Below are 461373 nucleotides of genomic sequence, written 5' to 3' on the forward strand. Positions count from 1 at the left end.
AACAGGAAAACAGAACAATAACAAGAGAAACCAGGTGCCTGCTAAAAATTTTCTCATAGAACTTTACGAACAATTATTTTTAGGAAACACTAAATTGGGTAGCAAATTTATGTATTATGATAGTAAGTGCAATATTTTATTTGGATAAAGTTGTATATTGCGTTCCCAGAACTGGCTTAAGAAAAATTGTAAAATTTTATGAATAACTTTCATCTAACCTTCGGGCTGCTAGCGGCCGCCAGCCTCTCTGTGCAACTTGCGCAGGGGCAGTCAACCACACTCACCGCCCGCCTGGACAAAGCAGCGGACGGGCTTGAAAAAAAGGTTGTAAGCTGGCGCCGGGACTTCCATCAGCACCCGGAGCTGGGCAATCGCGAGTTCCAGACAGCCGCCAAAATCGCGGCTCATCTGCAATCGCTTGGCATTGAGGTTAAAACCGGCGTTGGTAAAACGGGTGTTGTTGGTCTGCTGAAGGGCGGCAAGCCCGGCCCAGTGGTGGCGCTGCGGGCAGATATGGACGGCCTGCCTGTAACGGAGCGGGTTAACCTGCCGTTTAAATCAGAAGCTCGCACGGAATACAATGGGCAGCAAACGGGTATCATGCACGCCTGCGGACACGATACGCACGTGGCGATGCTGATGGGCGCGGCCGAAGCCCTGGCATCGGTGCGGAGCGAACTGAAAGGAACCGTGAAGTTTATTTTTCAACCCGCCGAAGAAGGCGCACCAGCTGGCGAAGAAGGCGGAGCGGAGCTGATGGTTAAGGAAGGTGTTCTCGAAAACCCAAAAGTCGATGCCATTTTTGGTCTGCACATCAACTCACAGACCGAGGTCGGCACGATTAAATACCGACCCGGCGCAACGATGGCCGCCGTGGATCAATACGCCATAAAAATTAAAGGCAAACAAACCCATGGCGCGTCGCCCTGGTCGGGGGTTGACCCGATTGTAACGGCTTCGCAGGTAGTTATGGGGCTCCAGACCATTGTTAGCCGGAATCTGCCCATCACCGATAATGCGGCCGTGGTTACCGTTGGCGCTATTCATGGCGGAATCCGGCAGAATATCATTCCGGAAGAAGTAAGCATGATTGGTACGATCCGCTCATTCGATGGGAACATGCAGAAGACCATTCACCGCCGGATAAACGAAATCGCGACCAACATTGCCGAGAGCGCCGGAGCCAAAGCCGACGTGAAAATCGACATTATGTACCCGGTAACGTATAATGACCCGAAATTAACCGATCAGATGGTGCCGACGCTGGAGGCTGTGGCCGGAAAAAACAACGTGAAAATTACGCCCGCTCAGACTGGCGCTGAGGATTTCTCATTCTATCAGCAGAAAATACCTGGGTTCTTCTATTTTCTGGGGGGCATGACCAAAGGGAAGAAACTGGAAGAGGCCGCTCCGCACCATACGCCCGATTTTCAGATTGATGAAAGCTGCTTTGTGTTAGGCATGAAATCGCTCTGTCACCTGACAGTCGATTATATGGAGCAGGCCAGTAAACCGGCTGCTGTCAGCGGGAAATAAAATTCAGTATCCATAAAAATCCTGACGAACGCAGCGTAATGGTACTTCTGCACTCGTCAGGATTTTGTTTATGCCGGAACCGTTACGCCCCTTCGCGTTTCCGAAGAATGCGTGAGAGCAAACCGGGCAGAAAACGCTTCAGGTAGATACCGTACGTTTCGCTCCCGCCAATGTAAACTTCTTCTTTTTCCTGCGAGACCGCCTGTAGTAGTTTCCGGGCAAAATCATGAACGTCCATGCCCTGCTCCTGATTGGTGTCCATCTTACCATGCACCTGCCCATCGGCCCCCAGGGCATGGAGCGAAATAGGCGTTCGGATGTAGCCGGGACACACAATCGTTACGCGCAGACCACGATCGTAGGTTTCTGCCCGCAGAGCATCAAAAAAACCGTGCAGAGCGTGTTTACTGGCGCAGTAGCCAGATCGCTGCTTCGTGCCCAGTTTGCCCGCTACACTGCTTGTAACGACGAAATGACCGCTTCCCTGTGCCAGCATGAAAGGCAGAACCGCCTTGGTAAGGGCAACTACGCCAAAAAAATTAACGTCCATCAGCCGCTTATAAACCGAGAAATCCGTGTCGACTACGTTGCTGCGCTGCGTAATGCCAGCGTTCTGAAACACGTAATCGATTCGGCCAAAACGCTGGCGAACCGTTTCGACATGAACGGGCAGGCTATCGGTATCCGTCATATCCATGGGCAGAATCAACATGTCTGACTCAGGCAGGTTGGTCTGGTTGGCTACGCGCTGCAATTCGTCGGTGCGCCGGGCTGACAAAATCAATCGCGCGCCCTGACGGGCAAGTTCAAGCGTGACGGCCTCACCAATGCCCGACGACGCACCGGTAATCCAGATGACTTTTTGAGAGAAGGCAGTCATAAAATGATGGGGAATATGTATGCTTATAGCGCTATAAACCTACCAATGGAATGACGAGCAACCTACAATTTACCTAAAAGTTTCCTTTACCATAACTCCTTATTTTCATCGTTCGCTGTGTCTGAAGTTTTTCTCTATTTTCTCTGGCAGTATCAATATTTTAATACCCTTCATCTAACTACTACCGACGGGGAGCCCGTGCGGGTGCTGCATCCTGGTTTCCGGAACTACGACGCCGGTCCTGATTTCACAAACGCCCGTTTGCTGATCAATGACGTAGAGTGGGGCGGAACTGTCGAGATGCACGTGAAAGCCTCGGACTGGCTGGCACACCGTCATCAGCACGATCGGGCCTATGATAACGTAGTGTTGCACGTTGTCTGGCAGGATGACCACAGTACGACCGGTAGGCCGATTAACCGCACCAACGGGACGACCATTGCCACGCTCGAACTTGAACCCCTTACCGATTCCGGGCTGATTGAACGGTATGGCCGTCTGGCTGACGCCCCGGAAGCCATCGCCTGTGCAGGTCAGTTTAGGTCGGTGCAACCGCTGCGGATCACATCTATGCTCGATCGGGCGATGCTGCAGCGCCTTGAACGTAAAGCTGCGGGTGTTCGGGCGGTGTTTGAACAGACAAACGGCGACTGGGAGGAAACGGCCTATCGGCTGCTGGCTATAAATATGGGGTTTAAAATCAATGCGGATCCCATGGCCCAGCTTAGCCGGGCGGTTCCCCTGAAAGCCATTCTGAAACACCGCGACGTTTTGTTACAGGCAGAAGCTTTGTTGTTTGGTACGGCCGGTTTGCTGGACGCTACTAACCCGGATACGTATGTAACCGCGCTGGAGCGGGAGTACCGGTTTATGTCGGCTAAATACAACCTGACTGAAAAACGCCTGGAGACCCACGCCTGGAAATGGGGCCGGTTACGCCCGGCTAATTTTCCAACGCTGCGACTGGCCCAGCTGGCGCGTCTGGTAACTCGCCACGCCAGTTTGTTTTCCCTGTTTGTGGGAACGAGTGATGCCGAAACATTGCTGAACGCCCTTCAAATTACGCCGTCTGAATACTGGCAGTCGCATTATCGTTTCGGGAAAGCGACAGAGAAAGCCGCACCGAAGGTAGGCTTGGGCGCAGCCGAAAATATTGTGATCAATACAGTCGTGCCGTTGCTGGCGGCTTATGCGCACCATCGGGGGCAACCGGCCTATATCGACCGGGCCGTTGCGTTGCTGGAGCAGTTACCCGCCGAGCAGAACCGCCTGACTGATAGCTGGGAAACCCTCGGGCTGGGTATTCGGACGGCTTTTGATTCACAGGCGTCCATTGAACTATATAACGAGTTCTGCGTGCTTAAAAAGTGTCTGAACTGCCAGATAGGGGCAGGGCTTATAAAACAGTAAAAGGAATGATCGGCCGATCATTCCTTTTACTGTTGCTTCAGTATTTGATTAGCTGACGGCTACGTCCTGCTTGGTCGAATCCCAGGTGATACGTTTGCCGGTGTGCAGGGCCATCGTTGCCATAATGTTGGCCACCGAGTGGTTGAAGCCCACGCGGGCGGGTGCATTTGGCTCTTTCCGGCTCCGGACACACTCCATCCAGTTGAGCATGTGCAGCGAGGTCATTGGGTCACCACCGGTGTTGGCCGAGGTTTCCATTTTGGCCACTTCGCCCAGCGACATGGTTGGCAGCAGGTTCGCCTGCATATTCATTTCTTTGGCGTATTTAGCCTCCAGACCACCATCCGGCGAAATCTTGTTGGTGTCGAGATTAATCATACCCCCGTTTGAGAAATAGTATTCCTTCACGCCACCCGCTTCATTATTCATACGCGACGAATACAGCACCTGGAAGCCTTTGGTTTTGTCGTTATCCGGGCCGTAATCAAACACAGCAGTAAAGGTATCCGCGTTGACGCGGCCATCTTTCCAGCTATAAACACCTCCGTTGGCGACTACGGAGCGCGGATGATCCAGACCACTGAACCAGTGAACAGTGTCGATCTGGTGCGACATCCACTGCCCCGGAATCCCCGACGAATAGGGGTAAAACAGGCGGAACTCCAGGTACTTACGAGGGTCCCAGGCTACTTTCGGGCGGTTCATCTGGTAACGATCCCAGTCGGTATCTTCCTTCCGGATTTCAGAAACCAGTTTGGGCCGACGCCAGCGCCCCGGCTGGTTGACGTTCCAGGTCATTTCGACCATCGTAATGTCGCCAAACTTACCCGATCTGATAAAATCGTTGGCCTGATGGTAGTTGGGAGCCGAGCGTCGCTGCGAACCGACCTGGACAATCCGCTTCGAACTTTCGACGGCTTTAAGAGCCTTGCGGGCGTCGTCGAGGGATTCAGCAAAGGGCTTTTCGCAGTAAACGTCGCGCCCCGATTCTACAGCGGCTGCGCAATGGAGTGCGTGCTGGAAATCGGCGGTGCTGATGATAACGGCATCAACATCCTTTCGGTCGAGGAGTTCGTCATTATTCCGCGCTTTGAAAAACGAGCTGTCGTTCCAGCCTTTTCCTTTCAGATACTGTTCGGCCTCATCGCGACGGCGGTTCCAGATGTCTGACACGCCGACGAAGGCAAAGTTCTGGTTTTTAGCATGTTCGGCAAACGCCGGTGCCAGCGACTGCCGGAAACGATCCGAGAAGCCGATAATGCCAACCCGAACGCGGTCGTTCGAGCCAAGAATACGGGCGTAGCTGCTCGCGGAGAAGCCCATGCCCAAGCCGGCGAGACTAAAGCTGGCCGCTGCCGTTTTTTTTATGAATTCGCGACGGTTTTCCATGTGTTTCAAATGATTAAGTTCAGACACCTGACACCAGCTAAAGGCAATTGCCCGAAAAGTCTAATGGCTGACTGTCAATCTCTTTTAAAGAGTTTTGATTTTAATGTTTCGGAAAGCGACCCGGTTGCCATGATCCTGTAGTAGAATGTGGCCTTTGGGCGCTTCGCCAAATCGACCACTGGCGTTGTATTCCGGCGCTTTGTATTTGCTCATGGCAACCAGTTTCCGGAAGTTTTCGCTGCCCCGCTCGTAGTCAACAACTTTTTTGCCGTTCAGCCAGTGTTCAACGTGTTTACCTTTCGACACCACGCGACCCGTGTTCCATTCGCCAATGGGGTTGGCCTTTTTGCCACTTGCCGGGATCAGATCATACAATGAACCCACTGTCCGGTTGCCATCCCGCCCCATTTTGGCGTCGGGGTGTTTGTCGTCGTCCAGCACCTGGTATTCCAGGCCAAATGCAGACCCTTTGGGTTTGGGCGTATGCTCTTCTACGAAATACTTGAGCCCACTGTTGGCGCCTTCGGTCAGTTTGAAATCAAACGTAAGGTCGAAATCACTGTATTCGCCCGTCGTAACGATATCGCCAAAGCTATGCGATTCGGACCCGTCAGACTGCTGGATGATCAGCATGCCATCTTCTACGTTCCAGCCTTTTTCGGGGAACTTGTCTTTGTAAGCCCCGCGCCAGCCGTTGGTTGTTTTTCCGTCGAAGAGCAGTTTCCAACCCTCTTTCCGTTCTTTTTCGGTGAGCGTGTTGGGTGTCTGCGGTTTTTCAAAGGCCAGCAGGCCCAGCACCAGGCCCGCTAAGAATAGTTGTTTCATGGGTACGTAATCTATTACTGAATAATCCGGCAGACAACAAACCCTACAGTCCGCTGCTGCCACAACGATTTACAGAGGATGATTTAAGGTTTTTGTGATGTAATCCTTATTAATCTGGGCGCATTGGGCGGCCGTTTTGTCTTTCTCCGGAACCCCATCCAGCTCAATGATGCCCCAGCCTTTAAAGTTGATATCGTCAACGGCTTTGAACACGGCCGGAACATCAACGTTTCCGCGGCCCAGTTCCACAAACTTATAAGCTTTGGGGTTTTCAGGCTTATCGGGTAGGGGCGACATCGTGTCCTTCAGGTGCAGGGCATACAGGATGTCTTTATACTGCTTCACGGCTTTTTCGGGCTGACCTCCGCCCTGGCGATAGTGGGCGATGTCGAGCAGCAGTTTGCAATATTTCGGGTTCATCGTCTGCACAATCACATCAACTTCTTCGGGGGTTTCGCCAAGCTGGTTCATGTGGTTGTGGTAAGCCGCCTGAATGCCCATGTCGGCGGCCTGTTTGCCAATTTCATTCATAACCGTCGCCAGCCGCTTCAGCTCCTCAGTCGTTGGCTGGCGATCTTTTGGCCGGGCACTGTTGGTCAGCTGAATCGCCGACCCACCGAGGGCTTTAACAAAACTGGCGTGCGCTACGTGGGTATCAATGGTGCTTTGTTCTTTAGCCGGATCGATTTCAACGTTACCGCTCGAAAACATAGCCAGCGTCAGCTTATGCTGATCCAGCAGGGCCTTTAGTTCCGAAGGTTTGGCCCGATACGGTCCGAAGGTGTTGGATCGCAACTGAATGCCACGATAACCCAGCCCGGCAATGTCGGCAATAGCCTGGGCGTCGTTCCCCCCCCAGGTAATAGACGAGTAGGCAATTTTAAGGCCTGATTTCTTAACCAGTTCAGAATGGGCCATGAGTCGGCTGGCACCGGCCGAAACCGCCAGCGCCGACAAACCGGCCATCGTTAGAAACTGTCTTCTGTTTACAGTCTCGTGCATAAGGGTAGGGTATAACCAGTGAAGACCGGATTGGTTCATTACTAGTAGTGAGACAAATTTAATCTGATTAAAAGAAGAATCGGGCGCTTTACTTTTACTTGATATAAGGCAAAAAAAGAGTGATTGAGCAACGTAAATAGTATCGGCTCAATCACTCTTTTTCTGCTTCATCAATTAATACCCTGGGTTCTGGGTAAACACGGACTTACCATCCTGACCTTTGGCACTGCGGTCAATCTGGGTTTGGGGAATCGGACGGTTTACGTGGAAATCCTTGATGTTCACCGCGGCCTGTGGGTTATATTTCTTCACACGGTCAATTAGAACGCCCCAGCGCTTCAGATCCAGCCAGCGTACCTGCTCACCGGCCAGCTCGCGTGCGCGCTCTTCCATGATCAGCTCCAGGTTCATGTCTTTAGCCTGTACCAGCATGGCATCTTTCTTGCCCGGCCAGCCCGCCCGGTACCGAACGGCGTTAATAGCTGTAACGGCATCGGCCACATTACCCGACTGCAGCGAAGCTTCGGCCAGCATCAGATACACATCGGCCAGCCGGAAGACGAAATAGTCGCGGCTACCGGGTTCATAGGTCAGGTCGGGCCGTTTGGTATCGAAGAACTTCTGCAGCGTTGGGAACAACGCTTCGGTATAAGCGCTGGGCACCAGCACCTGGTATTTCTTGGCCGCACGCTGCGCTTTTGTCCATTCCACACCCGGAATGAAAATCGCTGTATCGCCGGCTGCAAACGTAACCTTGGTCTTCGAATCATCAAAGGAAGCTGCGTTGAACGTACCGGGGTTATTGCTGAGCCAGGTATCGCGGAAAGTTTTCTTATACCGCGAGTCGTTGGTACGGTCAGCAAAAACCGTGTTCAGCAGGTAGGACGTAGGACGTAACCGCTTGAACGGGCGACCATAAAAAACATCCCGCTTCATGCCCGGCTGAACGTCGTACTGCATCCCGAAGAATAAGTGCAGGTTGTTACCGCCGTTAGCGGCTGCTATGTTGTTGGTCAGGTTCGAGAGAGGGTCTGCCGTGTACTGGACCGCAAACACGATCTCGCTGTTTATCTGGTTGTTTTCATCAAAAACACTGGCAAAATCGTCGAGCAGTTTATAGCCGTAAGCTGTCGTTACGTTTTTGCAGAGTGCAGCGGCTTTACTGAAGTCATCAGCCGCTTTCGAGGATGAATACGCTTTCGTCAGATACACTCTGGCCAGTAAGGTTTCGGCGGCTGGTTTGGTTGCCCGGCCATACTCAGAAGACTGGGCTTTGGGTTCCAGATCAGCAACCGCATCGGTCAGATCCTTGATGATCGCAGCATATATTTCAGCGTCCGTTGCCCGCTTGGTTTCTTTGGTTGGAACCAGGGTTTCAGTAAGCCGTAGGTCCACCGGGCCCCACTGCTGATGCAGGATATAGTAGTAATGGGCACGTAAAAACTTCGCTTCAGCGACCCGGATTTTCTTGACCGCATCCGAAATGCCGGTTACGTTCGGGGCGCGCCCTATAACGGCATTGCAGGTATTGATTCCCTTGTACAGTTCGTCCCAGGTGTTGGCCAGATAATCGACTGTAGGGTTCAACTGAGCGTCGTAGAAATGGAAGCCTTTGTAGCCCCCGTCGGCCCCTGTCGCGTATATATCCGTGCCGTACTCCGACATGGTTAAGCCCTGCTGGGTGCCGTAGTAATACCGGAGCGTTGAATAGGCTGCTTTTACGGCGTCCTCAAAGCCTTTCGTCGTGTTTATGTAATCGTTACCGATATTGGAAACTACCTCTTCTTTGAGGACGTCCTGACACGACTGGCCCGTAAGCAGCATGGCTGCTACGCCGGTAATTTTTAGGGTATTTGTTAAGATTTTGAATTTCATTGGTTTAATGGCTTAAAGCTTGTCTGCAACTTTGCTGGCTGAATTAGAAACGAACGTTCAGACCGAAGGTCATCACCATCGTTGCCGGCACCACACCGGTTTCACTCAAAGCAAGGCCCGTTGTTTCCGGATCGATACCGTTATACTTGCTCCGGTATTCCGACCAGATGAACGGCTGCTGAATGCTGGTGTACAACCGCAGCGATTCCATCTTCAGCCGTTTAGCGATAGTCGGGCTAAAGGTGTAGCCAAAGTTGATGTTCCGAAGCTTCACGAAGGTTCCATCGAAATACGATATGGTTGAGTTGTAAACCGGGAATTCCTGGTTGCTCTTCGGACGGGGGAATTCGTTCGTTGGGTTGTTTGGCGTCCAGTAGTCCACCTTGATCTGCTCATAGCGACCCGCCAGGGCGTTCCGGTTGAGGTGGAAATCGCTGCGAAGCAGGTTGCCAAAGCGACCGTAGAAGAAAAACGACAGATCGAATCCTTTGAAGCTAAAGCGGTTGGTGATACCCCCACTGAACTTCGGCACGTCTGATCCGATAATAACGCGGTCATCGGCCGTAATCCGGCCATCGGCATTGGTATCCTGAATTTTGATCTGACCTACTTCGCTGCCGTATGATTTAGCTTTGTCGGCCTCGTTGGTCTGCCAGATACCAATTTTTTTGTAGTTATACACGGTGCTCAGCGGGCGGCCAATGAACCAGCCGTTCCCGATATCATCAACCTTACCGTTGTACAGCGACACGATAGCCTCTGTATTCTTCATGAAGGTAAAATCCGTTGACCATTTGAAGCCCGATGGCGAATTGATGTTGTACGTTGTAAAGGTCAGTTCAACACCCCGGTTGCGGGTTTCCCCTACGTTACGAGTCACCGAGTTAAAGCCGACCGAACCCGGTAGCTGATCGGCCAGGAGCAGCGCCGTGGTATTGGTCTGATACAATTCGAGCGATCCCTGCAGGCGACCTCTCCAGAAGCTGAAATCAACCCCGAAGTTAAGAGTTGCCGACGTCTCCCAGCGCAGGTCAGGATTACCGATGGTGTTAGGCCGGTAGCCAAACGCAGCGGAAGTTCCCCAGGCATAAGCAGTGCGGCTCAGCAGGCCCTGCGTCTGGTAAGGAGTTACGGCCTGGTTACCCACCGAACCATACCCGGCCCGTAATTTCAACAGGTCAATCCAGGTTACACCTTTCAGGAAGGGTTCATTATTAACGTTCCAGCCAAGGGCTACACCCGGGAAGTTACCATACTTCGTGTTTTCACCGAACCGGCTCGAACCATCGCGACGAATCGTTGCCGTAATCAGATATTTATCGTTGAAATCGTAGTTGACCCGGGCCATGTACGAATTAATCGTCCACTGCACCAGTTCGCTGGCCGTAGCCTGTACAGAACTGGCCGCGCCCAGATTGTAAAACTGCTGACTCTCAGCCGGAATGCCCTGAACGTCTGTCCGGAAGCGTTCGTAATTGTCCCGCTGGATGGAGTGGAGCAGGGTTACGTTCAGATTATGTTTACCACCAAAGTTCTTCGTGTAATTAACGATGTTCTCCAGCGTATAATTGAAGCCGAAACGGTTCTCGTTAAAGGCCTGCGGATCGCCAAGTTTACGGGCGTTGGTGCGTGAGCCAATGAACCGTCCCCAGCGGGCCAGCGTGAAGTCAGGCCCGAAATTGACCCGGTAGGTTAGACCTTCCAGAATCTTGGCTTCTGCATAAACGCTGTTGAAAATCCGGTACCTTTTGGTCTGGTCTACCTGGGCACCCGGTACAATTTCGGCCAGTGGGTTGGTGAGCAGGGCATCGTTGGTTGGCGAGAAAATGATGTTGCCATTATCATCATAGGGAGCCGCCAGCGGGTTTTGCTGAATCGTAAATTGATACGGGTTGAGATTCTCGCCGTTCCGAACGCTATGCATCAGGTAGGACGAGAGGCCGATTTTCAGGACTTTATTGATTTGGTGATCAATGTTAGCCCGCAAGGAATACCGCGTGAAATCAAGTCCTTTCGAAATGCCATTGTCCTTGAAATAGCCTGCGGATACGTAAAACTGGGTTCTGTCATTTCCGCCCTGAACGCCAATCGAATGATTCTGCATGGAGCCATTTTTCAGGATCATATCCTGCCAGTCGGTGTTGGTTCCATTGGCAAGTCCCTTCGCAACGGCCGGGTCGCCACCCAGAACGGCTACTTTCGAATCTGCATAAGGATCAACTACGCCGGTAGGAACCGGATTGCCGTTGGCATCTTTATAGCCGCCCGTAGCCCGGTAAGACTCCCGAACGAACTCGGCAAACTCCGACCCACTGAATAATTCGAGTTTATCCAATGGCTTTGATATACCGGCATAGGCGTCATACGACACGGTTGTTTTCCCTTTCTGTCCCCCCCGCTTGGTGGTAATCAGAACAACTCCGTTGGCACCCCGCGCGCCATAAATAGCCGTAGCCGTAGCGTCTTTCAGAACTTCCATGGAGGCTACGTCATTCGGGTTAAAGTCCTCGTAGCCGGCCGAAAGCGGAATACCGTCGACAACGTACAGCGGATCATTGCTGGCGCTGAACGACCGACGGCCCCGAATCCGGATGGTAGGCACTGAACCGGGCCTTGAACCCGTCTGCGTTACGTCGACCCCCGCGGCCCGTCCCTGAAGAGCCTGGCCGAGGTTTGTGATAGGCATTTCCTGGATCTCTTTCGACGTAACCTGCGTAATAGCGCCGGTTAACTGACTCTTCCGTTGCGTACCGTAACCGACAACGACGACCTCGTTCAGAGCACGCGTGTCTGTTTCAACCTTGACGTTAACAGACGTGCGGTTGCCTACACTAATTTCCTGTGACAGGAAGCCTACCGACGAGAATACCAATATGGCCTGTTCATTCGGAACATTAATCCGGTAATCGCCATTTGCATCCGTTGTTGTGCCGCGCGTTGTTCCTTTTACGGTTACGCTTACGCCTGGCAGCGGGTTATTGTCATCGGATGAAAGGACGCGCCCGCTGACCACCCGCTCCTGAGCAGGATTGGTCAGGGCTGGTCTTGGCATTGAAGGGGCGCTGAGCGCTGGTTGACCCAATAGCGCAAGAGCCGTCAGGCCAAGTAAGGGAAGCCAGGGCCGTTGTGGCCTTAGGGTAACTGTGTTAATCATGTTCGGAACTGGGTTTAAGTAAAAGTTATCTATGGTAATGGTTGTACTTGACCGGCTACCACTTCGACGGAGTCACCGGATTTGAGCCGGAGCGACTTCTGTTCTTTAAGAACCAGATTCACCTGCCCGGACGTCATAAATATGCGGGTGCATTCGGGCTGCTCACGCACCCGGAACATGGTGCCGAGTGCTTCAACGGTCAGGTCGGTTACGTGCACCCGAAATAGGCGGGCGGCCGAGGTGTCGCTGTGATGGGCAACCGAGAAATCGGCTTCGCCCCGGAGCCACACCGCTCTTGGCGTTTCATCGGTCCAGCGCTGAGCGTATTTTACGGAACTGTTCGGGTAGAGTTTAACACTAGAGTTATCGGGAAGCCGAATGAACTGAATCTGGTTGGAGCGGGTGCTGATGGTTCGAACCGATTGGTTTGGGCCATACTGCATCCACACGGCCCAGCCAACCAGCAAAACCAGGCCAAGCGCAGCCGCTACCGAGCGCCAGAAATACCACCAGCCGACCACCGTTCGCACGTTGGGCTGCAGAGGGCGCACATCTTCCATCGTCTGAAGCGATACGCGAATGCGCCCCCATAGCGTTGAAACCTCATCAGACGACAGGGCCGGCAGCGAAGGCTGTGCGGCTGTCTGGATTATTTTACGGGCAAGCTCTACGGTTTGGTTGCAATGCGGGTTGTTTGTTAGCCAGAGATGCCAATACGCCACCACCTCTTCGTCGTCGGGGTGTTTAACCCACCGGACGAACAGATCGTCGAGGGCAAACTCCTCGGCGCTGTAGGCGGAGTATGGCTTTTTGTACACGGTTCAGTAATAAACTTTGCCCCAAAAGGTCAATGTTTAAGCAGTTCTACTTATAAAATTCCTGGTTTAAGCCGAGTAAACCAATCGGCGAAGCCTCTGAATCCACGCAAACGATAATCAGCGCGCTTCCAGCGCCGGAAAACCATTTGAAAGTTTCAATCAAGGTCTATGGGTGAACCTGACTCAAACTGGGCAAATGAATGGGATCAGTGCGCAGCCTGCTCAGACCGAATAGAGCCGGTCGCTGAAAGTCGGGTAAGAATAAGTTTCGGGTGATTTGAACGAAATTGCTGTTTCAGGGTGTGTCGGGCTTGATTATCCTGAGTCTTTCGGGCGTAATCATTAACGGGGGGCGCGGACCCCGACCCGAATGCTAGCTGCGATTGTCCGGTAGACGGGTTTTATTAACCATTAGCCGACGAATCGGTTATGGTGTCACTAACGTTATGATACACATCAGTCAAACCCGGCCGGCGCGTTTATTTAGCCCCCGATGGATATTGAGTTTTTTAATTGCGCTGCTGCCGCTTTTCTGCTTAAGCCGGGCGATGGCATTCCAGCCCAAGGTCACCATGACCGATACGACCGGTGCCCACACCAAATCACCATCTTCACTAACCTTTACGGCCTCCACCGACCAGCGCTTTTTCTTTTTCAATGATACCCGTAATGAGGAAGGGCGTCGGGTTCCAGTCAGCGTATACGGCGTTCGGGCGGGCTTCCTGTTTCCCGGCAAGCGCGATCGGTCGGCGTTTCAGGGCGGACGGTCGGCGAGTTTTAAAGCCGGGGCCGGTTTTTACTTCGTCAATCAAAGCCTGAACCGACCCGGGCTGCTGCCGAATACGACGGCCTCCGTAACGCGGCATCTGCGTATTGCAACGGTTTATTATGAGCGTTACATCCTGCGTCGAAAAGCGTTTGAGATGAGTATGCCCCTGGAGATTGGCTATGGTCACTCGCGCTATGAGCGGAACGATGACCCATCAAACGAACATGAGGTGGCACGCGGAGTGTTTATTCCGGCGGGCGTTGGTGTGCTGTCGGCTTACCAGTTTCCGACGCTGCGCTGGTTTCGGCCACTCCACTGGTTTGGCTTCAACGTGCTGGCAGGCTATCGGTTCGTTCTGAAAAAGGACGTGCCCGAAAGTCAGATCAATTACACCGGTTTCTACGTATCGATCGGGCCGTCGTTCTTCCTGGAGAACCTCACCGCTGACGTGAAAGCGTGGCGGCAGCGACGTAAGAAAACCCGCTCCTGACAACCGGTACTACTCCCGCACCCAGACAATAAAATCCGTAACGGGCGCTTCAGTCAGCATCGGGCGGATAAGCTGCACCACCTGCCCGCGGTGGTAGGCTGCGTGATGACTCATGTGCGTCAGAATGTCGATGAGGGTATTCTGGTAGGGCTGATCTCTGGAGGTTACGTAATCAACCGGCTGAAGCAGATCCGGCTCCGCCAGCGCATTGACGTAGCTGATAATCTTGTCGTGCTGCCGCTCGGCGGTTTCGCGCAGCCAGCTCACGGGCGTATCCTCCCAGATAGCGACAAACGTAGATTCTTTAGTTACCCGGCTGAACCAAACCTGCTGCGCTGACAGAATGTGCCCCATAATAGCTACTGCCCGCTGGGGTGGGTTGTCAAGCGTTTCGAGGGCCTGAATAACCCGCTGATTTGCCCAGAGTTCATAATTCAACAGATGGATAAGGTGCGTTTTCATTGGATACCGCGCTTAATCGCCTGATATAATGCTTCGGCGACATTTGTACGTGTATTCAACATACTAATCCGGTTGTTGTTTCGAGTTGGGTACACCCGGTTGCTCAGAAAAACATACGTAAGATTGTACTTTGGGTCTGGATCCATCCAGGTAAACGTACCCGTGAAACCCGAGTGCCCAAAGCTATCTTTGGTAGCCGAGCGGGGGGCATTGCCGGTGTACGTAAACGACGGCTTCTCAAAGCCCAGTCCGCGCCGGTTGCCCAGCTCCGGAAACTGGTAGCGGGTAAACTCAGCCATCGTTCTGGCCGAGATAAACGGCTGACCCGCATAGGTCCCCCCCTGACGATACATTTCCATCAGCTTCATCAGGTCGTTGGCTGTGCCGAATAGGCCCGCGTGGCCTGAAAGACCGTTGAGCATGGCTGCGCCTTCGTCGTGAACCCGCCCCCAGATGAGCGTATTGCGGAACAGCGAATCATATTCGGTTGGTGCAATGCGGTTCAGGCTATAAAACCGGCGTGGGTTATAGGTCAGCGTCGTTGCGCCGAGCGGCCGATAGAAAGTTTCTTTGAGATAATCTTCGAAGTTTTCGCCGGTTAGCCGCTTGACAATCTGCGGATACAGGATGAACGACAGATCCGAATACACGTATTCTTTTTTCTCGTTGAGGGGCGAGTCTCTGATTTGTTCAAAAATGGTTTTCGGATAATTCCTGAACAGGTATAGGCTGTCGGTTACTTCGATGGGGAAGCGGCTGGAGCGTTCGGTTTTAAAGGTCTTGGGCTTCCAGGTACCATCCGGATTTTTGGTGTCGCGCCAGAACGGTATCCACGCTTTTAGCCGGGCCTGATGGGTCAGCACGTCCCGCCAGACCAGATTCGCTTTATTTGATTTTTTGAAACTGGGCAGATAGTCTGCCATTTTACCGTCAATGTTGAACTTACCTTCATCCACCAGGCGCATCAGGGCGGGCGTTGATGTGCTGATCTTGGTGACAGATGCCATGTCGAACAGATCGTCCAGCTGCACGGGTTTCGGTTCCGCGCCGAGCGAGGCATCGTAGGTAAAGGTGCCGTAGGCTTTCCGGAAAATCACCTTGCCGTCTTTGGCCATCTGCACGACGCATCCCGGAAAGGCCCGCTGCGAAATGCCTACGTTGACCAGCGAATCGACCTGCTGAGTCAGAAAACGACTATCAATGCCAACCTCCTCTGGAATGGTGTATTTAAGCCGACCAATGGGCTGAATCGCCAAGCCATCGCCCGCCCGGAAGCGCTGGTTGACCGTTACGGGCAGTTTGCCCGATGCGCCAATCGCGCCAAAAATCAACTGTGCCGATAAATCCTCCGTGTAATTGGTGAGCTGATACGGCATAACGATGGCCCGCGCCTGTTCGATGTTTCGACTGACCAGAACCGTGTCGTTCGGGAACGTAAGCTTGTCCAGCGCGTAGGCGTTGCCAAACACCGTAACGACTGCTTTGCCCGTGGCGACCAGTTCGCTGACCAGTCCGGCCGTTTTGGCCTGCAGACCATAGCGCGCGCCGGGCCGGATGTTATTCAGGTGAATATCCACCAGCAGCAGGTTGTAATTTTTCAGCGAGTCGCGTACCTGCGCGATGGTCGAGTCGGGTGTTTTCGACGTCAGGTTGAAGTGGTCAACCTGGGTATAGTTGGCGGCCATCTGCTGAAAAGCGGTCAGTTTATCGCTTTCAATCGCAACCGACGCAATGCGGAGGGTATCTAACCGTTGCAGCGGCAGCAGGTTCCTGTCGTTTTTCAGCACCGTCAGGCTGGCTTCGGTCAGTCGGCGGTTAAGCAGTTCGTCCTGCACCGGGTTGAGGTCGTTCACCAGGTTGTCGAGCACAACCGGCTTATACTGATCCAGCCCAACCCAGGCTTTGGCTCGCAGAACCTTACGGCAGCGCTCGTCCAGCGATTCCTGCGTAATACGACCGTCGAGCACGGCCTGCCTGATCTGCGCCAGCGCGGCCGGAACATCTTCCGTGAACTCCAGCACGTCCATACCGGCTTCCAGGCCCAGCTCGTCGGCCTGTCCCGAAGGGAAATACTTCGTAACGCCTTTCATGTTCATTGCGTCCGAGAAAATCAGTCCCTGGAAGCCCAGTTCAGTTTTGAGCAGGTTCGTAACGATAGCGGGCGAAAGCGTCGAGGGGCGGTTGCGGGTTGTGTCCAGGGCCGGAATGCTCAGGTGAGCAACCATGACGCCCGATACCCCCGCCTTGATAAGTTCCCGAAACGGATAGAGTTCAAGTGAGTCGAGCTGAGAGCGACTCTTGCCAATCAGCGGAAGGTCGAAGTGTGAATCAGTGCCTGTGTCGCCGTGGCCGGGAAAATGCTTGATGCTGGTTAGGAGCTGGTTATCCTCCATGCCGCGCACGTAGGCCAGTGCCTTCCGGGCAACGGCGTACTTGTCTTCGCCAAACGAGCGGAAGTTGATAACGGGGTTGTTTGGGTTGTTGTTGACATCGACCGAAGGCGCGAAGTTAACGTGAACACCCAGCCGACGCGCCTGCCGGGCCAGGTTGGCACCCATCTGGTAAATGAGCGAGTCATTCCCCTGAATGGCCCCCAAGGTCATTTGATACGGATAACGCACCGTACTATCCAGGCGCATGGCCAGACCCCATTCGGCGTCCATCGCAATCAGCAGGGGCACCGTCGAAAGTGCCTGCAGACGATTGGTGAGTTTGGCCTGCCGGATCGGACCGCCCTGAAACATCACGACGCCCCCAAGTTTGTTGGTCCGAACGAGCGTAACCAGTGAATCTTCGTAAGCCGGTTTGCGATTCGAGTAGCCCGCGACCATAATCAACTGAGCAATCCGCTCGTCGGGCGTCAGCGTGGCAAACACCGAGTCAGCCCAGCGGTTGATCCGGGCGTTGGGTTGTAAAAACGTCGGCGTAGCGGTTTGCGCATACGACGATACAAATGAAAGAACGCTGAATAGGAGGAAAACAACAGACCGGCAATTGGCCATGAGCAAATGAATTGGGGCGTATGAAAGGTCAAAAATACAAAATTGATGAAATAAGCCCGCTCAAGGGGAAACTAAGGGCAAATGAGTCGTTAAAAATCTGTATGTGCGCTTTCCTGCGTTGATTTTACATTAAGCCAGGCTTCAGGGTTAAATCATCCGAATGAGTTACGTAACGTTATGCATTATTTCTCGCCAGTATGCTATTAGACCAAACCGCCCGCCTGGACGCCCACCATCGACTTTATATCGCGTTTGGCGTAACGCTCGGTACCTATTTTATTCTTCCTGCTGCGGTTAGTGGTTCTGCTCAGGTCGTTCTACTCTGGGTTGTGTTTGCCCTGATCATGTTGACGCTGATGTGGGCATCTATTTTCCGGCTGCATCCCCGCGACCTACCGAAGCTATCCCGACTTCAGGATTCCAGCAGAACGTATATCTTCCTGTTTATCGTCGTAGCGGCTATTGCCAGTTTTTTTGCCATCATCGAACTGCTCGATACGATGACCCAGCAGGGGCGTCGGGCGAACGTCGGGCTGACTGTGCTGGCAGTAATCTGCTCGTGGGGTTTGCTGCATACAGTGTTTACGCTCCGGTATGCGCATCTGTTCTACGGCGACAATCCAAATCAGAAGAGTCGACCCGGCGGTCTGGACTTTCCAAATGAGACTGAACCGGATTACCTCGATTTTGCCTACTTCTCCTTTGTGATCGGCATGACTAGTCAGGTATCTGACGTAACCATTCGCTCGAAGCAGATACGCCGGGCGGCTCTTTTACACGGCATTCTGTCGTTCGGGTTCAATGCGATCATTATCGCCCTGACGATCAGTGGCCTTTCTTCGAGGCTTTAGCGCCCTGCTTTTTCGCTTTCTCGGCCTGCTCCTGTTCGTATTCTTCACGCTGTCGTTTGTCGGACAGCAGGTTTCGGTAAAGCCCGTTCAGGACGTAAATATCGTCGACTTCGTCAATGAGCCGGTGCAGGTGTTCGCGGACTTGCGTAATGTTCATGGAAATTCAGGTTGTTGAGCACATTGTGTTTTAACAACACTTTATCGGGAATTTTGGGTCAGTGAAAAAAGAAATAGCCGAGAGCAATACCCGCAATGACGCCCATCAGATCGGCGAACAAACCGAACGGAATCGCGTAGCGGGAGTTGCGGATACCGACCGAGCCAAAGTAGAGCGCGACGATGTAAAACGTCGTATCGGCCGCACCCTGGAACATGCACGCCAGCCGCCCGACGAAGGAGTCAGGCCCGAATTGCTTCATGGCGTCGATCATCAGCGCCCGCGATCCCGAACCGCTCAAGGGCCGCATGAGCGCAACTGGCAGGGCATCGGTGAATTCGGTGTTCAGCCCCGTCAGACTGAACAGGTACTTCAACCCCCCAACGACGTAGTCCATTGCGCCCGAACTACGAAACGCACTAATGGCGACCAGCATCCCGACCAGGTAGGGAATGATACGCACCGACGTTTCAAAACCGCCTTTGGCACCTTCAATAAAAGCGTCGAAAATATCCACCTTTTTGCGCATCGCCCCGAGCAGGAACGATACGATAATGAGCATCAGGATGAGGTTGCCGGTTACCTTCGAAATCACTTCAATCTCTTCTTTCGATTTGGTCGACAGATACCACAGCGCCAGCGCAATCAGTCCCGTAATGCCGCCCAGCCAGCCCAGCACCGTTCTGTTAATGAGGTTAATTCGCTGTTTAATGGCGACGGCTATCATGCTCACCACGGTCGCTACGTAGGTTGCGATCAGGCAGGGAATGAAAATGTCGGAGGGGTCCTGCGCCCCCAGCACTGCCCGCTGGGCCATGATGCTGAGCGGAATAATCGTCAGGCCGGACGTATGCAGCACCAGAAACATGATCTGGGCGTTGGAAGCCGTTTCCTTGCTGGGATTCAGTTCCTGCAAACTCGCCATGGCCCGTAAACCAAAAGGCGTAGCGGCATTGTCGAGCCCCAGCATATTGGCTGAGAAATTCATGATCATCTGGCCGTTGGCGGGGTGGTCTTTCGGAACTTCGGGGAATAGTTTATGAAAAAACGGGCCGATGATGCGGGCCAGAAAGTTGATCGCGCCCGCTTTTTCGCCAATGTTGAGCAGACCCAGAAAAAAGGTCATGACACCCGCCAGCGGTAGCGCAATGTCCATGACTGCCACCTTCGACGAATCGAACAGACCCTCTACAATAACTTTAAAAATTTCGGTGTCGCCCAGGAAAATCAGTTTGACCAGCGCAACCAGAAAAGCAATGACAAAGAAAGCAACCCAGATGTAATTGAGGGCCATAACTAGTGAAAGAGTGAACGAGTGAAAGAGCGGCTCTTTCAATCCTAAGCTCGTTGTTTAGTTTAGAATGCCGTAAGTTTACATGATCGTCCATCAGAAAACAACACTGCTCAATGTTATGAAGTGGCTGTTCTATTCCACAGTAGTCGCTCTTTCACTCATTCGCTCATTCGCTTTCTGCCAATCCCTCGAAGCCGCCATGCAGAAACAGGGCCTTGTCGACGTGCAGAACGTAGACCCGACGATTCTGGTGGAACTGAAATACTCGACTACCGACAACTTTGTGGGCAAAGACGTGTACGGCGATCTAACGCGGGCGTATCTGCAGCCGATGGCGGCCCGGAAGCTCGCAAATGCCAGCAAATACCTGCAGGCCCATCATCCGAACCTGCGGCTGCTGGTCTACGATGCGGCCCGGCCCCGCAAAGCGCAATGGAATCTCTGGAACGCCCTGCCCAACCTGTCCGAGCGCGAACGCCGGAAGTACGTAGCTGATCCACGCGAGGGCTCGATTCACAATTACGGCTGCGCGGTTGACCTGACGGTGGCTACGAAAGACGGGCGACCGCTCGATATGGGCACGAAGTATGACTACTTCGGCGAACTGGCGTATCCTTCGCAGGAGGAGCGTTTGCTGAAAGCTGGTAAACTGACCAGACAGCAGCTCGAAAACCGGCGCATTCTCCGCACGGCCATGCGACAGGGTGGCTTCAGCCCCATTGAATACGAATGGTGGCATTTCAATTCGCTCTCGCGCCAAAAGGCAAAAGCCGCTTTCCGGATTGTGGAGTAGGTTTAAGGCAACCTAAAACAACATAAGGTAAATACTTGCGTTGAGACCGTAAAGCCACAAGTGTTGTGAGAAACGGTCGGCTTATTTCTGCCCTGTTTACGCTGATACTGGTAAGCGAAGCCTGTCAGCCAACAACTTCGCTTCAGCCCGAGGCTGATTCTGATCCAGTTTTGAAGTTGCCTTTTTTCAATCAGGTGAACACTGAATTTCGGGGTTCGCACGCAAATCGTCTGCTCCGGTTCTGGTACAGTAGACGTAACGCCGAACCCGTTGAATTTGCGGCCATCAACGACCAGCGCAGCTTTCAGGCTTTCTTTGGTCAAACGTCCGCCGATTCCTTACCCTACATCGACTTTAACCGAAATACATTGCTGATTGGTACACGGAGTGGCTACGGCTCGTTCGTTGACGGCCCGGCTAATATCAACTGCATTGAGCAGGATCTGCAACCCAAAGCAAATGGCGAGTGGCTATACACTGTAACGGTTAGTGCTAGGTCAAAAGGAAGCGAATGGTTCGGATTTGCGACCCTTGCCCCGCGCATCGCCCGGCCCGAAACCGTAAAGCTCAATATGCAGTATTGGTTTGACTGAACGTAAACTACTCTTCCGGGCTCGTGTTTTTCGGCCGCCTGCTTACGCAACAACGCAATGGTTTTGTTAGGTGCTTGCTGCCTATTCGGTTGTCGGTTTCATCGTATTTGCCGACTTATACGGAGATAAGGTTTTTAACTCAAAACACCAGATTGTCAATCAGCCGGACCGAGCCGAGGTAAGCCGCGATGCAAATGGCGGTCTGACCGGGGGCCAGCACCTCACCAACGGGCTGGAGCGTGTCGGCGTTGGCAACTTCAATGTAGTCGAGCCGGAAGCCGGGGCGGCTGCTGAAATAGCCCGTTACGGCCCCTTTAGCCTGCGCCGGACTACGGCCATCCTGCATCAGTTCATGCGCTAACGTCAGGGCTTCAAACAGGGCCGGAGCCTGCTCGCGTTCCGTAGGAGTCAGGTTGCGGTTGCGCGACGACATCGCCAGTCCGTCGGCTTCGCGCACGGTGGGGCATCGGACCAGTTCGATCGGGAAACTCAGATCACGGATCAGCCGACGCACTACCGCCACCTGCTGCAGGTCTTTCTGTCCGAAATACGCCCGGTCGGGCTGAACAATATTGAACAGTTTGGCAACAACAAGGCCAACGCCGTTGAAATGCCCTGGCCGAAAGGCACCTTCCATAACCGTTTCGAGATCACCAAAACTGAACCGAACGATAGGGGATTCTGAATATATTTCATCGACTGAGGGCGCAAAAACCACATCGCAGCCGGCTGATTCGAGTTTCTGGCAGTCTTCCTCCAGCGTACGCGGGTAACGCGCCAGATCATCGGCGTTGTTGAACTGGATGGGGTTGACGAAGATGCTGCTGACGACCAGATCGGTTTCACGCTTTGCCGTTTCAATCAGAGATAGATGGCCCTCGTGCAGCGCGCCCATGGTGGGAACAAGCGAAATTCGGTGGTCAGAACGGAGCGGCTGGAGGTACTGACGCAGAGCGGATATGCTATCGAAACGGATCATGATTGCCAGGTTGTTTTTCTGGCTGCAATGATACAGGATGCGTATCTTTTTTGGACAAAATGTATTGAAATACGGGAAAAAATTGTATAATTTTGCAAGTTTTTTGGTGATCTCAAACAACACACCCCGCCCGTCTTTATGAGCAAATTACGTATCCTTTACGTGGCCAGTGAAATCAATCCGTTCCTGAAAACGTCCGACGTCGCCGACTTCGTTCGCAAACTGCCGCAGGCGATGCAGGAGCGAGGAATGGAAATTCGAATCTTGGTGCCACGCTTCGGGCTGATCAATGAACGCAAAAACCGGCTGCACGAAGTCGTTCGGTTGTCGGGTATCAATATTGCCGTTGGCGATGAAGAAAAACCCCTGATTATCAAGGTTGCCTCTATTCCAACGGCTAAACTGCAAGTCTATTTTATCGATAACGAAGACTATTTTCAACGGAAGTACGTTTTCCATGACAAGGAAAACCGCTTCTACGCCGATAACGATGAGCGGGCCATTTTCTTCTGCAAAGGCGTTCTGGAAACGGTAAAAAAACTTGGCTGGGCACCCGATATCGTGCATTGCAACGACTGGATGACCGCGCTGATTCCGCTATACCTCAAAACGACCTACAAAAACGACCCCATGTTCAAGGACACCAAGTCGGTTTTTACGGTCTATAACAATGCGTTTGAACACCGCTTCGAAGGCGACATCATCGAGAAAGCCCGCATGATGGACATCGACGACGAAATGCTGGCAGAATTAAAAACGGCTGATTTTCCGGGATTTATTCGCATTGGCTGCGCCTATGCCGACGCCGTTGTGCGGGCCGAGGAAGAGTCAAGCGAAAGCCTGAACGCCATTTTAACTGATTTACCCGAACATAAATTTGATGCTGCCGAAGATGAAGATGTCGCGGAACGCTATTACAACCTCTACACGCAACTGGCTGGGTAGGATTTTCCTGCTGGCGGGAGCGGTAGCGGGCGTTCTGGCCTGCGAAGAACCCAAAGAAATCGGCTTACCACCTACTACCCCGGTCGACGTAACATACAGCGACACGCTCAGCGTTGTTCGGCAGACCGTCCGGTTCGATTCCGTAGCGAGTAGCGATCAAAGTAACCTGATGGTAGGACGCTATTCGGACCCCGTGTTGGGGCGTACTCAGGCGAGTGCTTACGTTGAACTGAGTCAATATGCCGACTTTGTCGTAACCGACTCGGCAACGTCGAATGTTACAGCCGCCAGCCGGATTGTTTATGATTCGACCCGGCTGTTTCTGGATTACGATCAGTTCTATTACGGCGATACAACCCAGACGCAGGAAATTCAGGTGTTTCGCCTGACAGATAGTCTGCGCACGGCCACGACTTACGATATCAGCAGCACTATACCGGCCCAGAGCCAGCCGCTGGTGCGCCAGACGATTCGGCCGCGGCCCAACACAACCGACTCACTGTCGTTTCGGTTGCCGCTGCCCGATGCTTATGGGCGTGAACTGCTGACGCTGGCCAATACCGACGCGGGTAAAATCGCCAATCCAGCGTTGTTTCGGGCACAGGCCCTGCGGGGGTTGCTGCTGACGACGGGGCCGAACGAGCGGGCTGCTATTTTAGGATTTTCGCGGGGCTCGGCTGTGGTAGTGTACTATCACGTTACCGGTGAGAAAAGAGCCCGGTTCCAGCCCTTTCTGTTGGGCGGTAAACGCTTCAATCACATTACGGCCGACCGTAGCGGCACGCCCCTGGCAGGATTGCAGCGGGGACAGGTTCTGCCGGCTTCGGCTACTAACGGCCGAACGTTCGTGCAGCCAGCTACCGGCGTAACCACGAAGCTGGTATTTCCGGGACTGGATCAAATCAGGAAAGATAAGCGCGTTGCGATCAACCGTGCTGAACTGGTTATCACCTTTACGCCCACCAGTAATGCCCTGCTGTATCTGCCGGCTTATCTGGTTCTGAGTGAGATTGACGGGCGTAATCACTTGCTGCGTACCAGTCCAAACCGCATCGCTCAACTGGTGCCGGAATCGCAGAATTTATTTGACCGGACAGAAAGTTCGTGGATTACGGCCCCGCAGGTGGCGATTTATAATTCACGAATCAAGAATTATACATTTGAGCTGAGCGGCTATTTTCAGTCAATTATGGCAAACACAACGCCGAATAATGGGCTGGCTATCCTTACACCCAGCACGGCAACGCTCAACACGCTGCCAAGCCAGGCTTTTTATCTGAATGATCGCATTCTTCAGGCAATTCTGGATGGCAGCGCAAGTGCGAAGCTGATCATGTTCTATACGACATCGAATTAACGGAAACGGGTTTGATGTGCTGCGCAAAAAGCCGGAAATTCCGGCTTTTTGCGTTTATATTCACCGGTTGAGAAAAGCGTTCAAGAATGCTGCTGTTCATACAAAAATATGAAAATCATAAACTAAGAAACGGGAATGTGATTGCAAAACTGCCGTTTATAAACTAACTATGTACAATAAGGCTGATAACCTAAAAATGAGAAACAGATTATGTGTGGAATTGTAGCATACGTCGGGCACCGGGAAGCCTGTCCGTTGGTAATTAAAGGATTGAAGCGGCTCGAATATCGGGGCTATGATAGTGCAGGGGTAGCACTGATGAATGGTCAGGGGCTGAAAGTGTATAAAAAGAAAGGCAAGGTTGCGGCCCTGGAGCACGAACTGGGTGGGAAAGAAACGCACGCTACCATCGGTATGGGCCACACGCGCTGGGCTACGCACGGCGAGCCCAATGACGTAAACGCGCACCCGCATTACTCGTTTCACCGGAAGCTGGCCATTATCCATAACGGGATCATTGAGAATTATGCGGCCATCAAACAGGCGCTGCTCAAGAAAGGCCATACGTTTCAGAGCGAAACCGATACGGAAGTTCTGGGTCAGTTTATCGAAGACATCTGGGAAAACCAGGGCGGTACGCTGGAAGATGCTGTGCGGCTGGCGTTGCAGGAAGTGGTTGGCGCCTATGCCATCGTGATTATGTCGGAGGCCGACCCGACGCAGCTGATCGCAGCCCGCAAAGGTTCGCCCCTGGTGATCGGGGTAGGCGAGAACGAGTATTTTCTCGCATCAGACGCTACGCCCATTGTTGAGTACACCAAAGACGTTATTTACCTGAACGACTACGAGGTGGCAGTTGTCAACCGGGATGGCATTCGGGTCATTACGCTCGACAACACGACCACGACGCCTTACGTCCATAAAATTGAGCTGGAACTGGAAGCCATCGAGAAAGGTGGTTTCGAGCATTTCATGCTTAAGGAAATTTTCGAACAGCCCCGTTCCATTGCCGACTCGATGCGGGGGCGTGTCCAGGCCGATGCCGGGTTGCTGGCGCTCGGTGGTCTGCGCGATTACCTCGATAAGCTGGCCAAATCGGAGCGGATTGTGATTGTCGGCTGCGGTACGTCGTGGCACGCGGGTCTGGTGGCCGAATACATTTTCGAAGAACTGGCCCGAATTCCGGTCGAGGTGGAGTATGCGTCGGAGTTTCGCTACCGGAACCCGATCATCAAAGAAGGCGATATTGTGATTGCCATCTCCCAGTCGGGCGAAACGGCCGATACGCTGGCGGCCATCGAACTGGCCAAGTCCAAAGGAGCCACCATTTTCGGTGTCTGCAACGTAGTCGGTTCCTCCATCGCCCGGGCAACCGACGCGGGGGCCTATACCCACGCTGGTCCGGAAATCGGTGTAGCCAGCACGAAGGCCTTTACGGCGCAGGTAACGGTGCTGACCATGATGGCGCTGGCCGCAGCCCATCGCAAAGGCACGATCTCCGACTCGCTCTTCCGGCAATTACTGGCTGAGCTGGAAAGCATTCCGGCCAAAGTCGAGAAGGTGCTGCAGTCGGCGAGTAAGATTAAGGAAATCGCCTACATCTTCACCTACGCCCGCAACTTCATTTACCTCGGTCGGGGCCTGAATTTCCCCGTTGCGCTGGAAGGGGCGCTGAAGCTGAAAGAGATCAGCTACATCCACGCGGAAGGCTACCCGGCTGCCGAGATGAAGCACGGCCCGATTGCGCTCATCGATGAAGATATGCCGGTAGTCGTAATTGCCACGAACGACAGCTCGTATGAGAAAGTCGTTTCGAACATTCAGGAGGTGAAAGCCCGCAAAGGCCGCGTGATTGCTGTCACGACCGAGGGCGATACGCACCTGCCCGGTATGGTAGATTTCACGATTGAGATTCCGAAAGTCCACGAGATTCTGATGCCCCTGATTTCGGTAGTGCCGCTGCAGCTACTGGCTTACGACATCGCCGTTATGCGCGGCCGGAACGTAGACCAGCCCCGCAACCTGGCCAAGTCCGTGACGGTGGAATAGAGCTGGTTGATTAGAAATACAAAGCGCGATGGGACAGTCCTCATCGCGCTTTTTTGTTATATATGCAGGCTACGTTCAATTGGAAGAAGTACCCTGACCCAATTTGCGGTTATATTGCGTTCCATTGACTGGCTCAGGGCATACATTCCATGTAAGTGAACAGGCACGTAACCCGCCAGAAGCAGTCCATGACGTAACAAATTCATTTACCCATTACCATGAAAAAAGCAGCTTTCCTATTCGGATTACTTTGGCTTACAGTTGGCGCGGCCAGTGCCCAGACGTTTAGAGGTATCGACAAAACGCCAATGGATATGGCCTACTACCCGGACGACTACGCCCATGATCGCAAATTTGCCCCGGCTAAAATCGGTACCGACAAAGCCATGGTGCGGGTTGTCTATAGCCGACCGGCCAAAAACAACCGGGAGGTATTCGGGAAGCTGGTTCCCTACAATAAAGTCTGGCGGGCCGGTGCGAATGAGGCTCCGGAAATCAAATTTTATCAGGACGTAACGATTGGCGGGAAGAAAATTCCGGCCGGGAATTACGCCCTGCTGACGATTCCCACTGAAAAGAAATGGACAATTATCTTCAGTTCTGATCTGGACCAGTGGGGTGCCTATAGCTACAACGAAGCCCTGGATGTAGCCCGCATAACGGTGCCGACGCAAAAGGCCGAGAGTCCCCTTGAAAACTTCTCAATTCAATTCGCCAAAAAAGACGACAAAACTGCTACCATGTATATGGGGTGGGACACAACGGTCGTGGCGGTTCCGATATCGTTGTAAGGATGTAGCAAAAAAGATGGCCTTCCACTCATGATGAGTGGAAGGCCATCTTTTTTGCAATACACTTTTTGAGAAAGACAGTAGAATAGCTGTAGTTCAAAGACTCATATCAGGCAGGTTCGCCGATTTGATTATACAATAATTTTTAGCCATTAAGTTTTATACGCCCAACGCCAACGGGTGTTGATGGTAAGCGCGAACCTCAACCTTTACATACCCGTTTGGATATACTGCTAAATTACAACCACTGATAATCAAGCAATAGCCAAACGAATAATTTACCAGTTCTTCTGGGCTCGTGTGCAAACAAGGTGGCGATTGGGCTGCGGAGTTTGACCTTGCAGCCTGCTGCCTGTCGCCCGGCAAGCCAGCCACGTGGAGCGAGCCATCAACACACTTCCAAACCTTTTTTCATCTACAACCAACGTTTACGTGTTTAGACGTTGTGGCATATGAAAAATCACAGTCTCAATTACCCACAAAAGCAAAACAGCGTTTACTCAGCAGCCGCCTTTGCGGGGGGCACGTTTATAAATTATTTTACTGTCTCGTTCTACATAGTCGCCCGATACTATTGGATATGAATACTTGGGTGCGTGCGATACCCAATGGCTTCTAATGATTATTTTGTCGTTAACGTTCAGGCTATGCAATTGCTGGAATTCATTAGACTCTTCCAACCCAAAACTTAGAATATAATCGTCACCATTAATCCTGACCATCACTCCGAAACCTAATCGTGAGTCTGGCGGAAGAGAAAGAGAGGTTACAACAGCTTCCATATTGGTAGAAGCCCGTATATGATTCATTATTCTAGCTTCAGCGGCATACACTTTTTTACCTGCGGGAGACGCTTCCCATTTTTTGAAATTTATCCCATCAGGGGTAGCCTCCCATTTTTTCCTTCCGGCTATCCTTTCAGCAGCAGAGAGTATCTTTGGGGCCGCTGTTTTAGAAGGTTCATTTTTGACTTCGCGATTGGCAAATACTAGTCCGCCTATCACAACAAGCGGTAAGATCAGCGCATACACAAGTTTTTTCATGTTTTTTGTAGGTTTGATTAACATTGATTTATCAGGAGATAAATCAGATATGTTGAAGGCATTTCTGAGCCGTGCTTGTACAAATACGTTATTGAATACTAATTGACTTTATTGAATACGGTCTTCCAGGAACGCTCTTTGACGAATAAGTTTGATTTTGCACTAGCCTGAACAGAAATAGACCTGCCATCATTGCTTAGCGTCCAAACCTCTGTTACGTAAACAAGCATTTGTTTCAAAACATCTACATGGTAAGGAGTGGCGACCATCAGGTGTACAATTGAGTTAATAGTCATCGTTTGTCCATCAGCTGACAACTTTACGGTAAACTTCTTTCCTCTTTCTTTGCCATGATTAATCTGGCTTTCTTTACCATCAAAAGCCAGTTGCTCCCGGCTTGTAGTCAGCGCTGCACCAGGAGACGAGTTTGGCGCTTCTATGGTTAGAAAATCTGCCCGCTGCGCTATTTTCATTGTTTTAGAGAGCATACGATCACCATCGTCATATGTGCAAACAATATTCCCGCCCATACTTATCGACTCTTTGGATTTCCATTCGCCAGAAAAGTTAGCGCGTTGGGTATCATTTTTTTGTTGAGCCTGTACGGCGAAATAAATTACACCTGTTAACAGAATAACCAGGCAGGACAAAACATTTCTTTTATTTTTCACTTGTTTAATTTTTGCTTTTTAAGGGTGATGAAGCGATCATAATTTACCCTGCGGGTTTCGGCAACATCAGGATGGTTTAATATCTTGTTAAAATTGATGCAACAAAATTAGGTTGCTAATTTTCGCACAGAGGAACCTGGATTGTAAATAAGAGTGTAAACTTTGTAAATTCTATCTTGACATTATGCCTGTTAGACGAAATCTGTTGCCAGTCAAGCGGAAATACCTTGGCGGATTGTTACTACTCACGGTTATCTCGATAATCTGCGTGGCTTTCAGCATGACCGGCAATGATGACTTTGACTTTGCCAGAAGGGAAATTATGCTTCGCCGGATCGGACATGAAATATTGCTTCAGTCGGGCGATAGTACATCACGGGTACTTCCAATAAAAAAGATCGCCAAAAATGAATACCAGATCAGTTTTGAGAATGCGTTTACGTTTCAACCCGAATCCCTAGTAAATACTACGCAGCGTTTGTTAGCCAAAGACCCGCTCGCCAGTGATTACATTGTTAATGTACTGAACTGTGCCGATGCCAGTGTAGCCTATGGATATGCTATATCAAAAAATAAGAAAGATGATATTGTAGCCTGTATAGGAAGAAGGCAATCCATATCATGTTACATGATCCATATTAAATTTAAACCGGTAGGAATAACTACAGCACAGACTGGATATTTTCTGGGCAGCCTTGCAGTTTTAGCATTTGTTGGATTTATTTTTTTGAGATCTGTTAAGCCGCGGAGGCCCTTAGTTGACAGTCAGCCTACTGGTATATTCACTTTAGGGTCAATGTCATTCGACGCCGAGACTCGTAAGCTCATGATAAATGGAAAGGCCATAGACCTGACCAGAACTGAAACCCGTGTATTACGTATTTTCGCGTTGTCTCCTAACGAGGCTATAGAGCGAAGCCGGCTACAAAAAGAGATATGGGAAGACGAAGGTGTTATAGTGGGCCGCAGTCTGGATATGTTCATTTCAAAACTTAGAAAAAAACTGGAGTTTGATCCGAACATCAGGATTGTTGTCATACGCGGCAAAGGATATAAGCTTGAAATTAGCGCTTAGGAAAATCGTCCCGCTCCAAACGGAGGTCATTGGAATTTATTAGGCATTTGTAAAACGCTATAGTGAGCTACTAATGCGGTATCATTAAACGGATTACCCTTCATTCTTAAACTCACCTTAAAGGGACTTTGCTTTTACCCATAAGCTGGTAATTTGTATTTCGCTGTCTGTTTAACTATCGTTTATTATTGCGCAAGTTTACCGCAAAAAAGTAAGTCCAGTTGCCGGTGTCGAAAACGGTTGCCTTAGTTAAAGTCTGCATGCAAAAATTGTGAATTGACGCAGACGGTTCGATTTTCGAGTGGCGTACAACTCGCCGATTGCCGTACTGTTAATATAAAATACGCACGGTAGCGGCCGACCGCCCGGTTCTTATTTTGTATTGCTATAGTTATCAAAACTGTTATCAGGACGTGTTGCCGGTCGCAAGAGAACCGCCGAACCAATCTAAAGACTGACTGGCAAACTACTTCTCGTCTCAACCGCAATCCGCCGAATAAGCAAAAGCCTGATCTCTGCAACCTGTCGCCCGAAACCCGCCCCGCAAGCCCATTTTGGCCGGTTCGCCCAACACCCATGAGGGCTGATGGTAAGCGCACAAGATAGAAGAAACTGACGTACCTCCGACCTTTACACCCTCATTTCGTTGGGCTGAAAACCTGCCTATGGGACGTGCGTCCTGTCGACGGAAAGCGACCCTGCAAGTTTTTATTTTATTGTCAAATCTTTCGTTGTCTTTTTTACCCTTGCCAGTCCCGTCCTACTTGAATTGCACTCCTTTCTAACTATTCGTAGGTTTGCTTTGGCTTTGTGGTAATCCCTGAAACTTTGGGTCAAATTCTCGTCCTTGAATATAAGTTGATTGTCTAGGCTTGAGGTATACTCAATTGCATCAAAATCAAAGTTGTTCACCTCTTTAAAGCGGTCGACAATTATCGAAAAGGTATGTGGTTGTCGATGGTCAACGGCTAATTCAGTCCATTTTGATAAAATACCCGTTTCCTGACATTTAACTTGGCCCTTGACAGAATGATTGTCAAAATAACCCTGTTTCACGGCGTGAATATCAGCATGAACAGCGTTTCTACAGGCTGCATAAAACAACATTTCTGGGTCATATTTTGGGTTGTTGATCAACATCAGGTACGAAATATATTGGCTGGTATTATCACTGTAAAAAACTTCAAAACATTTGGTGTTAAATTGAACGCGGGCCACTTTTATGTCTTCAATAGAAATGTCTTCTGCGTTTGTATCTACGCTATTTTCTACCAATTCTTGCGCTTCATCACTATCTTCCTGTAATTCTCCCTCTGTGCCTAAGCAGTTCAAATAATCGTAATAAAGAAGGTCAATTACAGCCTCGTAGTCAGAGTCGTTAAGCGAATGTCCAAAGTCATAAGAGTTGAGAATCGCTTTGTAATGAGCGATTGCATCTTTCTTGAACTTAAACTCGTTTTGTCCTATTTTGAGCGGTCTTGCCATTCTTACTGTACACGTTGTCGGCAGTAACCCGCCTAATAAGGTTGATTTTCTTAACTCTGGCGTTCGCCCTGTCAGCTCCGACCCGGACTTGGAAACATAAACCTGCCCAACCGGAGCGTTCAAACTGTCACACGGAACCAGCCGAACGAGCAAAAAAGCCTAACCTCTGCGGCCTGCAACCTGTCGCCGAGATGCTGCCTTGTAAGCACTAATTGTATTTCCACCCAACATATTATTATACGCAATATTGTTAAACTATAGGCTGCTCATTTCTAGTAGCTTATAGTTTAGTGTAATGCTTTGCTATACATTTGCGGTCAAATGACTTACAAAGTACTAACAATATACAATTGACCCTTTTGACATAAGCACTGTGCCGCGAAAAATTGCAGTTACTTTACTGATCGGTCGTGTGTGGGACATAGTCGGATTCCCTGACTATTTTTTCGGGGACGACAACCAGTTGTACCGCTATGATTCGAGAGGGGCCATTCGTGAAAATAAACGAATTGTCGTAGGCTATACGCAGGGCTACTCATTGAAAGGCCGGTTCTATAGCCTTTCGCAACTTCGTCCACTCCTCCGGCGGCATGGGGTAACGGCTCAACCCGAGGGGCTTTGAAGGCTTCGGGTTGAACGGTTCATGGAAACCATTTTCAGGCTATTTCTCGCCCGGATGATAGGTCTTCTCGACGTGTTTTTGTACGTCTTCGGGGTAGAACCAGACGTCTTTGAACTGGCCCTCGCAGTAGAGCGGAGCCTGGTCGGTGAAGTGTTTCGAGCCGGGTCGGCTGCTCTGGCCGCCCGTAACGACAGATCGGGCTTTGACCCGCTTACCAAACTCTACCACGGCCACGAAACTATTACCCACGCTGCCGTAGCGTTTTACGGTGCCGGGGTAGGTGCGGGCCGCAAAAGCCGCCAGCGATCCCCAGGCCGAGGACGTAAAGGCCACCGGAATACTGGGCTTCTGGTCATCATAGACTTCCTGGATGTTGCCGGTCAGGCGCTGGTAGCGGTTGATGTCGCCCCATGGCGTTTTCCAGGTGCCGAAGTCGCGCGTCAGCTCGGTCATAGCGTCGGTCAGGGCCGCTACTTTTTCCTGCGGGGAGGTCTTGTCAATCGTAAAGGCAGTCAGGCTCAGGTTGTCGAATCGCTGGTCGGTGGCTGCGCGGCTGCGGGCTAACCGCTGGATGCGTTCACCCCAGTAAATCGCCAGCGTCTGGGCAATCGACGATTTACTATAGCCCCGGTCCCAGTCTTTCAGAATCTGGATGGCTTCCGACAAATCTTTAGAAGCGTTGGCGGTCGTTTCGGCGGTCGTCTGATACGCACTCAATAAGGACGGCAGCAGGTCGTCGAAAGCGGCCAGGTGCGGATCGTTGGCGGCTGCAATCAGCGTATCGAGCGTAAACACCGACTTCCGACTGAGTACCCGCACGGCGTTGATGCCCCGGTAGTTCTCGGCGTCGGGGGCCATATAGGCCGGAAACTTGCTCTTGTCCGGACTGCTGTTGCCCGATACCGTAAAGGGCGTAGCGTTGCAGTTCTGAATCCAGCCGCTGGCCGGGTTACGTACCTGTACAATCTCCTCAACCAGATGCAGGCCCTTCCAGTCGGTGGCGGGGTTGCTGCCGTCAACGGGCTGGTTCCAGTCGAACTGCGTGTCCCGGCGGGGCATGAAGTTACCGTGCCAGTAGGCAATGTTGCCGTCGCGGTCCGCAAAGACGGTATTGTTCGACGCATTTCCGTTGAGCTTCATCACCTTTTTGAAGCTTTCGTAGCCGGTCGCTTTCGTGCGCAGGTACGACTGTTCCAGCGCATTCAGGGGCGTATTCATCATCGCTACGGCAAGCCACTTCCCGTCCTTCTCACCCGCAATGGGACCGTGGTGCGTGAAATACATCGTAAACTCTTTCGAGGCCATACCCTGAGCCGTTTTATAAGGCAGGCGGATCGTCTGGGTCCGAACGGGTTTGAGTGCGCTGCCGTGCCGGTAATACAAGGCGTTGCCTTTTTTCTCAATCGTCTCCAGGTATTCGTCCATCGAGTCGGCATAGCTGGAGGTGTGCATCCAGCCGCAGTTTTCGTTGAAACCCTGGTAGATGAAAAACTGCCCCCACGTAACGGCGCCGTAGGCGTTCAGTCCCGCCTGACTACTCATGTGGACTTCCGACCGGAAATAGAACGAAGTGTGCGGGTTAATCAGCAGCAGGGCATTTTTGGTTGCGCTTTTCGCCGGGGCAATTGCAAAGCCGTTCGAGCCGATCGACTCCCGCTCGTAATGATTCACCTCTTTCAGCCAGGATGTTGATTTCCGTTGCTCGTAGAAATCCTTGATCCGGTTGATGGGCACCACGCTGATATTCCCGCCAATGCTGCCCTCGCTGAACAACAGCGGCATCCAGGGCCGAAACCGGGTCAGGAGTTTAGGCTTTACGTTCGGGTGGGTGTAGAGAAAATAGTTCGTGCCGTCGGCGAAGGCATCCAGCAGGCTTTTCATCCAGGCCGGACTCTTTTTGTAGATGGCAATGGCCTGGGTTGAATCCCCAAACAGCCGCGCCCGCAAATCATGGTACAGGGCCGATTCACCTTCGACTTCGGCCAGGCGGCCAATAGCGTCCAGGTAATTCATCTCAACCCGGTCGAAGTCATCTTCGCATTGGGTGTACAGCAGCCCGAACACTACGTCGGCGTCCGTCTTACCGTAAATGTGCGGAACGCCCCAGGTATCGCGGGTAATGGTAACCTGCTTGGCCCGTTGCTGCCAGCGGGTAATTTCCGGCTGGCTGAAGGGCTGCGCCTGGATGGTGTTCAGATTCAGAAAGATGATCAGGCTACAAACAAAACCGACCAGGGAAGATAGCAAACGAGTCATTGACTGGAGTAGGTGATGAAACAGAAACTGGGTTATGATAACTGGACCGGCCTTTACCGAACCGTCATCGAAAATTGTTTGGGCGCTACGCGGTGATGAGTACCCTGCTCATAGGCATACGTCAGCCGGATTAAGGTCGGCTCGTCGAACAGTCGGCCCAGAAACTGAAGTCCGGCGGGGAGATTGCCCGTCGTAAAGCCCATGGGAACTGTAAAGGCAGGCTGACCCGTTGCCGGGGCAATGAGCTGGCTGTTGTCGCCTTTATAGCCTTTGGCGTCGCCAACCCGCGCGGGCGGGTAATTCCAGGACGGGTAGATCAACGCATCTACGTGCTGCCGGTCCATCTCGGCTTCGATCGCTTTCCGGAAGGCAATCCGCAGCAGGTCGGTGAAGGCGTCGCCACAGGGAATTTCGGGGTGGTTTGCCCGACCCGTATGCGTTTGCTGGTAGGTGAGCCGGTCGCGCACCAGATCCGAATAGCCGCCGACCCGAATCACATCGTCCAGGGTTTTCAGCGTATCGCGCTTCACGAAGGTCTGGAGGTAGGTTTCCAGATCAGCTTTGAATTCGGCGCACCACTGATTGGCCCGCAGCGTATCGAAATCCGGCAGCGTTACCTCAACGACCTGCGCACCCATCCGGGTCATGTCGGCAATGGCCTGATCGAAAAGCTGTTTGATTTCCGGGTGAATGTTCCGGTCGCTCACCTGGCGCAGCACCCCGATACGCGCGCCTTTCAGGCCGTCTTTACGTAGGAACTGAGTATAGTTTTTAGGGATTTTACCCTGGCTGTATTTGGTAATGGGGTCATGCGGATCGTAGCCGGCCGTAACCTCCAGCAGCCGAACGGCGTCTTCGACTGTCCGGCACATGGGGCCACCCACATCGTTACGGGTGTAAAGCGGAATAATGCCGTACCGACTCACTAACCCGAGCGAGGTCCGGAAACCTGCCAGGGCGTTATGCGACGAAGGCCCCCGGATGGAGTTGCCCGTATCGGACCCCAGACCAACCGCGCCCAGATTAGCGGCTACTGCTGCCGCCGTGCCCCCGCTCGACCCGGCCGGTACAAAGGCCAGATTGTATGGATTCAGCGTTTCGCCCGCTATCGAGCTTTGTGAGTGCATGGGCGTAAAGGCCCACTCGGCCATGTTCGACTTGGCCAGGACGATAGCGCCCGCTTCACGGATTTTCTGAACCTGATAGGCGTCTTCGGTGGGGGCGAAACCTTTCAGCGCGATGGAGCCGCCCGTGGTCTGCAGCCCCTTTGTGTTGAAATTATCCTTTACAATAACCGGAATGCCGTGCAGTGGGCGCAGTTTACCGGTTTTCCGAAACTCGGCATCCAGCGCGCGGGCCGCAGCGATGGCTTCCGGATTGATGACGATAATGGAATTGAGCTTAGTCGACTGGTCAAAGGTCTGGATGCGTTCGAGGTAAGCCCTAACCAGTTGTTCGCTCGTCAGCGACCCCGAACGAAACGCCCGGTGGATGTCGCTGATGGTGGTTTCCAGCAACTCAAATTTGTTGGTGGGCGACGCTTTTGACGGAACCTGCGCCTGCGCTGAAAGCAAGCCGATCAGGTTGAATACTACCCAAAAGAGAAAGAAGCGAAACGAATGAAAATAAAGGGGAAATCGCTGCATACCGAATCAGACGAACAGGTAATTGTATGGTAAAAATACACGTTTCGGCATGCCGCGGGCTATGAACGCCTTATTTAGACTGTATTTATGTGGCTTATAGGGCGATTCCAGAAATTAGTGTAAAGAAAGACAGAACGGTGGCAAACGGGAGGGAGAAGTCATTGAGCACCTGACGTAATTCCTGGGTAGGTGCTTCTGCTTTTAACCGTACCATCAACGGGCATTCTCCAGCCGAAATGATCGATCCAGAGTTAGCCAGAAAGCCGTAAAAGAGAATTTTTTAGTCAACAGACTTCTTACAGTTCGGCTGGTGACTTGATCCTGATTTTGTTTACGTTACGGCTTTGTTATCAGCCATTTGTTCTGTATATTTACCTTCCGATAACAATCAGCAACCATACTAATGAACGCCGGTTAACTGGCTTCTGGCTAGCCACCTGGCGTCCTCAACCGCATGAAGCGAGGACGTACTAATCCGAACCAACTCCAGATTGATTTCCTGGCGGCTTTCCGCCGAATGCTCGTTAGTCTGGGCAGCCCCGACAATCTGCCCGTCAACGAAAGTCTGTTTATGCGCATGACCGACCAGTGGGAAAGTACCCGCGTCATGCCGGCAGATTTGCTGTTTCATAAAAGTCCCATCGAAGCGGTCGTTTTCCGGCTGCAAAAGGCCGACCGCGACAGCGGAGCCGATCGGCTGCGGTTTCCCGATGAGATGATCGCCGGCGAAATTCGGGGTGAGCAGGGCCTGACGGGTTTTTCGGCCAAGTTCCGCGAACAGGGCTGGATCATCCTGCCCGCTGAGCTTTCGGCCATGTACAAGAATCTGTTCCTGAACATTCTGGCGGCTTCCATTGGGCTGGAATACCTGTACCCGTCCCGGACGGAGTTGCTGGCCGAAGCCGAGCGCGTGGCGCTGGCGGCCATGCTCCCCGAAGATGAGGTACGTAAATTCTTTGGCCTGCGGCTGTCGAAATTCCCCGACAGTTTCCGCAGCGAGGTAGCCAATTACTTCAACCTGCCCTTCGATTACGTGCTGAAACGCGCCAATCATCTTGGCCTGGTTTCTGAGCAGGTCATTGAAGAGTCGCGTAGCCAGTCGATTCGTTCAACTCCGCTGCGTCGTCCGCAAAGTAGTCGGGCCGCATAGATCGGCGACATACGAAACTTTATTCATAAACAGTCGGTTAAGTGCGCGTCGTACGTTAACTGGCTGTTTTTTTATGCGTTTGTTTCTGCGAATCCTGCTAGGGGTGGTGGTAATAATCCTCTTACTGGGAATGGTGCTGCATTTCCGGGCGAAGGGGCAGCGGGAAGGCGAAGAAGCACAGCTATCTACCCTTACAAAGAATATCACTGTTTCGAGTCGTTCGTTTTCCGCCGGTGGTACGATGCCCGTCGAATGTACCTGCAAAGGGCGCGAAGTGTCGCCGGGTCTTACGTGGGAAGGAAACCAGGCCGGGACAAAAGCCTACGTAATTCTGACAACGGACTACGACGTACCATCGCCCGCTTTCCCTGTTTTCAATCTGATCCATTGGGTTATCTACAACCTGCCCGCGTCCGTTCGGAGTTTACCCGAAGCCGTTTCGGCCGAGCAGGTAAAGTTGCTGGGTGGAAAGATTGGCAAAAATTCAGCCGGCGATCAGAAATACATCGGGCCGTGTCCTCCCTTTGGCCGACATGCCTATGTGTTTCGGGTGTATGCCCTCGATACACCCTTATCGCTTGCCGACGTTCCGACCAAGCAGGACGTGCTGGACGCTATGCAGGGCCATATTCTGGGCTATGGCGAACTGAAGGGCTATTTTCAGTAAGATTTTCTCCACACCTACGATTTCTTACGCAGGTCCAGGCTGTGGTATAAGAATACCCGCAGCGTATGTTTATTCTGGAAGCGGTTTCCGATGGCTTCCTGCTGAAAGACATTCTGGTAGCCCGCCTGTGCCCGAAACTGCTTCGAAAAAGGATAGACGAGACCCAGAAACAGCCGGTTCTGGTCGAAATGATTGTAAACGATTCGTTTGCCGGCCTGTATCCATAATTCATTCTGCAGCAGTATGGCCGGAACGCCCGGCCGGGTTTCGTCACCCCAGAGGGGAACCTGTCCCGAGACCATCACCCTAAACCGCCAGTTGAAAGTATAACCCGGCTGCAACTGGCCGTTTTCGAGAACGCCCCGGAATCGCTCTTCAACCCGCACCCAGTGGTTGGTTTCAATTCGGCCGTGCTTTCCTTCCCAGTTAAGTTGCTGCCACGGCCGGTGTTCAGGCTGAACATCGTTTTGGGGCTCAGCGGGATAAAAACGGGCGTAGGCATAACCCGCCATCAATCGAGCGTCGTCGGAGAGGTGATAAACGACCCCCGGCCTGAAAATGAGCGTAGCCCAGCGGTCCATAAAATCCGTCCGGCGAGCCTGCACGTCGAACCAGAGTCCCCATTTATCGGAAAGCCGGGTCTGATGATAGAAAGCCGTCCAGACCTGGTTCGACGGCTGAACCACTTTAGGTACCTGGGCAAACGCCTGATTCAATAACAGTTGGAGTAAACAGCCAGCCCACCCGGCAATTAACTGATAGCTTGTTTTCGGAAGAAAGGATCTCATTGCCGCTTGAATAGCATCTAAAGGTTGTGCTGACCTTCTTTGTTCAGAACCCAGCGGAAATTCTACTCTTGAGCAAGTGAGGCAGACCCGATTCTTACAAACCAGTTGCGAATTTCTCCACGCTTCGTACCAACGTTAGCGTAACAGAAAATAACTAGTGTCAGTACTCACGAGCGGGGAGAAAATTAAAAATTGACTGATTACGGGAAAGAGTATCGGTTAAACAGGATAATAAGCCTATCACGTTACTTTTTTAGGGCTTCGTTTGGAAGTAAAGTGCTGAGAGTACTTTATTTGCAAACCCTACTTATTCAATAGATTATAACTACTAATAGTCTATCTAAAACCGGGAGTATAGGGAGAATTACTCTCAACACTGTATTGTCCAATGAAAAATCGTCTATTTGTAAGTCAGTTCATCGGCCTATTGCTGCTGATTTCTATCCGAGGCTTTGCGCAGGATGAGCTTATTTTATTATCGGGCCGGGTCGATGACAACGAAACGCACCAGCCCATTCCCGGTGCGGGCGTCCTGATCAAAAATACCGTAGCCGGCACGATCACCAATGAGCAGGGCGAATTTGCGCTCAAAACAAAAGCGAAATTTCCCTTTACGCTGGTCTTCCAGGTCATCGGTTACGCGCCCAAAGAATTAGTCATTGAGCGTCCGGGCGACAAAATCACGGTATCGCTCAATACCCAGGCGATTCTGGGCAAAGAGGTGGTCGTAACGGCCTCGCGCGTGGAAGAAGATATTCTGAAATCACCGGTAGCCGTCGAGAAACTAAGCCTCCGGGTGCTGAAAGAAAGCCCGGCTCCGAGTTTCTACGACGCGCTGGAGAACGTAAAAGGCGTTCAGATGACGACGTCGAGCCTTACGTTTAAGGTGCCCAACACGCGGGGTTTCAATATTCCGAACAACTTCCGTTTCATGCAGCTGGTCGACGGTGTCGATATGCAGGCCGCTACGCTGGGTGTACCGCTGGGCAACGCTATTGGGCCAACGGAACTGGATATTGAGAGTATCGAGATTACGCCCGGTGCGGCTTCGGCGCTGTATGGAATGAATGCCATCAACGGTCTGGCAAACCTGCAAACCAAAAATCCGTTCCAGTACCAGGGTATCAGCCTGTACCAGAAAACAGGCGTCAACCATGTGGATGGCATCGACCGGGACCCCTCCATACTGACCGAGTCGGCCGTTCGGATTGCAAAAGCGTTCGGGAACAAGTTTGCCTTCAAACTGAATTTCAGCTATCTGCAGGGAACCGACTGGCTGGCCAATACGCAGATCGACCAGAACCCGCAGCGGCTTAATTCGGCCAACCCACGTTTCCCTGAACTGTCGGGTGCGAACAATCCGGCGGCTGATCTGTGGAACCGCTACGGCGACGACCGCAGCTCGCGCTCAACCATCGCAATTCTGTACGGCGGAAAAACCGAAACCTTCAACGTCAGCCGCACGGGGTATTACGAGAAAGACCTGATCAACCCAACCGTGCGGAACCTGAAGTTTGACGGCAGTCTGCACTATAAACTCAACGAGCACGTCGAACTGTCGTACGGCTATCGGTACGGTCTAATGGACGGTATTTTTCAGCGGGGCAACAAGATTCAGCTGAAGGACGTAACGGTGCAGAACCACAAGCTAGAGCTGCGCGGAGCCGACTTTCTGGCGCGGGGCTACATTCTGCTCGAAAACACGGGTAAATCCTACAACCTGAACCCGCTGGCCTATAACCTCGACCTCAACAACGGTTCAAACAGCGCCTGGGCGGGCCGATTCCAGAAAGAGCTGCAGACGCAGGTAAACAACGGAACCGATCTGGCAACGGCCATGACGCTGGCCCGCGCGGCTGCCGACAAGGGCCGGGTGGAACCGGGAACGCCCGCGTTCGATGCGCTGAAAAACACCATTGTCAACACGAACAACTGGGACATTGCCGTTAACGTACCCGGCGCACCCGCAACAGGCGGGGCGGCTCTCTGGCAGCGCAGCAATACCTACCACGGCGACGTACAGTGGAACCTGCGCCGACTGGCGAAAGTGGCCGAGATTCTGGTGGGGGCCGATTACCGGCGTTACGAAGTAATTCCGGATGGTAACAACTTCGTTGATTTCTCGAAACCGCTAGACCTGCGGACCACACCGGGCGGCAACAATCAGATATATACGAAATACGGGACGTTTGCTTCAGCAACCAAACTGCTGCTGAACGACAAACTGAAAGTATCGGCATCGGTGCGGGTAGATAACAACCCCGAGTTCTCCCCAAAGGTAAATCCGCGGCTGGCGCTGGTGTACACAGCCGCCGAAAAGCACAACATCCGGTTCTCCTACCAGAATGGTTATCGCTTCCCGTCACTGTTCGAGGCCCTGTCTTTTGTTAATAACGCCGGGGTTCGGCGCGTCGGTGGACTGGCGCGGGTTAACGAAGGGCTGGGTTTCCTCGAAAACTCGTACACGCTGATTTCCCTGGACAATTTTACGGCTGGCGTCAACGCAGACGTAGCGACCGGTCTGAGCCGCAACGATGCCGCGCTTAAAAACCGCAACCGGTTGGTTGTGGCTAACCTGAAACCCGAACAGCCCGAACACATCAATTCGTTTGAGGTGGGTTACAAGAGTGTGCTGGCCAACAACAAGCTGTCTATCGACGGCGAAGCGTATTACAATGTCTACCGCAATTTCCTGGGACAGGTCGAGGTAGCCGTACCGACGACGGATAAAGTGGGGACCGACGCTGCGGTGCTGGACATGCTGACCCGCGCGAAGCAGGTGCGCTACCGGGTTTATTCAAACGCTAAAAACACCTACAACAGCTACGGCGCGACGCTGGGGCTGACCTATAACTTTTACCGGAAGTTTGTGCTGTCGGGGAACGTAAACTACAACAACATGGCGTCGAATGCCTCGCCCGATGTGTTTGTCACGGGTTTCAACACGCCTAAATACGTAACCAACATCAGCTTCGGTAACCGGGAGGTAATCCGGAACGTAGGGTTCAACGTGGTATGGCGCTGGCAGGATAGTTTCCTATGGCAAAGCCCGCTGGCCGACGGCGTTGTGCCTGCTTACCAGACCGTTGACGCGCAGGTAACCTACCGGCGGGCCGTTGGTGCGTCGCCCCAGCCCAAGCTTTCGTTCAAGCTTGGCGCGGCAAACGTGTTCAACAATCGCTACATTCAGTACGCTGCCGGGCCAACTATCGGCGGACTGTATTATCTGGCCATAACCTACGACGTAACCCGTTTCTAATCAACTGAAAACAGGCGCTGGCTGCCCCTCCGTATCGCAATGATACCGGAGGGGCAGCCAGCGCTTTATTTAGGCTATAGGCTGACAGGAGCATCATTCAGTTTTCGTGATTTTTGTCAACCTTTGCATCCAGCAGCCAAGGAGTAGCGCTTTACCAACACGGACTTATGAGAAACTTTACGTTAACACTTTTCCTCACACTGACTTCGCTGGCGGTCTGGGCGCAGACGAATATTGCCGGTCGGGTAACGGACGAGAAAGACCAGCCGCTGGCGGGCGTAACGATCCTGATCCAGGGTACAAACACCGGAACGACGACGCAGGCCGACGGACGGTTTATTCTGGCGACGAACATGCCCCTGCCTCTTACGCTGAGTATTTCCAACATAGGCTACGGGCGGCAGGAAATTACCGTTCGCGGGAATAACTTCCGAAGTATTGAGGTCAAACTGACGGAAGAAGCGATCATGAGCGACGAGGTCGTTGTGTCGGCGAGCCGCGTACCCGAAGACATCCGGAAAGCCGCCGTAACCGTCGAGAAGCTCGGCCCCGACAGTTTGCCAACTCCCCGGCGGCCAGCCCGTTCGATGCACTGCAGAACGTAAAAGGTGTGGATCTGCTGACCCAGAGCCTGACGTTTAAATCGGTGAATCTGCGCGGGTTTGGCGCGAATAACAACAACCGGTTTCTGCAGCTGACCGATGGCATGGATAACCGCTCACCGGGTCTGGGCTTTGGTTTTGGTAACGTTGCCGGTATTTCGGATCTGGACGTTGAAAGCATCGAACTGATTCCCGGTGCGTCGTCGGCGCTTTACGGGCCGGATGCCCTGCAGGGCCTGATGCTGACAACGAGCAAGAATCCGTTCACTTACCAGGGGCTGAGCGCTCAGCTGAAAATCGGCGCCAATAACTTCGGTAAACCCAACTTCGGGCCTAAACCGTATCTGGACTATGCCATCCGGTACGCGCAGCAGCTCGGCACCCGCTTTGCCTTTAAGGTGAATTTTCAGCGGCTGACCGGTACGGACTTTATTGCCGACGACTACAGCGACCGCTCGACGCGGGCCCGAACCAACTTCTTTGCTATTGACCCCAGTCGGGGCGGTATTGCGACCGGCATCGGTTACGTCCCCAATAATAACCCCAACACCAATTTTGAGTACGACGGGGTGAATCTCTACGGCGACGATATCAATGCCGGGGGCGCTTACCGGTTTCCGGCCAACTATGCCAACGCCCTGCTGCAGAATAAGCTGGTAACCCGAACAGGCTATACCGAATTAGACGTCCTGGGCAACAACGGGAAGGTGTTTAATAACCGTGCCAATGTGTCACTGCATTACAAGCTGTCGGCCGATGTCCAGGTGTCGCTGGGCTGGTACTACGGTGAAGGGAATTTTATCCGGACGGCGGGTTTCCGCGAATACTTTCCCGACTATAAGCGGAACCAGTTCAAAGCCGAAATTCGGGGGGACTACTTTTTCTTACGGGCTTATACCACCCAGCAGAAGGCCGAGGGCTGGAACATTGGCCAGACGGCCACGGCCATTAACAATACCTGGAAGCCGCTGGAGCAGTGGGCCTCGGAGTTTGGGCAGGTATATATTGAAAACAAAGTGGGCGTGAATCAGGCCAGGATCGAAGCCGACCGGGGCCGGTATGCGCCCGGATCGGCAGAGTTTAATCGCGTACGGGATCTGTATGCCGGTACTTATAACACCGACTTTATCCCTGGCTCGACTACGACGAAAGGACTCCGATTCCGCGACAATTCATCCCTGTACCACTACGAGGGCATGATTAATCTCTCGGACCTGATTGGCGTGGCGGAGGTGATTGCGGGCGGCAGCATCCGGCGCTACGCCCTGAACACGGGCGGCACGGCCGTTACGCTGAAAGCCGACGGCTCGGAATACACCATCAATGAAACCGGCGCCTATGTGCAGGTCGCCAGAGAACTGAAGTTTGGCGAAACAACGACGCTAAAGCCAACCGTAGCGGTTCGGTACGATAAAAATCAGTATTTCAAAGGTGGCTTTACGCCCCGCGCATCGGCGGTGCTGAGCGTTGGTGTGCATAATTTCCGGGGATCGTGGCAGAGCGCCTTCCGGAATCCATCGCCGGGGCAACTGTTCGCCGTGCCAGCCGCCGGAAAAGGGGGTGAGGTGGGCGGTTCTAGGCTGGCTGCGGAGTCGGCTGGTCTGTTCAGCAACCCGGCTTATCTGGACAGCGACATAAAAGACTTTACGGCCGGTCGCATCTCTGAAGCCCAACTGCGGAGCCGCGCCTACGACCCGACTAATTTTACGACCGAAAAAATTAAAACCTGGGAAATTGGTTATAAAACGCTGGTGCAGAACAAGCTGTACGTGGACGCTTTCTATTTTCACAGCCAATACACCGACTTCATTGCGGCCCAGAGTTTTTACCAGTCAACCAACGGGCGCATTGCCGACTTTAGCTCAAATAATTACCGGACGCTGCAGGTTAACTTCAACAACCTGAATAAAATATTCGTGAATGGATACGGGCTGGGCGTCGAGTATGGGCTGGGCCGGGGCTTCACAGCGAGCGGCAATTACGCCCGTCAGGTCGGTACCGTAACGCTACGCGACGCGCAGGGCAACATTATCAAAGACAATGCCGGCAACGAGATCATCAAGCGCCGGATGAGCAATCCGGAAGTATCGCAGAAAGGGCGTAACTTCTTTATCTCCCCCGAGAACCGCTACAACATTAGCCTGACAAATACGCGGCTGACCGACCGGCTCGGGGCCACACTGACCTATCGCTGGACGGACCGGATGTGGGTCGAGCAGGGGACCACGCAGGGAGATGTCTGGCTGCCCTCATGGAGCAGCGTAGACGCGCAGGTTTCCTATCGGGTGCCAATGTATAAGTCGGTCGTTAAACTGGGAGGGACGAACATCCTGAACCAGTACTATGCGCAGGGCTACGGCCTGGCCCGGATTGGCGGGCTCTATTACGTCAGCGTTACCTTCGATGAACTAATGCGCTAACCGTCCGATCGGGTCGGGAACGATGCCTCTAATTAGGGAGTAAATCAGAGGCTTAGGCCTCTTTTTTATTGACCGCAGGAGTCGTTGCCGTTCGGGTAAACTCGCTTTTGCGGAACGTCCTAAACCCTGCTCACATGACGGCTCCACTCAATCGCCGGGAATTCCTGAAACAAAGCAGTGCGGCTGCGCTTGGCTTAACCATACTACCCGGTCTGAAACGTAAAGTCGCTCCCAGCGACCGCCTGCGGGTAGCGCATATCGGCCTAAACGGCATGGGAACCAATCACCTGAACTGGTTCGCCAACCTGCCCGAAGTCGAGGTTGTCGGTCTGTGCGACGTGGACGAAACGCACCTGAACAAAGCTCTGGCTACCCTGCGGACGCTGCATCCCGATACCACGGCCAAAACCTACGCTGATTTTCGCTACCTGCTCGACCGGCCGGATATTGACGCGATTACCTGCGCAACCCCCGATCATTGGCACGCCCAGATTGCCATTATGGCGTTTCAGGCCGGGAAAGACGTATACGGCGAGAAACCGCTTTCCTTCAGCGTTCGGGAGGGCCAGCAGATGCTGAAAACGCTCAACCGCTACGACCGGATCTTTCAACTGGGCACCCAGATTCACGCGGGCGATAATTACCACCGCGTGGCCGAGATTATTCAGGCCGGTTCAATTGGCAAGGTGCATACAGTGCGGCTTTGGAAAACAGGGTTTCCACCCGTGCTTGGTCCGGCCCGGTATCAGACGCCCCCCGCTACCCTGAACTGGGAGATGTGGCAGGGCCCCGCGCCGGTGTCGCTCTATACACCCGAGCGGTGCCATGTCAACTACCGCTATTTTCTGGACTACTCGGGCGGAGTGTTTCAGGATTTCTGGTGTCACATTGCCGACATTGTCTGGTGGTCAGTTAATCCTACCGGGCTGAAAACCATCCGGGCGAAAGGCGAGGCCCCCGAAGGCATTGCCGATGCACCCAAATGGATTGATGTGGACTATGAATTCGACGGCCTGAACCTGCACTGGACCAGTACGCCACCCAACGTGCCGGGCGCGGAGAAACGGCATATCGGCGCTTACTTCGAGGGCGACAAGGGAACGCTGCTGTGCGATTACAATACCCGCGAAATCACGATCAACGGCGTCATGATGGCCGATGTGCCCGACGTCCCTATTACGCTCGAACGGTCGCCGGGCCATCAGCAGAACTTTGTGAATGCCGTCAAGTCACGTAAACAACCGGAATCGAATCTGGCTTACGTCCGGCAGATGACCCTGCCCATGCATCTGGGTTTGATCGCCTATCGGCTCGGACAACCGCTGGAATGGAACGCCCGCAAGGAAAAATTTAGACACAATCCCGAAGCCAACGCTTATCTGTCGCGCACCTACCGAAAAGAATGGAACCTGATGTAACGCCGTTTATTTATCTGCTTATTAGATAGCCTAACTAGTAGAAAAATGTAGCTCAAAATTATTTAGTCAATCTTTTAGTTAAAAGTAGTGTAGATATATAGTTCATTAGTTAACTTTCGTAGCCAAAAGGGAACTCTTATACGGCTATGGGTAAAACGCTATTACTGGTTGCTCTACTCTGGTTTTGCGCGGTCGCTACGGGTAGGGCGCAAACTTCCGCGAATCTGTTTAGTCATCGGGTAAATTACGTGCCGGAAGACAAGGAGGGCGCAACCTCTGCCGCCAGGCTGCCGGAAGAAGTTTATGCAGGTGAATCGACAACAGCACCAGCTCCGAAACTAAGTGAGGGGCGCTACCGGCTCTGGTGGTATTCGCCAGATCGGGGGCAGGTAGCCGTGCAGCTCAGCGACCTGAACGGCCGGATGCTGGTCGAGCAGAACCACGCTGTACGGGCCGGCACGAATACCCTTGAACTGAAACTGGGTGCGTTCCCCATCGGGAGCACGTATATTCTTCACGCCCGGCAGGGTGCCCAGGGACGAACGTTTAAGGTGCAGATAGAGCCACAGGACAGGTAAAGGCTAAGCAACCGGCCAGACTGCCTAAACGCGTGGATAACCGCTCACCTGATTTTGACAACGGCTATTGGATCGGGGGTCTGGTCCCGGTCGCGGGTAACATAGCCTTTCGTAACCACCTTGCCGCCACTCGCCATGAGTACAGCCGTCATATAAGCCGCCGACATGCTGGTTCCCTGCGGATAGGTATTGTATCCACCGGCTTTATAGGTAGAACGGCTGTCTTTGCCGGGCGTAGCATAATCAATTGGTGGATTTCCGGAGCACGATACACCCAGAAAAACACCCTTGTTGTCATGCGCTGAAGCGGTAAACAGATTTGGTGCGTTGGCGCGGGCCGGGGAAATCTGATTTGCGTCCTTGTTACTACCCTCCTGGGTATTGCCGGCAGAAATACCAACGAATGCGCCCGTCTTCTGGGCCATGTTAATAAACGCAGCATCGACGGCATCGGAGGATTGAACGCCTACGCTGGCATTCACTACGTCGCCCGGACGGGCATGGGCCGCTACAAAATCAGCACCTGCAATCAGGTTTGACGCTTTGGCATCATTGCCCGTATGACCAACTTTTATGGGGATCACCGTTGCGCCGGCTGCTACGCCAACCGTGCCGATGCTGTTGTTTTTAGCCGCAATGATACCCGCCATATGCGTACCGTGGCCGAGTGCATCGTCGAGCGAACCGGCTCCGGGTCCGCTTGTGAACACGTTATAACCACGGGTTGAATCAACGTTCAGATCAGGATGGTCGAGGTCGATACCATGATCAATGATCCAGGCAACGGCCGTCCCTTTGTAATCGATGGGTCCGCCGACATAGGTTACGCCCCAGGGAATTACCTGTTTAGGCTGGGTAGCCGAGGGTTCAACCAGGCCGCTGCTTACCAACTGGTCCACAAACCCAACCTGATCCACTTCAAGGTAAGCTACGCGCGGGTCGTGGCTCAGCCGTTCGGCTTCAGCAGGCGTCAGGCGCGCTGCAAAGCCTCTCAGGGCGGTTCCATAAACCTGCTCGATGTTATCGGAGTTAATGGCCAGCTGCTTTAGAAACTGGCTGGTATATTTACGGACGGCGGTTAGCCGGTTGGCGTAAGTGTCAACAAAACGACCGCCAGCCAGGGGGTCGGTTTTATAAACGACAATGTAGTGCCCAGCAAGCCAGATAGTGGGCGTAGTGGGAATGTTTGTCGTTGGCTCAGTGGGCCGACATCCGGCCAGCAGGCTGATTAAAAGCGACAGGACAACGATGGAAGTACGGGAAATCTTCATGTGGACAGAGAAAGAATAAGATGAATGAAGGTCTGAATATAGAAAAAGTCAATCGGTCAATCCTGAGTAATCGCCCGCTGATTCGGCAAATAGGCCTGTTGTATATTTTTCCGGGGACGACGCAGCAGGATCCGGTGGTGCGGTCGGGTATCGGGTTCAATCCGCCAGACCGAGCGTTCCGGATAATAGTCCAGAATCGCCCGGTTCAGACTGTCACCGCGGTCAGCAGCCCAAACCACGGACTGGCTGTCAATATCGGCTCCGTTATACACAAAGTCCCAGATGGTAGCCACGTGGTTCGGGTCATAATCTACCAGTATGAGATGTCGGCCTCCGTCTTCGGTCAGTTCCTGCTGATGAATCGGACGCCAGAGCATTGGCCCGCTCATCCGGATAAGGAAATCGTAACCCAAAAAGACGAATAGCGTGTGAGCCACGCAGAGACTGGGAAGCAGCAATCCAACCCGTAAATAGTGTGGTAAATAAGAAAAACCACGCGTAACAATTCCTGCCAGCACAACGATCACGGGTGAAACGTAATGCGGGGTTTCAAAGCTGGTAATGGCAAATGCCAGTATGGGCAGCACCAGCATCGCAAGCAGCGTTAAGTCCAGCGCATTTTGTCCAAGCGGTTCTTTCCGCCGGAACAACCAGTACAGCAGAGGCAGCCAGTAAGCAATGCCAAACAGAATACCGCCATATATTTTGGCCTTCTGAACCAGCGCTCCCAGATAGCTGCGTAAACTCGTTCGTCGTTTGAAATAAACTTGGGTTTCATAATCATGTACCTGTTTCATCTCGGGCCGACGGATCACCGGATTTTTTCCCGGCTGCTGAATCAGCAGGGGCCTCGATACTTCATACTGATCGTAATAAAGCGTATAAGGCAATTTTGTGGGCTGACCGGTAATCTGATAATTATAGGTCATCAGCAACAGGCCGCCCAGCCCAACCACTACGCCTGTTGCCGCAATAACCGACCAGCGTCTTGACCCCAGCAGCAGAAAGGCAGGCACTAACGCCGTTGCCAGCCCTTCAAACGGGCGGCTAATGGCCAGCAGACAGGCACCAAGACCCATGATTACACCGTACTGTAGACCTGCCGGGGCTGGCAGCTGACGAAGATGGAACCAGCTCCCAACCACTAAGGCCCCACCCAGCATGGAAACTGGGCCGCCCCAGTACATCTCGCCAAACAGCGGAAGCAGGTGCCAGTGAGCGCCAATAGCCATGCCTCCCAGCAGGGCCGCTGCCGGAGAGGCTATCGCCCGCAAGGCCCACCAGATAGCCAATGTGGCCATGCCGTAGCCCAGCCAGACGCCCGCCATCGGAAAGTTGACAAGCAGCCGGCCAATCAGAAGGAGTAAAGCCTGGGCGGGTGGGTACTTAGAGACATATATCGGATGAACAACAATGTGGGAACTCTCAAAAAAAGGCCATAACGGATGAGACGGGTTGACTAGCCGGCCATGGGCGAATGTATCGGCTGCAAGCAGGTTGCCGAACTCATCATTCAGCAGCGGAAACGGGTCGATCAGAAGGTAGATGAACGTCAGCAAAAACAGGCACCAGAGCGACAAGAGCGCCCCCGCCCGAACCGGTTGGCGGGCGATTTGCTCAAATCCGCGCCAGATTACCTGACCTAACTGATATAGACGGCTTTCGACAGGCAGATAGCGGACAAAAACCGCTACCAACGCAATCAGCAGTCCATGGATCAGATAAAACGTAAGTGTAGCCCCCATTCCAATCAGTTTGGATTAGCATGACGTTATACAAATGCTCATTAGCTAATCTGTTGATTATACGGATGTTACATCTGTATTTACAGGGGGCTATACTAATTCTATCCGAATAGTTTAGCAAGCGGATTTACTGGGCGGAGGTTATGGATATGTTTTTGGTCAACAACTCAACTGATTAAGCACGCTTTACTAGCTTTATGGTCTCAATACCCATACCATTCGCCCCACCACTTCTGCAGGTTCCGGCGGATTTCGGCTTCGCGGGCGTTCTGGCCGGGTTCGTAGAGTTTTTGGCCTTTCAGGTCTTCAGGCAGAAAGTTCTGCAGCGTAAAATTGCCTTCGTATTCGTGGGCGTACTGGTACTCGTTCCCGTAACCAATCTGCTTCATAAGCTTCGTCGGCGCGTTACGTAAGTGCAGCGGCACGGGCAGGTGGGCCGTCTGTTCGGCTAGGGCAATGGCGTCGTTGATCGCTACGTAACTCGCGTTGCTCTTGGGCGAAGTCGCCAGATAAACCGCCACCTGCGACAGAATAATCCGGCCCTCAGGCATGCCAATGGCTTTGATGGCCTGCACCGCTTCCGAAGCCATAATCAGGGCAGTAGGGTTGGCGTTGCCAATATCTTCTGACGCCAGAATCAGCATGCGCCGGGCAATGAACACCGGATCTTCGCCCGCCACGATCATCCGGGCCATCCAGTAGAGAGCTGCGTTCGGGTCGGAGCCGCGCAGGGACTTGATAAAGGCCGAAATAATGTCGTAATGCTGCTCGCCTGATTTATCGTAACGGGCAATGTTCTGCTGGGCTACAGTTGTTACGACCTCGTCCGTAATGAATAACGGTTCGGTCGATACGTGCGCCGAGGCTACTAATTCGAGCAGGTTCAGGAGTTTACGGCCGTCGCCCCCCGATAGCCGCAGCAGGGCATCGTAGGATTCAATCTGAATCTGTTTTGACTGAAGAAACGCATCCTGCGCAATCGCCCGGTCAACTACCTGAATCAGTTCTTCGCGGCTGAGCGCTTCGAGGATATACACCTGGCAGCGCGAGAGCAGGGCGCTGTTCACCTCAAACGACGGATTCTCGGTAGTGGCTCCGATGAGTGTAATCTGTCCTTTTTCGACGGCCCCGAGCAGGGCATCCTGCTGACTTTTGTTGAAGCGGTGAATTTCGTCGATAAAGACCACCGGAGGAAACATACCCGAAGGTCGGCTCAGCACGTCGCGAATCTCTTTAACCCCGGAGTTAATAGCGCTGAGAGCTACAAACGGTCGCTTGACGGTTTCGGCCAGCAGCAGAGCCAGGGTTGTTTTGCCCACGCCCGGCGGTCCCCACAAAATCATGGAGGGCAGCCGCCCGGCGTTAACAGCCCGGCGCAGCGCACCCATAGGGCCAATTAATTTACGCTGGCCAATTACATCGTCGAGGGTGCGGGGGCGAACCCGTTCGGGTAGGGGCGTTGAGTCCGTATTCATCCGGCGAAGTTACCCGAATGGCGGGGTATGCGCAACTGATAGCCGCCGGTCTGGCTACTATATCGGCTGCGGGTTTATACCAACAGAAAGCCCGGTAACTGGAGAGCTACCGGGCTTAGATCAGGTTTAGGAGTAGTCAGGGTTAAAGAGAAACGCTCTCTGGGGTAACGTACCGCTTAAGGTTGCTCATTGCACCAAAGATCAGGTTATAGACCGATTGAATATTGATCTGCATCAGAGCCGAAATTTCTTCGTTGCTCATGTTCTGAAAATACCGCAGGTGAACGGCTTCACGCTGACGGCGGGGTAATTTTTCAAGAGCCTGATGCAGGCATTCATTCATAAAAGAATCTTCTTCAAAGGCAATCAGCTGGTTCTCGTGCGACGGATCAGCGCCGGGGAGCGTATCACCGATACGCCGGCCATTGGTGATGTCGTCCTGACTGACCAGCTTCTGCTCGGCGGTCAGGTGACGAACCAGTTTCCGTTTGATGGAAGCCATCAGATAAAACCGGACCGAAGTTGTCGGGCCGATGGTTGTCCGATGTTTCCACAATTCAACGAACAGGTCGTGAATGCAATCTTTAATCAGTGCGCGGTCGGTAGCAAAGTGGGCGCAATAGTGGTAAAGGGTTTGAACATAGTTTTGATACAAGCGAGCGAAAGCGTTTTCATCACCACCTCTGAATAGGTTCCAAAGCGTTTCATCATCCGGGCCGGACTGGGTACGAGAACGGGGCATGAGTAGGTTAGGTAAGGGTTGAGGATGCGATTCAGCTCTGTAAACTTACCGATAAATAATTGAATTAAAAAAGGTAGTTAAAATAAAATTTTTTTGTGGGCTTATTTCACAATTTGAAGAGGGGTAAATATGAATCGATTTCCGTTGAACAAACCGCGGTCGCTGAGCTTTAAAGAAGGTATCACCAGCAAAGCCATAAAGGACAGTGTCATATAGGGCGCAGCGAGGACACTCCCCAAATTTGCTTTGGCAAACTCGTCGAGCAACGTGTATTGGGCCGCAATCTCATACCCATCCGTGTCCGTCATCAAACCGGCAACGGGCAGCGGCAGCAGTTGTTCGTCGGCTGTGGTAGTCAGATGCAGGAATGTTCGTCGGCTCATCAGCTCGGAGTCGTGTTCGTGAGGAGCCGTTCCGGCCACCGCCGACAGCCCACCGCCGGCCTCAATAACCAGATTAACGGCCCGGCAGATACTGGCGTCGTCGCAGCCTACCGCCGTGATGTTGTGGGAGTCGTGCCCCACCGATGAGGCAATGGCACCCTGTTTCAATCCAAAGTTTTTAATGAAAGCGACCGCCGGGGGCATATCCTCATAACGGTTAACGACAGCGAGCTTGAGCAAATCCCGATCCACGTCCGGCACGAGCTGGCCGTTTTCAAGTTTCGGCTCCAGGTGCAGTTCGTTGGTGATCAGCTGGCCATCGAGCGCTTCAATCACGCGGATCAGGCCCGTCGCTTCACCATCTGTGGAAGCCGGGACGATAAACTCGGCGGGTTCTTTCGGGGAGCAGTTGAACTGATTCAGGGCTGCACTGCGCAGATCCGGAATCCGGGATTGACCATCTTCAGCTACGATCTCACCATTGATAACCGTTTGCCGAACCCGGAAGCTCTGTAAATCTTCGACCAGAATATAATCGGCCGGGTCACCCTCGCGCAGCAGACCCACCGGCAGCCGGTAATGCAGAACCGGGTTCATACAGGCCGCCCGCAGAATGTTCCAGAGCGAATGGCCCTTTGCCCGCGCACGCACCACCAGTTGATTAATATGTCCCTGGGCCAGAGTATCGGGATGCTTGTCGTCCGAACAGAACATAATCTGAGTCGGAAACTCGCTTAGCAGCGGAATCAGAGCCTCGAAGTTACGGGCCGCGCTGCCTTCACGAATCAGGATGTGCATACCCCGCCGGGCCTTGTCCAGACCTTCTTCAAACGTAAAGCACTCGTGATCGGTTGTAATACCGGCGTCGATGTAACGTTGCGCGTCTTCGCCGGTAAGACCGGGGGCGTGGCCGTCAATGGGTTTGTTGAAAGCATTGGCCAGGGCGATTTTGGCCATGACCTCGCCATCCTGCTGCAGCACACCCGGAAAATTCATCATCTCGGCGAGGTAGCCAATCTCTTTCAGACCGAGCAGATACCTGACGTCGCTGACGCCAATGGTGGCCCCCGCCGTTTCGAAAGCCGTTGCCGGGACGCATGAGGGCGCGCCGAACATAAATTTAAACGGAACCCGTTTGCCTTCCTGAATCATATACTCAACACCCGGTACGCCCAGCACGTTACCAATTTCGTGAGGGTCTGATACGGTTGCGACCGTGCCATGCACCACGGCCAGCCGCGCGAACTGGGGCGGGGTAAGCAGCGAGCTTTCAATGTGAACATGGGCATCTACAAAACCCGGCAGCAGATAAGGCTCATCCGCCCGCTCGGGCCCGAGTCGTTCGAAGCGGGCAATCCGTCCGTTCTCGACGGTCAGGGTGCCGTAATAAATTGTCTGGTCGAAAAGATTCAGAATATTGGCCGTGGGCATAAATCAGATACGGATGAAAAGTTTTCGGCGGTACATCCACCAGAGAATCAGATAAAAAACCGCCAGCGTGGCTATACCAATCAGCAGGGGTTCATAAACCGGGCCAAACACCTGAAACGGACCGTGACCAAGATGAATATAAAAGGAGTTAATGATGAAGCGGTCAATCAAATGCACCAGGCAGTAAATGGCAATGGAGTTCATGCCGATCACCACGAGCGGGAAGGCCCAGCCGCGTTTGTCGGCTCTGTCGATCAGGGCGTAGAACCCGGCCAGCAGCCAGCAGCACCAGCCACCGCTGAACAAAACCCAGGCCGGCGTCCAGATGCGCTTGACTACGGGGCAGATGCCCGTCACCTGCAGCATAAGTCCCAGCGTAATCCCGGCAGCACCGGCAATGAGTAATCGTTTTAGGACGGCGTTATGCGCTAGTCCGGCGCGCAGCCAGCGACCGACCTGGAGGCCCAGCAGCATCGTGCCGAGGGTCGGGATAAAGCTAAGCGTGGCGTAACCGCCCCCGTTAAACAGGAACGGATGTTCGCGCGGGAACAGGTTCAGAAACCATGTATCAAACGCCCAGGCGAGGTTGCTGTTTTTGTTGAAGTGAACCATCAGACCCGTATAATGCTCCGGCCAGTTGGCTGGTACGCCTACGGCGGTATAATCGAAATTTGGGCCGGGGGCTGGGTAGAGAACGAAAGCCAGCCAATACAACACCAGAATACCGGCAAAGGCAATCCAGCCGGTGCGGGGTCGGGCGTAGCCCAGCAGAAATAAAAACGGGTAGCCTAAACCAATCTGCGACAGCGTATCCTCGAACGTAAAATAGGTCTGGCTGGCGTGGATGGAACGTAAAAAAACGCCCAGCAAAACCAGAATCAGCGACCGCCGGAGCGCGTGAGCGAACTGATGACCAAATGAATGCCCCTGGGTTAATCGGCTGGCGAGGGAATAAGGCAGAGCAACACCCACCAGAAACGAAAACGACGGCTGAATCAGGTCGTGCAGCGAACAGCCCGCCCATTCGACATGACTTTGGTGATAGGCCAGAAACGCCCAGAAGGCGCTGTCGGGAAAGGCCTCGTGTAACTTATGAAACTGCAGCAATTCGGCTGCCATCAGAAACATGACAAAACCCCGGTAGGCATCCATCGACATCAGGCGGCCGGCCAGGAAAGGGCCCGATTGAGCGGGCAGAGCCGACGCGTTGGCCGACCGGACGCCGGTTGGGTTTTCGGGCAGAGGAAACGACATGAGCAGGCAGGGTTTGGGCGTCAAAAGTTGGGAATGCCGCCCACATTCGCAAAAGAGTTGGATTAAAGTTTTTGCCAACAAGTGGTATATTTCGGTCTGTCACGTCTCTTTACTGAAAACCAGATATCCAAGAATGCCTGCCCGCGTATTGAAAGTCCACCCCGCCGATAACGTCATCGTCGCCCTGCGCGATCTGTCGGCCGGGGAGCAAATCGAATTCGATGGCCAGACCTACGTACTGCCGTATGCCGTAGGGGCTAAACATAAATTCGTCACCGAAGACCGCCAGCCCGGCGATCCAATCAGGATGTATGGCGTGCTGGTGGGTAAGGCTACCCGGCCCATCCAGCGGGGTGAACCCATCACGACCTTTAATCTCAAACACGACGCCGATCGCTACGGCCTCGACAAAAAACAGCCTTACGCCTGGCTGCCGCCCGATGTATCGCGCTGGCAGAATCGCACCTTCATGGGCTATCACCGCGCTGATGGCAGCGTTGGGACCCGTAACTACTGGCTTGTGGTGCCGTTGGTGTTCTGCGAAAACCGCAATGTGTTGATTTTGAAGGACGCTTTCGAGCGCGAACTGGGGTACGCCCAGCCCGAAACGTACCGCGAACAAGTGCATGAACTCCTGAGCCTATACCGGGCGGGCGATCTGGACGTCATTAAAAAGATGCAGCCGTTTGTCGATGCCTCGCAGAATCGGACGTTACCCCAGCCTAACCCAACGAAAGCGAACCGGCCCTTCAAAAACGTTGACGGGATCAAGTTCCTGACGCATGAGATGGGCTGTGGCGGCACCCGGCAGGATTCGGCTTATCTGGGCTCGCTGCTGGCGGGGTTCATTAACAACCCGAACGTAGCAGGTGCAACGGTGCTGAGCCTGGGCTGCCAGCACCTGCAGGCCGACACGATCGAAAATGAAATCAAGCGCCAGAATCCGAAGTTCAATAAACCTCTGCTGATATTTGAACAGCAGGCCGGCACCGAATATGCTCTGATGGCGCAGGCGGTGAAAGAAACGTTTCTGGGCCTGATCCAGATCGACAACGTTGAACGGCAGCCCGCTCCGCTGAGCGCATTGACTATCGGACTGAAATGTGGTGGTTCCGATGGCTTTTCGGGTATTTCTGCCAATCCGGTGCTGGGTCAACTGTCGGATATTGTAGTTGGGCTTGGTGGCAAAACTGTGCTGGCCGAATTTCCTGAACTCAACGGCGTGGAGCAGGAACTGATTAATCGCACGCCCGACACAGCCAAAGCCCAGAAATTCATTGACCTGATGGGCAGCTATTCCGCTTCGGCCGAAGCCGTTGGGTCGGGTTTCGATATGAACCCGTCGCCGGGTAATATTAAGGATGGTCTGATTACCGACGCTATCAAGTCGGCGGGAGCCGCCAAAAAAGGCGGGACCGCCCCCGTTGCCGATGTACTGGACTACGCCGAACCCGCCACCACGCCCGGTCTGAACCTGCTCTGCACCCCCGGCAACGACGTAGAAGCGACGACGGGCATGGCCGGGTCGGGTACCAACGTCATTCTGTTCACGACTGGTCTGGGAACGCCTACGGGGAATCCCGTTTGTCCGGTCGTGAAGATTTCGACCAACACGGTCCTCCAACGGCGCATGCCCGACGTCATCGATTTTGACAGCGGCCCCATTATCGATGGCGAGCAAAGTATTGAACAAAATGCCGATGCCCTGCTGGAGTACATTGTCCGGCTGGCTTCGGGCGAAGAAATTACCCAGGCCGAACGGTTGGGGCAGGACGATTTTATTCCCTGGAAACGGGGGGTATCACTTTAACTAAGCGAAGCGCGAAAGCAAATGGGGCTGTTATCGCTCATTCAGTTTTCGCGCGTTCATTCTTTCGCCCTATAAACATGTTTTCACTTAAAAACAAAACGGCTCTCATTACCGGCGGAGCCAGTGGAATCGGGTTGGCTATCGCTAAAACGTTTGCTCAGGCCGGGGCGTCCGTCCACATTCTGGACCTCAACCAGGATCAGGCTGAGCAGGCCGCAGACGACATCCGGCAGGCGGGGGGCCAGGCTGCGAGCCATGCCGTTGACGTATCGAATCAGCAGCAGGCCATTGATGTTGTCGGCCGCATTGCCAGTCGGGAACCCATTCATATTCTGGTCAATAACGCGGGGGTATCGCATATCGGCACCGTTGAAACCACAACCGAAGCCGACTTCGACCGTATTTTCCGGATCAATGTTAAAGGCGTTTACAACTGTCTTTACGCGGTCATTCCGCACCTGAAAGCTAACGGTGGTGGCGTTATTCTGAACATGGCTTCGGTGGCCGCAACGCTGGGTTTGTCTGATCGCTTTGCGTACTCGATGAGTAAGGGTGCGGTGCTGACCATGACGCTATCGGTCGCAAAGGATTACCTCAACGACAATATTCGCTGCAACTGCATTTCACCCGCGCGGGTGCATACGCCCTTCGTTGATGGGTTTCTGGCCAAAAATTATCCCGGTCGGGAAGCTGAGATGTTTGAAAAACTGTCGAAAACGCAGCCCATTGGCCGCATGGCTGAGCCCCAGGAAGTAGGCGCCCTGGCTCTGTATCTCTGCTCTGACGAAGCCGGTTTCATTACGGGAACGGATTATCCGCTGGACGGTGGGTTCATCCGGCTGAATAGCTGATGGAGTATGGCCGCCGGAAGATTTCCGGTAATGAGTCTGGGCCGAAGTCTCAGGAAGCGGGTAGAGATAGCGTAAACTCGTGGACCCTGGTTAGGCTGTCGTATGCATAGCTAACGATTATGCCGTACCGATCGGCGATCTGTTTTACCAGGGCAAGACCCAAACCCGTTGAATTGGGCCGGGCCGGATTCTTGACGAACCGACCAAAAAGCTGATCCGCTGGAAAGGGTAACGGCGGCCCAGCATTCCGCGTTTTCAGGTGAGTAGGGGTCAGAATGATTGTTGAGCCGGTGCTGGTATCGGCGTGCAGGATCGCATTTTTCAGCAGGTTCGTTACCAGAACTTCGGCCAAATAAGGGTTAAGGGTCTTTTGGACGCCCGGACTAACCTGACGCTGCCAGGTCATTTTCCGGTAATCGGCCAGCGGAATAAACTGCCGGTATAGACTCTCAACCAGATCGCTCAGGTCGACCCGCTGCTGTTCGGCAAACTGCCTGTTGTCTATTTTGGTCAGCAGCAGCAGACTTTTGTTGAGGTTCACCAATCGCCGAACCGAGTTCTGGGCTGATTCCATCAGCTCGACCTGCTCTGACGTGAGCGGTTCGGTGCCCAGCAGGCTGTCCAGCTGGGCCGTAACCAGGGCCAGCGGAGTCTGCATTTCGTGGGCTGCATGGTCGGTGAACTCTTTCTGGACCCGGAACTGCTGGTAGAGGTTTCGGCTCATAGCATTCAGAGCTGCGCTGACCGCACTGAACTCCGCAATGACGCTGTCCGGAAAGACAGTCGGAGTATTCTCATCCAGCCGGTACTCTCGGAGCCGGTTTGTCAGACGGTAGAACGGCTGCCATAGTCGTCGTGACACCCATCCGTTGAGCAGCACCAGCAAACCCAGCAGGATGATAAACCCACCGGTTACGACCAGCGACAGAAAATGAGCAATCTCATTCAGTTCGCCCATAGCCTGCCGGACGGTGATGCGATACGTTTTTCCCCGCACAACTTCGGTGCTCACAAGCTGACGAACTGGGATGCGTTGATTCTCCCGCCAGTCAAAAGCCAGCGTATCTGTAAACACCGGACCTATGAGACGCCCAAACCCTACCGGCTCCACGCGCGGATTGTCTAAAGGAAACCGACCCGCAAACTGGTGCCCCTGCGCTAATTGCTGACGGACATAAGCCAGATCGCTGCTCAACTGCTCGTCTATTTCGTACTGAATGCCCCGGTAAATCAGCAGATGGAATAACCAGCCACCCCCAATTACCACCGGCACCGAGACCAGAAAGAGATACAACAACGTTTTACGCAGTAAACTCATATTGTTTGGCTGAACAGATACCCTGCTCCGTACCGGGTTCTGATATAGTCCGGACAGTCCCGATCAATCAATTTCCGGCGCAGGTTCTTGATGTGCGTATACAGAAAATCGTGCGAATCGGCTCCATCCATATAATCGCCCCAGACCGATTCGGCGATGGCAGCCTTCGTCAGCAGCCGGTTTGGATTCGCCATGAAAAACAGCAGCAGTTGGTATTCTTTCTCCGTGAGGTCAACCGGTTCGCCGGCGACATGTACCTGATGGGACTGGGCATCTACCGAAATAGCCCCAAACGTAAGGAGCGTATTTCCGCCGAAAAATCGGCGACGGAGCACGGACTTGATCCGGGCGTTGAGTTCGGGCAGGTGAAAAGGCTTGGTCAGGTAATCGTCCGAACCGAGTTCCAGCCCCAGCAGCTTATCGTTGAGCGAATCTTTGGCGGAAATAATAATGAGGCCCGGCGTGGATACGCCGGGCATGGGCCCGGAAGCCGGTTTTTGATCGGCTTTAACCTGCCGGATCAGATTCAATCCATTGCCATCGGGCAAACCATTGTCGACCACAATGCAGTCATAGACATAGTCATGGATGGCTAAACTCGCCTGGGCGTAGGTCGTGGCTGTCGTAACGATGTATTTTTCCTCTTCCAGAAAATGGCGCATCGCCCCAAGCAGGGTCACTTCGTCTTCCACCAGCAGAATTTTCATAATCAGACAATTTACCAATGATACAGCCAGAATCTGAAGTAAATCTGAGTTACCGCTTCAGATTTGCTCCTGAATTACCAGTTAGCTTTGTGCCGTAATTCAGCTGTCTCTATCCGAATGAAACCAATTCTTCTATTTCTGCTGCTGGTTTGCGGGAGCATTAGCGCCCAGGCTCAAACGAACGCCGTAACGCTGTCGGGAACGATTAAGGAAGCTAAAACTAAGACGGCACTTCCGTTTGTGAACGTTACCCTGCTGACGCCGGCTGACAGCGCCTTTGTGCGGGGAGCCATTACTAACGAGGCCGGCTTGTTTTCTATGTCCGGTATTAGCCCCGGTAACTACTTTCTCAAAGTTACCTATATCGGCTACCAGACCCGGATGCAGGCGGTTCGGGTTGGCCAGCTCAGTGAGTTTTTAAACCTGGGCACAATCGAACTACCTGAAGAAGTAGCGCAACTGGGCGAGGTTGTCGTGAAGGCCCAACAGGAAACGATTGCCAGTACGCTGGAAAAGAAAACCTTTACCCTGGCCGATAACATCAGCCAGGCCGGTGGTTCAGCTCTGGAAGCCATGAAAAACCTGCCGGGCATCACCGTAGGCGATGGAGGGCGGGTGCAGCTTCGTGGAAGCGATAAGGTAATGGTGCTTATTGATGGCCAGCAAACGGCGTTAACGGGTTTTGGTAGTCAATCCGGGCTGGACAATATCCCGGCGTCGGCCATTGACCGAATTGAAATCATAAACAATCCCTCCGCCAGATTCGACGCCAATGGCAATGCGGGAATCATTAACATCATCTATAAAAAAGAAAAGAAAGAAGGCTTTAACGGAAAAATTGGTCTGTCTGCTGGGTTGGGAGCCCTTTGGGTGAAGCAGGAAAACTTCCCAACGATTCGGCCTCAGTACCAGCGTACGCCAAAAGTCAACCCATCGGTATCGCTCAATTACCGCCGGAACAAGGTCAATCTGTTCTTTCAGGGTGATAATCTCTACACGCAGACGCTGAATAAAAATGAGTTTGCCGACCGGTTTTACGACACGGGTGAAGTAATTCGCCAGCAAACCAAACGTAATCGGAATACGAACATCGCGACCGCCAAAGCGGGGTTGGACTGGTCTGTTAATGCAAACAACACCATCACCGTGTCGGGCCTGTTCAGCAGTGAGAAAATCATTGACCGGGGCGACGAGCCATTCTTCAATGGCAATCTGAGCGAGCGGCTGCGCTTGTGGCAGTTTCTGGAGGATGAACTGAAAACTACCGTTACTGCCACAATCAACTGGCAGCATCGTTTCAAACAGCCCGGAAGGCTGCTCAGCGCGGGTTTTAACTATACCTTCCACCGGGAGGACGAAAAATATTTCTTCACGAATATCCTGCCGGCCTATACCGGACTGGACGCGTTTAAACTCCTGTCTGACGAGCACGTAGGCGATTGGACGGTGGATTATGTGCAGCCATTGCGCTATGGTCGGGTAGAAGCCGGCGCTAAATTTCGCCGGCGGTACATTCCGACAAACATGCAGTTTTTTCCGGGCCTGAACTCTCCGCTGGATACCAACGCCGGAGGTTGGGCAACCTACAGCGAAATAATTCCGGCACTGTATGGGAATTACATAATTGAAACCCAGAAACTGGAGGTTGAAGCGGGCCTGCGCATCGAGTATGTAGACTTACAGTATAAAGTGAATCCGAACCATAACACGTATAAAAGTGATGGCTATCGCTACGGACAGCCTTTCCCGAATCTTCGTCTGGCCTATAAACTGACCGATAGCAACCGGTTGTCTTTTTTCTATACGCGTCGGGTAGACCGGCCCAATGAAGTCGATATCCGCATTTTCCCCAAGTACGACGATGCCGAAATCATTAAGGTGGGAAATCCAGGTTTACGCCCCCAGTTTACCAGTTCCTATGAACTAGGCTATAAATCCTCCTGGGACGGTGGATACGTGTATTCGGCCGCATATCACAAGGAAATGCAGGCAACTATTACGCGTATTGCCAGCATTGTGCCGGGCAGTACGCTGATTTACAATATATTCCAGAACGCCGGACGTAGCCGCAGCACGGGTGTTGAACTGATGGTGTCGCAGACGTTTGATAAGTGGGCTACGGTCAGTGTTAACCTGAACGGTTACCAGAACACGATTGATGCCTTCACCATTGTGAACCAGTATCCAGTCCTGAATACCTTCTCCGCCGATCGGCAGCGCTTGTTTTCCGGTAACGTAAAAGTGAATGGACTCTTCCAGTTGCCCCGGCAGTTCAATGCGCAGTTTACGGCTATTTATCTGGCCCCCGACCTGGTGCCTCAGGGACAGATCGACTCCCGTTTCTCGATTGATCTGGGACTGAAAAAAAATGTCCGTAAGAGTGAATGGTTTCTGAATGCGACGGATATCGCCAATACGCTTCGTATCCGGCGAAGGGTTCAGGGCGAAGGGTTCCGATACGTCAGCACAGACTATTATGAAACTCAGGTGGTGCGTTTGGGTTACGCCTATAAGTTTTAAGCAGGATTGTCTCCCTGGTCGGTGTTGACAGGCAGGACAGTGATGGGGTAGTACCCGGTTTACAATCTAATCCATGCTTTTCATGAGCCTTCGGGTGGGTGTATAAAGCATCTTCAAACTATGAATCAGGAGTGGCTGGAAACGGGCGGAACGGTATTAATGGCTGCTCTGGTATACGTAGAAACCGGGTTTCTGCTGGGTCTTGTTATACCCGGTGGAGAAACGCTGCTGTTCTCTGCCGGTTTACTCTGTGGTATAGATCAGCTGCGGGTGCCCGTAGGTGTGCTGATCGGGGTGTTGTTTGTGTCGGCTGTATTAGGCGATCTGACCGGTTTCTGGATAGGTAAGAAAATAGGGGGCCGCCTGGAGCATCAGCCCGACAATTTTATCTTTAAACGACGGTACTGGGAAAGGGCAAAAACGTATTACCATGCTCACCCCCACCGTACTCTGCTGATTGGCCGCTTCCTGCCCATTATCCGAACCTTCAATCCGTTGCTGGCCGCCGGGAGCGGTATGCCCGTAGGCCGTTTCCTGGGCTTAACTGCAACCGGCTGCGCTGCTTATATTACGGCTCTCGTGCTGGCGGGGTACTGGCTGGGCCAGGCCTTTCCGCAACTGGGTCAGTACGTTGAGTATATCTTCCTCGGCATTGTCGGACTGGTAATTGGAACGCTGGCCTTCAAAGCCTATCAGCATCGGAAGGAAACTACCTGATTCAGCCTCGTCGGCGAGCAAAATAGTGTTACCGGGTGCCGGGGGGCAATTAGCATCCCCTTGGCGCAACGGCTTCAGCGCAGAGAACCGAACCGGTGCGCAGCGCATACGTAAGCTTACCGGCTTCGAACCGCCCCGGTAGGTCGTGAGCGTTTTCAACGCCAGCCGAGAAAGAGTAAGTCAGGTGCCTGCCGTAACCAGATCGAGCCGGTGTAGCCAGGCGCGTCGGATTTGACAATGGGTTCTACTTCAGGATTGGCTCCAGGGCTGCCCGGTTCTCGTTCAGCCAGTCGTGAATATCCATAACAATCGCACGAATACCGAGCCGGGGTTTCCAGCCGGTTAACCGGGTAACTTTCGTATTGTCGGTGATATAGAGCCGGATGTCGGCGGCCCGGTTTTCGGTTACCTGGTTGATCCGAATGGTTTTGCCGGTTACTTCCTGGCAGATCCGGGTTAGCTCCTGCAACGAAGCGCTGCTGTCTACGCCACCGCCCGCATTCAGAATCTCGCCGTTAACGGCATCCAGATTGTGCAGCTGCCAGTCGATCAGCCGGTAGAGGTCGGCGATGTGGAGCATGTCGCGGGTTTGTTTACCCGTTCCGCCGTAACCAATATAAGCGAGTTGCTGCTCAAAAAAGTGTTTGGCAATCCAGAGCACCATAACGCCCTGATCGACCTTACCCATCTGCCATGGGCCGGTAATGACTCCGCAGCGGTTAATGACCGTTTTCAGGCCGTAAAACTCATTGTATTCCTGAATGAGCAGCTCTGAGGCCAGCTTGGTAGTGCCATAGAGCGACCGCGCTCCGTCGAGAGGGAAATTCTCGGCAATCCCCCGCGCGGATACGCCCGGAACGGGCTGGTCGTCGGTGAGGACGAAGCGCGAGTCGGCTTCCGAAAAATTCAGCGTTTCAATGGTTTTGATCGGATAAACGCGGCTCGTCGACAGGAAAATAAAGTTGGCCTTATGCTTCAGAGCATAATTGAGGCAGTTGACTGTACCAAACAGATTCGTGTTGATGAGGTAGTCGGGCGTACCGTCCAGACCCGCCAGCACCGACGGTTCGGCGGAGGCTTCGATGACCGTATCGACAGCTGGCAGAGCGTCAAAATCTTCTTTGCTGCGGATGTCGCCGTGAACAAACTCGATACCAGCTGCTTTGAGTCGCGACAGACTCAGTTCGGAGCCACGTCGTTTGAGGTTATCGAGAGCATATATCTGGTAATTGGGGTAGTTCTGTTTAAGCGAAATAGCCAGCGACGAGCCTACAAAGCCGGCCCCGCCGGTAATTAACAGTTTCATAAGTAAAGAGTGAAAGGGTGAACGAGCGAATGAGTGAAGCAGAACCATCCAGGGTTATAACTCATTCGCTCGTTCGCTCATCGATTAAGTTGGAATTCGTTTGAGTTTGACGTTTTCGACCGGGCGGATCACGAGCGGCACTTTCTCGACTTTCACCGAGCTGCTGTCCAGGCCGAACCAGCGGTCTTCAGGCGTCGTAAAGCCTTTGACGGTGAAGTACAGGTTCATGATGAACCGTTCGCGGACGGGTAGTTCGTTCTCGAAAGAAAGGAATTTTTCGAGCACAACAAACCGGAAATCGCCGATGACGTTCTGGCCCCGCAGGGATTCGTACCGGCTCGTAATGTCTACTTCTTTGTTTTTTACCATGTCCTCGATCACCTTCCGAAAGAACAGGTTGATTCGCTGCTCGACCCGGAAACCCAGCTTGAATGTCACCTTATAGGCATCGTCGGGCGCGATGGTGTTTACTTTATACTCCATCGTGTACGGGTCGTCGGTCGTATCGACGTGAACGAACCAGTAGATGTCGGCGCGTTTGGGCCGTTTTTGAAAGATGGAGTAAATGATTTTTGACTCAATCTCCGATTGCCGGGCCGCATTGCTCATGAACACGAGGTGCGTAGCGTATTTCGGAATGCTGATGTCGCGGCTGAGTTCCTTGATCGCCTGAATGTAGTGGTCAATACGAACGTATTCAGTCAGGCGAAGCTTGATCTGGAAGGCCTGCAGCCAGATATACATGACACCCGCAATCATGGCGCCAATCAGCACCGAGACCCAGCCGCCATGTGGAAACTTAATAAGGTTCGCAACCAGAAACGACCCTTCGATGCCCAGATATACCGCCAGAAACAGAACGACCCCCCACGCCTGAAACTTCTTGACGTACAGGTAATAAGACATCAGCAGCGTTGTCATCAGCATCGTCAGAGTGATGGCCAGCCCGTAGGCCGCTTCCATATTCGACGACTCGCGGAAATACAGCACTACGCCAACGCAGCCCGCCCATAGCAGGAAATTAACGCTCGGTACGTAAAGCTGCCCTTTCTGCACGCTGGGGTAACGCAGCCGTACTTTGGGCCAAAAATTAAGCCGGATCGCTTCGCTGATGAGCGTAAAGGAGCCACTAATGAGCGCCTGGCTGGCGATGACCGTCGCGGCCGTGGCAATTACGATGCCGATGGTCAGGAACCAGGGCGGCATCACTTCGTAGAACGGAATCCGCTCGCCCAGTTTTTGGCCTTCAATGCTTAGCAGCCACGCGCCCTGTCCAAAATAGTTCAGCAGAAGGCAGGTTTTGACGAATACCCAGCTAACCCGAATGTTCGACCGGCCGCAGTGACCCATGTCGGAATAGAGCGCTTCGGCCCCGGTCGTACACAGAAACACGGAGCCCAGCAGCCAGAAGCCCCCTGGATATTCGGTCAGGAGCCACCAGGCATAATACGGGTTCGCTGCCAGCAGAATACCGGGTGCCTGTGCAATCTGAGCGATTCCCAGCGTGCCGAGCATAACGAACCAGACGAGCATGATCGGGCCAAAGGCTGTACCCACTACGCTGGTGCCAAAGGCCTGAATTAGAAACAGAACCGTCAGAATACCGATCACAATTTCGACAATCTGAATCTCGGTGATGTCAGGATACAGGTTGCGCAAGCCCTCAATTGCCGACGTTACGGAGATGGGCGGAGTAATGATTCCATCCGCCAGCAGGGCCGACCCGCCAAGAATAGCCGGCAGCGTCAGCCAGCGGGCGTGCCGCCGGACCAGCGCGTAGAGGGCGAAGATTCCGCCTTCCCCCCGGTTGTCGGCCCGCAGGATCAGGATAACGTACTTAACGGTGGTTTGCAGCGTCAGTGTCCAGAAAACGCAGGAGAGAGCTCCCCGTACAACGTCGGCCCGAATGGCATTTCCAGCACCAATAATAGCCCTGAGCGTATAGAGGGGCGACGTTCCGATATCACCGTAGATGATACCCATTGCCACCAGCAGACCGGCGGCTGTAACGGTGTCTAAATGCTTCTTATCTTCCATAAAATAGGCTTTCGCCTTATCGTTTCACGAAGGAGTAAAACGGGGCAAAGATAGCCGATGTTTACATTCATCGACTTCGGTTTAACCCTAAACTTGACGGGTTATAAATAGAACCGAAAACCAAACACCTGGCTGGTACGTAAGGTTATGAAAGCGTTGGCTCAATTGCAACCTGTGAGCCGACTTGTCTCATTCCGCATGAGTTGTTCACCTGGCCAGACGGCCGTCCTGCTTTTTTCGCTGCCTTCCCGTCTGGAGGCCCTGCGCAAACCGTTTTCGGCGGGGCAATCAGTGGCGCGTCGAGCCAGGCAGAGCCAGCAGGTGTGGGCAACCATGCAGCAATTAACCCGCGCTAAAATAGACGCAGCCGGCCTGCCCTGCCTGCTTTCGGCCCGGCTGGCTCCAGCGCCGGATTATGCAGCTCCCTTTGGCCAGCAGTTACTGACCGCCGTATCAACCGCCTTTGCGAAGGGTTACGAGCGTATTCTGATTATCGGGAATGATTGCCCGGATTTACAGGTCAGCGACCTCAGAGCTGCGGCTAAGGCTCTTGAGCGAAGTATTTTACCGGTGGGTTATGACCGGCGGGGCGGCATTTTTCTCCTCGGCCTCGACCGGCGATTTCTGGAACAAACCACTGGGCAACTCTTTGCAAATCTTCCGTGGCAAACGCCCCAGCTGGGAACCGCTCTGACCGACTGGCTTACCGATTACGTTGGTACCGTAATCAGCCTGTCAACCGCGCGAGTCGACTGGAATGAGCAAACCGACCTTCGGGCGGGCACGTGGCTGCGGGGTATCTTTGCCGGACTGGCGCAGCGGGTCTGGGCGCTGGTTGCGATACAAAAACTCTGGCCGTTTTCGTTTCCTGTTCTCTTTCCATCATCAAATGACGGACGCGCTGCCAGCCTTCGCGCGCCACCGGCCAGCCGACTGGTCGTAGCTTCAGTAGCTCTGGCTTAACTGCGCAGACTAAATCCGGTGCATTCTGCATTCGCAAGTTTTTGTTTATCTCTTCAATTTCATGAAAAATTTTTTCCTGTTCTGGCTCCTGATGAGCCTGGCGGTCGGGGCGTTTGCTCAAACGGCCGATCTGGACGTTACTGTCCGCGAATTAACCCGTCAACAGTCCGTTACCGGGCAGACCGTCTATCTTGAAAACCCGGCTATTGGGCTCACAGCCTCCGGGCAGACCGACGCCAACGGGAAGGTCCTGTTCCGGCAGCTATCCCTGAACGGAACGTATCGGCTCTACACCAAAGAAACCGGGCAGTATCAGGAGAGCGTGGCGGAGGGGATTGTGCTGCGCTCAAATTTCCGCCGGAGCGTAACGCTGCTGCTACCCGGCAAACGGGAAGTCAACCTGACCGAAGTGAGCGTTCGGGGCAATTCGCTTCGGGGCACGAGCGCATCCCGCATCAACACGACCAACGCTGAAGTGTCGTCGGAGCTGGAAATCCGGAAGGTCGAAGAACTACCGGTTGAAGGCCGCGACATTACGCGGGTGCTCTACCGGCTGCCCAACGTCAGTCAGGCAACGGGCTTCTTTCCCGAAGCGCCGAACGTCAGCATCAACGGAGCCAACGGACTGTTCAACAATTACCTGATTGATGGTATGGACAATAACGAACGGTTCCTGGGCGGGCAGAAGTTTGCCATTCCTATCGGCTTCACCCGCAACGTAACGGTGCTGACCAACAACTACTCGGTAGAGTTTGGCAATACCGGTAATGGCATCATCAACATTACGACCAAGTCGGGGAGCAACGAAACGACCGGCGAAGTGTTTCTGCTGTCCCGGCCCGGTGCGGTCATTGACGCGCAGACGAGCTACCCCCTGCGCGATCTGTCGGGCAATCAGGTCAGGGCCGGGTTTGCCCGGTATCAGGGTGGTTTCGGGGTAGGGGGTGCGCTGGTAAAGAACAAAACATTTTATTTTCTGAACGTTGAACACACTACCGACGTAAAGGACAACCTGCTGACTGCACCCCTGCTGGGCATTAACGAAACAGTACGCGGCACGAACCGCTTCACCTATATTTCGGGAAAGCTTGACCAGTTCTGGAGCGACCGGTTCAAGTCGTCGCTGCGGGTTAACGTGGGCCAGGTGGCCATCGGGCGGCAGGCCGGTGGCCTGGAGGGCGGCATTGCGTTCCCATCGGCTGCCAACGCGCAGGATCGAAACTCGCTGCTGATCGCTTCCCGCAATACCTACACTACCAAACGGTTTGCTTCGGAAACGAACGTACAGTACAGCAGCTTTCGCTGGAATTACGCCCGCGCGACGAACCCCAACAGTCCCGACGTAACGGTTCTCGACCCAACCGGACAGGGTGTGGCTTATCTTGGGCATCCTGGTTACCTGTTCGACTCGCACGAGAATACGGTGCAACTGCAGCAGAAGTTTTCGTTCTACCGGGGTAACCATACGTTCCGGGCCGGAGCTGAAGTGATTGCAGCCCGCCATCAACTCTTCGGGGGCGGAAATCCAAATGGCAGCTATACCGTACAGTTGACGGCCAGCCAGTTGGGAGCGTTGCGGGAGCGGGGAGTTGGTGTCAACCTGAGTCCGGCCGACATCCCGGCCGATGCGCGGGTGCTGAACTATTCGGTCGAGTTGCGGCCTGCGTCGTTCGGCACGACGCAGACAATCTACACGGCTTACGTGGAGGATCAGTTTACGGCCAGCCCGCGTTTAAACCTGACGGTTGGCCTGCGCTATGATTACGATAACCTGAGCAAGGGCGGAGCCGCAACCGGCGACTTCAATAACGTGGCTCCCCGGGGAAGTTTCAACTACAAACTCACGGGCCGGTCGGCTATCCGTGGGGGTGTGGGCCTGTTCTACGATAAGATCCTGTACTCGGTTTATAGCGACGCGCTCCAGCAAAACAATACCGGTCCCGACTTCAAGCGGCAGCTTCAGTATTTTGTAGATCAGGGAATTCTGCCCGCCGGTACGAACATCGACCGCGTTACGTTCGACGGAAACCTGAGTGTGGGGCCGGGCTTCAACAGTGCCGGTCAGTCGTTTCGCTATCTGCAGGGGCCGTCGGCCGCGTCGTTTGCCGGACAGCGGAATACCTTCAGTGGTGAACGACGCATTCTGAACCCGAATGGCTACGCAAATCCGTATACGTTCCAGTCGACGCTGGGGTATCAGCTCCAGGTAAGCGACAAGATGCTGTTCTACGCCGATGTAGTGTACAATGAGTCGTATAATCTGTTCCGCACCACGAACCTCAATGCGCCGTCGGCCTGGGACTATACTCTGAGCGCCCAGCGCAGCATTGCCCGCTCAACCGGTGCGGCTAACCTGACCCGCCCGGTGTCCATCGCCAATGGGGCCGGTATAATCAATGGGCAACGGCTGACTGGCGTAGCGCAAAGCGTGGTTATGACCGAGGATAAAGGGCGGTCGCGCTACACGGCGCTGAGTCTGAACCTGCAGAAAGACCGGGCTAATGATCTGTACGCCTACCGGCTGATCTATACGCTGTCGCGGCTCTACAACGACACGGAAGACATCAACTTCCGGGCGATGGATGCCAACAACTTCGCCAGTGAGTGGGGGCCAAGCATCAACGACCGGCGGCACATCATCAACGGCATATTTAACTATTACGTAGGCCAGCGGCTAACGGCAACTGTAGCGGCCCTGATTCAGAGCGGTCAACCGATTAACCGAATTCCTGATGGGTCGAAATACGTGGTCGTCAACCAGAACCTCCAGCCGGTGCTGGTGGGCGGTCAATCGATTACGAGCAATGACCTCAATGGCGACGGGTCGGCTTTTGGGGATGCTTATGTAGGCAACTCTGACCGGCAACCGGGCGAGAGCCGCAACAGCGATCGACTGCCCTGGTCGAAGGTGGTTGATGTGAGTGTGCAGTATAACCTGCCGCTGGCTGGCCGGGCACGGCAGATTGAAATCCGGGCGGACGTGTTTAACGTGCTGAATACAAATAATCTGAGCGGTTATTCGAACAATGCGACGCAGAGTAATCAGATTCAGGTTGGTCCGCGCGGTAGCGGAATTGTCCAGCGGAACGCGGCTCCGCCCCGCCAGTTTCAGTTCGGCGTCCGGTATCTGTTTTGAGTGATTCAGTCAGTAATCTATAAAAAAGATAGAACAAGGTGAATCGATTCGGTAGTTTTATTCGTATATAAATCAGCCAGCGATACGCCTGCTGAGTTTTGTTTTAATTAGGTGTGTTTAGCAGATGGCTCGTTCGTTGAGCGAGCCATCTCTCTTTTTAAGCGGATTCTATGCATTCAATCAGGCTACTCATTAGCAGTTTAGTACTTTTTGCAGCCTGCTCCTCGTCCGAGCAGCGCGACCCGGCCAAAACTCTGAGTCAGTCCTGGACGCAGATTGAGCAGCGGGGCCGAAACCAGCCCGTTACCCTGATGATGTGGCTCGGCGATCCATATATCAATGACTACATAAATCAATACGTCAGGCCCGAAGTCAGGCAACGTTACGGAATCGACCTGCAAACTTCTTCCGGGCAGGGCGCGCAGATTGTGCAGACGCTCGTAGCTGAACGCGAGGCCGGGCAGCCAAGCCAGATCGACATGGCCTGGATCAACGGCGAAACATTCTATCAGCTCCGGCAGGTTGGTGGTCTGCTCGGTCCGGTAACGAATAAAATGCCGAACGCCCGGTACATCGACTTTTCCAACCCCTACATCGGTACCGATTTTCAGCAGCCTGTTGCCGGCATGGAAGTGCCCTGGGGCAATGTTCAGCTGGCTGTCATTTACGATTCGCAGAAGGTGCCCAACCCGCCCCGGTCGTTTGCCGAATTTCCTGCGTATATAAAAGCGCACTCCGGCCAGATCACGATTCCAAACGAATTTACGGGTATGACCCTGCTAAAATCCTGGATGATTGCGCTGTCGGGCGATCCAAAGCTATTTCAGGGAAAATTCCGTGAAGAAGTCTATACGCGCTGGTCGGGTGAGCTCTGGAAACAGATAAACGCCTTGAAGCCTTATTTCTGGAAACAGGGCGCTACGTTTCCCGAACAACTCTCAACGCTCCACCAGCTTTTTGCCAACGGCGAAGTAGCCTTTACGTTCTCCGACAACGACGCTGAGGTTGACAATAAGGTCAATCTGGGTTTCTTCCCGAAAACGGCCCGTGCCTATGTGCCCGCGCCCGGCACCATCCGAAACTCGCACTACATGGGTATCATGAAAGGGGCGCAGCATCCCGAGGCCGCCATGCTGGTCGCCAATTTCCTGATGTCGCCGGAAGCGCAGCTAAAGAAAATGGACCCCAACGTTTGGGGTGATCATACGGTACTGGATTTGAAAAAACTTCCTGCCAGCTACCGGGATCAGTTCGAGAACCTGCCCACCCGCCGGTATGCGCCCAAACGCGAAGCTATTCAGAATCTGGCCTTTCAGGAGCCCGCGCCTGAGTATATGACGCGGCTTTACAGGGATTTCCGAACTCACGTAATCGAAAATCAGTAAGCCAGGTGTAGACAGGCCGTAAGCCTTAGTTGGGTTTTTGGTTTAACTCCCGTTCCAGCTCACTTTCTGCCTCGGCAGGGGACGGCTCCGGCGAAATACGTTTTGGGGCCTTTGTTGTGGCCGGATTTCGTTTAGCCGTTCTACTGGCAACTACATCTGCCCGTTGATCGGGTTCATTTTGGGAAAGTTTCGGACTAGCCTCCGGGGTTGCCGGTATAGTCTCCTGTGGCTTCTCTGTAGGCTGAACCGTGGTTACGCTGATTTCCTCTGGCTTATTTATTGGCTTTTCAACGGGCTTCTGAGCGCGTATTTCCGGCTGGCTGGTTGCTACGGGTAGTTCTGTTTCAGTCGGCGGTGTGGTACGGGTGTATACAGGATCCGTTTCGGGAACAGTCTGCTCGGGAACACCGGCTTCGATCGTCGTGGCCTGGCATAAAGCCGGCGAAATCTCGCATCGGTAAGCGTATCCGACGAAGGCGACTATCCCGATCAGAACTGCGGCCGTAGCCGGTGCCCATATGCCCATTGAGCCCATACGCACCGGCCATTGTTCGGCCGTGGGGTCTGGTGTTTGAGTCGGGGGCACGGGTGTTTCCGGCTGAACACTCCCACTGCGGGCTAGGAGAGGAAGCGTTTTTTTGTCGTACGGGGCTTCAATTGTTAGCTGCCCCTTATGAACCCCGATTTCATACGCACTGTAGCGTATACGAACTGGGGTTCCAGCAGCAGTTGGCGTAAAGGTCAGGCTGGACGAGAAATTTGACTGGTTATCGCTGGCAAACTGAAAAAGAGCAGGCGTGTCGGTTGAGAGCTTTACGGGGGTGTCGGTGTGCTGCTGGACAATGGTCAGTTTCAGAAAAGACGGTGTGCCTACCGGAGTAATTGGAAACGTAGGAGCCAGGTTGTCGACCGTCAGGCGGGGGGACTGGTCCGTCTCGGGAGCTTTTGTAATCGTACCCAGAATTGGCAGTACCAGTTTCTCCAGGGAGTTACGAATAGTGACGCTTCCATTGGTGGGCGCACCTTTGGTAGTTATCAATAAAATGGTGGCCTTGGCTACCCGATTGCCATCCGGTTGCAGTACATGATCAAAGGTTAAGGCCGCCTTAGGTTTATCGTTAGCCGAAGTCGCTAACCGATACCCTTCAGATGCTTCAACAACTAACTTACCAAAGCCTTTTTCAGGGATCAGCACAGATTCGACCGGGAAGCTGAACGATTCATCTTTAAAATCGTTTGCCAAAATCACCTTTTGAGTAGGTTTTCGAAAAGGCATGTTTTTATAATTTGTAGACTTCTATGTACTTAGATTGGTAACTAGTAATTTTTTTTAGTAGTGTTTTAGGTGGCTTATGGACTCATTTTCAGCGGTATAAAGATACGCAATTACCGTATAGCCAGAAGTTTTCAGTAGCTAAAAATTTGTCACCGATGGTTTAAGTAGATTATGTGCCGGGTAGAATCCAGCCTTACTCGTACGGTAATTGATCTGGAACGGGTAAGGCTGGATTCGGCTCGTTGTCCGCCCGATCTTGTAGTTTTGTACGCACTATCTTCCAGCCTTGAGAACAACGAATTTTATTCTGGCTTTATACGCCCTGCTGATAGCTGGTCTGCCGCTGGCGGGACTGTTCAACGCGCTTGGGTACAGCCTGGGTCTGGCGGGGCCGCTGGCAACCGGACTGACAGACCAGTACTGGCGGCAGCTAGCAGCCGAAACATCCCTGCTGATTTCGCTGGGGTTCAGCTTGTACGTAACGGTTTTGTCGGTCGGACTGGCCGTGCTGATTGCGCTCTATCTGGTGCTGGGTCAGCAGTTCATGCTCCGTCGTCGGCCTTTTCCGACCTTGTTATACGTACCATTGCTGTTTCCGTCGCTGGTCGTAGCATTTTACCTGTTTCAGTTGCTGAGTGGTTCCGGATGGATTTCGCGGATAACGTTCGCGCTTGGGCTGACCAATGCCCCCGACGCCTTTCCAGAACTGATTCAGGACGGGGCCGGGATTGGTATAATCCTGGCTCATGTCGTGCTTGCTTTCCCTTTCTTTACGTTGCTGTTTCAATCGCTCCAGGCCGATGCCCGGCTGCATGATCTGCGCAGCCTGACCCGAACGCTGGGTGCATCGGCGGGGCAGTTTAACCGGCGGGTGGCCGCGCCGATTCTGTTACGCCGGGCTGCGCCTACGCTTGTTCTGTATGGCGTGGCGGTGCTGGGAGCTTACGATATTCCGCTCGTACTGGGCCGAAATTACCCACAGATGCTGTCGGTATTGATCACGACCCGGCTTCAGCGGTTTGATCTGGCCGAGTTGCCGATGGGCTACCTGATCGGGTTTCTGCTGACGCTGTTTTTGATGGTTATTATTTATCTGACCACCCGATGGACCCAACGCCATGCGCTCTAAGACGTTTTTAACCAGCTTTATGGTCGTGCTGTTCGGGCTGCCCTTTGTGCTGCTGGGATTGCTGGCGCTGGGGCAGTACTGGCGTTTCCCGGACGTGCTGCCGCCAACGTTTTCGTTCGATGCGCTCGGACGGCTTCTGACGGCCGACAGCGGGCTGGCAACGGGCGGGCTACTGAGTCTGGGTATTGCAACAGGGGTATCGGTCCTTGCAACGGGGCTGGGTTTCTGGGTGGCGCGTGCCATTGCGCAAAGCCGACGGCCGAACCGCTGGGTTACGTTGAGCTATCTGCCTTACGCGATGCCGCCGGTTCTCTCGGCCGTACTGATTCAACCCTATATCATTCGGATGCACCTGTCCGGTACGCTGGCCGGCGTCGGACTGGGGTTGTTGCTGGTGACGGTTCCATTCAGCACGCTTTTTTTTCGCTCATTCTGGAGCCAGCAGGCCCGTCAGTACGAACAGCTGAGCCGTACGCTGGGCTGCTCGCCAACGCAGGCGCTGACGCGCGTACTGCTGCCGCTGGCCCGGCCACTGCTGGTTACGTGCCTGTTCCAGACGTTTCTGCTGGCCTGGTTTGACTTCGGCCTGACGAACTACCTGAGCGTCGGCAAGGTTCGGACGCTGACCGTGCAGGTGTTTCTATTTATTGGGGAAGCGAACAGCCGACTGGCGGCTGTGGCGTCGCTGCTGCTGTTACTGCCGCCGGCCCTGCTGCTCTGGCTGAACAAACGAACCATTGTCCGGCGGGTATTCTGAACGCAGTATGGCGCGGATAATCCTCAGCGGCTGTACTGCTGCTTCTGGCGCTCGTGTTCCAGATACCAGCTAAAAGCGGCAAATGTAACGGCCCCCAGACCCACTAACCAGATGGCGCCCCACATGCTCAGATAAGACCAGGTTCCCCGGGCAATCATCTGGAGCAGCGCCATACCGATCAGGCACAGGCCCAGGGCCATAATAAAAGCGTTTCGCAGGGTTTTGTTATAGGACTGCCGCAGGTCGTAGGCACCATAGGCTTTGTTCCGGAACTGGAAGACAATGTCGTCCAGACTGGCTTCCTGAAGCTCCCGGCCGCTTAGAGGTCGTCTGCTGATGGCTTCAATATTGGCTTCCAGCAGGGCCTTGTCCAGGGCCGATTCAAACGGCAGACCAATCCACATATAATGTTCAACTTCTCCGGCAAGGTGGTTGAATAACTCGTGGAGTACGGTGTCGCTGAGTCCGGCCTGAATGAGATGATTGTATATACGGGCTACTTGCTGAGGGTTTAGTTTTTCCATGACCGGATTTAGCTGAGCTAATAAAACGCCAGATCAGGCGACGTTTGATCTATTCAATAAGCAACTCAGTAGTAAATATAAACCCGTTTCGAATAAGAACCAGGATAAATACTGGTTTTGATTGAACGAAATGTGGTTAACCTGAATGAGGAAACCCGCCAACGTATAGCCCACCTGAATCGGGTTTGTCTGAAAAATCGTAAATCGTACCAAATTGTCCGGTTTACAGATGCTCAACGCGCTGATTATATCCAACAACATTGTAGGTCTGACCGATTATTACGTCTCGAACGATCGGGTCTGCTATACCATAGCTCCTGTAACTAAAGCTTTTGATCCGGATTTGATGCCATATGATATACTGGTCGTGCCGAATGGCTCCGATCATGTTGCTATGCTGAAAATCAAGGATAAGGTCCGGGCGTTTCTGGATGCGGGCAAAGCGGTGGTCTGCTCAGATGGCTGGTTCACTAATTGGGTACCGGGCAACCAGTGGGTTATGGACAATACGAAGCCAACCATCGAAATCCGGTATTTTATCAATACCGACCGCCACCGACTATTTGAAGGAGTCCGGCTGGACGAACTTACCTTTTCGCACGGGATGAGCGGCTGGTGGTCCTGCGGCTACATCGAAGCCGCCGACGGAGCCGACGTAGTGGTTGAAGACACCTGGCAGCGGCCAATAGTGGTACTCGACGAGGTCAGCACCGGCGGGACAATCTTTCTGACGGCCAGCGGCCCGATGGCCGACGTAACGTATTCCGGCGAGCAGGACGTAGCGCTGGTTAAACTGTACCGTAATTTTTTGCAACTGGTAGCGCAGAAGAAGGAATCTGTTGCCGTGTAAATGCAGCGTGCATCCGTTAAAACCGAAAAAGCAATGCAAACGATAGGACTTATTTTCAATGGGGTATGGTCGCAGTATGCAATGGCTACCGCGCCCAAATACCGCGCTATCTATAAACTCATTTACGTTCATGACCTCAGCGATGCCGCCGTCGAGGGCCTGGAAGCGCTCGTAGTGCCTTTTCAGTCGAATCAGCAGGAACTGGCCCGGCAGAAAGAGGTGATGTATAACTTCCTGAAACAGGGCAAGAAAGTGTTCGTGGAGGGCGATAGCACGGCCGACTGGCTCGATGCGCAATGGGAAGACCGGCCCGTCAATAACTACTGGTGGGTCGAGAGTCCGAATAACCCGCCGGTGTCGGCAACGAACTACAATCACCCGATTTACCAGGGGTTAACGCCCCGTCAGGCCTGCTGGCACACGCACGGCGTGTATACCCGCATTCCAGCCCATGCCGGGATTGTTCAGTCGAATCCGGCAGGGGAAATTATTTCCTGGGAAACCCACGACTATGGCGGCACGTTGTTTGTCACCACACTCGACCCGATTGTGGAACATGGCGTTCAGCAGATCAGCCACCTGGATAATTACGTTGACCGGCTGACCGAATGGCTCTCTGGGGTTAAGCCTGCACCGGGCCGAATGACTGTCGATAAGGCGTTGTATGGCGCAGGAGCGCTGGTATAAATGCTGCAGGTTTCATTACTCACCAAACAGTTTGGGGAAACGCCCGTTCTGACAGACCTTTCGTTTGAGCTGCCCGCCGGACAGGTGCTGGCCGTACTGGGCCGGTCGGGCTGCGGCAAAACGACTCTGCTCAAAATTCTGGCCGGGCTCGAAACGCCTGACTCGGGCGATGTCCGGATGGACGGTCAGAGCGTACTGACGGTAGTACCGGAACGCCGTCAGGTGGTGTATCTGTACCAGGAGCCGCTGCTGTTTCCGCACCTGAACGTGTTTGAGAACATTGCATTTGGCCTGCGTATTCGGAAAGTGGAAAAGGCAGAGGTGGAGCGGCAGGTCCGGGCGATGCTGGCTGATCTGGAACTTAGCGATCAGTTGGGTAAGCAGCCAAATCAGTTGTCGGGTGGCCAGCGGCAGCGGGTCGCGTTCGGTCGGGCGCTCATTATCCGACCCCGGTTGTTGCTGCTCGACGAACCTTTTGGTAATCTGGATGCCCAGACCCGTGCTACGATGCAGGAACTCTTCAAGCGGGTTGCGGAACACTATTCGATGACGGCCCTGTTCGTCACCCACGACACCCGCGAAGCCTTAACCGTAGGAACGCGCTTCGGCTACCTTGACAAAGGCGTTTTGACGACCTATCCGTCGGTGCGTGATTTCATCGCCGACCCGCGCACCGGCGTTCGGGAAGAACTCGCTTTCTGGGAGTCGGTACAGTCAAAATCGCCGTTGCTTTGAGGACGTAACGTCAGATGGATTTGCCTGGTTGCGCCCTGATTTTGCCCTTCAGACAATCGTGTCCCAGAGCAGATAGGCGTTCAGGCTAATGATGATTCCGGCAACAATCCAGGATAGAGTTCTGATCCATGTCGGGTTGGCAAATCGCCCCATCTTCAGCTCATCATTCGTGAACGAGACCAGTGGTACTACGGCAAAACTCAATTGCAGCGACAGAATCACCTGACTGAAAACGAGCAACTCGGAAGTACCCTGTTCGCCGTATAAAATCGCCACCACTAGAGCTGGAACAATGGCCAGCAGGCGGGTAATGAGTCGACGCAGCCAGGGTTTGACCCGTAAATTAAGGAAGCCTTCCATCACGATCTGACCCGCCAGCGTGCCCGTCAGCGTGGAGTTCTGGCCGGATGCCAGCAAGGCTACAGCGAAGAGAATCCCGGCCATTTTTACGCCCAGAATCGGGTCGAGCAGGTGGTAAGCGTCGGTAATATCGGCAACGTGCTGGTTGCCTGTAAAGTGAAAGGCCGAAGCCGAAAGCATCAGAATTGCCGCGTTGATGAAAAACGCCAGAAACAGCGAAACGGTCGAATCAATGGTGGCGAACTTGATCGCTTTCTGTCGGCCAGCGTCGTCGCGCCCGAAATCACGGGTCTGCACAATACTGGAATGCAGGTACAGATTATGCGGCATGACTGTAGCGCCCAGAATACCGATGGCAATGTAAAGCATACCGGGGTTGGTAACAATTTCGGTTCGCGGCAGCAGACCATCGATTACATCGGCCATATCAGGCCGGGAAACCAGCAGTTCGTAGCCAAAGCAGCAGACGATGAGGAAAATCAGACTGGACACAATCCGCTCCATGAGCTGAAACCCTTTATTCTGCAGAAAGAGCAGCAAGAGCACATCCAGGGCGGTGATCAGAATACCGACCGTCAGGGGCAGACCAAACAGCAGGTTAAGCGCAATAGCCGAGCCAATTACTTCGGCCAGATCAGTCGCGGCAATGGCAATTTCGGCCAGTAACCACAGAACGAAAGCTACCGGACGGCTGAAATGATCCCGGCAGGCCTGAGCCAGATCGCGGCCGGTGGCAATGCCTAGCTTTAGTGCCAGGTGCTGAAGGAGAATGGCAAACAGGTTGGAAATCAGCACAACCGAAAGCAGCCGGTAGCCAAACTGCGCTCCGCCCGCAATGTCGGTCGCCCAGTTGCCGGGGTCCATATAGCCAACGGCTACCATCATACCAGGACCGAGGTAAGCCATTAGGGTTTTGAAAAAACCGGCGTTGGTCGGTACGTGGATCGAACTGTGTACATCCCCCAACGAGTTCGTCACCTTCTCCTGCCGCCAACCTTTCATTGAGGTATTTGTCGCTTCCATTTAACTCCCGTATTGTACTTGCTTTTCAGAACGTATTCCTGCTGGTTTCGTCAGGCCGACAGGAAGATAACGCATAAAGATAAGGATTGTTGAAATAAAAATTTAGGCTGATCTAAATTTTTAGAAAGTTTAACATAAAAACTATATTTGTCGGTAAACTGTTTGACCTTACTCCGCCGTTTTCAGGAAGTAGCCGTAGCTTATGCAGTCGTTCACGGAAGAAAATTATTTAAAGACAATTTATTACCTCGCTACCCGGCAGGAAGGAGAGGTGAGCACGAACGCGCTGGCTGAAATGACGGCTACCAAGGCGGCATCCGTGACGGATATGCTCCGCAAACTGGCTGATAAGCAACTGATTCACTATAAAAAGTACCAGGGGGTGCGGCTAACGGAAGAAGGCGAGCGACTCGCGCTGCAGATTATCCGGCGGCATCGGCTCTGGGAAGTCTTTCTGGTCGAAAAACTGGGGTTTGGCTGGGACGAAGTGCATTCGATCGCCGAAGAGCTTGAACATATCCGCTCGGAACAACTGGTGACGCGTCTAGATGCGTTTCTGGGGAATCCGCAGTTTGATCCGCACGGCGACCCGATTCCGACTCCGGCCGGGCAGATGCCCGAAATGGGTTACCGTAAACTGGCCGATGTGGACGTAGGGGAAAGTGTTCGGTTGATGGCCGTGCTGGAACACTCGACGGAATTCCTGAAACATCTCGATCATTCGAACTTAACGCTCGGCTGCGCCGTAACCATTACGGAAGCCAACGCCTTCGACAAGTCGGTGCTGGTGCAGATCGAAAGCGGCCGAACGGTGTTTGTCAGCCAGGAGGTCGCTAAAAATTTATTGGTCAGTGGGGAGTGATGCGTGGCTGGTGGTGAATAGACTGCCCGTTTGCGCCAGCACCACGAACCGCCAATTACGTAAAAATGAAACTACTCGACTGGTATATTCTTAAGCGCTTTCTCCAGACATACCTGTTCGTGGTGCTGGTGATCGTGCTGGTTGTTGTGATGATTGACTACACCGAGAAGGTGGATAATTTTCACAAAAACAATGCGCCCGGCGGCAAGATCCTGCTGGATTATTACCTCAACTTCATTCCCTACTGGGCTAACTACATCAGTCCGCTGATGGTCTTTATCGCGACGGTGTTCCTGACCTCGCGGCTGGCGGCCCGCACCGAAATTATTGCTATCCTGAGCAGTGGCGTCAGTTTTATCCGACTGCTGTTCCCTTACGTCCTGGGCGCGTCGGTGCTGGCCGTGCTGACCTATTTCATGGTCAACTACATTATTCCGAAGGCCAACAAAACCCGGATTGCCTTTGAGGTACAGTATATCAACGACGCTTATACGTACTCGGGCCGGAACGTTCACCTGAAGATTGCGCCCAATACCTATGCGTACCTGGAAAGTTATAATAACCTGAGCAACACGGGGTATAAGTTTACCCTGGAACGGGTAGAAGGGAATCAGTTAAAACAGAAGCTCTCGGCCGACCATATCGAATGGGATGCTAAAAAGAAGAAGTGGGCGGTGTATGATTACAAAATCCGCAGCATCGATGGGCTGAAGGAAACGCTCACGCCCGGAGTGCGGCTGGATACGACGCTGAACCTGAAACCGGACGATTTCAGCTCCGATTTTAACCTGTACGAAACCTTTACGCGCCCCGAGCTGAATCGGCACATTGACCTCCTGCGAAGCCGGGGAGCCGATGGGGTTGAAACGTACCTGCTGGAGAAATACAGCCGCGATACCCGCCCCTTCGCCATTATCATCCTGACGATTATTGGCGTGATTATGTCGGCCCGCAAAAGTCGCCGGGGGGTGGGCTGGCAGGTAGCGCTGGGTTTCTTTCTGGCCTTTACGTATCTGCTGTTTTTCATGCTGGCCAAAGGCATTGCCGAATCGGGCAATCTGAACCCGGTGGTGGCGGTCTGGCTGCCAAACGCTATTTTTGCAGGAATTGGCGTGCTGTTGTATAACACCATTCCGCGGTAAAGTAGGGTAAACAGTCTGTTTGCCCGAACTCAACAGGCGGACAGGCTGTCCACCCTCGTATGCAGACTAAAGCAACGTTTTCGGATTATTTTCAACTCCATTTCATTGTCCTGATCTGGGGGTTCACGGCTATTCTGGGAAAGCTGATGCAGCCGCTCGACTCCTCGGCGGTGGTCCTGTTCCGGACGATTCTGGCCGTGCTGGGAATGGGCGCCGTGCTGATTGCGCGGAGACAATCATTTCAGGTGCCGCCAACCGATCGCTGGCGGCTGCTGGCGACGGGCGGGCTGATTGCCCTGCACTGGATGACGTTTTTCCTGGCGGCCCGTATTGCCAACGTTTCGGTTTGTCTGGCGGGTCTGGCAACGAGTTCGCTCTGGGCGAGTGTGCTGGAACCCCTGCTGTTACGTCGGCGCGTGCGGCCTATCGAAGTAATCCTGGGCGGGGTGGTGCTGGCCGGACTGTACCTGATTTTCCGGTTTGAATTCGACAAAGTCGTCGGGCTGGCAATGGCCGTTTTTTCGGCCATGCTGTCGTCGCTGTTTACCATTATCAACAGCCGGTTTACGCGCCGGTACGATGCCCTGCTGATCTCATTTTATGAGATGGCTGGCGCTTCGGTGGGGGCGCTGGCCATGTGGCTGCTGGTCTGGCTGCTGGACCCGCTCCGGACGAGTCATCCAGAGCGTTACGTGCCCAACACACCCATGCAATGGCTCTGGCTGCTGATCCTGTCGCTGGTCTGTACGGTCTATGCCTATTCGGTCGGCGTTCGGCTGTTGCGTAAGTTTTCGCCGTATATGGCCATCTTAACCGTAAATTTGGAGCCGGTGTATGGGATTGTGCTGGCGGTGCTGATCTTTGGCGATGCCGAGCGCATGACATCGGGCTTCTACGTGGGCACTCTAGTCATTCTGGCGGCCGTGCTGGTTTATCCATTCTGGAATAGCCGGTTAACCAAAGCCGAAGCCCGGTTGCCGACGTCGACTTAACCGTATTGATATGGCTGATGCTACGCCTTTGCTGCGTTTCGTTACTGGTCTGCTGGTCAGTTTTGTGTTGATTCTGTTCGTACCGCTGGTTGTCTTATCGTTCTATAACCACCCGTCACCCGCCGATGATTACTGCTTTGCCAACACGGCCATGCAGTACGGTTTCTGGCGGGCGCAGCAGTTTTATTATGATGGCTGGAGCGGCCGGTTCTTCCATAATTTCCTGGTGCATTCCAGCCCGCTGACCATAGGCTGGTACGACGGCTATAAAATTTATCCGATTATTCTGCTGGCCTTGCTGCTGCTGGGCTTCTACGCGCTGGCGAGCCAATGGCTGTACCGGTTTGGCAAAGGGCTTAAACTGGCCCTCGCAGCCGGGTTGTTTGTCGGGTTCATGGCGACGCTGGCGGGCCTGCCCGAGTTTCTGTACTGGTATGCCGGCATGGCCTGCTACAGTCTGTCGGTGGTGCTGTTTCTCTTCCTGCTTGCTACCCTGCTGGCGCATCAACGCCATGGATTTGGTCTGCATCCCGGTTATCTGGTAGGCGAGGGGCTGCTCATTACGGCCATTGTCGGTTCCAGTGAAACCAGTATGGTGATGGTGATATCGCTGCTGGCAATGGTTGCCTTTGGCGAATTGCTCCAGCGTCGGCGGGTGTCGGCAACGATTCTGGTGCTGCTGGGCGTGGGCGCTGTTGCCTGTTATTACCTGTTGGCGGCACCCGGCAATGCCGTCCGGATGGCTTCGAATCCAAACAGCAGCAACATTCCGCTGACACTGATCTCGTCGCTTCGCTTTGCGGTGACTTATCTGGGACATCAGTTGTTTCTGACACCCCTGCTGCCGCTGTCATTACTCTATATTCCCGTTGCTTACCAGCTAACCGGACTGTGCTCGCCCGCTCAGCCGTTACCACCGTACCTGCGCCTGCACCCGGTCTGGGCCCTGCTGCATGGTGGGGCGACCGTTCTGGCGCTGATTTCGCTGCACTTCTTTGGCGTGGGGATTCCGCCGGTGCCGCGCCTGATCAACATCATCAATCTGGTTTTCTGGCTTAGCTGGGGATATAACCTGACGCTTTGGGTGGTCGCGTTACGTCCCCGGCTGCGCCCTGACCGGTGGGCAGGCGTTGCCCGGCCGATAGTCTTGACGGCGCTCGTGCTGACAGCGCTTGCCGTTGGCTTTGGGCCTGTTCTGCCGGTAGCCTATGGCGACTGGCTAAGTGGCCGGGCCGCGCAGTATGACCAGGCCATGCAGCAGCGTTACGATCAGTTGACCTTATCGACCGACGGGCCTGCCCAACTGGCTCCGCTGCCATTCTATCCGGCTTCGCTGTTTCTGGAAGATGTGAAAAACGACCCGCAGCACCTCTGGAATCGCTGCTGGGCCGATTATTACCATAAAAAAACGATTGTGCTGAACGAGGCTCCGCACCGGTCAGCGCAGTAACCGTATGAATCCAACCCTCACGACTCGACGTCAGACAACCGGCCAATCGTGGCTAAACCGTATTGGGCCCGTATTGCTTGCGATACCGTTGGTAGGTTTCACCGCATTTCTGCTGGCCTACGCCGTCAACGTACCGTGGATGGACGATATTGACGCATTCCTGAACTTCATTGTGGGCTATACCGACGCCCAAACCTTCTCCGACAAATTGAGCTGGCTGCTCCGCCCGAACAACGAACACCGGATTCTGATCGCCAAACTCATTACGCTGGGGATGTATAACCTGACGGGTGAGGTCAATTTTCGGGGGCTCATCCTGCTGGCGTTTGTGTTTCTGCTGGGTATCCTGTACCTGTTCTACCACGTGTTCCGATCGTTCCGGCTGCCACTGCTGGCCTTCGCGCCGGTGGGGTTCCTGCTGTTGCAGCCTCAGCATTACCTGACCAGCATCTGGGCCATTACGGGCCTGCAGCATCAGGTCGTGGTCTGTCTGACGTTTACGGCCATGTATCTGCTGGCCGCGGGCGGACGCGGTCGGTTCGTGGGCGCAACGGGACTACAGTTGCTGGCTTCGCTTTCCATGAGCAACGGCCTGTTTGGGTGGGTAGCTGGCGCGGTCGTGCTCGCCCTGCAACGGCACTGGCGCCGACTTGGTGCGTGGCTCGTGGTAGGTGTCGCAACGATTATTTTTTACTTCCACGATTTTCAGAGTCCGCAGGGAAACGAAAGTAGTTTTTCGTTTTTCCTGAAGTATCCCTATCTGGTCTTTTCAGGGTTCTTTACGTTTACCGGCGCTTTATTCGACTTCTTCCCCGACAGCACTATTTTCTGGCGGAGCGTGTTGCCAACGCTGGCTGGGCTGCTGCTGATCGGGCTACTGCTGTGGATGCTCTGGCGAATGAACGAGCCCCTGCTTCGCCATCCGGCCAGTCGGCTGGACGGTTGGGACAGCGCGGCCGTTTCCATGAAAAAACGGCGTTACTTCTTTACGGGCTGCTACGCGTTTCTGATGGTCAACGCCGTCATCGTGGCGTTTTTGCGGCCACGAATGGGCTACGGGGTTATGCTGGTCAGCAATTATATGCTCTACCCGGCCGTGCTGGTGATCCTGCTGTATCTGAACGTAATTAGCGAGTTTGCGGCCCGGCGCGATGTGATGCGGTGGGTGCAGCTGGGTCTGACAATCAGCCTAATTGTCTGGGGCGTATCCTATGGTGTGCGCTGGCCGAAAGTGGCCTACCGGAAGCAGCAACTGCTGACGAATGCCTTCAACCAAAAACACAATGATACGGGCCTGGGCGCTACCTGGGGAACACCTTTTGCCGAAGTGGCTGCCCGCACGATGAGGCAAACAGTTCAGCGCGGCATGTATCACTATCCCGATCAGGCTTACTACACGCCCTATGAATCGCTGCTGACAGTTCCTGGTCGCCCGACCGGTACTGAAGCGATGAGCATCAGTGGGGGCGGGTACAGCTATATCGCCGAAACTAACCGGGCCGACATACCGGTTGAGGCTGGACCATCGGCCGTGGTCGTGCAGTCGGAGCAGCGGACGTATCTGTTCGTTTCGGAAGCGCCCTATACGCTCACGAATTTCTGGTTGAACCGGACTAGTACGCCAATCCGGGCCGAAATCGTGAACAGTATGCTGGCACCCGGTACTTACCGGGTTGGCGTGCTGACTCCGGCCAATTCGGCCCAGCCCCTGCGGTTCAGTACCCAGCAGATTGCGATTCCCTAAGAAAGCGGGGGCGTATGTCCCCCCTTGTGCAAAAAGACGTATTTTTGCCCGCAACCAACCGTCCATTCATTACCACGTTGTCTGAACCGCAGATTTCCATTGTTGCTCCGCTTTATAACGAAAGCCAGTCGTTTCCGCACCTTGTTGCCCGGCTCAACGCTGTCATGGATGCGTCTCCGCTGGCTATCGAAGCCGTTCTGATTGACGATGGGAGCCGCGACGATACGGCCGCGCTGATGCAGCAACTAGCGCTGGCGGACGGGCGTTACCAGTGCGTATTTCTGTCGCGCAACTACGGTCATCAGATCGCTCTGTCGGCGGGTATGGCTTCGGCGCGCGCTACCGAAGCCCTGTTTATCATCGATGGCGATTTGCAGGACCCGCCCGAGCTACTGACCCAATTTTACCAGAAGTTTCAGGAGGGGTACGACGTAGTGTATGCCGTTCGGAAGAAACGTAAAGAAAGCTGGTTCAAGCGAACGGCTTATGCATCGTTTTACCGGTTTATGCGGTCTATTTCTTACGTGGATTTACCGCTGGACAGTGGTGACTTCTCGCTCATTAGCCGACGCGTCGCCGATGTACTGAAGCAGATGCCCGAGGAAAGCCGGTTTATCCGGGGCATGCGGAGCTGGGTGGGTTTCCGGCAGACGGGCATTGAGTATGAACGCGACGCCCGCGTGGCCGGGGAGCCGAAATACTCGTTCAAAATGTTACGTCGGCTGGCCTACAACGGCATATTTAATTTCAGCGAGTACCCGATCAAGCTGGTTACGCGCCTGGGTATGCTGACGCTGGGGGTCGCTCTGCTGTATTTTATCCAGACCATCATCAAGAAATATTTTTACGGCGATGTGCCGCAGGGTTTTACGGCCCTGCTGTTTGTGATTATTCTGTTCAGTGGCGTACAGTTAATTGCGCTGGGCCTGATTGGCGAATACGTCCTGCGTATTTTCTTCCAGACCAAAGGCCGACCGCTCTACGTCATTAAGGAAGTCATCCGGCAGCAGCAGCGTCAGCCGTTTTTATGATACGCAATGCGGCCGGCAGGAGACGTAACGCAGCTCATGACCCTAGCCGGCTCCCATTTTAACGACTTATTGACTTGATTAACCAACCAGACGATTTACCCGAACGCATCAACGTCGTTATTCCCCTGTTTAATGACTGGCAGGCCGTTGGGCTGTTGCTGGAGCGAATACGGGACGTGGTCGACGCACCGATTCGCAGCCGACTGGCGTTTCTGATTGTGGACGACTGCTCGTCGAAGGATTACGAAAGTTTGCCTTCGGGTATTGGGCATTCACTGTCGGTGCTGCGGCTCTATCGTAACGTTGGCCATCAGAAGGCCATCGCTCTTGGGCTGGCCCATCTGGCCGATCAGCCTGAACCCTATCCGACGGTGGTGATGGACTCCGACGGAGAGGACCGGCCTGAAGATATCATTCGGCTGCTGCAGCGCGGAGCCGAAGCGCCAGGACATGTGGTGTTTGCACATCGGTCCAAACGGCATGAAAGTCTGCTGTTCCGGACGTTTTACGTGGTGTACAAAGCGGTATTCCGGTTGCTGACGGGTAAGGTTATTACGTTCGGTAACTTCAGCCTGATTCCGGCCCGGCAACTGCGCAAGCTGGCGCACGTGTCTGAAATCTGGAACAACTACCCCGGTGGCGTAATCCGGTCGAGGCTACCCTACACGGCCGTACCGCTGGAGCGGGGACGTCGGCTGGCGGGCGAGTCGAAGATGAATTTCGTTTCCCTGATTCTGCACGGACTGAGCGCCGTTTCGGTCCTGATGGATACTACGGCCGTTCGGCTGGTGCTGTTCTGCGTACTAATGGTGGCAGCTATGGTATGTGGTATTGGGGTGGTGCTGTGGCTTAAATTTTTCACCAACACATCCGTACCCGGCTGGACGAGCTATCTGGTTTCGTCATTTCTGATCGTTATTCTGCAGGCGTTTCTGATTTCGCTGCTGCTGGTGTTTGTGGTGCTGTCGTACCGGACGCAGCCTCAGTTCATTCCGGCGCGGCAGTTCAAGGATTTTGTGGAGCGGCTGGAGCGTATTTATTAAGGCTGGAATCGCCGTGGATCAGTAGTCATCCGGCGTTACTTAGACGAAAAGGTATGGTTATCGTATACATCAAAACGGCCGTTTCAATTGCGCTGGGTCTGTTCCTGCTCGGACTCCTGTGGCAGCGAACGACTGTAACCAACTGGCTGCAGCGAACCGGCGCGTGGGTGCTGGATGCGGGCTGGATCGTGCTGCGGTTCGTGCCGTTTCTGCTGACTTATCTGGTGCTGGGCTATATGCCGCAGTCGGACGTGGCCGAGTTTTATTATCCGATTGGGTTGTCGGCGCTGGAAGGCGGGGTTCCGTACCGCGACGTGTATAGCTGTTATTCGCCCTTGTTTGGCCACTGGATTGCTCCGTTTCTGGCGCTCTGGCGCGACCCGCGCATGGTCGTTCTGGTGATGATGCTCGTAGAATGGGCCGCCGTGCGGCTGACGTTCCGCTACTACCAGACGCAGGAGTCGCTGGGCGAACGGTTGTTCCGGGGGGTGTTCTATTACCTGCTGCCGCTGCCGTTTGTGATGTGCGTATTCAGTGGTCAGGAAGATATTATCCTGTGGCTGTTCATGCTGCTGGCCCTTCCCCTGATGCCGCGTCGGCCGTTTGCGGCCGGGCTGGTGCTGGGTCTGGGAATGGTGGCCACGAAAGCCGTATTTGTGCTGCTGCTGATTCCGGTCTGGCTGCTGGTCAGCCGAAATTTGTCATTCCTGGTTCGGTTCACGGCCGGGCTGCTGACGGTGGGGCTGCCGGTGGTGGTATTTATGTACTGGAAAACCGATCTGCTTTTTCTGACCCAGCAGGCCCACGAAGGCGATTTTCTGAAAGCCCCAAACTGGCGGTCGGTACTGAACCCGTTCCTGAACGAAGGTATGCGGTCGGCAGTAGGTCTGTGGAAATGGGGCGGACTCGCCATTACGCTGCTGGTGCTGCTGCGGGGCGTCTGGATTGTCCGGACAAAACAGCCGCGCTGGACGTATCGTGAATACGCGCCGTTTCTTTATATCCTGATCTTCAGTACCATGACGGTTGTGCAGCAGAACGCCATCAGCAATTACGCCTACCTGTTCATGTTGCCGCTGGTGTTTACCCTGACCAATTTCCGGCGGATGGGCTGGTGCGTCGGACTGCTGGGATTCAACGTGCTGGCGGCCATTCATCCATCGCTCTGGTGGCGGCTGGGGCAGCCCTATTACGATCGGCTTACGGCGGTACTGGGCCAGCCAACCGCGCTGCTCGACTATTCCATTGAAATCCTCTTGGTCGTTGGTTTTATTTATTACGCCACTCAGGCGATGAAAGCGCTGCGCCGACCGGCTCCGGTTGAGCAGGCCGAACCGTATGCTGTTTAACTCGCTTCAGTTTTTACTTTTTTTCATTGTCGTTACGCTGAGCTACTTCGGGCTGAAGTGGCGGGGGCGGTGGATTTTGCTGCTGGTGGCCAGCTGCTATTTCTACATGGTCCTCAAGCCGCAGTACATCCTGATTCTGTTCCTGACGATTGTGATTGATTACATCGCCGGTATCTGGATTGAGCAAACAACGGGAAAGGCCCGGCGGTGGCTGCTGATTCTGTCGCTGGTTTCCAACCTCGGCATTCTGGCGTTTTTTAAATACCTCGGCTTCTTCACCGAGAACCTGTCGCTGCTGCTGGAACAGATCAGCCTGCCCGAAGCCGCCGACCGGGTGATGAATCTGGGCAACCGGGTGTTTGTCAAGGTGCTGCATCTGTTTGGTGAGAGTGGCGTTTCGTCGTTCAAGGACAACATGAGTATTCTGCCCGTTGGCCTGTCGTTCCATACGTTTCAGGCCATGAGCTATACCATCGAGGTGTATCGGGGCAACCACAAAGCCGAGCGGCACTTTGGTATCTACGCGCTCTACGTCATGTTCTATCCACAGCTGGTAGCCGGGCCCATCGAGCGGCCCCAGAACGTGCTGTGGCAGTTTCACCGGACGTTTCCCTACGACTTCGAGAATGTTAAGTCGGGACTGATGCAGATGGCGTTCGGGCTGTTCAAGAAAGTTGTCATTGCCGACCGGTTGGTGATGATGGCCGATTATGCCTTTACCGACCCGGCAGAGCATAACGGACTGACGCTGCTGGTCGGGACGTTCTTCTTTACGTTTCAGATCTACTGCGATTTTTCGGGCTATTCCGACATTGCCATCGGAGCCGCCCGCGTCATGGGCTTCAACCTCATGGAAAACTTCCGGACGCCCTACATTGCGCAGTCGGTTTCGGAGTTCTGGCGACGCTGGCATATTTCGCTCTCGACCTGGTTCCGTGACTATCTCTATATTCCCCTCGGGGGCAACCGCAAAGGCGAAGTCCGGCAGTACATGAATATGATGATCGTGTTTCTGGCGAGTGGTCTCTGGCACGGCCCCAACTGGACGTACGTGATCTGGGGCGGCCTGAACGGCTTTTATCAGATTCTGGCTGTGCTGCGCGATAAACTCCTGGCCCGGTTAGGCATTTCATCGACCCCGCCCCGGATGGTGACCTCGCCCGTGCATGAACAACCCGCGCATAAATCAGCTCTGCGGGTAGCGGGCAATGTTCTCTTTACGTTCGTGCTGATCATGCTGACCTGGGTGTTCTTCCGGGCCCGCAGCGTGGGCGACGCCTTCCTGATTCTACAACGTATCGCGACGCTGTCGTTTGACCAATCGATTGAGAGCCCGATGAACGAAATCGAAATGTGGTTCAGCGTGGCCCTGATCGTGTTTCTGCTGGTGAAGGAATACTTCTACCTGTACATCCCAACGCGGAACACGGTGCGGTTCTACGCCCTGTTCGTGCTGATTACGTTCGTCACCTACCTGTTCGGGGTTTTCTCTTCCAACCAGTTCATTTATTTTCAGTTCTGATGGCCGTTGGAGCGGGAAGAAACCGCAGGGCTTCGCCATTGATACAGTAGCGTAAACCCGTTGGCTCGGGGCCGTCGGTAAACACATGGCCGAGGTGGGCGTCGCAGACGGAGCAGCGGACTTCTGTGCGCTTCCCGTCGGGTTCGGTATACATGGCATTGGCCCGGATGAGGACGTAAAAACTCGGCCAGCCGGTGTGGGAATCAAACTTGGTTTTCGATGAAAACAGCGGGTTTTTGCAGCCCATGCAGCAATACATCCCTACCCGGTGTTCAGACGTGAGTGGGCTGCTGTTGGGCCATTCGGTGTCGCGGTCGCGCATGACGTTATACTGCGCCCGCGTCAGCACACGGCGCCATTCGGCATCGGTTCGTTCAAGGCGTCGGCCACCCGGCGACGTAACGCCCGCGGGTCGGCGGTGGGGTGGACGAGCCGTGGCGAAATACGACTGGTAACCCCAGAGGCTCCCTACGACCAGCAGGGCAATCAGCAGAAAAATCCGGTTTTGCTTCACAGACAGTAATCGGTTCCATCCTTAGAACACCGATTGAGGCCCAATCCGTTTAGCCCGAATACGGCTTATTTTTTCTCCAGTACGTAGCGGTCCAGATCGCGCTGCAGGATGAGTTTACCGTTACGTAGTTCGGCGTTGTACTTGCCCTGAAGCGCAGCCGACAGGTCGGTGTTGGCGGGATATGCCGTTTCGTCGGTAAACGAAACCGTTTTGCCGGAAGTCGAAAACGTGCCTTTGCCAATAACGGGGGGCAGAACCAGCAGGTTGCTCGTTTTTCCGACGGTTCCCGAGTAGCGGCCGTTAGTAAAGGTAATCGTTACCTGCGCGGGTTCGTTGATGTCGCGCTGGAAGGTACCGCCGTACAGGCCTTCCAACGGGCCGATGGAAGCTTCATTGCGACAACCAATGAGGAGAGTAAACAAAAGAAGGAAAAAGGCTGGTTTCATAGTATGTACTATCCGTTTTACGCAAAGATTCACTTTTTCGCTGAACGTTGGATAGACCGAAAAATTACAATCTGCAACCCGGTAGGCAGCGGCCGTAGCTGGCTAAATAAATTGAAAATAGCGTTGCCGTGCCGGTCAGATGGTTAAACTTGCGTTCCGGTTTACTTTCTCTGCAAAGCCTGTTTAAAATCTGCATGAAACTTTTTCGCTTCGGCCCCGCCGACCACGAACACCCCGGCGTGTTGCTGCCAACCGGCCAGCGCCTTGACGTAACCCACTTCGGCGAAGATTACGACGAATCGTTTTTCGCCAGTAACGGCCCCGAGCGGCTGGCTCACTGGCTCACCGCCCACGCCCAGCACTGCCCGGACGTTGGCCCGGACGTACGATTCGGACCCTGCGTGAAACGGCCGTCCAAGATTATCTGCGTTGGCCTGAACTACGCCAAACACGCGGCCGAAACCAACGCGCCCACCCCGGCCGAGCCGATTCTGTTCTTTAAGTCAACAACGGCGCTCTGCGGACCGAACGATAACGTGGTAATCCCGAAGCGTTCCGAAAAAACGGACTGGGAGGTTGAGCTGGCTATCATTATCGGCAAGAAAGCCCTTTACGTCGAGCTGGACGAAGCGATGGATTACATTGCGGGGTATGCCGTGCACAACGACTATTCCGAGCGGGCGTTTCAGCTTGAGCGCGGTGGACAGTGGGTAAAAGGCAAAAGCGCCGATACGTTCGCACCGCTGGGGCCTTACCTCGTCACGAAAGACGAAGTCCCCAATCCGAATGACCTGCGCCTGTGGCTCCGGCTCAACGATCAGCAACTGCAGGATTCGAATACCAACGACATGATTTTCAACGTGCCGACGCTCGTCAGCTACATCAGCCAGTTTATGACGCTGCTTCCCGGCGACGTCATCTCGACCGGTACGCCGGCCGGGGTCGGCATGGGCCTGAGTCCGCAGCGGTTCCTCAAACCCGGCGACGTGGTTGAGCTGGGTATCGAAGGGCTGGGCGAGCAGCGTCAGCAGGCCGTTGCGTTTGTCTGATCGGTTGTAGCCCTTAAATCCCGGTTCGGATGATTATCGATGCGCATCAGCATTTCTGGCACTACGACCCCGTTCGCGACAGCTGGATCACGGACGACATGGCCGCTATCCGGCGCGACTTTCTGCCGGCCGATCTGGAACCGGTACTCAGCCAGAACGGCGTGGATGGCTGCGTTGCGGTGCAGGCCGACCAGTCGGAAGCCGAAACCCGGTTTCTGGTCAGCATGGCGCAGAATTACGACATCGTGAAAGGGGTTGTGGGCTGGGTAGACCTGCAGTCCGAACAGTTACCCGAACGCCTGGCGGTGCTGACGCAGCATAAGGAAATTAAAGGGTTTCGGCACGTAGCGCAGGCGGAGCCGGAGGACTTTCTGAGCCGGCCCACTGTTGTGCAGGGCATTCGCCAGTTAGCGAGCTTTGGGCTAACCTACGACATCCTGATCTATCCCAGCCAGCTCAAAGCGGCTCTGCATCTGGTGCGGGCTGTGCCGGAGGTCAACTTTGTGATTGACCATCTGGCAAAGCCCTATATCCGGAAGCGAGAGATCAGTCGCTGGGCGAACTTCATGGCCGAAATTGCCCGAAATCCGAACGTGTCGTGCAAATTGTCGGGCCTGGTTACGGAGGCTGACTGGCAGAATTGGAGCAAAAAAGACTTTTTTCCGTATCTGGATGTGGCCTTTGAATATTTTGGTCCCGACCGGCTGCTGTTCGGCTCCGACTGGCCCGTCTGTCTGGTGGCGGCCAATTACACGCAGGTTAAAACGCTCGTTGACGAGTACGTGGAGCCCTGGGGCGAAGAGGTCCGGGCGAAGGTGTTCGGCGGCAATGCCACCGCGTTTTATCGGCTTGACACGTAATGAAGCAGAATAACCATCCTAAATCCTAGTGTAAATATGGCTCTACCAACGCCGACAACCCCGCCTAAAATAAAATCCGGTTCGTCCGGTAACTACGGCCTTGCCTTTGCCCTGGTGACGAGCCTGTTTTTTTTATGGGGGCTGGCCAACAGCCTGAACGGCTCGCTGATCAAACAGTTTCAGATTGCCCTCGATCTGAATCGGTTTCAGGCCGGTATCGTAGACTTTGCGTTCTATCTGGGCTACTTCTTCATGGCTCTGCCGGCCGGGTACGTCATGCGCCGGTTTGGCTATAAACGGGGCATTCTGCTTGGTCTGCTGCTCTATGGAGCCGGGGCGTTTCTGTTTTATCCGGCTGCCGAGGTGCGCGTTTACAGCTATTTTCTGGTAGCGCTGTTCACTATGGCCTGCGGCATTGCCTGTCTGGAAACGGCGGCTAACCTGTACGTAACGGTGCTGGGCGACCCGGCCAAATCCGAATGGCGACTGAATTTTTCGCAGTCGTTCAACGGCATCAGCATCATTCTGGGGCCCATCATTGGCGCGCTGTTTATCTTCTCCCAGACGGAATACACCCCGGAAATGCTGACGGCGATGGCCCCGGCGCAGGCCGAGGCTATTCGGGTGCAGGAAGCGCTGTCGGTGCAGGGGCCGTATCTGGCCATTGGTTCGATCATTGCGCTCGTAACCATTTTGTTTGCCGTAACCAAAATGCCCGAAGTTGGGTCTGAAGAAGAACAGGCGGCTGGCGATATGTCTATTCTGGGCGTGCTGCGGCACCGGCACTTGCTGCTGGGCGTTATTGCGCAGTTTGCCAACGTTGGGGCGCAGGCCACGCTCTGGGGTTACTTTGTCGATCTCAAGCTCGATTTTTCGCGTGAAGGGCATTGGGCGCTGGCGGAAGGGTATATGAACCTGATTAATGCATTGACGGGTTCGCCCACCGACCTCTCGCCCACGCAGATCGCCGGCTTTCACGCATCGTTTGCGCTGGTGCTGTTTATGTTCGGCCGCTTCGTGGGGACGTCGTTGATGACGCGCATTCGACCGAATATCGTTCTGGCTATATACTCCGCCGGGGCGGTGCTGATGGTGATTCTCGCCATTGTTGCCGGGGGGCTGACGGCCGTTATCGCGCTGAGCTTTACGTATTTCTTTCAGAGCATCATGTTCCCGACAATTTTCGCACTTGCGACCAAGGGGCTTGGTGTTGAGTCGAAAATTGCTTCGTCGCTGGTCATTATGAGTATTGTGGGCGGAGCGCTGATGCCGATGGTTGCCGGGGCTCTGTTTGCTAGTGGGCCGGTCTTCGCGCTGCTGGTTCCTCTGGTTTGTTTCGCTTTTATCGTCTACTTCGCGGCCAAAGGCTATCAGATCACCTCTGATGATCTGCATACACCGAACACACCTCCTGAACTGGCTCCGTAACAATGCGCTACTGCTTTGCCCTCGACCTGAAAGATGACCCGGCACTGATTGCCGAATACGAACGATACCACGAACGCATCCGGCCTGAAATTGAGACCAGCATCCGCGAAGCGGGTATTACCGAAATGGAAATCTACCGAATAGGCAACCGGCTGTTTATGATCATGGAAACCGATGTTTCCTTTTCGTTTGAAGCTAAAGCGGCCGCCGATGCCGCCAACCCGAAGGTGCAGGAATGGGAAGCGCTCATGTGGCAGTACCAGCAGGCTTTACCCATGGCGAAACCCGGTGAGAAATGGGTCCTGATGAAACAGATTTTCCGCCTGTAATGGCTCAGGCAAAACTGCCAATAAAAACAGCGCGAAGCAGTGAGTCCACTGCTTCGCGCTGTTTTTATTGGCAGAGCCGGATTTACGGAACGCGCGAGGCTTTGTAGTCTGCGTTGCTGTCGTAATCGCCGGTGACGCGGCCTTTTTTATAAACCTTTCCGGCGCCGTTAGCCAGCATAATCCCCGCTACGTGCGGAGCCGCCATCGATGTGCCGCTATAGGTTGTGTAGCCACCATCTTTAAAGGTCGAATAGACACTGACGCCGGGGGCAGCGTATTCAATGGGCGGGTTGCCATAGTTCGAGAAATAAGCAAACACGCTGTTTACGTCGTGTGCAGATACCGTGCGGATGTTCGTTCCGTTGGCCCGGGCGGGCGAGTGGTTGTTGGCCTTATCCGCATCATTACCCGCGGCCAGTGAAAAATAAATGCCTTTGGCGGCTGCATTTTTAACGGCGTTATCGAGCGCGGTATAGGGGGAGCCACCCAGACTCATGTTGGCTACATCCCCTTTTTTGCCGTTTGCCCCTACGTAGTTCACGCCCGCTATCACGCCAGAATACGAACCGCTGCCTGCGCTGTTGAGCACCTTCACCGGAATAACCTGCGCACCGGCCGCTACGCCTACGACGCCAAACCCGTTGTTTTTAGCGGCAATCGTACCCGAAACGTGCGATCCGTGGCCATTGAGATCGTTCAGAGAAGCGGCATCCGGTGAGCCATCCGTGAAGGCGTTGTAGCCCCGGCTGGCGTTGACGTTTAGGTCCGGGTGCGTCAGGTCAATACCCGTATCGATAACCCAGGCCACCGCCGAACCTACGTAGTTGACCGAGCCGCCTACGGCTGTAATACCCCAGGGAACGGTCTGTACATCAGACGTAGTTACGCCTTCGGCTTTGGGGAAAATGAGCGCCACCGGCCCATCGGGCTCAACGGCTTCAATGATTGGGCTGCTGCTCAGTCTGGCAACGGCCTCCGCCGAAAGTCTGGCCGCAAAACCCACAATTGTGGAGCCATAAACCTGCGTCATCTCATCGACCCGAATACCCCTTAAGGCCAGAAACTGGAGGATATACTGACGCGCAGCGGCCGTTTCAGTCGCATAGTCGCCCGATGGCAGGGCATTCCGAACCTCGTCCTTAAACGAGACTACGTACCGGCCTTCGAACGAACCAACGCGGGCACCGGTGGTTGGCGGAGGGGTTGACACCGGGCCATCGGGGCTATTGGGCTGACAGCCATTGAGCAGAAGAGCAGCAGCCGTAAGGACTGTACCCAAAACTAAGTTGCGTGTAAGGCGCATGAAGAAAGGAAGAGAAGGTTGTTGTATGAAAACCAGCAGACCATCTGCTGGCAATCAAAGTTGTGAATACGATTCGGTCAAACGAACAGGTCATTTATCCTACGGTAAATTCGTATGTATATGGTAATCCAATGGCTGTCCGGGCCGAATGTGTATCTTTATGGCTGGTTCATCAAGCACACTTCCTTATGAAAATTTGGTTACTCACCGCATTTGTTGGCTTTTTCGGCGTAATCGCACAGGCGCAAACGACCCCGCCCGCCAACAGCTATGTCCGCGACAACTACCAGAAGTTTGAATATAAAATCCCGATGCGCGACGGGGTTAAGCTGCATACCGCCGTTTACGTACCCAAGGATGCGTCGGCCGGCAGCAAGTATCCGTTTCTGATGCAGCGCACGTGCTATAGCGTAGCGCCCTATGGCGCATCAGCGTACCCCAATGCTATCGGGCCATCGGGTACGCTGATGCGGGATAAGTTTATTTTCGTATACCAGGATGTTCGGGGCCGCTGGGCCTCGGAAGGCACCTGGACCAACATGACGCCTATTGTTACCGACCAGTCCTCAGCCGTGGCATCCGCCCGAAAGAAAGGGAAAGCACCTGCCCGGCAGTCGGCAGCGGCCGTTGACGAAAGTTCGGATACCTACGACACCATTGACTGGCTACTGAAGAACGTGCCGAATAACAACGGCCGGGTCGGGCAGTGGGGCATCAGTTACCCCGGTTTCTATACCATTGCCGGGGCCGTTGCTGCCCACCCGGCCCTGAAAGCCTCGTCGCCCCAGGCCCCGGTGTCGGATTTCTTCTTCGACGATTTCCACCATAATGGGGCGTTCATTCAGGCGTATCTGTTTACGTATCCAGTATTTGGGGTTCAGCATCCGGAGCCAACGACGAAGGCCTGGTATACAGATGATTTTATCAAAACCGGCTCGACCGATGGCTACCAGTGGCAGCTTGATCTTGGCCCGCTTAAAAACGCCAGCAACTATTATAAAGATAATTTCTTCTGGCAGGAAACGGTCGAGCACCCGAACTACGATGAGTTCTGGCAGAAACGTAGCATCCTGCCGCATCTGAAACAAATCAACCACGCCCTGATGACGGTTGGCGGCTGGTTCGATGCCGAGGACCTGTACGGTCCGCTCAATATTTACAAGACCGTCGAGAAGAACAACCCCGGTATCTACAACACGCTGGTAATGGGGCCGTTCGGACACGGCCGATGGTCGCGGGAAACGGGCCATACTCTCCATAGCAACGTGTATTTTGGCGACAGCATCGCTACGTTCTACCAGCGGAATATTGAAGCGAAGTTCTTTAACCACTTCCTCAAAGGGGCGGGCGACGGCAAGACCGGCCTGCCCGAAGCGTATCTGTTCAATACCGGCCGGAACGAATGGCGCACGTTCGATAAGTGGCCCGCGACTAATACCCAGACGATACAGTTTTACTTATCGAGTAACGGCCAGCTGGCGCAGTCGGGCGGCTCAACGGGGTATTCGGAGTTTGTCAGCGACCCCATGAAGCCCGTACCCTATACGGAGGACAACACCACCACGCTCGGCTTTACGCCCTTCAACTATATGTCGGAAGATCAGCGGTTTGCTAGCCGACGTCCCGACGTCTTGACGTTCCAGACCGACGTGCTAACCGAAGACCTGACGCTGGGCGGGGAGATTACGGCCAAGCTGAAAGTCAGCACCACCGGCACCGATGCCGACTGGGTTGTAAAACTGATCGACGTGTATCCGCCCGATGAGCCGAACCATCCCTACCTGCCGAACAAAAACATTACGCTCGGCAACTACCAGCAGATGGTGCGTTCGGAGGCCATGCGCGGGCGGTTTCGGAATTCATTCGAAAAACCCGAACCGTTTACACCCAACCAGGTAACCGACGTAACGTTCCGCCTGCAGGATGTGCTGCATACGTTTAAGAAAGGCCACCGGGTCATGGTGCAGGTGCAGAGTACCTGGTTCCCACTCATTGACCGCAACCCGCAGACGTACGTTGAGAACATATTCAAAGCCGACGAAAAGGACTTTACGAAACAAACGCACCGGGTATACGACAATTCGATGATTGAGGTACAGGTACTTAAATAAAACCTGTTGTCAACAGTAGAGTTGTTACGTTGTAGAGTTACCTGGTTCGGTTACCCGCTCTGCACGGTAATAACCCTATAAACTTTTGACGTCATGAAAGCGATCTGGAACGGTCAGACTATTGCTGAGAGCGATGACACCGTCGTGGTTGAAAACAACCATTATTTTCCGAAAGAATCGGTCAGGTCTGAGTTTCTGGCCGATAGCTATACGCATTCAACCTGCCCTTGGAAGGGCGAAGCGTCCTATTATTCGCTGTCGGTGGACGGCCAGACCAACCCGGATGCCGCCTGGTACTATCCGAACCCGAAGCCAGCCGCCAGCCAGATCAAGGATTACGTAGCTTTCTGTAAAGGCGTTAAAGTCGTTGAGTAACGATGATTGAAGTCCGCAACCTGACCAAACGTTTTGCTTCCCAACTAGCCGTTGTTGACGTATCGCTGCACGTCGGGCGGGGCGAAACGCTGGTTCTGCTGGGAACGAGTGGCTGCGGCAAAACGACGACGCTCAAGATGATCAACCGGCTGATTGAGCCGACCAGCGGCTTCGTCCGCGTAGACGGCGTGGACGTTCGGCAGCAGCCCGGAGCCGACCTGCGCCGACGCATTGGTTACGTTATTCAGGATGGGGGCCTGTTCCCGCATTATACCGTTGCCGATGCCATCGCTACCGTGCCGAAGTTGCTGGGCTGGGCGCCTGCCGATACCCAGCAGCGAACCCTCGAACTGATTGCCAAGCTTCAGTTACCCGAAACCGCTCTGAAACGATTTCCTGCCGAGCTCAGTGGCGGGCAACGCCAGCGGGTGGGTCTGGCACGGGCCCTGGCGGCCCGCCCGCCGGTGGTGCTGATGGACGAACCGTTCGGGGCTCTTGACCCGTTTACGCGTCGGCATGTCCGGCGCGAACTGTTCGGGCTTAGTGAACTGAAAGAAACGACCGTTGTGCTGGTGACGCACGACGTTGGCGAAGCGCTCGAACTGGCGGACCGGATTGCGCTTATGCACCAGGGGCGGATCGTGCAGATTGGCCCGCCGGATGACCTGCTGAACCGGCCCGCCAATGGCTTCGTCCGCGATTTTTTAGATTTATAACCCCCACCGATGCTCGAATTTCTCCGCCAGAATGCCGATAAACTCCTGGAACAGACGCTGACGCATATCGGTCTGACGTTCGTATCGCTGCTGCTGGCCCTGCTGATTGGGGTACCCCTGGGCATTCTGATTGCACGCCAGAAACGGCTGGCGAGCGGGGTGCTGGGCGTAGCGGGCATATTGCAGACCATACCCAGCGTAGCCCTGCTGGGGTTTCTGATTCCGTTACTCGGTATTGGCGTTGGGCCGGCGCTGATGGCCCTGTTTCTGTATGCGCTGCTGCCCATCATTCGCAATACCTACGTCGGTATTACGGAGGTCAGCCCATCCGTAAAGGAGGCCGCGCGGGGCGTGGGCATGACCGATAACCAGATTCTGACGAAGGTAGAACTGCCTCTGGCGCTACCGGTGATCTTCGCGGGCGTTCGCACCGCAACGGTGATTAATGTGGGCGTGGCTACGCTGGCGGCTTACGTAGCGGCTGGTGGACTGGGTGAGTTTATTTTCGGAGGCATTGCCCTCAGCAACGTCAACATGATGCTGGCGGGGGCTATCCCGGCTGCTCTGCTGGCCGTTGGGTTCGACTTCGGACTGGCGCGATTGCAGCGGCTTTCGGTGAGAAAACTGCGCCTGAGCGCGGGGGTGTTTTTGGTTCTGCTGCCGTTTCTGTCGGCGTTTTATCTGCTGCCCGGCCGCTCGGATAAACTCGTCGCCGGTTTTGCGCATGAGTTTTACGGTCGCGCGGATGGCTATCCGGGCTTGCAGAAAACCTACGGCCTTCAATTGCGGCCCCGACTGATCGATCAGAACCTAATGTACGAAGCCATTCATCGGGAGCAGGTAGACATCATCAGCGGCTACTCGACCGACGGACGTATTAAGGCGTTCGATTTGCGGGTGCTGGCCGACAACCGCCACGCGTTTCCCCCCTATGATGCGGCTCCGGTCGTGCGCCAGGCTACCCTCGACCGGTATCGCGACCTGGCACCTACGCTCAATCTGCTGGCGAATAAACTGACCGATTCAGTCATGACTGCCCTGAATTATCGGGTCGATTATCGGAAAGAAAGCCCGGAAACCGTAGCGCGCGATTTTCTCAAACAGGTCGGTTTATTGAAAATACCCTCGCCGGGCGACCGGTCGCAGACGATCGTGATGGGCTCAAAGGTGTTTACGGAGCAGTACATTCTGGCCGAAATCTATCGTCAACTCATCGAAGGACATACGCGTCTGCGGGTGGCCTCACGAACTGGGCTGGGCGGTACTCAAATCTGCTTTGACGCCCTTCGTACCGGCGCCATTGACTTCTATCCCGAATACACCGGAACGGGCTTACTGGTTATTTTGCAGCCATCGCCTGCTACGTTACGTTCGCTGCCCATGCAGCCCGACTCGGTTTATGAATTCGTTCGGCAGCAGTTCGCGCAGACGTATCGGCTAGCGTGGCTGCGACCGCTGGGCTTCAATAATAGCTATTCGCTGATGATGCGCCGGACGCAGGCAGGGCAGTTGGAAATCCGTTCCATAACCGACCTGGTGCAGTATCTGGGCAGGAACTGACCTCTGCTTCAGCTTATTTCCGACTGATGAATCGATTCCCCTTGATATAATAGCGATACGGCAGTTCAACGCCCTGCGTAATGCCAATCCGCGTCGTCGTAACCTGGTCAAAATCGTGCAGAACCGGCCCCCGAATTGAGATTGGTCCGGTCGACAGCGAGGAGAAATTGTGCTCCAGCCGACGAATGCCCATGGCGATCACCAGCTTGCCGGGGCCGTTGCACAGGTTCCGTTGGCCATCTGGCGTAGCCGGGTCAATCGTATTATTTCGGTACCGCTCAAAGCCCCTCTTAAACGCTTGATTGCGCCGGAGGCCCATAAGCTCAAGACCTTCGGTCGGTTCGAGCGCCCGGATTAGCACAGCCTCGCCAACGCCTTCGGGTGCCGTAACGACGTTGACACAGTGGTAATGGTTGTAAATCTGGTAGACGTAAAGCGTGCCGGCTGGACCGAACATGGCCGCATTCCGGGGTGTCGGCCGGCGGTAAGCGTGGCAAGCCGGGTCGCCGGTGATATAGCCTTCGGTCTCGACGATGACTCCCGCCGTTGTGCCCTCCGGCGATTCGTGAACCAGCTCGCAGCCGAGCAGGAGTTGAGCCAGCGTAAGCGTGTCGTGCTTTTCGTAAAAGTCAGGCAGAAGTTTCATGGATCAATAATAAGCAAATTGCCGTTCTGCTATAATTTCTACCGTTCGCTAACCAGGCTGGTGCTGACGTAACGCCAGGCGCTATCTTTCTTTGGTTAATCAGCGGGGATATGGCGGACATATACGTACAGATACCAGCCTATCGCGATTCGGAGTTGCCCAAAACGCTCCGAAGCCTGCTGGCTATGGCTACCCAGGCCGGTCGTCTGCGCATCGGTGTGTTCTGGCAACGCGCTGCCACCGACCGATTGCCCCGAACCCTGCTGAACCACTCGTTGATTGAGATTACAGACATCCCCTACTGGCAAAGTAAGGGCTGTAACTGGGCGCGGAGTCTGTTGCAGCAGGGCTGGCAGGGTGAGCCCTACACGTTACTGATTGATTCACACCAGCGATTCGTGCGGGGATGGGATCAGCTCATGATTGACCAGTATGAAGAATTACGACGGATTGGGGTTGAAAAACCGATTTTAACGGGTTACCTGCCTCCTTACAATCCCGTCAATGAACCGCATGGGCGGCTGCATAAGCCAATGGAAATGTACGCGCTCAGGCATGATAATGGGTTGCTGACCAAGTTGGTCAGTTACCCTATGCCGTTCTGGAAGCGGCTTGAGCAGCCTAAACCGGCCCATTTTGTGTCCCTGCATTTTCTGTTCACGGCGGGGCAGTTTAACCGCGAGATTACCTTCGACCCGGACATTTATTTCTTCGGGGATGAAGTTGTTACGAGTCTGCGCGCTTATACGAACGGGTATGATCTGTTTCATCCGCACCGCGTTCTGGGCTGGCACGCCTACGACCGCCGGACCCGCACGCCCCATTGGAACGATCATACGGCCTGGTCGGAGCAGGAACGTATATCATCTGAACGAATTCGTGCCTTATACAGCGGGCATCTCACTGGTCCGTACGGCCCCGGTTCGGTGCGGAGCATCAATCAGTATGAATCCTATATCTACCAAAACCTGATTAGCCATGAGTCTGCTGCCTGAACCGTTAACCAGCCGTCCGAAAGGGAAAAACCTGTTCTGGATAGACGATTTCATCACCCCGGCCGAATGCGCGTTCGTGTGTCAGGAACTGGAGTTTTCGTTCTGGCAGCGCAGCTCGGTGATCCGGAAAGTCGAAAATAACCAGATTCAGTCCATGCACAGTCCGACGCGAATCAGCGAAACGTCGGGGCAGGAATGGTTCAGCGACGAGCTGCTGGACTTTCTGCAGGTGCTTGAAACCCGGCTCGAATCGCTGCTCGGTACCAGTCGACAGCGGTTGGAATTCTGGCAGGCTACCCGGTATGAGCCGGGCGGGCAGTTCGACTACCATCATGATGCCGGTTTTTGGGAAGATGACCCGGCCGGTGAGCGGAGGCACACCATCCTGCTTTATCTGGATACGCCCGAGCGGGGTGGGCAGACGCATTTTCGGGCCCAGGACGTAAGCGTACGGGCCGTTGCCGGGCGGCTTCTCGTCTGGAATAATCTCTTGCCCACCGGGAGTTGCAATTACGGTATGATTCACGCCAGTACGCCCGTCCTCGAAGGGCAAAAAACCACGCTCGTTACGTGGGAGCGACTTAATCCATTCAGAACCGAACCTTTAAACTAAACAGTCATGGCAAAGGCAGCCCAAACCAACGAAAAAGTCGTCAATGACATCATCAAGCGTTATGGCGACGTAATCAATCTGAAAGAGAATCCGGCGCTGATCGTTGAAATCGTCCGAAACTTCGGCAAGAAGCTCCACAACGACGGAGGGCTGCCGGGTGGCGTTGGCCCCGTCGGCCCTACCAGCCATATCGAAACGGTCACTAATGCTGAGCTGATGAAGCAACTGCTGAAGCTGTCTAAAGAAATCGCGACGATCAAGTCAAAATTAGGCTAATGGGGAATCCTGGAGTAGCCACACGAGAGTTCGTGCGAGTACGATTTTACGGAAAAATGCTACGTTTATAAAAACGTCTGCAGAATTGTAGGTAGACGTAAGTTGGTGTCCTTAAGTGGGTAACTTCCCGAAATTTTATACTGGTTATCTTATATCTATACCTGACTAATTCTATGCGCAAATTTATTCTGCCAGCGTCCTTTCTGGGAATGCTGTACGTCGCTTCGGCCTGTCTGGAATCATCCGTGCAGGAGCCTGCTAATTCCGCTGCTTATTCATCAGCCCGTGGCGCACGTACCGGTGCCATGCACCGTACCTGCGCGTCGCACGCCATTTATGTCGCTAAACTTCAGCGGGACCCGGCCCTGCGTGAGCGCATTCTTCGCATGGAAGCGCGGGTTCAGGCCGATACCGACGAAGAAAACCAGTCGGTTGGAGCAAAATCTAACCCCTATCAGGGCACAATCACGATACCGGTCATCGTCAATGTTCTCTACAGCAATCCGTCGGAGAACGTCAGCGACGCCCAGATCGCTTCGCAGATTGCGGTGCTGAACCAGGACTTTAACCGCCGGAACCCCGACGTAACCCTTACCCCGAGTCTGTTTAAGGGCCGCGTGGGTGATATGCAGATGAATTTTGTGCTGGCCGGGGTGAACCGAAAAGCCTCGAATCAGGCGGTCTGGCAGGCCGATGATTCCATGAAATTCTCCGCGTTGGGCGGTATCGACGTTACCCAGCCTGACAAGTACCTGAATATGTGGGTGTGCCGCATCGAGGATTCCGGCTATGAACTGCTGGGTTATGCGCAGTTTCCCGGATTTCCGCCGGAAACCGATGGGGTGGTCATCAATCCCAGAAGCTTTGGAACTATCGGCCAACTCTATCCCGAATACAATAAGGGCCGTACGGCCACTCACGAAATCGGGCATTGGTTAAGCCTGCAGCATATCTGGGGCGATGGTCCCTGTGGCGTAGACGATTACGTACGGGATACGCCCGACTCCGACTCGCCTAACTTTGGCTGTCCGGCATATCCAACAAAAGCCTGCGGGGGAACGCTGATGACCATGAACTTCATGGATTATAGCGATGACCCGTGCATGTATATGTTTTCCCGGGGGCAGGTCACCCGCTCGCGGTGGATGTTCTCATCACCCTACGGCCCCCGGCAGAGCTTCGTAGCCTCCATGTAGGCCATTCATAGCCTGAAAAAAAAGACCTCCCGATTCGTCAGGAGGTCTTTTTTGGTTAAAACGGGGCAGCCTGCCGGTATCGGGCGTTTAGATTACGTTCATGGTCTGCTCCTTGATCTTCTCCAATTCGTCTTTCATCTGGACAACGAACCGCTGAATCGTGGCGTCGTTGGCTTTGGAGCCGATGGTGTTGATTTCCCGGCCGATTTCCTGCGAGATAAAGTTCAACTTTTTGCCGTTGGCTTCTTCCGTTGCCAGGACTTCCAGGAAGTAGCTCAGGTGATTCTTGAGCCGGACTTTTTCTTCCGAGATGTCGAATTTCTCTACGTAATAGACCAGTTCCTGCTCAAAGCGGTTCTGATCGAAGGTTTCGCTATCGAGCAATTCGCTGACGCTGGCGCGCATCCGGTCACGCACGGCCGGAATACGCCGGACATCCTGCTCTTCGATGTCGGCCAGCCGGTCGCGAATAGTCTGGATATACTCCTGGAATTTGCTTTCCAGAACGGCTCCGTCCTGGCGTCGGAACGCGTCGCACCGGCGAATGGCTTCCTGCACGGCAGCCTGCACCGTTGCCCAGTCCGACGAGTCGGCTGTTGGGTCGGCCGACTCGGTCAGGTAAGCATTGGGCTGCTGCAGCGCCAGTTGCAGCACGTCGCTGTCCGATACGCTCATCAGCATGCTGTTGGCGGTTTCTTTCAGATCACTGACGTAAGCCGCTACGAGGGGGCGGTTAATTGTTACGCCCGGCCGGATGGCGCTCGTTCGGGCCAGATTCAGCGAGAGTTCAACTTTACCGCGCTCCAGTTGCTGGGTAAGCAGCGCGCGCAGCTCAATCTCTTTATCGGAAAACTGCCGGGGCAGTCGGCAATAGATGTCCAGGAATTTTGAGTTCAGCGTCTTGACTTCCGCCGTTACGGACAGGCCACCGGCCTCCACCGTTGCGTTGCCGAAGCCGGTCATGGATTTTAACATTCGATAGGTCGTTTTACTGCTTATTTAAGCGCTCCGGCTTCCAGTTCCATGTACTCCCGGCGCTGACGGGCAACGTCAACGGCGGTGTAAATGGCCTGAAGCATGGAGGTTTCGTCGGCAAGGTCTTTCCCGGCGATGTCGTAGGCCGTTCCGTGATCGGGCGACGTTCGGACAACGGGCATTCCGGCCGTAAAATTAACGCCCTCTTCGAAGGCAATGGATTTAAACGGAATCAGGCCCTGGTCGTGGTACATGGCCAGTACGGCATCAAATTTTTTGTAGCCCCTCGTGCCAAAGAAGCCATCGGCCGGATAGGGACCAAAAACGAGCTGACCTTTGTTGCGCCACTCCGCAAGGAGCGGTTTGATAATGTCCTGTTCTTCATTACCCAGCAGTCCTTCTTCGCCCGCGTGCGGGTTCAGCCCCAGCACCGCAATCTTAGGTTTCTCGATACCGAAGTCCTGTTTGAGCGACTGCATCATCAGGGTCAGTTTCTGGGCAATCCGGTCGCGGGTTATGTTCTGGCGGACGCGCCCCAGCGGAACGTGACCCGTAACGACACCGACGCGCAGGGTTTCGCTGACCATGAACATCAGGTTATCCGGCACGCCGAATTCCTGCGCCAGATACTCGGTATGCCCCGGAAACTTGAACTCCTCGGACTGGATATTATACTTATTAATCGGCGCCGTGACGAGCGCATCGAGCTTGCCTTCTTTCAGGTCGTCAACGGCCCGCTGCAGGCAGGCAAACGCAGCCTGACCGGCTTCGGGCGTAACCTGACCCGGCTGAATATCCTGATTCTGATCAGGCCAGCACGTAATGACGTTCGTCATCTTATGGCTGATCTGCCCGATGGTGGGAGCACCATTCAGGTTCCAGTCCTTCATATTCAGCAGGTTGCGGTACCGGTTCAGCACCCGCATGGACCCGTAAATAACCGGCGTACAGATTTTTTGCAGCCGGTTGTATTGCAGCGCTTTCAGAATGACCTCGGGACCGATGCCGTTGTAATCGCCCAGACTGATGCCAATCACCAGCCGGTCTTCTCGGCCGGATGATTCCCCTGACTCATTGCCGAGGTCACGTCCGCCCTGCCGCGAACTGCGCTCTGGCCGATCAAATCCGGAAGTATCGGCTCCTCTGGGCATTTCACTGCCATCGCGCTCCATTTGGGCCTCCCGTTCACGGGGAGGATTGTTCCGATCACGGTCATTGCGATTTTCCCGCTGGCGATTCTCGGGCTGACCAGTCGCTTCGTCCTGCGGTTTAGCATCCCGTGGTCCGGCATCCCGGCTATTTCGGTTTTCCCGTTGCCGATTGTCGCGTGGGTTAGGGCCGTTCTGACGCTGGCCCTCCGGGCGTTGTCCATCGGGTCGGTTGCCCGGAGGGTTGTTACGGCCGTTGGGTTGCCGGTTCTCCCGCCGTTCGGTAGGCCCCGGCTGGCTGCCTGTGGGCTGCTCGGCTTCGGCCTGCGGCTGGCTGGGCTGGGTATCGTCTGGCCGGGCTTCGGGGTCCGGGCCAGCTGGAGGGTCGTTACGTAGATCGTTCGGTTCGTTGGGTTGGCGTTGTTCCATGCACTTTTTGTAGTTTCGCCAATTCTTAAAAATAGACGTTGCAGCGCGGACGTCAGATGAGAAATGCGGAATAACAGATCCGCGTAATCTGACGGCTTTCGCCCAAAGCTGGCGTCCTTACTTGCCGCAAGTTACGAAAACCCTACAGATGTCCCAGAACCAGTCTGCCATTCTGATTGCCGACGAAATGCACTCGTCGCTGTTTGCCATGCTCGACAACGCTGGCTTTACTTATTCCTACCAGCCGAAAATCAGCCGGGCCGAACTACTCCAGCAGCTTGCGCCCTTTGCCGGACTTATTATCCGCAGTAAAACCAACGTAGACGAGGAGCTGCTTAACCACGCACCTAATCTGCGGTATATCGGTCGGGCTGGTGCCGGACTGGATCTGATTGATCTGGCTGCCGTTGAGCGTCGGAACATCCGGGTGTTTCATGCCGGTGAAGGCAACCGCGACGCCGTTGCCGAACACGTCGTCGGGATGCTGCTGGCGCTGTTAGCCAATATCCTGAAAGCCGACCGCGAGGTGCGGCAGGGCATCTGGGACCGCGAAGGTAACCGGGGGTATGAACTCGGTAATCTGACGGTCGGGCTGATTGGCTATGGCAACAACGGACGCGCTACGGCCCGGCGACTCAGCGGCTTCGGCTGCCGCGTGCTGGCCTACGATAAATACCTGACCAACTATGGCGATACATTCGCAGAGGAAGCCACGCTGGATCAGCTCCTGAACGAAGCGGATGTTGTGAGTCTACACATTCCGCTGACCAGCGATACGCGGATGCTGGTGAATGACGAATTCATTGAGCGGGTCAGCAAACCCTTTTACCTGATTAACATTGCGCGCGGTGAGGTTGCCTCTCTGTCGGCGATCGTGCGGGGACTGGAGCAGGGCAAGCTGCGGGGGGCCTGTCTGGATGTGCTGGAAAACGAAAAACTGGCCAAACTGACGCCCGATCAGCAGACAGCTTTTGATTCTCTCCGCCAGTCAGATCGGGTGGTGCTGACTCCGCACGTTGCCGGCTGGACCCACGAGAGTTACGTCCGGATCAACGAAGTGCTAGTCAGACAGTTGGCGGAGGTGGTATAGCTCTGCGGAGCGAAAGCGGGCTGAACTAACTACCGCTTCCGCTCTTCGCCGGAATTACTTGGCCAGCGTAAAGTTGGCGCTGGTGCAGGCCGTTCCGGCGTCGTTGGTGAGACAGATCTGGCCGGTTGATACGTTGGCCGGGACCGTAACGATCAGCGAATTGCCCGACAGTCGGAAAGTAGCTGGTGCCGATGTGCCGCCGTTAAAGCGAACTTCCGATACGTTGCTCAGGTTCTGACCGGTAATGGTCACTTCCGTACCGGCCTTACCAGTTTTAGGTGTAAAATCCGTAATAGTCGCCAGCCGGATAACCGTAAAAGCTGCGGTGTAAGTGTTCTCGCCCGATGCGTTGAATACGCGGATCGGGCCGGTCTGTGCATCCGCCGGAACCAGCACCCAGCGTTCGGTGTCTTCGTTCTTGCCGCCGTCCGGAGCCGGGTTTGCCGATCCGGTAAAGAAAATCTGTGCGTTGAGCAACTGATCGCCCAGGAGCACGACCCGTTCACCGGGCCGGGCCTTGCGCGGAACAATATCGGTTACGGTGGCAGGCTGAATCACCACGAGTGGACGGCTGGTGGTGGCCGTACCTGCCCGGCTGGTAACGCTGACAATGCCGCTAACGGCGTTGACGGGTACGCTGACGATTAGTTGAGAGCCTTCAGTGCGCTCCGTGATGGGTACAGGCTGACCACTGACCCGTACTTCCGTGATGCGGTACAGATTCTGCCCCGTGATGGTTATGGGCCTATCTCGAAACTGGCGGGCTGGATTTACCGTCAGATTGGACGGAGGCAGGTAGAAAAAGAACGGATCGGTTGCGCTGGCACTGCCGCCGGGGCCAGTTACGGAAACGGTTACCTGGCCTGACGCAGTCAGAGCCGGTACGGTAGCTTCGAGCTGCGTGTCATTCAGCACCCGAAAGCTAACGGGCGTGCTGCCAAACCGCACCCCCGATATATCCCGCAGATTCAGGCCCGCCAGAATGATTTTATCGCCTGTGACCCCGTCCCGCGCGCTCAGGCTGGCCACGGAAGGCTGCAGAACAATCTGAACGCTGTCGGCGCTGGTGGCTACCAGCTTCTCGAAGACCGTAACTGTGACGCGTCCCGATGTCGCGAAGGTGGGAACGATGGTCCGGATCTCGGTATTTTTAATGCTTGTCTGACTCCGGTCGGTAGCCATGCCGTTGATCCGTACGACGCCATCCAGCAGATTGTTTCCCTGAATGACCAGCTCCGAGCCGGGTTTGACCTGTTTCGGTGAAACGCTGGTAATCTGGGGCGTTCCAGCAACGATGAAGCTGCTGGTCAACTGCCCGCCCTTTGTTTCAACTACCAGCGCCACCGGACCCCGCTGTACATTGGGGGGTACAACAACAGTCAGCTTTTCTGCCGAGCTGTCCTGAACAACGGCATCGGCGTCGGCAAAGCGAACGAACGTAAGCTGGTTCAGATAATCCCCGGTCAGCACAACTGTTGAGCCGGGTAAACCATTGGCGGGCGATACGCTGCTAACCGCCGGGACTGGCTGCTGAACAATGAATGGTAACGGATCGGATATGCCCTGACTCGTGCGGACCCGAACCTGGGTTATGCCCGGCCGGATGCGCGGCACCACAACCCGAATCTGCTGTTCGGTCGAGCTGACGACGGTTGCCGTCAACGCCGTGCCTGATTCACCGAACGTAACGATTGGCTCCTGCCCAAACTGATACCCCGAAAGCGTCACTTCCTGGCCGACAAACGACTGTGCAGGCGAAATCTCCGTTAAATCGGGCGGGGAAGTTCTGACGCGACAGGTTGACAGACCAAACAGCAGGAAGAGGAAGGAGAAAAGGGGTAATACTGATTTCATAAGGGGCAGAGGGCAGCTGCGCCCGGTGCATGATGGAGTAAAAATAGTCATTTTCAGCGTCGAAAAACCATTTCTTCCGAAAGCCTGTTATCCACACACAAGTCCTACTCTTGTAATCGACATCTTTTTAATGAACTACCGCAGCCTGAAATCATCAAATTTATTAAAAATAACAACGCTTGGCGAATTGAAAGCCGCTGGGTATCAGCCCCGGTCAATCAAGCAGGAATTACGCGAGAATCTTATTGAGCGAATTCGGGACAAAGAGGTGGTTTTCCCCGGCATCTGGGGGTACGAAGACACGGTTATCCCCGATGTTGAGCGGGCTATTCTGTCCATGCACCATATTAACCTGCTGGGTTTGCGGGGTCAGGCCAAGACCCGTATTGCCCGCCTGATGGTGAACCTGCTCGATGAATACATTCCGGTCGTAACGGGTTCTGAACTCAACGACGACCCCATGCAGCCACTCTCCCGATTTGCGCTGGATTTGATCGCCGAAAAAGGTGATCAGATGCCAATTTCGTGGCTGCACCGGAATGACCGCTACACCGAAAAGCTGGCTACGCCCGATGTGTCGGTGGCCGATCTGATTGGCGACGTAGACCCAATTAAAGCTGCGACGCTCAAACTGCCCTATTCCGACGAACGAACCATTCACTTTGGCCTGATTCCCCGTTCGCACCGCTGCATTTTCGTCATCAACGAATTGCCTGATCTGCAGGCCCGGATTCAGGTGTCACTGTTCAACATTCTGCAGGAAGGCGACATTCAGATTCGGGGCTTCAAGCTACGTCTGCCGCTCGACATTCAGTTTGTCTTTACGGCTAACCCTGAGGATTATACGAACCGGGGCAGCATCGTTACGCCCCTGAAAGATCGAATTGATTCGCAGATTGTGACGCACTACCCGAAATCTATCGAGATCGGGAAGAAAATTACGATGCAGGAGGCCGTCATCAAGACCGAGCAAAAAGGCATGGTTAAAACCAACGACCTTGTTGCCGACCTCATTGAGCAGATTGCCCTCGAAGCGCGTGAGAGTGAGTACGTTGATGCTAAAAGTGGCGTGTCGGCCCGGATGACTATTTCGGCCTATGAAAACCTGCTCTCGTCGGCCGAACGGCGGGCGCTGCTGAACGGCGAAAAAGATACGTATGTCCGCATTGCGGATCTGTATGGTGTTGTACCGGCCATCTGTGGTAAGGTTGAACTGGTCTATGAAGGCGAAGTGGAAGGACCGGTTATTGTCGCGCAGAACCTGATCGGTAAAGCCATTCGGAACCAGTTTTTGCAATATTTTCCAAATCCTGAAAAGGCCAAGAAAGACAAGCGCGGCAACCCATATAAGAAAATAACCGACTGGTTTGGGGATGGTAACACCATGGACATCCTGAACGACCTGACCAATCGCGATTATGAAGCCCGATTAAAAACGATTGACGGCCTCGACGATCTGGTGGATCAGTTTCATCCCCGCTTGAGCAAGCCCGAAAAGCTGTTTATGATGGAGTTTGCCCTGCACGGTCTGGCCGAACATTCGCTGGTGGGCAAAAAAGCGATGGATACGGGTCAGTCATTCAAAGATCTGCTGGGTTCGATGTTCAACCCCGGCAATCGCTTCGGCGAAGAAGAGGAAGACGAGGACGATCGGTATTAATCCGACAACCGCCCGCATCAGAAATCAAAAAGGCAGGACCCATCAGGAGTCCTGCCTTTTTGATTTCTTGGAAATGTTCCTGCCTTCGGAAGCAGGATGCATTCCGGTTTTATTCAAGCATGACCGCGGTGCCGTTGGCGCTCACCATCAGCATGGAACCGTTACCCCCGATGGTCTGGTAGTCCAGGTCTACGCCAATGATGGCGTTTGCCCCCAATCGGGTAGCCTGATCAATCATTTCCTTGATGGCAATACTCTTGGCTTCGCGTAGTCCCTGCTCATAGGCACCGGACCGCCCTCCGACCACATCGCGGATGTTGGCGAAGAAATCCTTAACCAGATTGGCACCAATAATGGCCTCGCCATTAACCAGACCTACGTATTGTTTAATGCGTTTGCCTTCAATGTTAGGTGTAGTCGTGATGAGCATGAACGGGAAGTTGACAGGTTATCGGGTTGTAAAGTTATAAAGTTGTTGGTTCCGCTGGTATTTATCGTCATATTTTAGCCTGGAAGTCCTGGAGGCCATGTTAGATGGTCAGACCGTTTACAAAGTCAAGCTGCCGTTCAATCAAAAACAGAATTAGTCTTCTGCGTTTGTCCACCAATTTCGGCGCGGTTATCCCCATGTACAGATCATACAGTATGAAAAATATGAATACAGTTCGCCTGTTGGCTTTGATGCTGGTTATCGCTCTACCTATGTGGTTTGGTAGTTGTAAGAAAGACGGCACGGAAGCCGTTATGCCTACTAACACGTCGGTTGAAGGAAATTATAAAGTGAGTGCGATAAAGGTCGACCCTAAGATTGAGGGTTTTGATGATATACTGCCTCTGTATTCGCTGCTGCTGGGCAACACCTGCCTTACCGATATCACTATTTCGTTTAAGAGTAACGGTACGATTACGACCGACTATCCACCGTCCTGCCAATCGGCCGGTGACGATATCAGCGATGCAACCGGTATCGACAGTGACAGCAAGTGGGCTTTGAACGGCAGTAAACTTACCATTACTGACGAAAACGGTACCCAAACGGCTTATGATGCCACCTTTAACGGGGGTAATATGCAGTTGAAATGGCAGGAGGACGATGGCGATGCCAGCGGGAAGACGTTTAAGCAAACCTACATCATGGAACTGAAACGGCTATAACCAGCCGCAGTCCGATACACTTGCCAAGGCAAAACCGGTTATCATGAACCGGTTTTTTATGCTCCTTCCAGACAGTCCTGCAACGTAGCGATGTAGCGTTCGACGTACAGCGGAGCGTCTTTGGTTTTGTACTGCAGAATATAGCGGGGATGATCGAGCGTAACGATGTGGTCGAAAAACCGTTGCTGCTCATTCAGTCGGCGCAGGAAAACTTCATTTTTTCGTCCCAGACAAACCGCTACGCGCCGGTCAGCGCCAAACGTAAGCTGAGTCTGAACAGTTTGGGTAATGGCGGGCCACAGGGTGTTAGTGGTAATCCGGTCGTCGTAGAAATTGTAATTTTTTCCATCTTTAGTCAGGGCCAGCGGAAACAGCGACGTCAGAAAAAACCGGCCGTAAAACGCCTGTGCGCCCCCAAACGCTTCGACAATCTGGTAGATAAACCGGCTCGATAGTTCGGGCGTATCGCGGAGGTCGTTTTCGATGCCGCAGTACCGGCGCAGATTCTGGGGTGTTGTGAACGAAATACCCGTTACACCCGCGCCAAAACGACCGGGATTTATGCCCAGCACAAACACGCGTGGGCTTGTATCGCTGAAAAATCGAGTGTAAAATTCGCCAACAATCTTCCTGACCTCCGGCTGCTGATACGGATTCATCGCGCCCACGCCGGGCGGCAGGCTGGCCGGGGCCGTCAGACTGTTGTAGTAGGCAATGGCCTTATCGGCGAAAGTACTCATGGAGATGTAAACAGATTATAACAACGTAAGGCAATCTCGCCGATTATCCGCTCGGCCTCGGGTGTTGGAACTCCTTCAACAAACACCGCAAGCACAAACGGTTCCGTTCGGCCAGCCCGTTGGTTCGCCGGTGGATAAACAATCCCCACATCGCCCCGAACGTAAGCCAGCGTGCCGGTTTTGTGCGCAATAACGGTGCCTTCCGGTAAAAGCCGGGGAATGGTGGCCGTGTCTTCGTTCTGTTTTAGAATGGCCAGCATCTGCTCGCAAAGGTCAGGCGTAGCGACCTGGTGCCGGTAGATTTTTGCCAGCAGGCGGTTCATTTCGTGCGCTGTTACGTAGTTCTCACGACCCTGCCGGGCGGCCAGTGTGTCCATCATCACCCGATTTAGCCGGGTTTGGGTTAAGCCAAGCGCCTGTATGCGCCGGTTGATGGCGCTCATGCCCAGTTCGTTGATGAAAATATTGGTGGCCGTGTTGTCGCTGTAGACCATCATCAGCCGGAGCAGATCGCGGTAGGCAACGCGGCTGCGGTGCGAGTACGTTTTCAGAACGCCGTCGCCCCCAGTTTTTTCGGAATCCGTGAGAATATGGATTTCATCAAGGTCAAGCGCACCGGCTTTAACCCGCTCCATTATCTCAATCATAATGGGCAGCTTGATAACGCTCGCCGATGGAACGCGCTCGTTGGCGCGGTGCTCAAACGATACGCTGCTGTCCTGGAGTGACTCCACCGCAAGGCTTACGCGGGCAGTTGATGGCAACTGACGCAGGTAGGTCGTCATCGAGTCGGTTAGAGTCAGGCGGGTCTGCCCAAATGTATTCAGAACCATACCTAAAAGGAGAGTCGGGACTAAAGCCTCGACTCTCCGGAATTTTGTTAATCGGCTGGTCTGCACGCTTACTTAATGTTTTTCCGGCGGTTACGCTGGAAGTCCTCAAACATCATATTGCCCAGACCCTGCAAACCGCTGTAGTAGGCCCGGCCGTTGTTGACCTTCGTAAACTCCTGCACGAACTGCTTCAGATACGGGTCGGAGGCAATCATGAACGTCGTGATCGGAATCTCCAGTCGACGACACTGGGCAGCCAGGGTCAGCGTTTTGCTGACGACTTTCCGGTCGAGGCCGAAGGAGTTTTTATAATACTTGATCCCTTCTTTTAGGCAGGTCGGTTTCCCGTCCGTAATCATAAAAATCTGCTTGTTCTTGTTCTTGCGCCGACGCAGCAGGTCCATGGCCAGTTCCAGACCCGCAACGGTATTGGTATGGTACGGGCCGACTTCCAGATAGGGGAGGTCTTTGGCCTGAATCTGCCAGGCGTCGTTACCAAATACCACAATATCGAGCGTGTCTTTCGGGTACTTCAGCTTAACCAGTTCGACCAGTGCCAGCGCTACTTTCTTGGCGGGCGTAATGCGATCTTCGCCGTACAGAATCATGGAGTGGCTGATGTCGATCATGAGCACCGTCGAAGTCTGCGTTTTCTGCTCTTTCTCGGTTACTTCGAGGTCGCGCTCCATAAGCGTAAACTCCTCAACCCCGCTGTTGATCTGCGCGTTTTTGATCGATTCGGTCATTGAAATCTGTTCCAGCGTATCGCCAAACTGGTAGGTACGGAGGTCGCTGCTCAGCTCGTCGCCGGAGCCGGTATAGGGCGTGCTGTGGTTGCCGCCCGATTTTGACCGTTTCAGTTTACCAAAAATTTCTTCGAGGGCCGACCGCCGGATCGTTTGTTCGCTCTTGGGCGTCATTACGATCTTGCCTTCCTGATTCTCTTCGGTCAGGTAGCCTTTCTCTTTCAGATCGTCGAAGAAGTTGCCAATGCCGTATTTGTCGTCGGTCAGGCCATATTGCCGGTCGAGCTGGCTCATCCACGCCATAGCCTGCTCCACATCGCCGGAGGTCAGCAGCAGCAATTGCTGGAAGATGTTGAGCAGTTTATCGAAGTTACTGCCTTCTTTCTGTTCGGGCGGCACAAAGTCGGAGAATTCAAAGCCTTTCATAAATCAATGAGTGAATTAGCTAATAAGCGAATGTCTAGTCAAGGTAAGGGTACGAACAGAACAGCGTGTTTTCCGGATTTGTTCGCCTGCTGTCGTTCGCTCACAGGTCAATTTGCAGGCTCAGTTCCGGCAAAACAGACTCGCCCGACAGGGTAACCGTTTTGCCGGGCTAAATATCAATGGAGCCGTTTTCGCGGTAGATAAATACCTGCTTTTCTGCCCGGTCAATGAGCCAGCCAAGTCGGCACCCGTTATCGCGGTACTCCTCCATTTTACCCTTCAATACCTTCAGGTCATCGGTCGTTGAAATCCGTTCAACGACAAAGTCTGGACAAAGTGGCACGAATGTTTGTCTGTCCTTCTCTGAAATAGCTTCCCACCGCCCCTGACTGACCCAGGCAATATCGGGCGAACGAACGGCGGAGTTCGGCAGCTTAAAACCCGTCGATGAATCAAAAACATGTCCTGGTTTTTTACGGCGGTTCCAAATGCCAATTTCAACCGACAATTCGGCATTATAACGACCTGTTTCACTTCCGGTTGGGGGCATAAGAATGATGTTTCCGTTGGCATCGCGCTCCAGCTGGGTCGTTTCATTGGCTTGCCATAAGGCAAAGAAAAAGTCCTCGTCAAATATCCCGTTGGCGGGGTGGGTGCAGCGTCCGAAGTTCCAGTTCCATGTGCAATAAGCTTTGTCAAATATAACCAAAAAAACATCGGTGCTGTGGGATACAGCACCGGCGCCTACGACAAATTATGGCCTTACCAGCCTGAAAAACGCTCCATTTGCCCCACCATTCGCCCCAAAGGTGTCAATCGCCCCAAGATCAGGCAGTTCGTCCCTTCCGTTTGGCGGGGGCAAAAGGCCGGGTGTAGGTTTGCATCGTCGGACAACAACGCCCGGCATCCCAAACCGAATACAAAGACCATGAAAACGCTCCTGATTTGTTTCGCCCTCCTCACTGGTTCATTTATCAGCGCAGTTGCCAACGGCGCATCGGCTACCGCACCTGCCGATTCGGTCACGTACAAGCTAACCGTTGAGTTCGCGAATGTGGTAAAACGTACCGGCATGATTTACGTTGCCCTCGTAAACAACGCAGCCGATTTCAACGGTAAGTTCTACCGTAAAACCCGGGTTGAGGTACCCTCCACCGGCGACTTTCAGGTGAACTTCGATGGCCTGCCCGCGGGTCAGTACGCGGTTCAGGTGTTTCAGGACCTGAATGACAACCAGAAACTGGACTTCAACGGTGTGGCCGAACCGTTTGGCTTCTCAAACATAACGAGTTTACTGGGACCGCCTTCCTTTGCCCAGGCTGCCTTCGACCTCAACACACCTAAAACCGTTACCATCAGTTTAATTGGACAATAAGTACTTATCCCCTTACTTCTCTACCATTATGAACCGACTCACTTTTCTGAAAAACCTGCTGGGTGCCGGGCTGATGCCCGCTGTTGCCCTGGCCAGCCCCACTGATATGGAAACCGAAGCCCAGCGCATCCGTCGGGAACTGCTCGAAGCCTGGGTCATGTCGGAAAAAATGACCCTCATTACCGCCGTACAGATGCCCGCCGATTCGTTCGACTTTCGCTATACTCCAGAAGCCATGACCTTTGCCGAACAGTGGCGTCACTGCTGCCAGTTTACGGTGAGTCAACTGGCGGTCCGATTAGGCGTTAGCAATCCGTACCAGGCTCGCGAATTGCCAAAGACAATGGCCAAACCGGAGGTGCTGAATGAACTAAAAGTGATGTATACCTTTGTGCGGCAAACCATTACGACTGTGCCGGATGCCAAACTCCTGGAAATGGATGATTACCTGGGCGACAAAATCCCCAACTGGCGGTTACTCTACGCAATGGAGAACCACCTCATTCACCACCGAGGTCAGTGCATGGTGTATCTGCGGCTAAAGGGTATAAGCCCCGAAGGGTATCTTGGCTGGTAACGTAGTGAGGGTACTCATGACAACATTGGCACCCAGTAGGTTTGATATCTTTGATAAGGATACGCACCTTACAATTGTGCCAGCAAGTACAGTACCGCCATACGAACCGCTACGCCGTTCTCGACCTGATCCAGAATGATGCTGTGCGATGAATCGGCCGCGTCGGACGTAAGCTCAACGCCCCGGTTGATGGGGCCGGGGTGCATTAAAACGATGGGCCGGTCCAGTTCGTCGAGCATCTGCTTGGAGATACCAAAATACAGCGAATACTCGCGCAGCGACGGGAAATACTTGATCTGCTGCCGTTCCAGCTGAATCCGCAGGACATTGGCAACGTCGCACCAGGCTAGGGCCGCCCGAACGTCATGGCCAACCCGGACGCCCAGCGCTCCGATATGTTTGGGAATAAGCGTTTTGGGGCCGCAGACCATCACTTCGGCGCCCTGTTTCTGAAGGCAGAAAATGTTTGACAGCGCCACCCGCGAGTGAGTAATATCGCCGATGATGGCGATGCGTTTCCCAGCGACATCACCAAATTTTTCGCGGATCGAAAACGAGTCGAGCAGGGCCTGCGTCGGGTGTTCGTGGGTGCCGTCGCCCGCGTTGACTACGTTCGCTTTAATGTGCCTGGTGAGGTAGTGGGGCGCGCCGGGGCTGCTGTGGCGCATAACGACCATGTCGACCTTCATGGCCAGAATGTTGTTGACCGTATCCAGCAGCGTTTCGCCTTTCTTGACTGAACTGCCCGAGGCCGAAAAGTTGACTACATCGGCAGAGAGCCGCTTTTCGGCCAGCTCGAACGAAAGCCGGGTACGGGTTGAGTTTTCAAAAAAAACGTTGGCAATCGTCACGTCGCGCAGAGACGGGACTTTCTTGATGGGCCGATTAATGACTTCCTTAAACTGCCCGGCCGTTTCCATAATCAAGTGAATATCGGACTCGGTCAGGTCTTTGATGCCCACCAGATGGCGGACGCTGAGGGATTGGGCCATGAGGGAGCGATGCGGCTAAAACTGGGCAAAGATAAACGGCAAATTCGGCAAGCGGTAACAGAAGCGCATCCTTTACGTTACCGCCTGCCGAATTTGTTAGTCAAGTACCGCGCAACTGTAGCCGGGCAGCGTCAGGCGTCCGTTGGCCAAACTGACTCCTTCGGTCGTTGAAAATACGAGCTGGCGGCACCAGTCCTCGTCGGGCGAAAAGACAACCTCAATCGGCTTACCCGTCAGATTGTGAACCACTAACGCGCGCTGATCGCTTCCGGCGCGACTCGACCGGCGCGTAAAAGCCACCACGCCGTTTTGGCGGATACCGGTCGGCTCCAGCCGGCTCAGATTGTCATTGAGCACCAGATGGCTGTTTCGAAACTGAATCAGCCGTTTGTAATGATTGAAAAGCGAATTCGGGTCGGTCTGCTGGGCGGCCAGCGGCCGGATGGTGCGACTGGTGCTATACTGCCCCCGACGCCAGCGGGTGCGCTGACGGTCATTGGCCCGGATGTCCCAGAGAAACGGCTCCCGAATGTTTTCGTCGGGTTTCATCCCCAGCATGCCAATTTCCTCGCCATAGTACAGGTAGGGAAGGCCCGGCAGCGTCAGCAGCAGATTGGCGGCTGCTTTCAGGTGGTTCAGATTGCCTTTCAGCAAACTGCCAATCCGATTCTGGTCGTGGTTTGACAAGATCAACCCGTCAATAAACTGCGGGTTTACCAGCGCAAACGTTTTATGCACAAAGTCCAGAAATTCAATCAGGTCTTCGGTGTCGTCTTCCCGACGAACCACTTCTTCAATCATGAGACGGAAGTCCATGTTGAAGGTTGCTTTCAGACCCCGGAAATAAGGCGCAATATGCTGGGGGCGGGTCCAGACCTCACCAATGGTAAACGCACCGGGTTTAGCCGTTTCCACCACGCGCCCGAACTCCTCCCAGAATTCATGGTTTTTCGGCTCCTCCGACTCGCGGTAGAGATGGCGGGCCGCATCCAGCCGAAAGCCGTCAACGCCGATTTCCGTAAGCCAGTAACGAACAATCTTAAAGACTTCCTCCCGCACGGGCCGGTGGTCGAAGTTGAGGTCGGGCATACCGCTCCAGAACATACCGTAGTAGCGTTCCGGGTATTTAGCGCCCCGTACCGCATGCCAGGGGTTCCGCTCGTCGGAGTCGGCTGTAATGTCGCGGGTGGCTAACTTACGCGCCCGAATCTCGTCCGGCCGCAGCCATTTGTAGTAGTTCCAGTACGGGTTGTCCGGCCCTTTGCTGGCTTCTTTGAACCACGGGTGCAGTATGCTGGTGTGGTGAATGACCAGATCGATGATGACGGCAATACCGCGCTGGTGCGCTTCAGCTAACAAACGCTTGAAGTCATCCAGTGTGCCGTATTCCGGGTCGATGCCGTAATAATCCGTTACGTCGTACTTATGCGAGGTGGGCGACGGACTGATGGGCATCAGCCAGATTGCCGATACGCCAAGGCTTTTCAGGTAATCCAGATTACTGGTAACCCCATTCAGGTCGCCGATGCCGTCGCCGTTGGAGTCGGCAAACGAGCGAACGAAGATTTCGTAGTGAACCCCGGTCTGGCCAACGGGCGACAGTTGCGGTCGTGCCCGTTCGGCTTGGGAATAAACAGAATTTGTATCGGGCTGAGCGTTATGCGCTGAGGTCATTCTGGCTAAAAGACTATTTCCCCAAAACGGCGGATACACGTAACGAGTTTAGAAAACCGTCAAGTTTAGTGTATAATCCAACTGTTTATTGCCTGGATGCACAGACTGGGTATGGAGAATCAAACGGGTTTATAAGCCATGGGGAGCGACCTGGTCAGGTCGCTCCCCATACTGTTATACGGCAATAGCCTATTGCTTTGTTAGCGAATAAGTATAGTTTCCAGGGTTGCTCAGGTTCATCCTGATTAGATACCGACCCGCCGACGGTACTTTGATGTTGTCGCCGTTATAGTCCAGTAAGCCATCCGGGTTTACATTAGTCTTGCTGTCACCATCGCCGAAGTTAAGATCCCAGGCGCTATTGGCCCGAAACTTGAACTCGTCGGCTTTCAGGTCAAGCGTGACCTGCCAGGTATTGGTGGCGGGGTCGAAAGCCATGGGCGTATCGGCATCCCAGCCTTTGGGCGTTGCTGCGCCAATGACCGCCCAGGTGGTAGGCGTGGCGCTGAAGGTCAACGCGTTCAGGTCGGCCCGGATCAGGTAATAACCGCCCGATGGTACGCTGAGATTACCCGCAGCGCCAGCCGCAGACAGTTTATTGGCCGTACCTGCCCCATAATTGGTGCCGTTCCAGTCCCGGCCTGAGGTGAACTTAAACTCCGAAGGACTCTGGAAGTAGATGTACCCCTCATACACTTTGTTGTCTTTTACCGAAGCGATGGCCGGCGCTTTATCGGGTGCCCACCCCTGATAGGCACCCGGCACGTAGATGGATGGGTAGCTGATCAGGACCAGGTAAGGCGTTACCGACAGGGTCGTTGGTGCTGAATACACCCTGTTGCTGGGGTCATTACCGGGCCGGGTAATGGCGGCCATCACCCGCACGTCAACCTGACTCGCATTGTTGGGAGCCAGCCCCAGTCTGAGCAGGTTCTGGTTCAGATTAGCCCCCGTAACGCTGAGCGACGTGCTAGTGCCGGCCGAAAGATTAACCGGCGCTTCGAAATTACCGCCTTTTTTGTCCAGCTGAACGGTATAGTTAACAGCCGCATTAAAGCCATAGTTAGCCGGTGACCAGCTCAGTCGCAGCGCTTCATTGGTGGCCGTCGCGCTCGTCAGCGATACGCTCGTTGCGCTCGTGGTCAGCCTGGTCGGCTGGGGCGTGGTGAGCGTAAGCTGATCCCCGTCTTTTTCGCAGGCCATAAGCGTTGTCAGCGCCAGACCCGCTATGAATAAATAGGTGTGCCAGGTTTTCATTGTCGTTTGCTATTGAGATTGAATAACTGTGCAGTTAACCGGGTAGCTTAATAGCCTGGGTTCTGTTTCAGATTTGGGTTGGCGACCAGGTCGGAGGCCGGAATGGGATACAGGGTACGGAAGTCCTCAACCGCGCGCCCTTCTTTAACGCCCCCTTTCCAGGGCCAGAGATAAGTTGCATTGGTGAATCGACCGTAACGAATCAAATCGGTCCGGCGCTTGGCTTCCCAGTACAGTTCCCGGCTGCGCTCGCCTAGCAGAAAGTCCGTTGTCAGGGCCGATGCCGTAATGGCGGGTGCACCAGCCCGGGCCCTCAGGGCGTTTACGTAGGTTAAGGCCGTAGCTGCGTCGCCCCCCGTGCCGCCCCGTAAGACCGCTTCGGCATAGATCAGATATACCTCGGCCAGCCGGAACAGCGGAAAGTCGGTGTCGGGGAAGTTGCCCGACGGGTCCGAACCGGCCCGGCCCGTTGAGGTGACGTTCCGGAACTTGGTTATAGCGTACCCATCTGTAAACTGGGTGATGTCGTTGATCTCTAAACTCTGGCCCTGGGTATAGAACAAGGCGCGTTTGTCGGTGGCCCCCGTTACGTCCGGAAACTGGTTAACCAGCGCTTTGGTTGTTCGTAAGCCGCCCCAGCCGCCGTTGATTCCAAACTGCGCGACGGGCATGGAACCGCCCACCGGTGCGTGAATCAGGAATGTCATGCCGCCGTAGGTCTGGGTGCGCAGCCCGTCGAATGTAACCGGAAAAATGATCTCGCGCGAAGTGTTATTGTCGGCCAGAAACAGGTTGAGGTAGTTCGGCTCCAGCGCATACGCATTTGCCTGAATGACCCGGCTGGCGTAGGTCACGGCGTCGGTATAACGGGCCGTGCCGGTGTAGACCTGCGCGTTCAGGTATAGTTTCGCCAGCAGCGTCTGGGCCGCGGCCCGGTCGGCCCGGCCGTACTCAGCCGCGCGGGAAGCCGCCAGCTCATTTTCGATAGCTTTGAGTTCGCTCTCCACGTAAGAAAACAACTCGGTTCGCGAGATTTGCCGGGGCAGGAACGAGCCGGGGGCATCGGCCTCGGTGACGAACGGTACGCTCCCAAACAGGTCGATGGCGTGCGAATAAGCCAGCGCCCGCAGGAAGCGTGCTTCGGCCCGGTACGTACGCGCGTCGGCCGCGGCCTGACCGGTGATGTTACGGCTCGCCAGCTTTTCGTCGGATGTTTCGCGGATGAACTCGTTGCTGGCGGCAACCAGGTAGAAAATCCGGTTGTACATACCCGTAATGAAACCATCGGACGATGTCCAGCGCAGGTTATGAAAATCCTGAATCGTCTGGTCGTTCCAGCCGATAACGGCTTCATCGGTCGGTAATTCCTGTAGGCACCACAGCAGCCGGATATAGTTGGAAGTTCCTTCATCAATCCCGCTGATGTCGGGCTTACCAGCCGGACCCTGCTGGCCGCTGACGGCCAGAACGGCGTATAGTTTGGCCAGAACAGATTTATAATTGCTCGGGTCGGCGTAGACCGTTGCCGACGTAACATCAAAAGCAGGCGTCCGGTCCAGGTCCTGAACGCAGGATGAAGCGATGGCCAGCAACGCGGTCAGGATGCCGGCTTTACGTATAGTTTTTATCGTAATCATTGGTGTAACAGGCTTAAGCCGAGGGTCGCCTGCTCCAGTGTCAGGCAACCACCAGTTGTTGATGACTTAGAAATCCAGATTTAAACCCAGCGAGAAAATGCGCGGGCGGGGGTACAGGTTGTTGTCGATACCGTTCGCCACTTCGGGGTCAACGCCCGTATACTTCGTGATCACGAACACGTTCTGCGCGTTCAGTGAAGCCCGCAGCGCACCCGTGTTGCCGAATACTTTACCGAAGTTGTACCCGAGGTTCAGGTTGTCCATCCGGACAAACGACGCATTCTCCACGAAATAGTCGGAGAAGTACTGATTGATGACAAAGCCCGTCGTGAGCACATTGGGCGACGCATTGCCTAAATAGCCCAGCGAATTGATGACGTTGCGATACGCTGCGTTGTTGGAGCGGACGTTGTTGTAGAGGTAATTGCCGAAGTTGCCCCGCAGGGTGAAGCCCGCGCTGAAATTGCGATAGGTCAGCTGGCTCGTCATTCCCAGGAATAGTCGTGGATTAGCCGTCTGGTAGCGAACCCGGTCGTCGACCGTAATCTGTCCGTCGCCGTTGCGGTCTTCATACACGCCTTCGAGCGGCACCCCCGATTCATTATACACCTGCCGCAGTACGTAGAAGGTGTTTGTCGGGTAACCCACAGTCTGAATCTGGATGGTATTCCCCGTACCTCCGCTGATGGCGCCAACCAGAATCCCCGGATCGTTCGGCGTGGGCACTTTCAGCAGGTTGGTGATTTCGTTTTTGTTGAACGTCGCGTTGAAATTGACGTCCAGGTTCAGTCCTTCCCGCTGAATGGGCGTCGTGTTGATGGTAAATTCAACCCCGGTGTTGCGCAGGTTGCCCACGTTGGTCAGAATATAATTGGTCAGGTTCGAGCCCGCAGCTACCGGAATGGTCGCCAGCAAATCCTTGGTTGTTTTGCGGTAGACATCAATGCTGCCCGAAATCCGTCCGTTGAAAAAGGCATAGTCTACAGCCGCGTTAATCGCCTGGGTTTCCTCCCATTTAATGTTGGCGTCGTAGCCCTCCGCCCGCAGGGTTCGGTAGAATGTATTACCAAACTGATACTGTGCCGTTGGGTCAGAGATGGTGTAGCGCGGCAGATACGGATAATCGTTGGACAGATTGGACAGGTCCTGCTGCCCGGTAACGCCGTAACCCAAGCGCAGTTTCAGGGCCGACAGCGCTTTGGTATCTTTCAGGAACGGCTCGTCTTTCAGGCTCCACGACACGCCCAACGACGGGAAGGTACCCCAGCGCTGGTCTGGCGCAAACCGGGAGGTCGCATCCCGACGCAGCGTTGCCGTCAGCACGTAACGATCCCGGAAGGTATAGTTCAGGCGACCGAATATCCCCAGCAGGGTGTACTGGGTGCGAAACGCAACCCCGGCCGCGCTGATGGTGTCGCTGGCGGGCCGACCGTCGATTTGAATGGAACCCGACCGCAGACTCGGAAAACTGGGGTTTTCGCGGATGAAGTCCTGATACGAATAACCGGCCGTTACGTCCACGCGGCTGCGAACCGACCGCAGGTCTTTGGTATAGTTGAAATAGAACTCCAGCGTTTTGTTGTTACGCGACCCCGCCGACTGGTTGTTCTGACCACCCTGGTTAAACAGGAGGCCCGCCGTGGCCGGTACGAAATTGGTGCCGGTTGACTTCGAGATGTCGTAGCCGAGGTTCAGGTTCGCCCGCAGTTCGGGCAGAAAATGAAAGCGATAATCGAGCTGTACGTTACCGATGCTGCGCTGTACCTCCGTGCGATCCTGCCGCTGATAAAGGAGTCCCAGCGGGTTGCGCGGAGCCAGCTGGTTAGGCCGGCCCGTGGTGGGGTCGAGCCACTCGAAGTAACCGCCGTACTTGTCATTGCCGCTGTAAACAGGCTGCGTTGGGTCGAAGGACACAGCCGCGCCAATGGCAGCCTGGTCAGCGAAGCGGTTGTTGATAATCGAGCCCTTCAGGTTGATGTCTACCCGCAGGTGGTCGTTCAGGAAGCGGGGCGTCAGCCCCAGCGAACCCGACACGCGCTGAAAGTTCGAGGTCTTGAGCGTACCGTTCTGGCTGATATACCCCACCGATGCCCGGTACGGAATGTGTCGGTAGGCACCCGTTACGGCCAGGTTGTTGTCGCTGCTGAGCGCGGGACCGAAAATCTGATCCTGCCAGTTGGTGTTGGCGCTGCCGAGCAAGGCCCGCTGGTTCGCATTACCCAGCCGGTTAACCACCTCCCGGAACTGATCGGCCGACAGCACCGGCAGTTGTTTTGGATTGTAGGATACGGAACCGAGCGTACTGAAACTTACGTGCGTTTTGTCGCCCGCCCGGCCTTTCTTGGTCGTGATCAGAATAACCCCGTTGGCGGCCCGTGACCCATAAATGGCCGCGGACGACGCATCCTTCAGGACCGTAAAGGTTTCAATATCCTGCGGGTTAATCAGGCTCAGCGCGTTGGAGGCTCCCGTAACGCCGTTGTTATCGACCGGTACGCCATCAATCACGATGAGCGGGTCGTTGCTGGCATTGAGCGATGAGCCGCCCCGAATCCGGATCTGACTGCCCCCGCCCGGCTGACCGCTGGGGGGCGTAATGCTGACGCCAGCCAGTTTACCCGCCACCAGCTGCTCGGGGTTCACGATATTACCCCGCTGAAATTCGGAAGAAGAAATGGCCGCAATCGAGCCGGTTACGTCCTGTCGGCGCTGCGTACCGTACCCAACTACGACAACTTCCTGTAGGGCCTTTGAGTCGTCGGCCAGAGTGACGTCGACCGTCGTGCGATTCCCTACCACTATTTCCTGGGCTGTTTTGCCGATGAAGCTAAAAACCAGCGTTGCGCTGGTGGGCACATTGGGAAGACTGTACGCGCCTTCAACGTCGGTCTGCGCTCCGCGATTGGTGCCTTTGAGCTGCACCGTTGCACCCGGCAGGGCGTTTCCGTCGGATTCCTTAACTGTTCCTGTAATGGTCAGGCCCTGTGCTGTAGCCGAAAGGCTGATCAGCACAACCAGTAACACTGTAGCAGCCTGCCCCATCAAACGCCCGTTTCTGGTCTGTTTTATCCCTACCTTAAACGTGTTCATAGTGGACTGATTTAGTAAGATCAATGCGAGCAAAACACCTTGTTGTATGAGTTGTTTTACGCAAAAAGCGGTTTCTTCTAAAAGTCCAAAGGGGTAAAACAGGCGAATTGACAGGAGTAAAAATTCGGGTCAATAAGACGATTTATTTAAAATATTGGTTGATAGCTATTTAGGGCAAAAAGGGACGGAAGTTAGTATAGGCAACTAGTAGGAATTGCCGATTTTCGGTCGGGCGCGGCTCGTGTAAGATAAGTGATATAGACTGGCCGATGGCTCGTTTCGGCTGTTCCGGCGGGTTCAGAAAGGACCGACTCCCGCAGAATGCCTCGCCCAAATGCTATGGCTTCAGCGTTTCAGCACCTTCATGGTTCGCTGACGTTCGCCCTGCTGAACACGTAAAAAATAAACTCCGGACGGGAACAAATGCAGATCAATCGGCTGACGGAGCCGGTCGCTGTTTTTCGAGCTGCGGGCCGTTCGAATCAGTCGTCCGCCGGTGTCGCGCAGGCTTAGTTCAACCATACCCCGAAAGCCGCTGGCAACCTCAACCATTACCTGATCGTCAACAGGATTGGGCGACAGCGTAATCTGGTCGAGTGCGTCTTCGGCAACGGCCGTCACCTGACCCGGCACGACGGAAAAAGGAACTAGTCCGGCTTCGGGCGTCGGTAATTTACTCGTCGAGTACAGATGAAATGCGCCCGGTTCGAGCGTTACGGACTGGCTGACGTCGTTCACCTGCACTTCCTGACCCGAAAAGAAATGAAACCACTTCCCGGCCGACGGAAAACCCGCGTTGATGATCTGCGGGCGTGTGTCGAAGTTGCCAATCAGAAACACCGTACCCGACGCGCTGCGGAGCGTCAGCCGCTTAACCGGATTGGCAAAGTCGGTTGTGAAATCGGTTGTGGCAAAGGCGGGTACCGTTGTTTTGAGTTTAATCAGTTCACTGTACACCTTATACAGTTTCTGCCGGTCGGGGTTCTGGTAATCTTCCCAACGGACAGGCTTGGCGGCTGTCCGGCAGTCGTCGCGGATGGTGGTGCCGTCGGAGCAGGTGTTGATGCTCAGGTCGTAGCCCAGCTCGCCAAACTGCCAGATCATCTTCGGCCCCGGCACGGTCAGCAGAAAGGCCGCGGCCAGTTTAGCCCGGTCGAGGGCAGTCGGCAGCGATTTAATGGAATAGTTACCTTCAGTCAGACCGTTCTGTCGCAGGTCATACACGAGCCGTTCCTCATCATGACTTTCCAGATACCCCACCAGACTGGGTCTTTGAAACCCGCGTTTCTGGTAAGAGATACCCTCAAAATTACCCTGCGCCGAGCGGATGGCCCCCCGGAAATCGCCGTTGTGGTTGCCCCACAGCAGCATCCCGTAGTCGGCCAGCTCTTTCTCTTCCTGATTATCGGCGAAGTGTTCCAGAATGACGTAAGCCGTTGGGTCAACCCGGCGAATCTGGTCGTAGATTCGCTTCCAGATGGCTACCCGGCTGGCATCATAGTTTCCCCAGGCCGCTACGTCGCCACCCGTCTGTTTCTGGGTAAATCCCTTCGATAGATCGAATCGAAATCCGTCCACGTTATATTCCTGCAGCCAGAAGCGGCAGACGCGGTCCACGAACGCTTTCGTGTCGGGACTTTCGTGGTTGAAATCAAAAAATACGCTGAACGGGTGTGTCGCCTGCTGATTGAAATACGGGCTGTCGGCCGAAGGGCGGTCGCCGTTCCAGTAGAGTTTAACGTACGGGAACTCGTAGTCGGCCTGGTTCAGCACCATATCCAGCACCACGGCGATGCCCTGTCCGTGAGCCGCGTCGATAAAGCGTTTCAGGGCGTCTTTGGGACCATAGGCTTTGTCGGGCGCGAAGTAGAAAATAGGATTATAGCCCCACGAATCGTTGCCGGTGAACTCGGTAACCGGCATCAGCTCAATTGTGTTGATACCCAGCTGTTTCAGGTACACCAGACTATCGGTTAAGGTCTGGTAGCTGCGGTTCTGGACGAAGTCGCGCACGAGCAGCTCATAGACTACCATCGTGTTGACCGCGGGCCGCTGAAAGCCGGTCGTTTTGAACGTAAAGGGTGTCTGTCCCGGCTGCAGAATGGATACGGTATTCCCCTGCGCATTTTGGGGAAAGGCTTTCAGGTTCGGGTAGGTTGTAGCCGGGATAAATCTATCGTTGCTGCGATCCAGAATCTTCTCGGCGTAAGGATCAGCGATGGGGATGGTGCCATCAACCAGATACTGAAAGGCAATTTCCTGGCCCAGCGTCAGGTTGGGCAGGTCAATCCAGTAGCGGTTGCCATCGGGCGTCCGGTTCATTAGATAGTCCGGGCTGATAGTCCAGTTGTTGAAATCGCCGAGCAGATAGACGAAGCTCTTTTTTGGCGCGTAGAGCGCCAGCGTCGCCCGTCCCTGCCCCCGGTTGGATGCGGTATAATTAATCCCGTCCTGCACTCCTGCGGGCAGGTCGGCAATAGCAGGCTGCGGCTTTACGGTGAAAAAGAATGTATCGGCGGCTGTTTCGCCCGTCGCCGGGGCAGTCGCCGTGAGAATAACCGTTCGGCGGGTTCCGGGCTGCGTACCGGCGTTAAGCGTAGCGCGCAGGGAATCGCTGTCCGTTACGGTGGCAACCGGCTGCCCGTCGAGCGTCAGGGCGAACGTGGCCCGTTTAGAGGTTCTGTACCGAACCAGCAACGCGCTGTTTGGGTCAACATAGAAATTTTTCTGGAGAGGTTCGAGCCGGGAGAGGTTGAACCGATCGTCGTAAATAGTGATGATCAGATCTTCGGTCTGCGCCCGGCCATCGCCACTTTTCAGCAGCAGTCCTAGCTTTCGGATAGGCGTTCCGGCTGGTACGCCGAAATAGCTGCGGGGAACGAGTTTGATCTGCCAGCGGTCGTTGCCAAGAGAGGTCATCCGACCGGGGAGAAATGGCTTTGAAAAATCGGTCTGCCCGACGGGTTGAAATGCAAAGGCGTTGCCGGTTTCGGTTGACCCCGCTCCCGACCACAGATATACATCGTCGGTTTTGCCCAGCAGGGCTTTGGCCCGGCTGTCTTTCGCCTGCTTCAGATCAAAGATAAGTGTTACTTCCGCGTCGGCGGTGGGGAAGGCCGGCTGGGTCGTAACGACGGGGCTATCCGACTGGGCGAAGGCCGGAACCAGAACGCAGAGATAAAGAACGATTACTCGGTAAAGTGTTTGCATACGCTGAGCAGAAAACGGCTGCTAAACTTACGCCTTTATCCCTTCTGTTCATACGGCTTCAGCGCCTGATAAACGCGGTGCGTCGGCAAACCCATGACCGTATAAAAAGACCCTGCCAGCCGGGTAATGCCCACCAGGCCGATAAAGTCCTGTGCGCCATAGGAACCGGCCTTGTCGAACGGTTTGCATTCGCGGAGGTAGTACGTAATCTCGTCGTCGGACAGGTCGGCAAAAAACACCGTCGTTTCGTCGATGAAGGACTGCATTTCCGGCTGGCCGGCTGCGTTGGGAGCCAGCAGGCACACCCCCGTCCGGACGCGGTGGGCCCGTCCCGACAAGGTCCGCAGCATACGCCGGGCATCGGCTTCGTCCTGTGGCTTATTCAGAATCTGATCGTCTAAGATAACGACCGTGTCGGCGCAGAGGATAATCCGGTTGCCGGCGTCGGCCAGGAACTGCTCCGCTTTCTGGCGGGCGAGGTATTCGGCGACTTCATCCACGGGCATGGTTGCCGGAAAGGTTTCGTCGGTTGGGCGGGTCTCGATGGTGAATAGAAAACCGGCATCGGTCATGAGTTGCTTCCGGCGGGGCGACCCCGACGCCAGAACAAGCGGGTAACGTAACGTGAGCATAGATTCGCGTAAATCGAAACGCAAAAGTAACGCTGTCGCCGGGTTTTACGTAAATTGGAAAATTGCTCACTCATGATTATGACAATCCGAACTGCAACCGTGTCCGATGCTGCTCTGCTAACCGAGCTGTCGGCCACGACCATGCGCGAAGCCTTTGGGCCACCCCATAACCCGGCCGAACTGGTTGAAGAATACGTTCAGTCAGCCATCACAGAAGCCCGGCTGACCGCGGAGCTGGCCGATCCCCGTTCCACGTTTTTTCTGCTCCTGAACGACCAGCAGTCACCCATCGGGTACGCCAAGATGCGCCGACACGCGCCCCCGCGCCGGATGCGGGAACGTAACGCCGTCGAGATCCAGCGGATCTATCTGTTACAGGATCAGATCGGGCAGGGGCAGGGCCGCTACCTGATGGATTATTGCCTGCAATGGGCCACGCAGGCGGGCTACCGGGCCGTGTGGCTCGGCGTCTGGGAACGTAACGAACGGGCGCTGGGCTTCTACCGGAAGTTAGGTTTCGAACGCTTCGGTTATCACTATTTTCTGTTTGGCTCCGAACGTCAGCGGGATTTTTGGCTGCAGAAACAGTTAACTAGCTGATGAATCATGGACCCGGCTGAGCATCGGCATTAAACCATCGGTTCGCAATGCATTCTAACCACTATTCAAACAATAATGAACTACCTGTATCCGGAACCGTATCGGCCCTTTCTGCGCCAGTGTCTGGTGGGGCTGATACTGTTTGCCGGATGCAGCCTGAACGCGTTTGGTCAGCAGCCCGATACAACCCAGCGTCTGGTTCCGGTTGGTACGAGCGATTCACTGGCAACGGTGCTCTCAACAGCCGTCGCCGACAGTGTTCTCATGCAGCGCGACAGCGTGTTCTATACAAAGCTGAAAACGCGCATGTACAAGCATCGGCTGACGCGGAAGCTCTATGACGCTGTTTTTCGGGATGTGTATAACAGCCGCGTCCAGACGGGTGAGGTCAATAAACTGGAGGTAAACCCCTTCAGGCGCTTTCAGGGGCGGATCATCGGCACGATTTATATCCGGCGGCTGGGCGTATTCGGGCAGACGGTTTACGATACGCTCCGCCAGCCCGGTAATTGGTTCGAACGGGTTGGCAACCGGCTGCACACCAATACCCGCGAGAATGTCATTCGTCGGTCGTACCTCCTGTTTAAGGAAGGCGATGTAGTCAATCCTACCCTTCTGCGGGATAACGAGCGGCTGCTGCGCAATACCTCTATTTTCCACGACGCCCGGATTCTGGTGCTGCCCCGCGAGGGCAGCCGGCAGTTTGTGGATGTGTACGTAATCACGCAGGATGTCTGGTCGCTGCTGCCCAATGGTGGGGTAGGGGCGCTCAACCGGTTCAGTGTGGGTTTTGAGCAGCGTAACTTCCGGGGGCTGGGTCATCTGCTTTACACGCAGGTGGCGTATAATGGCGCCGATCCCCGGCAGAAACTGGAGTACCGGGGTCGTTACACGGTTCCGTTCATCGGTAAAACGTTTCTGACTGCCCAGGCCGATCTGCTGTATCTGCGCGACCAGAAACAGGCTACGCTTCAGCTGTACCGGCCGTTTCTGACGCCCGATACTAAGTATGCCGGGTCCATATCGCTGAGCCACGCCCGCATCAACAACCGGGTCATCACCCGCGACAATGTGGTTCAGCTCGTGCCGCTGAAATACAATTACTCCGATGTCTGGATCGGCCGTTCTTTCCGGCTGTTTTATCGCGAGAATGAGCAGGAAACGGATGAGAAAGGGCGAGCGCGGCTCATCATCGCTCTGCGGAACACGAACTACGAATACCTGAGCCGCCCCACCGTAACGGCCGACACGAACCAACTCTATCAGGATAGCCGCACGACCCTGTTCAGCGTTGGCTTTTCCCGACGTAAATACATCCGCGACGTCCTGATCTACGGCTTTGGCCGGACCGAGGACGTGCCCATTGGTGAAACCATTTCGGGGGTTGTCGGCTTCGACAATGCCGAACTGGGACAGCGTCTGTATTCCGGGCTGAACTATTCGCAGGGCAAGTATATCAACAGGTTCGGCTATCTCTACGGACTGGCCAGCATTGGTGGCTACTTCCGTACTAAAGGCGTTGAGCAGGGCGTGCTCTCACTCGAAACCAACTACTTTAGTCCGCTGCTGCCAACCCGCTGGGGCAACATGCGCCACTTTTTTAATTCACGCTACACGACCGGTATCGGTCGGTTCGAGAACGAATACATCTCCCTGAGCAGCACCGGCAGTGGTATTAACACCGATGGCATTGGGATTAACAACGACGCCCTACGCGGCACCCGGCGCTGGCTCATCAACTACGAGAACATCCTGTTCTCGCGTCTGAACGTAATCGGCTTTCGGGTCGCCTTCATTACATTTGCCAACCTCGGGCTGGTTACGTTTCCGGATCGGCGGCTGCTTCAGGGACCGCTCTACCAGGGCTATGGTATCGGATTTCGCCTGCGTAACGAAAACCTGACGTTCAACAGCTTTCAGATCCGCCTGGCCTATTACCCTAATATTCCCAACAACCGGGCCCCTTTCCGTACAGCCTTCGAAGGGGTAACGGGCCTGCGGTTCCGGGACTTCGATCTGTCGGCTCCACAAATTATTCCCTACCGATGAGAATTTTTCTGTATTTATTGTTGTTACATTAAATGCAGACGCACTATATTTGCCTCATGTCTATCGAAACCGATATTAAACAAACGACCCCATTCAAGACGCCTTACCAGCGGGTGATGGTTAACCTGATGTTCACCAGCAACTGGCTGGTGGATAGCCAGTCCCAGGTGATGAAACCATTTGGGTTAACCCTCCAGCAGTACAACGTGCTGCGGATTCTGCGGGGTCAATATCCCAATCCGGTGAAGGTAAGTGACATCACCGAGCGGATGCTCGATAAAATGTCGAACGCGTCGCGGCTGGTCGATAAGCTGGTTGCCAAAAAGCACGTGCTGCGCACCGAGTGTCCAAGCGACCGCCGGGCAGTTGACGTCGTCATTACGGAGCCGGGGCTGACCCTGCTGAAAAAAATCGACGTTCACCTGAATGAATGGGACGAAATCATGCGGTCTAAGCTCAGCGAAGAAGAAGCTGTCAGTCTGAGCCAGTTGCTCGACCGTCTGCGTGGTTCCGTCTAATATCTCCTGCATTTCCAATCTAATCTATACAACCACAAGTTTAAACTAATACTCATGAGAACTCGTCAATTTCTGGCAAGTCTGGCGGCTGTTGTGCTGCTGGCAGGTGGATCGGCCTTCGTTGGCCCCGGTAAAAAAGCAGCGTCCTACAAGGTAGACGCCGAGAAAAGCGTCCTGAAATGGAACGGTAAGAAAGTGACCGGCGAACACTTCGGAACGGTTAAGCTGAGCGACGGCGCCCTGACCGTTGACGGCGGCAAGCTGACCGGCGGTACGTTCACCTTCGACATGAACAGCATCGCCTGCACCGACCTGACTGACGCTGGCTATAACGCGAAGTTCATCGGCCACATGAAGTCGGAAGATTTCTTCAACACGGCGAAGTTCCCGACCTCGACTTTCAAAATCACGAAAGTGACGCCGAAGGGTGGCAATGCCTACGACATCACCGGCAACATGACCATCAAGGGTATCACCAACGCCGTTACGTTCCCCGCTACGGTGAAAGTGACGGGTAACACGATTGAAGCCGACGGTAAAGCCACGCTCGACCGGACTAAGTATGACATTCGCTACGGTTCGAAATCGTTCTTCGAGAACATCGGTGACAAAGCTATCTACGACGATTTTATCGTTGAAATGAAGCTGGTTGCCGGCAAATAAGCCTTCGTCCGGAACCCACCGCAATCCCCGGTGCCCAATGGTGCCGGGGATTTTTATGTTTAAATAAGTCAGTGCTTATTCGAACGTTGGAAAATCGTCCAGAAAACGTATTTCAGCCGTCTCGTGGTTGACGCAGCAGCAGTAATGCGTCAGGCCATTGGAGATGACCAGGTAGGGCGCGCGGTGCACGTGGTTATAGCGGGTCACCTGATCGAACACCGCCTGCGTCAGGGGAACGTGGGGTGCCTTGCACTCAACGATCAGGAACGGCTGCCCCTGCCGGTCAAAGGCCACGACATCGGTGCGTTTCTGCGTCTGGTTCAAGACCAGCCCGCCCTCCGACCGAATCAGCGCCTTCGGGTAGGCGTAATGCGTCAGCAGCAGGTTGACAATGTGCTGCCGCACCCATTCCTCGGGCGAGAGCCGCACATACTTCCGGCGTAACAAATCGAAGATATAAGGTTTCCCCTCGACTTGCTTAGTTTTGCAGTCAAAAGCAGGCAGGTTCAGCGTAACCATATTGCGAAGGTAATGAGCGATTGAGTGAGTTAGTGAATGAGTGAATAACTTTTCGTTCCTTGATATTCGCTCAATCGCTCATTCACTAACTCACTCAATAAAGAGCATGAAAACTAAAGAAGAAATCGTTGAGAACTGGCTGCCGCGCTATACAGGTACGCCCATCGAGTTGTTCGGTGAATATATTCTGCTGACCAATTTCATTAATTACGTTGAGCTGTTTGCCCAGAAGTTCGACGTCGAGATTTTCGGCATGGGGCGGGCCATGCAGACGGCCACGGCTAACAACATCACTATTATCAACTTCGGCATGGGCAGCGCCATGGCCGCTACCGTCATGGATCTGCTGTCGGCCATCCATCCCAAGGCCGTGCTGTTTCTGGGCAAGTGCGGTGGGCTGAAAAAAACGCAGGTGGGCGATCTGATTCTGCCTATTGCCGCCATCCGGGGCGAAGGCACCAGCAACGACTACATGCGGCCCGAAATCCCGGCTCTGCCGTCGTTCCGGCTGCAACGGGCGGTATCGTCCACCATCAAACGCTACGAACTCGACTACTGGACAGGCACCGTCTACACCACCAACCGGCGCATCTGGGAGCACGATGAGGTATTCAAGGATTACCTGCGCGAGACTCGGGCCATGGCGATTGACATGGAAACCGCTACGGTCTTTACGGTAGGCTTCATCAACTCCATTCCGCACGGCGCCCTGCTGCTGGTGTCGGACAACCCCCTGGTGCCCGAAGGCGTAAAAACCGAAGAAAGCGACAAGCGCGTAACGGGCCAGTTCGTCAACAAACACCTCGAAATTGGCATCGACGCCCTGCTCGAACTCGAATCCTCCGGCGAATCGGTGAAGCACTTGCGGTTTGAGTAAAATAGCGTTTCTTCACGCTATGCTTACCTACCGTACATGATAACGATCCAGATAGACGAAAACGACGGGGCTTTGTTAGCCGTCTCGTTCCCGCATGACCCCATTGGCAACCACCTTATTGGTCAGGTGCCCGGCCGACGCTGGAGCTACAGCCGCCGGTGCTGGGTTGTGCCTAACACCCGCGAAAGCGTTGTAAAACTGGGCCAGTTGTTCGGCAAAGACTACTGCCGTTTTGATGAGGCAGTCGTGCGGTTCTACAAACCTGCTGCCACTCCGGTAGAAGTTGAACAAGCGACTAATCCGGTTTGGCCACCTAAGAGCAGGCAACAGGCTCGTAAACTGTTCCGGTACGTTCCGCCTGTGCGCGAGTATGATCAGCACCCGGTTATCGTGGCCGTCACCGAAGTGTTGCGCGTGCAGAACTATAGTTACAAGACGTTCAAGAATTACAAGCAGGCCCTCATTACGCTCATCCGGTATATCGGAAACAAGCCAATTGAGGAAGTAACAAAGGGACAATACCAGAAGTACCTGCTGTTTTTGATTGAAAAAAAAGGACTGAGCAGCGCTACGCTCAACGTACACATCAACGCCTGGAAGTTTTACCAAGAAAAGGTGCTTTTACGGGATAAGGAAGTTTACGACGTTCCGTATCCACGGCAGGCCGTCAAATTACCTACGGTTTATAGTATCGCTGAGGTAAAAGCCATTTTCAACGCTACAACCAGCTTAAAATACCGGACGTTATTCAAGCTGGTGTACGCCACTGGCTTAAGACTAAGCGAGGTAGCAGCCCTTCGGTTAACCGACATCGACCGCGTTCGTCGACTCATCAATGTACGGGGCGGTAAGGGAAAGAAGGACCGCATTGTTATGTTTTCCGAGAAGCTGGAAACTAATATTGATGAATACCTAAGCCGGTATAAACCGAAAACGTATTTGTTCGAAGAAGCTGAAACGAAGGAGCCGCTTGCGAAGCGGGCTATTCAACAGGTCTATAGCGACGCAGTTATGCACGCCCGCATCAACAAACGGGGTGGTATTCATACGCTGCGGCATTCCTTCGCTACTCATCTGCTCGAAGTCGGCACCGATATTCGGTATATTCAACAGTTGCTCGGCCACGAAAGCATTCTGACCACCATGCGCTATACGCATGTGACCGCCGACAAAATCAGTGCACTCAAAAGCCCGCTGGATAACCTGTAAGATCATGCCGGCGTAGCATGGGGCGTAACTGAGACAAGCTATAGAATTGGCTTTTGATTACGTAGCCTTGCGTGTACCGCTTCATGCTGCGCCGAATGCGTCGGAGTTCACCCCGTTTAGTGATCCGATACAGTTCGTTATCGTCGCCGAAAAAATGATTGGGATAACCTTCAATATCCCAGATTCGCTGCACAACTGCCGTTAACTGATACCGTATAGTCAATCCGCTAAACAAGGCTTTGCTTATTCAAGGCGAAAGATAGTTATTTGTTTCAACTCAGAGACGTGAATTTAGGTTAAAAAAATGCGGAACTATAATCCGCTGATAGCCAATCTGTCATAAGCGAATAGTTCCGCGAAATCGCGTACAATACTATGTTGTACGGAGATGCTCCCTACCTCCCCTTGCTTTTGTCCTATTTTTGGGCTAGCTTGTCGGCGCGGGGAAGCTCGCTTACAAAGCTCCCGACAAGCTAGCCCAAAAATGCACGGCCAACCGCTTCAGCCCATCCCCCGGACTGGATGGGTGTAAACGGACAGTCAAGCTGTCGGTCGAGCCGGTCGACGCTCGTACAACATCGTGAGGGTGTAAGCCGCTGTCGCTACGCTCCCCGGCTTCACCCTCACGGTCGTTGTACGGAGATGCTCCCTACCTCCCCTTGCTTTTGTCCTATTTTTGGGCTAGCTTGTCGGCGCGGGGAAGCTCGCTTACAAAGCTCCCGACAAGCTAGCCCAAAAATGCACGGCCAACCGCTTCAGCCCATCCCCCGGACTGGATGGGTGTAAACGGACAGTCAAGCTGTCGGTCGAGCCGGTCGACGCTCGTACAACATCGTGAGGGTGTAAGCCGCTGTCGCTACGCTCCCCGGCTTCACCCTCACGGTCGTTGGGTGCAAGCTAAGCCGTAAAAGTGTGTTTGTGGGCATCGTGTGACACACCGCCCGGCTCGTTGGGGAAGTCTGAGTTTTCATTTCCGGTGTGTCCGCGACAGCCTAAGCGCCCCAGCTAGGCTGACTTTGGCTCGTTGGGCGGCTTGGGTGTGACACCAGAAACTCTCCATTGGGCAAAATTCGGCTCATTGTGCGGCTCGTTTATAACAGTATAGACGCTCCTGTTAAGTAAAACGCGCAGTAAATACGGGAAAAACACCCCATCAAAAAGTTTTTCGATTAATTAGCTTTAAGCATTCTTAAACGCTGAATTTTGTGTAACAAGCAACACGTCCTGACAGGTAGGCTTTTTTGTTCGTTATGCGGGTTGTGTATGATAGAGCGAACTCCCCATTAGGCTTCTAAATTTCCTTGAATATGGACCAGATAACGGATAAGAGTCCTGGAAGTTATCAAGCTATTCTTAAAAAGATCAAAGAACTTGATGATGAAGAGCGAGCTGATGTAGCGGTACGTCTTAAAATTATATGTTTAAGTGCATTATTTGCTATCGGATTATTACTATATCTGGCAATAATTAATGAATGGGATTTTTCTGTTTTCGTCTCAAGCGAATCAGTTACAGTATTATTTATTCCTATTTTTAGCTATTTATATACCAGTTATCAAGATGATGTATACTCAGAGCGTAAAAGTAAACTTTTGGAAGTCATCTTAAATAATTTTGATGATTCAGAGCCTCTTAAATTATATACCTCCAGGCAGATGAATCTTGAAAAAGTAGAAGAGTTAATCGAATCAATACTTAAATCAAAGTTATGATATGAAGACGATTAAACTCATTTTACTTGGACTGGCTGGTTTCGCAATTCCATTACTATTCTTTTTCCAGTCTAAAAAAATTTCAGATTTAAAAAAACAAGATGCCCAAGCGAAAGCAGACTCTGCTTTACGGCTTTCTATTGCCGACTCAGTAAAAAAAGAACTGGATTTTCGATTCAACCTTAAACAAAATAGAGATTCATTCAATTTGAGGCTGGCATTAGCACAAGTAGCATTCAAACAAGACGTAATTGATCTCTACCGCAACCAGCAGGGTAGAACAGTTAACATTCGGGCTGATGTAAGTATCCCTACTCCAAAAGGGCCAGTTTCAGAAACCAATGTGCCTGGCAGCAGAGACCTCATAGATAGATTAGAAAAGTTGCAAACTACCCAAAACCTTATGGCTAATGATTTACAAAGACTTCAAGGGGGAGTTCAATCTCTATCAGCAGTCATATCGAGATTACCACCCAATCCACCCCGACAAAACAAAGTTGATTCAATCACCGCTGAAATTAATCGCTTAAACAATATTAGAGACGCTACAAAAGACCGGAGAGTTCGAAGAAGGATAGATAGCTTGATAAGTGTTCAGGTAAAGAGACTCTACTCTACTAAATAGCAATAAAAGACGCAACAAAAAACGTTGTGAGTTAGGTTTGCTTCATTAAAATGGGCTTCCGCGACAGGATGCACGCCCCGAGAGAGAGTTTGCAGCCCAACATGGCGAGGGTGAAAAGGTCGGAAGCGGCTTTTGTTCAGTGCGTTTGTGTGGCGCTCCATCAACCCTCGCGGGCGTTGGGTGCAAAGCCAAGTAATTGCTTGTGTGCTGGGTCGCGTGTGACAGGTCGCACGGCTCGATAGGCAGGTTTTTGGGCTTTCATTTCCGAGTTTCCGCTGATAGAGTGAACGCCCCAAGAAGGAAGACTTTCAAGTTTCTAATTTTAAGGTCGTGGCCGACAGATTAAAATATTGATTGATAGTCATATCGCATTGAATTCCATATAATTATTAGTTCTATGACTCGAATCATACTTAATAGGACAATTTGTGCTGTAGTGTTGTTCTACATCCTTTGCTTAATATTGGCGGCTTACCTTAAGCTCGGCACTGCTACGCAAGACTATTATACTTTATTCAAAGATTTATTACCAATAATATTTGCCATACCCGCTGCATATCTTGTATTCTGCTTTCAAAGAAGAAATGAATATTTGAAAGCGTTAAGAAGTGTATATTCTCTTTTAGTTCAAGTAAATACAGAATTTACTGAATACTCTTATTGTACTCAGAAATCTGACGATAAATATTACAAATTGAAATCATGTATTAGTAAGGTAATCGAAGAAATAAGAAGCGTTTATGAAAATATAGATGAAGTATTTGGCGCAAAAGAAGGTCTGTACCCATTTGAACCATTGAAAGAAATGTATCATGAAGACCTTGAAGAATTACACAACGGTGATTTTACAGAAATGACTAATCTACTTATTAGGCAAAAGCATTATAAAAAATGGAAGTTGATAAGGATTAATTTCATTGTCGAATTAGAAAGGGCGCAAGCTGCATTCCCGATAACCAAGTATGAGAGAGATAAAATAGCACTTACTAAAAGAGTAAAATTAAAGCTTTACAAATACCGATATGCTTTTACGGGCCGAGTTCATGATGCAGCAACTTATGGGTAAAAGTTCGATGTATATCGAATAATACATTGTTGCTCCGCGTGTGCCGTGTCGCGGGCGACAGGCAGCACGTCCCGGAGGAAGGCCGGCAACCCAACTGACTGAGTGTGTAAAGGTTCAACTGACTTATATTTGGGCGCGTAGCGTCATCATCCATCAACACTCAGGGATGTTGGGCGTTCGCTCAAAATTTGCTTGTTCAGCGTGTTTCGGGCGACACATGAAACGCCCCAGTTAAGTGGCCTTGGGCTTCCGTTCCTGGGTTCGGTGCGACGATGCTAACACCCGATGGTAGGTTTTTAGCTTTCATCTCGGAGCCTCGGCTGACAAGCCAACCGTCCCAGTAAGGTAAGTTTGGGTTTGTATGGTTACAAATTTTATCCATTTAAATACCATGAAAAATAGTCTATCTACACTGTGCATCTTCCTATTCGTCGCTCTCACTCGGTTAGTTGCTCAATCTACTTCCGGCGACCCAGCCCCAGCCCCTATAGAAACCGATGTCACCGAGGAAGATGAGGAGGATAGCGAAGACACGCTCGACAAGTATTTTTTTATCGGACACTTCGGCGGAAACATTAACTTTATAGACCGTCAATTAACTGTCAACTCTGTATACACGGATGTACAGTTCAATCCTCAGCTAAAACTTAAGAACGGCTTTGGACTAAGGTTCCCAATAAGGGTGTATTACAACAACGGAGCTGGCCCTTTACAATCTGATAACTCTAACCGACAGCGAATCATCACGGTTGATACCGTTACAGTAGCTCCAAAGGTTCGTTATTGGGATGATGAGTTTGCCTTAGTGTATAAGACTGAAAATAGAAACCTCGGATTAAACGTCCCGGTACTTCTCACTTGGAATATACAGGATAACCCGAACTGGGCTGTTACAGCAGGTTTAAATGTAGATTTTGTATGGGTAACTAACCGCCGATACGATTATCAATACGCCCCCGTATCCGCTGATACAGCAGGATTCCGGGTTGTAAATACTCGATCTCAAGTACCTATTATTCCTCCCACCGTTGTAGGCTCTGTCACCGCCACTAATGCCCCGGTGTATGGAACCAATCCTTTTCGCCCAAAGACCCCGCCAGCCCGAGAATTCAGTTTCTCACAGATATTTATTGGTTTTCAAGCCGGACTTGAACATCAATCAACGAATTTCAATTTCTCTTTACGATATAGCCTTGGAAACGTATCAACGTTTGCACAGAGACGAGTGGATGCAAACAATGACTACAACCATATTATTCAGCTAATCTTTCTGGAGAAGAAAACAGGCATTCAGTTTTTTGGTGAAGTTCGTGCTGCTACTTTTAGGAATGATGGTTTTGCGAATGCCATTCCAGTTCCCCAATATTATTTCAGTTTGGCCAAAACAATCTATTTGGCTAAGATAAAAGAAATATTTTTCCCTTGACCGCCGATTATATTGGAGTTGGAAAAGCGGATTTTGCACTTTTGGGGTTTGCTTCGATGTGTCAGCGTTCCGGCGACAGGTTGCTCGCCCCCGAAGGCAAGCGTTCAGCCCAACGAAGACAGGGGTGTAAAGATTGTAAGTGACTCGTATTCAGCTATCTTGCTTCCTCATCCATCAACCCCTGTGGGCGTTGGGTGCAAGTCCATAAAATGCTTCAAATGCGGGCTTTAGGCTGACAGGTTGCACGTCCCGGAGGTCAAGTTTTGGCTTCCATTTACGGGTTCCGGGCAATACAACAACCGCCCTAGAAGGTAAGTTTTTACGTGATTGTTCTTACGTACGGGTGACAAGCCGAGTACCTCTTCAGTTGGAGTTTGACAAGTTGGTCCGGTGTCGGAGAATAACATATAACGTAAATCAGGGGTGAGAAGCTGCTGGTCTTTATATGAGGTAAATATCTTATCCAAAGATAGGGTGAAATCCACGGAACCATATGGGAAAAATTTCGTATTGTACCATTCATCGACTTAGTAATTTTGAGCTATCTTGTTAGTTATGTTGTATACGGTCGGCTGCACCTCCCAAAGGTAGTTAAACAGCCCAACCGGAGTACGATAGTCTATTCCGGCTTCTGTGTTTGCCATCTACACCTGCGAGTGTCATGCGCCACTTTTCTAAGCATGACTGATTTGACATCTGGACGATACTATATTAGCAAAATTATTAAAGTAGACGAAAGTATCAAATAACAACTTATGGCTACAATCAAAGTTGATTCGACGGAACCCGTTACTAGCAATAGACAAGCTAAGCTTATAGTAGTATCATTTCGGCTTATGCGGTTAATTGTAGGCGTTTTGGGATTAAGCATTGGGATTCTCCTGCCTATTATTGCAGCTCTCTTTTCCAATTGCTCCCTTTTGCAAGAGTCAATAAGTCATTATTATTATACAGTCACTGGGGATGTATTTGTAGGCCTGTTATGCGCTGTGGCCTTTTTCCTGATTTTATACCCAGGTGAAGGCAGATGGGAAGACCTTTGGACGAACATTGCCGGAATTTGCGCTTTAGGAGTTGCATTCTTCCCTACTGGGTATGATCAGCAGAATAATGCATGCACTAAGTATTCCTTTGAATATGCTCAATGGGTTTCAACCATTCACTTGCTTTCTGCTGGAGCATTCTTTATAATTCTAGGGGGAGTTGCCTTCTTTCAATTTTCGAAGATAACTGCACCAATGACCGTCATTGAACGTAAGAACAGGCAATGGTTTTACAAAGGATGTGGTATTGTCATGTGGCTCTGCATTGCTGTTCTTATACCGATGACGTTTTTAGAGAGTTATAGTTATTTTCTGTCTGTCAATAAAATCGTTTTTTTCGCTGAGGTAATTGCATTAGTTGCTTTTGGATGGTGCTGGTTGAAAAAAGGCACAGAGCTACAATCAGAAAATAGCGATGGTGCTACTCCACAAATAACAAATTAGTAAAATTGTTGAGCAGTTAGACTGCGGCTTTCGGACTTTTGCCACAAGACTACTGGCAAGTTAGTTTTCATCATTGATAGCTCGAAGTTTCTAGCCGTCGATTAAGAGGAGTAAGTAGAATAAGCTCAGAAAGAGATTGAAGCGGTGGGGTCAAGCGATTCATACCGGAGGATGTCAATTCTGTTGAACAATTGCCAAACGCTCGTTTGCAGGGGAAGTTGTTTAATAAGAAGCTTTTTATACCTAATCCCATTGCTTATTTTCACTACACAACGGGACAGATAGCTAACCAATTAGCTTGTGAGGACATTTTCTAAACCGCTTCTGCCATGCCCAAAAATATTGTGATCTGCTGCGACGGCACTTGGAATTCAGCTACTGACGAAGAATTTGGCATGCCCACCGCTACGAATGTCCGGTTGTTGTTTCAGGCCTGCCAAACGGCCGCCGAGTCGGACGATAAACAAGTTACTTGGTATCAATCGGGCATAGGTGCACTGGGTGGCAATTCGCGCCGGGCGTTTGAAGGCGCTACCGGTACGGGCATGGGAGCCAACATCCGACGTGGTTATCTAGCTATTGCCCGTTACTATGAGCCGGGCGATCATATCTTTCTGTTTGGGTTTTCGCGGGGTGCTTTCACGGCCCGCTCCATTGCGGGCATGATCCGACAGGTGGGCTTAGTCGACCCCGACGCGAAGGTCGTTGAGAAGGCATACCGGTTTTATGAAAGCAACAAATACCTGCACAACGATCCTAAAACACACTACGACTACCCGAAATTTAAGCCGGGTCGTGCTCCAGGACAGGTCAGGATTCACTTTATCGGAGTCTGGGACACGGTTGGGTCGCTGGGTTTTTCGTTTTGGGGCTGGAGCTTCAACCTGCGCTTCTTTCGCAACGGGTTCCACGAGCTATCGCCCAATAGTATTACCGACAATGTTTATCATGCTCTGGCGATGGACGAAATTAGAACAAGTTTCATGCCCTCGCTTTGGGAGCTACCTCAGTCCGGTGAACACCGTCCAGAATGTGTCGAGCAGGCTTGGTTCCGAGGTGTTCACAGTGATGTGGGGGGGGGTACCCGGATCGGGACCTGGCTAACATCGCCCTAGACTGGATGGCTCAAAAGGCTGTCGAAAAAGGCCTGTTGCTACGTCCAAACGCCATGCAGACTAGCGGTCCGCACGCGACGCTGAAACTAAATCCCGTCGGACGCATTCACCGCTCGTTTCAGGGAGCACTCTGGACGAGCGTGGCCGGTTGGCCGCGCTGGTTCAATCCGCTGCTCGACAGTCCTGACGATGACGGGGACAGGGCACGAGAGCAGGGGTATCTTCACAATAGCGTATTTGCCCGGCACGACATCTGCCGGCAGACCGGCAGCACTGAGTTACCTTTCCGTACGCTCAAACCCGGCGAAAGCGTCTCAGTGGATGTACGTTCCGATGAACTCTGGAACAACACCGGCTTGATTCTGGAAGCTGGTGGCTCCTACCATTTTGAAGCACGCGGCTACTGGCAGGATCTCGACGATACACCGTTTAACCCGCAAGGCCAACCCGCCAGACAGGAATCAAAACTCAAAAAATTAGTGCGCTGGGCTAGACGGGCTCCTAAACTGCCCTGGATGCACTTAGTCGGGATGATCAATTACCCACGACCGTGGCCCTGGATAGAACGCCCTTGGTATGAAGCGTTGTATTTCCTGTTCATTGCTGATCCTAAGCAATTAGTAGCCGATTTATTTTCAATTGGCCTTGGTACCACCGTCAGAGTAGAAAAGGACGGCGTTCTCTGGACTTTCGCCAATGATATGTGGAAGTTCTACGCCAATAATACAGGTAGTATCACCCTAACGGTTGAGCGTTCACTTGGTCCTCCCGACTCGAATCCTTCTTCGGATGCAACCCCTGTCTGAATTTTATCACTGGCTGTTTTCTATGTGAACAGGCTTTTGATGGCTACGCCAATGCCCACTAGCATGACTAGCCGCCCCAGTGGCGTCCAGTGATGGAAATTTTGCCCTATAGAATTAATAGGGGCTTTTAGTTCGATAAACCAAACCAAACTGTACACCACCAGCAGGATAATTGAGGCCGCCAGTGGGCGTATATGCCAGGCCTGTCCCAGCCCCTTATTAAAAGCCGACGGTTCGGTAGTGATGTGTTCATTACCAGTAGATGCTGGATACTGATCGGCAGGTTGCTTAAACGTCAGAGCGACCAGTACCGCCACTACTACACTTAATAGCATAACCAACCGCCCCCAGCCAGGCCAATGAACCGGACCAGACAGCATAATTAATTGCTTCCAGTCGGGCCAATTCCAGCCAGGCCAATGAAGTTTCGGATCGGAAATGACGAGTAGACAAATCAACGTGTAAATAATCAGGCAAGTCAATAAGGCCCACGGTAAGCCTTTCGTAACGAGCGATTTCATAGAATGCGAGAGTTAAGAACCGAAAGATAATCAGAAAAAGATGTACGGTGTATAATAGAGAGTTCCTAGTTCGGTGTAGTATTCACTACGTCATGGTGATAATTAGTCTCCGATCGGCGTTTATTAGTCAAGTTATGCGTTTTTGATAACTTTACCCCTTGGCAGCGTAAACCTGATGCCCTGAAGAAAATAAGTGCTAGCCGTATCAGTTGAGTTTGTGAAGCAAGCTCAGCCGAAATAATCTTTTCCAAACTCCGCGTCTCCGGCGACAGGTTGCTCGCCCCAGAAGGACGGTTTTTAGCCCGACGAAAATGAGGGTGTAAAGGTTAAAAATCTGTGCGTTTAGTCAGTTAACTTACCATCCATCAGCCCTGTTGGTGTTGGGCGCTTTGCATAAACTTCTTGCGTGTCGGGCTAAGGCAGGGCTGGCGTCATTAGATTGAAGGCATAAAAGCTCCTGCGCTGATATGATTTATCTAACTCAGTTGATATACGTGAAGGAAGGGCAGGAGCAGGTCTTTTATCAATTCGAGGACGTTGCGATTCCGCTGATTGCGAAGTACAATGGGCAACTGTTGCTGCGTATACAACCCACGGATGATTCCTTTATTGAACAGCCGATCGATAAGCCTTACGAGCTACACCTTGTCCGGTTTGAGACAGAGCAGGACTTTCGGGCCTTTCAACAGGATGAAAGCCGTAAACAGTTTTTGCATTTAAAAGAGCAATCGGTCAGAACATCCATGCTGATTCGGAATAAACTCAACAATACGGCCCGAGAGTCTGATAAAATGGGCTTCACTGCGTCGGCTGAAGACTAGAAGCCTTCCCGAAACACTATGCAAAAAGAAATCCTTCTTGACCTGCTGGTTCAGAACCAGATAACCTCTCTGACTATTTTTGACAAAATCACCGCCGAAAACGCTCATCATCGGCTGAATGAGCAGACCGCATCGGCTGGGTTTATCTTTCGTCACGTTGGCGAAACCTTTAATCTGTTCGGCTTATTTTTCGGACTGCCGACGGAGGTACGGAATACAACCATGGGGCAGACCGATAGCGGGCAGGGCCAGGACCTGGAGATGAGTCGTCGTCTGGTCGAAGAGGGCTACAACCGGCTCAAGAACTATATCGAAAACACGCCGGATTCGGCCTGGCTGGAACCGATTGAAACCCCGTTTTTCGGTACCGTTTCACGAGTCCGGCTTTTCTCACATATCCTCTTTCACAACTCCCACCATGCCGGACAGGTCGCCCTGACGCTGTCGAAGGGCAGAACGTAAATTGGGATCTTCGCTCACTTTGGCCGTAACAGCGTACAGATACGTTGAGTTGAGGAAGCTTAACGGGATGCCACAGACCCGGAACGCATGAATCTTTGCCGAACAGTGAATTATTTCGTCCGTACGCTGTTTTTGAGATAGATAATCTCGTGTGCTCATGATTGAAAGACCCCTTACCGACTGGCTGCCTCTGACGATGAAAGAAGTCGAGAAACGAGGCTGGGATGAAGTTGATATTGTGCTGGTATCAGGGGATGCCTATGTAGACCATCCCGCCTTCGGTACGGCGGTGATCGGTCGCATCATGGAGAGTGAAGGGTTCCGCGTGGCGATTATCGCCCAGCCCAACTGGAAAGACGACCTGCGCGATTTTAAGAAGTTCGGCAGGCCCAAATACTTTTTTGGCGTAACGGCCGGCTGTATGGATTCGATGGTGAACCATTACACCGCTAACAAACGCCTGCGCTCCAACGACTCCTATACGCCCGGTGGCGAAGCGGGTTTCCGCCCCGATTACGCCACCATCGTGTATTCGAATATTCTGAAAACGCTGTATCCCGACGTGCCGGTGCTGCTGGGCGGCATTGAGGCTTCCCTGCGCCGGGTTACGCATTACGACTACTGGCAGGACAAACTCATGCCTTCCATCCTGGTCGATTCGGGGGCCGATATGCTGGTGTATGGCATGGGCGAGCAGCCCCTGCGCGAAATCCTGAAACTGGTGCGGAAAGACGTACCGTTTTCGTCGATGCGGAACATCAACCAGGTGGCGTTCATGCACGACGCCCGCGCCGAACTGCGTGACTACAACAACTGGAATACGGTTGCGCTGGCGAGCCATGAGGAGTGTTTGCAGGACAAGATCAAATATGCGGCTAACTTCAAGATTGTTGAAGTTGAGTCGAACAAGTGGCAGGCTAACCGGATTACGCAGCAGGTCGGCGATCAGGTGCTGGTGATCAATCCGCCGTTCAAGACGATGGACGAGACCGAAATTGACAAGTCGTTCGATCTGCCGTATACGCGTATGCCGCACCCGAAATACAAAAAGCGCGGGACGATTCCAGCCTATGAAATGATCAAGTTCTCGGTGAACATGCACCGGGGCTGTTTCGGCGGATGCAGTTTCTGCACCATTTCGGCGCACCAGGGCAAGTTCATTGCCTCGCGGAGTGAGCAGTCGGTGCTGAAAGAAGTAGACGAAATCACGAAGCACCCGGAGTTCAAGGGCTACATTTCCGATCTGGGCGGCCCATCGGCCAATATGTACAAGATGAAGGGTAAAGACGAGTCGATCTGCGCACGCTGCCAGAGCCCGAGCTGCATCCACCCGGTTATCTGCTCGAACCTCGATACGTCGCACAAGCCGCTGACGGAGCTGTACCGTAAGGTTGACGCCAACCCGAACATCAAAAAGGCGTTCGTTGGCTCGGGGGTACGTTACGATCTGCTGGTCGATGATTTTAACAAGAACAACGAAGACGGCAACCACGACGAATACATGGAGCAACTGGTGACGCGCCACGTATCAGGTCGGTTGAAAGTGGCCCCGGAGCATACCGCCGATGATACGCTGCGGATCATGCGGAAGCCGTCGTTCAAGTATTTTAAGCTGTTCAAGAAGAAGTACGACCGGATTCAGGACAAGCACAATCTGAAGCAGCCGCTCATTCCTTACTTCATTTCGTCGCACCCCGGCTGCGAGGAGCAGGATATGGCTAATCTGGCGGCCGAAACCAAGGAGATGGGCTTCCAGCTCGAACAGGTGCAGGATTTTACGCCGACGCCGATGACCGTGGCCGAAGTGATCTATTACTCCGGTGTGCACCCGTACACGCTGAAGCCGGTCAAGACGGCCAAAACGCGGGACGAAAAGCAGGCCCAGAACAATTATTTCTTCTGGTATAAGCCCGAATACAAAGACTGGATTCGGAACCGGCTCAACAAGTTAAACCGCCCGGATCTGGCGGAGAAACTGCTGGGTAGTGCAAAGAAGGAAAATAGCACTAAGTCAAATTATTCGAGAAATTACTCTGGTAAGAAAAAACGCTAACAACGTTTCTACCAGAAACCTTACTCAGGCCCGATGCTCAGAACGTATCGGGCCTGAATTTTTTGCACATATAGTTTGGTGGTTAATGTCAATATGGCGTACAGGGCTTAGTATTATACGCTAAAGTAAGTCATAATGGCAGAGTAGGCCGAAAAATTTATGATGGTACGTAGTTTGATTAATACCTGATGTATTCAACAGGAAAACAAGAACTTAATCATAACTGCAAATACCATGGCTACCTTAGTTCGTTACAACCGCATTCCTGCTTTCTTTAACCCGTTCTATGGTCGTCCGGTCATTGATCGGTATTACAATCCGACCCCGAACGTTCCGGCCGTGAACGTAAAAGAAACCGAAACGGCTTTCCATCTGGAACTGGCCGCTCCCGGTCTGAAGAAGGAAGACGTAAAGATTAACGTAGAAAATAACAAGCTGACGATCGCTTACAAACCCGAAGCGCAGGCCGATCAGTCAACCGAAAAATTCACGCGTCATGAGTTTGGCGTGAACGCATTCGAGCGGAGCTTCCGTCTGCCGAAGAACGTAAACGCCGACCAGATTACAGCTGCTTACACGAACGGTATTCTGACGGTGGAGCTGCCTAAAGTGGAAGTCAAAGAAGAGAAACTGGTGAAAGAAATCGCGATTGTCTAAAGGCTCGGATTAACACCCGACATACGTAAACCCGGACTGTGAGCCACAGTCCGGGTTTTTTATTGTTGGTTAGCTGATCGCGCGCAGGAACGTTTCCAGCCTGCGCGCGTCCAGGTGCCCGTTGGTGCGCACGCCACTGCAGATGTCCAGTCCGAACGGCTGTACGGTCTCGATGGCCTGCCGGGCGTTTTCGGCGTTTAGTCCACCGGCCAGAAATACCGGTACCGGCGACTGCGCCACGATCTGGCGGCTCACCTGCCAGTTATGCACGCGCCCCGTGCCGCCCAGCTCTTTAATCGCCAGGTTTGGATTCCCCGAATCGAGCAGCAGTGCATCGGCTCCGTTCGCAACGGCTGCCAGGGCTTCAGCAAGGTTCTTCTCGTCAATTACGTGGATGACCTGCACAAGCTTAACGGCAGGCAGGGCCAGGCGGAGCTGTGCATACGTTTCCGGCAGAACTGCATCCACGAGCTGAATCGTGTTGGCACCCACGCGTCGCTGGTGGGCAATGATGTCCTCGGTCCGGGTTTCGCTGGTGAGCATGAACGTAGCAATGGGCGGGGGCGTCGCCCGGACGACCTGAGCCGCCAGTTCGTCGGCTACAACGCCGGGGCCGCTGGGCATCCGGCCAACCAGTCCCAGCGCGTCGGCACCGAGTCGAATCGCTAGCCGGGCTTCCTCCGGACTGCTGATGCAGCAGATTTTTATGCGGGTTCTGAACTGAGATTCCATCGATTTGTTAAGATAGCAGCGCAAAAATACAAGTCCTGCCTGGCGGGGCTACCAAATTTCCGGTAATTATGGTTCCGAAGTCTGCGAACGACACCTACGCATCTTTACGCTTTCCTGAATTTCGCTATTTCGTGATGAACAGTTTCCTGATTACGGCTACGCTGTTGATTCAGGAGGTTATTCTGGGCTATGAACTCTACAAAATAACCCGAGACCCGCTGGCCTTAGGTCTCGTTGGTCTGGCGGAGGCCCTGCCGTTTATTGCGCTGTCGCTGTTTGGCGGCCACCTGGCCGACCGGCGTGACAAAAAGAGAATTCTGCAATGGAGCCTGCTGGTCATTCTGTTCGGATCGGTGATTCTGTATCTGGCGTTTCAGCCGTCGCTGGTGGCAAGCCTGTCGCAGACCGCCCGCTTAGCAACGATCTACGGGGTGCTGATGCTGATCGGAACGGCCAAGGGCTTCTATTCCCCGGCCAGTTCATCGCTAAAGCCGTTTTTAGTACCCCGTGAACTATATCCCAATTCTGCTACCTGGAGCAGTTCGTTCTGGCAGGCGGGGGCCATTGTGGGGCCGGGGCTGGCCGGATTTCTCTATAGCTGGGTGGGCTTCGACAACACGCTCTTGGTCGTGATCGGCTTGCTGGCGGTCTGTTTTGTGCTTATCTCTCTCATTGATCGAAAGCCCGTACCGGTCAGCGATTCGCCCGTGCTGGGGCTGCGCGAGAGTCTGAAAGAAGGGTTTCGGTTTGTGTTCAAAACCCAGATTGTTCTCTATGCCATTTCGCTCGATCTGTTCTCGGTGCTGTTCGGGGGTGTGGTGGCCATTCTGCCCATATTTGCCGAAGACATTCTGAAGGTGGGTGCCGAAGGGCTGGGCTTCCTGCGGGCAGCCCCATCGGTTGGTGCCTTGCTGACGATGGCGTTTATGACCCGGTACCCACCCACGCACAATGCCTGGCGGAATATGCTGCTGGCCGTAGCGGGGTTCGGTGTTGCCACAATCGTTTTTGCCCTTTCCACTAATTTTTACCTGTCGCTCCTGATGCTGGCCTTGACAGGTGCCTTCGACAGCGTGAGCGTAATTATCCGGCAAACCATTCTCCAGATTTTCCCACCTGACCACATGCGGGGGCGCGTGGCGGCTGTCAATGGCATCTTCGTCAGTTCGTCGAATGAAATTGGCGCGTTTGAGTCGGGTGTGGCGGCCCGCTTAATTGGCGCAGCGCCATCGGTATTGCTGGGCGGGGTTGTTACGTTGATTGTTGTGGTGTATGTTTATGCCCGGTCAAAAGCGTTACTGGCCGTAAAACTGGTTAGTTAAGTCACAAGCCGGTCTTCCTGCGCTCGTACCGCTATTTTGCCGATGAGTTTCTCCCATCCTCCTGATCGAATTTCCGTTGGACTTATCGGCTGCGGCCGGTGGGGAGGACTCATCCTGACGGAACTGGTTGCGCTGGGGGCGCCCGTTACGGTCTGCGACCCAGATGCCGACCGACGCCAGTGGGCCGTTGCTAATGGAGCCGTGGCTGTGAGCGAGCGATTCGATACACTGGGTCAGAATGATGGATTAATTGTCGCGACGCCCGCCAGCACCCACTGGAGCCTGCTCGAACAGATTGCGGATTTGGGAAAGCCGATCTTTATTGAAAAGCCGCTCACGACGTCCTATGCCGACGCCCAGGCAATTGAACAGCTTCGGCTGCCGCCAACGTTCGTCATGCACATCTGGCGCTATCATGCCGGCATTCGGTTACTGGGTAAACTGGCGCGAACGGGCGCGGTAGGGGAGGTGCTGCAGCTAAAAACGACCCGCACTAACTGGACAAGCCCGCGACTGGATACCGATAGCTTGTGGACGCTCGCTCCGCACGATCTGACAATTGCGCAGGAGATTCTGGGGCATATTCCCAAGCCTAAAGCAGCCGCAGCCGAGTGGCACGGTCGCCAGATCCGGACTATGATCGCCATGCTGGGCGATCGGCCGCAGCTCATCTTTGAGATTTCTACGCGTTACGTCGACAAGCGTCGGGAGGTTCGGTTACACGGTACGGAAGGCGTGGCCGTACTGAGCAGCGAAACCGCCGATTACGTTGAACTCTGGCGCGGCAACGACCAGACTCCGCCTGATGCAATCCAGTATGAACGTCTGTATTTTGATGCAACGCCCCCGCTCCGGCTTGAACTGGCCGCTTTTCTGGACTATCTGAAGGGTGGACCCGCGCCCGTTAGCGACCTTGCCGAAGGCATTGAGGTGGTGCGCATTCTGGAAGAATTGCGAGCTTTAGCCAATTAATCTGCCTGTTATGTCCGTAACCGCTACCGTCATTCTGCCTACTACCGCCGACCGGGGGGCGCTGTTGCCGTTTTGCGTTGGTAGTGTGCTGCGTCAGACCGTGGCGGATCTGGAACTGTTCATCATTGGCGATGGCGTTTCGGACGCGACCCGTTCGGTTATTCACGAACTGATGGGGCAGGATGCGCGCATCCGGTTCTTCGACCAGCCCAAGCACGAACGCCGGGGCGAAGAATACCGGCATCAGGCGCTGCAAACGGCCCGTGGTCGTATCGTGGCCTACCTGTGCGACCGGGATTTGTGGCTGCCGCATCACCTGCAGACGCTGGACAATCAGCTACAGGATGCAACGCTGGCAACAACTGCCTTTTATTCGGTGCGCGAAGACGGGCGTATGGTGGTGCCGTTCCGACCAACGCAGTCGCCCGATAAAACCTTTGTGAACCTTTCGGCAGTAGGCCACACGCTCGATTCTTACCACCAACTGCCCTATGGCTGGCGAACGACTCCCACCGGCGTAGCGACAGACTGGTATATGTGGCAGCAGATGCTGGCTCAACCCGACTGTCGGCCGGTTATTCATTGGGCACCCACGCTGTTGTATTTCAAGCGGGGCGATCATCCGGGCTGGACGGTAGCGCAGCGGCAGGCCGAGCTAAGCCATTGGTTTGCGCAACTGCAGGTACCGGCTCAACTGCAGCCTGCTCTCGATCAGGCCATTGCGCAGGCAGTATATGAACGTAATCGATTGAAAGAAAGCTGGCTGAGCGTGAAAGGACGCTCGCCGGGGCAGTTACCGGGCTGGATCAGGCAGAAAATCCAGGGGTGGCTAGGTTCTTCAGCAACTGCCGAAGCGGAGGAAATTGACTGGCCCGATCGGATAAAACTGGATCGCTGATCCCCCAGGGTAGTTCCAGTTCCGGATCGCTCCAGTGGCAACCCCAGTTGTCGTCGTGGCTGTAGTGCGCATAGTCTTCTGAAACTGCCTGGACGTGGATGGAAGGAATGAAAAAGTACCAGCCATGAAGCAGACCTCGCGGAAAAACAAGTACTTTCGGGTCGGTACCGGTTAGTTCGTATAACGCTGACTGGTTATACGTTGGCGAATCGGGGCGAATGTCGCGCAAACCAATCAGACAGTGGCCTTCGATGAGCGAGAAGTATTCGTCGTGTCGTCGGTGCAGATGCATCCCCCGAAACACATTGGGCTCGGAGCGAACCAAACTCCATTGCGCGGGCGTAAGGCAGGTTCCCCAGCTATCCCGAAAGATCTCCGTAAAGGAGCCACGCGCATCGGTATGTTCAGTTAACGCCTTAAAGGCAACGCCGTCAAGGGGCTTCCCTGCAATAAGGGACGACAATAAGTCAGGGCGGGTTTCGGTAATCATTCAGGAATATAACGACTGAGCCGGTCCAAATTAAAGACAAAGTTTCGAATTTGTTAAATCTAAATAGTCGAATGAATTAAACGGGTTTCAGAAATCCATGTAATCTAAAAAAACCACTGCCTGGTTATCCGCGGTTGAGCGGATAACCAGGCAGTGGTTTGGTACCGGCAAAGCGGGGTTTCAGGCGCGGGCAGGAGCAATATTTAAATCACGCACAAATTCATTAATATCAATCTGCTCGTTCAGCAGGACACGGGCATTGAATATTTCCCAGAATAATTCATCCGATAATTGATAGTCACGTTGTAAGCGGACCATGTCGCGAATACTTTCTTTGAGTGGGCCGACTGACGCTTGCGGCTGAGAGGTCTGAGGTTGGTAATTTTCCATAATCTGAATGATATTAGCGTGCGAGGTTCTAAACCGCCTGCTTTTGCGAATGTTTGCAGTAGAATATTCGCCTGTTACCAATTAGTTAGAATAATTATATCGTTTCTACGATTTTTGGGCTCTAGTTAAACTATAAACCCGGTAGATTACAACTAAATTTTTTCTATTTTTTTAAAACCCTTGACAATCACATTAATATGAAAATTCACGTATGTGCCGCTACGCTGGCTGTTGTCACCGCCGGGCTCCTTGCACTGACGCCCCCGGCTGCCAGGAAGCCCGCCAAACTCACCAAAGTCTGGGAAACCGATACAACTCTGCGCACGCCGGAGTCTGTCCTGTACGACGAAGGAACGGATGTGCTTTACGTCGCAAATATTGACGGGAAGGCCGATGAACTCGATGGGAATGGGTTCATCTCCAGAGTATCGCTCGACGGTAAAATCACAAATCTGCGCTGGACTTCGGGTCTGAATGCGCCCAAAGGAATGGGCGTTTACAAAAATCGGCTCTACGTAACGGATGTGTATCGGCTGGTGGCCATCAATACCGCCACCGGACAGGTTGAGAAAACCTGGGACGCCCCCGATTCAAAAAATGCGTTTCTCAACGACGTTACGGTCGCCAAAGACGGCACGGTTTACGTATCGGATAGCCGGTTCGATAAGATCTACCGACTGAAAAATGACAAGTGGGAGATCTGGATGGAAGGCGAGCAGCTCAACAAACCCAATGGCGTTCTGGCCGTCGGGAAAGACCGGCTGATGATTGGCAGCACGAAAATTGGCGCGCTGCGATCGGTGGACGTGGGCACCAAAATCATGACTACGATTGCGGATGGAATGGCCGCTACGGATGGGATTGTGCCGGAGGGCAAAGGCAATTATTTTGTTTCGGACTGGAACGGGCAGGTTTTCCACGTCAACGCCGATGGGACCAAAGAGCAGTTGCTCGACACGCGAACCGACAAAATCAATTCGGCCGATATCGAATACGTTAGTCGCCGGAAACTGCTGGTTGTGCCGACGTTCTTCAAGAATAATCTGGTAGCGTATCGCTACGAATAACCACGTCACCCGGCCGGTGGTGTAAAACACCGGCCGGGTTCCGGTAACAACAAGGGTTTCCTATCAGTAAATAAGTTTGGGCGTACGGCCGCTTGGGGTTAATCTTGTTCTTTCGCAATGTGTTTTCCGCCGTATGCGCTTCGACCAACTAACATTTACACGCTTCATTGCGGCCATGGCCGTTCTGGTTTTTCACTTTGGCCGCTCGGCTGGGATGCTGTCTCTGCCTTATTTTGGCCGTCTGCTGGAGTATGCCAACTCGCTGCTGAGCTTTTTCTTTGTGCTGACAGGGTTTGTGATGATTATCTCCATTGCCCGATTCGGCGAAATGCCGAAGAAGATACCTGCCAAACTGTTCTGGCTCAACCGGTTCTTTCGCATTTATCCGCTGCATATCCTGGCGCTGGCGCTGACGATTTTTCTCCAACTGATGGTCGAGCGGGTGAATCCGGCCGCCAATATTCCGCCCCTGACGCCAACTAAGGTTCTGCTCAGTACGTTTCTGCTGCACGCCTGGTATCCGCCTTATGCGCTGATTTACAACTATGTAAGCTGGACTCTGTGCGTAGAAGTCATGCTGACGCTGCTGGCACCGGCTCTGTACGGCTGGATGGTGCGGCAATCGACGCCTGTCCTGATGCGGAACATCGCCATCATCTGGCTGGGAAGCATTGGTATCCATTACGGTTGCCTGCGGGCTGGTATGCCGATTGACTGGGGCTTCTACTTCCCCGTATTTCACCTGCCGGAATTCATTGTCGGGATGGGCGGAGGCTGGCTGATTGTCCGGCATTTCGAGGCTCTGAAGGCGACGGCCTGGCGGGTGTACCTGACTTCTTACGTGCTGGGTGTGCTGATGCTGGTAATGATGCTGTTTTCCGATTCCTTCGCGTTTAAAAACAGCATTCTGTTTGCGCCTGCCTTTACAGTCATCCTGCTGGGCGCCTGCCTGAGCGACAACTGGCTTATGCGGTTGTTCAAAACGCGTCCGCTGCGTTATCTGGGCGAGATAAGCTATGGCCTGTTTATCCTGCAGGTGCCGATTTCAATCGTGATGTTCTATTTCCTGTATTTTGTGGTGACGCTGCCCTACAAAATCGTTTGTGTCCTGTTTCTGATCGTGCTGATTGCCGTGTCGGCGGCTGTGTATGAATGGATGGAAAAACCAATCCGGAACTTCATCAAAGCGCAGTTCAGAAAGAAAATGGCGCAGATGCCAGCCGCCGAACCCGTGACGGTCAAGGCTACCGCGTAATTCATATAAGATTCTAAGCAACGAAGCCAGCTGGAGTGAAATCAGGCTGGCTTCTTTGCTTAAGGGATTGGCCTCTAATTAACTGGTTGGATTTAGGAGCTGTTGAACGGCTATCTGCGCCCGTTCGGCCCCGAAACCGGCCATAGCCTCCTCCATTTGCCCGATGATTAGCCCCGTACCGAGATTTCCCAGACTACCTTCGTGCGAATGATGCAACTGCCGGGGTGGGGCATAGGTATGCTCAGCGATTTCTTTGCCAACGGTTCGGTAAGCTTCCCGAAAGGGGACGCCCTGCAATACGAGCTCATTGACGCGCTCAACGCTGAAGAGAAGGTCATACTTCGAATCGTCGAGGAGGTTGGTTTTCACCTCGAGGTGTTCGAGCATAAAGTGGGTGATGTCCAGACAGTCCAGGATTTCATCGAAGGCCGGCATCAGGATCTCTTTCAATAGCTGCATATCGCGGTGATACCCCGAGGGCAGGTTGCTCATCACCAGCGTTACTTCCATGGGTAAAGCTTTCAGCCGGTTGGTTTTTGCCCGCAGCAGTTCGGCTACGTCGGGGTTTTTCTTGTGCGGCATGATGCTGGAGCCGGTCGTGAGGGCGTCGGGCAGCGTCAGAAATCCGAAGTTCTGGCTGTTGTAGAGACAGATATCCATGGCCATCCGGGAAAGGGTGGCGGCTACAGCCGCCAGTGCCGTCAGGGCAGTTTGCTCGGTTTTGCCCCGGCTCATCTGAGCATACACTACGTTGACATGCATCCCCTCAAAGCCCAGCAGTTCGGTGGTTAGCGTTCGGTTTAGTGGGAACGACGAACCGTAACCCGCGCCCGAGCCGAGCGGGTTGCGATTGGCCAGACGGTAGGCAGTTTGTAGCGTCAGCATATCGTCGGCGAGGGCTTCAGCGTAGGCGCCGAACCACAGTCCAAACGACGAGGGCATGGCGATTTGCAGGTGGGTATACCCCGGCAGCAGGTCGGCTTTGTGCTGCTCGGAGCGACTGATGAGCTGGTCAAACACCCGCCTAACGGCCTCCGCCACGCGCCAGAGCCGGTCGCGGGTAAAAAGTTTCAGATCGACTAGCACCTGATCGTTCCGGGAACGGCCCGAATGAATTTTTTTTCCGACGTCGCCCAGCACCCGGGTCAGCAGCAGCTCAACCTGGGAGTGGACATCCTCAACCCCCTCTTCGATCACAAACTGACCGGCCTGAATCTGTCTAAAGATCGTCGTTAATTCAGTACGTAACATCTGCAGCTCATCGCGAGTCAGCAGATCAATTGTTTCGAGCATTTGGGCGTGGGCCAGGTTGCCTAGCACATCAAAAGGGGCGAGATACAGATCCATGTCGCGGTCTCGTCCGATGGTGAATCGTTCAATCTGTTCGGCGGTCGAAACGCCTTCTTTTTGCCAAAGTTTCAAAGCAAAGTAGGGAAAGAGTGAATACAAAGGTCGTAAAGAAATTCAGGCTAGATTGCAAAAACAGAGGTTATGATTAAATTAGACTGTCTTTTCTAAGTAAGAATGAGCACAATCGAAATCAAAAAGAACTTGCACCGGCTAATTGATCAGATCGACGATGATGTGGTTCTGCAAGCTTATATGACGCTACTTTCGCGGGAGGTGACTCAGCAGCGCGATTTTTGGGATGAATTACCAGCCGAGCATCAGGCTTCAATTGATCGAGGGCTAGCGGATGTAGAAGCCGGTCGGAAAAAACCGTTTTCTGAGCTAATGAAGAAATATCAATGACTGATATATACTTCTCACAGGAAGCCGAGCAACAGTTAGAGGAGATTGTAAATTACTTATCTGAGAACTGGTCAGAACAGGTCAAAATAAATTTTCTAGCGTTGCTGGCTGACAAGCTACAGCTTATTGTACAAATGCCGGAAATGTATCGAAGGTCGGAAAAGCGCGAAGGACTTCGAGAATGCGTACTGAACAGGCAGACAGTACTGTATTATAAAACAACACCAGATAGCATTGAGGTAGTTGCGCTCCTGTCGGCCCGACGTGGTCCAGATGAGTAGATTATAACTGCCCGGCTGGAAGCTGAAGAACCTCATCAGATGGTTTTTGTTGTCAATTGGCGATTCAGCCACCAGAATCCCCCCGCCGACACCAGACTAAGGCCCGCTGCCACCAGCCAATGGACTGAAAAGCCAAAATGCGCTACCATCTGCGAACCAAAGGCTGGTGCGGCCGTCTGGGCCAGCGCCCCGCCCATCGCGTACAGCGCCAGATACTGACCCCGGGTAGCCGGACTTGACCGGTCGACGGTGAACGACTGGATAAAGGGGATGGCCAGCATCTCACTGACTGTAACAAACAGAATAAATGCGAGCGCAATGCCTGCTTTCGGCAGAACCGGCCAGTCGGTCAGCGTCAACGTAACGTAGGAGACAGCCGTTAAGACAACGCCTATCCCAATCAGACCCACTTTGGAACGGTGCTGCTGCTCAAGACGATAGACCAGGGCCATTTCTACCATGACAATCAACAGGCCGTTAAGTGCCATCAACAGGCCGATCGTTCCTTCCGGCATGAGCAGAACTTCCTTGAAAAACAGGGGGACGATGCTGAACAACTGCATAAAAACGGTCAGGTACAGCGCTGAGCACAGAACGAAAGCCAGAAACAGCGTATCTCGATAGGGGGAGGGTACGCCAGTCGAGCTGTTCGGTTGATTGGTCTCAATGCGCTGTTCGCTGATTACTGATCGTTCGGGCGTGGGCAAAAACAACCAGAGAACCAGTCCGGCCGCGAGGCAGGTCAGACCATCGGCCCAGAACAGCAGGCTGTAATTAACACCCGCCAGCCAGCCGCCTAAGCCACCGCCTACGGCCCAGCCAAGGTTGATGGCCAGTCGGTTGAGCGAGAAGGCGCGGGTGCGGGTTTCCGGTTCCGAGTAGTAAGCGATGGCCGCCTGATTGGCTGGACGGAAGGCATCTCCCAGCAACGTAAACACAAAGACGCTTCCGCATAAGGCATAAAAACCTGTTACGAATTGCAGGAACAGCAGAAAGGCCCCACTAAACAGCAGGCTCAGCAACTGAACGTAATAGAAGCCGAAGCGGTCGGTTAACCGGCCACCCAGAAAGGTGCCGACGAAAGCGCCCATGCCGTAAACGGCCATCACAATGCCCGCATCCTGAACGCTGTAGTGGAGATGCTGCGTCAGGTAAAGCGTCAGGAAAGGCAGGACCATCGTGCCGCAGCGGTTGATCAGCATGACGCCCGCCAGCAGCCAGACGGATGGCGACAAACCCTGATAGGCGTTCTTATACAGGCGAAGGGTGCGCTGAAGCATAACGCAAGTTACGACTTACGCCGGGCATCCGCATCCTCGCCCGGCGCGACAAAAATCTTTGGGTCGGTGATGAGGGGACGGTGTTCTTCCAGAAAAGCCTTGAATAACCGAATCTCTTCCAGTTGTTTATCTATCGGATGCGTCAACGCGTAACTTTCTACGTGTACCTCGGCCTGACCACCCGGTTGGAATTCAGCGATAACGTATTCCATCAGCTTGATCCCCTTCCGTTTGAGGGCGTGGAGATACAGGTTCTGATGGTTGTGTACATAACGGCCGGGTTGGTACGACGCCGTTGTTTTCAGGTCCACCGCCTTGAACTTGCCAATCAAATCCACGTAGCCGTAGAACAGCACGTCGTCAATCTGCCACTGGCAATAAACCTGCGTGTCGACAATAGGGCGTGGCAGCAGCTTGCGCACTTTTTTGATCACTTCCGGGTCAAAGCGATCTTCGTCGGTGCCTTTGACTACGGCCTCCTCAAACGAAATACCGCGCTCCTGAGCCGCCGTCGTTGGCGTCGGGACGCGATTAATGGAGTCGATCAGTTCCTGCGCCGACAGGTTGCCACCCCGGATATAGCGAGAGAAAACATTCAGCAGCGACGGATAAAAGCGGTAATTGATCACGGTTTCAGGTTTGTTGTTTACAGTATCGGGAAGGCAGGTCAGCCGTAAACGATAAACTGGAAACCCAAAACTTAGTTTCTGACCACCAGCAGCACCCCCGCCATAATCAGCAGCAGACCCAGCAGCCGCCAGCCGTTGGCGGGGTGCAACGTGAAGCCCAGCAGACCGTAATGGTCGAGCACAACGGCCGCCAGCAACTGCCCCGCTACGCTCAGGCTCACCAGGTTGGCGGTACCAATCTTGGGTACGCTGGTAATCACCGTCGTTACGTAAACGGCACCAATAGCGCCCCCGGTCCATTTCCACCAGCTAACCTGTTTGATAGTATCGAGCGGGAGTACGGCCCCACCCGAAGCGAGCAGCAACACAATCAGCGAGATAAACCCTGAGCCGAATGATATGGCCGCTGCCAGGAGCGGAGTGCCAATTGCCTGCCGCAGATTCGCGTTAACACCTGCCTGAACCGTAACGGCTAAACCCGTCAGAAAGGCAAGAAGTAAGTAGATGTAACTCATGCCGCAAAGGTAGGGAATGGACGGCTGTGGCTTTGTAGTTCAGGCTGCTTTTGTGGATAATGCGGCCTTTTATGGCTTGCTCCACAACCCTAAACGATTCCTGTTCTTAGTGTTTATCATCACCCAATACCCGCTGGCGGTCGTGGTCTGCTTTCTGACGATGTTTTGCTGGGGCTCCTGGGCCAATACCCAGAAACTGGCTACGCAGTCGGTGCCTACGACGGTGTTTTACTGCGACTATACCTATGGGATTCTGCTGCTGAGCCTGCTGCTGGCCTTTACGCTGGGTAGTCTGGGTTCGGCTGGTCGGTCGTTTCTGACCGACGTTAGTCAGGCCGATACGCAAAATCTGCTTTACGCACTGGTGGGCGGGTTTGTGTTCAATATTGCCAACATCCTGATAGTGGTGGGCATTGAACTGGCGGGGCTATCGGTGGCCATGCCGGTGGGTATTGGCCTGGCGCTGATTCTGAGGGTGGTGGTCAACCATACCCTGTCACCGGTGGGGAATGTCGGGCTGCTGGGCATGGGCGTGTTCGCCATTTTCCTCGCCGTGATGTTCAGCGCGATGGCCTACCGGGCTAAAGGCTCGTCCGATCAATCCGTCAGCACGCGCGGGCTGGTGATTTCGCTGATTGGCGGGCTTCTAATGAGCTTCTTTTTCTACTTTGTCGCCCGGGCCATGGCGACCGACTTTGCCAACCCGGCGTAGGGCTTACTGACGCCCTACACAGCTCTGGTGCTGTTCGGCTTCGGTGTGGTGGTTAGCACTCCTCTGTTTCTGCCCGTATTACGTCGGTCGGGGCATCAGTTACAGCAACGTAAGTAGCCGAAACCATTTGATCGGGCAGCTGGGCGGAATGGTATGGTGTATGGTATGACATCGAGTCTGTTGGCGTCGGGCACGGCTGGCTATGCCATCAGTTATGGACTGGGGCAGGGGGCTACTATAATCGCCGTTCTGTGGGGTGTGTTATCTGGAATGAGTTTCGGGGCGCTCCCAAAACATCGAACCGGTTTCTGATCGTAATGGGTATTTGTTACGTGTTAGGGCTGGTACTGATTATTGCGGCTAAGTAAGATAAGAATGTTAGCACATAAATTATCGGTGCTTTTAGCCAAAAAGTACGGGAAAAATCCCCTTGCGCCAAACTTTCAATACCAAGAGCTTTACGTTCTGAATTCTACTTCAGTAGTCTTATATAAGAGTGAACATTTGTCATGCGCTCGTCTAAAGAAATAGCAACTAATTATTTAGAGCGATTCGTTCGCCTGTGCGAGAGCACCAACAAGTTTATTTTAATCGGCTTAACGGTGTTGTTTGGTAACTGGATAGCGGTAGTTGAATCCCATTACAGTGATTATGAATATAGTTTGATTCGTAAGCGGGAAGAGAAAGCGAAGGTACAGACGAAACTAACGCGGATAAATAAGCAAATCAATACGGTAGATAAAGCAGTTGCCAAACTAACTGAAAATCGAGAAAAAATAAGCGAAGACGTTCCGGATACATCGGTAGGGGATAGTGTTTTAGCACAATCAGATACCAAGCAAGGACAGTTAGCCAATTTAAACGAACGAATAAAAAAATTACAGGATTCACTGAGCCAATTAAACGTAGAGAAGCAAAAAAAGCAGAGTACTGTATCGGCTATAGGTAACCAAATAGCTCAGTTAACAAGTAAAAGCTTTGACGGTACACCATTCGGTTTGCTGGCATTATTTGTTAGCCGGCCCCGTGAGGGAGCTGTCGTACTGGGTGTATTGCTGTTGTCCGTACTTATTTACGTATACGTAGTCAGGCGTAATGCTTTACGTCTGGCGGGTCGATTAATTCGGTTATGTGATTCAGACCAAGCCTTAAAATTGTTACCCGCCGATGATATTCTTGTGTCGTCGCCATTGTGGTTGGCTCCGGCACCGGTTCGCGATGGCACGGGGGTCTGTGCCAATCGATTAAAAGAGATGCTGGGGTGGGGGGGCGTGGCACAAAATCGACGTCTTCAGCTGGCCCTTGTGTTTTTAATTATTCTGTTCTGGCAAATTCGACTAACGTTCATCACAATTAAGATGAATGTGATCAATCCGGCTGATATGGTTGAAAATACCCTTCAATATGGAACGAATCTGCTGGTGTCAGTTAGTTTGTTTATTACGCTGCTATCCGCTTTGCTAATGATTCTCTGGGTAGCGGGCCCTTGGCCTGTTGAAGATGCATATAATCATGAGCCAAACAGTAGTCGTATATCCCGTAGCGAATTTATTGGAGTAGCATCAACAATGGTTGTTACGATCTTGTTGGGAATATTTGCGTCGACCTCACGTGCTCAACTACTTATGAACGGGCATCTGCCCCGGTCTCGTTATCGTAAGCAAATTAAATACGTATGGAGAGGCAACACGGGTCTCTATACAAACAGAAAGTCAGGTAAGCAGCATTGGATGGAAAAAAAGAAAAATTTTTCGTTATCATTGAGCATCAAAAACGCATCAGATTACGAAAAATTTGCTAAAAGCACTCAGTTAATTAAACAAGCTAAACAGGTAAATTTTGATGCTTTACCAAAAAAACAGGTAGCTATTTACTGCGAACGCATGGCTTTGGGCCACTTATTCAATAAAGATGTCAGCACAGCATTTACAACATTAATAGCAGGAGTAATTAGGGCCAGTCCAGCCCAAGCGCAACGGCTGGTAGGGCTTATGCGACGAGTGAGAGCAAAATACCAGGATGAAGCTCCTGTTTTATTCAATTTATTGCAACCTTATAAGCAAAATGAGGTTATAAATTCTTTGCTGAAGGGATGGGATAGCGAGTACCTGACCCTACCCCAACGTGTGAAAGGACGTTGGACATGGGATGGGCAACCGATATAGAACTGGGGCGTTGTTGTATTGATAGCATACCCTCTTAGAGGGCGGAACGAGTTCGAATCTCGTATAGCCTCAGTTCTTGTTTTACGTCCGGATTACTGACCGTACAGCCGTAAAAACATTTCTGCTGCGTGCCAGGTGTGGGGAAACGCTATTTTCTGCTTAACCAAAGCCGGATTGAGTATGGTCATTCCCGGATAATGGGCTGCGCTGGCCTGTTGCTCCCAGCTCAGCGGATAATCCAGACTGCCAACAGGAGCCCGTTTTTCACCATAGAAGTGATCTTCGGCCCAGATCAGATACGGATAGTTAGTGCCATCCTGCTCCGAAATCCGTTTACCCGGAACGGGCTCGGTTTTGTAATCCATCCAGAACAGGGAGGAGTAGCTGTCATCCCGAACTGGTATGACGTACGGATCTGGTAAGCCCAATGACTTCAGCCCATACTTCAGCCATTTAGTCTGGAAACCAGAATGTTCGGCGTAGTCTGTCTTGCCCAGAATAAAGTTCTCGCGCTGAAATCGCTTTACGGAGTCGAGGGCCATCTGCACAACCGGGTGGCTCCTGTCCGACACCAGCGAGGTCAGAAACAGCACCTGGCCGGGGTTGTCGGCTTCGGGGATGCCGCGATTGTTCCGGTCGAATGGGTCGCGAATACCCAGCACCCAGTCGCGGATCAGGTGCAGGTTCCCCGTCTCGCGCAGGACCATCGCCATCAGGGCCGCGTCGCGGTACCAGGGTTTCTGGTAGACAAACAAGTTGGGTAGGGGCTTGTTGTTCAGGACGTTAATGAGAATTTCCTGGTGCAGTACGCGCAGAATAAGCCCGTAGGTATTGCTGCTGAAACGCGGCAGGGTGAGCGGTGAACGGGTGCCATCCATTCGCTTTGCTTTCCGATCGGGCTGCACCAACCAGACTCCGGTCTCATCTTCCCGTATTTGTATAATTCGACCGTCGTTGAGAACGAGATGAACCAGGTATTCCGACGGCACAATGATTTCTTGCTGTACGTTCCACTGCTCTTCAATGTTCCCGGTAAGGGCGTTCAGAAGTCGTCCGTTGCGGTAAATGAACTTGGTCCGGTTGCCCATGCCAAACAGAAAAAATTGCAGGTCGGGTAGGGGGCGGTGGTTTGCGTATTCCTGCCGGAACCGTGTCAGACTGCTCCGATAAAGCTGCAAAGCGGCTTCCGGATTTGGGTAAAGCGTTGGCGGAGGGACCGACTGCGCCCGAATGAGAGGAGCCAACAACAGCAGAAATACAAACGTCAGAATGGCTTTGCACATGGCTTAACCGGCGTTGCGTCACCTTGGGAGTGACATCGTCGGCCCGTAAGATACCGCTTAGCGTTTTGATTTCACGGGTTAGTCGTTATAAACCAGCAGGTCGGTTAGTCGAACCAGATGGCCAGCGTCGGGATTCTGAAGTTTTACCCGTACGGTATGCTTCCCTTTGGGCAGCTGCTACTTCCAGAACAGGTCGTCGCGACGATGCGTTAAATTGGCGGGTACTAGGCCGTTTCAACTTTCTGGCCGTCAACGTATAGTTCAGCCTCGAACGCGAACGGATTTTCATAACCCCGGCTGGCGCGGCCTTTGGGTTCAGCTTCGCTCCGCAGCCTAAAACCAATACCGTCGAAATCGAAACTGGATTCGCCTTCCAGATCTTTGGTAATGGCCTGCAAAGGCCTGCTCCAGCCGAACGGCTTTAGGCTGGTCATCGGATGCAGTGGATAAATAAGCCACTTGGGCACCAAGCGTAACGTTCCAAACCCCGGCGTTACGCAATTTCCGGGGCCGGGGTAGCATTAGAGTTGCCAATCATCAGAATTTGACCCGGCCAATACCACTTCGTGTCCGGATAAAAGACAAATTTATCTGGCAAAAGGCTGGGAATAGCCTTAAAATGGCAACACCGGGCTGGTGAATCTGGCCTTCAGATTCGCGCCATTCTGCAAAGGGCCCTTAAGCAGAAAAGTTGCTGATCAGCATCAGTAAGCAGAAAAGGCCAATCAGGATTAGCCAGGACTGCCAGAAACGACGAGTGATGCGTTTTCGATCGGGTTTGGCCATCGACTGGAGTGGTGTCAGCTCCCGGTCGAGCGACCGGCTTAGGAAATAGATACCACCCGCCAGAAACCCCAGACCCAGCATGAAGGTGACTGCCGCCAGAAACCCGTAGCCTGAGCAGGCAATATTGCAGGCCAGAGCCGCTGCTCCATAAGTCAGCAGGATACCAAGAACGAACAGAAGCACGTAGCCGATGCGCTGTCCGACCCGGTTTTTAACCACTCGTTCAGCCGGGGCTACAACCGGTCTGCTGACCGCATACAGACTGTCGGACGCCTGCACCACGGGTAGCGCGAGCGTATCGGAGACAACCGTAATGCGTCGGCTCCCGAACGCGCTGCCGGAAGAATCAGGTGTCTGGATAGACTGCCCCCATATCCCTCCCAGCAAGATAAATAACAGGAAATTACTTAGGAAGGCCAGCGCTAACAACAGCCGCCCTGACCGGTAACTTGGGAACGACGGGCGACCCGCAGCCCATATTCGGATAGACACGGCGCCAGTCAACAACCCGATTAAGGCAATGTGCAGCCCTGTTGGTGACACCGTATCGAGCAGATTCGCACCCAGCAACAAACCATTGGCTGCGTTGGCAAGCTCGCCTATTACAAGTAATCCGATAGCCAGATGGGTATGGCGGCTGGCCCAGCCGGAAAGTCGTTTCACGAAGATGGGATTTAGAAAATCCCAATGTACACGGAAGTATCCATGTCTGCTATTTATTGGCTAATGCCTTAGTATCCGGCTTATGGCTGACTGGTTGAGCTACGCCATCGCCTTGTCCAGCGTTTTCTCAACGCCGTCTTTGAGCATGGATTTCAGGTCTTCGGCCACGGCATCCACAAAGCCCGGCAGGGCGGTCAGGTCAGCCTGCCAGAGGTCGGCGTCGGCGCAGACGGATTGAACAAACGCCCGGATGCTGGCCGCGTCTTTGGGTTTTACGGTTTTCCAGTCGCCGTAGAAATAGCCCGCCCGTTCGTCCCGGATGGGGTAGGTGAGGATGCCTCCGCCCGGCACGGTAATCTCGCCGTAAAACTTACCGTCCTCTTCCCGGACGGCTTTCATGAACAGCAGATAAGCCGCAAAGCCCAACGCGATGTATTTAGGCGTTGTATCGAACTGACTATAATAGCGCTGAATGGTCGCGACGTTACGAGCCTGCATTTTTGCCGTTTCCTGGAGCGAAATGTTCAGCAGTAGGTGATCGAGATGCGGGTTACGAAATCGGTCAAGAACATCGCGGGCAAACTGCGCAACGGCTGCCTGGTCCATGCCCGCAACACTGTAGTGGGGCACAGTCGGCACGATCTCTTCGAGCATCAGCGACTCAATAAACCGGCTCATGGTCGGGTGCCGCATCTCGTCGGCCACAGTTTCCAGACCCAGCAGGTAGCCCAGCGGCATCGTGAGCGTGTGCGACCCGTTCAAAACGCGAAGTTTACGCTCCCGGTAAAAATTGATGTCTTCGTCAATGATGATCTCGGATGGCGACGCACTGGCGAACGACAGCGTCTGTTTAACCCTGTCGTCGCCTTCGATGGCCCAGAGGTGGTAAGGTTCCGTAAAGGTCAGCAGCTCATCTTCGTAGCCCTGCTCCTGCTCCAGCGCCTGTCTGGCTTCGTCGGTGGGGCGCGTTACGATCCGGTCAACGAGCGAGTTACAGAAGCGGACGTGAAATTTGAGCCATTTCGTAAACAGTTTTCCCAGCTCGTTGAACCTGGCCAGCTTCTCTACGGCTTCGCGGAGTTTCAGCCCGTTGTCGGTTACCAGTTCGGTCGGCACAACAACCAGCCCTTTGGCTTTTGAGCCGCCGACGCTGCGGAAGCGCTCATAGAGAAAAGCGGTTAGTTTTGCCGGAAATGACTGGGGCGGATTCTGGAAGATACTTTCTTCGACGTAATTCAGGCCGACCTCCGTCGTGTTCGAAATAATGATCTGCAAATTCGGATTGCGGGCAATCAGCAGAATCTCTTTCCACTGCGTCTGCGCGGCCAGTACCCGACTGATGGCTGAAACGACCGTCGTTTCCGAAACGTCCTGGCCCTGCTGAACGCCCCGAACGGCGACCGTGTACAGGTTATCCTGCCCCGAAAACTCATCAGTCTGACTATCGGTCGATTTCACAACAACGATGGAACCGTTGAACTTGCCTTCAGAATTGGCCTTCTGCACCAGATAATCTGGCAGGCCACGCAGCAAAACGCCGGTACCAAATTGCAGGATTCTTTCGGGGAAAACAGGGGCGGGGTGGGTTGAACGGTTCAGTCGGGACATGGTGTTAGCAAACGGTCTTCGGTGGGTTACTAAAATTACGTACTCTACAATTCGGCAATAATACGAACAACATCCCGAACCGTCTCTTCAATTTTATCAAACGCCTGATTAGCCAGCACATCGCCGGGAAATAATTGCGATCCCATACCAACGGCAATAGCCCCCGCCCCAAACCATCTGGACAGGCTTTCGCGGTTGGGCTCCACGCCCCCGGTTACCATGGCGCTGGCAAAGGGCAGGGGGCCACGCAGGCTTTTAATAAAATTAGGGCCCAGGACTTCGCCCGGAAAAACTTTCACGACTTCAACGCCCCATTCGTGGGCGGTCGTGATTTCGGTAAGGGTAGCGCAGCCGGGCATGTAAGCGACCTTCCGCCGGTTGCAGGTTCGGGCAACTTCTTCGCTAAATGTTGGCCCGACAATGAAGTCGGCCCCAAGCTGCAGGTAAAGCGCAGCCGTCGGCGCATCCAGGATTGTACCGGCACCCAGGGCCAGGTCGGGGTAATCGCGGGCGCATAACCGACTCAGGTCGGCGAAGCGTTCGTGGGCAAAATCGCCCCGATTGGTGAACTCAAACGCCCGGACGCCGGCCCGGTAGCAGGCACCCACAACTCCGGCGCAAACGTCAGGATTGGGATGGTAAAAAACAGGAACCAGCGGAACTTGCCGAATGGTCTGGTAAACGTTCAAACGGGGAATGCGAGCCATCGATTAATCAGGTTAATGTATCTATTGGTTTGCAGTTGACGGGTGATGATATACCCAAAAGCCATTAACGCGGAATTATTATCGTCTTAATTTGCCGGAACTGTCGCCCCGGACCAGCGTTTCAATTTCAGTGACGGTTGCCAGATTGACATCGCCGGGAATAGTATGTTTCAGCGCCGAAGCCGCTGCGCCAAACTCAACGGCGCGCTGCAGATCGGCCGGAAACGTCAGCAGACCGTAAATCAGCCCGGCGACGTAGGCATCACCCGTACCAATCCGGTCAACAATCGGCTGGATGTCGTGCATGCGGGATCGATATACCGTTGAGCCATTAAATATCTTGGCCGAGAGCTGATTGTGAGAGGCACTGACAGAGGTTCGCTTGGTATCGGTAACGTACCGAATGGTCGGAAACCGGCGCATCAGGGCGCGTCCAGCTTCCTGAAACGTACTGCCAACTACGCCATAAAGTTCTGAAAACAGGGACTTGCTACCCAACACGAGCGTACAGCCTTCCGTCAGGGCGGGCATAATTTCCTGCGGTCGTCGGCCGTACTGCCATAAGTTGCTCCGGTAGACAATGTCGCCCGACACCGGAACGCCCAGTCGGTTGGCCGTCTGGATGCCCGCCAGCAGACAGTCGGCAGCACCCTGCGAGAGGGCGGGCGTGATTCCGGTCCAGTGAAACCAGTCGGCTCCGGTCAGGATTGGTTCCCAGTCAATATCGTTAGTCTGAATCCGGGCAAATGCCGAATCAGCACGGTCATAGATAATCTGGCTGGCCCGGCTGCCCGCGCCGGTTTCCAGAAAGTACAGCCCCAGCCGGCCTTCGGCCTGACCGGTTGGTAAACTACCGTAACGGATATACTGGGTATCGACGCCATACCGCCGGAGGTAGCCAGCCGCGGTTCGGCCGAGGGCGTGGTCGGGAAAACGGGTGACATGAGCCGCATCCAGACCCAGCTGCGCCAGCGATACGGCTACATTGGCTTCCGTGCCGCCAAAATGCATCGTCAGCACATTGGATTGCGAAAATCGGTCGAATCCCGGTGGACTCAGCCGCAGCATGACCTCGCCAAAAGTGATGATTTTACCCAATGCGTGAAGGTGAGTTAAGACTGGTGTTCTGTATGGCACGGCCTGACAGGGCAAACCGGCGTTTAATGGCTACAAACTTAAGGCTCTTTAGGTAATAGCCTATAGCTTACCACTTACCGTTAGCTCTGCTTCCAGTTCTTCGAGGGTGACGGGCTCCAGCCTGGGCAGAACAAGGTGAATAATGACCAGGGCGATCAGGTAGGCGCAACTGGCAATAATGAACATGGGCAGGTACCCGAAAGCCGTGATGATACGACCCGCCAGTAAGGCCAGCAAAATTCCACCAACGGCACCGAACATCCCACCGATACCTGTTACAGATGCTACGACGTTTTTCGGGAACAGGTCAGAGGCAAAGGTATACATATTGGCCGACCAGCCCTGGTGAGCGGCCGTTGCCAGCGAAATCAGGGCGATGGCAACGGTCAGGCTGCTCGTCTGCGCGGCAAAAAAGATGGGCACTATGCACAGGGCGCAGATCAGCATGGTGGTCTTACGGGCACGGTTGGCCGACCAGCCAAAGTTCATAAACTGCGTACTGAGCCAGCCAAAGAAAATGCTGCCTGCGTCGGATACAACGTAAATAATCAGGAACGGCACACCGAAACTTTTGAGGTCGAGTTTCTGGTCGAGGGCGTCGTTGGAGTTGAAAAAGTCGGGCAGCCATGACATATAGAACCACCAGATCGGGTCAGCCATGAACTTGCCGACGGCGAAGGCCCAGGTTTGTTTGTACCCCAGCAATCGACCCCAGGATACCTTCGGGGGTTTAACTTTGTCGTCGTCGCTGCGAATATAGGCCAGCTCTTCGGCCGACAGTTTCGGGTTTCGTTCGGGTTTGCTGTAGGTAAACCACCAGAGAATCAGGAGACCGAAGCCTAGCACCCCAGTGATAAAGAACGAACTGCGCCAGCCGAACTGAAGAATCAGATAAGGCACGGCCATAGCCGTCAGAATAATGCCAACGTTGGTACCGGCGTTGAAGAGCCCGTTGGCAAACGAGCGTTCGCTTTTGGGAAACCACTCGGCTACGGTCTTGATAGCCGACGGGAAATTAGCCGATTCGCCCAGACCCAGCAGGGCGCGTGCCCAGCGCAGGCCAACCATATTCTGCACGAAGGTTGTCAGAACAGCGGCAATGCTCCAGACCGTAATGCCCAGCGCAAAGCCGCGCCGGGTGCCGATACGGTCAATTAGCCAGCCAACCAGCAGAAAGCCAATCGCGTAAGCGAATTTAAAAGCGGCATCAACGTCGCCGTATAAAACCTTGAAGCGGTCGGTCGCTTCCTTGGTCAGATCGGCTTCGGGAGCAATGTCGAGCATTTCCTTGCGGAAAATCTCATCGGTCATTGTAAAGGACAGCACCTGCCGATCCACGTAATTTATGGTTGTGGCCAGAAACAGCAGCGCAACAATACGCCAACGAAAGCTACCGGAAGTGGTGGTCGTTTGCAAAGCAAGTCGGGAATTTGGGGAGAAAAGCACGAGCCCCTGCTTTTTTACCTAATCCCAGCGTCTGGCCCGTTTCTTCACGTAACCAGTTCCTTCAGACCATGAACCATACCTTTGTCGAAACGAATGGCATCCGGCTGCATGTCGTTCAGGCTGGACCGGTCGATGGACCCCTTTTGATTCTGCTGCATGGGTTTCCCGAATTCTGGTACGGCTGGAAACGGCAGATCGAGCCCTTGGCCGCTGCCGGGTATCAGGTCTGGGTACCCGACCAGCGAGGCTATAATCTAAGCGATAAACCCGCTGGCATTGAAGCCTATACCATCGACACCCTGGCGGCCGATGTTGTGGGGCTGATTGAGCGGGCGGGGCAACAGAAAGCTGTACTAGTGGGCCACGACTGGGGTGCCGCCGTGGCCTGGTGGACGGCCGCCACCTATCCGGATCGGGTTGAGCGGCTGGTCGTCATGAACGTTCCTCATCCGGCCGTCATGAAGCGATTTGTGAGCCGGGACCTGGGGCAGATGCGCCGTAGCTGGTATATCGGGTTCTTTCAGTTGCCAAAGCTGCCGGAGTGGCTGTCGAGTCTGGGGGACTGGTCTATGCTGGCTCGAACCCTGCGTAAAAGCAGCCGACGGGGTACATTTTCGGAAGCCGACCTGCAACAGTACAAAACGGCCTGGGGACAGCCCGGTGCCCTGCGCGCCATGATCAACTGGTACCGGGCTACGTTACAAAAGCCACCAAAACGTAGCCCGCGAATACGCATTATCGTCCCGACGCTGCTGATCTGGGGTGCTCAGGATCAGTTTCTTAAACGCGACATGGCCCAGCCCAGCATCGACCTGTGTGACAATGGTCGTCTGGTATTCCTTGAGCAGGCCACCCATTGGGTGCAGCACGAAGAAGCCGATCGGGTCAACACGCTTTTGTTGGAGTTTCTTCAGTGAATCTTTTCCGCCGAGAGAATTATCCCAACCGGTTCATCTTCCACTTACTTTTTTGCTGCGTTACCGGAACAGCCGCGCCACTGCTTTGGGGCTTGCTGGTCTCCAGCAGATAAGCCGCTAAGACGGCCGCGAGCTGCGATTCGGTCTGATCGGGTTTTCTCGTCAAGACGTCCGGCGTAAAATAGTTGCCAACGAAGCCTGTATCGAACTGGCCGGAGCGGAATGCCGGATGCTCCATCACGAACCGGCAGAACGGCAGCGTCGTCTGAACGCCCGAAATCTGGTATTCGTCAATCGCCCGGATCATCTTCTGGATGGCTTCCTCGCGGCTGTCGCCATACGTAATAAGCTTGGCAATCATCGGATCGTAATAGATCGGTATCGCCATGCCCTGCTCAAAGCCATCGTCTACACGGACGCCGTTACCCTGCGGCCGAACGTATGTATCGAGCGTACCCACATCAGGTAAGAAGTTATTGGCCGGGTCTTCGGCGTAAACACGTACCTCCACCGCATGGCCTTTTATCTGTAAATCCTCTTGCCTGATCGTCAGGGGTTTCCCCTCGGCAACGTAAATCATCTGCTTCACCAGGTCAACGCCCGTAATCTGCTCCGTAACGGGGTGCTCAACCTGAAGGCGGGTATTCATCTCCAGGAAGTAGAAATCGAGGTTATCGTTAACAATAAACTCGACCGTTCCGGCACCGTAATAGCCGCAGGCGCGGGCAACATCGACGGCCGCCCGGCCCATCGCGTCGCGGATCTCGGGCGTCAGGATGGCCGAAGGCGCTTCCTCAACCACTTTCTGGTGCCGCCGTTGCACCGAACATTCACGCTCAAAAAGATGGATGATGTTGCCATGCTGATCGCCCAGTACCTGAATTTCGACGTGGCGGGGCGACGTAACGTATTTTTCGATGAAAACGGACCCGTCACCAAAAGCCGATAGGGCTTCGCTGACGGCCCGGTCCATCTGCTCGTCGAATTCGGCGTCGTTCTCGACGATACGCATACCTTTGCCGCCCCCGCCCGCGCTGGCCTTAATCAGAACCGGGTAGCCGATCTGGGCCGAAATGGTTTTCGCTTCCGCGCGGTCGGTAATGGCGCTGGGCGTACCCGGCACCATGGGGATGTTATAACCCGCTACGGCGGCTTTGGCCGCCAGTTTGCTGCCCATGATCTCGATAGCCTCGGGCGATGGTCCCACGAAAATCAGACCCGCCTGCCGGACCATCCGGGCAAAATTGGCATTCTCGGACAGAAAGCCGTAACCCGGGTGAATAGCGTCGACGTTCAACTGCCGACACACTTCGATAATGGCATCGGCTTTCAGGTAGGATTCGGAGGAAGGGGCCGGACCAACGCAAACGGCTTCATCGGCGTATCGAACGTGCAGGGCGTTACGGTCGGCCTCCGAGAAAATGGCTACGGTTTTAATTCTCATCTCCCGGGCCGTGCGCATAACGCGCAGGGCGATTTCACCCCGATTGGCAATTAATAGCTTGTTGATTTTTGTCATTGACTGGTTCTTATGGAGTCATTCATAACCATGCGTTGTCCTGATCAAATAGAGCTATAAATGACAATTATTGATCAATAATACGGCTTTGTCACAAAACGGTTATTAAATTGAATTTTTCGGAATCAATTTGTGCTACCAAAAGTTAAACGTATTTTTGCACTTACCACGTCAAAAACAAGAGTTTAGCCCATTAAATACGGACAAAAAGTGGATTTATTTGAGAAACTGCGCACCAATCTAGGACCCATCGGCTCGCCGGCACGGGAGTACAATGGCCACCATTACTTCGCATTTCCCAAGCTTGAGGGCGAGCTTGGACCACATATGCGCTTCCAGGGGAAGGACGTACTGAACTGGAGTCTGAACAACTATCTTGGCCTGGCCAATCATCCAGAAGTACGTAAGGCCGATGCCGACGCCACCACGCAGTGGGGGCTAGCTTATCCAATGGGTGCCCGGATGATGTCTGGTAACTCCGATCTCCACGAACAGTTCGAAAAGGAGCTGGCCCAGTTTGTTGGGAAGGAAGATGCTTTTTTGCTGAATTATGGTTATCAGGGGGTCATGTCGGCTATTGAAGCGGTCGTTGATCACCGTGATATTATCGTGTATGATGCCGAAAGTCATGCCTGTCTGATCGACGGTATCCGCCTTCACAAGGCTAAGATGGGCGACTACTATAAGTTTAACCATAACGATATGGCCAGCCTGGAGAAAAACCTCCAGCGCGCTAGCCGGAAAGTAGCCGAAACGGGGGGAAGCATTCTGGTCATTACGGAAGGTGTCTTCGGTATGTCGGGTAAGGTGGGCAGTCTGGACAAGATTGTCGCGCTGAAAGAAAAATACGAATTCCGGCTGCTGGTCGACGATGCCCACGGCTTTGGCACGATGGGTGCTACCGGCGCGGGCGTCGGCGAAATGCTCGGCTGCCAGGACGGTATCGACCTGTACTTCTCGACGTTTGCCAAGTCAATGGCGGCAATCGGAGCGTTTATTGCCGCCGACCACGACATCATCATGTATCTGAAATACAACATGCGGTCGCAGACCTACGCCAAGGCCTTGCCGATGCCGTATGTAGTGGGCGGTTTGAAGCGGCTGGAAATGATTCGGAACTCGTCGGAGTTCCGCGACCGGCTCTGGGCTAACGTGCGGGCGCTGCAAAGCGGCCTGCAGGAGCGCGGCTTTAATATTGGCGATACGCAGTCGCCTGTAACGCCGGTTCTGCTGCAGAATCTGGAGGGAGGTATTCCGGGGGTGACAGCGCTGGTACGTGACCTGCGCGAGAACCACCGGATCTTCTGCTCGATTGTCGTTTATCCGGTCGTTCCGAAGGATGTAATTATGCTGCGCATCATCCCAACGGCCGCGCATACCCTCGACGATGTACAGTTTACGCTCGAAGCGTTCTCGGCTATCGCTGGAAAGCTAAAAAGCGGCTATTACCGCCAGAATGGCTCCGAAATCGCCCCCGAAACCCTCGAGGTATCGGCCGAAGCAGCCAGTGAGTAGGGTTTTTGGTTAAAAGTAGGATTTTTTGGCTATTTTTTTGGCCTGCCTATTGCGCTGTATGTTAGAATGAGTAAATTTCAGCCGAAAACCGCGTTTTTAGCGGAATTTTGGGCATTTTACTCACTTAAACCCATACGTATCGCTATGGCACGCTTCGATGAAGTAAAGAATTTGGTTATGTCGCTGGAAGGCGATTTCGAAAAGTTCTACGAAAAAAATAACCAGGCTGCTGGCACCCGTGTTCGTAAAGGGATGCAGGATTTAAAGACGCTGGCGCAAAACATTCGCTCGGAAGTTCAGGACACCAAGAACAAAGCCGAGAAAGCGTAACTGACCTCTCTGGTCATAAATCTTAAACGCCCCCGTCCGGCAAGGCTGCTGACGGGGGCGTTTTTTGCTGTCTAGATCTTCTCCGGATGCATGAGGGTGGCGACGCCCCGCATGGTGACTTTGTTGGTTTGGGCATCGCGGATCTCGCCCGTAACGTCGGCCGTATGCTTGGCCGGGTTGGTGGACTTAACCGTAAACGTAGCCGTGTAGTCTGTATCGACGAACATGGGGCGTAGAAACTCCAGGGTCTGTCCAAGATATACGGAGCCGGAGCCCGGAAACTCGGTGCCGAGCACTTTTGTGAAAATGCTGGCCGCCAGCATGCCGTGGATAATCGGGCGTTTGAAAGGCGTTGAGGCCGCAAAATCAGCATCGAGATGCAGCGGGTTGGTGTCGCCGGTGATACGGGCAAAATCAACTACGTCGGCTTGCGAAAACCGGAAGGTATACCGATGGACGGCGTTCAGTGTAAATTCGGGTATCATACGGCAAAGCTACAAATCCCGCTGGCTATTTTCCGGTCTAAGTCTGGGCGTTTGCGCGTAGTTTTGTTGCCGACTTGGTTTGACTATGCTTAATAATCTGTTTTCGCTCGATGCGTCGTCCGGCAAACGCGTGTTTGGTCTGGATGTCATGCGGGCGGCCGCCATTCTCATCGTTGTCGACGCCCACGCGACGGTTGCGCTGAAGGAATATTATAGCGGAGCGTTCTGGCACCACCTGCTGCCCGATGGCGTAGAACTGTTTTTTGTGCTGAGCGGCTTTCTGATTGGTGGAATTCTGATCCGGTCGTATGAAAAGAGCGGCCGTTTCGACGGTGGCCTGCTGCTGAACTTCTGGACGCGCCGTTGGTTTCGTACCCTGCCAAACTACTATCTGGTCCTGACGGGTCTGATTGCTTTCGCCCTGTTGCGGGCCTGGCGCAGTGGCCTGCACCATACGTTGCCGGAGAAAGGGACGCTGATTCAATACTTTTTCTTTCTGCAGAACTTTGCTCACTACGTCCCCGATTTCTTTCCCGAAACCTGGAGTCTGGCCATTGAAGAGTGGTCATACATTACGCTGCCGCTGCTGTTATGGGTCATGCACAGCCTGCTATCGGCCCGCTGGCCGCACCAGCGGATTGTGCTCGCTACCATCCTGACAATTATTCTGGGAACGAACCTGTACCGCTTTATTACGGCCATTCAGATTCCTATTTCGGCGGGTGAACTGGGCTACCGGGGCATTGTTCTGACGCGGCTGGATGCGATTTCCTATGGCGTGCTGGCGGCATACGTAAAGCAATATTACCCGCGTGAGTGGGCCAGCGAACTGCTTCGCCGGCGGTTGCTCACGGCGGGTCTGCTGCTGACGCTTATCGCTGCGTTTTCGGCCTCGATTGTTATCCTGAAGTTCTACTACGAAGCAGGCGTTTATCCGGCCTACGTCTTTTATAAACGAACCTTTTACTTTCCGTTTATTGGCCTGAGTATGGCCCTGCTGCTGCCATACATGGACGGCTGGCGGACAGCAACGAGCGGCTGGAGCCAGTTCGGTATTGCTCGTGCCATTACGCACGTCAGCCTGATTTCGTATTCGATGTACCTGCTCAACCTGACGCCCATTATGATCAATGTGGTCGAGCGGATTCCTACGACCTCACTGCTGACGGGCTGGCTCAAGGTCGGCCTGTTCTGGGCATTGGTACTGGTGCTGTCAACGCTGCTGTTCAAGTTCTTCGAGAAACCCGTTACCGAACTCCGCGAGCGGCTATCGAACCGGGAGCCCAAGATTACAGAGCCCGCCCGAATCGAACGGGTGAGCGAATAAGCTGATACACTCGTTGTGATTAACTACTGTGATCGCTGACGATGACCCAGCGTTTTTTGATTTTACGCCAGAGCAGCGTAAAATGCCCGCCAGCGTCACCAATTTTGGGCCGGGTCAGGTGCCAGCGGCCAATTACGTAGGCGACATTGGGAGCGGGAAAGTCCAGGTGCAGAATATCGAACTTAAGCGTACCCATCGATGCCCGGTCGGGATAGCGTTTTTTATAATTGGCGAGTGTGGCCTGGTAGCCATAGGTAATCCCCGCTTTACCCACAAAGGTTAGCGAATCAGACGGCCAGTAGCCTTCCATAAACTTATCAACGCGGCCTTCGTTCCAATCGTTGGTCTGGCGTTGCAGTACCTGTAAGATAGTCCGGCGGTCCTGGTTCAGGGCTGCGGTGTTGGGCTGACTAACAGCGGGAAACGCCAGCAGGTTTAATAGTAAGAGAACGTAAAGCTGCTTCATCGTAAACGGGATTTAGGGTAAAGCTACAGGATTCGCCCGTTGAAAAATGAATTGCCAAAGTCATTACCGCGATTTGTGTTCGTTTGGACGATAAAGAACCCTATAGCTCCGTTTTTTATAACCTCATGAAAGCCATTTTGTGTCAGCAATTCGGTCCGCCCGAACAACTCGTCCTGAAGGAAGTTCCTTCGCCGAAAGCGGGTAACGGGCAGGTTGTAATTCAGGTGGAAGCCTGCGGGGTTAACTTTCCCGATACGCTCATGATTGAGGGAAAGTATCAGTTCAAGCCGCCGTTCCCGTTTTCGCCGGGGGGCGAAGTGTCGGGTACAGTCATTGAAGTAGGCGAGGGCGTTGAGCACCTGCGCGTTGGCGATGCGGTTTTTTCGCTGACGGGGCACGGCGGTTTTGCCGAAGAAGTCGTGGCTAACGCAGCAACAACGCTACCCATGCCAACCAGCGGAGCGGCTGGGGCAATGGATTTCGTTACGGCCGCTTCGACCATGTACACCTACGGTACGTCGTACCATGCCCTGAAGGATCGGGCAAATCTGCAGGCCGGTGAAACCCTCCTGGTCATGGGAGCGGCCGGGGGCGTCGGGCTGGCGGCTGTACAGTTAGGCGTACTGATGGGCGCGCGCGTGATTGCAGCCGCATCGAGCGAAGAGAAACTGGCCGTCTGCCGGGCGATGGGGGCTGCTGAAACCATTAATTACACTACTGAAAACCTTCGCGACCGCCTTAAAGAATTGACGAACGGTAACGGCGTTGACGTTATCTATGACCCGGTTGGGGATCGTTACGCTGAACCAGCGATTCGGTCGCTGGCGTGGAAAGGCCGGTATCTGGTGGTCGGTTTCGCGGCCGGTCAGATTCCGAACATTCCGCTGAATCTGGCGTTGCTGAAGGGAGCATCCATTGTGGGCGTATTCTGGGGCGCGTTTGCGCAGCGTGAACCGGAGATGAGCCAGCAAAACTTCCGTCAGATTCTGCACTGGATCACCGGCGGTCAGCTTAAACAACACATCTACCGCCTATATTCGCTCGCCGACGCACCCGAGGCCCTCCGCGACCTGATGGAGCGCCGGGTCGTTGGCAAAGCCGTGGTGGTTGCACGATAATTCCAGACTCAGATCACTATGAGACTACAGAATAAAGTTGCCATAATTACCGGGGGGCCCGGGGCATTGGACAGGGTGCCGCCGAAGTCTTCTGCCGCGAAGGCGCTACGGTGGTTATCTGGGATTTGCTCGATGAAGGCGAGGCAACGGCTCTGATGTTAAGTAATCAGGGCTTTCGTTGTGAATTTATGCGCGTCAGTACAACCGACGTGCCGGGCATTGAGGCCGCGGCCCGCGAAGTGATTGACCGCTACGGCCAGATTGATATTCTGATCAACAACGCCGGCATCACGCGCGACAAAACCCTGCTGAAAATGTCGTTTCTGGAGTGGCAGCAGGTTATTGACGTAAACCTGACGGGCGTATTTAACTGCACGAAGATTGTTGCGCCTTACATGGTTGAGCGGCAGTACGGCCGGATTATCTGCACGTCGTCCATTAACGGGGTGCATGGCGCGTTCGGGCAGACCAACTACGCGGCTGCCAAGGCCGGGATTATCGGCATGGTGCGTTCGTGGGCTAAAGAACTTGGTCCAAAAGGGATTACGGCCAATGCCGTCGCGCCGGGTTTCATTCAGACGGCCATGACCGACGCCATGCCTGAAGATGTACGTAACAAGGCGGTCGCCAATGTGCCCGTCCGGCGCATCGGCAAGCCCGAAGACATTGCCTACGCGTATCTTTACCTGGCCTCCGACGAAGCCTCGTTTGTCAACGGGCACGTGCTGGCGGTGAATGGTGGGCAGGCATTGTAAGAGGCCGCATAACCAGTTGGGCTTACTTTCGTTACCTTTGTGGAGGCATGCAAGCTACCTGCTCATGAACAGGATTCAGAAGTTTTATAACGAGTATAAGCCGTATATCTTCTCCGACGGCTGGTACTACGTCTTCATTGTGGTGTTTATTATCGTTCTCTTTATATTCTTTTCCTGAGTGGCCAATTTACCGGCCGTTCTGGCCTTCATCAACCCGCTGTCGGGTACTATCTCTCTCAACCAGAAAACCCGGCTACGCGATACGTTTCTGCAGCGGGCCGAAGCCCTCGGATACGCGCCCGAAGCGGTATTCACGGAGCGACCCGGCCACGCAACCGAGCTGGCGGCTGAGGCCGTCCGGCGGGGCGTCAGCCGGGTGCTGGCCATCGGTGGCGACGGCACCATCAACGAAACGGCGCAGGCGCTTCGGCGGTCAGCAACGGCCCTCGGCATCGTTCCCATCGGCTCGGGTAATGGTCTGGCGCGTCATTTAGGGATTCCGCTTATTCCGCTGAAGGCCATCGAACGGGCCTTGAACGGGCGACCGGTCGTGATTGACAGCGGAGAGATCAACCAGCATCCGTTTTTCTGTACGGCGGGCCTGGGCTTTGAAGCATATGTAGCCCACGTTTTCGCCCAGCAGCCTGTGCGGGGCCTGTCAACCTACGTACAAACGGCATTCCGTGCTTTCTGGGCGTACCGGCCAACCCAGTACGTCATTGACGGTCAAGAGAGAACGTTGTTCTCGCTGACGTTTGCCAATGCGGGTCAGTTTGGTAATAATGCCTGGATGGCGCCTACGGCAAACATTGCCGACGGTCGGCTGGAGCAGTGCGAGCTCCGGCCTTTTCCGGCCCAACTGGCGGGCGTGCTGGCGTGGCGGCTGTTCAATAAAACGCTCAATCGTTCGGCCTACTGGCAGGGCCGGTCCGTTACGAAGGCTATCGTGCAGGCCGAAGGGCCTTTGCTTATTCACGCCGACGGCGAACCCCTGACGTTACCCGATGGGCGGGCGGAAGTACGGGTTCTGCCCGGTAGTTTACTGGTTCTGTTGTAGGCAGAAAAGGCAGATGCGTTCAAATAGAGGCATGTTCGAATGAATGATGGTCATCATTCACACAACATAACGCTGGAAACCCGATATTTGCCCCGCCAAAACTATCTAAACGGCGGGCGTGGTTCGCGTCCAATGTCTTCTGTCTGATGTCTGAAAAAGTAGTTCTTGCCTTTAGCGGGGGTCTGGATACCTCCTTCTGCGTAAAATATTTGTCTGAAGACCGGGGGCTCGAAGTCCACTCGGTACTGGTTGACACAGGCGGTTTCTCGGATGCCGAACTGAAAGCCATTGAAGAGCGGGCTTACTCGCTGGGAGTTAAATCCCACGTTACCATCTCCAAGACGGACGATTATTACCAGCAGTGTCTGAAGTATCTGGTCTTCGGAAACGTGCTGAAAAACAATACGTACCCACTCAGTGTAAGTGCCGAACGGATTTTTCAGGCCATTGCTGCGGCCGAATACGCCCGGCAAATCGGCGCGTCGGCAATTGCACACGGTTCGACCGGTGCCGGGAACGATCAGGTACGTTTCGATATGGCATTCCGGATTATCGCGCCCGAAGCCGAAATCATTACGCCTATCCGCGATCTGAAACTCTCGCGCGAGGCCGAAATCGAATACCTCAAGTCGAAAGGTGTCGAGCAGGAGTGGCACAAGGCGGCCTATTCCATCAACAAAGGGTTGTGGGGTACGTCGGTTGGCGGCAAAGAAACGCTGACCTCCGACCAGTTCCTGCCTGAGTCGGCCTGGCCGACGCCGGTGAGCAAGACGGAGCCCGAAACCATTACGCTCACGTTTTCGCAGGGCGAAATCAAAGGTATTGCCGGAGCGTCTGGCGACGAAACGTTCGACAACCCCGTTGACGCAATCCGTCGACTGACCGAACTGGCCAGTCCGTTCGGTATTGGCCGCGACATTCACGTTGGCGATACGATTATCGGTATCAAAGGCCGGGTTGGTTTTGAAGCGCCCGCTCCGCTGATCCTGATTAAAGCGCATCATACGCTCGAAAAACACGTACTGACCAAGTGGCAGCTGTACTGGAAAGATCAACTGGCCAACTGGTATGGCACGATGCTCCACGAAGGCCAGTTTATGGACCCCGTTATGCGCAACATCGAAACGTTCCTGAGCGATACGCAGGGGCATGTTTCGGGTAAGGTACACGTCCAGCTCGCTCCATATCGTTTCCAGGTGATGGGTATTGAATCGGACTATGACCTGATGTCGTCGGCTTTTGGTTCGTATGGCGAAATGAACAACGCCTGGACCGGCGACGATGTACGGGGCTTCTCGAAGGTGGCTTCCAATCAGGTGATGATCTACGAGAAAATACGTGAACATAATTCTTGATGCGAGCCCGCTGGGTATCGGGTTTTACCACCGGAAGGCACAGACGGGGGTTAGCCGCGTAGCCGAGGAGCTGCTGAAAGGGCTGTGGCAAGCCAGCGACATAGATCTGTCGCTGGCGGCTTCCACCCATCTGCCCGAAACCATGCGGTATGTCCGGCAGGCGTTCAACGGCAGTATGCCTCCGTTCGTCAACACGGCTGGCGGCCGACTGTCGGCCCGGCTCGAAAACGCGCTGCTGGGCCCGTTTGAAGCCGGCAGTCTGCCATCGAAGGCCATCCGGCAGGTGGCCTACCGGACGCGTAAGGCGTTCAATCGGGAGCAGGGCCGGTTTCGGGTGACGCAGTTCCCGGAAGGAGCCATCTACCACTCGCCGTTTTTTTCGATTCCCAAATCGGTGCGGCAGATTCCGACAGTGCAGACGATTCACGATCTGATTCCGATTCTGCACCCGGAGTGGTTTCCGGCGGGGGAGCAAACCGTCCGGCAGGTCATTGAAGCTCTGCCGCCGACGGCCTGGGTAACGACCGTTTCGCAGGCGACCAAAGATGACTTCTGTCAGTACACGGGCTTCGACCCCGCCCGCGTAGTGCCTATTCACCTGGCCGCATCACCGACCTTATTTCATCCGGTAGCGGACGAAGTCCAGAAACAGGCTATCCGGCAGCAGTATGGTATCGGCGAAACGCCTTACCTGTTGAGCCTGGCTACGTTTGAGCCGCGTAAGAATACCGATCATCTGATTCGCTGCTTCGTAAAGCTGGCTAAATCCGGTGAGATTCCGGCAGACGTAAAGCTGGTACTGGTAGGTACCAAAGGCTGGAAGTTCGACCGGATTGTTGACGAATTAAGTCGGCACGATACGCTGCGGTCGCGGCTGGTCGTGACGGGATTCGTACCGGACGAGCATCTGGCTCCGCTTTACGCGGGTGCGCTGGGGTTTGTTTATCCGTCCCTGTACGAAGGGTTTGGCCTGCCCCCGCTGGAAGCTATGCAGTGTGGCCTTCCGGTTATCGTTTCCGATATTCCGGCCAGCGCCGAGGTCGTTGGCGATGCCGCCATCCGCGTCCCGCCGACCGATGTCAACGCGCTTTGCCAGGCCATGCTGACCTTGATCCAGTCCTCCTCGCTGCGGGCTAACCTGTCGGCGAAGGCCATCGCGCGAGCGTCGCAGTTCTCGTGGGCGAAGTTCATACAGCGGCATATAGAGTTATACAAAACGATTGCAGAACAGGCCTGACGGAATTCTTTCAGTAGGATTCTTGTCAGGTATAAAGCGCAGTTCAGAAAAAAGCAATGACAATCAATATCGGTATTATCGGCGGAGCAGGCTACACGGGTGGCGAACTGCTGCGCATCCTGATCAATCATCCTTTCGTCAACGTAGCGTTTGTGCATAGCAACAGCCAGGCGGGTAAACCCGTCTGGGCAACGCATACCGATCTGCTGGGCGATACCGATCTACGGTTTTCGGGCGAGGAGCCAGCTACTTTGCTGGCGCAGGAAGGTCTGGATGCTGTGTTTCTGTGCTCGGGACATGGCGCATCAGTAAAGTTCATGGCCGAACACGACATCTCCGACGATATTGCCGTGATTGACCTGAGCGCGGATTTTCGCGATGAACACGACGATTTCGTGTATGGCTTGCCCGAGCTTCAGCGCGACCGGATTCAGGAAGCCACCCGGATTGCCAACCCCGGCTGTTTTGCAACGAGTATCCAACTGGCTTTGCTGCCCCTGGCTAAAGCTGGCCTGCTGACCGACGCTGTGCAGGTGAGTGCCGTGACGGGCAGCACGGGTGCCGGGCAGGCGCTGGTGCCGACCACGGGCTTTACATGGCGCAACAACAACATCTCAATCTATAAAGCCTTTACGCACCAGCACCTCGCCGAAATCCGGCAGAGCCTGACCATGCTTGACCCGGATTTCAGCCATGCGATCAATTTCGTGCCGTACCGGGGCGATTTTACGCGGGGTATTATGGCGAATATCTACACGCCGTTTACCGGTTCCGGGGATGAAGCCAAGGAGCTGTACCGGACGTATTACGAAAATCATCCGTTTACGCACGTCAGCGAGTCACCCGTGGACGTAAAACAGGTCGTGAACACCAACAAATGTTTGCTTCATCTCGAACTGCATGAAGGGCAGCTGCTTATTACGAGCGTAATCGATAACCTGACCAAGGGCGCGTCGGGACAGGCGGTGCAGAATATGAACCTGATCTTTGGCCTCCCCGAGGATACGGGTCTGCGGCTCAAACCGGTAGCGTTTTAACGTAACGGGTTTTCCGTCTCTGACTTTCAACGAGCCTGACACGTATTGTGTCAGGCTTTTTTTGGCCAACCTGTTGATGAGCGCTTTGGCTTTTACGACTAACTGGATGGAGCGATTAATTACTGCGGTTTGTATAGCAGCGTGGCCTTCTACGTATTCTCGCTGCCGAATACTAAGAAGTTAGCGCCATCATAAAGCTGAAGGAAGTACCTTTTTGTCGTGATTATCAGCTCCTGACGTAGCCAGAACCTGTCCCAGCCACTAACTGACTATGGCTGGTTCGCAAAATCCGCACTATGAAACCGTTTACCGATCAACTGGCACTGACCGTCATAGCTCCAATTGATGAGGCAAAACGAGCGTCGCTGGAAACTATACTGGCTGCTATCGAAGCGGACGTAGAGGCTAATCTGATTATTCCCTTCAAGCAATTACCGGGTGTTCATTTTGCGCGGTTAGTCATTTTGCCCGCGTTTACCGACAACCAGAACCGAACGACGCCCGCGCAACTGGCCTATAGCTGCAATTTTGACACGTCTCTGGACGTGCACCTGCAGGAGATAACCAGTCCGGCTACGTTAGCGGGTTTTCACCGTGTTTTTGGCTGCTGTACGGGTTATAACGCGTCGGGCTCACCGGAAAAAGCAATCCGGCAATTCGTTCATAACCATAAACAGCCTATTCAGACCTTCTACCGGGGGCATCGGGGGATGTCGGTGAGCCAGATTCAGGACGAAAACGGGGTACGTACGCTAATTCAGGAGTATCTGGAGCAGCCGCAGACGGCTAACCAGACAGCCAATCAACTCAAAGCAGGTATAGATGCCTACATCGCCCGGCATAAACCCGGCTGGCGACCAACGGCCGATGTTAAGCTCCCGCATCTGGCTGCATCGGCTGTCAAGTACGTAGGTATTGGCTTGCTGGTATTGCTGTTCGTGTTAATCGGCTGGCTACTGGGCTGGTGGGGTATCGTTGGGTTCCTTTTGGCGGTGGCTTTGGGTGTGCTGTACCTGCGTTATCTGGAGAAGAAGGCCATTCCATTATCCGAGGGGGATATAACTTTTGAGGACGTAGAAGCTTTAACGGAACGGGAAGACCTCGTTGTTCAGAACCAGCTGACTCACCTGATTGAACTGCAGCCGGGACTGTTCCGGCGGAGTCTGCAGCGGCTGGCCCTCGGTGCGCTGCAACTGCTGGCTACTTATACGTACAACCAGGGGCGGCTCGGCGATATTGGCACAATTCATTTTGCCCGCTGGCTACTCATCGACCGGGGAAAACGGCTGTTGTTTTTCAGCAATTTTGATGGTAGCTGGGAAAATTACCTCGGCGATTTTGTGGATCGGGCTGCTGTGGGTCTAACTCTGGCCTGGAGCAATACGCAGGAATTTCCCCGAACCCGATTTCTGATTCTGGACGGCGCGACCGACGAGGAACGGTTTAAACAGTGGACCCGGAAGCATCAGATCTTAACGCAGGTCTGGTACAGTGCTTACAAGGGTCTGACTGTCAAAAATATTATACAGAACCATGCTATTGTTCGCGGAATAGGGCAACCCATGACGCCCCGCCAAACCGCCGACTGGTTAACCTTGCTATAAGATGGAACCGATCAATCTGGAGAAAGAGGATATGCAGGGACTGCTGATCCGGGCCTACGGAAAATTTCCCGAAGCCTGCTATCTCATGCTGCGTTTTCAGGATCCTGAGTTAGGCCGGCAGTGGCTACGTAAGCGCTTAGCCGATATTACGCCCGCCACCGTCAAACCCGCCACAACGGCGCTGCATCTGGCGTTTACGTATCCTGGTATATTGACTTTTCTGCCCAAAGCTTCGTTTACGGAATCGTTTTCGCGCGAATTCACTGAAGGTATGGTGCGGGAATCGCGCAGCCGGACTCTGGGCGATATAGACACAAACGCGCCTGACCAATGGCGTTGGGGACAGCCCGGCCGGGAACCCCATGCCGTACTGATGCTGTATGCCGCCGATAAAGCTGCGCTGGCTAATCTGTACAGGGATATTCATGAAGAGTTTCCTCACTACGGCATTGATGAACAGATCCGGTTAGACACCCGGATATTGCCGCAGGGGAAGGAGCATTTCGGGTTCCGGGATGGGCTTTCGCAGCCGTTGCTGGTGGGCCTGGGAAAAGAAGGAACGACGTCGAAAAACACCCCGTCAAGCGCCGGGCAGGACCCGAATACCATTATGCCCGGCGAGTTTATTCTGGGCTACCCGAATGAGTATCAAAAAATCCCCTTTAGCCCAACCCTTCGGCTCGGCGATACTGAATTTGATTTCGGCCGGAATGGAAGTTACCTGGTCTTTCGGGAACTGGAGCAGAAGGTGCAGGATTTCTGGCAATTTGCTGTGAAGGCCGCGAACGAAAACACGCACTTTGCGGGGAAAGACGCGGTTTACGTAGCGTCTAAATTTGTAGGACGATGGCCTAATGGGAATCCATTGGCGCTGGTCGCAGAACCGACGGCACCACCCTTGGCCGATAGTCAGATGAATGCCTTTGCCTACAAAGAAGGCGATCGGGAAGGCTTTGGCTGCCCAATTGGGGCGCATATCCGGAAGGCCAATCCGAGGGATGGGATTGACAATGACCCGGCTACGTCAATCAGCGTTTCAAAACGGCACCGGTTGCTGCGCCGGGGCCGACCATTTGGTGAGCCGCTGGCCGAAAGCATGGCTCCTGCCGATTTACTGACATCAAAGCAGGGTGGAACGCGTGGCCTTTACTTTATCTGTTTCAATACGAATATCGGTCGCCAGTTCGAGTTTATCCAGAACGCCTGGATGAACAACGCCAAGTTCGACGGCCTGTATAATGATGTAGACCCGATTGCCGGTTTTACGTTTTTAAAAAAGAAGTACGTACGCTGCGAATTTACCATCCCAGATCATCCAGTACGCAGGAAAGTAAAATCCATCCCGCAGTTTGTGTTTGTGCGGGGCGGGGCTTACTTTTTTATGCCCGGATTTCGTGCCCTTCGGGTAATGGCAGATTCAGCGTCTTAATCCTTCAGCCCCGTGCTACTGAGCGCTGGTGTACAAGGCATAAAGCTTGTCGCGCGTGCGTTTCAGGCGCATTTTCACCGCACTTTCACTGAGGTTATATTTCTTGGCAATGTCCCGAATAGATAAGCCCTGCTCATGCTTGAGCCGAAGTAAGGTGATTTCTTCATCGGGCAGGCTGTTCATGACGTTTTCCAGCAGCTCCATCCGGTCTTCAGAAGATTCGGCAGCAATCAGCGCTTCATCGTCTAGATCCTCGTCGGGAAGCGCTTCACTGGAGTACCGTTTTCTGACCCGCAACTGATCGAGGCAGTAATGGTGAGAGATGGAATACAGCCAGGTTGAAAAAGTGGAGCGATTCTGAAAGGTGTCCAGTTTGTTGAACACTTTAATGAATATGTCCTGCGTATAATCCTGAGCCGCTTCCGGATCCTTTGTCATCGACAGACATTTCTGATACACTTTATCGACATAACGGTTATAAAGTGTTTCAAAAGAATCCGCTTTGGGTGAATTGGAGTAATGAGTGCTGTACTGCTTACTAGCGAGGCTGTTCTGTTTCATTGGTAAAGGTAAATAGAATTAACAATGGGTTTAACAATCCTTGAGCCCTTTGGATTATTTAGAGTAATAAATCGGTATATCAGTCACATTTAAAAAAATGAGCGAATACCCTTATATTTTGACGTTATTTTAACTTATTTACTATTTAATTGAATTTTTGAGAGATTAAATGGCTATAGTTCATATAATGTAGCTACATTAGTTACTTACTAAATTTACTTTTCGGTATCGTTAATCGCTATTTATATTGACAGAAATAAACGAGTGTAAAAGCCTATTATATAGGTAGGAATGGAGATTTAAGCGCTTTTTTACCAAACTGTATTCGGTTCAACCGAGGAGTTTCCCGGTTGTTTAGGCCCTTACTTTTTCTGTTCTAACAAGATGTCCTCATCTCGACGTGCGTTTCTTCATCAATCGGGTCAACTGCTTGCCGGCGCAGGTCTGACAGCCACCTTCCCGATCCCAACTGAGCGTACTGCGCCCCCTTCCGACACCATTCGCATTGGCCTGATTGGCGTAAACAGTATGGGTTGGGCCGATCTAACGTCGATGCTCAAAAGTCCGGGCGCTATGTGTGTGGCCCTAAGTGATGTTGACAGCAATGTGTTAAACAAACGAGCTAATGAGTTAGAGAAGCTGACGGGCAAACGGGTGAGTCTTTATGCTGATTTTCGTAAACTGCTGGATGATAAAACTATTGACGCCGTCATCGTCGGAACGCCTGACCACTGGCATTGTCTGCCGATGGTGTATGCCTGCCAGGCCGGAAAAGATGTGTATGTCGAAAAGCCGCTGGCTAATTCCATTCAGGAGTGCGATCTGATGGTGGCTGCAGCTAAGCGATATAACCGCATCGTTCAGGTAGGGCAGTGGCAGCGCAGTGGCGAACACTGGAAAGCAGCACTGGCTTACGTTCAGGCCGGTCATATCGGCACCGTTCGCTCGGTGAAAACCTGGGCGTTCATGAACTACGGTAAAGAGTTTCCAATTCGGCCCGATGAGCCCGTACCGGCGGGCGTTGATTATGATATGTGGCTTGGGCCCGCGCCCCGGCGTCCGTTCAACCGCAACCGGTTTCATGGTACGTTCCGCTATTTCTGGGATTATGCCGGAGGGCTGATGACCGACTGGGGCGCGCACATGATCGATGTGGCACTTTGGGGCATGAACGTAACGGCGCCCCGCTCGGTAGTGGCAACCGGCGGCAAATTCGGGTTCCCTGACCAGGCGGGCGAAACCCCCGACACCCTTCAGGCACTCTATGATTTTGGTTCGTTTTCACTGCTCTGGGAGCAGTCTCTGGGTACCATGCGTGGTCCATACGACCGGGATCATGGCGTCGCGTTTATTGGAAACCTGGGCACGGTGGTCATTGATCGGAGCAAATGGGAAGTGCTGCCCGAAGTGGAAGCCGGTCGGTACCTGACACCGGCCATGCCGATTCAGTACGGTGGCGGCCGGGACCTCGACAATCATACCCGTAACTTTCTGGACTGCATCCGGTCTCGCCAGCAACCCAATTGCCCGGCCGAGGCAGGGCGTAACGTAGCGCTGCACGCGCAGTTAGGTAATATCTCGTATCGAACAGGCCATAAACTAATCTGGGACGCCAGTCAGGGTAAAATCGTTGGTGATGAGCCGGCGCAGGCGTTGGCCCAGGCCCGTTATCGTTCTCCCTGGGCGCTGCCTAAACTGTCCTGAATGTCACCCTCAACGGATGAGTAAGGTGAGCCCATTTTCAAACAAATTCCTCTTTTCATTAAACTTTTGCGGTGGTTACAAAGTCCATAGAGTGGTTTTTACCTTTATCCACTAAATTGACTTGAATCATGAAACGCATAACAAGCCTATTATTTATCCTGATTTGGTTTCCTGTTCTCAGCTATGCGCAGGGCGCGGGGAATCTGATGCAGGCCGTGCTGGATGGAATCAATTCAGCTACCTTGTCTGATGCGCAGGTGGCGGCCTATTCGCGTCAGGCCGTCCAGCAGATGGACGCTAAAAATCCGGTAGCGGGGCCAAATGACCCCTATACCCAACGCCTGAACCGAATCGTCAGTCGGCACCGCACCATGGGTGGGCTGCCTCTCAACTATAAAGTTTATAAAATTGCGGATGTTAACGCCTTTGCAACGGCCGATGGGAGTGTACGGGTGTTTAAGGGGTTAATGGACATCATGACCGACAATGAACTGCTGGCCATTATGGGCCATGAGATTGGCCACGTGATTAACCATGACTCACGCGATGCTATGAAAAGGGCGCTTCGGCGCTCCGCGATACGGAATGTCGGTGCGTCAACGTCGGGCCTGATTGGCCAACTGTCGCGGTCGCAGCTGGGTGGTCTGGCCGATTATCTGGCAGGGGCGTCGTTCAGCCGCCAGCAGGAAACCGAAGCCGATGATTACAGCTATAATTTTCTGAAGCGTAATGGCTACAACGTAATGGCGCTGGCCACGTCGTTCGAGAAGCTGGCGAAGCTGAGTGGGGGTAAGCAGGGTGGACGTATTACGACGTTTCTGTCCAGCCACCCCGACAGCCGGACTCGGGCTGAACGTATCCGTACTCGCGCCCGTCGCGACGGACTGGCCCGTTGAACGTAACCGCGAAATTTTAAACGGCATAGTAACGGCATTCTTAATGCGGAGATGCCGTTGTTTGAGCCGTCTGCTGTCTGATAAAGTTTATCAGACAGCAGACGGCTTATTCACAATAAGCTTATTGGAAGGGAATCCAATGAAAAACTTCAGTTACGTAGTTAGCCTGTTACTTCTTGTTGGCTGCTCAACGAAGCCGGAAACGACTCAATCGACAGGGGCGGATTCCGCCCGGGCAGCGGTCAATACCAGTAGTACACAAACAGGGGAGGTTTCATCTGAGAAATCAATGCCCCAAAGCAGCCCTTCGTCTCGTGCTGGTAGGTGGACGTACGAAGAACGGGCTGATCAAACCGGTAGTCGGGTTTATAAGGCGTCAATCACGTCGCCGGATGTATTACAGTTCGGGTTTCCGTATGCCGGTGGGTCAACCGCGATGCTGACAATCCGGAAGCGCGACGAGAGCACGAACGTTTATCTGGAAGTATCGAAAGGCCAGTTTAACCGGAGTTTCGAAGGCGGCAATGCCCGCATCCGGTTCGATGGCAAACCAGCTCAATCCTATTCCTTCTCGGCGGCAGAGAACGGTCGGGCCAACATCATCTTCTTCGACGCTGAACAGAAGCTCATCAACCAGATGAAAGCTGCCCGAACGATGGTGATTGAAATCGGGTTCTACGCCCAGGGCACACGACAGATCAGTTTCAATACAGCCGGTCTGAAATGGACTCGCTAAGCTGGGGTCGTCTCTAATCACGGTAACGGTTTGTTACGTCATATACGCTTTTCAATCGGATTTTGTAGTGACTTTCGCGAACGAAAAGTACCTTCGGGCCACTCCCTCTTTGCGATCGTCATGCATCTATTCCGGTTTAGCGTAACCTGTTTGTTCCTTATTCTGAGCCTGACCGCCCTGGCGCAGAAACGCGCCTATCGCCACCGCTCCGACCGGCAGGCGCTCAATGACAAATCCTCAACCATCATGCCCTATAACCGGCTGGTTAAATCAGCCGGAACGGTTCTTACGTACGGCGACCCGAAACTGGAAAACCATACCCTCGACCTTGCGTTATTACCGGGCGGCACTCAGATCGTAATCGAAGATCGCTACGGAATTGCCGTGCTGGACCGGGTCAGCCGTAAACTAATTCACCAATGGATGTTTCGGGAGGTTCCGGCCTACAGGGCTATGATGAGCACGTACTCAGGGATTGAGGCTTTTACGTACCGGAACAAAACCTATATCGTCTGGGGTGCGTCGGAGCGGGAGCGGGGCAAGTCGGGGGTGATGATTGCGACCTGGGCTAACGGGAAAATTGGCGACGTAGAGCTTCTTCCGTTTGCGGCCGTAGCGCCCGCACCCATTGCGCTTCCCAACGACGTCGCGGTCAGTCTGGAATCGGGCGAGCCGTATCTGTATGTTGCGCTGAACGGCAATAACCAGCTGGCGAAAATCCGTTTTGCTGACCGGCAGGTGGTTTGGACAGCCCCAACCGGCGTAGCTCCGTTTGGCGTAGCCGTTACTGGTGAGCGGGTTTACGTAACCAACTGGGCCGGGCCTTTGCCCACTGCCGATTCGGCCAGCAGGCAGGAAACGGCGGGTGTGCCGTGGGGCAGCGCTTATGTCGATCCGCGCACGGGCGCCATAGTCCAGGGCTCGGTTTCGATCGTTGACCGCAGCAATGGCAAGGCTGAAAAAGAGGTCAGGGTCGGGCTGCATCCCAACGCAATTGTCAGCAGCCGCGATGGGCGGTTCGTGTTCGTCGCCAACGGCAATAGCGATAACGTATCAGTTATTGACGCCCAGGCGCAGCAGGTGACCGACTCGATCAGCGTCGGTTTGTTTCAGGGGCAGACGTCCTATATCGGCAGTACGCCCAACGCGCTGGCTCTTGACTCGGCGGGCACAACACTTTACGTCGCCAATGGTCTCGACAACGCCCTGGCGGTCGTATCGCTGGCTGAAAGACAGGTGCAGGGCTACATTCCGACGCAGGCTTATCCCGGTGGTATTCTGTGCTCCGGCAAAGAGTTGTACGTTGCCAACCTCGAAGGCAACGGGTCCCGCATTGCGACGGCGGTCGAAACCGGCAGCGACCCGAAGCAGTTGGCCTTTACATCGCACCGGCAGTTGGCAACACTCTCGATCCTGAACGTACCTACCGAGGCCGAACTGGCGCGCTACACGGATGAGGTTCGTAAGATGAGTCTGCAGTTCCGGCTGGCGCTGGCCGAGCAGCTGCCACGGCCCAACGTACCGCCCCGACCAGTTCCGGAGCGTATTGGCGAACCATCGGTGTTCAGCCATGTGCTCTACATCATCAAGGAAAACCGCACCTACGATCAGGTGCTGGGCGATATACCGCAGGGGCGGGGCATGCCGTCGCTTTGCGTGTTTGGCGATAGCGTAACGCCGAATCAGCACCAGCTAACCCGCGAGTTTATGCTGCTCGATAACTATTACGTATCGGGTAAGTCATCGGCCGAAGGGCACCACTGGGCCGATGCCGCCATGGTAACGGATTACACCGAAAAAAGCGTCCGGGCGTGGTTTCGGTCGTATCCGCACGTGCTGTATGACGCACTGGTGTACAATAAAAAAGGCCTGATCTGGAACAACGCCCTCGACCACGGCAAAACCGTCCGCATCTACGGCGAAGCCTGTACGTGCCGGTTCGACAAGAAGCAGTACGACTGGCAAAAGCTCTTTCAGATGCGGCAGACGAGCCAGCCGTTCTCCTTTACGAACACCACGACCATCTCGCGGGTGCAGCCGATCCTGTCCATGGATTTCCCCGGCTGCGACGACGAAACCATCAGCGATCAGATGCGGGCCGACGCCTTTATCCGCGAACTGAACGAAACGGCCGCCCGTCCCGGCGACGAATGGCCCAACCTGATGGTCATGTCGCTGCCGAACGACCATACGTCGGGGACGAGCCCTCAGTTTCCAACGCCCCGCGCGATGGTGGCCGATAATGACCTGGCGGTGGGCCGGATTGTCGAGGCCGTTCAGCGCAGCCGGTTTGCGGCCAATACGGTTATTTTTATCACCGAAGACGACTCACAGGCTGGTTGGGACCACGTATCGGCCTACCGCACGACAGGGTACGTAATCAGTCCGTACTCACGGCTTCGCCGGACGGTACACACGAATTACAACCAGACATCCATGGTGCGCACTATCGAACAGATTCTGGGATTGCCACCCATGAACGTCATCGACGCGACGGCCCTGCCCATGTTCGACTGCTTCACCGACAAGGCTGATCTGACGCCGTTCACGGCCTTACCAAACCGAATTCGGCTCGATGAGATGAATAAGCCCTTGACCTCGCTGACTGGTGCTGCGCTCAATTTTGCCAGGCTGTCGATCAAAAACGCGGAGAAAGGTATGGACCGGGGCAACGACGATCAGATGAACCGGATTCTGTGGTTTGCTGCAAAAGGTAAAGTTCCGTATCCAAAAGCCTACGCCGGTTCGGCTAAAGATAAGGACGATGACGACGATGATTAAGACACCGCTCCAGTAGGCATGACCAGCTTCAAACAATCCGTTATTTACCAGATTTATCCCCGCTCGTTTGCCGATTCGAACAGCGACGGAGTTGGCGATCTGCGGGGTATTATCAGCAGGCTCGATTACCTCGCCGATCTCGGCGTCGATATTCTCTGGCTCAGCCCGATCTTTCAGTCGCCAAACGCCGATAACGGCTACGACATCAGCGACTACGAATCCATCATGCCGGAATTCGGGACAATGGCTGACTTCGACGAACTGCTGGCTGGCGCACACCAGCGGGGGCTGAAACTGATTCTCGATCTGGTCGTCAACCATAGCTCCGACGAACACCGCTGGTTTCAGGAAAGCCGAACGAGCCGGGATAATCCGTACCGGGATTATTACATCTGGAAGCCCGCCCGTTCGGGTGGGCCGCCCAACAACTGGCAGTCGTTTTTCTCCGGTCCGGCCTGGAAACTGGACGAGCAGACCGGCGAGTACTATCTGCATCTGTTCGCCGAAAAACAGCCCGACCTGAACTGGGAAAACCCGGTGCTGCGACAGGAAATCTACCGGATGATGCGCTTCTGGCTGGATAAAGGCGTAGACGGTTTCCGGATGGACGTTATTCCGCTGCTGTCTAAAGACCAGTCATTTCCGGATTATCCAGAGGGGCGATACGGCGACCTGACCACATATGCCAACGGCCCGCGTATACACGAGTTTTTGCAGGAGATGCACCGCGAGGTTTTAGCCCATTATCCGGATGTAATCACCGTAGGGGAGGGGTTTGGCGTATCGGTGGAGCAGGTGAACCTGTACGTCGGTAAAGACCGGCACGAACTGAACATGATTTATCATTTCGACCATGCTGTTCCGCGCGACGAATACCGGTTTATGGACCCCGCGCCCGAGTTTACGCTGCCGGAGCTGAAAGCGGTTTTTGCCAAATGGGTCGATGCGCTGGCCGACATTGGCTGGCAGAATGTTTACTTCGGCAATCACGATAACCCGCGCGTTCTGTCCCGATTCGGTGATCCGGTCAACTTTCCGTATGAATCGGCGACGATGCTGGCAACTGTCCTGCTCACCCAGCGTGGTACGCCCGGCATCTACCAGGGCGATGAGATTGGTATGACCAACTGCCCGTTCGATTTAATCGGAGAATACGACGATATTCAGGTGAAAAATGCCTGGCGGGCCTTAGTTGCGTCGGATGCTGATCCGGCAAAAGAAGCGCAGTTTCTGCAAACTGCCAACCGTATTGCCCGCGATCACGCCCGAACGCCGATGCAGTGGTCCGACGCACCGAACGCGGGATTTACTGATGGGCCAGAAACCTGGCTGAAGGTCAATCCAAACTACACGCATATCAACGTAAAGGAGCAGGAGGCCGCGACTAATTCAGTACTGAAGTTTTATCGGAACCTGCTGCGCTGGCGACGGCAAACACCGGCTATGCACGAAGGGACCTACCGCGATCTGCTACCCGGTCACCCTACCATCTGGGCCTATGAACGAGCGCTGTATGGCGAAACCTTCGTTGTGCTGGCTAACTTCTCGGAGGAGCCCAGCGTCATCGATGCGTCGGTCGACGTGGTCATAAGCAATTATCCCATGCCCGGCGAACCGGGGGAACTGCGGGCATTTGAAGCCCGAATACTGAAGGGACAACTGGAGCAGCTAATGCCGGATTCAGACTAGCTGTTTACGTAACAACTCGGATGCTTTCTTTCACGATGGCAACCTTCTGGCGCAGCTGATCCAGATCGCTGTCCATGACCGTTACGTGGCCCATTTTACGGAACGGTTTGGTCAGGGCCTTGCCGTAAAAGAACGGGAACACACCCGGCATGGCCAGCAGCGTTTCCAGACCCTCGTACACCGCCGGCCCCGTGTGGCCGTCTTCGCCCAGGAGGTTGACCATTGCAGCGGGTTGATAGACCGATGTATCGCCCAGCGGAAAGTTCAGGATGGCACGCCAGTGCTGCTCAAACTGCGACGTTACGTTGGCCCGGATCGTGTGGTGACCACTGTTATGCGGGCGTGGGGCCACTTCGTTAATCAGGACGTTTCCTTGTTTATCTAAAAACAATTCCACCGCCAGCAGACCCACAATCCCGAAGGCGTCGGCGGTTCGGCGGGCAATAGCCTGCGCCTGCTGATTGATCTCGTCGGTAATTTCGGCCGGGGCGAATAGATATTCGACAAGGTTCAGCTCCGGGTGAAATACCATTTCAACGGTCGGGAATGTCTGCACCTCGCCCCGTTCATTGCGAGCGACGATTACGGCCAGTTCCTTCGCGAAGTCAACGGCTTTTTCCAGTACCCCTGGTGCATCGAAGGCTTTTGAAACGTCGGCAGAGGAGGCAATCCGCTGAACACCGCGCCCGTCGTAGCCATCGCGCCCGAGTTTATGGAAGGCGGGCAGGAAATCGCTGTACTGGGAAACCGCAGCGCGATTCTCGGTCAGGATAAAATCGGCGGTGGGCAGGTTATGATCTCGGTAAAACTGCTTCTGCAGCCGTTTGTCCTGAATGGTTCGAATGACCGACGGCTGCGGAAACACCTGTTTGCCTTCGCGTTCGAGGGCTTCGAGCGCATCGACGTTAACCCGTTCAATCTCGATAGTCAGCACATCGACCGTCTGCCCGAACTGGTAAACTGTGTCGTAATCGGTCAGCGATCCCTGCGTGAACTGGGTGCAGAGTGTGCGACAGGGCGCTTCGGCGTCGGGGTCGAGAATGTGAACGCGAAGATTCCAGTCAATAGCGGCTTGCAGGAGCATCAGGCCCAGTTGCCCCCCGCCGAGGATGCCGATTGTGGGTGTCAAACGAGTAAAAAGCCGGGTCGCCGGTACGATGAAAATGTGAACGAGAGGGCAAAATTATCTATTCCTGCGTTCACTCGTTCGGCCGTTCCGGCTTTTTCTAGTCGCGGTGCGAAATATCGGAGCCGCCCGATTCGCTTTTCGTCCGCACTTTTGCCGACCCGTAATAATAAATATCGGAGCCGCCCGAAGCTCTCATGCTCAGCTCGCGCGTAGCATTAACGTACACATCCGACCCGCCCGACGAGTTGGCGTTGCAGACTTCAACGGTCAGTTTGCGGGCATCCAGATCCGAGCCGCCCGACCCCTCGGCGTTCAGCGTCCGGGCCGAACCCTGCAGAACAGCATCGGCCCCACCCGAGGCCGATACGTTCAATTCATCAGCTTTGAGGTCCAGCTTTACGTCGGAGCCGCCCGATACTTCCAGGTTCAGGTTGTTGAACGATAGTCTGCCCTGACCAAAAACATCGGCTCCGCCCGAGGCCTGCAAATCCCGTAATTGTTTAAAGGTCAGGTAAGCTTTTACAGACGTATTCCGGCCCCAGTTCCAGTTCATTACGCCCCGGCGGTCGATATACAGTTTCAGAACGCCGTTCCGTACTTCCGATTTAACCTCATCTTCGTCAATGCCTTTGACCTCCAGGGTTAGCTTTTCCGAATTACCCTGGGTCAGATACAGGTCAATGCCACTGCTTACGCTCAGCGCCGTAAAGCCCGATACGTTCCGGTCTTTTTTCCAGTCCTGACTGCTCGCGTTCAGGCCGGCTGCCAGCAAGAAAATGAATAAGACAATTGTTTTCATTAGCGAAAAGGAGGTTTTGGTTTACAGGTAGATGTCAGAAACGATCAGGGCGTTGCACGACGGGCTTAAAATATGTCCGGTTTTGAGCCGACGGCTGTCCAGAAACGGACGAAGCAAAGATGAATAAAGTTTTTATTAGTTTATAAATCAGTGCTTTATCTTTCTGGCACGGCGCTTGACTTTTATCAGATAACTTGTATTTATTTTAGAATTTAGCATAATCGGGTAGCTTAAGCGCCTGAACCCTAACTTAGTCAAAAAGTCTGGACTATGATACAACTTAACAACGTCTCCAAGTTTTACCCGGCCGGATTCGGGCGGGTGTATGTGCTGCGTAACATTGACTTAGACATCGCTCAGGGCGAGTTTGTGTCCATTATGGGACCGTCGGGGTCGGGTAAGAGTACGCTGCTGCATATTCTTGGTCTGCTCGAGGAACCATCCGAAGGGGAGTATCTGCTGGATGGGCGGCCCGTTCAGAAACTAAGCGAAAAACAGCGAACAGAACTGCACCGGACGCAGATAGGCTTCGTCTTTCAGGCTTATCACCTGATCGACGAACTGACGGTTTATGAAAACATTGAAACGCCTTTACTCTATAAAGGACTGAGTGGATCGGAACGGAAGAGCCGCGTGGCCGAACTGCTCGACCGCTTCAATATGGTGGCCAAGAAGGATCTGTTTCCGGCCCAACTGTCGGGCGGCCAGCAGCAGCTGGTGGGCATTGCCCGGGCGCTGGCGGCCCGACCAACGGTTATCTTCGCCGACGAACCGACCGGTAACCTGCATTCTGACCAGGCTCGTGAGATCATGGAGCTCTTTCTGGAGTTGAACAAAAAAGACGGCGTAACCATTGTGCAGGTGACTCACTCGGAAGTCAACGCCGAATACGGTTCGCGTATCGTCAGGCTGAAAGATGGCTGGCTGGAGCTGGAAAAGCTGGCTCAGTAAGCCATAAAGAGCTGACGAATGGATGAGAACAGGGGCGTGTCGATTTCGCCTTTGAAAACCTGAATGCCTGCTACGTTGGCTGCAAAGATAACATTAGCAGCATCCAGCGCGTCTGGGAAGAAAAAACCTTCCTGCACGTTCGGTATCTTTTGGAGGATCTGTCGCCGGCTGATGCCATTAATGCAGCCGGTCTGGAGAGCCGGTGTATAGAGTATACCGTCCCGTAGCCAGTATAGATTCGAGGCCAGGCATTCAGCCAGATGCCCGTTGGTATCAAGCAGGATTACGTCGTCCAAATCGTTTTCCTGCTTAAAGACACCGGCCAGCACATACGGTAGCGAATTCAGGGTTTTAAAGGCTGAAATAGCGGAGGGTGCCAACCGAATCTGGTCATAAATTCCTAGTTTTGTTTTTCTGGTAACAGAAAATGCAGTGCCCGGCCGGACCATGATCAGGATGTTCGCTCGGTTTGTAGTTGGCGTGTAAAGGCCTCCCGTTTGGCGCCAGACCAGGAGCTTAATCCGGGCACACTCACTGGCGAGGCCATTGAGATCGAGCAGGTGCAGAATAGCCTGATGAATGGCTTCGGCGGTAAAGGTATTGGGCAGGCTCAGTCGAAGAGCCCCCATCCCGGTCGTTAATCGCTCGTAATGATCGGACCAGAACCAGACGCGGCCATTTTCCGCGCGAATGGTTTCAAATAAGCCGTCGCCATAGTGAAAGGCGCGGTCGTCCGCCAGCAGATGAAAGTCGTTTTCAGGAATAACATCCGAATTATAAACCAGAAACATGCTTGTTTTGCGCCGTTTATCCCAAAATGATAGTTGCGCCGAAGGTATGTTTGTAACATTAACTCACCAAAAATAATGGGTATGCGAGTGGCGTATAAACAAATTTGGGTTGGCATGACCTTGTGCCTGGTAACAGGTATGTCGGTAGTGTATGCGCAGAACACCCCAGGCGCCCTAGCGCCGGGCAACGGAACCGTTGCTTCAACGCGATTAAGCTTACAGCAGTGTATTGAAATTGCGCAACAGAATAACGTTCAGATTCGGCAGGGGCAGCTGACGGTTGATAATACTAACCTGCAGCTTCGGCAGTCGCGGCTGAACCTTTTGCCAACGGCCAATTTTCAAAGCAGCCAGTCGCTGAGTGGTGGCCGGAACATTGACCCGCGTTCTAACCAGTTCGTTCAGCAGAGCATTAACTCGGGCAACTACCAGTTCAACGCAACGGCTACGCTGTTCAATGGCTTTACGCTGAAAAATACTGTTAAGCAGAACGATCTGGCTCTGCAGGCGAGTCAGCAGGAACTGCGGGCCACGCAGAACACGGTATCCCTTACAGTTGCCCAGAACTACCTGAACACGCTGACCGGAACTGAGCAACTGCTCATTGCACAGCGACAGGCCGATGTTACCCGGGCGCAGCTGGAGCGGATGCAGAAGCTGGTGAGTGCGGGTTCGGCACCCGAGGCTAACCTGCTGGAGTTGCAGGCTACCCTAGCCGGCAATGAGCTGGATATTGTGAATGCTCAGAACACGCTCGATCTGGCCAGGGTAGCTCTGCTGCAGGCGATGAACGTTCCCATCAATCAGGCCTTTGAGGTGGAGCCGATCAACGTGCCCGATCCGGGTCTGACGCCTTACACCGAAACTGTTCAGCAGATTTTCGATGTAGCCGCATCTAACCTGCCCGAAGTAAAGGGTGCCGATCTGCGGGTGCGGAGCGCGGCTTTAGGTGTTGAAGTGGCCAAAGGGTACCTGTATCCAACGGTTGCGCTCAGTGGAAACCTCAGCACCTTGTATTCCAGCGCAGCCCGGCGGTTTTCGCCGAATGGCTCCACTACGCAGCAGCAGACGCTTTACTTCGTAACCGGCCCGGATGGCCTGCAAACGCCTATTTACCAGAACGTACCGGGCGGAGATATGGATATTTTCCCATATTTTGATCAAATTGCAAATAACTTTAACCGATCGGTTTCTTTAATTTTACGGGTACCGATTTTTCAGGGATACCAGTCGCGTAACCGCATTACAACGGCCCGGATTTCGCAGCAAAGCGCCGAACTGACGGCTCTGAACACGCGGTTGCAGCTACGGCAGCAGATTGAAACGGCTTATACGAATATGCGGGCCGGGGCAAACCGGTACCGCGCTACCCAGACGCAGGTAGTATCGCTGGAGCGGGCGTTTCAGGTGGCCGAAAGCCGGTTGAACGCCGGTGCTATCAACGCGACTGACTATAGTATTGCCAAAACTAATCTCGACCGGGCACGGGCGAGTCTGGTGCAGGCCAAATATGATTACGTATTCCGCACCAAGATATTAGACTATTACCAGAACAAACCAATTGCTTTTTAAGAGCGGAAGGGTGAATGGGTAAATGATTGACTCCTGGGGTCATTTGTTCGCTTTCACTTGTTCACTCTCCCTGATTATGAAACGTAAGTCAAACCGTATTTGGTGGATATTAGGCGGACTGGTCGTTCTGCTCGTTGTCGGTCTGGTCGCTGCCAAGCAAACCGGTATCATTGGAAAACCGAAGTCAACCGAAGTTGACTTCGCAGTCGTTAAACGGACCGATATAACGGAGCGGGTTAGCGCGTCGGGGCGCGTCCAGCCGCAGGTAGAGGTCAAAATCAGCCCCGATGTATCCGGCGAAATCATAGGGTTATACGTCAACGAGGGTGATCCGGTCAAGGCGGGTCAGCTGCTGTGCCGTATCCGGCCCGACAATTATGAGTCGCTGCTGGCCCGTGCACGGGCAACGGTTAACCAAAGCCGGGCCCAGTTAGAACAGTCGAAAGCGTCGGTGGCGCAATCGAGCGCCCGGCTGATCCGGGCCAAAGCCGACTACGAACGAAACCGTAAACTCTTTACCGATAAGGTAATTTCCTCGGCTGATTTTGAAACCAGCGAAGCCAACTACAACGTAGCTAAACAGGAAGTTGAAGCGGCTCGGGCCAACGTCCGGGCTGCGCAGTTCAGTATCCAGAGCGCCGAAGCGACGTTGCGTGACGCCAGCGAGAATTTGCGCAAAACAACCATCTACGCCCCCGTTAACGGGACGGTTTCCAAACTGAATATTGAACTTGGCGAACGGGTGGTCGGTACGTCGCAGATGGCCGGTACGGAAATCATGCGGATCGCGAATCTGCAGAATATGGAGGTTCGGGTCAACGTGAACGAGAACGACATTGTGCGCGTCAACCTGGGCGACACGGCCGATATTGAAGTAGATTCCTATACAACCTCCGGCCGAAAGTTTAAAGGTGTCGTTTATGAAATTGCCAACACAGCCAACGGGCTGACCAGCTCGTCGGGAGCCGCTGCGGCCGCCCTGTCGACGGATGCCGTAACCGAGTTCGAGGTTAAGGTTAAGATTCTAAACAACTCTTACAGTGATTTGCTGGCCGAAAAAGATAAAAAAGGTTATCCGTTTAAACCGGGCATGACGGCCTCCGTCGAAATCATTACGGATCGAAAATCGGGCGTACTGGCCGTACCGATTGCGGCCGTTACCACGCGCGGGACCGAGGATGCGAAGGCCGGGGAGCCTGAACAGAGAAACGGGGCGGTTGAGGAAAAACCCGCCGGTCAGCCGGAGAAAAAAGAAGAAGTCAAAGAGATCGTGTTTGTGAACGTAGGCGGTAAAGCCGTTCGGCGCGAGGTAAAAACAGGCATCAGCGACTTTGAAAATATCGAGGTTCTATCCGGGCTGAAACCCGGCGAACAAATCATTTCGGGACCTTTTATTGCCGTATCGAAGCGACTGAAAGACGGCGATCTGGTGGTTAAGCGTGATCCTAAGAAGGCAAAAAAGAAAGAACAGACGGAAGAAGAAAGCGATTAATCTGTCTGCTCAGAATTTATTTCTCGAAACGCCCGGAGACACTTCCGGGCGTTTCGCATTTGAGAGCAACACCAGTCCTGAGCCCTTCGCTACATTCGGCTAGCCCAGTTGTTACGGTTGAACCAATGACCGGTCAGAGCGCCTGCGTGATGAAATTGAAGGGGTTTTGTAGCTTTACCCCATGAAAACTCAACACGGCACCGGCCAGCTGCCCGTGCGCCTGACCATGGTAGGGGGCGGAAGCTGGGCAACCGCACTCGTCAAGATCCTGTCTGAAAATAACGTTACGGTTAAATGGTGGATGCGCAGCGAGGCAGATGCAGACCACATCAAGCGGTATCATCATAACAAAAGCTACCTCAGCGACGTGCAGATCAACACTCGGAAAGTTAGGGTCTGCACCCGAATCCGGGACGCCTTCCGGGATAGTGAATACGTTATTCTGGCGGTTCCGGCGGCTTTCGTGGCGGATGCGCTAACGGGTATAAACGCCAGCCACTTTACCGACAAATGCGTCATATCGGCCATTAAAGGGATGATTCCAGGCGCCAACCAGTTAGTGACCGACTGGGTGAGCGATCAGTATGGCGTATCGGCCGAACGAATGTCGGTCATTGCCGGTCCGTGCCATGCTGAAGAAGTGGCACTTGAGAAACAGTCGTACCTGACGATTGCCTCGCAGGACCCTTCCTGCGCCGAAGATGTAGCCGCCCTGTTGCGTTGCCGCTTCGTGCAGACAACACCCGTCGATGATATATACGGCATCGAATACGCGGCTGTAATGAAAAATATCATCGCGCTGGCCTGTGGCATTACGCACGGGTTAGGCTACGGCGACAATTTTCAGGCGGTGCTGGTATCTAACGCCATGCAGGAAATCCGACGGTTTGTTGATGCAATCTACCCTAAACACCGCGATCTGAGTGGCTCGGCTTATCTGGGCGATCTGCTGGTAACGGCTTATTCCCCCTTTAGCCGGAACCGGACATTCGGGACGCTCATCGGGCGGGGCTACACTATTCAGTCGGCGCAGGCCGAAATGAACATGATTGCTGAAGGTTATTATGCCGTGAAAAGTATTTACGAAATTAACCGGCGTTGTGGCGTAGATATGCCGATTGTCGATGCCGTTTATAAGATTCTTTACGATCGGGCCGCGCCAACGGGCGAGATGAATGGGCTAAAAGGATTATTAAAATAAGCAGGGAATAAAATTGCGAAAAGGTCGTGCATCCGGCATAGTTTTACCGTCAATACACGACCTTTTCGCGGTTGTTCAGCTTACAAAAACTGCCTTATCTTCGCGGCCGTTGCGGCCAGCTCGTCCTGAGTCGGCTTCATTTTATTGTTGAAGTTCATGTCGGCCATCGAGTTGAGCGGAATCAGGTGAACGTGCGCGTGCGGTACTTCCAGGCCAATCACCGCAACGCCGATACGTTTACAGGGCACGGCTTTTTCGATGGCGGGCGCAATCTGTTTGGCGAAAGCCATCAGCCCACTGTATAATTCGTCGTCGAGGTTGAACAGATAATCCACTTCTTTCTTCGGAATAACGAGCGTGTGGCCCGTCGTGGTGGGCATTACGTCCAGAAAGGCGAGATAGTCCTCGGTTTCGGCGATTGTATGGGCTGGAATCTCGCCAGCAACGATTCGGGAGAAGATAGAAGGCATGAACCAGGCTTTTTTGATTCGTTGAGTTGTTAAGCGTTACCGACCAATCTCGACTACTTCAAACTCCATAATCCCGGCCGGTACTTTTATCTCGGCCGTATCGCCAACCCGTTTGCCCAGCAGGCCCTTGCCGATAGGTGACCCAACCGAAATCCGGCCTGATTTCAGATCAGCCTCTTCTTCCGAAACGAGCGTATACAGCATCTCCGCTCCGTTTTTCTTATTCTTGATTTTGACCTTCGACAGCACCGATACCTGCGAGGTGTCAATTGTCGATTCGTCCAGGATGCGGGCATTGGCCAGTACCTCTTCAAGTTTTGAGATTTTCAACTCGTGGAGCCCCTGCGCGTCTTTAGCCGCATCATACTCTGCATTTTCGCTTAAGTCACCTTTATCGCGGGCTTCGGCAATCTGGCGGGCAATCTCGGCCCGGCCTTTGGTTTTAAGTTCGGCCAGCTCATTTTTGAGCCGATTGAGACCTTCTTCGGTGTAATATGAAATTTTTCCCATAATACGTTACGTAATTACTCGGTTATCACATTGTTTAGCGTCGCTCCCGAAAACAAAAAGAACGGTACACCGACCGTTCTGCATCCAAATTGGTTTTCTTTGCAGCCGCGTCAGTGTCGCCGTCGGAGTACCGAAGCGAGCGGTTCAGGAGTATGTTTTGTTGCTCGTCGCATAGGTAACGCCGTTTACCGGCCTGTCACATTCTGACGCGACTCGTCTGAAAGTCGCGCTTCTTTGAGACAAAAATAGGAATACTTCCGGGCTATATCAACAACTGACCCGTCCGTTGGTCAAAAACTGAGTTATCGTTTCATGTCTCAACAGCTCCGTATTGTTTTCATGGGTACGCCCGATTTTGCCGTCGCCAGCCTAAACCGGCTGCTGGGGGGGGCTGTCATGTGGTGGCGGTCGTAACGGCGCCCGACCGACCCTCGGGCCGCGGATTGCAGCTTACCCCGTCGCCTGTCAAAAAAGCTGCCGAAGCGGCTAACCTACCCGTTCTGCAACCTGAGAAATTACGTGACCCGGTCTTTTTAGAGCAGTTGGCTAGTTACAACGCTGACCTGCAGGTCGTCGTCGCGTTCCGGATGCTGCCGGAAGTGGTCTGGGCGATGCCAACCATCGGAACGTTCAACCTGCACGGCTCGCTGCTGCCTCAGTACCGGGGGGCGGCACCCATCAACTGGGCGATTATTAACGGCGAGACACAGACCGGCGTAACGACTTTCTTTATTGAGAAAGAGATTGACACCGGCCAGATGATTTTTCAGGATGTTGAACCCATTTACCCCGACGATACGGCCGGAACGGTCCACGACCGGCTGATGGAACGCGGGGCCAATCTGGTGCTGAAAACGGTTCGGGCCATTGAAGCCGGTGAATATCCCCGAATTCCGCAACCCGGCGCCGACGATCTGAAATCCGCGCCGAAGCTGAGCCGGGAAACGACCGAAATCAACTGGAGCCAGCCGGTACATACCATTCGCAATTTTGTACGCGGCCTTTCGCCTTATCCGGCTGCCTGGACTATCCTTAACGGTAAATTTTTTAAAATCTATGCCGTTTCGGTGGTTGATGAATCGCCGGTTGCCGCCGAGCCGGGGACAGCCTATACAAATCATAAGAAAACAATTCTGGTCCGGGCCGCCGATGGCTGGCTGAGTCTGGATGCGTTGCAGGCGGAGGGAAAACGACGCATGACGGCCGAAGAATTCCTGCGCGGCAATCGGTTAACCTTATGAAAATTGGGCATTCTTGCTAATTGGCACGTTGTTTTTGGCTATTTTACGGACTTAAACAACCTGATAACTTCATGATACATCAACTTTATAGAAGATTCTTCTTCGCTATGATTTGTTGTCTGTCCGTAGCGGCACAGGCGCAGACCTTGCCAACACCGAAAGAACATTTCGGCTTCTCGATTGGCGACGACTACCAACTTGCTACCTATACGCAGACAGAGGCTTATTTTAAGAAGCTGGCGGCTCAGTCGGATCGGGTCAAGCTTGTTGACATTGGCGCAACAGAAGAGGGGCGCCGGCAGTGCATGCTGATAGTCTCGTCGCCGGCTAACCTGAAGAATCTGGCTCGCTACCAGGAAATTTCCCAGCGGATGGCCCGCGCCGAAAACCTGACCGATGAGCAGGCGCATGCCCTTGCCAACGAAGGGAAGGCGGTCGTCTGGATTGACGGCGGTCTTCACGCTACCGAAACCGTCGGAACGCATCAGCTTATCGAAACGGCCTGGCAGCTGCTGAGCCGGAATGACCCCGAAACGCTTCGGATTCTGGACCAGGTTGTCATTCTGCTGACCCACGCTAACCCCGACGGGCAGGAACTGGTTACGAACTGGTACATGCGTGAGCAACAGCCAACGAAGCGCTCGCTGGAGAACCTGCCCCGGCTCTACCAGAAATATGTTGGTCATGACAATAACCGCGATTTCTTCATCATGAACATGAAGGAGTCACAGAATCTGGGCCACCAGTTGTTTATCGAGTGGTTGCCGCAGATCATGTATAATCACCACCAGCGTGGTCCGGCTGGTTCGGTGCTGGCGGGTCCGCCTTACCGCGATCCGTTCAATTACGTTTTCGACCCGTTGATGATTACGGGGATTGATGCCCTGGGGGCGGCTATGTATAACCGGCTGAACGTAGAGAACAAGCCCGGCTACACGCGGCTTGGCGGTTCGAGTTTTTCGACCTGGTACAACGGTGGACTACGCACAACGACGGAATTTCACAACATGATTGGCCTGCTGACGGAAATCATTGGGGGGCCAACACCCGAAGAAGTGCCCCTGGTGCCGCAGCGGCTGATTCCCAACGGCGCTACGCCCAATCCGGTGGCTCCTCAGAAATGGAATTTCCGGCAATCCATCGATTACTCGCTTTCGCTGAACTACGCGGTACTGGATTACGCGGCCCGCCATCACGACGAACTGCTCTTTAATATCTACCGCATGGGCAAAAACTCTATTGAACACGGCAACCGCGATTACTGGACACCTTACCCGAAGCGGATTGACGCCATTAACCAGGCGTACCGGAACGATCAGAAAAAAGCAGCTCCGGCTGAGTCGGGAAATACCAACAGCGATCCATTCGGCTGGTCGAACCGGGGTGGCATTCCCGCTAAATATTACGACAGCGTTCTGAAAGACCCGACCCTACGTGATCCTCGGGGGTATATCCTATCGGCTGCACAGCCCGATTTTCCAACGGCGGTTTCGTTCATTAACGCGCTCATCAAAACAGGTCTGGTTGTGCACAAGGCTACGGCCGACTTTACCGTTGCCGGAAAGAGTTACCCGGCCGGTTCTTACGTTGTGAAGACAAATCAGGCGTTCCGGCCACACGTACTCGATATGTTTGAGCCGCAGGATCACCCTAACGACTTCCAGTATCCGGGTGGACCGCCCATCCGGCCCTATGATTCGGCGGGATGGACGCTGGCTTATCAGATGGGCGTGCAGTTCGACCGGTTGCTGGAGGATTTTGATGGGCCGTTTGCGCGCGTACCCTACGGTGAGCTGCAAAAGCCCACGGGCGGTTTGAAAGCAGGCTCATCTGTTGCAGGTTATACGCTCAGCCCGCGCGCTAATTACTCCTTCACGGTTGTCAACGATTTGCTTAAGGCGGGGGTTGATGTGTACCGGTTGTCGGGTGGACGTACCGGAAAGTCGGTTGTGGAGCCGGGTACATTCTTTGTGCCAGCATCAGCAAAGGCCAGGACTGCACTGGAGAAATCGGCCGCTGATTCTGGGCTTGAAGTGATGGGCGTAGCGCAACGGCCATCGGGTGTGGCTGGCAAAGTAAAGCCGCAACGAATCGCCCTCTGGGATACCTACGGCGGCTCAATGGCTTCCGGCTGGGTACGCTGGCTGGCCGAGCAGTACCACTTTCCGGCTCAGGTTATTTACGCTCAGGATATTGATGCCGGTAATCTTCACAAGAAATATGACGTCATTGTTTTTGTTACCCGCGCCATTCCGGCAACCGGCAGTCAGGAGAGCGAAGCTAACCGGACACCGGCGAGTCGGGAGCCAAAAGCTGAAGAACTGCCGACCGAGTACCGCCCCTGGCTTGGCAGGATTACAGCCAGCAAATCGATTCCTCAACTAAAGCAGTTTATGGAAGATGGCGGCTCTGTGGTAACGATCGGCAGCAGCACGAATCTAGCCTATCACCTGGGCTTACCGGTGAAGAATGCGCTTGTTGAGATGACTGCCAGCGGGCAGAGCCGGCCGCTACCGGGCGAAAAGTATTACGTTCCGGGCAGTATCCTGCGCGTAAGTATGGATTCTACCCAGCAGGCTACCTGGGGTATGCCGTCGCAGGGCGATGTTTATTTCGACGCCAGCCCGGTGTTCAAAATTGCACCTGATGCGATTGCAAATGGTAGCGTGAAGCCACTGGCCTGGTTTTCAAGCGCACACCCGCTGCGGAGCGGCTGGGCCTGGGGGCAGTCATACCTGCAGGATGGTGTAACAGCCTTTATGGCTCCTGTTGGCTCGGGCAAATTATACGCCTTCGGGCCGGAGATTACGTTCCGAGCGCAGGCTCATGGGACGTTTAAACTCTTGTTCAACCAGTTATATGCAACGGCCGTTACGCCTTAACGAGCATTGACAAACACACGTTGAAAATGCTGAGGTATTCATCTAAAGAGTAGAAGTGCCCGCAAGTGGGTTTTGCTTTATGACTCACCAAAATCCAGCAAGGCATGCTTAAGTTATTGTTCCTGCTCATAACCGGCATCGGTTTAATGGACTGTCTGACGGTTTGCGCACAGACAGAAACGTATGCCGAAAAGTTGGGCTTTCCCAAAGGCCGGAAAGTCGTGCTGTTTCACGTTGACGATGCCGGCATGAGTTATGAGTCGAACGTTGGCACAATGAACGCCCTGGACAAAGGAATTGCGAGCTCCACTAGTGTCATGATGCCCTGCGGATGGGTACCTCAGTTTTTCGATTATCTCCGGAAACACCCTACTATCGACGCCGGAGTTCACCTGACGTTAACGTCGGAGTGGGATAATTACCGCTGGACTCCGCTGGTTGGGCGTGAAAAGGCCCCGGGTCTTTACGACGAGCAGGGCGCTTTCTGGCATTCAGTAGCGCAGGTTGTCGAGCATGCGTCGCCCGATGAAGTTGAGACCGAGATTCGGGCGCAACTGGCGCGCTACCGGTCGTTTGGCCTTCAGCCAACGCATATGGATTCGCACATGGGTACGCTGTTTGAACCGAAGTTCCTGCCGAAATATGTTAAGCTAGCTATCGAGGAGAAAATCCCCATCCTGTTTCCGGGAGGTCATGCGTCGCTGATTATCAAAGCCAACAACATTCCAGCTAGTCTGCAACAGTTGCTTCAGCAAGTAGGACAGCAGCTCTGGAACGCAGGCTTGCCGGTTCTTGACGATCTCGACGGAACAAGCTACGGCTGGAATCTGCCCGCCGGGACGGCAATGACCGATGAAAACCTGCGTTCCTACAAAACCCAGAAATTTATCGAGCTGCTGAAAGCCGCGAGGCCCGGGCTGACGTATATTATTATGCACTGCACGGCGCCAACGGAAGTATTTAGCCAGATATCAACCTCGGGGCCAACCCGGAAAGGAGATATGCTGGCGATGATGGACCCGGCGCTGCGGGCGTTTGTCGAGAACGAAGGAATCATAGTGACGACCTGGCGCGAGCTGGCAGAACGGCGCAGGAAAGTAGTGAAATAACATGAAAATTAGTCTCATTTCGGCCGTAGCGCAGAACGGCGTTATTGGTTGCACCAACCCGCAGGGTAAACCGGACCTGCCCTGGCATTTGCCCGATGACTTCGCGTTCTTCAAAAAGAAAACCAGTCACCACCCAATCATCATGGGGCGTAAATCGCTCGAAGCGTTGGGAAAACCGTTGCCAAATCGCACAAACATTGTTATCACACGCAATCCCGAGTTTACGGCTGCTGGCGTAACCGTTGTGCATACGCTCGACAATGCGCTGGCCCAGGCCAGAACGGTCAATCAGGAAGAAATTTTTGTGATTGGCGGGGCCGAGATTTACGCCATGGCGCTGCCGATAGCGACAACGCTTTATCTGACCGAAATCCACCAGACGTATGAAGGTGACGCTTATTTTCCGGCGTTCGACCGCTCGGAGTGGAAAGAAGTGTCTCGCAAGCCACACCCGGCAGATGAACGGCATGAAGCTGGGTTTGACTTTGTTGAGTATGAAAAGCAGGTAAAGTAACCTGTGTAGGTCCCGGACCCCGACCCTTACCCTTTTAGGAACCGCACCAGCCCAACCTCAATCAGCAGGAAAGCAAGCGCGGCCAGCAGAAAGTATTTCCACAGGCTCTTACCCAGGTTTTCCTGCTCCAGTACCTGAACAAAGTCGCCATCCTGAATGCTGTCGAAAACTTCGACATTAGGCTGGCTGGCAAAAGCCCGACGCAGTTCATCGGCGGAGTAAAACTCCATCGCCGATTCCTGGTTACCATGATTAAACGCCAGGAGCTGTTCGGTTTTTCCCTGTCCGTTGAGCAGGGTGTAATACCCTGCCTCAATGGTTTGTCCAGCCGCCAATTCATTGCTTTTCGGCATTTCGAGCAAGAGCTGGTTCCCCACTATGCGCTGCACGGGAATAATCTCCAGCTTATCGTGTTTCAGTTTATAGACGGCCCGTTCCGAAGGATTATTTACCGGAATGGTTATCAGGCCATCATCGAAGGAATAAGCGGTTCGCTGCGCCCGGACGCTCAAAGCGGCCATTTTATACATTACTGGCACAAACAGCGCGTGTTCAGCCAGATTCCCGTACTGGTTCGCCAGCGGATTGGCCAGCAGATACAAATTGCCCTGACCCACCCGCGACTGCGTCAGGAAAGGGCTTCCGTCGCGCAGACTCAGCAGACGTTGCCCCGAACTCCACCGCCACACCGGAGCGGCCGAGGGCATATTCAACGGATCGGACTGATAGCTTTGCTGAAATACGTCGCGGAAGAACGGACTGCGCCGGTCAGGATCGGCCATGGGTAGGAGCGAAGGTGATGTTCCTGGGCCCGTTACCTGCACGCTGCCTACACCCAGCGCACTCAGAAATGGGCCATAACTGCCCGCATCCGGATTTGCCGGTGGAATAACGGCCAGACTGCCGCCCTGCCGAACGAATCGCTCCAGTTCAGAGCGGAGCGTTCCTGAAACCTGAGCCACGCCCTCCAGTACAACCAGATCCGTTTCTTTCAACTGCCCAACATCGAAATTCTGCGCATTGAAACTACGCCGGACAAACAGGCTGTCATTGGAGAAAACGGTCTGTACGTAATCGGTCTGCGCTTTCTGTTCAAACAAATGCAGCACCCGAACGGCGGGCGAAGCCTGAATGACAAAGAAGTACTGGTTATCAAACGTAATCGGAAAATCCTCGAAAACAATCCGGCCCCGGTGGTAGCCTTTGGTCGTTACGTTGAAGTTTAACGCAACCGTTACGGAGCCGTCCGGCGGGATGGTTGCCGAAGCTGTTGACGTTTGGGCATCGTCCAGATACAGGCGTATGGCCAGATTTCTGACGTTTTCCCGGCCGCCGTTATTCAGCTTTACGTTCAGGCTGTTATTCTGCATCTCGCGGATAAACGGCGTGGTGAGCCATACCGAATCAACATACACATTTTTGGTCGCCTGCGCATCCAGCGGTACGATGAAAAGGCGGTCGGTGGTGTCAATTTTCAGCTTCGACAGATCGCCGACGGTACTTTTCTGGAAATCTGAGAACCAGAATAACTGATTCCGCCCACCCGGATTCAGCGAGCTGAGCAGGTTACGCTGCCGCCGGTAAACGGTTTCGAGCATCCGGGACGTATGCGCAAACCGGACGGACGTAACCCGGTCGCGCACCGATTCAGCCGTTCCGGCCTGTTGCTCGGCTGCCGAAAAATCATTCGTGAGCAGTTGCAGCGACGTGGCGTTGCGAAATAAGGTCAGTAGTTCATCCAGCTTGCTGATGGCAATGTCCAGATAGCGTTTCTCGTTCCGCTCATTCTGCATACTGAACGAGTTGTCGAGGTATAGGCTCGTAACGCCCTGCCGGGATAGGCCCAGCCTGTTTTTACTCGGAATAAACGGCTGGGCAAACGCCAGAACCAGACAGGCCAGAAACAAACACCGGCAGGCCAGAATAAGCCAGTGCTTGAGCCGACGGAAGGATTTGGTTTCAGTCTGAACGGTACGCAGCAGGGCCACATTCGTAAAAAACACCCGGCGCGTTCGGCGGAAGTTGAACAGGTGAATGGCAATTGGAACCGATACGGCCATCAGGCCAAATAAGAATGAGGGATATAGGAAATTCATGTTTTACTATAACGCTTCAAAAGCCGAATGTACGTACAAACGGCCTCATTTTTATGTAGTCCATGAACCGCTCATCAAAAGCCTGAACCGGGGTAAACTAGTAAGCTAATAAATCGTCTGGATTTACTTGATCAGGCATCTCAAATTCATAAAATGCCGTTTTTGTCTGTAATACGTCTGTATAGGTAATTGAACCCGTTGCATCGCCAATAGTTAGGAAGTCGTCCGTAGGAGTATGTCCTACAACCTGATGAAAACCCTTTAGGTAATCGGCTCGGGTTTCCGTCCGATCGGCCCAGACCGGACCGCTGAACGGATCAGATCCGCCCCGTCTGGGGCCTGCTTCAAACAACAGATCCCGCACAGACTGGGACTGCCCATGTACGTCATTCAGCAGGTCAGCTACGTTGAAATCGGACGTAATTGTCGAGGTTTGACGACCGGTTTGGGTTAGCAGCCGCGCCAGCCATCGGTTTGTCACGCCCGCGTGCGTAAAGAGATAAGCACCTTCCTGATGGGCAATCTGAAACAGGGCTTTATGCCTGGCAAATAAATTGCTGAGCGAGGGTTGTGCCCACATCCGAAACCCTGAACAGCCGTAGTGCGGATAGTGCAGATACTGTGCGTCATGGTTGCCAATCAGCAGCACGACTTTTTGCGGGTATTGTTGCCTCAGCTGGATTATATCATTCAGATTCTTATAAATCGTTTCGTCATTTACCTCATAACTGTCTGTGTAGTCGCCTATAAAAATAATCCGGTCATACGCGTCAAAATTGATCTGTTGCCAGACCGTCAGGCCATGCAGATCACTTATACTGAGGCATTTCATACAGAAATAAAGCTTATCTTCCATAAAAAACGCCCCAACCGTCAAAACAGTTGGGGCGCAAACTAATCTTATTATACTCCGGTCAGTCCGGTTTGATTGACTTACAGCGTCCGCTTCACTTCTTTGAGTTCGAAGCTTTCGATTACGTCGCCAACTTCGATGTCGTTGAAGTTACGGATGCTTAAACCGCACTCATAACCTGACCGAACTTCATTGACATCATCTTTAAAGCGTTTCAGAGCACTGATTTCACCGGTGTGCACCACAATGAAGTCGCGGATAATCCGAATCTTGTTGTTCCGTTTGATCGTTCCATCAGTGACGTAACAACCGGCAACCGTACCAACTTTACTGATCTTGAACACTTCACGTACTTCGACATTGCCGACGATGACTTCTTCGACAGTCGGAGCCAGCAGCCCTTCCATGGCATCTTTCACCTCGTTGATCGCATCGTAGATGATCGAATACAGGCGGATTTCAATCTGTTCCTGTTCAGCCAGTTTCCGGGCGCTGGCCGATGGCCGAACCTGGAAGCCAACGATGACCGCATCCGAGGCCGACGCCAGCAGAATATCCGACTCAGAAATCTGTCCGACGGCTTTATGGATGATGTTCACCTGAACTTCTTCCGTTGACAGCTGCAGCAGTGAGTCCGACAAAGCCTCGACCGAACCATCCACGTCACCTTTCACGATTACATTCAACTCTTTAAAGGTACCAATCGCTTTCCGGCGACCGATCTCTTCCAGCGTGATGTGTTTGCGGGTACGCAGCGTCTGCTCGCGCAAAAGTTGCTCGCGTTTGTTCGCAATTTCGCGGGCTTCACGCTCCGTTTCCATTACGTTAAACTTATCACCTGCCTGCGGTGCACCCGGCAGACCGAGAATCTGAACCGGCTGCGACGGCCCCGCTTCTTTAATGCGTTCGCCCCGGTCGTTCGTCATAGCCCGGATGCGACCGTAGTGCGCACCCACCAGCATGATATCGCCCTGACGCAGCGTACCGTTTTCAACCAGCACGGTCGAAACGTAACCCCGGCCTTTGTCGAGCGAGGCTTCGATGACCGTACCCAGCGCGCGCCGGTTTGGATTGGCTTTCAGTTCGAGCAGTTCGGCTTCGAGCAGCACCTTTTCGAGCAGCTCGTCGACGCCCATTCCCGATTTCGAAGAAATCTCCTGGGCCTGGTATTTACCACCCCATTCTTCGACGAGGAAGTTCATAGCCGCCAGTTCCGTGCGGATCTTCTCGGCATCGGCACCGGGCTTATCGACCTTCGAGAAGGCAAAGACAATCGGTACGCCCGCGACCTGCGCGTGATTGATGGCTTCGCGCGTCTGCGGCATAACGCTATCGTCGGCCGCAATCACGATAATAACGACGTCGGTTACCTTTGCGCCCCGTGCACGCATAGCCGTAAAGGCTTCGTGACCCGGCGTATCCAAGAACGTGATCATTCGGTCGTCGGAGGTTTTCACGCTGTAGGCACCAATGTGCTGCGTGATACCACCGGCTTCGCCAGCGGCCACTTTTGCCCGGCGGATATAGTCGAGCAACGAAGTTTTACCGTGGTCGACGTGACCCATGATGGTTACGATCGGAGCGCGTGGCTCAAGTTCGTCCGGCTCATCGGCTTCAACATCCACACCAGCTTCTGTCTCGTCTTCAGCCGACACAAACTGTATGTCATAGCCAAACTCATCGGCAATGACCGTAATGGCTTCGGCGTCCAGACGCTGGTTGATCGACACGAACATACCCAGGTTCAGACAGACCGAAATGACTTCATTGATGGATACATCCATGAGTGAAGCCAGATCGTTGGCCGACACGAACTCGGTCACTTTCAGCGTTTTTGCTTCCAGTTCCTCCTGTTCGCTCAGCAAACGGCGATCTTCTTCGCGCTGGTTCCGACGATCACGTCGGCGATCAGCGCCCCGGTTAGGCGTATTTCCCTGCATCCGGGCGTTGGTCTGCTGAATAGACTTCCGGACGTCTGCCTGCGATGGGGCTTCACGGCGGGTACCGCCCCGGTTGGCATTATTGCTCCCGCTCCGACCCTGTCCCTGACCACCACCCTGACGACCTGCATTGCGGTTATTGGTATTGGCACCAGCCTGACCACCCCGGTTAGCATTGGCGTTATTGCCGCCCTGGCTTCCCTGGTTCTGACCGCTGCCACCCGCGCGATTAGCTGGCGTCTGATTGCGGTCACCCTGCGCACCTTGTCCCTGCGGACGGTTGGTATCGCGTGGTGCCTGCGGACGGTCACCCTGTGGACGGTCGCCCTGGGCCCGATTGACTGGTCCACGATCAGCCTGACCGTCACGCGGTCCGCGGTCATTGCGGTTCTGTGGTTGCCCACCACCCGCCTGATTAGGCTGGTTGGTACTGCCAACGGCGCCTTCGCGGCCACCGCGAATACGCTTACGTTTCTTTTTATCGGCGTTGCTATTGCCACCCTGACGTGGGTTGTTGACAGGCAACTCAATTTTGCCTAAAATTTTCAAACCACCCAGTTGGTGGCTACCCGCAGCGCGGATTGTCTCTGTCGGTTCGATAGGTTCTTCGGTAGCGGTTGTATCGGCCTTAGGCGGTCCAGGTCGGCCTGCGTCACGGTCGTCCCGTTGTTGCGGCCGTTCCTGCGGTGCCGGCTGGCTTGCCGCTGGTGTGGTTGGTTTCGGTGCGTTTACCGGTTCGGCTGGCGTTGGCGCCGGACGGGGTGTTTCTGTGCGAGCCACGGCCGGAGCTACAGGTGACTGTGCTGATGGGGCCTGCGGCTGAATAGCAGCCGGTTTTGGGGTTTCAACCGGAGCCGGTGCAGGCTGCGTAGCTGGTTTTGACTCGGCAGGCTGGGCCACGGGAGCTGGCTTGGGCGTATCAGCTTTAGGCGCTTCAACCGTCGGCTGAGTGGCTACGGGCTGTGTAGCGGCTGGCTTTGGCGTTTGGGCCGGGCTGGGCGCCGGCCGAACTTCGGCACGCTGCTCAGGCACTTCGACACGGGGCGTGTCAACAGGTTTTGCTTCCGGCTGAACTGGAGCCTTCGCGGCTGGAGCCGGTTTTGCATTCAAATCAATCTTGCCAAGCACTTTCAGGCCCGGTAAACCCGTTTGAACAGTCTGGGGGGCTGGCTTTGGTTCGGCTGGAGCCGGTTTGGGCGCTTCAGCCTTAGAGGCATCTGCTTTTGCGTCCACAATAGGACGACCTGCGTCATCACGACGGTACAAAATGACATCATCCTCCCGATGACGCGGTGGCTCGGCGACCGCAACCGACGGTTCGGACCGGCGAGCTCCGTTCAGGAGTTCCGTTGATTTATACTCCTTCGCTAACACCTCCAACTGTTCCATGTTGATTTTGGTGTTAGGATTACTATCAACCTTAAACCCTCTGGCAGACAGACGTTCAACAACCCTGGCGGCTGCCTGGTTGAGAATTTTTGCCACTTGGCTCAGGCGCATTGACTTATCTTCTGCCATACGTTCGGTCTATATTCGGCAAATTTAATGGTTGCTGATATGGTATTAACAAGAGTTAAAGCAATTAAAATCCCTACGGTTAATATTTAAGGTGTTAAACACGCCAAACTAGACGATAAGCCAGCCCATTCAGGCTGGCTGACGTCCAGATATGCTGCCGGACGCATCGGAACCTACTCGAATTCCTGCCGCAGAATACTCAGGATTTCTTCAACTGTGTCTTCTTCAAGGTCGGTCCGGCGAACCAGTTCCTCTTTGTTCAGAGCCAGTACGCTCTTGGCCGTGTCGAGGCCTACTTTGCGCAATTCCTGGATCATCCACTCGTCGATTTCATCAGAGAACTCCATCAGGTCAACGTCTTCGTCATCTTCCTGCCCTTCGTTATCCCGGAATACGTCGATTTCCATGTCAACCAGTCGGCCGGCCAGTTTAATGTTCTGTCCGCCTTTGCCAATCGCCAGCGATACCTGATCGGGTTTCAGGAAGACCGATACGCGTTTCGTTTCCCGGTCAATCTGCATCGAACTGATTTTGGCCGGACTCAGCGCCCGGCTGATCAGCAGTTCGAGGTTTTCGGTGTAATTGATTACGTCAATATTCTCGTTATTCAGCTCGCGCACGATGCCGTGAATCCGCGAACCTTTCATACCTACGCAGGCCCCAACGGGATCAATTCGGTCGTCGTAGGATTCTACGGCTACTTTAGCCCGCTCGCCCGGCTCACGGACAATCTTGCGGATTGAAATCAGACCATCGTAAATCTCCGGCACCTCAATCTCAAATAACCGTTCCAGGAAAACCGGCGAAGTGCGCGACAAAACAATCTTGGGCGTTCCGTTGAGCATCTCCACCCGGCTTACAACGGCTTTAACGGCTTCGCCCTTACGGTAACGATCTTTCGGAATCTGTTCCGTGCGGGGTAGGCTCAATTCATTGCTTTCCGCATCAATCAGAATAATCTCGTGCTTCAGCAACTGATAAACTTCGGCAGTAACGAGGTCGCCGACCTGATCCTTATATTTCTGATAAAGGAGTTCTTTCTCCATGTCCTTTATCTTCTGAATCAGGGTCTGACGGGCGGTCTGCACGACCCGGCGGCCAAAATCTTCCAGTTTTACTTCCTCGGCGACCTGTTCGCCAACTTCAAAGTCGTCCTGTATTTTGCGGGCTTCAGCCAGAGGGATCTTATCATAATCCCAGATGTCTTCTGAATCGTCGTCAACGATTTCGCGCGTCCGCCACATCTCTAAATCGCCACTTTCGGCGTTGATGATAACGTCGAAGTTCTCGTCGGTTCCGTATTTTTTACGAATCATCGTCCGGAAGACTTCTTCCAGAATAGCGATCATGGTAGGCCGATCAATATTCTTCGACCGGGCGAAATCGGCAAACGATTCGATTAATAATCCACTGGTCATGTTCTGTGTTGGCAGTTTACAATTGGCAGGTAACAGTTGCTTTCAGTAAGGGTTAGGTCAACTGCTGGCTGTCTTTTATTTGAATGATACTTCTACGTTCGCTTTCTTAATCTGCTCATAAGGGATTGGGGTTGGGCCACTCAGAGCGACAATGCCGGCTTCGCTATCTTTTTTCTGTTTCGTCTTCGACTTCTTTTCGGGTACAATATCCAGCACAATCTGAGTATCATCGACTGATACGAGGGTTCCACGGTGGGTACTTCCGTCGTTTAGGATTACAACCAGTCCCCGGCCGATGTTGCGAGCGTACTGACGCGGAAATGTCAGCGGATAATCCACACCCGGCGACGAAACCTCAAGCGTAAAGGCGGTTTCGCCAAAAAAATCAGCTTCATCCATCTGCGCGCCCAGTCGGCGACTGATATCGGCGCATTCGTCGATGGTAATTCCTGTGTCACTGTCTAACAGGACCGTAACTTTTATACGGCCTCCCTGGCGACCAACTACCTGAATGTCAACAATGTAAAATTGCCCATCGTTCAGATAAGGCTGTAGCTGTTCGCGTATGCGTGCTGTATCGTCCATAAGGTAAGGCTAACAAAAAAGGGAGTCCAACTCCCTTTTTTTCTTCATGCCATACAGTATTTATGGGGCAAAGATAACATATTAATCCTTGTTTCGCAAGTTCCAGTTATCGGCTGTATGACGTGATTTATACGGCTTATCTTCTACTTTTGCTCACAAACTGGTTTCAGCCTGCTTTAAAGTCTATGGCGATAAGTGTTCGGATAGGTCAGCTCATTGCATTCTTTTTTCGGTCCTTATTCTGGTCGTTGAATCTGCTTTTAAGTTTGTTCACCCTGCTGGGCTACTGGCTATTGTATTCATTGCCAACTGAACACTGGTCGGCGGGCATGGTCATGATCTCGATTCCGGTTGTCTGGGTGCTTAATCTGGTCTGCGTTATTTTCTGGCTCATTACCCGGCCCTGGCGGAGCTGGCTGTCGGCTATTGTCCTAATCCTCGGTGTCGTGTTATTCGGCCAACGGACGTTTGCCTGGAATACAACTGCCGGGACGCCACCGGCAGGCATAGCCGTAAAAGTGTTTAGCTACAATGTGCTGTCATTTGGTCTGGAGAATTACTGGGAACGCAGATATAGTTCCCCCAAAGCCCGGCGTATCATAAACTACGTGCTGCGTTACGATGCGCCGATTAAATGCTTTCAGGAGTTTCATGTAGCCGCTGGAGTGCCCGATTATGATGTGGTGCGTCGATTCCGGGAGGCCGGTTACCGGTACTCGGTTTTTCTGCACCCGGAAGCAGCTACTTCAAACGATGGCGCTGTTGGCGCGGCTATCTTCTCTATTTACCCCATTATTCATTCAGACCGGGAAGTTTTCAACACCAACAATGGTCTGGTATGGGCCAATATAAAAGTTGGTAACGATACAATCCGGATCATTAATGTACACTTACAGTCAATGGGCATACGGGTTGGCAATGTGCTCGTTCAGGACAAACTGACCGGGGTCAAACACGAAACCCGGGGCGTTCTGAGTGCGCTTCGGTATGGTTTTATTGAACGGAGGGAGCAGATTCAGCGGGTGGAGCGGCACATTCGGGAGAGTCAGTACCCGGTTATTGTGACCGGCGACCATAATGATACGCCCTATAGCGTGGTTTATGAACGAATGCGCCGGATATTACCGAACAGCTTTGAAGAAGCAGGGCATGGGTTTGGTTTTACGTATAATCGGCTACCGGGCTTTATCCGCATCGATCATCAGTTTCATGATCCTGATCTGCCGGTTCTGAATTTTGAGACAATCAATTACGTCCGTTATTCCGACCATTACCCGATTGCGGGTACGTATCTGGTTAAATAGGCAGCACCCTATGTAAATAAGTTATTACTGAAACTTAGGCGTTTAGCGTCTCAGGGATGCGCATTTACCCAGACCTCGCCATCCGTAAAGACTTCCTTTTTCCAGATGGGAACGGTTTCTTTAATCGTATCGATGATATAACGGCAGGCCTCAAAAGCGTCGGCACGGTGGGCAGTGGCTACACCGATCAGGACGGCCATTTCGCCGGTTTGTAGCGTTCCTTTTCGATGGATGATTACGTGTCGCAGCAGCGGCCACCGGCGATTGGCTTCGTCGGCTATTTTCTGCATCTCGCTGATAGCCATACGGTCGTACGCTTCATACTCGAGCCGGTCAACCGGGCGGTCTTTAGTGTTGTCGCGAACGACGCCCAGGAACAGGTCAATGGCCCCGGCCTGACCGGAGTGCAGGTGTTCCAGCGCCGAAGTAACATCAATGGGGTCGGTGGTAATAGCAACCATAACAACGGGCAGTTAGCAGTATGTATAAAGACTGAAGTTGAGCAATGTTAACCTCCGCTAACAGGTGGAATTAGCGCAATTTCATCGTTGCTGCCGAGTGCCTGATCCCGTTCAGCATATTCACCGTTGACGGCAACAAGCAAGGATCGAATTCCCGCCAGTTCAGGATACTGCAGATGCAGATGCGTGAGCAAATCACCAACGCGCATACCTTCGCTGAGGGGAACCGAAACCGCCGACTGCCCAGTCAAGTCGCGGGTAATGCCAAAAAGTAGTACCAAAACTGTCGTATTCATACTTCAAAATAAGGTGTTAGCCAGCGTTAAGTCAACAGAAACGGCCTTGTTTGGTCAGGTAATGAAAAGCAAAACCACCACCCGAAGGGCAGTGGTTCGCTTTTTGCCGGTCGATTACCGCCTGTTTTATTTCGAGTTGTCCAGTTTCCGTTCGGCTTTTTCCAGTTTCCGTTCGGTTTTGTTCAGGGCCTTGTTGGTGCCTTCTTTTACGTCTTCTTTGGTATTTCTGGCGGCTCTGGACACTTTCCGGCCTGCCTTCTTCGTACCCTCTTTTACGTCTTCTGCCGTATTTTCTGCCGCGTTTCCAACTTTACGAGCTGCTTTACGGGTTTCCCGACCAGCTTTATCAGCAGCCGCATTGGCAGTCCGGGCTGCCTGACGGGCTGTTTCTTTGGCGTTTTGCTTGGTATCCTGCGCTGATGCCGCAGCAATTGTGAAAAGCAGCGCAGCGGCCAGGGTCATTACTTTCTTCATAGTCGTTGAGTTCTAGAGATTGCTAAAATCATTAGTAAAACTCAATTTCTGCCGAATTGTTCAACCTGGCTGTGGCAATTGACGCTGGGTTACTCTCTGTGCTTAAATACTTTTATCTGATACACGTAAGCCTGCACGCGCTTGATCTGCTGTTTGCGAGGCATATGAGCGAGTGTATTTTTACGGTTCAGGCGCAGCGGCTGACCTTTTAGCGAATCATTCGGAATACCATTCAGGGCTTCGAGCAGATAGTTTGTCTTAACCGCGAAACTGACCCCCTCCGAGGTGGTCTGTTTCCCGCTGATAATGCCAATTACGTTGCCTTTTTCGTCGAGCAGCGGCCCCCCTGAGTTACCGGGATTTACGCTGATTGCCACCTGATAGGCAGTTGAGTCGCCCCGGTACCCCGTGCCTGAGCTAAGGTAGCCTTCGCCATAAACGATCTCTTCGCGGGGATAGCCGAGGGTGTAAACCCGTTCGCCAAGATCAGAGGGCTGCGTTTCGAAGCTATAGGGTACTGGCGGCAGTGGCCGGAAGGAGTGATCATCGCACAGCTGCAGAATCGCCAGATCGTGTACCTGATCGTTATGAACAATCCGGGCTTTATAAATTTCTCCCGTCTGACTCTGCACGTAAACCGAATCGGCATCGCGAACGATATGGTTATTCGTGACCATGTAGCCGTCTGCCGTGAGCAGAAAACCAGAACCGGCTATCTGCGCCGGGTTGACGCTCAGCGCGCGGCCACGACCGCTAATATCATTGATCAGCTTACGCTGCGAAGATTTAACGGCCTGAATTTCTTTGCTCAGCAGCCGGTATTGCTGTTCCTGCTGCTGGTGGCCCTGCTGATAGGAGCGGTACAGGAAAATAGAACCAAAGGTGGTGATGGCCGCTACTGATGCCGCTACCGCCAGCGTCGTACGATACGTCTGCCAGAGCGAACGAATCTGACTCGACTGCTCTGACCGGCTACTTCCGGCCTCAATAAGACTGGCCTGTTGACGCATTGCATCCATGTCCAGACCTGCCTGCACGGCCGCCAGCTTCCGGCGGAACCGAATCCGGTCGCCATACGCTTGCAGGGCGTTTTCGATGTCTTTTTCCTCGTTCATTTCCATGTCAGTGGGTATGATGTGTGTTAAACATTATCTGACTCCTGTGAAGGGCCACCAATTAACGATCATCAATCAGTTCTTACTGCTTGTACTCCGAAAAGAACAGCCGCTTGAGCCGCATCAGACATTTATACTTCTGCGTTTTCGCATTGTCGGCGTTGGTATAGCCAAACTTCTCTGTAATGGCCTGCATACTCAGATGCTGAATATAAAAATCTTCCAGCAGCGTTCGGCAAGGCTCGCCTAAACGATTCAGCGAGTCGGCCATCAGTTCAAACTGCCGGTCGCGCTCCTCATGATCGGCCAGGTCGTCGTTTAGCTGTTCAACGGCCATGGGGTCCGTTGCCGGGTTGTCAGAATCGCTGACCATAAACCGACTTTTGTGCGACAACTGCTTCAGCCACAGGCGTCGGCTTACCGAGTAGATGTAGGTCTTTAACTGACAATGCAATTCCAGCGAACCACTTCTGACCTTCTCGTAGAGAACAATCAGCGTCTCCTGGTAAATATCCTTAGCTTCGTCTTCGCCCCCGCTGTTAGTGGTTACGAAGTGCAGCACCATTGGAAAATACTGACGATATAATTGCGTCAGTGCAGCATCGGAGCCGTCGGCCAGGCCTGATAGCAATTCATCGTCGGTCAATCCCAACCGCCTGCTTTCCTTCATCACGTTGCTTCATTACTTAATACCGAAAACGTCTCGGACGTAACCCAAAAAAAAGTTAAAAAAAGTTGGGTTACCTTTTTCCCTATGGAGTATTAACGTTGACATTGTTCCATTAATCTCACTTAAACAAACAACGCCCCAAAACTATGAAAGCAATCACGAAATCTGCCTTCTTTTTCATGGCCATGATCGCCCTTGCAACCTCTTGCAGCTCGAAAAAGACTGAATCTGAAACGACTATGTCGGATTCGACTTCGACGATGATGTCTGACTCGTCTTCGACGATGATGTCTGATTCGACGATGGCTACTGATTCGGCTTCGACCATGTCGGCTGATAGCGCCCGTTAATCAAACTAAGGCACAACTGCCGGTAACATTACCGACAACGCTATAAACGTATGAAGGCCCACTGAGCGATCGGTGGGCCTTTCGTTTTGGCAGACCGCGGACTAGCGCAGATGGTCCAGTCGTTCGAGCATCTCCAGACAGGCCCGGCTGTTGTGATAGGGGCACTTCCACATACTGATTTTATCATTCCCCAGTACCTTATAATCGGCCGTAACACCACTGAACCACTCGCCATTTTTGGTGTCAAGCAGGAATTTTTTGATAAACTCCCAACTATTAATCGACTTGTCCAGAAAGGGTTTTTCGTGCGTAAGCTGGTAAGCGTTCAGAAACCCAACCATGGCTTCGGCCATTACCCACCAGGAGCGTTCACGGTTGTGATGACCCGTTACGGTATCGTATTCATAATTCATACCGCCGTCCGGATCTAGACCATCGGAGGCCGCCCTGGCCATTCGGATAGCTACGGTATTCACTTTTTTCTGCAAGGCCTTATCGGGTAGTACGTCGGCTGCCTCGGGCAGAAGCCACGATGCTTCGATATCGTGTCCGTACGAAATAGCTGTCTGCCGCACGCGCCAATCATCGTCCATGAACAGATTCATCCGGTACGTCCTGGGATCGATAATATGGTTCAGAAACGAGTCGAGCATACCCCGAATCTGCACATCGACAGTTTTGTCGGGCCAGACGCGATACAGGTTGGTAAAAGCCTCCAGAATGTGGAGATGGGTGTTCATGGTCTTGGTTTCCCGGTTGTCGCGTTTGCTCAGAATATAGTTATCTGCCTCTGACCAGTCGCGGGCGAGGGCTTCATGAAACCCACCTTTGGCCGGATCATAAGCATGTTTCACCATCAGCTGAAATAGCTCTTTAGCCATTGTTAAGGCAGGAACTGAGCGCGTAGCCCGGACGTACTCACTTAGCCCGTACAGGGCAAACGCCTGTCCATAAAGTTGTTTGATGAGTTGCTTCGGCTGCCCTTTAGCGTCAACTGACCAGTAAACCCCTCCGTATTGCGGATCAATAAAGTATTTTCGGATATAGTCAAAGGCCTGGTCGGCGGTGGCGCGGTAGTCCTCGTGCTGCGTATGCCGCAAACCGGCCGAGAACGTCCAGAGAATCCGGCTGTTTAAAACGATTCCTTTGTCGGCATTGGGATCAGGCCGGTTCTGATAGTCAACACGTCCGTAGAATCCACCGTTGACGGGATCTGGCGCATAACGTTGCCAGTAGGCCAGAATGTCTTTATACTCCTGCCGAAGTTCGGCGCGGACTTGATTTAAGTCAGGCAGCATGAAAATGCGGGTTTAGGAAACGCTCACATGAGTGAAATCCTAAACCCGCATTTTTTTACTGATTGTTGTGTTGGTTACTGCTGTTTGCGGCTGCCGTTACGGCTACCGCTATGCCCCGAGTGTCCATGACCACCCCGCTCGTCGGCGAGCTCCTCTTTACTTTTGCCGTGCAGCACGTTATCATCTTCGGGACCCTGCTTGCTCTTATTGGCATTTGTCATATTCCGTTCTGCATTAGGACGCATGCCGCTTGTATCGTGCGCTTCCTGGTTGCGTGTCCGCTCTTCATGCGGCTGCTTATCATTTGAGCCAGGCTGGTTCGTGGTTTTGTTGTTAGCCATGATTCTGTCTATTTGTTGAGTAGAATAACAACTCCTGAGAATAACGTTTGTTTAAACCAAAAAAGCCGGCTCTGATGTCAGAGCCGGCTTTTTCATAAAGAGCTAATTCGTATTATAAGAATTAATACCCTGGGTTTTGCTTCAGCACACCTCTCTGGATATCAATCTGCGTTTGCGGAATCGGCATGTATTCGTCCTGGTTAGACTGAAACTTCGCACCCAGGAAGCCAGTAGGCAGTTTTGGGGCTTCGTAGGCCAGGTACGAATTCAGCACGGGCTCAGCAATACCCCAGCGAACCAGGTCATAGAACCGGTGACCTTCGCCCGACAGTTCCAGCTTACGCTCAAACCGAACGGCCGAACGGGCTGCGTCTTTACTGGCAAATGCCGTGGTGTATGGGCTGATTACGTAGTTGGCGGCTGCTTTGCCCCCCTGCATTACGAAGCCTTCCGGATTAGCAGCCCGGCTACGAACTAGGTTGACATAATCCCGGGCTTTCTCCAGGCTACCTACTTCAATTTCTGCCTCGGCTGCCATCAGCAGGACGTCCGCATAACGAATGATGTTATAGTTAATGGCCGAGTACCCATCCGTCCAGGAGCTACCATCCGTCAGCACTTTACTCTGCGTTCTGTAGAAGACAAACTTCTTCGGCGAATACGGGCCAGCAAAACCCTGGTCACGAATCCAGTCCAAGCCGGGGTGCGGCTGCCAGTCAAGGTACTGAATACCACGGCGACCAATAGAGTGGTCCAGACGGGGATCAACCGGGCCTGCATCGGGCGTAAAAGCTTCGCTCGATTTAATGCCCTGGTCATTCTTCAACTGGTTAGCACCCTGGTCATACAGACCGCCAGCCTGATCCTTTTCAGAAACCCCGGTCAGTAACGGCAAACCCTTAGCATCAACCCGGAACGAATTGGCCAGGTCGAAGCTTGGCGCAAAGAAACCGCAGCAACCGGCCGGACCATTCGAGCCCGTGTTATAGGGGAAGTTCAGTACCAGATCCGGGTTGGCATTGTCCGAGCTACCGGCGTTGGCAGCGGCCTGAATAGCAAAGACCGATTCTTCATTATTATCAAACTCAGCATTGAAAACCCGGGAGTATTGCGGTACCAGACCGTACTTTTTACCGTTTGCGGTTTTACCATTGGCAATGATCAGATCGAAAAGTGCTTTGGCTTCTGCATACTTCTTCTGGTACATATAGGTCTTGGCCAGATAGGAAGCTGCTGCCCATTTGTTGGCGCGGCCAGCAGCCGACTGCGTTTCGGGCAGGTTATCGTAGGCAGCTTTGAAATCAGCCTCGATGTTTGGCCAGATATCCTTGTCATTTGCTATTGTTTCGACACCGGTTCCGTAATCCTTGGTCTCATCGACGTAAGGAACCATGTTGAAATTCCGCTTCAGCTCAAAGTAATAGTGGCCGCGCAGAAAGCGGGCTTCAGAACCAATGCGTTTTTTATCCGCATCCGAAACGTCAGAGCCGGCGCTGGCCAGAGTTCTGAGCGTAGCATTAGCCCGGCTAACACCTTCAAACATGGCCTGCCATTTCTGGTTTACCTCGCCACTAACAGCCTGAAGCTCATAACGCTGATAAGGAGTCAGGGCGTTGAAGTCACCCGAGTTAGAGCCTTTATTCGCATCACCGCCCGAGATACTGCCGCGTACCCAGTTGAACGAACTGGCTGACTGGGTGAAACCCCGCGCGTTTAACTGAGCATACGCTGAAAGCAGAAGGCCATCGAGACCGGCTCTGCTTGACAATTGAGCGCCCGCTAATTGACCGGTAGGTTGAACCTGCAGGAACTGGTCTTTACAGGCAAATGTGATACAGGTGAGTAAGACAATCCCAGCACCTGTTTTTAGGGTTTTTTTCATCTGATAGTTTTCGAATGAATTAGCGTAAAAACTTTGTTGGAGGAGAGAGTGATTCATGAATCACTCTCTCCTCTGAACATGAAGTTGCGATTAGAAACCGATGCTCAATCCAACGTTGTAGCTACGGGTTAATGGGTAGTTACCAATGTCAACACCGAAGTTAGAGTCAGCAGCACCACCAACTGCCGGGTCCAGGCCTGTGTAGCTGGTAACCGTCAGTATGTTGTTAGCCGAAGCCGACACACGAACTCGCTGCAGACCAATACCGCTCAGCAGGCTGGTCGGCAGGTTGTAACCCACCGAGATGTTCTGCAGACGCATGTATGAACCGTTTTCAACGTAGTACGAGTTAGGTACGGTATTGGTGCTGAAGTTCGAAACACCCTCGAAAATTGGGATGTTTGTATCCATGTTCGAAGGCGTCCAGGAATCTTTCACCCGTGCGCTAACGGCAGCACCGGTAAATGATGGATAGAAGTCCGTGAACCATTTCGAGTTATTGAAGATCTGGTTGCCCAGCGACGTATACGCATACGCGCTGAAGTCAAATCCTCTGTAACGAAGCGTTACGGTCAGACCACCCGTGAAGTTCGGTACCGGGCTGCCCAGGAATGTCCGGTCGTCGCCAGAGATTTTACCATCTCCGTTGAGGTCAGCATACCGGAACCGGCCCAGACCAGCACCTTCCTGCGTGGGAGCACTTCTGATTTCTTCGGTCGTGTTGAACAGGCCAAGGACTTTGTAGCCGTAGAAAGAAGAAATTGGGTGACCTGGCTGGTTCCGTACTACGTTACCGTTCAGACGCGTACCACCGGCATCAAAATAAGGAGAGCCTGGTGCCAGCGACTGAATCGTGTTCTGCAGGAAGCCGCCTGTTGCGTTCAGTTCATAGGTCAGGTCGCCCGAAACTTTACCGCGGGTGATCACCTGAATATCGATACCCTGGTTACGCATGCTGGCGATGTTTACTGCTGGTGCGCTTGCTCTTACGCCCACAACACCTGGGAGCGGAACCGTGTATAACAGGTCGCGGGTGTCTTTACGCCACAGGTCGAAGATAACTTCCAGACGATTGTTCAGGAAAGCACCGTCGATACCGATGTTTGTGGTGGTACTGGTTTCCCATTTTGCATTCGGGTTACCAATCCGGTTCCGGAAGAAGCCCGGGCTGATCGACGTATTAGCACCGCCAATGTCGTAGCCGTTGCCTGGATTCGATGCGTACAGGCTGTACTGGTTGTTCGGGTCAACGTTGTTCGAGTTACCCATCAGGCCGTAGCCACCGCGAACTTTCAGGTCACTCACCCAGGGGAGGTTCTTCATGAAGTTCTCCGACGAGAGACGCCATGCAGCCGAGAAGGCAGGGAACACACCATACCGGTTGTTGGAACCAAAGCGCGACGAACCATCCCGACGAACTACGCCTGTCAGGATATACTTATCGTTGAAGATATAGTTAACCCGGCTGAACAGAGAATAGAAGTTTACACCACTGAACAGATCACTGTTTACCTGACGGCCCGTTGTTGACAGGTTGCTGAGCGTTACGTAAGAGATGTCTTCCGAGAAGGGGTTCGTACCGTTACCACTCACGTTCCGGCCTCTGCCCGTATTCAGAGCTTCCATACCTACCAGCACGTCTACGTCGTGGATACCAAACTTCTTCTTATACTGAGCAGTGTTCGTGAAGGTGTAGCCAAACGAATAGCCTGCGCCTTCGCTGAACGTATAGGTCGTGTTGTTCTCCGAGTTCTCGTATTGTCTTGGCCCGTAGTTATTGAAATAGTAGTTGCTGTACTGACCAGCAATGTTGCTCCGCAGCGTCAGGCCTGGAATCAGGTCATACTCCAGGTAGGCATTACCAAAGGCCAGTCCGTTGAAGGTACCGTTATTCTTGATCCGGTCGCGGCTAGCCACCGGGTTCCGTGGGTTGTTAAAGCCCGGAGCCGCCGTACCGGCATAGCCACCAAATTCATCATAAATTGGGATGATTGGGGGCATCCGGAAAGCGGAAAGAATATCGTTCTCATCGGCCGATACACCCCGTCCGCCGTTACCGCCCGTGATACCTTTGTTCGACAGGTAGGTCAGCTGAAGGTTCTGACCAAACCGCAGTCTCTTGCTCAGATCGAACTCCGTGTTTACGCGGAAGTTATAACGCGTAGAGCTGTTATTCAGCAGGATACCCTGCAGGTTCTGATTGCCTAAGCTAATATAGAACCGGCTGGTTTCCGTACCGCCCGAGAAGCCCAGCGTCTGGCGCAGGATAGGCGCAACACGCGTAATGGCATCATACCAGTCGGTACCGGCTTTGTTTGCCCGAACAACCTGGTATATAGGACCCGCATTGATGTTCGTGTTGTATTTAGCTTTGGCTGCCGCCAGGTCAACATTACCAATGATACCGCCTACGCCACCTACGTTGATATAATCGGGCAGAACAGGCGTCTGTCCCGATCCATACTGGTTATTAGCAACGTTGCTGAAATCGGGCTGTACGCCATTAGCTGCTGCAGTGTTCCGGATAGCCTGCCATGTCCAGTCAGCCTGCTCCTGTGGATTCAGAATAGGCTGTCCTTTACCGGGATCGGTTACGCCGTAGAGACCATCGTAGCTGATGCTCAGTTTCTGCGCTTTCCGCTGACCTTTCTTGGTCGTGATAACAATAACGCCGTTAGCAGCCCGTGCACCGTAAATAGAAGCAGCAGCCGCGTCTTTCAGAACGGTCGTTGACTCTACGTCATCAGGAGCTACGAAGTTGATGCCGCCGGTGGGTACGCCGTCAACGACGTACAAAGGTTCGTTACCGCCAAAAGCGCCAAAACCCCGAACCCGAACGATACTGGTGGTACCTGGCTGACCGTTGGTGATTACGGTTAAGCCGGATACCCGGCCCTGCAATTGCTGTTCAACGTTACCCGAAGGGATAGCCGCTAAATCCTTGGCTTTCACCGTCGAAACAGCACCTGTGTTATCACGCTTTGTTTCGGTGGTGTAACCTGTTACGATTACTTCGCTCAGAGCCGTTGCATCGTCTTCGAGCGTTACATTCACAGTAGAACGGTTGCCAACTGTTACTTCCTGTGTTTTGGCACCAATGGACGAGATAACCAATACTGGGTTGGCTCCCCGAACACTAATCGAATAGTTACCTTCTGCATCCGTTGACGTACCTGTCTGGGTGCCTTTCAACACGACGTTCGCGCCTGGTATAGGTCCGTCAACACCGGTAACTTTACCCGCCACTCGACGGTCTTGGGCAGAAGCGTTCAGGCTCCATAGCAGTAATACTGCTCCCAGCAAAGTAGTCTGCAGAAACCTGTAGAACATTGCTTTCATGAAAAATAGGTTGGTTTAAAATAGATAAACGTTTCAATATTATGTGGATTAAATGATATTTCAAAAGGAAATCTGAATATTTAAATCAATGATATATTGAAATAAGTTTATATATTATTAGAAAAATTATAACATGCTTTTGTGTAAGTAGCTGACAAATAGACACTTGTGCTAATATTATTTCTATGTTATCTATAACTACTTATATTTTGCGTAAAATTTTATTACCTAAATAGTCATAAATACTTATGACTCACACTTTGTTATACCGGCCTACCTTTGTGCCATTATGCATACCAATTACTACTTTCTTCGGCAGCTCGCTCCCGCTCTGAAAACATATTTACAGGGGAATTTTGGGCAAGATCTTCGTTATATGGAGTGTTACAGTCAGGATCGTGACGAGCTGGTCCTGGTGTTTGCCCAAGCCAGAGGAAAGCTGAACTATTATAAACCATTTTATATAAAAGCCACACTTAAACCCGACTTTTCCGGTCTACTGTTTCCCGAAAAAGTACAACGCGCCCGCCTTAACAGTGTTAACCTTTTTGAGTCAGTAATTGGTATCTCAGGTGAGCCGCCGAGAGTCCTTGGTATACGATCCTTTCTGAACGAACGGTGTTTAGCTATCGAACTGGAAAATGACTTTACGCTGGTGTTTAAGTTCTTTGGAAATCGGCCTAATCTGGTAGCATTTCAGGGGAATACGGTTACGGAATTATTCAATCATAAACTCGTTGCAGATGAGCAGCTGAGGCTTGATGCGCTCGACCGCCCAATTGATCAGTCATATGCGGCTTTCGAGCGGGCGGGGTATGACCATCGAAAGCTTTTCCCTACGTTTGGTAAGCTGGCAAATGAGTGGTTCGCCCACGAAGAACAAAAGCGGGGAGGACTTGCGTCCGGGCCAGATAAGTGGGCGCTGATTCAGGAACTCCTTCAGCGGCTTGAGCACCCCCGTTTCTACCTGACCCGGCAGCATCATAAGCCAGCATTGAGCTTATTGCCCGTAGGAGAAATTCAGCGGGAATTCGATGAGCCCATTGAGGCTGCCAACCGCTCTTATATTGCTTATAACGGGCTAACTACATTTGAGCAGGAGAAAGCCGGGCTGCTGCGTCTGCTTGATAAGCGCCGGAAGCGGGCCGAGGCTCAGATTGAAGCCACTCTGCAACGGCTGATTAGTCGCGAAGAAGGTGCCTCCCACGAAGAAATAGGCCATATCCTGATGGCGAATCTGCACGCTATTGAACCCGTGCCGGGTGCCCGATCGCCGGAACGGTTGACCCTGTTCGATTTTTACCGCAATGAGCCGATTACGGTAAAGCTAAAGCCCGACCTAAGTCCGCAGAAAAACGCTGAAAACTTTTACCGCAAAGCAAAAAATGAGAAGATTGAGGAAGAATACCTGACTAATCAGGTGGCCGCCCGTGAGGCCGACCTACTGCGCTTTCAACAGCAAACAAAAGACCTGGAAGCTATCCAGACTCTAAAGGATTTACGTCGATACAGTAAGCAGCATAATCTGTTGACTGAATCAAATGAGGGAACGGCCCCCGGCGAAGGAACTCCCTTGTTCAAAGAAGTCGTTATTGACAATTTTCGTATTCTGATTGGCCGGAATGCGAAGAATAATGATCTGCTGACTCAGAAATACGCTCACAAAGAAGACTTATGGCTGCACGCCCGCGATGTAGCCGGTTCGCATGTCATCATCAAATATAAGGCTGGTCAAACCTTCCCCAAAAATGTGATTGAACGAGCGGCTGAGCTGGCGGCCTGGTACTCCAAACGCCGGACCGATAGTCTTTGTCCGGTCACCGTAACTCCCAAAAAGTTTATTCGAAAACCTAAAGGGCTGGCTGAGGGGCAGGTTATTGTCGAGAAAGAAGATGTAGTGATGGTTGTTCCGAAAGGAGAATAAGCAACCAGAGTCAGAACCACGCTTGATTCACCTTCTGCGCGGTCCTGGCCCTGGTTGTTGTTTTCTTACTGCTCAACGGGTAAACTCATCTGAGCCACCATCAGGCGGTTCATCTCGCCCCAGGTATGATCCCAGGAATTTTTGATTAAAAACCCGTCAATGCTGTTCCAGTCGCTGGGGTGTTTTCTGGCTAAGGCCAGTTCAATAGCCTTTTCAAATGCTTCGGCTGTATCGGCAATCTGTACAAAATCTTCACTGCCGTAGGTACGAACCACATCGCGAATGGGCGTTGAGACAACCGGTAAGCCAGCCGCCAGATACTCGGGCGTTTTGGTTGGACTAATAAATCGGGTTGAGTCATTCAGGGCGAATGGCAGCATGCCTACGTTCCAGTTGCTGAAATAAGTAGGCAGCTCTTTATACGCTTTCATCCCCAGGTAATGCACATTGGGCGCCTTGGGCAGCAACGCAGGGTTGATTTTAACGATTGGGCCGAGGAGGATGAACTGCCATTCGGGCCGGCGTTGGGCCAGTTTGCCCAGTAGTTCATAATCAAACCGTTCATCAATTACGCCACTGAAGCCGATCCGGGGCGTGGGCAGCGAACGCTGATCGATCGGATCAGGTTGCGGCCGGCGGGAAACCGAGAAATGCGCGAAGTCAATACTGCTCGGAAAAGCAAAGACGTGAGGATGCCGGTTCTGCTTGGCTTCATAAAGACTGTAACCCCCTGTAAAAACAACCCCGGCGCGTTCAATAAGCTTACGTTCCTGTTCAAGCAGTTGGGGCGGTGCTCCCCAGAACGCCGAAAGTTCATCCATGCAGTCATAGACAGTTAGGCGGGGTTTCAAATGATCCGAAAACAGAAGAGCCATCGGCGTATAATACCAGGCAACGTAATCGGTCATGCGCCGTTGGCTTATGAACTCATCCACCAGTTGACGCTGCAGCCGCACGGCTTCTTCGGGACTGGTACCGTGGGGAAGGTGTGGCACCAGAACGGTCAGCCGGTCGGTCTGCTGGCAGACGTTGAGCCGAAAATCATTATCCCAAATAGGTTCTTCTATAAACCAGACCCGGAAATTTTTTGTGGCCCGACTCAGCAGATGCTGTGGGCGCTGGTAAACAAAGTTCCAGCGCAGGTGCGAAAAGCAAATTAAGTCCTGAACTTCGCCGGCCCCGGACAGGGTAGAGGCAGGCATTGCACCCGCCGAAGTCGTTGACCGGGAAGGTGTATTGACGACATCAGCAGAAACAGGCGTAGAGTCTGTTACTTTCATACGAATTAAGAGGGGGAGTTAGATAAAACAGTCGAAGCCGAACTGGCCAAACTGCGGGGCTTTACCTAAAAAACTCAAATTCCTATGAAATGTTAATCACGTATTCAGTATTTGAGCAAATGGCTACATCATAGGTAGATAGACGCTGAACGTAGCGCCCTTGCCTTCCTGGCTGCTGGCTGTGATGTGACCATTATGTATCTCAACGACTTTTTTGCAAATGGCCAGCCCCATACCGGTTCCGGCGTACTGCATGCGGCCGTGTAGCCGCTGAAATATCGTGAAGATTCTGTCCAGATACTGCTCATTGAAGCCAATACCATTGTCAGAAACAGTCAGCAGGGCAAACCGCCGGCCCGCCTGCGATGCATCAGCCAGGGCCAGTTCGTCAGGGAGTTCGGTTGCCGCAGCCACCCGGCCACTGATTACAATCCGGGGTGGAATTGGTGCGCCAGTCGAATCTTTCTGCTGAAATTTAAGCGCGTTGCTCAACAGATTCTGAAACAGTTGCCGCAACAGAGCTGCATCGCCCCATACAGCGGGTAGCGGACTGGCCGTAAGTTTGGCTTTCCGCTCGTAAACGGTCATTTCCAGATCGTCGATTACGGTCGCAACCAACTGATTTAGATCGACCAGTCCATATGATTCCGTATCGCCAGCCAGCCGGGCATAGGTCAATAAATCCTGAACCAGCGATCGCATACGGCCCGCCGATATCTGCATTCGGCGAATCAGGTCTGACGCCGACTCGCTCATTTCGCTGGTAAAATGATTGTTCAGAACGTCGCCGAACGAAACAATTTTGCGTAGCGGTTCCTGCAGATCATGGCTGGCTACGTAGGCAAACTGCTCCAGATTCTGATTCGATCGGTGGAGTGCATGCACCGTTGCCTCCAGTTGCTGACGTACCTGTTTATCGGCTGTAATGTCCTGTATCGTGGCAACGAAGCCATCATTCAGGTGAGTTAAGGTGATGTCGAGCCACCGGCCAATCGCCGAAAAAAATTCTTCGAAATGAATTGGTTCGCCTGTCCCCAGCATTTGCTCCAAACGCCCCATTTTCCGGTCGTCGAGCGGATAGATTCTTGTTAACAGCAGACCGTTGAGTTGCCCGCTGGCCTGACCCGTGAGTAAATCAAACTGTTTGTTAGTCAGCGTAATCTGAAAATCCGAAATGTCTTTGTGGGCGTTGCGGACAGCTTCAAATACCACAATGGCATTGGGCGATGAATTGAGTACGCTATTTAACAGCGTGGTCTGGCGGGCAAGCCGACGGGTGGTATGCTGTAGGGCGCTTGTTTCGGAGTAAGTCAATAATAAGCCATCGCGCCCGAACGGAGCCGCTGACTGAACGACGCTGATGTCGCGTTCATCGGCGGTATAGGTTTGCTCAAGCCGCTGCGCCTGGCCCGTTTCAATCACGTTGACATAAATTTGCCAGAGAGTTGTTTCCCGGATAGTGGGGTAAAAATCGGTTAATAAGCGGCCAACAATGGGCTGCCTGCTGTTCCTATGGGCCCGAAACGTATCGTTCAGGGCGATCTGATTCAGAAACCGGTAGCGGAAGTTAATGATTACCCCTTTAGGGTGATTTCCCTGCCGGACGGCAGTTAAGCCGACTAATCCATTAATGGAATGTGCCAGAACCTGATGCCAGAGTGCAGTCTGTTCGTCGGCGGTTAAATCAGGAAGGGATAGTTCCGGCATCAGATCGTTGCCGGCTTCAACGGGAGATACAGCCTGATTCATGAAGGAAGGTTACGATGGGTTATTAGGATAGATACGTAATTATACAACAGATGGATTGGCTGTTTCGTATAAATAAAATCGTAAAACTTTACCGAAATGCCTACCTTTTAATAAATAAACCCTGGCCTTGCAGGGTTATAACGTTTACAACTAATACTTGATAATGAGTTGATTAATTGATAACTCAGCGACAGAGTTATTGCTGAGCCGGAGTGCATACGTTAACGCAGCGCCGGCAACAGCGAACCGGCCACGAACTATTGAAGATTAAATCAGCAGAGAAAGATTTTGTATCGCCCTCTGCTGATTTGTCAGAACCCTCTGGTTGACTTTTTTCCCTCGTTCAGTTCAAACAGATAGCCATCCGGGTCGGAGAAGTAGAGTTGCACAACGCCGTCGAAACGCACCTGCCGGTGGTAGGGCAGATTTTTAGCTTTTAGAAACGCTTCAGATTTATTGATGTCTTCAACAAACAGCGCATAGTGCGTGCCGTTCCGATCGTGGGTAATCTGTTCGGTACGTCCATCTAACAGGTGAATCTGCTGTCCATCGCCAATGTCGAACCAGGCGCGGGTAAGCTTCAGGTTTTCAGGCACTGGAATGGGTTTCAGTCCAAGTACATCGCGGTAAAATGCTGCGCTGGTTGGGATGTCTTTTACGTGAATACCCAGGTGATTATGGCGCATGATACCCAGGCTGCTCTGGCCGAATGAAACAACGGATGTTGTTAGGCTAAACACTGTCAGCCAATAGAATAACTGTTTTTTCATATTCATAAAAAGCATCAGGGAACCAAAACTACCCGATTTTGTCGCCCGGCGGGAGTTTCAACGGCCAGAATATACTGCCCTGCCGATACGCCCTGGAGGTTCAACGTTCGCGTATACTGTCCCGCTCTGAGCAAGGGTTCGGTCAGGTTTCGAACCGGTTGACCCAGCAGATTTGTAAGCGTAAGCGTAACGGGGCCTGTCTGATCAAGGCTAAAATCGACCCGCAGATTTTCGGTGGCTGGATTTGGGTAAATCCGCAGATTTGTCGGCTCTTGTTCATCAACCGCCGTAACGATGTTGGCCGCTTCGACGGTTTTCAGGATTCGGTTGCTGGGGTCAATGATTACGCCCGTCACTGGCCCACGGGCGGGAAGTAAAAACGTCTGCTCGGGCCGGTCGTTCAGAACCGTTACGGTTGTGTCGCCAGCCGTCGACTGAATCTGAAGCTGTACCGGCATGGTAAACAACGTTGGGTTAGTGCTGCCTGCACTGTTACGTTGGGTAAGCTGTACGGTAATAGTACTGGCCGACATTCCGGGCTGGATCGTGGCGCGGTAAACGGGATACCCCTCGCCGTAAATCCATTGTCTGAAGAAATACCCCAGATTCTGCCCGGATACCTGCTGAGCAATATTCTGAAAATCCTCCGTCACGGCTGTTCCGTAGGCTAAGCCCGGCGTAGCGGTATAGGTGCGTAGTATGCGGAAAAACAAACTGTCACCCACAACGCCCCGTAGCATATGCAGCACGGTAGCTCCTTTGGCGTAGCTACGGTTACTATTAAATATGTCTCCAAAATTGGTAATATCCTGCACATAGATGCTGCCCTGGGCATTGCGGGCGCGGGCCATGAAATTGTTCATGGTTGTCTGGTAGCCCGCAACCGAGCGAACCGACTCCACATACACCGCTTCGGCATACGATGCGAAGCCTTCATTTAGCCAGATATTCTGCCAGTCGCGGCAGGTGATTTTATCCCCGAACCACTGATGCGCCAATTCATGCGCGATTACAGCCGGAGTGAAGGCATTGGCTTCCATGGAACTGATGGTCTGGTGCTCCATACCGCCATTGCCCTGGCCAAACTGCGCATGACCATACTTCTCGCGCAGGAACGGATAGGGGCCAAACCGGTCGCTGAACAGTTGCAGCATGCCGGGCGTCAGATCCAGATTGGCTTTGACCTGGGGTAAGGTTTCCGGATAGAGGTAATGCGTAACCGGCATTGTCTGACCGGCATACGTAAAGGGCGTGTCGTACCGCTCGTAATTTGAGAGAGCTACCGAGATGAGGTACTGCGCAATGGGATAATGATTTCGCCACTGGTAGGTGCGAGTGCCGTCGGGGTTATCCGTTCTACTCTCGAGCGTTCCGTTCGACACCGATACAAACTGCGCCGGCGCCGTAATGCGCACGGCCGAGGAATCGGCTTTATCAGCGGGTGTATCCTTGCACGGGAACCAGTCAGGTGCGCCATAGGGTTCGCTCAGACTCCAGATCGACGGGTCGGTTGTGAACTCATGCCTGCTGAATCTGAAGCTGCCCAGGTCGCGGCTGTTGGGAACGCCCTGGTAGAAAACCGTTAGCGTCAACGCCTGGCCATTGGTCAGGGTTTGGGGGAGCGTAATGGCTAACCGGTTCTGCGCGTGCTGAAACGTTAGTCTCTGCGCGCCGACTTTTACCGAGTCTACCCGAAGCCCCTCGCCTGTAGTGGCAGTGGTTGAGTTCAAGTCCAGGAAGAAACTGCTGAGGTTCTCTGCTGTGCTTTTAAGGGCAATGGTTGCTACCCCGCGCAGGTAACTGGGCGTGTGCGTCAGGTAAAGATCGAGTCCGTAATACGTAACGTCAATAGTGGCGTCGCCGGGGTAGGCCAGCCGCGCTTTAGGATTGGTCGCCAGTCGCTCGAAGAAGCGTATTTTGCCCTGCTGACAGAACTGTCCGCCGTCGTCGGACTGCGCCAGGGTGAAATAGGGACACAGGAGAAGGATTACGTAGACAAAGCGCATGCGAACCAGACGTTTATGAAGGAGTTTTTGCGTGTCAGAACCAGGGGGCTGATACCAAAAAATAAACGTCCGAACCGCTCAAAAGTTATTCCTCAGCCGGTCGCGTTGCAGACTTGCTGGTCAGTTCTTCGGCCTGCGCTTTAATAGCTTCCAGCTTACGCTGTTCGGCTTCGGGGAGCTGAAGCTGCCAGTCCATCGAGCTGGCCAACTGATACATCATATACTGAATCTGATTGTTGGCAATTTTGGGCAGATCGCTCTGCATGGCCCGCTCGTTCATGGCCTGCTTGGCTTCCTCCAGAATCTGGGTGTAATCGGCACCGCTGAAGTGATTCAGAATACCAGCCTGAATGTCATAAAACCGGTAGTCTGTATCGATGGACAGCACCTCCGGCTCCGGAAACGATTCAATTACAAGTTTACGCTCACCAGTAACCGGCACCCGAAACCGTACTTTGGCGAAATCGAACCCCACCAGCACTTTCGATTTGGCAATGACCATGGCTTTTTTGGGGTCGTTCAACAGATAAAGAATCTTTTTCTGATCCTGATAATTGTAGATTTCCGAGAAGTAGCCCTCGGCCATCACAACCTTGAACACCTTTTCGATACGTTCCAGCAGGAGTACCGAATCACGCTGTACGTTCGTAATGCCTGAGCGTTTCTGAAGAAAGCTGGCCAAACCGATACCCCCGCCAGCGCCGACAAGAAGCAGTAATACGGTGGTTAAAAAATCCATTCGTGAGGGTTATGATTATCTGAATAACCGGCTTTTCGGCTGCTTTGTTGATACATAGAAAAAGGGGACGTAATGCCCCCTTTCTGTATAGACTGCAGATTGCGACTCGCGACTTACTTGGCGTAGGCTACGGCCCGCATCTCCCGAATGACCGTCACTTTGATCTGGCCGGGGTACTGCATTTCTTTTTCGATTTTCTGCGAAATTTCGTACGACAGAACACCCGCCCGCTCGTCGGAAACATGGTCAGCATCGACCATGATCCGCAACTCACGACCCGCCTGGATGGCGTAGCACTTGGTTACGCCGGGGAAATTACCGGCCAGTTCTTCGAGTTCTTTCAGTCGCCGGATATACGATTCCATCATTTCGCGACGTGCGCCCGGCCGCGAACCCGACACGGCGTCGCAAACCTGTACGATGGGCGAAATCATGCTCGTCATCTCGATTTCATCATGGTGCGCACCGATCGCGTTGATGACCTCCGGATTTTCTTTGTATTTCTTGGCCAGTTCCATGCCCAGAATCGCGTGGGGCAGTTCAGCTTCTTCGGGCCAGACCTTACCAATGTCGTGAAGCAATCCGGCGCGTTTGGCCAGCTTGGCGTTCAGGCCCAGTTCAGCAGCCATCGTCGCACAGAGTTTAGCTACCTCGCGGGAGTGCTGGAGCAGGTTCTGCCCGTAGCTCGACCGGAAGCGCATCCGCCCGATCATCTTAATCAGCTCGGGATGAAGGCCGTGAATGCCGAGGTCGATAACTGTCCGCTCGCCAATTTCGACGATTTCGTCTTCGATGTTCTTGCGGGTCTTGGCCACAATTTCTTCAATGCGGGCCGGGTGAATACGACCGTCCTGCACAAGCCGGTGCAGCGACAGCCGGGCAATCTCGCGCCGAACGGGATCAAAGCCCGAAATGATGATGGCTTCAGGTGTATCGTCCACGATGATTTCAACACCCGTAGCGGCTTCCAGCGCCCGGATATTACGACCTTCCCGACCAATTACTTTCCCCTTTACGTCGTCGGATTCGATGTTGAAGACCGACACGCAGTTTTCGATGGCGTGTTCAGTTGCCGTACGCTGAATGGTCTCAATAACGACTTTCTTGGCTTCCTTGGTAGCCGTCAGCTTGGCTTCTTCAACGATGTTCTTGATGTAGGAGGATGCCCGTGTTTCGGCTTCGGCTTTCAGGTTTTCAACAAGCTGTTCACGTGCCTGATCGGCCGACAGACCCGCAATTTTTTCGAGTTGAGAAACCTGGTCAGCCAGCATCCGATCGGCTTCCTGCTGACGCCGGTCTACTTCTTCGCGCCGTTTGTTGAGCGCTTCAATCTGCTGCGAAAGGCTGTTTTTCTGCTGCGCAATTTCGTTACGCTGCTGATTCAGTTCGCTCTCGCGGGTACGCTGCTGTTCGGCCTGCTGGTTGAGTTGCTGCTCGCGCTGCTTGAGTTTTGTTTCGTTCTGGAGGAGTAGATTTCGCTTCTGATTCGTCGTTTCTTCAAATTCAGACTTTAGTTTCAGGTACTTCTCTTTGGCCTCCAGCATCCGATCTTTCTTGATGGTCTCGGCCTGCAGCTCCGCATTTTTAAGAATGGCGGTTGCTTTTTCCTCTGCTTCCTGTTCGTGCTTCGCACGAACGCCCGCCATCATCTGGCGGCCAATTAATATGCCTATGCCACCCCCAGCAAGGGTAGCAAGAATCAATAACCAAACTGGAATGTCCATTGGACTATATCGTTAGGGTTGAACAAATGAATTATCAACCTGCCGCGATACGAGCTCACTGAACGTCAACTCAGACTAATAGGGGGTGGAGAACCACCATTTTCTACGTTGTAATGGCCGACGTAACGACCTGATCTAATTGAGTTATTTTGTCAAACACCATTTGTTGTAATCGTTGCATTTTCCGTTCTCCTCTGAGGTGATTAACCAGACAGTCGAAGGCAATCATTGCCAGAGCGTTTTGCGTATCCGTAACGCCCATTTCGCGGTATTGCTTCAGTTGATCCTGAATCAGCTTGGCGGCTTCGCGCACAATGGCCTCTGACTCCGACTCTACCGTCATGGGGTAAAACCGATCGGCAATCTTGACGCGAATTGACAGTTCTTCCATCGCTGCGGTCGACTCAGATAGGGCCAGAGCCCCGGAGCCAATTTGGGTTTATGACAAACTACTCAAGTGAGCAATACACCGTTCCAGGTCCCGGATATACTCGTCGAGTTGTTGTTTTAATTCAGCATTCGTATCTGTACCAGACAGATTGTCTTTTACAAGTTTACCAAAATCTTTCGACTTTGTTGTATTTTTTTCTGATTCCTCCTGTTTTCTCTGTAACTGCTTTATCTGGTCCTGTTGTTCCTTTAGCTTCTTATTCAGTTCAGAGTTTGTCTTTTCCAGATCTTTTATCCGTCGCTTTGCATCATCACAAATAACCTTCAGCACCCCGACCTTGCGTTCGAGCTGCTCCATGAAGTCGTTAAATCGATGCTCGTTGTACACGGGTAAACTCACTGGCTGAGTCAATCTGCCGACTGATTTGCCAGCTTATTGAACGGTCAAGGATGAACTAACAATTACTTTCGGATAACGGCTCCCAAGTCCCGCTCGAAGACGCTCATCAGCCGCTGCATGGTTTTTTCAATGGTCGCGTCGGTCAGCGTCTGGCCTGGGTCCTGCAGTGTAAAACTTACTGAATACGCCTTTTTACCTCCGCCAAGATTCTCTCCTTCGTAAACATCGAAAATATTTACTGAACGTAATAGTTTTCGCTCGGTCTGGTGAGCCAGCCGGTTGATCTGCTCAAACGTAACGGCCTTATCAAGAACGAGCGACAGGTCGCGCCGAACTTCCGGGAAACGCGGCACTTCCTCGTAGCGGGTTTTGGCGCTGGTCTGCTTCAACAGGAATGCCCAATCGAAGTCAGCGTAGAAGACCGGCTGCTTCAGGTCGACCAGTCTGGTCAGGTTTGGATGCACCAGCCCCAGGCTGACCAGCGGTTTCTTATTGACGATGTACGTCAGACCGTACTGAAACAGGGTTGAATCAGCGGGCTGCGTTTCAACCGTTTTGACCCGGAACAAATTCAGCACGCGCTGCACGGCCGTAGCCAGATCATGAAAGGCGACGGGCTGACTTTTCTGCAGCCAGCTTTCGGCCTGTTGGTTGCCAACCATTGCCAGACTCAGGCGCATCTGCTCAACGTATCTGGTTGTGCCGTCTTCCTGCTGATCTTTCCGATACACCTTACCGAACTCAAACGTTTTCAGGTCTTTCTGCCGACGGTTGATGTTATACAGCAGGGTTTCCAGGGCCGAGAACAAGAGCGTCTGGCGCATTACGGACAATTCGTCGCTGAGCGGATTGAGCAGCGTTACGTCGGCCCCCGACAGGGTCGGACGGATGGCGTCATTGTAGGCCGGTCGGGTGAGCGATAGCGTCAGGATTTCGTAGAAACCATTGGCCGCCATTAGTTGGCCGACGCGGCTCTGCCACTGATCCGGGTCGGTTTTCGGGAACTCCGACAGAGATTCGGCCGACAGGTTCGTCGAGAGTGGGATGCTATCCAGCCCGTATATCCGCAGAATTTCTTCAATTACGTCGGCTTCGCGCGTTACGTCGACGCGGTAGGGCGGCACCACCGCCACGAAGCTATCCGGCGACTGCTCATCGGCCTGAATATCGAGTGCATTGAGAATCCGGTGAATCTCGGTGCGATCAATCTGAATACCAATCAGCCGGTCAATGTTCCGATAGCGCACCAGGACCCGGAAGGGTTCAATCGGGCTGGGGTACAGATCGGTTACGTCGGAGGTAACCGTTCCGCCAGCAATCGCCTGAATCAGCAAGGCGGCCCGTTTGAGCGCGTAGACAGGCATGTTCGGGTCCGTTCCGCGCTCGAACCGGAACGAAGCGTCCGTTTTGAGGCCGTGGTGCTGCGCCGTCCGGCGAACCGATGTAGGCGAAAAATAGGCCGATTCCAGGAAGATGCGGGTTGTCTGGCTCGTTACGCCCGAATTCTGTCCGCCGAACACGCCCGCAATGCACATGGGCTTCCCGGCATCGCAGATCATCAGGTCGGTGGCCGTCAGTTTGCGCTCTATCCCGTCGAGCGTTACAAAGGGCGTACCCTCGGCAACGGTTTTCACAATCACCTGTCCGCCCGTAATCTTGTCGGCGTCGAAGGCGTGCAGCGGCTGACCGAGGTCATGGCAGACGTAGTTCGTTACGTCCACGATGTTGTTGATCGGGTTGAGACCAATGGCCAGCAGCCGTTGTTTAAGCCAGTCGGGCGATTCGCCAACGGTTAGGCCGCTAATCGTCAGGCCACTGTAGCGGGGGCAGGCGGCTCTGTCTTCCACCCGAACGTCCAGCGTCAGGCTGGTATCGTTTACGGTGAATGCCTCGATCGAAGGCATCCGCAGCGGACGGTTCAGAACGGCTTTTAGATCGCGGGCCGTACCAAAATGAGAAGCTGCGTCGATTCGGTTGGGGGTTAGCCCAATAGCGATCTGATAGTCGGCTTCGAGATTGAAATAGCGGGCGGCAGGGGTGCCGTTGGGCAGGTCGGTATCCAGAACCATAATCCCGGCATGCGACGTACCTAAGCCGATCTCATCTTCGGCGCAGATCATCCCTTCAGATGCCGCCCCGCGAATTTTGGCTTTTTTGATCTGGAACGGCTCGGCGGGGGTACCGGTGCTGGACGCAGGATGCAGCGTAGCCCCCACGAGCGCGACAATGACTTTCTGGCCAGCCGCTACGTTGGGTGCGCCACAGACAATAGGCAGCGGCTGTTCGGCCCCTACATCCACCGTCGTCAGGCTTAGTTTGTCGGCGTCGGGGTGTTTGGTGCAGGTCAGCACCTCGCCAATGACAACGCCTTCCAGCCCGCCCGGAACAGCGTCGATCTTTTCAATTCCTTCTACTTCCAAACCCGTGCCGGTCAGCAGTTTGCCAACTTCTTCGGGCGATTCGGGTAACTCAATGAACTCTTGTAACCATTTATAGGAAACTTCCATACGGCGGCAATGCAGGTAAAAGAAGGCAAAGATAGCAGGCTATGCGCAGTAGGCAGTAGGCAATTGAGAGAAAAAGCATCGAGCTATTACTCGTGCGCTACGTAGCGTTCACCCGCCCGCACCGCCACCGGGAGTGTGTTTTCGGCGGGGGGAAGCGGGCAGCTATACGTCGGATTATATGCACAGTAGGGGTTGTAGGCGGCATTAAAATCCAGCAGTACGCGATTGTCGGCCATGTTTGCCGGATCAATATCGAGGTAGCGGCCTCCGCCATAGGTTTCCTTCCCCGAAGTGGCATCGCGGAACAGAATCGAGTAATTATCCTCAAGTTTTACGATCAGGAGCCGGCAGGCTTCGTCGTTGAGACTGAACACGGCGTGGGCAAATTTATCATACACTTCCTCGCTGCCGTCGCTCATGCGAACCACGAGCTTCTGCGTCTTGTCGGCGAATGGCTCCAGCCGGGCTACGACGCGGTAGGATGGGTCAGGTGCAAAATAGGCGAGCCCTTTGAAATTGCTCCTATCGGGCAGGGGTGACGTGTCTCCGGTCCGGAACGATTCGTCTTTCTTCTGCCGCTCCTGCTCGACCTGCTGGCGATAGGCGGCTGGATCGACAGACGCATCAAGACCACCCGCCGAGGTCCCGTTACTGCTGTCAAAAAAAGCATAATACAGAATGACGAGCGCGAGCAGAACCAGACCGGCGAGGAAGAATTTATTCTTAACCATAACGATAAAAAGACGATCAGCAAAAGTAGAGGATTGACAACAATCAGTCCAACTCTCTTTGTTTACGGGTGCTGCGCTTTTAAGTTTTCCTATATTTGGTATTGTTTCGCTTATGTTCATACGTAGCTCTGACTGAATGGCTTATTTGCACGAATTGAAGACCTATGCCTCAGATCGTGGTACTCTGACGGTATTGGAAAACCTAATGCCTGGCACGATTCAACGCGTATTTTATATTCACGGAGCTGGTTCATCGCCCCGGGCGGGGCACCGACACCAGCGGGCCTGGAATGCGCTGGTTTGCCTGAGCGGCCATTGCCGGGTGTATAGCCATAATGGCCGGGAAGAAATAACGTATATTTTGTCTGATCCGCAGCAATGTCTGGTTCTGGAGCCGGAAGACTGGCACATCACTGACAGATTCTCGGCGGATGCTATCCTGCTCGTGGTGTCGAATGAGGCATACGACCGGGCGGAGTATATTTATGAGCCGTATTCCAATAGCCAATACGTCTATGAACCGGCGCTGGCCCACCTGGAATGATTCCATTTCTTGAGTTGAGCCGCGTAAACCAGCCGCATGAGGAACGTATCCGGCTGGCTATGAATCGGGTCATGGAATCGGGCTGGTATGTGCTTGGTCGGGAGGTAAGCGCTTTTGAAGAACAATTTGCCCGCCTTTGCGGTGTCCGCCAGTGCATTGGCGTTGGCAATGGCCTCGATGCCCTGACGCTGGTGCTAAAAGCATGGAATTTTCCGCCCGGCAGCGAAGTTATCGTACCGGCGAATACCTACATCGCTTCGGCGCTGAGCGTTACGCTGGCCGGGCTGACGCCCGTCTGGGTAGAGCCGGACCCGCACACATACCTGCTCGATCCGGCCCGTATCGAAGCCGCCATTACGTCCCGAACGAAAGCGATTCTGGCAGTGCATTTATATGGTCGCTGTTGCGAGATGGACCCAATCAATACCCTGGCGCAGCAGCACGGACTGAACATTCTCGAAGATGCCGCGCAGGCGCATGGTGCCCTGTATCATTCCGCTACGTCGGTGACGCGTCTGGCTGGTAGCCTCGGCGACGCGTCTGGCTGGAGCTTTTACCCCAGCAAAAACCTTGGTGCCCTGGGCGATGCCGGAGCCGTTACGACCAACGACGACCAACTGGCCGACCGGTTGCGGGCGTTACGTAATTACGGTTCTATTCAGAAGTACGTGAACGAGTATCCGGGCCATAACAGCCGCTTAGATGAGCTACAGGCCGCTGTCCTGTCGGCCAAACTTCCATTCCTGGCCACTGAGAATGCCCGGCGCCGGACGCTGGTCCGGCTGTACCTAACAGGTATTACGAACCCGGCCGTGACGCTGCCCCCGGCCGATCGGATTGACCTGGATGTCTGGCATCTGTTTGTAATTCGGCATTCCCGACGCGATGAACTGCGGGCGTTTCTGTCCGGGCGAGGGATAGGAACAGAGATTCATTACCCGATTCCACCGCATCGGCAGGAGGCTTACGCAGCTTATAAACACCAATCGCTGCCTGTTTCGGAACAACTGCATCGGGAAGTGCTCAGCCTGCCCCTTAACCCGGCCCTGACCGATGAAGAAGTAAGGTATATTTGCGATGCCGTCAATCAGTTTGCGCCGTGCTGAGCAACATGAGAACCCGTTGATTCGAACCCCATTCGGTTATTCGCTGTTCAATACGCGGAAAAGGACAGGCATAAGCCCAACCGGAAGGATCGGTTCGTTTCTGTACCTTTACCGATCTTACTGATTACCTTGTATGTTCACTGGCATTGTTGAAACCACCGGCCTTGTTGCCGGGATTGAGTCTGAGGGTACCAATCTTACGTTCCGCATTGAGTCGTCGCTGGCGGCCGAGCTTAAGATTGACCAGAGCGTTAGCCATAACGGCGTCTGCCTGACCGTAACGAGCGTAGCCGATGGCAGTTACACGGTTACGGCGGTCGACGAAACGCTCAAAAAAACGAATCTGGGCCGGGTTCAGGTCGGCGACCGCGTTAACCTCGAACGCTGCATGCCCGCCAATGGCCGGTTTGATGGACATATTGTGCAGGGACACGTTGACCAGACCGGCATCTGTACGCAGGTGCAGGATATGAACGGGAGCTGGCTCTTTGATTTTCAGTATGATCCGGCAGACGGTAATTCCGATTCGGCGGGTAACGTAACGGTCGAAAAAGGATCTATTTGTATCAACGGCGTCAGTTTAACCGTTTTTAACTCGCGCGACGATAGCTTCCGGGTGACCATTATTCCGTACACTTACGAGCATACGAGTTTTCGGGACCTGAAGCCCGGCGATGTCGTTAATCTTGAATTTGATATCGTCGGCAAGTACATTAAAAAAATGCTGGCGGGGTATCGGTAAGCGCTTTCAGATTCTGCTACTTTTGCCCACTAATCACTGTACCACCTGAATGGCTAAAATCAGCACCCGATCCTTCTTTGACCTGCTGATTCAGATTGGCATTATCGTAGCCTTCGTGGCTGCCTTGTTTCTGGGATTCTTTTTTATTTACCTACCCTATACGACTAATCACGGCCAGACCATCACCGTACCGGATGTTTCCAAGCTGAGCCTCGACGAAATGCGGAATATCCTGTCCGACCGCGATTTACGGTACGAGGTCAGCGACTGCACCTTCGTGGCTGGGGCGCAGCCGCTGACGGTGATTCAGCAATACCCGAGGGCCAACTCGAAGGTAAAGGAAGGGCGTAAGATTTACGTCACCATCACCAAACGCATGGCGCCTATGGTATCGATGCCGAACCTGGTCAGTATGATTGACCGGAGTGCGGCCCTGATGCTGCGGTCGCTCGGTCTGGAAGAAGGCGAACGCACGTACGTACCCGACGTTGCCAAGAACTCGGTCCTGCGCCAACTCTATAACGGTAAGGAAATTGCGCCGGGCACTCCCATTCCAAAAGGCTCGCGGATTGATCTGGAAGTAGGCGACGGGCTGGGGAATACGATGTTTGAAATTCCAAACGTTGTAGGGTTACCGCTCGACGAAGCCAAACCGGCCATTCGGGGCGTCAACCTGAAAGTGGGTACGGTAATCTCCGTCGACGATCCCGAAAAAGAAGTCGGAACGGTGGTTCGGCAACGACCCGAAGCCCGGCCGGGCGAACGTATCCGCGTTGGCGAAACGATGGATCTGTGGGTAGTTGGGCCGGTTGAGCCGGATCAATAAACCTATATCCGGTAGCCCTAATCGAATGACATCAACTTTGTTTATCTGGCCACGGCGAGCGGATATCCGCCGGTTTCTGGGCAGCTTTGTGCTGGGGCTGGCCTGGCTAATCGGTACGGCAGCAGAGGCACAAACGCCGTTAAACCTGCCCTTCTTCGACGATTTTTCGACCGCGTCGGGCCGGCTCGGTCTCGATCAGCCCGATCCTTCCCGCTGGCAGCCGGGCAGTGGCGTTTATATCAACAACACACTGGCCGTTAACCAGCCGACCGTGAATGTGGCTTCGTTCGACGGACTCCGGGCGAACGGCCTGCCGTATACCCAGAATAATCAATTTTCTCAGGGTTATACCGACACACTTGCATCGCGCCCGATAAACCTGGCGGGCCTGACGGCTGCCGATTCGGTCTACCTGAGCTTTTACTGGCAGATTCGCGGTCTGGGCGAAGCACCCGACCCCGGCGACTCGTTGACGCTGCAATTTCTGGATCGGACCGGCGCGTGGCAAACGGTCTGGCGCGTGGAGGGCGGTGCGCCCAATAACAATTTTCCGCAGGTCTTTATCCCGCTGCGAAACACCAATTACTTTCACGCCGGATTTGCGTTCCGGTTTCGCTCCTACGGTCGGGAATCGGGGCCGTTTGATACGTGGAATCTCGACTACATTTACCTAAATAAGGGTCGGCGACTGAACGATCGGTTCGTGAAGGACGTAGCGGTCCGTCAGGCGCTCAGCCCGCTGCTCAAACGCTATACGGCCATGCCGTTGTCGCAGTATCTGGTGAATCCGGCGGCTGAAACCGCCGATTCGGTCACGACGGAGATCGTCAACCTGTTCAATAACTTCAACTTTACAACCTTTCGGTTTACGGTGCGGGATGAAGTATCCGGCCGGCTAGTTCAGGATTCTCCGCAAAATTCATCCGTCCTGATCCAGTCGCTTAGCTCGCAGCGTAAAAGTGTTCAGCCAGCGCCTGTTTCGGGATTCGGTACGGGCGCAAGAGCCGTTTTACGGTATAAGTTCGATCTGCTGACAACCGACGATCAGAACCCGTCGATTCCCGGCGTTAACCTGCGGCAGAACGACACCGTATCGGCGCAGGCCGTACTGGATGATTATTATGCCTACGACGACGGAACCTGGGAGTTTGGTTTGCAGATTGGGCAGCGTGAACGGGTTGCCGTGCGGTTTGTGCTCAACAAGCCCGACGTAGTGGCAGGCGTTCGGGCGAGCATTGTGCCGTTTCGGACAAATCAGAGCGGTCAGCCGTTTGTCATCACTGTATACAGCAACACCAGAGGACGCCCCGGCAACGCCATTTACCAGAAATCCTTCGCGACTCAATACCCGACGACCCGAAATGGCTTTGTTACGTTCCTGTTCGATAGAGGAGTGTCTGTCACCGACACTTTTTACGTAGGGTATCAGCAGGTCAGCGCCAGCGATACGACGCTGTTACGCTTAGGGTTTGACAAGAACAGCCCGTTTGGGCGGCAGATTTTTTACAATGGCGGCAGTAACTGGGACCAGAACCAGAGCTCACCGGCTTTGAACCTTCAGGGCGCGTTCATGCTGCGGCCCATTATGGGTGGGCAGGTTAGCGGAGTCGTTACTGCTACGCCCGAGCCCGAAGCGTTGGCTTCGCTGCAGGTGTATCCGAACCCAACAACCGGTCTGATTCGCTGGGAGAACCCCCGGCTTAGCCGCCTTGAAGTGATTGCACCGAGTGGCCGTTTAGTGCAGACGCTCGAACCAAGTCGCGGTCAGCAAACGTTAGACCTGAGTTATCTGCCCGATGGGTTGTATCTGCTCCGGCTTTTCGAGCGGGAGCGGGCCGTGGTGCAGAAAATCATTATTCAACATTAACCGGCTTAGGGGCCGTCAGGCATCCAGATCATAAACCAAAACCAGCTATGGATATTACCGTACAGGAGTTGAAAGAGCGGCTCGACAAGGGCGAAAAACTGAATCTAATCGACGTTCGGGAGCCGAACGAATACGAAGCCGACAACATCGGCGCAACGCTCATTCCATTGGGTGACCTTCCGTACCGCATCGACGAACTCGATGGGCTGCAGGATGAGGAAGTAATCGTTCACTGCCGGTCGGGTGCGCGTAGCGCGCGGGCGCAGCAGTACCTCGAAGAAAACGGGTTCAATAATGTCCGCAACGTCACGGGCGGCATGCTGGCTTACCGGGCTCAGTAAAACCACGCGACCGATCAGCCGTAACCTATCAGCAAAAGATGGGTTACGGCTGAGCTTTTATCAGTAGGGCTAAAATCCCGTCGTCATCCTCCGGACCGAACCAGTGATAGTCCCCCTGATTGTGAAACCAGGTAAGCTGTCGTTTGGCGTAACGTCGCGAGTTGCGTTTAAGCAGACGGACCATTTCATCGTACCCGTAAGCGCCATCGAGGTACGGAAACACCTCCTGGTAGCCAACCGTTTGCAGAGCCGATAACTGACGGTAGGGCAGAAGCGACCGGACTTCCTCAACCAGACCGCCCGCCAGCATCGCATCCATCCGGGAGTCGATGCGGGCGTATAGCTCAGCGCGTGGCCGGTCGAGTGCAACCAGCACCGACCGAAAAGGACGTTCTACCGTCTGCTGCCGACGAAAGGACGAAAAAGGTTGCCCCGACGTCAGACAAACTTCCAGCGCCCGAAGAACCCGGACCGGATTTTGCAGATCGGCCGTTCGCGCGTACTGGGGGTCAAGTTGCCATAACTCGGCCCGGAGCGTATCTAATCCTTCCGTTTGCCAGCGTAAGCGTAATTGTTCGCGTAATGCAGAATTTGCGGGGGGCATATCATCCAGCCCGAAGCATACGGCGTTGATATACAGGCCCGTGCCACCTGATAGAATAACCACTTCGTTTTTGCGGAACAGATCATCCAGCAGGGCAAGGCACTCTCGTTCGTAACGTCCGGCGTTTACGGCATCTGTAATGGAGTGTGAGTTGATGAAATGATGAGGTATGCCGTCCATCTCGGCCTCAGTGGGTTTGGCGGTGCCAATCGTCAGTTCGCGATAGAGTTGTCTGGAGTCGGCCGATACTATATCGGTCTGGAGCCGTTTGGCCAGGCGAACACAAAGAGTTGTTTTTCCCACAGCCGTTGGGCCGGCTACCACGAGCAATGTTTTCAAAACAGACGTATAACGGTGATCAGTGCGCAAAAATACGGTCTTTTATGTCGCTGTAGGTGATGCTGGCAGATGCCCGGACCGTTGCATAAATTGAACTAATCCAGAAGGCCGCACTGGCAACTGTTTAGTTATCTGATTATTGATGCTCTGATTACAGGAAGAATAGTATCGAATCTTAGAACTCATCGGTGCTTAATTTAGATGACCACCGTAGAGTTCTTACGCTGATAGCCGCCGACAATCCAATCCGACAGCTTGCAGGATTGAATAACCAGATCGGGCTTGCGTAAGCTGATTTTTCCAAAAGTGTTTTCCAATGAAGAAACAGTAGAGGAGTGAATCAACTTATTTAATAAATTAATAAATTTTTATGTTTTCATATTAATATAGTGTTTAGGTTCCCTCCCTTATGCTATTGGACTCATCAGCCATGAACCAACCCATTCGCGTCCATAAACCAGTGGATATGTCGCAACTGGTTATAAAAAGAACATTGGATATTATATGCGGCAAGTGGCGCCTGTATATCATCTTTCAGCTAAGCGAGAAAGCCCGCCGATACGGTGAACTACGCCGGATGATTCCCGATGTCAGTGAAAAGGTTTTGGTCCAGGAGCTCAAGGCGCTGGTTGAGCTTGGGGTCTTGCAAAAAACATCGTTTGGTGAGATGCCGCCCCGCGTTGAATACGGTCTGACTAAAAAAGGCCAGCAGGTGTTACCTATCTTATCGCAGCTACCAACCGTCGGCGAAACCTTTCTCGATTCCTGATGGACTAACTATTTTTGAATTCGTGTCGTTATTCTTCCGAATAATAGATCTGAATTCGATGCGAATAGGGCTTGGCAGTATGCTGGTAGGTGCTTTGTGGCTGGCGAAAGCTGGGTACGGCCGGCCCGGATTTGACCACCCTGCCCCGGATGCCGTTCAACCAATTCAGACCATTATTACTGCTGATTTTTCTAAAGTACACTATCAAAAGCTGCTTCGGTTCAATATTTATTCGTTTCATGTGACCGCTACGGATAGCGGAGCGGTACGCAACTTACGATTTAAAGCGTACCGGGGCGCTTTATTGTTAACCAATTTCCAGACGCGCGTCGATGGTGCCGTCGTAGGGGCTGAAGTAGCCGATCTGGACGGTAACCGGTATCCTGAGCTCTACGTTTACAGTTCCAGCGAAGGTAGTGGTTCTTTCGGGCGCGTATATGGGTGGCAGTTTTTGGCCGAACGTAAAGCTGATATTTCGGCCGTCAACTGGCAGTCTATGGGCGAAGGCTACATGGGCCATGATAGCCTGTGGGTGGAGCGTACAGTGCTGTGTCGTAAGTTCCCGGTCTACCGGCCCGGTGATGTAAACGCCCGCCCAACCGGTGGCCAACGGATGGTACGTTACCGGCTCAGAACCTTCAAACAAGGATTTGTTCTAATGGCTGACTAATAGGTTAGTCAATAAACTTCGCGGCCCGGTCCTGAGAATCTCCTGGATCGGGCCGCGTGATTTTAAATTAGGCAGAATCAATTAAAAAACCTTCAAACCCAGTGAGACGGTTGCAATTCCGAGGAAACCGGTAATATTTTTATCGCGATAAACGCCACCGACCGGTATCGCATATCGCACATCAATATCCAGAAACCGAACCGGCGAGATTCCTACACCTAATTCGAGGGCGTAGGTAAAATCTTTTACTTCCAGGTTCTGTGCTTCGTATTTATTCAGCAGGTTGGTGGTGCTGGTCGTGGCCGGTATTTCTGTTTGTGGAAAGCCAATAGTCGCGTTTCCATTAATCTGGCCGGTATTCGTACGGGTCGCTTCGGCTTTCTGTACGAAGATAAAATTCGGGCCGACATAACCACGTAATTTCCCATCCAGCCAGCGTTTCCCAATCAGGACCGGTACATTAATGGCCTCCAGAACGGATTCCGACGTAACGTTGAGGGTCGCGTTTATCAGGCCGGGCTGCACCGAAACAGGCAGCGCATTCGCCAGGGCCGGGTTGGCGTTGATGTCGAGCGTAACGTTGGTTTTCTGCTTCAGGACGAAGCGGTTATACGTCACTTCGGCCTGAATGAAAAACGACGAAAAGTTTTTTCTCGCCCACAGGCCGCCCGTGTAGCCGTACCCTATGCCGTTGTTATCGTTTTGGAGTTTTGGAACCTCTACGCTGGTATTGCGCACCGAAAAAGCCGGAATGACCGTGTAGCCGTGGGTGAACGTTCCGCCCCCTTTAATACCAAATTCCAGACTGCGGGCGGGCGTTTGCGCCAATACGACCGAGGTGCTCAGAGCGAACAGAGCGGCCAGAGAAAGTTTGCTTAATTTCATGAGCGCTTATTCTTGTTGCAACAGCACACGACGATACGCAGCTGGATTCACCTGAGGGATGGTTGAGCCGTATTTGGAGTTAATTCCCTTAATAATTTCATTGGACATGAGGGCGTAGCCGGCGGGCGTCAGGTGCAGCCCGTCGAGGCTATAAACACCGCCTTGTACAAAGGTCGATGAATAGGTTATGCCATTTTGCACCAGGCCCGTTGCCGAGGTGAGCTGGCCCAGAATGGTGTTTGGGTCAATATAAACCAACCCTTTGACATCAGCCTGGGCTTTCATGATGCTATTGTATTCAGCTATTCGGGCATTTAGTGCGGTCACTTCGCCCGCGTCGAGCACAAGCTGTGTAGGCAGGGGATTCAGGGCGCTTAGTCCGTACGGTCCCTGTCTGGTTCCGGCCGTTGTGCTACCAATCTTCGCGTATTCAAGAACGTTCGCCAGCATCAGCAAATCGCCCGTCTGCGTAGCCCGGATACCGCCGGGCGTCTGAACGACCAGCGCCGTGATGGGCGTAGCGGGTTTGACGACGGCGTTAACCGTAGTCAGCACAAGCGGAATGGTGTAGGTAGTAAAAAACGGCGCGGTAGTGATGTTTGGAATACCGATGACTACGCCTTTACGGTTATTCTCCGTCAGTTTGTTGATCATCGCCGTAAAATTCGTGGTGAACGGCGCGGTTTCGGTCATTGGCGATACGCCACCCGACACGGCATACCCCAGCGCATCGTTATTGCCCAGCCAGCAGCTAAAGAAGGTAGCTCCGTTCAGGTTATTGCCGACGTACTGCAGATAAGTTGTTGCGGGAGCTGTGCTGACAAAGCGCTCAAAATACGGGTTACCCTGTGTGGAGCCATAACCGGGTGTCTGGATGTCTGACATACGAATACCCGGAACCCCCAGGTTCTGATTCGCACTGGTAAACGGCGTGAGCAGGGGCGCCCCACCAGTGGTGGTACCACCCCGTGCCGCGCCCGGCGCGACCGCTACAATAGAGGTTGCGAGTGTGGCTGGAGTTGGCACCCGGATCAGCCGTACATAGCCAGAGCCATTGGCCTGCACTTCCGTGAATAACGGCTGGATAAAATCACCCCCGCCAACGGTTTTGAACTGACCCGCCAGGATATTCGGGTAAGACTTGAGCTGGCCTTCGCGGTAGAGGCCATTATCGGCGTAACCAGCCGTGAGCGAATTGCCAACGGCGACGTATTTTGTGAAATCAGCCGTTCCCTTCAACGGCACCAAACCTGCCGCGTTGGGGTCAATGTCATTGTTGTTGCAGGCCGCCATCCCGACCAATGTCGCAATGATCAGCCACCACCGGAACCTTTTGTCAACTTGCATTTAAGATAGATCAGTTGATTCTAAGAAAATAGGAAAATTCATAGAAAAGTCCGCTAAAGTAACGGCTGTTATTCTGATAAGTTTGGTCTTATGAAGGATTTATTACCCACGGCTACGCCTTAAAAACAAAACATTCACGTAACCAATGGGTTGTTCAAACGAATACGTTGGCGGGTTCGCCGACGAATCTGTTTTTACTCATCAAAAAAATCATTCCAAACCATGGGTATTTTATCATTCTTCAAAGGTGTAGGCGAGAAAATATTTCATAAAGAACAGGTAGCAGCACCGGCTGATCCTGCACAGGCTGAAAAGGTAGAGCCGGTACGGGCGCAGGCGCTTCTTGACCACGTAAAGCAACTGGGTCTGGCCTATAATAGCCTGACGATTAAAACCAAGGGAGATACGGTCACCATAACCGGTTCGGTGAAATCGCAGGAAGACGCTGAGAAGATCGCCCTGGCTGTCGGTAACGTAGAAGGCGTGTCGGCAGTTGACAATCAGTTGCAGGTTGACCAGCCAACCCCGGAAGGCAAGTTTTATACAGTGAAGTCGGGGGATACGCTATCGAAGATTTCCAAGGAAGTTTATGGCGACCCGATGAAGTACGGTATCATCTTTGAAGCGAATAAGCCTATGCTGAAAAGCCCCGATCTGATTTATCCCGATCAGGTGCTGCGTATTCCGCAGTTGTAATCAACAGAACTAACACATAGGGTCGGCAGAAAGTAAAGACAATTACTCCACTGAGAGTATCTGGCTTTCCCTTCTGCCGACCCTTAAGTTTTTAGGGGCACGCAGAATAGCCTTTCCGAACATTCGGGCCGGTGCCCGGTTTATGGCTTGTCAACCAACGTATAAGAAATGGCCGTTCATCTATTATCCCTTCTGAGAGAGCAATTCACGCCGACTGTTATTGATCAGCTCAGCGCCGAACTGAACGAAACGCCTGAAAATACGCTCAAAGCGGTCAACGGTGCTGTGCCGGTGCTGCTGGGCGGGCTAACCCGGCGTGTTCAGCACTCGGGCGGGGCATCGTCTATTGTCAGCTTTCTGGACAAGGGCGACTACGGCAAAACTCCTCTGGACGTAGGGCAGGTGACCGATACGCATCAGGAACTGGTCGAATCCAGTGCTGCCGGACGGAATTTTCTGGACAAGGTTTTTGATGATAAGCTTACCCGAACCACTGAGTTGATCGGCACATTCAGCGGTACCAGGCCGCAGTCGGCGCTGACGATTATGGAACTGGCCGGATCGGTTCTGATGGGCATTCTGGGGCGGCAGGAGAAAGAAAAAGGATTAACCGCCGAGAATCTTGAAACGCTCATGCTGGGGCAGGCCTCTGAACTCAGGCAGGCCGTTCCGGGTGGTCTGGACGGGGTCGGCAGCCTGCTCGGTTTTGATGAACTTGTAACGCCCGCTGGTCCACAAACAGAGGTTCAGGGCACCGATAATTTTAGCGGCACCATCATCAACCCCAATATCCCGAAGAGTCCGGAAGGAGAACGTCGACATGAAAATGTCAGATGGCTGCGGTGGGCCATGATTGCCATGGCGATACTGGTGATCGCGCTGGTGGTACAGAAGTGCAGCCAAAACCAGAATGGGATCGACGGCGTCAGCACCGATTCAACCGCCCGTGTTGAATCCAATGCTGTTGAAGATACGTCTGCGCGAACAAAAGAAAGCATTCGGGATGCAAACGGGCAGGTACGCGACTCTACGGCACCCGGCGCGCTCGGTATACGTGACTCATCGGCGATCAAGAATGAATAAGAGACTGGTAGCTAATCCTGGGCTTTAGACCAGGATTAGCTATTCATGGCACGGAATTCCCTAAATCAACTAAGATACTACTGGCTGGCGGCTCTGCTGGCTGGTGCAGGCCTGACGTCTGGAATTGCTCAGGTTAGAAGAAGTCTGAAACCAGCACTGACGAATCGGCTACGGCCGACAGTTCATTTATGGGTCAGCAGGGCGATACCGCAAATTCGTCCAGTATGAATGCCCCACAGAAGGCGCCACCCGTTAGCGCCAGCACGTGCGGAGTGGTAGTGCCAGCCGAGGTGAAAGTAACGCCTAAAGAATAGACTGGCCGGTAAGTCGGCCGGTATTGCCTAACTTGCGGGACTTACAACCCGACCGACTTACTGTTTGTTTTATGTTTGCCGACGCCATTGAGCGCATTGATCCCTTTACCCGTCCTATACATTCGATTGTCCGGCTTTACGGCCATAACGAGATTATACCCGGTTGCGCTACCCTGTTTTTCGTTAACGAAGAGGGATGCGCCATCACCTGTCGGCACGTTGCGGACCTGATTACGTCTGCAGGCACCATTAATGCCCATTACCGCAAATTTAAGGGGGCCCGCCGGGAGGTTCTCAGCGAACGCGATGCCGCCCAGCGCATCAGCCAGTTAGAAACCAGCTATAAGCTTAAATCGGACACCATTATCCAGATTCGCAACACCTTTATTGGGTGCGTCGATCTCTATGAACGGCTGACCATCCATTCACATCCAACGCAGGATCTGGCTCTGTTGCGGTTCGAAGGGTATAACCGGGCCCTGTACCGGTCTCATGCTACGTTCCTGGGCGATACCAGCCGCGTAAAAGCCGGGCGGAGCCTGTGCCGGCTGGGGTACCCGTTTCCCGAATTTACCAACTACCGCTATAACAAAACCGCCGACGAGATCGAGTGGACAACGGAGGGACGAATCAACTCGCCCCGGTTTCCCATCGATGGAATCGTGACGCGCCTGCTGAGTGAAAGTGAAGCTGGTGCCATTACAGGGATTGAAATGAGTACGCCCGGTCTGAAGGGTCAGAGTGGCGGCCCGCTGTTCGATACTAACGGACTGATTTTCGGCATGCAGTCGGCTACGAACCATCTGCATTTAGGATTCGACATCGAAGACCGCGAAGTGCTGGTCAACGGCCGTCGGAGCCGGGTGTCGAACTATCCGTTTCTGAACGTGGGCCAGTGCGTTCACGTAAGCGTGATCAAGGCGTTTCTGCGTGAACACAATGTGAAATTTTACGAAGGTTGAGTTTCCGTTAAGTCGGAGCGGGCTCTGTCGGCTCAGTTCAGAACGCCACAAACGTTGGTTTCGAAGCGTTGGTACTATATTTGAGCGGCCAACGCTCTTTCTATGACCTCACTCTCCGACAATTCCGTTCGGCAAACGTCTCTCGCAGCCGACGCCCTTACGCTGCTTAAGCGGTTAATCGCGACCCCCTCCTTTAGTCGGGAAGAAGACCGGACGGCGGTTTTGCTTGAAGATTTCTTCCGGGTAAAGCAGATTCCGTTGGAGCGGCTGAAAAACAACGTTTGGGCGCGTAATCGTCATTTCGACCCGGCCAAGCCTACCGTGCTGCTCAACTCACACCACGACACCGTTAAGCCCAATAAATCGTGGACGCTGGACCCTTTCGAGCCGCTGGTGGCCGACGGAAAACTGTTTGGTCTGGGTAGTAATGACGCCGGTGGCTGTCTGGTTTCGCTGCTGGCTACCTTCGCTTATTTCTACGATCGGCCAGACATGGCCTACAATATTGTTATGGCCGCTACGGCCGAAGAAGAAATATCGGGTCGCGACGGGCTGGAACTGCTGCTCCCTCATCTGCCGCCAGTGAGCTTTGCCATCGTTGGCGAACCGACCGAGATGGAGCTGGCCATTGCCGAGAAAGGATTGCTGGTGCTGGACTGCACAGCGCACGGCATAAGTGGTCATGCAGCCCGTGAAGAGGGCCACAACGCTATCTATAAGGCAATTCAGGATATCAACTGGCTGACGGCGTATCAGTTCCCTAAAGTGTCGCCCACGCTGGGACCGGTTAAACTGTCGGTAACGATCATCAACTCCGGAACGCAGCATAACGTTGTGCCTGATGCCTGCACCTTTACGGTCGATGTGCGGGTGACAGAGCAGTACACACTCGAAGAAGTGATTGAAACGATCCGGGCTAATATCCAGTCGGAGGTGAAGCCACGCTCGATCCGGCTGAAGCCGTCGAGCATCCCGGCCGATCATCCGATTGTGCAGGCTGGACTCGCGCTGGGTCGGCATACCTACGGTTCGCCCACCACCTCCGACCAGGCCGTACTGAACTGTCCGTCGCTCAAATGTGGTCCCGGACACTCGGGGCGGTCGCACTCGGCCGATGAGTTTATCTATCTGCGCGAAATCGACGAAGGCGTGGATGGGTATATCCGAATGCTGGAGCAGATTCTCTGATTGTCGGGTAAGAAAAGCCAGGGCTAATGCTTTTGCTTACGAACCAATCAGAGGCAGACGCGCTCCGGGCTGCCCGGCTTAACTCAGTCCATTTTTTCTAACCTTACCGGCTTTATGCTCAACTTAAACAGATTCTCTTGGTTAGCGGTCGTTGTGCTGCTCTTGAACGTACTAAATGGTCAATCGTTGTTGGCGCAACGGTCGTTATTCCCGCAAAAGCCGGGTATGGTTTCCTATACCTACCGGAAGAGTTTCGAAAAGAACGTAGCAGCCACGCTCGATACCATCAAGGCGCTGGGTATAACCGACATGGAGTTTTCCAATCTGTTCGGCAAAACGGCCGCTGAACTCCGGAAACTGCTCGATGAGCGGGGAATGCGCTGCTCGTCGTTCGGCATCAACTACGCCGATGCACTCAATAAAACCCAGGAGGTAGGCCAGAATGCCAAAACCCTTGGCGCGAGCTTCGTGCGGGTGGCGTGGGTGCCGCATGATGGCCCCTTTACGCTGAATATGGCCAAAAAAACCGTGGCTGATTTCAACCAGATCGGTAAAAGCCTGAAGGACGACTACGGCCTGACGTTCTGTTACCACAATCATGGTTACGAGTTTCAGCCTTACGAGAAGGGTACTCTCTTCGACTATATCGTTCAGCAGACCGACCCCAGGTATGTGAGCTTTGAGATGGATATTCTATGGACGGTATTTCCGGGGCAGGACCCGGTTGCGCTGCTCAACAAATATCCCAAACGCTTTAAGTTGATGCACCTGAAAGACCTGCGCAAAGGCGTTGTCGGTAATCTGTCAGGCGGCACGCCCGTTGAGAACGATGTTGCGTTGGGCACGGGTCAGATTAACCTGCCCGCCATCTTGAAAGCCGCCCGGAAAGCGGGTATTGAGCACTATTACATCGAGGACGAAAGCCCGAATATTACGACGCAGGTACCGCAGAGTATTGCTTATCTGAGCCGTCTTACTGAGTAACACTTATCTACCAACGAGCAGCGGTCCGAATAAAACGACTGCGCTGGTGTCCAATGAAAAAAATCATTCCATTCACTTTGCTGGCGCTGAGCGGTTTTGCGCAGCCCAAACCCACGCCCCGCCAACTGGCCTGGCAGCCCCTGGAAACAACGGCCTTTCTGCATTTTACAGTCAACACCTTCACCGATAAAGAGTGGGGCGATGGTACCGAAAGCCCCGCTATTTTTAACCCGACCAAACTGGACGCCCGGCAGTGGATTCGGGCGCTGAAAGACGCCGGGTTTAAAATGGCCATCCTGACGGCCAAGCATCACGACGGTTTTTGTCTGTGGCCCTCCAAGATGACTGAGCATTCGGTTAAAAACAGTCCGTGGAAGGAGGGCAAAGGCGATGTGGTGCGCGAGGTGGCGGATGCATGCCGCGAGTTTGGTTTGAAATTCGGCGTCTATCTGTCGCCCTGGGACCGGCACGAACCCCGCTACGGTACGGCTGCCTATAACGATTACTACAAAAGCCAGCTCCGCGAACTCCTGACCAACTACGGCCCTATTTCGGAGGTGTGGTTCGATGGCGCAAAGGGCGAAAACGCCAAGGACATGACCTACGACTTTGACGGGTACTGGGCGTTGGTACGGGAGCTGCAACCGAATGCCGTCCTGTTTTCCGACGCGGGACCCGATGTTCGCTGGGTGGGCAACGAGGCCGGTAACGCGGGCGAAACCTGCTGGTCGACGATCAACACCGAAGGGCTGGCTCCCGGCAAAGCCGATCCCAAGTACCTGAACCGGGGCGACCCAACGGGCAAGCAATGGGTTCCGGCCGAAACCGACGTGTCCATCCGGCCGGGCTGGTTCTATCACCCCGCTGAGGATACCAAAGTTCGTTCGGCCAGCAATCTGGTGAATCTGTATTATCAGTCGGTAGGACGTAACAGTCTGTTACTGCTCAACGTACCGCCGAACCGCGAGGGGTTGCTATCCGAAGCGGACGTAACGAGTCTGCGGGAGTTCCGGCGGATTCTGGACGAAACATTCCGCAAAAACCTGGTTGCGAAGAATCCCAAACTGACGGACAGGCAGCTGGCAACGTTCGTTACGGTATCGGCAACGCAGCCGCTGACGATTGAACTGGGCAGCGAACAAACCTTCGACCGGATTCTGATTCAGGAGAATATTGCCAATGGTCAGCACATTGCCTCAGGGCGGGTCGAACACTGGAACGGCAGCGGCTGGGAACCACTTCAGACCTTTACGACGGTCGGCTACAAGCGGTTGCTTCGCTTTCCGGCGGTTCGCTCGTCAAAAGTCCGGCTTACGGTCACGAACGCCAACGGAACGGTTCAGCTTGCCGAATTTGGTGTCTTCAAGGCATCGGAAGGGGAAGGGAAATAACCAACAAATAGCGTACTTTGCCCGTTAGTTGACAGGCATAGCTGCTCAACGAATGGTTTGTGATTGCCGGTTGATTACGAGCCATAAATTATGAAACCCAAACTCATTATGCTGTATCCGCTTACATTCGAGACCATTTTCAAAGACAAGATCTGGGGTGGCCAGAAAATTAAAACCGTACTGGGAAAGGATTTTTCACCCTTGCCGAACTGTGGTGAGACCTGGGAGGTATCCGACGTAGAAGGCAATGTCTCGATGGTAAAGGAAGGCAGTTTGCAGGGTGAATCGCTGCATGATCTGGTCGTGCAGTACAAAGGTGAACTGGTTGGGCAGCACGTTTACGAAAAATATGGCGACCGATTTCCTCTGCTGGTGAAGTTTATCGATGCCAATGACGATCTCTCGATTCAGGTGCATCCGAACGATGAACTGGCTAAAAAGCGTCATAGCGGGTTCGGTAAGACCGAAATGTGGTATATCATGCAGGCTGACGAAGGCGCTAAGCTGAACTCCGGCTTCAACCGCGAGGTGACAAAAGAGGAATACGTAAAGGCCGTTGCCGACAATACCATCCAGGAGATTCTGAACATTGAACCGGTGCAGCCCGGCGATGTGTTCTTTTTGCCCGCCGGTCGCGTTCATTATATTGGTAAAGGCTTGTTGCTGGCCGAAATTCAGCAGACTTCCGACACGACCTACCGGATTTACGACTTCGACCGCGTGGACTCCACTACCGGCAAGAAGCGCGAACTGCATACCGAACTGGCGGTGGACGCAATCGATTACCATCATTACGATCAGTACAAAACCACCTACGACAGAAAGCTCAACGAAGGCGTAAATGCCGTTAAGTGCGATTATTTCGTAACCAACGTCCTGAATTTCAATCAGGAAGTCGAACACGATTATACGCACATCGACTCGTTTGTTATCCTGATCTGCGTGGCTGGCTCGTTGACAATCAATGCAGAAGGCGGCTATAAAGTCGCGCTGAAAATGGGGCAGTGTGCCTTGATACCGGCTTCAATCAATAACGTTACCCTCGTACCCGATGGCGATATGACGGTACTGGAAACTTACGTACCCTGATAGAGGCCTGCTTAGCTTAGTACCGAGCCTTGTCTGTAAACAAAAACTCCCTGACCGAAACGTTTCGGTCAGGGAGTTTTTGTTTTAATCGTGTATCGTCTTAATGCAGCGTGTTTTTGAGCACCAGAATCCCTGCGCCGGGTTTACGCCATTGATTCATCAAATCGGCATACTGCGGGCTCGTTGGCCGGAAAAATGACCCAAGTAGAATGTCGTCGTCGCCATCCTGATCAATGTCGCCGGCATCCATAGTAAGCCACCGGCCCTGATCGGCTTTGGGGAAAGTGCGTGGCACAAAGCGTAAATTGCCCTGATTCTCGAAATAGATGAAACTCTCGTTCGGCCGGTGTGAAAAGTCGGGGAAGTGGGCGATGGCGGCCATATCCAGATCACCGTCCTGATCGAAATCCCGGATTACGGTCTGTGTAGCGCCGTGCATGGGGTAAAACCACGCCTGCCGGAAGCGGAACTGCCCATCGTTGAGATAGATACGCACACCGTGATATGCTTTCAATACCGGCGAGTAGTCAGCGTTGTCGCCGTTGGTGTAAACCAGGTCCGAGTCGCCGTCGCGGTCAATATCCGTTAGTTCGAGGTAGCTGGAACCATAGACGGACGGAAATCGCAGCACTGTCTGTTTTTGAAACTGACCGTTACGCTGGTTGAGATAAATGGCTACCTGCTCATCGCCTTGCGTCAGCAGCGCCACAACGTCGGGCCATTGATCGTTGTTGGCATCCCGCACAATCACCAGCCGCGCACCCGGCACTGCGTCAAGTACGTGCTCGCGATAGCCGGTTCCCAGCCGTTCATGCCAGGTGAGTTTACCCAGATAATGCCCAAACTGGCAAACCACTACATCCTCACGACCGTCGCGGTTCAGATCGGCTGGCGTGGCCTGAACGGGCCGCAGGAGATTCTGAAGCTGAACCGTCGGGGCCTGACCCGGCCGGGCTATATGACTCCACGCACCCGCTAATTGATCGTTCGGGTTCAGAACACCGGCGGTCAGCAGATTGAAGCTACCATCGCGGTTGGGTTGTATGGCCGTCGGTGGGCTGGACAGACGTAAGGAATCGGTTCGGCGCAGGTTCTGGTCCAGCGAGTAGAGATAACCACGCCGGTCGCCTGCCCAGATTTTATGCGCAACGGAATCGTATTGAAGCAGCGTAACCAGACCATCAACGCCCTGGCCGGTAGAAGGCTGTACCCGAAATAAGGGCAAACCCAGTTGAATCGGCGCATGTGCCGCCTGGGGCTTCGGTTCGTCGGGGGCATTAGTAACGTAATACGACACAATCTTCTGCCAGTCGTCGGCGTGCAGTGTCGGTTTTTCGGGGAAGATGTTCGCGGCTATAATTCGCGTTAGCTCGTCGGTGTTGCTGATGCCCGCCAGGGCGCTCATCTGATTGTTCGACTGTCCCATCCGAAGCGCCATTTGGGGTAAGACACCCTTCTGCCAGGTCGCTTTGTCGAGCATCGCCGGATCGGGTGCCAGATGGCAGCTACCACAATAAGTCTGGCTCAGTTGCTGACCCGTCAATTGCGTAGGAGCAGGCGGGGCTGATGTGGCTGACGTTTCGGTTGAAGAGGACGACTGACAGGCGACAAAACAGGAAAGGCTGACAAGAAGAGCTGTCAGACGCAGAAAAAACATAGCTGGCAATTTTCACAAAAATACCTAAAAGGCAGATGCTTTTAGCCGCTTCTTCTCATTTATACATAGGTTGCCTGAGTAGACAAATTTTCCTGTTAAATAAGACAAAACGAAGTTTATTCGGGGAGGGGCGCTTCGCCGTTGGCTCACTTGATAGTAACCGATTCGGCTGAAAATGATGTTTTAGTGTTTCAACAGATACACTAACGAGTAAGTAAGAAATTCTCTTACTTGACTACACGCGCATGATGAATAATGTTTACCAGGGAGTTCATTCAACCACAACTCATTATCCCGGCAGTATCCCATTAGAATTGTGGGGAGGGATTGAATGTACGGTTAACCGCATTGGAGAAGTATATCAGGATCAGTTAATACGGAATGGGCATCATGACCGATTAAAGGATTTAGATGAAATAGCGGCTTTGGGAATCCGGACGCTGCGCTATCCACTGCTTTGGGAACGAACAGCTCCTGAATGTCTGGCGAAACCCGACTGGCACTGGGCTGATGAGCGAATGGCGCACCTGCGCCAGCTGTCAATCCGTCCGATTGTTGGTTTGGTTCATCACGGCTGCGGGCCACGATATGCTACCTTCAATACGCCCCGGTTTGAAACAGAGCTGGCTCATTACGCCCGGCAGGTTGCCGAGCGGTATCCGTGGGTAGATGCCTATACGCCCATCAATGAACCACTGACGACAGCCCGCTTTTCTGGCTTATATGGCCACTGGTACCCGCATGAGCGTTCTGATCGTCAGTTTGTTGCCATACTTCTGCGGGAGTGCCGGGCTACGGTGCTGGCTATGCGTGCCATTCGGACGGTTCGCCCCGATGCAAAACTTATTCAGACAGAAGACCTGGGGCAGACCCACTGCATGCCAGAACTACAATACCAGGCTGATTTTGAAAACCACCGACGCTGGCTAACCTGGGATCTGCTATGTGGTAGCGTAACGCCCCAACATCCGCTCTGGAAATACCTGCGACGGGCCGGAGCGTCGGAGCAGGAGTTATGGTATCTGGTAGAGAATGCCAGTCCGCCGTATATGCTCGGCGTAAACCATTACGTAACCAGTGAGCGATATCTTTACTGCGCTACAGCAAATCAGCAGAAGGGTAGTAAGTCCGTTCGGTACCATGATACAGAAGTTGTCCGGGCTGCGCCCGAGCTACGGGTGGGTATCAGCGGATTACTCACGCAGGCAGCCCAGCGCTATGGCTTACCTATCGCCGTTACCGAAGCTCATCTGGGTTGCACTCCCGATGAGCAGATGCGCTGGCTGGGCGAAGTCTGGCAGCAGGCCGAACAGGTTCGGACCGAAGGTGTCGATGTGCGGGCAGTTACGGTATGGGGTATGCTGGGCCTCTACGACTGGCATTGTTTGCTAACTCGGTGTGAGAATCATTACGAACCGAGTGTGTTTGACGTTCGGACTGGGAAGCTTCAGCGGACCGAACTGGCCGCTATGGTTGAGGGGCTGGCGGCCTGCCGACCAGTCAGTGAACTGATCCCGGATGGCTTAGGCTGGTGGCAGACAGAAGCTACGCTGGCTACGGTCTAAGCGTAGTTAGTAAGTGTATCGGGTTGGTTAAAAGCCGTATTTCCTGGATTCAGAAGGCTGACCGTAGTTCAGGGCAAAGAGTTTTTACGCCTGCTTGTCGTCGGGTTACCGAATGAGCCCAAAAATTGCGTTGCTTTGAAGCTCGGTAATCCTTTTTTCTGCCATGACCTGTTTTGTTGGTGTTGACGTTGGAACAACCAATGTGAAAGCTTTAGCCATGCCGCCTGATCTGAGCCAGATTCTGGCCCACGCGTCGGTTCCGCTGACAACACTCAACCCCGAACCGAACTATGCCGAGCAGGACCCGGCCGAAATCTGGTCAGCCTTCCAGCAGGTCATGTCGGAGGTGAGCCGGGAAACCGCTAAGGCTGGACATACCATTACGCATATCGCTTTCAGCACCGCTATGCATAGCCTGCTGCCAATGGACAGCGAAGGCAATCCGCTGGGTAACGTTATCCTTTGGTCCGACAATCGCGCCGACGCGCAGGCGACCGAACTCCGAACCACGCAGGCTGACGTTGGTAAAGCAATTTATGAGTCGACGGGTACGCCAATTCACCCGATGATTCCGCTTTGTAAACTCGCCTGGCTTAAAGAAAATGATCCGCGGGTATTACGGCGCACCGCGCGCTTCGGCTCGGTGAAGGAGTTTTTATGGACAAAGCTAACAGGGGAGTTTGAGGTGGATTATTCCATTGCTACGGCTACGGGTCTTTTTGATGCAGCCAACCGCCAGTGGAACGAGCAGGCCATGACTTACGCGGGTGTGCGGGATAATCAGCTCGCGCAGCCGGTACCCACAACGCACCAGCGCCCTTATCGCCCGGCTACAGACGCAGATACGCTGGATTTGCCGGAAGGTGTATCACTGCTGATTGGTGCATCAGACGGCTGTCTGGCCAACCTTGGCGCCGGAGCGATCAAGCCGGGTATAGCTACCCTGACGATTGGCACCAGCGGAGCCATTCGCCAAACGGTACAGAAACCCCTTCGCGACGAACAGGGGCGGCTGTTCTGCTATATTCTGGATGAAGGCCATTACGTGGTCGGGGGACCTACCAACAACGGGGGTAACGTGCTGGAATGGGTTACCGAAAAATTGGTCCAGCAGCCGACCGAAACCGTACTGGCTGCAGCCGAAACGATCGCCCCCGGCTCGGATGGCCTCCTGTTTTTGCCTTACCTACAGGGCGAACGCGCGCCCCTTTGGGACGCCAACGTGCGCGGAGCTTACCAGCAGGTCGACTGGCAGCACACGCAGGCCCACTTTATTCGGGCCGCTTTAGAAGGTGTGTTGTTTAATCTGCTCAGCATCAACGAGCTGTTAACAAGGCATACCGGACCGGCATGGGTTATTCATGCCAATGGCGGCTTTGCAAAGTCAGCATTCTGGGTGCAGATGCTGGCCGATATTGCAGGTATTCCGGTCCGGCTCAATGCCAGTAATGAAAGTGGCTCTATGGGCGCTATCCTGCTGACAATGAAAGCCATTGGGCAGGTGAAATCGCTGGAAGAAGCCGCCAGACGTGTTCAGTTTGGCGAAACCTTCGAACCCGATGCTGATCGCTATAAAGCGTATCAGGTTGCCTTCCGGAATTGGAAGAAAGCAATGGAACATCTCTGAACTACCACCGAACCTGCCCGTCGCCTACGACAATCCATTTTTCGGTCACCAGCTTCTCCAGCGCAAAAGGCCCGCGGGCGTGGAGTTTTTGGGTTGAAATACCAATTTCAGCCCCCAGACCAAAACAGCCGCCATCGGTAAAGCGCGTCGACGCGTTGGCGTACACAGCAGCCGCATCAACTTCGCGCAGAAACTGGTCAATGATTGGCTGGTTCTGCGAGATGATAGCTTCAGAATGGCGGGACGAGTAAGCCTGAATATGCGACAGGGCTTCGTCGAGGCTCGAGACAACCTTCACGGCGCATTTGTAATCTAGAAATTCGCGCCCAAAATCCTCAGACCGGGCGGCCTGCAGATTTGAATAGCCGGCCTGCTGGAATAGGGTATAGGCGCGTTCGTCGGCGAACACCTCAACGTTCCATTTCGTAAACTCATCCGTCAGCATCGGCAGAAACTGTCCGGCTACCCCTTCATCGACCAGCACGCAGTCGAGGGAGTTGCAGACCGAAGGCCGCGAAACTTTCGCATTCACGACAATGGCCGCGGCTTTCGTCAGATCGGCCGAGGTTTCAACGTAGGTATGGCAAACGCCCGCACCGGTCTCAATAGTCGGCACGAGCGAGTTTTTACGGACAAACTGAATCAGCGACTCCGAGCCACGGGGAATGATGATGTCAACGTAACGCGTTGCGGTCAGCAGTTCGTTAACCACGGCCCGGTCGGGTGGCAGCAGCGTTACGGCCGCCTTGGGAACCCCAAACTCCATCAGTACGTCCTGAATCAGACCGACGAGGTAGCGGTTTGAAAAGTCAGCTTCTTTGCCGCCTTTCAGCACGCAGGCATTACCCGAACGCAGACAGAGTGATGCCACATCGACCGTTACGTTGGGCCGGGCTTCATAAATAACCCCGACGACGCCCAGCGGCACGGCAATTTTTTTAAGTTTCAACCCCTGCTCAATGGTCCGCTCCAAAACGACCTCGCCAGCCGGATCAGGCAGTATGGCCACCTCCCGCAGGCTTTGAGCGAGACCCGCCACGCGGCTTTCTGTCAGTTTTAGCCGGTCGTACTTAGGGTCGGCTATATCCATCCGGTCGAGATCCTTCTGGTTCTCGGCGACAATATTGGTCGTATGGGCCGTCAGCACATCGGCGAGCCGGTTGAGCAGATCGGTCTTGCGGTCGGCGCTTAGCCGCCGAACGGCCGCAGCCGCCTGTTGCGTTGCCTGAAGAAGAGGAGTAATGGGGGTCATAATCACAAAACTACAATATCATTTGCATTTGCCACCTCAACGTTTTGCTGATTAAGCTGTTGCGTCAGCATTTCGGACGAAATCCGGACGCGGGCAATGGCTACGGCGGCATCCTGCTCGTCCCAGATCTCGACCATCTCACCGGCCGTAAATTCGCCCAGCACGGCCTGCACACCCACCGCCAGCAGACTCCGTCGTTGCTGCAGCGCCCGCACAGCACCCGCATCGACCCGGATTCGCCCGACAACCAGACTCCCGCTGCCGAGCCACCGGTTCCGGGCCGATAGCGAGGTAGGCTGCGCGGTGAACTCAGTGCCAATTTCACCCCGTAATGCGCGTTCAAGACTATTTGATTCGTTCAGGCCGAAGATGATAACCCGAATACCCATGCGGGTTGCCAGCTTGGCGAAGGTTAGTTTGGAAGCCATCCCTCCGAGACCCAGTGAGGATTTATCCGTTCGGACAACCCCGAAAATTTCCTCGTTGAAGCGTGTTACCTGCCGGATAATCTGGCCATCGGCATCCAGCAACCCACCCACCGAGGTGCATAGCATCAGCGCTTTGGCACCAAAGCCTACCGCAATGAGCGTGGCTAGTTCGTCATTGTCCGAAAACTTCAGTTCACGGTTGCTCACTACGTCGTTTTCATTGGCAATTGGAATAATGCCATTAGCCCAGAGTTCGTCGTAGGTTTGCTTGAGTTGCAGAAACTGGTCACGGTTGGCAAAGTGGTGGCGTTCGCAGAGACTCTGCGCAATCGAAATGCCGTAAATGGAAAAAAAGCGCGAATACTGATTCAGCAACAGAAGATTGCCAACGGCCGCAGCCGCTTTACGCTGGGTGATGTCGCCCCGGTAATCGCGGATAAGACTCTTGCCTGCGCCAACCGCGCCGGAAGAAACCAGCACAATCCGGTAATGCGGATGGAGAGCCGCCACCTGCCGGGCAATGTCGACCATGATAGGTTCGTTGGGCTCGCCGGTTGGCTTTGTAATCGAAGCAGTACCGAATTTAAGGACAAGAACGGGTTTGTTCATGCCGGCAAAGATAACGCATGCATCCGAGAGCCGCGTGTTACCTGAGTTGTTCTTACAGGGCTAGCCATTTGTCTGGTGAACTCACCCAGAATGGGTGCACCGTCAGTTCAGTCATTCGCGTGGTTTTTGAAGAGATGCTCCAGAACGGGTTCGGTGAAGCGGGCCTTCTTCCGTATGGCGACTTTAAGCTGGCGCAGATATTCGGCTTTGGGAATCTCGATCGCCCCGTATCGCCGGACGTTATCATTGATAAACTGTGTATCGAGCAGGTCGAACTGCTGCTCCCGGAGCGTCATAATCAGGTGGTGAAAGGCTACTTTCGATGCATTGCTGACGTGATAAAACATGGATTCGCCAAAAAACGCGGCCCCAATCGAAACGCCATACAATCCGCCAACCAATTGGTTATCCAGATAGGTTTCGACGCTATGGGCCAGACCCAGGCGGTGCAGGTCGGTATAGGCGTCAATAATCTCGTCGGAAATCCAGGTGCTGTCGTCGGCCGAACGGGGAAACGAGCAGTGGCGCATGACCTGTTCAAAATCGGCATTAACGCGAATCTCAAACCGATTCTGATTCAGCACGGGCCGAAGGGAACGAGCGGGCTTATAGGAATCAATAGGAATGACGGCGCGGGGGTCGGGTGCGTACCAGTATAAGGTCCCGTCCGCGTCGGCCATGGGAAAGATGCCATTGATATACCCATAAATCAAATCGTCGGCGGTAAGCTTGCTCATGAATCTCTGGGCTGCGTCTTCCAACAAATATAGAAAAATAGTTGATAGTGGCTAGTTTAGGGCATAATCTGGTAACAACATGGGGTTGTTTATTGATGGACTGGCTGGATGCAGGTTTGCCCGACGCTGGAAAACCAGATTAAACCAAACCCTTTTTCGTCTGTCGAACGTTTATCAGAAAACATTCACAACCTGACATGAAAAAAGGACTCATTTTGCTGCTGGCCCTACCCTTGCTGTTCAGCCAGTGCGGAGTAAATAAACAGCTTTCGCAGGCGAAAGCGCTCGGCGACTGCCGGTACTCGATTGCCTCGGCCGACAGCGTTTACCTGGCTGGGGTCGACATTCGGCAGTTTCGTAAACTTGAGGATATCAACCCGGCCCGGTTTCCACGACTGGCGGCTGGTCTGCTAACCCGTAACGTGCCGCTGGACGCCCGGATCAATCTTGAGATTACGAACCCGACCAATAAGCTGGCCGGGATTAATCAGCTGGAATACCGGGTGTTGCTGGCTGGGCAGGAATTGTTCAATGGATTTCTGAACCAGCGGATAGAGGTGCAGCCCGGCGGTGGCAAAACGCAGGTGCCAGTGCGGATCAGTGCCAATGCGTATCAACTGTTTACGGACCCTAAAACCCGTGACTCCTTTACGCAACTGGTTCAGAATATGTCTGGCAATGCCGATGCAAAACCGTCGAAGCTGACCATCAAGATCAAGCCAACACTGGGGTTAGGCAGTAAACAGATTAATTACCCCGGCTATATCACCGTTGATCAGGAGGTAACTAATAAAATTCTGCTCGGTAGCTAGAAAGAATTGATTCGCATTCAGTAGCATTTTGTTTGCCCCGGCTTTAAAGACCGGGGCAATTTTTTGTCTGCCTCTTAATTTGTACGGTCTCCTAATCTGATAAAACTCGCTTTTTATGCGCCGAATCCTGCTGACCCTCCTGCTGGCGGCTTCAACAATACTTGCTGAAGCTCAGACGAACGCCATAAAAATCACCCATGACGAAGCCAGAAAGCGCGTTGACGTCACGGTTGATGGCAAACCTTTTACGGCCTATATCTACCCCGGCCCAACGGTTCTTAAGAAGCCGGTGCTCTATCCTATTCTGTCGGCGGGCGGTAACCCCATTACGCGGGGCTGGCCGCTCGACCCCCGGCCCGGCGAGCGGGTTGACCATCCGCACCACGTGGGTATGTGGTTCAACTACGGCGATGTGAATGGACACGACTTCTGGAACAACTCCACCGACATCGGACCGGAACATAAAGGACCATTCGGGACAATTGTGCACACGGGAATTACGTCTACCAAAAACGGCAAAGGTCAGGGCGAACTGGTCGTTACAGCCGACTGGCTCGATAAGGACGGCAACGTGATGCTTCAGGAAACCACCACGTTTCAGTTCCGGGCGGACGCCAACAGTCGCACTATCGACCGTATTACGTCGCTCAAAGCCGGTCCGAAGGATGTCGTGTTCAAAGACAACAAAGAAGGGATGATTGCCGTACGGATGGCGCGTCAGCTAGAGATGCCGTCGACCAAACCGGAAGTGTTTACCGACGCACAGGGCGTGGCTACCAAGGTGCCGGCCATGAATAACGCGGGCGTTACGGGCATGTACCACAGCAGCGAAGGCGTCGAGGGCGACGCTGTCTGGGGAACCCGCGGGCGCTGGGTCAACCTGACCGGAACGCTGGGCAGCGAACCGGTATCAGTTGTTCTGATTGACCATCCGCAGAACGTTGGCTATCCAACTTACTGGCACGCCCGGGGTTATGGGCTTTTTGCGGCTAACCCGCTTGGCCCTTCTGTCTTATCAAGCGGTAAAGCGCCAGCTATGAACTATACTCTTCCGTCCGGGAAATCTGTTACGTTCCGGTATCGGTTGCTGATCGCATCCGGCAATATGCCCGAAGCGGCTATTAATCAACGTTTAAGCGATTTTTCAAACCTGTAGCCGGTAAACAGGAAAGGGTATTGGCATATTTATTGTTTGACTTGCTCGTCAGTACGCCTTATTACTGAGAGAGTATGCCTGTTATCCATACTAGTGCATTTATTTCGATTCCCCGGTTAATAATCCTGACCTGGCTGGTAGCCACCGGATCAGGATTAGCTCAGCCCCGAGCCCTGAAGTCAGTTCTAACGGCTCGGCAGGCTGCGTTTGTGCCCAAGAATCCGCCCATAGCAGCTTTTAATGGATTACAGACGATTCAGAATGAACGGGTGAAGGTAGGGGTAGATTCCCGTTACGGCGGAGCTATCACCTATCTCTCGTTCATCGATGGGCCCAATATGGTCAACAATGTTGATCTGGGTCGACAGATTCAGATTGGTTTGTACAGCGGCCCTAATCCATACACCGAAACGGGAAAGCAGCCCGATCCAGGCTGGTATGGACTGGGCTGGAACCCCATTCAGGCGGGCGATCTCTACGGCAATGCTTCCAACGTACTGGCGTTTGAAAAGCAGGATAATCTGTTATACGTTAAAACGCAGCCGCGTCATTTTCCGCTGAACGACGTCTTGGGCGAATCTTTCATTGAGCAATGGATCCGGCTGGAAAACAACGTCGTCAAGGTGCATGCTAAGGTGACCTTTTTCCGATCCGACAAGGTGCAATACGAAGCCCGTCAGCAGGAGATGCCCTGCGTTTATCTAAACGGGCCCTACCACAATCTATACGCTTACACGGGCGGCAGTCCATACACCTATGATGGCCTGACGCAGCTTCGGCCGCCTATCCCGTTCGGCGATATTTTCCCTACCGAACCCTGGATGGCGGCTACCGACGACAGTGGATTCGGCGTTGGTTTGTTTGCGGCTAATAATTACGACTGGAAAAAAGGTTATTTCGGCAGCGATCTGGCCGGGGATGAGTTGAGCAACGACGCGTCTTACATTGCCTCAACGAACTACGTTGTTCTCGATCATAACGTCAATCACGAATGGGATTACGAACTGGTGGTTGGGCATCTCAATGAGATTCGGTCCTATATGTACGCAAAGCCGCGTCCGTTAGCCGGGCCAAACTACCGCTTCGACACCTCGCGCCAGGGCTGGCATTATTTTAACGCAACGGATTCGGGCTGGCCTATCCAGGGAAACCTGACTGTTGAACTGAAAAACAAACAGCGCGACATGATTCAGTCGCCTGCTTTTTTCTGGAAGGGAAGCAATAACCGGAAGCTATTTCTGCGGGCTGCTTTCAAGACCCAGCACGATAAGTTCCGGTTTTCCTGGCGTAAATCCGAGGATATGACCATGTACCGGCACGACGACCGCTATCTGGATTTTGCCATCATCAACGACGGCCAGTTCCATACCTACGAAATTGATTTGAGCCAGAAAGCGGGCTGGATTGACAGTAATATTGGTCAGGTTGAGTTTCGTCCTTTGCCTAATGGCCCCGATATCAACGGCTGGGTTAAGATTGAATGGCTAGCCACCAGAATGGAGGGCCCAGATACGGAAGCCATACAGCCGCCACTCGACATTCCACCGGTTTCGGCATTACCTGCGAAACCAACTGAAATGAGCTGCACGGCTTGTGTAGAGCTGAAACTACAACAGACTCGCTTTGCCCGGGGGCCGCGCAGCACGACACAGCAGGGGCGTTAGCCAACTCAAAAACTAAACGAGGCCAGGGTTGTTCTCTGGCCTCGTTTAGTTTTTGAGCTATTAATTCAAATGCACCAGCGCCGAGCGGTACACCCGACCTTCGAGCGAATCCATCCATGAGCGCAGTGTATCATTTTCATGGGAAGCGCGTTTCAGCTCAGTATCAATCTGACGCAGCAGGAAAAATAGCTGATGAACGTGAAGCCACTGCTGATGCAGACGATCCGGATCTTCTGGCACCAGCGCCTGTTTCCGAGCTTCCTGCGTCAACTGGCGCAGGCTCATTTTAAGGTGGTAACGCAGCATCATCAGGCGGCTGGCCATTGGTAATTCAGCCGGATCACGTTCCATATGCGAAATTCCTTTCGCCAGGACGTTATTACGCTGTTGAAGCTGATCGGAAACAATCATCCAGGCATGTTCGGCGCGGAGCGACTCATAGGTGATGGTTCTCATGGCGTTTAGTACAATACGGTTTGCAAACAAATATACAAATCTGACCGACTTTCCAATAGGTCGTTTCTTGGTTTTGGCAAATTTTAATTTGTTAAACGGTAGGTTTGCCAATCATTAGACAAGAATAGTCCTATTGCGTTTAATCCGGTACCGAAAAAATATTGACAGTCAGCATCTTCGATAAGTGAAATGCGCGCACCAGCTGATTCCAGATCGCCGGGTGAGTTTTCGGCAAACCACCAACCATAAAATCACGTAAATGCAGGGGAATGTCCTACCTTGGTACAGTGAAATTCAATTCTGCTATGAAGCAACTGCAACGACTTGGCCTGGTTCTGTTTATTAGCGGGTTTACCTGCTGGATAGTCATCTTGACGCTGGGCCAGTTTCGCCTAACTACCGCCATACTCGATCAGGTCGTTAAGCCTGAACACCGGGCGGTGGTGCAGACGCGAACCGCTTTCATGACCAACCGGCTGTATACCAGCAACGTAGCCTTCATTCGTGATTTTAATGGGGCCATCAGCGGCTACAACGAGGAGATGCGGGCCAAACAGGTCTGGGATAAAGTTATTTACGAAAATTATACGTTCGATGTGACGAAAGGGGCGTCGCTAGGGGTACTGACTAGCCCGCAGTCACGGCTCTGGTTCTGGCTCAGTATTGGGCTGGCAACCCTAGGCGGGCTGGTTTATGCGCTGTCAGGGCTTAAGCGGCTACCCGGCATTCGGAATAATTACCTGTATCGCCATCCAGCTACCGACCGGGGCTGGATCGGCATCAGCGTTGGGGTGTTTTTGATTGGCTTTTACATCGCCCTTTATTTTTACCCCGAGTACCTTACCAACTGGGTGCTGCTGGTTGATCCGGTTAGCCGCGCTCTAAACGCCGGGCCCGCCAGCCGCTGGTTTTTATATGGGTTCCTCTACACCATGGTCATTCTGGTGATGGGCGTTCGGATGCTGGTGAACTACCGGCATAGCCCCTATCAGCAACTCCGAACGGTATCGGTCATGTTTTTTCAGATCAGCTTTGCCTTTCTGATTCCTGAAATCATGCAGCGGCTCAATCAGCCCTATCAGGACCTAAAGAATATCTGGCCGCTCGATTACACGTTCTTTTTTGATTATAAAATAAACGAAAAACTACAGGCGGGCTCGCTCGGGATTTTCCTGCTGGTTTGGGGAATTGCGCTGGCGTTAATCGCCGTACCCGTTATGACGTATTTCTTCGGTAAGCGCTGGTACTGCTCGTGGGTATGCGGCTGCGGAGGACTGGCCGAAACGCTGGGTGACCCCTACCGCCATCTGTCTGATAAACGACTGAAAGCCTGGCAGATTGAACGAGTAGTTGTTCACAGTGTGCTGGTCTTTGCGGTCGTGATGACTGCGCTGGTCTTATACACCTATTTTACCGGTCAGAGCACCGTACTGGGCTTTCTGGATAGTTACAGCGTCCGCTCAACCTATGGATTTTATATCGGCTCCATCTTCGCGGGTGTGGTCGGAACCGGCTTTTATCCTTTAATGGGTAACCGCGTCTGGTGTCGATTCGGCTGTCCGCTGGCTGCCTATCTGGGGCTGGTGCAGCGCTTCAAATCGCGATTCCGGATTACCACCAACGGTGGGCAATGCATTTCCTGCGGCAACTGCTCAGCTTATTGTGAAATGGGAATCGACGTACGGGCCTATGCCCAGCGCGGACAGGACATTGTGCGGTCGTCGTGCGTCGGTTGCGGTATCTGTTCGGCCGTTTGTCCGCGGGGGGTGCTGAATCTGGAAGTCGGGCCGGTAGCGTCCCGGCGAATCTGACTGATAGCAACCTGCCGGCAGTAGGCAGTTCAGGAGAAACGCTTTACCTTCGTGTTGATCGCCCGCTTCACTATGGACCCGATTTATAAAGCGCTTATCGTTTGCACGAACCATACGGATTATCCTACCAAACCCCAAAAAACGGGCCTGTGGCTCAGCGAAGCAACGCATTTTTACGATGAACTGGCCGACCGTAACCTGCCCTACGACATTGCCAGTCCCAACGGCGGCCCGGTGCCTATTGACCAGAAAAGCCTGGAACGGCGCGACACGGTCAACGAGAAGTGGTACAATAACCCCACGTTCCGGCACAAACTCGAACACTCCCTACGGCTGGACGACGTAAACCCCACCGACTACCAGATTATCTATTTTACCGGCGGGCACGGGACGATGTGGGATTTTCCGGAAAACCCGAAGCTGCAGGAAATTACCCGCCGGATTTATGAAAACGGCGGCATGGTAGCAGCCGTCTGCCACGGCGTCAGTGGTTTGCTGAACGTAAAACTATCCGATGGCTCGCTGCTGATCGGTAACCGGCAGATAACGGGTTTTTCGAATATGGAAGAAAAGCTCGTCCGACTGGACGAGGAAGTGCCGTTTCTGCTGGAGGATGCGCTGCGGCAGAAAAACGCGCTGTACAGCAAGAGCCTGATTCCGTTCCTGCCGTATATTGAGGTAGACGAGCGGCTCATTACGGGTCAAAACCCTCTGTCGGCCCGCAAGGTTGGCCGAAAGGTGATGGAGGAAATGTACGAGAAATGACCCGCTACGTGCCTATTGATTGTTAGACAACCGCGTGGGGGAACACCTCGCGCAGCGGCTTCAACTCCATATCCTTCTCCGATACGATCGGGTTTTTGATGCCCCAGTCGATATCTAGGTCAGGATCATTCCAGATGATACCCGTTTCAGCAGCTTTGTTATACACGTTGGTGCATTTGTAGCTGAAAATGCTGTCTTCCAGCGCCACAAAGCCGTGCCCAAACCCTTCGGGAATATAGGCCATGTTTCCGATTTTAGCGTCCAGGAGGAAAGTTTCATATTGCCCGAACGTGGGGGAGTCTTCGCGCAGATCAACGGCAACGTCAAGTACCTGGCCGGTAATCACCCGAACCAGCTTGCCCTGGGCGAAGGGCTCGTTCTGCATATGCAGACCGCGCAGAACCCCTTTCACGGAGAAGGACTGATTGTCCTGCACGAACTCCATTGGTAAGCCCAGCGACGCAAAAAGCGGTTTGTTATATGACTCGAAGAAATAACCTCGTTCGTCTTGAAATACGCGTGGAATCAGTTCAATCAGGCCGCTAATAGACTTTTGTTGGACTTGCATAATGAATCGTCAGAATTAATACAGGCTGAACTCACGTCACAAACTTACGAAACCGAGGTTGTAGTCGTACCTTTGCCAGAACCTATTTATTGAGTGGGTTCTCTTCGCTGGCATGACCTACAACGAATTAAGCAATCAGATTTTTCAGAAACAGTCGTATTTATGCGTTGGTCTCGACACCGACCCGCGCAAATTACCCCATCATCTGCTGAGTGAACCGGACCCCGTTTTTGCCTTCAATCGGGCCATTATCGATGCCACCGCCAACCTGGCCGTAGCCTATAAACCCAACATCGCATTCTATGAAGCGCAGGGGCCGCGCGGCTGGGAAAGTCTCCAGAAAACACTCGACTATATTCCCGCCGACTGCTTTACGATTGCCGACGCCAAGCGGGGCGACATTGGCAATACGTCGGGCCTGTATGCTCGCGCCTTCTTCGACCCGACGGCCGCCGGACTGAATTTCGATTCCATCACGGTTGCCCCTTACATGGGCCATGATTCGGTCATGCCGTTCCTGGATTATGCCGGTAAGTGGGTTATTCTGCTTGCCCTGACCTCAAATCCCGGCAGTGCGGACTTTCAGCGACTGGCAACGGGCGATAAGGAGGAATTATTCGAAGCGGTGATTAAGAGGGCCCATACGTGGGCGGGGCCTGACCGGCTAATGTTTGTCGTGGGGGCCACGCAGGCCGACGAGCTGAGCCGTATCCGGGCGTTGGCACCGGACAGTTTCCTACTGGTACCGGGCGTAGGCGCACAGGGGGGGAGTCTGGCAGACGTGTCGCGCCGGGGTCTGACGGCAGCCGGAGGGCTACTGGTCAATGCATCGCGGAGTATTCTGTATGCCTCAAACGGCACCGACTTCGCCGATCGGGCTCATGACGAAGCGAAAGCCCTGCAAGCCGAAATGGCAGAATATCTGGCCGTGGGCAATCGGCAGTAAATGATTGTATATTGATAATCACCGCTGCCGACCGTCCGAAGCCCTACGATTAAAACCAGCCTGCACCGGGAATACGGAACGGCCAGGGAATGGAAGCCAGAATCAGTAAAAGTCCAAGGCCGTAGAAGATACCTACCAACCGCTGTTTCGTTACGGCGTCGGTTGCGCGCTTGGAGCGCGAGTAGCCAATTGTGATGAGCACGATGGCGATTAACATCCCCGTAATATGTTCGACGGAATAGAATCGGTAGAGTTTTTCGCTCATCATACTGAAATTAACCTTGGGACTGATGAAGTACAGAATCAGCCCAAGTACTAGTTGCGTGTGAACTGCGATGAGGGTAAACAAATACAGCTTGCGATTGCCATCGGTGTAGCCGCTGTTGCCCTGCCATTTGCCAATGGCCACAATGACAGACACCAGTAACAGCACCAGAGCAACCCAGCGAAGCCCGGAGTGGGCATGAACTAATCCAGGATACATACGATTTTCAGCTAAAGAAAACGATTTATTTTGCCCGTAAAGAAACAACCAAATCTGCCAACTTCCGCCGACACCTGGTTGTTTGAACCGTATGATTCTTTATAACACGACCTATAGCGTTGCTAACGAAGTAGCGCGCGAATGGCTACACTGGATGCGAACCGACCATATACCGGCGCTGCTGGCAACGGGTCTGCCCATCGGTCACAAGCTGCTGCGGCTCCTTACCGAACTCGATAATGGCGGTACAACCTTCTCGGTGCAACTGGATTTTACGGCAATGGAAGACTATTTCACTTACCAGAATCTCCACGCAGACGCCATGCAGCAACGCATACAGAATCGATTCGCCAACCAGTTTGTGTCGTTCGATACGCTGCTGGAAGATGCCTGATTCCCTACCGCCGGGTAAATAGATGCGGTCAGGATTGTTCGCTACGTCGCCAGCGCGGATTTTAGCAGATGAATTCTATCCGTAACTAGTGTATGAACGCCCGCCGGTTTCTGCTGCCGGCGATGGCATGGGTGTCGGGAGGACTGTGGAGTTGGTGCATGCTGATCGCCATTGCTGCCCATGCGCAGCTTTCCGTTTCGTTTCCCGTTGCACAAACGGTTTTTCAGCGCAACAATACCAATCCAACGCCATGTACCGTAGCAGGTCTGTGCCCGGGCGCAACCGAGCGCGTAGAGGCCCGGTTGACGGCTCTCCTGGCCGATGGTGGTCCTTCGACCGACTGGCAGACGCTGGACGCCCAGCCGGTATCGGGCCACTTTGCAGGCCAGTTTTCGGCAACGGGTGGCTGGTATCGGCTTGAGGTGCGCGCCTGGCAGGGCTCAGCCATACTTGCTACAACCCAGGTGCAGCCGGTAGGCATTGGCGAGGTCTTTGCTATTGCCGGGCAGTCGAACGGGCAGGGCGTCCGGGATCGGGATGCCGCCAACCCGGCTGATGGACGGGTTATCTGCGTTCCGCATTTCAATCTGACAGATACGCTGCGCCTACCGCTGCCGGGCCTGTCGGCTCCCGTATCCGCCACTGGTGTGGTGGGGCCGCGTGGACTCACAAGCTGGTGCTGGGGGCGCCTGGGCGACCGGCTGGCGGCTCGTCTGCACGTACCGGTACTGTTCTATAATGCCGCCTGGTCGGGCACGGCCGTTCGCAACTGGCGGGAAAGCATTACCCTCGATAGTACCGCTACGGCTTACGGCGATTATTTTCGGCCTGGCATGCCCTACGGGAATCTCAAACGTATCGTGCAGGATTACGTCCCGCTGACCGGTCTGAGGGCTATTCTATGGCATCAGGGCGAAACCGAGTTTTATGACACCGACCCATCGGCGGCTTCTTACGTAACGGACCTGCAGGCCGTCATCAGCCGAAGCCGGCAGGATGCTGACTTTAATCTGCCGTGGGTCGTGGCGCGGGCGTCGATGGACAATAATCTGTTCTTCAATTACGGCATGACGCATTACGATCCGGTTATTTCGGCCCAGAACCGGGTCGTGCAGGAAACGCCGAATGTGTTCTATGGTCCCGATACCGACGTAATTCAGATGCCCCGCACGGATGGCGTGCATTTATCCGGCGAAGCGCTCATTCAGACGGGCGATGCCTGGAACGATTTGCTGACCGACGATTTCTTTCTTCAGACTCAGCCGCGTTTACCCGGTGCCGTTGCGCTGACGGACCTGAGCCTTCGGATGCAAACGAACACGCCCACGCCGTCGGTGAACCAGCCCATGGGCATAACCCTGACCATCCGCAACGATGGGCTGCAGCCCGCTACGAACGTCCGGCTTCGGTGCGATCTGCCGCAGCCGCTTACGTTTGTGACCGGTTCGGGCGTTACGCACCAGCGAGGGCTGGTGCTGGCAACTCTGCCGAGTGTAGCTCCGGGTGTTCCTGTATCGCTTACGTTTACGGTACAACCCGGCCGCGCCGGAATCTATCAGCCCGTTGCGGAAATCGTCCGGGCCGATCAGCTTGACACGGACTCGCGGCCCAACACCAGCTTTGGCGACGGACAGGATGATGTGGCCCGAATCCGTTTCCGAACGCGCGTGACTGACACGATACGTTTCGAAGTGCCGGTTTCGGTCAATGCCGATCCGTTGCCGGAGGTAACTTCTGCTCAGCCGCCGACGGAGCCGGACAAGGCCGATCTGAGTTTACAGATGAGTCTCAATCAAGGTTACGGTCGGGTAGGGCAGGTGGTATCCGTGAGCGTAACCGTTACGAATCGGGGTGGGCGCGCGGTTTCAACTGCTCAGGTGGGTTGCCTGTTGCCTGGAAATCTGACATTTCTAGATAGCCCTACGATGAGTCTGTCTGGTAATACCGTGCGAGGAACCGCTGGCGATGTAGACGTTGGTGCGTCGGCTACCCTGTTCTTTCGGGCAACAATTACCAAACAGGGCTCTGCCATACTCCGGGCGCAGATTGAAGCCTCTACCGGAACAGACCCGGACTCAACACCGGATAATGGGTTCAACAATGGCGAAGACGATACGGTACAGGTAACGATGCGAGTAAGACCGTAAAGCGAAATCCCTCAGTGACCAAAAAACATAATGTGCTGCTGGGGTAACCGATCATCGTTTTTCAACAGACGTAAACCAACCGCTTTCATTTCTTTGGTGGCCTGCGTTACACTCAGTTTGTGGAGTTCTTTGATGGGTACGTTCGGGTCCTCGGCGCGGTACTCGACCAGAACAATCCGGCCATCCGGTTTCAGGGCCTTGGCAATGTGCTGCATCATCTCACGCGGATAGGAAAATTCATGGTAAGCGTCGATCAGAATCGCCAGGTCAATAGACCCGGCTGGCAGCTTTGGGTCAGATTCAGTACCCAGCACGGGCTGAACATTAGCGGTCTTATGCTTTGTTTTTCCGGCATTAAGATACTCGATCATTTCGGGCTGAATATCAACGGCCAATACCTGGCCTTTTGAGACCTTGGGTGCCAACAGAAACGTAAAGAACCCTGTTCCGGCGCCAATGTCGGTCACCACATCAGTAGGTTTTAAATTGAGGGCTTTCAGCAGCAGATCGGTGCGTTCTTCGCGCTCCCGTTCGGGTCGTTCGAGCCATGACGCGCCGAGGTGCCCCATAACCTGTGCGATTTCGCGGCCCATGTATAGCTTGCCGGTGCCGTCGCGGGTAGCGTCTTTATACTGGTAATAGCCGGTAGTATCGAAAGTTGCCTGCGCGGGCGATTGCTGTTGGGAAGAGCTCCGACCGCAGGCCAGCAGCGAGGTAAAGAGCAGAATGCAAAGGCGATGCATACGTTGATTGTTAGTTCTATCCATAAACCATCCTGGGTCGAAACAGTTGTTGAAGGGAATCAACTCTGTCTGTTCTCCCATGAACCTTATTCTTCATTTACTTCTGGATGCCGCCGTAATCTTCGGTTTGGCGTACATCATGCCCCAGGTTGACGTGAAAAGCTTTGGAACGGCGCTGCTGATTGCCGTGCTGCTGGGCCTGCTCAACTTCTTTGTAGGCTGGATTATCCGCTTCCCGCTAAACCTGGTTACGTTCTTTTTGCTGACCGGTCTGATCCGAATCCTGGTGACCGCTATTCTTCTGAAACTGATTGACCGTTTCATGGATAGCTTTACCATTGTTGGCTTCTGGCCTGCGCTGGTTATTGCTATTGCCGTGGCCGTAGCAGGTACGCTGATTGACCGCTCGGCGCCAAGCAAACGCATGGTCGAGTCTGGTTACGTAACGGCGGTTCCGGTGCTGGACAGGCTGCAATAGACCCATCGACTAAAACAAAAAGGACGGTCCAGGCCGTCCTTTTTGTTTGCAATACGTTTTATGTCTGGTGGCAATTAATCACTCCGGCGGCCACCCATCAGGATGCTGGCGTAATAGAGCAGGGTAGCCAGCGAACCTAGAGCTGCAACGACGTAGGTCATGGCCGCCCACCAGAGAGCATCCTTGGCGTAACCGTATTCCCGTTGATTCACGACGCCATTATTCTGAACCCAGGCCAACGCCCGACGGCTTGCGTCGAACTCAACCGGCAGCGTAATGAAGCTGAACAGGGTCGTCAGGGCAAACAGACCCACCCCGATAGCCAGTGGGATAGGCGTGGTCTGCAGCAGCAGAATCCCGGCCAGGATCACCCATTGCAGGTACCGCGAAGACACCGACAGAGCCGGCACCAGGGCCGAACGAAGCCGAAGGGGACCGTAGGCTACTTTGTGCTGTACGGCGTGACCACATTCATGGGCTGCGACGGCCGCAGCCGCTACGCTCCGACCGTAATACACATCGGCACTCAGATTAACGGTCTTTTCCTGTGGATTATAGTGGTCGGTCAGCATACCTTCAACCGACAGGACACGCACATCGTAGATGCCGTTCTCGTTCAGCATCCGCTGGGCAACTTCTGCACCGCTAAGGTTGTTACTCAGGCCAACCTGAGAATACTCATTGAACTTACTCCTCAGCCGCCAGCTCACAAATGCGCTCAGGCCGAAGATGATAATCATTAATAAGAAGGGTGATATCATGGTCAGTTAGTCAGGTTTGATGTTTTTTCAGACCGGCAACTTATCTGCCCGTCTCTTAGTAAACAACAGATTCGGTGAAAAAGTCTCCCGAAAATTGAACCGCTTATCAAGTCCCCGGCCCGTTCGGCCGGTCTTAAGTCCATCAAAAACTCTGTTTAATCCGCTCGATCAGGGCGGTTGTAGAGTAGCCGGGCACTAAGGCGACCGTTTCGACGCGGCCACCCCGCGCCAGCACAAAATCGGCCCCGACGATGGTGGCAATGGAATAATCGTTGCCTTTCACCAGAATGTCCGGTCGAACGGCCTCGATCAGTTCGAGCGGAGTCGGTTCATCAAAGAGCGTCACTAGGTCGATGAATTCCAGGGCCGCCATCAGCCGGGCGCGGGCATATTCATTAACAACCGGGCGAAGTGGCCCTTTAATGCGGCTCACCGAAGCATCGGTGTTGAGCCCAAGAATCAGGCGCTGGCCCAGGCTGCGGGCTTTTTCGAGGTAGTCAATATGGCCAAGATGCACAATGTCGAAGCAGCCGTTGGTAAAAACGATCTGCTCACCGTTGGTCCGCCACACGTCGGCCTGCTGGATAGCCTGTTCGCGGGTAAGAATTTTGGATTCCGTCATGGGTAATAAACTCGATTACTGCTGCAGTTTAATGGCATCCGGATCAGTCAGGACATCGTCGGCGGTAGAGATTTTATTCCGTTTCAGCAGCACGACCAGCAGACTCAGGACGCCCAGCACAATAATCATCAGCGTCGATACGCCGTGGATGAACGTCGCCAGGACCTGACCATCCTGGCTGGTGAGGCTATATAGCAGCGCCACCTGACCCACCAGCAGATGAAACGAGCCGATACCACCGGGCGTCGGTGCGGCCATCCCCAGCGACCCCACCACAAGAATCGTCAGCCCCGCCAGCGGACCGAGACCGGCCGTTGCAGGCATGGAGAAGAACAGTACGTAGGACATCAGGAAATACATCGTCCAGATGAGCAGCGTATAAAATACAAACGCCCCCGGCCGCCTGAGCTTCCGCACGCTTAAGAGGCCGGCAACCAGACCGCTGAGAAACCCGCTGACCTTCTGATAGAGGGGATGGCGGCCCAGAGCCTCCCGGTAGCGATTGTACAGGAACCAGGCCAGAAGTCCCACGCCCAGCAGGACGGCACCCACGAACAGCAACACCCCCGATCCGCTCGATCCCTTCGGTAACTTGCCGCCCAGAAACTCGACGAAGAACTGGCTCAGCCGGTCAAATTCCAGCACGAACGTAGCCGCCAGCAGCAGCAACAGCATCAGCACATCGAACAGCCGCTCGGCTACTACCGTGCCGAAACTTACGTTGACCGGTACCCCCGACAGTCGGTAGAGCGTACCGCAGCGGGCAACTTCTCCGGCGCGGGGCAGGGCCAGGTTGGCGAGATATCCGGTCAGTACGCTCACGGTTGCGTCGAGCGACGTAGGGCGCTGCGGTACGACCGGCTCCAGCAGAAGCCGCCAGCGCTGAGCCCGGCTCCAGTGGGCCACGATGGTCATCACCGCCGACAGCAGAACCCAGCGGTAATCGGCCGCGCTGATCTTACGCCAGAGGTCGGCCGCGTCGAGGTGACTCTGCTGAAACGTAAACCAAAGCAGTCCTCCGGCAATCGCCAGCGAAATGAGGTATTTGAGAATGTTTTTGACGTTCATACGAAGTTGGAGAAGCGAATTGCGCACCCAGAATGGCCCGGAGCCATCAGGCCGGATTAGCGACTTATAAAAAACTCCGCCACAAAGTAACGGAGTTTCGTGAGATGGTTGCCAAAGGTTAATGACGATCAGACCGTCACCAGTCGGTTATTGTCATCCGGGAAAACAACGGTAGGCTTATGCGTTCGGGCTTCTTCCTGCGTCATCATGCCGTAGGCAATGATAATGATGATATCGCCAACCTGCGCCCGGCGGGCTGCTGCCCCGTTGAGACAGATAACCCCTGAGCCGCGTTCGCCTTTGATGACGTAGGTAATGAGCCGTTCGCCATTGTTGTTATTGACGATATGGACCTGTTCGTTCTCAAGCAGCCCGGCCGCATCCATCAGGTCTTCGTCAATGGTGATGCTGCCGACGTAGTTCAGTTCGGCCTGCGTGACTTTTACGCGATGGAGTTTTGATTTTAATACGTTGACAAACATAGTTGGTTTGGTGGTACTCCGCGTCAATCCAAAACAGACACGATGAGTTAGGGAGCGTCTGGAGCGCGGCAAAGGTACACTCTTTCCCCGCGCCTACCAACGATCGTCCCGAAAACAGCCCCGGCCAATGGTTGGTTCCGCTTGCCTAACTGCCTGATCAGTAGACCGCCATTTCCGGCTCGATGTCGCGCGCCCAGGCGTTGATGCCGCCGTCGAGGTTGTAGAGGTTTGTCAGGCCATCCTGGGCGTAGAGATAACTGACAACATTTGCCGAGCGGATGCCGTGGTGACAGTAAACAACCACGGGCCGGTCGGTGGGGATGCGCTTGCGGTTATTGGGAATCATACCAACCGGAATCAGCACGGAGCCTTCGAGGTGGCAGAGGTCGTACTCGGGCCGCTCCCGAACGTCGAGGAGGAAAATATCTTCGCCCGTGGCGAGCCGGTCGGCGAGCTCCTGCACCGACATTTTCTGCGGTCCGGCCGCGCCGGGTGCTGGTCGGGTAACCGAAGTCAGACCCTGTCGGGCAAGGTCTTCCGCGTCGACCCGGCGTTTGGTTTTAATTTTCTGCTGGCTCATGTTCAGCAGATCGACCATCAGCAGGTGTTCGCTCAGCGACTGGCCAATGCCCGTAATGAGTTTAATGACTTCATTGGCCTGATACGTCCCGATCACTCCCGGCAGAACGCCCAGTACGCCGGTGTCATTACAGTTGGGAATCTCGATCTCGTTGGGATACTCGGGAAACAGACAGCGGTACGTCGGGCCGCGCTGGCCATTGCCGAGGGCGTTGTTGAGCACGGCCACCTGCCCTTCGAAGCGATGAATGGCCCCGTACACGAATGGCTTGCCGAGCGTTACACAAACGTCGTTGACCAGATAGCGCACCTTGAAATTATCAGTGCAGTCAACCACTATGTCATATTGCTCGATAATTGTCCGGGCGTTGCTCGCATCAAGCGCCATCGTGTACGTATCGAACGACAGATCGGGGTTGAGCCGGTTGAGGTGACTAACGGCAATCTTCGCTTTAGGTTTGCCTACCTCGTCGGTTGTGTACAGCACCTGACGCTGGAGATTGCTCAGGTCCACCACGTCGGGGTCAATAACACCAATGGTGCCGACGCCGGCCGCCGTCAGGTAAAGGAGTACCGGACAGCCAAGCCCTCCGGCCCCAACGACCAGAACACGGGCATTTTTAAGCTTTAGCTGACCCGCGGCCCCAATTTCGGGCAGATTCAGGTGCTTCTGATAACGTTGTTTTTCGGCAGGCACTAACGTCGTCGCTTCCATAGTATTAGGCGTTGTACAACTCCAGCAAAGTGTTGCTCTATTCCAACAGATTTTCGTTTGCGAAAATTGCGCCGGATTGACTCCAGGCGCGAATATTTCGTAAACGTGTTTCATTGGCCCGTAAAAGTAACCTGAATTAGCTTAGCGGCTGCGCACATTCAGGCTGGCTTCGTCGTCTTCGCCGGTCGCATACCCATTGCCCGGCGTTGAATCGGGGTCGGCTTTGGTGGCAGATTGAATCTGCGAACGGAGCGTTCCCGAACCGGTCACGCGAACCGGAAAGGTTAAGGTAGCCGACTGGTTGGGGCTTATGTTGGTAAGGGTTCCGGTTACCGTCTGACCGACGATAATCAGCCCGCTTGAGTTAGTAACCTGCCAGCCAGTGGGCAGCAGCGTCTGTACGGTTACGGAATCGGTCAGCGCACCACCCCGATTGCTCACCTGCACATTAACGGTCGTTACGTCGTTCTGATGCAGAATCTGGCTGCTTACGCTAAGACTTAACCGCAGGTCGGATTTAGCTAGGTCAACAGGAGGCTGGTTGTCGCGTAAATCGGGCAGGGGCGTCTGGTTCGGATTGGGCGAGGTGATCAGCGGGCCGTCGCGGTCGGTAGTTCGCAGATCGACCGTAACGGCGTCATCCTGACCGTCGCCGGTGCCCGAGCCGGGCTGACTGTCGGGGTCGGGCGTCTGGCTGGCGGTGATCTGAACGGCCGTCGCGAACGTCCCCGACTTAGCTGCTTTCAGCCGAAATACGTACAGCTGCGTTGCGCCGTTGGCAATGGCATTCGCGTTGATCGTAACGATGCCATTCGCTGCCCTGATGTCGCCCGACAGAGCATCCACAAACGTAAGCCCATTGGGCAGCAGATTTTTGATCACAACGCCCGTAGCTGCCTGCGGACCGGAATTGGTGAGCGTCAGCGTACAGGTAACGGGCTGATCGATAGCCACTGTCCGATTGCTCAGCCGCATATTTAGTGACAGATCGGCCCGACCCGAAACTGAACAGGTCGTAAATGGGGGCGAGGGCGCGCTGCTCACCGAGGGGTTGCTGGCCACAATCCGCAGCCGGTAGGTCGTAGCTTCGGGAAGTCCGGCCGGTAGGGTTGCCGTCAGGGGGCTGCCGGAACCTGAACCAATGGTCGTCGGGTTGCCGAAGGAACCGTCAGCGTCCGAAAGCTGCACCGTAAACGTATTGCCGGGTGCAACAGGACTTTCGGTCACTTCAAACGATACGCTGAACGAACTGCCCGGGCAGGGCGACGTGGGCGAAAGCTGTGTCAGGGTAATGACCGGCGGCAGGGGCGGTACAGATTCCATCGGGAAGTACAGAATGTTGCGTCCGTTCAGCAGACCCATCTCAAACCAGAAGCCGCTCCCCGTGTCGCCCTGCCGACGTACCGACAGCCGGTATCGGCCCGGCTCAACGCCAACTACGCCATTGGCAATCGGCATATAGGCACGGATATGATCGAAATCAGCAAAGTCCGTATAATCCGGCAGGGTAGAACTGGGTGCAGCCACCTGCCAGTCGGTTTTGTCGAAAGGCCCGCCGTCAATACGCTCCAGCCGAATCTCCATCGGGACGTCGGCACGTACCATAGCCCAGAACGCATGACTTTCGGTCTCATAGCGGTAACCAAATCGGAACAGACCAGGGTCGGCGGTTCCTCCGCTAACGGGCTGGTAAATGGGAGGGATAGAGGATGTAGGCGGAGCTGATTGATCGACTTTAAACGGTTCACTGAGGGTTCCCGTAGTGGCCGGATGCGTCGTCAATGTCCGGAATTGATACTGTCCATTAGGCATATTTCCCGGAATTGTAACCGCCAGAGGATTGGCCGTGCCCCGCGCCGATTCATAGACGGTAGTGCTGTTATCCGCGCGGATAAACTGCGCGAAATATTGATTGTCGGCTTCGACCGGGACGGCACGTAATGAGGCTATGGCCAGGGATTCGCCCGGTCGACGGATGATAGGCAGGGTATACCCGCTTGTCAGCAGAGAGGATTCGTCGGCGGGCGTAAACGGCGTAGCGTTGAAAAAGAAATTATCGTCCAGGCTTTGCTCCCAGGTTCGAACAAAGCGATACAGCCCTGGCCCCTGTAGATGAATGCCATCGGGCCGGTTCTCGGGACCGGTTATACTGTCGGTAGCCGGGCCCGGAAAAACATAAGGGACTTCGGCAATGAGCCGGTTCTGAGCCGCAATGATGCTGGGGTTGGTCTGGTTATTAATATAGCTGACCCGCGACATAACCCAGGGCAAAGGAGCCAGGCCAAGCTGCTGCCGACTTTTTTCGATGACGTACCGGATGTTATCGTAATACACCTGCGTGCTCGTAGACAGGTCGCTCTCGCCCTGATGCCAGAGGACAGCCCGCGCGCCCGTTCGCGTCACGTAATGCAGCAGCACCGCCCCCAGTCGACGGTAAACGGCGTCGTTGGGGGTTGGCCCGATGTTACCCTCCGCCGACCGACGCCATTGTTCGCTGCTGGTACCGCCCAGGGCCGCGCCCAGAAACAAAATCGGTACGTTCAACTTCCGCACCAGCCGATCGCCCAGGATTCCCCACAGGTGCGGAGGCTGGCTGGGTCCAATACTGGTTCCGTAGCTGACGTGGCTGAATTGCAGCGGCAGAAGTTGTTCGCTTAAGCTGTCCTGCCGGAAATCAATGCACGACACTCGATCCTCCTCAGCGCTCGGTACCCGCTCGAAACCGCCAAACACATTCGACTGGCCGGCGATGATAAACACTTCGCCCACACCCACGCGATTGACGTGCGCAACGTCTAATACGGTTGTGTCGGCCTTAGCCCGAACATCGAGCCGATACCAGCCCGACGTAACCGCCACCATTCCCCGAAACGCCGACGAGGCAGGCAGCCGGTCAAGCGGGGTCCAGGCCGTTACGTTACCCTGCCCGACGACTAAGGGCACGAACCGGGCCTCAACGACGGTTGCGCCGGATGGGGCCATACAGGCCACCAGCACACTGGCTTCGTTGAATAACGTACGCTGGAAAACCATGCGCGGCACGGGGCTGGTGATGCGCAATTGGGCGAAGCCAGAAACCGTAGACAGGCTGATAAGTACGAGCCACCGGACATAAATGAACATGGCGTGAGTTGGGTGGATAGGCTAAACAAAGGAAGCCAAATTGCCAACTCAGCCAAATAAAGTAACTGAACGGAGTATGTTAATCAGATCATGGTTATCGGACGGAAAGCGTTGTCTATCTAGTCTGGTAGTCAAATGATTATTGATTATCGTATGCGCAGGCTTAAGGCACCTTCATCATCTTCACCCGCTGTGTAGCCGTTGCCGGGCGTTGAATCGGTGTCGGCAATGGGCGTCGCCGAAATCTGGGATTTCAACGTTCCCGAGCCGCCCACCCGAATCTGTAAGGTCAGCGTGGCGGAACCCTTTACAGGTACAATTCCCACGGAGCCAGTCACGGTCTGGCCCTGCACAGTAAGGCCGCTCGTGCTGGTGAGTTGCCAGCCATTAGGCAGCAGCGTCTGGATGGTTGCCGAATTGGCCTGGGCGCCCCCCCGGTTGTTCACCTGCACACTGACGGTCACGATGTCGTTGGCCCGCACAATCTGTTTGTTGACGCTTAGCCCTAAGCTCAGGTCTGCTTTAGCGGGGTCGGTAGGAGGCTGGTTATCCTGAACGTCGGGCAGGGGTGTCTGGTTGGGGTTGGCCGAAGTAATGAGCGGGCCGTTCCGGTCGGTGGTGCGCAGATCGACCGTAATGGCGTCATCCTGGCCGTCGCCGGTGCCCGAGCCGGGCTGGCTGTCGGGATCTTTTTTGTTGCTGCCGGTAATCTGGGCGGACGTCGCGAACGTACCTGCTTGGGTTGCCTTCACACGGAATACAAAGCGCCGGGAAGCTCCATTAGCGACCGTGCCCGCGTTGATCGTAACAACACCATCGGCTGCGCTGACCTCTGGGGCCTGTGTATCCACGTAGGATAATCCCACCGGGAGCAGGTTTCTGGCAACCACCTCGGCAGCGTCCTGGGGGCCGTTGTTCGTGAGCGTAATCGTGCAGCTAACTACCTGTCCAATGGCTGGGGTGCGTTTATTAAAGTGCATGGTAAGCGACAGATCGGCCTGTGTACTGCTTACTGAACAAACCGTAAGCGACGCGCTGGGTGCGCTCACAACGGCGGGATTACTAGCCGCCACCCGAAGGCGGTAGTGCTTGCTGGCGGTTGTGCTGCTGGGTAGTGTTGCCGTAACGGGGCTGGACATACCGCTTCCAATGACTGTCGGGTTAGCATCGTCGAAGTAACCATCCTCATCGGAAAGCTGCACTGTAAACGTATTGCCGGGTGCAACGGCGCTTTCGGTCACCTCGAACGCAACGCTGAACGGACTTCCTATGCAGGGCGTAGCGGGCGTCAGGGACGTAATATTGATAACCGGTGGCAGGGCGGGCACAGTTTCCATCCGTTGAAAGAGGGTAGTGCGGCCGCTCTGAAGCGTTGTTTCAAACCAGAATCCAGAGCTGGTGTCTCCTTTGCGACGTACGGAAAGCCGGTATCGGCCGGGTTCAACGCCACCAATACCACCCGCCAGCGGGGGGTAATTTCGGATATAGTTATAATCGGCGAAGTCGGTATAGTCAGGGGCAGCATAACTCGGTGGTGCTTCATGCCAGCTTACGTCGGAGAAAGGGCCACCGTCGATCCGCTCCAGCCGAACCTCCACGGAAACGTCGGCCTGCACCATCGCATAAAAACTGTGGCTTTCATTTTCATACCGATATCCCAGCCGGACTATATTCCCATCAGCCAGGCCACCGTTGACCGGGGGGAGGGTGGGGTTACCCGGTGGCGTTGACGCGGCAAAATAATCCACCTTAAAGGGCTCGCCCAGGGTACCGGTCGTAACCGGATGGGTCGTCAGTGTACGCAGCCGGTACTGGCCATCGGGTAAATTGCCGGGAAGCGTTAAGGCCATGGGATTGGCCGTACCCCGCGCCGATTCGGTAACTAAGGTGTTGTCTGATGCGCGTAGTAACTGCACGAAATACTGATTGTCGGCTTCGGCTGGGGCGGCTCGTAGGGAAGCCGACTGAACCGTTTCGCCCGGCCGACGAGTCAGCGGCAGAGTATAGCCGGTTGTTAATAGCGACGATTCATCAATGGGGCAGTAAGGAACCGAACGCGCAAAGAAGTCGTCATTAAGGCTTTTGTCCCAACGATCAACAAACCGAATCAGGCCGTTACCGCCAAAATGAACATTATCGTCCAGCCGGTTGTCGGGGCCGGTTAAATCATCGGTAGACGGACCTGCGAACACATCATTTACTTCAGCAATGAGCCGATTCTGAGCCGCAATGACGCCGGGGTTTGTCTGGCCCTGCGTATAGGTTACCCGCGAAACCAACCAGGGCAACTGATCAAACTCAAGCTGCTGACGGGTTTTCTGAATGACGTACTGAATGTTATTGAAGTACTGCGTACCCGACGAACCCACATCACCTTCACCCTGGTGCCAGAGGACGGCCCGCGCACCCGTCCGGGCAACGTAATGCCGAAAGGCAACACTCAGACGTCGGTAGGGGAACGGCTGCCCCGATGCATCCGTTGCACCAGCCGCCGATTGCCGCCACTGGTCGCTGGAAGTTCCTGCCTGAGCCGCACCCAGGAACAAAACCGGTACGTTCAGCCGACGTACCAGACGGTCGCCGAGCCGACCCCAGATATGCGGGGGCTGACTGGGACCGGTGCTGGCTCCGTAGCTGATGTGGTTGAACATCAGCGGCAATAATTGCTCATCGAGATTATTTTGACGGAAGTCCACGCATGATACCCGATCTTCTTCGGCGCCCGGTTCCCGCTCAAAGCCGCCCACCATGTTCGACTGACCGGCCACGACAAAGACTTCGCCGATACCAATCCGGTTAACTTTTGTTTCGGTCAGCAGCGTTGAGCCGGCTTTGGCCCGAACGTCGAGCCGGTACCAGCCCGCCGTAGCGGTCAGTAAGCCACGAAAGGCTTTCGAATCAGGAAGAAACGCCAGATTTTTCCAGACGGTTGCCGTCCCCTGACCAACGGCTAAGGGAACCAGTCGGGCTTCGACGGTAGTCGCAGTTGAAGGCGCAAGACCCGCCACAATGATGGTTGCTTCGTTAAACTGATCTCGTTGGAAAACCATCCGGGGCACCGGATTGGTGATGGTGAGTTGCGCGAGGGCAACGCCTGGCAGCAGGCCGACGAAAGTCAGCCAGAACCGCAGTGCGCGTAAAAGCATGAAGTAACAGTTACAGTGTCCAGTTGGATGCAAACAAACCTACTAAATCTACTTAATTAAAGGAAATTAAAAACGCTCCCATTATTAGTAAACTGTTAACAAATCTGATCATTTAATTTATGAAAAGTGAAATAATTGTAATATATAAGGGAAAAGCCAAAGACTTGATTCGGATTTCGGAAAGGGGATTCCAAATCTGATTAAGTATTTTTCAGAGTTTGCCGGATGAAGCTCACCCAATAAAAATTATCTAAAACCGTGCCAAAACAGCCATAGACTTACCGATGAAGGCCGTACTCGCTCAGCTGCCTGACTAGACCTTTTAAATGCAGGAAGGCGAAAACCCGATGGTTTTCGCCTTCCTGCAAGTTGTTTCGGGTGTATTGAAAACGCGTTATTTAGCTTCTTTGACCGTTGCAATGCTGAGTTCCTTCATCTGCGCTGCGCTGATCGTTGAGGGAGAATCGATCATGACGTCGCGACCGGAGTTGTTTTTCGGAAAAGCGATAAAATCCCGGATTGAATCGGCTCCGCCGAACAGAGAGCACAGGCGGTCGAAGCCGAAGGCGATACCGCCATGCGGTGGCGCTCCGTATTCAAACGCATCCATCAAAAAGCCAAACTGAGCTTTCGCTTCTTCGTCCGAGAACCCCAGGATGCTGAACATCCGGGATTGTAGCTGTCGGTTAAAAATCCGGATTGAGCCGCCACCGACTTCTGTGCCGTTGATAACCAGGTCATAGGCGTTGGCCCGCACGGCTCCCGGATCGCTGTCTAGCAGCGGAATATCTTCCGGCTTGGGTGACGTAAAGGGGTGGTGCATGGCAAACCAGCGCTGCTCTTCCTCGCCGTATTCCAGCAGAGGGAAATCCAGCACCCATAACGTACTGAATACGTTCGGGTCGCGCAGACCCAGACGGCTGCCCATTTCCAGACGTAACTCGTTCAGTTGCTTACGCGCTTTGCCCGCATCGCCTGAAATCAGCAGGATCAGATCACCCGGCTTCGCATCGAACCGGTCGGCCCATTGCTTCAGCGTCGCTTCGTCGTAGAACTTATCGACGGAAGATTTGAGGCTTCCATCTTCGTTATAGCGAACGTAAATCAGTCCTTTAGCGCCAATTTGAGGCCGTTTAACCCAGTCGGTCAGCTCATCGATCTGCTTACGGGTATAGCTGGCGCAACCGGGCGCGTTAATCCCCACCACCAGCTCGGCCGAATCGAACACGCCAAAACCCTTGCCCGATGTAAGGTCCACATCGCCGGAGGCATTTTTTAGCTCGACGAACTGCATGCCGAAACGTGTGTCGGGTTTATCAGAACCATAGAGCCGCATGGCGTCGGCGTAGGTCATGCGGGGCACGTCGGCGAGGTCAATGCCTTTAACGCTCTTAAACAGATGCCGCACCAGTCCCTCGAACATATTCAGAATGTCCTCCTGCTCCACGAACGACATCTCGCAGTCGATCTGTGTAAACTCCGGCTGACGGTCGGCGCGCAGGTCTTCGTCGCGGAAGCACTTCACAATCTGATAGTAACGGTCAAACCCCGATACCATCAGCAACTGCTTGAAGGTTTGGGGCGACTGCGGCAGGGCGTAAAACTCGCCTGGATTCATGCGGCTCGGCACGACGAAGTCGCGGGCACCTTCCGGCGTAGACTTGATCAGCACGGGTGTCTCGACTTCGATGAAGTTCTGACCATCCATGTACAGCCGCGTCTGCTGGGCCATGCGGTGACGTAATTCGAGATTGCGCCGAACGGGATTCCGCCGTAAATCCAGATACCGATACTTCATCCGCAGGTCGTCGCCCCCATCGGTATCGTCTTCAATCAGGAAAGGTGGCAGCTTGGCCGGGTTGAGTACGTCCAGCGCCGTTGGCCGAACCTCAATGTCGCCGGTTGAAATATTGGGGTTTTTAGCTTTCCGTTCGACGACCGTACCAGTGGCCTGCAGAACAAACTCGCGGCCCAGCGTTCGCGCCCTGGCAAATAGATCGGGCGACGTAACCCCTTCTTCGAGAATAAGCTGCGTAATCCCGTAACGGTCGCGGAGGTCAATCCAGAGAACTCCGCCTTTATCGCGGATGGTCTGCACCCAGCCCGCCAGGGTTACGCTCTGGTTGACGTCGGTCAGGCGGAGTTCTCCGCAAGTGTGCGTTCGAAGCATTTTTTATTGAGTGAATTAGCGATTGAGTGAATTGGTGATTGAATAAGTAGCCTTGTTGTGAACCGGGCACTTACACTCAATCGCTAATTCGCTCAATCACTCAATGATTTGGTCGCAAAGTTAGGGAGTTCGTGGTAACCCGCTGCTTCGCTCATTCACTCTTTCGCGCTTTCACTCTTTATTTCCTGTAGTCCAGTGCCGGAGCACGGTTGCCCAGCAGCGCTTCATATTTGAAGTTGGCTCCCCGTTTCTGTTGCCATTCGGCGCGGGCTTTCTCAATGAGAGCAGGCGTTTTATACAGGTCAAGCGCGGTTAGCGCCAGGGTCTTGGCGGCTACGAGCATACCTTTCTGCCCGATGCTCATGCCACTGGCGGCCGTGGATTGCCAGCTATGCGCCGACGAACCCGGTACCCACGTAGCGGTCTGTAAGCCAACGGTCGGCACGGTCCAGCTTACGTCGCCGACGTCGGTCGAACCACCGCTGGTAGCGCTCTCCGACGCATCGCGGAAGTCTTTGACGAGGGCCGCATTCGTAACCGGCACTTTCTGCTCACCAAAGGTTTCGCTGATCTTTTCGGCAAAGGCTGTTTCTTCGGGGGTGTACTGCACCCCGCCCACCGTCTGCAGGTTCTTGTGCATGGCTTCGGCCAGCGTTACGTTCGGCAGCAGGTTATACACGCCCCCCAGCACTTCCCACTCGACTTTCGTGCCTGTTCCTTTGGCGGCTCCTTCAGCCGCATTCTCAATTCGTTTCCAGACGCTCTGCAGAATGTCGCGGTCTTTATGGCGGGCGTAATAATACACTTCTGCGAAGGCTGGCACGACGTTGGGCGCTTCGCCCCCTTTGGTGATGACGTAATGAATACGCGTGTCGGAGGGGATGTGTTCGCGCATCATGTTAACCATGTAGTTCATGGCTTCGACACCGTCGAGCGCCGACCGGCCGCGTTCGGGTGAGGCTGCCGCGTGTGCCGCAATCCCCCGGAACCGGAACTTGGCGTTCTTGTTGGCGAGCGACGTACCTGCATCGGCGGCATTCTGCGAACCGGGATGCCAGTGCAGCACCACATCGACGTCGTTGAACAGGCCCTCGCGAACCATGTAAACCTTACCGGCGCCACCTTCTTCAGCCGGACAGCCATAAATCTTGATCGTGCCCGAATGGCCTGATTTCTTCAGCCAGTCCTTTACCTCGACGGCAGCCGCGACTGAGGCCGTGCCGAACAGGTTATGCCCGCAGCCGTGACCGCCTTTCTGGCCCTGAATGGGCGTAAACTCCGGTTTCGCTTCGGTGGCGAGTCCTGGTAAGGCGTCATATTCGCCGAGGATACCGATAACCGGTTTGTCCGAGCCGTATGTAGCCACAAACGCTGTGGGGATACCCGCCACACCGGCCTTTACGTCGAAACCTTCCTTTTTCAACTGTTCCTGGAGCAGCAGAGAGCTTTGTTCTTCCTGATAGCCCAGTTCCGCAAAATTCCAGATCTGCTTAGAAATACTGGCATACTCTGGAAACCGCTTGTCGAGGTCAGCCAGAATCGTCTGCTTGTCCGGATCGGAAGCAGCCGTTGCAGTTTTCTTGCCTTTCGACTGAGCCGCACCCGGCTGAGCAAGCGCCAGTAGTGGCAGCAGGAGCGCCAAAATAAGGAGTTGTGTTTTCATAGAGGTTGTATTTGAATGTTTCGGTTGCGAACCGATAAAAATACGGGGAAAAGAGAAAGAGGGAAATTTTTATAGCAGATTGAAGGTGCTGATTACCGCAAAATCAGTTCTTTACATAAAGTATAATGTCTGTTATCCCTTGTGGTGGCATTTCCCTTATGAAATGGTTTTCTACCGAACCCTAAATTTCTACATCTTTGTAAAACTTACCTCTGGCAGAAGTTTACTTTTTTGGAGAATAGTTCTACTTTCGCCAATGCCTACACCACTATGTCGCTTAAACTCCCATTCATCGAAGCCGAAATTACTGATCAATATCTCTACGACGAAAACCCGCGCCCCTGGATTATAGGTTTTAGTGGTGGAAAGGATTCGACCATGCTTTTGCAGGTGGTCTGGCGGGCGTTAATGAAAATTCCTGCTGACTTGCGTACACGCAAGATTTATGTTGTCTGCAACGATACGCTGGTTGAGAATCCCAAAATTGTGGCGTTCATCGAGCGGACGTTAAAAGGGTTGAAAAAAGCCGCTACACAACAGGGTATGCCCATTGAGGTACACCGCACTACCCCCCGGCTGGAAGATACATTCTGGGTAAACCTGATTGGTAAGGGTTATCCCGCGCCAACGAACTCATTCCGTTGGTGTACTGAACGGCTGAAAATTAACCCGACGACACGCTTCATTCAAGAGAAGATTAGCGAGTCAGGCGAGGCTATTATCCTGCTAGGTACGCGCTCCGACGAGAGCCAGACTCGCGCTCGGTCGATGAAACGCCACGAGCTAAAAGGTCAACGGCTGCGGAAGCACCTGCTGCCAAACGCCTTTGTTTATGCACCGATTTCTGATATTGAAACCGGTGAACTCTGGCAGTATCTCATGCAGGTATCGCCACCCTGGGGCGGTTCGCACAAAGAATTGGTGACGCTATACAAGAACGCCAATTCGGGCGACTGCCCACTAGTTATTGATGAAAGTTCGCCCTCTTGTGGAAATAGCCGGTTTGGATGCTGGGTTTGCACAGTCGTGAGCCGCGATAAGTCGATGGAAGGGCTAATCGGTAATGGCGACGACTGGATGGAACCACTGGTAGAGCTCCGCAACAAGATATTGGTTGAACGCTCGAACCGCGACGCCCGCGAAAAACGCCGACGTACTGATAGCCCTTACAAAGAAGAAGACGAAGACACATGGGGTCCCTACAAACCGCAATACCGTGCTGAGTTTTTGACGATGCTGCTAAAAGCGCAAAAGGAGATTCAGGAAACACAAGGGGAAACCATGGAACTAATCACGCATCCAGAGTTGGTAGCTATTCAACTGACGTGGTATCGTGACAGCTTTTTCACCTCAAAAGTCGCTGATATTTATAACCGTATCTATGACACCGAAATTGATATGAGTAAGCACATTGAAAAGTTGCGTCGTGAGGAAGATCTGCTTCGGCAAGCCTGTTCGAATGAACCAGAGCACGTTGAACTGATTCAGGAATTGCTCACGCTTCAGAAGAACAAAGCATTGAAACTTAATAAGCGCGGCTTACAACAAGATATAGAAAAGCGGCTGGAGAATTATTTAGCTGAGAAATCTCGTAAGATGGATACCCCGTGAGCCGTGGACGTATCTTGTATTATGAACGGTATGATGGCTTCGGCGTTCTTGTCTATCCTTATGACCCTTTTAATCTGGCTGTTGTTTGGAGTGGTAAGAATACTTTCATTCGGCCAATTATCGAGTTGTCAAACGGTGAATGCTATTTTCTGTATCATGGCAGAAAAATAAACCCCTATATGTTTGAGCTTCGCGTTGATGAAGCTGATCCTGATTGGGTACTAGAGTGGGTTACCAATGTCATTCATGGTAAAGAAATAAAGGTAGATTTAAGTAATCTAGCAGACGAATATTTGATAGATTTCCGGTCTATGCTCGAACGTAAAAGCGAAAAGCTGCAAGAATGGTTATTAGCAAAATAGAGCTCTGTAATTTCAGAATCTATCAGGGTTTAAATGTTATTGAACTCACCCCACACAAATCGAAAAATATTTTCATTGTCAGTGGTAAGAATGGGTTTGGGAAAACTACATTTCTTATGTCATTAGTTTGGTGTTTGTACGGACGCCAAATGATTGATGTAGATGACATTTACGAAAAGGAAATTAAAGAGCAAGGCGGTTATGGAACCTATGTAAAGAGTAGTTTAAACCGTCAGGCGCAGACCAAAGGTGATACTTCTTTCCACGTTGCTGTGACAATCACAGGTACAGTAATTCCTGAACTACCTGCCAAAGAGATTGTTATAAAACGATCTTATAGTACTGTTAAGGGCGTTGATACCTTAGAAATCCTTGTAGACGGAGAAGAAAAAGACCTTATTAAGGAGGAGCTAGGCGATAGTAATCTGACGGGTGAAGAAATGTTTATCCGCGAGTTTATTATGCCTATTGAAATTGCAAAGTTCTTTTTGTTTGATGCTGAAAAAATTGTTAACCTGGCCGAGAATACTAGTGTTGAACAACGGCGAAAATTAAGCCTAGCTTATTCTGAAATACTTGGCATCAAGAAGTATGAGGATATAAAAGATGAAATGGAAACGTTGCGAGACCGTTTAAAACAATCGTCAGCGAATCCTAAAGACAAGCAACTTCTTAATACATTAAAAGCTGAGGTTGAAAATATTGAAGTTGAGATAGAAAGTAATAATAAAGAAATTGGCCTCCTAAAGGAAAAAAGAGCTCAATTAGCATACGAGGCTGAGCAACTTCGTGATAAATTAGTAAAAGCTGGAAATACAGTAACAGAAGAGGAGTATCAAGCTTTGAAAAAGGAGGTAAAAGATTCTTCAGAAGCGCTCGAGCTCCTTCAGAATGATTTTAGAGACTCGTTCGAAAAGATTCCGTTCGCTATAGCTGGAGGGCGTTTGCTGGAAGTTGTGCAGCAAGTGGAAGACGAGACTAATTACAAAAATGCCCTACATGGTCAGGAAAAGGTTGAGCAACGGACCGATCAGGTTTTAACCGATTTATTGTCGGCTGAACGTACCTTGAAAGAGGTTGTACCGGCGTCGGTGCATCGTTTTTACCACGATACGGTCAAGGACTTAATCAAAAAGCACTTCTTCGCTGAGACGCCCGACTTACCTGCTGATTTCAAGCTGTTGCACGATTTTTCTTCATCAGATACTCAACTGCTGAACAGCTTTCTGACTGACCTTAAACAGGATTTCAGGCTTTCGTTCCGCAACCTTAATGAACGGCGTACCCAGTTGCAGAATCAATTAGTGGCGGCTAAAAAGCGGTTAGCCGCTGCCGATTCTAACCAAGAAGACCCGATGCTTGCGGCTGACCGGCTCAAGCGCGATGATTTGAACCTACGCGTGGTCAAGATTGACGAGCAAATTGCCGAGTATTATAAATCCATTGGTAAGTGCGAAGACCGTAAAGACAACATCGAAAAGCAGATCAGCGAAATCACGAAGAAAATTAAGATTGGCGAAGAGCATCGTGGTAAATATGAAGAATCCGAAAAGCTGATTGCTGAACTACAACAGTTCGTTACGCAATTCAAGACGGATAAAAAGAAGTCACTTGAAGCGCAGATTTTACAAGGTCTGAAGCAGTTGATGCACAAGAAAGAGTTTATTGATCGAGTTGATGTGAATATCTACGGTGAGGACATTGAGATTGACCTGTACAACAAAGCTGGCCTGAAAATTCGGAAAGACTCGCTCTCAAAAGGAGAACAGCAGATGTATGCTACGGCGCTTTTGCGCGGTTTGGTTGAAGAATCACAGATCGAATTTCCGGTGTTTATCGACTTGGACTTGCAACAAAATACTGGACAAATCTTTAAGCAACATGTTGAAGTTGCCCATTATAATAGTCAAAAGGGGAAACATACCCCAGCGATGAATGCCTCCGTTGCCGGTTGTACCAGATCTCGATGTACTCAAACGTCGCCTGTTTAGCCGCTTCAATAGTTTTAAAATCGTGTTGGTAGATCATTTCTGACTTTAAGCTTTTGAAGAAGCTTTCCGCCACAGCGTTATCCCAACAGTTACCTTTCCCACTCATACTTTGCAAAACCAGCGGCTGTTTTTTCAACAGCCGGGTAAACGCATGACAGGCATATTGCACTCCTCTATCCGAATGGAAAATTAAATTCCGTTCGATAGGGCGATTTTTAAGGGCCATTTGCCAAGCCGGAATGGTCGTCTCAGCTGCCTTCATCGACTTGCTTAAAGCCCAACCGATCACTTTTCGATCATACAAATCCATGATGATCGTCAGGTAGAGCCAGCCTTCACAAGTAGCAATGTACGTCAGATCAGAAACCCATGCCTGACCCGGTTTTCTAGGATTGAACTGGCGGTTTAAATGGTTTTCGGCCACTGGGTAAGTGTGCTTGGAATCAGTTGTGGTAACCACATATTTCTTCTGAATGACACTTTTCAGGTTAGCCTTCCTCATCAACCTGGCTACTCGGGGTCGAGATATCTTTATGCCTTTGGCCCTCAGTTCTCGGGTGATCTTTGGACTGCCATAACGTTTCTTACTGGCTGTAAACGAATCACTTATTAGTACGATAAGCGTTTCATTCTCTTTGGCTCTTTTGGTGGGCCGTTGGGCTAACCAATAGTAATAGCCACTACGACTCACCTTCAATACGTTACACATCATCTCAACGGAAAATTCACCCTGGTGAGCTTTTATGAATCTAAATATTTCCCGTCGTTCCTGGAGAAGATGCTGACCGCCTTTTTTAGTATATCTCGCTCTAACTCAGCTTGTCGAAGTTCTTTTTTCAACCGTAGAATTTCCTGTTGCTCTTGGCTGACTTGGCCCCCTTCACCGGCCGTAACTGCTTTAGAAGCTAAATGCTCTCGGCGCCATCGAGTCAGAATTTGTTGAGTGATACCCAATTCTTCAGCGGTCGCTTTTAATGAGCCCTTGGTAACTGAGAGCTCCACCGCCATTCGTTTAAATTTGTCGTCGTATTGTCTCCTGGTTTTCATGGTCCACTAAGTTAGATCATGCTTAACTTAATGTCCAGTCAAATGTAGCAGCTCCACCTTCACCCGATAGCAAGGCAAGTAATGGAACAGGTCACTGACAAGGGCCTGTTTTTTATTTCGACCTTATCGCTCAATGAACTTGGTTTTGCGCTTGCCAAGTGTGGAGAAGGTCGCGATACCATCACTGAATACATAATGAGTCTATATGCAGCCGACCCAGCCGGAGTTACGTTAGACCACATCAAGCGAGCCACTCAGATTGCTTATAAAGTGAGCTTCCATCATACCAGCGACTGCTTGCATACAGCTATCGCTGAGCAGTATTGCAATGAGCTGATTACATTTAATGGCTCAGACTTCCAGCTTATTCAGCACCACACCAAGCTGAAGGTCACAATTCTTTGAATACCTATTGAACCGAATAGTCATATACACAAAATGCACATGAGCGGCTCATCATGTACAAAAAACTCGATTTTTTGTACATGATGATTACACCAGCGCCCGCAACTCTTCCACAATCTCCTTTACCGCATCGACCGTAGCTGTTACGTCCGCTTCGGTATTGAATCGTCCTAAACTAAACCGCAGGCAAGAGAATGCCTCCTGCTCGTTCAGGCCGAGTGCCAACAAGACGTGCGAGGGGTCAATAGACGCAGCCGTACAAGCCGAACCATTGGAAACGGCCATGCCTTCTAGCCCCATGATTAGCGCATCGGAGTCGCAGTTTTCAAAGTAGATGTTGGTGACGTTATAAAGCCGATATTCCCGGTTACCGTTAACACGAGTACCGGGAATCGTCAGCAAGGCAGCCTCTAACTCATCACGAAGCGTTCCAATACGCTGATTATCCTTGGCCATTTCCAGCCGGGCGAGTTCAGCGGCTTTACCAAGTCCAACAATCCCAGGCACGTTGAGCGTTCCGCTACGTAAGCCGCGCTCATGGCCTCCGCCGTGAAGAATAGCTTCTAATTTCACCTTGTTTGGTCTGCGTTGGCGGATGAATAGACCACCAACGCCTTTGGGGCCATAGAACTTATGGGCCGAAAAGGCTAATAAATCGACGCCAAGAGCATCGACATCAATCGGTAATTTTCCCACGGCCTGCGTCGCATCCGTCATGAACAACGCCCCCGCTTCGTGAGCCAGTTGGGCTATTTCCCCAACCGGCTGAATAACCCCCGTTTCGTTGTTAACCAGCATCACCGATACCAGAACCGTATCGGGGCGAATGGCGGCTTTCACGACCTCCAGATCTAACAACCCCGCGCCGACGCTTCGGTCTGACTGGACAGGCAAATACGTAACCTCGTAGCCTCGCGTTTCCAGGTAGTGGCAAACGTCCAGTACGGCTTTGTGCTCAGTTTGAACGGTAACGATATGTTTACCCCGGTTCTGATAATTTTCAGCTACACCTTTGATCGCTAGGTTAATAGCCTCCGTAGCACCGGACGTAAACACTAATTCGTGCACCTCACAATTCAACAAATCAGCTATCTGCTGCCGGGCAGTTTTCACCGCTTCGTGCGCCGACACACCAAAAGGATGGGTGCTGGCCGCATTGGCATATGTGTCCGTCAGAAACGGCATCATCGCGTCCAAAACGCGCGGGTCAATACGCGTGGTGGCGTTGTTGTCGAGGTAGATCATGTAGTAAAGTTAATGGCGATTGCATTCCACTAACTACTTCAAAAACGGAAATATTCAACGCCCAATCCTAATTCTGAGAGAGATTATATTAACGTCTTTTTTAGTACTTCTTCATGATCTTAATTAACTGTCGACTAATCACCTCGTTGCCAGCGTCGGATGGATGCAGGCCGTCGTAAGTTTTATCAATGGCTTCAGTGGGATAGGGGTACTCGTCTGTTTCGGGGTTGAAGGGAATGTCGGTATAGGCCGGGTAGGTGTAGTTGCGATAGGTGCCCGTCTGCGGATCTTTCAGCCGTTTGAACTTTACGAGTTTTTTCAGCTTCAGTTTACCAGTGTGGTACAGATCCACTACCGGGATCTGCTCCGATCGGCCAATGGAATCGATGGCCTGCGCAAATGCTTCGAGATATTGCCCATTTTTAGCTTTGTAAGATCCGTAGGCATTGTTTTTATAATTCGCCAGGTAGATAAAATCGGATCGTTGCATAGGCGTAATCAGAATAATTTTGGCCGCCGGATTCAGGCTACGGAGTTTGTCGATAATGATGCGAAAGGAGCCATATACTGTACCATTGCCGGTTTTGTCCCGGTAATCGGCGAAACGGCCCAATGGCTTACCGGCCCACCAGTCGTTGGTACCCAGAAAAACGGAGTAGATATCGGCTTTGGTCAGGCCTAATTTCTCAATCTCCTGGGCAATACGAACGGCCGTCCAGCCATTATGGCCCTGGTTAGTATAGTGAATGTTCGGAAGCTGCTCGACTACCCTCGACATATAGCCTTTGGCAACCCGGTTGCCGGTTTCATCCGGATGATCATTCAGATATGTAATGGAGTCGCCAAGCGCCGTCCAGGTAAGCTCCGGACTCCGGAACGCGCCAAACAGACAGACAATAACAATAAACAGAGCAATTTTTCGCATAGGTGTTTGGTGGCTGCTTAATGTACAGGCCGGATTATTGGAAGGGCTATACCGTAAAGGCAATGGCGATTCGGCTTTAACTGCCCTAGCTTTACGTTTTGTTGGATAAAATCGCCCGTTAGTTAAGGCGTTTGCTGATTAATAAGCTCATTAAGAGAGAAGTAGACCGCTTATAAGCTATTTTGCAGCTATAAACGGTGAACCTACATGACAAAAATTATCAGCGAACCTGTTCCTCAACCAGTAGCCAAACAACCCTTAACCAACTGGAGTCTGAAAGCCATACGCTGGTCAGGCGTTTTACTCGTAATTACTGTCTGGGTCAGCGCGGCCCTGTTCGGTCTGTACATCCTGGCTTTCTATGCATCGGCCCTTTACGAAGATAAAATGGATCGCTGGAATCAGGTCTTGCCCCGGTTGTATGAGCAGAATTCAACGACGGCTACGAGCGGTATCGGGCTGCATTTTGCGATGGGCGGCATCATTCTAGTTCTGGGAAGTATTCAGTTAATCAAGTCCGTCCGGCTTCGGTATCCAGCCCTGCACCGCTGGATTGGACGTATTTACGTCGTCGCATCGGTGCTGGCCGCGTTGGGCGGCCTAACGTTTATTGTTATCAAAGGAACCATTGGCGGAACAATGATGAACATCGGCTTCGCTCTCTACGGCGTTCTGATGTTTGTTGCCGCCATTCAGACCTATCGGTACGCCGTAGCCGGAAACCTGGACAGGCACCGGGCGTGGGCCCTGCGTCTGTATGCGCTGGCTATTGGTTCGTGGCTATACCGGATGGATTACGGGTTCTGGATACTTCTAACGGACGGACTAGGGCATACCCGCACATTCAGCGGCCCGTTTGACAGTGTCATGGCGTTTTTCTTTTATATCCCTAACCTGTTGGTGGCTGAGGTTTTCATCCGGGCTCGCTCGTACAAAGCTTCGCTGGTGCTTCGGTTTTCGGCGTCTTTGGTTCTGTTGCTCGCAACAGGCTTTCTGCTGCTGGGGACTTATTATTTCACCCTGTATTACTGGGGGCCGGCTATCGTGAAGTGGCTGTCCTTGGCTTAATTTGCTCCCTCAAGCACTATTTACGCGTATCTCAACCTATGGATTTACAATTGAAGGGTAAAACGGCGCTCGTGACCGGTTCGACGGCGGGTATTGGGTTTGCCATTGCTAAACTACTAGCCAAAGAAGGCGCCAACGTAATTCTGACGGGCCGCAGTCAGGCGCGCATTGACGAGGCTATCCGCCAGATTCAGCCCGAAGCGGGCGGAGGCACGCTGACCGGTGTTGTCGTTGACTTTGGCCGGGCCGACATGATTCAGCAATTGCTGGAGCAGATTCCCGATGTCGATATTCTGGTGAACAACGTCGGGATTTTCGGGCCTAAAGAGTTCGAGCAGATCACTGACGATGTATGGCTGTCGTTTTTTGAGGTAAACGTCCTGAGTGGCGTCCGGCTGTCGCGGGTGTATTTTCCGAAAATGCTGAAGAAGAACTGGGGTCGAATCCTGTTTATTTCCAGCGAATCGGCCCTTCAGATACCCGAAGAAATGATTCATTACGGCACAACCAAAACGGCGCAACTGGCCGTGGCGCGTGGCCTGGCCGAACTGACCAAAGGCACCAACGTAACGGTCAACTCAGTTTTGCCCGGTCCGACCAAGAGCGAGGGCGTCGGTACATTCGTGAAAGAACTGGCCGATAAGCAAGGGATTACAGAAGCCCAGATGGAGGAGCAATTCTTTCGGGAGATGCGCCCGACTTCGCTGATTCACCGGTTTGCCAGCCCCGACGAAGTGGCCCAGATGGTGGCGTTTCTGGCGAGTCCGTTATCGTCGGCGACGAACGGAGCCGCGATCCGGGTAGATGGTGGAGTCGTTAAGGCTGCTGTTTGACTGAAAGAGCCCGATTGTGGCAGTATAATAATCGAGCCCGGCCTGGGGGTGGTAAGACCAGTTAGTTTGTCTTTACCATCCAGACCGGGCTCAATCAATTTGTTACGCGATGGACTCAGCCGGAGCAGCCGGAGCCGGTTTACGGGCGAAAATCCACGGATGGGCCTTGCCATTCAGAAAGCGGCCAATGAACGTACTGCGCACGAAAAGCAGATACGTCAGGAACGTAAACAGAAAGATACTGACCAGGTTAACGCCGAACTTCAGGAAACATGAAACGGGCCAGTCGAGCAGCCAGTAGCTAATCCAGATCGTCAGCGGCATGTGCGCCAGATACATCCAGTATGACCCCTGCGACAATAACTGAGTCGTAAGCGTGCTCTTGGGAAACGCTTTAAGGCTCAGGCCAATCAGGCCCGGAATGACGGTCCAGATATGGCAGGCGCCCATCACCATAGCGGCTGTCGTATAGGTACGGTCCGACGAAAACCACGGCCGGTGGAAATAAATGGTCAGATATAACGTCATAAACAGCGCGCTGGCCCCTACGTTCAGCCAGGGCCGTTGCGTGAACCGGTTCAACAGATACGAATGATGGAACAGCCGCCAGCCGAACACGAAAAAGACGATCTCGACCAGAAACGTTCGCCAGTTTAGTCGGAACTCCGTGGGCGTTTCAATCCAGGGGCCATGCATGGTCAGCAACGTCATCAGCGTTACCACACCAAAAATAAGCGCGTACCACCGACTGATGAGTAGCCGGTCGAACCGGCTCGTTACGGCGGTTACCCAATGAGCAGGCAACCGTTCGGCTATCTTTACCGTGACATAGGCCAGCAGGCAGAAGATGTACAGGTAGTACAGAAACCACAGGTGAACCAGCCGAACAACCGGAACGCCCGACGTGATCATGTTAATTACCAGCCGATATTCAGCCGAATCTGTTGTGCCGTTGCGGGCCGCTGCAAACCCAAGAAGAATGATGGGCGAGAGCAGGGGCATAAAGACCAGCAGCGGCAGCAGAATACGCCTGGTGCGGTTGCGCAGCATTGCCCCCGCGCCGTATCGGCGGACTGTCATGGCCCCAAAAAATCCGGCCAGTACGAAGAACACCGGCATACTGAACAAATGCCGGATCAGAAACACGTAATAGAACGCGATATGGTTCGTTTGCGGGTCGTGGAATTCGCCCCAGACCGGAAACGCTTCGTTGGTATAGCTCAGACCGGCATGGGTCACCATCACCGAAAACATCATCCCAATGCGCAATACATCAAGGCCGTTGTATCGTGCAGAGGTCATGAATGCAGTTTTCGGGCTGGAACACCAACATACACATTACCTTCTTCGCAGTCTTTATTGACAAACGCCAGCGTACCCACAACCACGTTGTCGGCTACCGTAATGCCGTGCTGCAGAACGACGTTGGTACTGATAAAGCAGTTTGAGCCAATATTAGCCCCACCTACCTGATCCAGATTCTGATCGAGGTTGTTGGTCATCACCCGGGGAGCTACGTAGGTGCCGTCGCCAATGCGCACCCCCCGGGCAATGATTGTGCCGTAGCGTAATGTAACCTTGTTGCCGATGACCGAGCTGCCCGAGAAGGCTACCTGCGAATCAATGTAGCAGCCGCTACCAATCTGCGTGTTTTTCCGAATCTCGACGTAGTTCTTTATGACTGTTCCCTTGCCGATGCGCGTACCGGAACAGATCATACAGAAATTACCAATTTCGACATCTTCCTCGATATCGACATCATCTTCAATGATCGTGTACTTACCGACTTTTACGTTCTCTGCAATTCGGGCTTGTGAGGAGACAATCTGCTCCGGCGTGAAACTTAGCATAATTCTTTGGCTAGTAGGGATTTCCGTTAAAATTACGGCTCTCTGTCAACCTGCCAACATAAGTTTCGTGGGCGGTAGCCTAATATCTATAGAGTGAGCGAGTGGCCCAATCAGGCCATATCGGCTACTTGCCGCCACCTAATTTCCCAGCTTTTCCCGGTACAACTGCCGCTGCGGGATTCCTGACGTATTTGTCCAACCAGCCGTTCATTTCGTATAGCATATGGAGCAGCGACTCTTTTGCGGTATAACCGTGACTTTCGTAGGGCAGGAATACCAGCCGTGTTGTTGCGCCAAATCCTTTCAGGGCGTTGTAGTACCGCTCAGACTGGATCGGGAACGTACCGGTGTTATTATCCGCTTCGCCGTGGATCAGCAGCAGGGGTGTCTTCATTTTATCGGCGTTCATAAACGGCGACATGGCGTTATACACCTCTGGAGCCTGCCAGTACGTTCGTTGCTCGTTCTGGAAGCCAAAGGGAGTCAGTGTGCGGTTGTAGGCACCACTGCGGGCAATGCCGCCTTTAAAGAGCTTGCTGTGCGTGAGCAGGTTCGCCGTCATAAACGCACCGTAGGAGTGGCCGCCTACACCTACGCGGCTCGAATCGACAACGCCCAGCCGGACGCCCTCGTCAATGGCGGCTTTGGCGCTCGCCACGAGCTGCTGCACATAGGTGTCGTTCGGTTCTTTATCACCTTCACCCACGATAGGAATACTGGCGTTGTCCAGAATGGCATAGCCCATCGTTACGAACGCAGCAGCACCCCAGTAGCTGATGCGGTTGAACTGGTAAGGTGACCCCGACACCTGACCGGCGGCATCCTTGCTTTTGAACTCGGCGGGGTATGCCCACAGAAACGTGGGCAGCGGGCCCTGTTCCTTTTTGTAGCCAGCGGGCAGATATAGCGTCGCCGTCAGATCAACGCCGTCGGAACGTTTGTAACGAAGCTGCTGCTTCTGAACGCCTTTCAGTTGCGGGTAGGGGTGTGAAAAGGCGGTTACCTGAATAGGCGCCACGCGGGCTTTTAGGTTTCTGATAAAATAGTTCGGGTTCTCGTCGGGCGTTTCGCGGGTGGTCAGAATAGTCTGCTTAGCCGCATCCAGAACCGCTACCGGCCGCTCGAAGTACGGAGCCGCCGACCGCCACAGTTCGCGGGTTTTCTTCGTGTTCAGATTCAGCAGGCTTACGAACGGCCGATCACCTTCGGGCGACGCGCCCTGCCCGTTAAGCAGCAGGATCTCGTTGTTTGGCAGCAGGTTCAGCACGTCACGACCGTACTGGTTCCGCTTCATGTCGGGCTGACCGGGGTTAGAGTAGCGGTCTTCGTACGAACGGTCGAAGAGCACGGCCGTCTGCCAGGTGCCGGGGTTGACTGTCTTGACCAGAGCTTTCCGGGTCTGCCACCACTGTTCGGTTGCCAGGGCGACGGTCTCATTGCCCCAGTCAAAATTCTCAAAGCGGTACTGAGCCGCGTAGATTTCTTTCGGCGCCGTAGCGAACGGAGCAGAAACCATGTACACTTTGTCGCGGATGTCGGCTTTGACCTTGGGGTCACCGTTGTCCTGGGCCACCGTGTAATACACCGAAGCGGGTGCATCGGCCCGCCAATTGAAATCACGGGGCCCGGTCGGCGCGCCATCGCGGCTATACGCCACATTGTCCTGCAAAGGTCCGTCGTTCAGTGTCTTTACCAGCGTACCGTTCATAGCGTATACGTCGGTGCGGAGCGGGAAGCGATACACGGGTACCAGATACGAGAAAGGTGTATGCACCGTTTCGATCATAACGTATTGCCCGTCAGGCGACGGATCGGCGGAGGCAATAATACCCGGTTGGCCAATACTGACCGCCTGTCCGTCCAGACCCAGCCGAACAACCTGCGCTGTGGCGTAGTAGGCAAACTGACGTTCGTCGGAAGGGTTCTTCAGTAAATCCTGGTAGGTAGGAGCCTGCGACTTGCGGCCGAGGTTTTCCTGGGTGGTTGGGCCAGCCGGTACCCGGCTGATTTCGGGTGCGGTTCCGCGCCCGGCAGGAACTGCCTTCACAATCAGGCTCTTGCTGTCGGATACCCAGCGGAACGGCGTGCCCATAACGGCGTTCAACGCCAGCGTGCCAACTTTCGTGGCCGCAGCTGTAGTAACGTCGGCAACATACAGGTCGATTCGGTTGTCGGTCGAGTTCGCAAACGCGAATCTGGTTTCGTCGGGCGACCACTGAACGTAACTGATGAGAGGCTCGGCGGGCAGCCCCGTTACGGTCACTTCATCCTTGCCCGTCATTTTTTTGAGCTTCAGACCGGTTATGTAATGCACCCGGCTGGGACCATTGTTAGCGGGGTTCATGCGGAGTCCGGCCAGCTTAAGTTCAGGCTGGGCCAGCTCCGCAATACCGGGCGCGGAAGCCTGCTCCAGGATGAGCATATAATCCCCTTTGGACGTAACACTGACGCCCGGCGTAGGCGGAACCGTTACCAGATCGGCCAGTGGTTTGGGGGGCGTTTGGTAGGCGGTTGCATCCTGAGCGTTTACCGCGGAGAAAGACGCGCTGAACACAAAAACGGAAAGCCACAACTGCCGGAACGGAGCAATAAGTTGACGCATACGTTGATTAGCGTTTGGATGAAGTTTTAAAGATAAAGCAAAACGCAGTTTCAAATCCGCTATCCGTCAACGATTCGGCAAATCAATGGTAATATTTATAACAAATAACCGAATGAATCCAGTTTATAAACCAATCCCTGATCAGTGGGTAATACCTTGCTGCCCAGTTAACAGACAATTATCAGGTTACTAGTCCAGATGTTCATGCCAGATGACCTATCAGCCGAATTGCCCTTGCTGCAACTCTTTGATGCGTTGCCGGACGGCATCACATACGTAGAAGCAGTTCGGAATGAGCAACGTGAGTTAAAAGATTTTCGGGTTGCTTACATGAATGCACCGGCCATAGCTATGGCCGGTGATGCTTATCCGACTGGGTCTGGCGCGCAGTTTTTAAGGCACAGCCAGCCCGACGGCCTGTTTACCGACATGCTGTTCCAACAGTATGCCGAAGTGCTTACGTCCGGTCAGGCCCTGTCGTTTTCATACTGGTACCCTGCCGGGAACCGACACATTACCGCCCAATGTCAAAAGTTTAACGACGGTGTGCTGAGTGTCATGCGGGACAGTACAGAGCAGTATCGGGCCGACCAGCAGCGGCTGGCCGATCTTCTGGATGCTTCGTTCGATGGAATTGCAGTGTATCAGATTATCGAAAACCCGGCCGATCCGGCTGTCCGCTTTGCCTATAGTGAGGTGAATCGGGCGTATCGGCAGATGGCGGGTCTGGTGGGCGACGAGGCTTTACCGCCGTTTCCCGGGCCAATGGAAACCGAACTGTTGCCGATACTTCACCAGGTAGCCCATACGGGCCAGCCGCAGCAGACGGTTGTACAAAATTGGACCAATCCGCTCAACATCTGGTATAAGGTCGTGGTAATTAAACGGGATCAGGAGCTGGTAGGAACGTTCCAGGACATAACCAATAACTGGCAGTGCGAACTGCTCAACACTGTTCTGGAGCATACGCCCAGCGGTATCTGTGCCGCCGAAGCTATTCGGGACGAAACCGGGGGTATTCTTGATTTTCAGGGTATCGTCGTGAACGATGCTGCTTTGGTGCAACTGGGCCTGGAGCGCGAAGCGGTGGCGCAATCGACCGCCCGTCAGCTTGATCCGGCGTTCGAAACCTCGGGACGCTTAGCTACTTTTCAGCGGGTGCTGGAAACCGGCGAGGTGTATCGGATGCAGTATCTGCACACGGCAACCAACCGCTGGATGGAACTGATTGTGTCGCGCATGGACGAGGAAACGCTCATTGCTGTTTTTACCGACGTAACGGCTATTCGGCAGGTTCAGCAGAAGCTCGAACTGTCGGTCAGTGATCTACAGCAGTCGAATGCCAATCTGGAGCAGTTTGCCTACGTCGCCAGTCATGACCTGCAGGAACCTTTGCGCAAGATTGTTAGCTTTGGCAATATCCTGGCCGATCAATATGCTGCCGGACTCGGGGCCGATGGAGTTGACATTATCGGGCGCATGCGGTCGGCTGCGAGCCGGATGCAGAGTCTGGTGCGCGATGTGCTGGCCTATTCGCGGCTAACGGCCAACGAAGACGCCTTTCAGTTAATTGATATGAATCAACTGATTCAGGGCGTTCTGGTGGACCTTGAAACCGCAATCGTTGACCGGCAGGCGGTGATCGAGGTAGCCCCCATGGGCGAGCTGCGGGGCGATGCGCTGCAGCTGCGCCAATTATTCCAGAATCTGATCAGTAATGCGCTGAAGTTTGTCCGGGCGGGCGTGCAGCCGCATATCACAATCAGTTACCGCCGAATATCGGCCCTGGAAGCGCCGGTGCCTATATCCGCGATCGATCAGCAACTAGTTTTCGATCTGATTGAGGTAACGGATAATGGCATTGGTTTTGAACAAAGTCAGGCCAGCCGGATTTTTCAGGTCTTTCAGCGGCTGCACGGCCGTTCGGCCTATGCCGGCACGGGTATCGGACTGGCTATTGTTCAGCGCGTTATTGAAAACCACCGGGGATACATTGCCGCCGAAGGGCGTCCCGGCGAAGGCGCTACGTTCCGCATTTGTTTTCCCGTTCACAAGAATAGATAACCGTTCTACCCTCAGTTTTATACCGGTTTCCAGCGGTTCTTTCGTTACTTTGACGCCTGGATCAACCTGCCTAATTCATGCGTAACCTTGTTCTCCTGATCAGTTTATTAACGCTTGCTTCGTGTAAACTCGAAACGCCCGGTGTTTTTTCGGTCCAGTTTGCCGCTGATCCTACGGCGACGCCGGTTGCTCCCGGTCAGATTGACGAAGCCTCGGGTATAGCCGATAGCCGTAGCCAACCTGGTAATCTCTGGATCAATCAGGACAGCGGCACCCCGGCCGAGCTGGCTTTGCTGGGATACGACGGTCAGGTAAAGGGTAGGGTAGCCATTCCTCAGTTCGGCAATCGCGACTGGGAGGAGATTGCCATCGGCCCGGGCCCCAAAGACGGAACAAACTATATTTATATCGGGGAAATCGGCGACAACGACGGTCAGCAGCCCATCAGTCAGATTTACCGGCTGCCCGAACCAGCTAATTTACAAACGCCCGTTACGCAGGTAGAACGGATCAACTTTCGCTATCCCGACGGACCGCGCGATGCTGAAGCCATGTTCGTTGACCCGCAGACGAAAGACATTTATATCATTACGAAGCGCGAGCAGAACGTACACCTCTACAGCCTGCCATACCCGCAGAATATAAATGAGGTAACTGTGGCGCAGTCGTTTGGTGAGCTACCATCGTTCGGTCAGGGCCTACCGTATTACGTAACGGGGGCGGCTATCTCACCCGATGGCAGCGAAATTCTGGTTCGTACCTATACCGGGCTGTTCTACTGGAAACGGAACGCCGGCCAGAGCATCGCCGATGTGCTTCAGCATGGCAACCGGCGTTCACTGACAGTTCGGCTGGAGCCGCAGGGTGAAGCGGTTTGCTTTACCAAAGACGGCAGAGGCTTTTTCACAATCAGCGAGCGAGCCAGCGCGTCGTCGGTCAGTCTGCTGTATTACGCCCGTAGGTAATGCCCACTGCCGCCGTTATCGGATCTGGAATTGCTGGCCTGGCGGCTGCCATCCGACTGGCCGTTAAAGGCTACGAGGTTGAAGTGTTCGAGGCCAATGACTATGCCGGAGGAAAACTGTCGAGCTTTGAGAACACTGGTCCGGATGGGGGACTCTATCGCTTCGACGCCGGGCCGTCGTTGTTCACCATGCCGCATCTGGTCGATGAACTGTTTAGGCTGGCAGGCCGCAACCCAGCCGATTATTTTGAATATATTCGTTTAGACGAGACCTGCCGCTATTTCTGGGACGATGGTGCCCGCCTGACGGCCTGGGCTGACCACCACCGCTTCGGGCAGGAGATAGAAACCGTGCTGGGCGAACCCGCCGAACACCTGCACGCCCACCTGCGCGACAGTGCGGTTAAGTATAACGTAACCGAGAAGCTGTTTCTGCACCGGTCGCTTCATAAAGCCGCTACCTGGCTCAATCGTGATGCCCTGCGGGGTTACCTTAATCTGCCCCGGCTGGGCGTGTTTGGCACCATGAACGGTGCAAACGAACGCCGGTTCCAGCATCCCAAGCTAGTGCAGCTATTCAACCGATACGCGACCTATAATGGCTCTGACCCTTACCAGACGCCCGCTACGCTGAATATTATTCCGCATCTGGAATACAACATTGGCGCGTTTTTCCCGAAAGACGGCATGATCGGCATCACCCGCAGTCTGGTGCGGCTGGCCGAAGACCTGGGCGTTCGGTTTTACTTTAACACCCGCGTTACGGAGATCGTGACGAACGGAAAGAAGGTGGTGGACATCCGCACCGTTCCCAAGCGAATAGGTTATCCGGTAGACGTCGTGGTGTCTAACATGGATGTGGTGAGTACGTTTCGTAGACTATTGCCCACTGCCCGGCAGCCGGAGCGGATTCTGCGGCAGCCCAAATCCAGTTCGGGGTTGATTTTTTATTGGGGCATCAACCGGCAGTTTGCCGAACTGGGTCTGCATAATATTTTCTTCAGCAACGATTACCGAGCGGAATTCGACTGTCTGTTTAATCAGCAAACCCTGTCCGACGACCCGACGATTTACCTGAATATTACCAGCAAACACAAGCCCGACGACGCGCCCCCCGGTTGCGAAAACTGGTTCATTCTGCTCAACGCGCCGAACAATACCGGCCAGGACTGGGACGCCCTCATTGCCCAGGCACGTCAGAATGTTATCCGGAAGCTTAGCCGCAATCTGGACGTTGACGTTAGCTCGCTTATTCAATCCGAGTCTGTACTGGATCCCCGCAGTATCGAAGCCCGGACCTCGTCGTCGCAGGGCGCGTTATACGGCAACAGCAGCAACAACCGGTTTGCGGCCTTTCTGCGGCACGCCAATTTTTCGCGGCAGTTCAGCAACCTGTTCTTCGTGGGGGGCAGCGTGCATCCGGGTGGCGGGATTCCGCTTTGCCTGCTTTCGGCTAAAATCGCGACGGAACTGGTAGAAGAAATCCGGTAGGTGGTTTATCGTTTTTTCTATCTTGCCGTATGGATTCCTCGATTCTGATTATTGTGCTGAGTTTGTCGGTGCTGGTTTCGTATGCATTCGACTTATTCAGTAGCCGATTCAAGACCCCTTCGGTGCTGCTCCTGCTGCTGCTGGGCATGCTGACCCGGCAGGCTACCGATTACGCGGGTGTGCAGGTTCCTTACGTGAACACTATTCTGCCGACGCTCGGCACGCTGGGACTAATCCTGATTGTTCTCGAAAACGGTCTTGATCTGGAACTCCATACCGAAAAACTGAGTGTTCTGCGCCGGACGTTGCTGGCCTCCCTGTTATCTATAGTGGGAACGACTCTGCTGCTGGCCGGGGTGCTTTATGTGCTGCTGAACGATTCGTTTTATCACTGCCTGATGGCAGCCTTACCGTTTTCCATTATCAGCAGCGCCGTTGCCATTCCGAGCGTATCGAATCTGTCGGCGGGGCAGGCTGAGTTCGTCATTTATGAATCGGCCTTCGCTGGAATCCTGGGCGTATTGGCCTTTAATTTTCTGCTGCTCAGCCGAAACTCCGTATGGGAAGCGATTCTGCTGTTTGCGCGCGATACGCTCGTAATGGCACTGGTTTCGCTGGGGTGCTGTTTTCTGTTGCTGTATCTGATCGGGCGGATTAATCACCGGATTAAGTTTCTGCCCATTATCTCTGTCTTGTTTCTGGTTTACGCCATAGCTGAAATCAATCATCTCTCATCACTGCTGCTGATTCTGATTTTCGGGCTGTTTCTCAACAATACGGAGCTGTTTATTCGCGGGCGACTGAGCCTGGTTCTGAAAAACGATCTGTTTGAGAAAGAACTGGACCAGCTTAAAAACCTGACGGCTGAGGGCGCGTTTGTGGTGCGGACTTTTTTCTTTCTGATTCTGGGCTATGCTGCTGTGCCGCAGGAGTTGTTTGATAGAGATGCTTTGATTGTCAGCGGTATCTTTATGGTCGTAATCATCCTATGGCGGTGGCTGACCCTGCGGACAACGTATCCGGGCGCGTCCAAACCGCTGTTATGGGTTGCCCCGCGCGGACTTATCACGATATTGCTGTACCTCAACATACCCCAGGACCTGCGGTTGCTGGGTTTTCGCGAGGGGATTCCGATGCTGGTGGTTGTTTTATCGCTGCTGGTCATGACGGTAGGGGTATTGGGGTACAAATCTTCTTAAGCCGGATGCCCACGTCCGGCTAAATCAGACAAAAGCCCGGTGTGGGAGGCCGGGGAAAACGATTTTAGGTGCTCGATCTATGAAAAACGTCTCTGCATTGCCGCTCATGCTGGTCGTTCTGCTTGGTTTCTTGGTGAGTTGCAGCCGAAAGGCTGAAGAAGACCTGACGCCGGTGAACACTTATCCCCGAATCCGGCAGATTGTCTATCAGGAACACGAAGGCATTTCCAGCACGGTCCTGAACGGGTACCTGACCAATCCATTGGCCCTGGATACGGCTCCCAATGCCTATTCCGCTACGTTTACCTATGACAATCGGGGGCGGCTAATCACCGAAACGAACCAGAAGCTGACTTATTCCACTACCCGGGTTCTGCGTTCGGCTCAGAACGCCAGTCTGGGTTTTGACACGCTCTACCTGAACCCGCAGGGCTTTGTGCAGAAAAGCGTCATTACCTATGCCCGGAATAATTTCCTGACGTCGGTGAAGCAGTACGACGCCGATGGGTATCTGACCAGCGAACAGGCGCAGTTGCTGGACCCCTGCTATGGCTCACGGCATCAGGCCGCCATTTCGCACACCATCCGGAACGGCAACCGGGTGGCTACTAGTGTTCAGGAGCAAATGACTGGAACGGTAAGCATACAGACGCAGTATGAGTTCGATGAGTCGCAGCCGAACACGGGGCTGGGCTTCGATACGTTCAAGGTGTTTTCCAACTGCGCGGGAATGTTCAGTGCATATGGCAACCCAAGCACGGATCTGTATGGAAAACTCAACCGGAATCTGATCCGGAAAGCGACCCGCACCATTAATGGCGGAGCCGTCACGCAATATACCTATTACTATACCTTCGACGAGAAGAAACGGGTCAAAACCCAGATCGTTACGGCTCAGCAGCCCAACTCGTCGGTCTACGCCATCAACCGCCGGGTATATACCTACCTGGACTAAATCTCCCGGTAGGGAGACGCTGATAAATACCGCCAGAAGGAAAACCAGCGCCGGTTTTTGAGGTATGTCAGATCGGCATCATGCGCGTAGGCCTCGCGCTCAAAACTAATGTTACGGTAGGCGGTGTAGTGATTGCGGTACTGCAGTCGCCGGATCAGGTATTCAAGAAAATACCAGATGTAAAAAGGCAGAATCCCCAGCTCAATCTGCTGGCGCAGATGAATTCGTTCGTGGTTGAGCAAAATAGGGCCGGGGTTCAGCTGGCGCACCAGAATGAACGGAAACAGGGCCATACCGTCAGGGCCAAGGGAAGGAAGATAGATAATCCGCGCCTTTTTTCCCATGCTTGAATAGGAGGTAACGTCGGTAGTTACCAATTTTGCCAGCTATTACCGGGACCTTTCTGCGATGAGGTCTCCGATGAAATGACAAAAAAAGGATTACTCCGGTTCGCTACATGACTCTGACACTAATTATTCTTTTTACTGTTGGCTACACACTCATCACGCTCGAACACCCGATTAAGGTCAACAAAACGGCTACCGCGCTTATAACGGGTGTAGTCTGCTGGGTGGTGTACGCGATGATGGGACCGACCGCCGAAGAAGTTGGTCATCATCTGGGCGAACACCTGTCAGACATTGCCGAGATTCTGTTTTTTCTGCTCGGGGCCATGACCGTCGTCGAACTGATTGACGCGCACGATGGCTTTACGCTCATCACCGACCGCATCGCGAGCCGCAACACCCGTACCCTGCTCTGGATTATCAGCCTGCTGGCGTTCTTTATGTCGGCGCTGCTGGATAACCTAACAACGGCCATTGTTATGACCTCGGTGCTGCGGAAGCTGGTACGTAACGCCGAACAGCGACGCATCATGGCGGGCATGGTGATCGTGGCGGCCAACGCGGGTGGAGCCTGGTCACCCATCGGCGACGTAACAACAACCATGCTCTGGATTGGCGGGCAAATCACGACTGTCCGGATTATCAGTTCGTTAATCGTTCCGAGCCTGGTGTCGCTGCTGGTTCCACTGGCGATTCTGACGATGCTGTATAAACCTGAAGAACAGGCGGCTACGCTGGGCATCAGTCGGCCTTATGTAACCCCAACGGCCCGGCGCGAACGACGCACAATGCTGGCAATCGGGCTGGGGGGGATGTTATTTGTGCCTATTTTCAAAACCGTTACGCACCTGCCGCCATACATGGGCATGATGCTCGTGCTGGGGCTGATCTGGGTCGCGTCGGAATTACTGCATAGCGACAAAGACGAAGCCGAGCGGCAGAAATTTACGGCTGCCTACGCCCTGAGCCGGATTGATGCGTCGAGCGTGTTGTTTTTTCTGGGCATTCTGCTGGCCGTCAGCAGCTTAGAGGCCACGGGGGTATTACGTGCCCTGGCCGAGTCACTGAGTCAATCAGTGGGCAACCTGGATGTAATTGTTCTATTGATTGGCCTGGCGTCGGCCGTTGTCGATAACGTGCCGATTGTGGCTGCGGCAATGGGTATGTATGACCTGGCTACGTATCCGGTTGATAGCAAGCTGTGGGAGTTTCTAGCCTATTGCGCCGGCACCGGCGGCAGCATTCTGGTTATTGGTTCGGCGGCTGGTGTGGCCGTAATGGGCATGGAGCGGCTGGACTTCGGCTGGTATCTGGTCCGGATCAGCTGGCTGGCGCTGATTGGTTACGTAGCCGGGGCCCTGACTTATCTGGCGCAGGTGGCCGTATTTGCCTGAGTCAATTGCGTGTCCGGTTACGTAAAACGAAAACGCGGCCCCTCCATCGAAAGAGCCGCGTTTTCGTTTTTGACAGACGGGTTTATGAATTAATAATCTCTCCCCCGTTGATGTGCATGACCTGTCCGGTTATGTAGGAGGCATCTTCAGAGGCCAGGAATACGTAGGCGGGCGCTACTTCGGCGGGCTGGCCGGCGCGCTCCATGGGCGTGTCTTTACCAAAATTGGCTACCTTCTCCGGGTCGAACGACGCCACAATCAGCGGTGTCCAGATGGGGCCGGGCGCAACGGCGTTCACCCGGATGTTCCGCTCAACCAGGTGCTGCGATAACGAGCGCGTAAAGGCCGTAATGGCCCCTTTAGTGGATGAGTAATCCAGCAGGGTTTCGCTGCCCCGATACGACGTTACCGAGGTTGTATTGACAATGCAGTCGTAGGCATCCATGTGCGGCAGGGCGGCTTTAGTGAGCCGGAACATGGCCAGGATGTTCGTTTCAAACGTTGCCACCATGTCCTCGTCGTTAATGTCGGTCAGTTCTTTCTGGGGGTACTGAACGGCCGCATTATTCACCAGAATATTTATCCGGTTGAACTCGCTGAGTACTTTGCCAACCGCTTCCCGAATGAACGACAGCTTACGCAGATCGCCCGGAATGAGCAGACTGCGACGACCTTCCGCTTCGATCAGTTGTTTGGTTTTCTGCGCGTCTTCTTCCTCCCGGGGGTGATAGATGATCGCCACATCGGCGCCTTCACGGGCGAAATGTACGGCCACCGCCCGGCCAATGCCGCTGTCGCCACCCGTAATCAGGGCTATTTTATCTTTGAGTTTATCCGAGCCTTCGTAGTCGTCGCGAATAAAAATCGGCTGCGGGTGCATCTGGGCCTCGATACCCGGCTGAGCTTCCTGTTGCTGAGCAGGGGTTTCCATTTCCATTTGTTGCATGACGTATAAGATTTTTGGTGTGCCGTTTTCAGCCTCTAAAGCGCTCAAGCTGAAAACAGAGTTGGTTTAGCCATTGATAATTGTGCCGCCGTTGGGGTGAATGACCTGTCCGGTTACGTAGGAAGAGTCTTCAGAAGCCAGATACACATAAGCCGGGGCTACTTCGCAGGGCTGACCGGGGCGTTTCATCGGTACATCTTTGCCGAACATGGCTACTTCTTTGGCCGAAACCGAAGCCGGATTCAGCGGTGTCCAGATCGGGCCGGGCGCAACGCCGTTGACCCGAATTTTCTTCTTGGCCAGGTTCCCGGCCAGCGCGCGGGTGAAGGCCATAATGGCACCTTTCGTAGAGGAATACTCCGGCAAGTCGGCGCGTCCCTGGTAGGCCGTCACGGAGGTGGTGTTGATGATGCTGTCGCCCTCATGCAGATGCTTCAGAGCGGCCTTGGTCACCCGGAAAAACGAGTAGATGTTCGTCTCGTACGTATTCACCAGGTCCTCGTCCTGCATTTCTTCAAACTTCTTGTGCTGAAGCTGTATGGCGGCATTATTGACGACAATATTGAGCTTTCCGAAACGCTTGATGGTTTCTTCGACGACTCGCTCGCAGAAATCAGCCTGCTTCAGGTCGCCGGGCAGTAAAAGAATTTGCCGACCTTCGGCCTCGACCAGCTCTTTGGTTTGCTGCGCGTCTACTTCCTCGCGTTCGGTATAAACAATGGCTATGTCGGCACCTTCCCGGGCGAAATGTACGGCCACCGACTGACCAATGCCGCTGTCGCCACCTGTTATGAGGGCTACTTTGTCTTTGAGTTTATTGGTGCCTCGGTAGTTGTAGCGAATCACTTTCGGCTGGGGGTCCAGCTCGGCCTGTATTCCCGGCTGAACATCCTGATGTTGAGGAGGAATCTGGGTTTCCATAACGTTACGTTTGGTTGTCTTTTTTTCTTAGTAAGCCAAAAGCAACGGTGGATGTTTTCAGAAACCTATTGAACCAGTAGTTTTTGAGTGGCGATTTTTATGAGTAATATCGTAGCGTCAATGCATACACCCCATGACTATCAACGGCGATGCCAAAGCTGCTCGGACCTACGATGCCATTGTAATTGGCTCGGGTATCAGTGGTGGCTGGGCGGCAAAGGAACTCTGCGAAAAAGGCTTGAAAACACTCGTTCTTGAACGTGGGCGCGATGTTCGGCATATTGTGGACTACCCCACGGCAACGCTGAACCCCTGGGACTTTCCGCACCGGAACCGGATGCCCGAAGCCTTCGACCAGGAGAATCCAATTGCCACCAAATGCTATGCACTGGACGAAGCTACCCAGCAGTTTTTCGTCAAAGACGCCGAGCATCCTTACGTGCAGGAGAAGCCCTTCGACTGGATTCGGGGCTATCAGGTGGGCGGGAAATCGCTTATCTGGGCGCGGCAGACGCAACGCTGGAGCCGGTTTGATTTTGAAGCGAACGCCCGCGATGGAGCTGCCATCGACTGGCCTGTTCGTTACGCCGATATTGCCCCCTGGTATAGCCACGTTGAAAAATTCGTCGGGATCAGCGGTAATAAAGACGGTCTGGAGACGCTGCCCGACGGCGAATTCCTAAAGCCCTGGGAGCTAAACTGCGTTGAAAAGCACATCCAGAAGCGGGTTGCTGAAAATTATAAAGACCGGCACGTAATCATCGGCCGCTGCGCCCACCTGACCGAACCGAAGCAGATTCATTATGATCAGGGGCGGGCGCAGTGTCAGGCGCGGCATCTGTGCTACCGGGGCTGTCCGTATGGCGGTTACTTCAGCAGCAATTCGTCGACTATACCGTGGGCGGCTAAGACGGAAAAACTGACGTTACGCCCCGATTCGATCGTGCATTCGATCATCTACGACGATGCGAAAGGCAAGGCTACGGGCGTTCGGGTGATTGATGCGCATACGAAAGAAATGTCGGAGTATTACGCCCGCATTATCTTCGTCAATGCCGCCTGCCTGAACACTAATCTGATTCTGCTAAATTCCATTTCGCGTCGGTTTCCGAACGGACTGGGCAATGATAACGGGCTGCTAGGAAGGTACGTAGCCTTCCATAATTACCGGGGCAACATCGTCGCTGACTACGAAGGGTTTGCAGACGGTTATTTCTATGGCCGACGCCCGACAACGGCCTTCATGCCCAACTTTCGTAACGTTGACCGGCAGGAAACTGATTTTCAGCGGGGCTATATGGTCGCCTTTAGCGCGTCTCGCGGCAACTGGCAGCGGGGCGCAGGTCAGGAGGGGTTCGGCGCTGAGTTTAAGGATAAGCTAAGCGATCCGGGCGCGTGGCACGTATTCATGATGATGCAGGCCGAAACCGTACCCCGTTATGAAAACCACGTCCGGCTCAGCACCGATCATAAAGACCCCTGGGGTATCCCGCAACTCGTTACGTCTATTGGCTATACCGACAACGACGTAAAGGTGATGAACGACTTTCTGACGCAGGGTGCCGAGATGCTGGAAAAATCGGGCTGCATAAACATCCGCCCCTACGACGATCATCGCAATCCCGGCCTTGATATTCACGAAATGGGAGGTGTGCGCATGGGCCGTGACCCGAAAACGTCTTTAATCAACGCCCATAACCAACTGCATGCAGTGAAGAATGTGTTTGTGACCGACGGAGCGGCCATGACATCCACCGGTACGCAGAACCCATCCCTTACGTTCATGGCACTGACAGCCCGGGCTACCAACTACGCAGTCGGCGAAATGAAGAAGAAAAATCTATAAGGGTTTCCGTAAGTTGCTGTGGCCGGAACGTCATCAGTTGACTTCGGCAAATCGCATGCGGAACAATGCGCCATTCTGATACCTGACTTCAACAACGCCCGATAGCTGCTTGCAGAGGGAGGCCACGAGTTGTTTGCCAAACGACTCCTGACCATGCTCCTCCCAGTCGTCGGGGGCAATGCCGGGGCCATTGTCCTGCACTTCCAGAAATAGCCCTTGCTGCTCGTGCAAACGAATACGTAGCATCGGACGGCTAACCGATTCATAAGCGTGTTTGAACGAGTTCGTTACCAGCTCGTTGACGATCAGGCCAATTGGAACCGCGATGTCCACTTCCAGCCATTCTTTGGTGATGTCCAGGTGTAAATCGACTTCGTCGGGGTAGTAGCCATACGCCTGCATCAGACTATTCGCCAGATCGCTGAGGTAGTCCCGCATGTTCACGGTCGTTACGTTGTCGGTCTGGTAAAGCCGGTGGTGAATCAGGGCCATAGCCTCCACGCGCTGCTGACCCGTTCGGATTGCCTGAGCGACCCGCTCGTCGGTCAACTGATAGGATTGCAGACGCAGCAGACTTGAGACAATGGCCAGGTTATTTTTGACCCGATGGTGCAGTTCCTTCATCATTAGCGCCATCTGATCAGATTGATGCCGTATCCGTATCCGACTGCTTCGTATCGACTGGTATTGCCAGAACAGCCCACCGAACAGAAAAATCAATAGGCAAAGTCCGGCCGTCAGGTACGTCATCTGTCGTCGTTCGCGCCGGTTTTCTTCGGCTAGCTGACGAATACGGGCCTCTTTCCGCTGAAATTGATAGGTGGCCTCCAGCATGGCAATGGTCCGGGTTTTTTCGACGTTCATCAGGGAGTCCTCACGGTCTTTCCATTCTTCCAGGAAGCCAATGGCTTTGGCGTAGTTTCCGGCAGCCCGGTAAGCCATATAAGCCGCTTCTAGCGAGTTGAACAGCCGGTGAGGATCGTTGACAAGGCGGCTCAGGGCAAGGGCTTTGTCGGCCGCAGCCATTGCAGCGGGTTGGTTACCCTGCTGGCGATAGGCCCAGCTTAAATTTCGGTAGGCATGCTCCAGTCCCGTCAGATTATGCTGCTGTTCATAGAGCGGAACAGCCATCTTGAAAAACCGAATAGCCAGCGTAAAATTCCGGTCGGCATCCATCAGAATCTGACCGTAGTTTGCGTACGAAACGGGTAGATAGGAGGGATTCGGGTGGTATTTTGTTTCAATGGCTATCGCCTGCAGATAATTAACTCTTGCGGAGTCGAACTTGTGAAGGTCCCGGTAGGAGATGCCCAGTGTATTATAGGCGCGGCTTAGTTCACTGTAATTTCGGCTTTGAAAGGCGAAATGCCGGGCCATGTCTGCATATTGCAGGGCTTTTTGGGTGAGAAGCCGCACGTTTTGAGCATCACCCATGCGCTTATACGTCTGTGCGAGCAGGTTATACACGTGAGCAATGCCATCCCGGCGATTCTGCGACTCAAAGAGCGGAAGGGCTTTCTGCGCATAATAAACGGCTGAATCGAACGTGCCCTGGTTACGCATGACCGCCCCAATCAGCGCGTAGCCGCGGGCCAGGCCGTAAGGATAATGAATCTGCTGCGATTGACTGACGATCTGGCGGCTGAGGGCATTGGCCGAGTCGGTGTTGGCACTAAGCAGATCGAATGCCGTACGGCACCAGCGGTTGATGGTAAGCGTATCGGCACGGGTTGCCGACTGTCCGGCGGCTACACTTACAATCAAGGATAAGGCAAGCAGAGAGAAGGTGAACCGAACGATTCCCGTTAAACGATGGACTGCTGTTGATGCCTGTATCATAAACTAATAACTCCGACTTTGGAGAAATCTACCGAAGTTACTACTTTAAAGCTGTTTGATAGATCAACATACAGTCCATTGATTTGAATCATTCTGTTAATTATCTGAGCGTCAGAGAAGAGTTACTTGCTCAGTGCCGGGCCTACGTCCAGCAGCGAATCAGTACGGCCCGTCAGGCTATGGAAGCGGCTCAGGAATCGGCCAATTCGGAATCGAAAAGCAGTGCGGGCGACAAATACGAAACCGGCCGGGCAATGGCCCAGCTCGAACGCGACCGGCACGCTCAGCTTCTGGCCGAAGCCCTGAAGCTGGAACAGGAACTAATCCGCCTGAACACCGAAAAAACCTACGCCACCGTCCAGCCCGGCAGTCTGGTCATTACCAGCCGGGGGCGTTTTTTTATCAGTATCAGCGCGGGTAAGCTCAACATTGATGGTAGCGATTACTTCGCGGTATCACCGGCATCGCCTATTGGTGTGGCCCTGGCAGGGCACAAAGCCGGCGATACCGTGCAATTCAACGCGATGTCGTATCAACTGACCGAAGTAGTCTGATCAAAACGCCCGTTCGCCACCAATCCAGGTCTGGCGTACTTTTGTCTGCCGTAGCTGCTCGTTCGGCGCCGTCATAATATCCCGATCAAGGATCACAAAATCAGCCTGTTTGCCCGGAGCGATGCTGCCCCGCAGGTGATCTTCAAAATTGGCGTAGGCTGCCCAGCGCGTCATCGCCAGCAGGGCCGACCGGCGATCAACGGCATTCTCAGGTTGGTAACCCCCGGTCGGGTAGTTTTTAGCGTCCTGCCTGGCCGTGGCTGCATGAAAACCAAACAACGGATTGACAGCTTCGACCGGAAAATCGCTGCCGAAGGCAATCAGTCCGTTCTGCCTTTGAAGGTCTTTGAAGGCGTAGGCACCTTTGACCCGAACCGGCCCAAGTCGGTCGGCAGCCCAGTACATATCCGACGTAGCGTGAGTGGGCTGTACCGATGGGATAATCGAGTACTGTTTAAACTTCCAGAAGTCTTCCGGCGAAACGACCTGAGCATGCTCGATGCGCCACCGCCGGTCGTTCGGTTTTTTAAGCAGTTTACCGTACAGGTCCAGCATCAGATGGTTCGCCGAGTCGCCAATGCAGTGCGTGTTAGCCTGAAAGTTCGAAGCATACAGCAATCTGGTTACGCGTTCCAGCTCGGCCGGGCTAAGAAGCAGGAAACCTGTTGTTTCGCGCCTGTCGCTGTAAGGCTTCCGAAGGCAGGCCCCGCGCGAGCCCAGAGCCCCATCGGCATACAGCTTGAAGGAACGAACCGTGAGCCGGTCGGTCTGGAACGGGCCGCGCTTCAGAAAATAGTTTAAATTCGGCTCACCCAGGCTAACCATAGCGTAATCGCGAATCTTGAGTTTCCCGGCTTTTTGCAGACTGTCGATAAGATTAATCTCATCGGGACTGATCCCCGCATCCGATACGGTGGTTAGGCCCAGCGATACACAAACACGCTGAGCGGCCAGCAGCATCCGGGCCTTATCCGCATTGTCGGGCCGGGGCATTACGCGCCTGACAAGCTGCATGGCGTTATCGACCAGCACCCCGGTTGGCTGATTATTGGCCAGAACGATCTCCCCGCCTGGCAGCTTCAGTCCCGGCATGACCCGCGCCAGCCGCAGGGCTTTTGAGTTCACAAGCAGGGCATGGCCATCTACCCGGGTCAGAGCAACGGGAATATTCGGAAAGGCCGCATCCAGCTTTTCCTTGGTTGGAAAGGATTTGTCAGCCCAGTCGTTCTGGTCCCAGCCCCGGCCGATGATCCATAAGGCAGACGGGTGTTTCCCGGCAAACTGCTTCAACCGATCAATGACCTCGTCGTAGGAGGCCGCTCCAACCAGATCGGCCTGATCGAGCATTTGGCCAAGGCCTAAAAAATGAGCGTGCGGATCGTAAAAACCCGGATAAACCGCCTGTCCACCAAGATCAACGGTGCTGTCGGCATCATATTCTTCCCGTAACGTCTGGGCTGAACCAACGGCCAGAAAGGAACCATCCTTGATGACAACCGCGTCGGCTATCGAAAAACTTGAATCGGCCGTATAGATGCGAGCATTAGAAATCAGTAAATCGGCCTTTTTCCTGGAGGAACAGCCCGATATCAGGGCCAGCAACGCCGAAAAGAGAAGGAAAGAATAGCGCATGGTTGACGAGTAAGAAAACATGCAAATTAAGTGAAAGTTGCCAAGTCAACCGGACAATGCGAGATTCTCGTAATTTTGACCCATTAGTCGCTCGTTATACAACATCCATGAAACTTAGTAGTTGGATTCTTTTTGTTTGCCTGCCTCTCTCGGCTTTTGCTCAACAACAACCCGGAAATGCTATCCAGCGCGCACAGCAACGAACCTATACCGTTGCTACCATCCCGCAACCCGGCGATTTACTCACGTTTCAGCAAGCGCTGGAGCAGGCCGTACAAAACAACTACCAGGTTCGTATCAACCGCTCGGAGGAAGAAATCGCCCGTAATAACTACACGAAAGGAAATGCGGGTTACCTGCCCTCGCTGACCTTTAACGGTACCTCGAACGGGGGCTTGCAGAACCTGTACCAGACGTATCTGCAAAACCTGCGTGATCCGTTACGGGTGCGGGGAGCGTTTAACCGCACTACCAATCTTGGCCTGAACCTGAACTACACCTTGTTTAACGGGTATGCACGCTCAGCTCTGTACACCCAGTTGCGGCAACTGGTGCAGATCAGCACCGTAAATACCCGCGCCAATATCGAAGCGACCATTGCCAGCGTGGCCACCGCCTATTTCGACGTTACCCGGCAACTGCAGCGGCTTATCGCCTTTACGCAGGCGCTCGACATCTCGCGGGAGCGGCTGGAACTGGCCCGGGCCAACTATGAAGTGGGTACTCGTTCGAAAGTTGACTTTCTTAGTGCCCAGGTGGATTATAACGTCGATAGCGCAGCTCTACTTTCGCAGCGGCAGGCACTTCAGACGGCCAAAATTCAGCTCAACACCTTGCTGGTTCGTGATCCGCTGACCGAGTTTGCCATCCGCGACACGATCATTGCCCGCACTGATCTGCAACTGGCTGGTTTGCAGCAGTCGCTTTCAGCCAATAACCCGCTGCTGACGGTAGCCGTGCTGAACCGAACGCTGGCCGACCTGAATGTGCGCTTAGCCAATGCACAGCAGTTACCGCTCGTAACCGCTCAGACCGGTTACAACTATCAGTTTATTGACAACCAGGGTGGCTTTGGCGTGAAAACAGGCCGGACGAGCGCGATTACCTACAACATAACGGCCACTATTCCGATCTTCAGCGGCTACAATCTCAAGCGGCAGATTCAGAATGCCCGCGTCAACACGATCATTGCCCAGAACCAGGAAGCTGACCAGCGCTTGCAATTGCAGTCGGCCCTGTCGCAGACGTATCAAACCTATGCCAACAGCCTGCAACTGCTGAATCTGGAGATTCAGAATAACCTGCTGGCCAATCAGAACGTAGATATCGCCTACGACCGCTATCGGATCGGGAACTCAACCTTTGTCGAATTCCGCGACGTACAACGTAACGCGATCAACGCCCAGACTCGCCTGATCGACGCTGAGTTCAACGCTAAAGCGGCCGAAATCGAATTACTACGGCTCAGTAGCACTATCACGCAGGAACTGGGTCAGTGAAAAAGTTGCCAGAGGAAGCTATTGCTGGGACGAACAGGCTTCTCTGCGCCGGTTTGTAACAAAGCTATTGGATTGGCGAGCCCGCTGCTTATCTTGAACGATCATGCAGAACCCCGTTGAGCCGTTCGACTGGCAGCGTATTTTTATCGATCAGTTTCCGTGGACCTATCTCGCGGAAGTCGCGTTTCGAACCGTTTTCATGTTCATTGTGCTGCTGACAGCTCTGACCGTTTCGGGCAAACGCGAGGTTCGTCAGTTGTCTATTTATGAACTGGTTTTGCTGATTGGTCTTGGCTCGGCCGCGGGCGATCCCATGTTCTATGACGATGTGCCCCTCGCAGCCGCTGTGGTTGTTTTTGCCGTCATGATGGGGTGTTACAAACTGGCTACGTTCATAAGCGACCGGAACAAAGCGGTTCGCGAACGACTGGAGGGTAAACCCGTGTACGTCATTGATGGAGGCTGTATATTAACCAGCAACTTCGACCGGGAAGATTTAGGACTGGAAGAGCTTTTTTCTGATTTGCGTATAGCGGGCGTCGAACATCTGGGCCAGGTACGCACGGCCATTCTGGAGCCTAATGGTCAACTGAGTGTATTTCAGTTCAAACCCGACGACGTTCGGCCTGGTCTGCCCATCCTGCCCAATGCGCTGAAGCGCCACACCGAGCACATTCACGACATGGATCAGTACGCCTGCTGCAACTGCGGCAATGTACAGACCTTTAGCCCGCCCGCGAATCATCCGCCCTGTCCGAACTGCGAGAAGTCGGTTTGGGTAAAAGCAATGCACTGATTCTCAGCTTACGGCTTTTTTGGCAGCCGGGCTTTTAACTGCTTTTTTCACCTGATCTTTCAGGAATTTAAGCAGCAGCTTTTCGACGCCATCCAGGCCGTGCGGGCTGGTTTGCCGAAACCGGTTTTTATGGGTAATGTAAGCGTTCAGATCCTGACACTCATAGGCTTCCAGAATCTGCGGGTGAACGTAATGTTTGCGGCAAACCGTGCGGGTATTCCCCAGCCGCTGCGACACCTCATCAAGCACCGTATTGACGTTTTTCTTCAGTTCCTTCTCAGTACTGCACGGCTCCAGTTCAACCAGAAGCCGTAGTGCGTTAACCGTGCCGGCCCAGGTGCGGAAATCTTTCGCCGAAAAATCCTCGCCCATTGTTTCTTTCAGGTAATCATTAACCATGCCGGAGTCGATGCTGTGCCGCTCCCCGGCTTCGTCGAAATACTGAAACAATTCTTTTCCTGGAATATCGCGGCAGGCTTTAACGAGTCGGGCCAGCCGTTGGTCGTGCAGGGTGATATCGTGATAAATCCCTTTTTTGCCCCTGAAGCTGAATCGGAGTTCACTGCCCTGCGCTTTTACGTGCTGATCTTTTAGAGTAGTCAGACCGTAAGAACCATATTCCTTCTCGTAAGCGGCATTGCCTACCCGTATCAGCGTTTGTTCCATGACGCTCAGAGCCACGGCGATTACTTTCTCGCGGGGCAATCCCCTTGCCTTCAGGTCTTTATCCAGACGAGCACGCAACAGGGGCAGGGTTTCGCCGAAGGCTACCATCCGGAAAAATTTTGTCTCGCTACGAATAGCTTCCCAATTGGCATGGTACCGGTACTGTTTACGGTTTTTGGTGTCAATTCCGGTTGCCTGCAGGTGTCCGTTGGCCCTCGGGCTTATCCAGACGCGCTCCCAAGCCGGCGGAAGGGCCATGCTACGGATGCGCGTCAGGGTGTCATCATCCACCACTTCATTCCCTTTCGGGTCAATATATTTAAAACGGTCTCCCACGCGCTGACGGCTTATGCCGGGCATGGTATCGTTCATGTAAACAAGCCGGGCCACCTTGGCCGTCTTGACCGGATCGTGCGCCAGTTCTAATAAATCCACGTTCGTTGCATATAATCAGTGGGAGAGTAACCGATTGATGCAGCAATTAGTTAAACGGGTTAGTTTGTGACCCAGGACCGCACGTTAATGGCTCATGCGACGCTGGGCGGCCTTCCCAAAAAACCAGAGGGCTAGCGCGTTTGTATAATGATAAAAATCCGTAGGATGCATGAACCCATCCAGCAATGGTGCTTTGGTGGCCAGCCCCATCAACATGGCTGCCAGGACGACCCAAAGTCCTCGTTTGTTTCGTTGCAGCAGCGAAAAAACAGCCAGCAGCATCAGGACCAGAATCCCCAGCGACGGCACGATAGGCGTAAACACCCGCGCATTGGGCAGAAGCAGACTGATGAACAGAAACAGACCGAAGAGCACGGTCGATACGAAAGTAGTAAGCGAGAGAATTCGCTGATTGAGCAGCGCGTAAACGGCCGTCACGACGCAGACAACTCCAAGGCTGTCCGACAGCACGATCATGGAGCTATGCAGCGGTTCGAGTGCTTCATTGTTGGTATAATTGAAAACACCAATTAGAGCGGCCAGGGAAGTTGTCAGCAAAAAAAAGCCCCACAGTAGCCGATTGAACAGGGCTATGCGTCCGAAAAAGTGCCAGAATACACCGACGCCCGCCCCCGCCAGAATTGAACCAGAGAGAATGTGCGAAAAAATCATCACGTAATTTACGAAGTTTAGGCTATTTTTGCCCAGCTTTTTACGGTCATAAGGCGAATAGACGAGGAACAAAACTACCTTAGTAACAATAGTCTCTGCTCTTTTGTGCATTTGTCTTAGAGATAATTAACCGCATCGCCAACGATTTCTATAACCTGTCATGAGTGTTTTAGTAAACAAGGACTCCAAAGTTATCGTCCAGGGCTTTACCGGCTCGGAGGGCAGTTTTCACGCCCAGCAGATGATCGAATACGGCACCAACGTTGTCGGGGGGGTAACGCCCGGCAAAGGTGGTCAGACTCACCTCGACCGGCCGGTATTCAATACCGTTCAGCAGGCCGTCGATGAAGCGGGCGCCAACGTTTCGATTATCTTCGTTCCGCCGGCTTTTGCTGCGGACGCCATTATGGAAGCCGCCGATGCGGGCATCAAGGTCATTATCTGTATCACCGAAGGAATCCCGACGGAAGATATGGTGGCCGTCAAGAACTACCTGACCGATAAGGACGTTCGCCTGATCGGGCCCAACTGCCCCGGCGTGATGACTGCCGAGGAGTGTAAAGTAGGAATCATGCCAGGGTTTATCTTTAAAAAAGGCACCATTGGTATCGTATCGAAGTCAGGAACCCTGACGTACGAAGCCGTGGATCAGCTGACGAAAGCCGGCCTGGGCCAGTCGACCGCCATTGGGATCGGGGGTGACCCGATCATCGGAACAACGACCAAACAGGCTGTTGAACTGCTCATGAACGACCCCGAAACCGAAGCTATCGTTATGATTGGCGAAATCGGGGGCGGTATGGAAGCCGAGGCTGCCCACTGGATTAAAGCCGACGGCAACCGTAAACCCGTGGTTGGCTTCATTGCTGGTCAGACCGCGCCGAAAGGTCGTCGGATGGGCCATGCCGGCGCCATCGTAGGTGGAGCTGACGACACCGCAGCCGCAAAAATGGCGATCATGCGCGAGTGCGGGATTCACGTTGTTGAGTCACCTGCTCTTATCGGCGATACCATGCTGAAGGCATTGGGGAAATAACCAATCCGCTGGTCGTATAGAGTCCGCTGCAGGACTAATCAAAATAGCTTATCTTTGTAAAGCCGAAATGGTAACGTTTCGGCTTTTTTATGCCTACCGTTCTGAGTCGCTATTGGTTTGGGTTCCTGCTGCTGTGGCTGGGTTTATCTGCTTTTGCGCAGGATAGTCCCAGAACCAATGGTGTTGGACCCGCAGGCCGTTATTATCCCGTCCGAGATTTTCGCGAGGATTTCCTGGTGTATGATGACGCAGCCAGAGCGTATATACCCTATATAGCAGAGCAGCATGCCGACGAGACGGCTTTGAGTGCTTATATCGATCTGGAAAGCAATCGCCATTATCAGTTGCTTATTTCGACGCGCCAGAGCGGGTATTTATTTATTAACGCAGCGCTCAGACGGAAACTTCCGGCGGGGCAGTGGCTGGTTCTGAGCATTGACAGCCTGTACCGCGTGTATCGCCAGCCCGAAATTTTTCTGACGCTATACGGAGCACCTGGTCTGGAGGATAAACGGCTATTTATTGGATATCCGAAGTCTGCCACGCAGAAGCCGGTCGTCCTACGCGACGACAACCTGAGCGTTCGGCCCAGGAAATTTTCTGTGTACGACAATTTCCTCGGTTTAGGGTTGCTGTTTCTGCTGGCGACCCATGCCTTTCTGTTTACGTTTTACCACCGGGCGTTTCTGCGGTTTTATAGTCTGCGTGATCTGCTCTCTCTGCGGGCCGAGGAAGACTCATTCCTGATAAATCGACCACTCAGCAGCACGAATATTCTCTTTATCCTGAACTTAAGTTTCATTGTTGCGTACCTGATTCTGTTTGTACAGAGCCGCAATTTCGACGTATTTGCCTCCCGCAGACTCCTGGCCGACCAACGGCTCAGCCTGCTGATTGGCGAATTTTTTCTGCTGAGCGGTATTTCCTTCATAACCTTAGTCGGCAAATATGTCGCCCTGGAAATTCTGGGCGGGCTGTATAAACTACAGGGAATCATCAACGTTCACTTTTTTAAAGTGCTTCAGTCGTCCATGCTGTTTTTTACGTTACTGACGCTGGCGCTCATTATCATTGCCTACAACACAGCTGGCACAAGCTGGTCAGAAAGCGTGCTCCTGCTCCCATTGGTTGTCTTCTACACTGCCCGGCTGGCGCTCCTCTATGTCGTCATCCGCAGCATGGAACCTATCAAAAATCTGTATTTATTTTCGTACCTTTGTATTGTTGAATTGATTCCGCTCATCGTCGGCCTCCGTTTCGCGCTATGATGATGGGTTGTTAGTAAACAGAACGCAGCAAACTGCTGGCGGATCGCCGAATGGTCGTTGAAGCCAGCGGTAAATCTGTCTGCTGATCGTAAGCTGACATTGAAACGACCAGTGATTCAATGAACGAGACTAGTATGCAACCTATCCAGGACCGGCTGACGAAGGTTAACCGGCTGTTAGTTACTCAATCCCGCCCTGCCGACGAAAAATCTCCTTATTTTGATTTAGCCAGCAAGTATAACATCCAGATCGATTTCCGCCCCTTCATTCAGATTGAAGGCGTATCGTACAAGGATTTCAGGCGTCAGAAAATCAACGTTCTGGATCATACGGCTATTATTTTCACAAGCCGAAATGCCATCGACCATTTCTTCCGGATTTGTCAAGAGGGGCGGGTTGAGGTTCCGGCCGATATGAAATACTTCTGTATTTCAGAGCAAACGGCCAATTATCTCCAGAAGTACATTATCATCCGGAAACGTAAGATTTTTAACGGGACCAAAACGGCGACCGAGCTATTCGATCTGATTAAAAAGCATAAGAACGAGAAGTTCCTGTTTCCCTGTTCAAACATCCGACGCAATGATATTCCGGAGTTTATGGATACCAGCAGCCTGCACTTCACCGAGGCTGTGATGTATGAAACCGTGCCTACGGACCTGTCGGACCTGGATATCCAGAGCTACGACATCATTGCCTTCTTCAGTCCGTCGGGAGTAAACTCACTGCTGACCAATTTTCCGGATTTCAAGCAGAACGGGACCCGGATGGCCGCTTTTGGACCTACCACCGCCAAAGCTATCATGGATGCAGGTCTGACGCTAGATATTGAAGCTCCGCTGCCCAATGCCCCCTCCATGACCGGGGCACTGGATTTGTATATTAAAAAGGCTAACAATCAGTAAATAGCCGACGTTATAGAAAGGTTGGTTGCCAGAGAAAAGGCTCACAGGGCTTTTTTCGGTAACCAACCTTCTTTTTTGGTTCAATAATTGAACGAGTTCGGCGTTTATTTGTAAACTGCGACAGACGATCCTGACTCTTGTTTTACGGTCGTATTTTCCGGTCCATAAACCCCCTGTCGCTGTTGTTTTCCAGCTTTGTTTCTATGATTCGCACAGTCTACGGTTTTGCTTTTCTGGTGCTACTGGTAGCCGCCCGGTCGGCATCTGCGCAACAGGAACCTCAGTTCAGCATGTATATGTATAATCCGCTATACTATAATCCGGCCGCAGCCGGGTCGGAAGGAGTATCGCGGCTACAGCTAACCCAGCGAACGCAATACCTTGGTTACCAGGCTATCGGCAGCAGCGACGAGGCCGTACAGAACTCGCAGCTGGTGTCGTTCAACATGCCGCTGGCGCGAATCAAAAGTGGCATAGGTATCTATGCGTTCAACGATAAAATAGCCGCCAGCTATAACCAGTCTGTTCAGGTATCGTATGCCTATCGGCTGGCTCTTAAAAGTGGTACGCTGGCCTTAGGCGTTCAGGCAGGTCTGTTCAACAAAGGTATTGACTACGGACAGTTCCGGCCGAATGAGCCGGACCCGCTTGTGCCAACGGGTCGTATCAGTCAGGCTAAGCCCGATGTTGGCGTAGGCGCTTATTATAATACAGTTGATTACTGGGTTGGTCTGAGCGTAAACCACCTGAATCGGGCTTCCTATACCCTGGGGACCGACCGGTCAACCAGCCCTCTGTATCCAAATGCGTATCTGACGGCTGGATACCGGCTTGGTGTTGGTTACGACATTGAAGTACAGCCATCCATACTGGTGCAGTACAGCACCTTTGGCGGCATTCGGAACTCAAGTGCGACGCTGAATCTGATCGGTACGTATGACAACCGCATCTGGGCAGGGCTGGGATATCGCCTGCAGGATGCCCTGATGGCCACTGCCGGTATTAACCTGATGCGAAATAACGCTCTTCGGGTAGGCTACTCGCTGGATCTGGTTGTGGGGGGGACCCGGGCCAAAAGCCTTACTTCGCATGAGCTAATGGTTGCGTATGCGTTCCCGGCACCTGACCCGCGCAGGAAGCCAATCGTACGCACGCCCCGGTTTCGGTACTAATCAAATAAGAAACAGGATTGATTCTGGCAACGCTTCCTAACGATCAACATTTTGGCAACATTCTTGTTAGGCAGTTTGCGAATAGCACCGTAATTTTGGAAGAATGCGGTTTATGCATTGAAAAAGAAAGGTTGAAACGAATTGAATCAATGAAAAATAATTCCTCTCAAGAGATTTTACATTGAAACATTTTGTGACATACAATAACCAAACGGATTTTCGTTTTTAGTCTGGTCTCGCACAAGAAGAAGTTAAAAGTAATATAAGGATGAAGTATACCTGGTTTACAACCAACGCAATCCGAGGGGTAATGGTCGTGGCAGTCGTGCTGCTGATGCAAGGTTGCGGTTTCGTCAAGTCCAAATTTGGGGGCAAGGGCGGTAAAGGGGGCGAAGTAGGCGTTACGAACGGGGAAATTACCGCAACCGGACGTAAAGGCTGGAAGCAACCAACGCCCTATGGCATGGTGCTGGTGCCTTCGGGTTCGTTTATCATGGGGCAGGCCGACGAAGATGTGGCGGCCACTCAGATAAACATGAACCGGCAGGTAACGATCAGTTCATTCTATATGGATGATGCTGAAATCTCGAACCACGAGTATCGTCAGTACGTGAACGCGTTGATGGCCGACTCGGTCTCGGTGCTGGGTGAAGAAGATATTATGTCGAAGTATTATCCGGATACAACCGTCTGGAAAAATGACTTCACGTACCACAACGGCGACCCGATGCTAGAGCACTATTTCGCGCATCCGGCCTTTGATACCTACCCGGTTGTCGGCGTAAGCTGGATTGCGGCCCGGCATTTCTGCAAGTGGCGTACCAATGTGCTGGACGATTTCCGGAATAAAGAAGGTGGGTACCGCTCGTTTGGTTTCCGTCTGCCGTCCGAGGCAGAATGGGAGTGGGCCGCACGCGGGGGTAAGAGTGGAGCCAAGTATCCCTGGGGGAACCCCTACGTAGCCAATGGAAAAGGCTGCTATTTGGCTAACTTCAAACCACAACGGGGTAACTTCGACGCGGATGGCTATCCTTACACTGCTCCTGCTACAGCCTATAATCCGAATGATTATGGTCTGTATAACATGGCAGGTAACGTAGCCGAGTGGTGCCGCGATGCGTATGCTGATAACTCGAACGCCATTGTCTGGGACATGAACCCGGATAACCAGAACGCCGATGAGCCCCGGAAAGTGGTTCGGGGCGGTTCCTGGAAAGATATTGCATATTACCTCGAAACGGGCACCCGGTATTACGAGCTTGAAAACGAAAAGCGTTCGTATATCGGCTTCCGGTGCGTAATGGACAACCTGGAGGGCCGCACAGCTTCGGCTCGTGGTGGCCGGGTTGGCAGCAAGACTAAGAGCAGCAAAAAATCGTCTGCCAAATCGAAAGTATAATTTAGATAGCAGGCTTTGGACGCTGGACGTTAGACAACGTATTTCGGTCTAATGTCCAGCGTCCAGTCGCTAGAACCCAACTTTACCAACACAAAGTCAGTAACCCGTTCCAATTAACAATCGCTCATCATGGCAGCAGCAAAGTCCACGAATTTCTTTTGGGATCGTTTAGTACCAACCATTTATAGTGCCGGTGCCGCCGTCGTAATTTTCGGGGCCTGGGCCAAGATTACGCATAACGAACAATTTGGCTGGATGCTGACGCTCGGTCTGCTGACCGAGGTTGTTATCTTCGCTCTTTACGCAGTTCAAAGCTTTACAAACCCGGCAACCTCGGGTAATGATTACGCCTGGGAACGAGTGTATCCTGAACTGGCTGATGATTACAAAGGTGAGGCTCGTAAGCCGGCTCCGCAGGCAAATGGCCTGACGAGCAACATGGATCAGATGCTGGCGCAGGCGAAAGTCACGCCGGACGTATTTGAGCGCCTAGGCTCGGGTTTCCGTAACCTGAATGATACCGTATCGAAACTGACTGACCTGACCGACGCAACGGTTGCGACCAACGATTACGCCCGTAACGTAAAATCGGCATCAAGCTCGATCAGCGAGATGAACAAATCGTATGGTACGGCTATTTCGGCAATGAACTCGATGGCCGATGCAACCACCGATGCTAAAGACTACCGCGAGCAGTTCCAGAAAGTAACCAAAAATATGGGCGCGCTGAACGCCGTTTATGAACTGGAGTTGCAGGATACCAACAAGCACCTGAAGGCAATGAATGCATTCTATGGCAGCATGACTGCGGCTATGGAAAACATGGCCGATGCCAGCCGTGACGCTCAGCAGTTCAAAAATGAAATGGCTAAGCTGACGAGCAATCTGGCTTCGCTCAACAATGTATACGGCAGCATGCTGACCGCCATGCGTGGTAATTAAGACGTCATCTAGTTGCGGGCGTAAGGTTGTTGATTACGTTGGTAATTCCACGACGTAGGACCCCCGCAGCTTTAGGACTGCATAACTCTCAAAATTTTATTACTACCATATTTTATGGCAGGCACAAAAGAAACACCCCGTCAGAAGATGATCGGGATGATGTATCTGGTATTGACGGCCTTACTTGCTTTACAGGTTACGTCGGCAATTCTAGAGAAATTCGTTTTAATCAATAATAGTTTAGAGCAATCCACCGGAGCTGTTAGCAAGGTTAACCAGTCGACGTTTGATAACATCCGGGCTACGGTTGAGAAATCGGGAAACCGCGCGGCCGACCTGGCCATTGTTAAACAGGCCGACGACGTTCGGAAGTTAACGGCTGATATTATAAACGAAATCGACCAGGTTAAAGAGCAGGTTGTTGAAGCAGGTGGTGGTCGCGACGAAGCCGGTAACATCAAAAACCTGAGCGAAGAGGAAAAAGTAGCTCAGGTAATGATTGGGACGGCTCGCAACGGAGCGGCTTTCAAGCTGAAAGACCAGCTGAATGGATACGTCGAAAATCTGTCGAAGTATGCAGGTACGAAATACCCGCCGATGGCTCTCGATGGTAAAGATGATCCAATAGCCAGTCGCTCGGTTGATCAACGGAAAAAGGATTTTGCTGAATTGAACTTCGCTCAAACGCCTGTCCCTGCTGCTTTGGCGGTACTGAGCCAGAAACAGGCTGATGTGCGTCGGATCGAAGGAGAAGTACTTGACATACTGGCAAGTAAAGTAGGTGCGCAGGACGTAAAATTCGACAAGATTATTGCCATGCTGAGCATGGAGTCAAAAGTGGTCGTTGCCGGTACGAAGTTTAAAGGGCAGATGTTTCTGGCCGCATCCTCGTCGGGTATTCAGCCACGCATGAGCCTAAACGGTGGACCGGTACGGGTACAGGATGGCCAGGGTATCATTGAGTTTACGGCTCAGGGTGGTGCATACGATAAAAATGGCCTTGCCCGTCGGACGTTATCTGGATCCATTGCTTACCAGACGGCTGCCGGTATGAAAACGGTGCCTCTGCAGGCCGAGTATTTTGTCGCCAAGCCTTCGTATCAGATCGAAACGGGAACAATGCCGCCCTTGTATTTAGGTTGTGCGAACAAGCTCAGTATCCAGAGCCCGCAATTAGGCGCTTTATGGAACCCCAATTTTTCAGCTGATGGCGCTCAGGTGATTCAATCGGGTGAAAAAGGCAAAATTACCGTGGTACCAAGCTCCGCTAATGTGTCATTAAATATCAGTAACAGCGGAAGCCTGCTGGGAACTGAGCGTTTCCGTGTTAACCGGGTGCCTCGTCCAACGCTGGAATATTACGTAGGTGGCCAAAAAGTAACTGATCCCCGGGGTGTACCAGCCTCGGCCGCTCGTAGTGTTCGGGTAAATGCTGTAGCTGACGAAAGCTTCCGTAACTACTCGCCTGACGATGCCAATTTCCGGGTTACCGGTATTACGGTATCGCTGGCACGTGGAACCCGGCGGGTTGGGGTAGTTAACCTGGGTCCTGGTGGTGGTTCAATTGGCTCATTAGCTGCTGAAGCCCAGCCTGGTGATCGTGTTGTTATTCAGGTGGATGGTGTACAGCGCCGGAATTTCAAAGGCGACATTAGTGATGTGCCGATGGGTAACCCGTTAAATTCAGTTGGCCTGTATTAAACGCACGAAATAGAGACTTAAGTCGTTAATAAATTGCAGTAAGCAATAAACGGGTTTTCCAGATGAAACAAATGAGAACGATGGCAGTAGCCGCTACCCTGTTAGCGGTCGCCAGTAGCGGAGCGATAGCGCAGGAGAAAGCGAGCACTGGCACCAACGATCTGTCAGTTCGGGCCATCAACGAGAACGACATCATGATGAAGAAAACCCTTTGGCGTCGCGTTGACCTGAAGGAGAAGCAGAATCAGTCGATGTTCTCGAAGAATAATGAGATTTCGAAGTACCTGATTGAAGCCGTTAAAGCCGGTTTGATCGATGCCTATGCCAACGATTCGGTTAAGACGAAACTGACACCCCAAAAGTTTCAGGAGCGGCTACTGGTGCCGAACTCAGGCCCACAGCTATCGGCTGAAGAAATTGCTGCCGGTTTTGGCAATGAGGCTGCTGGTGCTGCTTCCACCGACGGATGGGGGAATCCAACCAAGCCCGACCCGAAAAAGCCGGCAGCTAAAAAAGCCGATGATGGCTGGGGAGCGCCTAAAGCTGCTGCAACGCAACCTGCTGATGATGGCTGGGGTGCACCTGCGAAAAAGAAAACCACAACGGCTAAAACTACCAAAGGTAAAAAAGGCGCAAAGGCACAACCGGTTATTGAACAGCCGGCGGTAGATACAACTGCGCAGGTAGCTGCTGTTCCGGCGGGCGATGAGTACTTTGCTAAGGAATTCAATATTCTGGAGATCAAAGAAGACTGGATCTTCGACCGGAAGCGTTCGCGGCTGTACTATGACATTCAGACGGTAACCGTTTATCTGCCATCTGATAAGAATGCGGCTGGCCTGGAGGTTCCGCTCGCTACGTTCAAGTACAAAGATCTGGATAAGCTGTTCCGGAGCGACCCGAAAAAATTTATCTGGTATAACCCGCAAAACCAAGCTCAGCATAAGAATCTGGCCGATGCTTTCGATTTGCGCCTGTTCTACGGCCGGATTACGAAAGTAGCCAATCCCAGCGATACAGACTTAGTTGGTATGTATGGCGATCGGGAGGGCCTGATGAAGTCGTATCAAACTGAGTATGAGCTTATGGAAACTGAGCATAGCCTCTGGGAATACTAAAAGTTGAGCAATAAAAAAGCCGGTTCCTGATCAGGAACCGGCTTTTTTATTGCTCAATAGTTTCGAAGTATTGTTTCAGTTTGTTTGCCCGATCTTTTCCAACCACTTCGGCTATTTCTTCTAAAGAAGCCTCCCTGATCTTGGTAACGCCTTTGAAGTGTTTTAACAGCTTAGCGGCTGTTTTTTTTCCGATGCCATCTACGTTCTCCAGTTCGCTGATTAGGCTATTACGGCTGCGCTTATCCCGGTGATATGTAATGGCAAACCGGTGAGCCTCATCCCGGATGCGCTGAATCAGTTTCAGCGATTCAGACTTTTTATCTATGTATAACGGAAGGTTGTCTTCAGGAAAATAGATTTCTTCCAGCCGTTTGGCAATACCAATAATAGGCACTTTGCCATACAAATCGAGCGCCTTCAGGGCGTCGCAGGCTGCACTGAGCTGGCCTTTACCCCCGTCAATGACAATCAGGTCGGGTAGACCAGTTTCTTCTTCCAGTACACGGGTGTAGCGCCGGGTTACAACCTCATACATGCTGGCGAAATCGTTGGGCCCAATAACCGTCTTGATGGAAAAGTGCCGGTACTCTTTATTCGCGGGCTTACCGCCAATGAAGCAGACCATGGCCGAAACCGGGTTTGTTCCCTGAATATTCGAGTTGTCGAAGCATTCGATGCGGTTGGGAATGGTTTTTAACTGTAAATCCTGCTTCAGCCGGATTAACACCCGATCTTTTTTGCTGGCGTTGGCGGTTGCTTCGGCCGCTGCGCGGTCCTGTCGTTCCCGTCGGAAATAAAGGACATTTTTGAGCGACATATCAAGCAGTTTTTTCTTGTCGCCAATCTGGGGGATGGTTACTTCGGCCTGTAAGTCGACGTCGAGCAGAATATTGGTGATGATTTCTTTAGCCTGACTACCGTATTGCGCCCGAAATTCCACGATCATCATGGTGAGCAGTTCCGGATCAGTTTCATCCAGTTTCTTTTTTACCTCGACCGTATGCGCCTGAACAATTGTTCCGTTAACGACCTTCATGAAATTAATGTAAGCCGCAGTTTCGTCGGAGGCAATGGAAAAGACATCGGCATCCGCAATCTTCGGATTAACTACCGTCGACTTGCTCTGGAACCGCTGCAGCACATCCATTTTCTCTTTGTATTTCTGCGCTTGCTCGAAGGCCAGTTCACCGGCCGCTTCAACCATCCGGTTTTTGAAATACTCCTGTGCTGGTTTTAGATTGCCCTTCAGGATATGGTGCACCTGCTCAATATCCTTATCGTAATCGGGCTCGCTCTGCCGCCCCTCGCAAGGCCCTTTGCAATTGCCAATATGGTACTCTAAACACACTTTGTACTTGCCTGCCTCAATATTTTCGGGCGCGAGGTTATAGTTACAGGTACGAATCGTGAAAAGCTGGCTGAACATGTCCAGCACGGTGTACATCGGCTTCAGATTGGCAAACGGACCGTAAAATGTTCCGAGCTTCCGGTCAATACGACGGGTAGTAATTACGCGCGGAAAATGCTCATTCGTTACACAGACAAACGGATACGTTTTATCGTCGCGCAGCAAAATATTGAACTTGGGCTGATAACGCTTGATAAGCTGGTTTTCAAGCAGCAGAGCGTCGAACTCCGTATGAACGATCGTGAACTCAATCTTACGGATCTGGCTCACCAGACGTAATGTTTTACGGTCATGCTGCTTTGAGTTAGTAAAATAGCTGCTAACCCGGTTTTTAAGGTCTTTGGCTTTCCCGACGTAAATCACTTCGCCCGTTGCGTCGAAGTACCGATAAACGCCCGGTTCATGGGGTACTTTAGCTAACTCCTTTTTATAATCAAATTCGGGCATAGTCGTAAGAAAAAATTGGAACATCACCTGTCCGGTAATGTTCCAATCTGATTAACAATTGACGTCTGTTAAAGGTTGTCGGCTATACTCATTGCAGAATTTCTTCTTCATCCTCCGGCACAACCTTAGGTGGAATATACCGCTGGGTAGAGTCAATGTGATAGCCGCCACAGTCAATTTTAAAGTTATTTGGTTTGCGGAAGGGCTCAGGACGATAGCTGGTCAGCGACTTGTCGGCATACACTTTCTGCATATACATTGCCCAGGCAGGCATGGCCATCCGGCCACCCTGACCGAGTTCGATAGTTCGGAAGTGAATTGGCCGATCGTCACCACCTACCCACAAACCCGAAACCAGGTGCTGGGTCATGCCCATAAACCAGGCATCGGAATAATTGGACGTTGTGCCGGTCTTGGCCGCGATTTCATTCCCGCCTTCCAGGAGTTTGTACTGCGTTCGTAGCCGCTGGGCCGTACCGTTTGGCTCTTCGACGGCCCCGCGCATCAGGTGCAGCATCTCGTAAGCGCGGTTAGCGCTGATAACCTGATTGGCATCGGGCGTAAAGGTTTTCAGGACGTTGCCGTTTTTGTCCGTAATGCGCAGGATCATCATGGGCCGAACGCGAATACCTCCGTTTGCAAAGGCGCAGTAAGCCGCGACCATCTCATAGACCGATACGTCGCCGGTGCCCAGGCAGAGCGTTGGGTTATTCGGCAGGTCTTTGCTCTGGATTCCCATCTCGTGGGCATACTTAATAACGGCAGCCGCACGCGTTTTCTTAATCAGTTGGGCACTCACCGTATTAATCGATTGGCCAAGGGCCTCCCGCAGCGAAAGGCTCCGGCCACTGTAACGCCCTGTCGAGTTTTTGGGCATCCAGGCAGGACCGCCATTGTTATCTTCGCCGTGCGCAAAGACCGTGGGCCGGTCAACTAGATGACTGCAGGGCGTAACGAAGCCCTGATCCATGGCAGTCAGGTACACAAACGGTTTAAATGTGGAACCCGGCTGACGGCGGCTCTGGCGAACGTGATCAAATTTCATGTGCTTGAAATTGATGCCACCAACCCAGGCTTTAACGTGGCCATAGCGGGGGTCCATTGACATGAAACCTGTATTGAGCAGCCGCTTGTAATACCGGATTGAATCCAGCGGACTCATGGTCGTATCTTTCTCATTGCGCCGACCCCCATAAACAAACACTTTCATCTTGGTCGGTTTCTGCATTTCGCGCCAGATCGCTTTTTCGTCATCACCATACCCAGCTTTTAACTGCTTGTAACGAGAGGTCCGGCGGGCAACGGTCTCGATGAACCCCGGTATTTCCTCGTACTTTTTGCTCCTGGGGTTTTTTTGGACCCAGGGGTTCCGACCGCGCCAGTGCTCGTAAAACTTCTTTTGCTGGTCGCGCATATTAGCCATCACAGCTTCCTCGGCATAGGTCTGCATGCGCGAATCAATGGTTGTATAGATGCGCAGTCCGCTGGTGTAGAGGTCCAGATCGGCACCGGGATTATCGGCGTTATACTGGCGGATAAACGCCTTTATATCGTCTTTGATGACCGACCGGAAATAGGCCGCCATCCCGGTATTCTGATTTTCGATGCTGAAGTCAAGTTTTAGCGGCTTGTTTTTATACGTAAGAAACTGTTCATCGGTGAGGAACCTGTATTTCTTCATCTGCCCCAACACCACATTTCGCCGTTCGCGGGTTCGTTCCTCGAAGAGTCGGGGGTTATACAGCGTTGGATTTTTCAGCATCCCAACGAGGAGGGCCGCTTCTTCAACGTTCAGATTCCACGGCTCTTTGTCAAAGTAGGTCTTGGCCGCTGTTTTTATGCCGTACGTGTTGTTACCAAACGACACCGTGTTGAGATACATCATCATGATCTCCTGTTTGGTATAGTTGCGTTCCAGCCGCACAGCCAGAATCCATTCTTTCGTCTTGGCAATAACAAGTCCGACAACGGGAATACGACCCAGGGTGCCCCGCAGCTCTTCGCGCCGAGTATCGAACAGGTTCTTGGCCGTCTGCTGCGTCAGCGTACTGCCTCCCCCTGAACTTGAGGCATCCCGCAAGGTGATAAAACCGCCAACGGCCCGAAAAAGCGAACGCGGGTCAATGCCCGAGTGCTTCACAAAGCGGGCGTCTTCAGTCGCCATGAGGGCCGAGACTATATTGGGAGATACCTGCGTAATTTCAATGGGTGTCCTGTTTTCGATATAATATTTACCCAGCAGATGGTTATCGGCGGTATACACTTCCGAAGCTACCTCGCTCTGCGGGTTCTCCAGCGCTTTCAGGCTGGGCATACCACCGAAAAGCCATAAAAAATTATAACTGACAGCCAGTACATACAGAACCAGCAGGGTCAGGCTGATCAACGAATACTGCCAAAGTTTTCGAATAGTGTTCCGGTATCGGCCGGGTGCAAATTCAGGCATTCTGTTCTGTGAATTTTGGGATTCAGTCTAATTTACGAGTACGTAAGAACTACGAAAACGTAAATCTGGACCGTAAATTTATTTTCTTTTGGCTGTCGGCTGGTCGGCCGCAGCCTGCATTTCTTTCACGCGGGGAAGTAGCTTACTACCGGGATAATCGCGTACGAACTCATTCATTGCCTGCCGGTAGGCATCAATGCCCTGCACCCGTCCAACCAGAATAACCCGCAGGAGCGCCAGTTTGTCTTCCAGTTGGGTGCCCGCAAAGAGACTCAACGCGTTTTCAGCGCGGGCAAGGGCTTCCGTTACGTTATTGGCTTTATAGAGATCATAAATATCTGCGTAAACCTTCTGAGCCTGGGCTTCAGAATCAGTCGTCTGAGCAACTGCCCGACCAACCAGCCGCGAATAGGACGTATTGGGGTACTCGGACAGCAGTTTGTCTTTCCAGATGGAGGCTTTTGCCAACTGCTCATTTGACAAATGCAGCAGGTAATAAACCTCTGGTTTTTGCAGCGTATTTGGGTAGCGCGTCAGCAACTGTTCGAATGTCTGGATGGCATCGGCGGGTTGATCCAACTGAAACTTGTAGAGCTTGCCTAGTTTATACAAGGCGTTTTCAATCCGCTGATTAGCCGCTAACTGCGCTTCCTTTGAGAAGGGAATCTGAGCGAACAGCGCGTCTTTTTGCGCTTTTCGACTCGCGACAGTCTCGTTCAGAGCAGATGATGCCGATGCATTGGTTGCATCGGGCTGTTGCAGGGGGGGATTGGGATTAACGGCATTGGCGGCCGATGCTCCATTCAGCGGACTGGAGGCATTGGCTATAGCTTCCGAGGCCTCTTTATTACTACGTCGCCAGTTATCCTCAAGCGGTCGGTTACCCCAGCGGGCCGTAAAATCCTGCCGTCCCTGACTTAACGCAACCGGGTTATACAGGACCCAACGTTCGTTAGGGGGCAGGTTGGAGTTCGTTGCACCAGCTACTGTGCTTACGTTCCCGCCCGACGCCCTATCAATAATCTGCTGAGCTAAAGCGGCTTGAGCCTGGTCTTCTTTCTCGCGTTGCGTAATGACGTTATCAACTAATTTGTCAAGTGCAGCCGGGCTCATCTGAGCCAGATGAATTAGACTATCATCGGTACGAATCGTCGTCTGGTACTGAACAAATTCGTCGAGGGTTTTCTTGCGGACCTGTATAGCCGCGTAATCGGGCGACTGCGGAGGGAGCAGTGCCATGGCGCTGTCGTAATATACCTTCGCTTTCACGTAATCGGCTTTTTTCTCAAAGTACAAACGTCCCATTTCCAGGTAGGTATACGGAACCTGGGATGTATTGGCGCCCGCTTCCTGAATAGACCGGCTGTAGAAGTTGATGGCCTTATCAATCCGTCCATTGCGGGCTTCCAGCAAGCCCATGGTGTAATAAATCTTATCTTTCAGATCCGCGTTTTTGCGGTCGTTGAGCATGTTTTCGAATGTCTCCGCCGACTGCGCCACCCGCTTCTGATCGCCCGTTAACCCATTACTCTGAATAGCATACAGGTTTGCGTAGAATGATTGATCGTAGCTCGGATGAGATTTCAAAACCCACTGATAATGCGCGTATGCTTTTTGAGGCTGCCCGATCAGATCATACAACTGCCCCGCAATGAGGTGTAGCCGGGCCGTGGCTTCTCCTTTTTTCAGCGCCGGAAATGTGGCGTCCAGAATCCCGGCTGCGGTGGCATACTCTCCTTTACGCTCGTGCAGATAAGCTTTCGTCAGATAAAAATCGCGGGTATTGGCTTTGTTGAGGGGCTGCGTGCGTAAATACTCGGCAACGTTCAGGGCGTTTGGATAATCACCCGCTTCGACGTAAGCCCGCATCAGCCCAACCAGCGCTTCGTGTTTGTCGTTTTCATCCGTGCCTTTCGTGTTGACGTACTTGAACACTTCAATGGCATTCGGCAAATCCTGCTTGAGCATTCGGGCGCGGCCAATCAGAACGTAAGCATTATCGAGCCACTTACTATTCTGGTGCCGTTCGGGAATGAGCGAAGCTTTTTTTATGGCGTCGTCCAACTGCGGCTTCACTGGCTCAGCGAGCGTTGAATCAACGGGTAACAGAATAGGCAGCAGTTGATTGTAGTTTTCCTGACGAGTTTTGAACAGCAGTTGCTCAGCGCTGTTAATCTGGTCGCGGGCGATTACGTACGCATTGAAATGCGCCGTCAGGTTATGATATCCCTTGCTGATAGGCTTAGTACTGTATTGCGAACACGAAACCAGCCCACCGGTCAGCGAAGCAAGGACCGTCAGCAGGAGAAACGGGCGGTTACGAAAATAGCACAACATTCGAAAATAACACGTAGGCACTCGTATTCAAAACGCTCCGGACCCGAAAGGACGTATGGAACATAGAGCCAAATTAACGAGTTTTGAACGTTATATTGCACCAACCGGCCGAAAACTATGGAAAACCAGTCTGAACAGCCCGCTGAAAACCGGCCGAGCGACCCGAAAAAAAACGATGTTGTGAAGACGACAACCGAAAAAACGACCTCGTTTGTTCAATATAGCGGAATTGCCTTTCAGATGCTCGGCACCATCGGCTTAGGTGTCTGGGCGGGACTTAAACTGGATGAATGGCAGGATAACCGCCGACCCATCTGGACTATTGTGCTTTCGCTGGTGGCGATTGGTGCGTCGTTGTATCTGTTTATTCGTCAGTTAACTCAAACTAAATAGGCAGCACCCTGGCTGCATTTGTTATCCCTGTCGGTTATCGGCAGCGCTCCATGCTTCGTACTATTCTCTTTACGGCTTTCCTGGCGATTGTATTTTTCATAGCCGAACGATTTTATCAAGTCCCCTGGCTACATGCTCAATGGAAAGTTCTGCTGGTCTTTTTTCTGAGCGTCTCATTTCTCACGCATAGACTGGTGACGACTGGTTTACAGGATAATCAGGAACGATTCGTGCCCTTCTATTTAGCCGCTACAGTTGCTCGATTAGTGCTTGGGCTAGCGTTTGTTGGTTTCTTTCTCTTTCAAGGTATCGAGCAGCGACGCGTCTTCATTTTGGACTTTCTGGTACTATATATATGTTATACAGGCTTTGAGATTTGGGCGCTTACTCGTAACTTGCGACGCGATTCGTAAAAACGATCAGTCACATCATATGATGCGTTCGGTTATTAATAAGATTGTTTTGGCTATTGCGCTCGTCATGAGCTCGTTAGCTGTTTCTAACGCGCAGGAGCATGGCCATGAAGGTGAAGCCCCTGCGAAAAAGGAAGGATTTAATGTGGGTGAAATGATCATGCACCACATTAAAGATGAACACGGCTGGGAACTGGCACATGGTGTCACGATCCCGTTGCCTGTGATTCTATATTCAAACGACCGGGGTCTGGAGGTTTTCTCGTCGTCCCGGCTGGCCCACGAACAGGTTTACAACGGCTACAAACAGGAACACGGCAAGATTCACCGCGTTAACGAAGCTGGTAATATCGACGAAGAAGCCAAGATTTGCGACTTCTCAATCACGAAGAACGTAGCGTCGCTGCTATTGAGCGCTGTTATTCTGCTGCTGTTGTTTCCGGCCGTTAGCCGCGGCTACGAAAAGAACAAAGGCAAAGCGCCCAAGGGTATTCAGTCGTTGCTGGAGCCGATTATTCTGTTCGTACGAGACGAGATCGCTAAGCCGAGCATCGGTCCGAAATATGGCAGATACCTGCCGTACCTGCTGACGCTGTTCTTCTTTATTCTGGTGAACAACCTGCTGGGGCTGTTACCGGGTGCTGCCAACTTGACGGGTAACATTGCCGTTACGCTGGTTCTGGCTGTTCTTACGTTCTTTATCGTGACTTTCAGTGGGAACAAGCACTACTGGATGCACATCGTGAAGCCAACGGGCGTGCCGGTTGCGCTGCTACCGATAATGATTCCGGTTGAAATTGTTGGTCTGTTCATGAAGCCTCTCTCGCTCATGATTCGATTGTTCGCCAACATTACGGCGGGCCACATCATTATTCTGAGCTTGCTGGGTCTGATTTTCATGGCGAACCACATGGGCGGCATGGTGACGAGCATTTCCATCAGCCCGGTGGTTCTGTTCTTTACGCTGTTCCTCAACCTGATCGAATTGCTGGTGGCGTTTCTACAGGCGTTCATCTTTACGCTGCTGACCGCTATGTATATCGGCAGCGCTGTTGAAGAACACCACGAAGCCGATCATGGTATTGGCCATGAGGGCACCATCTCGGAGTTAGGTTAAACGCAGCAGGGTTGTGGGCAGATGAGCTGTCTGCTTACGGATAAACGCCTGCGGCTTATTGGATTGCAATCTTTTGTTTCACTAATAAATCTGTTTGAGTATTATGTTCGCAATGTTGTTTGCTCTGCTGTTGGAGGCTACCGGTAGCGTCGCTGTTATGGGTGCTGCTGTTGGTGCTGGTCTGGCCGCTATCGGTGCAGGTCTGGGTATTGGTCGGATTGGTGGCAGTGCTATGGAAGGTATTGCTCGTCAGCCAGAAGCGGCTGGTCGTATCCAAACCGCCATGCTGATTATCGCGGCTCTGATCGAGGCCGTGGCTCTGTTCGCAGCTGTTATTTGTCTGCTGGTTGCTACGGCCTAAGGTCGGGCAGTCACAGCGCCTAAGTTTGAGTAGGCTGGTTGCATTAGGTGCCGGCGTCCCTGCTCGCTGATTTCCGGAAATTACCCGCCCGTTTGGGGTTGCCGACGGGCGGGTATTCCAACAAAAGATTGAATGCGGTTTAGGCCGAATGAGCGATCTCGTCGACAGCCTGGACCTTACAGAGAAATATCTGAAACAAACATTTATAAAATTACAAATCCATGGATTTGCTTACTCCCGATCTTGGTCTGTTGTTCTGGCAGGTAGTAGTGTTCCTCGGCCTGTTTTTAATTCTGCGCGCTTTTGCCTGGAAACCCATTACAGAAAGCCTTCATGAGCGTGAAAACAACATTCAGAGTGCTCTCGATCTGGCCGAAAAGACCCGTCTTGAAATGACCGCGCTGAAGGCCGACAATGAAAAGTTGCTGGCACAGGCTCGTTCGGAGCGCGAAGCGATTCTGCGGGGCGCGAAAGAAACGGCTGACAAAATGATCGCCGATTCGCGCGACAAAGCAGCCGCCGAAGGGCAACGCATACTAGAGCAGGCCCGCGAAGCCATGCAGAACGAGCGTCTGACGCTGGTGGCGCAAATGAAGAAGGAAGTGGTAACGCTTTCGCTCGACATTGCTGAGAAAGTGCTCCGCAAAGAACTGAGCGACAAAGCCGCTCAGGAAAAGCTGGTCAACGATCTGGTAACTCAATCACGCTTAAACTAATCCAGTTATGGCAGTTGCTACTGTAGCAGCTCGATACGCCAAATCGCTGCTGGATTTGGCTAAAGAGCAGGGTATTACCGAGACGATGTATACCGACATGAAGTTCTTCCGGCAGACGCTGATTCAGAACCGGCAGCTGGCTCTAATTTTGAAGAACCCCATCGTTCGGGCAGAAAAAAAGAATGCTATCCTGAAAGCGGCATTCAGCAACCGGTTAAACCCGGTTACAATGTCGTTTTTTCAGATCATCGCAAAGAAAAACCGCGAAGCGATCATGGACGCGATTGCCGACGAATTTATTAATCAGTATGATCGGCTGAAGGGGGTTGAGCGGGCAACGGTTATTACAACAGTTCCGCTGACTGAACCTCTGCGCGAGAAATTTAAAGCCATGGTTATACAAACAACCGGCGGCAAACTGGTTGAACTGGAAGAGAAAATTGATCAGAAACTCATTGGCGGTTATGTTCTCCGCGTGGGCGATCGTCAGATTGACGGTTCAATTCGCAATCAACTGAACGAATTACGGCTGCAATTCCTGAATTAATCGCGGGCTCGCCGAAAGACCACCTGTTTGCTGATTACTAAAAGCCGCTTCTTCTCATAAGGAAGTGGCTTTTTGCTTAGTACCACTTCTCATAGCCCTCGGCCGGTTTCCAGGTTGATTTCGGCTCGAAATATTGCCACAGAAGTGCCGATACGTTACGCAGCAGCGCTGACCCTTCGTTGTCCCGTTCCCAGCGGATGTCTTTCTGGTTTTTTGTCATGACGCAGTATACGTACTCGCCGTGAGGAGCGTGGACAAAAACAACCTCAGAACGAGACTGGTTTACGGCTCCGTTTTTCGTTGCCGTCTTTATTTCCGGCGGAATCTGTGACAAACCATCATTATCCCAATACTGACGCCCCAGGTTGCGGTACATTTCTTCGCTCGCAGCAGGACTAACGGCCCGACCCTGGCGGATATAGGTCATCAGGCCTGCCAGTTCGCGGGGCGTTGTCTGCCCCCAACCATAGCGGCTGCGCGCTGCTTCACGACCCGGTGTGCGCGAGTTAACGCGCGTCTGATGGAATCCATTCGTTTCGAGCCATTGATTGATTGCTTCGCCACCGCCAGCCAGTGCCTGACACCATAAACTACCCGTGTTATCACTGACGGACTCCATTAACATAACGACCTCGCTGAGGGGAATTTTAGCGCCGTTACGTAATGAACCAACAATTCCGTCGTCGTAGTGCAGTGAATCATGGTAAACCAGTTCCTGCCCGTAGGTCAACTCACCTTTCTGAATTTTGTCAAACAAACCACACTGGATTGGGATCTTGATGGTACTTGCCGTCGGGAAAAGCGTATCAGCATTGATGGCGACCGTTTTGCCAGTCCGCAGGTGGTGAACGTAAACGCCCGCATCGCCCTGAAAATTGGCTAAGGCGACGCGCAGCTTACGTTCGAGCCGGGCGTCGGTGGAAGGTTGAGCCTGCATAGTCAGGCTGACGAGGAGTAAAGAGAAACAAGCGAAGCGCATTAGGGTTGGATTGGTTTAACCAGTTTAAAATGAGTGCGGTTAAAAGCTTCCCGCTCGTAGAACCGGATAGTATCGAGACGTTTCTGGTTCGTGGTTACTTCCAGATTAACAAACCCCTCCTGAACGGCCAGAGCCTCCAGTGCGGCCAGAAGCTGGTGGCCAACCTGCTGATTGCGATGGGCTGGTTTCACAAACAGCTCCTGAATTTCACCCACCTTGCCGGTATGATGGAGCAAATACTGGCCATGACAACTTACGAAACCGACCACCTCGCCATTCCGCTCAGCTACTAAATAATGAATCATCGGGTTTGTCAGATTATGCGTGTACACCTCCCGAAACCGGCTGAAGTCAAGAAGCATTTCTTCCAGTTCACACAGGAAACCGTATATAATGGTCAGATCCTGTTGGGCCGCTGGTCGGATAAAGACAGAAGCGGGTAGGGTAAAATAGGCGTTCTCCATCTTTACAGGTTGATGAATGCAACGAAGCGTTAACAAATCGGAATGGACAGGCAAAATGGGCTTATTCAATGCTGCAACTTCGCAAAAGAATCGATCATTAATGCTTTCGGGAAAACGAGATTAAATTTTCAATTGAATACATTTAAATAGTTAAAAAATATGTTCTATAGATGCAATTGGCTTGAGAATTGCTCTGGCTATGCAAGTACATACCTAACCGTAATTCTTGTTCTTTTCATGAACAACCTAAACGGGTTTACGCAGCCAGTTGCTGCCAGCCCAACGTTGAATCCGCCGGCAACCCCGTTGCTGACGATTGACCCCTACACGAGCGTCTGGTCGTTTGGTGATCGCCTGAATGCAGACGCTACCCGTCACTGGACGGGACGACCGCAACAGCTGAATGGTTTGATTCGCGTGGATGGCCGAACGTTCCGGTTCATGGGTAACCCGTCGTTTGAAGGCGAAACGATTGTTGCATCCGCCCGGCGACAGGAGTATCAGGCCCGTTACGTCACGGACAAGCCGACTTCTGACAACTGGGCTCAGCCCGACTTCGACGATAGTCAATGGACAACCGGCAAAGGTACATTTGGCAGTCGCGCGAGTGATCAGACCAAATGGACAACGCCTGACATTTACGTCCGGCGAACCGTCATGCTCGATAAAATTCCTGACGGCCCCCTGTTGATTGATGCCATTCAGAACGACAATTACGAACTGTTCATTAATGGCGAACGAATGGCAAGGGTCGCGGGCGTTTCACCCGAATATCGGCTGACGCCAACCAATCGCAAAGCTTCGGACGTGTTACGTAAAGGTAAAAACGTGATTGCCTTCCACAGTCAGAATTTTTCGGGACCGGGCTTTGTGGATATGGGGCTGGTCGAGGAGCGCCTGCTGAATTACAAACCGGCCACGCAGACCGGTCGGCGAATGACAGCGACGCAATCCGAATACACCTTCACGGCGGCTGGTGTTGAACTGACCGTAAACTTCCGGGCGCCGTTGCTAATGGATAATCTGGATGTGTTGTCGCGGCCAGTGCAGTACATTAGCTACAGCGTGCGGGCGATAGACGGTAAAACGCATGATGTTCAGGTATATACAGACGTTTCGGCCGAATTAGCCGTCAACTCGGCCGATCAGCTGGTAACCTGGGGCCGGGGCCGAACCGGCGTTCAGAACGGTCCAAAACTGGATTATATGCGTGTTGGGACAGTTGAGCAGAAAGTCTTAGGACGTAAAGGTGATGACGTCCGGATCGACTGGGGGCAGCTCTACGTGGCCTCGGTAGCCGAACCCGGCACCAGCCGGCGCATTGGCACGCTGGTCAGTTCACTAAATCAGTTTGAGCGCGATGGACGGGTAACGGATCTGCACGAGCGCATGCCACGTCTGGTAAGCGATAGCCTCCCGGTGCTGGCAACCAGCATGACGCTGGGTAAAGTCGGTAGCAACCCAATCGGGCGGCATCTTCTCATTGGATATGACGACGTAAAATCGGTTGAATATTTTGGTGAGCCGCTGAATGCCTGGTGGCGTCGATACGGTAAAGTAACGGAGGGGTTAACCGAGATCGAGCAGGCTCTGCAGGATGCCGAAGCCGACTATAACAAGCTTAAAACCCAGTGCGATGCGTTTGATCAGCAACTCTATGTTGATGCCTTAAAAGCCGGTGGGGCAACGTATGCTCAGTTATGCGTACTTGGGTATCGGCAGGCTATTGCGGCTCACAAACTGGTTGCTGGCCCGAAAGGAGAAGCATTCTTTTTCTCAAAAGAGAATTTTTCGAATGGTTCCATTGGCACAGTAGATGTTACGTATCCGTCGGCTCCCTTGTTTCTGTTATACAACCCCTTGCTGCTTAAGGGTATGATGGAGCCGATCTTCCAATATTCTGAAAGCGGCCGATGGACAAAGCCGTTTGCGGCTCATGATGTCGGTACGTATCCCCTGGCCAACGGACAGACCTATGGCGAGGATATGCCCGTCGAGGAATGCGGGAATATGTTGATCCTGACGGCGGCAATTGCGGCCGCGGAAGGTAACGCGAATTACGCGCGGCAGCACTGGCCCACCCTGACGACCTGGGTTGATTACCTTAAAAAAGAAGGTTTCGATCCGGCCAATCAGCTGTGTACGGATGACTTCGCGGGGCATATTGCCCGGAATGCTAACCTCTCAGTCAAGGCAATTATGGGTATCGCCTGCTATGGTTATCTGGCCGGTCGGATAGGGGACAAAGCCCGCGAAACAGAGTACGTGGAAATGGCTCGTGCGCTGGCTCAGAAATGGATGAAGCTGGCCGACGATGGCGATCATTATACGCTGACGTTTGAGAACCCGGGCACTTGGAGCCAGAAATATAACCTCATCTGGGATAAACTGCTGCGACTGAACATTTTCCCGAAGGAAGTTGCTCAGAAAGAAGTAGCTTACTACTTGACGAAGCAGCAGCCATTCGGTTTACCGTTAGATAGCCGTCGAACCTACACGAAATCGGACTGGATTATCTGGACCGCCACACTCGCCGACCGACCGGCGGATTTTGAGGCTCTGATTGCGCCCGTTCTACGGTTTGTCAACGAAAGCCCGGATCGGATTCCGCTCAGCGATTGGCACGAAACGACTGACGGGAAACACGTTGGTTTCCGGGCTCGCTCGGTAGTAGGTGGCTATTATATCAAAATGCTGGAGAAGAAGCTTAAGTGATAGACTAAGCTATATACTATGTACAGCAAGAGCTCGGTCGCTGCCGAGCTCTTGCTGTATACGGTGGTTAACCAGGTTTTAAAAGTTTTGGAGCGAATCTGACTCGAAGATTCGCTTTCCCGTTAATCCCTGCTGCATGGTTGTCAACATGGCATTGGCGACTTTGGAAGCCTGAACCCCTTTGTATTTTGCCGGAATGAGCGGACTGAACAAACGCATAGCCCCTTCGGCCAGGCGCTCACCCAGCCGGGTTTCGCCCTTTCGATTCCCAAGCAGCAATGACGGACGGAATATTAGCAGCGTCGGATAATCGAGCGCTGCCAGATCGCGTTCCACTTCGCCCTTCACTCGATTGTAGAAAAATGACGACTCAGTATCGGCTCCCATTGCCGTTACGATCGCGAACTGCGTAGCGCCATTTGCTAAACCCAGGCGGGCAATGTCCATCGGATAGCGATAATCCACTTTCTGGAAAGCCTCCTGCGACCCCGCTTTCTTCATGGTCGTGCCGAGGCAGCAGTAGATATCGTCGGCCTGCGTTACCAGACCATTGGGATGGTCGAAGTCAAATTGAATCTCCTGCAAACGGGGATGTTGCCAGGTGAGCGATTTGCGGACTAAAACCTTTATTTTATCGTAGATCGGAGAGTCAACAAGTTGATGGGTGAGCAGATCGCCAATTAATCCCGTTGCACCGAGAACTAACGCTGTTTTAGAAGTGGGTGCTGTCATAACAAGAAGGAGGGTAGTTACGCTAAATTAGTTGCTTCGTTTACAAAGGAAGACGCTCAATTATAAAATCTATTCTATGCGTCTGCCCGGCGCGTGTCCGTTCGCCTTCAGTTACGGGTTTACTTTGCGTATAACGCTGCGAGAAGCGCCTACTGGACAGAGTGAAAGAGACAAATTGACTGACCTTTAAAAAGCGTTCTACTATTACCGTTAATTCCTGCCGCGTACTATGAAAACCCAATCCTTTCTTGTGATTTGCTGGCTGCTGACGGGGTTTGTTCCCGGCCTAGCTCAGCCTGTTTACCCAACAATCGGTCAGATTGTACGGCTCGATTCGAGAATCGATAAATTAATTCCCAAAGAGGCTAAGATCGAAGTGCTGGCCAGCGGCTTTACATGGTCGGAGGGGCCGGTCTGGGTGAAAAATCAATCTAGCGGGGGCACCTCGGCCAGTTCGGAGAGTTTCCTGCTGTTTACGGACGTGCCGCAGAACACCATCTTTAAGTGGACTGAAAAAGATGGTCTTTCGGTGTTTCTGAAACCGTCGGGTTATACGGGCGTAGGCCAGTATAGCGAGGAGCCCGGCGCGAATGGGCTAACCATTGACCGGCAGGGGCGTCTGATTGCATGTGAACACGGCGACCGGCGCGTTTCGGCGATGCCGCTGGATGGGAGCGGAGGGAAGAAAACCCTCGCCGATAACTACCGAGGGAAACGCTTCAATAGTCCGAACGACGTAATTGCGCATTCCAGTGGAAACTATTATTTCACCGATCCGCCGTATGGAATGCCCAAACGGGAAAATGATCCAACCCGCGAAACAGAAGGATTTGGCGTATATCGCATCGCACCTAATGGGGGTGTAACACTGGTGGTGGGTGATCTGACCCGCCCTAATGGGCTGGCTTTGTCGCCCGACGAGAAAACCCTTTACGTTGCGCAGTCCGATCCCGCCCAACCGGTTATTATGGCTTATGCACTGCAGGCCGATGGCTCGCTGGGTAAAGGCCGCGTTGTATTCGGGTCAGAAGGGCTGAAAAAGCAGGGACTCGAAGGCGGCTTCGACGGCATGAAGGTCGACCGCGACGGTAACCTGTGGGCAACCGGGCCCGGCGGTGTCCTGGTGGTATCGCCGACCGGTGATTTCTTAGGGCACATCAAAACAGGCGTCGCCACGGCCAACTGCGCCTGGGGCGACGATGGGTCTACGCTCTACATTACCGCCGATATGTATCTCTGCCGGGTCCGGACTACGGCGCGGGGATGGTAAAAAATAAGGATGATGTTGAATCAATAGATGATCCCGCAACAGGGCACTTGGCAGGCACTATTAATCGTTTATAAATCGTCATGATTAACCTAACTTTGTAGAGAACACGTAGCTTGGCAGTAAGGAGTTATTCGAATGTTAGAGAATCGTAAATGGGTCATTATCGGCGTTTTTTGTCTTGTTGGACTGACGTATCTGGCCCGCTTGTTTTATTTACAGGTGCTGGACGACACCTATTCGCTGGGAGCTTCAAAAAACTCCATCAAGCGGGTGGTCGAAATTCCGTACCGAGGGCAGATTTACGACCGGAATAACCAGTTGATTGTTTATAATACCCCTGTTTACGACCTATACGTTACGCCAAAACAGGTCCGGATTCCTGATACGACGAGTTTCTGTCAGATGATGGACATTAGCCGGTCCGACTTCGACAGTATCATGGGGCTGGCCAAGAACTACTCGATGCTGAAGCCATCGTTGTTTCTGCGGCAGCTTTCCAAAGAAGATTTCGCTCGGATTCAGGACGCGCTGGTCGATTATCGGGGCTTTGAGCCGGTCATCAGTTCAATGCGGACGTATCCTGCTCACACGCTGGCCAATGCACTTGGCTACGTCAGTGAGATCAGCAAGAAACAGCTCGACAATCAGGATATTCCTTATTACCGGCAGGGCGATTATGTCGGCCACAATGGTCTTGAGGAGCAGTACGAAGAACAGTTACGCGGTAAGCGGGGCGTCAAATTCATGATGCAGAACGTGCGGGGCGTAAACAAAGGCTCCTGGAAAAACGGCGCTTTTGATACGCTGGCTGTAGCCGGGCAGAACTTGATAACGGGAATCGACGTAGAGGTTCAGCGCTACGCCGATAGTTTGATGGTAAACAAGGTTGGGTCAGTGGTGGCTGTAGAGCCTTCTACGGGTGAGATTCTGGTTTCGGTTTCGGCGCCCACCTATGACCCAAACCTGCTGTCGAGCCGGTTCTTTTCAAAGAACTACCGGGCGCTCATTAAAAACCCGTATAAACCGCTTATCAACCGGCCCATTATGGCCAGTTATCGGCCCGGATCAACCTTCAAGCTGATTCAGGCCCTGATTGCGCAGCAGCAGGGATCGTTATTCCCGAACACGGTCTATGGCCATGCCGGGTCGCCCATGCGCTGCCACTGTCATGGCGGCAATAACCTGCGGGGAGCCGTGCAGTACTCCTGTAACCCCTACTTTTACAATGTGTTCCGTAAATTCATTTATTTCAACAGCGAAACCAACACCTTCAAAGCGTCGGCGATAGGATTACATCAGTGGCACGAAATGGTCGAGAAATTCGGCATTGGGCAGCGACTGGGCGTTGATCTGCCCAGCGAGCTGAAGGGGAATCTACCCACGGTGAGCTACTACGATAAGGTTTACGGTGGACAGAACCGCTGGAAATTCTCGAATGTTTATTCGCTCAGTATTGGTGAGGGCGAACTGCTGATCAGCCCTTTAAAACTGGTGAATCTGGCGGCTACGATTGCCAATCGGGGCTGGTACATTACCCCACACTACATCAAAGGCTTTGGCAAGACAGGCGTAGAGGTTCCGGTGCAGTATAGGGAACGTCACGAAACAGGCATTGATTATAAATACTACCTGCCCGTTATTGATGGCATGCGGAGCGCAGTAGCGCATGGTACCGTAACCCCTCTGGCTGATATTCCCGGTATTGAACTATGCGGTAAAACCGGAACATCGCAGAATGCCAAGTACGGTCATAAGTTCGACCACTCTATTTTTATTGGGTTTGCCCCCATGAATGACCCCAAAATTGCCATCGCCGTATTCGTTGAAAATGCCGGCTGGGGTGGCAAAGCGGCTGCTTCGGTGGCAGCTCTGGTGGCAGAACGCTACCTCAAGCGCCGGACCGAAGCGAAAAAGCTGGAAGAGCAGGTTTTGGCATCGAATTACATGCCGCCGATCAGCCAGGTGGCTAAACCAAAGCCCGTCTCGCCCAGGAAAGACACAACCCGGAAGCCTGTCGAAGCACCACAACCGGTTGTACCTAAGCCCCTCATGACCTCAACCCGACCAAAGTCGATTACGACGGCACCGGCTGCGAGTGGAAATTAAGCTGGCTTAGCCGATAGCGCTTTAAGCAGGGGCCTAAACCGGCGCTTGCTGCCAATTATCAAACTATACCGTACTGTGTCGAGTCACAACGATCCATTTTCTCAAAACATTGACTGGCTGACGCTGGTGCTTTACCTCGGTTGCGTAACAATGGGGTGGCTCAACGTTTATGCCGCCGTATACAGCCCTGAAGACCATACCAGCCTGTTTGACCTGTCGACCAACGCCGGTAAGCAGATGATGTGGATCGGTACAACTGTTTTGCTGGTTATCTGTATTCTGGTTATCAATCACAAGTTTTTTGATTCCTTCGCGTATCTCTTTTACGCTTTTATGATCCTGATGCTGTTACTGGTACTGGTTGCCGGCTCAAACATCAATGGATCGCGGTCGTGGTTTAAATTCGGGGCGTTTTCGCTTCAGCCCGCCGAGTTTGCAAAGGTGGCTACGGCGCTGGCACTGGCCAAGTACCTGGACAATCCCGGTATTAATCTGACCAAGCGGAAAGACCTCATGTACATTGGGGGAATTATCGTGCTGCCCTGTATCCTGATTCTGGCCTCTAACGAAACTGGCTCTACACTGGTGTTTGCATCATTCGCCATCATGCTGTATCGGGAGGGACTTCCGGGCTGGATTCCGGCCGTAGGCATCACTGTTGCAGCCCTGTTCGTGCTGGCGCTGATCTTTCCAAAATTATACATCTTTGCCGGTATCGTCGTGTTGTTTGGGCTCATCGTTCTGTTGATGCCGCGCTATAACCGGACGGTGAACAACCTGATCGCTATGGGACTGGTAGGTGTTGCCATGATGGGGCTGGTGACAGGAGTGGATTTTTTTGTCAACAAAGTCCTGCAGAAGCACCAGCAGAACCGCATTAAAGTACTCGTCGACCCAACTATCGACCCGCTGGGTGTAGGCTGGAACGTAACGCAGGCCAAAATCGCCATTGGCTCGGGACGGCTTCAGGGTAAAGGATTTCTGGAGGGAACCCAGACCAAGTTTGACTTTGTACCGGAGCAAAGCACCGATTTTATCTTCTGCACAATTGGCGAAGAGCATGGCTTCGTGGGTAGTCTGGTGGTCATTGCTCTGTTCGTTGGCCTGCTGTCGCGCATTGTGCTGCTGGCCGAAAAACAACGGAGTAAATTTGCACGGGTATATGGGTACTGCGTGGCCGGAATTATCTTTTTCCACGTAATGGTCAATATTGGCATGACCATTGGCCTGATGCCGGTGATCGGTATTCCGCTGCCGTTTTTCAGTTATGGCGGGTCGTCGCTCTGGTCCTTTTCAATTTTGCTGTTTATTTTCCTGAAGCTCGATTCGCGCCGGACAGCCTCCATGCGGAGGTAAGCACCACCTCTTAGCAAGCCATCATGACCTACGATCGCCCGCAACTCGCGGGCGATTTTTTTATGACTTTGAAAAAATTCTAAAACTTTCCCGGAGTCATGCAACCTGCCCCCAGTCTCCTGACATCTTCCCCCCAAACAACACAACGAATACATTCCTGACCTGTTAAACTTCAGTTTTTCCTAAACCCTTAATCTTGAATACAACCATGAAACCAATCAACCATTTCCTCACCACGGCGCTGATTATGGCTTCGACTGCTTCGTTTGCTCAAACGACCGTAATCATCAAAACCGACTCGACGGTCACCACAACCGTCAAGCACGAAAAATATGCCCGTCGGGCCACCAGCGATTTCGGCATCTACCTGGGTTTCAATAACCTCAGCACGGGCTATGAGCTTCGGCCGGTTGGCTCTCGTTTCCTGGCGCTGGCCTGGCATAAGCGAATTCCGCTCAGCGTAAATGGGCCTACCAAGCTTCGGCTGATCGTCGGTCCTGAAATAGCCTGGAACAACTTTATGTTTGAGGGCAACAATACGCTGGTCGAACGTAACAATCAGCTCATTCTGGAAGCAGCTAACACAGAACTGGATAAGTCTAAGCTTGTGACGACCCAACTGAATTTGCCGATGATGCTGAATCTGACGTTCCGGTCGGGGCTGGTGATTGGTGCAGGCGCTTACGCGGGTATTCGCCTGGATAGCTATACTAAAGTAAAATCCGAAGGAGCAAAAGCCGTTCGAACCCATGGTTCGTTCAATCTGAACCCGGTACGCTGGGGCCTGACAACAGAAATTGGCTTCCGGGGCAGTGCCAAACTGTTCGGTCGGTATGAACCCAAAAGCCTGTTCCGTGCTGGTGAATGGCCTGATGCGCGCGTTTGGTCGGTGGGTCTGAAACTCTAAGCCTGGGTTGTCGGTGCAGTTTTAACAGAGTTTAACAAGGAAATAGAGGGCCACAGGACGCTGGTAAGCCATCATTCGGTTAAACTCTGTTAAAATTTTCGTTCTGTCGTGCAACGCTCCGCCACTTTGCTATATCCTTTCTCTGATTTCTCTTCAGAAGCAATACTTCCCTTCTAACATCCATTCATCATTCCGATCAGACCGCTTGTGTAAGAACAGGTACTTTGCGATGCCCACTACCTACCTTTGCAATGTACTAAGGATAACAAGCACGAATCGACCTTCTGAAAAGACAATACACATGAAAACGACCTTATCCCTTTCTTTTTTACTCCTGTTGACACTTTCTGCTTTTGGGCAGGTGCTGATGCGCGGTATGGTAAGCGGTCGGGTAGGCACGGTGGCCGGAAAACCACTGGAATTCTCAACCCTGATGCTGCTGAAAGCGAAGGACTCGACACTGGTAAAAGGAGCCATTAGTGATGCAGACGGTAAATATGCATTTGAAAATGTAGGGGCTGGAACCTATCTGGTAGCCGCTCAGCAAATGGGATACCGCAAAACGTATAGCGCACCGTTCACGCTGGATGAAACGCATCCTGCCTTTGAATTACCTGCACTAGTTATGACTGATGAGTCTAAAAGCCTGACCGAAGTCAACGTCGTTGCCCGGAAACCGTTCATCGAGCAGCAGGTTGACCGCACAGTCGTCAACGTTGAAAATAGCATTGTAGCCAGCGGGAATACGGCGCTGGAGGTTCTGGAAAAAGCGCCCGGCGTAACAATCGACCGGCAGAACGACCAGATTCAGCTGAAAGGCAAGGCGGGCGTGATTGTGTATATCGACGGTAAGCAAACGTATCTCTCGCAGCAGGAAGTGTCGAACCTGCTCAAGAATACGCCCAGCGACAACATCGCTTCGATCGAGATCATCACGAATCCTGGCTCCAAATACGATGCAGCCGGCAACTCGGGGATCATCAACATCAAGATGAAGAAAAACAAAAATTTCGGCACCAACGGGTCGGTGAACTTTACAGGCGGCTACGGCTGGGTACGCGATCTGAACGGCGTTTTGCTGAATCGGCCTAAAGTAGGAACCACCCTGAACCTGAATCACCGCGAAGGTAAAATCAACCTGTTTGGCAATTACAGCTACTATAATCGACTGAGTAACAACAGCAACGAAATTTACCGGGCCATCCCCTATGATGGTCGCACGACCTATTTCGATCAGTACTCGTTTCGGCCGAGCCAGTTTGCGGGTCATTCCTACAAGGCCGGTATGGATTACTTCATCAATCAGAAAAGTACGATTGGTGTGCTGGTCAATGGTTTCTCGAACGACTGGCGGTCGGCTGGCGTGAACAACACCTTCATTCGGGACGAAAACCGGCAGTTGATAAACAAACCAAAGACCCAGACTGAAGCCCGCGAGTTTTTGTCAAACCTGACCGGTAACCTGAACTACAAATATGATTTTGATGGCAAAGGCCGGGAACTGACGATGGATGCCGACTATGTGCATTACGACGGGAAGAACCACAATAACCTGAGCACAGTCTACTACGATGCCAACAGTACTGTCACCCGGCCTAGCCAGGATGTGCGGAACAACATGCCTTCAATGATTAACATTCTGGCGTTCAAGACCGACTATGTACATCCTATGAAGAACGGCAGCAAAGTAGAAGCGGGCCTGAAAAGCAGCTTCGTCAAGGCCGACAACAATACGGTCTACGATACGCTGCAGCAGGAGAATCGGCAGTGGCTGTTCGATGCCAGCCGGTCGAACCAGTTCAAATACGATGAAAACATAAACGCAGCCTATCTGAACTACGCCGGAAAACTGGGTAAGAAAACCAAGCTGCAGATGGGACTTCGGGCAGAGCATACGCATTCAATCGGCATGTCGGTTACGCTCAATCAGCGCGTTGAACGGAACTACCTGAATCTGTTCCCGACGGTCTTCCTGTCGCGGCAACTGGATACGAACAACGTGCTGAATCTGTCCTACAGCCGCCGGATCGACCGCCCGGACTATCAGAATCTAAACCCGTTTGTGTTCTATCTTGATCCATACACCTACCAGAAAGGGAACCCCTTCCTGCGGCCTCAGTACACAAATTCAGTCGAACTGACGCACGTGTACAAGAACGCCGTTACAACGACCTTAGGCTTTAGCCGTACATCGGATTTCATTAACCAGGAAACGCCCCGACAGATTGCCGCCCAGAACATTACGTACGTAACGCCCGAAAACCTGGGCGATCTGGATAACGTAAATTTAAACATCAGCTTCCCGATCCCGGTTGCTAAATGGTGGCGGATGCAGAATAACATTAACACCTATTACACCCATTATCAGACGTTCTACTCGGGAACGCCTTACGAAGTGAAGCTGGTGGCGTTCAATCTGTATTCATCGCATACGTTTACGCTCAACAAAACGCTCACGGCCGAAGTGTCGGGTTGGTATAATTCAGCATCGCAGTATGGGTTCTACCGGGCTCAGCCAATGGGGGCCTTCAGCCTAGGCTTACAGAAGAAGTTGATGGATGGCAAAGCTAATCTGAAGCTGAACGTAAACGACCCTTTCTGGCTGAATCAGTTTAACGGACGGGCTGTCGTACAGGATATTAACTTCCGGGTAAAATCGCGCTGGGAGAGCCGCCGGGCCATGCTCACGTTCACCTATCGCTTTGGTAACCAGAATATAAAAGGTGCCCGCGAACGTAAGTCAGCCACCTCTGCCGAACAGGGCCGTGTGAAAGGAGGAAACTGATTGAGAAGATATTGATGTGTACATCATTGCACATCGAATGATTAGTTTAGGTTAAGAAAACGTGAAAGCCAGTCCCGGATTGAGGGCTGGCTTTTTTGTAATATGCTAACTGTCAGATGAGGCTGAGTTAAGAGCGTCTGGAAACAGACTGCCCTAAAAAAAGATAAGGTTCCCCGATCTTTTGCGGAGAACCCTATACTGACTATTCCTAAACCCTTAACCTTTTCTACATGAAAAACTAACTTTTACCCTTTTCTGTTCCAAATACCTGACAAATTCGGAATTTATTTTAAATTACTGAACGTCAGATACTTCGCTGATAGATTTGCTCGAATCCCAGAGGAAGTTGATCATCCGGGTGGTAAAATGAGCCTGGTTCATCCATCGGTTGGCTTCAGCACCTTTCTGCCTGGCCAGTTGAGTATTCACCTGAGCAGCCGCTTCGTTGAACTTGACGCGGTCGGCAGGGCTGAGATTCAGCACAGCGGCCGGTTTTTGGTTATACAACGAGACAACGCTCATAAAGTTTTGCCAGTTGGTGTTATGCGTAAACTTATTAAGGCGCTGTTCGAAAAACAAAGCAAACTGCTTTTCAGAACCGTTAATAAGTAAGGCATTTGCCGGCTTGTTGGCTGCCGGGCTATCATCAGTGTTGGTGGTGGTAGCCGCGTTTGCCTGAATTGTCATTAATCCTAATCCTAAAACTAACGACGCAAAGATAACACGCGATTTCATTGATTTGTTCTATTTTTGTTTCAAGTATAGAACGCACAAATGTCAGAAGAAGTTTTCAGGATACAACCCCTGTTAAGGTGCCATTCAGAATATACTTCTGAAATTATCTGCTTATTTAGGTCTATTATCAGATAATAGCGGTTGTATTACGTCTAGATTCGCAATTTTCTTTGGCAATAGTAATCGCTTATGCATAAAGCCTGCACCTTGACTAAATGAGAAAATTCTTTAAAAAATTATATCATTGATTGTAATTATTCATAGCGAATTGTATGCCCATAGTGCAAAACGCGAGAATTGCGTCGCCAACGCGGTCCAGGTAATCGGGTAATTGAATAAGTTCGTCTTCCGGGAACTGCCCTAAAACAAAATCAACCTGTCGGCCTTTCGAAAAATTATTTCCAATACCGACCCGGAGTCGGGCGTATTCCTGCGTGTTCAGCACTTCGTCAATATTCCGCAATCCATTATGTCCGCCCGGTGAGCCTTTGGGCTTCAAGCGTAGTTTCCCAAAGGGTAAATCTTTATCGTCTGTAACAACTAACAGGTTCTCAACCTGAATATTTTCCTGCTTCAGGTAGTATAGCACGGCCCGGCCACTCAGATTCATGTAGGTCGTAGGCTTGACAAAAAAGAGTTGTTTGCCTTTGTGCTGCCATTTGGCGGTATACGCCAGGCGGGTCATTGAAAAATCAAAGCTGTATTGCGCAGCCATGCGGTCAAGGGCCATAAAACCAGCATTGTGGCGGGTAAGCGCGTATTCAGGGCCAATGTTGCCAAGGCCAACAATTAAAAACTTATTCATTGATGAACAGGGATCGGTATGTGTCCAGGAGCCGACGGCGCAAAGTTCGTGTTTCTTTTGCGTACAATAATGCCTGTTCGAAAACAACTAAATGGCAGGCAAATGACTATTTTTGGCGGCTATGAGCCAACAACGCCTAATTCTAGCCAGTCCACTACTCGAAATCGTCATCAGTCGCCTGACTCAGCAGCTGATTGAGAATCATCAGGATTTTGCTGACACGGTTATTCTAGGGATGCAGCCACGTGGAATTTATTTTGCTGAGCGCGTCGGGCGTGAGTTGAGTCGTACATTAGGTCGTGAGGTGCCCATAGGTTATCTGGATGCTACGTTTTACCGCGACGATTTCCGCCGACGCGATTCTCCTTTACGTCCGAATACAACCCATGTCCCCTTCATTATCGAAGACAAACGGGTTATTCTGATCGATGACGTGCTGGCGACGGGACGAATGGTGCGGGCGGCCCTCGACGCCATGACGGCCTTTGGACGACCCCGTAAGGTGGAACTACTGGTCCTGATTGACCGGCGTTATAACCGGGATTTGCCCATCAAGCCTGATTATACGGGTAAGCGCGTAAATACGCTGGAATCCCAGCGGGTACTGGTCGAATGGACCGAGCAGGGAGCCGATGCTGACCGTATCTGGCTGGTTGGCTAAACAGATCGCTTTGGGTTGACAAAAATATTTTACCGGTTCAGTAGGTATTTCTACCATTTAGGTGTCTAAGTAAATACAAGGTTAGCTAGTTCTTTTTAGCTTAGCCGACCGTATATATGAAGCCACCTATTCGCCAACTCATCCTATTCATCTGCGCTGTAATGTTCGTTGCTCTGGGCAACGGAACGCAGGCGCAAACGGTTTATACCATTACTGGTCTGGTTACAGACGCCCGGACTGGTGAGCCGGTCCCGTTTGCTAACGTAGCGCTCGTTGGGCGTCGGGTTGGCACACTGACGGATGAACAGGGGCGGTACGTACTCAATCCGAAAACCTTAACGGATTCGCTGGCCGTTAGCTCACTGGGTTTTGCAACGTTACGTCACGCTATTGATCGCGATCGTCTTTCCCAGGCTATTGACTTTAAGCTGGAACCCGCCGGAAAGGCGCTGCAGGAAGTGACGGTCCGGGCCGGCGAGAATCCGGCCTTTCGGGTGCTGCGGCAGGTTCGCAAAAACCGACTGCTGAACGACCGGAACCGCCTATCGGCCTATGAGTGCGACAGTTACGTAAAGACAGAGATTGCCCTCAGCCACGTTTCGGATAAGGTGCGCCGGAATCCTATCATGCGTCGGATAAATGAGGCCATGAGCCAGCAGGATTCGCTGTTTGACGATGAAGGACACCGCCTGCTGCCTGTTCTGGCATCCGAGTCTGTATCGCGGTACTATTACCGGGCCAGTCCGCAGCGCCGTCGTGAAGAGATACGCAAGACGCGCATTAAGGGCGTGGCCGTTGATGATGCCGGACTCAGTTCGCAACTGCTGGGCGGCACGGGGCTGGTCAATCAGAACTTCTACGATAATTACATCCCGATTCTGGGTAAAGACTTCGCATCGCCTATTGGTGACAACTGGAAAAACTGGTATGAATTTTTTCTGGCCGACACCACCCTGATTGGGGACCGCGTTTGTTATGAAATTCAGTTCGATCCCAAGCGGGCCGAAGATCTGGTATTCACCGGCAAAGCCTGGATTGACACGACTTCCTTTGCACTCTGCCAGATTGAAGCCCGGATTGGCAGCGGGGCAAATCTGAATTACGTTCGGCGGCTAACCATTGAGCAGGAACTGGAACCAACCGTTGACTCCGCTTCGGGCTCGGGTGCGACGGCGGGCTGGCTGCCGGTGGGTCTGAAACTAATGGCCGACCTGACGGGCGTTGGCAAGCAGTCGCTGGGTATGCGGGCGCAGATCACCTTACGTAATGCGAATATACTGGTCAATCAGCCCCGTCCGGTTGGTTTTTATGACCAGCCAGTCGAGCCCGCCGATTCCGTTGCTACACCTAACGAAGCCTACTGGAACAACGTTCAGCGCACGTTGGCGGGTTCGGACTCGCTGAACCGCGACGACCGCAAGGCCCGTCAGCTCATTGATAAACTTCGGGAGGTGCCCGCCGTCCGGACGGCGGAGGCCGTCGGACAAATTGCGGTTACGGGTTTTTACAAGGCTGGCGGTTTGGATATAGGGCCCTATCCGTATCTATTTGCGTATAACTCCGTGGAAGGGTTGCGAACACGGATCGGTTTTCGCACCAATGAGCAGTTCAGCCGGAACTGGATTCTGCGTTCTTATCTGGCCTATGGCATGCTCGATCGGCGGGTTAAGTACGGGATGGAGGCTGACTATCTGTTTTCGCGTCGGCACTGGACCATGGTGGGCGTTCGGATCAGCAGTGATCTGGAGCGGCTGGGTCTAACCCCCGAACTGATTGGCGGCAATCGGATTTTTTACGCGCTGAGTCGTTTTGGCCGCTACCGGGGCGCTTACCGCAGCCATCAAAAGGAACTGTTCCTGCGGACCGAGCCCGTCAAAGGTATTCTCCTAACGGCAACTTTAGGCAGCCGGAGTTTCGATCCCATCTTTCCGTTTCACTACCGTCTGCACCCCGAACTGGAAGACCAGTCGCCGTTACGGTCCGATTTTTTTGACGCCTATTGGGCCATCGAAGCCCGGCTGGCCCGGAAAGAAAAGTACATCATGGATGGTAATGAGCGCATTACGCTCGGAACCAAACGTGCGCCGGTACTAACGATTCGGTATACGCACGGAGCCCGGTCGCTAGGTAGCCATTTTAATTATGACCGGCTTACGGCCCGGGCGCAGCAGACGTTCCGACTGGGGCCGCTGGGCCGGATGACGTATCTGCTATCGGCTGGGTTTACGCCCTCGACGCTGCCGGCCCCTCTTTTATTTCCGCATATCGGGAACCCGACGCCCCTGCTGACAACCAATACGTTCAATCGGATGCAGTTTTATGAGTTCGTGAGCGATCGCTTCGTAGCAATTCACGTTCAGCATAAGTTTGAAGGGCTGGTGTTCAATCGCCTTCCGGGTATCCGCAAGCTGAACTGGCGGCTGGTTGCCAATGTCGATGCTCTCTGGGGAAGCCAGTCAACCGCCAACCGCGCCGTCGAAACATTCAAGCCCCTTCCCGGTGGTTTGAAACCCATTCATATTGGTGCGCTGCAGCCCGGAAAGCCCTATCTGGAAATCGGTTATGGGATTGATAACATCTTTAAAATCTTCCGAATACAGGCAATTCACCGAATGACGTACCTCGGAGCAGGCCACGACGGCCTGCCGATTAAACCCTTTGTTCTCAAAGGAGCGGCCTCGATCAGCTTCTGAGTTAGCGCAGCCCTCAGGCTGGAGCCGTATCGGGCGGCAGCAGCATGGTAAGGGCGCCCGGCTGAATGCGGGCGTCCAGCTTCGTTACGCGCCCCCGGTATTCCCCATCGACCTGAAAATAAGCCCGGCGGTACATTTCAATCGAAACAGATGTGGCCGGGAAGATCTCGATATTCTTGGGATCGAAGGGCCGGAACCGCCAGAACAGTTTCAGGATTTCCCAGATTGTGAGCCGCCGAAACACAACGACTTCAAATACGCCGTCTGAAGGGTCGCCGTCGGGGTTGATAACCGCTCCGGTTCCATACATGCGGGCGTTGGCCAGAACAACCATCAGGGCCGCCCGCTGGATGCACTCATCACCCCGGTTAATACTTGTCCGCAACAGGCGACGTTTTCGCAGAACCTTGAGAACGCTCTGCAGATAACCGAACATGCCCCGCAGATTATTCTGCTGATAATGTCTGACCATCTGGGCGTTGAGGCCGATATCGCTCAGATGCAGACAGATGTCGTTATCGTTCAGCACGATGACGTCGATTGGTTTTAGAATACCATTCACCACAATATCCAGACTCTTCTCAACATCAGGCGGAATGTTTAATTCACGTGCCATACCATTAGCCGATCCGGCGGGTAGAACGCCCAGGGGAATCCCCGTGTCGAGAAGCTGTTCGGCCACGAACTTGATTGTGCCATCGCCCCCAACCGCTACAACCCGGTCGGGCCGCAGATCCGCCAGATGCTGACGTAAAGCCTCCTCGTCTGTCTCGCCATTGAGATGCAGCAGGGTGGCCGTATGCGGTGAATTGTTGAAATAATCGGTAATGCCTGCTTCCCAGTCCGTTTTGGCTTTTCCGCCCGAAGCGGGATTTATTGCGAATAAAAAAGTCAACTTATGAGCTGATTATGGGTTATAACGGCATATACAGATAAACAAAATGGAGACTGTGAAGCCTCAGCCAACGAGTAAACAACAGATAAGCCTAAAAGGTAAGATTAGACGCGGTTTTTTATCCTGGCTACGCCTGTCCGATCAGCCCCTTGTGCGGGTATACCGAGGATTTGGGAATGACAAGCAGTTAACAATTCACGGGACGGCGTTTCGACGGAGCGCGCTGCCCCGTAAGAAATACCGCGACAGTATCTGGATAAATCTACTGGCAGTCCTGCGGCTGTTCATGGTACAGCCCTACCCCCAGGCTCTGGTTCGCGTTCGGTTCAACGGAGAGATGTCGGAAGCGAAAACTGATGCCGAAGGCTATTTTCGTATCGAACTACCTATTGCTGCGCCTTTATCGCCAGGCTGGCATCCGGTCCAGGCCGAACTGGTATCGCAGACCCTATCGCCCGAAACGATTCTGGCTGAGGGTGCCGGCGAAGTGCTTATACCCCATCCGACGCGGCTCGCCTGCATTTCTGACATTGATGATACGTTCCTGATCTCGCATTCGGCCACGATTGCCAAACGACTGCAGGTGCTGCTGACCGAAAATGCGCATAGTCGCCAGCCGTTCGAAGGGGTGGTGATGCATTACCAGCTCCTTGCTGAAGCCGATAGCGGGCCTGGGATCACGAACCCGTTCTTCTACGTATCCAGCAGCGAATGGAACCTGTATGATTATATTCTGGAGTTTTCCGAAAAAAACGAGTTACCGAAAGGGGTATTCCTGCTGAGCCAGTTAAAGACGTTCAGGCAGTTGCTGAAAACAGGGCAGAATAAGCACATGACGAAGTTTACCCGGATTGTGCGGATTCTGGAAAACTTTCCTCAGCAGGAGTTCATTCTGTTGGGCGACGATACCCAGGAAGACCCCACGATTTATGCATCCGTAGTCGAGCACTTCCCCAAGCAGATTCGCTGCGTCTATATCCGGCAGGTTCACGGCGAAAACCAGCCAAAAACCCGCGCTACATTAAGCCGCATTGGGAATATGAATGTGCCTTACCTGTATTTCGCCCATAGTTCAGATGCTCGTCAGCATTCGCTGGACCTGGGGCTGGTCGCATTCTGAGCCGATGCATCCAGAAAGAGCGGGGTTTATTTCACCAGGAACAGGCTGCCCCGAAAGTCAAATGGTTCGCCCGTATCGTACTCACCAGTGATGATGTATTGATACGTTCCCTCCGCGCAGGGCGCATTGCGGTAGGTGCCGTCCCAGCCATCGGTCAGATTATCTCCCCGGAAAACGGTTTCGCCCCATCGGTCAAAAATAGCAACAGTTACCTGGACAACGCCCCTGTAGATAGGTTTATACAGATCATTGACGCCGTCTTTATTGGGCGAAAAGGCAGAAGGAATGTAAACGTTGGGCTGAGGAACATTTGGTTTCAGAACGTGTTCGCACGCGCAGCTATCCAGATTATAGCGATCGTCAGTCCGGCTGTTTTTGTCATCACAATCCGGCTGAGGCTTGGGAATGTGTTCACACTGGCAGGTCAGCGCATTGAGCTGATCGTCGGTCAGGCAATTGTTATCGTCGCAGGCGCGTGGATTACACAGCAGATAAATCTGGTTCAGTTCTTCCCGGGTCAGCAACCGGTCGTAAAGTTTCAGATCATCAACGTAGCCTTCAAAAAAATCGACAAACCGGCCCAGGTCGTCCTTGCGGGTGCCGATGAAGGTATAATTGGCAGCTGTTCCCAACGCCGTGGGCGTGGCCGAACAGCTCGAATAGGTGTTGTTGCACACGGACGTATATTCCCGGCAGTTGACCTGAAAGCGTGTCCGGTCAGCGGCCGAGGCTTTGGTGCCGTCGTAAACCAGCACAATCAGCTGCCATTCGTTGGGCTGAATAACATTATAGGTCGAGCTAACCTGGTACCCCCCTGAAAAAGCGCCCACAACCGAACTAAAGGGGCTTACCCCGAACAGAACGCCCAGCGGTCCGCCGGCGCCGTAATCAATCCAGTGCGAAAAGACCGTATTCAGCGTGTACTGGATATTATTGAACCGGGCCGGTTTGACCCAGGCCGTTAGAGTCAGCTGCTTTTTGCCGTTGATTAGTTTAGAGAGCGGCAGGTCTATATAGGCGTTCTTGCCGTTCAGGTAAACGGCCGAATTCGGCTCCCCACACGATCCCTGCCCGAACGTTACGTTATGAGGGGTACCATGATTCGCGTAGGAGCTTGCATCCTGCGAACTGCCATCGAATTTATACCAGGCTACCAGCCCCCGGTTTAAATCCTGTGCATTCAGGCACATATGTCCAAGCAAACAAAAAATGCTGATGCACCTGACGATGAAACTCATTTCCAAACGGATTAATACGCCGAACGCAGCTATACTCTATAGGCAAAAAGCATAGCTATTTACTCACTACTAGTTTACTTGGTAGCCACGTAGAAAAAATCCAGGCTTCCGGCCGGATCGTTGCTGATCAGGTAATCGGTGTAGTTGATTTCGGCGGCCAATCCATCGGCCTGCAGCAGACGGTTCCGGTTCAGACGGTTCATCAGATCGTAGGGCACCTGCAGGAGCCGACGGGGCAGGCGGTACTGCAGATTGAAGATGTCGAAGCGCGTTAGTTTTTTAACCGACTCTTTGTTCTGCTCGTAGTAGGTCATTACCTTGTCGTTGCCATATATGCCCTGCGTCTCAATGGCTGAGAAGTACCTGGCGATCAGTGCTTTCAACTCGCCGGCGTAGTATTCCCGAACGTGCCAGGGATTCCGCGTCAGCGAAAACGTTTTGTTGACCGTGGTTAGCAGAAGTTTACCCCCCGGTTTCAGCACGCGGTGCGCTTCGCGGATAAACAGGTCGTCGTTTTCGATGTGTTCGATGACCTGAAAGGTGACAATGAAATCAAATGTATTATCGGCCAGACCGGCGAGGGGCGGAATGTTGGCGGCAATAAATGTTGAAGCAGAGTATTCCTGGCTCAGGGCGTTAATCAGGTCCTGGTTTTTATCAATACCCGTATAATGATCAGCGGCCTGCGTGAGCAGTTGCAGACCCCGGCCCCAGCCGCAGCCGATTTCAAGCACACGTCCGCTAACCAGACTGGCCGCTTCAACGTAGGGAAACAGGAGCCGTTGGTGAACGGGATTATCGGATGCGATCTCTGCGGAGGTAATCTCAGTGGTTTTGTACATGAGTTTGCAATTCGTACTGTAAAATTAGTCTTTTGCAGAAGTAAAGAAAAATGAACCGCCTGGGTAACCCGAACGCTGCTATTTTTTCGTTATAAATAAACAGTTGGCGGCAGACTTTTTTATAAGGAGCCTGTTGCTGAATGACAACTTTTGAAAAACGCGCGAATTCCGTTGTTTATGCGTATTTTATCTGCTTTACTGTTCCTTACGATAGTATCGGCCTGCTCGGCAAACAAGAAAACCCAGCAGGCTCGGGCCAACGCGGCCTATGACGCCCGCACCGAAGCGCAGCGGGCTAGCCGAACGGAGCTGCCTGCCCAGCGACCGGCTGGGCAAAGTGCCCCGGCCAATCGTCCGAATGAGTCGCGGACGGCCGCGCCGGTTCCGCCAACCGATTCCCCAGCGGCTACTAACGCTTCGGCTAAATCGGCCAGCGAATGGATTGTCACCTCAATCAAAGGAAAATTTCTGGCGATCGATTCCACCAATGTTCGGATCTATATGGATTTGACGGGTAAAACGCCAACCGGTGAGCCGATGCTGAAGCCGACCGACTTAATCGAGCATTTTCAGATTGCTTATGTCATGTACCCCGACTACAACAACCGCGACCGGCTGGGGTATGGTAACGTACCGCTCACGCTGCAGACGGTGGGGCAGGAGGGCGATCATCTGACCCTGACGTTTGACGTAAAGCGCCCCAAAGATGTAGCTACTGCTATTTTGCTGACCGAAATTACCGAGGTAAGCTCTGGAACGAAGGCTCGCAATGATCTGTCGCTGCGTTTCCGGACGTCCAGGCTGAGCGACCGCTTTGCGCTGTTCGACAACACGGGGCGTCAGCCGCAACTGCGTAACTACGTGAATGTGGGCGATACGGTGGTTATTGGAGACATAAACGGTACGCGTAAGCCGCTGTTTGGATTTCGGTATAAACACGATTTCGACGCGGCTTCGTCGCCGATGAATACTTCGGCACGCCCGACGGCCAAGTCGCTGACGGTGGATTCAACTCTACGCATCACGACCAATCAGCCGTTTGTGTTACCTAAAGAAGGGCTGTACTACTTCATGGAGGATACAACCGATGCGGCCGGTATTGGTCTGCTCGTGGCCGATAAACGCTTTCCTAAAATGACGCGACCCGAAAAGCTCATCAAGCCGGTGCTGTATATGAGCACGAGTACTGAAATTAACGAGCTGAATCAGGCGCAGGATACTAAAAGAGCCTTTGATCGCTACTGGCTGAGCCTGATGTCGGGGAATGAGGAAGTCGCCCGGCGGACGCTCAAGGCGTATTTTGACCGGGTTGAGGAAGCCAATCGATTGTTCACAACCTACAAGGAAGGCTGGAAGACCGATAAGGGCATGATCTATATCGTGCTGGGGCCGCCCGACCGGGTGCAACGGAACCGCGAGCGCGAAGTATGGGTTTATAACCGCCGGGCCAATGTCTCGGAGATCAATTTTACGTTTACCAAGAAACCAAATCAATTTGTCGAGGATCATTACGAACTGGTGCGCTACATTGAGTATCAGCCAATTTGGTACCCGATTGTCGAAGCATGGAGAACCGGCGCAATCCGCGAGTAAATCGCCCTACTTATAATCGTAATGCCAATCAACGTCCGCAGTTCCGTCCGTCGGAGGACGAAATGGTGTTTGGCATCCAGTCGGTTATCGAAACGCTCAAGTCTGATCAGCAGATTGACAAACTCTACATGGAGAAGGGGTTGAGCAATCCCGACATTCAGAATTTAGCGTTCCAGAACCGCGTTACCATTCAGCGCGTTCCGGTTGAACGACTTGACCGGCTGACGCGCAAGAACCACCAGGGCGTAGTCTGCCTGATTGCGCAGGTACAGTACGTTAAGCTCTCGAACGTAATTGCCGACGTGTATGAGCGGGGCGAAACGCCGTTTTTCCTGCTGCTGGACCGCATCACCGACGTCCGCAATTTTGGCGCTATTGCCCGCACGGCTGAGTGTACGGGCGTGCAGTGCATTGTGATTCCGGGTCGCGGAGCCGCTGCCATCAACTCTGACGCCATGAAAACCTCATCGGGCGCACTGAACCATATTTCGGTTTGCCGCGAGCCGGATCTGACCGAAACCGTTAAGTATCTACAGGAATCGGGAATTACGGTTGTGGCCTGTACGGAAAAGTCGAGCCGGGACCTGTACGAACGCAGTACCGACCTGACCGGTCCGATAGCTGTAATTATGGGCTCGGAAGAAGACGGCATCTCGCCCGAACTGCTACGTATGGTCGATACGCACGTTAAGATACCGCTGCTGGGTGCGGTAGGTTCACTGAATGTATCGGTGGCTACTGGGGTTGTGCTCTACGAAGCCGTTCGGCAGCGGAGTATGCGGGTTGAGGAATAAAGTCGGCAACTGATTATTCACAAAAAAGCCCTTCCATCACAGGAAGGGCTTTTTTGTGAAAGGCAGAGCCGCAACTAGGTTGTTTTTTTGGTCGTCTTCGTCGTTTTGCTCGTGCTGGTTTTCTTGGTTGTCGTTGACTTCTTGGCCGGGCTGCCATCCAGCGAGTTGATCCAGACGGCCAGTTTCATGGCATCTTCCTTCGGCACCTGTTTCATCGGCATCATCGGAGGATAACCAGGCCAGTGGCTCGGTACGGGATTGTAAATCAGGTTCACAATCTCTTCGTTAGAGTACTTCTTCTTGGCAACATCCGCGTAGGCCGGACCAACCAGCCGTTGGTTCGGACGGTGACAGGCGATACAGGTATATTTGCTCATCAACGCATTCATATCGGCTGGAATGTCTGCCGATGGTGCCTGCGCCTTCACATCAAGGGAGGCTACGACCATTGCAGCCGCAGCGAGGAGGAATCCGAAGGATTTTTTCATGAGAATCAGGTAAGCGATAAATTGATAAAACGAACTAATCAATAGGAGGTAAGCTGCACAAAAATAGATGCTTCATGGGGATAAGCCAATTCAAGCTTCGCTTTTTCCTCTTTAAAACATAGGTTAGACAACTATCTCCCTAAAACGTTTAAAATTTATCTTAAATAGATTTACGAATGACACCTATTGACCGCTTTTCGGGCCACGCTGACCTGTACGCCCAGTATCGAATTGATTACCCTGCTGAGCTCTACGACTTCATTTTGTCAGGTACGGCCGGCCGGCAGGCTGCCTGGGACTGCGCTACCGGCAACGGACAGGTGGCGGGTGCGTTAGCCCATTCTTTCAGCTCTGTCAAAGCTACCGACATCAGTGAGTCGCAGCTGGCCCGCGCCATACAGCACCCCAATATACAGTATCAGCTTAGTCCTGCCGAACAGACGCCCTTTGCCGACCAGACGTTCGATCTGGTTACGGTGGCGCAGGCGCTGCACTGGTTCGATGTCCATGCGTTTCATGCGGAAGTCCGCCGGGTCGCCAGACCCGGTGCCACAATTGCCGAATGGGGCTACGGACTGGCGAGCCTGGGTGCTGACCTTGATCCTATCCTGCTCGATTTTTACCGGAACCGGGTTGGACCATACTGGGACCCGCAGCGAAAACATATCGATGATGCCTACACCACCCTGCCTTTTCCCTTTGCCGATGCACAGCGGGCAGAATTTATTGTTCAGCGCACCTGGTCGCTGGAGCGTTTCCTGAATTACCTGCGCACCTGGTCGGCTGTGCGGCAGTATATTCATGAGAATGAAGAAGATCCAGTTACCGAATTAGGGCGGGCTATTGCAACCCACTGGCATGCTGTTGAGCGGGAAATACGATTCCCGGTGTTTTTGCGAATGGGCAAGGTGCGGTAGCGCGTTTATACGTGTGCCGCGAGTGGTACTCTGTTAACAACAAATGACATTCGTTCGGGTTGATAGTATATCTGTTTTATAGATATACTCTTGACTCGCGTATGAAAAAACAACACTACCTCTTATTCCTGGGGGTGCTGAGTAGTATGCTGGGACAGGCGCAGACGGTTAATACGCCCATCGCCACACCTCCTCCTCCGGCTACCAGTGCGTCGCCTTCCTCGCAGACGGCCGCATCCCCAGCTATCGCCCCGCCAGTATCCCCGTCGACCAGTGCGCCCGCTAGTCAGGCTGATATCACTGTGTCCGGGAAAGTTGTCGATGCGCAGTCGCAGCCGTTGCCCGGTGTTACGGTGACGATTAAAGGCACTACGCGCGGCACAACTACCGACGCAAACGGGAGTTTCCAGCTAAGCGTTGCCGACAATCAGGCGGTATTGGTCTTTAGCTTTATTGGCTTTGCCACGCAGGAAGTGGTTGTCGGGAATCAAACTTCCCTAACCATTACGCTGGCTGAAGATACTCAGACGCTGAACGAAGTGGTGGTGGTTGGTTACGGAACCCAGCGCAAACGCGATCTGACTGGCGCCGTAGCGCAGGTAAAAGGCGAAGAAATTCAGCGCTACCCGGTGCAGACGCCTACCCAGGCGTTGCAGAGTAAACTGGCTGGTGTGCAGATCATTTCGTCCGGCCGACCGAATGAGCAGCCGCAAATCCGGGTTCGGGGTGTGGGTTCGGCGCTGGCCGGAGTAAGCCCGCTGTATGTGGTGGATGGAGTGCTGACCGACGACATCCGGAACATCAGCAATAACGACATTCTGAGCATCGAGGTGCTGAAAGATGCCTCTGCCGCGATCTATGGTGTGCGGGCCGCCAATGGAGTCGTGATTGTTACGACCCGCCGGGGTAAATCGGGCGCTACGCAGGTACAGTACAACGGAAACATCAGCCTTCGGCAGCCGGCCAATCTGGTCCGGATGGCAAACCGCGATCAGTACATCGGTTACCTGGCCGACGCAGCGCCAAACCAGAATGTCAATAACCCGCCCCTAACCTATGGCCAGACCACCAACTGGTATGAACAGGCGTTACGTAACGCGCCCCAGTCGAACCATAACCTGTCAATTTCCGGCGGTGGTGAACGGAATACCTTCTATTTCAGCGTGGGCTACTTTACTGACTACGGAGTGGTTAAAACGAACGACTTCCGGCGGCTGACGATCCGGGCCAATAATGAAATTAACATCAGCAAAAAGCTGACGTTCAGCAACCAGCTTTCGTTTTCGAGGGGTAATGAGCGCGCTGTCAATCTAGACGGTACGTACCAGAGTCTGTACCGGGCTGCGCCGATCGTGCCGGCTAAAGTAGGTGACCGATATGGGAATCTATCCGCCTTTGGTAATGTGGGTAATCCAATCCTGAGCTTGGAGTCGCGCAACCAGCGGATTATTAACAATCGCCTGCAGGGGAACCTGTCGCTCGATTACAAGCCGGTGGAGTGGCTCAGATTGCATTCTGCGTTCAACACCGACCTAATATTTAACCGCGACCGGACGTATCTGCGTGCGTTCCAGAATGATGCCGCTACGTTCGTTACGGCTGGTGGCAACCAGCGGCAGATAAACAGCCAGCTTAGTCTGAATGAAAGCAAGTCACTCCGCTACATCATTGATAACACGGCAACGGTCGACAGAACGTTTGGAGAAAACAGCCTTACGTTTCTGCTGGGGTCGGTGACGGAGCAGTTTACGTCTGATTTCATTCAGGGGGCTCGGATCAATGTACCCAATGATCCAAATCAGTGGTATCTGGGGCTGGGCAACCCGGATCAGCAGCTATCCAACAATAGTGGTGGCGATCTCCAGACCCGCCAGTCGTTTGTCAGCCGGGTGACCTATAGTTTTATGAACAAGTATCTGTTCAATGCGTCGCTCCGGGCCGATGGGAGTTCCAAATTTCGGGAGCGGTGGGGCTATTTCCCAACCGCCGGCATTGGCTGGGTTATCTCCGATGAGGGCTTCATGAAGGATCAGTCGCTGCTCAACTTCCTGAAATTCCGGAGCAGCTGGGGGATTCTGGGGAACGACAACATTACAAGCAACGCCTATATCCTGACGGCGGCCGTCAACATTCCGTATTTCTTCAACAACGGGCTTACGCTGGGAACGGCCATTCAGGATATAAAAGACCAGCAGCTGAAATGGGAGCGCACCGAGCAGATCGACGCTGGATTTGAGTTCGTGATGCTGGATAACCGGCTTTCGGGCGAAATTGACTACTACAGCAAGACTACCCGCGATGCGCTGGCCTTCCGGATTATCCCGGCCATCTTCGGCGATCCTGACAACCAATACCTGACCAACATCGCATCCTTCCGGAACCGGGGTTTTGAGTTTGTTCTGAACTGGAAAGAAAATCTGGAAAACGGCCTGGGCTATACCATCGGCGGTAACCTGACGATCAACCGAAACCAGTTGATTGGACTCAATGGTGGGCAGGCCTTGCTGGCCGGTGGCGTTGGGCAGCAAGGCCTGGTGACCCGGAGCGATAACGGCCAGCCGGTGGGCAGCTTTTATGTCCTGAACGCCATCGGCGTGTTTCAGAACCAGGCTGAGATCGACGCTGCGCCAGTATTCGGCAACCGTGCCAACGTCAGGCCGGGCGATCTGAAGTATCAGGATGTTGACGGCAACGGCGTAATTAACGATAACGACCGGATATATGCCGGTTCGTATCAGCCCAGGCTCTACTACGGCATCAACCTGGGGCTGAATTATAAAGGCTTCGATCTGGCAGCTGACGTGTATGGTAATGCGGGCAACAAGGTTTATAACGGTAAAAAAGCCTTCCGCTTCGAGAATACAGACAACATTGAAGCCGCTTACGCCGACGCCCGCTGGCTACCGGACCGTCCTTCGCTGACCGACCCGCGCACGATAACGTCGGCAACACCTGCTTCGACCTATTTTATTGAATCCGGTTCGTTTGTCCGGCTGAACAACCTGACGCTGGGCTATACTATCCCAGCCTCGCTGAAAGACCGGCTCAAAATCCGGCAGGCCAGAGTTTACGTAACGGCGCAGAACCTGTTTACGATCAAGCAGTTCAGCGGGTTTAGCCCTGAGTTGCCGGGTGGGCCGCTGGACTCCGGCATTGAACTGAATTCATATCCTACCGTCCGGACGCTCGCCGTTGGGCTTAATATGGGTTTCTAACCAATCGACCTGATCAACATGAACTATACACAACGAATTTCCGGACGCCTGCTGCTGGCGGCCTTTCTGGTAGGGGGCGTTACGGCCTGCAAAGAATTTCTGGATACGCCCCCGCAGGGGCAGATTGGCGAAGCGGCCGTTCGAAATGACCCGGCTGCTGCTCAGAATCTGGTGACGGGCGTTTATAACACCATGTGGGAGGGCGGCATGCACGGATTCGACTACGTGGGCATGACCAACATTGCCTCCGACGATGCCGACAAAGGCAGCTCTCCGGCCGACGGGGCCAACTCATTCGGTACACTTGATAACCTGACCGTAACGCCCAGCGTCGGAAACCTGAATAATGTCTGGGCGACGTATTTTCGGGCAATTGCCCGGGCCAATCAGGCGCTGGCTCTGATTCCGCTCAGCCCGGCCGAGCAGACGGTTCGGAATCAGTTGGAGGGCGAAGTGCGGTTTCTGCGGGCGTATTTCTATTTTAACCTGGTTCGTTTCTTCGGCGGGGTGCCGCTGATCAACGGCGTGCCGCCAGTTGAGGATATCAACAATACGGCACTGCAGGCACGGGCCAGTCGGGAAGAGGTTTACAATCTGATCATCAGCGACCTGCGGTTTGCCGCCAGCAGCCTGCCAATAAAAGGCCAGACCCAGACCGGCCGCGCCACCAAAGCTGCCGCGATGGGAATGCTGGCCAAGGTGTATCTATACCAGAAAAACTGGCAGCAGGCGTATAGTCTGAGCGACTCAATCATTAAAAATCAGGTTGGCACCTACGATCTGCTACCCAACTACGCCAACATCTGGCGGGAGGTTGGGGCAAATAGCGTCGAGTCGCTCTTCGAGGTGCAGACCGGCATCAACCTGGCCTGTAACGCGGCCATTGAGTTGTATGTCGTCTGTCAGGGACCGCGTGCCGGTGGCAAACGGGGCTGGTCGGATCTGGGCTTTGGCTTTGGAACGCCTTCCCAGAGTTTGCTTGACGAATACGAAGCCGGTGACCGCCGTCGGGAAGCGACAATTATCTTTATCAACCCAGCCCCGCGCGGGACAATTTTATGGGACGGCTACCGGGTGCCAAGCCGGGATTCGGTTGAAAACGACCGGTATAACTATAAGGCGTATCATAGCCGTACGGCTGAGCGAAATTGTGGGAACAACGACCGGCTTCCAAAGAATCTGCGCATCCTGAGGCTGGGAGAAATCCTGCTGATTCATGCCGAAGCTGCGCAGGCACTGGGCCGGAGTTCAGAAGCCCTCGCTGACGTTAACCGGCTCCGGTCCCGTGCCGGTCTACCCGCCCACGCGACAATCGATCTGGCTAAAATCTGGCACGAACGGCGCCTGGAACTGGCTATGGAACATGACCGCTTCTTCGACCTGATCCGGCAGGAGAGTGTTCAGTCGGGCCGGGCTGTTCAGGCGTTTGCCGCGCATGGTAAAACATTTGTGAAAGGTAAAAATGAGGTTTTCCCAATTCCGCAGACTCAGATTCAGCTGAGCGGTGGCGCGTTGACGCAAAACCCCGGCTATTAATTGAAAGAACTACCAACTTAACGTATCTACCGGCGCTAATCAGAATGCCTGCGCTGGTAGATACAGCCCGACCGGATGAAGCAATTATTCCTTCTAATCACCCTCTGGGCTTACGTAAGCGTCGCCTATGGTCAGCCGAGGCCGCAGGCAACCCGCTTGTCTAAAGCAGATGAAGCCTTTCTGGATAGTCTGGAGCGGGATACGTTCCGGTTTTTCTGGGAAACAGCCAACCCCGACAACGGTCTTGTGCCCGATCGGGCGCCAACGCGGTCGTTTGCCAGTATTGCCGCGGTAGGTTTCGGTCTGACGGCTTACCTGGTGGGTGTGGAGCGCGGCTACATTACCCGGGCGCAGGCTGCCGGGCGAACACTGAACACCTTACGTTTCTTTGCAACTGCTCCGCAGTCCGAAAAGACCGCCGGCATTGCAGGCTACAAAGGGTTCTTCTACCATTTCCTGGACATGAAAACGGGCGAGCGATTCAGGCAGGTCGAACTGTCGACGATTGATACGGCGCTGCTGCTGGGCGGTATTCTGAGTGCACAAACGTATTTTGATCAGAACACGCCCGTTGAAACCGAAATCCGGCAACTGGCCGACCAGATTTACGGCCGCGCTGACTGGACCTGGTTTCAGGCCCGCTCCCCATTCGTTTCGATGGGCTGGCATCCCGAAACAGGCTTCATCAAGAGCGACTGGACGGGCTACAACGAAGCCATGCTGCTCTACGTGCTGGCGCTTGGCTCACCAACGCACCCGGTGGGGCCGGAAGTATGGCCCGCCTGGACGAAGTCATATCCCTGGGCTACTTTCTACGGTCAGACACACGTCAATTTCGATCCGTTGTTCGGGCACCAGTACTCGCATGGCTGGATTGATTTTCGAGGGATTCAGGATGCGTATATGCGCGATAAGGGCATTGATTACGCCGAAAATTCGCGTCGGGCGACGTACGCCAACCGGGCGTACTGCGTAGCTAATCCGGGGAAATGGCAGGATTACGGCCCCACCATCTGGGGCCTGACGGCCTGCGACGGGCCGAAAGACACAACCGTAAATGGCCGTCAATTCTTTTCGTACCGGGCAAGAGGAGCCGCGTCAACGCAAATCGTAGACGATGGCACCATTGCGCCCACGGCTGCGGGCGGATCGCTGGCATTTGCGCCGGAAATTTGCCTGCCGGCGTTACGGGCTATGAAAACAAAATACGGGGCTAAACTCTACGGCGAATACGGCTTCCGCGATGCGTTCAATCCAACGTACCGCTACCCGTCGAGGTTCGCAAACGGCTCTACTCAGAACGGATGGTTCGATATCGACTACCTCGGCATTGACCAGGGGCCAATTTTGCTGATGGCCGAGAACCTGCGGACTGGATTCGTCTGGAACCTGATGAAGAAAAACCCCCACATTCGGCGGGGGCTGGCAAAAGCCGGGTTTACGGGCGGCTGGCTTAAGTAAGTTTACAACTCCCAGACGACCCGCACGACCTTGCCTTTTACGCCGATGGTCTGGAAAAACTCCAGCCAGTGCAGTTGTTGCGGGCCAAGATGGTCGGTGGGGGATTTGACCTCTACAAACTCATACCCGCCCTGCTCGTTCCAGATCAGCAGATCGGGAAAGCCCCGCGTATGTTCGCGCACGTTGCGGGCCATTTCGAGCAGAATCAGACGCAGTTGCTCCAGGTCGAGCAGTTCAACCATACGCTGCACGAGCGTCAACAGCTCGTCGGACCAGTCGACCAGCACGTTGGTGATGCCGTATTTGGCGTTGAACATCCGGCCTGTATGGCGTCGCCAATCGTCTTTGGTGGCTAGTTCGGTCAGTCGTTTCTTGAGCAGCTCCTCCCGTTTCAGATAAAAATCGGGCAGGTAAAAGTCCGACGGAGCACGTTGCAGCGGGTGGTGAATGGCCGATACGTTGGCGTCGTAGATGATGTCCCAGAAAACCAGCCCGAACAGCCCACGCCAGGGATAATTTTCCGTAAACGCTGCGTCGTAGCCTTCTTCCAGATAATGATTCATAACCCCGGCTTCGACATGGTGCCGGTAAGCCGCCGGAATGTTCAGACTCTCAGCGTCCGACAGAAAGCGGGTTGTGGCTTTACGGCTGCGTTTCTTTTCGCCCGCGCTCAGAATCTTTTCGCGGAAGTCGTTGGCAAAATACCGCTCCTCGGCATTGAGCGGGTTTACCGCGATTTCATCACAAAGAGCAAGGGCTTCGTCCACGGAGCCATTGCGGAACAGCAGCCGAACGCGCCGTTCGCGGGCTGGAACCCGGTCCGACAGTTCATAAACAGCCAGCGCCTGGTCGGGTAGTTTATGCCGTTCCAGAAAGCCACCCACCCGGCACACCAGCTTCTGATAGCCCGGAATGGCAATTTCCGTCAGTTCGGGACGCGTTTCATTCCAGTTCAGAAACCAGTTATAGATATCTTCAGCGGGCGTTTCGGCTTCTTTCAGGTCGTAAAATTCTTCGTTCGTGAGGGAGATAAGCAGCTTGTCCTCTACTTCCTTTCGGGTGCGGAAACGGGCCGTCATCTTGGTATCGTCGTAACGCTCAAAATTGACCATGCCCAGGTCACGAACTACGAATTCGGTCATGTTGCCACCGCGGTTGCCGAAGAACAGGTATTTGATCATCATTCCCTCAGCTTCGAAATTCATCTTCACGACGGTTTCGTGGGTGGTCAGGCTCGTGACTATTTCCCCGAAATCGAGTTCATGTAATGCATAGCGCACTACGCCTTCTTTCTTCTCTTTACTGAGCGGCCGGATTTCTTCCGGTTCCAGCGGCAGCAGATCGAGGAGCTCAGGTTTGGTAAAGATGCCCAGCGCGTCGTTGCCCATAACTTCGTGGTGGGGCGTCAGGCGCTCAATGAACCCCGTGGTTAGCAGCTCGCCGACCGCGGCCGGTAGGTCAGTTATTTCGTTATAATGAAGTTTATTAATGCGAAAGAAGAGTCCTTTGCGGTTACTGAACCTAACGTACAGACATTGAGCATCGAGACCAAGTGCCTCAAACCGACGCACGAAGTCCCACTCGACTTCGTTCATCAGGCCACCGTACAGTCGTTTGACAAAGTCCAGCACGTAACGGAAATTGTCCAGATAATAGCGAGGGGAAAGTATGACTTTCTGGCGTCCAACCATGCAGTGAAGAGCGAACTTTTGTCCGCTATATCATAACAAAAAAACAAGCGTTTATGTCCCCAGCCGACGTACTGAATGAGTTGAAGGAACAGGGGTTTGTTTCACCCGATCAGCAGGCAAAAATTGCTGAAGTTGAGCAGAGCAAGCCGTTTTCGCTGCATTGGGAGTTGAGGGCCATGCTTTACGCGGGTATTCTGCTGTTGAGTTCAGGGTTAGGTCTGCTGGTCTATGACAACTTCGACCAGATTGGCCACGGAGCCTTGCTGACCGCCATGGCCGCAGCCTGTGCCGGATGCCTTTATTTCGTCTGGCGCAACCGGTCGGCCTGGACGCTGGCCCAGACAAAAAGCCGGTCGGCCTTTGGCGATTACGCCCTGATTCTGGCCTGTCTGCTGTTTCTGACTCTGGAAGGCTACGCTCAATACCAGTACACCGTTTTCGGGACACGCTACGGTCTGGTTACGTTACTGCCGGCCGTGCTGTTTCTGCCGCTGGCCTATCGGTTTGACCACCGGGGGGTGCTGGGCATGGCCCTGACGGCGCTCATTTCGTGGGTGGGCGTTACGGTCCGGCCGCTCGAACTTTACCTGAAAACGAACTTCTTCGATCAGAAAACCGTCTTTTCAGCCATCACGCTGGCGCTGGTCCTGATTGGGATAGCGTTTGGGCTGCAACACCGGCGCATCAAACCGCATTTTACGTACACCTACCTAACCGTTGCTGGTAATCTTCTGATGGTGGCGCTGCTGGGTGGGCTGTTTAATTTTGAAGGCTTTCGGGTAGTTTTTATTATAGGTCTGGCCGTCGCGTGCTTTGCGTTTGATCGGTTTGCCCGGCGGGAGCAGTCGTTTCTGTTTCTGCTGCTCAGCGTCGTTTATGGCTACGTTGGCCTGACGTACCTCATTTTGGAATACGCCCATTTAGGAACGTACGGCATGCTGCTGTACTTCCTGCTTACGGGTATTGGCCTGGTGGCTTATCTGTTAAGTTCTTACAAAATTATCTCGGCCGCATGAAACTATACAATGAAAGCTGGGTAAAGAACCGCGATATCGTGCAACAGGCGAACCAGTGGCATCGGCAGAGCCTGCTGACTGACGAGCAGCTTGACCGAATCCGGCAGGCGTATCCAATTAATTTCTGGCGGCCGAACCCGTTCGTAGAAATCGGCCTGTTTCTGTTCACGATGGTCGCCATGGTCGGTGGCTATGCTTTACTGGCTCTGCTGCTCGGCGAACTGTTCGATACGGTGTTTGGCCTGTTTAATCTCCTAATGGCGATTGGAACCGGCACTTTAGCTTACGTCATGATTAACCGACGCCAATACTATCACAATGGCGTCGATAATGCGCTTATTATTGGTACAGCGGCTCTGGCGGTTGCCGCCGTTACGTCGCTGTTGCCGTCCTCGCCCCCGTTCTGGACTATCTGCGCCATTGCGCTGCCGGTATTACTGGCGCTGGTTTGGTATGCTGGGGATACGCTGGTTATGTTCGTCGCGTTGGTGATGTTTTACGGTCTGATTTTCGATGGCCTGCTCGAATTTAGCTGGGGTCGCCCGGCGCTGCCCTTTGTGCTGATCGTTGTCTCTGAAGTTGCCTTTCAGGCTGCTAAACGGGCCGAGCGTCGGCCGTACTACGCCGACGCGTTTAACCTGACCGAGTGGGTGGCTCTGATAGTTCTGGTCGCCAGCGGTAACTACTTTGTCGTACGCGAGATAAACGGATTGTTGCTCCCCTCCGCACCGGGCCAGCCGGTTTTCGCTGATGCGCCGGAGATTGGACTGGCGGCTCTGTTCTGGGTGTTGACGTTGGCTATTCCAGTCGCGTATCTATGGCAAGGGCTGGCCCGCAAAAACCGGATGTTGCTGATTCTGGGTGGCGTAGGCCTTATCGCAGCAGTTGCAACGGTGCAGGAATACACCGAATGGGTGCCACTTAACGTAGCCCTGACGCTCGGCGGGCTCATCTTAATCGGAATGGCTGTGGGTGTCATTCGCTTCCTGCAACAGCCCCGGAACGGGTTCACGGATGTACCTGATGAAGAGTCCCCGAACGAATTTTTTACGAATGTAGAAACGATTGGCGCTATGCAGGCCGCAACCGGAACGCAGCATGGGCCAAACGACAAGCTTCGCTACGGTGGTGGCGATTTCGGCGGTGGTGGGAGTGAAGGCAAGTATTAGTGTGTAGGCGAAATCAATATAGCTGACTTCACCAGATTGCCCGGTTCACAACGTTGCGAATCGTTCGGCCGTAACGGTGGAAGTTAAACTTCCCGTCCACGTCTGCCGAAAAACCACTAAGTTTGGCCCCGCAAACCAACGACCATACGCAGTCGCATGAAAACCGTAGATTCCTACAACTTCGCTGGTAAAAAGGCCCTCGTTCGGGTGGATTTCAACGTTCCCCTCGACAAAGAATTTAACATCACCGACGACACCCGCATCAGAGCCACCATCCCAACCGTCATGAAGATCGTGAACGACGGCGGATCGGCGATTCTGATGTCGCACCTCGGTCGGCCGAAGGGCGGTCCGGAAGAAAAATATTCGCTGAAGCATCTGCTGCCCGCTTTGAAGGAAGCGTTTGGCCGCGAGGTGAAGTTCGCTGACGACTGCATTGGCCAGTCGGCCGAAGAGAAAGCCGCCAGCCTGCAGCCGGGCGAAATCCTTCTGCTCGAAAACCTGCGTTTCTACAAAGAAGAGGAAAAAGGCGATGTTGCCTTTGCCGAAAAACTGTCGAAGCTGGGCGACGTATGGGTGAACGATGCATTTGGCACCGCTCACCGCGCACATGCCAGCACGGCGGTTATCGGTCAGTTCTTCACCGACCGCGTTTGTGGTTACGTCATGCAGGCCGAACTGGACAATGCCAAAAAGATTCTGGAAGACGCCGACCGGCCTTTTACGGCAATTATGGGTGGAGCCAAAATCTCGGATAAAATTCTGATTATCGAAAAACTGCTGGATACCGTCGATAACCTGATCATTGGTGGCGGTATGACCTATACCTTCACGAAGGCACAGGGCGGTCAGATTGGCAAATCGCTGCTCGAAGCCGATAAGCAGGACCTGGCACTGGACTTGCTGAAAAAGGCCGAAGAGAAAGGGGTAAAAATTTATATGCCAGTCGATAACGTCTGCGCCGACGATTTCTCAAACGACGCCAACCGACAGACGGTTGAAACCGGCCTGATTCCCGACGGCTGGGAGGGACTGGATATTGGACCCGAAACCATCAAACTGTTTACGGATGTCGTATTGGCTTCCAAAACGATCCTCTGGAACGGTCCGATGGGTGTTTTCGAGTTCCCAAATTTTGCCATCGGGACCAACGCCATTGCGGAAGCTGTGGTTAAGGCAACCGAAGAAAACGGCGCTTTCTCGCTCATTGGCGGTGGTGATTCAGCCTCGGCTGTGAATCAGGCTGGCTACGGCGACCGCGTCAGTTATGTGTCAACGGGTGGTGGTGCGCTGCTCGAATACATGGAAGGCAAAACACTGCCGGGCGTAGCGGCTCTGGAAGCGTAACCGGCTCTGAACCTCAGCCTGCTATTGCAGTTGGCTCAATCCTGCCCGGGCTTTATTATCCACGCTGTTTTTATACTCGTGGTATTTAAAACGAAGGGCTTTCTGAAAGAACGACCGTGCTTTGGTGCGGTCGTTCTTTTGTTGATAGACATACCCCAGCTGTAGCGCGGCTGTCGCGCCGAAAGTCAACTGATCCGGTTCGCTCAGCGCAAGCGCACGGCTCAGATAAGAAATAGCTGTATCTGGCTCATTCCGGTGCTGGTAGATACGGCCCATCCGGTAATTGTATTCTGCCCGTTCAGCGACGTGCGCAAAGCGCGCTTCGTTATACGGGCGCAGATAAGCCAGGGCGCTGTCAGTGAAACCACCATCGGAGGCTAGCCGGGCCTGCATCAGCACCTTCTGGCCCGGTGATGCTCCTCGTTTTAAATACGCTTCGGCAAACTTCTGGGCCGCCTTATCCGACTCAACTGTCAGGCGACCAACGGTTACCAATTTTTGCAGCAGGGGGCGTAATCGCGCTTCGGGTTCGTCGCTCAGCCAGTGGCACAGGAATAGTTTATAATACGAATCCTTCAGAAAGTTCTGACCTTTGTAGCTACTCAGAAACCGCTGAAAATGAGTTGTTGCGTTGGCGTACTGGCCTTTCTGAAGATAGATATCTCCCAGAATGTTTTCAATTATAAGTAAGGACTGATAATCAGAGGCAGTCGGGCGTGAGTTCAGATACGTCAGCGCCTGCTGGCTGCGGCCATTTTTCTGCTCAATAGTAGCGCCGAAAAAGTGTAACAGCAGATTATCCGGTTGCTCGTCTACGAGCTGTTGCAGCAACTGGCTATCGGCGTTGGTAAACTTCAGCACGTAAGCCCGTACCATCAGGTCAATCAGTCGCGCTTCCAGCCCGAACAAGGAATCCTGCTGCGCTCGCTGCAACTCCTGTTGCCCCTGCCGGACATTGCCCTGCAAACCCAGCAGGTTCGCCACCCAGACGTAATTCTCCGGTACCGAGCCAATCATTACGTGTAGGGTGCCCAGCGATTTGTAAGTGGGCAGAAAATCTGGAAACCGCTTCTGGTTCTCAGCCAGGAGTTTATAGGCCCGGATGACGTCCCAACTGGCACTGATTTCTTTGCCGAACTTAAGCTTCGCAAACGCCCAGTGGAGCCGCACTTCGGCTTGAAGGACCCGCTGCCAGGGCGAGGTATCATCCAGCGCTTTTAAAGCGTTCAGCCGTTCATCTTCGCGGGCGCTTAAACTGCTAAACAGCCGGTCATCATCGGAAGTGACGAGCACCAGCATATCGGCGTAATCTTCGAGAAAGATGCGAACCCCATTGGTCGTTGCCTCGCGGGCGAGGGTTTGCCGGGCAGCTTGCACCTTCATTTTCTGTAGGTCGCTGTACGCCCGCTGCAGCGCAGGTCTCCAGATAAAATCCTGCGCCCAGATCAATCCGGGCAGCAGGATTAATATAACGGTGAGTGTCAGGAGACGACCTGTAGGCGTTACCATAGCGGATAAAGTTAGCCGAAAGGTGGCTAAAACAGACTTCAAGAAACCAGACAAAAAAAGGTCGCCAACCTGACGACCTTTTCCAGAAAATGATGGCTGAGACTAGCGTCCCCGACCGACGGGGGCGGGTTCGGGAACACCTTCCACATCGGCAAAAATCCGGCCGCAGTGTTCGCAGACAATAATTTTCTTCTTGTCCTTGATGTCGGCCTGCCGTTGGGGGGGCACGACGTTAAAGCAGCCTCCGCAGGCTCCGCGCTTGACCATAACAACTGCCAGGCCATTGAGCGCGTTGCTCCGGATTTTGTTGTACGAATTCAGCAGGCGCGATTCTATCGTCGTTGCCTGCTCATCGCGCTGCCGGATAATTTCTTTTTCTTCTTCCTGGCTTTCAGACGTGATCTGATCCAGTTCCTGCTTTTTCGCCTTGAGGTCTTCCTTCCGTTCGTTCAGGGCGTTCTGCGTGTTCTTGATCTCCTCTTCCTTACCCCGCACGCGGAACTGGGCTTCGTTGATTCGTTTGTCGGCCAGTTCGATTTCAAGCGACTGGAGTTCAATTTCCTTGGAGATGGCGTCGAACTCGCGGTTGTTGCGGACGTTCATTTGCTGATCCTTGTACTTGGTAATCAGCTTTTCAGCGTCTTTCTTCGCCACGCGATTGCGTTCGATTTCTTCTTCCAGCGTCTTGATTTCTGACTGAAATTTACCAATCCGCGTTTCGAAGCCAGCTATATCATCTTCCAGGTCGCGCACCTCTTCAGGCAACCCACCGCGAATTTTAACAAGTTCGTCTAATTGTGAATCAAGGGATTGCAGTTTCAGAAGAGCGTCTAATTTTTGCGCAATCGTCAGTTCCATTCGGAATGTAGTTAGTGCTATATGAAGTACCGAACCGGATTCGTATCCGTTTCAGATAAAATTACCGCAAAAGTAGTGAATTTTTTTGCCAAACGCTGGCTAATCAACTCTTTCGTACAGACTTCGCTTTCGTAGTGCCCAATGTCGCAGATCAGAATGCGTCCGTCGGCGTCGAAAAATTCGTGGTATTTATAGTCGGCTGTCACAAAAACATCTGCCCCGGCCCGCTGGACGTCGCTAAGCAGAAAACTTCCTGCTCCTCCGCAAACTGCCACGCGCTGGATCGGGCGGTCAAGCAGGGCCGTATGCCGGATAAAACGCAGGTTCATACGCTCTTTCAGGTATGTCAGCCACGCCGGGCCGTCGACAGGGCTGGTTAATTCGCCCAGGGCCCCGGAGCCGACTTCCTGATTCTGGTTATCCAGCGGGGTCAGGTAGTAGGCCACTTCTTCGTACGGATGCGCCTTCCGTAGCGCCTTCAGGACCTGTCCCTGCTGATGCGCCGGGATGATAACCTCAATCCGGTTCTCGGCCTCTTCGTGATACTCGCCCACTTCGCCAATCGCCGGATTGGCGCTCTCAGTGGGCTGATACGTACCGGTACCGTCGACCCGGAAGCTGCAATTCGCGTACTTGCCAATCTGCCCGGCTCCAGCTTCATACAGAGCATCCAGCACTTTCTGAGTATCATTGAGAGGAGCGAAGGTCACCAGCTTGGTGAGTACCTGTGACTTGGGCGCCAGAATCTGAACGTTTTCGAGGCCGAGCTTCTGGGCGATCATGAAATTAACCCCGCCCGTTACGTTGTCTAAATTGGTGTGAGCCGCGTAGAGTGCGACATCGTGCTTAATGGCTTTGATGACCGCCCGTTCGACATAGGTTTTGCCGTTGATTTTTTTCAGGCCTTTGAACACAATCGGGTGGTGGGCCACCACTACGTTGCAGCCTTTGGCAATAGCTTCATTAATCACGTCTTCGGTAGCGTCGAGCGTAACGAGAACGCCCGTGATTTCAGCGTTAGGGTCGCCTACGATCAGACCGGCATTGTCATACGATTCCTGATAGGCGAGGGGGGCGAACGATTCGATGTAAGCGGTAAGCTGGCGAATTGACGGCATAGGCATTGAAAAAAGGGTAGTGGCCCTGAACGTATGTTAGAACGTACCGCGACCGCTGCTGGTGAACGTCGTTATGGGCGCGGTCACCGGAGCGGGCTCGTCGGTTGATTTATCGGGGGCGAGACCGGGGGCGTTGCGCTTGCCGCCGAAGAGCCGATTAAACGAACGGGTATATAAAAAACTCAGGCCGCCACCGGTCGTAATAGTGCTGTTCAGGCTGTACTGGCTCAGGATACTCTGCTGGTTACGGTTATACACCTTCGCGCGGAACCGGCCATCGGGCGTAATGAAATACTCCAGCGTCCATTCGCCGAGCAGGCTGGCTGCGTTATACTGGCTCTGGCCGTAGGTGAAACCGCCGTCGCGGCTGATGCGGAGCCGGTCGTTCAGGAGCCGGTAAGAGAACCGGAGCTGCAGGTTGTTCAGCAGATTTTCGTTCTGGGTGGTGCTCGTAAAGCCACCGAACGACACGCCTACGTCGAGGTTTTCGTCGAGCGTCGACGCCAGCCGGCTGATCTGGTTCGAAAGCAGTTCACTCACACTGTTTGCAACGCCCGTGTTGACCTGGTCCTGGCCAAACAGACTGGTGCCTTCTGCCAGTAACTGATTAAATAGCAGGACGCTGCTGACCTGCCGGGTCATTTCCTGCTCATTGCTCTGAATGCGGGATTCAAAGGCAGTTACGGCCTGCCGGAAATCCGATGAGGACGGGTATTCTTTTACATCCAGGTCGTAGCTGATAGCCGGTGAGCCTAGTTCGCCCGTGAGTTTAATGAGCAAATCAACCGGATACCGGCGCGTCTGATCGGCGTTCCGGCTCGAGGTAGGACTGGGTGGCAGCAAAGGGGCCAGCGAGGTGTACTGCGTGTAGGCGGCCGTTACGTCGAGTAGCGCACCGTAGGGGTCGCCGGTCCACGTAATGCGGCTGTTAGGCCGAATCTGGAAGCGTTTGTTGATGACGTTCTGGAAGGTGAAGGTATAATCGCCTTTCAGGATTTCGTAGTTGCCCGTCATTGTGAAATCGCCCTTGGTGTCGACCCGCATGGCGATCCGCCCCTTACCATAGGCATTGATAATGTCGCCCGTCTGACGGTCTAGCTGAATTTCGCAGTAGGCATCGGGCGTAATATCGAAATTGAAATCCATTTGAATGCGCGACAAATCGATGTCGGTGCTGGCAGTTAAATCGCTGCCCGGTGCGCTGGCTACCGTCTGACTGACGGGCTTGCCGTTGCTGAATCCGCTGCGATTAACGAACCGGATCTGATCGTCGGAAGCTACGGTGGTGGCCCCGTCGAGCGGAATGTATATGCGGGTGCCTTTGTTACTGGCGACGTTCGCCCGAATGGTGATGTTATCGAGCGGGCCGTATAGTTCGGCTTTGCCGGTTACGATAGCCTGACCGTAAAACAGATCGTTGTCTTTGGCGGTCGTGTTGAGAATGCGGAAATTTTTGAAGTCGGCGTCGAAGCCCAGCGTAAAGTAGCGGAAACCGTCGTGATATACACCTCCGCGAAGCTGAGCCGTATTGCCCTCAGGGTCGCGCAGCGTTAACCGGCGGGTAATGATCTCGTTTTCGCCAAAATACACGTTGTCGTCAAACGTAAAATCGGCTTTGAGGTAATCAAACCGGCCCCGGCCCCCTTTGATGCTCACATCGCCCGACAATGCCGGTGCTGAAGGTGTACCCGTAATGGCAATCAGACCTGTAGCGGTTCCGCCGAGGTTCGAGAACAGATCCGTTGTGAACGACTCCAGAATGGCCAGGTCGGCATTGTTGACATTGGCTTTCAGGGCGAGCGGATTGTTTTTGCGCTGGGGCGTATAGTTCCCCGTCAGCGTCAAGACGTCGGCACCGTTACGGTTCAGGTTCGCATCCACGTTGAGCCGCTGTGTCTGCTGATCCCACGCGCCCCGGCCGCGTACGTCGCCGAAGAGCGTTTTCTGATACGTAAGCTGATTTACAGTAAGTTCGCTTTCTATGATGGGTGTCTTGTAAACGTCGCGTACGGATAATTTTCCGTTCAGCGTACCGCCCAAAGTTGTGTTCACAACGGGGTTCAGCGATTCGAGCAGGAAGTTCCGGGCCTCCAGGTTCAGCCGCTGCACCGAATCAGGTGAAAGCGTACCCGAAGCCAGAATGATCTGGTTCTGGTTCTGCACCGACAGGTTGCGGATGGTGTATTCATCACCGACCTTCCGGATCAGACTCTGCGGATTGAGCGTCCAGTCACCATCTAATACGCGCACTTTCGACTGGAGAAAGGTGAGGTCAATGGCGTCGCCTTTGAAGCGGAGTTCACCGTTCAAAGCCGCGCGGTTGGTGCTGCCGGCCTGCTCAATGCTGCTCGTAAACCGGATGTGATCAACATCCCAGAACCCTTCTGCCTGCAGGTTGCGCGTCGGCAGCGCCGAACTCAGCGTCTGGTATTGGGAGGATACAACCGCCGAGGCCAGCACATCCTGACCATACGTAAACTTCGACGTGGTTAGGTCCAGCTCACTCGGTCCGAACGCCAGCGTACCAAACCGCAGCGAGTCGGTATGCAGGGTCGTGGTCAGAAAGGAGGTATTGTCGACCGTAAACCGACCTTCCATACGGGTGGCAGGCGCTACGTACACCGACGGTTCGAAAAACGCAAACAGTGGCGCTATGTCCTTGGCGATGAACTGGTAATCGACGTTATAGCGGGCGGGCAGGGGCTTACTGCGGGGCCGTGAACCGAGTGCAAGCCGCTGTTTTTGATCGTAATACGCTTTCATACCGGCCGCGTCGCCGGCAAAATAAAGCTGATACTCCTGAGCCAGCCGCTTCAGGTCGTCAACGGTCTGCTGGGGTTGAAAGTTGCCCTGCAGACGCGTCGTTAAAAAATCCGAATCGAGGTCAAAGTAACGCTGGGTTCCAACCGAGTCAGCTCCAGTCGAGCGTTCGATGGACGACAGGAGCGAGAGTGAACCTACGTTCAGACTGCGCTGGTTCAGATTGATCGTGGCGTGGTGAAAATAAGCGCTGCCCACAATATCATTGACGGTATTGCCTTCCAGCTGAACGTCCAGATTCGTTTGGACAACCAGCGAATCGCGCAGATACCCCAGCGCCCGCAGGTCGGCATGCTGGATGGTGCCGTGCAGGTCGTAATGATTACGCGGGCCGCGCAGATCCGACTCGCCGTCCAGCGCGAACGTAAGATTAGGATCACGCAGGCTTAGCTGACCGTGGAAGTATGCTTTCTGTAAATTCCCCCGAACCGTAATGTTCCGGTAGTCATACCCCTGCCAGCCAAACCGGCTGAGTTGCCCATCTACATCAACACTGGCCCGCGCGAGTGCCGTACCGTGCCCCGTCAAAACCCCGGCTCCATCGAGTTTGCCGAATTGCTGCGGTTGGTCAATCAGGCGGCCCAGGTCGAGATGTTCGCCCTGGAGGTTCGCCGAGTAAGTGGTTTGGTCGGGATTGTCGGCGAGTTTAAGCGCCAGATTCCCCGTTACGTTGCCAATAGCGGTGCGGAAGGTTCCTTTCGTCTTAAAGTCATCAAACGCGCCCGCAAAGGTTGCGTCGAAGGCTACCGTGCCCAGCTTCTGGATCGTGTGATTGAATGACGTATCGGGATAATATTGCCGGATGTCGGCCATATTGACCACGGAGGGCGTAAAGGCGAAATCAACCGTTGTTTTGTCAATATCGGGCAAGCCTTTCCAGCCGATGTTTCCCGTTAGCTGGCTGCGCCCATTAGGGCCAAAGCGCAGGTCGGTGTTACGTAGCTGAAAATTATCGACCGTACCCATAAATGTGCCGCTAAGCAGCCAGGTTTCGTTCAGCTCCCGCAGGTAATCCGAGAAAAAACCCAGGTCTGTTGAGCGTACCTGACTGTTCCGAAAACGCGCCTGCATAACCACCCGGCTGTTGAAGTCGCCAAAAGCCGACGGACGATCGTAGAAAAACGTCAGTTCATTCCGGATAATGGAGTTGCCAATGTGCGCGTAAAGCTTCCCCAGCTCCATTTTGGTGTTGCAATACAGAAAATCGGTGTCTATATGCCGGATTTTCAGCCGGGAGTCGCGGTCAACACCCGAAAGGCCTTTGATATCCAGCGCAATGGTATCGCCCAGAACCAGGAAATTCGTGACGTCGGCGTTTAAATTCTGGAGCGTAAAATGATTGTAATCAAAGCTTCGACGGTCGTTCATCAACGGTTCGCGCGGGTCTTCGAGCGTGTAGGCGCCTTCGGCCAGATGAATGTGGGCGACCGTAAACGGTACGTTCTGATTCGGAATGCTGGGCTTAGTTGGGTCGGACGTCAGTTCCTCAATCCGGGCAATAAACTCATCGAGGTTTGTATCGCCGGTCTTTGGATTTTTGATCATTCGGACGTGGGGCCGGTAGAGCACGACCTCGTCCAGATGGATATTGTGGGCCGACGAATCAATCAGATTCCGCAGATTATAGTTGGCATCGAGCCGGCCGACCTGAATCATGGGCCGACCTTCGCGGTCGTTGATGCGGACGCCTTTCAGTGAAAGAGAATCGAACCATTTAATGGAAACGCCCTCAATCGAGACCGGGAAAAGTAGCTTGCCCGACATGCGGCTGGCCACTTCCTGCGCTAGCCGCGTCTGCACAGCCGGAATCTGAAGCCCCAGCGCAACCCCCAACAACAACCCGACCGCTGTTAGCAGGAGGTAGAGCAGTGTTTTGAGGAATATAGCAAAAAACTGACGCATTCAGGACGGAAAAGCCTAATGTACAACGATTAACAAAATTGGCCTACTCTTGGACTACTATCAGAGGGAACGGTTTAGACCCTGCTTCCATTATATAGACTACAAGAATCATTATCCATTAGTTTTGTACGGTGAATATAGTAGCGATTGAATCCTCCTGCGATGAAACGTCCGCGGCTGTTTTAGCCAACGGTCGTATCCTATCAAATGTCATTGCCACGCAGCTGATTCATGAACAATACGGAGGAGTTGTGCCGGAACTGGCCTCCCGAGCCCACCAGCAGCATATTCTGCCCGTTGTTGCGCGGGCCTTATCCGACGCAAATATAGCCAAAACCGACCTGTCGGCGGTTGCGTTCACGCGCGGCCCTGGTTTATTGGGCTCCTTACTGGTTGGGGCGTCGTTTGCCAAGGCGCTGGCGCTGGGGTTAAATATTCCGCTTATTGAGGTCAACCACATGCAGGCTCACGTCCTGGCGCACTTCATTGACGAGCGTAAACCGGCCTTCCCGTTCCTGTGCCTGACCGTTAGCGGGGGACATACACAACTGGTACGGGTCGATAGCCCACTCGTGATGGAGGTGATCGGTCAGACGCAGGATGACGCTGTGGGTGAGGCTTTTGATAAGTCGGCTAAGCTGTTGGGGTTGCCCTATCCGGGTGGGCCGCTCATCGATAAGTACGCCAAAGAAGGGAACCCGCTGGCGTTTCGGTTTCCGGTCGGGGAGATGCCCGAACTGAATTTCTCGTTCAGCGGTATTAAAACGGCAATCCTTTATTTTCTGCGCGATCATACCCGGACCAATCCGGATTTTATTCAGCAACATTTACCCGATATTTGCGCCAGTATTCAGCATACGCTCATTCAGATGCTGCTGACCAAGCTGAAACGGGCCGTGCGCGAGACGGATATTCGGGAGATTGCCATTGCCGGTGGCGTATCGGCCAACAGCGGTCTGCGCACTGCGCTTATGCAGCTTGGCGAGGAGCAGGGCTGGAACGTCTATATTCCCCGTTTTGAGTACTGCACCGATAATGCGGCTATGATTGCCATGGCTGCGCAGTTCAAATACGAACAGGGCGAATTTACGGCGCAGGACGTAAGCCCCTTGCCCAGGATGAGTTTCTGAGAGGTGTTAATACGTAATCATCCAGCAATACCCCATTCATTACGATGACTATCTCTGCCCTCTACCTGTATCCCATTAAATCGCTTAGTGGTATTGCCGTTACCGAAGCCGTGGTTGAACCGAAAGGATTTCGATATGATCGCCGGTTTATGCTGGTGTCACCGGGTGAAAATCCCGAAACGGACGACTGGGTGTTTATAACGCAGCGGATTAACCACCAGATGGCGCTGATTGACGTGTCCATTGCCGGCGACACCCTGCGCGTATGGCATCAGCACCGGCCCGACGACGTTCTGGAACTGCCCCTGGTTGTCGGGTCAAACGCATCCGATGAGACGTTACGGGTCTCTATCTGGGATAGCAAAAACGTTCCGGCCAAGGCGGTCAGCGCCGAAGCCGACCGCTGGTTTTCGGCCGCGCTCGGTAACCCCTGCCGGTTGGTGTTCATGCCCGAAACCACCCACCGCGCCGTCGATCCGCAGTATGCTCGTCAGGACGATGCCGTGAGTTTTGCCGATGGCTACCCGTATCTGCTCATCGGGCAGGCATCGCTCGACCACCTGAATCAGCGGCTGGCCCAGCCAATTGAGATAAACCGGTTCCGGCCAAATATCGTAGTCAGTGGCAGCGAGCCGAACGAGGAAGATAGCTGGCAGGAGTTTCGCGTGGGTAAACTACATTTCTATGGCGTAAAGCCCTGCGCCCGCTGCGTGCTGACGACCATTGACCCCGCCACCGGTCAGAAGGGTTTGGAACCGCTGCGGACGCTGGCTACCTACCGGCAATGGAAGCATAAGATCCTGTTCGGTCAGAATGTGTTGAGCGAACTTGCTGCATCCAATGCATCCACGCCGGGCGAATCCACGCCGGGCATTCTGCGGGTTGGCCAGCCGATTGACGTAATCCGCCGGACCGAACCGTGGCTGGCCCCGCCCAAAGCTTTTACGGGAACTGTGCTGAATTCGTAAACCAATACGGTTCTCCGACGTTATCTGCCTGTCAGTATCTGTTTATTGCCTGCTTTGTTTACCTCTCTCCGCAACGCGTATTACCTGAGTTTCCCCGTCGTGATGGGAGCCATCCTGTCCAATCGTATGGCTTCCCGGCTGTCCGACGTTGAGCCGGTCCATTGGGCAACGCCAATCGTGCTGGCTCTTGCTGTGTTCCTTATTTATACGGTTGACCGACTGCTTGACGTTCAAAAACCAGATCGTCCGCTGACATCCCGCCACCGATTTCATTATCAGCATGCTCCTCTTATCTGGCGCGCAGTAGCCGCAGCATCTGGTCTGGCGTTGATTCTGACGTTTGTTCTGCCAGGCAGCGTCGTAAAGTTCGGTCTGGTGCTGGGTGGTATTTGCGCAGCTTACCTCGGGGCAGTGTTCCGGCTTCCCGCGCGCCACCCGGCCCTGCTGATGAAAGAGCCCCTGGTGGCCCTGCTCTATACAGCGGGCATCTGGGGGAGCGTGTGGGTGCAGCGGCCCGTAGTTACCGGTGTTGAGATTGCTGAAGCCTTCATGTTCGCCGGGATTGCGTTTCAGAACCTACTTCTGTTTGCGGTTATGGAAAATCAGGAGCGGCCGCAACAACCTGAGTTTTCACTCGCTACGGCCTGGGGCGAAACCCACTGCCGGGCAATTATTGGCTGGCTGGCTCTGATTATTACCGCTACAGCCCTGACGATCTGCTTTGTTACCAGCGATCGTTTCGCTCAACGGGCTGGGCTTATGCTGGGCGTGATGAGTCTAACGCTATTTAGTATGCAGCGATATTCGGCTTACTTTCTAAAAAACGAACGATACCGTTGGCTGGGCGATGGGGTATTCTGGCTGCCCGCGCTGGTGTTGTAAATAAGGGTAGGTTTATAGCGTACTGATTCCGGTTAATATTGGCGTAGTTATTTCGGCGCGAAGTCATCGACCTTTGCACCATGCACATTGACCATCTAGCCTTATGGGTACGCGATCTGGAACGGATGCGGCAGTTCTACCAAACGTATTTTGGCGCGATTGCCAACGAGAAATACGTCAATAGCCAGAAGCAGTTTTCGTCGTATTTCCTGTCCTTCCCCGATCATTCCGGCCATCCAGCGGTCGCACGCCTGGAAATCATGCAGATGCCGGGTATTCCCAACTCAAAAAATGATGCGTTAGCCCAGTTTTCCGGACTAATTCACTTCGCTATTTCAGTTGGGAGCGAAATCGCTGTTGATCACCTGACCGAACGGCTCCGGGCAGATGGGTACGTCGTTGTGGGCGAACCTCGCCGAACCGGCGACGGCTATTACGAAAGTATCGTGTTCGATCCCGAGCAGAATCGGATTGAGATTACTGCCTGAGCCAGGCTATATCACCTCACTCATTAGCGGCCATCGCTTTAGCCTTAACTGTTTCTTTTACATCGCGTCGGGTGAGAATGTCAAGTAGGATCTCGGTCATGTACTCACGCTTGTTGAAAACGATATCGTGGCGATTTTCGGGCAGCAAAAACTGCTTAACCTGTGCGTTAACCAGCCGCTTCTGCGCAAACGTAACGTTGGTTGGATAAACCAGATCATCCCGCTGTCCGTGCAGCATCGTAATGTTGGCTTTAATCCTTGGCCAGTCGGGTAGAATGGCTTCTAAGGCCCGCCGATGAGCCAGTTTTTCGTCATTAGCCAGTCGCAGCAGGGGGGGGATGCCCCACCGCAGCAAGGGGGTATCAACTACGTAACTGATGGGATAGGTCCGCTCAAGTCCGGGACCTAGGGCCGACGAAACAAATACGACATGATTAACCCGGTTGGGATTGTTCATAGCCAGCCGGGCCGATACTGAGCCGCCATACGACGAGCCCACGATCATCAGAAACGGCGCTTTACGGTAGCGGTCGATAAGGGGTTGCAGAAACTGAGCCTGTCGAATCACCGAGGTTTCCACCCGCCCAAAATCGGAGTAGCCATAGCCGGGCCTATCAACCGCTACCAGCTGAGCGCGGTTAAGCAGCATGGTATCCTTAAAAAACTCATTGAAGAACGACAGAGAACTTGGGGCACCATGGACAAAAAGCACAACCGGCAACGCTGAGTCTCCATCTGCGGTTATACCGATCGGGGCCGGCGTTTCCATGAACCGGATTGTGCGGGGTTGCCCGTCCGGAGCAGCCACTTGGTAGTAATGGACCGTAGGCCGAATGCGTTGTCCCCGAAATTCGTCGGCTAATTCCTGATCGGTTTGCCGGAAATCGATAAGCCATGCACCAACTAATGTACCAATGGCAAGAATTATTAACGTGAGTAAAGCCCACCGAAGAGCGCGCAAAAACTGTTTCATAAGAGTGCCGTGTCCTTCAATAACTCGAAAGCCACGGGCAAAGGTTTTAAGAACATAGGAAACATTTGTATGTGGTAAACATTTCGGACGACCGCCCGTTTCGATGGAAGAACCTAATCAGCAAACGTAATGAAAGAACAAGCCGACGCGCCGGCTCAGGTCAGCGAGATTGACCTCGACCGCCCCAACCCCGATTCACCCGGCGATACCGACATCAGCTCGTCCGCCACGCTTCCGGAGACGCAGCAGGCTCTGCAGGCCAACGACGCAGAGAAAATGACGCCCGACGAGGCCAATGAGTTAAGCACAGACGAGGAGGAGTAAACCTACTGCGGCTGGCAGTGGCTAACCCATACACTGCCAGCCGGAGCCCTAATCGATTACTTCGCTTTCAATGGCGAGAAAATGCGTTAATTCACCCTGCTTGTCATAGAGGGGATCGATCTGAACGCGGCAGATATAGGATTCTCCATTTTTACGATAGTTCAGTAAATCGGCCTTCACCGAACTGGCCCGCCGGAGTGAATCACGAACACGTAGCATGGTGGCAGAATCTGTATCCGGCCCCTGCAGGAGTTTTGGCGTATGGCCAATGGCCTCTGAACTGGAATAGCCGGTCATGGTCAGAAAACTGCGACTTGTCCATAAAATTGTTTTTGACAGATCGGTCAATACCAGCGTAAAGCCCTGATTCAGTTTGTTACGATAAGCGTTACGCTGCCGCCGGGAGAGGTCCCAGTCAAAAATTTCGCTGAGCTGCTCGAATAAGGCCATCTCTTTTCGATTGGCACGTTCTTGTGCCTGTGTCAGCATAAAGATTTCATAACAGGCTACCGGATATGACCGGCTCCCTTCCTGCCGGGAGCGGCTGTACACCCGATTGACCAATTCTGCGTACGATTCTGAGATGTGCATAGCCGCGTAAGTTTACTATTTTGTTAGAAAGATAGAGTCTGGCGAAAGGCAAACCTAATTATAGTCCAATGATAGGCCCCTAAACAAGCGTCAGACTAAAAAAAATCAGACGAAAATCGCCTGATTTCCAATGGCTGCGCGCTGGTAAGGTTTACCGAAACAAACTTTTTTAAGGATGGCTCTTGCGTAGAACGACAAAAGCCTCTACTTTTGTGCCACGATTAAGGAAAACGGCAACGTCACCTGAAAGGAAATTGGTTCGGTAGTTCAGTTGGTTAGAATACCTGCCTGTCACGCAGGGGGTCGCGGGTTCGAGCCCCGTCCGGACCGCCAACAAAATCAAGCACTTAGCAGAAATGTTAAGTGCTTTTTTCATTTAAGCCTTTACTGATTTAAATAAGGAGTTTACCTAAAACCTGGCTTAAGTGCTTCGGGAAGCGGTTTCGGGGGCTAACAGACGGGATGCTGTACTTAACCAGTTGTTATCTTTTCTTGCCCGGTAAGGAAAGTAACAAGTGCAAGCTAACGAACAAACAGCTACCTGCACAGACTGGCAAACCGGTAATTGAAATCACAAAGGAAGTAGTATGGCTTTACCCTAAGTTTCTCAAAGGTTGCTAAACTGTTAAGATTAAACCGGTGAGTACGTTGTCAGCAGCAGAAATGTTGGTTCTAGGTTTATTTCGACACCAATGGGTTCGGGCGGAGGTAGTCGCCGTTGTCGAAGCTGATCGTGAAGTCTGATTTGAAATGCGTGCTGGGGAGGTAGTAATCCGTCGTAATAACCTGTGCGCCCGACCGGCAGGCCACCGCAAATCGGCTCCTGTCGTTAGTGCGGGCTTCGCGGGTATCAGCGTCGGCGCGGGTGCGGACGAAATAGCCTTTTTTTACCAGTTCCTGAATCCGGGCTTCGTCCCGAACGGGTTCGTTCATGACCACAAACGCGGCTTCGGGCGTTCCCGGCTCGCTATTGGTGAACAGCACCCGATTCCATAGGGAAGAATGACCGGCAATATAAGTGGCCCGTTTCTGACCAGTTTCGTCGAGTACAAAGAGAAACTTGCCCCGTGCAGCTTTTAATACAGGCCAGCTTCCCGCCAGCACGGCCCTTTCAAGCGTTTCTTGTTTACCCCGTATATCGTCCGGCATGATGAGTTTCTGGCGGCCCAGTCCTGCTACTATTATGCTGTCTAACTGGTCGAGGACAAAAGCCGTAAACGGCTCTGGAATGGTGAAGCCCGGTCGATTTATCCCGTCGTCTTTGGCGTTCATTGTAATAAAGACCGGGTAATGTTTCGGGTGCGCGTCGGACCAGTTTTTCAACTCACGCAGGCATCCCGCAAACGTTGGGCAGTTGCTCCGGAAATCAATGTCCTGAATGTGCAGCACCTTAAAGCCCGGCGTGTTCATTTCTCCATTCGAATCAAAAGGTGCCTGGCCTTTAGCCAGGTCAAGTCCTTTCGGGTGGGCGTATTTTCCGCCTTTCGCGTCGGCATAGACGTCTATTTCGAGATTTAGCAGGCCCCGGTCGAGCTGCTCCGTCAGGCTAACGTGACTATACTCAATGGCTTTGAACCGGACGGAATCTGTTCGGGTCAGCAGAGCAAACAGAGCCGGGTCAATGGCCTGTTTATAACTGTTGTGTGAACCGATGCACTGAATCTGATTCAATTTCAGTGTGTCCGGCACCGGGGGCAACTGTGGAACGAGCACAGCGCTTACCGCCAGCGGCAGTAAGCCCAGTAAGTATTTCATAGTGAGAAAGGAATTGAAGCAGTCATGGACTGGCAGGTTACTGACCAGTCCATGACCACACTCAGGTTATTCAGCGAAGTCACTCTGATCAGCTTAATAGCTGGGGTTCTGGGCCAGATAGCCCGGTATGTTCGAAGCACCGTCGATGGCCGTTTGCGGAATCGGGAAGATGCGTTTTTGTGGATCCGAATTTGTCTTTTCGGTCCAGGTTCCTTCATACTTACCGAACCGGATCATGTCACTCCGGCGCAGGCATTCCCAGTAGAGTTCGAAACCGCGTTCGCGAAACAGCAGGTCGAGGTTCATGCTCGCCAGCGCCGGAGCCGGTTTTAGGGCTGTCCGGGCGGCTCGTACGGTGTTTACGTCGGCCAGGGCACCAGCCGCATCGTTGCTTTTGCGCAGTTTGGCCTCGGCCCGCATCAGGTACACATCAGCCAGACGCACGATGGAAATATCGGCATCGCCCAGGTTCCGGCCCGACTGTGACTTTTTGCTGAACTCGTATTTCAGCACCCGGTAGCCCGTGCTGTAGTTGCTGCCCGCCACGGTGAAGTCAACCTGTTCGATGAAATTTACGGGTAGGGTTGGCCGGTTGCGGGTTACGTTGAAGAGTTTGCCAACCCGGTAATTATTACCGCACCGGACAAACGCGCCGTTCACCCGGAGCAGGCCATACTGCTGACCGCGCAGAATCCCCCGGTTCATGTTCACATCGCTGGCCGCCACGCAGGAGTCAGCCGGAATGGTCATGTTCTGTCTGTAAAAGCGGGGGTCAATACCGGCCGGGTCGTTGGGCGCGTAGGCATTTACCCAGGTGCGGTAGTAATCCGGCGTAATGGCCGGACCGTCGGTACCGTTGGCTGCCGGGAAAGCGGGCAGCGGAAACTGGTCGCCCGACAGCGAGAAGTACGCCAGGCGATTGTGTCCGTTCAGTTCGGCCCGCTGGTCAACGGCAAAAATCAGTTCTTTGTTGTCGTGGTTGTTGTCGTTGAATAAGGAAAAGTAATCCGGGGACAGCTGATATTGACCTGAATTGATAATCTTGTCGCAATACTCCACGACCTTGTTCATATCTTCAGGCTTGAACGTGAACTGAGCAGCGTACCGGTCGCGATAAACAGCCGCGTTCAGGTGCAGCCGCGCCAGCAGACCCCATACCGCGCCTTTGGTCAGCCGGCCGGGACCCACCGTCGTCAGCAGATTCGGCTCGGCGGCCAGAAATTCGCTCTTGACATATTCCAGCGCCTGTTCACCGCGCAGGATTTGTGAGTTAGACTGCGGATCGTCCTTGACAAACACTATTCCGAACAGGTCGAGCATCAGCATATTGTAGTACGCCCGCATTCCCCGCGCTTCGGCCACATAGGTTTTCGTGTTCGGGTCGTTGATCGTTGGCAGGGTATTCAGCGCCGTAACCGAACGCGAGATGCCCTGCGCCAGCAGCAGCCAGGTGTTCCGAAGGTTCGGGTCCGTACTGGTGTGGGTATGCTGGTGCAGGGCGATGTAAATCCCGTTATCGCCCCAGTCCGTGCCACCCCGATACGGCAGAATGGCCTCATCGGTCGAAATCTCCTGAATGGCAAAATAGGTCGTATGCGTAAAGACGTCCGGCAAACGGGCGTAAACCGGGGCAATGTTGCCATCGGCTGCCTGTTTATCGGTTAAGCCTGTTGCCGAGGCTTCATCGAGTACGTTCTCGGCCAGATCCGTACAGCTGTTCAGCAATAGCAGGCTGAGCAGGGTTATGGTTGATAGAATGATCTTTTTCATGAGTATCAATAGACCTGTAAGGTTTTTTTAAAACTTTGTGGGTCTTTTTAAGCAGTTTAAAACGTCAGATTGAGGCCAAATACAAACGAGCGGGCTTTAGGATAGCTCAGGTAGTCAATACCATAGGATGAAATGCCGTTGACGGTGCGGTCGGTGTTTACTTCCGGGTCGAAGCCGTTGTATTTCGTAATCACGAACAGGTTCTGGCCGGTTGCTGAGAACCGGATGCCCGAAATCCAGCGTTTCATGCCAATCAGATTCGGGTCGAGGTTATAACCCAGCGTCAGGTTGTTCAGCCGGAAGAAAGCGCCGTCTTTCAGGAAGCGGGTCGATACCGGAGCTGAGTTGTTGATCGACTCCGTCGGTTCACCAATCGATTCGGCCGGGCCATTCAGTCCTTTTACCAGACGAGCTTTGTAGAAGAAGGCATTGGCGGTGTTGTCATACAGTTTGTTACCCGCTACTCCGTTGAAGTTGGCCGTCAGGTCGAAACCTTTGTAAGCTATGCTGCCGTTTACGTTGAACTGTCGCGTGGGGAGCGCACTGCCAGCCGCAATCCGGTCTTTGTCCGTTCCGCCGATACCGTCGCCGTCAGTATCTCTGTATTTGCTGACGCCTTTTTCGTCAATGCCGATATACTCGCGCAGAAAGAACGTTCCGATCGGCTGGCCATTCACGTAACCGTTAACAGTAGCTGAGGTCAGCCCCGCCCCCGTTGCCGAACCCGACGTAATAACCGAGTAGGGTGAGTTGTTAACTCTATTTTTGATAAACGTGATGTTACCGCCAACCGTAAAGCGGAAGCCACTCTGGTTAACGTACCGGTAGTTCAGTTCCAGTTCTAGCCCCTGGTTGGTAATGGTCATGTCGGGCACGTTGGTCCAGTACGTAGCGGCTGGTTGAATGGGGTCGGCGGGAATCACTTCGAGCAGAATCTTACCCGATACCTTCCGGAAGTAATCCACTGTACCCGTCAGGGCGCTGTTGAAGAAGCCAAAATCCAGGCCCAGGTCGGTTTGGGTCGATACCTCCCACTGAATATCGGGGTTAGCCAGGCGGGTATAGGTGGTTCCGGCCGGATAGCTCGTCGAATTGTCGAGGGGATAGCTGGTTGTAGCGCCAACCTGCGAGGTAAACAATGCCTGAGTGATCTTGGAGGGAATCTCCTGATTTCCTGTCTGGCCCCAGCCCGCCCGCAGTTTCAGGTCCGAGAACGGCCCCGATTGCAAAAACGATTCTTCCGATAATCGCCAACCGGCCGAAATCGATGGGAAAACGCCATACTTATTATTAGCGCCGAACTTGCTCGATCCGTCGGCCCGCACTGTTGCCGTGAGCAGGTAACGATCCTTGTACTGGTAGTTGGCCCGGGCGAAGAACGACTGCAGCTCATTTTCAAGGGCAAACCCTCCCGGCCGGTTATTGGCCAGCGTCAGGTCCTGGCCAAGCCCAGGGTTGTAAATCGGCTCAATAGGTGAAATGGGGAATTTGTTGATGCTCCAGTTCCGGCCAGAGATCGAAAACTTCTGGTAGGAGTGTCCTAACAGCGCCGACAGATTATGATTATTCCAACCGCGGGTGTAGGTGAAATAGTTCTCAATCAAAACGTTCTGGTTGTTACCATAGATGCTTTCAAGCCGCCCGTCCTGCTGGGGAACCGTACTGGGCAGCGACTGTACGTCGCGCGTTGAACTGGCGTTATCGACGCCCAGATTCAGCTTGTACACCAGGTCTTTGGTGATCTTGAACGAGGGCGAAACGGTCGCTACCACCCGGTTGATCGTTGTCACATCTTTCTGCAAAGCATACGTAATCAGCGGGTTAGTGAAAGCCTGGTAACGCGCCGGAGCACCGGTGGCGTCGTAGGCCGGGTAGGTCGGGTTTGCTGAAAGAGCCGCGCCAATGACGCCCTCAATGGATGGTCGTTCGTTGAAGGTCTGCGAAGCGGTCAGGTTCACATCCAGCGCCAGCCGGTCTTCCAGAAACTTCTGCGATGCATTGAATCGGCCCGTGTATCGGTTAAACTGGCTATTCTTCAGGATGCCCGGCTGTTTCTGTACGCTCAGGGAGCCGTAATACGTGAGCCGGTCGCTTCCACCACTCAGACCCACGTTGTAATCCTGCGTAACGGCCGTCTGCGTGATTTCGCGCTGCCAGTCGGTCGAGGCTTTCTGATCGTCGAGTACACCGCCGGCGGCTACGACCTGCCGACGATACTCGTCGGCCGAGAAAAGCGGTAGTGGGCGCGCGATGTTTGAGATGCCGATATTTGCTGCAACGGTCAGGTTCGAAGTTCCCGCTTTTCCTTTCTTGGTTGTGATCAGAATCACGCCGTTGGCCCCGCGTGCGCCGTAAATGGCCGTTGCCGAGGCATCCTTCAGGACGTCGATGGATTCGATATCCTGCGGGTTCAGAAAGCTAAGCGGATTAGTAGCCCCGCCGGTGCTGGAGTTGTCGAGCGGAATCCCGTCGAGTACAAACAGGGGCGTACTGCCCGTTCTTACGCCACCAGGGCCGCGCACCGTAATGGTCTGACGTCCGCCCGGCTCACCACTGACCGAGGTGACGTTGACCCCGGCCACTTTTCCCTGCAGTAACTGCTCCGGCGAGTTAATGATACCCCGATTAAATTCTGTACTCTTAACCGTGGTCAGCGCGCCCGTTGCGTCTTTTTTGGTTGTGGTCCCGTAACCGATAACCACCACCTGCGCCAGCTCGGAGGCCGAAGGTTTGAGCGAAACGTTAATGGTGGTTCGGTTGCCCACGCGCACCTCCTGCGACTGAAAGCCAATAAAGCCAATGACGAGCACGGCATCTTCGTTCGGGACCGCAATCCGGTAGTTACCGTTAGCATCGGTCGTTGTGCCGCGCGTTGTCCCTTTCAACAGGACGGTACATCCCGCCAGGGCTTCGTTGGTGCTTCCGTCCGTAACCCGCCCGCTGATCGTTACGTCGGCGGCTGGTTTGAAGTGGACAGAAACTACTGTTCCGCCGGGATTTGAATCTGGGTTTTTCGCCTGTGTAGTCAATGATGAAGCTACCAGCCAAAGCCAGAGTATGAACCGCCATCTAGCTATAGGTGGCGGTGAAGCAAGATAGAGATCAGTCATGATGTGTTGGGGATTAAGGGTAGCAAAGTTCACGGTAATCGCTTCCGTTTTGCCTGTAAAATAGATATTTAAAAATAATTTAATAACAATTCAGGCAGTATTTATGTGCGGGGTTGGCAGCCACCTGGCGAACAGGCGTCACTGTGGCGGAACTGGTAATAATGCACTGGGGGATAAAGAATTATATTCTGAGATATATTATTGCTCAACGCCTGAATACGCAGAGAGTGACTGCCCGGATGGACGTCGTTTTACGCGAGAAGAGAAAGAAAAATAGACAGGATTCAGAAAAACCAGTCGCGCTTTATTAAGAAATAACAGCAGACAGACTAAAGAGGTAATTCTTGCGTAATATGGGCATGGAAGGCGGAGCCGAATAACCCGTTCCGGCTTTTGGTAATAGGCGGGTTAGGCCGGTGTCGATAGGCGGAATAGGCTTACTCACAGCCACCGGCTGATAAACTGGCCGAAAGCATCTTTATACTGGTCACTGACGGGGATTGTGGTTGCTCCAATCTGAACGGAGTTCCGCGTAACGGCATCGATTTGATCCAGAGCGACGATAAACGACCGGTGCACACGCATAAACCGTTTGGGCGGAAGTTTTTCTTCGAGAACCTTCAGACTAGTTAGGGATAACAGCGGCTTGGCTGGGTCGCTCTGGCGATACACCTTTACGTAGTCTTTAAGCCCCTCGATGTACAGAATGTCCTGGTGGGCAACCCGAACCAGTTGATACTCGGCTTTTAGGAATAAGTAGTCGTCAGCCGCTTCGACGGGCTGGGGTGGGGCGGGGGAGATTACGAACGGTGCAGGTTCTGGTCGATGCACCAGTTCGAAGTACTGGCGGGCCTTACTGGCTGCCCGCAGAAACTCTTCGTAATTGAATGGCTTCAGCAGATAATCCAGGGCGTCGACCCGAAAACCATCGAGGGCAAACTGATCGAAAGCCGTCGTGAAAATAATTCGCGTCGTGTGCGCCCCCCGGTTGCTGCGTTCCAGCACGCGGGCCAGTTCAAGCCCCGTCAGGTCGGGCATCTGGATGTCCAGAAAAATAACGTCCACTGTTTGTGTCAACAGGCCCTGCAGGGCTTCTACGGCGCTGCTATATCGGCCAACCAGCTTTAGAAAAGGTGTTTTTTCGATAAAGGCGCTAACCAGTCCCAGCGCCAGGGGTTCGTCGTCGACGGCGATGCAGGTCAGAGTCATGATAAGGTCAACGTTAGCTGTACCTGGTATTCATCGGCAGGGGTATGCTCATTTATTTCCAGCGAGTACTGGTCCGGATACAGCAGATCGAGCCGACGACGGGTGTTGGCCAGGCCAATGCCGTTACCGGTCTCCAGAGAAGGGGCTTTTGTTAGAAATAAGGTATTCCGGACATCCACCAGCAACTGGTTCTGACGCTGCTGAATATGGATGCCGATTCGGCTCGGTTCTAAGGCGCTGACCCCGTGTTTGAAGGCATTCTCCACGAAGGGCAGCAGAATCATGGGCGCAATGGGCTGATCGTGCAGGGGAGACGGCGTGTCGACCGTTACGGTTACTTTGTCCGTGAGCCGGAGTTGCATGAGCTGGATATAATCGTTGACAAACGAAATTTCTTTGCTGAGCAACGTGGTGCCGGACTGGGTCTCATACAGCACGTAACGCATCATCCGGGAGAGCCGGTGCAGGGCTTCGCGAGCTGTTTCAACATCCAGCAGAGTCAGCGCATAAATGTTATTAAGCGTGTTAAAGAAAAAATGCGGGTTGATCTGAGCCTTCAGAAACGAAAGTTCAGACGTAGTTTTGGCCTGTTCCAGCGCCAGCCGCAGGTTCGCATCCGTCTGCCACTTCTGCAGCAGCGAGAGACTGGTGCTGATCCCCAAAACCAGCAGAATGGTAAACGTCGTTGGCTGAATCCATCCATAGTATTTCACCCGGCCACCTCCATCGGGGTGAAAGGCCCGGTGCATCTGCACGGGTAGGTTAAAACCAAATTCCAGGCCACCAATCAGCAGCAGAACTATACCAATGATACCGAGCAGAGCCAGCAGGTAGCGGCCTGTATAATTGTTCAGTAAGAGTTTAGGCACCAATACCAGGGAGTTGTAATAAAAGATGCCCACCATCAGACCAAAGAAAATGCCTTGTCTGACCCAGAATAAATCCGGGAACCGGATGTCGGAGTTGATCGACTGGTAGAAAAAAAGCAGATAGCCCAGTAATCCCCAGCCCAGCCAGTGACTCAGGATCGAAACGTATCGGCGGGAAAACAGGGTAGCGGCCATAACTCGTTGGAAAGCTGCAAGTTTACGTCAAATTCGAAAAGGATGGGGGGGCAATCGCTGGTTCCCCGGAATTTACCGATGGTTGAATAGTTTGAACCGACGAACGGCTCATTTTGGCCACCATCCTCTTCTCCAGGCCGTTCATCGGTTCAAACTGGCAGACTGCCGATGTTTCTTACCGCTCCGTCTATTGCATTTTCAGGACTAGTTAAACAGTTGTTGTTTTGGGTCCACAATGTGAAACTTCCTGACAATGAATAAGCATTTTTTACTTTCTTTTCTAGCACTCGGCCTTTGGGTTAGTCTGACTGAGGCCGCATCGGCTCAGTTTGGCCCTCCGGGGGGCGGACCGGGCGGTCCTCCGGGTTTTGGCGGAGGAGACAACCGACGCAAAACCGAATTTACCGGTGTGACCGAGGATACGCCCAAAGGTAACGGCAAGATTACGGGTATCCTGGTCGATTCTGTATCGGGCAAACCCGTTGAGTTTGCAACGGTTGCCCTCATCAGTACCAAAACCAACAAACCCATTGACGGTACTACCTCGGATGCCAAAGGCAATTTCTCGATGACCAAACTGGCACCGGGCGATTACCGGCTTCAGTATTCCTTCATCGGCTACAAGAACCAGGACTCCAGGGCGTTCACAATTGCTAAAGGCACCGAAATCACCATGGGTTCGGTGAAGCTTGCGGCCGACGTTCGCACGCTGGGCGAGGTCGTCGTGACGGGTCAGGCGGCCATGATTGAAGAGAAAGTGGACCGGCTGGTGTTCAATGCCGATAAAGACCTGACAACCAAAGGGGGCGATGCCTCGGACGTGCTGAAGCGCGTGCCGATGCTGTCGGTTGACCTGGATGGGAACGTCAGCCTGCGGGGCAGCCAGAACATCCGGGTTTTAATCAATAACAAACCCTCGACCATCGTCGCGGCCAACATCGCGGATGCCCTGAAGCAGCTTCCGGCCGACATGATCAAGACCGTGGAGGTCATCACCAGCCCCTCGGCCAAGTACGATGCCGAAGGAGCCGCCGGGATCATTAACATCATCACCAAAAAGAATACGCTGCACGGCCTGACGCTGAACGTAGATGCCGGCGTCGGTCTGCGGGCTTCCAACCTAGGCCTGAATGGTTCGTATCGGCAGGGCAAGCTGGGTATTACGCTGGGCGGCTTTGGCCGGACTATGTACAACCGGCAGGCCTCTTCCCTGGAGCAGACGACGCTGGTGGGTACGCAGGCACAGCGGACCTCGCAGCAGGGTACGGCTTTTGATAAACCGCTCTTCGGCCAGTATACGCTCGGGTTTGATTACGACCTGGCTAAAGATCAGTCGCTGTCGGCGGGAATTCGCTTCGGCACCCGGAACTTCATTCAGGAGCAGAATCAGCTGACCAGTTCGTATCTGGCTGATTCGCTGGTCAGCATGACCAACCGCGACGTTGACCGGAAAGACCTGTCCAACTCAGTAGACATGAACCTGGATTATATCCGCACGTTCAAGCCCCAGCAGGAGTGGACAATTTCGACGCAATATAGCCGCACGGGTCTGACCAATAATTTTTTTGCCGATGTGATGAATAACGCCGGTGAACTGACCACCCGGCAGCGTAACCTGAACAACAATACGAACCAGGAAATGACCCTGCAGACGGACTACCAGACGCCAATCCGGAAGAATCAGCTGCTGGAGTTTGGCGCCAAAGCCATCATGCGGCAGGTAGACAGCCGTTACCAGTACCAGGTGGGCCGCAGCACGGGTGAGCTGGTCTATGACCCAACCAATCCATCGGGATCGCTCGCCTACAGTCAGAATATCGGCGCGGGCTATGTTTCTTACACGTACGTAACGCCCAGCAAGTACACGTTTAAAGTCGGTACGCGGTATGAGCACACGGGTATCTCAGCCAAAGCGAACGAAAATACGCCCCTGAATATCCCCAGCTACAGCAACCTGGTGCCCAGCATCAACGTATCGAAAAGTCTGAAGGCCGGGACTACGGTAAAAGCCGCGTATAACCGCCGAATTCAGCGGCCGGGTCTGCAGCAACTGAACCCCAACCCCAATGCGGCCAATCCGCAGATGATCATGGTGGGTAATCCGACGCTGAAACCCGAACTGACCGACAACGTAGAATTGAGCCTGAGTTCAACCATCAAGAAAACGTATATCAATGCCGCTCTGTTCGGTCGGTTAACCAACAATGCCATTACGCAGATCCGGATTCCGTCGGACACGCTGGCGGGCGGGATTATTACGACCTTCCAGAATATCGGTGTTCAGCGGACCTACGGGGCTAATGTCTTCTTCAATACCCAGCTAACGCCGAAGTGGAGCGTAAACGGGGGCCTGGATGGATACTATGTGTATATGCAGGGAACAACACCGGGTGTCGATGGTAAATCGGTTCTGATCAGCAACACGGGCGTAAGCATTGGCGGTCGGTTAATGAGCCAGCTGCAGATGAATAAAGGCTGGAGCGCTCAGTTTTTTAGTTTCTTCCGCGGACCCATGCCGCAGTTGCAGGGCACCATGGGCAGCTTCTACATGTACTCGCTGGGTGTCCGGAAAGACCTGAACAAGCGGGGCAGCCTTGGGCTGGCTGCCGAGAACTTCCTGACCAATGGCGTCACGATGCGGACGAATCTGAACTCGCCCCTGCTTTCGCAGGTGAGCGTCACCAACCTCTACAATGCGAACGTAAAACTGACTTTCAACTACCGCATCGGTAAAATGAGCTTTGATGCGCCACGCCGGAAGGCCCGTTCGGTCAGCAACGACGACGTAAAAGGTGGTGAAGGCGGTAACGATGCTGGCGGAGGTGCGCAGCCTCAGCAGCAGGCAGCTCCCGCCGGTGGACGCCCCAGATAATTCTGAAAACCTAAGTGCCCAATTTAAATCAGTTGTCCAATTCTCATCCAGTTAACTTTTAAACGCATGAAAGCATTCGTATTTTCCGTAGCTGCCTTGTTTGCTGTGTCAACAGCCTACGCCCAAACCGCCTGGACGGTTGATAAAGCCCACGCCAAAGTTGGCTTTACCGTAACCCACCTGATGCTGACGGAGGTAGACGGAAATTTCAAAAACTACGACGCTAAAATTACGTCGGCCAAGCCTGATCTGTCGGATGCGGTTATCGAATTGACTGCTGATATCAACAGCATCAATACGGATAACGAACGGCGCGACGGCCACCTGAAAAGCCCAGATTTTTTCGATGCAGCCAAATACCCGACCTTAACGTTCAAAAGCACGTCGTTCCAGAAAGTAGAAGGCAAAAAGTATAAACTGGTCGGAGATCTGACCATGCACGGCGTTACCAAGCCTGTTACGCTGGATGCCGTACTGGTCGGTCCGGTTACGATGGAGAACCCCCGGGGTAAGCAGGAAAAAGCCGGTTTGAAAATCAGCGGTACCATCAAGCGCTCTGATTTTGGGGTCGGCTCTTCGTCAACGGCCGTTGTCAGCGATGAAGTCGAACTGAAGGCGGCTGGTGAGTTTGCTAAACAGACTGCCGCTGTCGCTGAAAGTAAATAAAGCGCATTTACACCGCAGGTTGTGTTAGTACGACCTGCGGTGTTTGCTTTTCTGGCCTTCCTCTATTTCTCTCATCCTATGACCTCAAGAAGACACTTCCTGCGCAACGCGGGCGGCCTGACCCTTAGTGCCTTGGCGCTGCCTTCGCTGCTGCAGGCCCGCAATCCGTTTGCATCGGCCGCAACGCCCCCAATCGGTATTCAGTTGTTTACCCTGTTCCGGGCGATGAACGAGGACCCAAAGGGAACACTCGAAAAAGTAGCCGCCGTTGGCTATAAAGAAATTGAATCGGCATTCAGTACACGGGGTGGCTATTATGGATATTCGGCGAAAGAGTTTAAATCACTCGTGTCCGGACTGGGCATGACCTGGCGGGCTCACCATGCGGGTGGAGCGCCGTTTCGCCCCCGACCAATGCCGGCAGCACCTGCCGGTGCATCGACTCCGCCCGCCGGAGCAGCCCCGGCTCGGCCCTCAATGGATTTCTCGAAGATGCCGCCCATGCTGAACCTGCGCGACAACTACCAGCAACTGGTGGACGAAGCGGCCGAAGGAGGACTTTCGTATCTGGTCTGCGCCAGTACACCCGTAGCCACGCTGGACGAGATTCAGAAGTCGATTGAGGTGTTTCAGAAAACGGGCGAAGCGGCTAAAAAAGCAGGGATCGGCTTTGCCTACCACAATCACTCGACCGAGTTTGATCCGGTTGAAGGCGGCAAGACGCCGTATGAGCTGATCCTGTCGCAGACCGACAAGGAACTGGTGAAGATGGAATTAGACCTGGCCTGGGCCGTTAAGGCAGGTAAAGATCCCGTCGCTCTGTTCAACGAGCAGCCGGGCCGTTTCCCGCTCTGGCACGTCAAGGATATCAAGGCGGATAAGAACACAATCACCGAAGTGGGCAATGGTGTCGTCGACTTCAAACAAGCCTTCGCAGCCGCTAAAACGGCTGGCTTACGATACTTTTTTGTCGAGCAGGATATGGCCGCCGACCCAATTGCGAGCATCACCACGAGCTACAATCATCTCAAGAAATTACTGGCCTGATGGGCTTGTAATCAGTTAAACTCTTTAACTCATCTGTCCGCGCTGGCTTCGACGAAATTCTTCTATCTACACCGCTGCGAATTGCTGACAATTCAGTTCGCTTTTAATCGGGTTAGTGCCCTGATTCGTTATGAGTCAGGGCACTTTTGTTTTCGGGATGTTCCATAAATCAACGGGCCGGAATGCCCAGTGCCGGTTTATTTTAGATCAATCGAGTGATAAAAAGTGGTGGTTAGTTCTTTTAGGAGAAGATTCCTTTTCCTGTTCATGAACCCGTCCAAAATCTACTCCGGGGCTTTTGCTTGTTTGGTGCTGCTATTCTGCGGTATGATTGAGCGAACCCAAACCGACGACCCACAGCTCTTATCGCAGCGCCGGGCCTATTACCCACGGGTCATTCGACTGATGCCTGATCGGGAAGCGGGCCGGAATAACAGAAGCCCGCTTCTCGCATCCTTCGACTCCGAAAACCAAACGGCGGTTTTTCACCGCAGTCTCGACGACGGACAAAGCTGGGAACCGCTCGCTACCCTACGCGACTCGACGCCACCCGCTATCTGCTGTAGTGGTCTATATGAAGTTCCGCAGACGATTGGTTCGACTAAAGCTGGTACTCTGTTCTGGACGACATCGGTAGGAAAAGGCCGCGACCCGCGTACCGCAACGGCCATGCGGCTTTACCAGAGCCTTGACCAGGGAACGACGTGGTCTTACGTCACGACCCCCGTCCAGGGGAATATTGGCTTATGGGAGGCTGAATTCGCCATTGATAAGCAGGGGCAACTGGCCATGTATTATTCGACAGAGGAGCATCGGAACGAGGGGTTTAACCAGCTTCTGGCTCATAAGCTGTCCACCGATGGCGGAAAAACCTGGGGCGAAGAGGTTCGGGACGTAGCCATTCCGGATCGACCAGACAAAAAGATGCGGCCGGGCATGGCCATTGTCCGGCGGCTACCTGCCGGACGTTACGTAATGGTCTACGAAATCTGCGGCATGGGCTGCGACGTTTTCATTCGGTTTTCGGAAGATGGCGTAAACTGGGGTAATGCATCTGACCCCGGCACGCGCATTGAATCGACGAAAAATCACCATTTTGCCCATGCGCCTTCGTTTACGGTCTTACCCGACGGCCAGTTACTGGTGGTGGGGCAGATGCTTATGGATGCAGCTCAGCACCCCGTCGCGGATAACGGTAGAGTGCTTCTGCTGAGTCGGCCGGGTGGCACGGGCCCATGGACAGAAGTGCCCGCGCCTGTACCTGTTCCAACGGCTTTCGACAATCCCTGTCCAAACTATTCTTCGCAGTTGCTTCCCTCGGCGGATGGAAAGCGGCTGCTCGAAATTGCACTCCGTTACGATGGTGATGTTTGCCGGGCGTATTACCGCACCGTCGCTATGCCAATAAGTCATTAACCAATATCTGTTTCGACCATGAAGCTCTTTCATTCTCTAACCCTACTTCTGCTGATGCTGGCGGGGCCGTTACTGGCCCAGCGTACGTTTACCAACCCAATCAAATCATCGGGGCCCGACCCCTGGGTACTGCAGAAAGATGGCTGGTATTACTACATGAATACCACCGGCCGGAACCTGACGCTCTGGCGAACCCGCAACATGGCCGATCTGGCCACTGCCGAAAGCAAAGAGATTTATACACCCCCGGCCGGGCAACCGTATTCGAAAGAGTTATGGGCTCCCGAAATTCACTCGTTCGATGGAAAGTGGTACGTGTATTTTTCGGCCGATTCGCTCAATAATCTCAGCCATCGGGTCTGGGTCATCGAAAATACGTCGGCCGATCCCATGCAGGGCGAGTGGACTATGAAAGGCAAAATCGGCGATAAGGCCGATCACTGGGAGATCGACATGTCGGTGATGGATTACAACGGTCAGTTGTATGCCGCCTGGTCGGGCTGGGAGGGACCCACCAATGGTCGACAGGACATTTATATCGCCAGGCTGAAAAACCCGTGGACAATCGACGGCGACCGCGTCAAGATTTCGCAGCCCGACCAACCGTGGGAGCAGCACGGCGACGTACCACAGGCGTGGCAAAAAAACGGCGAGGTGCCAAAAATTTACGTAAATGAAGGACCGGAATTCCTGCGGCACGACGACAAATTGTTTATCGTCTATTCAGCCAATGCCTGCTGGCTCGATTACTGTCTCGGATTGCTGACTTATAACGGCACCGGCGGTTTGACCGATCCCAGAAGCTGGACGAAAAGTCCGGCGCCGGTCTTTGTTCAGGCGCCCGAAAATGGGGTCTGGGCACCCGGCCACGGTGGTTTCTTCCGGTCGGCGGATGACAAGCAGGACTGGATGATTTACCACGCCAATCCGTCGGCTTCGGATGGGTGTGGTAATAAGCGTGCTCCGCACATCCAACCGTTTACGTGGAATGCCGATGGATCACCCAACTTTGGCAAACCCATGCCGAAAACGGCGATGCCTGTTCCCAGTGGCGATTAATGCCGTTCTGGCAACATTGGATTACGGTAGAAACAACCCGGTAGACCCTTATTTTCGCAAATTGACTCGTCGTGCAGCGGTTGTCTGTACGCATTTTATCTCCCAATTACGAATGAAGAAGTTTATTGTTCCAGCGTTCCTGGCCGCTTTTGTGGGTGTTTACGGCTGTCAGACGAATAAAAACGAACAGGAAGCCAAGGACTCAATCGCCGTTGCGACGGGCGACACAAGCGCAATAGTTGACGTAAAACTCCCCGACCCGGAGGACTTCCAGGCTGAGATCAACGGCAAAAAAGTAGGTCTCTACTTTCTGAAAGGTTCGGGGATGGAAGTCGCCATTACGAATTACGGAGCCCGGATCGTAGGCTTGCTGGTGCCTGACAAAATGGGGCGTCGGACCGACGTAGCACCGGGTTTTGCTAGTCTCAGCGCCTATCAGAAAGCCAATGAACCTTTCTATGGCCCCATTGTCGGGCGTTTTGGTAACCGGATTGCGAAAGGGAAATTTACGCTCGATGGCAAGACCTACCAGACGGAACTGAACAACAACGGCAATACACTGCACAGCGGACCGAGCGGCTTTCATACGCGGGTGTGGGACGTTAAGCGGGCTAACGACAAGACTATTGAGCTAACCTATGTCTCGAAAGACGGGGAAGGCGGCTTTCCCGGTACGGTAACGACGAACATAACCTATTCTCTTACGGATGATAATGGTCTGAAGATTACGTATTCAGCTACCACCGACAAGGCAACGCCATATAACCCGACGAGTCACGGATTCTTCAACCTCAATGGCGAAGGAAGCGGTACGGTTAATAACCACATCCTGACAATTAATGCCGATCGCTATTCGGTGGTGGATAAGGGGCTGATACCGCAGGGTGAACCTGCTTCGGTGGCCGGAACGCCATTCGATTTCCGGAAACCAACGACCATTGGCGCCCGTATCAACGAGAAAAATGAACAGCTCAGCTTCGGCGGAGGCTATGATCACAACTGGATACTCAACCGAAGCGGAGGAGCCGGTTCTTCGGCTGGCATGACAAAAGCGGCTGAAATCATCGGCGATCAGTCGGGAATCAAAATGGAAGTGCTGACCACCGAACCCGCTATCCAGTTCTACAGTGGCAATTTTTTTAAAGGTAATGACATAGGCAAGTACGGCAAAGCCACGAATTTTCAGGAGGCCTTCGCCCTCGAAACGCAGCATTATCCCGACTCGCCTAATCACCCGACCTACCCGAACACAATCCTGAGACCTGGCCAAACCTACCACCAGACAACCGAGTACCGGTTTTCGGCTCAGAGATAACTTTTCTGAGTTTAACAGGCCGCAGGAAGGCCTAATTCGGTAGAGTATTTTCTTTTGTCTGTGAGTGGACTTTCAGCAACCTTATTCCGTATGAAGCAATTCTTAGTTTTCGCTCTTCTTTTAATCACTATCCTCGCCTTCGGGCAAACCAGAACCACGGGTTCAATGAACCGCTGGTCGGCGGAAAAAGCCAACGCCTGGTATGCCAAAGAGCCGTTTCTGGTTGGTGCCAACTACGCGCCAGCCAACGCTATTAATGAGCTGGAAATGTTTCAGGCCGATACGTTTGACCCCGCCCTGATTGACAAGGAACTGGCCATGGCCGAAGGCCTCGGTATGAATACCATGCGTGTTTTCCTGCACGATCTGCTGTGGCAGGATGCCGAAGGGTTCAAAAAACGGCTGGATCAGTTCCTGAGCATCTGCGCCAAACACAAAATTCGCCCGATGCTGGTGCTGTTCGATTCCTGCTGGGACCCGTATCCGAAACTGGGTAAGCAGCACGAACCCGTTCCGGGTATTCACAACTCGGGCTGGATGCAGAGTCCCGGTGCCGACGCGCTCTCGGATGTATCGCAGTATCCCCGGCTGGAGGCTTACGTAAAAGGGGTGGTGGGCGCGTTTAAAAACGACCGGCGTATTCTGGCCTGGGATCTCTGGAATGAACCCGACAACGCAAACGACAATAGCTACGGCCAGAACCACACTATCAAAACCGAATTACCCAAAGAGCGTAAAATAGCCATCATCACTAACCTGCTGCCGCAGGTATTCCAGTGGGTTCGGGCAGCCGGGGCATCCCAGCCGCTGACTTCGGGTGTCTGGATTTACCGAGGACCCGAAGACTGGGCAAATTCGGCCAAATGGTCGCCTATGGAGAAAGTGCAATTCGACAACTCAGACATCATAACCTTTCACCAGTACTCGAACCCCGCCGAACTAGAGAAAATTATTCCGGTTCTGCAGAAAATGGGGCGCCCCGTGATCTGCACGGAGTATATGGCGCGGGGCGTTAACAGTAAGTTTCAGACGCACCTGCCCATTGCCAAACAGGCGAAAGTTGGGATGATTAACTGGGGTTTCGTAGCGGGTAAAACCCAGACCTTCCTGCCGTGGGACAGCTGGCAGAAACCTTACGTTAGCGGACGTGAACCGGCTATCTGGTTTCATGAAGTATTCAAACAGGACGGCACCCCCGTTGACCCGGCCGAGGTGGCCGCTATCCGGCAGGCAACCGGCAAGTGAGGTGTTAGCAGGTTTATGGTTTCGCATTTGAATCGTCATCTGCTTGTTTCAGGCCCCCCGGCTATCTCAGGCAAATAGTTTTCTGTGAGAATGAAAAAAGGATGACCAACTCAGTTGTGAAAATTGGCCATCCTTTAAATATAAAGGGAATAGCAGCCAGTTGCTGCTCTATCTTACTTGATGGAAATCGGCACTTCAACCGTGTCCCATTTCAGCGTAACTCCTTTGTCGGTAACTTCATAAACGAGCCGCTCGTTCATGGAAGATTGTACTGGCTTGGCCGAAACTGTCAGAACATCATTGGCCGGGTCGCGATTGGCTTCACCTCCCCGTTTAATTCCCCACTGACCAGTCTGAGAATTAAATATAAATTTCCACTCATTCTCATCAGGAATGGCAAACAAACTGTACTTGCCGGCCGGTAAGGACTTCCCTTCGATCTTGATCTCTTTATCGGTTTCGAAAAGAGTAGCCTCATTGGCACCGGCCCGCCAGACTTTACCGTAAGGCGCCAGATTTCCGCTGGAGTCCCAGACTTTTCTTCCTTTTACGGAGGGACTTGAATAGTTAACAGTGATAGTGGCCCCGTTAATTTTTCCACTCGCCGTTGCCGGAGGGCTGGGCCGACTTGCTTTGTCGCCCTGGGCCCAGCCTGACAGGTTAACCAGAAAACTGGCCAAAAGCAGGATCATTATTCGGTAAGCTACTGCATGGTTCATGAGTTCTATGCGTTTAGATCTGACTAAATGAAGATAAAACTATGTGTTATTATCAATGATAGCTCGGTTTAGATTTTAATCGAGTCTGTTTTAAATGTACGTCGTTTTTACATACGTTGTCAAATTCATTGACTGATCAGAAGGAGAAGTTTAGATGCAGTTGTAAAAGCAATGGTCTGTTTATAACGCAATGAGGGCTGATAAATCGTTATCAGCCCTCATTGCGTTACTGCGTATTTGTGGTGTCCGGCGGAGGCAGTGCGTCCGGGGGCGGTATCACCGGTATAAACGTCGAATCTCCCAGTTCATCTGACGTATCGGTGGAGTCTGACTCATCCGACTCTTCGTTATAATCATAGCCACAATTCATGTAATCTTTTGTAATCGAGATCTTAGGCTTTGGAAATGGTCCCTGCAGGTTTTTAAACTTCGGGTCGGCATAGACCTTTTCCAGGAACCGGCCAACCAGTGGTAAAGCCGTTTTTGCGCCTTCGCCAAGGTCTGTTGAGCGGAAGTGGATACTCCGGTCGTCGCCCCCAACCCAGGCGCCAACCACCAGGTTATTTGACAGCCCAACAAACCAGCCATCGGAGTTATTTGATGTAGTACCGGTTTTGCCGCCCATTTCGTGGCCATTTTTCCATAAACTAAATGACCACAGGTTCTGCGACGTACCGCCCGGCTCCTGTAAACCGCCCTGGAGCATGTAACGCATCAAAAATGCTGTTTCCGGATTTATGGCCTGTTTACGTTTCGGCGAAAATGTCTGAATCTCTTTCCCATCCCGGTCTTCGATACGCTGTACGATAATCGGCTCGATCGCTTCACCCTCGTTGACAAATGTACAGTAAGCGCCTACCAGCTCATATAACGACACATCCGACGAGCCAAGCCCGATAGAAGGTACGGCATCCAGGCGGCTTCTGATACCCATTCGATGTGCATATTCGGCTACCCGCTCCGGCGTTACACGATCGGTTAGCTGGGCCGTAATGGAGTTCACTGAGCGGGCCAATGCCCGGCGCAGAGTCATGTTGGAATACGAATAGTAGCCGGTTGAGTTGCGGGGCTCCCACACTTTTTCTTCACCATTTTCGCGATACGATTTGCGGAAGGGGCGGTCCTGAATCCGGTCGCAGGGGCTCATATTCACCAGTGTGTCATCAATGGCCGCGGTGTACACAAACGGTTTGAACGTGGAGCCCGGCTGCCGCCGACCTTGTTTTACGTGGTCATATTTAAAATAATCGTAGTCCAGTCCGCCAACCCACGCCCGGATGTAGCCGGTATGGGGGTCCATCGCCACCATGCCCGACTGCAAAAAGTGCTTATAGTAGGCAATCGAATCATAGGGTGTCATTTCGGTCGAATCGTATCCGCGCTTGCTGTCCCAGCTAAAGACCCGCATCTTGTACTTCTTGTTCTTCATGTAATACATGATCGAATCCGGGTACAGCGGCAGAAACCGTTTGCTAAGAGTTTTGTAGCGTTCGGTCCGGCGGGCTACGGAATCAATAAAGCCCGGCAGTTCGTCACCGTTCTCATCGGTCCAGGGGTTACGGCCCCGCCAGTGGTTATCGAACGTATGCTGCAACTGTTTCATTTTCTCGGCGGTCGCTTCCTCGGCATAGTTCTGCATCCGCGAGTCAATGGTCGTAACAATGTGCAGACCATCCGTGTAGAGGTCGTAGCCGTTCTCTTCGCCCCATTTTTTCACAAAATCCTGCACAGCATTTTTGAGGTAGCTGGCCGGGCCGGAGTATGGATTTTCCGGCGTATACTCCGTAACCAGCGGCAGAGCACTGATCGAGTCAGCCTGGGCCTGGGTCAGAAAGTTGTACTTCGCCATCTGGTTGAGCACTACATTCCGCCGTTCTTGTGAGCGTTTGGGGTTTTTAAGCGGGTTGTAAGCCGTCGTCGCTTTCTGTAAACCGACCAGAACGGCTCCTTCCTGCACGTTCAGGCTATCGGGATCTTTGTTGAAAAACGTGCGGGCCGCCGTTTTAAGACCGAATGAGTTGCTGCCGAAATCAACCGTATTAAAGTAATACGTCAGAATTTCCTGTTTTGTAAAGTTGCGCTCCAGCTTCAGCGCCATCAGCCATTCTTTGGATTTATAAATAATTGCGCGGATGCCCGGAATGCGAGTCAGGAAGCCCTTGTTCTGTTTACGTCGGGTTTTGAACAGGTTCTTGGCCAGCTGTTGGGTAATGGTTGAACCACCGCCGTCGCTACCCAGGTTAACCACCGCCCGGCCAATCGCGCGCGGGTCAATACCCCCATGATTGAAAAAGCGTATGTCTTCAGTAGCAATCAGGGCGTTGATCAGCGGTTCTGGAATATTCTCAAACTTGATGGGCGTCCGGTTTTCGGCGTAAAACTTTCCGATCATTACCCCGTCCTGGGAATAAATCTCGGAGGCCTGATTCAGCTTAGGATTTCGCAGCTCCTCCACGCTGGGCATGGCACCCGTGAGGTACAGGAAATTGTAGTTCAGGATGAATACGTAAATGCCCAGTGCGAGAGCACCGTAAAGCGCAGCTTTGAGGCCGCCTTTCAAATACGGATAATACCAGGAATCAGGATCAATATACTGATGGACTGTTGAGCGAAGCCGGTCGCGGAATGCGCGGTAGGCAGCCGTCCAGGAACTGACTCGTTCTTCACCAGCTACTCGAACTGTCTGCCGGTAGATTTGTCGGCCAACCCCGCGTTTTACGTTGCCAAGCTGCGCCCGGCGTTGTCGAACTCGTCGCCGAAACGCTCCAAAAGCGTGCCGGACGGCGCGGAATCGCCCCCTATATTCATTCATGCGTTTACTGTCGGTAAGTTTCTGGTTTCTGATGTAGGCGTCGCCCTGGTAGAGCTTGTTAGGCTCAGGTTGGCCGACCATCCTATTCTAATCAAGCATCAGTATGCCGGGCGTCAAATATAACGCATTTTCGCCCGATCTAATACACCAAAACCGGGCCGCAAAAGTAGCCCGGATAGGTAATACAAATAAGAGAACAGCCAAAATCTGGCCTGTGAGTGAATGAGTTGCTGGTTTTAAATACTACGCGCTGGCGGTTTTTACGAATTCTTATTTCTTCTCAAAAGTCATGGCTACACCGTTCATACAGTAGCGAAGGCCTGTCGGCTTGGGGCCGTCGTCAAAAACGTGTCCCAGGTGACCGCCACAAACATTGCATAAAACTTCAGTGCGGACCATACCGTAAGCCTTATCGGTCGTTTCCCGAACGGCATTTTTGGCAATGGGTTTATAAAAACTTGGCCAGCCTGTACCGGAATCAAACTTGGTATCCGATGAAAAAAGAGGATTGTGGCAGCCCGCACAATAGAAGGTGCCATGCTCATGAACCTCATTCAAAGGACTCGTAAAAGCCCTTTCCGTACCATGTTCGCGCAAAACGGCGTACTGATCTGGTGTCAAAGTTTTCTTCCATTCAGCATTTGTTTTAACTACCCGCCGACCGCCCGGTGGCTTCTCGTCGGTAGTTTGCGCAGTCTGGGCAACGGTCTGATCAGATGCGGTGGATTGACAGGCACTTAGGAACGCAAAACCCGATAATAACCAGGTTGGAAATAATAAAAGCAGGTAATGTTTCATAAAATGTTGAGTTAAGCACGGAACAACCAGCCATTTCTTTTCAGATAAGCTTTGTAAATGAAATTTGTTGTTCCTCGGGTAGTGCCGTTCATTCACACACTACTTATAAAGAACAGTAAATTCAGGCGCATCGTTCAGGCGTTCACCGGCGTCATTGCCAGCAGCGTGGAGAGCGTTGGGGTAGGGCTGCCTCCGCGTTTTTCGACCGTTACAGCAAAGGCATCGGCTTGGCCAATCGGCCGGCGTAATTGCTGGACAATTTTATCGGCGCTGTTCGCGTCAAAAACACCGGCGTCAATTGGCTTGCCATCTACCAGTGACCAGAGCTGATACTGCTGGTCCGGCGGCAGGGCAGGTAAGGAGCGAACCTCAACCGCGACCTGCCGGGTCCGGGGGTTCCAGAACACAATTAGATCGCCTTTAGGGGCTTTGTCATTCCCCCGTAGCTCCAATGTTCGCAAACCTGGCTGTCGGAGCAGCGCCAGGGTCTGGTCACTCTGGGTTTGTCGGTCCCGCAGCTGACGAATTTCGGTCTGCAGCGAACTATTGCTTGTGCGCAGAGCCGTTAACGTTTCCTGATTCGAGCGAAGCTGGGAGAGCAGAAAGAACGAGAAGATAAGCATAAGTAACCCAACCGAAGCCGCTACGATCCAGGTGACCCGGTAAGTAGGACCGGAAGGACGCTCAACCGGCATTGGCCGAATAATAGGCTCACTACGCTTCTCGAACGTAACCTGGGCCATTATTTTCTGCTTCAAATCGGCTGGTGGTTCTACGCTATGCAGCAGGGCATAATTCTCCATGGCCAGACTAAGCTGGTCCATCTCCTGCCGGATTTCGGGGTAAATAGCTGATAAGCAATCAACCTCCCGTCGCTCCTGGTCGCTGACGGCGCCCATAACGTAGGATTCCAAGATGCCGGAAGCTATATACTCCGTAACATTCATGATTTAAATAACTGCTTTAGTTCCTGTAATGCAGCCCGAATCCGGGTCTTAACCGTTCCGAGCGGTAAATTCAGTTTATCAGCGGCTTCTTCGTGGGTATATCCCCCGAAGTAGACCAGGTCAATTAACTGTTTACGTTCAGGCCGCAACTGGTTCACCACTTCCTGGACGCCGATGTAATCGGAGTTGGGTTGCTCGGTGTGATGCTGACGGTCGACAATATGTACGTTGTCTTCGTCGGTTCGGATTGCGTTAGATGAAGAAGGCTGTGTCTTTTGGGCCCGTAGCGCATCAATGGCGGTGTTGCGGGCAACGTTTAACATCCACGTAAACAGCCGGCCTTTGCTGGCATCATAGCTATCTAAATTCTTCCAGATTTTAACGAAGATATCCTGCACCAGATCCTGGGCGTGCTCTTCATCGCGCACGATACGCAGCACTACGCCGTAGAGGGCAGGCGAATATTGATCGTACAGCCAATGGAAAGCCTGCTCATCGCGCTGGGTAAGCTTTTCGATCAGAATGCTCTCCGATACTAAAGATGACTGACGTTTCACACGTATGTAATTAAGTGGCCAAATATAAGAGAAAATTGAAATAACGAACGGTTGGCTGGTTGCTTAGGCTTTGGGGAAATAAGTTGGATGAAACGTTTTGTGGCTTGGTTGCCAGACAATACATATTCGGCAGAGTAATCAGGCCGCAAACAACTGCAACCTGACTGCTCTGCCGAATAGCTGTTGACTAACTGATTGAATTAACGGAAAGCGGTCATGCCCGCTTTGGACATCAAGACCGCATCAATACCGTAAAAAACACCATTCGACTGAGGAGTGGCATTGGCATCAACGGAAGCCGTATGACCCTGTTCATCGGTCAGCGTGACGCGGCCGTTCGAGCCAAGCTTCGCCGTGAGCGTTCCGCCGGCGGTGGTTTGTAGCTGAGCGCTACCTCCCCCTGTTTTGATGCGTTGGGTAAGCTCATCCATACTCATTGCTCCCTGCACCACGTGGTAGGATAACAGTTGTTTGAGGGCGTCCCGGTTACGTCCTTCCAGTAAACCATTCTGCACATTAGCCGGTAATTTCTTGAAGGCGCTGTTCGATGGCGCAAACAAGGTATAAGGCCCGGAGCCTTTCAGCATGTCGAACAGGTCAGCCGACTGGAGGGCGTTCTGCAACGTAATGAAGTTGGGAGAAGACGAAACAAAGTCACCGACGCTGGTGTTGCGGGCGGTACTACCCACCTCGACGGCGGGTGTGGCATTCGCGCGGGGTGCACCGGTAATGGCTTCGGCCGTACCAGTCTTTGTCGCTCCGCTGTTCTGCTGGCGGCTGGCATTGTCTTTTGGCTCGCTGCTCTGGTCGTTGGGGGGCGTAGCGTTCGGGTTGCTGCCGACACCCGTGGGAGCCGTGGTTACGTTATTGCTGTTATAATTCGTCGAATTGCTGTTGTTGATGCTCGTGCCGTTGCTCGATGAACTCTGGCGGTATTCGCCTTCCTGCCGGGTATTTGTCGTGGAATTCTGATTCTGCATACTGCGGTTATCACGGTTGCGCTGACGGTTAGTTGTACGTCCTCGCTGGCGGGACGAGCGCGATGCGGGCATTGAATCTGAAACAACGGCACCCTGAGGATACGTTGTTGGCGTAGCGGTGCCGGCAGGCGTAGTCTGGGCTTCAACAGAAGGGCTGAGTAGCGCAGCAACTAAAGCGAAAAGGCCGGTAGTTTGCTTGATTTTCATAACGTTGTGCTGGGTTTGAATCAGTAATGAATCCTATTCTCAACCGAATTCAGGGCGAAAAGTTTACGCTATAATGCCTGTTGTTTACCCATAGCCGGTAGATTTGCCAATCATTCAACAAACCCTTCCGTTGTTTATGCAGTCTATTCTTCCCCATCCTACTCAGCCTGTAAAACCCGGAACCAGTACTGGTCAGCAGTACTGGCAGTCTACGGAGAAAATCTTGGATTCCTATTCGCCTGCCGACGGGCAGCTCATTGCGCGGGTACACCCATCCACCCGCGCCGACTACGACCGCGTCATCGAAACGGCGCAGGCCGCTTTTCGCGAATGGCGGCTCGTGCCGGCTCCGCGCCGGGGCGAAATTGTTCGACAAATGGGCGACCAGTTTCGTCGGTACAAGCGCGAACTCGGCACGCTCGTCAGTTATGAGATGGGCAAAACGCTCCAGGAAGGTCTGGGCGAGGTTCAGGAAATCATCGACATCTGCGATTTTGCGGTGGGTCAGTCGCGGCAGTTGTATGGCCTTGCCATGCAGTCTGAACGACCCGCCCACCGGATGCTGGAGCAGTGGCATCCGCTCGGAGTTGTCGGGATTATTTCGGCGTTCAACTTTCCGGTAGCCGTCTGGTCGTGGAATGCCATGATCGCCTGGGTGTGCGGGGATGTGTGTGTCTGGAAACCATCCGAGAAAACCCCCCTGACGGCCCTGGCCTGTCAGCAGATTATTGGCGAAGTGCTGCGTAACAACGACGTACCCGAAGGCGTCTCCTGCCTCATTACGGGTGGCCGCGATGCAGGCGAGTGGCTGGCCCGTGATCCGCGCGTTGCGCTGGTGTCGGCAACGGGCAGCACCCGAATGGGTAAGGCCGTGGCCGAAGCCGTGGCGGGCCGTCTGGGGCGGAGTCTGCTGGAACTGGGCGGGAACAATGCAATCATTGTTTCTGAATATGCCGACCTGGACCTGGCTATCCCGGCGATTGTGTTCGGTGCCGTTGGTACGGCAGGACAGCGCTGCACGACAACCCGCCGGATCATTGTGCAGGAAAGTATTTACGAGGATGTGAAAAACCGGCTGAAAAACGCGTACACGCAGTTACGAATTGGTAATCCACTGGACGAGTCCTTCCACGTCGGACCGCTGATTGACCGGCAGGCGGTGAAGGACTACCAGACCGCTGTGCAGGAAATCCGAACTATGGGAGGGCGGTTTGTGGTTGAGCCGGGTTTGGTCGAAGGATTAGGATTTGAGTCGGGCTGTTACGTTCGGCCCTGTATTGCCGAAGCCGAGAACCACTGGCCAATTGTGCAGCGCGAAACGTTCGTGCCGATCCTGTATATGCTCCCATACAGCTCGTTAGACGATGCTATTGCGCAGCAGAATGGCGTCCCGCAGGGCTTATCCTCGGCAATCTTTACGTTAAATCTGCGCGAAGCCGAGTATTTTCTGGCGGTGACCGGCTCCGACTGCGGCATTGCCAACGTCAATATTGGTACGTCGGGGGCCGAGATTGGGGGTGCCTTCGGGGGCGAAAAAGAAACCGGCGGAGGCCGTGAGTCCGGTTCAGATGCCTGGAAAGCGTATATGCGCCGACAAACCAACACGATCAATTACGGCACCACAATGCCGCTGGCGCAGGGAATCTCATTCGAGTTGTAAATAAAACCAGGACACGAAGCCTGCCTGGCAGGCTTCGTGTCTGATTAAAGCCTAGTCAAGTCGGACCCACATCGATCCACTAAACGTTTCACCGGGGTTCAGCACAACCAGGCCCTCGCCATTATTGAGCGCATTGACGTTGGCCGTCTGGGGTTCAATCGCGATTCTGTCGCGCCGGGGTGGCGTATAGCAAACCAGATAATTGAGTTTACCCACACCGGTTTGCTGGCCCACGATCAGGCGGACGCCCGCTTTGGCGGATGACAGAACAGTTTCGGCAAAACGAATACCGGTTGAAGTTTCGCCCGTGGGTTCAATCTGGAACGGAGTGTCAATCTGGCGATCACGCAGACTGATGGTTTCGGCGGGTTCGGTCGGCTGGCGACCGTTCGGAATCATGTCGCCGTCTAGAATGATGGTTGTTCGCTGCGGCAGCGTCAGCATCAGGTCGTCTACGGGTTCGTCGTTCAGCGAAAAGTACGGATGCCAGCCAAAAGAAACGGGACAGCGGGTCGTGCCGATATTCAGGACTGAGTAAATAATCCGCAGGGCGCACAGCCGGTCGGCATTGGGGGCGCTACCGAGTTCCAGCCAGTCGGCGCGGGTTAATTCATAGGTTACCGTAAATGTAAAGGGAAACGGATAGCCTACTGTATCGCCGGTGTAATCATACCGGATGGTTAAACTGGCGTGATTAGGAGTAGTTTCCTGATTCACAACCGTAAACGGCTTGCCGTGCACGAAGCCATGCAGCGCATTATCACGGCTCACTTCGTTCATCTTAAGGGCGTAGGCTTCGCCCTCGAAGGTAAAAATGCCGTGACGAATCCGGCTCGCGAATGGAAACAGCAGCGCACTGGCGTATGATTCGTCGGCTACCAGCGCCTGGGGCGATTCAGGCGCATGGATCAGCGCATACAGATTTTTGCCTTTGCGTAGCACCAATCGGCGGATAATACCCCCGTACTCGGGAATTACGGTCAGGAACTCGCCTGTTCCGGGGTACTCAAGTATATACTCGGTTAGTGGTTCGCGCTCCGTAGCTAGCGGCAACGGGCCAAACGGCTCGGTAGTAATGGTAAATGGCATCGGCGTGTCGTTGATAAAGAACGTACGCCTAATAAATGCACTGGTTCGCGTTTTGTTTGGGCCATTCTATCAAAAACGCCACTCACATTTCGCCTTCTACGCCCAGACCGAACAGCGCAAAGTCATACCGGACGGGATCGGCCGGGTCAAATTGGCGGAGAACGCCAGTTAGTTCAAGCGCGGCTTTCCAGTCGGGCTGTGCAGATTTACCCACCTGACGAGTGAGTAAACCCAGCTTGCGGGCAACGCGGTTGACGTGAACATCAATGGGCATGACCAGTTGTGCTGGTTGCAGCCGTGTCCATAGCCCAAAGTCAACCCCCCGGTCGTCGCGCCGGACCATCCAGCGTAAAAACATCAGCAGCCGCTTGCAGGATGAGTTGCGGGCAGGGGTGGCGATATGCTTGCGGGTGCGGTCGGGGAAATACGGGTCGCAGCAAAACCGGTCGTGGAAGACAATCAGGGCCTGCTCAGCCGATGGGTGAGGAGTAGTCTCCGGCAAAAAAGCATCCTCCAGCGAGTCATTCTGCTGATAATACCGGTGAAAGAAATGCAGGAAGTAAAGCGCGTCGGTCGCGTTGAAGGTGCGGTGTTTGAACGCCAGAAACCGCTTCAGGTCCGTTTCCTGATGGTTACGTATAAAATCATACGGTGCACCGTCCATTAACTCAACCAGTTCACTAGCCTTCCTGAGAATAACTGGTCGCTGCCCCCAGGCCAGAACGGCAGCCCAGAACCCCATAATCTCAATGTCCTGTTTCTGGGTAAACCGATGGGGAATACTAATGGGATCACGTTCAATAAATGAAGGCCGATTGTATTGATCGGCCTTCGTATTGAGTATATCAGCAAGTTCGTCGTGCGTCAATGCGATTTCCCTCCGCTGACAACCCAGGCCATTGCCCGCGACACGCCCGAAAACAGGGCCAGCAGGCTCGACATGACAAATGTAAATACCGCAATAAACGGGTAAGCCAGTGTAAACATCACGCTGAACGTGACGTAGCCCGGGGAGGCTTTCATCTGTTTTTCCCGCTCCCGATTACGCCGGGCAATCCGTTCTTCTTTAGTCTCTTTTTCCATAACGCAGGTGATGAATCCGCTGGCTGCTAATTATTTAACAATGTAGCTTACTTCAGCCCGAAAACGTCGATCCTCCGGAGAAAGTTTCGCGAACGCCTGGGTTGATAGCTTAATCAGGATTTTATCGTTCACGCCCGTGTCTGGCAGCCGGCCAATCACTTTAACCCACAGACTCTGGTTGTTGAACTCATTCCGAACCTGGACCAGCGTGCCGATGGGGGCCGTGCGGTGGAGGGCGAGGTATTTACCCGATTCATCGGCCCCTTCGATCATCTCGGCCACGCCACTCGTAGCAATCCGTCGGCCGCGTGTTGGCATGGGGGCATCGTTACCCGGACGGGGCATCTCGACTTCAACCTCTTCCGCTTTTGGCGCGGCAGTCGGGCGGCTCTCAGTTTTGGCCGTACTGGATTCGTCGGGGCGCTTAGAGGTCGCAACCGGACGCGTTTCAGCCGGACGCGATTCAATGGTCCGTTCGGGTCGGGCTGGCTCTGGTTTTGAGCGCGCTTCGGCCGTTCGCGGGGGAGTTTCCGTACGTGACTCTGCTGACCGGGTTTCAGCGGGTCGTTCGGGCGCTGACGCTTTCGCTGTCACAGATGGCGACGACGTAGCGGGAACACGTACGACATAGGCTTTTTCACTGACAATCAACGCCTGACCAATCAGTACATTGTCGTTGCCAAGGCTGTTCCACCGGCGCAGGTCGGCCTGCGACACGCCATACCGAACGGCCAGGCTGTACAGAGTCTGCCCCGGCTCGACAATATGAATACCGGCCTTGGCAGGATCATCATTTTTTCGAGTTTCGGCATCAGCTTTTTTATCGGCGGCTTTTGACGAAACCACCGGGTTTGCATTATCTGCTTCTTTTACGTCGCGCTTCAGGGCTTTTTCTTCCTTTCGGATCGCCTTGTCAATCGCTTTGGCTTCTTTCCGGCTAAGGGCACCATCCGGAATGGGAATCCGCACGACATGATCGTAACGGACGGCATCGTCCAGGTCAGGATTGGCACTTCGGATGGCATCCACCGAGCTGCGGTAGCGACGGGCAATGGAATAAAGCGTCTGCCCCTGATCGACCCGATGAAGAATGAATCGTTTACCGTCTTTCTTCTCAACACCAACCGAATCGGCCACGGTATGGGCGTGGGCAATGCTGCCCATCAGCAGCGGCAGGACAAAGAGAGGGATGTACGTTTTCATGGGTTCTGATAACCGAAGGCGGTAGTGAACTCGGGAAAAAGAGTCTGATGTAAATGTAATGTAAAAATCCGGCCTACGTCAACTGAAAACGGCTTTTATCCTGGTTTCCATCTAACTTCGGCCTGAAAAATTACCGTATCGCAGCTGTTAAAAAAGCTTAAAAATGAACCGCCCGAACACAAGCAGTCGTTTGAAGTTTACAAAGACAGCCAATTACCGGTTGCTCATTAATCAAAATAGAAACCGAAAACCAGACTACATGCAGACATATTCGATACTTTGGGCCGACGACGAGATTGATCTGCTCAAGCCCCATATCCTGTTCCTGAAAAACAAAGGCTATGACGTAACCCCCGTTAACAGCGGAGCCGACGCGCTCGAACAGGTAGAGCAAACCAACTACGACGTCGTATTTTTAGATGAGATGATGCCTGGCATGACGGGTCTGGAAACCCTGTCACAGATCAAGCAGATGCGGCCCAATCTGCCCGTGGTGATGATTACCAAGAGCGAAGAAGAGCACATTATGGAAGAGGCCATTGGCTCTAAAATTGCCGATTATCTGATCAAGCCGCTTAATCCAAACCAGATTCTGCTATCGGTCAAGAAAATTCTTGACAATAAACGGCTGGTGACCGAGCGCACCAACATCGGCTATCAGCAGGATTTTCGGAATATTTCCATGCAGTACAACGACCGCATGGATTTTGAAGAATGGGCTGACGTCTATAAAAAGCTGATTTACTGGGAGCTGGAGCTGGACGGGTCGCAGGACAAGAGCATGTCGGAAGTGATGAATATGCAGAAAAGCGAAGCCAACGCCACTTTCTGTAAGTTCGTGATGGAGAACTATGAGGACTGGCTCAACGACCCGAAAATGGATAGCCCGATTATGTCGCATCAGCTGATGCGCAAGAAAGTGTTTCCATTATTGGATCAGGGCAGCAACTCGTCTCCGCTTTTCTTTATCCTGATCGACAACCTGCGCTACGACCAGTGGAAGGTGATTGAGCCATTGCTGGCCGACTACTTTACGGTCGAAGAAGAATCGTCCTATTATTCGATTCTGCCCACAACGACCGGCTTTGCCCGTAACGCCATCTTTTCGGGGATGATGCCCAGCGAAATGGAGCGTAAACATCCCGACCTGTGGGTTAACGACGACAGCGAGGACGAAGGACTCAATAACCACGAAGACGAATTCCTGCGTCGGCAGCTCGAACAGAGCCGGCTGAACGTAAAGATGTCGTACCACAAGATTCTGAACGTAAACCAGGGGAAATCGCTGGTCGACAGCTTCAATAATTTGCTGCAGAACCAGTTGAACGTGGTTGTGTACAACTTCGTGGATATGCTGTCGCACGCCCGCACCGATATGGCGATGATTAAAGAACTGGCGCCCGATGAGTCGGCGTATCGGTCCATCACGCGGTCGTGGTTTCTGCATTCGCCCCTGCTCGAACTGATTCAGAAGATTGCGGCCAAAGGCGGTCGACTCGTCGTTACGACCGACCATGGCATGATTCGGGTGCAGAAACCGGCCAAAATCGTCGGCTACCGCGAAACCAACACCAATCTGCGCTACAAGCAGGGTAAAAACCTTGGTTTCGACGACAATCACCTGTTTGTGGGCCGGAAGCCGGAACGTCTGTTCCTGCCGAAGCCGCACGTGTCAACGGCTTATGTCTTTACGCTGGAAGATTACTTCTTTGCGTACCCGAACAACTACAATTATTACGTAAACCACTACCGCAATACCTTCCAGCACGGGGGGGTGTCGCTGGAAGAAATGGTTATTCCGTTTGCCTACATGAAAGCGAAGTAGTCAAACGTCGTGGTAGCTTGCAACAAAAAATCCCGACCTATGCAGGTCGGGATTTTTTGTTGTACTGGTTCTAAAATCTAAATATCATCCGCCCAGTTCAACTACCTGGCCATCCTGACAGCGTAGAACGCGGGCGGGATACTTGTTCAGTAATTCGTAATTGTGGGTGGCCATCAAAATAGCCGTGCCGGCATTGTTGATGGACTGAAAAAGCTTCATAATCTGATCCGATACGGCCGGATCGAGGTTTCCCGTCGGCTCATCGGCAATCAGAATCTGAGGTTCATTGAGCATGGCTCGGGCCACCACCACGCGCTGCTGCTCACCGCCCGAAAGCTGATGCGGCATTTTTTTCTGCGCCGTTCCCAGACCTACCTGCATCAGCACATCGGCGATGCGGTTATTCATATCGGCCTTGTTCTTCCAGCCGGTGGCCTTCAGAACAAACTTGAGATTTTCTTCAACGGAACGATCCGAAAACAACTGAAAGTCCTGAAAGACGATCCCGATTTTCCGGCGTAGAAAAGGAACATCGCGGGGCTTAAGGGCATCGAGCTGATAACCCGCTACAAACCCTTTGCCATTCTGAAGCCACAGATCGGCGTAGAGCGTCTTCAGCAGGGACGTCTTGCCGCTGCCCGTTCGGCCAATCAGGTAAGCGAAATCACCTTTGTTAATTGCGAAGGAAACATCGCCCAGAACCAGCTTGCTGCCCTGGTAAATATCCGCATGTTCGAGACTCAGAACGGGTTCGGTGGAGAACATAATCAAAAATTGGCAGCTAAACAGCCGGTCGTTACAGTAGCCCTGCGCAAATGGATTGCCATACTGCTACTGTAACGGCCGGCTGCCTACTTATTGTTTTACCGGCAGGTTAGCCTTCTCGTGGTCGGCCAGGAATTTAGCCAGACCGCTGTCGGTAAGCGGATGGTTGAGCAGCGCTTTAATGGCGCTCAGCGGAGCCGTCATTACGTCAGCTCCAATTTCAGCGCATTGGATAATGTGCATTGGGTGACGTACAGAAGCTGCCAGAACCTCGGTCGTATAGCCGTAATTGGTGAAAATGGTTACGATCTGCTCGATCAGGGCCATGCCGTCGGTCGAGATGTCGTCCAGACGACCTACGAACGGCGACACATACGAAGCACCGGCCTTAGCCGCTACCAGCGCCTGACCCGCCGAGAAAATCAGCGTACAGTTAGTGCGGATACCTTTTTCCGAGAAGTATTTGATCGCCTTGACGCCCTCGGCCGTCATCGGAATCTTAACGACGATATTCTCATCGAGTTCGGCCAGTTCTTCGCCTTCTTTGATCATCTCCTCGTATTTGATCGAGATGACCTCCGCGCTTACGTCGCCTTCTACAATCTCGCAAATCTGCTTGTAGTGACGCATTACGTTGTCTTTGCCGGTGATGCCTTCTTTGGCCATCAGCGAAGGATTGGTGGTAACGCCGTCGAGGATACCCATCTCCTGGGCTTCGCGAATGTCGGCCAGATTGGCCGTGTCAATGAAAAACTTCATAGTTCTAAGAAAATTCTCCTGCCCCACCGGAGCCGGGCAAAAAGTGAAATTTAGGTGATCAATTAATCAGGTGTGTACCGTCCTGGATTTTACAGGCGTGAAGGTACGTATCTTTCCCCGTTTGGGCTTTATATTGTTTGGTAATCAGCTGTGTAAAGTCGTCAAGGGTTTCTTCGCGCACTAAATTTATGGTGCAGCCGCCAAAGCCTCCGCCCATCATTCGGGCGCCTAATACCCCCGGGTGATGCCGCGCAATTTCAACCAGAATGTCCAGTTCAGGGCAGCTCACCTCATACCAGTGACTCAACCCCTCATGAGAGCCGTACATCAACTGACCGAACGTAGCTAGGTCACCTGCTTCGAGGGCCGCGACGCCGTCGAGCAGACGCTGATTTTCCTGAACGACATAAGCGCACCGGCGGTAAATATGGGCGTCGGCACTTTTCAGGTGCTGATCGAGCATGTCCATCGTTACATCGCGTAGGCTTTTGATGTCCGGATAGAACGTCTGAAGAAACCGAACCCCGGCCTCGCACTCGGCTCGGCGGGTATTGTATTCCGACGCGACGAGGGAATGCTTGACGCGCGAATCGCAGAGCACGATCCGAATACCTTCCATCTGCAGGGGAGCATATGTAAAGTCCAGCGAGCGGCAGTCCAGCTTAATAACGTGATTGGCTTTCCCCATCATGCTGGCGAACATATCCATGATGCCGACTTTGGCGCCAACAAATTCGTTTTCGGCCCGCTGCGAAAGCTTAACCAGATCGAGTCGTTCGAGACCCAGCCCAAACAGTTCGTTCAAGCCAAAACCAACCCCGTTTTCGAGCGCGGCCGACGATGATAGTCCGGCACCTATCGGGATGGTGCCGCTGAACACGCAGTTAAACCCCTTGAGCGCATGCCCTGTTAACCGCAACTGGGCTACTACGCCCAGCAGATAATCGGCCCAGGTCTGCGTTGGGGTCAGGTCATCGAGCGAACCCTGAAACGTTTCGTTTAAATCGTGGGCAATAAAGTGCAGTTTATTATCTGAACGCGGTCCAATTGCGAGGTAGATAGCCTTGTCGATAGCCGCCGGCAGAACGAACCCTTCGTTATAGTCGGTATGTTCACCAATCAGATTGACGCGGCCCGGTGAGCAAATCAACAGCGGGAGATCTTGGGTTTGCCCGTGCGGTTCAGCAGAAAACGCGTTCTGGTAGGACGCGGTGAGTTGATTAAGCAGGTCCATGTTGGGGTCAGGGAGTTTAGCGGCCTAATCCAGCTAAAACGCAAAACCGCTAAACGAAGCAGCCGTTTCGGCTAAACAGACTGGAAACGGCAAAAAAAAATGGCAAACCAATGTCTCACCGCTACGACCACCTACCCTTGCTTCGGTCAAGACCTGGGGGATTCAGCAGGAGCTGGTAGCACCGATTTGCCGATGCAAAGTTACGTAATTGTTAGTCAAACGACCAAATTTCGCCCGTACCTTTGTCCGGAAAACAATATGTTATGAAGCGTTCGTGGTCTATTTTCTTGTGTACAGTATTCATTTTCAACGCGTGCAACTCGTCTGATAAATTCATTGAACAGGGGCGGGTCCAGTTAAAAGAAGGCAAGTTTCGGGAGGCCGTGCAGTCGCTCAATCAGGCCGTTGAAGCTGATCATAACAATGCCGAAGCGTTTAACTCGCGGGGTGTGGCTTATTTTGAGCTGAAAGAATATGCCAATGCGGCTCTGGATTACGACCAGGCAATCAAATTACAGCCTGATTTCTACCGGCCCTATTATAACCGGGCGCTTCTCAAAGTCGCGCAGAATGATTTACCGGGCGCCTTAAAAGATTATTCGGACGCGATTCGGCTCGCACCCGACACCAGCCGGAGCCTGACCTCCGAAATTTTTCTCAATCGGGGGCAACTGTTTGCGTCGCAGGGACAGATTCAACCCGCCCTGAATGATTTTTCGCAGGCTATCTCGTTAGATTCAACGAATGCATTGGCGCTTTACAACCGGGGTAATCTGCGGTTTCAGCAGAAAGACCTTACGGGGGCAACGGCTGATTTTCAGGCGGCTGTAGTGGCCGATCCAAAATTCGGTAAAGCGTTTTACGGCCTGGGCATCGCCCAAATTCTGCAGAATGAACGCGATAACGGCTGTCTGAGCCTTAAACAGGCGCAGAATCTGGGCTATGCCGATGCCGGTAATGCCATAGCTGGATATTGCCAATAACGTTAACTTTAGCAATCGGCGATGCTGTCTGAATCAGTAAGGCCGTTTTTATCCTATGCGTAAAACCCTTTGCATCGTCTTTGGCCTGCTCTTTGTTTTGTTTGCGGCCTTCCAGTACAATGATCCCGACCCGGAGATCTGGGTTCCGATTTATGGCTTTGCGGCCGTTGCGTGTTTTATGGCCTATGCAGGCGTAGGCCGTTGGTGGTTCTTTGTGTTGATGGCCGGTCTGTATGTTATCGCGGCTGTGTATCAGTGGCCTCCTGTGTTTGAAGGCTTCCTGTTCAGTGAGGTAGGTATGCGCAGCCTGAACATTGAGATGGCCCGTGAAGCCGGTGGGCTGGCAATCTGCGCGGCTGTGATGGCGCTGCTGGCCATTTTAACCCGCCAGCCAGCGGTTCGCCGATGAAACTCACTGAATGTCCGCGCGATGCCATGCAGGGGCTGGCGCATTTCGTGCCAACCGAACAGAAAATCTGCTATCTGAACGCCCTGTTGCAGGTTGGTTTCGATACACTTGATTTTGGCAGCTTCGTTTCACCCAAAGCCATACCACAAATGCGCGATACGGCTGAGGTGCTGGCGGGGCTGAACCTGACTAACACGAAAACGAAGCTGCTGGCAATTGTGGCCAATACACGTGGTGCTGAGCAGGCCGTTGGTTATCCGTCTATTCAGTATGTTGGCTTCCCGTTGTCGGTGTCCGAAACATTTCAGCAGCGCAACACCAACAAATCTATCGCGCAAGCCTTTGCCGAAGTAAGGGAGATGCAGAATCTATGCGCCGAAACCGGTAAGGAACTGGTTGTCTATCTGTCAATGGGCTTCGGAAATCCGTATAGTGATGCATACAGTCCTGAACTTGTAGAGCAGTTTGCCGAGCGGTTAACAACGCTGGGTGTACGAATCATTGCTCCTTCGGATACGGTAGGTTCATCGACGCCCGAAGCGATTGAAAGCCTGTTTCGGCATCTGATCCAGACGTTTCCGCAGGTTGAGTTCGGAGCGCATCTCCACGCTCGGCCCGGCGAAGCACCCGATAAAGTACGAGCGGCTCTGCAAGCCGGTGTTCGGCGTCTCGACGGCGCAATACGTGGCTTTGGTGGCTGCCCCATGGCGGCCGACGCGCTAACGGGCAACCTCCCTACGGAAGCGATCATCCAGACATTAGCTGACGAGAACATGGCCATTAACCTGAATCAGGACGCGTTTCAAAAAGCAATGGCGCTGTCGGCGGGCGTGTTTCTGTAACTGGTTGCGGGAAGCTACATGAACATCGCTTGAATTTCATCCTTCACCGCTTTAAGGGCGTTGGCTGTTGGCTGGCGGTCTTTTTGAATGATCCGCTCAAAAACGCGTTTGGAGAGTTCGAGCGCAGGCGCATCGGGCCGCGTATCGCCGGAGGCCTGATTGATAAGCGTCATTACGTCGTTCATGGCGGCCTGAATCTGATCCCAGGCGGCCTGACTCATATAAACCTGCTGCGAAAGGTTGTGGTTGTACTCGTCCCGGATTTCCTGCAGGAGTCGCTGCTGAAATTCCAGCACCGTAGTAGCGCTGCCACCTAGCCGAAGCAGGAGATTGTTAGGACTGATGCGCTCCAGAAACAGAACCATGCGCTCATAGGCCTGCAGGCGCACCGGCACAACGGTTTCGGTATAACGGGTTTTTACTTCGTATTGATGGCGGTCGGCTTCCCGCTCCAGTAACAGTTTAACGGTCAGGTACATACCATAAAGCACCAGCCCGGCCGGTACAATCAACTTCAGGAAATCACTCAGCAGCTCCATGTAAGGGAAAATGATGTTTGGGTAAAAATGGGTAACTTTGACAAAGAGGTTTGGCGCTGATCCGTCATGAACAGGCTTCCTGAAAACAACGAATAACAAACTATGTTGGCACTCGATAATCCCGTACGCGTCCGACCCGAAGCCCGGCAGCAAATCATGGACACGTTTCGGGCGAATAAGATTCCCGACGAATATGGTCTTCGTGTGGGCATACGGGGCGGTGGTTGTGGGTCGTCGTGGCTGCTGGGGTTCGACCTGCCCGGTCCCGCCGACGAAGTCTATAACGTTGAGGACGTTCGCGTCATTATTGACCGTAAACATTTACTCTACGTGCTGGGCGCTGAGATTGGCTACGAGCCGGGTGGCTTTACCGTTGATAAGCCGGCAGCGGGTGAATAATGACTAATCAGAAAGAGCTATGACGGGCTGTTGGCTGACAATTGGCATGATTTTAGGTCATACATTGGCCAAAACCCTCCACCGGGACTGTGAAGCGAATTGAGCGACATATTTTTTTGCTGTTAGCCATTCTGGCCGTTGGGCTGTCGGGCCTTTGCTACTGGTTTCTGGAGCAGAATGCCCCTAGTGCAACAGACGAACAGTATGTAAGTTCAGTACAGCAGCGTGTAAAGGAGGAGATGCGCATTAGCGCTGCTGACTTGCAGAACGTTGTAGGCCAGGTGAAACAGGTGGCCAGCCCAACATTTGCCGACCTGAGCTATCCGACCCAGTATCCTTATTTCGTATTTCGGTATCGGCCGGGTGGCGCACAGTTACTGTACTGGTCTGATTACCGATTCATTCCCGACTACGCCCGCATTGCTTCGGTAACCTCTCCTCAACTGGTTGACTTCGAGCAGGGGCGGTATATCGTTAGTCGCCAGCAGATTCTGACAAAGAGCGATACGCTGGAAATTTTTTCACTGGTAAACCTTTACCGACATTACCAGAACAACAATACGTATCTCCAGTCGGGCTATAACCCAGCGCTGTTTACGCTCGATCCGGAAGCTGTTACCAACGCCCGAACGAACGTTCACCAGGCGATCTATGACAATTCGTCGGCTTTTCTGTTCTCCGTCATTCCGCCGAAAGTAGATGCTTACCGGAATCACTCTACCCCCGTCAATACGGTCATCCTCGCTTCGCTGGGGGTTGTGTTTCTGGGCCTGTACGTATTCCAGATGATGATTCATCTGAAGCGTCGGCGAAAGTATGAACTGGGTTTTGTCTGGCTGGCGGCTTATTTGGTTCTTCTCCGGGCTCTGATGCTTTATTTCGGCGTGCCGTTTCTGTTCATTGAATCAGATCTGTTCAATCCTAAGTTCTATGCGTCGTCGGTGCTGGTGCCGTCTCTGGGCGATCTGCTGCTCAATGCGCTGGTTGTTCTGGGGCTGGCGTTTTACTGGGTAAATCATTACTACCGGTCGCAAACGTACAACCGCCTGCTGCACTGGCCGGCCTGGGCCAAAACGCTGCTGTCGCTGGGGTGCGTGCTGATGAGTTATGTTGTGTTTTTCTTCTGCTATACCGAGCTGAACAACATCTACGATAAGTCGCAGTTCACGCTCGATATTACCCTCAACATCCGGTTCTCGTTGCTGAAAATCGTTTGTCTGCTGGTGTTCATCGTCATTTCATCCGTTTATTTTTTACTGACTCACCTGCTGGCAAGTCTTTTCTTACGGTTCAACCGCACCCTTAGCACCGGAGTAGGCTGGATGATCATTGGCTCAGGACTGACGGTAGGCTGGTTTTTGCTGATCGGCTGGCCGCTGGAACCGGTGCTGTTTCTCAATGCGCTGTATATTCTGTTGATCTACTTAGGCCAGTTCCCGCGGTCACTCTATACATTCCGGTACAAAACGTCGATCTATCTGTTTCTGGCGGCTTTCATCTGCGCCGTTACTTCTGCTTATGTGGTCTATAATCAGGAAATCAGAAAGCAGCTGATTCATGAACGCGAGTTTGGCGCTCAACTGCTGGCCGAGAATGACGAATTCGGCGAGTTTCTGATGAGCAAAGCGCGGGAGTCAATCGCCAGCGATGCCGATATCGTCCGGGCGTTACGCACCGATACGCTGCTGGTGCGCGAACGTATTCAGCAGCGGGTGAAAACTGTTCACCTGGACAAGTATTTCGACAAGTATGACATTGACGTAGTGTCGTTCCGGTCTAATGGTCAGCCGCTCGATATTATGGCCAATGCCAGTACGCTGGATCGGTTCAATAACCGCTATCGGCGACCGGCTTATCAGACAAATTATCCCGGTCTGTATTTTGTAAACGAGGTAGGAAACCAGTTTATCAAGCAGTACGTCAGCTTTATTCCAATTCGGTCAATGGGTGTTCCTGCTACGGCTGCCGATACGCTGGGTTACGTGGTGCTTGACTTCCGGCTGCGCAGCGAGCGGCCCAAAAGCGTATATCCGGAACTGCTGGTGGATACAAAATTCATGCAGAATACCGACGTTCAGGAATATAGCTACGCCATTTTTGGACGTGTCCGACTGGCCGATACTGTCAGTCATCAGCTACTCTACAGCGCGGGCAGTTACAACTACGAACGCAAAATGCCGACTACGCTGCTGGCCGATTCAACGCTGTATTCAACGGGGTTGATTGCCAATGGCTACCAGCACGTTGGTCAGAGCGGCAAAAATGGCCGGGTGGTGGTCGTGTCGTCGGCGGAGTATCCGTTCCAGAATATCTTTTCCAACTTCTCGTTTCTGTTCCTTCTGCTGGTGCTGACGGTGCTTCTGGTTATTGTGGCCTACGCGATAAACTATGGTTTCTCGGAGTTCAGCATCAACTACTCAACCCGGATTCAGATTCTGCTGAATGTCGCCTTCTTCCTGCCGCTGCTGCTGGTCATTATTATTATTCTGAGCGTTATCAGCTCCAATTACATTACCAATCAGGAGAACACCTATATCAGCAATACCCGTAACATAGCCGCTAATTTCCTAACGTATCTGGATGAACACCTGCAGGCGAAAAAGCGTAGTAAAGCGTCGATGGAGGAGGAGTTGAGCAAAATTGCCCGCGATGCCAATATAGACATCAATCTGTTCGATACGCAGGGGCGGTTGTACAGCTCCACGCGCCCGCTGATGTATGAAAGCGGGTATCTGTCCAAATACATTAACCCGGAGGCCTATCTGCACCTGATTGAAGACAAGGAAAACCAGGTTCTGCTGAATGAATCGCTGGGCAGCAAACGCTACCGTACGGCCTACGCCAGCATTAAATCGTACGATGGCCGCCTGCTTGGGATTCTGAGCGTTCCTTACTTTTACGCTCGGCCCGAACTCGACCGGCAGATTATCGAAGTGATTGCGTCAGCTCTGAGCATCTTTACGGGGCTGTTCCTGTTCTTTCTGATTCTGTCGTATTTCGCGTCGAACATCCTGACCAAGCCGCTGAAGCTGCTAACCCAGAAAATCCGAAAAACGAACCTCGATCAGCCCAACGAACCGCTGCCCTGGCGGTCTGATGATGAGATCGGGATGCTTATCCGGGAGTACAACCGGATGCTGGTCAAGCTGGAGGAGAGCAAGCAGGCGCTGGCGCAGAATGAAAAACAATCTGCCTGGCGCGAAATGGCGAAGCAGGTGGCTCATGAGATAAAGAACCCCTTGACGCCCATGAAGCTAACCCTGCAGCATCTGCAGCGGACTTTTCCGGGCAGCAGAGGAGCGGTCGGCGCATCGGCGCCGGGAGAGTCGGCCACCCACCGGGTCATTCAGCGAACGTTCGACTCGCTGCTCGATCAGATTGACAACCTCAGCGACATTGCAACCTCGTTCTCCGATTTTGCCAAGATGCCGCTGCCTAAAAATGAGGTGTTTGAGGTGACCAGCGTCATTAATAAAGCCGCCGACCTGTATGCCGACGACGATCGTATCAGCCTGCGCCGGCAGATCGCGACCGGCCCAATTATGGCCATTGGTGACCGGCAACTGATCGGCCGTATCCTGACTAACCTGATCATCAATGCCGTTCAGTCGGTACCGTCCGACCGAAAACCGGTATTGAATTTACGCCTGTATACCAAAGAAGACGAAGTGCAGATTGAAGTACACGATAATGGAACGGGTATTCCGGAGGCTATTCGTACCAAAGTGTTTCTGCCTAATTTCAGCACTAAGCGCGGAGGGTCGGGGCTGGGGCTGGCTATTGCCAAGCGGGGGATCGAACATGCCGGCGGGAGCATCTGGTTTGAAACTACGGAACATGTTGGAACGTCGTTCTTTGTTTCGTTGCCGCTGGCCGGTGTGCCGATTGAAAAAGCCGCAGATAGCGTCAGATAAGCGTTTGAATAAGTCAGCCGGTCAGAACACTAACCGGCTGTAACTATATTCTCAAACATCACTCAGATAATCATCCGTCAGTGCCACTAAAGCAGCCACTGACAGGTCCCGGCTAATCTTCAATGGTTACGTGCTTCCAGTTTTCGCCCGACCGGATGCGGTTTAGCTGCGTATGCGTTATGCCGAACTGCTTGGCAATCATCTTCAGGCGATTTTTGTCATTACGCAGCAGCTTCTTGATAATCTTGACTTTACTCTCGGTCAGTTTATAATTCCGGGTTGAGCGCGGCATAACCCGATTTTTCAGGTTCGGATTGTGGCGATTGTGCTCAATCATCTCGTCTTTGGTTACCCAGCGCAAATTTGGATAATAATTGTTCAGTTTATCGTGATCTAGGTGAATCACGAATGTCTGATCCGACTTCTCCCGGGTAACGAAATGCTCAGCGACGAGTTTGTGTACGTACCGATTCAGCGTTTTGCCTTCCGAACGGATGTTCAGCGACCGATACCCCTGAATAATTGAGCCTTTAATGATGATACCTTCAGTATTTGACTCGGGGGCAGGCTTATCCTGACGACTGCCGGCCTGAAAGCTCCGCAGCCGGCCATAGTTAGAAACTTCGTAGCGGGGAGGGTTCTCGACGCCCTCAAATAAAATGGGTATCCACTTCTCATTCCAGAAGCTCTGGTTCTTTTTGTCACTCATCGCCGGTAGAGATTATACGGTACTCTAATTCAGTTGCGATACTTACGCTAAGGCGGATATTTTGTTTAACAAATCTTTAACAAAAGTAAAACAAATAAGTTGACAAACCAGCTAAAAAAATACTGAATGTCAATCAATTTGGCTTGGAACGAAACGTATATGGTTAAAAAGAGGCTAGTTGATATTGAAGAAAAAGAGGGTAAACATACAACAGTACCTAAACGGAATACGGTAGCGATTCAGGGCGGGATAAATTGCTATCTGAACTACCCATTCAGGGAATGAGTTTTAAAAATGTCAGGTATTATTAACTAACGCCTGACAGCAAGAGCATGAATGCGGGTAATAAGAAAACACTGATCATTGGCGCAACCGAGAAACCGGATCGATACGCCAATCGGGCGGCTCATAGTCTGCTCCGGCATGGGTATGACATTGAGTTGCTCGGGCTTCGGCAGGGTCAGATTCAGGGCCATACTATCCGGACGGGTCATCCTGACCTTGATAATATAGATACGGTGACGATGTATGTCGGACCACGTAATCAGCCGGGTTATTATGACTATATCAAGCGGCTGAAGCCCCGACGCGTAATTTTCAACCCCGGAGCGGAAAACCCAGGTTTCGAACGTGAACTTCGGTCGGCTGGTATTGAGCCAATTGAAGCCTGTACGCTCGTTATGCTGTCGATCGGGACCTATTAATAGACCGAAGCCTGCCAAACGATATACGCCTGGCAGGCTTCTCTGGATTCTGAAGAATTACCACCGGATTAACGCCGAGGCCCACGTAAAGCCGCTGCCAAACGCGGCCAGACAAACCAGATCGCCGGGTTTGACGCGGCCCTGTTCGTAGGCTTCGGTCAGGGCAATAGGAATGGAAGCAGCCGTTGTGTTGCCGTAGTGCTGAATGTTGTTGAATACCTTTTCGTCCGGCAGGTTCATCTGCTGCTGTACGTAGTTCGAAATCCGGATATTGGCCTGGTGCGGCACCAACAGGGAAAGATCTTCGGCCTGAAGTCCATTGGCCGTCAGGCTCTCATTAATAACTTCCATGAACCGCACCACGGCGTGTTTAAATACGGCATTGCCATTCATAACGACGCTACTACCGCCCGTTTCCATCATTTCGGTTGAAACGAAGCGACCGGGACGGCTGCTGCCGGGGTCTTTCAGATACAGTTCTTCGGCGTAACGGCCGTCGGCATGTAGATGCGTGGACAGAATCCGGTGTTCCGGGTCGGTCGTGGCCTGTAAAACGGCCGCTCCCGCGCCATCGCCAAAAATAACGGCAACACCCCGGCCTTCGGTGGTTTTATCCATCAGCGTTGACTGAATCTCTGACCCAATCACCAGCGCGGTTTTATACATACCGGTTTTTATGAACTGATCGGCAATCGACAGGGCGTAAACAAACCCTGAACACTGTTGCCGGACGTCGATAACGGCGATACCTTCCAGGCCCAGTTCGCGCTGCATCAGAAAAGCTGAACCTGGAAAGTAATAATCAGGCGACAGAGTAGCGTAAACAATCAGATCGACGTCGTTGGCAGCTAAGCCAGCCCGTTCCAGCGCCATGCGCGAGGCCGCTGTGGCCATGCTGGCGTTGGTGTCTTTGCCGTGGGTGAAAAACCGCCGTTGCCGGATGCCCGTCCGCTCCTGAATCCAGGCGTCGGACGTATCCATATATTGCCGCAGGTCGTCGTTCGTAACGATGTTATCGGGAACGTAAAACCCTAATCCTGCAATTCTGGAATAAACCGTATTCATCCTTGATAGTATAGTAGTCGGCAAAGGTACGGATTCTGAAAGGTTAACGGCTTATTCCAGACCTGCTAGGTTTTGTAAACCTTACAAGTCTGGGATCAGGCTGTGTGCAGCTTGAACGAATACTCTTCCATGATGAGGTTCGCCAGTAACTGACGGCAGGCCGAATCGACAGTCTCGCGGGCCTTCTCTTCGGTTTCTGCATCGACCTCCAGCCGTACGTGTTTGCCAATACGAACGTTGTCGATGCTATCCATCTGAAGATTGTGCAGACCTAACTTAACGGCTTTGCCCTGTGGGTCCAGAATCTCCGGACGGGTCATGATGTCGATTTCAGCGATGTATTTCATTGGTAAAAAGCGAAAGAGCGAAAGCGAAAGAGTGGTTTGTTGTGAGGGTGATTCACCGGTTTACTCGTTCAACCTTTCGCTCATTTGTAAAAAGTGAAAGGATAATGTACAGCAGAATAATGAGTGGTATGGCTGCGTACTGCAAAAATAACAGGAGCAGCACGGATGCCAGCAGAAAACTATATTTAATGCGGTTTTCGGCCCAGCCGAACGATTTGAATTTCAGTGCAAACAGCGGCACATCCGATACGAGCATGAACGAAAACGCAATCATCATGCCCAGGGCGATGTCGTTCTGCCAGAAGCCGTCAAACTGGGGCTGGTAGCGACCCATGAGCGGGAAAGCCCCAATCAACATGGCGTTGGCCGGAACGGGCAGACCAATGAATGACTCCGATTGCCGAGTGTCGATGTTGAAATTGGCGAGCCGCAGGGCCGACAGGACGGCAATCAGAAACGCCCCGTACGAAATTGCGCCCAGTTCCTGAAACCAGCACAACTGAAACACCATGACGGCGGGCAACACCCCAAACGTGACAACGTCGGCCAAAGAGTCCAGCTCTTTACCGAACGGCCCCGACACCTTAACCAGGCGGGCCACGAAGCCATCGCCGAAGTCAAGCACGGCCGCCAGCCCGATGAGCCAGGAAGCGGTTTCCAGATGGCCGCGCATTGCCATAACTATACCGATACACCCGCACAGCAGATTGCCGCAGGTCATGGCGTTGGGAAGGTGTTTGAGTAGTGCGTTCAAGTTAGTGCGATCTTACAAATGGGTTCGTCCGTTTTTCGTGCCCAATGGTGGTTGGGTCCATGTGGCCCGCATAAACGACGTAATCGTCGGGCAGGGTATAAAACTGCGTCCGGATGCTGTTCAGCAGGTCATTGTGGCTGCAGAAGGGAAGATCGGTACGGCCCACGCTCCCCCGAAATAGAACATCGCCCCCAACGACGTAACGATCCGCGTGATTGATAAACGCGACATGGCCGGGTGCGTGGCCCGGCACAAAGACCACATCCAAGATTGTGTTGCCGAACCGGAACTGATCGCCTTCTTTCAGATGCGCATCAATTTCGGCGGGTTCGTATCCCCGCAGCCCGTAAACAGCGCAGCGCGTCGGAACGTCATCGTAGATAGGCTGGTCTAATGGGTGCAGATAGGCTTTTACGCCATACCGGCGTTTCACGTATGCCACCCCGAACACATGGTCCAGATGCGCGTGAGTGAGCAGCAGGTATTTGAGAGTCAGTTTACGTTCGTCAATGAATCGCCCTAATGCTTCTTTTTCGGCCTGCTCATAGCAACCGGGGTCAATCACTACGGCTTCGCCCGTGACGTCGTCGGCAATGACGTATGTATTTTCCTGAAACGGAGAGAATTCAAACGCTTGAATCATACGCTAACGCAGACAGATTGTCCGTCGTAAATAGAAAGCAGGCAGGCTTCGGAAATGTTCGTGTGGCTGCCTTACCATTACAAAAGTAGAAACACCGTTGGTTTTTTGCGCAAATCGGGCACCTGGGTTTTCCATTCGCGAACGGTTAGTGTGCGCACGAAAGCATCCGGGGCGGTCAGGTTGCAGGCTACGCACAGGCGTGTGTTCCCCTGGCAATTAGCCAGAATGTCGGCCATTAGGGCATCGTTCCGGTAGGGGGTCTCCATGAAAATCTGCGTCTGCTGCCGTTGCTGCGCTTCTTTTTCAAGATGACGTAACGTGCGGGCACGGTCCTGGCGGTCAATGGGTATATACCCGTGAAAAACAAAGGATTGACCACTCAGCCCCGACGCCATCAGAGCCAGTAAAATAGACGAAGGGCCTACTAAAGGTTCAACCCGCCAGCCCAGCGCATGCGCCATGCCAACCACTACCGAGCCCGGATCGGCTACGCCGGGACAACCCGCTTCCGACAGCACGCCCGCATTGCGTTTACGTTCCATCAACTCCTGAATCTGTCGGCGGGTGTCGGCCGGGGGCGTGTCTTTGTCCAGGTCAAAGAACGTGGTCTGGTCAATCACACGGCTGGTCTTTAACCCACTGATAAACCGCCGGGCCGACCGGACATTTTCAACAAAATAAGCATCGGTTTTTTCGATAACCTCCTGCACATAGGCGGGTAAAACCTGTCCGGCGGTGTCATCGGCGAGGAGAGTAGGAATCAGATAAAGTGTAGGCATACAGAAAAAAGGCAGATTTGTCGGGACGCGTTCAAGAAAGAAAATTCATCAGGGTTTCGACAAACTCAGCGGGCTTTTCGGCCTGTACCCAGTGGCCCGCGCCCTGAATCGTTTCAATCCGGGCATTCGGAAAGATGCGTTTAATCGCCGGAATATCTTCATCCAGAATATAGGGTGACTCGCTACCCCGAATAAACAGCGTTGGGCCGGTTACGATCTGTGGGTTCGTCAGTTCCTCACCAACGCCGTGCAGTTCGCGCTCGATAACGGGCAGGTTGAGCCGCCAGTCGAATCGGCCGTGTTCGTTACGGTACAGATTCTTCAGCAGAAACTGGCGTACGGGCACCAGGGGTTCATATCGGCTCAGAATGGCGTCGGCGTCATTACGGCTAGTAATGTTCAGTAAGTCGATCGCGTTCAGGCCGCGAATGATTTCGGTGTGATGGACGGGGTAAAACTTGGGGGCAATATCCACTACAACGAGCTTTTCGAACGTTCCCGGATACAGCATGGCGTACTGCATAACCGTTTTGCCGCCCATCGAGTGCCCAATCAGAATCGGGTTCTCCAGTTTATGCTCAAGTAGAAATTCGCGCAGGTCGGCGGCCATACTCTGATAATCCTGTTCGTTGGCGCGGGGCGAGTGACCATGATTGCGCTGGTCGATGGCAAAAACGCGGTAGCCACGGGCGGCTATTGTCTTGCTGATCGTCAGCCAGTTATCGGATGAGCCAAAAATGCCGTGGAGAATAACGATAGCCGGGCCGGTGTCGCCCATTTGGCGGAAAAATAGTTTCATTGACTTGAAGAACCACAGAAGCCGAAAAGACTCTTTACGTTGTGGGTATTATCATTTATTGAACATAAACCAGCTTTTCTCTCTGCTCGACCAGTTCACCGAACGGTTGCAGTCTCAGACCGTTTTCTCCAGCTACCCGCTCAAACTCGGTTGTGCTGTGCGGTTCAACGGCAATGAGCAGCCCCCCGGACGTTTGTGGGTCGGCCAGCACATACCGCTGGGTTTCGGTGAGCGGGGCAATCTTATGGCCATAACTATCCCAGTTCCGGACGGTGCCGCCGGGAAAGCTTTTCTGCGCCAGATATTCATCAACAACCGGCAGTTTCGGCACCGCTTCGTAATCAATTACAGCACTTACGCCGGAGCCTTCAGCCATTTCGGTAAGGTGTCCCAGCAGGCCAAAACCCGTTACGTCGGTCAGGGCCTTAACGTAAGGCAGTCTTCCCAGCACTGCGCCAAACCGGTTCAGTTGCGCCATCTGAGTCGGTGCCATGTCGGCATGCTCCGGTTTTAGGATTCCCTTTTTCTGCGCCGTGGTCAGAATACCTACGCCGAGCGGTTTGGTCAGGTACAGACGGCATCCGGCCGTGGCCGTATTGTTTTGTTTCAGATGATCAAGCCGGACTTTACCCGTAACGGCCAGTCCAAAAATAGGTTCAGGCGAATCGATACTATGCCCACCAGCCAATGGAATACCCGCTTCGAGACAAACGGCGCGCGATCCGGCCATCACCTGCCCGGCTACTTCGGGCGGCAGCTTGTCCAGCGGCCAGCCCAGAATGGCTATCGCCATAATCGGTTCGCCCCCCATAGCATACACGTCACTGATGGCATTAGCCGACGCAATCCGACCGAAATCGAAGGCATTATCGACGATGGGCATGAAAAAGTCAGTCGTGCTGATAATCGCTTCTCCATTGCCAATATCCATAACAGCCGCGTCGTCGCGCGAGTCATTGCCGACCAGCAGGCTTTTGTAATGAGGCTGCGCGGAGGTCTGGTTACTGTGCAGAATCTGATCCAGAATTTTGGGCGAAATCTTACAGCCGCAGCCCGCGCCATGGCTGTATTGGGTAAGTTTAACCGCAGTGGTTTCGGTTGGTAGCATAACGGGACAAAACTAAGGAAGAAAACCCGGCCCGGCTGAATCGGGCGCCTGCTGAATTACGCAGCAGGCGCCCGAATGGTTCGTCCGGACTTCAATGGCTTCCAAATGAGGATATAGGTTTAACATAAGCTTAATACAAAGAATAGAACAGAAGGGTATTTAGTTTGATTTATTCCGTGAATATTACGCGAGAATAGACCATGGGTGGTACTTTTTAAAGAAATCTTACCTTGTTGCCCCAAAAAAAAGTTTCATCTTTGCGGCTGAATTGACGCATTACCTAACCGTATGAGTTTCTTACGAATACCAACCAAATCAAACACTTCTATGTCTAAAAAATTACTGCAATTCAGGGCAGCGTTACTGCTGTTCGGCAGTATGCTGTTAGTCCTGCTCGGTGGGAGCGGGGCAATGGCACAGGTAACTTCATCGGCAATCACCGGCGTTGTTGTTGATGCGAAGGGAGAACGACTGCCCGGCGCAACGATCGTGGCCGTGCATACCCCATCGGGTACGCGCTACGGTACGGTTACGAACACGTCGGGTCTGTTCACGTTACCGAACGTTCGGGTAGGTGGGCCCTACACCATTACCGCAAGCTTTGTAGGTTTCAAAACGCAGGTAAAAGAAGGCGTATTTGCCAGTCTGGGTACGGCCGCCGACGCTAATTTCAAGCTCGATGACGAAGGCACGAACCTAAGCGAAGTAGTTGTGTCGGGCAGCCGGAGCGAACTGTTCAGTTCGGACCGGACGGGCGCGGATGCGTCCTTTACGCGGGAGGCTATCAACACGATTCCGACCATTTCCCGGACGCTGACGGATATTACCAAGTATAACGCCTACGGCAACGGGCAGTCGTTTGCAGGACAGGACCCCCGTTTCAATAACTTCACCATCGACGGATCGGTATTCAACAATGGCTTCGGGCTGGGTAGTTCAGCACTGGCTGGTGGCCGGACGGGAACAACGGCTGTTTCTCTGGACGCTATCGATCAGCTTCAGGTTAACGTAGCTCCGTTTGATGTACGGCAGTCCGGCTTTACCGGGGCGGGCATCAACGCCGTAACTCGCTCGGGAACCAACGATGTTTCAGGTTCGGTATATCACCTGTTCCGGAATAACGGCCTGGTAGGTAACAAAGCGAACGGAACCGAGATCACTCCCAAGCCGAACATCGATGAAAAAACCTTTGGCTTCCGGCTGGGTGGTCCTATTATCAAAAATAAACTGTTCTTCTTTATCAACGGCGAGCAGTTTAACAGCAGCACGCCTGCTCTGACGTGGAGCCTGAACCGGGGAACGACTACTGGCGGTAACGTGTCCCGCGTACTGGAATCGGATATCCGCGATCTCGACCAGTTCATGCAGACGAATTTTGGTCGCAGCCTGGGCGCTTATGATAACTTCAATAACGGAGTAAAAAGCACAAAAGGACTGATTCGTCTGGACTATAACATCAACGACCAGCACAAACTGTCTGTACGGTACTCGCACCACGATTCGGAGTCGGACGTGATCATCAGTAACAGTAACAGTAGTAACACGGCCGGTAATGGTAACCGGACTAACAGTAACCTGGCTATTTCACCCCAGAATGCTGGCTACATCATTGCTGATAACACTCGTTCGCTGGCGGTTGAACTGAACTCGAACTTCAACGGTAAGTTTGCCAACGACCTGCTGGTTACCTATAACAAGCAGATTGAAGACCGTACGTATAGAACGTCTCAATTTCCAACGATTGATATTCTGAAGGATGGTAGTACGTACACCTCGATCGGTTTCGATCCGTTCACCCCGAACAACAAACTGAACTATTCGACATTCAACATTACGGATAACTTCAGCTACTTCGCCGGTAAGCACACGCTCACGGCCGGGGTCGTTTTTGAGCACTTTACGTCAAATAACGTGTTCTTCCCGTCGTCGAACGGGGTGTATGTGTACAACTCCATTGACGACTTCAAACAGGCTGCTTTAGCGTCGATCACTAATCCGACCAGCACTACGTCGCCCGTTACGGTTGCCCGGTACAACCTGCGCTATTCGCTGATTCCGGGTGGTGGCGAACCGCTGCAGACCCTGAACCGAAACCTGTATAGCGCCTATTTTCAGGACGAGTATCAGGCCAGCCCGCAGTTTAAGCTGACGCTGGGTCTGCGCGGAGATATCTTTGCGTATGATAACAGCACCGCTTCGTCATTCAACAACCCAATTGTTGCCGGCCTGACGTTCAGAAATGAAAATGGTGAGAACTACAAAGTCAGCACGGGGGCATTCCCCAGGCCGCGTCTGCTGCTGTCGCCCCGCCTTGGTTTTAACTACGACGTAAAAGGCGACAAGACAACGCAGATCCGAGGTGGTAGCGGCATCTTCGTATCGCGTATTCCCGAGGTACTGGTGTCCAACCAGTTGGGTAACAACGGGGTAAACACCGCGGTTATTAACGTGACCAACACCCGGGCTTATCCGTTCGTGACGGATCCGAGCCTGCTGCCAGCGGCTGTTCGTCCGCCAGATCCCTCTTCCGTTAATCTGGCCAACCTGCCTCCCTACGTGGTGAACGCATCGGATGCCAACCTGAAGTATCCGCAGATCTGGAAGTCAGACATCGCTGTTGATCAGCGGCTGCCCTGGGGCCTGGTAGGTACTGTTGAATTTGTTTATAACAAAACCATTCAGGCTCTGCGGTACATCGATGCCAACCTGAAAGCGCCAGCCCGGACGCTGAGCGGTTCAGACACCCGTCCGCTTTATCCTGCCTTCGGCGTCACGAGCACGGGCACCGGTTCAGCTAATACCGTGAACGTTGCCCGGTATATCAATCCGCAGGTAGCAAACGTGTTCGTGCTGAGAAACACGAATAAAGGAAGCTCGTATATTGTAACGGCTAAAGTCGAAAAGCCTGTAGCCCGTGGCTTTGGTGGCTCGCTGGCCTATACCTACGGTTTGGCACGAGATCTGGCTTTTGTCGGCAGCACAGTTCAGGCTAACGTTCCGACCGTACTTGGTCAGAACTTCCTGACAATGTCGTATTCGGACCAGGACCTGCGCCACCGGATTGTGGGTTACGCGAACTACCGGATCAATTACGGTGGTAAGTTCGGCGGTTCTACGGCCTTTACACTCGGCGTTCTGTCAAGCAGCGGCAGCAAGATTTCGTACACCTACAACCAGGACATCAACTCGGATGGTCAGACGACGAACGATCTGATCTACGTGCCCCGGAATGCTTCGGAACTGTCGTTCTCTCCGCTGACAATCGGTTCGGGTGCAACGGCTCAGACCTTCTCGCCAGAGCAGCAGGCGGCCGCCTTTGATGCTTATATTGAAGGCAACTCGTATCTGAAAACGCGTCGTGGTCAGTACGCTGAACGTAACGGGGGCTCTTACCCCTGGTTGACCCGTTTCGACTTTACGGTTATCCAGGAGTTCTATGTAGCCGTCGGTTCGAAAGGCAAACGGAATACAATCCAGTTCCGCGCTGATATTCTGAACGTGGGCAACCTGATTAACAGCAACAGCAATGGCTTCTTCTCCGGCGTAGGTAACGTAGCAACGACCTTCAACCCGCTGACGGTTGCCAGTGTCAACACGACGACGGGCGTGCCCAGTTACCGGTTGGCAACGCAGGTGGTAAACGGCCAGACGGTTCTGCTGAAAGATTCGTTCCGGCCCAGCGTTACCATCAATGATGTTTATCAGGCTCAGTTGGGTATCCGGTATATCTTCAACTAATCTGCTTTTGTTACTAAAAAACCCCACCAGCGCAAACTGGTGGGGTTTTTTAGTATAGACCTGACACGCCTTCTAAACACGTTCTAGGACCTATGTCAACGCAACAGCTTCACCGTTCAGCTTACGCGTTTTCAGCATATCCGTTCCGGCCTGATAGCCCGAAACAATCATCCGGCCGATGTCGTCGGAGGTGAACTTCATCAGGTTCAGGAATAAGGGTTCGGTAGGCCGGATAATCGTCAGGTGCAGGTGACGTCCGTGGAGCTGCTCGCGCTCGGCGAAACGCTCAGCCCAGGCAATATCGTTGTTGACAAGCTGATTGACCGTAATGTCCTTAACCCGGTCGGCCAGGTTAAGCAGGTTCCGATAATTGAATTTTTCGTTATAGATTTTCTTGGCGTGGCAGGCCACACAGGCTATTTCGGTTGCACCGTCTTCGATAGCAACACGCAGCGGAGCCACTTCGCGCAGCCCGCCATCCAGGAACGCCCGCCGATGGTCGCCCGCAATCTGCACGGCCGGCATCAGAAACGGCAGGGAACTGCTGGCGTAGACAAAATCCAGAAAATTTGGGTCGTTGGCGTCAGCGTACAGCATGTCGCCATTCACGATATCCACAGCTCCGACTTTTAACGTAACGGGTCCGGTTTTCAACGCTTCCAGATCGACATTCCGGCGGATCAGGTTCTGAATGGGGGAATTATCGAGCAACCCGTCGAAGCGGCTCATCAACGTATTGTACCCCATTCGGAAACGGGATCGAATAACCGCCACATCGTCGGGGCGGGTGATGTTCCGAATCCAGAATTCAATCAGATATTTCCCGACTTTCTCCCAGTCTACATGACCGGTTTCGGCCTGCTGCCGGGCGGCTTCGTTAGCCAGAAAGGTTGCATTCAGACTACCGACAGAGATGCCGTAAAGCTGGTCGGGTACGAAGCCGCTTTCGAAGAGAGCCATAGCGGCCCCGGCCTGAAACGCGCCTTTCAATGAGCCTCCACCCAGAACCAGCGCTTTGGTGGGCGGTTGTGTTTCTGCCGGTACGGTAGTGGGTAGTGCTGGGGTTGGATTATTGATCATAAATAGCGTAGAATCAGGGGTATCGATTGGCAGTAAGTTGAGGGTTTTTGATTAATAAACAAAGGAAAATTGATTAAGCAAGAACATCCGCGTTCATTCGTTTTTAAGCGGCTTTTTCGGCGTCTGCACATTCCTTGCTATACTTGCCGGGAATTTAGTCGGTAGCAGTCAGGCCTAAGTCAACAGAATATTTTGATGGCAGGCCGATTGCTGGATTACGACACAGGATTGACGACTCAAACATGGCTCTTACTGTCGCTGATATACAAGCTCCGATTACTGCTGAAATGGACTTATTCGAGCAGAAATTCCGGGACTTGATGAAAAGCGACGTTATGCTGCTCGACCAGATCATGAATTATATCGTGAAACGGAAGGGCAAGCAATTACGTCCCATGTTTGTGTTTCTGATGGCGGGCGTTTGCGGTCCGATCACCGAATCTACGTATCGGGGCGCGTCACTCATCGAACTTCTGCACACAGCCACGCTAGTTCACGACGACGTTGTCGATGACTCCAATTATCGGCGTGGCTTTTTCTCAGTCAACGCTCTCTGGAAAAATAAAATAGCCGTGCTGGTGGGCGACTATCTCTTGTCGCGGGGCTTACTGCTGTCGGTCGATAACGGTGATTTCGAACTGCTACAGATCGTATCGAAAGCAGTGCGGGAAATCAGCGAGGGTGAATTGCTGCAAATCGAGAAAGCGCGACGGCTGGATATTACCGAGGATGTGTATTACGAGATCATCCGCCAGAAAACAGCCTCGCTGATTGCGGCCTGCTGCGCTGTAGGAGCACGGTCGGCAGGTAGCGACCCGGCAACGGTCCAGAAAGCCCGGACTTTCGGCGAGAAGGTTGGTATAGCTTTCCAGATCAAAGACGATTTGTTTGATTACGGCACGGCTGAAGTTGGAAAGCCGCTGGGTATCGACATCAAAGAGAAAAAAATGACCCTGCCGCTTATTTACGCCCTGGGCAAGGCGGGGTTTTTTGAAAAGCGCCGAATCATCAACATCGTCAAGAACGAAAGCGAAAATCCTAAAAAGGTGAACGAGGTGATTGGGTTCGTAAAAAATTCGGGCGGCATTGAATACGCGACCGAAGCGATGAACCGCTATGTCGCCGATGCGCAGGCGCTGCTGGATTCATTTCCGGCCTCAACATACCGACAATCGCTGTATCAGCTGGTGCAGTACACAATAGAGCGCAGCAAATAGTTTACGTCTTCTTGTCCGGAGCGCTACTTGTCTTCTCCGCGAAAAGCCGGTGGAAGTCCGGGCTTTCGGTTTTCATCCATTTATCCCAGAACGTAAAGTACAGCCCGTAGTTGAAGCGGAACTGCGTATGGTGCAGACTATGGTGCGTAGCGCCGATGAGCCAGCGCCCCAGCCAGTGCTGGTTAAAATCGCGTGGGTAAATTTCTGTATTGAGGTGGTTGATGGCGCTCGATACAGTCATAATCAGCAGGATTAAACCGACTGCCGAAATGTGCAGGGGGATAACAAACGTCAGTGCCGGAATCACAATGGCCTGCAGGGTGCTTTCGAGTGGGTGAAATGAAAAAGAAGTCCAGGCAGATGTCGTGATGCTGTCGTGGTGCGTCTTATGCACCCACCGATACACGCCCGGTCGGTGCATCCAGCGATGGAGCCAGTAATAATACGTCTCATGAAAAAACAGGACAACCGCAACGCTGATGGGATACCACCAGATTGGGTAAGTCCGAAAATCCGTGTAGATACGGGTATAGCCTGCCTGATAGGCCATAATGACAGCCATAGCAATAGCGGTAAAGATGAGCGAGGTCAGCAGCGACCAGCCTATCTCGCGCCAGTCTTGGCCTGCTTTCCGGGGACGCATCTGTACGGCACGGTGCGCAAACTGATCTTTCATGGAAACCCTGAACAGCCACCAGAACGCCAGTGAAAACAGGACGTAACGCCCAAAAACCGCGAGGAAGAAAAGCAGGGCTGTGAGCCAGAACGTGGCCGGCCCGGTAATTTGAATCATATAGACTATCAGCTGGGAAAGCTTCGCTTATTCAACCGAATTTATTTGCCAATGTTAAAAATCTGATGGTGTTTTCAAAAAGGAGTTACGTCTCCTGCAGGTTTCATAAACGCTTTATTTAGCCAGGTCGTTGCCCCACTAATTAATTTGTACTTTTGCGGGCAGTTTTCTCAATTATTAATATACCGGCTTCATGCGCCTGCTTTCCTCAATTGGGCTGCTTTCCTTACTCACCGTAACGGCCTTTGCTCAGCCCCAGAAAACAACCCGTTCGGCAACTGCCTCAACCCGTCAGACGCTGGCCCGGCCTAAACTAGTCGTGGGTATCACGGTCGACCAGATGCGCTACGATTATCTGTATCGGTATTACGACAAATACGGTACCGGCGGATTCCGTCGGCTCATGAATGAAGGCTTCAACGCCCGCAACAACCACTATCATTACGCAGCTACGTATACTGGGCCGGGGCATACGGCAATCTTTACAGGGTCGGCTCCGGCCCTGAACGGTATCGTCGGCAATGATTTCTATGATCGGAATCTGGGCCGTCTGATGTACTGCGCCGAAGATACGAGTGTCAGCACCCTGGGCAACACCGGAAATGCTGGTAAGATGTCGCCCCGGAACATGCTCGTTACGACCATCGGCGATCAGTTGAAACTCGCTACCGATGGGCGGGCTAAAGTTATTGGTATTGCCCTGAAAGACCGGGGCGCTATTCTGCCAGCTGGTCACGCAGCCGACGGGGCCTACTGGTTCGATTCCCGCGATGGTAATTTTATCAGCAGTACCTTTTACGGCAAAGAACTGCCCGCCTGGGTGCAGGCTTTTAACGCCCGCAAACTGCCCGAACAGTTTATTGGCCAGACATGGCAGGCCAGTCTGCCCATGAACCAGTACACGGAAAGCACAACCGACGACCAGGCTTATGAAGGTTCGCTGCCGGGCGAGGCCAAAGCAGTGTTCCCCCATGAGTTTATTGGTACGGCAGGTGGGCTAAAATACGAAGTGCTGCGCACCAGCCCCTACGGTGACCAGATCACCAAGGAATTTGCGCTGGCGGCCTTGAAAGGAGAGCAGTTAGGACAGCATAGCGTAACTGATATGCTCTGCGTAAGCTTCTCCTCACCCGATTACATTGGGCACACGTTTGGTACCCACGCCGTTGAAACCGAGGACAACTACCTACGGCTGGACCGCCAACTGGCCGACCTGTTTGCAGAACTGGACGCTACGGTTGGTAAGGGGCAATGGCTGGCGTTTCTGTCGGCCGATCATGGCGTAGCCGATGTGCCGGGTTTTTCGCAGCAGTACCGCATTCCGGCTGGGGTGAAGAGCTATGGCGAAGTGAGCGAAGCCGCCAAGGCAGTTCTGGAAAAAGCTTTCGGGCCGGGACAGTGGATCCTGTCTTACATGAACCAGCAGCTGTATTTGAACCGGAACCTAATGGCCGAGAGAAAAATTGCCATGCAGGATGTGTATGAGCTGCTGCGGAGTACCCTGCTGAAGCAGCGGGGAATCGTCAATGTCATAAACCTGCACAATCTCTATGCAGAACCTTTACCTGAGCTCCAGGCCAACCTGTTCCGCAACGTGTATCACCCCAATCGGAGTGGGGATATTTACGTAATGCAGCAGGCCGGCTGGTTCGAAGGACGAGCCAAAGGCACCACCCATGGCACTACCTATGCCTACGATACCCACGTACCGTTTCTGATCTATGGCTGGGGCGTCCGTCCAGGTCAAACCTTCCGCCGGACGCACATACACGACATTGCGCCGACCGTTACAGCGCTGCTTAGTATCCTCGAACCCAGTGGCTGTATTGGTAATCCGGTCGAAGAGGCAATCAAATAATCGCGGAACCGTAACGCAGGAAAAAAGGGTAAGATAAGGAACTGATTTTACCCTTTTTCTCTTTTACTCGTCCAGCACAAACGCGATCTCTTTAAAGGCATAGTATCGAATCTGGCCTCCTTCAGCCAGGGCTAGTCGGCCGGTGGCATCAATACCGATAATCGTGCCCCGGAAGCGGCTGCCTTCGCGCTCGAATATATGCTCTTCCTGATAGCGATATAAAGTCTGGAGATAATTGATTTTTAGCAGGTCACGCTGACCGGAGCGAAGCTGTAAATAGCGCTGTTCCAGCTTTTCGGTCAGCGTGCCGAGCAGGCCGGGCAGATCATAGCCGTTTGGCAGGGGCCATTGCCGTTGCAGGGATGTAGCGGTTGAATACTGGAATTCTGTTTGGTTAACATTCAATCCCACGCCAATAATTGACCAGCCAATAAAGTATCCCTGCAACATATTTTCAATTAATATCCCGCCGGCTTTCTGGTTACCCACGTAAATGTCATTGGGCCATTTAACGCGCAATTGGCTGGTTAACAAGGGTTGCAAAGCGTCGTAAATACCCAGCGATACAGCCATATTCAGCCAGAACTGTTCCGTAGCATTCAGGAATGCCGGCTTTAAAATCAGTGAAAAGGTTAGATTCTGACCTGGTTTTGCTTCCCAGACATTACCCCTCTGGCCGCGTCCGGCAGTTTGCTGATCGGTTACGACAATAAGACCTTCCGGTGGGTCATTCTGGGCAATCAAAGCAGACGCTTCGTCGTTAGTGGACTGACAGCTTGGCAGATATTGTATTTTTTGCCCAATAAAAAGCGTTTTGGGATAGATTTTGTACAAAATTTTGTATAGTTTAGTAGAAGGAAGCTAATGGATGGTGCTGTGAACTAGTAACGTTCGCCAGGCAAAGTACCCGCTGATTAGCTTATCGTGCAATGTTAAACTGAAAGCATGAGAATCAACACAAACAGTGAATTTACCGCCGAGCAGATCCGTGATTTCGTGGTGCGGGGTATGCAG

The 461373-nt window shown here is 53.2% G+C and carries 389 protein-coding genes, 1 tRNA gene and 2 pseudogenes (2 of these 392 running past the window's edge); 208 read left to right on the plus strand and 184 right to left on the minus strand.

What is annotated here, in order from left to right; all coding sequences use genetic code 11:
* Positions 1-57, minus strand: the 5' portion of a protein-coding gene (locus HNV11_RS04195) for a SusC/RagA family TonB-linked outer membrane protein (RefSeq protein WP_171738469.1). Its footprint begins 3129 nt before the window's first position; only the first 57 of its 3186 coding nucleotides appear in the window; it begins with the start codon at positions 55-57; its stop codon lies off the left edge, out of view.
* 141 nt (positions 58-198) lie between these two features.
* Here HNV11_RS04195 and HNV11_RS04200 point away from each other — a divergent pair, with 141 nt between their 5' ends.
* Positions 199-1536, plus strand: a complete 1338-nt coding sequence (locus tag HNV11_RS04200; RefSeq protein WP_171738470.1) for an amidohydrolase — start codon at positions 199-201, stop codon at positions 1534-1536.
* Between the two features lie 82 nt (positions 1537-1618).
* On the opposite strand, the gene HNV11_RS04205 is transcribed toward HNV11_RS04200, so the two are convergent.
* Positions 1619-2416 (minus strand): SDR family oxidoreductase, encoded by a 798-nt coding sequence (locus HNV11_RS04205; protein ID WP_171738471.1) that lies wholly within the window; start codon positions 2414-2416, stop codon positions 1619-1621.
* Between the two features lie 117 nt (positions 2417-2533).
* Between HNV11_RS04205 and HNV11_RS04210 the strand changes: the two genes are divergently transcribed.
* Positions 2534-3826 carry a DUF2851 family protein gene (locus tag HNV11_RS04210; RefSeq protein WP_171738472.1) on the plus strand — a complete coding sequence of 431 codons (1293 nt, stop codon included), beginning with the start codon at positions 2534-2536 and terminating at the stop codon, positions 3824-3826.
* A 48-nt stretch (positions 3827-3874) separates the two neighbouring features.
* Here the strand turns inward: HNV11_RS04210 and HNV11_RS04215 are convergent, their stop codons facing one another.
* The 6 genes from HNV11_RS04215 to HNV11_RS04240 form a co-directional block, all read right to left on the minus strand.
* Positions 3875-5215 carry a Gfo/Idh/MocA family protein gene (locus tag HNV11_RS04215; RefSeq protein WP_171738473.1) on the minus strand — a complete coding sequence of 447 codons (1341 nt, stop codon included), beginning with the start codon at positions 5213-5215 and terminating at the stop codon, positions 3875-3877.
* 84 nt (positions 5216-5299) lie between these two features.
* Positions 5300-6040, minus strand: a complete 741-nt coding sequence (locus HNV11_RS04220) for a 3-keto-disaccharide hydrolase (RefSeq protein WP_171738474.1) — start codon at positions 6038-6040, stop codon at positions 5300-5302.
* 69 nt (positions 6041-6109) lie between these two features.
* Positions 6110-7042, minus strand: a complete 933-nt coding sequence (locus HNV11_RS04225; protein WP_171738475.1) for a sugar phosphate isomerase/epimerase family protein — start codon at positions 7040-7042, stop codon at positions 6110-6112.
* A gap of 174 nt (positions 7043-7216) precedes the next feature.
* On the minus strand, positions 7217-8917 hold the full coding sequence (locus HNV11_RS04230; protein WP_171738476.1) for a RagB/SusD family nutrient uptake outer membrane protein: 1701 nt from the start codon (positions 8915-8917) through the stop codon (positions 7217-7219).
* Positions 8918-8960: 43 nt separating this feature from the next.
* Positions 8961-12071 carry a SusC/RagA family TonB-linked outer membrane protein gene (locus HNV11_RS04235; RefSeq protein WP_171738477.1) on the minus strand — a complete coding sequence of 1037 codons (3111 nt, stop codon included), beginning with the start codon at positions 12069-12071 and terminating at the stop codon, positions 8961-8963.
* Positions 12072-12100: 29 nt separating this feature from the next.
* Positions 12101-12889 carry a FecR family protein gene (locus tag HNV11_RS04240; RefSeq protein ID WP_171738478.1) on the minus strand — a complete coding sequence of 263 codons (789 nt, stop codon included), beginning with the start codon at positions 12887-12889 and terminating at the stop codon, positions 12101-12103.
* A 500-nt stretch (positions 12890-13389) separates the two neighbouring features.
* On the opposite strand from HNV11_RS04240, the gene HNV11_RS04245 reads away from it, so the two are divergent.
* On the plus strand, positions 13390-14148 hold the full coding sequence (locus HNV11_RS04245) for a hypothetical protein (RefSeq protein ID WP_240163759.1): 759 nt from the start codon (positions 13390-13392) through the stop codon (positions 14146-14148).
* Positions 14149-14157: 9 nt separating this feature from the next.
* Here HNV11_RS04245 and HNV11_RS04250 read toward each other — a convergent pair whose 3' ends face one another.
* Complete coding sequence (locus tag HNV11_RS04250) at positions 14158-14610, minus strand: DinB family protein (RefSeq protein WP_171738479.1); 453 nt, start codon at positions 14608-14610, stop codon at positions 14158-14160.
* Complete coding sequence (locus HNV11_RS04255) at positions 14607-17612, minus strand: glycoside hydrolase family 3 N-terminal domain-containing protein (protein WP_171738480.1); 3006 nt, start codon at positions 17610-17612, stop codon at positions 14607-14609. Before HNV11_RS04255 ends, HNV11_RS04250 begins: the two co-directional genes overlap by 4 nt.
* A gap of 197 nt (positions 17613-17809) precedes the next feature.
* Here HNV11_RS04255 and HNV11_RS04260 point away from each other — a divergent pair, with 197 nt between their 5' ends.
* Entirely contained in the window at positions 17810-18463 is a 654-nt protein-coding gene (locus HNV11_RS04260) for a DUF1345 domain-containing protein (RefSeq protein ID WP_171738481.1), read from the plus strand.
* Here the strand turns inward: HNV11_RS04260 and HNV11_RS04265 are convergent.
* Both HNV11_RS04265 and HNV11_RS04270 read right to left on the minus strand, forming a co-directional pair.
* Positions 18438-18620 (minus strand): hypothetical protein, encoded by a 183-nt coding sequence (locus tag HNV11_RS04265; protein ID WP_171738482.1) that lies wholly within the window; start codon positions 18618-18620, stop codon positions 18438-18440. The genes HNV11_RS04260 and HNV11_RS04265 overlap by 26 nt on opposite strands.
* A 58-nt stretch (positions 18621-18678) precedes the next feature.
* Entirely contained in the window at positions 18679-19914 is a 1236-nt protein-coding gene (locus HNV11_RS04270; protein ID WP_171738483.1) for a nucleoside recognition domain-containing protein, read from the minus strand.
* A 118-nt stretch (positions 19915-20032) separates the two neighbouring features.
* On the opposite strand from HNV11_RS04270, the gene HNV11_RS04275 reads away from it, so the two are divergent.
* Both HNV11_RS04275 and HNV11_RS04280 read left to right on the plus strand, forming a co-directional pair.
* Positions 20033-20707 carry a M15 family metallopeptidase gene (locus tag HNV11_RS04275; RefSeq protein WP_171738484.1) on the plus strand — a complete coding sequence of 225 codons (675 nt, stop codon included), beginning with the start codon at positions 20033-20035 and terminating at the stop codon, positions 20705-20707.
* A 194-nt stretch (positions 20708-20901) separates the two neighbouring features.
* Positions 20902-21300 (plus strand): hypothetical protein, encoded by a 399-nt coding sequence (locus tag HNV11_RS04280; protein WP_171738485.1) that lies wholly within the window; start codon positions 20902-20904, stop codon positions 21298-21300.
* A 139-nt stretch (positions 21301-21439) separates the two neighbouring features.
* Here the strand turns inward: HNV11_RS04280 and panC are convergent, their stop codons facing one another.
* Positions 21440-22279 carry a pantoate--beta-alanine ligase gene (panC, locus tag HNV11_RS04285; protein WP_171738486.1) on the minus strand — a complete coding sequence of 280 codons (840 nt, stop codon included), beginning with the start codon at positions 22277-22279 and terminating at the stop codon, positions 21440-21442.
* A 138-nt stretch (positions 22280-22417) separates the two neighbouring features.
* Here panC and HNV11_RS04290 point away from each other — a divergent pair, with 138 nt between their 5' ends.
* The 4 genes from HNV11_RS04290 to HNV11_RS04305 all read left to right on the plus strand — a co-directional run bounded on the left by HNV11_RS04290 (position 22418) and on the right by HNV11_RS04305 (position 27421).
* A complete protein-coding gene (locus tag HNV11_RS04290; protein ID WP_171738487.1) occupies positions 22418-23224 on the plus strand; it encodes a glycogen/starch synthase in 807 nt (268 codons plus the stop codon).
* Positions 23178-24581 (plus strand): DUF4270 family protein, encoded by a 1404-nt coding sequence (locus HNV11_RS04295; RefSeq protein WP_171738488.1) that lies wholly within the window; start codon positions 23178-23180, stop codon positions 24579-24581. The genes HNV11_RS04290 and HNV11_RS04295 overlap by 47 nt, the downstream gene beginning before the upstream one ends.
* Before the next feature lie 210 nt (positions 24582-24791).
* Positions 24792-26630 carry a glutamine--fructose-6-phosphate transaminase (isomerizing) gene (gene glmS, locus HNV11_RS04300; protein ID WP_171738489.1) on the plus strand — a complete coding sequence of 613 codons (1839 nt, stop codon included), beginning with the start codon at positions 24792-24794 and terminating at the stop codon, positions 26628-26630.
* 218 nt (positions 26631-26848) lie between these two features.
* Positions 26849-27421: a DUF2911 domain-containing protein gene (locus HNV11_RS04305; RefSeq protein ID WP_171738490.1), complete on the plus strand. Its 573-nt coding sequence runs from the start codon at positions 26849-26851 to the stop codon at positions 27419-27421.
* Positions 27422-27921: 500 nt separating this feature from the next.
* Here the strand turns inward: HNV11_RS04305 and HNV11_RS04310 are convergent, their stop codons facing one another.
* Positions 27922-28464, minus strand: a complete 543-nt coding sequence (locus HNV11_RS04310) for a hypothetical protein (protein ID WP_171738491.1) — start codon at positions 28462-28464, stop codon at positions 27922-27924.
* 98 nt (positions 28465-28562) lie between these two features.
* The gene (locus HNV11_RS04315) at positions 28563-29135 is read right to left on the minus strand and encodes a hypothetical protein (protein ID WP_171738492.1); all 573 of its coding nucleotides are present in this window, start codon (positions 29133-29135) and stop codon (positions 28563-28565) included.
* A gap of 184 nt (positions 29136-29319) precedes the next feature.
* On the opposite strand from HNV11_RS04315, the gene HNV11_RS04320 reads away from it, so the two are divergent.
* The gene (locus HNV11_RS04320) at positions 29320-30210 is read left to right on the plus strand and encodes a winged helix-turn-helix domain-containing protein (protein ID WP_171738493.1); all 891 of its coding nucleotides are present in this window, start codon (positions 29320-29322) and stop codon (positions 30208-30210) included.
* 708 nt (positions 30211-30918) lie between these two features.
* On the opposite strand, the gene HNV11_RS04325 is transcribed toward HNV11_RS04320, so the two are convergent.
* The gene (locus tag HNV11_RS04325) at positions 30919-31695 is read right to left on the minus strand and encodes a DUF3223 domain-containing protein (protein WP_171738494.1); all 777 of its coding nucleotides are present in this window, start codon (positions 31693-31695) and stop codon (positions 30919-30921) included.
* A gap of 412 nt (positions 31696-32107) precedes the next feature.
* On the opposite strand from HNV11_RS04325, the gene HNV11_RS04330 reads away from it, so the two are divergent.
* A complete protein-coding gene (locus tag HNV11_RS04330; RefSeq protein WP_240163761.1) occupies positions 32108-32317 on the plus strand; it encodes a hypothetical protein in 210 nt (69 codons plus the stop codon).
* A 39-nt stretch (positions 32318-32356) separates the two neighbouring features.
* Here the strand turns inward: HNV11_RS04330 and HNV11_RS04335 are convergent, their stop codons facing one another.
* Both HNV11_RS04335 and HNV11_RS04340 read right to left on the minus strand, forming a co-directional pair.
* Positions 32357-34573 (minus strand): penicillin acylase family protein, encoded by a 2217-nt coding sequence (locus tag HNV11_RS04335; RefSeq protein ID WP_171738496.1) that lies wholly within the window; start codon positions 34571-34573, stop codon positions 32357-32359.
* A gap of 53 nt (positions 34574-34626) precedes the next feature.
* Positions 34627-36219, minus strand: coding sequence for an amidase (locus tag HNV11_RS04340; protein WP_171738497.1), 1593 nt, complete (start codon positions 36217-36219; stop codon positions 34627-34629).
* Between the two features lie 454 nt (positions 36220-36673).
* Here HNV11_RS04340 and HNV11_RS04345 point away from each other — a divergent pair, with 454 nt between their 5' ends.
* Positions 36674-37369, plus strand: a complete 696-nt coding sequence (locus HNV11_RS04345; protein ID WP_171738498.1) for a hypothetical protein — start codon at positions 36674-36676, stop codon at positions 37367-37369.
* 73 nt (positions 37370-37442) lie between these two features.
* Positions 37443-38036 carry a YbhB/YbcL family Raf kinase inhibitor-like protein gene (locus HNV11_RS04350; RefSeq protein ID WP_171738499.1) on the plus strand — a complete coding sequence of 198 codons (594 nt, stop codon included), beginning with the start codon at positions 37443-37445 and terminating at the stop codon, positions 38034-38036.
* Positions 38037-38050: 14 nt separating this feature from the next.
* On the opposite strand, the gene HNV11_RS04355 is transcribed toward HNV11_RS04350, so the two are convergent.
* Positions 38051-38824: a DUF2490 domain-containing protein gene (locus HNV11_RS04355; protein WP_171738500.1), complete on the minus strand. Its 774-nt coding sequence runs from the start codon at positions 38822-38824 to the stop codon at positions 38051-38053.
* A gap of 388 nt (positions 38825-39212) precedes the next feature.
* Between HNV11_RS04355 and HNV11_RS04360 the strand changes: the two genes are divergently transcribed.
* The 5 genes from HNV11_RS04360 to HNV11_RS04375 all read left to right on the plus strand — a co-directional run bounded on the left by HNV11_RS04360 (position 39213) and on the right by HNV11_RS04375 (position 47101).
* Positions 39213-42083, plus strand: coding sequence for a TonB-dependent receptor (locus HNV11_RS04360; RefSeq protein WP_171738501.1), 2871 nt, complete (start codon positions 39213-39215; stop codon positions 42081-42083).
* Positions 42084-42250: 167 nt separating this feature from the next.
* The gene (locus tag HNV11_RS23895) at positions 42251-42688 is read left to right on the plus strand and encodes a carboxypeptidase-like regulatory domain-containing protein (protein WP_240163763.1); all 438 of its coding nucleotides are present in this window, start codon (positions 42251-42253) and stop codon (positions 42686-42688) included.
* 5 nt (positions 42689-42693) lie between these two features.
* The gene (locus tag HNV11_RS04365; RefSeq protein WP_240163765.1) at positions 42694-45105 is read left to right on the plus strand and encodes a TonB-dependent receptor domain-containing protein; all 2412 of its coding nucleotides are present in this window, start codon (positions 42694-42696) and stop codon (positions 45103-45105) included.
* 134 nt (positions 45106-45239) lie between these two features.
* The gene (locus HNV11_RS04370) at positions 45240-46523 is read left to right on the plus strand and encodes a Gfo/Idh/MocA family protein (RefSeq protein ID WP_171738502.1); all 1284 of its coding nucleotides are present in this window, start codon (positions 45240-45242) and stop codon (positions 46521-46523) included.
* A gap of 146 nt (positions 46524-46669) precedes the next feature.
* Positions 46670-47101, plus strand: a complete 432-nt coding sequence (locus HNV11_RS04375; RefSeq protein ID WP_171738503.1) for a hypothetical protein — start codon at positions 46670-46672, stop codon at positions 47099-47101.
* Between the two features lie 44 nt (positions 47102-47145).
* Here the strand turns inward: HNV11_RS04375 and HNV11_RS04380 are convergent, their stop codons facing one another.
* The 6 genes from HNV11_RS04380 to HNV11_RS04405 form a co-directional block, all read right to left on the minus strand.
* On the minus strand, positions 47146-48372 hold the full coding sequence (locus HNV11_RS04380; RefSeq protein WP_171738504.1) for a S8 family peptidase: 1227 nt from the start codon (positions 48370-48372) through the stop codon (positions 47146-47148).
* Between the two features lie 56 nt (positions 48373-48428).
* A complete protein-coding gene (locus HNV11_RS04385; protein WP_171738505.1) occupies positions 48429-50117 on the minus strand; it encodes a hypothetical protein in 1689 nt (562 codons plus the stop codon).
* Between the two features lie 203 nt (positions 50118-50320).
* On the minus strand, positions 50321-51592 hold the full coding sequence (locus tag HNV11_RS04390) for a replication-associated recombination protein A (protein ID WP_171738506.1): 1272 nt from the start codon (positions 51590-51592) through the stop codon (positions 50321-50323).
* Between the two features lie 142 nt (positions 51593-51734).
* Entirely contained in the window at positions 51735-52334 is a 600-nt protein-coding gene (locus HNV11_RS04395; protein ID WP_171738507.1) for an RNA polymerase sigma factor, read from the minus strand.
* Positions 52335-52435: 101 nt separating this feature from the next.
* Entirely contained in the window at positions 52436-54148 is a 1713-nt protein-coding gene (gene ade / locus HNV11_RS04400; protein WP_171738508.1) for an adenine deaminase, read from the minus strand.
* A 3-nt stretch (positions 54149-54151) separates the two neighbouring features.
* Entirely contained in the window at positions 54152-55300 is a 1149-nt protein-coding gene (locus HNV11_RS04405; RefSeq protein WP_171742062.1) for an acyltransferase family protein, read from the minus strand.
* A 235-nt stretch (positions 55301-55535) separates the two neighbouring features.
* Between HNV11_RS04405 and HNV11_RS04410 the strand changes: the two genes are divergently transcribed.
* Positions 55536-57212 carry a UxaA family hydrolase gene (locus HNV11_RS04410; RefSeq protein ID WP_171738509.1) on the plus strand — a complete coding sequence of 559 codons (1677 nt, stop codon included), beginning with the start codon at positions 55536-55538 and terminating at the stop codon, positions 57210-57212.
* A 77-nt stretch (positions 57213-57289) separates the two neighbouring features.
* Positions 57290-58063: an SDR family NAD(P)-dependent oxidoreductase gene (locus HNV11_RS04415; protein ID WP_171738510.1), complete on the plus strand. Its 774-nt coding sequence runs from the start codon at positions 57290-57292 to the stop codon at positions 58061-58063.
* 49 nt (positions 58064-58112) lie between these two features.
* On the opposite strand, the gene HNV11_RS04420 is transcribed toward HNV11_RS04415, so the two are convergent.
* Together HNV11_RS04420 and HNV11_RS04425 are read right to left on the minus strand one after the other, a co-directional pair.
* Positions 58113-59381 carry a sensor histidine kinase gene (locus HNV11_RS04420; protein WP_171738511.1) on the minus strand — a complete coding sequence of 423 codons (1269 nt, stop codon included), beginning with the start codon at positions 59379-59381 and terminating at the stop codon, positions 58113-58115.
* Complete coding sequence (locus HNV11_RS04425; protein WP_171738512.1) at positions 59378-60088, minus strand: response regulator transcription factor; 711 nt, start codon at positions 60086-60088, stop codon at positions 59378-59380. The genes HNV11_RS04420 and HNV11_RS04425 overlap by 4 nt, the downstream gene beginning before the upstream one ends.
* 117 nt (positions 60089-60205) lie before the next feature.
* Here HNV11_RS04425 and HNV11_RS04430 point away from each other — a divergent pair, with 117 nt between their 5' ends.
* Positions 60206-62608 (plus strand): TonB-dependent receptor domain-containing protein, encoded by a 2403-nt coding sequence (locus tag HNV11_RS04430; RefSeq protein ID WP_171738513.1) that lies wholly within the window; start codon positions 60206-60208, stop codon positions 62606-62608.
* 120 nt (positions 62609-62728) lie between these two features.
* Positions 62729-63325: a DedA family protein gene (locus tag HNV11_RS04435; RefSeq protein ID WP_171738514.1), complete on the plus strand. Its 597-nt coding sequence runs from the start codon at positions 62729-62731 to the stop codon at positions 63323-63325.
* 244 nt (positions 63326-63569) lie between these two features.
* On the opposite strand, the gene HNV11_RS04440 is transcribed toward HNV11_RS04435, so the two are convergent.
* Positions 63570-64631 (minus strand): NAD-dependent epimerase/dehydratase family protein, encoded by a 1062-nt coding sequence (locus HNV11_RS04440; RefSeq protein WP_171738515.1) that lies wholly within the window; start codon positions 64629-64631, stop codon positions 63570-63572.
* A gap of 84 nt (positions 64632-64715) precedes the next feature.
* Entirely contained in the window at positions 64716-66668 is a 1953-nt protein-coding gene (locus HNV11_RS04445) for a KUP/HAK/KT family potassium transporter (RefSeq protein WP_171738516.1), read from the minus strand.
* Between the two features lie 198 nt (positions 66669-66866).
* Here HNV11_RS04445 and HNV11_RS04450 point away from each other — a divergent pair, with 198 nt between their 5' ends.
* The 3 genes from HNV11_RS04450 (at position 66867) to HNV11_RS04460 (ending at position 72152) form a co-directional block, all read left to right on the plus strand.
* Positions 66867-67631 carry a DUF2064 domain-containing protein gene (locus tag HNV11_RS04450; RefSeq protein ID WP_171738517.1) on the plus strand — a complete coding sequence of 255 codons (765 nt, stop codon included), beginning with the start codon at positions 66867-66869 and terminating at the stop codon, positions 67629-67631.
* A gap of 61 nt (positions 67632-67692) precedes the next feature.
* Positions 67693-70767 carry a TonB-dependent receptor plug domain-containing protein gene (locus HNV11_RS04455; RefSeq protein WP_171738518.1) on the plus strand — a complete coding sequence of 1025 codons (3075 nt, stop codon included), beginning with the start codon at positions 67693-67695 and terminating at the stop codon, positions 70765-70767.
* A 170-nt stretch (positions 70768-70937) separates the two neighbouring features.
* Positions 70938-72152 (plus strand): ABC transporter substrate-binding protein, encoded by a 1215-nt coding sequence (locus HNV11_RS04460; protein WP_171738519.1) that lies wholly within the window; start codon positions 70938-70940, stop codon positions 72150-72152.
* Between the two features lie 25 nt (positions 72153-72177).
* Here the strand turns inward: HNV11_RS04460 and HNV11_RS04465 are convergent, their stop codons facing one another.
* Positions 72178-73395, minus strand: coding sequence for a hypothetical protein (locus HNV11_RS04465; protein WP_171738520.1), 1218 nt, complete (start codon positions 73393-73395; stop codon positions 72178-72180).
* A gap of 319 nt (positions 73396-73714) precedes the next feature.
* On the opposite strand from HNV11_RS04465, the gene HNV11_RS04470 reads away from it, so the two are divergent.
* Together HNV11_RS04470 and HNV11_RS04475 are read left to right on the plus strand one after the other, a co-directional pair.
* Positions 73715-74557: an ABC transporter permease subunit gene (locus tag HNV11_RS04470; protein ID WP_171738521.1), complete on the plus strand. Its 843-nt coding sequence runs from the start codon at positions 73715-73717 to the stop codon at positions 74555-74557.
* Positions 74547-75314, plus strand: a complete 768-nt coding sequence (locus HNV11_RS04475) for an ABC transporter permease (protein ID WP_171738522.1) — start codon at positions 74547-74549, stop codon at positions 75312-75314. Before HNV11_RS04470 ends, HNV11_RS04475 begins: the two co-directional genes overlap by 11 nt.
* A gap of 23 nt (positions 75315-75337) precedes the next feature.
* On the opposite strand, the gene HNV11_RS04480 is transcribed toward HNV11_RS04475, so the two are convergent.
* Positions 75338-75838: a hypothetical protein gene (locus HNV11_RS04480; RefSeq protein WP_171738523.1), complete on the minus strand. Its 501-nt coding sequence runs from the start codon at positions 75836-75838 to the stop codon at positions 75338-75340.
* Positions 75839-76052: 214 nt separating this feature from the next.
* Here HNV11_RS04480 and HNV11_RS04485 point away from each other — a divergent pair, with 214 nt between their 5' ends.
* Genes HNV11_RS04485 through HNV11_RS04495 form a run of 3 tightly spaced genes read left to right on the plus strand, consistent with a single transcriptional unit; the run spans position 76053 to position 78110 of the window.
* The gene (locus HNV11_RS04485; RefSeq protein ID WP_240163768.1) at positions 76053-76688 is read left to right on the plus strand and encodes a hypothetical protein; all 636 of its coding nucleotides are present in this window, start codon (positions 76053-76055) and stop codon (positions 76686-76688) included.
* A 33-nt stretch (positions 76689-76721) separates the two neighbouring features.
* Complete coding sequence (locus tag HNV11_RS04490; RefSeq protein WP_171738524.1) at positions 76722-77375, plus strand: hypothetical protein; 654 nt, start codon at positions 76722-76724, stop codon at positions 77373-77375.
* Positions 77376-78110 carry an ABC transporter ATP-binding protein gene (locus tag HNV11_RS04495; RefSeq protein WP_171738525.1) on the plus strand — a complete coding sequence of 245 codons (735 nt, stop codon included), beginning with the start codon at positions 77376-77378 and terminating at the stop codon, positions 78108-78110. It abuts the gene before it with no gap.
* Between the two features lie 48 nt (positions 78111-78158).
* Here the strand turns inward: HNV11_RS04495 and HNV11_RS04500 are convergent, their stop codons facing one another.
* Positions 78159-79493, minus strand: a complete 1335-nt coding sequence (locus tag HNV11_RS04500) for an Nramp family divalent metal transporter (RefSeq protein WP_171738526.1) — start codon at positions 79491-79493, stop codon at positions 78159-78161.
* A 202-nt stretch (positions 79494-79695) separates the two neighbouring features.
* On the opposite strand from HNV11_RS04500, the gene HNV11_RS04505 reads away from it, so the two are divergent.
* From HNV11_RS04505 to HNV11_RS04545, 9 genes are all read left to right on the plus strand, one after another.
* A complete protein-coding gene (locus HNV11_RS04505) occupies positions 79696-80355 on the plus strand; it encodes a metal-dependent transcriptional regulator (RefSeq protein ID WP_171738527.1) in 660 nt (219 codons plus the stop codon).
* Positions 80356-80420: 65 nt separating this feature from the next.
* Entirely contained in the window at positions 80421-81497 is a 1077-nt protein-coding gene (locus HNV11_RS04510) for an LptF/LptG family permease (RefSeq protein WP_171738528.1), read from the plus strand.
* A gap of 59 nt (positions 81498-81556) precedes the next feature.
* On the plus strand, positions 81557-82489 hold the full coding sequence (locus tag HNV11_RS04515) for a DMT family transporter (protein WP_171738529.1): 933 nt from the start codon (positions 81557-81559) through the stop codon (positions 82487-82489).
* A 10-nt stretch (positions 82490-82499) separates the two neighbouring features.
* Positions 82500-83939 (plus strand): DUF6056 family protein, encoded by a 1440-nt coding sequence (locus tag HNV11_RS04520; RefSeq protein WP_171738530.1) that lies wholly within the window; start codon positions 82500-82502, stop codon positions 83937-83939.
* Between the two features lie 4 nt (positions 83940-83943).
* Positions 83944-85683, plus strand: a complete 1740-nt coding sequence (locus HNV11_RS04525; RefSeq protein ID WP_171738531.1) for a hypothetical protein — start codon at positions 83944-83946, stop codon at positions 85681-85683.
* A 14-nt stretch (positions 85684-85697) separates the two neighbouring features.
* On the plus strand, positions 85698-86714 hold the full coding sequence (locus tag HNV11_RS04530; RefSeq protein ID WP_171738532.1) for a glycosyltransferase family 2 protein: 1017 nt from the start codon (positions 85698-85700) through the stop codon (positions 86712-86714).
* 74 nt (positions 86715-86788) lie between these two features.
* A complete protein-coding gene (locus HNV11_RS04535) occupies positions 86789-87757 on the plus strand; it encodes a glycosyltransferase (protein ID WP_240163770.1) in 969 nt (322 codons plus the stop codon).
* A gap of 53 nt (positions 87758-87810) precedes the next feature.
* Complete coding sequence (locus tag HNV11_RS04540; RefSeq protein WP_171738533.1) at positions 87811-89106, plus strand: hypothetical protein; 1296 nt, start codon at positions 87811-87813, stop codon at positions 89104-89106.
* Positions 89096-90628 carry an MBOAT family O-acyltransferase gene (locus HNV11_RS04545; RefSeq protein WP_171738534.1) on the plus strand — a complete coding sequence of 511 codons (1533 nt, stop codon included), beginning with the start codon at positions 89096-89098 and terminating at the stop codon, positions 90626-90628. The genes HNV11_RS04540 and HNV11_RS04545 overlap by 11 nt, the downstream gene beginning before the upstream one ends.
* Here the strand turns inward: HNV11_RS04545 and msrB (HNV11_RS04550) are convergent.
* Positions 90609-91142 (minus strand): peptide-methionine (R)-S-oxide reductase MsrB, encoded by a 534-nt coding sequence (gene msrB, locus HNV11_RS04550; protein WP_171738535.1) that lies wholly within the window; start codon positions 91140-91142, stop codon positions 90609-90611. The genes HNV11_RS04545 and msrB (HNV11_RS04550) overlap by 20 nt on opposite strands.
* 65 nt (positions 91143-91207) lie before the next feature.
* Entirely contained in the window at positions 91208-91588 is a 381-nt protein-coding gene (locus tag HNV11_RS04555) for a hypothetical protein (protein ID WP_171738536.1), read from the minus strand.
* A gap of 194 nt (positions 91589-91782) precedes the next feature.
* Between HNV11_RS04555 and HNV11_RS04560 the strand changes: the two genes are divergently transcribed.
* From HNV11_RS04560 to HNV11_RS04575, 4 genes are read left to right on the plus strand one after another with little or no spacing between them, the layout of a single operon-like run.
* Positions 91783-92637, plus strand: coding sequence for a fumarylacetoacetate hydrolase family protein (locus HNV11_RS04560; RefSeq protein WP_171738537.1), 855 nt, complete (start codon positions 91783-91785; stop codon positions 92635-92637).
* Between the two features lie 29 nt (positions 92638-92666).
* Complete coding sequence (locus HNV11_RS04565; RefSeq protein WP_171738538.1) at positions 92667-93497, plus strand: amidohydrolase family protein; 831 nt, start codon at positions 92667-92669, stop codon at positions 93495-93497.
* 36 nt (positions 93498-93533) lie between these two features.
* The gene (fucP, locus tag HNV11_RS04570) at positions 93534-94925 is read left to right on the plus strand and encodes an L-fucose:H+ symporter permease (RefSeq protein ID WP_171738539.1); all 1392 of its coding nucleotides are present in this window, start codon (positions 93534-93536) and stop codon (positions 94923-94925) included.
* A 2-nt stretch (positions 94926-94927) separates the two neighbouring features.
* Positions 94928-95254, plus strand: coding sequence for an L-rhamnose mutarotase (locus HNV11_RS04575; RefSeq protein WP_171738540.1), 327 nt, complete (start codon positions 94928-94930; stop codon positions 95252-95254).
* Positions 95255-95336: 82 nt separating this feature from the next.
* On the opposite strand, the gene HNV11_RS04580 is transcribed toward HNV11_RS04575, so the two are convergent.
* Positions 95337-96557, minus strand: a complete 1221-nt coding sequence (locus HNV11_RS04580) for a S8 family serine peptidase (RefSeq protein ID WP_171738541.1) — start codon at positions 96555-96557, stop codon at positions 95337-95339.
* 188 nt (positions 96558-96745) lie between these two features.
* Here HNV11_RS04580 and HNV11_RS04585 point away from each other — a divergent pair, with 188 nt between their 5' ends.
* The 4 genes from HNV11_RS04585 (at position 96746) to HNV11_RS04600 (ending at position 101319) form a co-directional block, all read left to right on the plus strand.
* The gene (locus HNV11_RS04585) at positions 96746-98668 is read left to right on the plus strand and encodes a CocE/NonD family hydrolase (protein WP_171738542.1); all 1923 of its coding nucleotides are present in this window, start codon (positions 96746-96748) and stop codon (positions 98666-98668) included.
* A 93-nt stretch (positions 98669-98761) separates the two neighbouring features.
* A complete protein-coding gene (locus HNV11_RS04590; RefSeq protein WP_171738543.1) occupies positions 98762-99043 on the plus strand; it encodes a DUF427 domain-containing protein in 282 nt (93 codons plus the stop codon).
* A 2-nt stretch (positions 99044-99045) separates the two neighbouring features.
* Positions 99046-99759 (plus strand): ATP-binding cassette domain-containing protein, encoded by a 714-nt coding sequence (locus tag HNV11_RS04595; RefSeq protein ID WP_171738544.1) that lies wholly within the window; start codon positions 99046-99048, stop codon positions 99757-99759.
* A gap of 9 nt (positions 99760-99768) precedes the next feature.
* On the plus strand, positions 99769-101319 hold the full coding sequence (locus tag HNV11_RS04600; RefSeq protein WP_171738545.1) for an ABC transporter permease/substrate-binding protein: 1551 nt from the start codon (positions 99769-99771) through the stop codon (positions 101317-101319).
* 13 nt (positions 101320-101332) lie between these two features.
* Here HNV11_RS04600 and HNV11_RS04605 read toward each other — a convergent pair whose 3' ends face one another.
* A complete protein-coding gene (locus HNV11_RS04605) occupies positions 101333-101965 on the minus strand; it encodes a DNA-3-methyladenine glycosylase (RefSeq protein WP_171738546.1) in 633 nt (210 codons plus the stop codon).
* Between the two features lie 110 nt (positions 101966-102075).
* Between HNV11_RS04605 and HNV11_RS04610 the strand changes: the two genes are divergently transcribed.
* From HNV11_RS04610 to HNV11_RS04625, 4 genes are all read left to right on the plus strand, one after another.
* Complete coding sequence (locus HNV11_RS04610) at positions 102076-102960, plus strand: GlcNAc-transferase family protein (protein WP_171738547.1); 885 nt, start codon at positions 102076-102078, stop codon at positions 102958-102960.
* Positions 102944-103573, plus strand: a complete 630-nt coding sequence (locus HNV11_RS04615; RefSeq protein WP_171738548.1) for a 2OG-Fe(II) oxygenase — start codon at positions 102944-102946, stop codon at positions 103571-103573. Before HNV11_RS04610 ends, HNV11_RS04615 begins: the two co-directional genes overlap by 17 nt.
* Before the next feature lie 6 nt (positions 103574-103579).
* Positions 103580-103849, plus strand: coding sequence for a hypothetical protein (locus HNV11_RS04620; protein WP_171738549.1), 270 nt, complete (start codon positions 103580-103582; stop codon positions 103847-103849).
* Positions 103850-104022: 173 nt separating this feature from the next.
* Positions 104023-105045, plus strand: a complete 1023-nt coding sequence (locus HNV11_RS04625; protein WP_171738550.1) for a zinc metalloprotease — start codon at positions 104023-104025, stop codon at positions 105043-105045.
* Between the two features lie 87 nt (positions 105046-105132).
* Here HNV11_RS04625 and HNV11_RS04630 read toward each other — a convergent pair whose 3' ends face one another.
* Both HNV11_RS04630 and pdxA read right to left on the minus strand, forming a co-directional pair.
* Complete coding sequence (locus tag HNV11_RS04630) at positions 105133-106020, minus strand: YicC/YloC family endoribonuclease (protein ID WP_171738551.1); 888 nt, start codon at positions 106018-106020, stop codon at positions 105133-105135.
* Positions 106021-106040: 20 nt separating this feature from the next.
* Positions 106041-107597 (minus strand): 4-hydroxythreonine-4-phosphate dehydrogenase PdxA, encoded by a 1557-nt coding sequence (gene pdxA, locus HNV11_RS04635; protein WP_171738552.1) that lies wholly within the window; start codon positions 107595-107597, stop codon positions 106041-106043.
* A gap of 148 nt (positions 107598-107745) precedes the next feature.
* On the opposite strand from pdxA, the gene HNV11_RS04640 reads away from it, so the two are divergent.
* A complete protein-coding gene (locus HNV11_RS04640) occupies positions 107746-108687 on the plus strand; it encodes an NAD(P)-dependent oxidoreductase (protein ID WP_171738553.1) in 942 nt (313 codons plus the stop codon).
* Positions 108688-108741: 54 nt separating this feature from the next.
* On the opposite strand, the gene HNV11_RS04645 is transcribed toward HNV11_RS04640, so the two are convergent.
* The gene (locus HNV11_RS04645; protein WP_171738554.1) at positions 108742-110541 is read right to left on the minus strand and encodes an IPT/TIG domain-containing protein; all 1800 of its coding nucleotides are present in this window, start codon (positions 110539-110541) and stop codon (positions 108742-108744) included.
* A 130-nt stretch (positions 110542-110671) separates the two neighbouring features.
* On the opposite strand from HNV11_RS04645, the gene HNV11_RS04650 reads away from it, so the two are divergent.
* Positions 110672-112201, plus strand: a complete 1530-nt coding sequence (locus HNV11_RS04650) for a P-loop NTPase family protein (protein ID WP_171738555.1) — start codon at positions 110672-110674, stop codon at positions 112199-112201.
* A 109-nt stretch (positions 112202-112310) separates the two neighbouring features.
* On the opposite strand, the gene HNV11_RS04655 is transcribed toward HNV11_RS04650, so the two are convergent.
* Entirely contained in the window at positions 112311-112631 is a 321-nt protein-coding gene (locus HNV11_RS04655; RefSeq protein ID WP_171738556.1) for a heavy metal-binding domain-containing protein, read from the minus strand.
* A 224-nt stretch (positions 112632-112855) separates the two neighbouring features.
* Between HNV11_RS04655 and HNV11_RS04660 the strand changes: the two genes are divergently transcribed.
* Positions 112856-113356 carry a lipocalin-like domain-containing protein gene (locus tag HNV11_RS04660; protein ID WP_171738557.1) on the plus strand — a complete coding sequence of 167 codons (501 nt, stop codon included), beginning with the start codon at positions 112856-112858 and terminating at the stop codon, positions 113354-113356.
* A gap of 56 nt (positions 113357-113412) precedes the next feature.
* Here HNV11_RS04660 and HNV11_RS04665 read toward each other — a convergent pair whose 3' ends face one another.
* The 4 genes from HNV11_RS04665 to HNV11_RS04680 all read right to left on the minus strand — a co-directional run bounded on the left by HNV11_RS04665 (position 113413) and on the right by HNV11_RS04680 (position 116810).
* Positions 113413-114096 carry a uracil-DNA glycosylase family protein gene (locus HNV11_RS04665; protein ID WP_171738558.1) on the minus strand — a complete coding sequence of 228 codons (684 nt, stop codon included), beginning with the start codon at positions 114094-114096 and terminating at the stop codon, positions 113413-113415.
* A complete protein-coding gene (locus HNV11_RS04670; RefSeq protein WP_171738559.1) occupies positions 114093-114929 on the minus strand; it encodes a serine hydrolase in 837 nt (278 codons plus the stop codon). Before HNV11_RS04670 ends, HNV11_RS04665 begins: the two co-directional genes overlap by 4 nt.
* A gap of 68 nt (positions 114930-114997) precedes the next feature.
* Positions 114998-116101 carry a vWA domain-containing protein gene (locus HNV11_RS04675; protein ID WP_171738560.1) on the minus strand — a complete coding sequence of 368 codons (1104 nt, stop codon included), beginning with the start codon at positions 116099-116101 and terminating at the stop codon, positions 114998-115000.
* Between the two features lie 169 nt (positions 116102-116270).
* A complete protein-coding gene (locus HNV11_RS04680; protein ID WP_240163772.1) occupies positions 116271-116810 on the minus strand; it encodes a Uma2 family endonuclease in 540 nt (179 codons plus the stop codon).
* A 15-nt stretch (positions 116811-116825) separates the two neighbouring features.
* Here HNV11_RS04680 and HNV11_RS04685 point away from each other — a divergent pair, with 15 nt between their 5' ends.
* Together HNV11_RS04685 and HNV11_RS04690 are read left to right on the plus strand one after the other, a co-directional pair.
* Complete coding sequence (locus HNV11_RS04685; RefSeq protein ID WP_171738561.1) at positions 116826-117476, plus strand: DUF2141 domain-containing protein; 651 nt, start codon at positions 116826-116828, stop codon at positions 117474-117476.
* 28 nt (positions 117477-117504) lie between these two features.
* Positions 117505-118053 (plus strand): DinB family protein, encoded by a 549-nt coding sequence (locus HNV11_RS04690; RefSeq protein ID WP_171738562.1) that lies wholly within the window; start codon positions 117505-117507, stop codon positions 118051-118053.
* A 68-nt stretch (positions 118054-118121) separates the two neighbouring features.
* On the opposite strand, the gene HNV11_RS04695 is transcribed toward HNV11_RS04690, so the two are convergent.
* From HNV11_RS04695 to HNV11_RS04725, 7 genes are all read right to left on the minus strand, one after another.
* Positions 118122-119045 (minus strand): aspartate carbamoyltransferase catalytic subunit, encoded by a 924-nt coding sequence (locus HNV11_RS04695; protein ID WP_171738563.1) that lies wholly within the window; start codon positions 119043-119045, stop codon positions 118122-118124.
* A gap of 96 nt (positions 119046-119141) precedes the next feature.
* A complete protein-coding gene (locus tag HNV11_RS04700) occupies positions 119142-120719 on the minus strand; it encodes an alpha-amylase family glycosyl hydrolase (protein ID WP_171738564.1) in 1578 nt (525 codons plus the stop codon).
* Between the two features lie 189 nt (positions 120720-120908).
* A complete protein-coding gene (locus tag HNV11_RS04705) occupies positions 120909-121976 on the minus strand; it encodes a SusE domain-containing protein (RefSeq protein ID WP_171738565.1) in 1068 nt (355 codons plus the stop codon).
* Positions 121977-122023: 47 nt separating this feature from the next.
* A complete protein-coding gene (locus HNV11_RS04710; RefSeq protein ID WP_171738566.1) occupies positions 122024-123613 on the minus strand; it encodes a RagB/SusD family nutrient uptake outer membrane protein in 1590 nt (529 codons plus the stop codon).
* Between the two features lie 66 nt (positions 123614-123679).
* On the minus strand, positions 123680-126703 hold the full coding sequence (locus tag HNV11_RS04715) for a SusC/RagA family TonB-linked outer membrane protein (protein WP_171738567.1): 3024 nt from the start codon (positions 126701-126703) through the stop codon (positions 123680-123682).
* Positions 126704-127048: 345 nt separating this feature from the next.
* The gene (locus HNV11_RS04720) at positions 127049-129913 is read right to left on the minus strand and encodes an alpha-amylase family glycosyl hydrolase (protein WP_171738568.1); all 2865 of its coding nucleotides are present in this window, start codon (positions 129911-129913) and stop codon (positions 127049-127051) included.
* 35 nt (positions 129914-129948) lie between these two features.
* Positions 129949-130545, minus strand: a complete 597-nt coding sequence (locus HNV11_RS04725) for a Maf family protein (protein WP_171738569.1) — start codon at positions 130543-130545, stop codon at positions 129949-129951.
* Between the two features lie 78 nt (positions 130546-130623).
* Between HNV11_RS04725 and HNV11_RS04730 the strand changes: the two genes are divergently transcribed.
* The 4 genes from HNV11_RS04730 (at position 130624) to HNV11_RS04745 (ending at position 134375) form a co-directional block, all read left to right on the plus strand.
* Positions 130624-131145: a GNAT family N-acetyltransferase gene (locus HNV11_RS04730; protein ID WP_171738570.1), complete on the plus strand. Its 522-nt coding sequence runs from the start codon at positions 130624-130626 to the stop codon at positions 131143-131145.
* A 75-nt stretch (positions 131146-131220) separates the two neighbouring features.
* The gene (locus HNV11_RS04735; RefSeq protein ID WP_171738571.1) at positions 131221-133194 is read left to right on the plus strand and encodes a BamA/TamA family outer membrane protein; all 1974 of its coding nucleotides are present in this window, start codon (positions 131221-131223) and stop codon (positions 133192-133194) included.
* Positions 133195-133250: 56 nt separating this feature from the next.
* Positions 133251-133712, plus strand: coding sequence for a MarR family winged helix-turn-helix transcriptional regulator (locus HNV11_RS04740; RefSeq protein ID WP_171738572.1), 462 nt, complete (start codon positions 133251-133253; stop codon positions 133710-133712).
* A 54-nt stretch (positions 133713-133766) separates the two neighbouring features.
* Positions 133767-134375: a YceI family protein gene (locus HNV11_RS04745; protein WP_171738573.1), complete on the plus strand. Its 609-nt coding sequence runs from the start codon at positions 133767-133769 to the stop codon at positions 134373-134375.
* A 75-nt stretch (positions 134376-134450) separates the two neighbouring features.
* Here the strand turns inward: HNV11_RS04745 and HNV11_RS04750 are convergent, their stop codons facing one another.
* Positions 134451-134894, minus strand: a complete 444-nt coding sequence (locus HNV11_RS04750; protein WP_171738574.1) for a type I restriction enzyme HsdR N-terminal domain-containing protein — start codon at positions 134892-134894, stop codon at positions 134451-134453.
* 106 nt (positions 134895-135000) lie between these two features.
* Here HNV11_RS04750 and HNV11_RS04755 point away from each other — a divergent pair, with 106 nt between their 5' ends.
* Entirely contained in the window at positions 135001-135771 is a 771-nt protein-coding gene (locus tag HNV11_RS04755; protein WP_171738575.1) for an AMP nucleosidase, read from the plus strand.
* 36 nt (positions 135772-135807) lie between these two features.
* On the plus strand, positions 135808-136980 hold the full coding sequence (locus HNV11_RS04760; RefSeq protein WP_171738576.1) for a tyrosine-type recombinase/integrase: 1173 nt from the start codon (positions 135808-135810) through the stop codon (positions 136978-136980).
* On the opposite strand, the gene HNV11_RS04765 is transcribed toward HNV11_RS04760, so the two are convergent.
* On the minus strand, positions 136955-137203 hold the full coding sequence (locus HNV11_RS04765; protein WP_171738577.1) for a hypothetical protein: 249 nt from the start codon (positions 137201-137203) through the stop codon (positions 136955-136957). The two genes, HNV11_RS04760 and HNV11_RS04765, sit on opposite strands and share 26 nt — an antisense overlap.
* A gap of 1084 nt (positions 137204-138287) precedes the next feature.
* On the opposite strand from HNV11_RS04765, the gene HNV11_RS04770 reads away from it, so the two are divergent.
* From HNV11_RS04770 to HNV11_RS04800, 7 genes are all read left to right on the plus strand, one after another.
* Complete coding sequence (locus HNV11_RS04770; RefSeq protein ID WP_171738578.1) at positions 138288-138692, plus strand: hypothetical protein; 405 nt, start codon at positions 138288-138290, stop codon at positions 138690-138692.
* Position 138693: 1 nt separating this feature from the next.
* Positions 138694-139317 carry a hypothetical protein gene (locus tag HNV11_RS04775; RefSeq protein ID WP_171738579.1) on the plus strand — a complete coding sequence of 208 codons (624 nt, stop codon included), beginning with the start codon at positions 138694-138696 and terminating at the stop codon, positions 139315-139317.
* Between the two features lie 397 nt (positions 139318-139714).
* On the plus strand, positions 139715-140383 hold the full coding sequence (locus tag HNV11_RS04780) for a hypothetical protein (RefSeq protein WP_171738580.1): 669 nt from the start codon (positions 139715-139717) through the stop codon (positions 140381-140383).
* A 391-nt stretch (positions 140384-140774) separates the two neighbouring features.
* Positions 140775-141809 (plus strand): hypothetical protein, encoded by a 1035-nt coding sequence (locus HNV11_RS04785; protein WP_171738581.1) that lies wholly within the window; start codon positions 140775-140777, stop codon positions 141807-141809.
* A 755-nt stretch (positions 141810-142564) separates the two neighbouring features.
* Entirely contained in the window at positions 142565-143296 is a 732-nt protein-coding gene (locus HNV11_RS04790) for a hypothetical protein (RefSeq protein WP_171738582.1), read from the plus strand.
* 329 nt (positions 143297-143625) lie between these two features.
* Positions 143626-144411: a DUF2235 domain-containing protein gene (locus HNV11_RS04795; RefSeq protein ID WP_171738583.1), complete on the plus strand. Its 786-nt coding sequence runs from the start codon at positions 143626-143628 to the stop codon at positions 144409-144411.
* Positions 144412-144416: 5 nt separating this feature from the next.
* Entirely contained in the window at positions 144417-145217 is an 801-nt protein-coding gene (locus tag HNV11_RS04800) for a hypothetical protein (protein ID WP_171738584.1), read from the plus strand.
* Positions 145218-145237: 20 nt separating this feature from the next.
* Here HNV11_RS04800 and HNV11_RS04805 read toward each other — a convergent pair whose 3' ends face one another.
* The gene (locus HNV11_RS04805; protein WP_171738585.1) at positions 145238-145738 is read right to left on the minus strand and encodes a hypothetical protein; all 501 of its coding nucleotides are present in this window, start codon (positions 145736-145738) and stop codon (positions 145238-145240) included.
* Positions 145739-146205: 467 nt separating this feature from the next.
* On the opposite strand from HNV11_RS04805, the gene HNV11_RS04810 reads away from it, so the two are divergent.
* The 4 genes from HNV11_RS04810 (at position 146206) to HNV11_RS04825 (ending at position 149731) form a co-directional block, all read left to right on the plus strand.
* A complete protein-coding gene (locus tag HNV11_RS04810) occupies positions 146206-146559 on the plus strand; it encodes a DUF1330 domain-containing protein (protein ID WP_171738586.1) in 354 nt (117 codons plus the stop codon).
* Between the two features lie 18 nt (positions 146560-146577).
* Complete coding sequence (locus tag HNV11_RS04815; protein ID WP_171738587.1) at positions 146578-147021, plus strand: DinB family protein; 444 nt, start codon at positions 146578-146580, stop codon at positions 147019-147021.
* Positions 147022-147178: 157 nt separating this feature from the next.
* Entirely contained in the window at positions 147179-149074 is a 1896-nt protein-coding gene (locus HNV11_RS04820; protein WP_171738588.1) for a YgiQ family radical SAM protein, read from the plus strand.
* Between the two features lie 234 nt (positions 149075-149308).
* Positions 149309-149731 carry an Hsp20/alpha crystallin family protein gene (locus HNV11_RS04825; protein WP_171738589.1) on the plus strand — a complete coding sequence of 141 codons (423 nt, stop codon included), beginning with the start codon at positions 149309-149311 and terminating at the stop codon, positions 149729-149731.
* A gap of 69 nt (positions 149732-149800) precedes the next feature.
* Here HNV11_RS04825 and HNV11_RS04830 read toward each other — a convergent pair whose 3' ends face one another.
* Positions 149801-150463: a phosphoribosylanthranilate isomerase gene (locus tag HNV11_RS04830; RefSeq protein WP_171738590.1), complete on the minus strand. Its 663-nt coding sequence runs from the start codon at positions 150461-150463 to the stop codon at positions 149801-149803.
* A gap of 68 nt (positions 150464-150531) precedes the next feature.
* Between HNV11_RS04830 and HNV11_RS04835 the strand changes: the two genes are divergently transcribed.
* Genes HNV11_RS04835 through HNV11_RS04845 form a run of 3 tightly spaced genes read left to right on the plus strand, consistent with a single transcriptional unit; the run spans position 150532 to position 153655 of the window.
* The gene (locus tag HNV11_RS04835; protein ID WP_171738591.1) at positions 150532-151785 is read left to right on the plus strand and encodes an MFS transporter; all 1254 of its coding nucleotides are present in this window, start codon (positions 150532-150534) and stop codon (positions 151783-151785) included.
* 42 nt (positions 151786-151827) lie between these two features.
* The gene (locus HNV11_RS04840; protein WP_171738592.1) at positions 151828-152757 is read left to right on the plus strand and encodes a Gfo/Idh/MocA family protein; all 930 of its coding nucleotides are present in this window, start codon (positions 151828-151830) and stop codon (positions 152755-152757) included.
* Positions 152758-152767: 10 nt separating this feature from the next.
* Complete coding sequence (locus tag HNV11_RS04845) at positions 152768-153655, plus strand: glycosyltransferase family 2 protein (RefSeq protein ID WP_171738593.1); 888 nt, start codon at positions 152768-152770, stop codon at positions 153653-153655.
* Here the strand turns inward: HNV11_RS04845 and HNV11_RS04850 are convergent.
* Both HNV11_RS04850 and HNV11_RS04855 read right to left on the minus strand, forming a co-directional pair.
* The gene (locus tag HNV11_RS04850; protein ID WP_171738594.1) at positions 153564-154145 is read right to left on the minus strand and encodes a dTDP-4-dehydrorhamnose 3,5-epimerase family protein; all 582 of its coding nucleotides are present in this window, start codon (positions 154143-154145) and stop codon (positions 153564-153566) included. The genes HNV11_RS04845 and HNV11_RS04850 overlap by 92 nt on opposite strands.
* A gap of 180 nt (positions 154146-154325) precedes the next feature.
* The gene (locus HNV11_RS04855; protein WP_171738595.1) at positions 154326-154535 is read right to left on the minus strand and encodes a hypothetical protein; all 210 of its coding nucleotides are present in this window, start codon (positions 154533-154535) and stop codon (positions 154326-154328) included.
* A gap of 197 nt (positions 154536-154732) precedes the next feature.
* Between HNV11_RS04855 and HNV11_RS04860 the strand changes: the two genes are divergently transcribed.
* Together HNV11_RS04860 and HNV11_RS04865 are read left to right on the plus strand one after the other, a co-directional pair.
* Positions 154733-155602, plus strand: a complete 870-nt coding sequence (locus HNV11_RS04860; protein ID WP_171738596.1) for an SMP-30/gluconolactonase/LRE family protein — start codon at positions 154733-154735, stop codon at positions 155600-155602.
* 133 nt (positions 155603-155735) lie between these two features.
* On the plus strand, positions 155736-156857 hold the full coding sequence (locus HNV11_RS04865; RefSeq protein WP_171738597.1) for an acyltransferase family protein: 1122 nt from the start codon (positions 155736-155738) through the stop codon (positions 156855-156857).
* 78 nt (positions 156858-156935) lie between these two features.
* On the opposite strand, the gene argH is transcribed toward HNV11_RS04865, so the two are convergent.
* Complete coding sequence (gene argH, locus HNV11_RS04870) at positions 156936-158279, minus strand: argininosuccinate lyase (RefSeq protein ID WP_171738598.1); 1344 nt, start codon at positions 158277-158279, stop codon at positions 156936-156938.
* 102 nt (positions 158280-158381) lie between these two features.
* Between argH and HNV11_RS04875 the strand changes: the two genes are divergently transcribed.
* Positions 158382-158609 (plus strand): hypothetical protein, encoded by a 228-nt coding sequence (locus HNV11_RS04875; RefSeq protein ID WP_171738599.1) that lies wholly within the window; start codon positions 158382-158384, stop codon positions 158607-158609.
* Positions 158606-158890 (plus strand): type II toxin-antitoxin system RelE/ParE family toxin, encoded by a 285-nt coding sequence (locus tag HNV11_RS24190; RefSeq protein ID WP_171738600.1) that lies wholly within the window; start codon positions 158606-158608, stop codon positions 158888-158890. The genes HNV11_RS04875 and HNV11_RS24190 overlap by 4 nt, the downstream gene beginning before the upstream one ends.
* Positions 158891-158925: 35 nt before the next feature.
* Here HNV11_RS24190 and HNV11_RS04885 read toward each other — a convergent pair whose 3' ends face one another.
* The 3 genes from HNV11_RS04885 to HNV11_RS04895 form a co-directional block, all read right to left on the minus strand.
* On the minus strand, positions 158926-160170 hold the full coding sequence (locus HNV11_RS04885; RefSeq protein ID WP_171738601.1) for an MFS transporter: 1245 nt from the start codon (positions 160168-160170) through the stop codon (positions 158926-158928).
* Between the two features lie 8 nt (positions 160171-160178).
* Positions 160179-160799 carry a PD-(D/E)XK nuclease family protein gene (locus HNV11_RS04890; protein WP_171738602.1) on the minus strand — a complete coding sequence of 207 codons (621 nt, stop codon included), beginning with the start codon at positions 160797-160799 and terminating at the stop codon, positions 160179-160181.
* A 71-nt stretch (positions 160800-160870) separates the two neighbouring features.
* Positions 160871-161314 carry a DMT family transporter gene (locus HNV11_RS04895; RefSeq protein ID WP_171738603.1) on the minus strand — a complete coding sequence of 148 codons (444 nt, stop codon included), beginning with the start codon at positions 161312-161314 and terminating at the stop codon, positions 160871-160873.
* A 16-nt stretch (positions 161315-161330) separates the two neighbouring features.
* Between HNV11_RS04895 and HNV11_RS24135 the strand changes: the two genes are divergently transcribed.
* Positions 161331-162026 carry a hypothetical protein gene (locus HNV11_RS24135; protein WP_317168064.1) on the plus strand — a complete coding sequence of 232 codons (696 nt, stop codon included), beginning with the start codon at positions 161331-161333 and terminating at the stop codon, positions 162024-162026.
* 509 nt (positions 162027-162535) lie between these two features.
* Positions 162536-164191: a coiled-coil domain-containing protein gene (locus HNV11_RS04905; RefSeq protein WP_171738604.1), complete on the plus strand. Its 1656-nt coding sequence runs from the start codon at positions 162536-162538 to the stop codon at positions 164189-164191.
* Positions 164192-164283: 92 nt separating this feature from the next.
* Here the strand turns inward: HNV11_RS04905 and HNV11_RS04910 are convergent, their stop codons facing one another.
* From HNV11_RS04910 to HNV11_RS04940, 7 genes are all read right to left on the minus strand, one after another.
* The gene (locus HNV11_RS04910) at positions 164284-165474 is read right to left on the minus strand and encodes a hypothetical protein (RefSeq protein ID WP_171738605.1); all 1191 of its coding nucleotides are present in this window, start codon (positions 165472-165474) and stop codon (positions 164284-164286) included.
* Positions 165475-165698: 224 nt separating this feature from the next.
* Positions 165699-165908: a hypothetical protein gene (locus HNV11_RS04915; RefSeq protein ID WP_171738606.1), complete on the minus strand. Its 210-nt coding sequence runs from the start codon at positions 165906-165908 to the stop codon at positions 165699-165701.
* 244 nt (positions 165909-166152) lie between these two features.
* A complete protein-coding gene (locus HNV11_RS04920; RefSeq protein ID WP_171738607.1) occupies positions 166153-166923 on the minus strand; it encodes a hypothetical protein in 771 nt (256 codons plus the stop codon).
* Positions 166924-167022: 99 nt separating this feature from the next.
* Entirely contained in the window at positions 167023-168531 is a 1509-nt protein-coding gene (locus HNV11_RS04925) for a tagaturonate reductase (protein WP_171738608.1), read from the minus strand.
* Positions 168532-168575: 44 nt separating this feature from the next.
* The gene (locus HNV11_RS04930; RefSeq protein ID WP_171738609.1) at positions 168576-169238 is read right to left on the minus strand and encodes a bifunctional 4-hydroxy-2-oxoglutarate aldolase/2-dehydro-3-deoxy-phosphogluconate aldolase; all 663 of its coding nucleotides are present in this window, start codon (positions 169236-169238) and stop codon (positions 168576-168578) included.
* Between the two features lie 78 nt (positions 169239-169316).
* Positions 169317-170306: a sugar kinase gene (locus HNV11_RS04935; RefSeq protein WP_240163959.1), complete on the minus strand. Its 990-nt coding sequence runs from the start codon at positions 170304-170306 to the stop codon at positions 169317-169319.
* Between the two features lie 129 nt (positions 170307-170435).
* Positions 170436-171791 (minus strand): MFS transporter, encoded by a 1356-nt coding sequence (locus HNV11_RS04940; protein WP_171738611.1) that lies wholly within the window; start codon positions 171789-171791, stop codon positions 170436-170438.
* Between the two features lie 98 nt (positions 171792-171889).
* Between HNV11_RS04940 and HNV11_RS04945 the strand changes: the two genes are divergently transcribed.
* Positions 171890-172738, plus strand: coding sequence for an alpha/beta fold hydrolase (locus HNV11_RS04945; RefSeq protein WP_171738612.1), 849 nt, complete (start codon positions 171890-171892; stop codon positions 172736-172738).
* A gap of 19 nt (positions 172739-172757) precedes the next feature.
* Here HNV11_RS04945 and accC read toward each other — a convergent pair whose 3' ends face one another.
* Positions 172758-174257: an acetyl-CoA carboxylase biotin carboxylase subunit gene (accC, locus tag HNV11_RS04950; protein ID WP_171738613.1), complete on the minus strand. Its 1500-nt coding sequence runs from the start codon at positions 174255-174257 to the stop codon at positions 172758-172760.
* 210 nt (positions 174258-174467) lie between these two features.
* Between accC and HNV11_RS04955 the strand changes: the two genes are divergently transcribed.
* Positions 174468-175772, plus strand: coding sequence for an aminotransferase class I/II-fold pyridoxal phosphate-dependent enzyme (locus tag HNV11_RS04955; protein ID WP_171738614.1), 1305 nt, complete (start codon positions 174468-174470; stop codon positions 175770-175772).
* A gap of 144 nt (positions 175773-175916) precedes the next feature.
* Positions 175917-176102 (plus strand): histone H1, encoded by a 186-nt coding sequence (locus HNV11_RS04960; protein ID WP_171738615.1) that lies wholly within the window; start codon positions 175917-175919, stop codon positions 176100-176102.
* 71 nt (positions 176103-176173) lie between these two features.
* On the opposite strand, the gene HNV11_RS04965 is transcribed toward HNV11_RS04960, so the two are convergent.
* Positions 176174-176587 (minus strand): MaoC family dehydratase, encoded by a 414-nt coding sequence (locus HNV11_RS04965; RefSeq protein ID WP_171738616.1) that lies wholly within the window; start codon positions 176585-176587, stop codon positions 176174-176176.
* An 85-nt stretch (positions 176588-176672) separates the two neighbouring features.
* Between HNV11_RS04965 and HNV11_RS04970 the strand changes: the two genes are divergently transcribed.
* Positions 176673-177914 (plus strand): acyltransferase family protein, encoded by a 1242-nt coding sequence (locus HNV11_RS04970; RefSeq protein ID WP_171738617.1) that lies wholly within the window; start codon positions 176673-176675, stop codon positions 177912-177914.
* Between the two features lie 19 nt (positions 177915-177933).
* Here the strand turns inward: HNV11_RS04970 and HNV11_RS04975 are convergent, their stop codons facing one another.
* Positions 177934-178380: a YybH family protein gene (locus tag HNV11_RS04975; protein WP_171738618.1), complete on the minus strand. Its 447-nt coding sequence runs from the start codon at positions 178378-178380 to the stop codon at positions 177934-177936.
* Between the two features lie 125 nt (positions 178381-178505).
* Between HNV11_RS04975 and HNV11_RS04980 the strand changes: the two genes are divergently transcribed.
* From HNV11_RS04980 to HNV11_RS05015, 8 genes and pseudogenes are all read left to right on the plus strand, one after another.
* Positions 178506-179498 carry an NADPH:quinone oxidoreductase family protein gene (locus HNV11_RS04980; RefSeq protein WP_171738619.1) on the plus strand — a complete coding sequence of 331 codons (993 nt, stop codon included), beginning with the start codon at positions 178506-178508 and terminating at the stop codon, positions 179496-179498.
* 18 nt (positions 179499-179516) lie between these two features.
* Positions 179517-180253, plus strand: a pseudogene (fabG, locus tag HNV11_RS04985) (3-oxoacyl-ACP reductase FabG).
* A 178-nt stretch (positions 180254-180431) separates the two neighbouring features.
* Entirely contained in the window at positions 180432-181310 is an 879-nt protein-coding gene (locus HNV11_RS04990) for a diacylglycerol/lipid kinase family protein (RefSeq protein WP_171738620.1), read from the plus strand.
* A gap of 146 nt (positions 181311-181456) precedes the next feature.
* Positions 181457-182665 (plus strand): argininosuccinate synthase, encoded by a 1209-nt coding sequence (locus HNV11_RS04995; protein ID WP_171738621.1) that lies wholly within the window; start codon positions 181457-181459, stop codon positions 182663-182665.
* Entirely contained in the window at positions 182649-183902 is a 1254-nt protein-coding gene (locus HNV11_RS05000) for a glycosyltransferase family 4 protein (RefSeq protein ID WP_171738622.1), read from the plus strand. The genes HNV11_RS04995 and HNV11_RS05000 overlap by 17 nt, the downstream gene beginning before the upstream one ends.
* Positions 183903-183958: 56 nt before the next feature.
* Positions 183959-184939 (plus strand): N-acetyl-gamma-glutamyl-phosphate reductase, encoded by a 981-nt coding sequence (argC, locus tag HNV11_RS05005; protein ID WP_171738623.1) that lies wholly within the window; start codon positions 183959-183961, stop codon positions 184937-184939.
* Positions 184940-185235: 296 nt separating this feature from the next.
* Complete coding sequence (locus HNV11_RS05010; RefSeq protein ID WP_171738624.1) at positions 185236-186543, plus strand: hypothetical protein; 1308 nt, start codon at positions 185236-185238, stop codon at positions 186541-186543.
* A gap of 1 nt (position 186544) precedes the next feature.
* Positions 186545-187972 carry a Dyp-type peroxidase gene (locus HNV11_RS05015; protein ID WP_171738625.1) on the plus strand — a complete coding sequence of 476 codons (1428 nt, stop codon included), beginning with the start codon at positions 186545-186547 and terminating at the stop codon, positions 187970-187972.
* Positions 187973-187987: 15 nt separating this feature from the next.
* Here the strand turns inward: HNV11_RS05015 and HNV11_RS05020 are convergent, their stop codons facing one another.
* Positions 187988-188533, minus strand: a complete 546-nt coding sequence (locus HNV11_RS05020) for an RNA polymerase sigma factor (RefSeq protein WP_171738626.1) — start codon at positions 188531-188533, stop codon at positions 187988-187990.
* A 384-nt stretch (positions 188534-188917) separates the two neighbouring features.
* On the opposite strand from HNV11_RS05020, the gene HNV11_RS05025 reads away from it, so the two are divergent.
* From HNV11_RS05025 to HNV11_RS05045, 5 genes are all read left to right on the plus strand, one after another.
* A complete protein-coding gene (locus HNV11_RS05025) occupies positions 188918-190237 on the plus strand; it encodes a Gfo/Idh/MocA family protein (protein ID WP_171738627.1) in 1320 nt (439 codons plus the stop codon).
* A gap of 128 nt (positions 190238-190365) precedes the next feature.
* Positions 190366-191133, plus strand: coding sequence for a M48 family metallopeptidase (locus HNV11_RS05030; RefSeq protein WP_171738628.1), 768 nt, complete (start codon positions 190366-190368; stop codon positions 191131-191133).
* Positions 191134-191422: 289 nt separating this feature from the next.
* Positions 191423-191869, plus strand: a complete 447-nt coding sequence (locus HNV11_RS05035) for a hypothetical protein (RefSeq protein ID WP_240163775.1) — start codon at positions 191423-191425, stop codon at positions 191867-191869.
* Positions 191870-192019: 150 nt separating this feature from the next.
* The gene (locus HNV11_RS05040) at positions 192020-194650 is read left to right on the plus strand and encodes a bifunctional YncE family protein/alkaline phosphatase family protein (protein ID WP_317168065.1); all 2631 of its coding nucleotides are present in this window, start codon (positions 192020-192022) and stop codon (positions 194648-194650) included.
* An 18-nt stretch (positions 194651-194668) separates the two neighbouring features.
* The gene (locus HNV11_RS05045) at positions 194669-196339 is read left to right on the plus strand and encodes a glycoside hydrolase family 13 protein (protein ID WP_171738631.1); all 1671 of its coding nucleotides are present in this window, start codon (positions 194669-194671) and stop codon (positions 196337-196339) included.
* A gap of 4 nt (positions 196340-196343) precedes the next feature.
* Here the strand turns inward: HNV11_RS05045 and HNV11_RS05050 are convergent, their stop codons facing one another.
* Entirely contained in the window at positions 196344-197423 is a 1080-nt protein-coding gene (locus tag HNV11_RS05050; RefSeq protein ID WP_240163961.1) for a 5-(carboxyamino)imidazole ribonucleotide synthase, read from the minus strand.
* A 142-nt stretch (positions 197424-197565) separates the two neighbouring features.
* Positions 197566-198267 carry a head GIN domain-containing protein gene (locus tag HNV11_RS05055; protein WP_171738633.1) on the minus strand — a complete coding sequence of 234 codons (702 nt, stop codon included), beginning with the start codon at positions 198265-198267 and terminating at the stop codon, positions 197566-197568.
* 270 nt (positions 198268-198537) lie between these two features.
* Between HNV11_RS05055 and HNV11_RS05060 the strand changes: the two genes are divergently transcribed.
* Entirely contained in the window at positions 198538-199218 is a 681-nt protein-coding gene (locus tag HNV11_RS05060) for an ABC transporter ATP-binding protein (RefSeq protein WP_171738634.1), read from the plus strand.
* Here the strand turns inward: HNV11_RS05060 and HNV11_RS05065 are convergent.
* Positions 199212-200009 (minus strand): aminotransferase class IV, encoded by a 798-nt coding sequence (locus HNV11_RS05065; protein WP_171738635.1) that lies wholly within the window; start codon positions 200007-200009, stop codon positions 199212-199214. The two genes, HNV11_RS05060 and HNV11_RS05065, sit on opposite strands and share 7 nt — an antisense overlap.
* 75 nt (positions 200010-200084) lie before the next feature.
* Between HNV11_RS05065 and HNV11_RS05070 the strand changes: the two genes are divergently transcribed.
* The 3 genes from HNV11_RS05070 (at position 200085) to HNV11_RS05080 (ending at position 204274) form a co-directional block, all read left to right on the plus strand.
* Positions 200085-201581, plus strand: coding sequence for a TolC family protein (locus HNV11_RS05070; protein ID WP_317168066.1), 1497 nt, complete (start codon positions 200085-200087; stop codon positions 201579-201581).
* Between the two features lie 76 nt (positions 201582-201657).
* Positions 201658-203073 carry an efflux RND transporter periplasmic adaptor subunit gene (locus HNV11_RS05075; protein WP_171738636.1) on the plus strand — a complete coding sequence of 472 codons (1416 nt, stop codon included), beginning with the start codon at positions 201658-201660 and terminating at the stop codon, positions 203071-203073.
* A gap of 181 nt (positions 203074-203254) precedes the next feature.
* A complete protein-coding gene (locus tag HNV11_RS05080; RefSeq protein WP_171738637.1) occupies positions 203255-204274 on the plus strand; it encodes an NAD(P)H-dependent glycerol-3-phosphate dehydrogenase in 1020 nt (339 codons plus the stop codon).
* 80 nt (positions 204275-204354) lie between these two features.
* On the opposite strand, the gene HNV11_RS05085 is transcribed toward HNV11_RS05080, so the two are convergent.
* A complete protein-coding gene (locus HNV11_RS05085; RefSeq protein WP_171738638.1) occupies positions 204355-204744 on the minus strand; it encodes an HIT family protein in 390 nt (129 codons plus the stop codon).
* A gap of 36 nt (positions 204745-204780) precedes the next feature.
* A complete protein-coding gene (gene greA, locus HNV11_RS05090) occupies positions 204781-205254 on the minus strand; it encodes a transcription elongation factor GreA (RefSeq protein WP_171738639.1) in 474 nt (157 codons plus the stop codon).
* A 312-nt stretch (positions 205255-205566) separates the two neighbouring features.
* Between greA and fmt the strand changes: the two are divergent.
* The 4 genes and pseudogenes from fmt to HNV11_RS05110 all read left to right on the plus strand — a co-directional run bounded on the left by fmt (position 205567) and on the right by HNV11_RS05110 (position 211000).
* Positions 205567-206495: pseudogene (fmt, locus tag HNV11_RS05095) on the plus strand (methionyl-tRNA formyltransferase).
* Between the two features lie 107 nt (positions 206496-206602).
* Positions 206603-209377: a M14 family metallopeptidase gene (locus tag HNV11_RS05100; RefSeq protein ID WP_205402744.1), complete on the plus strand. Its 2775-nt coding sequence runs from the start codon at positions 206603-206605 to the stop codon at positions 209375-209377.
* Positions 209378-209481: 104 nt separating this feature from the next.
* Positions 209482-210486 (plus strand): polysaccharide deacetylase family protein, encoded by a 1005-nt coding sequence (locus HNV11_RS05105; protein WP_171738641.1) that lies wholly within the window; start codon positions 209482-209484, stop codon positions 210484-210486.
* A gap of 1 nt (position 210487) precedes the next feature.
* Positions 210488-211000, plus strand: a complete 513-nt coding sequence (locus tag HNV11_RS05110; protein ID WP_171738642.1) for a dihydrofolate reductase — start codon at positions 210488-210490, stop codon at positions 210998-211000.
* Positions 211001-211026: 26 nt separating this feature from the next.
* Here HNV11_RS05110 and HNV11_RS05115 read toward each other — a convergent pair whose 3' ends face one another.
* The 5 genes from HNV11_RS05115 to HNV11_RS05135 all read right to left on the minus strand — a co-directional run bounded on the left by HNV11_RS05115 (position 211027) and on the right by HNV11_RS05135 (position 219410).
* A complete protein-coding gene (locus HNV11_RS05115; RefSeq protein WP_171738643.1) occupies positions 211027-213096 on the minus strand; it encodes a BatA domain-containing protein in 2070 nt (689 codons plus the stop codon).
* A 97-nt stretch (positions 213097-213193) separates the two neighbouring features.
* Positions 213194-213928, minus strand: a complete 735-nt coding sequence (locus HNV11_RS05120; protein ID WP_171738644.1) for a metallophosphoesterase — start codon at positions 213926-213928, stop codon at positions 213194-213196.
* Positions 213929-214029: 101 nt separating this feature from the next.
* Entirely contained in the window at positions 214030-217407 is a 3378-nt protein-coding gene (gene infB, locus HNV11_RS05125) for a translation initiation factor IF-2 (protein WP_171738645.1), read from the minus strand.
* A 173-nt stretch (positions 217408-217580) separates the two neighbouring features.
* Entirely contained in the window at positions 217581-218825 is a 1245-nt protein-coding gene (gene nusA, locus HNV11_RS05130) for a transcription termination factor NusA (RefSeq protein ID WP_171738646.1), read from the minus strand.
* Between the two features lie 75 nt (positions 218826-218900).
* Positions 218901-219410, minus strand: coding sequence for a ribosome maturation factor RimP (locus HNV11_RS05135; RefSeq protein WP_171738647.1), 510 nt, complete (start codon positions 219408-219410; stop codon positions 218901-218903).
* A 185-nt stretch (positions 219411-219595) separates the two neighbouring features.
* Between HNV11_RS05135 and HNV11_RS05140 the strand changes: the two genes are divergently transcribed.
* Positions 219596-220714, plus strand: coding sequence for an endonuclease/exonuclease/phosphatase family protein (locus tag HNV11_RS05140; protein WP_240163777.1), 1119 nt, complete (start codon positions 219596-219598; stop codon positions 220712-220714).
* Positions 220715-220764: 50 nt separating this feature from the next.
* On the opposite strand, the gene HNV11_RS05145 is transcribed toward HNV11_RS05140, so the two are convergent.
* From HNV11_RS05145 to HNV11_RS05190, 10 genes are all read right to left on the minus strand, one after another.
* Positions 220765-221175 carry a molybdenum cofactor biosynthesis protein MoaE gene (locus HNV11_RS05145; RefSeq protein WP_171738648.1) on the minus strand — a complete coding sequence of 137 codons (411 nt, stop codon included), beginning with the start codon at positions 221173-221175 and terminating at the stop codon, positions 220765-220767.
* A gap of 47 nt (positions 221176-221222) precedes the next feature.
* Complete coding sequence (locus HNV11_RS05150) at positions 221223-221471, minus strand: MoaD/ThiS family protein (protein WP_171738649.1); 249 nt, start codon at positions 221469-221471, stop codon at positions 221223-221225.
* 126 nt (positions 221472-221597) lie between these two features.
* Positions 221598-221945 (minus strand): hypothetical protein, encoded by a 348-nt coding sequence (locus HNV11_RS05155; RefSeq protein WP_171738650.1) that lies wholly within the window; start codon positions 221943-221945, stop codon positions 221598-221600.
* An 89-nt stretch (positions 221946-222034) separates the two neighbouring features.
* Complete coding sequence (locus tag HNV11_RS05160; RefSeq protein WP_171738651.1) at positions 222035-223066, minus strand: S1C family serine protease; 1032 nt, start codon at positions 223064-223066, stop codon at positions 222035-222037.
* Positions 223067-223142: 76 nt separating this feature from the next.
* Entirely contained in the window at positions 223143-223730 is a 588-nt protein-coding gene (locus tag HNV11_RS05165; RefSeq protein WP_171738652.1) for an RNA polymerase sigma factor, read from the minus strand.
* A gap of 118 nt (positions 223731-223848) precedes the next feature.
* The gene (locus HNV11_RS05170; RefSeq protein WP_171738653.1) at positions 223849-224058 is read right to left on the minus strand and encodes a hypothetical protein; all 210 of its coding nucleotides are present in this window, start codon (positions 224056-224058) and stop codon (positions 223849-223851) included.
* Between the two features lie 123 nt (positions 224059-224181).
* The gene (locus HNV11_RS05175; RefSeq protein WP_171738654.1) at positions 224182-225378 is read right to left on the minus strand and encodes an AGE family epimerase/isomerase; all 1197 of its coding nucleotides are present in this window, start codon (positions 225376-225378) and stop codon (positions 224182-224184) included.
* Between the two features lie 74 nt (positions 225379-225452).
* Positions 225453-225719, minus strand: coding sequence for a hypothetical protein (locus tag HNV11_RS05180; protein ID WP_171738655.1), 267 nt, complete (start codon positions 225717-225719; stop codon positions 225453-225455).
* Positions 225720-225840: 121 nt separating this feature from the next.
* Entirely contained in the window at positions 225841-227601 is a 1761-nt protein-coding gene (locus tag HNV11_RS05185; protein ID WP_171738656.1) for a RagB/SusD family nutrient uptake outer membrane protein, read from the minus strand.
* Between the two features lie 90 nt (positions 227602-227691).
* On the minus strand, positions 227692-230940 hold the full coding sequence (locus HNV11_RS05190; RefSeq protein ID WP_171738657.1) for a SusC/RagA family TonB-linked outer membrane protein: 3249 nt from the start codon (positions 230938-230940) through the stop codon (positions 227692-227694).
* Between the two features lie 289 nt (positions 230941-231229).
* On the opposite strand from HNV11_RS05190, the gene HNV11_RS05195 reads away from it, so the two are divergent.
* Positions 231230-232864, plus strand: a complete 1635-nt coding sequence (locus HNV11_RS05195; protein WP_171738658.1) for an NFACT RNA binding domain-containing protein — start codon at positions 231230-231232, stop codon at positions 232862-232864.
* Between the two features lie 65 nt (positions 232865-232929).
* On the opposite strand, the gene HNV11_RS05200 is transcribed toward HNV11_RS05195, so the two are convergent.
* The 10 genes from HNV11_RS05200 to HNV11_RS05245 all read right to left on the minus strand — a co-directional run bounded on the left by HNV11_RS05200 (position 232930) and on the right by HNV11_RS05245 (position 245160).
* Positions 232930-234144 carry a glycosyltransferase family 1 protein gene (locus HNV11_RS05200; protein ID WP_171738659.1) on the minus strand — a complete coding sequence of 405 codons (1215 nt, stop codon included), beginning with the start codon at positions 234142-234144 and terminating at the stop codon, positions 232930-232932.
* Between the two features lie 123 nt (positions 234145-234267).
* A complete protein-coding gene (locus tag HNV11_RS05205; protein WP_171738660.1) occupies positions 234268-235893 on the minus strand; it encodes a sensor histidine kinase in 1626 nt (541 codons plus the stop codon).
* A 311-nt stretch (positions 235894-236204) separates the two neighbouring features.
* The gene (locus tag HNV11_RS05210) at positions 236205-236663 is read right to left on the minus strand and encodes a VOC family protein (protein ID WP_171738661.1); all 459 of its coding nucleotides are present in this window, start codon (positions 236661-236663) and stop codon (positions 236205-236207) included.
* Positions 236664-236677: 14 nt separating this feature from the next.
* Entirely contained in the window at positions 236678-238669 is a 1992-nt protein-coding gene (locus tag HNV11_RS05215) for a M1 family aminopeptidase (protein ID WP_171738662.1), read from the minus strand.
* Between the two features lie 85 nt (positions 238670-238754).
* Entirely contained in the window at positions 238755-239408 is a 654-nt protein-coding gene (locus tag HNV11_RS05220; RefSeq protein WP_171738663.1) for a DUF4230 domain-containing protein, read from the minus strand.
* 113 nt (positions 239409-239521) lie between these two features.
* Positions 239522-241132 (minus strand): ribonuclease Y, encoded by a 1611-nt coding sequence (gene rny / locus HNV11_RS05225; protein WP_171738664.1) that lies wholly within the window; start codon positions 241130-241132, stop codon positions 239522-239524.
* A 103-nt stretch (positions 241133-241235) separates the two neighbouring features.
* Positions 241236-241523 (minus strand): cell division protein ZapA, encoded by a 288-nt coding sequence (locus tag HNV11_RS05230; protein WP_171738665.1) that lies wholly within the window; start codon positions 241521-241523, stop codon positions 241236-241238.
* A 48-nt stretch (positions 241524-241571) separates the two neighbouring features.
* Positions 241572-241880: a hypothetical protein gene (locus HNV11_RS05235; protein ID WP_240163779.1), complete on the minus strand. Its 309-nt coding sequence runs from the start codon at positions 241878-241880 to the stop codon at positions 241572-241574.
* A 104-nt stretch (positions 241881-241984) separates the two neighbouring features.
* Positions 241985-244429, minus strand: coding sequence for a phenylalanine--tRNA ligase subunit beta (pheT, locus tag HNV11_RS05240; RefSeq protein WP_171738666.1), 2445 nt, complete (start codon positions 244427-244429; stop codon positions 241985-241987).
* A gap of 86 nt (positions 244430-244515) precedes the next feature.
* Positions 244516-245160, minus strand: coding sequence for a DUF1684 domain-containing protein (locus tag HNV11_RS05245; RefSeq protein WP_171738667.1), 645 nt, complete (start codon positions 245158-245160; stop codon positions 244516-244518).
* A gap of 136 nt (positions 245161-245296) precedes the next feature.
* On the opposite strand from HNV11_RS05245, the gene HNV11_RS05250 reads away from it, so the two are divergent.
* The 6 genes from HNV11_RS05250 to HNV11_RS05275 all read left to right on the plus strand — a co-directional run bounded on the left by HNV11_RS05250 (position 245297) and on the right by HNV11_RS05275 (position 250586).
* A complete protein-coding gene (locus HNV11_RS05250) occupies positions 245297-245704 on the plus strand; it encodes a sugar 3,4-ketoisomerase (protein WP_171738668.1) in 408 nt (135 codons plus the stop codon).
* Complete coding sequence (locus HNV11_RS05255) at positions 245701-246810, plus strand: DegT/DnrJ/EryC1/StrS family aminotransferase (RefSeq protein ID WP_171738669.1); 1110 nt, start codon at positions 245701-245703, stop codon at positions 246808-246810. The genes HNV11_RS05250 and HNV11_RS05255 overlap by 4 nt, the downstream gene beginning before the upstream one ends.
* Positions 246811-246943: 133 nt before the next feature.
* Complete coding sequence (locus tag HNV11_RS05260; RefSeq protein WP_171738670.1) at positions 246944-247552, plus strand: riboflavin synthase; 609 nt, start codon at positions 246944-246946, stop codon at positions 247550-247552.
* Between the two features lie 49 nt (positions 247553-247601).
* Complete coding sequence (locus HNV11_RS05265) at positions 247602-248378, plus strand: PASTA domain-containing protein (RefSeq protein WP_171738671.1); 777 nt, start codon at positions 247602-247604, stop codon at positions 248376-248378.
* 25 nt (positions 248379-248403) lie between these two features.
* On the plus strand, positions 248404-250245 hold the full coding sequence (locus HNV11_RS05270; protein ID WP_171738672.1) for a T9SS type A sorting domain-containing protein: 1842 nt from the start codon (positions 248404-248406) through the stop codon (positions 250243-250245).
* A 47-nt stretch (positions 250246-250292) separates the two neighbouring features.
* Complete coding sequence (locus HNV11_RS05275) at positions 250293-250586, plus strand: rhodanese-like domain-containing protein (protein ID WP_171738673.1); 294 nt, start codon at positions 250293-250295, stop codon at positions 250584-250586.
* A gap of 43 nt (positions 250587-250629) precedes the next feature.
* Here HNV11_RS05275 and miaA read toward each other — a convergent pair whose 3' ends face one another.
* Complete coding sequence (gene miaA, locus HNV11_RS05280) at positions 250630-251529, minus strand: tRNA (adenosine(37)-N6)-dimethylallyltransferase MiaA (protein WP_171738674.1); 900 nt, start codon at positions 251527-251529, stop codon at positions 250630-250632.
* Positions 251530-251959: 430 nt separating this feature from the next.
* Between miaA and HNV11_RS05285 the strand changes: the two genes are divergently transcribed.
* Both HNV11_RS05285 and HNV11_RS05290 read left to right on the plus strand, forming a co-directional pair.
* The gene (locus HNV11_RS05285) at positions 251960-252298 is read left to right on the plus strand and encodes a winged helix-turn-helix transcriptional regulator (RefSeq protein ID WP_240163780.1); all 339 of its coding nucleotides are present in this window, start codon (positions 251960-251962) and stop codon (positions 252296-252298) included.
* A 58-nt stretch (positions 252299-252356) separates the two neighbouring features.
* Positions 252357-252968: a hypothetical protein gene (locus HNV11_RS05290; RefSeq protein WP_171738676.1), complete on the plus strand. Its 612-nt coding sequence runs from the start codon at positions 252357-252359 to the stop codon at positions 252966-252968.
* An 81-nt stretch (positions 252969-253049) separates the two neighbouring features.
* On the opposite strand, the gene HNV11_RS05295 is transcribed toward HNV11_RS05290, so the two are convergent.
* Both HNV11_RS05295 and HNV11_RS05300 read right to left on the minus strand, forming a co-directional pair.
* Complete coding sequence (locus HNV11_RS05295) at positions 253050-253853, minus strand: outer membrane beta-barrel protein (protein WP_171738677.1); 804 nt, start codon at positions 253851-253853, stop codon at positions 253050-253052.
* Between the two features lie 6 nt (positions 253854-253859).
* Positions 253860-255200, minus strand: a complete 1341-nt coding sequence (locus tag HNV11_RS05300; protein ID WP_171738678.1) for an SGNH/GDSL hydrolase family protein — start codon at positions 255198-255200, stop codon at positions 253860-253862.
* Positions 255201-255422: 222 nt separating this feature from the next.
* Between HNV11_RS05300 and lysM the strand changes: the two genes are divergently transcribed.
* The 7 genes from lysM to HNV11_RS05335 all read left to right on the plus strand — a co-directional run bounded on the left by lysM (position 255423) and on the right by HNV11_RS05335 (position 262907).
* On the plus strand, positions 255423-255896 hold the full coding sequence (gene lysM / locus HNV11_RS05305) for a peptidoglycan-binding protein LysM (protein ID WP_171738679.1): 474 nt from the start codon (positions 255423-255425) through the stop codon (positions 255894-255896).
* A gap of 168 nt (positions 255897-256064) precedes the next feature.
* A complete protein-coding gene (locus HNV11_RS05310; protein WP_171738680.1) occupies positions 256065-256979 on the plus strand; it encodes a DUF937 domain-containing protein in 915 nt (304 codons plus the stop codon).
* Positions 256980-257364: 385 nt separating this feature from the next.
* A complete protein-coding gene (locus HNV11_RS05315; protein ID WP_171738681.1) occupies positions 257365-258255 on the plus strand; it encodes a S1 family peptidase in 891 nt (296 codons plus the stop codon).
* A 102-nt stretch (positions 258256-258357) separates the two neighbouring features.
* Positions 258358-259443, plus strand: coding sequence for a M20 family metallo-hydrolase (locus tag HNV11_RS05320; RefSeq protein WP_171738682.1), 1086 nt, complete (start codon positions 258358-258360; stop codon positions 259441-259443).
* Between the two features lie 114 nt (positions 259444-259557).
* Complete coding sequence (locus tag HNV11_RS05325) at positions 259558-260427, plus strand: sugar phosphate isomerase/epimerase family protein (RefSeq protein WP_171738683.1); 870 nt, start codon at positions 259558-259560, stop codon at positions 260425-260427.
* 53 nt (positions 260428-260480) lie between these two features.
* Entirely contained in the window at positions 260481-261818 is a 1338-nt protein-coding gene (locus tag HNV11_RS05330) for an alpha-L-fucosidase (RefSeq protein ID WP_171738684.1), read from the plus strand.
* 108 nt (positions 261819-261926) lie between these two features.
* Positions 261927-262907, plus strand: a complete 981-nt coding sequence (locus HNV11_RS05335; protein WP_171742068.1) for a type I phosphomannose isomerase catalytic subunit — start codon at positions 261927-261929, stop codon at positions 262905-262907.
* Positions 262908-263007: 100 nt separating this feature from the next.
* Here HNV11_RS05335 and HNV11_RS05340 read toward each other — a convergent pair whose 3' ends face one another.
* Positions 263008-264564 carry an FG-GAP repeat domain-containing protein gene (locus HNV11_RS05340; protein WP_171738685.1) on the minus strand — a complete coding sequence of 519 codons (1557 nt, stop codon included), beginning with the start codon at positions 264562-264564 and terminating at the stop codon, positions 263008-263010.
* 245 nt (positions 264565-264809) lie between these two features.
* On the opposite strand from HNV11_RS05340, the gene HNV11_RS05345 reads away from it, so the two are divergent.
* Both HNV11_RS05345 and HNV11_RS05350 read left to right on the plus strand, forming a co-directional pair.
* On the plus strand, positions 264810-266129 hold the full coding sequence (locus HNV11_RS05345; protein WP_317168070.1) for a family 1 glycosylhydrolase: 1320 nt from the start codon (positions 264810-264812) through the stop codon (positions 266127-266129).
* 163 nt (positions 266130-266292) lie between these two features.
* Positions 266293-267756: a gluconokinase gene (locus HNV11_RS05350; RefSeq protein ID WP_171738686.1), complete on the plus strand. Its 1464-nt coding sequence runs from the start codon at positions 266293-266295 to the stop codon at positions 267754-267756.
* Position 267757: 1 nt separating this feature from the next.
* On the opposite strand, the gene HNV11_RS05355 is transcribed toward HNV11_RS05350, so the two are convergent.
* The 3 genes from HNV11_RS05355 to aat form a co-directional block, all read right to left on the minus strand.
* The gene (locus HNV11_RS05355) at positions 267758-269008 is read right to left on the minus strand and encodes a glutamate-5-semialdehyde dehydrogenase (protein WP_171738687.1); all 1251 of its coding nucleotides are present in this window, start codon (positions 269006-269008) and stop codon (positions 267758-267760) included.
* Between the two features lie 2 nt (positions 269009-269010).
* Positions 269011-270045 (minus strand): glutamate 5-kinase, encoded by a 1035-nt coding sequence (gene proB, locus HNV11_RS05360; protein ID WP_171738688.1) that lies wholly within the window; start codon positions 270043-270045, stop codon positions 269011-269013.
* Positions 270046-270152: 107 nt separating this feature from the next.
* Complete coding sequence (gene aat / locus HNV11_RS05365; RefSeq protein ID WP_171738689.1) at positions 270153-270782, minus strand: leucyl/phenylalanyl-tRNA--protein transferase; 630 nt, start codon at positions 270780-270782, stop codon at positions 270153-270155.
* Positions 270783-270979: 197 nt separating this feature from the next.
* Here aat and HNV11_RS05370 point away from each other — a divergent pair, with 197 nt between their 5' ends.
* From HNV11_RS05370 to HNV11_RS05380, 3 genes are all read left to right on the plus strand, one after another.
* On the plus strand, positions 270980-271594 hold the full coding sequence (locus HNV11_RS05370) for a hypothetical protein (protein WP_171738690.1): 615 nt from the start codon (positions 270980-270982) through the stop codon (positions 271592-271594).
* Between the two features lie 115 nt (positions 271595-271709).
* The gene (locus HNV11_RS05375) at positions 271710-272750 is read left to right on the plus strand and encodes a DUF6807 domain-containing protein (RefSeq protein WP_171738691.1); all 1041 of its coding nucleotides are present in this window, start codon (positions 271710-271712) and stop codon (positions 272748-272750) included.
* Between the two features lie 74 nt (positions 272751-272824).
* Positions 272825-274414 (plus strand): hypothetical protein, encoded by a 1590-nt coding sequence (locus HNV11_RS05380; protein ID WP_171738692.1) that lies wholly within the window; start codon positions 272825-272827, stop codon positions 274412-274414.
* A gap of 60 nt (positions 274415-274474) precedes the next feature.
* Here the strand turns inward: HNV11_RS05380 and HNV11_RS05385 are convergent, their stop codons facing one another.
* Positions 274475-274870, minus strand: coding sequence for a hypothetical protein (locus HNV11_RS05385; protein WP_171738693.1), 396 nt, complete (start codon positions 274868-274870; stop codon positions 274475-274477).
* Between the two features lie 305 nt (positions 274871-275175).
* Between HNV11_RS05385 and HNV11_RS05390 the strand changes: the two genes are divergently transcribed.
* Positions 275176-276681 carry a 4Fe-4S binding protein gene (locus tag HNV11_RS05390; protein WP_171738694.1) on the plus strand — a complete coding sequence of 502 codons (1506 nt, stop codon included), beginning with the start codon at positions 275176-275178 and terminating at the stop codon, positions 276679-276681.
* A gap of 72 nt (positions 276682-276753) precedes the next feature.
* Positions 276754-277446 carry a type 1 glutamine amidotransferase domain-containing protein gene (locus HNV11_RS05395; protein ID WP_171738695.1) on the plus strand — a complete coding sequence of 231 codons (693 nt, stop codon included), beginning with the start codon at positions 276754-276756 and terminating at the stop codon, positions 277444-277446.
* 22 nt (positions 277447-277468) lie between these two features.
* Here HNV11_RS05395 and rfbC read toward each other — a convergent pair whose 3' ends face one another.
* Positions 277469-278014 carry a dTDP-4-dehydrorhamnose 3,5-epimerase gene (gene rfbC / locus HNV11_RS05400; protein WP_171738696.1) on the minus strand — a complete coding sequence of 182 codons (546 nt, stop codon included), beginning with the start codon at positions 278012-278014 and terminating at the stop codon, positions 277469-277471.
* A 112-nt stretch (positions 278015-278126) separates the two neighbouring features.
* Between rfbC and pyrF the strand changes: the two genes are divergently transcribed.
* Positions 278127-278960, plus strand: a complete 834-nt coding sequence (gene pyrF, locus HNV11_RS05405; RefSeq protein WP_171738697.1) for an orotidine-5'-phosphate decarboxylase — start codon at positions 278127-278129, stop codon at positions 278958-278960.
* A gap of 49 nt (positions 278961-279009) precedes the next feature.
* Here pyrF and HNV11_RS05410 read toward each other — a convergent pair whose 3' ends face one another.
* Positions 279010-279444, minus strand: coding sequence for a cytochrome B (locus tag HNV11_RS05410; RefSeq protein ID WP_171738698.1), 435 nt, complete (start codon positions 279442-279444; stop codon positions 279010-279012).
* A gap of 91 nt (positions 279445-279535) precedes the next feature.
* Between HNV11_RS05410 and HNV11_RS05415 the strand changes: the two genes are divergently transcribed.
* Complete coding sequence (locus HNV11_RS05415; protein WP_171738699.1) at positions 279536-279838, plus strand: DUF4286 family protein; 303 nt, start codon at positions 279536-279538, stop codon at positions 279836-279838.
* Between the two features lie 92 nt (positions 279839-279930).
* Complete coding sequence (locus HNV11_RS05420) at positions 279931-281985, plus strand: sialate O-acetylesterase (protein WP_171738700.1); 2055 nt, start codon at positions 279931-279933, stop codon at positions 281983-281985.
* Between the two features lie 11 nt (positions 281986-281996).
* On the opposite strand, the gene HNV11_RS05425 is transcribed toward HNV11_RS05420, so the two are convergent.
* A complete protein-coding gene (locus HNV11_RS05425) occupies positions 281997-282728 on the minus strand; it encodes a class I SAM-dependent methyltransferase (RefSeq protein ID WP_171738701.1) in 732 nt (243 codons plus the stop codon).
* 79 nt (positions 282729-282807) lie between these two features.
* Here HNV11_RS05425 and HNV11_RS05430 point away from each other — a divergent pair, with 79 nt between their 5' ends.
* Positions 282808-283206 (plus strand): phage holin family protein, encoded by a 399-nt coding sequence (locus HNV11_RS05430; RefSeq protein WP_171738702.1) that lies wholly within the window; start codon positions 282808-282810, stop codon positions 283204-283206.
* A 74-nt stretch (positions 283207-283280) separates the two neighbouring features.
* Here the strand turns inward: HNV11_RS05430 and HNV11_RS05435 are convergent, their stop codons facing one another.
* From HNV11_RS05435 to HNV11_RS05475, 9 genes are all read right to left on the minus strand, one after another.
* Positions 283281-283946, minus strand: a complete 666-nt coding sequence (locus tag HNV11_RS05435; protein ID WP_171742070.1) for a zinc metallopeptidase — start codon at positions 283944-283946, stop codon at positions 283281-283283.
* Between the two features lie 163 nt (positions 283947-284109).
* Positions 284110-284589 (minus strand): D-glycero-beta-D-manno-heptose 1-phosphate adenylyltransferase, encoded by a 480-nt coding sequence (gene rfaE2 / locus HNV11_RS05440; RefSeq protein ID WP_171738703.1) that lies wholly within the window; start codon positions 284587-284589, stop codon positions 284110-284112.
* 15 nt (positions 284590-284604) lie between these two features.
* The gene (locus tag HNV11_RS05445) at positions 284605-285657 is read right to left on the minus strand and encodes a lysylphosphatidylglycerol synthase transmembrane domain-containing protein (protein ID WP_171738704.1); all 1053 of its coding nucleotides are present in this window, start codon (positions 285655-285657) and stop codon (positions 284605-284607) included.
* A 128-nt stretch (positions 285658-285785) separates the two neighbouring features.
* Positions 285786-286139 (minus strand): aspartate 1-decarboxylase, encoded by a 354-nt coding sequence (panD, locus tag HNV11_RS05450; RefSeq protein ID WP_171738705.1) that lies wholly within the window; start codon positions 286137-286139, stop codon positions 285786-285788.
* 157 nt (positions 286140-286296) lie between these two features.
* Positions 286297-287433, minus strand: a complete 1137-nt coding sequence (gene moeB, locus HNV11_RS05455) for a molybdopterin-synthase adenylyltransferase MoeB (RefSeq protein WP_171738706.1) — start codon at positions 287431-287433, stop codon at positions 286297-286299.
* A gap of 141 nt (positions 287434-287574) precedes the next feature.
* The gene (locus HNV11_RS05460; protein ID WP_240163785.1) at positions 287575-290556 is read right to left on the minus strand and encodes a sialate O-acetylesterase; all 2982 of its coding nucleotides are present in this window, start codon (positions 290554-290556) and stop codon (positions 287575-287577) included.
* 146 nt (positions 290557-290702) lie between these two features.
* Positions 290703-293702, minus strand: coding sequence for a sialate O-acetylesterase (locus HNV11_RS05465; protein WP_171738707.1), 3000 nt, complete (start codon positions 293700-293702; stop codon positions 290703-290705).
* A gap of 394 nt (positions 293703-294096) precedes the next feature.
* Positions 294097-295872, minus strand: a complete 1776-nt coding sequence (aspS, locus tag HNV11_RS05470; RefSeq protein ID WP_171738708.1) for an aspartate--tRNA ligase — start codon at positions 295870-295872, stop codon at positions 294097-294099.
* Positions 295873-296050: 178 nt separating this feature from the next.
* Complete coding sequence (locus tag HNV11_RS05475; protein ID WP_171738709.1) at positions 296051-297535, minus strand: amidohydrolase; 1485 nt, start codon at positions 297533-297535, stop codon at positions 296051-296053.
* Positions 297536-297805: 270 nt separating this feature from the next.
* Here HNV11_RS05475 and dndC point away from each other — a divergent pair, with 270 nt between their 5' ends.
* From dndC to HNV11_RS05490, 3 genes are read left to right on the plus strand one after another with little or no spacing between them, the layout of a single operon-like run.
* Positions 297806-299146 (plus strand): DNA phosphorothioation system sulfurtransferase DndC, encoded by a 1341-nt coding sequence (gene dndC, locus HNV11_RS05480; RefSeq protein WP_171738710.1) that lies wholly within the window; start codon positions 297806-297808, stop codon positions 299144-299146.
* Complete coding sequence (locus HNV11_RS05485; protein ID WP_171738711.1) at positions 299143-299508, plus strand: hypothetical protein; 366 nt, start codon at positions 299143-299145, stop codon at positions 299506-299508. Before dndC ends, HNV11_RS05485 begins: the two co-directional genes overlap by 4 nt.
* Positions 299490-301499, plus strand: coding sequence for an AAA family ATPase (locus HNV11_RS05490; RefSeq protein ID WP_171738712.1), 2010 nt, complete (start codon positions 299490-299492; stop codon positions 301497-301499). The genes HNV11_RS05485 and HNV11_RS05490 overlap by 19 nt, the downstream gene beginning before the upstream one ends.
* On the opposite strand, the gene HNV11_RS05495 is transcribed toward HNV11_RS05490, so the two are convergent.
* Positions 301381-302546, minus strand: a protein-coding gene (locus tag HNV11_RS05495) for an IS3 family transposase (protein WP_171738713.1) whose coding sequence is annotated in 2 segments (ribosomal slippage) — positions 301381-302297 and positions 302297-302546 — 1167 coding nt in all. Because the reading frame shifts where the segments join, the coding sequence is not laid out codon by codon here. The genes HNV11_RS05490 and HNV11_RS05495 overlap by 119 nt on opposite strands.
* An 81-nt stretch (positions 302547-302627) precedes the next feature.
* On the opposite strand from HNV11_RS05495, the gene HNV11_RS05500 reads away from it, so the two are divergent.
* Positions 302628-302951 (plus strand): type II toxin-antitoxin system VapC family toxin, encoded by a 324-nt coding sequence (locus HNV11_RS05500; protein ID WP_171738714.1) that lies wholly within the window; start codon positions 302628-302630, stop codon positions 302949-302951.
* Positions 302952-303038: 87 nt separating this feature from the next.
* Here the strand turns inward: HNV11_RS05500 and HNV11_RS05505 are convergent, their stop codons facing one another.
* On the minus strand, positions 303039-304196 hold the full coding sequence (locus tag HNV11_RS05505) for a cysteine desulfurase family protein (RefSeq protein ID WP_171738715.1): 1158 nt from the start codon (positions 304194-304196) through the stop codon (positions 303039-303041).
* Positions 304197-304296: 100 nt separating this feature from the next.
* Entirely contained in the window at positions 304297-305121 is an 825-nt protein-coding gene (locus HNV11_RS05510) for an SGNH/GDSL hydrolase family protein (protein ID WP_171738716.1), read from the minus strand.
* 207 nt (positions 305122-305328) lie between these two features.
* Between HNV11_RS05510 and HNV11_RS05515 the strand changes: the two genes are divergently transcribed.
* Both HNV11_RS05515 and HNV11_RS05520 read left to right on the plus strand, forming a co-directional pair.
* Positions 305329-306189: a DUF2306 domain-containing protein gene (locus HNV11_RS05515; RefSeq protein ID WP_171738717.1), complete on the plus strand. Its 861-nt coding sequence runs from the start codon at positions 305329-305331 to the stop codon at positions 306187-306189.
* Positions 306190-306227: 38 nt separating this feature from the next.
* Positions 306228-307022, plus strand: a complete 795-nt coding sequence (locus HNV11_RS05520; RefSeq protein WP_171738718.1) for an SDR family NAD(P)-dependent oxidoreductase — start codon at positions 306228-306230, stop codon at positions 307020-307022.
* Between the two features lie 102 nt (positions 307023-307124).
* Here the strand turns inward: HNV11_RS05520 and HNV11_RS05525 are convergent, their stop codons facing one another.
* From HNV11_RS05525 to HNV11_RS05535, 3 genes are all read right to left on the minus strand, one after another.
* Positions 307125-308324: an acyltransferase family protein gene (locus HNV11_RS05525; protein WP_171738719.1), complete on the minus strand. Its 1200-nt coding sequence runs from the start codon at positions 308322-308324 to the stop codon at positions 307125-307127.
* Positions 308321-308872 (minus strand): LbetaH domain-containing protein, encoded by a 552-nt coding sequence (locus HNV11_RS05530; protein ID WP_171738720.1) that lies wholly within the window; start codon positions 308870-308872, stop codon positions 308321-308323. The genes HNV11_RS05525 and HNV11_RS05530 overlap by 4 nt, the downstream gene beginning before the upstream one ends.
* Before the next feature lie 124 nt (positions 308873-308996).
* Entirely contained in the window at positions 308997-311474 is a 2478-nt protein-coding gene (locus tag HNV11_RS05535) for a S9 family peptidase (RefSeq protein ID WP_171738721.1), read from the minus strand.
* Between the two features lie 204 nt (positions 311475-311678).
* Between HNV11_RS05535 and HNV11_RS05540 the strand changes: the two genes are divergently transcribed.
* The 5 genes from HNV11_RS05540 to HNV11_RS05560 all read left to right on the plus strand — a co-directional run bounded on the left by HNV11_RS05540 (position 311679) and on the right by HNV11_RS05560 (position 318147).
* Complete coding sequence (locus HNV11_RS05540) at positions 311679-313538, plus strand: PAS domain-containing sensor histidine kinase (protein ID WP_171738722.1); 1860 nt, start codon at positions 311679-311681, stop codon at positions 313536-313538.
* 77 nt (positions 313539-313615) lie between these two features.
* Positions 313616-314503 carry a PE-PGRS family protein gene (locus HNV11_RS05545; protein ID WP_171738723.1) on the plus strand — a complete coding sequence of 296 codons (888 nt, stop codon included), beginning with the start codon at positions 313616-313618 and terminating at the stop codon, positions 314501-314503.
* Entirely contained in the window at positions 314503-315993 is a 1491-nt protein-coding gene (crtD, locus tag HNV11_RS05550; RefSeq protein ID WP_171738724.1) for a 1-hydroxycarotenoid 3,4-desaturase CrtD, read from the plus strand. Before HNV11_RS05545 ends, crtD begins: the two co-directional genes overlap by 1 nt.
* A 29-nt stretch (positions 315994-316022) precedes the next feature.
* Complete coding sequence (locus tag HNV11_RS05555; protein ID WP_171738725.1) at positions 316023-317192, plus strand: cation:proton antiporter; 1170 nt, start codon at positions 316023-316025, stop codon at positions 317190-317192.
* A 79-nt stretch (positions 317193-317271) separates the two neighbouring features.
* On the plus strand, positions 317272-318147 hold the full coding sequence (locus HNV11_RS05560) for a hypothetical protein (protein ID WP_171738726.1): 876 nt from the start codon (positions 317272-317274) through the stop codon (positions 318145-318147).
* Here the strand turns inward: HNV11_RS05560 and HNV11_RS05565 are convergent.
* Positions 318144-318491 carry a hypothetical protein gene (locus tag HNV11_RS05565; RefSeq protein ID WP_171738727.1) on the minus strand — a complete coding sequence of 116 codons (348 nt, stop codon included), beginning with the start codon at positions 318489-318491 and terminating at the stop codon, positions 318144-318146. The two genes, HNV11_RS05560 and HNV11_RS05565, sit on opposite strands and share 4 nt — an antisense overlap.
* A gap of 113 nt (positions 318492-318604) precedes the next feature.
* Between HNV11_RS05565 and nhaD the strand changes: the two genes are divergently transcribed.
* Positions 318605-319888, plus strand: coding sequence for a sodium:proton antiporter NhaD (gene nhaD, locus HNV11_RS05570; RefSeq protein WP_171738728.1), 1284 nt, complete (start codon positions 318605-318607; stop codon positions 319886-319888).
* 82 nt (positions 319889-319970) lie between these two features.
* Here the strand turns inward: nhaD and HNV11_RS05575 are convergent, their stop codons facing one another.
* Positions 319971-320834: an SDR family oxidoreductase gene (locus tag HNV11_RS05575; protein ID WP_171738729.1), complete on the minus strand. Its 864-nt coding sequence runs from the start codon at positions 320832-320834 to the stop codon at positions 319971-319973.
* Between the two features lie 66 nt (positions 320835-320900).
* The gene (locus HNV11_RS05580; protein WP_171738730.1) at positions 320901-321755 is read right to left on the minus strand and encodes an SDR family oxidoreductase; all 855 of its coding nucleotides are present in this window, start codon (positions 321753-321755) and stop codon (positions 320901-320903) included.
* Positions 321756-321888: 133 nt separating this feature from the next.
* On the opposite strand from HNV11_RS05580, the gene HNV11_RS05585 reads away from it, so the two are divergent.
* Complete coding sequence (locus tag HNV11_RS05585) at positions 321889-323601, plus strand: GMC oxidoreductase (RefSeq protein WP_171738731.1); 1713 nt, start codon at positions 321889-321891, stop codon at positions 323599-323601.
* 33 nt (positions 323602-323634) lie between these two features.
* Here HNV11_RS05585 and HNV11_RS05590 read toward each other — a convergent pair whose 3' ends face one another.
* Positions 323635-325365 (minus strand): sensor histidine kinase, encoded by a 1731-nt coding sequence (locus HNV11_RS05590; protein WP_171738732.1) that lies wholly within the window; start codon positions 325363-325365, stop codon positions 323635-323637.
* 158 nt (positions 325366-325523) lie between these two features.
* On the opposite strand from HNV11_RS05590, the gene HNV11_RS05595 reads away from it, so the two are divergent.
* A complete protein-coding gene (locus HNV11_RS05595) occupies positions 325524-325994 on the plus strand; it encodes a GreA/GreB family elongation factor (protein WP_240163787.1) in 471 nt (156 codons plus the stop codon).
* Here HNV11_RS05595 and HNV11_RS05600 read toward each other — a convergent pair whose 3' ends face one another.
* Entirely contained in the window at positions 325995-327626 is a 1632-nt protein-coding gene (locus tag HNV11_RS05600) for an amidohydrolase (RefSeq protein WP_171738733.1), read from the minus strand. It lies immediately after the preceding gene.
* Positions 327627-327733: 107 nt separating this feature from the next.
* Here HNV11_RS05600 and HNV11_RS05605 point away from each other — a divergent pair, with 107 nt between their 5' ends.
* On the plus strand, positions 327734-329125 hold the full coding sequence (locus tag HNV11_RS05605; protein ID WP_171738734.1) for a TolC family protein: 1392 nt from the start codon (positions 327734-327736) through the stop codon (positions 329123-329125).
* Between the two features lie 103 nt (positions 329126-329228).
* Positions 329229-329921 (plus strand): DUF421 domain-containing protein, encoded by a 693-nt coding sequence (locus tag HNV11_RS05610; RefSeq protein WP_171738735.1) that lies wholly within the window; start codon positions 329229-329231, stop codon positions 329919-329921.
* Positions 329922-329924: 3 nt separating this feature from the next.
* Here the strand turns inward: HNV11_RS05610 and HNV11_RS05615 are convergent, their stop codons facing one another.
* Both HNV11_RS05615 and HNV11_RS05620 read right to left on the minus strand, forming a co-directional pair.
* Positions 329925-331022, minus strand: a complete 1098-nt coding sequence (locus HNV11_RS05615; RefSeq protein WP_171738736.1) for a DNA topoisomerase IB — start codon at positions 331020-331022, stop codon at positions 329925-329927.
* Positions 331023-331106: 84 nt separating this feature from the next.
* Positions 331107-331805 (minus strand): hypothetical protein, encoded by a 699-nt coding sequence (locus HNV11_RS05620; protein WP_240163789.1) that lies wholly within the window; start codon positions 331803-331805, stop codon positions 331107-331109.
* A gap of 49 nt (positions 331806-331854) precedes the next feature.
* On the opposite strand from HNV11_RS05620, the gene sucD reads away from it, so the two are divergent.
* From sucD to HNV11_RS05660, 8 genes are all read left to right on the plus strand, one after another.
* Positions 331855-332730 (plus strand): succinate--CoA ligase subunit alpha, encoded by an 876-nt coding sequence (sucD, locus tag HNV11_RS05625; RefSeq protein WP_171738737.1) that lies wholly within the window; start codon positions 331855-331857, stop codon positions 332728-332730.
* An 89-nt stretch (positions 332731-332819) separates the two neighbouring features.
* The gene (locus tag HNV11_RS05630; RefSeq protein WP_171738738.1) at positions 332820-333998 is read left to right on the plus strand and encodes a DUF4271 domain-containing protein; all 1179 of its coding nucleotides are present in this window, start codon (positions 332820-332822) and stop codon (positions 333996-333998) included.
* Positions 333999-334117: 119 nt separating this feature from the next.
* The gene (locus HNV11_RS05635; RefSeq protein ID WP_171738739.1) at positions 334118-334903 is read left to right on the plus strand and encodes a uroporphyrinogen-III synthase; all 786 of its coding nucleotides are present in this window, start codon (positions 334118-334120) and stop codon (positions 334901-334903) included.
* Positions 334904-335106: 203 nt separating this feature from the next.
* On the plus strand, positions 335107-336075 hold the full coding sequence (locus HNV11_RS05640; RefSeq protein ID WP_171738740.1) for a PorP/SprF family type IX secretion system membrane protein: 969 nt from the start codon (positions 335107-335109) through the stop codon (positions 336073-336075).
* 268 nt (positions 336076-336343) lie between these two features.
* Positions 336344-337474 (plus strand): T9SS ring complex lipoprotein PorK/GldK, encoded by a 1131-nt coding sequence (gene porK, locus HNV11_RS05645; RefSeq protein WP_240163791.1) that lies wholly within the window; start codon positions 336344-336346, stop codon positions 337472-337474.
* A gap of 129 nt (positions 337475-337603) precedes the next feature.
* Positions 337604-338416 carry a type IX secretion system motor protein PorL/GldL gene (porL, locus tag HNV11_RS05650; RefSeq protein WP_171738741.1) on the plus strand — a complete coding sequence of 271 codons (813 nt, stop codon included), beginning with the start codon at positions 337604-337606 and terminating at the stop codon, positions 338414-338416.
* Positions 338417-338530: 114 nt separating this feature from the next.
* The gene (gene porM, locus HNV11_RS05655) at positions 338531-340117 is read left to right on the plus strand and encodes a type IX secretion system motor protein PorM/GldM (RefSeq protein WP_171738742.1); all 1587 of its coding nucleotides are present in this window, start codon (positions 338531-338533) and stop codon (positions 340115-340117) included.
* Between the two features lie 62 nt (positions 340118-340179).
* Positions 340180-341235, plus strand: coding sequence for a gliding motility protein GldN (locus HNV11_RS05660; protein WP_171738743.1), 1056 nt, complete (start codon positions 340180-340182; stop codon positions 341233-341235).
* A gap of 46 nt (positions 341236-341281) precedes the next feature.
* Here HNV11_RS05660 and uvrC read toward each other — a convergent pair whose 3' ends face one another.
* From uvrC to porW, 3 genes are all read right to left on the minus strand, one after another.
* Entirely contained in the window at positions 341282-343090 is a 1809-nt protein-coding gene (gene uvrC, locus HNV11_RS05665; protein ID WP_171738744.1) for an excinuclease ABC subunit UvrC, read from the minus strand.
* An 88-nt stretch (positions 343091-343178) separates the two neighbouring features.
* Entirely contained in the window at positions 343179-345536 is a 2358-nt protein-coding gene (locus HNV11_RS05670; RefSeq protein WP_171738745.1) for a penicillin-binding protein 1A, read from the minus strand.
* A 78-nt stretch (positions 345537-345614) separates the two neighbouring features.
* On the minus strand, positions 345615-347873 hold the full coding sequence (porW, locus tag HNV11_RS05675; RefSeq protein ID WP_171738746.1) for a type IX secretion system periplasmic lipoprotein PorW/SprE: 2259 nt from the start codon (positions 347871-347873) through the stop codon (positions 345615-345617).
* A 117-nt stretch (positions 347874-347990) separates the two neighbouring features.
* Here porW and HNV11_RS05680 point away from each other — a divergent pair, with 117 nt between their 5' ends.
* From HNV11_RS05680 to atpH, 5 genes are all read left to right on the plus strand, one after another.
* Positions 347991-348266 carry an AtpZ/AtpI family protein gene (locus HNV11_RS05680; protein ID WP_171738747.1) on the plus strand — a complete coding sequence of 92 codons (276 nt, stop codon included), beginning with the start codon at positions 347991-347993 and terminating at the stop codon, positions 348264-348266.
* A gap of 432 nt (positions 348267-348698) precedes the next feature.
* The gene (gene atpB, locus HNV11_RS05685; RefSeq protein ID WP_171738748.1) at positions 348699-349796 is read left to right on the plus strand and encodes a F0F1 ATP synthase subunit A; all 1098 of its coding nucleotides are present in this window, start codon (positions 348699-348701) and stop codon (positions 349794-349796) included.
* A gap of 103 nt (positions 349797-349899) precedes the next feature.
* On the plus strand, positions 349900-350157 hold the full coding sequence (gene atpE / locus HNV11_RS05690; protein WP_083732707.1) for an ATP synthase F0 subunit C: 258 nt from the start codon (positions 349900-349902) through the stop codon (positions 350155-350157).
* Positions 350158-350378: 221 nt separating this feature from the next.
* Positions 350379-350873, plus strand: a complete 495-nt coding sequence (gene atpF, locus HNV11_RS05695; protein ID WP_171738749.1) for a F0F1 ATP synthase subunit B — start codon at positions 350379-350381, stop codon at positions 350871-350873.
* Positions 350874-350880: 7 nt separating this feature from the next.
* The gene (atpH, locus tag HNV11_RS05700; RefSeq protein WP_171738750.1) at positions 350881-351420 is read left to right on the plus strand and encodes an ATP synthase F1 subunit delta; all 540 of its coding nucleotides are present in this window, start codon (positions 350881-350883) and stop codon (positions 351418-351420) included.
* Between the two features lie 76 nt (positions 351421-351496).
* Here the strand turns inward: atpH and HNV11_RS05705 are convergent, their stop codons facing one another.
* Both HNV11_RS05705 and HNV11_RS05710 read right to left on the minus strand, forming a co-directional pair.
* Positions 351497-352357, minus strand: a complete 861-nt coding sequence (locus HNV11_RS05705; RefSeq protein WP_240163794.1) for a serine hydrolase — start codon at positions 352355-352357, stop codon at positions 351497-351499.
* A 41-nt stretch (positions 352358-352398) separates the two neighbouring features.
* Entirely contained in the window at positions 352399-352863 is a 465-nt protein-coding gene (locus HNV11_RS05710; protein ID WP_171738752.1) for a GNAT family N-acetyltransferase, read from the minus strand.
* 237 nt (positions 352864-353100) lie between these two features.
* On the opposite strand from HNV11_RS05710, the gene HNV11_RS05715 reads away from it, so the two are divergent.
* Positions 353101-355578: a glutaminase family protein gene (locus tag HNV11_RS05715; protein WP_171738753.1), complete on the plus strand. Its 2478-nt coding sequence runs from the start codon at positions 353101-353103 to the stop codon at positions 355576-355578.
* A 78-nt stretch (positions 355579-355656) separates the two neighbouring features.
* Here HNV11_RS05715 and HNV11_RS05720 read toward each other — a convergent pair whose 3' ends face one another.
* Positions 355657-356310, minus strand: a complete 654-nt coding sequence (locus tag HNV11_RS05720; protein ID WP_171738754.1) for a Rossmann-fold NAD(P)-binding domain-containing protein — start codon at positions 356308-356310, stop codon at positions 355657-355659.
* Positions 356311-356539: 229 nt separating this feature from the next.
* Between HNV11_RS05720 and HNV11_RS05725 the strand changes: the two genes are divergently transcribed.
* From HNV11_RS05725 to HNV11_RS05745, 5 genes are all read left to right on the plus strand, one after another.
* Complete coding sequence (locus HNV11_RS05725) at positions 356540-357580, plus strand: SMP-30/gluconolactonase/LRE family protein (RefSeq protein ID WP_171738755.1); 1041 nt, start codon at positions 356540-356542, stop codon at positions 357578-357580.
* Between the two features lie 135 nt (positions 357581-357715).
* Positions 357716-359686, plus strand: a complete 1971-nt coding sequence (locus tag HNV11_RS05730) for a penicillin-binding transpeptidase domain-containing protein (protein ID WP_171738756.1) — start codon at positions 357716-357718, stop codon at positions 359684-359686.
* Between the two features lie 75 nt (positions 359687-359761).
* On the plus strand, positions 359762-361042 hold the full coding sequence (gene rodA, locus HNV11_RS05735) for a rod shape-determining protein RodA (RefSeq protein WP_171738757.1): 1281 nt from the start codon (positions 359762-359764) through the stop codon (positions 361040-361042).
* 208 nt (positions 361043-361250) lie between these two features.
* A complete protein-coding gene (locus tag HNV11_RS05740) occupies positions 361251-361949 on the plus strand; it encodes an outer membrane beta-barrel protein (RefSeq protein WP_171738758.1) in 699 nt (232 codons plus the stop codon).
* Positions 361950-362250: 301 nt separating this feature from the next.
* Positions 362251-364734: an outer membrane beta-barrel protein gene (locus HNV11_RS05745; RefSeq protein WP_171738759.1), complete on the plus strand. Its 2484-nt coding sequence runs from the start codon at positions 362251-362253 to the stop codon at positions 364732-364734.
* A 294-nt stretch (positions 364735-365028) separates the two neighbouring features.
* Here HNV11_RS05745 and HNV11_RS05750 read toward each other — a convergent pair whose 3' ends face one another.
* Together HNV11_RS05750 and pth are read right to left on the minus strand one after the other, a co-directional pair.
* Positions 365029-365469: a hypothetical protein gene (locus HNV11_RS05750; RefSeq protein WP_171738760.1), complete on the minus strand. Its 441-nt coding sequence runs from the start codon at positions 365467-365469 to the stop codon at positions 365029-365031.
* Positions 365470-365710: 241 nt separating this feature from the next.
* A complete protein-coding gene (gene pth / locus HNV11_RS05755; RefSeq protein ID WP_171738761.1) occupies positions 365711-366274 on the minus strand; it encodes an aminoacyl-tRNA hydrolase in 564 nt (187 codons plus the stop codon).
* A gap of 121 nt (positions 366275-366395) precedes the next feature.
* On the opposite strand from pth, the gene pyrR reads away from it, so the two are divergent.
* The gene (pyrR, locus tag HNV11_RS05760; RefSeq protein WP_171738762.1) at positions 366396-366935 is read left to right on the plus strand and encodes a bifunctional pyr operon transcriptional regulator/uracil phosphoribosyltransferase PyrR; all 540 of its coding nucleotides are present in this window, start codon (positions 366396-366398) and stop codon (positions 366933-366935) included.
* 116 nt (positions 366936-367051) lie between these two features.
* Positions 367052-369628, plus strand: coding sequence for a DUF5686 and carboxypeptidase-like regulatory domain-containing protein (locus tag HNV11_RS05765; RefSeq protein ID WP_171738763.1), 2577 nt, complete (start codon positions 367052-367054; stop codon positions 369626-369628).
* A 13-nt stretch (positions 369629-369641) separates the two neighbouring features.
* Here HNV11_RS05765 and HNV11_RS05770 read toward each other — a convergent pair whose 3' ends face one another.
* Positions 369642-370523 carry a diacylglycerol/lipid kinase family protein gene (locus HNV11_RS05770; RefSeq protein ID WP_171738764.1) on the minus strand — a complete coding sequence of 294 codons (882 nt, stop codon included), beginning with the start codon at positions 370521-370523 and terminating at the stop codon, positions 369642-369644.
* 46 nt (positions 370524-370569) lie between these two features.
* Here HNV11_RS05770 and HNV11_RS05775 point away from each other — a divergent pair, with 46 nt between their 5' ends.
* Positions 370570-371643, plus strand: coding sequence for an App1 family protein (locus tag HNV11_RS05775; protein ID WP_171738765.1), 1074 nt, complete (start codon positions 370570-370572; stop codon positions 371641-371643).
* 26 nt (positions 371644-371669) lie between these two features.
* Here the strand turns inward: HNV11_RS05775 and HNV11_RS05780 are convergent, their stop codons facing one another.
* Positions 371670-372833, minus strand: coding sequence for a T9SS type B sorting domain-containing protein (locus tag HNV11_RS05780; RefSeq protein WP_171738766.1), 1164 nt, complete (start codon positions 372831-372833; stop codon positions 371670-371672).
* Positions 372834-372955: 122 nt separating this feature from the next.
* On the minus strand, positions 372956-373723 hold the full coding sequence (locus HNV11_RS05785) for a class I SAM-dependent methyltransferase (RefSeq protein ID WP_171738767.1): 768 nt from the start codon (positions 373721-373723) through the stop codon (positions 372956-372958).
* A 177-nt stretch (positions 373724-373900) separates the two neighbouring features.
* Between HNV11_RS05785 and HNV11_RS05790 the strand changes: the two genes are divergently transcribed.
* Together HNV11_RS05790 and rlmB are read left to right on the plus strand one after the other, a co-directional pair.
* Positions 373901-375316, plus strand: coding sequence for a GWxTD domain-containing protein (locus HNV11_RS05790; RefSeq protein WP_171738768.1), 1416 nt, complete (start codon positions 373901-373903; stop codon positions 375314-375316).
* Positions 375289-376110 (plus strand): 23S rRNA (guanosine(2251)-2'-O)-methyltransferase RlmB, encoded by an 822-nt coding sequence (rlmB, locus tag HNV11_RS05795; RefSeq protein ID WP_171738769.1) that lies wholly within the window; start codon positions 375289-375291, stop codon positions 376108-376110. The genes HNV11_RS05790 and rlmB overlap by 28 nt, the downstream gene beginning before the upstream one ends.
* 74 nt (positions 376111-376184) lie before the next feature.
* Here rlmB and HNV11_RS05800 read toward each other — a convergent pair whose 3' ends face one another.
* The gene (locus tag HNV11_RS05800; protein WP_171738770.1) at positions 376185-376598 is read right to left on the minus strand and encodes a c-type cytochrome; all 414 of its coding nucleotides are present in this window, start codon (positions 376596-376598) and stop codon (positions 376185-376187) included.
* Between the two features lie 176 nt (positions 376599-376774).
* On the opposite strand from HNV11_RS05800, the gene HNV11_RS05805 reads away from it, so the two are divergent.
* The 4 genes from HNV11_RS05805 to HNV11_RS05820 all read left to right on the plus strand — a co-directional run bounded on the left by HNV11_RS05805 (position 376775) and on the right by HNV11_RS05820 (position 383727).
* Positions 376775-377515 (plus strand): class I SAM-dependent methyltransferase, encoded by a 741-nt coding sequence (locus HNV11_RS05805; protein ID WP_171738771.1) that lies wholly within the window; start codon positions 376775-376777, stop codon positions 377513-377515.
* A 101-nt stretch (positions 377516-377616) separates the two neighbouring features.
* Positions 377617-380730, plus strand: coding sequence for a SusC/RagA family TonB-linked outer membrane protein (locus tag HNV11_RS05810; RefSeq protein ID WP_240163796.1), 3114 nt, complete (start codon positions 377617-377619; stop codon positions 380728-380730).
* An 18-nt stretch (positions 380731-380748) separates the two neighbouring features.
* Positions 380749-382266 carry a RagB/SusD family nutrient uptake outer membrane protein gene (locus tag HNV11_RS05815; RefSeq protein ID WP_171738772.1) on the plus strand — a complete coding sequence of 506 codons (1518 nt, stop codon included), beginning with the start codon at positions 380749-380751 and terminating at the stop codon, positions 382264-382266.
* Positions 382267-382341: 75 nt separating this feature from the next.
* Entirely contained in the window at positions 382342-383727 is a 1386-nt protein-coding gene (locus HNV11_RS05820; RefSeq protein WP_171738773.1) for a glucoamylase family protein, read from the plus strand.
* A gap of 2 nt (positions 383728-383729) precedes the next feature.
* Here the strand turns inward: HNV11_RS05820 and HNV11_RS05825 are convergent, their stop codons facing one another.
* A complete protein-coding gene (locus HNV11_RS05825) occupies positions 383730-385418 on the minus strand; it encodes a VRR-NUC domain-containing protein (protein WP_171738774.1) in 1689 nt (562 codons plus the stop codon).
* A 53-nt stretch (positions 385419-385471) separates the two neighbouring features.
* Between HNV11_RS05825 and HNV11_RS05830 the strand changes: the two genes are divergently transcribed.
* The 3 genes from HNV11_RS05830 to HNV11_RS05840 all read left to right on the plus strand — a co-directional run bounded on the left by HNV11_RS05830 (position 385472) and on the right by HNV11_RS05840 (position 388950).
* Positions 385472-386434: a DUF2157 domain-containing protein gene (locus HNV11_RS05830; protein WP_171738775.1), complete on the plus strand. Its 963-nt coding sequence runs from the start codon at positions 385472-385474 to the stop codon at positions 386432-386434.
* Complete coding sequence (locus HNV11_RS05835; protein WP_171738776.1) at positions 386431-387603, plus strand: hypothetical protein; 1173 nt, start codon at positions 386431-386433, stop codon at positions 387601-387603. Before HNV11_RS05830 ends, HNV11_RS05835 begins: the two co-directional genes overlap by 4 nt.
* Before the next feature lie 156 nt (positions 387604-387759).
* A complete protein-coding gene (locus tag HNV11_RS05840) occupies positions 387760-388950 on the plus strand; it encodes a phosphoglycerate kinase (RefSeq protein WP_171738777.1) in 1191 nt (396 codons plus the stop codon).
* A 21-nt stretch (positions 388951-388971) separates the two neighbouring features.
* Here HNV11_RS05840 and HNV11_RS05845 read toward each other — a convergent pair whose 3' ends face one another.
* From HNV11_RS05845 to HNV11_RS05860, 4 genes are all read right to left on the minus strand, one after another.
* Positions 388972-390459: a tetratricopeptide repeat protein gene (locus tag HNV11_RS05845; RefSeq protein ID WP_171738778.1), complete on the minus strand. Its 1488-nt coding sequence runs from the start codon at positions 390457-390459 to the stop codon at positions 388972-388974.
* A 102-nt stretch (positions 390460-390561) separates the two neighbouring features.
* Positions 390562-391317, minus strand: a complete 756-nt coding sequence (locus HNV11_RS05850) for a zinc ribbon domain-containing protein (RefSeq protein ID WP_171738779.1) — start codon at positions 391315-391317, stop codon at positions 390562-390564.
* A 17-nt stretch (positions 391318-391334) separates the two neighbouring features.
* Positions 391335-392435, minus strand: a complete 1101-nt coding sequence (locus HNV11_RS05855) for a Nif3-like dinuclear metal center hexameric protein (protein WP_171738780.1) — start codon at positions 392433-392435, stop codon at positions 391335-391337.
* Positions 392436-392471: 36 nt separating this feature from the next.
* Positions 392472-397157, minus strand: a complete 4686-nt coding sequence (locus tag HNV11_RS05860) for a translocation/assembly module TamB domain-containing protein (protein ID WP_171738781.1) — start codon at positions 397155-397157, stop codon at positions 392472-392474.
* 131 nt (positions 397158-397288) lie between these two features.
* Between HNV11_RS05860 and tsaD the strand changes: the two genes are divergently transcribed.
* The 4 genes from tsaD to HNV11_RS05880 all read left to right on the plus strand — a co-directional run bounded on the left by tsaD (position 397289) and on the right by HNV11_RS05880 (position 400625).
* The gene (tsaD, locus tag HNV11_RS05865) at positions 397289-398287 is read left to right on the plus strand and encodes a tRNA (adenosine(37)-N6)-threonylcarbamoyltransferase complex transferase subunit TsaD (RefSeq protein WP_171738782.1); all 999 of its coding nucleotides are present in this window, start codon (positions 397289-397291) and stop codon (positions 398285-398287) included.
* A gap of 44 nt (positions 398288-398331) precedes the next feature.
* Entirely contained in the window at positions 398332-399255 is a 924-nt protein-coding gene (locus HNV11_RS05870; protein ID WP_171738783.1) for an MOSC domain-containing protein, read from the plus strand.
* Between the two features lie 54 nt (positions 399256-399309).
* Complete coding sequence (locus HNV11_RS05875; protein WP_171738784.1) at positions 399310-400137, plus strand: UbiA prenyltransferase family protein; 828 nt, start codon at positions 399310-399312, stop codon at positions 400135-400137.
* Between the two features lie 80 nt (positions 400138-400217).
* Positions 400218-400625: a VOC family protein gene (locus HNV11_RS05880; RefSeq protein WP_171738785.1), complete on the plus strand. Its 408-nt coding sequence runs from the start codon at positions 400218-400220 to the stop codon at positions 400623-400625.
* A 16-nt stretch (positions 400626-400641) separates the two neighbouring features.
* Here HNV11_RS05880 and HNV11_RS05885 read toward each other — a convergent pair whose 3' ends face one another.
* Entirely contained in the window at positions 400642-401598 is a 957-nt protein-coding gene (locus HNV11_RS05885; protein WP_171738786.1) for an alpha/beta fold hydrolase, read from the minus strand.
* A 129-nt stretch (positions 401599-401727) separates the two neighbouring features.
* Between HNV11_RS05885 and HNV11_RS05890 the strand changes: the two genes are divergently transcribed.
* Positions 401728-401922 (plus strand): hypothetical protein, encoded by a 195-nt coding sequence (locus tag HNV11_RS05890; RefSeq protein WP_171738787.1) that lies wholly within the window; start codon positions 401728-401730, stop codon positions 401920-401922.
* Between the two features lie 48 nt (positions 401923-401970).
* Here the strand turns inward: HNV11_RS05890 and HNV11_RS05895 are convergent, their stop codons facing one another.
* Complete coding sequence (locus tag HNV11_RS05895; protein WP_171738788.1) at positions 401971-402513, minus strand: PAS domain-containing protein; 543 nt, start codon at positions 402511-402513, stop codon at positions 401971-401973.
* Between the two features lie 256 nt (positions 402514-402769).
* Here HNV11_RS05895 and HNV11_RS05900 point away from each other — a divergent pair.
* A tRNA-Asp gene (locus HNV11_RS05900) sits at positions 402770-402846 on the plus strand.
* A gap of 345 nt (positions 402847-403191) precedes the next feature.
* Here the strand turns inward: HNV11_RS05900 and HNV11_RS05905 are convergent.
* The 5 genes from HNV11_RS05905 to HNV11_RS05925 all read right to left on the minus strand — a co-directional run bounded on the left by HNV11_RS05905 (position 403192) and on the right by HNV11_RS05925 (position 411421).
* The gene (locus HNV11_RS05905) at positions 403192-404268 is read right to left on the minus strand and encodes a phosphatidylinositol-specific phospholipase C1-like protein (RefSeq protein ID WP_171738789.1); all 1077 of its coding nucleotides are present in this window, start codon (positions 404266-404268) and stop codon (positions 403192-403194) included.
* Between the two features lie 93 nt (positions 404269-404361).
* Positions 404362-406038: a RagB/SusD family nutrient uptake outer membrane protein gene (locus tag HNV11_RS05910; protein ID WP_171738790.1), complete on the minus strand. Its 1677-nt coding sequence runs from the start codon at positions 406036-406038 to the stop codon at positions 404362-404364.
* Positions 406039-406094: 56 nt separating this feature from the next.
* The gene (locus HNV11_RS05915; protein WP_171738791.1) at positions 406095-409148 is read right to left on the minus strand and encodes a SusC/RagA family TonB-linked outer membrane protein; all 3054 of its coding nucleotides are present in this window, start codon (positions 409146-409148) and stop codon (positions 406095-406097) included.
* A gap of 441 nt (positions 409149-409589) precedes the next feature.
* A complete protein-coding gene (locus HNV11_RS05920) occupies positions 409590-410357 on the minus strand; it encodes a LytR/AlgR family response regulator transcription factor (RefSeq protein ID WP_171738792.1) in 768 nt (255 codons plus the stop codon).
* Entirely contained in the window at positions 410354-411421 is a 1068-nt protein-coding gene (locus HNV11_RS05925; RefSeq protein WP_171738793.1) for a sensor histidine kinase, read from the minus strand. Before HNV11_RS05925 ends, HNV11_RS05920 begins: the two co-directional genes overlap by 4 nt.
* A gap of 253 nt (positions 411422-411674) precedes the next feature.
* On the opposite strand from HNV11_RS05925, the gene HNV11_RS05930 reads away from it, so the two are divergent.
* From HNV11_RS05930 to HNV11_RS05960, 7 genes are all read left to right on the plus strand, one after another.
* Entirely contained in the window at positions 411675-414293 is a 2619-nt protein-coding gene (locus tag HNV11_RS05930) for a TonB-dependent receptor domain-containing protein (RefSeq protein WP_171738794.1), read from the plus strand.
* Between the two features lie 66 nt (positions 414294-414359).
* Positions 414360-414959, plus strand: a complete 600-nt coding sequence (locus HNV11_RS05935; protein ID WP_171738795.1) for a YceI family protein — start codon at positions 414360-414362, stop codon at positions 414957-414959.
* 78 nt (positions 414960-415037) lie between these two features.
* Positions 415038-416006 carry a sugar phosphate isomerase/epimerase family protein gene (locus HNV11_RS05940; protein WP_171738796.1) on the plus strand — a complete coding sequence of 323 codons (969 nt, stop codon included), beginning with the start codon at positions 415038-415040 and terminating at the stop codon, positions 416004-416006.
* A 267-nt stretch (positions 416007-416273) separates the two neighbouring features.
* Positions 416274-417422: a sialidase family protein gene (locus HNV11_RS05945; RefSeq protein WP_171738797.1), complete on the plus strand. Its 1149-nt coding sequence runs from the start codon at positions 416274-416276 to the stop codon at positions 417420-417422.
* Between the two features lie 18 nt (positions 417423-417440).
* Positions 417441-418481, plus strand: coding sequence for a glycoside hydrolase family 43 protein (locus HNV11_RS05950; protein ID WP_171738798.1), 1041 nt, complete (start codon positions 417441-417443; stop codon positions 418479-418481).
* Between the two features lie 112 nt (positions 418482-418593).
* Positions 418594-419796, plus strand: a complete 1203-nt coding sequence (locus tag HNV11_RS05955) for an aldose epimerase family protein (RefSeq protein ID WP_171738799.1) — start codon at positions 418594-418596, stop codon at positions 419794-419796.
* 90 nt (positions 419797-419886) lie between these two features.
* Entirely contained in the window at positions 419887-421041 is a 1155-nt protein-coding gene (locus HNV11_RS05960) for a cellulase family glycosylhydrolase (protein ID WP_171738800.1), read from the plus strand.
* A gap of 173 nt (positions 421042-421214) precedes the next feature.
* Here the strand turns inward: HNV11_RS05960 and HNV11_RS05965 are convergent, their stop codons facing one another.
* The 6 genes from HNV11_RS05965 to HNV11_RS05990 form a co-directional block, all read right to left on the minus strand.
* On the minus strand, positions 421215-421760 hold the full coding sequence (locus tag HNV11_RS05965; protein ID WP_171738801.1) for a DUF2911 domain-containing protein: 546 nt from the start codon (positions 421758-421760) through the stop codon (positions 421215-421217).
* Between the two features lie 226 nt (positions 421761-421986).
* Entirely contained in the window at positions 421987-424572 is a 2586-nt protein-coding gene (locus tag HNV11_RS05970) for a penicillin-binding protein 1A (protein WP_171742076.1), read from the minus strand.
* Between the two features lie 270 nt (positions 424573-424842).
* A complete protein-coding gene (gene msrB / locus HNV11_RS05975) occupies positions 424843-425370 on the minus strand; it encodes a peptide-methionine (R)-S-oxide reductase MsrB (protein ID WP_171738802.1) in 528 nt (175 codons plus the stop codon).
* 134 nt (positions 425371-425504) lie between these two features.
* Complete coding sequence (locus HNV11_RS05980) at positions 425505-426284, minus strand: anti-sigma factor (protein WP_317168075.1); 780 nt, start codon at positions 426282-426284, stop codon at positions 425505-425507.
* A gap of 29 nt (positions 426285-426313) precedes the next feature.
* Positions 426314-426874 carry an RNA polymerase sigma factor gene (locus tag HNV11_RS05985; RefSeq protein WP_171738804.1) on the minus strand — a complete coding sequence of 187 codons (561 nt, stop codon included), beginning with the start codon at positions 426872-426874 and terminating at the stop codon, positions 426314-426316.
* A gap of 200 nt (positions 426875-427074) precedes the next feature.
* On the minus strand, positions 427075-428061 hold the full coding sequence (locus HNV11_RS05990; RefSeq protein ID WP_171738805.1) for a fasciclin domain-containing protein: 987 nt from the start codon (positions 428059-428061) through the stop codon (positions 427075-427077).
* Between the two features lie 136 nt (positions 428062-428197).
* On the opposite strand from HNV11_RS05990, the gene amaB reads away from it, so the two are divergent.
* Positions 428198-429721, plus strand: coding sequence for an L-piperidine-6-carboxylate dehydrogenase (gene amaB, locus HNV11_RS05995; RefSeq protein WP_171738806.1), 1524 nt, complete (start codon positions 428198-428200; stop codon positions 429719-429721).
* A gap of 51 nt (positions 429722-429772) precedes the next feature.
* Here the strand turns inward: amaB and HNV11_RS06000 are convergent, their stop codons facing one another.
* From HNV11_RS06000 to HNV11_RS06015, 4 genes are all read right to left on the minus strand, one after another.
* Positions 429773-430810, minus strand: a complete 1038-nt coding sequence (locus tag HNV11_RS06000) for an aldose 1-epimerase (RefSeq protein ID WP_171738807.1) — start codon at positions 430808-430810, stop codon at positions 429773-429775.
* An 82-nt stretch (positions 430811-430892) separates the two neighbouring features.
* Positions 430893-431678 carry a TIGR02757 family protein gene (locus HNV11_RS06005; RefSeq protein ID WP_394353874.1) on the minus strand — a complete coding sequence of 262 codons (786 nt, stop codon included), beginning with the start codon at positions 431676-431678 and terminating at the stop codon, positions 430893-430895.
* The gene (locus HNV11_RS06010; protein WP_171738808.1) at positions 431675-431893 is read right to left on the minus strand and encodes a hypothetical protein; all 219 of its coding nucleotides are present in this window, start codon (positions 431891-431893) and stop codon (positions 431675-431677) included. The genes HNV11_RS06005 and HNV11_RS06010 overlap by 4 nt, the downstream gene beginning before the upstream one ends.
* A 30-nt stretch (positions 431894-431923) precedes the next feature.
* Positions 431924-433096, minus strand: a complete 1173-nt coding sequence (locus HNV11_RS06015; protein WP_171738809.1) for a LysM peptidoglycan-binding domain-containing protein — start codon at positions 433094-433096, stop codon at positions 431924-431926.
* Positions 433097-433355: 259 nt separating this feature from the next.
* Here HNV11_RS06015 and porX point away from each other — a divergent pair, with 259 nt between their 5' ends.
* Positions 433356-434921 carry a T9SS response regulator signal transducer PorX gene (gene porX / locus HNV11_RS06020; RefSeq protein ID WP_171738810.1) on the plus strand — a complete coding sequence of 522 codons (1566 nt, stop codon included), beginning with the start codon at positions 433356-433358 and terminating at the stop codon, positions 434919-434921.
* An 84-nt stretch (positions 434922-435005) separates the two neighbouring features.
* On the opposite strand, the gene HNV11_RS06025 is transcribed toward porX, so the two are convergent.
* The 3 genes from HNV11_RS06025 to HNV11_RS06035 form a co-directional block, all read right to left on the minus strand.
* Positions 435006-435686 carry a cell division ATP-binding protein FtsE gene (locus HNV11_RS06025; RefSeq protein WP_171738811.1) on the minus strand — a complete coding sequence of 227 codons (681 nt, stop codon included), beginning with the start codon at positions 435684-435686 and terminating at the stop codon, positions 435006-435008.
* Positions 435687-435776: 90 nt separating this feature from the next.
* Positions 435777-436445, minus strand: coding sequence for a fructose-6-phosphate aldolase (gene fsa / locus HNV11_RS06030; RefSeq protein ID WP_171738812.1), 669 nt, complete (start codon positions 436443-436445; stop codon positions 435777-435779).
* Between the two features lie 58 nt (positions 436446-436503).
* Entirely contained in the window at positions 436504-437679 is a 1176-nt protein-coding gene (locus HNV11_RS06035) for a galactokinase (RefSeq protein WP_171738813.1), read from the minus strand.
* A gap of 263 nt (positions 437680-437942) precedes the next feature.
* Here HNV11_RS06035 and HNV11_RS06040 point away from each other — a divergent pair, with 263 nt between their 5' ends.
* The 3 genes from HNV11_RS06040 to HNV11_RS06050 are packed head-to-tail and all read left to right on the plus strand — an operon-like array spanning position 437943 to position 439913.
* Positions 437943-438662, plus strand: coding sequence for a tetratricopeptide repeat protein (locus tag HNV11_RS06040; RefSeq protein WP_171738814.1), 720 nt, complete (start codon positions 437943-437945; stop codon positions 438660-438662).
* A 55-nt stretch (positions 438663-438717) separates the two neighbouring features.
* Positions 438718-439071 (plus strand): transmembrane 220 family protein, encoded by a 354-nt coding sequence (locus tag HNV11_RS06045; protein WP_171738815.1) that lies wholly within the window; start codon positions 438718-438720, stop codon positions 439069-439071.
* Positions 439068-439913 carry a hydroxymethylglutaryl-CoA lyase gene (locus HNV11_RS06050; RefSeq protein ID WP_171738816.1) on the plus strand — a complete coding sequence of 282 codons (846 nt, stop codon included), beginning with the start codon at positions 439068-439070 and terminating at the stop codon, positions 439911-439913. The genes HNV11_RS06045 and HNV11_RS06050 overlap by 4 nt, the downstream gene beginning before the upstream one ends.
* Before the next feature lie 14 nt (positions 439914-439927).
* Here HNV11_RS06050 and HNV11_RS06055 read toward each other — a convergent pair whose 3' ends face one another.
* Positions 439928-440452 (minus strand): DUF7935 family protein, encoded by a 525-nt coding sequence (locus HNV11_RS06055; protein ID WP_171738817.1) that lies wholly within the window; start codon positions 440450-440452, stop codon positions 439928-439930.
* Positions 440453-440554: 102 nt separating this feature from the next.
* On the opposite strand from HNV11_RS06055, the gene HNV11_RS06060 reads away from it, so the two are divergent.
* Positions 440555-440851, plus strand: a complete 297-nt coding sequence (locus HNV11_RS06060; protein ID WP_171738818.1) for a HesB/IscA family protein — start codon at positions 440555-440557, stop codon at positions 440849-440851.
* Between the two features lie 89 nt (positions 440852-440940).
* Positions 440941-444765, plus strand: coding sequence for a sensor histidine kinase (locus tag HNV11_RS06065; protein ID WP_171738819.1), 3825 nt, complete (start codon positions 440941-440943; stop codon positions 444763-444765).
* 112 nt (positions 444766-444877) lie between these two features.
* Here HNV11_RS06065 and HNV11_RS06070 read toward each other — a convergent pair whose 3' ends face one another.
* Positions 444878-445474, minus strand: coding sequence for an HNH endonuclease (locus HNV11_RS06070; RefSeq protein ID WP_171738820.1), 597 nt, complete (start codon positions 445472-445474; stop codon positions 444878-444880).
* Between the two features lie 332 nt (positions 445475-445806).
* On the opposite strand from HNV11_RS06070, the gene HNV11_RS06075 reads away from it, so the two are divergent.
* On the plus strand, positions 445807-446178 hold the full coding sequence (locus HNV11_RS06075; protein WP_171738821.1) for a CoA-binding protein: 372 nt from the start codon (positions 445807-445809) through the stop codon (positions 446176-446178).
* Positions 446179-446235: 57 nt separating this feature from the next.
* Here HNV11_RS06075 and HNV11_RS06080 read toward each other — a convergent pair whose 3' ends face one another.
* From HNV11_RS06080 to selD, 7 genes are all read right to left on the minus strand, one after another.
* Positions 446236-447243, minus strand: a complete 1008-nt coding sequence (locus HNV11_RS06080) for a 3-oxoacyl-ACP synthase III family protein (RefSeq protein WP_171738822.1) — start codon at positions 447241-447243, stop codon at positions 446236-446238.
* 95 nt (positions 447244-447338) lie between these two features.
* Complete coding sequence (gene purS / locus HNV11_RS06085) at positions 447339-447590, minus strand: phosphoribosylformylglycinamidine synthase subunit PurS (RefSeq protein ID WP_171738823.1); 252 nt, start codon at positions 447588-447590, stop codon at positions 447339-447341.
* Positions 447591-447642: 52 nt separating this feature from the next.
* Positions 447643-448311 (minus strand): CDP-diacylglycerol--serine O-phosphatidyltransferase, encoded by a 669-nt coding sequence (pssA, locus tag HNV11_RS06090; protein WP_171742078.1) that lies wholly within the window; start codon positions 448309-448311, stop codon positions 447643-447645.
* Positions 448312-448345: 34 nt separating this feature from the next.
* Positions 448346-448987: an MBL fold metallo-hydrolase gene (locus tag HNV11_RS06095; RefSeq protein WP_171738824.1), complete on the minus strand. Its 642-nt coding sequence runs from the start codon at positions 448985-448987 to the stop codon at positions 448346-448348.
* 77 nt (positions 448988-449064) lie between these two features.
* Positions 449065-449766 carry an SAM-dependent methyltransferase gene (locus tag HNV11_RS06100; RefSeq protein WP_171738825.1) on the minus strand — a complete coding sequence of 234 codons (702 nt, stop codon included), beginning with the start codon at positions 449764-449766 and terminating at the stop codon, positions 449065-449067.
* A 31-nt stretch (positions 449767-449797) separates the two neighbouring features.
* Complete coding sequence (locus HNV11_RS06105; RefSeq protein WP_171738826.1) at positions 449798-450565, minus strand: alpha/beta fold hydrolase; 768 nt, start codon at positions 450563-450565, stop codon at positions 449798-449800.
* Positions 450566-450620: 55 nt separating this feature from the next.
* Entirely contained in the window at positions 450621-451673 is a 1053-nt protein-coding gene (selD, locus tag HNV11_RS06110; RefSeq protein WP_171738827.1) for a selenide, water dikinase SelD, read from the minus strand.
* A gap of 327 nt (positions 451674-452000) precedes the next feature.
* Between selD and HNV11_RS06115 the strand changes: the two genes are divergently transcribed.
* Complete coding sequence (locus HNV11_RS06115; RefSeq protein WP_171738828.1) at positions 452001-455411, plus strand: TonB-dependent receptor; 3411 nt, start codon at positions 452001-452003, stop codon at positions 455409-455411.
* A 90-nt stretch (positions 455412-455501) separates the two neighbouring features.
* Here HNV11_RS06115 and HNV11_RS06120 read toward each other — a convergent pair whose 3' ends face one another.
* On the minus strand, positions 455502-456491 hold the full coding sequence (locus HNV11_RS06120) for a patatin-like phospholipase family protein (protein ID WP_171738829.1): 990 nt from the start codon (positions 456489-456491) through the stop codon (positions 455502-455504).
* A gap of 242 nt (positions 456492-456733) precedes the next feature.
* Between HNV11_RS06120 and HNV11_RS06125 the strand changes: the two genes are divergently transcribed.
* Entirely contained in the window at positions 456734-457708 is a 975-nt protein-coding gene (locus HNV11_RS06125; protein ID WP_171738830.1) for a polyprenyl synthetase family protein, read from the plus strand.
* A gap of 1 nt (position 457709) precedes the next feature.
* On the opposite strand, the gene HNV11_RS06130 is transcribed toward HNV11_RS06125, so the two are convergent.
* Positions 457710-458501, minus strand: coding sequence for a sterol desaturase family protein (locus HNV11_RS06130; RefSeq protein ID WP_171738831.1), 792 nt, complete (start codon positions 458499-458501; stop codon positions 457710-457712).
* Between the two features lie 193 nt (positions 458502-458694).
* Here HNV11_RS06130 and pafA point away from each other — a divergent pair, with 193 nt between their 5' ends.
* Complete coding sequence (pafA, locus tag HNV11_RS06135) at positions 458695-460359, plus strand: alkaline phosphatase PafA (protein ID WP_171738832.1); 1665 nt, start codon at positions 458695-458697, stop codon at positions 460357-460359.
* 63 nt (positions 460360-460422) lie between these two features.
* On the opposite strand, the gene HNV11_RS06140 is transcribed toward pafA, so the two are convergent.
* Complete coding sequence (locus HNV11_RS06140) at positions 460423-461193, minus strand: biotin--[acetyl-CoA-carboxylase] ligase (RefSeq protein WP_171738833.1); 771 nt, start codon at positions 461191-461193, stop codon at positions 460423-460425.
* 111 nt (positions 461194-461304) lie between these two features.
* Between HNV11_RS06140 and rsfS the strand changes: the two genes are divergently transcribed.
* On the plus strand, positions 461305-461373 hold the start of the coding sequence (gene rsfS, locus HNV11_RS06145; RefSeq protein ID WP_171738834.1) for a ribosome silencing factor. 327 nt of this gene lie beyond the right edge of the window; 69 of the gene's 396 nt are visible here — the first part of the coding sequence; the start codon lies at positions 461305-461307; its stop codon lies off the right edge, out of view.

It is taken from the genome of Spirosoma taeanense, assembly GCF_013127955.1.
Taxonomy (GTDB): domain Bacteria; phylum Bacteroidota; class Bacteroidia; order Cytophagales; family Spirosomataceae; genus Spirosoma; species Spirosoma taeanense.

What these genes read in the sequence shown, in the direction of transcription:
- HNV11_RS04200 (WP_171738470.1), top strand. Translation starts at nt 199, where the DNA reads ATGAATAACTTTCATCTAACCTTCGGGCTGCTAGCGGCCGCCAGCCTC.
- HNV11_RS04205 (WP_171738471.1), bottom strand. Translation starts at nt 2,416, where the DNA reads ATGACTGCCTTCTCTCAAAAAGTCATCTGGATTACCGGTGCGTCGTCG.
- HNV11_RS04215 (WP_171738473.1), bottom strand. Translation starts at nt 5,215, where the DNA reads ATGGAAAACCGTCGCGAATTCATAAAAAAAACGGCAGCGGCCAGCTTT.
- HNV11_RS04220 (WP_171738474.1), bottom strand. Translation starts at nt 6,040, where the DNA reads ATGAAACAACTATTCTTAGCGGGCCTGGTGCTGGGCCTGCTGGCCTTT.
- HNV11_RS04225 (WP_171738475.1), bottom strand. Translation starts at nt 7,042, where the DNA reads ATGCACGAGACTGTAAACAGAAGACAGTTTCTAACGATGGCCGGTTTG.
- HNV11_RS04230 (WP_171738476.1), bottom strand. Translation starts at nt 8,917, where the DNA reads ATGAAATTCAAAATCTTAACAAATACCCTAAAAATTACCGGCGTAGCA.
- HNV11_RS04235 (WP_171738477.1), bottom strand. Translation starts at nt 12,071, where the DNA reads ATGATTAACACAGTTACCCTAAGGCCACAACGGCCCTGGCTTCCCTTA.
- HNV11_RS04250 (WP_171738479.1), bottom strand. Translation starts at nt 14,610, where the DNA reads ATGAAAACGCACCTTATCCATCTGTTGAATTATGAACTCTGGGCAAAT.
- HNV11_RS04255 (WP_171738480.1), bottom strand. Translation starts at nt 17,612, where the DNA reads ATGGCCAATTGCCGGTCTGTTGTTTTCCTCCTATTCAGCGTTCTTTCA.
- HNV11_RS04260 (WP_171738481.1), top strand. Translation starts at nt 17,810, where the DNA reads ATGCTATTAGACCAAACCGCCCGCCTGGACGCCCACCATCGACTTTAT.
- HNV11_RS04265 (WP_171738482.1), bottom strand. Translation starts at nt 18,620, where the DNA reads ATGAACATTACGCAAGTCCGCGAACACCTGCACCGGCTCATTGACGAA.
- HNV11_RS04270 (WP_171738483.1), bottom strand. Translation starts at nt 19,914, where the DNA reads ATGGCCCTCAATTACATCTGGGTTGCTTTCTTTGTCATTGCTTTTCTG.
- HNV11_RS04275 (WP_171738484.1), top strand. Translation starts at nt 20,033, where the DNA reads ATGAAGTGGCTGTTCTATTCCACAGTAGTCGCTCTTTCACTCATTCGC.
- panC (WP_171738486.1), bottom strand. Translation starts at nt 22,279, where the DNA reads ATGATCCGTTTCGATAGCATATCCGCTCTGCGTCAGTACCTCCAGCCG.
- HNV11_RS04290 (WP_171738487.1), top strand. Translation starts at nt 22,418, where the DNA reads ATGAGCAAATTACGTATCCTTTACGTGGCCAGTGAAATCAATCCGTTC.
- HNV11_RS04295 (WP_171738488.1), top strand. Translation starts at nt 23,178, where the DNA reads ATGTCGCGGAACGCTATTACAACCTCTACACGCAACTGGCTGGGTAGG.
- glmS (WP_171738489.1), top strand. Translation starts at nt 24,792, where the DNA reads ATGTGTGGAATTGTAGCATACGTCGGGCACCGGGAAGCCTGTCCGTTG.
- HNV11_RS04305 (WP_171738490.1), top strand. Translation starts at nt 26,849, where the DNA reads ATGAAAAAAGCAGCTTTCCTATTCGGATTACTTTGGCTTACAGTTGGC.
- HNV11_RS04310 (WP_171738491.1), bottom strand. Translation starts at nt 28,464, where the DNA reads ATGAAAAAACTTGTGTATGCGCTGATCTTACCGCTTGTTGTGATAGGC.
- HNV11_RS04320 (WP_171738493.1), top strand. Translation starts at nt 29,320, where the DNA reads ATGCCTGTTAGACGAAATCTGTTGCCAGTCAAGCGGAAATACCTTGGC.
- HNV11_RS04325 (WP_171738494.1), bottom strand. Translation starts at nt 31,695, where the DNA reads ATGGCAAGACCGCTCAAAATAGGACAAAACGAGTTTAAGTTCAAGAAA.
- HNV11_RS04335 (WP_171738496.1), bottom strand. Translation starts at nt 34,573, where the DNA reads ATGACTCGTTTGCTATCTTCCCTGGTCGGTTTTGTTTGTAGCCTGATC.
- HNV11_RS04340 (WP_171738497.1), bottom strand. Translation starts at nt 36,219, where the DNA reads ATGCAGCGATTTCCCCTTTATTTTCATTCGTTTCGCTTCTTTCTCTTT.
- HNV11_RS04345 (WP_171738498.1), top strand. Translation starts at nt 36,674, where the DNA reads ATGAAGCGAGGACGTACTAATCCGAACCAACTCCAGATTGATTTCCTG.
- HNV11_RS04350 (WP_171738499.1), top strand. Translation starts at nt 37,443, where the DNA reads ATGCGTTTGTTTCTGCGAATCCTGCTAGGGGTGGTGGTAATAATCCTC.
- HNV11_RS04355 (WP_171738500.1), bottom strand. Translation starts at nt 38,824, where the DNA reads ATGAGATCCTTTCTTCCGAAAACAAGCTATCAGTTAATTGCCGGGTGG.
- HNV11_RS04360 (WP_171738501.1), top strand. Translation starts at nt 39,213, where the DNA reads ATGAAAAATCGTCTATTTGTAAGTCAGTTCATCGGCCTATTGCTGCTG.
- HNV11_RS23895 (WP_240163763.1), top strand. Translation starts at nt 42,251, where the DNA reads ATGAGAAACTTTACGTTAACACTTTTCCTCACACTGACTTCGCTGGCG.
- HNV11_RS04370 (WP_171738502.1), top strand. Translation starts at nt 45,240, where the DNA reads ATGACGGCTCCACTCAATCGCCGGGAATTCCTGAAACAAAGCAGTGCG.
- HNV11_RS04375 (WP_171738503.1), top strand. Translation starts at nt 46,670, where the DNA reads ATGGGTAAAACGCTATTACTGGTTGCTCTACTCTGGTTTTGCGCGGTC.
- HNV11_RS04380 (WP_171738504.1), bottom strand. Translation starts at nt 48,372, where the DNA reads ATGAAGATTTCCCGTACTTCCATCGTTGTCCTGTCGCTTTTAATCAGC.
- HNV11_RS04385 (WP_171738505.1), bottom strand. Translation starts at nt 50,117, where the DNA reads ATGGGGGCTACACTTACGTTTTATCTGATCCATGGACTGCTGATTGCG.
- HNV11_RS04390 (WP_171738506.1), bottom strand. Translation starts at nt 51,592, where the DNA reads ATGAATACGGACTCAACGCCCCTACCCGAACGGGTTCGCCCCCGCACC.
- HNV11_RS04395 (WP_171738507.1), bottom strand. Translation starts at nt 52,334, where the DNA reads ATGCCCCGTTCTCGTACCCAGTCCGGCCCGGATGATGAAACGCTTTGG.
- ade (WP_171738508.1), bottom strand. Translation starts at nt 54,148, where the DNA reads ATGCCCACGGCCAATATTCTGAATCTTTTCGACCAGACAATTTATTAC.
- HNV11_RS04405 (WP_171742062.1), bottom strand. Translation starts at nt 55,300, where the DNA reads ATGGATGCCTACCGGGGTTTTGTCATGTTTCTGATGGCAGCCGAATTG.
- HNV11_RS04410 (WP_171738509.1), top strand. Translation starts at nt 55,536, where the DNA reads ATGCCTGCCCGCGTATTGAAAGTCCACCCCGCCGATAACGTCATCGTC.
- HNV11_RS04415 (WP_171738510.1), top strand. Translation starts at nt 57,290, where the DNA reads ATGTTTTCACTTAAAAACAAAACGGCTCTCATTACCGGCGGAGCCAGT.
- HNV11_RS04420 (WP_171738511.1), bottom strand. Translation starts at nt 59,381, where the DNA reads ATGAGTTTACTGCGTAAAACGTTGTTGTATCTCTTTCTGGTCTCGGTG.
- HNV11_RS04425 (WP_171738512.1), bottom strand. Translation starts at nt 60,088, where the DNA reads ATGAAAATTCTGCTGGTGGAAGACGAAGTGACCCTGCTTGGGGCGATG.
- HNV11_RS04430 (WP_171738513.1), top strand. Translation starts at nt 60,206, where the DNA reads ATGAAACCAATTCTTCTATTTCTGCTGCTGGTTTGCGGGAGCATTAGC.
- HNV11_RS04435 (WP_171738514.1), top strand. Translation starts at nt 62,729, where the DNA reads ATGAATCAGGAGTGGCTGGAAACGGGCGGAACGGTATTAATGGCTGCT.
- HNV11_RS04440 (WP_171738515.1), bottom strand. Translation starts at nt 64,631, where the DNA reads ATGAAACTGTTAATTACCGGCGGGGCCGGCTTTGTAGGCTCGTCGCTG.
- HNV11_RS04445 (WP_171738516.1), bottom strand. Translation starts at nt 66,668, where the DNA reads ATGGAAGATAAGAAGCATTTAGACACCGTTACAGCCGCCGGTCTGCTG.
- HNV11_RS04450 (WP_171738517.1), top strand. Translation starts at nt 66,867, where the DNA reads ATGAGTTGTTCACCTGGCCAGACGGCCGTCCTGCTTTTTTCGCTGCCT.
- HNV11_RS04455 (WP_171738518.1), top strand. Translation starts at nt 67,693, where the DNA reads ATGAAAAATTTTTTCCTGTTCTGGCTCCTGATGAGCCTGGCGGTCGGG.
- HNV11_RS04460 (WP_171738519.1), top strand. Translation starts at nt 70,938, where the DNA reads ATGCATTCAATCAGGCTACTCATTAGCAGTTTAGTACTTTTTGCAGCC.
- HNV11_RS04475 (WP_171738522.1), top strand. Translation starts at nt 74,547, where the DNA reads ATGCGCTCTAAGACGTTTTTAACCAGCTTTATGGTCGTGCTGTTCGGG.
- HNV11_RS04480 (WP_171738523.1), bottom strand. Translation starts at nt 75,838, where the DNA reads ATGGAAAAACTAAACCCTCAGCAAGTAGCCCGTATATACAATCATCTC.
- HNV11_RS04490 (WP_171738524.1), top strand. Translation starts at nt 76,722, where the DNA reads ATGCAAACGATAGGACTTATTTTCAATGGGGTATGGTCGCAGTATGCA.
- HNV11_RS04495 (WP_171738525.1), top strand. Translation starts at nt 77,376, where the DNA reads ATGCTGCAGGTTTCATTACTCACCAAACAGTTTGGGGAAACGCCCGTT.
- HNV11_RS04500 (WP_171738526.1), bottom strand. Translation starts at nt 79,493, where the DNA reads ATGGAAGCGACAAATACCTCAATGAAAGGTTGGCGGCAGGAGAAGGTG.
- HNV11_RS04505 (WP_171738527.1), top strand. Translation starts at nt 79,696, where the DNA reads ATGCAGTCGTTCACGGAAGAAAATTATTTAAAGACAATTTATTACCTC.
- HNV11_RS04510 (WP_171738528.1), top strand. Translation starts at nt 80,421, where the DNA reads ATGAAACTACTCGACTGGTATATTCTTAAGCGCTTTCTCCAGACATAC.
- HNV11_RS04515 (WP_171738529.1), top strand. Translation starts at nt 81,557, where the DNA reads ATGCAGACTAAAGCAACGTTTTCGGATTATTTTCAACTCCATTTCATT.
- HNV11_RS04520 (WP_171738530.1), top strand. Translation starts at nt 82,500, where the DNA reads ATGGCTGATGCTACGCCTTTGCTGCGTTTCGTTACTGGTCTGCTGGTC.
- HNV11_RS04525 (WP_171738531.1), top strand. Translation starts at nt 83,944, where the DNA reads ATGAATCCAACCCTCACGACTCGACGTCAGACAACCGGCCAATCGTGG.
- HNV11_RS04530 (WP_171738532.1), top strand. Translation starts at nt 85,698, where the DNA reads ATGTCCCCCCTTGTGCAAAAAGACGTATTTTTGCCCGCAACCAACCGT.
- HNV11_RS04540 (WP_171738533.1), top strand. Translation starts at nt 87,811, where the DNA reads ATGGTTATCGTATACATCAAAACGGCCGTTTCAATTGCGCTGGGTCTG.
- HNV11_RS04545 (WP_171738534.1), top strand. Translation starts at nt 89,096, where the DNA reads ATGCTGTTTAACTCGCTTCAGTTTTTACTTTTTTTCATTGTCGTTACG.
- HNV11_RS04555 (WP_171738536.1), bottom strand. Translation starts at nt 91,588, where the DNA reads ATGAAACCAGCCTTTTTCCTTCTTTTGTTTACTCTCCTCATTGGTTGT.
- HNV11_RS04560 (WP_171738537.1), top strand. Translation starts at nt 91,783, where the DNA reads ATGAAACTTTTTCGCTTCGGCCCCGCCGACCACGAACACCCCGGCGTG.
- HNV11_RS04565 (WP_171738538.1), top strand. Translation starts at nt 92,667, where the DNA reads ATGATTATCGATGCGCATCAGCATTTCTGGCACTACGACCCCGTTCGC.
- fucP (WP_171738539.1), top strand. Translation starts at nt 93,534, where the DNA reads ATGGCTCTACCAACGCCGACAACCCCGCCTAAAATAAAATCCGGTTCG.
- HNV11_RS04575 (WP_171738540.1), top strand. Translation starts at nt 94,928, where the DNA reads ATGCGCTACTGCTTTGCCCTCGACCTGAAAGATGACCCGGCACTGATT.
- HNV11_RS04580 (WP_171738541.1), bottom strand. Translation starts at nt 96,557, where the DNA reads ATGCGCCTTACACGCAACTTAGTTTTGGGTACAGTCCTTACGGCTGCT.
- HNV11_RS04585 (WP_171738542.1), top strand. Translation starts at nt 96,746, where the DNA reads ATGAAAATTTGGTTACTCACCGCATTTGTTGGCTTTTTCGGCGTAATC.
- HNV11_RS04590 (WP_171738543.1), top strand. Translation starts at nt 98,762, where the DNA reads ATGAAAGCGATCTGGAACGGTCAGACTATTGCTGAGAGCGATGACACC.
- HNV11_RS04595 (WP_171738544.1), top strand. Translation starts at nt 99,046, where the DNA reads ATGATTGAAGTCCGCAACCTGACCAAACGTTTTGCTTCCCAACTAGCC.
- HNV11_RS04600 (WP_171738545.1), top strand. Translation starts at nt 99,769, where the DNA reads ATGCTCGAATTTCTCCGCCAGAATGCCGATAAACTCCTGGAACAGACG.
- HNV11_RS04605 (WP_171738546.1), bottom strand. Translation starts at nt 101,965, where the DNA reads ATGAAACTTCTGCCTGACTTTTACGAAAAGCACGACACGCTTACGCTG.
- HNV11_RS04610 (WP_171738547.1), top strand. Translation starts at nt 102,076, where the DNA reads ATGGCGGACATATACGTACAGATACCAGCCTATCGCGATTCGGAGTTG.
- HNV11_RS04615 (WP_171738548.1), top strand. Translation starts at nt 102,944, where the DNA reads ATGAGTCTGCTGCCTGAACCGTTAACCAGCCGTCCGAAAGGGAAAAAC.
- HNV11_RS04620 (WP_171738549.1), top strand. Translation starts at nt 103,580, where the DNA reads ATGGCAAAGGCAGCCCAAACCAACGAAAAAGTCGTCAATGACATCATC.
- HNV11_RS04625 (WP_171738550.1), top strand. Translation starts at nt 104,023, where the DNA reads ATGCGCAAATTTATTCTGCCAGCGTCCTTTCTGGGAATGCTGTACGTC.
- HNV11_RS04630 (WP_171738551.1), bottom strand. Translation starts at nt 106,020, where the DNA reads ATGTTAAAATCCATGACCGGCTTCGGCAACGCAACGGTGGAGGCCGGT.
- pdxA (WP_171738552.1), bottom strand. Translation starts at nt 107,597, where the DNA reads ATGGAACAACGCCAACCCAACGAACCGAACGATCTACGTAACGACCCT.
- HNV11_RS04640 (WP_171738553.1), top strand. Translation starts at nt 107,746, where the DNA reads ATGTCCCAGAACCAGTCTGCCATTCTGATTGCCGACGAAATGCACTCG.
- HNV11_RS04645 (WP_171738554.1), bottom strand. Translation starts at nt 110,541, where the DNA reads ATGAAATCAGTATTACCCCTTTTCTCCTTCCTCTTCCTGCTGTTTGGT.
- HNV11_RS04650 (WP_171738555.1), top strand. Translation starts at nt 110,672, where the DNA reads ATGAACTACCGCAGCCTGAAATCATCAAATTTATTAAAAATAACAACG.
- HNV11_RS04655 (WP_171738556.1), bottom strand. Translation starts at nt 112,631, where the DNA reads ATGCTCATCACGACTACACCTAACATTGAAGGCAAACGCATTAAACAA.
- HNV11_RS04660 (WP_171738557.1), top strand. Translation starts at nt 112,856, where the DNA reads ATGAATACAGTTCGCCTGTTGGCTTTGATGCTGGTTATCGCTCTACCT.
- HNV11_RS04665 (WP_171738558.1), bottom strand. Translation starts at nt 114,096, where the DNA reads ATGAGTACTTTCGCCGATAAGGCCATTGCCTACTACAACAGTCTGACG.
- HNV11_RS04670 (WP_171738559.1), bottom strand. Translation starts at nt 114,929, where the DNA reads ATGGTTCTGAATACATTTGGGCAGACCCGCCTGACTCTAACCGACTCG.
- HNV11_RS04675 (WP_171738560.1), bottom strand. Translation starts at nt 116,101, where the DNA reads ATGAAAGGCTTTGAATTCTCCGACTTTGTGCCGCCCGAACAGAAAGAA.
- HNV11_RS04690 (WP_171738562.1), top strand. Translation starts at nt 117,505, where the DNA reads ATGAACCGACTCACTTTTCTGAAAAACCTGCTGGGTGCCGGGCTGATG.
- HNV11_RS04695 (WP_171738563.1), bottom strand. Translation starts at nt 119,045, where the DNA reads ATGGCCCAATCCCTCAGCGTCCGCCATCTGGTGGGCATCAAAGACCTG.
- HNV11_RS04700 (WP_171738564.1), bottom strand. Translation starts at nt 120,719, where the DNA reads ATGACCTCAGCGCATAACGCTCAGCCCGATACAAATTCTGTTTATTCC.
- HNV11_RS04705 (WP_171738565.1), bottom strand. Translation starts at nt 121,976, where the DNA reads ATGAAAACCTGGCACACCTATTTATTCATAGCGGGTCTGGCGCTGACA.
- HNV11_RS04710 (WP_171738566.1), bottom strand. Translation starts at nt 123,613, where the DNA reads ATGATTACGATAAAAACTATACGTAAAGCCGGCATCCTGACCGCGTTG.
- HNV11_RS04715 (WP_171738567.1), bottom strand. Translation starts at nt 126,703, where the DNA reads ATGAACACGTTTAAGGTAGGGATAAAACAGACCAGAAACGGGCGTTTG.
- HNV11_RS04720 (WP_171738568.1), bottom strand. Translation starts at nt 129,913, where the DNA reads ATGCAAACACTTTACCGAGTAATCGTTCTTTATCTCTGCGTTCTGGTT.
- HNV11_RS04725 (WP_171738569.1), bottom strand. Translation starts at nt 130,545, where the DNA reads ATGCTCACGTTACGTTACCCGCTTGTTCTGGCGTCGGGGTCGCCCCGC.
- HNV11_RS04730 (WP_171738570.1), top strand. Translation starts at nt 130,624, where the DNA reads ATGACAATCCGAACTGCAACCGTGTCCGATGCTGCTCTGCTAACCGAG.
- HNV11_RS04735 (WP_171738571.1), top strand. Translation starts at nt 131,221, where the DNA reads ATGAACTACCTGTATCCGGAACCGTATCGGCCCTTTCTGCGCCAGTGT.
- HNV11_RS04740 (WP_171738572.1), top strand. Translation starts at nt 133,251, where the DNA reads ATGTCTATCGAAACCGATATTAAACAAACGACCCCATTCAAGACGCCT.
- HNV11_RS04745 (WP_171738573.1), top strand. Translation starts at nt 133,767, where the DNA reads ATGAGAACTCGTCAATTTCTGGCAAGTCTGGCGGCTGTTGTGCTGCTG.
- HNV11_RS04750 (WP_171738574.1), bottom strand. Translation starts at nt 134,894, where the DNA reads ATGGTTACGCTGAACCTGCCTGCTTTTGACTGCAAAACTAAGCAAGTC.
- HNV11_RS04755 (WP_171738575.1), top strand. Translation starts at nt 135,001, where the DNA reads ATGAAAACTAAAGAAGAAATCGTTGAGAACTGGCTGCCGCGCTATACA.
- HNV11_RS04760 (WP_171738576.1), top strand. Translation starts at nt 135,808, where the DNA reads ATGATAACGATCCAGATAGACGAAAACGACGGGGCTTTGTTAGCCGTC.
- HNV11_RS04770 (WP_171738578.1), top strand. Translation starts at nt 138,288, where the DNA reads ATGGACCAGATAACGGATAAGAGTCCTGGAAGTTATCAAGCTATTCTT.
- HNV11_RS04775 (WP_171738579.1), top strand. Translation starts at nt 138,694, where the DNA reads ATGAAGACGATTAAACTCATTTTACTTGGACTGGCTGGTTTCGCAATT.
- HNV11_RS04780 (WP_171738580.1), top strand. Translation starts at nt 139,715, where the DNA reads ATGACTCGAATCATACTTAATAGGACAATTTGTGCTGTAGTGTTGTTC.
- HNV11_RS04785 (WP_171738581.1), top strand. Translation starts at nt 140,775, where the DNA reads ATGAAAAATAGTCTATCTACACTGTGCATCTTCCTATTCGTCGCTCTC.
- HNV11_RS04790 (WP_171738582.1), top strand. Translation starts at nt 142,565, where the DNA reads ATGGCTACAATCAAAGTTGATTCGACGGAACCCGTTACTAGCAATAGA.
- HNV11_RS04795 (WP_171738583.1), top strand. Translation starts at nt 143,626, where the DNA reads ATGCCCAAAAATATTGTGATCTGCTGCGACGGCACTTGGAATTCAGCT.
- HNV11_RS04800 (WP_171738584.1), top strand. Translation starts at nt 144,417, where the DNA reads ATGGCTCAAAAGGCTGTCGAAAAAGGCCTGTTGCTACGTCCAAACGCC.
- HNV11_RS04805 (WP_171738585.1), bottom strand. Translation starts at nt 145,738, where the DNA reads ATGAAATCGCTCGTTACGAAAGGCTTACCGTGGGCCTTATTGACTTGC.
- HNV11_RS04810 (WP_171738586.1), top strand. Translation starts at nt 146,206, where the DNA reads ATGATTTATCTAACTCAGTTGATATACGTGAAGGAAGGGCAGGAGCAG.
- HNV11_RS04815 (WP_171738587.1), top strand. Translation starts at nt 146,578, where the DNA reads ATGCAAAAAGAAATCCTTCTTGACCTGCTGGTTCAGAACCAGATAACC.
- HNV11_RS04820 (WP_171738588.1), top strand. Translation starts at nt 147,179, where the DNA reads ATGATTGAAAGACCCCTTACCGACTGGCTGCCTCTGACGATGAAAGAA.
- HNV11_RS04825 (WP_171738589.1), top strand. Translation starts at nt 149,309, where the DNA reads ATGGCTACCTTAGTTCGTTACAACCGCATTCCTGCTTTCTTTAACCCG.
- HNV11_RS04830 (WP_171738590.1), bottom strand. Translation starts at nt 150,463, where the DNA reads ATGGAATCTCAGTTCAGAACCCGCATAAAAATCTGCTGCATCAGCAGT.
- HNV11_RS04835 (WP_171738591.1), top strand. Translation starts at nt 150,532, where the DNA reads ATGGTTCCGAAGTCTGCGAACGACACCTACGCATCTTTACGCTTTCCT.
- HNV11_RS04840 (WP_171738592.1), top strand. Translation starts at nt 151,828, where the DNA reads ATGAGTTTCTCCCATCCTCCTGATCGAATTTCCGTTGGACTTATCGGC.
- HNV11_RS04845 (WP_171738593.1), top strand. Translation starts at nt 152,768, where the DNA reads ATGTCCGTAACCGCTACCGTCATTCTGCCTACTACCGCCGACCGGGGG.
- HNV11_RS04850 (WP_171738594.1), bottom strand. Translation starts at nt 154,145, where the DNA reads ATGATTACCGAAACCCGCCCTGACTTATTGTCGTCCCTTATTGCAGGG.
- HNV11_RS04855 (WP_171738595.1), bottom strand. Translation starts at nt 154,535, where the DNA reads ATGGAAAATTACCAACCTCAGACCTCTCAGCCGCAAGCGTCAGTCGGC.
- HNV11_RS04860 (WP_171738596.1), top strand. Translation starts at nt 154,733, where the DNA reads ATGAAAATTCACGTATGTGCCGCTACGCTGGCTGTTGTCACCGCCGGG.
- HNV11_RS04865 (WP_171738597.1), top strand. Translation starts at nt 155,736, where the DNA reads ATGCGCTTCGACCAACTAACATTTACACGCTTCATTGCGGCCATGGCC.
- HNV11_RS04875 (WP_171738599.1), top strand. Translation starts at nt 158,382, where the DNA reads ATGAGCACAATCGAAATCAAAAAGAACTTGCACCGGCTAATTGATCAG.
- HNV11_RS24190 (WP_171738600.1), top strand. Translation starts at nt 158,606, where the DNA reads ATGACTGATATATACTTCTCACAGGAAGCCGAGCAACAGTTAGAGGAG.
- HNV11_RS04885 (WP_171738601.1), bottom strand. Translation starts at nt 160,170, where the DNA reads ATGCTTCAGCGCACCCTTCGCCTGTATAAGAACGCCTATCAGGGTTTG.
- HNV11_RS04895 (WP_171738603.1), bottom strand. Translation starts at nt 161,314, where the DNA reads ATGAGTTACATCTACTTACTTCTTGCCTTTCTGACGGGTTTAGCCGTT.
- HNV11_RS24135 (WP_317168064.1), top strand. Translation starts at nt 161,331, where the DNA reads ATGGACGGCTGTGGCTTTGTAGTTCAGGCTGCTTTTGTGGATAATGCG.
- HNV11_RS04905 (WP_171738604.1), top strand. Translation starts at nt 162,536, where the DNA reads ATGCGCTCGTCTAAAGAAATAGCAACTAATTATTTAGAGCGATTCGTT.
- HNV11_RS04910 (WP_171738605.1), bottom strand. Translation starts at nt 165,474, where the DNA reads ATGTGCAAAGCCATTCTGACGTTTGTATTTCTGCTGTTGTTGGCTCCT.
- HNV11_RS04915 (WP_171738606.1), bottom strand. Translation starts at nt 165,908, where the DNA reads ATGACCAGCCTAAAGCCGTTCGGCTGGAGCAGGCCTTTGCAGGCCATT.
- HNV11_RS04925 (WP_171738608.1), bottom strand. Translation starts at nt 168,531, where the DNA reads ATGTCCCGACTGAACCGTTCAACCCACCCCGCCCCTGTTTTCCCCGAA.
- HNV11_RS04930 (WP_171738609.1), bottom strand. Translation starts at nt 169,238, where the DNA reads ATGGCTCGCATTCCCCGTTTGAACGTTTACCAGACCATTCGGCAAGTT.
- HNV11_RS04935 (WP_240163959.1), bottom strand. Translation starts at nt 170,306, where the DNA reads ATGCTGCGGCTGAGTCCACCGGGATTCGACCGATTTTCGCAATCCAAT.
- HNV11_RS04945 (WP_171738612.1), top strand. Translation starts at nt 171,890, where the DNA reads ATGAACCATACCTTTGTCGAAACGAATGGCATCCGGCTGCATGTCGTT.
- accC (WP_171738613.1), bottom strand. Translation starts at nt 174,257, where the DNA reads ATGACAAAAATCAACAAGCTATTAATTGCCAATCGGGGTGAAATCGCC.
- HNV11_RS04960 (WP_171738615.1), top strand. Translation starts at nt 175,917, where the DNA reads ATGGCACGCTTCGATGAAGTAAAGAATTTGGTTATGTCGCTGGAAGGC.
- HNV11_RS04965 (WP_171738616.1), bottom strand. Translation starts at nt 176,587, where the DNA reads ATGATACCCGAATTTACACTGAACGCCGTCCATCGGTATACCTTCCGG.
- HNV11_RS04970 (WP_171738617.1), top strand. Translation starts at nt 176,673, where the DNA reads ATGCTTAATAATCTGTTTTCGCTCGATGCGTCGTCCGGCAAACGCGTG.
- HNV11_RS04975 (WP_171738618.1), bottom strand. Translation starts at nt 178,380, where the DNA reads ATGAAGCAGCTTTACGTTCTCTTACTATTAAACCTGCTGGCGTTTCCC.
- HNV11_RS04980 (WP_171738619.1), top strand. Translation starts at nt 178,506, where the DNA reads ATGAAAGCCATTTTGTGTCAGCAATTCGGTCCGCCCGAACAACTCGTC.
- HNV11_RS04995 (WP_171738621.1), top strand. Translation starts at nt 181,457, where the DNA reads ATGTCTGAAAAAGTAGTTCTTGCCTTTAGCGGGGGTCTGGATACCTCC.
- argC (WP_171738623.1), top strand. Translation starts at nt 183,959, where the DNA reads ATGACAATCAATATCGGTATTATCGGCGGAGCAGGCTACACGGGTGGC.
- HNV11_RS05010 (WP_171738624.1), top strand. Translation starts at nt 185,236, where the DNA reads ATGAAACCGTTTACCGATCAACTGGCACTGACCGTCATAGCTCCAATT.
- HNV11_RS05015 (WP_171738625.1), top strand. Translation starts at nt 186,545, where the DNA reads ATGGAACCGATCAATCTGGAGAAAGAGGATATGCAGGGACTGCTGATC.
- HNV11_RS05020 (WP_171738626.1), bottom strand. Translation starts at nt 188,533, where the DNA reads ATGAAACAGAACAGCCTCGCTAGTAAGCAGTACAGCACTCATTACTCC.
- HNV11_RS05025 (WP_171738627.1), top strand. Translation starts at nt 188,918, where the DNA reads ATGTCCTCATCTCGACGTGCGTTTCTTCATCAATCGGGTCAACTGCTT.
- HNV11_RS05030 (WP_171738628.1), top strand. Translation starts at nt 190,366, where the DNA reads ATGAAACGCATAACAAGCCTATTATTTATCCTGATTTGGTTTCCTGTT.
- HNV11_RS05035 (WP_240163775.1), top strand. Translation starts at nt 191,423, where the DNA reads ATGCCCCAAAGCAGCCCTTCGTCTCGTGCTGGTAGGTGGACGTACGAA.
- HNV11_RS05045 (WP_171738631.1), top strand. Translation starts at nt 194,669, where the DNA reads ATGACCAGCTTCAAACAATCCGTTATTTACCAGATTTATCCCCGCTCG.
- HNV11_RS05050 (WP_240163961.1), bottom strand. Translation starts at nt 197,423, where the DNA reads ATGCTCCTGCAAGCCGCTATTGACTGGAATCTTCGCGTTCACATTCTC.
- HNV11_RS05055 (WP_171738633.1), bottom strand. Translation starts at nt 198,267, where the DNA reads ATGAAAACAATTGTCTTATTCATTTTCTTGCTGGCAGCCGGCCTGAAC.
- HNV11_RS05060 (WP_171738634.1), top strand. Translation starts at nt 198,538, where the DNA reads ATGATACAACTTAACAACGTCTCCAAGTTTTACCCGGCCGGATTCGGG.
- HNV11_RS05065 (WP_171738635.1), bottom strand. Translation starts at nt 200,009, where the DNA reads ATGTTTCTGGTTTATAATTCGGATGTTATTCCTGAAAACGACTTTCAT.
- HNV11_RS05070 (WP_317168066.1), top strand. Translation starts at nt 200,085, where the DNA reads ATGGGTATGCGAGTGGCGTATAAACAAATTTGGGTTGGCATGACCTTG.
- HNV11_RS05075 (WP_171738636.1), top strand. Translation starts at nt 201,658, where the DNA reads ATGAAACGTAAGTCAAACCGTATTTGGTGGATATTAGGCGGACTGGTC.
- HNV11_RS05080 (WP_171738637.1), top strand. Translation starts at nt 203,255, where the DNA reads ATGAAAACTCAACACGGCACCGGCCAGCTGCCCGTGCGCCTGACCATG.
- HNV11_RS05085 (WP_171738638.1), bottom strand. Translation starts at nt 204,744, where the DNA reads ATGCCTTCTATCTTCTCCCGAATCGTTGCTGGCGAGATTCCAGCCCAT.
- greA (WP_171738639.1), bottom strand. Translation starts at nt 205,254, where the DNA reads ATGGGAAAAATTTCATATTACACCGAAGAAGGTCTCAATCGGCTCAAA.
- HNV11_RS05100 (WP_205402744.1), top strand. Translation starts at nt 206,603, where the DNA reads ATGATTTGTTGTCTGTCCGTAGCGGCACAGGCGCAGACCTTGCCAACA.
- HNV11_RS05105 (WP_171738641.1), top strand. Translation starts at nt 209,482, where the DNA reads ATGCTTAAGTTATTGTTCCTGCTCATAACCGGCATCGGTTTAATGGAC.
- HNV11_RS05110 (WP_171738642.1), top strand. Translation starts at nt 210,488, where the DNA reads ATGAAAATTAGTCTCATTTCGGCCGTAGCGCAGAACGGCGTTATTGGT.
- HNV11_RS05115 (WP_171738643.1), bottom strand. Translation starts at nt 213,096, where the DNA reads ATGAATTTCCTATATCCCTCATTCTTATTTGGCCTGATGGCCGTATCG.
- HNV11_RS05120 (WP_171738644.1), bottom strand. Translation starts at nt 213,928, where the DNA reads ATGAAATGCCTCAGTATAAGTGATCTGCATGGCCTGACGGTCTGGCAA.
- infB (WP_171738645.1), bottom strand. Translation starts at nt 217,407, where the DNA reads ATGGCAGAAGATAAGTCAATGCGCCTGAGCCAAGTGGCAAAAATTCTC.
- nusA (WP_171738646.1), bottom strand. Translation starts at nt 218,825, where the DNA reads ATGACCAGTGGATTATTAATCGAATCGTTTGCCGATTTCGCCCGGTCG.
- HNV11_RS05135 (WP_171738647.1), bottom strand. Translation starts at nt 219,410, where the DNA reads ATGGACGATACAGCACGCATACGCGAACAGCTACAGCCTTATCTGAAC.
- HNV11_RS05140 (WP_240163777.1), top strand. Translation starts at nt 219,596, where the DNA reads ATGGCGATAAGTGTTCGGATAGGTCAGCTCATTGCATTCTTTTTTCGG.
- HNV11_RS05145 (WP_171738648.1), bottom strand. Translation starts at nt 221,175, where the DNA reads ATGGTTGCTATTACCACCGACCCCATTGATGTTACTTCGGCGCTGGAA.
- HNV11_RS05150 (WP_171738649.1), bottom strand. Translation starts at nt 221,471, where the DNA reads ATGAATACGACAGTTTTGGTACTACTTTTTGGCATTACCCGCGACTTG.
- HNV11_RS05155 (WP_171738650.1), bottom strand. Translation starts at nt 221,945, where the DNA reads ATGAAGAAAGTAATGACCCTGGCCGCTGCGCTGCTTTTCACAATTGCT.
- HNV11_RS05160 (WP_171738651.1), bottom strand. Translation starts at nt 223,066, where the DNA reads ATGGAAATGAACGAGGAAAAAGACATCGAAAACGCCCTGCAAGCGTAT.
- HNV11_RS05165 (WP_171738652.1), bottom strand. Translation starts at nt 223,730, where the DNA reads ATGAAGGAAAGCAGGCGGTTGGGATTGACCGACGATGAATTGCTATCA.
- HNV11_RS05170 (WP_171738653.1), bottom strand. Translation starts at nt 224,058, where the DNA reads ATGGTCGAAGCCGAATCAGTAGCCATCGTCGAATCAGACATCATCGTC.
- HNV11_RS05175 (WP_171738654.1), bottom strand. Translation starts at nt 225,378, where the DNA reads ATGCTGCCTGACTTAAATCAAGTCCGCGCCGAACTTCGGCAGGAGTAT.
- HNV11_RS05180 (WP_171738655.1), bottom strand. Translation starts at nt 225,719, where the DNA reads ATGGCTAACAACAAAACCACGAACCAGCCTGGCTCAAATGATAAGCAG.
- HNV11_RS05185 (WP_171738656.1), bottom strand. Translation starts at nt 227,601, where the DNA reads ATGAAAAAAACCCTAAAAACAGGTGCTGGGATTGTCTTACTCACCTGT.
- HNV11_RS05190 (WP_171738657.1), bottom strand. Translation starts at nt 230,940, where the DNA reads ATGAAAGCAATGTTCTACAGGTTTCTGCAGACTACTTTGCTGGGAGCA.
- HNV11_RS05195 (WP_171738658.1), top strand. Translation starts at nt 231,230, where the DNA reads ATGCATACCAATTACTACTTTCTTCGGCAGCTCGCTCCCGCTCTGAAA.
- HNV11_RS05200 (WP_171738659.1), bottom strand. Translation starts at nt 234,144, where the DNA reads ATGAAAGTAACAGACTCTACGCCTGTTTCTGCTGATGTCGTCAATACA.
- HNV11_RS05205 (WP_171738660.1), bottom strand. Translation starts at nt 235,893, where the DNA reads ATGAATCAGGCTGTATCTCCCGTTGAAGCCGGCAACGATCTGATGCCG.
- HNV11_RS05210 (WP_171738661.1), bottom strand. Translation starts at nt 236,663, where the DNA reads ATGAAAAAACAGTTATTCTATTGGCTGACAGTGTTTAGCCTAACAACA.
- HNV11_RS05215 (WP_171738662.1), bottom strand. Translation starts at nt 238,669, where the DNA reads ATGCGCTTTGTCTACGTAATCCTTCTCCTGTGTCCCTATTTCACCCTG.
- HNV11_RS05220 (WP_171738663.1), bottom strand. Translation starts at nt 239,408, where the DNA reads ATGGATTTTTTAACCACCGTATTACTGCTTCTTGTCGGCGCTGGCGGG.
- rny (WP_171738664.1), bottom strand. Translation starts at nt 241,132, where the DNA reads ATGGACATTCCAGTTTGGTTATTGATTCTTGCTACCCTTGCTGGGGGT.
- HNV11_RS05230 (WP_171738665.1), bottom strand. Translation starts at nt 241,523, where the DNA reads ATGGAAGAACTGTCAATTCGCGTCAAGATTGCCGATCGGTTTTACCCC.
- HNV11_RS05235 (WP_240163779.1), bottom strand. Translation starts at nt 241,880, where the DNA reads ATGGAGCAGCTCGAACGCAAGGTCGGGGTGCTGAAGGTTATTTGTGAT.
- pheT (WP_171738666.1), bottom strand. Translation starts at nt 244,429, where the DNA reads ATGGAAGTTTCCTATAAATGGTTACAAGAGTTCATTGAGTTACCCGAA.
- HNV11_RS05245 (WP_171738667.1), bottom strand. Translation starts at nt 245,160, where the DNA reads ATGGTTAAGAATAAATTCTTCCTCGCCGGTCTGGTTCTGCTCGCGCTC.
- HNV11_RS05250 (WP_171738668.1), top strand. Translation starts at nt 245,297, where the DNA reads ATGGCTTATTTGCACGAATTGAAGACCTATGCCTCAGATCGTGGTACT.
- HNV11_RS05255 (WP_171738669.1), top strand. Translation starts at nt 245,701, where the DNA reads ATGATTCCATTTCTTGAGTTGAGCCGCGTAAACCAGCCGCATGAGGAA.
- HNV11_RS05260 (WP_171738670.1), top strand. Translation starts at nt 246,944, where the DNA reads ATGTTCACTGGCATTGTTGAAACCACCGGCCTTGTTGCCGGGATTGAG.
- HNV11_RS05265 (WP_171738671.1), top strand. Translation starts at nt 247,602, where the DNA reads ATGGCTAAAATCAGCACCCGATCCTTCTTTGACCTGCTGATTCAGATT.
- HNV11_RS05270 (WP_171738672.1), top strand. Translation starts at nt 248,404, where the DNA reads ATGACATCAACTTTGTTTATCTGGCCACGGCGAGCGGATATCCGCCGG.
- HNV11_RS05275 (WP_171738673.1), top strand. Translation starts at nt 250,293, where the DNA reads ATGGATATTACCGTACAGGAGTTGAAAGAGCGGCTCGACAAGGGCGAA.
- HNV11_RS05285 (WP_240163780.1), top strand. Translation starts at nt 251,960, where the DNA reads ATGAACCAACCCATTCGCGTCCATAAACCAGTGGATATGTCGCAACTG.
- HNV11_RS05290 (WP_171738676.1), top strand. Translation starts at nt 252,357, where the DNA reads ATGCGAATAGGGCTTGGCAGTATGCTGGTAGGTGCTTTGTGGCTGGCG.
- HNV11_RS05295 (WP_171738677.1), bottom strand. Translation starts at nt 253,853, where the DNA reads ATGAAATTAAGCAAACTTTCTCTGGCCGCTCTGTTCGCTCTGAGCACC.
- HNV11_RS05300 (WP_171738678.1), bottom strand. Translation starts at nt 255,200, where the DNA reads ATGCAAGTTGACAAAAGGTTCCGGTGGTGGCTGATCATTGCGACATTG.
- lysM (WP_171738679.1), top strand. Translation starts at nt 255,423, where the DNA reads ATGGGTATTTTATCATTCTTCAAAGGTGTAGGCGAGAAAATATTTCAT.
- HNV11_RS05310 (WP_171738680.1), top strand. Translation starts at nt 256,065, where the DNA reads ATGGCCGTTCATCTATTATCCCTTCTGAGAGAGCAATTCACGCCGACT.
- HNV11_RS05315 (WP_171738681.1), top strand. Translation starts at nt 257,365, where the DNA reads ATGTTTGCCGACGCCATTGAGCGCATTGATCCCTTTACCCGTCCTATA.
- HNV11_RS05320 (WP_171738682.1), top strand. Translation starts at nt 258,358, where the DNA reads ATGACCTCACTCTCCGACAATTCCGTTCGGCAAACGTCTCTCGCAGCC.
- HNV11_RS05325 (WP_171738683.1), top strand. Translation starts at nt 259,558, where the DNA reads ATGCTCAACTTAAACAGATTCTCTTGGTTAGCGGTCGTTGTGCTGCTC.
- HNV11_RS05330 (WP_171738684.1), top strand. Translation starts at nt 260,481, where the DNA reads ATGAAAAAAATCATTCCATTCACTTTGCTGGCGCTGAGCGGTTTTGCG.
- HNV11_RS05335 (WP_171742068.1), top strand. Translation starts at nt 261,927, where the DNA reads ATGCTGTATCCGCTTACATTCGAGACCATTTTCAAAGACAAGATCTGG.
- HNV11_RS05340 (WP_171738685.1), bottom strand. Translation starts at nt 264,564, where the DNA reads ATGTTTTTTCTGCGTCTGACAGCTCTTCTTGTCAGCCTTTCCTGTTTT.
- HNV11_RS05345 (WP_317168070.1), top strand. Translation starts at nt 264,810, where the DNA reads ATGATGAATAATGTTTACCAGGGAGTTCATTCAACCACAACTCATTAT.
- HNV11_RS05350 (WP_171738686.1), top strand. Translation starts at nt 266,293, where the DNA reads ATGACCTGTTTTGTTGGTGTTGACGTTGGAACAACCAATGTGAAAGCT.
- HNV11_RS05355 (WP_171738687.1), bottom strand. Translation starts at nt 269,008, where the DNA reads ATGACCCCCATTACTCCTCTTCTTCAGGCAACGCAACAGGCGGCTGCG.
- proB (WP_171738688.1), bottom strand. Translation starts at nt 270,045, where the DNA reads ATGAACAAACCCGTTCTTGTCCTTAAATTCGGTACTGCTTCGATTACA.
- aat (WP_171738689.1), bottom strand. Translation starts at nt 270,782, where the DNA reads ATGAGCAAGCTTACCGCCGACGATTTGATTTATGGGTATATCAATGGC.
- HNV11_RS05370 (WP_171738690.1), top strand. Translation starts at nt 270,980, where the DNA reads ATGAAAAAAGGACTCATTTTGCTGCTGGCCCTACCCTTGCTGTTCAGC.
- HNV11_RS05375 (WP_171738691.1), top strand. Translation starts at nt 271,710, where the DNA reads ATGCGCCGAATCCTGCTGACCCTCCTGCTGGCGGCTTCAACAATACTT.
- HNV11_RS05380 (WP_171738692.1), top strand. Translation starts at nt 272,825, where the DNA reads ATGCCTGTTATCCATACTAGTGCATTTATTTCGATTCCCCGGTTAATA.
- HNV11_RS05385 (WP_171738693.1), bottom strand. Translation starts at nt 274,870, where the DNA reads ATGAGAACCATCACCTATGAGTCGCTCCGCGCCGAACATGCCTGGATG.
- HNV11_RS05390 (WP_171738694.1), top strand. Translation starts at nt 275,176, where the DNA reads ATGAAGCAACTGCAACGACTTGGCCTGGTTCTGTTTATTAGCGGGTTT.
- HNV11_RS05395 (WP_171738695.1), top strand. Translation starts at nt 276,754, where the DNA reads ATGGACCCGATTTATAAAGCGCTTATCGTTTGCACGAACCATACGGAT.
- rfbC (WP_171738696.1), bottom strand. Translation starts at nt 278,014, where the DNA reads ATGCAAGTCCAACAAAAGTCTATTAGCGGCCTGATTGAACTGATTCCA.
- pyrF (WP_171738697.1), top strand. Translation starts at nt 278,127, where the DNA reads ATGACCTACAACGAATTAAGCAATCAGATTTTTCAGAAACAGTCGTAT.
- HNV11_RS05410 (WP_171738698.1), bottom strand. Translation starts at nt 279,444, where the DNA reads ATGTATCCTGGATTAGTTCATGCCCACTCCGGGCTTCGCTGGGTTGCT.
- HNV11_RS05415 (WP_171738699.1), top strand. Translation starts at nt 279,536, where the DNA reads ATGATTCTTTATAACACGACCTATAGCGTTGCTAACGAAGTAGCGCGC.
- HNV11_RS05420 (WP_171738700.1), top strand. Translation starts at nt 279,931, where the DNA reads ATGAACGCCCGCCGGTTTCTGCTGCCGGCGATGGCATGGGTGTCGGGA.
- HNV11_RS05425 (WP_171738701.1), bottom strand. Translation starts at nt 282,728, where the DNA reads ATGCATCGCCTTTGCATTCTGCTCTTTACCTCGCTGCTGGCCTGCGGT.
- HNV11_RS05430 (WP_171738702.1), top strand. Translation starts at nt 282,808, where the DNA reads ATGAACCTTATTCTTCATTTACTTCTGGATGCCGCCGTAATCTTCGGT.
- HNV11_RS05435 (WP_171742070.1), bottom strand. Translation starts at nt 283,946, where the DNA reads ATGATTATCATCTTCGGCCTGAGCGCATTTGTGAGCTGGCGGCTGAGG.
- rfaE2 (WP_171738703.1), bottom strand. Translation starts at nt 284,589, where the DNA reads ATGACGGAATCCAAAATTCTTACCCGCGAACAGGCTATCCAGCAGGCC.
- HNV11_RS05445 (WP_171738704.1), bottom strand. Translation starts at nt 285,657, where the DNA reads ATGAACGTCAAAAACATTCTCAAATACCTCATTTCGCTGGCGATTGCC.
- panD (WP_171738705.1), bottom strand. Translation starts at nt 286,139, where the DNA reads ATGTTTGTCAACGTATTAAAATCAAAACTCCATCGCGTAAAAGTCACG.
- moeB (WP_171738706.1), bottom strand. Translation starts at nt 287,433, where the DNA reads ATGGAAGCGACGACGTTAGTGCCTGCCGAAAAACAACGTTATCAGAAG.
- HNV11_RS05460 (WP_240163785.1), bottom strand. Translation starts at nt 290,556, where the DNA reads ATGTTCATTTATGTCCGGTGGCTCGTACTTATCAGCCTGTCTACGGTT.
- HNV11_RS05465 (WP_171738707.1), bottom strand. Translation starts at nt 293,702, where the DNA reads ATGCTTTTACGCGCACTGCGGTTCTGGCTGACTTTCGTCGGCCTGCTG.
- aspS (WP_171738708.1), bottom strand. Translation starts at nt 295,872, where the DNA reads ATGCTTCGAACGCACACTTGCGGAGAACTCCGCCTGACCGACGTCAAC.
- HNV11_RS05475 (WP_171738709.1), bottom strand. Translation starts at nt 297,535, where the DNA reads ATGAAAACACAACTCCTTATTTTGGCGCTCCTGCTGCCACTACTGGCG.
- dndC (WP_171738710.1), top strand. Translation starts at nt 297,806, where the DNA reads ATGTCGCTTAAACTCCCATTCATCGAAGCCGAAATTACTGATCAATAT.
- HNV11_RS05490 (WP_171738712.1), top strand. Translation starts at nt 299,490, where the DNA reads ATGGTTATTAGCAAAATAGAGCTCTGTAATTTCAGAATCTATCAGGGT.
- HNV11_RS05500 (WP_171738714.1), top strand. Translation starts at nt 302,628, where the DNA reads ATGGAACAGGTCACTGACAAGGGCCTGTTTTTTATTTCGACCTTATCG.
- HNV11_RS05505 (WP_171738715.1), bottom strand. Translation starts at nt 304,196, where the DNA reads ATGATCTACCTCGACAACAACGCCACCACGCGTATTGACCCGCGCGTT.
- HNV11_RS05510 (WP_171738716.1), bottom strand. Translation starts at nt 305,121, where the DNA reads ATGCGAAAAATTGCTCTGTTTATTGTTATTGTCTGTCTGTTTGGCGCG.
- HNV11_RS05515 (WP_171738717.1), top strand. Translation starts at nt 305,329, where the DNA reads ATGACAAAAATTATCAGCGAACCTGTTCCTCAACCAGTAGCCAAACAA.
- HNV11_RS05520 (WP_171738718.1), top strand. Translation starts at nt 306,228, where the DNA reads ATGGATTTACAATTGAAGGGTAAAACGGCGCTCGTGACCGGTTCGACG.
- HNV11_RS05525 (WP_171738719.1), bottom strand. Translation starts at nt 308,324, where the DNA reads ATGACCTCTGCACGATACAACGGCCTTGATGTATTGCGCATTGGGATG.
- HNV11_RS05530 (WP_171738720.1), bottom strand. Translation starts at nt 308,872, where the DNA reads ATGCTAAGTTTCACGCCGGAGCAGATTGTCTCCTCACAAGCCCGAATT.
- HNV11_RS05535 (WP_171738721.1), bottom strand. Translation starts at nt 311,474, where the DNA reads ATGCGTCAACTTATTGCTCCGTTCCGGCAGTTGTGGCTTTCCGTTTTT.
- HNV11_RS05540 (WP_171738722.1), top strand. Translation starts at nt 311,679, where the DNA reads ATGCCAGATGACCTATCAGCCGAATTGCCCTTGCTGCAACTCTTTGAT.
- HNV11_RS05545 (WP_171738723.1), top strand. Translation starts at nt 313,616, where the DNA reads ATGCGTAACCTTGTTCTCCTGATCAGTTTATTAACGCTTGCTTCGTGT.
- crtD (WP_171738724.1), top strand. Translation starts at nt 314,503, where the DNA reads ATGCCCACTGCCGCCGTTATCGGATCTGGAATTGCTGGCCTGGCGGCT.
- HNV11_RS05555 (WP_171738725.1), top strand. Translation starts at nt 316,023, where the DNA reads ATGGATTCCTCGATTCTGATTATTGTGCTGAGTTTGTCGGTGCTGGTT.
- HNV11_RS05560 (WP_171738726.1), top strand. Translation starts at nt 317,272, where the DNA reads ATGAAAAACGTCTCTGCATTGCCGCTCATGCTGGTCGTTCTGCTTGGT.
- HNV11_RS05565 (WP_171738727.1), bottom strand. Translation starts at nt 318,491, where the DNA reads ATGGGAAAAAAGGCGCGGATTATCTATCTTCCTTCCCTTGGCCCTGAC.
- nhaD (WP_171738728.1), top strand. Translation starts at nt 318,605, where the DNA reads ATGACTCTGACACTAATTATTCTTTTTACTGTTGGCTACACACTCATC.
- HNV11_RS05575 (WP_171738729.1), bottom strand. Translation starts at nt 320,834, where the DNA reads ATGCAACAAATGGAAATGGAAACCCCTGCTCAGCAACAGGAAGCTCAG.
- HNV11_RS05580 (WP_171738730.1), bottom strand. Translation starts at nt 321,755, where the DNA reads ATGGAAACCCAGATTCCTCCTCAACATCAGGATGTTCAGCCGGGAATA.
- HNV11_RS05585 (WP_171738731.1), top strand. Translation starts at nt 321,889, where the DNA reads ATGACTATCAACGGCGATGCCAAAGCTGCTCGGACCTACGATGCCATT.
- HNV11_RS05600 (WP_171738733.1), bottom strand. Translation starts at nt 327,626, where the DNA reads ATGCGCTATTCTTTCCTTCTCTTTTCGGCGTTGCTGGCCCTGATATCG.
- HNV11_RS05605 (WP_171738734.1), top strand. Translation starts at nt 327,734, where the DNA reads ATGAAACTTAGTAGTTGGATTCTTTTTGTTTGCCTGCCTCTCTCGGCT.
- HNV11_RS05610 (WP_171738735.1), top strand. Translation starts at nt 329,229, where the DNA reads ATGCAGAACCCCGTTGAGCCGTTCGACTGGCAGCGTATTTTTATCGAT.
- HNV11_RS05620 (WP_240163789.1), bottom strand. Translation starts at nt 331,805, where the DNA reads ATGCACAAAAGAGCAGAGACTATTGTTACTAAGGTAGTTTTGTTCCTC.
- sucD (WP_171738737.1), top strand. Translation starts at nt 331,855, where the DNA reads ATGAGTGTTTTAGTAAACAAGGACTCCAAAGTTATCGTCCAGGGCTTT.
- HNV11_RS05630 (WP_171738738.1), top strand. Translation starts at nt 332,820, where the DNA reads ATGCCTACCGTTCTGAGTCGCTATTGGTTTGGGTTCCTGCTGCTGTGG.
- HNV11_RS05635 (WP_171738739.1), top strand. Translation starts at nt 334,118, where the DNA reads ATGAACGAGACTAGTATGCAACCTATCCAGGACCGGCTGACGAAGGTT.
- HNV11_RS05640 (WP_171738740.1), top strand. Translation starts at nt 335,107, where the DNA reads ATGATTCGCACAGTCTACGGTTTTGCTTTTCTGGTGCTACTGGTAGCC.
- porK (WP_240163791.1), top strand. Translation starts at nt 336,344, where the DNA reads ATGAAGTATACCTGGTTTACAACCAACGCAATCCGAGGGGTAATGGTC.
- porL (WP_171738741.1), top strand. Translation starts at nt 337,604, where the DNA reads ATGGCAGCAGCAAAGTCCACGAATTTCTTTTGGGATCGTTTAGTACCA.
- porM (WP_171738742.1), top strand. Translation starts at nt 338,531, where the DNA reads ATGGCAGGCACAAAAGAAACACCCCGTCAGAAGATGATCGGGATGATG.
- HNV11_RS05660 (WP_171738743.1), top strand. Translation starts at nt 340,180, where the DNA reads ATGAAACAAATGAGAACGATGGCAGTAGCCGCTACCCTGTTAGCGGTC.
- uvrC (WP_171738744.1), bottom strand. Translation starts at nt 343,090, where the DNA reads ATGCCCGAATTTGATTATAAAAAGGAGTTAGCTAAAGTACCCCATGAA.
- HNV11_RS05670 (WP_171738745.1), bottom strand. Translation starts at nt 345,536, where the DNA reads ATGCCTGAATTTGCACCCGGCCGATACCGGAACACTATTCGAAAACTT.
- porW (WP_171738746.1), bottom strand. Translation starts at nt 347,873, where the DNA reads ATGTTGTGCTATTTTCGTAACCGCCCGTTTCTCCTGCTGACGGTCCTT.
- HNV11_RS05680 (WP_171738747.1), top strand. Translation starts at nt 347,991, where the DNA reads ATGGAAAACCAGTCTGAACAGCCCGCTGAAAACCGGCCGAGCGACCCG.
- atpB (WP_171738748.1), top strand. Translation starts at nt 348,699, where the DNA reads ATGATGCGTTCGGTTATTAATAAGATTGTTTTGGCTATTGCGCTCGTC.
- atpE (WP_083732707.1), top strand. Translation starts at nt 349,900, where the DNA reads ATGTTCGCAATGTTGTTTGCTCTGCTGTTGGAGGCTACCGGTAGCGTC.
- atpF (WP_171738749.1), top strand. Translation starts at nt 350,379, where the DNA reads ATGGATTTGCTTACTCCCGATCTTGGTCTGTTGTTCTGGCAGGTAGTA.
- atpH (WP_171738750.1), top strand. Translation starts at nt 350,881, where the DNA reads ATGGCAGTTGCTACTGTAGCAGCTCGATACGCCAAATCGCTGCTGGAT.
- HNV11_RS05705 (WP_240163794.1), bottom strand. Translation starts at nt 352,357, where the DNA reads ATGCAGGCTCAACCTTCCACCGACGCCCGGCTCGAACGTAAGCTGCGC.
- HNV11_RS05710 (WP_171738752.1), bottom strand. Translation starts at nt 352,863, where the DNA reads ATGGAGAACGCCTATTTTACCCTACCCGCTTCTGTCTTTATCCGACCA.
- HNV11_RS05715 (WP_171738753.1), top strand. Translation starts at nt 353,101, where the DNA reads ATGAACAACCTAAACGGGTTTACGCAGCCAGTTGCTGCCAGCCCAACG.
- HNV11_RS05720 (WP_171738754.1), bottom strand. Translation starts at nt 356,310, where the DNA reads ATGACAGCACCCACTTCTAAAACAGCGTTAGTTCTCGGTGCAACGGGA.
- HNV11_RS05725 (WP_171738755.1), top strand. Translation starts at nt 356,540, where the DNA reads ATGAAAACCCAATCCTTTCTTGTGATTTGCTGGCTGCTGACGGGGTTT.
- HNV11_RS05730 (WP_171738756.1), top strand. Translation starts at nt 357,716, where the DNA reads ATGTTAGAGAATCGTAAATGGGTCATTATCGGCGTTTTTTGTCTTGTT.
- HNV11_RS05740 (WP_171738758.1), top strand. Translation starts at nt 361,251, where the DNA reads ATGAAACCAATCAACCATTTCCTCACCACGGCGCTGATTATGGCTTCG.
- HNV11_RS05745 (WP_171738759.1), top strand. Translation starts at nt 362,251, where the DNA reads ATGAAAACGACCTTATCCCTTTCTTTTTTACTCCTGTTGACACTTTCT.
- HNV11_RS05750 (WP_171738760.1), bottom strand. Translation starts at nt 365,469, where the DNA reads ATGAAATCGCGTGTTATCTTTGCGTCGTTAGTTTTAGGATTAGGATTA.
- pth (WP_171738761.1), bottom strand. Translation starts at nt 366,274, where the DNA reads ATGAATAAGTTTTTAATTGTTGGCCTTGGCAACATTGGCCCTGAATAC.
- pyrR (WP_171738762.1), top strand. Translation starts at nt 366,396, where the DNA reads ATGAGCCAACAACGCCTAATTCTAGCCAGTCCACTACTCGAAATCGTC.
- HNV11_RS05765 (WP_171738763.1), top strand. Translation starts at nt 367,052, where the DNA reads ATGAAGCCACCTATTCGCCAACTCATCCTATTCATCTGCGCTGTAATG.
- HNV11_RS05775 (WP_171738765.1), top strand. Translation starts at nt 370,570, where the DNA reads ATGGAGACTGTGAAGCCTCAGCCAACGAGTAAACAACAGATAAGCCTA.
- HNV11_RS05780 (WP_171738766.1), bottom strand. Translation starts at nt 372,833, where the DNA reads ATGTGCCTGAATGCACAGGATTTAAACCGGGGGCTGGTAGCCTGGTAT.
- HNV11_RS05785 (WP_171738767.1), bottom strand. Translation starts at nt 373,723, where the DNA reads ATGTACAAAACCACTGAGATTACCTCCGCAGAGATCGCATCCGATAAT.
- HNV11_RS05790 (WP_171738768.1), top strand. Translation starts at nt 373,901, where the DNA reads ATGCGTATTTTATCTGCTTTACTGTTCCTTACGATAGTATCGGCCTGC.
- rlmB (WP_171738769.1), top strand. Translation starts at nt 375,289, where the DNA reads ATGGAGAACCGGCGCAATCCGCGAGTAAATCGCCCTACTTATAATCGT.
- HNV11_RS05800 (WP_171738770.1), bottom strand. Translation starts at nt 376,598, where the DNA reads ATGAAAAAATCCTTCGGATTCCTCCTCGCTGCGGCTGCAATGGTCGTA.
- HNV11_RS05805 (WP_171738771.1), top strand. Translation starts at nt 376,775, where the DNA reads ATGACACCTATTGACCGCTTTTCGGGCCACGCTGACCTGTACGCCCAG.
- HNV11_RS05810 (WP_240163796.1), top strand. Translation starts at nt 377,617, where the DNA reads ATGAAAAAACAACACTACCTCTTATTCCTGGGGGTGCTGAGTAGTATG.
- HNV11_RS05815 (WP_171738772.1), top strand. Translation starts at nt 380,749, where the DNA reads ATGAACTATACACAACGAATTTCCGGACGCCTGCTGCTGGCGGCCTTT.
- HNV11_RS05820 (WP_171738773.1), top strand. Translation starts at nt 382,342, where the DNA reads ATGAAGCAATTATTCCTTCTAATCACCCTCTGGGCTTACGTAAGCGTC.
- HNV11_RS05825 (WP_171738774.1), bottom strand. Translation starts at nt 385,418, where the DNA reads ATGGTTGGACGCCAGAAAGTCATACTTTCCCCTCGCTATTATCTGGAC.
- HNV11_RS05830 (WP_171738775.1), top strand. Translation starts at nt 385,472, where the DNA reads ATGTCCCCAGCCGACGTACTGAATGAGTTGAAGGAACAGGGGTTTGTT.
- HNV11_RS05835 (WP_171738776.1), top strand. Translation starts at nt 386,431, where the DNA reads ATGAAACTATACAATGAAAGCTGGGTAAAGAACCGCGATATCGTGCAA.
- HNV11_RS05840 (WP_171738777.1), top strand. Translation starts at nt 387,760, where the DNA reads ATGAAAACCGTAGATTCCTACAACTTCGCTGGTAAAAAGGCCCTCGTT.
- HNV11_RS05845 (WP_171738778.1), bottom strand. Translation starts at nt 390,459, where the DNA reads ATGGTAACGCCTACAGGTCGTCTCCTGACACTCACCGTTATATTAATC.
- HNV11_RS05850 (WP_171738779.1), bottom strand. Translation starts at nt 391,317, where the DNA reads ATGGAACTGACGATTGCGCAAAAATTAGACGCTCTTCTGAAACTGCAA.
- HNV11_RS05855 (WP_171738780.1), bottom strand. Translation starts at nt 392,435, where the DNA reads ATGCCGTCAATTCGCCAGCTTACCGCTTACATCGAATCGTTCGCCCCC.
- HNV11_RS05860 (WP_171738781.1), bottom strand. Translation starts at nt 397,157, where the DNA reads ATGCGTCAGTTTTTTGCTATATTCCTCAAAACACTGCTCTACCTCCTG.
- HNV11_RS05870 (WP_171738783.1), top strand. Translation starts at nt 398,332, where the DNA reads ATGACTATCTCTGCCCTCTACCTGTATCCCATTAAATCGCTTAGTGGT.
- HNV11_RS05880 (WP_171738785.1), top strand. Translation starts at nt 400,218, where the DNA reads ATGCACATTGACCATCTAGCCTTATGGGTACGCGATCTGGAACGGATG.
- HNV11_RS05885 (WP_171738786.1), bottom strand. Translation starts at nt 401,598, where the DNA reads ATGAAACAGTTTTTGCGCGCTCTTCGGTGGGCTTTACTCACGTTAATA.
- HNV11_RS05890 (WP_171738787.1), top strand. Translation starts at nt 401,728, where the DNA reads ATGAAAGAACAAGCCGACGCGCCGGCTCAGGTCAGCGAGATTGACCTC.
- HNV11_RS05895 (WP_171738788.1), bottom strand. Translation starts at nt 402,513, where the DNA reads ATGCACATCTCAGAATCGTACGCAGAATTGGTCAATCGGGTGTACAGC.
- HNV11_RS05905 (WP_171738789.1), bottom strand. Translation starts at nt 404,268, where the DNA reads ATGAAATACTTACTGGGCTTACTGCCGCTGGCGGTAAGCGCTGTGCTC.
- HNV11_RS05910 (WP_171738790.1), bottom strand. Translation starts at nt 406,038, where the DNA reads ATGAAAAAGATCATTCTATCAACCATAACCCTGCTCAGCCTGCTATTG.
- HNV11_RS05915 (WP_171738791.1), bottom strand. Translation starts at nt 409,148, where the DNA reads ATGACTGATCTCTATCTTGCTTCACCGCCACCTATAGCTAGATGGCGG.
- HNV11_RS05920 (WP_171738792.1), bottom strand. Translation starts at nt 410,357, where the DNA reads ATGACTCTGACCTGCATCGCCGTCGACGACGAACCCCTGGCGCTGGGA.
- HNV11_RS05925 (WP_171738793.1), bottom strand. Translation starts at nt 411,421, where the DNA reads ATGGCCGCTACCCTGTTTTCCCGCCGATACGTTTCGATCCTGAGTCAC.
- HNV11_RS05930 (WP_171738794.1), top strand. Translation starts at nt 411,675, where the DNA reads ATGAATAAGCATTTTTTACTTTCTTTTCTAGCACTCGGCCTTTGGGTT.
- HNV11_RS05935 (WP_171738795.1), top strand. Translation starts at nt 414,360, where the DNA reads ATGAAAGCATTCGTATTTTCCGTAGCTGCCTTGTTTGCTGTGTCAACA.
- HNV11_RS05940 (WP_171738796.1), top strand. Translation starts at nt 415,038, where the DNA reads ATGACCTCAAGAAGACACTTCCTGCGCAACGCGGGCGGCCTGACCCTT.
- HNV11_RS05945 (WP_171738797.1), top strand. Translation starts at nt 416,274, where the DNA reads ATGAACCCGTCCAAAATCTACTCCGGGGCTTTTGCTTGTTTGGTGCTG.
- HNV11_RS05950 (WP_171738798.1), top strand. Translation starts at nt 417,441, where the DNA reads ATGAAGCTCTTTCATTCTCTAACCCTACTTCTGCTGATGCTGGCGGGG.
- HNV11_RS05955 (WP_171738799.1), top strand. Translation starts at nt 418,594, where the DNA reads ATGAAGAAGTTTATTGTTCCAGCGTTCCTGGCCGCTTTTGTGGGTGTT.
- HNV11_RS05960 (WP_171738800.1), top strand. Translation starts at nt 419,887, where the DNA reads ATGAAGCAATTCTTAGTTTTCGCTCTTCTTTTAATCACTATCCTCGCC.
- HNV11_RS05965 (WP_171738801.1), bottom strand. Translation starts at nt 421,760, where the DNA reads ATGAACCATGCAGTAGCTTACCGAATAATGATCCTGCTTTTGGCCAGT.
- HNV11_RS05970 (WP_171742076.1), bottom strand. Translation starts at nt 424,572, where the DNA reads ATGAATGAATATAGGGGGCGATTCCGCGCCGTCCGGCACGCTTTTGGA.
- msrB (WP_171738802.1), bottom strand. Translation starts at nt 425,370, where the DNA reads ATGAAACATTACCTGCTTTTATTATTTCCAACCTGGTTATTATCGGGT.
- HNV11_RS05990 (WP_171738805.1), bottom strand. Translation starts at nt 428,061, where the DNA reads ATGAAAATCAAGCAAACTACCGGCCTTTTCGCTTTAGTTGCTGCGCTA.
- amaB (WP_171738806.1), top strand. Translation starts at nt 428,198, where the DNA reads ATGCAGTCTATTCTTCCCCATCCTACTCAGCCTGTAAAACCCGGAACC.
- HNV11_RS06000 (WP_171738807.1), bottom strand. Translation starts at nt 430,810, where the DNA reads ATGCCATTTACCATTACTACCGAGCCGTTTGGCCCGTTGCCGCTAGCT.
- HNV11_RS06010 (WP_171738808.1), bottom strand. Translation starts at nt 431,893, where the DNA reads ATGGAAAAAGAGACTAAAGAAGAACGGATTGCCCGGCGTAATCGGGAG.
- HNV11_RS06015 (WP_171738809.1), bottom strand. Translation starts at nt 433,096, where the DNA reads ATGAAAACGTACATCCCTCTCTTTGTCCTGCCGCTGCTGATGGGCAGC.
- porX (WP_171738810.1), top strand. Translation starts at nt 433,356, where the DNA reads ATGCAGACATATTCGATACTTTGGGCCGACGACGAGATTGATCTGCTC.
- HNV11_RS06025 (WP_171738811.1), bottom strand. Translation starts at nt 435,686, where the DNA reads ATGTTCTCCACCGAACCCGTTCTGAGTCTCGAACATGCGGATATTTAC.
- fsa (WP_171738812.1), bottom strand. Translation starts at nt 436,445, where the DNA reads ATGAAGTTTTTCATTGACACGGCCAATCTGGCCGACATTCGCGAAGCC.
- HNV11_RS06035 (WP_171738813.1), bottom strand. Translation starts at nt 437,679, where the DNA reads ATGGACCTGCTTAATCAACTCACCGCGTCCTACCAGAACGCGTTTTCT.
- HNV11_RS06040 (WP_171738814.1), top strand. Translation starts at nt 437,943, where the DNA reads ATGAAGCGTTCGTGGTCTATTTTCTTGTGTACAGTATTCATTTTCAAC.
- HNV11_RS06045 (WP_171738815.1), top strand. Translation starts at nt 438,718, where the DNA reads ATGCGTAAAACCCTTTGCATCGTCTTTGGCCTGCTCTTTGTTTTGTTT.
- HNV11_RS06050 (WP_171738816.1), top strand. Translation starts at nt 439,068, where the DNA reads ATGAAACTCACTGAATGTCCGCGCGATGCCATGCAGGGGCTGGCGCAT.
- HNV11_RS06055 (WP_171738817.1), bottom strand. Translation starts at nt 440,452, where the DNA reads ATGGAGCTGCTGAGTGATTTCCTGAAGTTGATTGTACCGGCCGGGCTG.
- HNV11_RS06060 (WP_171738818.1), top strand. Translation starts at nt 440,555, where the DNA reads ATGTTGGCACTCGATAATCCCGTACGCGTCCGACCCGAAGCCCGGCAG.
- HNV11_RS06070 (WP_171738820.1), bottom strand. Translation starts at nt 445,474, where the DNA reads ATGAGTGACAAAAAGAACCAGAGCTTCTGGAATGAGAAGTGGATACCC.
- HNV11_RS06075 (WP_171738821.1), top strand. Translation starts at nt 445,807, where the DNA reads ATGAATGCGGGTAATAAGAAAACACTGATCATTGGCGCAACCGAGAAA.
- HNV11_RS06080 (WP_171738822.1), bottom strand. Translation starts at nt 447,243, where the DNA reads ATGAATACGGTTTATTCCAGAATTGCAGGATTAGGGTTTTACGTTCCC.
- purS (WP_171738823.1), bottom strand. Translation starts at nt 447,590, where the DNA reads ATGAAATACATCGCTGAAATCGACATCATGACCCGTCCGGAGATTCTG.
- pssA (WP_171742078.1), bottom strand. Translation starts at nt 448,311, where the DNA reads ATGACCTGCGGCAATCTGCTGTGCGGGTGTATCGGTATAGTTATGGCA.
- HNV11_RS06095 (WP_171738824.1), bottom strand. Translation starts at nt 448,987, where the DNA reads ATGATTCAAGCGTTTGAATTCTCTCCGTTTCAGGAAAATACATACGTC.
- HNV11_RS06100 (WP_171738825.1), bottom strand. Translation starts at nt 449,766, where the DNA reads ATGCCTACACTTTATCTGATTCCTACTCTCCTCGCCGATGACACCGCC.
- HNV11_RS06105 (WP_171738826.1), bottom strand. Translation starts at nt 450,565, where the DNA reads ATGAAACTATTTTTCCGCCAAATGGGCGACACCGGCCCGGCTATCGTT.
- selD (WP_171738827.1), bottom strand. Translation starts at nt 451,673, where the DNA reads ATGCTACCAACCGAAACCACTGCGGTTAAACTTACCCAATACAGCCAT.
- HNV11_RS06115 (WP_171738828.1), top strand. Translation starts at nt 452,001, where the DNA reads ATGTCTAAAAAATTACTGCAATTCAGGGCAGCGTTACTGCTGTTCGGC.
- HNV11_RS06120 (WP_171738829.1), bottom strand. Translation starts at nt 456,491, where the DNA reads ATGATCAATAATCCAACCCCAGCACTACCCACTACCGTACCGGCAGAA.
- HNV11_RS06125 (WP_171738830.1), top strand. Translation starts at nt 456,734, where the DNA reads ATGGCTCTTACTGTCGCTGATATACAAGCTCCGATTACTGCTGAAATG.
- HNV11_RS06130 (WP_171738831.1), bottom strand. Translation starts at nt 458,501, where the DNA reads ATGATTCAAATTACCGGGCCGGCCACGTTCTGGCTCACAGCCCTGCTT.
- pafA (WP_171738832.1), top strand. Translation starts at nt 458,695, where the DNA reads ATGCGCCTGCTTTCCTCAATTGGGCTGCTTTCCTTACTCACCGTAACG.